Source organism: Sphingomonas sp. BGYR3, assembly GCF_025153455.1.
GTDB lineage: Bacteria > Pseudomonadota > Alphaproteobacteria > Sphingomonadales > Sphingomonadaceae > Sphingomonas.
This window is the reverse complement of sequence record NZ_JANZNT010000001.1, coordinates 112,793-574,165: the sequence shown is the minus strand read 5'-3', so window position 1 is coordinate 574,165 and position 461,373 is coordinate 112,793. Positions and strand designations below refer to the sequence as shown.

At 65.2% G+C, this 461,373-nt stretch carries 399 protein-coding genes, 7 tRNA genes and 6 pseudogenes (2 of these 412 only partly in view); 206 read left to right on the top strand and 206 right to left on the bottom strand.

The genetic code is table 11. From position 1 onward, the window contains the following. From nuoI to NYR55_RS02545, 10 genes are all read left to right on the top strand, one after another. Positions 1-262: the 3' portion of an NADH-quinone oxidoreductase subunit NuoI gene (nuoI, locus tag NYR55_RS02590; protein WP_260019686.1), read on the top strand. 224 nt of this gene lie to the left of the window's left edge; 262 of the gene's 486 nt are visible here — the last part of the coding sequence; its start codon lies off the left edge, out of view; the stop codon is at positions 260-262. A 121-nt stretch (positions 263-383) separates the two neighbouring features. Then, entirely contained in the window at positions 384-995 is a 612-nt protein-coding gene (locus tag NYR55_RS02585) for an NADH-quinone oxidoreductase subunit J (RefSeq protein WP_260019685.1), read from the top strand. After that, positions 992-1,297 carry an NADH-quinone oxidoreductase subunit NuoK gene (nuoK, locus tag NYR55_RS02580; protein ID WP_260019684.1) on the top strand — a complete coding sequence of 102 codons (306 nt, stop codon included), beginning with the start codon at positions 992-994 and terminating at the stop codon, positions 1,295-1,297. The genes NYR55_RS02585 and nuoK overlap by 4 nt, the downstream gene beginning before the upstream one ends. A 7-nt stretch (positions 1,298-1,304) precedes the next feature. Continuing rightward, entirely contained in the window at positions 1,305-3,353 is a 2,049-nt protein-coding gene (gene nuoL / locus NYR55_RS02575) for an NADH-quinone oxidoreductase subunit L (protein WP_260019683.1), read from the top strand. Between the two features lie 8 nt (positions 3,354-3,361). Beyond that, complete coding sequence (locus NYR55_RS02570; protein WP_260019682.1) at positions 3,362-4,960, top strand: NADH-quinone oxidoreductase subunit M; 1,599 nt, start codon at positions 3,362-3,364, stop codon at positions 4,958-4,960. Continuing rightward, complete coding sequence (gene nuoN / locus NYR55_RS02565; RefSeq protein ID WP_260019681.1) at positions 4,960-6,408, top strand: NADH-quinone oxidoreductase subunit NuoN; 1,449 nt, start codon at positions 4,960-4,962, stop codon at positions 6,406-6,408. Before NYR55_RS02570 ends, nuoN begins: the two co-directional genes overlap by 1 nt. Before the next feature lie 8 nt (positions 6,409-6,416). Continuing rightward, entirely contained in the window at positions 6,417-7,118 is a 702-nt protein-coding gene (locus NYR55_RS02560; RefSeq protein WP_260021527.1) for a biotin--[acetyl-CoA-carboxylase] ligase, read from the top strand. Positions 7,119-7,158: 40 nt separating this feature from the next. Beyond that, complete coding sequence (locus tag NYR55_RS02555) at positions 7,159-7,956, top strand: type III pantothenate kinase (protein WP_260021526.1); 798 nt, start codon at positions 7,159-7,161, stop codon at positions 7,954-7,956. Between the two features lie 40 nt (positions 7,957-7,996). Then, a complete protein-coding gene (locus NYR55_RS02550) occupies positions 7,997-9,637 on the top strand; it encodes a ribonuclease J (protein WP_260019680.1) in 1,641 nt (546 codons plus the stop codon). A 4-nt stretch (positions 9,638-9,641) separates the two neighbouring features. Beyond that, on the top strand, positions 9,642-9,917 hold the full coding sequence (locus NYR55_RS02545) for a DUF1467 family protein (RefSeq protein WP_260019679.1): 276 nt from the start codon (positions 9,642-9,644) through the stop codon (positions 9,915-9,917). A 21-nt stretch (positions 9,918-9,938) separates the two neighbouring features. Here the strand turns inward: NYR55_RS02545 and NYR55_RS02540 are convergent, their stop codons facing one another. After that, positions 9,939-12,227, bottom strand: coding sequence for a hypothetical protein (locus NYR55_RS02540; RefSeq protein WP_260019678.1), 2,289 nt, complete (start codon positions 12,225-12,227; stop codon positions 9,939-9,941). 83 nt (positions 12,228-12,310) lie between these two features. On the opposite strand from NYR55_RS02540, the gene NYR55_RS02535 reads away from it, so the two are divergent. Continuing rightward, entirely contained in the window at positions 12,311-12,604 is a 294-nt protein-coding gene (locus NYR55_RS02535) for an Hpt domain-containing protein (RefSeq protein WP_260019677.1), read from the top strand. A gap of 3 nt (positions 12,605-12,607) precedes the next feature. Here NYR55_RS02535 and NYR55_RS02530 read toward each other — a convergent pair whose 3' ends face one another. From NYR55_RS02530 to NYR55_RS02490, 9 genes are all read right to left on the bottom strand, one after another. Continuing rightward, complete coding sequence (locus NYR55_RS02530) at positions 12,608-13,786, bottom strand: VWA domain-containing protein (protein WP_260019676.1); 1,179 nt, start codon at positions 13,784-13,786, stop codon at positions 12,608-12,610. A gap of 5 nt (positions 13,787-13,791) precedes the next feature. Then, positions 13,792-15,198, bottom strand: coding sequence for a hypothetical protein (locus NYR55_RS02525; RefSeq protein WP_260019675.1), 1,407 nt, complete (start codon positions 15,196-15,198; stop codon positions 13,792-13,794). A 47-nt stretch (positions 15,199-15,245) separates the two neighbouring features. Continuing rightward, positions 15,246-15,776 (bottom strand): CHAP domain-containing protein, encoded by a 531-nt coding sequence (locus NYR55_RS02520; RefSeq protein WP_260021525.1) that lies wholly within the window; start codon positions 15,774-15,776, stop codon positions 15,246-15,248. 96 nt (positions 15,777-15,872) lie between these two features. Then, positions 15,873-16,718, bottom strand: coding sequence for a MoxR family ATPase (locus NYR55_RS02515; protein WP_260019674.1), 846 nt, complete (start codon positions 16,716-16,718; stop codon positions 15,873-15,875). A gap of 71 nt (positions 16,719-16,789) precedes the next feature. After that, positions 16,790-17,515, bottom strand: a complete 726-nt coding sequence (locus NYR55_RS02510; protein ID WP_260019673.1) for a hypothetical protein — start codon at positions 17,513-17,515, stop codon at positions 16,790-16,792. 24 nt (positions 17,516-17,539) lie between these two features. After that, on the bottom strand, positions 17,540-18,466 hold the full coding sequence (locus NYR55_RS02505) for a PAS domain-containing protein (RefSeq protein WP_260019672.1): 927 nt from the start codon (positions 18,464-18,466) through the stop codon (positions 17,540-17,542). 209 nt (positions 18,467-18,675) lie between these two features. After that, complete coding sequence (gene rpoD / locus NYR55_RS02500; protein ID WP_260019671.1) at positions 18,676-20,706, bottom strand: RNA polymerase sigma factor RpoD; 2,031 nt, start codon at positions 20,704-20,706, stop codon at positions 18,676-18,678. A 16-nt stretch (positions 20,707-20,722) separates the two neighbouring features. Continuing rightward, positions 20,723-22,663 carry a DNA primase gene (gene dnaG / locus NYR55_RS02495; RefSeq protein WP_260019670.1) on the bottom strand — a complete coding sequence of 647 codons (1,941 nt, stop codon included), beginning with the start codon at positions 22,661-22,663 and terminating at the stop codon, positions 20,723-20,725. Then, the gene (locus NYR55_RS02490; protein ID WP_260019669.1) at positions 22,660-23,115 is read right to left on the bottom strand and encodes a GatB/YqeY domain-containing protein; all 456 of its coding nucleotides are present in this window, start codon (positions 23,113-23,115) and stop codon (positions 22,660-22,662) included. The genes dnaG and NYR55_RS02490 overlap by 4 nt, the downstream gene beginning before the upstream one ends. 138 nt (positions 23,116-23,253) lie before the next feature. Between NYR55_RS02490 and carA the strand changes: the two genes are divergently transcribed. The 3 genes from carA (at position 23,254) to greA (ending at position 28,633) form a co-directional block, all read left to right on the top strand. Further along, a complete protein-coding gene (gene carA / locus NYR55_RS02485; RefSeq protein WP_260019668.1) occupies positions 23,254-24,423 on the top strand; it encodes a glutamine-hydrolyzing carbamoyl-phosphate synthase small subunit in 1,170 nt (389 codons plus the stop codon). A 329-nt stretch (positions 24,424-24,752) separates the two neighbouring features. Beyond that, positions 24,753-28,076 (top strand): carbamoyl-phosphate synthase large subunit, encoded by a 3,324-nt coding sequence (gene carB / locus NYR55_RS02480; RefSeq protein ID WP_260019667.1) that lies wholly within the window; start codon positions 24,753-24,755, stop codon positions 28,074-28,076. A gap of 80 nt (positions 28,077-28,156) precedes the next feature. Further along, the gene (gene greA, locus NYR55_RS02475) at positions 28,157-28,633 is read left to right on the top strand and encodes a transcription elongation factor GreA (protein WP_260019666.1); all 477 of its coding nucleotides are present in this window, start codon (positions 28,157-28,159) and stop codon (positions 28,631-28,633) included. A gap of 69 nt (positions 28,634-28,702) precedes the next feature. Here the strand turns inward: greA and NYR55_RS02470 are convergent, their stop codons facing one another. The 5 genes from NYR55_RS02470 to NYR55_RS02450 form a co-directional block, all read right to left on the bottom strand. After that, positions 28,703-28,915 carry a DUF4170 domain-containing protein gene (locus tag NYR55_RS02470; protein ID WP_260019665.1) on the bottom strand — a complete coding sequence of 71 codons (213 nt, stop codon included), beginning with the start codon at positions 28,913-28,915 and terminating at the stop codon, positions 28,703-28,705. A gap of 78 nt (positions 28,916-28,993) precedes the next feature. Beyond that, the gene (locus tag NYR55_RS02465) at positions 28,994-29,380 is read right to left on the bottom strand and encodes a hypothetical protein (protein ID WP_260019664.1); all 387 of its coding nucleotides are present in this window, start codon (positions 29,378-29,380) and stop codon (positions 28,994-28,996) included. After that, on the bottom strand, positions 29,377-29,697 hold the full coding sequence (locus tag NYR55_RS02460; protein WP_260019663.1) for a hypothetical protein: 321 nt from the start codon (positions 29,695-29,697) through the stop codon (positions 29,377-29,379). The genes NYR55_RS02465 and NYR55_RS02460 overlap by 4 nt, the downstream gene beginning before the upstream one ends. After that, a complete protein-coding gene (locus NYR55_RS02455) occupies positions 29,694-30,062 on the bottom strand; it encodes a phage holin family protein (protein WP_260019662.1) in 369 nt (122 codons plus the stop codon). Before NYR55_RS02455 ends, NYR55_RS02460 begins: the two co-directional genes overlap by 4 nt. 27 nt (positions 30,063-30,089) lie before the next feature. After that, positions 30,090-30,569, bottom strand: coding sequence for a hypothetical protein (locus NYR55_RS02450; RefSeq protein WP_260019661.1), 480 nt, complete (start codon positions 30,567-30,569; stop codon positions 30,090-30,092). Positions 30,570-30,724: 155 nt separating this feature from the next. Here NYR55_RS02450 and eno point away from each other — a divergent pair, with 155 nt between their 5' ends. Continuing rightward, entirely contained in the window at positions 30,725-32,002 is a 1,278-nt protein-coding gene (gene eno / locus NYR55_RS02445) for a phosphopyruvate hydratase (RefSeq protein ID WP_260019660.1), read from the top strand. Positions 32,003-32,028: 26 nt separating this feature from the next. Here the strand turns inward: eno and NYR55_RS02440 are convergent, their stop codons facing one another. Next, a complete protein-coding gene (locus NYR55_RS02440; RefSeq protein WP_260019659.1) occupies positions 32,029-32,400 on the bottom strand; it encodes a tRNA-binding protein in 372 nt (123 codons plus the stop codon). Between the two features lie 57 nt (positions 32,401-32,457). Here NYR55_RS02440 and NYR55_RS02435 point away from each other — a divergent pair, with 57 nt between their 5' ends. From NYR55_RS02435 to NYR55_RS02425, 3 genes are all read left to right on the top strand, one after another. After that, positions 32,458-32,772 (top strand): septum formation initiator family protein, encoded by a 315-nt coding sequence (locus NYR55_RS02435; RefSeq protein WP_260019658.1) that lies wholly within the window; start codon positions 32,458-32,460, stop codon positions 32,770-32,772. Between the two features lie 101 nt (positions 32,773-32,873). Further along, positions 32,874-33,923: a pyruvate dehydrogenase (acetyl-transferring) E1 component subunit alpha gene (pdhA, locus tag NYR55_RS02430; protein WP_260019657.1), complete on the top strand. Its 1,050-nt coding sequence runs from the start codon at positions 32,874-32,876 to the stop codon at positions 33,921-33,923. A gap of 1 nt (position 33,924) precedes the next feature. Further along, entirely contained in the window at positions 33,925-35,313 is a 1,389-nt protein-coding gene (locus tag NYR55_RS02425; protein ID WP_260019656.1) for a pyruvate dehydrogenase complex E1 component subunit beta, read from the top strand. 10 nt (positions 35,314-35,323) lie between these two features. Here the strand turns inward: NYR55_RS02425 and NYR55_RS02420 are convergent, their stop codons facing one another. From NYR55_RS02420 to NYR55_RS02410, 3 genes are all read right to left on the bottom strand, one after another. Next, the gene (locus NYR55_RS02420; protein WP_260019655.1) at positions 35,324-35,929 is read right to left on the bottom strand and encodes a TadE family protein; all 606 of its coding nucleotides are present in this window, start codon (positions 35,927-35,929) and stop codon (positions 35,324-35,326) included. Positions 35,930-35,991: 62 nt separating this feature from the next. Continuing rightward, positions 35,992-36,534: a TadE family protein gene (locus tag NYR55_RS02415; RefSeq protein WP_260019654.1), complete on the bottom strand. Its 543-nt coding sequence runs from the start codon at positions 36,532-36,534 to the stop codon at positions 35,992-35,994. Positions 36,535-36,569: 35 nt separating this feature from the next. Then, positions 36,570-38,447, bottom strand: a complete 1,878-nt coding sequence (locus tag NYR55_RS02410) for a pilus assembly protein TadG-related protein (RefSeq protein WP_260019653.1) — start codon at positions 38,445-38,447, stop codon at positions 36,570-36,572. Between the two features lie 106 nt (positions 38,448-38,553). On the opposite strand from NYR55_RS02410, the gene NYR55_RS02405 reads away from it, so the two are divergent. Then, positions 38,554-39,228 (top strand): squalene/phytoene synthase family protein, encoded by a 675-nt coding sequence (locus tag NYR55_RS02405; RefSeq protein WP_260019652.1) that lies wholly within the window; start codon positions 38,554-38,556, stop codon positions 39,226-39,228. A 62-nt stretch (positions 39,229-39,290) separates the two neighbouring features. Further along, positions 39,291-39,770, top strand: coding sequence for a histidine kinase (locus NYR55_RS02400; protein ID WP_260019651.1), 480 nt, complete (start codon positions 39,291-39,293; stop codon positions 39,768-39,770). Here the strand turns inward: NYR55_RS02400 and trmFO are convergent. Beyond that, positions 39,767-41,086, bottom strand: a complete 1,320-nt coding sequence (gene trmFO, locus NYR55_RS02395) for a methylenetetrahydrofolate--tRNA-(uracil(54)-C(5))-methyltransferase (FADH(2)-oxidizing) TrmFO (RefSeq protein ID WP_260019650.1) — start codon at positions 41,084-41,086, stop codon at positions 39,767-39,769. The two genes, NYR55_RS02400 and trmFO, sit on opposite strands and share 4 nt — an antisense overlap. A gap of 465 nt (positions 41,087-41,551) precedes the next feature. Here trmFO and NYR55_RS02390 point away from each other — a divergent pair, with 465 nt between their 5' ends. Beyond that, positions 41,552-42,169, top strand: coding sequence for a lysoplasmalogenase (locus NYR55_RS02390; protein WP_260019649.1), 618 nt, complete (start codon positions 41,552-41,554; stop codon positions 42,167-42,169). Here the strand turns inward: NYR55_RS02390 and NYR55_RS02385 are convergent. Together NYR55_RS02385 and NYR55_RS02380 are read right to left on the bottom strand one after the other, a co-directional pair. Beyond that, positions 42,103-43,143, bottom strand: coding sequence for an SRPBCC family protein (locus NYR55_RS02385; protein WP_260019648.1), 1,041 nt, complete (start codon positions 43,141-43,143; stop codon positions 42,103-42,105). The genes NYR55_RS02390 and NYR55_RS02385 overlap by 67 nt on opposite strands. A gap of 80 nt (positions 43,144-43,223) precedes the next feature. After that, positions 43,224-43,772: a MarR family transcriptional regulator gene (locus NYR55_RS02380; protein WP_260019647.1), complete on the bottom strand. Its 549-nt coding sequence runs from the start codon at positions 43,770-43,772 to the stop codon at positions 43,224-43,226. Between the two features lie 105 nt (positions 43,773-43,877). Here NYR55_RS02380 and NYR55_RS02375 point away from each other — a divergent pair, with 105 nt between their 5' ends. Further along, positions 43,878-46,556, top strand: coding sequence for a valine--tRNA ligase (locus NYR55_RS02375; protein WP_260019646.1), 2,679 nt, complete (start codon positions 43,878-43,880; stop codon positions 46,554-46,556). Positions 46,557-46,600: 44 nt separating this feature from the next. Here the strand turns inward: NYR55_RS02375 and NYR55_RS02370 are convergent, their stop codons facing one another. Beyond that, positions 46,601-47,425, bottom strand: a complete 825-nt coding sequence (locus tag NYR55_RS02370) for an SIMPL domain-containing protein (protein ID WP_260019645.1) — start codon at positions 47,423-47,425, stop codon at positions 46,601-46,603. Positions 47,426-47,524: 99 nt separating this feature from the next. Here NYR55_RS02370 and hemB point away from each other — a divergent pair, with 99 nt between their 5' ends. From hemB to NYR55_RS02355, 3 genes are read left to right on the top strand one after another with little or no spacing between them, the layout of a single operon-like run. Then, positions 47,525-48,514 carry a porphobilinogen synthase gene (gene hemB / locus NYR55_RS02365; protein WP_260019644.1) on the top strand — a complete coding sequence of 330 codons (990 nt, stop codon included), beginning with the start codon at positions 47,525-47,527 and terminating at the stop codon, positions 48,512-48,514. Beyond that, positions 48,511-49,071 (top strand): GNAT family N-acetyltransferase, encoded by a 561-nt coding sequence (locus NYR55_RS02360; RefSeq protein WP_260019643.1) that lies wholly within the window; start codon positions 48,511-48,513, stop codon positions 49,069-49,071. The genes hemB and NYR55_RS02360 overlap by 4 nt, the downstream gene beginning before the upstream one ends. After that, complete coding sequence (locus NYR55_RS02355; protein ID WP_260019642.1) at positions 49,068-51,365, top strand: fused MFS/spermidine synthase; 2,298 nt, start codon at positions 49,068-49,070, stop codon at positions 51,363-51,365. Before NYR55_RS02360 ends, NYR55_RS02355 begins: the two co-directional genes overlap by 4 nt. Before the next feature lie 10 nt (positions 51,366-51,375). On the opposite strand, the gene NYR55_RS02350 is transcribed toward NYR55_RS02355, so the two are convergent. Beyond that, the gene (locus NYR55_RS02350; protein ID WP_260019641.1) at positions 51,376-51,909 is read right to left on the bottom strand and encodes a hypothetical protein; all 534 of its coding nucleotides are present in this window, start codon (positions 51,907-51,909) and stop codon (positions 51,376-51,378) included. Between the two features lie 82 nt (positions 51,910-51,991). Between NYR55_RS02350 and NYR55_RS02345 the strand changes: the two genes are divergently transcribed. The 7 genes from NYR55_RS02345 to NYR55_RS02315 all read left to right on the top strand — a co-directional run bounded on the left by NYR55_RS02345 (position 51,992) and on the right by NYR55_RS02315 (position 59,413). Then, positions 51,992-52,068, top strand: a tRNA-Arg gene (locus NYR55_RS02345). Positions 52,069-52,215: 147 nt separating this feature from the next. Beyond that, the gene (locus NYR55_RS02340) at positions 52,216-53,790 is read left to right on the top strand and encodes an aldehyde dehydrogenase (NADP(+)) (protein WP_260019640.1); all 1,575 of its coding nucleotides are present in this window, start codon (positions 52,216-52,218) and stop codon (positions 53,788-53,790) included. 114 nt (positions 53,791-53,904) lie between these two features. After that, entirely contained in the window at positions 53,905-54,468 is a 564-nt protein-coding gene (locus NYR55_RS02335) for a hypothetical protein (protein ID WP_260019639.1), read from the top strand. A gap of 103 nt (positions 54,469-54,571) precedes the next feature. Continuing rightward, positions 54,572-55,723 carry a fumarylacetoacetate hydrolase family protein gene (locus NYR55_RS02330; protein ID WP_260019638.1) on the top strand — a complete coding sequence of 384 codons (1,152 nt, stop codon included), beginning with the start codon at positions 54,572-54,574 and terminating at the stop codon, positions 55,721-55,723. Between the two features lie 75 nt (positions 55,724-55,798). Beyond that, complete coding sequence (locus NYR55_RS02325; RefSeq protein WP_260019637.1) at positions 55,799-56,596, top strand: SDR family oxidoreductase; 798 nt, start codon at positions 55,799-55,801, stop codon at positions 56,594-56,596. 1 nt (position 56,597) lies between these two features. Next, complete coding sequence (locus NYR55_RS02320) at positions 56,598-57,479, top strand: SMP-30/gluconolactonase/LRE family protein (protein WP_260019636.1); 882 nt, start codon at positions 56,598-56,600, stop codon at positions 57,477-57,479. A 5-nt stretch (positions 57,480-57,484) separates the two neighbouring features. After that, positions 57,485-59,413, top strand: a complete 1,929-nt coding sequence (locus tag NYR55_RS02315) for a sialate O-acetylesterase (protein WP_260019635.1) — start codon at positions 57,485-57,487, stop codon at positions 59,411-59,413. Between the two features lie 46 nt (positions 59,414-59,459). Here NYR55_RS02315 and NYR55_RS02310 read toward each other — a convergent pair whose 3' ends face one another. The 3 genes from NYR55_RS02310 to NYR55_RS02300 form a co-directional block, all read right to left on the bottom strand. Further along, on the bottom strand, positions 59,460-61,238 hold the full coding sequence (locus NYR55_RS02310) for an IlvD/Edd family dehydratase (protein ID WP_260019634.1): 1,779 nt from the start codon (positions 61,236-61,238) through the stop codon (positions 59,460-59,462). 70 nt (positions 61,239-61,308) lie between these two features. After that, a complete protein-coding gene (locus NYR55_RS02305) occupies positions 61,309-62,709 on the bottom strand; it encodes a sugar porter family MFS transporter (RefSeq protein ID WP_260019633.1) in 1,401 nt (466 codons plus the stop codon). Between the two features lie 121 nt (positions 62,710-62,830). After that, entirely contained in the window at positions 62,831-63,847 is a 1,017-nt protein-coding gene (locus NYR55_RS02300) for a LacI family DNA-binding transcriptional regulator (RefSeq protein WP_260019632.1), read from the bottom strand. Positions 63,848-64,039: 192 nt separating this feature from the next. Here NYR55_RS02300 and NYR55_RS02295 point away from each other — a divergent pair, with 192 nt between their 5' ends. Then, positions 64,040-66,466 carry a glycoside hydrolase family 3 N-terminal domain-containing protein gene (locus NYR55_RS02295; RefSeq protein ID WP_260019631.1) on the top strand — a complete coding sequence of 809 codons (2,427 nt, stop codon included), beginning with the start codon at positions 64,040-64,042 and terminating at the stop codon, positions 66,464-66,466. A gap of 138 nt (positions 66,467-66,604) precedes the next feature. Here NYR55_RS02295 and NYR55_RS02290 read toward each other — a convergent pair whose 3' ends face one another. Both NYR55_RS02290 and NYR55_RS02285 read right to left on the bottom strand, forming a co-directional pair. Then, positions 66,605-68,314 (bottom strand): glycoside hydrolase family 43 protein, encoded by a 1,710-nt coding sequence (locus tag NYR55_RS02290; RefSeq protein WP_260019630.1) that lies wholly within the window; start codon positions 68,312-68,314, stop codon positions 66,605-66,607. Between the two features lie 29 nt (positions 68,315-68,343). Beyond that, positions 68,344-70,494, bottom strand: coding sequence for an alpha-glucuronidase family glycosyl hydrolase (locus NYR55_RS02285; RefSeq protein ID WP_260019629.1), 2,151 nt, complete (start codon positions 70,492-70,494; stop codon positions 68,344-68,346). 167 nt (positions 70,495-70,661) lie between these two features. Here NYR55_RS02285 and NYR55_RS02280 point away from each other — a divergent pair. The 3 genes and pseudogenes from NYR55_RS02280 to NYR55_RS02270 all read left to right on the top strand — a co-directional run bounded on the left by NYR55_RS02280 (position 70,662) and on the right by NYR55_RS02270 (position 74,374). Beyond that, positions 70,662-71,976 (top strand): annotated as a pseudogene (locus NYR55_RS02280) (MFS transporter). Beyond that, positions 71,973-73,145, top strand: coding sequence for an endo-1,4-beta-xylanase (locus NYR55_RS02275; RefSeq protein ID WP_260019628.1), 1,173 nt, complete (start codon positions 71,973-71,975; stop codon positions 73,143-73,145). Before NYR55_RS02280 ends, NYR55_RS02275 begins: the two are co-directional and overlap by 4 nt. After that, positions 73,142-74,374: an SGNH/GDSL hydrolase family protein gene (locus NYR55_RS02270; protein WP_260019627.1), complete on the top strand. Its 1,233-nt coding sequence runs from the start codon at positions 73,142-73,144 to the stop codon at positions 74,372-74,374. Before NYR55_RS02275 ends, NYR55_RS02270 begins: the two co-directional genes overlap by 4 nt. A 12-nt stretch (positions 74,375-74,386) precedes the next feature. Here the strand turns inward: NYR55_RS02270 and NYR55_RS02265 are convergent, their stop codons facing one another. The 7 genes from NYR55_RS02265 to NYR55_RS02235 all read right to left on the bottom strand — a co-directional run bounded on the left by NYR55_RS02265 (position 74,387) and on the right by NYR55_RS02235 (position 80,640). Beyond that, positions 74,387-74,608 carry a hypothetical protein gene (locus tag NYR55_RS02265; RefSeq protein ID WP_260019626.1) on the bottom strand — a complete coding sequence of 74 codons (222 nt, stop codon included), beginning with the start codon at positions 74,606-74,608 and terminating at the stop codon, positions 74,387-74,389. A 66-nt stretch (positions 74,609-74,674) separates the two neighbouring features. After that, entirely contained in the window at positions 74,675-75,928 is a 1,254-nt protein-coding gene (locus tag NYR55_RS02260; protein ID WP_260019625.1) for an N-succinylarginine dihydrolase, read from the bottom strand. 41 nt (positions 75,929-75,969) lie between these two features. Beyond that, the gene (locus NYR55_RS02255; RefSeq protein WP_260019624.1) at positions 75,970-76,983 is read right to left on the bottom strand and encodes an arginine N-succinyltransferase; all 1,014 of its coding nucleotides are present in this window, start codon (positions 76,981-76,983) and stop codon (positions 75,970-75,972) included. Continuing rightward, on the bottom strand, positions 76,980-78,188 hold the full coding sequence (locus NYR55_RS02250; RefSeq protein WP_260019623.1) for a hydrolase: 1,209 nt from the start codon (positions 78,186-78,188) through the stop codon (positions 76,980-76,982). Before NYR55_RS02250 ends, NYR55_RS02255 begins: the two co-directional genes overlap by 4 nt. A gap of 52 nt (positions 78,189-78,240) precedes the next feature. Next, the gene (locus NYR55_RS02245; RefSeq protein ID WP_260019622.1) at positions 78,241-79,146 is read right to left on the bottom strand and encodes a DUF481 domain-containing protein; all 906 of its coding nucleotides are present in this window, start codon (positions 79,144-79,146) and stop codon (positions 78,241-78,243) included. A gap of 54 nt (positions 79,147-79,200) precedes the next feature. After that, entirely contained in the window at positions 79,201-79,677 is a 477-nt protein-coding gene (locus tag NYR55_RS02240; RefSeq protein ID WP_260019621.1) for an RNA pyrophosphohydrolase, read from the bottom strand. Positions 79,678-79,695: 18 nt separating this feature from the next. Continuing rightward, positions 79,696-80,640, bottom strand: a complete 945-nt coding sequence (locus NYR55_RS02235) for an alpha/beta hydrolase (protein WP_260019620.1) — start codon at positions 80,638-80,640, stop codon at positions 79,696-79,698. Positions 80,641-80,696: 56 nt separating this feature from the next. On the opposite strand from NYR55_RS02235, the gene NYR55_RS02230 reads away from it, so the two are divergent. From NYR55_RS02230 to NYR55_RS02200, 7 genes are all read left to right on the top strand, one after another. After that, positions 80,697-81,638, top strand: coding sequence for a histone deacetylase (locus NYR55_RS02230; RefSeq protein WP_260019619.1), 942 nt, complete (start codon positions 80,697-80,699; stop codon positions 81,636-81,638). A gap of 52 nt (positions 81,639-81,690) precedes the next feature. Then, positions 81,691-83,568: a 2-oxoacid:acceptor oxidoreductase subunit alpha gene (locus tag NYR55_RS02225; protein ID WP_260019618.1), complete on the top strand. Its 1,878-nt coding sequence runs from the start codon at positions 81,691-81,693 to the stop codon at positions 83,566-83,568. Next, positions 83,565-84,614 (top strand): 2-oxoacid:ferredoxin oxidoreductase subunit beta, encoded by a 1,050-nt coding sequence (locus NYR55_RS02220; RefSeq protein ID WP_260019617.1) that lies wholly within the window; start codon positions 83,565-83,567, stop codon positions 84,612-84,614. The genes NYR55_RS02225 and NYR55_RS02220 overlap by 4 nt, the downstream gene beginning before the upstream one ends. Positions 84,615-84,707: 93 nt before the next feature. Then, on the top strand, positions 84,708-86,069 hold the full coding sequence (locus tag NYR55_RS02215) for a deoxyribodipyrimidine photo-lyase (RefSeq protein WP_260019616.1): 1,362 nt from the start codon (positions 84,708-84,710) through the stop codon (positions 86,067-86,069). A 179-nt stretch (positions 86,070-86,248) separates the two neighbouring features. Further along, a complete protein-coding gene (locus NYR55_RS02210) occupies positions 86,249-89,197 on the top strand; it encodes a TonB-dependent receptor (protein ID WP_260019615.1) in 2,949 nt (982 codons plus the stop codon). 184 nt (positions 89,198-89,381) lie between these two features. Next, entirely contained in the window at positions 89,382-90,614 is a 1,233-nt protein-coding gene (locus NYR55_RS02205; RefSeq protein WP_260019614.1) for a cyclopropane-fatty-acyl-phospholipid synthase family protein, read from the top strand. Positions 90,615-90,616: 2 nt separating this feature from the next. Beyond that, positions 90,617-91,792, top strand: coding sequence for a serine hydrolase domain-containing protein (locus NYR55_RS02200; RefSeq protein ID WP_260019613.1), 1,176 nt, complete (start codon positions 90,617-90,619; stop codon positions 91,790-91,792). Between the two features lie 24 nt (positions 91,793-91,816). Here NYR55_RS02200 and NYR55_RS02195 read toward each other — a convergent pair whose 3' ends face one another. Together NYR55_RS02195 and purF are read right to left on the bottom strand one after the other, a co-directional pair. Continuing rightward, the gene (locus tag NYR55_RS02195; protein WP_260019612.1) at positions 91,817-92,539 is read right to left on the bottom strand and encodes an SDR family NAD(P)-dependent oxidoreductase; all 723 of its coding nucleotides are present in this window, start codon (positions 92,537-92,539) and stop codon (positions 91,817-91,819) included. Position 92,540: 1 nt separating this feature from the next. Then, positions 92,541-93,992: an amidophosphoribosyltransferase gene (gene purF / locus NYR55_RS02190; protein WP_260021524.1), complete on the bottom strand. Its 1,452-nt coding sequence runs from the start codon at positions 93,990-93,992 to the stop codon at positions 92,541-92,543. Between the two features lie 144 nt (positions 93,993-94,136). Here purF and NYR55_RS02185 point away from each other — a divergent pair, with 144 nt between their 5' ends. Beyond that, a complete protein-coding gene (locus NYR55_RS02185; protein WP_260019611.1) occupies positions 94,137-94,385 on the top strand; it encodes a Rho termination factor N-terminal domain-containing protein in 249 nt (82 codons plus the stop codon). A 4-nt stretch (positions 94,386-94,389) separates the two neighbouring features. On the opposite strand, the gene rsmD is transcribed toward NYR55_RS02185, so the two are convergent. Together rsmD and NYR55_RS02175 are read right to left on the bottom strand one after the other, a co-directional pair. After that, a complete protein-coding gene (gene rsmD, locus NYR55_RS02180; RefSeq protein ID WP_260019610.1) occupies positions 94,390-94,929 on the bottom strand; it encodes a 16S rRNA (guanine(966)-N(2))-methyltransferase RsmD in 540 nt (179 codons plus the stop codon). After that, positions 94,926-95,663: a pseudouridine synthase gene (locus NYR55_RS02175; RefSeq protein WP_260019609.1), complete on the bottom strand. Its 738-nt coding sequence runs from the start codon at positions 95,661-95,663 to the stop codon at positions 94,926-94,928. The genes rsmD and NYR55_RS02175 overlap by 4 nt, the downstream gene beginning before the upstream one ends. Before the next feature lie 127 nt (positions 95,664-95,790). Between NYR55_RS02175 and NYR55_RS02170 the strand changes: the two genes are divergently transcribed. The 3 genes from NYR55_RS02170 (at position 95,791) to NYR55_RS02160 (ending at position 98,851) form a co-directional block, all read left to right on the top strand. Next, positions 95,791-96,219 (top strand): response regulator, encoded by a 429-nt coding sequence (locus NYR55_RS02170; RefSeq protein ID WP_260019608.1) that lies wholly within the window; start codon positions 95,791-95,793, stop codon positions 96,217-96,219. A 213-nt stretch (positions 96,220-96,432) separates the two neighbouring features. Then, the gene (locus NYR55_RS02165; protein WP_260019607.1) at positions 96,433-98,094 is read left to right on the top strand and encodes an MFS transporter; all 1,662 of its coding nucleotides are present in this window, start codon (positions 96,433-96,435) and stop codon (positions 98,092-98,094) included. Positions 98,095-98,104: 10 nt separating this feature from the next. Beyond that, complete coding sequence (locus tag NYR55_RS02160; protein WP_260019606.1) at positions 98,105-98,851, top strand: hypothetical protein; 747 nt, start codon at positions 98,105-98,107, stop codon at positions 98,849-98,851. A 20-nt stretch (positions 98,852-98,871) separates the two neighbouring features. On the opposite strand, the gene NYR55_RS02155 is transcribed toward NYR55_RS02160, so the two are convergent. The 6 genes from NYR55_RS02155 to NYR55_RS02130 all read right to left on the bottom strand — a co-directional run bounded on the left by NYR55_RS02155 (position 98,872) and on the right by NYR55_RS02130 (position 104,295). Beyond that, positions 98,872-99,297: a DUF6628 family protein gene (locus tag NYR55_RS02155; RefSeq protein WP_260019605.1), complete on the bottom strand. Its 426-nt coding sequence runs from the start codon at positions 99,295-99,297 to the stop codon at positions 98,872-98,874. A 66-nt stretch (positions 99,298-99,363) separates the two neighbouring features. Beyond that, positions 99,364-100,701 (bottom strand): folylpolyglutamate synthase/dihydrofolate synthase family protein, encoded by a 1,338-nt coding sequence (locus NYR55_RS02150; protein ID WP_260019604.1) that lies wholly within the window; start codon positions 100,699-100,701, stop codon positions 99,364-99,366. A 68-nt stretch (positions 100,702-100,769) separates the two neighbouring features. Further along, positions 100,770-101,627, bottom strand: coding sequence for an acetyl-CoA carboxylase, carboxyltransferase subunit beta (gene accD, locus NYR55_RS02145; RefSeq protein ID WP_260019603.1), 858 nt, complete (start codon positions 101,625-101,627; stop codon positions 100,770-100,772). Then, positions 101,624-102,427, bottom strand: coding sequence for a tryptophan synthase subunit alpha (trpA, locus tag NYR55_RS02140; RefSeq protein ID WP_260019602.1), 804 nt, complete (start codon positions 102,425-102,427; stop codon positions 101,624-101,626). The genes accD and trpA overlap by 4 nt, the downstream gene beginning before the upstream one ends. Positions 102,428-102,430: 3 nt before the next feature. After that, complete coding sequence (trpB, locus tag NYR55_RS02135; protein WP_260019601.1) at positions 102,431-103,660, bottom strand: tryptophan synthase subunit beta; 1,230 nt, start codon at positions 103,658-103,660, stop codon at positions 102,431-102,433. After that, positions 103,657-104,295, bottom strand: coding sequence for a phosphoribosylanthranilate isomerase (locus tag NYR55_RS02130; RefSeq protein WP_260019600.1), 639 nt, complete (start codon positions 104,293-104,295; stop codon positions 103,657-103,659). The genes trpB and NYR55_RS02130 overlap by 4 nt, the downstream gene beginning before the upstream one ends. A 145-nt stretch (positions 104,296-104,440) precedes the next feature. Here NYR55_RS02130 and NYR55_RS02125 point away from each other — a divergent pair, with 145 nt between their 5' ends. Genes NYR55_RS02125 through NYR55_RS02110 form a run of 4 tightly spaced genes read left to right on the top strand, consistent with a single transcriptional unit; the run spans position 104,441 to position 108,274 of the window. Continuing rightward, complete coding sequence (locus tag NYR55_RS02125; protein WP_260019599.1) at positions 104,441-105,082, top strand: Pr6Pr family membrane protein; 642 nt, start codon at positions 104,441-104,443, stop codon at positions 105,080-105,082. A 50-nt stretch (positions 105,083-105,132) separates the two neighbouring features. After that, the gene (locus tag NYR55_RS02120) at positions 105,133-106,767 is read left to right on the top strand and encodes a sodium/sugar symporter (protein ID WP_260019598.1); all 1,635 of its coding nucleotides are present in this window, start codon (positions 105,133-105,135) and stop codon (positions 106,765-106,767) included. Positions 106,768-106,769: 2 nt separating this feature from the next. Beyond that, positions 106,770-107,639 carry a 2-dehydro-3-deoxygalactonokinase gene (locus NYR55_RS02115; protein ID WP_260019597.1) on the top strand — a complete coding sequence of 290 codons (870 nt, stop codon included), beginning with the start codon at positions 106,770-106,772 and terminating at the stop codon, positions 107,637-107,639. Further along, complete coding sequence (locus tag NYR55_RS02110) at positions 107,636-108,274, top strand: 2-dehydro-3-deoxy-6-phosphogalactonate aldolase (RefSeq protein ID WP_260019596.1); 639 nt, start codon at positions 107,636-107,638, stop codon at positions 108,272-108,274. Before NYR55_RS02115 ends, NYR55_RS02110 begins: the two co-directional genes overlap by 4 nt. Positions 108,275-108,295: 21 nt before the next feature. On the opposite strand, the gene pyrF is transcribed toward NYR55_RS02110, so the two are convergent. From pyrF to NYR55_RS02060, 10 genes are all read right to left on the bottom strand, one after another. Then, on the bottom strand, positions 108,296-108,970 hold the full coding sequence (gene pyrF / locus NYR55_RS02105) for an orotidine-5'-phosphate decarboxylase (protein WP_260019595.1): 675 nt from the start codon (positions 108,968-108,970) through the stop codon (positions 108,296-108,298). Beyond that, on the bottom strand, positions 108,967-109,323 hold the full coding sequence (locus tag NYR55_RS02100; RefSeq protein WP_260019594.1) for a LapA family protein: 357 nt from the start codon (positions 109,321-109,323) through the stop codon (positions 108,967-108,969). Before NYR55_RS02100 ends, pyrF begins: the two co-directional genes overlap by 4 nt. A 74-nt stretch (positions 109,324-109,397) precedes the next feature. Further along, positions 109,398-111,698, bottom strand: coding sequence for a patatin-like protein (locus tag NYR55_RS02095; protein WP_260021522.1), 2,301 nt, complete (start codon positions 111,696-111,698; stop codon positions 109,398-109,400). A gap of 45 nt (positions 111,699-111,743) precedes the next feature. Further along, a complete protein-coding gene (locus tag NYR55_RS02090; RefSeq protein WP_260019593.1) occupies positions 111,744-112,439 on the bottom strand; it encodes an endonuclease/exonuclease/phosphatase family protein in 696 nt (231 codons plus the stop codon). A gap of 4 nt (positions 112,440-112,443) precedes the next feature. After that, positions 112,444-113,805 (bottom strand): HAMP domain-containing sensor histidine kinase, encoded by a 1,362-nt coding sequence (locus NYR55_RS02085; protein WP_260019592.1) that lies wholly within the window; start codon positions 113,803-113,805, stop codon positions 112,444-112,446. Between the two features lie 7 nt (positions 113,806-113,812). Further along, positions 113,813-114,526: a response regulator gene (locus NYR55_RS02080; protein WP_260019591.1), complete on the bottom strand. Its 714-nt coding sequence runs from the start codon at positions 114,524-114,526 to the stop codon at positions 113,813-113,815. Positions 114,527-114,613: 87 nt separating this feature from the next. Further along, entirely contained in the window at positions 114,614-115,435 is an 822-nt protein-coding gene (locus NYR55_RS02075) for a hypothetical protein (protein WP_260019590.1), read from the bottom strand. 167 nt (positions 115,436-115,602) lie between these two features. After that, positions 115,603-116,259 (bottom strand): glutathione binding-like protein, encoded by a 657-nt coding sequence (locus NYR55_RS02070; protein WP_260019589.1) that lies wholly within the window; start codon positions 116,257-116,259, stop codon positions 115,603-115,605. A gap of 118 nt (positions 116,260-116,377) precedes the next feature. Further along, positions 116,378-116,896 (bottom strand): hypothetical protein, encoded by a 519-nt coding sequence (locus NYR55_RS02065; RefSeq protein ID WP_260019588.1) that lies wholly within the window; start codon positions 116,894-116,896, stop codon positions 116,378-116,380. A gap of 56 nt (positions 116,897-116,952) precedes the next feature. Next, positions 116,953-118,200: a TetR/AcrR family transcriptional regulator gene (locus NYR55_RS02060; protein ID WP_260019587.1), complete on the bottom strand. Its 1,248-nt coding sequence runs from the start codon at positions 118,198-118,200 to the stop codon at positions 116,953-116,955. A 176-nt stretch (positions 118,201-118,376) separates the two neighbouring features. On the opposite strand from NYR55_RS02060, the gene NYR55_RS02055 reads away from it, so the two are divergent. From NYR55_RS02055 to NYR55_RS02045, 3 genes are read left to right on the top strand one after another with little or no spacing between them, the layout of a single operon-like run. Continuing rightward, positions 118,377-119,615, top strand: a complete 1,239-nt coding sequence (locus NYR55_RS02055) for an acyl-CoA dehydrogenase family protein (protein ID WP_260019586.1) — start codon at positions 118,377-118,379, stop codon at positions 119,613-119,615. Then, entirely contained in the window at positions 119,612-120,697 is a 1,086-nt protein-coding gene (locus NYR55_RS02050; RefSeq protein WP_260019585.1) for a Zn-dependent alcohol dehydrogenase, read from the top strand. Before NYR55_RS02055 ends, NYR55_RS02050 begins: the two co-directional genes overlap by 4 nt. Next, positions 120,694-121,716, top strand: coding sequence for a phosphotransferase family protein (locus tag NYR55_RS02045; protein ID WP_260019584.1), 1,023 nt, complete (start codon positions 120,694-120,696; stop codon positions 121,714-121,716). Before NYR55_RS02050 ends, NYR55_RS02045 begins: the two co-directional genes overlap by 4 nt. An 18-nt stretch (positions 121,717-121,734) precedes the next feature. On the opposite strand, the gene NYR55_RS02040 is transcribed toward NYR55_RS02045, so the two are convergent. Together NYR55_RS02040 and NYR55_RS02035 are read right to left on the bottom strand one after the other, a co-directional pair. Then, on the bottom strand, positions 121,735-123,510 hold the full coding sequence (locus NYR55_RS02040) for a cation:proton antiporter (protein ID WP_260019583.1): 1,776 nt from the start codon (positions 123,508-123,510) through the stop codon (positions 121,735-121,737). A gap of 148 nt (positions 123,511-123,658) precedes the next feature. Next, positions 123,659-124,882, bottom strand: coding sequence for an NADP-dependent isocitrate dehydrogenase (locus NYR55_RS02035; RefSeq protein WP_260019582.1), 1,224 nt, complete (start codon positions 124,880-124,882; stop codon positions 123,659-123,661). A gap of 135 nt (positions 124,883-125,017) precedes the next feature. On the opposite strand from NYR55_RS02035, the gene NYR55_RS02030 reads away from it, so the two are divergent. Beyond that, a complete protein-coding gene (locus tag NYR55_RS02030) occupies positions 125,018-125,749 on the top strand; it encodes a phosphatidylserine decarboxylase (protein WP_260019581.1) in 732 nt (243 codons plus the stop codon). Continuing rightward, positions 125,749-126,555: a CDP-diacylglycerol--serine O-phosphatidyltransferase gene (pssA, locus tag NYR55_RS02025; protein ID WP_260019580.1), complete on the top strand. Its 807-nt coding sequence runs from the start codon at positions 125,749-125,751 to the stop codon at positions 126,553-126,555. Before NYR55_RS02030 ends, pssA begins: the two co-directional genes overlap by 1 nt. On the opposite strand, the gene NYR55_RS02020 is transcribed toward pssA, so the two are convergent. Next, a complete protein-coding gene (locus NYR55_RS02020) occupies positions 126,503-126,709 on the bottom strand; it encodes a hypothetical protein (RefSeq protein ID WP_260019579.1) in 207 nt (68 codons plus the stop codon). The two genes, pssA and NYR55_RS02020, sit on opposite strands and share 53 nt — an antisense overlap. Positions 126,710-126,961: 252 nt before the next feature. Here NYR55_RS02020 and rpsB point away from each other — a divergent pair, with 252 nt between their 5' ends. Together rpsB and tsf are read left to right on the top strand one after the other, a co-directional pair. Continuing rightward, complete coding sequence (rpsB, locus tag NYR55_RS02015; protein WP_260019578.1) at positions 126,962-127,783, top strand: 30S ribosomal protein S2; 822 nt, start codon at positions 126,962-126,964, stop codon at positions 127,781-127,783. A gap of 116 nt (positions 127,784-127,899) precedes the next feature. Then, positions 127,900-128,829, top strand: a complete 930-nt coding sequence (gene tsf, locus NYR55_RS02010) for a translation elongation factor Ts (RefSeq protein ID WP_260019577.1) — start codon at positions 127,900-127,902, stop codon at positions 128,827-128,829. Positions 128,830-129,066: 237 nt separating this feature from the next. Here the strand turns inward: tsf and NYR55_RS02005 are convergent. From NYR55_RS02005 to moaA, 3 genes are all read right to left on the bottom strand, one after another. After that, positions 129,067-129,141 (bottom strand) — tRNA-Asn (locus NYR55_RS02005). 49 nt (positions 129,142-129,190) lie between these two features. Next, on the bottom strand, positions 129,191-129,976 hold the full coding sequence (locus NYR55_RS02000) for an NAD kinase (protein WP_260019576.1): 786 nt from the start codon (positions 129,974-129,976) through the stop codon (positions 129,191-129,193). Continuing rightward, positions 129,973-130,971 carry a GTP 3',8-cyclase MoaA gene (moaA, locus tag NYR55_RS01995; protein ID WP_260019575.1) on the bottom strand — a complete coding sequence of 333 codons (999 nt, stop codon included), beginning with the start codon at positions 130,969-130,971 and terminating at the stop codon, positions 129,973-129,975. The genes NYR55_RS02000 and moaA overlap by 4 nt, the downstream gene beginning before the upstream one ends. A gap of 45 nt (positions 130,972-131,016) precedes the next feature. On the opposite strand from moaA, the gene NYR55_RS01990 reads away from it, so the two are divergent. Next, positions 131,017-133,035 carry a GGDEF domain-containing phosphodiesterase gene (locus NYR55_RS01990; protein ID WP_260019574.1) on the top strand — a complete coding sequence of 673 codons (2,019 nt, stop codon included), beginning with the start codon at positions 131,017-131,019 and terminating at the stop codon, positions 133,033-133,035. Here the strand turns inward: NYR55_RS01990 and NYR55_RS01985 are convergent. Next, positions 133,032-135,092, bottom strand: a complete 2,061-nt coding sequence (locus NYR55_RS01985) for an NAD(+) synthase (protein WP_260019573.1) — start codon at positions 135,090-135,092, stop codon at positions 133,032-133,034. The two genes, NYR55_RS01990 and NYR55_RS01985, sit on opposite strands and share 4 nt — an antisense overlap. Positions 135,093-135,136: 44 nt before the next feature. Next, positions 135,137-135,886 (bottom strand): murein L,D-transpeptidase catalytic domain family protein, encoded by a 750-nt coding sequence (locus tag NYR55_RS01980; protein ID WP_260019572.1) that lies wholly within the window; start codon positions 135,884-135,886, stop codon positions 135,137-135,139. 196 nt (positions 135,887-136,082) lie between these two features. Between NYR55_RS01980 and NYR55_RS01975 the strand changes: the two genes are divergently transcribed. The 6 genes from NYR55_RS01975 (at position 136,083) to NYR55_RS01950 (ending at position 142,107) form a co-directional block, all read left to right on the top strand. Continuing rightward, positions 136,083-136,802: a L,D-transpeptidase family protein gene (locus NYR55_RS01975; protein WP_260019571.1), complete on the top strand. Its 720-nt coding sequence runs from the start codon at positions 136,083-136,085 to the stop codon at positions 136,800-136,802. A gap of 81 nt (positions 136,803-136,883) precedes the next feature. Continuing rightward, positions 136,884-138,116: a GNAT family N-acetyltransferase gene (locus tag NYR55_RS01970; RefSeq protein ID WP_260019570.1), complete on the top strand. Its 1,233-nt coding sequence runs from the start codon at positions 136,884-136,886 to the stop codon at positions 138,114-138,116. A gap of 180 nt (positions 138,117-138,296) precedes the next feature. Further along, positions 138,297-139,454 carry an integrase arm-type DNA-binding domain-containing protein gene (locus NYR55_RS01965; protein ID WP_260019569.1) on the top strand — a complete coding sequence of 386 codons (1,158 nt, stop codon included), beginning with the start codon at positions 138,297-138,299 and terminating at the stop codon, positions 139,452-139,454. Between the two features lie 550 nt (positions 139,455-140,004). Beyond that, positions 140,005-140,756 (top strand): IS5 family transposase gene (locus tag NYR55_RS01960; protein ID WP_260019568.1). Its coding sequence is split into 2 segments (ribosomal slippage): positions 140,005-140,338 and positions 140,338-140,756, totalling 753 coding nucleotides; the frame shifts between segments, so codons are not numbered across the junction. A 237-nt stretch (positions 140,757-140,993) separates the two neighbouring features. Then, positions 140,994-141,323, top strand: a complete 330-nt coding sequence (locus NYR55_RS01955) for a hypothetical protein (RefSeq protein WP_260019567.1) — start codon at positions 140,994-140,996, stop codon at positions 141,321-141,323. Next, positions 141,316-142,107 (top strand): hypothetical protein, encoded by a 792-nt coding sequence (locus tag NYR55_RS01950; protein WP_260019566.1) that lies wholly within the window; start codon positions 141,316-141,318, stop codon positions 142,105-142,107. The genes NYR55_RS01955 and NYR55_RS01950 overlap by 8 nt, the downstream gene beginning before the upstream one ends. Positions 142,108-142,116: 9 nt before the next feature. Here the strand turns inward: NYR55_RS01950 and NYR55_RS01945 are convergent. Continuing rightward, positions 142,117-142,709, bottom strand: a pseudogene (locus NYR55_RS01945) (IS5 family transposase); the annotation flags it as partial. A gap of 82 nt (positions 142,710-142,791) precedes the next feature. Here NYR55_RS01945 and NYR55_RS01940 point away from each other — a divergent pair. Further along, positions 142,792-143,253, top strand: coding sequence for a hypothetical protein (locus NYR55_RS01940; protein ID WP_260019565.1), 462 nt, complete (start codon positions 142,792-142,794; stop codon positions 143,251-143,253). 89 nt (positions 143,254-143,342) lie between these two features. Then, positions 143,343-143,756 (top strand): annotated as a pseudogene (locus NYR55_RS01935) (nucleotidyltransferase domain-containing protein); the annotation flags it as partial. Here the strand turns inward: NYR55_RS01935 and NYR55_RS01930 are convergent. Continuing rightward, on the bottom strand, positions 143,737-144,900 hold the full coding sequence (locus NYR55_RS01930; RefSeq protein WP_260019564.1) for a hypothetical protein: 1,164 nt from the start codon (positions 144,898-144,900) through the stop codon (positions 143,737-143,739). The pseudogene NYR55_RS01935 and the gene NYR55_RS01930 overlap by 20 nt on opposite strands. A gap of 311 nt (positions 144,901-145,211) precedes the next feature. Between NYR55_RS01930 and NYR55_RS01925 the strand changes: the two genes are divergently transcribed. Then, complete coding sequence (locus NYR55_RS01925) at positions 145,212-145,412, top strand: AlpA family transcriptional regulator (protein WP_260019563.1); 201 nt, start codon at positions 145,212-145,214, stop codon at positions 145,410-145,412. 179 nt (positions 145,413-145,591) lie between these two features. On the opposite strand, the gene NYR55_RS01920 is transcribed toward NYR55_RS01925, so the two are convergent. The 6 genes from NYR55_RS01920 to NYR55_RS01895 all read right to left on the bottom strand — a co-directional run bounded on the left by NYR55_RS01920 (position 145,592) and on the right by NYR55_RS01895 (position 151,293). Continuing rightward, a tRNA-Lys gene (locus tag NYR55_RS01920) sits at positions 145,592-145,667 on the bottom strand. 102 nt (positions 145,668-145,769) lie between these two features. Beyond that, a complete protein-coding gene (gene rodA, locus NYR55_RS01915; protein WP_260019562.1) occupies positions 145,770-146,882 on the bottom strand; it encodes a rod shape-determining protein RodA in 1,113 nt (370 codons plus the stop codon). Continuing rightward, the gene (gene mrdA, locus NYR55_RS01910) at positions 146,879-148,837 is read right to left on the bottom strand and encodes a penicillin-binding protein 2 (RefSeq protein WP_260019561.1); all 1,959 of its coding nucleotides are present in this window, start codon (positions 148,835-148,837) and stop codon (positions 146,879-146,881) included. The genes rodA and mrdA overlap by 4 nt, the downstream gene beginning before the upstream one ends. Further along, a complete protein-coding gene (gene mreD / locus NYR55_RS01905; protein ID WP_260019560.1) occupies positions 148,834-149,346 on the bottom strand; it encodes a rod shape-determining protein MreD in 513 nt (170 codons plus the stop codon). The genes mrdA and mreD overlap by 4 nt, the downstream gene beginning before the upstream one ends. Beyond that, positions 149,343-150,233 carry a rod shape-determining protein MreC gene (gene mreC, locus NYR55_RS01900; RefSeq protein ID WP_260019559.1) on the bottom strand — a complete coding sequence of 297 codons (891 nt, stop codon included), beginning with the start codon at positions 150,231-150,233 and terminating at the stop codon, positions 149,343-149,345. Before mreC ends, mreD begins: the two co-directional genes overlap by 4 nt. 16 nt (positions 150,234-150,249) lie before the next feature. After that, entirely contained in the window at positions 150,250-151,293 is a 1,044-nt protein-coding gene (locus tag NYR55_RS01895; RefSeq protein ID WP_260019558.1) for a rod shape-determining protein, read from the bottom strand. Between the two features lie 150 nt (positions 151,294-151,443). Between NYR55_RS01895 and mutL the strand changes: the two genes are divergently transcribed. The 3 genes from mutL to NYR55_RS01880 all read left to right on the top strand — a co-directional run bounded on the left by mutL (position 151,444) and on the right by NYR55_RS01880 (position 154,036). Then, positions 151,444-153,255 (top strand): DNA mismatch repair endonuclease MutL, encoded by a 1,812-nt coding sequence (gene mutL / locus NYR55_RS01890; protein WP_260019557.1) that lies wholly within the window; start codon positions 151,444-151,446, stop codon positions 153,253-153,255. 89 nt (positions 153,256-153,344) lie between these two features. Continuing rightward, positions 153,345-153,575 (top strand): 50S ribosomal protein L31, encoded by a 231-nt coding sequence (gene rpmE / locus NYR55_RS01885; protein WP_260019556.1) that lies wholly within the window; start codon positions 153,345-153,347, stop codon positions 153,573-153,575. Between the two features lie 122 nt (positions 153,576-153,697). Continuing rightward, positions 153,698-154,036 carry a PilZ domain-containing protein gene (locus tag NYR55_RS01880; protein WP_260019555.1) on the top strand — a complete coding sequence of 113 codons (339 nt, stop codon included), beginning with the start codon at positions 153,698-153,700 and terminating at the stop codon, positions 154,034-154,036. Positions 154,037-154,051: 15 nt separating this feature from the next. Here the strand turns inward: NYR55_RS01880 and NYR55_RS01875 are convergent, their stop codons facing one another. Continuing rightward, positions 154,052-154,786: a sulfite exporter TauE/SafE family protein gene (locus tag NYR55_RS01875; protein ID WP_260019554.1), complete on the bottom strand. Its 735-nt coding sequence runs from the start codon at positions 154,784-154,786 to the stop codon at positions 154,052-154,054. Between the two features lie 31 nt (positions 154,787-154,817). Next, positions 154,818-154,907: transfer RNA gene (locus NYR55_RS01870), tRNA-Ser, on the bottom strand. 122 nt (positions 154,908-155,029) lie between these two features. On the opposite strand from NYR55_RS01870, the gene NYR55_RS01865 reads away from it, so the two are divergent. From NYR55_RS01865 to mazG, 10 genes are all read left to right on the top strand, one after another. Next, positions 155,030-156,049 carry a lytic murein transglycosylase gene (locus NYR55_RS01865; RefSeq protein WP_260019553.1) on the top strand — a complete coding sequence of 340 codons (1,020 nt, stop codon included), beginning with the start codon at positions 155,030-155,032 and terminating at the stop codon, positions 156,047-156,049. A 1-nt stretch (position 156,050) separates the two neighbouring features. Further along, entirely contained in the window at positions 156,051-156,935 is an 885-nt protein-coding gene (locus NYR55_RS01860; protein ID WP_260019552.1) for an SPOR domain-containing protein, read from the top strand. Positions 156,936-156,972: 37 nt separating this feature from the next. Beyond that, positions 156,973-158,133, top strand: coding sequence for a D-alanyl-D-alanine carboxypeptidase family protein (locus NYR55_RS01855; RefSeq protein ID WP_260019551.1), 1,161 nt, complete (start codon positions 156,973-156,975; stop codon positions 158,131-158,133). A 4-nt stretch (positions 158,134-158,137) separates the two neighbouring features. Next, on the top strand, positions 158,138-158,785 hold the full coding sequence (gene tmk, locus NYR55_RS01850; RefSeq protein ID WP_260019550.1) for a dTMP kinase: 648 nt from the start codon (positions 158,138-158,140) through the stop codon (positions 158,783-158,785). Then, a complete protein-coding gene (locus tag NYR55_RS01845) occupies positions 158,782-159,774 on the top strand; it encodes a DNA polymerase III subunit delta' (RefSeq protein ID WP_260019549.1) in 993 nt (330 codons plus the stop codon). The genes tmk and NYR55_RS01845 overlap by 4 nt, the downstream gene beginning before the upstream one ends. A gap of 39 nt (positions 159,775-159,813) precedes the next feature. Next, positions 159,814-161,370: a methionine--tRNA ligase gene (gene metG / locus NYR55_RS01840; RefSeq protein ID WP_260019548.1), complete on the top strand. Its 1,557-nt coding sequence runs from the start codon at positions 159,814-159,816 to the stop codon at positions 161,368-161,370. Continuing rightward, entirely contained in the window at positions 161,367-162,149 is a 783-nt protein-coding gene (locus NYR55_RS01835) for a TatD family hydrolase (RefSeq protein ID WP_260019547.1), read from the top strand. The genes metG and NYR55_RS01835 overlap by 4 nt, the downstream gene beginning before the upstream one ends. Then, positions 162,146-162,913: an MBL fold metallo-hydrolase gene (locus NYR55_RS01830; protein WP_260019546.1), complete on the top strand. Its 768-nt coding sequence runs from the start codon at positions 162,146-162,148 to the stop codon at positions 162,911-162,913. Before NYR55_RS01835 ends, NYR55_RS01830 begins: the two co-directional genes overlap by 4 nt. Further along, positions 162,910-163,512, top strand: a complete 603-nt coding sequence (locus NYR55_RS01825) for a TIGR02281 family clan AA aspartic protease (RefSeq protein ID WP_260019545.1) — start codon at positions 162,910-162,912, stop codon at positions 163,510-163,512. Before NYR55_RS01830 ends, NYR55_RS01825 begins: the two co-directional genes overlap by 4 nt. Positions 163,513-163,644: 132 nt before the next feature. After that, on the top strand, positions 163,645-164,388 hold the full coding sequence (gene mazG / locus NYR55_RS01820; RefSeq protein ID WP_260019544.1) for a nucleoside triphosphate pyrophosphohydrolase: 744 nt from the start codon (positions 163,645-163,647) through the stop codon (positions 164,386-164,388). A 10-nt stretch (positions 164,389-164,398) separates the two neighbouring features. On the opposite strand, the gene rmuC is transcribed toward mazG, so the two are convergent. The 3 genes from rmuC to recR form a co-directional block, all read right to left on the bottom strand. Then, positions 164,399-165,865, bottom strand: coding sequence for a DNA recombination protein RmuC (gene rmuC / locus NYR55_RS01815; RefSeq protein WP_260019543.1), 1,467 nt, complete (start codon positions 165,863-165,865; stop codon positions 164,399-164,401). Positions 165,866-165,968: 103 nt separating this feature from the next. Then, positions 165,969-166,496: a peptide deformylase gene (gene def, locus NYR55_RS01810; RefSeq protein ID WP_260019542.1), complete on the bottom strand. Its 528-nt coding sequence runs from the start codon at positions 166,494-166,496 to the stop codon at positions 165,969-165,971. Between the two features lie 31 nt (positions 166,497-166,527). Beyond that, entirely contained in the window at positions 166,528-167,124 is a 597-nt protein-coding gene (recR, locus tag NYR55_RS01805; RefSeq protein WP_260019541.1) for a recombination mediator RecR, read from the bottom strand. Positions 167,125-167,175: 51 nt separating this feature from the next. Here recR and fmt point away from each other — a divergent pair, with 51 nt between their 5' ends. Further along, positions 167,176-168,084: a methionyl-tRNA formyltransferase gene (gene fmt, locus NYR55_RS01800; RefSeq protein ID WP_260019540.1), complete on the top strand. Its 909-nt coding sequence runs from the start codon at positions 167,176-167,178 to the stop codon at positions 168,082-168,084. After that, positions 168,081-168,821 (top strand): tRNA pseudouridine(38-40) synthase TruA, encoded by a 741-nt coding sequence (truA, locus tag NYR55_RS01795; RefSeq protein ID WP_260019539.1) that lies wholly within the window; start codon positions 168,081-168,083, stop codon positions 168,819-168,821. The genes fmt and truA overlap by 4 nt, the downstream gene beginning before the upstream one ends. Here truA and NYR55_RS01790 read toward each other — a convergent pair. The 10 genes from NYR55_RS01790 to NYR55_RS01745 form a co-directional block, all read right to left on the bottom strand. After that, positions 168,812-170,020 (bottom strand): class I SAM-dependent RNA methyltransferase, encoded by a 1,209-nt coding sequence (locus tag NYR55_RS01790; protein WP_260019538.1) that lies wholly within the window; start codon positions 170,018-170,020, stop codon positions 168,812-168,814. The two genes, truA and NYR55_RS01790, sit on opposite strands and share 10 nt — an antisense overlap. Before the next feature lie 145 nt (positions 170,021-170,165). Next, entirely contained in the window at positions 170,166-173,198 is a 3,033-nt protein-coding gene (locus tag NYR55_RS01785) for a TonB-dependent receptor (protein WP_260019537.1), read from the bottom strand. 41 nt (positions 173,199-173,239) lie between these two features. After that, positions 173,240-174,238 carry a N(4)-(beta-N-acetylglucosaminyl)-L-asparaginase gene (locus NYR55_RS01780; protein ID WP_260019536.1) on the bottom strand — a complete coding sequence of 333 codons (999 nt, stop codon included), beginning with the start codon at positions 174,236-174,238 and terminating at the stop codon, positions 173,240-173,242. Positions 174,239-174,692: 454 nt separating this feature from the next. After that, positions 174,693-175,076 carry a hypothetical protein gene (locus NYR55_RS01775; protein ID WP_260019535.1) on the bottom strand — a complete coding sequence of 128 codons (384 nt, stop codon included), beginning with the start codon at positions 175,074-175,076 and terminating at the stop codon, positions 174,693-174,695. Then, a complete protein-coding gene (gene ilvD / locus NYR55_RS01770; RefSeq protein WP_260019534.1) occupies positions 175,063-176,784 on the bottom strand; it encodes a dihydroxy-acid dehydratase in 1,722 nt (573 codons plus the stop codon). Before ilvD ends, NYR55_RS01775 begins: the two co-directional genes overlap by 14 nt. Before the next feature lie 11 nt (positions 176,785-176,795). Further along, positions 176,796-177,530, bottom strand: a complete 735-nt coding sequence (locus NYR55_RS01765; protein WP_260019533.1) for an N-formylglutamate amidohydrolase — start codon at positions 177,528-177,530, stop codon at positions 176,796-176,798. Further along, positions 177,527-178,261 carry an enoyl-CoA hydratase/isomerase family protein gene (locus NYR55_RS01760; protein ID WP_260019532.1) on the bottom strand — a complete coding sequence of 245 codons (735 nt, stop codon included), beginning with the start codon at positions 178,259-178,261 and terminating at the stop codon, positions 177,527-177,529. The genes NYR55_RS01765 and NYR55_RS01760 overlap by 4 nt, the downstream gene beginning before the upstream one ends. A gap of 144 nt (positions 178,262-178,405) precedes the next feature. Then, on the bottom strand, positions 178,406-179,236 hold the full coding sequence (locus tag NYR55_RS01755; protein ID WP_260019531.1) for a 4-(cytidine 5'-diphospho)-2-C-methyl-D-erythritol kinase: 831 nt from the start codon (positions 179,234-179,236) through the stop codon (positions 178,406-178,408). Between the two features lie 3 nt (positions 179,237-179,239). After that, positions 179,240-180,766, bottom strand: coding sequence for a tetratricopeptide repeat protein (locus tag NYR55_RS14975; protein ID WP_260019530.1), 1,527 nt, complete (start codon positions 180,764-180,766; stop codon positions 179,240-179,242). A gap of 76 nt (positions 180,767-180,842) precedes the next feature. Continuing rightward, positions 180,843-182,504 carry an electron transfer flavoprotein-ubiquinone oxidoreductase gene (locus NYR55_RS01745; protein ID WP_260019529.1) on the bottom strand — a complete coding sequence of 554 codons (1,662 nt, stop codon included), beginning with the start codon at positions 182,502-182,504 and terminating at the stop codon, positions 180,843-180,845. Between the two features lie 118 nt (positions 182,505-182,622). On the opposite strand from NYR55_RS01745, the gene NYR55_RS01740 reads away from it, so the two are divergent. The 3 genes from NYR55_RS01740 to moaB are packed head-to-tail and all read left to right on the top strand — an operon-like array spanning position 182,623 to position 185,640. Next, the gene (locus NYR55_RS01740) at positions 182,623-183,348 is read left to right on the top strand and encodes a uracil-DNA glycosylase (protein ID WP_260019528.1); all 726 of its coding nucleotides are present in this window, start codon (positions 182,623-182,625) and stop codon (positions 183,346-183,348) included. After that, positions 183,345-185,123, top strand: coding sequence for a lytic transglycosylase domain-containing protein (locus NYR55_RS01735; protein WP_260019527.1), 1,779 nt, complete (start codon positions 183,345-183,347; stop codon positions 185,121-185,123). The genes NYR55_RS01740 and NYR55_RS01735 overlap by 4 nt, the downstream gene beginning before the upstream one ends. Continuing rightward, a complete protein-coding gene (gene moaB, locus NYR55_RS01730) occupies positions 185,113-185,640 on the top strand; it encodes a molybdenum cofactor biosynthesis protein B (protein ID WP_260019526.1) in 528 nt (175 codons plus the stop codon). Before NYR55_RS01735 ends, moaB begins: the two co-directional genes overlap by 11 nt. Here moaB and NYR55_RS01725 read toward each other — a convergent pair. Then, complete coding sequence (locus NYR55_RS01725; RefSeq protein ID WP_260019525.1) at positions 185,574-186,902, bottom strand: hypothetical protein; 1,329 nt, start codon at positions 186,900-186,902, stop codon at positions 185,574-185,576. The genes moaB and NYR55_RS01725 overlap by 67 nt on opposite strands. 136 nt (positions 186,903-187,038) lie before the next feature. On the opposite strand from NYR55_RS01725, the gene NYR55_RS01720 reads away from it, so the two are divergent. Continuing rightward, positions 187,039-188,109 carry a PA0069 family radical SAM protein gene (locus tag NYR55_RS01720; protein ID WP_260019524.1) on the top strand — a complete coding sequence of 357 codons (1,071 nt, stop codon included), beginning with the start codon at positions 187,039-187,041 and terminating at the stop codon, positions 188,107-188,109. On the opposite strand, the gene NYR55_RS01715 is transcribed toward NYR55_RS01720, so the two are convergent. From NYR55_RS01715 to NYR55_RS01690, 6 genes are all read right to left on the bottom strand, one after another. Further along, entirely contained in the window at positions 188,110-189,717 is a 1,608-nt protein-coding gene (locus tag NYR55_RS01715; RefSeq protein ID WP_260019523.1) for a long-chain fatty acid--CoA ligase, read from the bottom strand. A gap of 16 nt (positions 189,718-189,733) precedes the next feature. Continuing rightward, positions 189,734-193,234, bottom strand: coding sequence for a DNA polymerase III subunit alpha (gene dnaE, locus NYR55_RS01710; protein ID WP_260019522.1), 3,501 nt, complete (start codon positions 193,232-193,234; stop codon positions 189,734-189,736). 74 nt (positions 193,235-193,308) lie between these two features. Beyond that, positions 193,309-193,791: a glutathione peroxidase gene (locus tag NYR55_RS01705; protein WP_260019521.1), complete on the bottom strand. Its 483-nt coding sequence runs from the start codon at positions 193,789-193,791 to the stop codon at positions 193,309-193,311. Continuing rightward, the gene (locus NYR55_RS01700) at positions 193,788-194,462 is read right to left on the bottom strand and encodes an ABC transporter ATP-binding protein (protein WP_260019520.1); all 675 of its coding nucleotides are present in this window, start codon (positions 194,460-194,462) and stop codon (positions 193,788-193,790) included. The genes NYR55_RS01705 and NYR55_RS01700 overlap by 4 nt, the downstream gene beginning before the upstream one ends. Continuing rightward, positions 194,455-195,705, bottom strand: a complete 1,251-nt coding sequence (locus NYR55_RS01695) for a lipoprotein-releasing ABC transporter permease subunit (protein WP_260019519.1) — start codon at positions 195,703-195,705, stop codon at positions 194,455-194,457. Before NYR55_RS01695 ends, NYR55_RS01700 begins: the two co-directional genes overlap by 8 nt. Before the next feature lie 407 nt (positions 195,706-196,112). Continuing rightward, on the bottom strand, positions 196,113-198,602 hold the full coding sequence (locus NYR55_RS01690) for a TonB-dependent receptor (RefSeq protein ID WP_260019518.1): 2,490 nt from the start codon (positions 198,600-198,602) through the stop codon (positions 196,113-196,115). A 303-nt stretch (positions 198,603-198,905) separates the two neighbouring features. Here NYR55_RS01690 and NYR55_RS01685 point away from each other — a divergent pair, with 303 nt between their 5' ends. Continuing rightward, the gene (locus NYR55_RS01685; RefSeq protein ID WP_260019517.1) at positions 198,906-199,370 is read left to right on the top strand and encodes an Hsp20 family protein; all 465 of its coding nucleotides are present in this window, start codon (positions 198,906-198,908) and stop codon (positions 199,368-199,370) included. A 101-nt stretch (positions 199,371-199,471) separates the two neighbouring features. On the opposite strand, the gene NYR55_RS01680 is transcribed toward NYR55_RS01685, so the two are convergent. Both NYR55_RS01680 and secG read right to left on the bottom strand, forming a co-directional pair. Further along, complete coding sequence (locus NYR55_RS01680) at positions 199,472-201,103, bottom strand: CTP synthase (protein WP_260019516.1); 1,632 nt, start codon at positions 201,101-201,103, stop codon at positions 199,472-199,474. A gap of 108 nt (positions 201,104-201,211) precedes the next feature. Continuing rightward, positions 201,212-201,574, bottom strand: coding sequence for a preprotein translocase subunit SecG (gene secG, locus NYR55_RS01675; RefSeq protein ID WP_260021521.1), 363 nt, complete (start codon positions 201,572-201,574; stop codon positions 201,212-201,214). Positions 201,575-201,755: 181 nt separating this feature from the next. On the opposite strand from secG, the gene NYR55_RS01670 reads away from it, so the two are divergent. The 8 genes from NYR55_RS01670 to eda all read left to right on the top strand — a co-directional run bounded on the left by NYR55_RS01670 (position 201,756) and on the right by eda (position 209,480). Continuing rightward, complete coding sequence (locus tag NYR55_RS01670) at positions 201,756-202,133, top strand: MarR family transcriptional regulator (protein WP_260021520.1); 378 nt, start codon at positions 201,756-201,758, stop codon at positions 202,131-202,133. Continuing rightward, positions 202,063-202,806, top strand: coding sequence for an NlpC/P60 family protein (locus tag NYR55_RS01665; protein ID WP_260019515.1), 744 nt, complete (start codon positions 202,063-202,065; stop codon positions 202,804-202,806). Before NYR55_RS01670 ends, NYR55_RS01665 begins: the two co-directional genes overlap by 71 nt. Next, complete coding sequence (gene argC, locus NYR55_RS01660; RefSeq protein ID WP_260019514.1) at positions 202,803-203,729, top strand: N-acetyl-gamma-glutamyl-phosphate reductase; 927 nt, start codon at positions 202,803-202,805, stop codon at positions 203,727-203,729. Before NYR55_RS01665 ends, argC begins: the two co-directional genes overlap by 4 nt. A 99-nt stretch (positions 203,730-203,828) precedes the next feature. Further along, entirely contained in the window at positions 203,829-205,280 is a 1,452-nt protein-coding gene (gene zwf / locus NYR55_RS01655) for a glucose-6-phosphate dehydrogenase (RefSeq protein ID WP_260019513.1), read from the top strand. A gap of 48 nt (positions 205,281-205,328) precedes the next feature. Further along, positions 205,329-206,036, top strand: coding sequence for a 6-phosphogluconolactonase (pgl, locus tag NYR55_RS01650; protein WP_260019512.1), 708 nt, complete (start codon positions 205,329-205,331; stop codon positions 206,034-206,036). 20 nt (positions 206,037-206,056) lie between these two features. Continuing rightward, positions 206,057-207,877: a phosphogluconate dehydratase gene (edd, locus tag NYR55_RS01645; RefSeq protein ID WP_260019511.1), complete on the top strand. Its 1,821-nt coding sequence runs from the start codon at positions 206,057-206,059 to the stop codon at positions 207,875-207,877. 20 nt (positions 207,878-207,897) lie between these two features. After that, on the top strand, positions 207,898-208,872 hold the full coding sequence (glk, locus tag NYR55_RS01640) for a glucokinase (protein ID WP_260019510.1): 975 nt from the start codon (positions 207,898-207,900) through the stop codon (positions 208,870-208,872). Then, on the top strand, positions 208,869-209,480 hold the full coding sequence (eda, locus tag NYR55_RS01635; RefSeq protein WP_260019509.1) for a bifunctional 4-hydroxy-2-oxoglutarate aldolase/2-dehydro-3-deoxy-phosphogluconate aldolase: 612 nt from the start codon (positions 208,869-208,871) through the stop codon (positions 209,478-209,480). Before glk ends, eda begins: the two co-directional genes overlap by 4 nt. Before the next feature lie 83 nt (positions 209,481-209,563). Here eda and mltG read toward each other — a convergent pair whose 3' ends face one another. From mltG to fabD, 5 genes are all read right to left on the bottom strand, one after another. Then, positions 209,564-210,532: an endolytic transglycosylase MltG gene (gene mltG, locus NYR55_RS01630; RefSeq protein WP_260019508.1), complete on the bottom strand. Its 969-nt coding sequence runs from the start codon at positions 210,530-210,532 to the stop codon at positions 209,564-209,566. 37 nt (positions 210,533-210,569) lie between these two features. After that, a complete protein-coding gene (gene fabF / locus NYR55_RS01625) occupies positions 210,570-211,829 on the bottom strand; it encodes a beta-ketoacyl-ACP synthase II (protein WP_260019507.1) in 1,260 nt (419 codons plus the stop codon). Between the two features lie 133 nt (positions 211,830-211,962). Next, positions 211,963-212,199: an acyl carrier protein gene (locus NYR55_RS01620; protein WP_260019506.1), complete on the bottom strand. Its 237-nt coding sequence runs from the start codon at positions 212,197-212,199 to the stop codon at positions 211,963-211,965. Positions 212,200-212,299: 100 nt separating this feature from the next. Continuing rightward, positions 212,300-213,043: a 3-oxoacyl-[acyl-carrier-protein] reductase gene (fabG, locus tag NYR55_RS01615; RefSeq protein ID WP_260019505.1), complete on the bottom strand. Its 744-nt coding sequence runs from the start codon at positions 213,041-213,043 to the stop codon at positions 212,300-212,302. A gap of 17 nt (positions 213,044-213,060) precedes the next feature. Beyond that, positions 213,061-213,996, bottom strand: a complete 936-nt coding sequence (gene fabD, locus NYR55_RS01610) for an ACP S-malonyltransferase (protein WP_260019504.1) — start codon at positions 213,994-213,996, stop codon at positions 213,061-213,063. A gap of 170 nt (positions 213,997-214,166) precedes the next feature. Here fabD and NYR55_RS01605 point away from each other — a divergent pair, with 170 nt between their 5' ends. From NYR55_RS01605 to rplI, 4 genes are all read left to right on the top strand, one after another. Next, complete coding sequence (locus NYR55_RS01605; RefSeq protein ID WP_260019503.1) at positions 214,167-214,544, top strand: RcnB family protein; 378 nt, start codon at positions 214,167-214,169, stop codon at positions 214,542-214,544. Between the two features lie 147 nt (positions 214,545-214,691). Further along, complete coding sequence (rpsF, locus tag NYR55_RS01600; protein WP_260019502.1) at positions 214,692-215,066, top strand: 30S ribosomal protein S6; 375 nt, start codon at positions 214,692-214,694, stop codon at positions 215,064-215,066. Positions 215,067-215,069: 3 nt separating this feature from the next. Continuing rightward, positions 215,070-215,294: a 30S ribosomal protein S18 gene (gene rpsR / locus NYR55_RS01595; protein WP_260019501.1), complete on the top strand. Its 225-nt coding sequence runs from the start codon at positions 215,070-215,072 to the stop codon at positions 215,292-215,294. A gap of 12 nt (positions 215,295-215,306) precedes the next feature. Next, positions 215,307-215,900 carry a 50S ribosomal protein L9 gene (gene rplI, locus NYR55_RS01590; protein ID WP_260019500.1) on the top strand — a complete coding sequence of 198 codons (594 nt, stop codon included), beginning with the start codon at positions 215,307-215,309 and terminating at the stop codon, positions 215,898-215,900. Positions 215,901-216,235: 335 nt separating this feature from the next. Here the strand turns inward: rplI and fabZ are convergent, their stop codons facing one another. The 9 genes from fabZ to pyrH all read right to left on the bottom strand — a co-directional run bounded on the left by fabZ (position 216,236) and on the right by pyrH (position 225,280). Then, a complete protein-coding gene (gene fabZ / locus NYR55_RS01585; protein WP_260019499.1) occupies positions 216,236-216,718 on the bottom strand; it encodes a 3-hydroxyacyl-ACP dehydratase FabZ in 483 nt (160 codons plus the stop codon). Continuing rightward, positions 216,715-217,440 (bottom strand): OmpH family outer membrane protein, encoded by a 726-nt coding sequence (locus NYR55_RS01580; RefSeq protein WP_260019498.1) that lies wholly within the window; start codon positions 217,438-217,440, stop codon positions 216,715-216,717. Before NYR55_RS01580 ends, fabZ begins: the two co-directional genes overlap by 4 nt. Next, positions 217,440-220,040: an outer membrane protein assembly factor BamA gene (gene bamA, locus NYR55_RS01575; protein ID WP_260021519.1), complete on the bottom strand. Its 2,601-nt coding sequence runs from the start codon at positions 220,038-220,040 to the stop codon at positions 217,440-217,442. Before bamA ends, NYR55_RS01580 begins: the two co-directional genes overlap by 1 nt. A gap of 121 nt (positions 220,041-220,161) precedes the next feature. Further along, positions 220,162-221,304, bottom strand: a complete 1,143-nt coding sequence (locus NYR55_RS01570; RefSeq protein WP_260019497.1) for a M50 family metallopeptidase — start codon at positions 221,302-221,304, stop codon at positions 220,162-220,164. Then, positions 221,301-222,458, bottom strand: coding sequence for a 1-deoxy-D-xylulose-5-phosphate reductoisomerase (gene dxr / locus NYR55_RS01565; protein WP_260019496.1), 1,158 nt, complete (start codon positions 222,456-222,458; stop codon positions 221,301-221,303). The genes NYR55_RS01570 and dxr overlap by 4 nt, the downstream gene beginning before the upstream one ends. Then, the gene (locus tag NYR55_RS01560) at positions 222,458-223,234 is read right to left on the bottom strand and encodes a phosphatidate cytidylyltransferase (protein ID WP_260019495.1); all 777 of its coding nucleotides are present in this window, start codon (positions 223,232-223,234) and stop codon (positions 222,458-222,460) included. The genes dxr and NYR55_RS01560 overlap by 1 nt, the downstream gene beginning before the upstream one ends. 8 nt (positions 223,235-223,242) lie before the next feature. Next, a complete protein-coding gene (gene uppS, locus NYR55_RS01555; RefSeq protein WP_260021518.1) occupies positions 223,243-223,911 on the bottom strand; it encodes a polyprenyl diphosphate synthase in 669 nt (222 codons plus the stop codon). A gap of 59 nt (positions 223,912-223,970) precedes the next feature. Next, positions 223,971-224,528: a ribosome recycling factor gene (frr, locus tag NYR55_RS01550; RefSeq protein ID WP_260019494.1), complete on the bottom strand. Its 558-nt coding sequence runs from the start codon at positions 224,526-224,528 to the stop codon at positions 223,971-223,973. Between the two features lie 29 nt (positions 224,529-224,557). Continuing rightward, positions 224,558-225,280, bottom strand: a complete 723-nt coding sequence (gene pyrH / locus NYR55_RS01545) for a UMP kinase (protein ID WP_260019493.1) — start codon at positions 225,278-225,280, stop codon at positions 224,558-224,560. 279 nt (positions 225,281-225,559) lie between these two features. Between pyrH and NYR55_RS01540 the strand changes: the two genes are divergently transcribed. After that, the gene (locus NYR55_RS01540; RefSeq protein WP_260019492.1) at positions 225,560-226,144 is read left to right on the top strand and encodes a hypothetical protein; all 585 of its coding nucleotides are present in this window, start codon (positions 225,560-225,562) and stop codon (positions 226,142-226,144) included. Positions 226,145-226,237: 93 nt separating this feature from the next. Here NYR55_RS01540 and secA read toward each other — a convergent pair whose 3' ends face one another. Continuing rightward, a complete protein-coding gene (secA, locus tag NYR55_RS01535; RefSeq protein WP_260019491.1) occupies positions 226,238-228,973 on the bottom strand; it encodes a preprotein translocase subunit SecA in 2,736 nt (911 codons plus the stop codon). Between the two features lie 113 nt (positions 228,974-229,086). Next, positions 229,087-229,368 (bottom strand): hypothetical protein, encoded by a 282-nt coding sequence (locus tag NYR55_RS01530; RefSeq protein WP_260019490.1) that lies wholly within the window; start codon positions 229,366-229,368, stop codon positions 229,087-229,089. 110 nt (positions 229,369-229,478) lie between these two features. Between NYR55_RS01530 and argJ the strand changes: the two genes are divergently transcribed. Then, positions 229,479-230,699 carry a bifunctional glutamate N-acetyltransferase/amino-acid acetyltransferase ArgJ gene (gene argJ, locus NYR55_RS01525; RefSeq protein ID WP_260019489.1) on the top strand — a complete coding sequence of 407 codons (1,221 nt, stop codon included), beginning with the start codon at positions 229,479-229,481 and terminating at the stop codon, positions 230,697-230,699. A 24-nt stretch (positions 230,700-230,723) separates the two neighbouring features. Here the strand turns inward: argJ and trxA are convergent, their stop codons facing one another. From trxA to NYR55_RS01485, 8 genes are all read right to left on the bottom strand, one after another. After that, on the bottom strand, positions 230,724-231,044 hold the full coding sequence (gene trxA / locus NYR55_RS01520; RefSeq protein WP_260019488.1) for a thioredoxin: 321 nt from the start codon (positions 231,042-231,044) through the stop codon (positions 230,724-230,726). Positions 231,045-231,082: 38 nt separating this feature from the next. After that, positions 231,083-234,484, bottom strand: a complete 3,402-nt coding sequence (gene addA / locus NYR55_RS01515) for a double-strand break repair helicase AddA (RefSeq protein WP_260021517.1) — start codon at positions 234,482-234,484, stop codon at positions 231,083-231,085. Positions 234,485-234,506: 22 nt separating this feature from the next. Next, positions 234,507-237,500: a double-strand break repair protein AddB gene (gene addB, locus NYR55_RS01510; protein WP_260019487.1), complete on the bottom strand. Its 2,994-nt coding sequence runs from the start codon at positions 237,498-237,500 to the stop codon at positions 234,507-234,509. Then, positions 237,493-238,248 (bottom strand): nucleotidyltransferase family protein, encoded by a 756-nt coding sequence (locus NYR55_RS01505; RefSeq protein WP_260019486.1) that lies wholly within the window; start codon positions 238,246-238,248, stop codon positions 237,493-237,495. Before NYR55_RS01505 ends, addB begins: the two co-directional genes overlap by 8 nt. Positions 238,249-238,254: 6 nt before the next feature. Continuing rightward, complete coding sequence (locus tag NYR55_RS01500; protein ID WP_260019485.1) at positions 238,255-239,229, bottom strand: phosphotransferase; 975 nt, start codon at positions 239,227-239,229, stop codon at positions 238,255-238,257. Beyond that, positions 239,226-239,669 (bottom strand): tRNA (adenosine(37)-N6)-threonylcarbamoyltransferase complex ATPase subunit type 1 TsaE, encoded by a 444-nt coding sequence (gene tsaE / locus NYR55_RS01495; RefSeq protein ID WP_260019484.1) that lies wholly within the window; start codon positions 239,667-239,669, stop codon positions 239,226-239,228. The genes NYR55_RS01500 and tsaE overlap by 4 nt, the downstream gene beginning before the upstream one ends. Next, entirely contained in the window at positions 239,666-241,924 is a 2,259-nt protein-coding gene (locus NYR55_RS01490; RefSeq protein ID WP_260019483.1) for a PAS domain-containing sensor histidine kinase, read from the bottom strand. The genes tsaE and NYR55_RS01490 overlap by 4 nt, the downstream gene beginning before the upstream one ends. Before the next feature lie 173 nt (positions 241,925-242,097). Beyond that, the gene (locus NYR55_RS01485) at positions 242,098-245,382 is read right to left on the bottom strand and encodes a TonB-dependent receptor (RefSeq protein ID WP_260019482.1); all 3,285 of its coding nucleotides are present in this window, start codon (positions 245,380-245,382) and stop codon (positions 242,098-242,100) included. Positions 245,383-245,955: 573 nt separating this feature from the next. On the opposite strand from NYR55_RS01485, the gene NYR55_RS01480 reads away from it, so the two are divergent. Then, the gene (locus NYR55_RS01480) at positions 245,956-248,952 is read left to right on the top strand and encodes a TonB-dependent receptor (RefSeq protein WP_260019481.1); all 2,997 of its coding nucleotides are present in this window, start codon (positions 245,956-245,958) and stop codon (positions 248,950-248,952) included. Positions 248,953-249,101: 149 nt separating this feature from the next. On the opposite strand, the gene ahcY is transcribed toward NYR55_RS01480, so the two are convergent. Both ahcY and NYR55_RS01470 read right to left on the bottom strand, forming a co-directional pair. Beyond that, complete coding sequence (gene ahcY, locus NYR55_RS01475) at positions 249,102-250,511, bottom strand: adenosylhomocysteinase (RefSeq protein WP_260019480.1); 1,410 nt, start codon at positions 250,509-250,511, stop codon at positions 249,102-249,104. A gap of 136 nt (positions 250,512-250,647) precedes the next feature. Continuing rightward, the gene (locus tag NYR55_RS01470) at positions 250,648-251,208 is read right to left on the bottom strand and encodes a YqgE/AlgH family protein (protein ID WP_260019479.1); all 561 of its coding nucleotides are present in this window, start codon (positions 251,206-251,208) and stop codon (positions 250,648-250,650) included. 23 nt (positions 251,209-251,231) lie between these two features. On the opposite strand from NYR55_RS01470, the gene NYR55_RS01465 reads away from it, so the two are divergent. From NYR55_RS01465 to NYR55_RS01450, 4 genes are all read left to right on the top strand, one after another. Next, the gene (locus tag NYR55_RS01465; protein ID WP_260019478.1) at positions 251,232-252,185 is read left to right on the top strand and encodes a glycosyltransferase family A protein; all 954 of its coding nucleotides are present in this window, start codon (positions 251,232-251,234) and stop codon (positions 252,183-252,185) included. Between the two features lie 74 nt (positions 252,186-252,259). Continuing rightward, positions 252,260-252,742: a peroxiredoxin gene (locus tag NYR55_RS01460; protein WP_260019477.1), complete on the top strand. Its 483-nt coding sequence runs from the start codon at positions 252,260-252,262 to the stop codon at positions 252,740-252,742. Between the two features lie 102 nt (positions 252,743-252,844). Further along, a complete protein-coding gene (locus NYR55_RS01455; protein WP_260019476.1) occupies positions 252,845-253,297 on the top strand; it encodes a hypothetical protein in 453 nt (150 codons plus the stop codon). Between the two features lie 91 nt (positions 253,298-253,388). Then, positions 253,389-254,828, top strand: a complete 1,440-nt coding sequence (locus NYR55_RS01450) for an AMP nucleosidase (protein ID WP_260019475.1) — start codon at positions 253,389-253,391, stop codon at positions 254,826-254,828. Between the two features lie 48 nt (positions 254,829-254,876). Here the strand turns inward: NYR55_RS01450 and NYR55_RS01445 are convergent, their stop codons facing one another. The 13 genes from NYR55_RS01445 to ffh form a co-directional block, all read right to left on the bottom strand. Continuing rightward, entirely contained in the window at positions 254,877-256,736 is a 1,860-nt protein-coding gene (locus NYR55_RS01445) for a M2 family metallopeptidase (protein WP_260019474.1), read from the bottom strand. Between the two features lie 64 nt (positions 256,737-256,800). Continuing rightward, the gene (locus tag NYR55_RS01440; RefSeq protein ID WP_260019473.1) at positions 256,801-257,562 is read right to left on the bottom strand and encodes an alpha/beta hydrolase; all 762 of its coding nucleotides are present in this window, start codon (positions 257,560-257,562) and stop codon (positions 256,801-256,803) included. An 11-nt stretch (positions 257,563-257,573) separates the two neighbouring features. Next, positions 257,574-258,599 carry an aspartate-semialdehyde dehydrogenase gene (locus NYR55_RS01435; RefSeq protein WP_260019472.1) on the bottom strand — a complete coding sequence of 342 codons (1,026 nt, stop codon included), beginning with the start codon at positions 258,597-258,599 and terminating at the stop codon, positions 257,574-257,576. 95 nt (positions 258,600-258,694) lie between these two features. Beyond that, positions 258,695-260,098 carry a DUF1501 domain-containing protein gene (locus NYR55_RS01430; RefSeq protein WP_260019471.1) on the bottom strand — a complete coding sequence of 468 codons (1,404 nt, stop codon included), beginning with the start codon at positions 260,096-260,098 and terminating at the stop codon, positions 258,695-258,697. Between the two features lie 16 nt (positions 260,099-260,114). Then, the gene (locus tag NYR55_RS01425) at positions 260,115-261,704 is read right to left on the bottom strand and encodes a DUF1800 domain-containing protein (RefSeq protein ID WP_260019470.1); all 1,590 of its coding nucleotides are present in this window, start codon (positions 261,702-261,704) and stop codon (positions 260,115-260,117) included. A gap of 57 nt (positions 261,705-261,761) precedes the next feature. After that, positions 261,762-263,219 (bottom strand): ATP-binding protein, encoded by a 1,458-nt coding sequence (locus NYR55_RS01420; protein ID WP_260019469.1) that lies wholly within the window; start codon positions 263,217-263,219, stop codon positions 261,762-261,764. Between the two features lie 49 nt (positions 263,220-263,268). Then, entirely contained in the window at positions 263,269-265,494 is a 2,226-nt protein-coding gene (locus tag NYR55_RS01415) for a S9 family peptidase (RefSeq protein WP_260019468.1), read from the bottom strand. A gap of 262 nt (positions 265,495-265,756) precedes the next feature. Continuing rightward, positions 265,757-266,146, bottom strand: a complete 390-nt coding sequence (gene rplS / locus NYR55_RS01410; protein ID WP_260019467.1) for a 50S ribosomal protein L19 — start codon at positions 266,144-266,146, stop codon at positions 265,757-265,759. 1 nt (position 266,147) lies between these two features. Continuing rightward, positions 266,148-266,876, bottom strand: coding sequence for a tRNA (guanosine(37)-N1)-methyltransferase TrmD (gene trmD, locus NYR55_RS01405; protein ID WP_260019466.1), 729 nt, complete (start codon positions 266,874-266,876; stop codon positions 266,148-266,150). A 42-nt stretch (positions 266,877-266,918) separates the two neighbouring features. Next, complete coding sequence (locus tag NYR55_RS01400) at positions 266,919-268,406, bottom strand: serine hydrolase domain-containing protein (RefSeq protein WP_260019465.1); 1,488 nt, start codon at positions 268,404-268,406, stop codon at positions 266,919-266,921. A 302-nt stretch (positions 268,407-268,708) separates the two neighbouring features. Further along, positions 268,709-269,188, bottom strand: a complete 480-nt coding sequence (gene rimM / locus NYR55_RS01395) for a ribosome maturation factor RimM (protein WP_260019464.1) — start codon at positions 269,186-269,188, stop codon at positions 268,709-268,711. A gap of 4 nt (positions 269,189-269,192) precedes the next feature. Next, entirely contained in the window at positions 269,193-269,663 is a 471-nt protein-coding gene (gene rpsP, locus NYR55_RS01390) for a 30S ribosomal protein S16 (RefSeq protein WP_260019463.1), read from the bottom strand. 27 nt (positions 269,664-269,690) lie between these two features. Beyond that, entirely contained in the window at positions 269,691-271,175 is a 1,485-nt protein-coding gene (gene ffh / locus NYR55_RS01385; RefSeq protein ID WP_260019462.1) for a signal recognition particle protein, read from the bottom strand. Positions 271,176-271,417: 242 nt separating this feature from the next. On the opposite strand from ffh, the gene NYR55_RS01380 reads away from it, so the two are divergent. After that, complete coding sequence (locus NYR55_RS01380) at positions 271,418-273,037, top strand: EAL domain-containing protein (RefSeq protein WP_260019461.1); 1,620 nt, start codon at positions 271,418-271,420, stop codon at positions 273,035-273,037. Here the strand turns inward: NYR55_RS01380 and NYR55_RS01375 are convergent. Then, on the bottom strand, positions 273,012-273,587 hold the full coding sequence (locus tag NYR55_RS01375; protein WP_260019460.1) for a DUF924 family protein: 576 nt from the start codon (positions 273,585-273,587) through the stop codon (positions 273,012-273,014). The genes NYR55_RS01380 and NYR55_RS01375 overlap by 26 nt on opposite strands. Between NYR55_RS01375 and mtaB the strand changes: the two genes are divergently transcribed. The 3 genes from mtaB to NYR55_RS01360 are packed head-to-tail and all read left to right on the top strand — an operon-like array spanning position 273,586 to position 276,406. Beyond that, positions 273,586-274,830 (top strand): tRNA (N(6)-L-threonylcarbamoyladenosine(37)-C(2))-methylthiotransferase MtaB, encoded by a 1,245-nt coding sequence (gene mtaB / locus NYR55_RS01370; protein WP_260019459.1) that lies wholly within the window; start codon positions 273,586-273,588, stop codon positions 274,828-274,830. The two genes, NYR55_RS01375 and mtaB, sit on opposite strands and share 2 nt — an antisense overlap. Beyond that, a complete protein-coding gene (ftsY, locus tag NYR55_RS01365) occupies positions 274,827-275,750 on the top strand; it encodes a signal recognition particle-docking protein FtsY (RefSeq protein ID WP_260019458.1) in 924 nt (307 codons plus the stop codon). Before mtaB ends, ftsY begins: the two co-directional genes overlap by 4 nt. Positions 275,751-275,776: 26 nt before the next feature. Further along, positions 275,777-276,406: a septation protein A gene (locus NYR55_RS01360; protein WP_260019457.1), complete on the top strand. Its 630-nt coding sequence runs from the start codon at positions 275,777-275,779 to the stop codon at positions 276,404-276,406. A 61-nt stretch (positions 276,407-276,467) separates the two neighbouring features. Here NYR55_RS01360 and NYR55_RS01355 read toward each other — a convergent pair whose 3' ends face one another. Next, the gene (locus NYR55_RS01355; RefSeq protein ID WP_260019456.1) at positions 276,468-277,091 is read right to left on the bottom strand and encodes a superoxide dismutase; all 624 of its coding nucleotides are present in this window, start codon (positions 277,089-277,091) and stop codon (positions 276,468-276,470) included. A 232-nt stretch (positions 277,092-277,323) separates the two neighbouring features. On the opposite strand from NYR55_RS01355, the gene NYR55_RS01350 reads away from it, so the two are divergent. From NYR55_RS01350 to NYR55_RS01310, 9 genes are all read left to right on the top strand, one after another. After that, the gene (locus NYR55_RS01350; RefSeq protein WP_260019455.1) at positions 277,324-278,193 is read left to right on the top strand and encodes a DUF4349 domain-containing protein; all 870 of its coding nucleotides are present in this window, start codon (positions 277,324-277,326) and stop codon (positions 278,191-278,193) included. Positions 278,194-278,302: 109 nt separating this feature from the next. Further along, the gene (gene purC / locus NYR55_RS01345; protein WP_260019454.1) at positions 278,303-279,082 is read left to right on the top strand and encodes a phosphoribosylaminoimidazolesuccinocarboxamide synthase; all 780 of its coding nucleotides are present in this window, start codon (positions 278,303-278,305) and stop codon (positions 279,080-279,082) included. Positions 279,083-279,161: 79 nt separating this feature from the next. Then, positions 279,162-279,392 (top strand): phosphoribosylformylglycinamidine synthase subunit PurS, encoded by a 231-nt coding sequence (purS, locus tag NYR55_RS01340; RefSeq protein ID WP_260019453.1) that lies wholly within the window; start codon positions 279,162-279,164, stop codon positions 279,390-279,392. Continuing rightward, positions 279,389-280,057: a phosphoribosylformylglycinamidine synthase subunit PurQ gene (purQ, locus tag NYR55_RS01335; protein WP_260019452.1), complete on the top strand. Its 669-nt coding sequence runs from the start codon at positions 279,389-279,391 to the stop codon at positions 280,055-280,057. Before purS ends, purQ begins: the two co-directional genes overlap by 4 nt. A 358-nt stretch (positions 280,058-280,415) precedes the next feature. After that, entirely contained in the window at positions 280,416-281,795 is a 1,380-nt protein-coding gene (locus NYR55_RS01330; RefSeq protein WP_260021516.1) for a 3-deoxy-7-phosphoheptulonate synthase class II, read from the top strand. 98 nt (positions 281,796-281,893) lie between these two features. Continuing rightward, positions 281,894-282,418 carry a gamma carbonic anhydrase family protein gene (locus tag NYR55_RS01325; protein ID WP_260019451.1) on the top strand — a complete coding sequence of 175 codons (525 nt, stop codon included), beginning with the start codon at positions 281,894-281,896 and terminating at the stop codon, positions 282,416-282,418. Between the two features lie 50 nt (positions 282,419-282,468). Then, positions 282,469-283,422, top strand: coding sequence for a nitronate monooxygenase family protein (locus NYR55_RS01320; protein WP_260019450.1), 954 nt, complete (start codon positions 282,469-282,471; stop codon positions 283,420-283,422). Positions 283,423-283,479: 57 nt separating this feature from the next. Further along, a complete protein-coding gene (gene recJ / locus NYR55_RS01315) occupies positions 283,480-285,240 on the top strand; it encodes a single-stranded-DNA-specific exonuclease RecJ (protein ID WP_260019449.1) in 1,761 nt (586 codons plus the stop codon). Between the two features lie 72 nt (positions 285,241-285,312). Further along, positions 285,313-285,387: transfer RNA gene (locus tag NYR55_RS01310), tRNA-Glu, on the top strand. A gap of 196 nt (positions 285,388-285,583) precedes the next feature. On the opposite strand, the gene NYR55_RS01305 is transcribed toward NYR55_RS01310, so the two are convergent. Further along, positions 285,584-285,784 carry an AlpA family transcriptional regulator gene (locus NYR55_RS01305; protein WP_260019448.1) on the bottom strand — a complete coding sequence of 67 codons (201 nt, stop codon included), beginning with the start codon at positions 285,782-285,784 and terminating at the stop codon, positions 285,584-285,586. A gap of 344 nt (positions 285,785-286,128) precedes the next feature. Here NYR55_RS01305 and NYR55_RS01300 point away from each other — a divergent pair, with 344 nt between their 5' ends. Together NYR55_RS01300 and NYR55_RS01295 are read left to right on the top strand one after the other, a co-directional pair. Next, positions 286,129-286,359 (top strand): hypothetical protein, encoded by a 231-nt coding sequence (locus NYR55_RS01300; RefSeq protein ID WP_260019447.1) that lies wholly within the window; start codon positions 286,129-286,131, stop codon positions 286,357-286,359. A 52-nt stretch (positions 286,360-286,411) separates the two neighbouring features. Next, a pseudogene (locus NYR55_RS01295) lies at positions 286,412-286,783 on the top strand (nucleotidyltransferase domain-containing protein); the annotation flags it as partial. A 55-nt stretch (positions 286,784-286,838) separates the two neighbouring features. Here NYR55_RS01295 and NYR55_RS01290 read toward each other — a convergent pair. Further along, on the bottom strand, positions 286,839-287,165 hold the full coding sequence (locus NYR55_RS01290) for a conjugal transfer protein TraD (RefSeq protein WP_260019446.1): 327 nt from the start codon (positions 287,163-287,165) through the stop codon (positions 286,839-286,841). Between the two features lie 171 nt (positions 287,166-287,336). Between NYR55_RS01290 and mobQ the strand changes: the two are divergent. Continuing rightward, positions 287,337-288,644: pseudogene (gene mobQ, locus NYR55_RS01285) on the top strand (MobQ family relaxase); the annotation flags it as partial. Between the two features lie 306 nt (positions 288,645-288,950). On the opposite strand, the pseudogene NYR55_RS01280 reads toward mobQ, so the two are convergent. The 5 genes and pseudogenes from NYR55_RS01280 to NYR55_RS01260 all read right to left on the bottom strand — a co-directional run. Beyond that, positions 288,951-289,094, bottom strand: a pseudogene (locus NYR55_RS01280) (Fe-Mn family superoxide dismutase); the annotation flags it as partial. A 41-nt stretch (positions 289,095-289,135) separates the two neighbouring features. Continuing rightward, entirely contained in the window at positions 289,136-291,157 is a 2,022-nt protein-coding gene (locus NYR55_RS01275) for a TonB-dependent receptor (RefSeq protein ID WP_260019445.1), read from the bottom strand. Next, a complete protein-coding gene (locus NYR55_RS01270; RefSeq protein ID WP_260019444.1) occupies positions 291,154-293,268 on the bottom strand; it encodes a M3 family metallopeptidase in 2,115 nt (704 codons plus the stop codon). The genes NYR55_RS01275 and NYR55_RS01270 overlap by 4 nt, the downstream gene beginning before the upstream one ends. A gap of 37 nt (positions 293,269-293,305) precedes the next feature. After that, complete coding sequence (locus NYR55_RS01265; RefSeq protein ID WP_260021514.1) at positions 293,306-293,905, bottom strand: DUF1826 domain-containing protein; 600 nt, start codon at positions 293,903-293,905, stop codon at positions 293,306-293,308. Next, positions 293,905-295,131 (bottom strand): GTP-binding protein, encoded by a 1,227-nt coding sequence (locus tag NYR55_RS01260; protein WP_260019443.1) that lies wholly within the window; start codon positions 295,129-295,131, stop codon positions 293,905-293,907. The genes NYR55_RS01265 and NYR55_RS01260 overlap by 1 nt, the downstream gene beginning before the upstream one ends. An 89-nt stretch (positions 295,132-295,220) precedes the next feature. Between NYR55_RS01260 and NYR55_RS01255 the strand changes: the two genes are divergently transcribed. The 5 genes from NYR55_RS01255 to NYR55_RS01235 are packed head-to-tail and all read left to right on the top strand — an operon-like array spanning position 295,221 to position 298,413. Next, positions 295,221-295,598: a MerC domain-containing protein gene (locus NYR55_RS01255; RefSeq protein WP_260019442.1), complete on the top strand. Its 378-nt coding sequence runs from the start codon at positions 295,221-295,223 to the stop codon at positions 295,596-295,598. A gap of 5 nt (positions 295,599-295,603) precedes the next feature. Next, entirely contained in the window at positions 295,604-296,230 is a 627-nt protein-coding gene (locus NYR55_RS01250; RefSeq protein WP_260021512.1) for an ATP-binding cassette domain-containing protein, read from the top strand. Then, positions 296,227-297,489 (top strand): ABC transporter permease, encoded by a 1,263-nt coding sequence (locus tag NYR55_RS01245; protein ID WP_260019441.1) that lies wholly within the window; start codon positions 296,227-296,229, stop codon positions 297,487-297,489. The genes NYR55_RS01250 and NYR55_RS01245 overlap by 4 nt, the downstream gene beginning before the upstream one ends. An 11-nt stretch (positions 297,490-297,500) precedes the next feature. After that, positions 297,501-297,992 (top strand): DUF3299 domain-containing protein, encoded by a 492-nt coding sequence (locus NYR55_RS01240; RefSeq protein ID WP_260019440.1) that lies wholly within the window; start codon positions 297,501-297,503, stop codon positions 297,990-297,992. Then, positions 297,976-298,413 (top strand): hypothetical protein, encoded by a 438-nt coding sequence (locus NYR55_RS01235; RefSeq protein ID WP_260019439.1) that lies wholly within the window; start codon positions 297,976-297,978, stop codon positions 298,411-298,413. The genes NYR55_RS01240 and NYR55_RS01235 overlap by 17 nt, the downstream gene beginning before the upstream one ends. 376 nt (positions 298,414-298,789) lie before the next feature. Here NYR55_RS01235 and NYR55_RS01230 read toward each other — a convergent pair whose 3' ends face one another. The 3 genes from NYR55_RS01230 to NYR55_RS01220 all read right to left on the bottom strand — a co-directional run bounded on the left by NYR55_RS01230 (position 298,790) and on the right by NYR55_RS01220 (position 301,917). Next, positions 298,790-300,064: a site-specific integrase gene (locus tag NYR55_RS01230; protein ID WP_260019438.1), complete on the bottom strand. Its 1,275-nt coding sequence runs from the start codon at positions 300,062-300,064 to the stop codon at positions 298,790-298,792. A gap of 323 nt (positions 300,065-300,387) precedes the next feature. Then, a complete protein-coding gene (locus NYR55_RS01225; RefSeq protein WP_260019437.1) occupies positions 300,388-300,585 on the bottom strand; it encodes a hypothetical protein in 198 nt (65 codons plus the stop codon). 9 nt (positions 300,586-300,594) lie between these two features. After that, positions 300,595-301,917 (bottom strand): MFS transporter, encoded by a 1,323-nt coding sequence (locus NYR55_RS01220; RefSeq protein WP_260019436.1) that lies wholly within the window; start codon positions 301,915-301,917, stop codon positions 300,595-300,597. 155 nt (positions 301,918-302,072) lie between these two features. Between NYR55_RS01220 and cyoA the strand changes: the two genes are divergently transcribed. The 7 genes from cyoA to galA are packed head-to-tail and all read left to right on the top strand — an operon-like array spanning position 302,073 to position 310,728. Then, positions 302,073-303,269: a ubiquinol oxidase subunit II gene (cyoA, locus tag NYR55_RS01215; RefSeq protein WP_260019435.1), complete on the top strand. Its 1,197-nt coding sequence runs from the start codon at positions 302,073-302,075 to the stop codon at positions 303,267-303,269. A gap of 14 nt (positions 303,270-303,283) precedes the next feature. Then, positions 303,284-305,293, top strand: a complete 2,010-nt coding sequence (cyoB, locus tag NYR55_RS01210) for a cytochrome o ubiquinol oxidase subunit I (RefSeq protein ID WP_260019434.1) — start codon at positions 303,284-303,286, stop codon at positions 305,291-305,293. A gap of 5 nt (positions 305,294-305,298) precedes the next feature. After that, positions 305,299-305,928 carry a cytochrome o ubiquinol oxidase subunit III gene (gene cyoC / locus NYR55_RS01205; protein ID WP_260019433.1) on the top strand — a complete coding sequence of 210 codons (630 nt, stop codon included), beginning with the start codon at positions 305,299-305,301 and terminating at the stop codon, positions 305,926-305,928. Then, on the top strand, positions 305,925-306,332 hold the full coding sequence (gene cyoD / locus NYR55_RS01200) for a cytochrome o ubiquinol oxidase subunit IV (protein ID WP_260019432.1): 408 nt from the start codon (positions 305,925-305,927) through the stop codon (positions 306,330-306,332). The genes cyoC and cyoD overlap by 4 nt, the downstream gene beginning before the upstream one ends. Next, positions 306,329-307,057: an SURF1 family protein gene (locus tag NYR55_RS01195; RefSeq protein WP_260019431.1), complete on the top strand. Its 729-nt coding sequence runs from the start codon at positions 306,329-306,331 to the stop codon at positions 307,055-307,057. Before cyoD ends, NYR55_RS01195 begins: the two co-directional genes overlap by 4 nt. Before the next feature lie 45 nt (positions 307,058-307,102). Beyond that, a complete protein-coding gene (locus tag NYR55_RS01190; RefSeq protein WP_260019430.1) occupies positions 307,103-307,846 on the top strand; it encodes a copper homeostasis protein CutC in 744 nt (247 codons plus the stop codon). A 2-nt stretch (positions 307,847-307,848) separates the two neighbouring features. Further along, positions 307,849-310,728 (top strand): beta-galactosidase GalA, encoded by a 2,880-nt coding sequence (galA, locus tag NYR55_RS01185; protein WP_260021511.1) that lies wholly within the window; start codon positions 307,849-307,851, stop codon positions 310,726-310,728. A gap of 9 nt (positions 310,729-310,737) precedes the next feature. Here galA and NYR55_RS01180 read toward each other — a convergent pair whose 3' ends face one another. The 8 genes from NYR55_RS01180 to NYR55_RS01145 all read right to left on the bottom strand — a co-directional run bounded on the left by NYR55_RS01180 (position 310,738) and on the right by NYR55_RS01145 (position 328,964). Then, positions 310,738-312,648 (bottom strand): alpha-L-fucosidase, encoded by a 1,911-nt coding sequence (locus NYR55_RS01180; protein WP_260019429.1) that lies wholly within the window; start codon positions 312,646-312,648, stop codon positions 310,738-310,740. After that, positions 312,645-314,897, bottom strand: a complete 2,253-nt coding sequence (locus tag NYR55_RS01175; protein WP_260019428.1) for a hypothetical protein — start codon at positions 314,895-314,897, stop codon at positions 312,645-312,647. The genes NYR55_RS01180 and NYR55_RS01175 overlap by 4 nt, the downstream gene beginning before the upstream one ends. Before the next feature lie 23 nt (positions 314,898-314,920). Continuing rightward, entirely contained in the window at positions 314,921-317,203 is a 2,283-nt protein-coding gene (locus NYR55_RS01170; protein ID WP_260021510.1) for a GH92 family glycosyl hydrolase, read from the bottom strand. A 20-nt stretch (positions 317,204-317,223) separates the two neighbouring features. Continuing rightward, positions 317,224-318,660 carry a glycoside hydrolase family 125 protein gene (locus NYR55_RS01165; protein ID WP_260019427.1) on the bottom strand — a complete coding sequence of 479 codons (1,437 nt, stop codon included), beginning with the start codon at positions 318,658-318,660 and terminating at the stop codon, positions 317,224-317,226. Beyond that, entirely contained in the window at positions 318,657-321,212 is a 2,556-nt protein-coding gene (locus NYR55_RS01160; RefSeq protein ID WP_260019426.1) for a glycoside hydrolase family 3 C-terminal domain-containing protein, read from the bottom strand. Before NYR55_RS01160 ends, NYR55_RS01165 begins: the two co-directional genes overlap by 4 nt. Further along, positions 321,209-323,839: a glycoside hydrolase family 2 protein gene (locus tag NYR55_RS01155; protein WP_260019425.1), complete on the bottom strand. Its 2,631-nt coding sequence runs from the start codon at positions 323,837-323,839 to the stop codon at positions 321,209-321,211. Before NYR55_RS01155 ends, NYR55_RS01160 begins: the two co-directional genes overlap by 4 nt. Then, a complete protein-coding gene (locus NYR55_RS01150) occupies positions 323,836-326,124 on the bottom strand; it encodes a family 20 glycosylhydrolase (RefSeq protein ID WP_260019424.1) in 2,289 nt (762 codons plus the stop codon). Before NYR55_RS01150 ends, NYR55_RS01155 begins: the two co-directional genes overlap by 4 nt. Positions 326,125-326,294: 170 nt before the next feature. Next, positions 326,295-328,964 carry a TonB-dependent receptor gene (locus NYR55_RS01145; protein ID WP_260019423.1) on the bottom strand — a complete coding sequence of 890 codons (2,670 nt, stop codon included), beginning with the start codon at positions 328,962-328,964 and terminating at the stop codon, positions 326,295-326,297. A 507-nt stretch (positions 328,965-329,471) separates the two neighbouring features. On the opposite strand from NYR55_RS01145, the gene NYR55_RS01140 reads away from it, so the two are divergent. From NYR55_RS01140 to NYR55_RS01110, 7 genes are all read left to right on the top strand, one after another. Continuing rightward, on the top strand, positions 329,472-330,209 hold the full coding sequence (locus NYR55_RS01140) for a GntR family transcriptional regulator (protein WP_260019422.1): 738 nt from the start codon (positions 329,472-329,474) through the stop codon (positions 330,207-330,209). Between the two features lie 78 nt (positions 330,210-330,287). Beyond that, positions 330,288-331,295 carry an SIS domain-containing protein gene (locus NYR55_RS01135; protein ID WP_260019421.1) on the top strand — a complete coding sequence of 336 codons (1,008 nt, stop codon included), beginning with the start codon at positions 330,288-330,290 and terminating at the stop codon, positions 331,293-331,295. Continuing rightward, on the top strand, positions 331,292-332,425 hold the full coding sequence (gene nagA, locus NYR55_RS01130) for an N-acetylglucosamine-6-phosphate deacetylase (protein ID WP_260019420.1): 1,134 nt from the start codon (positions 331,292-331,294) through the stop codon (positions 332,423-332,425). The genes NYR55_RS01135 and nagA overlap by 4 nt, the downstream gene beginning before the upstream one ends. A 74-nt stretch (positions 332,426-332,499) precedes the next feature. Beyond that, positions 332,500-335,001 (top strand): phosphoenolpyruvate--protein phosphotransferase, encoded by a 2,502-nt coding sequence (ptsP, locus tag NYR55_RS01125; RefSeq protein WP_260019419.1) that lies wholly within the window; start codon positions 332,500-332,502, stop codon positions 334,999-335,001. Next, on the top strand, positions 334,998-336,710 hold the full coding sequence (nagE, locus tag NYR55_RS01120; protein WP_260019418.1) for an N-acetylglucosamine-specific PTS transporter subunit IIBC: 1,713 nt from the start codon (positions 334,998-335,000) through the stop codon (positions 336,708-336,710). The genes ptsP and nagE overlap by 4 nt, the downstream gene beginning before the upstream one ends. A gap of 75 nt (positions 336,711-336,785) precedes the next feature. Next, positions 336,786-338,093 carry an ATP-binding protein gene (locus NYR55_RS01115; protein ID WP_260021509.1) on the top strand — a complete coding sequence of 436 codons (1,308 nt, stop codon included), beginning with the start codon at positions 336,786-336,788 and terminating at the stop codon, positions 338,091-338,093. Then, entirely contained in the window at positions 338,090-338,629 is a 540-nt protein-coding gene (locus NYR55_RS01110; protein ID WP_260019417.1) for a response regulator transcription factor, read from the top strand. Before NYR55_RS01115 ends, NYR55_RS01110 begins: the two co-directional genes overlap by 4 nt. A 39-nt stretch (positions 338,630-338,668) precedes the next feature. Here NYR55_RS01110 and NYR55_RS01105 read toward each other — a convergent pair whose 3' ends face one another. Then, on the bottom strand, positions 338,669-340,933 hold the full coding sequence (locus NYR55_RS01105; protein ID WP_260019416.1) for a DUF305 domain-containing protein: 2,265 nt from the start codon (positions 340,931-340,933) through the stop codon (positions 338,669-338,671). A 493-nt stretch (positions 340,934-341,426) separates the two neighbouring features. On the opposite strand from NYR55_RS01105, the gene NYR55_RS01100 reads away from it, so the two are divergent. From NYR55_RS01100 to NYR55_RS01065, 8 genes are all read left to right on the top strand, one after another. Further along, positions 341,427-342,740 carry a BNR repeat-containing protein gene (locus NYR55_RS01100; protein WP_260019415.1) on the top strand — a complete coding sequence of 438 codons (1,314 nt, stop codon included), beginning with the start codon at positions 341,427-341,429 and terminating at the stop codon, positions 342,738-342,740. A gap of 109 nt (positions 342,741-342,849) precedes the next feature. Then, positions 342,850-344,445 (top strand): alkaline phosphatase D family protein, encoded by a 1,596-nt coding sequence (locus tag NYR55_RS01095; protein ID WP_260019414.1) that lies wholly within the window; start codon positions 342,850-342,852, stop codon positions 344,443-344,445. A gap of 176 nt (positions 344,446-344,621) precedes the next feature. After that, the gene (gene rplK / locus NYR55_RS01090) at positions 344,622-345,053 is read left to right on the top strand and encodes a 50S ribosomal protein L11 (protein ID WP_260019413.1); all 432 of its coding nucleotides are present in this window, start codon (positions 344,622-344,624) and stop codon (positions 345,051-345,053) included. 4 nt (positions 345,054-345,057) lie between these two features. Then, positions 345,058-345,750, top strand: a complete 693-nt coding sequence (gene rplA, locus NYR55_RS01085) for a 50S ribosomal protein L1 (RefSeq protein ID WP_260019412.1) — start codon at positions 345,058-345,060, stop codon at positions 345,748-345,750. Positions 345,751-345,929: 179 nt separating this feature from the next. Next, positions 345,930-347,750: a hypothetical protein gene (locus NYR55_RS01080; RefSeq protein WP_260019411.1), complete on the top strand. Its 1,821-nt coding sequence runs from the start codon at positions 345,930-345,932 to the stop codon at positions 347,748-347,750. A gap of 164 nt (positions 347,751-347,914) precedes the next feature. Next, positions 347,915-349,393 carry a L,D-transpeptidase family protein gene (locus tag NYR55_RS01075; protein ID WP_260021508.1) on the top strand — a complete coding sequence of 493 codons (1,479 nt, stop codon included), beginning with the start codon at positions 347,915-347,917 and terminating at the stop codon, positions 349,391-349,393. Positions 349,394-349,408: 15 nt separating this feature from the next. Then, positions 349,409-349,756, top strand: a complete 348-nt coding sequence (locus NYR55_RS01070; RefSeq protein WP_260019410.1) for a hypothetical protein — start codon at positions 349,409-349,411, stop codon at positions 349,754-349,756. Between the two features lie 54 nt (positions 349,757-349,810). After that, positions 349,811-351,769, top strand: coding sequence for an AsmA family protein (locus tag NYR55_RS01065; RefSeq protein WP_260019409.1), 1,959 nt, complete (start codon positions 349,811-349,813; stop codon positions 351,767-351,769). 3 nt (positions 351,770-351,772) lie between these two features. Here the strand turns inward: NYR55_RS01065 and NYR55_RS01060 are convergent, their stop codons facing one another. Next, positions 351,773-352,372, bottom strand: coding sequence for a L,D-transpeptidase (locus NYR55_RS01060; RefSeq protein ID WP_260019408.1), 600 nt, complete (start codon positions 352,370-352,372; stop codon positions 351,773-351,775). A gap of 490 nt (positions 352,373-352,862) precedes the next feature. On the opposite strand from NYR55_RS01060, the gene rplJ reads away from it, so the two are divergent. Together rplJ and rplL are read left to right on the top strand one after the other, a co-directional pair. Next, positions 352,863-353,378: a 50S ribosomal protein L10 gene (gene rplJ / locus NYR55_RS01055; RefSeq protein WP_260019407.1), complete on the top strand. Its 516-nt coding sequence runs from the start codon at positions 352,863-352,865 to the stop codon at positions 353,376-353,378. Between the two features lie 59 nt (positions 353,379-353,437). Further along, on the top strand, positions 353,438-353,818 hold the full coding sequence (gene rplL, locus NYR55_RS01050; RefSeq protein ID WP_260019406.1) for a 50S ribosomal protein L7/L12: 381 nt from the start codon (positions 353,438-353,440) through the stop codon (positions 353,816-353,818). A gap of 109 nt (positions 353,819-353,927) precedes the next feature. Here the strand turns inward: rplL and NYR55_RS01045 are convergent, their stop codons facing one another. Continuing rightward, complete coding sequence (locus NYR55_RS01045) at positions 353,928-355,088, bottom strand: hypothetical protein (protein WP_260019405.1); 1,161 nt, start codon at positions 355,086-355,088, stop codon at positions 353,928-353,930. A 409-nt stretch (positions 355,089-355,497) separates the two neighbouring features. Here NYR55_RS01045 and rpoB point away from each other — a divergent pair, with 409 nt between their 5' ends. Both rpoB and rpoC read left to right on the top strand, forming a co-directional pair. After that, a complete protein-coding gene (gene rpoB, locus NYR55_RS01040) occupies positions 355,498-359,649 on the top strand; it encodes a DNA-directed RNA polymerase subunit beta (protein ID WP_260019404.1) in 4,152 nt (1,383 codons plus the stop codon). An 83-nt stretch (positions 359,650-359,732) separates the two neighbouring features. Beyond that, positions 359,733-364,013, top strand: a complete 4,281-nt coding sequence (gene rpoC / locus NYR55_RS01035) for a DNA-directed RNA polymerase subunit beta' (protein WP_260019403.1) — start codon at positions 359,733-359,735, stop codon at positions 364,011-364,013. A gap of 63 nt (positions 364,014-364,076) precedes the next feature. Here rpoC and NYR55_RS01030 read toward each other — a convergent pair whose 3' ends face one another. Then, a complete protein-coding gene (locus tag NYR55_RS01030) occupies positions 364,077-364,754 on the bottom strand; it encodes a hypothetical protein (protein ID WP_260019402.1) in 678 nt (225 codons plus the stop codon). A gap of 136 nt (positions 364,755-364,890) precedes the next feature. Between NYR55_RS01030 and NYR55_RS01025 the strand changes: the two genes are divergently transcribed. After that, the gene (locus tag NYR55_RS01025; RefSeq protein WP_260019401.1) at positions 364,891-365,649 is read left to right on the top strand and encodes a hypothetical protein; all 759 of its coding nucleotides are present in this window, start codon (positions 364,891-364,893) and stop codon (positions 365,647-365,649) included. A gap of 104 nt (positions 365,650-365,753) precedes the next feature. Here NYR55_RS01025 and NYR55_RS01020 read toward each other — a convergent pair whose 3' ends face one another. From NYR55_RS01020 to NYR55_RS00995, 6 genes are all read right to left on the bottom strand, one after another. Continuing rightward, positions 365,754-366,275 carry a fasciclin domain-containing protein gene (locus NYR55_RS01020; protein ID WP_260021507.1) on the bottom strand — a complete coding sequence of 174 codons (522 nt, stop codon included), beginning with the start codon at positions 366,273-366,275 and terminating at the stop codon, positions 365,754-365,756. A 160-nt stretch (positions 366,276-366,435) separates the two neighbouring features. Next, positions 366,436-367,155 (bottom strand): anti-sigma factor, encoded by a 720-nt coding sequence (locus NYR55_RS01015; RefSeq protein WP_260019400.1) that lies wholly within the window; start codon positions 367,153-367,155, stop codon positions 366,436-366,438. Next, entirely contained in the window at positions 367,148-367,708 is a 561-nt protein-coding gene (locus tag NYR55_RS01010; RefSeq protein ID WP_260019399.1) for a sigma-70 family RNA polymerase sigma factor, read from the bottom strand. The genes NYR55_RS01015 and NYR55_RS01010 overlap by 8 nt, the downstream gene beginning before the upstream one ends. Positions 367,709-367,727: 19 nt before the next feature. Then, the gene (locus NYR55_RS01005; protein WP_260019398.1) at positions 367,728-368,825 is read right to left on the bottom strand and encodes an FAD-dependent oxidoreductase; all 1,098 of its coding nucleotides are present in this window, start codon (positions 368,823-368,825) and stop codon (positions 367,728-367,730) included. Next, complete coding sequence (locus NYR55_RS01000) at positions 368,804-369,496, bottom strand: methyltransferase domain-containing protein (protein ID WP_260019397.1); 693 nt, start codon at positions 369,494-369,496, stop codon at positions 368,804-368,806. Before NYR55_RS01000 ends, NYR55_RS01005 begins: the two co-directional genes overlap by 22 nt. Next, entirely contained in the window at positions 369,493-370,560 is a 1,068-nt protein-coding gene (locus tag NYR55_RS00995; protein ID WP_260019396.1) for a type III polyketide synthase, read from the bottom strand. The genes NYR55_RS01000 and NYR55_RS00995 overlap by 4 nt, the downstream gene beginning before the upstream one ends. Before the next feature lie 284 nt (positions 370,561-370,844). On the opposite strand from NYR55_RS00995, the gene NYR55_RS00990 reads away from it, so the two are divergent. From NYR55_RS00990 to NYR55_RS00975, 4 genes are all read left to right on the top strand, one after another. Then, positions 370,845-371,429: a LuxR C-terminal-related transcriptional regulator gene (locus NYR55_RS00990; protein ID WP_260021506.1), complete on the top strand. Its 585-nt coding sequence runs from the start codon at positions 370,845-370,847 to the stop codon at positions 371,427-371,429. Between the two features lie 264 nt (positions 371,430-371,693). Continuing rightward, entirely contained in the window at positions 371,694-372,878 is a 1,185-nt protein-coding gene (locus NYR55_RS00985) for a PepSY domain-containing protein (protein WP_260019395.1), read from the top strand. Continuing rightward, positions 372,875-373,039 carry a hypothetical protein gene (locus NYR55_RS00980; RefSeq protein ID WP_260019394.1) on the top strand — a complete coding sequence of 55 codons (165 nt, stop codon included), beginning with the start codon at positions 372,875-372,877 and terminating at the stop codon, positions 373,037-373,039. Before NYR55_RS00985 ends, NYR55_RS00980 begins: the two co-directional genes overlap by 4 nt. 41 nt (positions 373,040-373,080) lie before the next feature. Then, positions 373,081-375,231 (top strand): TonB-dependent receptor, encoded by a 2,151-nt coding sequence (locus NYR55_RS00975; protein WP_260019393.1) that lies wholly within the window; start codon positions 373,081-373,083, stop codon positions 375,229-375,231. Positions 375,232-375,269: 38 nt separating this feature from the next. On the opposite strand, the gene lepA is transcribed toward NYR55_RS00975, so the two are convergent. After that, on the bottom strand, positions 375,270-377,066 hold the full coding sequence (lepA, locus tag NYR55_RS00970) for a translation elongation factor 4 (RefSeq protein WP_260019392.1): 1,797 nt from the start codon (positions 377,064-377,066) through the stop codon (positions 375,270-375,272). 53 nt (positions 377,067-377,119) lie between these two features. Between lepA and NYR55_RS00965 the strand changes: the two genes are divergently transcribed. The 6 genes from NYR55_RS00965 (at position 377,120) to NYR55_RS00940 (ending at position 382,494) form a co-directional block, all read left to right on the top strand. Further along, positions 377,120-378,046 (top strand): tetratricopeptide repeat protein, encoded by a 927-nt coding sequence (locus tag NYR55_RS00965; protein WP_260019391.1) that lies wholly within the window; start codon positions 377,120-377,122, stop codon positions 378,044-378,046. A gap of 14 nt (positions 378,047-378,060) precedes the next feature. Further along, the gene (locus NYR55_RS00960; protein ID WP_260019390.1) at positions 378,061-378,828 is read left to right on the top strand and encodes a hypothetical protein; all 768 of its coding nucleotides are present in this window, start codon (positions 378,061-378,063) and stop codon (positions 378,826-378,828) included. A 100-nt stretch (positions 378,829-378,928) separates the two neighbouring features. Further along, positions 378,929-379,005, top strand: a tRNA-Pro gene (locus NYR55_RS00955). Between the two features lie 73 nt (positions 379,006-379,078). Further along, a complete protein-coding gene (locus tag NYR55_RS00950) occupies positions 379,079-379,798 on the top strand; it encodes a FadR/GntR family transcriptional regulator (RefSeq protein ID WP_260019389.1) in 720 nt (239 codons plus the stop codon). A gap of 146 nt (positions 379,799-379,944) precedes the next feature. Beyond that, positions 379,945-380,925 carry an AraD1 family protein gene (gene araD1 / locus NYR55_RS00945; protein ID WP_260019388.1) on the top strand — a complete coding sequence of 327 codons (981 nt, stop codon included), beginning with the start codon at positions 379,945-379,947 and terminating at the stop codon, positions 380,923-380,925. 21 nt (positions 380,926-380,946) lie between these two features. Beyond that, a complete protein-coding gene (locus NYR55_RS00940) occupies positions 380,947-382,494 on the top strand; it encodes an alpha-L-arabinofuranosidase C-terminal domain-containing protein (protein WP_260019387.1) in 1,548 nt (515 codons plus the stop codon). Positions 382,495-382,552: 58 nt separating this feature from the next. On the opposite strand, the gene NYR55_RS00935 is transcribed toward NYR55_RS00940, so the two are convergent. From NYR55_RS00935 to NYR55_RS00910, 6 genes are all read right to left on the bottom strand, one after another. Next, entirely contained in the window at positions 382,553-384,358 is a 1,806-nt protein-coding gene (locus NYR55_RS00935; protein ID WP_260019386.1) for an IlvD/Edd family dehydratase, read from the bottom strand. Between the two features lie 90 nt (positions 384,359-384,448). Then, entirely contained in the window at positions 384,449-385,591 is a 1,143-nt protein-coding gene (locus NYR55_RS00930; protein WP_260019385.1) for a class V aminotransferase, read from the bottom strand. Then, on the bottom strand, positions 385,588-386,346 hold the full coding sequence (locus NYR55_RS00925) for a tryptophan 2,3-dioxygenase (protein ID WP_260019384.1): 759 nt from the start codon (positions 386,344-386,346) through the stop codon (positions 385,588-385,590). Before NYR55_RS00925 ends, NYR55_RS00930 begins: the two co-directional genes overlap by 4 nt. 50 nt (positions 386,347-386,396) lie before the next feature. Continuing rightward, positions 386,397-387,314, bottom strand: a complete 918-nt coding sequence (locus tag NYR55_RS00920) for a general secretion pathway protein GspK (protein ID WP_260019383.1) — start codon at positions 387,312-387,314, stop codon at positions 386,397-386,399. After that, positions 387,311-387,865, bottom strand: coding sequence for a type II secretion system protein GspJ (locus tag NYR55_RS00915; protein ID WP_260019382.1), 555 nt, complete (start codon positions 387,863-387,865; stop codon positions 387,311-387,313). The genes NYR55_RS00920 and NYR55_RS00915 overlap by 4 nt, the downstream gene beginning before the upstream one ends. Further along, positions 387,862-388,920, bottom strand: a complete 1,059-nt coding sequence (locus NYR55_RS00910) for a penicillin-binding protein activator (protein ID WP_260019381.1) — start codon at positions 388,918-388,920, stop codon at positions 387,862-387,864. Before NYR55_RS00910 ends, NYR55_RS00915 begins: the two co-directional genes overlap by 4 nt. 86 nt (positions 388,921-389,006) lie before the next feature. Here NYR55_RS00910 and NYR55_RS00905 point away from each other — a divergent pair, with 86 nt between their 5' ends. After that, a complete protein-coding gene (locus NYR55_RS00905) occupies positions 389,007-389,636 on the top strand; it encodes a hypothetical protein (RefSeq protein WP_260019380.1) in 630 nt (209 codons plus the stop codon). Here the strand turns inward: NYR55_RS00905 and gspF are convergent. The 4 genes from gspF to gspL are packed head-to-tail and all read right to left on the bottom strand — an operon-like array spanning position 389,631 to position 393,963. Beyond that, the gene (gspF, locus tag NYR55_RS00900; RefSeq protein WP_260019379.1) at positions 389,631-390,860 is read right to left on the bottom strand and encodes a type II secretion system inner membrane protein GspF; all 1,230 of its coding nucleotides are present in this window, start codon (positions 390,858-390,860) and stop codon (positions 389,631-389,633) included. The genes NYR55_RS00905 and gspF overlap by 6 nt on opposite strands. Positions 390,861-390,863: 3 nt before the next feature. Next, complete coding sequence (gene gspE, locus NYR55_RS00895) at positions 390,864-392,369, bottom strand: type II secretion system ATPase GspE (RefSeq protein WP_260019378.1); 1,506 nt, start codon at positions 392,367-392,369, stop codon at positions 390,864-390,866. Further along, positions 392,366-392,860, bottom strand: coding sequence for a type II secretion system protein M (locus NYR55_RS00890; protein WP_260019377.1), 495 nt, complete (start codon positions 392,858-392,860; stop codon positions 392,366-392,368). The genes gspE and NYR55_RS00890 overlap by 4 nt, the downstream gene beginning before the upstream one ends. After that, positions 392,857-393,963, bottom strand: coding sequence for a type II secretion system protein GspL (gspL, locus tag NYR55_RS00885; RefSeq protein ID WP_260019376.1), 1,107 nt, complete (start codon positions 393,961-393,963; stop codon positions 392,857-392,859). The genes NYR55_RS00890 and gspL overlap by 4 nt, the downstream gene beginning before the upstream one ends. Before the next feature lie 42 nt (positions 393,964-394,005). On the opposite strand from gspL, the gene gspG reads away from it, so the two are divergent. Genes gspG through gspD form a run of 5 tightly spaced genes read left to right on the top strand, consistent with a single transcriptional unit; the run spans position 394,006 to position 398,262 of the window. Beyond that, on the top strand, positions 394,006-394,497 hold the full coding sequence (gene gspG / locus NYR55_RS00880) for a type II secretion system major pseudopilin GspG (RefSeq protein WP_260019375.1): 492 nt from the start codon (positions 394,006-394,008) through the stop codon (positions 394,495-394,497). A 4-nt stretch (positions 394,498-394,501) separates the two neighbouring features. Further along, entirely contained in the window at positions 394,502-395,023 is a 522-nt protein-coding gene (locus tag NYR55_RS00875) for a prepilin-type N-terminal cleavage/methylation domain-containing protein (RefSeq protein ID WP_260019374.1), read from the top strand. Further along, positions 395,020-395,385 (top strand): type II secretion system minor pseudopilin GspI, encoded by a 366-nt coding sequence (gspI, locus tag NYR55_RS00870; RefSeq protein ID WP_260019373.1) that lies wholly within the window; start codon positions 395,020-395,022, stop codon positions 395,383-395,385. The genes NYR55_RS00875 and gspI overlap by 4 nt, the downstream gene beginning before the upstream one ends. Beyond that, a complete protein-coding gene (locus NYR55_RS00865) occupies positions 395,382-396,188 on the top strand; it encodes a type II secretion system protein N (RefSeq protein WP_260019372.1) in 807 nt (268 codons plus the stop codon). Before gspI ends, NYR55_RS00865 begins: the two co-directional genes overlap by 4 nt. 10 nt (positions 396,189-396,198) lie before the next feature. Next, a complete protein-coding gene (gspD, locus tag NYR55_RS00860) occupies positions 396,199-398,262 on the top strand; it encodes a type II secretion system secretin GspD (RefSeq protein WP_260019371.1) in 2,064 nt (687 codons plus the stop codon). Here the strand turns inward: gspD and NYR55_RS00855 are convergent. Genes NYR55_RS00855 through NYR55_RS00845 form a run of 3 tightly spaced genes read right to left on the bottom strand, consistent with a single transcriptional unit; the run spans position 398,256 to position 399,687 of the window. After that, the gene (locus tag NYR55_RS00855; protein WP_260019370.1) at positions 398,256-398,687 is read right to left on the bottom strand and encodes a hypothetical protein; all 432 of its coding nucleotides are present in this window, start codon (positions 398,685-398,687) and stop codon (positions 398,256-398,258) included. The two genes, gspD and NYR55_RS00855, sit on opposite strands and share 7 nt — an antisense overlap. Further along, entirely contained in the window at positions 398,675-399,139 is a 465-nt protein-coding gene (locus tag NYR55_RS00850; RefSeq protein ID WP_260019369.1) for a hypothetical protein, read from the bottom strand. Before NYR55_RS00850 ends, NYR55_RS00855 begins: the two co-directional genes overlap by 13 nt. Further along, a complete protein-coding gene (locus NYR55_RS00845) occupies positions 399,136-399,687 on the bottom strand; it encodes a hypothetical protein (RefSeq protein WP_260019368.1) in 552 nt (183 codons plus the stop codon). Before NYR55_RS00845 ends, NYR55_RS00850 begins: the two co-directional genes overlap by 4 nt. 195 nt (positions 399,688-399,882) lie before the next feature. Here NYR55_RS00845 and NYR55_RS00840 point away from each other — a divergent pair, with 195 nt between their 5' ends. Next, positions 399,883-402,363: a PhoX family phosphatase gene (locus NYR55_RS00840; protein ID WP_260019367.1), complete on the top strand. Its 2,481-nt coding sequence runs from the start codon at positions 399,883-399,885 to the stop codon at positions 402,361-402,363. 52 nt (positions 402,364-402,415) lie between these two features. Here NYR55_RS00840 and NYR55_RS00835 read toward each other — a convergent pair whose 3' ends face one another. The 3 genes from NYR55_RS00835 to aspS all read right to left on the bottom strand — a co-directional run bounded on the left by NYR55_RS00835 (position 402,416) and on the right by aspS (position 405,579). Continuing rightward, the gene (locus tag NYR55_RS00835; RefSeq protein ID WP_260019366.1) at positions 402,416-402,748 is read right to left on the bottom strand and encodes a hypothetical protein; all 333 of its coding nucleotides are present in this window, start codon (positions 402,746-402,748) and stop codon (positions 402,416-402,418) included. Continuing rightward, entirely contained in the window at positions 402,748-403,512 is a 765-nt protein-coding gene (locus NYR55_RS00830; RefSeq protein ID WP_260019365.1) for a TetR/AcrR family transcriptional regulator, read from the bottom strand. The genes NYR55_RS00835 and NYR55_RS00830 overlap by 1 nt, the downstream gene beginning before the upstream one ends. 273 nt (positions 403,513-403,785) lie before the next feature. Further along, positions 403,786-405,579, bottom strand: a complete 1,794-nt coding sequence (gene aspS, locus NYR55_RS00825) for an aspartate--tRNA ligase (RefSeq protein ID WP_260019364.1) — start codon at positions 405,577-405,579, stop codon at positions 403,786-403,788. Between the two features lie 117 nt (positions 405,580-405,696). Here aspS and rnd point away from each other — a divergent pair, with 117 nt between their 5' ends. Beyond that, positions 405,697-406,875, top strand: a complete 1,179-nt coding sequence (gene rnd, locus NYR55_RS00820; protein ID WP_260019363.1) for a ribonuclease D — start codon at positions 405,697-405,699, stop codon at positions 406,873-406,875. Continuing rightward, a complete protein-coding gene (locus NYR55_RS00815; protein WP_260019362.1) occupies positions 406,872-407,165 on the top strand; it encodes an I78 family peptidase inhibitor in 294 nt (97 codons plus the stop codon). Before rnd ends, NYR55_RS00815 begins: the two co-directional genes overlap by 4 nt. 10 nt (positions 407,166-407,175) lie before the next feature. Here the strand turns inward: NYR55_RS00815 and NYR55_RS00810 are convergent, their stop codons facing one another. The 4 genes from NYR55_RS00810 to NYR55_RS00795 are packed head-to-tail and all read right to left on the bottom strand — an operon-like array spanning position 407,176 to position 412,731. After that, positions 407,176-408,675, bottom strand: a complete 1,500-nt coding sequence (locus NYR55_RS00810) for a Ppx/GppA family phosphatase (RefSeq protein WP_260019361.1) — start codon at positions 408,673-408,675, stop codon at positions 407,176-407,178. Continuing rightward, a complete protein-coding gene (locus NYR55_RS00805) occupies positions 408,675-410,879 on the bottom strand; it encodes an RNA degradosome polyphosphate kinase (protein ID WP_260019360.1) in 2,205 nt (734 codons plus the stop codon). The genes NYR55_RS00810 and NYR55_RS00805 overlap by 1 nt, the downstream gene beginning before the upstream one ends. Beyond that, the gene (locus NYR55_RS00800) at positions 410,876-411,511 is read right to left on the bottom strand and encodes a chromosomal replication initiator DnaA (RefSeq protein ID WP_260019359.1); all 636 of its coding nucleotides are present in this window, start codon (positions 411,509-411,511) and stop codon (positions 410,876-410,878) included. Before NYR55_RS00800 ends, NYR55_RS00805 begins: the two co-directional genes overlap by 4 nt. Next, positions 411,508-412,731, bottom strand: a complete 1,224-nt coding sequence (locus NYR55_RS00795; RefSeq protein WP_347709650.1) for a heavy-metal-associated domain-containing protein — start codon at positions 412,729-412,731, stop codon at positions 411,508-411,510. The genes NYR55_RS00800 and NYR55_RS00795 overlap by 4 nt, the downstream gene beginning before the upstream one ends. 65 nt (positions 412,732-412,796) lie before the next feature. On the opposite strand from NYR55_RS00795, the gene purM reads away from it, so the two are divergent. The 3 genes from purM to NYR55_RS00780 are packed head-to-tail and all read left to right on the top strand — an operon-like array spanning position 412,797 to position 415,496. Further along, a complete protein-coding gene (purM, locus tag NYR55_RS00790) occupies positions 412,797-413,903 on the top strand; it encodes a phosphoribosylformylglycinamidine cyclo-ligase (RefSeq protein WP_260019357.1) in 1,107 nt (368 codons plus the stop codon). Further along, a complete protein-coding gene (purN, locus tag NYR55_RS00785; protein ID WP_260019356.1) occupies positions 413,896-414,843 on the top strand; it encodes a phosphoribosylglycinamide formyltransferase in 948 nt (315 codons plus the stop codon). Before purM ends, purN begins: the two co-directional genes overlap by 8 nt. Continuing rightward, on the top strand, positions 414,843-415,496 hold the full coding sequence (locus tag NYR55_RS00780) for a hypothetical protein (RefSeq protein ID WP_260019355.1): 654 nt from the start codon (positions 414,843-414,845) through the stop codon (positions 415,494-415,496). Before purN ends, NYR55_RS00780 begins: the two co-directional genes overlap by 1 nt. Positions 415,497-415,515: 19 nt before the next feature. Here NYR55_RS00780 and ndk read toward each other — a convergent pair whose 3' ends face one another. From ndk to NYR55_RS00765, 3 genes are all read right to left on the bottom strand, one after another. Continuing rightward, positions 415,516-415,938 (bottom strand): nucleoside-diphosphate kinase, encoded by a 423-nt coding sequence (gene ndk, locus NYR55_RS00775; RefSeq protein ID WP_260019354.1) that lies wholly within the window; start codon positions 415,936-415,938, stop codon positions 415,516-415,518. A gap of 86 nt (positions 415,939-416,024) precedes the next feature. After that, positions 416,025-416,468: a DNA polymerase III subunit chi gene (locus NYR55_RS00770; RefSeq protein ID WP_260019353.1), complete on the bottom strand. Its 444-nt coding sequence runs from the start codon at positions 416,466-416,468 to the stop codon at positions 416,025-416,027. Further along, positions 416,468-417,937, bottom strand: a complete 1,470-nt coding sequence (locus NYR55_RS00765) for a leucyl aminopeptidase (RefSeq protein WP_260021505.1) — start codon at positions 417,935-417,937, stop codon at positions 416,468-416,470. Before NYR55_RS00765 ends, NYR55_RS00770 begins: the two co-directional genes overlap by 1 nt. Before the next feature lie 175 nt (positions 417,938-418,112). Between NYR55_RS00765 and lptD the strand changes: the two genes are divergently transcribed. From lptD to rsmA, 4 genes are all read left to right on the top strand, one after another. After that, positions 418,113-420,350: an LPS assembly protein LptD gene (gene lptD / locus NYR55_RS00760; protein ID WP_260019352.1), complete on the top strand. Its 2,238-nt coding sequence runs from the start codon at positions 418,113-418,115 to the stop codon at positions 420,348-420,350. Positions 420,351-420,434: 84 nt separating this feature from the next. Continuing rightward, complete coding sequence (locus NYR55_RS00755) at positions 420,435-421,784, top strand: peptidylprolyl isomerase (protein ID WP_260019351.1); 1,350 nt, start codon at positions 420,435-420,437, stop codon at positions 421,782-421,784. Continuing rightward, positions 421,781-422,794, top strand: a complete 1,014-nt coding sequence (pdxA, locus tag NYR55_RS00750; RefSeq protein ID WP_260019350.1) for a 4-hydroxythreonine-4-phosphate dehydrogenase PdxA — start codon at positions 421,781-421,783, stop codon at positions 422,792-422,794. The genes NYR55_RS00755 and pdxA overlap by 4 nt, the downstream gene beginning before the upstream one ends. Before the next feature lie 4 nt (positions 422,795-422,798). Next, entirely contained in the window at positions 422,799-423,623 is an 825-nt protein-coding gene (gene rsmA / locus NYR55_RS00745; RefSeq protein ID WP_260019349.1) for a 16S rRNA (adenine(1518)-N(6)/adenine(1519)-N(6))-dimethyltransferase RsmA, read from the top strand. 21 nt (positions 423,624-423,644) lie between these two features. Here rsmA and NYR55_RS00740 read toward each other — a convergent pair whose 3' ends face one another. From NYR55_RS00740 to NYR55_RS00720, 5 genes are all read right to left on the bottom strand, one after another. Continuing rightward, positions 423,645-424,172 carry a hypothetical protein gene (locus NYR55_RS00740; RefSeq protein ID WP_260019348.1) on the bottom strand — a complete coding sequence of 176 codons (528 nt, stop codon included), beginning with the start codon at positions 424,170-424,172 and terminating at the stop codon, positions 423,645-423,647. A 25-nt stretch (positions 424,173-424,197) separates the two neighbouring features. After that, entirely contained in the window at positions 424,198-425,388 is a 1,191-nt protein-coding gene (locus tag NYR55_RS00735) for an RsmB/NOP family class I SAM-dependent RNA methyltransferase (RefSeq protein ID WP_260019347.1), read from the bottom strand. Then, the gene (locus tag NYR55_RS00730; RefSeq protein WP_260019346.1) at positions 425,385-425,555 is read right to left on the bottom strand and encodes a hypothetical protein; all 171 of its coding nucleotides are present in this window, start codon (positions 425,553-425,555) and stop codon (positions 425,385-425,387) included. Before NYR55_RS00730 ends, NYR55_RS00735 begins: the two co-directional genes overlap by 4 nt. 33 nt (positions 425,556-425,588) lie before the next feature. Then, positions 425,589-427,046, bottom strand: coding sequence for an IMP dehydrogenase (gene guaB / locus NYR55_RS00725; RefSeq protein ID WP_260019345.1), 1,458 nt, complete (start codon positions 427,044-427,046; stop codon positions 425,589-425,591). A gap of 61 nt (positions 427,047-427,107) precedes the next feature. Continuing rightward, a complete protein-coding gene (locus NYR55_RS00720) occupies positions 427,108-427,932 on the bottom strand; it encodes a CoA ester lyase (RefSeq protein ID WP_260019344.1) in 825 nt (274 codons plus the stop codon). Positions 427,933-427,981: 49 nt separating this feature from the next. Between NYR55_RS00720 and NYR55_RS00715 the strand changes: the two genes are divergently transcribed. From NYR55_RS00715 to NYR55_RS00705, 3 genes are read left to right on the top strand one after another with little or no spacing between them, the layout of a single operon-like run. After that, on the top strand, positions 427,982-428,965 hold the full coding sequence (locus NYR55_RS00715) for an SPFH domain-containing protein (RefSeq protein ID WP_260019343.1): 984 nt from the start codon (positions 427,982-427,984) through the stop codon (positions 428,963-428,965). Between the two features lie 6 nt (positions 428,966-428,971). After that, positions 428,972-429,439, top strand: a complete 468-nt coding sequence (locus NYR55_RS00710) for an NfeD family protein (RefSeq protein ID WP_260019342.1) — start codon at positions 428,972-428,974, stop codon at positions 429,437-429,439. 10 nt (positions 429,440-429,449) lie between these two features. Beyond that, the gene (locus NYR55_RS00705; protein WP_260019341.1) at positions 429,450-431,267 is read left to right on the top strand and encodes a DUF885 family protein; all 1,818 of its coding nucleotides are present in this window, start codon (positions 429,450-429,452) and stop codon (positions 431,265-431,267) included. Here the strand turns inward: NYR55_RS00705 and NYR55_RS00700 are convergent. The 3 genes from NYR55_RS00700 to NYR55_RS00690 all read right to left on the bottom strand — a co-directional run bounded on the left by NYR55_RS00700 (position 431,259) and on the right by NYR55_RS00690 (position 434,466). Further along, on the bottom strand, positions 431,259-432,344 hold the full coding sequence (locus tag NYR55_RS00700) for a mechanosensitive ion channel family protein (RefSeq protein WP_260019340.1): 1,086 nt from the start codon (positions 432,342-432,344) through the stop codon (positions 431,259-431,261). The genes NYR55_RS00705 and NYR55_RS00700 overlap by 9 nt on opposite strands. Positions 432,345-432,397: 53 nt before the next feature. Further along, a complete protein-coding gene (locus NYR55_RS00695; RefSeq protein WP_260019339.1) occupies positions 432,398-432,718 on the bottom strand; it encodes a hypothetical protein in 321 nt (106 codons plus the stop codon). 137 nt (positions 432,719-432,855) lie between these two features. Beyond that, on the bottom strand, positions 432,856-434,466 hold the full coding sequence (locus tag NYR55_RS00690; RefSeq protein WP_260019338.1) for a phosphoenolpyruvate carboxykinase: 1,611 nt from the start codon (positions 434,464-434,466) through the stop codon (positions 432,856-432,858). A gap of 186 nt (positions 434,467-434,652) precedes the next feature. Here NYR55_RS00690 and NYR55_RS00685 point away from each other — a divergent pair, with 186 nt between their 5' ends. From NYR55_RS00685 to NYR55_RS00650, 8 genes are all read left to right on the top strand, one after another. Continuing rightward, positions 434,653-435,372, top strand: coding sequence for a response regulator transcription factor (locus NYR55_RS00685; protein ID WP_260019337.1), 720 nt, complete (start codon positions 434,653-434,655; stop codon positions 435,370-435,372). Then, positions 435,359-436,918, top strand: a complete 1,560-nt coding sequence (locus tag NYR55_RS00680) for a sensor histidine kinase (protein ID WP_260019336.1) — start codon at positions 435,359-435,361, stop codon at positions 436,916-436,918. Before NYR55_RS00685 ends, NYR55_RS00680 begins: the two co-directional genes overlap by 14 nt. Then, positions 436,915-437,346: an HPr kinase/phosphatase C-terminal domain-containing protein gene (locus NYR55_RS00675; protein ID WP_260019335.1), complete on the top strand. Its 432-nt coding sequence runs from the start codon at positions 436,915-436,917 to the stop codon at positions 437,344-437,346. The genes NYR55_RS00680 and NYR55_RS00675 overlap by 4 nt, the downstream gene beginning before the upstream one ends. Continuing rightward, entirely contained in the window at positions 437,343-438,281 is a 939-nt protein-coding gene (gene rapZ / locus NYR55_RS00670; RefSeq protein WP_260019334.1) for an RNase adapter RapZ, read from the top strand. Before NYR55_RS00675 ends, rapZ begins: the two co-directional genes overlap by 4 nt. Next, positions 438,278-438,685: a PTS sugar transporter subunit IIA gene (locus tag NYR55_RS00665; RefSeq protein ID WP_260019333.1), complete on the top strand. Its 408-nt coding sequence runs from the start codon at positions 438,278-438,280 to the stop codon at positions 438,683-438,685. Before rapZ ends, NYR55_RS00665 begins: the two co-directional genes overlap by 4 nt. Next, positions 438,682-438,954: an HPr family phosphocarrier protein gene (locus NYR55_RS00660; protein WP_260019332.1), complete on the top strand. Its 273-nt coding sequence runs from the start codon at positions 438,682-438,684 to the stop codon at positions 438,952-438,954. Before NYR55_RS00665 ends, NYR55_RS00660 begins: the two co-directional genes overlap by 4 nt. A gap of 45 nt (positions 438,955-438,999) precedes the next feature. Continuing rightward, a complete protein-coding gene (locus tag NYR55_RS00655) occupies positions 439,000-439,827 on the top strand; it encodes an RNA methyltransferase (RefSeq protein ID WP_260019331.1) in 828 nt (275 codons plus the stop codon). Positions 439,828-439,849: 22 nt separating this feature from the next. Then, positions 439,850-439,924, top strand: a tRNA-Glu gene (locus tag NYR55_RS00650). A gap of 253 nt (positions 439,925-440,177) precedes the next feature. On the opposite strand, the gene NYR55_RS00645 is transcribed toward NYR55_RS00650, so the two are convergent. Further along, positions 440,178-441,302, bottom strand: a complete 1,125-nt coding sequence (locus NYR55_RS00645) for a glycosidase (protein ID WP_260019330.1) — start codon at positions 441,300-441,302, stop codon at positions 440,178-440,180. 259 nt (positions 441,303-441,561) lie between these two features. Between NYR55_RS00645 and NYR55_RS00640 the strand changes: the two genes are divergently transcribed. The 4 genes from NYR55_RS00640 to NYR55_RS00625 are packed head-to-tail and all read left to right on the top strand — an operon-like array spanning position 441,562 to position 447,928. Further along, entirely contained in the window at positions 441,562-442,764 is a 1,203-nt protein-coding gene (locus tag NYR55_RS00640; RefSeq protein WP_260019329.1) for an efflux RND transporter periplasmic adaptor subunit, read from the top strand. A gap of 4 nt (positions 442,765-442,768) precedes the next feature. Beyond that, positions 442,769-445,957, top strand: coding sequence for a multidrug efflux RND transporter permease subunit (locus tag NYR55_RS00635; RefSeq protein WP_260019328.1), 3,189 nt, complete (start codon positions 442,769-442,771; stop codon positions 445,955-445,957). Then, complete coding sequence (locus NYR55_RS00630; RefSeq protein ID WP_260019327.1) at positions 445,954-447,414, top strand: efflux transporter outer membrane subunit; 1,461 nt, start codon at positions 445,954-445,956, stop codon at positions 447,412-447,414. The genes NYR55_RS00635 and NYR55_RS00630 overlap by 4 nt, the downstream gene beginning before the upstream one ends. 55 nt (positions 447,415-447,469) lie before the next feature. Then, positions 447,470-447,928 (top strand): MaoC family dehydratase, encoded by a 459-nt coding sequence (locus NYR55_RS00625; RefSeq protein ID WP_260019326.1) that lies wholly within the window; start codon positions 447,470-447,472, stop codon positions 447,926-447,928. Here NYR55_RS00625 and NYR55_RS00620 read toward each other — a convergent pair. Both NYR55_RS00620 and NYR55_RS00615 read right to left on the bottom strand, forming a co-directional pair. Next, a complete protein-coding gene (locus tag NYR55_RS00620) occupies positions 447,925-448,386 on the bottom strand; it encodes a DUF1465 family protein (RefSeq protein WP_260019325.1) in 462 nt (153 codons plus the stop codon). The two genes, NYR55_RS00625 and NYR55_RS00620, sit on opposite strands and share 4 nt — an antisense overlap. A gap of 85 nt (positions 448,387-448,471) precedes the next feature. Then, on the bottom strand, positions 448,472-448,669 hold the full coding sequence (locus tag NYR55_RS00615; RefSeq protein ID WP_260019324.1) for a DUF465 domain-containing protein: 198 nt from the start codon (positions 448,667-448,669) through the stop codon (positions 448,472-448,474). Positions 448,670-448,810: 141 nt separating this feature from the next. On the opposite strand from NYR55_RS00615, the gene NYR55_RS00610 reads away from it, so the two are divergent. Beyond that, on the top strand, positions 448,811-448,966 hold the full coding sequence (locus NYR55_RS00610; protein WP_260019323.1) for a DUF465 domain-containing protein: 156 nt from the start codon (positions 448,811-448,813) through the stop codon (positions 448,964-448,966). 103 nt (positions 448,967-449,069) lie between these two features. On the opposite strand, the gene NYR55_RS00605 is transcribed toward NYR55_RS00610, so the two are convergent. The 3 genes from NYR55_RS00605 to NYR55_RS00595 form a co-directional block, all read right to left on the bottom strand. Then, positions 449,070-449,447 carry a PilZ domain-containing protein gene (locus tag NYR55_RS00605; RefSeq protein ID WP_260019322.1) on the bottom strand — a complete coding sequence of 126 codons (378 nt, stop codon included), beginning with the start codon at positions 449,445-449,447 and terminating at the stop codon, positions 449,070-449,072. 66 nt (positions 449,448-449,513) lie between these two features. Then, entirely contained in the window at positions 449,514-449,981 is a 468-nt protein-coding gene (gene dksA, locus NYR55_RS00600; protein ID WP_260019321.1) for an RNA polymerase-binding protein DksA, read from the bottom strand. A 575-nt stretch (positions 449,982-450,556) separates the two neighbouring features. After that, on the bottom strand, positions 450,557-451,255 hold the full coding sequence (locus tag NYR55_RS00595) for a hypothetical protein (protein WP_260019320.1): 699 nt from the start codon (positions 451,253-451,255) through the stop codon (positions 450,557-450,559). A gap of 264 nt (positions 451,256-451,519) precedes the next feature. On the opposite strand from NYR55_RS00595, the gene serS reads away from it, so the two are divergent. From serS to NYR55_RS00570, 5 genes are read left to right on the top strand one after another with little or no spacing between them, the layout of a single operon-like run. Then, a complete protein-coding gene (gene serS, locus NYR55_RS00590) occupies positions 451,520-452,800 on the top strand; it encodes a serine--tRNA ligase (RefSeq protein WP_260019319.1) in 1,281 nt (426 codons plus the stop codon). Next, positions 452,800-453,564: a 5'/3'-nucleotidase SurE gene (gene surE / locus NYR55_RS00585; RefSeq protein WP_260019318.1), complete on the top strand. Its 765-nt coding sequence runs from the start codon at positions 452,800-452,802 to the stop codon at positions 453,562-453,564. Before serS ends, surE begins: the two co-directional genes overlap by 1 nt. A 20-nt stretch (positions 453,565-453,584) precedes the next feature. Beyond that, the gene (locus NYR55_RS00580) at positions 453,585-454,709 is read left to right on the top strand and encodes a M23 family metallopeptidase (RefSeq protein ID WP_260019317.1); all 1,125 of its coding nucleotides are present in this window, start codon (positions 453,585-453,587) and stop codon (positions 454,707-454,709) included. Positions 454,710-454,744: 35 nt separating this feature from the next. Continuing rightward, positions 454,745-455,728 carry a potassium channel family protein gene (locus NYR55_RS00575; RefSeq protein ID WP_260019316.1) on the top strand — a complete coding sequence of 328 codons (984 nt, stop codon included), beginning with the start codon at positions 454,745-454,747 and terminating at the stop codon, positions 455,726-455,728. A 12-nt stretch (positions 455,729-455,740) separates the two neighbouring features. Continuing rightward, complete coding sequence (locus tag NYR55_RS00570; RefSeq protein WP_260019315.1) at positions 455,741-456,094, top strand: DMT family protein; 354 nt, start codon at positions 455,741-455,743, stop codon at positions 456,092-456,094. A gap of 6 nt (positions 456,095-456,100) precedes the next feature. On the opposite strand, the gene NYR55_RS00565 is transcribed toward NYR55_RS00570, so the two are convergent. The 3 genes from NYR55_RS00565 to NYR55_RS00555 form a co-directional block, all read right to left on the bottom strand. Next, on the bottom strand, positions 456,101-456,649 hold the full coding sequence (locus NYR55_RS00565; protein ID WP_260019314.1) for a hypothetical protein: 549 nt from the start codon (positions 456,647-456,649) through the stop codon (positions 456,101-456,103). 182 nt (positions 456,650-456,831) lie between these two features. Next, entirely contained in the window at positions 456,832-457,455 is a 624-nt protein-coding gene (locus tag NYR55_RS00560; RefSeq protein ID WP_260019313.1) for a response regulator, read from the bottom strand. Between the two features lie 56 nt (positions 457,456-457,511). Beyond that, positions 457,512-458,282, bottom strand: coding sequence for an enoyl-CoA hydratase-related protein (locus NYR55_RS00555; protein ID WP_260019312.1), 771 nt, complete (start codon positions 458,280-458,282; stop codon positions 457,512-457,514). Between the two features lie 93 nt (positions 458,283-458,375). Here NYR55_RS00555 and NYR55_RS00550 point away from each other — a divergent pair, with 93 nt between their 5' ends. From NYR55_RS00550 to NYR55_RS00535, 4 genes are all read left to right on the top strand, one after another. After that, positions 458,376-459,137, top strand: coding sequence for a class II aldolase/adducin family protein (locus NYR55_RS00550; RefSeq protein ID WP_260019311.1), 762 nt, complete (start codon positions 458,376-458,378; stop codon positions 459,135-459,137). Positions 459,138-459,178: 41 nt separating this feature from the next. Beyond that, positions 459,179-459,682 (top strand): (2Fe-2S)-binding protein, encoded by a 504-nt coding sequence (locus NYR55_RS00545; protein WP_260019310.1) that lies wholly within the window; start codon positions 459,179-459,181, stop codon positions 459,680-459,682. Positions 459,683-459,770: 88 nt separating this feature from the next. Continuing rightward, a complete protein-coding gene (locus tag NYR55_RS00540; RefSeq protein ID WP_260019309.1) occupies positions 459,771-460,805 on the top strand; it encodes an RcnB family protein in 1,035 nt (344 codons plus the stop codon). A gap of 83 nt (positions 460,806-460,888) precedes the next feature. Beyond that, on the top strand, positions 460,889-461,373 hold the 5' portion of the coding sequence (locus tag NYR55_RS00535) for a 2OG-Fe(II) oxygenase (protein WP_260019308.1). Its footprint extends 193 nt past the window's final position; 485 of the gene's 678 nt are visible here — the first part of the coding sequence; the start codon lies at positions 460,889-460,891; the stop codon falls past the right edge of the window.

Sequence of the window (461,373 nt, the reverse complement as noted above, 5' to 3'; positions counted from 1 at the left end):
TGCGATTACGATCGAGGCCGAACCGCGCGACGATGGCAGCCGCCGCACCACGCGGTACGACATCGACATGACCAAGTGCATCTATTGCGGCCTGTGTCAGGAAGCCTGCCCTGTGGACGCGATTGTCGAAGGCCCGAATTTCGAGTTTTCGACGGAAACACGCGAGGAACTGATCTACCAGAAGGAAAAACTTCTGGAAAATGGCGACAAATGGGAACGCGCGATTGCGGCGAACCTTGCCGCCGATGCGCCCTATCGTTAATGGGCGCGCCAACCGCATTCGACGGTGCCCCGCAGACCGCGCAGGGCATCGTCGAGACTTCTGTGTCAACGATCACGTCGCTCGACTTCGCTCGCGACGAACGGGGGAATGAGTTTCAGCCGTGATCCAAGCCATCGCCTTTTATCTGTTTGCGGCCATCGTGCTGATTTCGGGCGCGATGACCATCGCGTCCCGCAACCCCGTTTATTCGGTCCTGTGGCTGATTCTGGCGTTTTTCAACGCCGCCGGCCTCATGGTGCTGGTGGGGGCGGAATTCATCGCGATGCTGCTGGTCATCGTTTATGTCGGTGCCGTCGCCGTGCTGTTCCTGTTCGTCGTGATGATGCTGGACATTGACTTTACGGAGCTGCGCGCCGGGGTCGTCCGCTATTTCTGGATTGGCATGACGCTGGCGGTTGCGCTGGCCGCGGAAATCATGATCGCCATCGGCGCGTGGAGCGCGGGCAAGATCGACCTTTCGGGCCGGCTGGCGCCCATCGATCCGTCGGTCAGCAATATCGAGGCGATCGGTCGGCTGCTCTATTCGCGCTATCTGTTCGCGTTCGAGGCGGCGGGGCTGGTCCTGCTGGTCGCGATGATCGGCGCCATCGTGCTGACGCATCGCCAGCGCACCGGCGTGTTCAAGCAGAATGTGGCAGCGCAGGTCGCCCGGCGTCAGAAGGACGCAACGCGCCTGGTCAATCAGCCCGTGGGGCAGGGGGTTCAACTGTGATCGGCCTGACGCACTATCTCGTCGTATCGGCGATCCTGTTCACGCTTGGCGTGCTGGGCATCTTCGTCAACCGCAAGAACCTGATCGTCATCCTGATGGCGATCGAATTGATCCTGCTTGCGGTGAACCTCAACCTGGTCGCCTTTTCCGCCTTTCTGGGCGATCTGGTGGGACAGGTGTTTGCCATGTTCGTGCTGACCGTCGCCGCTGGCGAGGCAGCGATCGGGCTGGCGATCCTGGTCATCTATTTCCGTGGCCGGGGTACGATCTCGGTCGAAGACGTCAACCGGATGAAGGGGTGATCATCTGGTGATCTACGCCATCGTATTCCTGCCGTTGCTGGCATCCATTGTCGCGGGCCTGTCGAACAAGTCGTTCGGGACCACGCTGCCCAAGGTGCTGACCACCGCCGGGCTGTTCATCGCCGCTGGCTTGAGCTGGCCGATATTCATCGATTTCCTGACGGGAACGCAGGCAGCGCACGTCTATCCCGTGCTGACCTGGGTCGCATCGGGCGACCTGACGTTCGAATGGGCGCTGCGGGTCGATTCGCTGACCGCTGTCATGCTGGTGGTCATCACCAGCGTGTCTGCGCTCGTCCACCTGTATAGCTGGAGCTATATGGAGGAGGACCCCGATCAGCCGCGGTTCTTCGCCTATCTGTCGCTATTCACCTTTGCCATGCTGATGCTGGTGACGGCCGACAATCTGGTTCAGATGTTCTTCGGCTGGGAAGGGGTGGGCCTTGCGTCCTATCTGCTGATCGGTTTCTGGTTCCGCAAACCCAGCGCCAATGCTGCTGCGATCAAGGCGTTCGTCGTCAATCGCGTCGGTGACCTTGGCTTCATGCTTGGTATCTTCGGCACTTTTCTGGTGTTCGGCACGGTTTCCATCCCGGAAATCCTGGCGACGGTGCCCGACCATGCTGGTTCGACCATCGGTTTTCTTGGCTATCGCGTCGATACGATGACGGTCCTTTGCCTGCTGCTGTTCGTCGGCGCGATGGGCAAGTCGGCGCAGCTTGGCCTACACACCTGGCTGCCGGACGCGATGGAGGGGCCGACCCCCGTTTCCGCGCTGATCCACGCTGCCACCATGGTGACGGCCGGTGTTTTCATGGTGTGCCGCCTGTCCCCGATGTTCGAGGCTAGCCAGACCGCGCTGTATGTCGTGATGTCGGTTGGTGCCGCGACCTGCATCTTTGCCGCGACGATCGGCACGGTGCAGACCGATATCAAGCGCGTCATCGCCTATTCGACCTGTTCGCAGCTCGGCTACATGTTTTTTGCCGCTGGCGTCGGCGCCTATGGCGCGGCGATGTTCCACCTGTTCACCCACGCCTTCTTCAAGGCGCTGTTGTTCCTGGGCGCGGGTTCGGTGATCCACGCGATGCACCATGAACAGGATATGCGCTTTTACGGTGGCCTGCGGCGTGAAATCCCGGTCACCTTCTGGGCGATGATGATGGGTACGCTGGCGATCACCGGCGTTGGCATTTACGGCATTGGCGGCTTTGCCGGTTTCCATTCGAAGGACGCGATCCTTGAGGCGGCCTATGCGTCGGGCACGGGTGTCGGCGCCTTCTGGGTCGGCACGTTGGCCGCGCTGCTGACCAGCTTCTACAGCTGGCGCCTGATGTTCCTGACCTTCTGGGGCAAGCCGCGCTGGGCCGCGTCGGAGCATATCCAGCACGCGATTCATGACGCCCATGGCCATGACGATCATGTCGACGATCACGGCCATGGCCATCATCATGCGGTGCCCAACCATGCCAGCCAGATTGCGGAAGGCACCGGTGGCTATCATCCGCACGAAAGCCCATGGCCGATGCTGGTCCCGCTCGCGCTGCTCAGCGTCGGCGCGGTGGCTGCCGGGTTCGTCTTCTTCCCCTTCTTCCTTGAAGCGGGCCATGCCGAAGCATTCTGGAAGGGCGCGATCTTCTTTGATGCCAGCCTTGCCCATGCGATGCATGAAGTGCCGTTGTTCGTGAAGCTGGCGGCCAGCATCGTGATGCTCATCGGCCTGGCGGTAGCGTTCTACACCTATATCCTGCGGCCGCGCACCTCGGCAGCGGTTGCGGGCGAACTGCGCATCCTGCATCGCTTCCTGATGAACAAATGGTATTTCGATCAGCTCTATGACCTGTTGTTCGTCCGTCCGGCGATGGCCTTTGGCCGGTTGTTCTGGAAGGCGGGCGATGAAGGCACCATCGACCGGTTCGGCCCCAATGGGTCGGCAGCGGTCGTGGCGCTGGGCAGTCGCGTCGCGGCGCGGGTGCAATCGGGCTATCTCTACAGCTATGCCTTTGTGATGCTGATCGGCCTGACCGCCGCCGTCACCTGGGCCATTGCGGGTTGATGGGGGCAATGAACGGTTTTCCAATCCTTTCGATCATGCTTGCCGTGCCCGCATTGGCGGCGGTGGCGTGCCTGTTCGCGGACGCACCGCGCGCCCGCATGATCGCGCTGGTCGCGACGCTGATCGACTTCGCGCTCGGTTGCCTGTTGTGGGCCAATTACGACGTTGGCGGCGCACAGTGGCAGTTTCAGGAAAGCTCCGCGATCTTTGGCCAGTTCAACTGGGCGCTCGGCATTGACGGCTTTGCCCTGATGCTGATCATGCTCAGCGTGTTCCTGATGCCGATCTGCATCGGGGCCAGCTGGGAAGCGGTGCAGAAGCGCGTGCCGGAATATATGGCCGCGTTCCTGGCGACCGAAGTGCTGATGATCGGCACCTTTGCCGCGCAGGACCTGCTCCTGTTCTACATCTTCTTCGAAGCCGGCCTGATCCCGATGTATTTGATCATCGGCATCTGGGGCGGTGCCAACCGCATTTACGCCAGCTACAAGTTCTTCCTCTACACGCTGCTCGGCTCGCTGCTGATGCTGATCGCCATGATCTACATGATCGGCACGGCCGGCACGTCGAGCATCCCGGATCTGATGAACTACAACTTTCCGGCAGAGGTGCAGACCTGGTTGTGGCTGGCGTTCTTTGCCTCGTTCGCGGTGAAGATGCCGATGTGGCCGGTGCACACCTGGCTGCCGGATGCGCACGTTCAGGCACCGACCGCCGGATCGGTGATCCTGGCCGGCGTGCTGCTGAAGCTGGGCGGATACGGGTTCCTGCGGTTCAGCCTGCCGATGTTCCCCGAGGCGACAGCACAGCTTGCCTGGCTCGTCCTCGCTCTGTCGGCGGTGGCGGTCGTCTACACGTCGCTGGTCGCGCTGGTGCAGAGCGACATGAAGAAGCTGATCGCCTATTCCTCGGTCGCGCACATGGCGATCGTGACCATCGGCCTGTTCGCGTTCAACCAGCAGGGGATCGAGGGCGCGATGATCGTCATGCTCTCGCACGGTCTGGTGTCGGGCGCGCTGTTCCTGTGCGTCGGCGTGATCTATGACCGGCTGCATACGCGGGAGATTGCGCGCTATGGCGGCCTGGCCATCAACATGCCGCGCTATGCGCTGCTGTTCCTGCTGTTCACCATGGCGTCCATCGGCCTGCCGGGGACCAGCGGCTTTGTCGGCGAGTTCTTGAGCCTGGCCGGCACGTACCAGATTTCGACCACCATTACGCTGATCTGCACCACCGGCATCATCCTTGGGGCTGCTTATATGCTGTGGCTCTATCGCCGCGTCGTGTTTGGCGAGATCAAGTCGGACGATGTCCGTGCCATGAGCGACCTGTCGGGTCGCGAGATTGCACTGCTGGCGCCTGTCGCCGCCGTCGTTCTTTGGATGGGCGTCTATCCCGAGCCGTTTATTGCGCCGATGCGGGCGGACACCACCGTTCTGCTTGCGCGGGTCAACCGCTCGGCGCCGGTCGGGGATAGCCAGCCGACGCAGGGCACCGCCGCAGGGCGCGCGGAATATGCCGAACGGGTCAAGGTGGCGCAGGGTCACCACGGATCGAATGAAGAACACGGGTCGGCGGGTGAAGCCGCCGCCGAAGGGGCGCATTGATGAGTTACGCCAGCCAATTGATGTTTGTCCTGCCGGAGCTGGTACTGACCATTGCCGCGCTGGTCCTGATGCTGTTCGCGGCCTGGGGCGGCCCGGCTGCGACCCGGACGGTGACGTGGGTTTCGGTCGCTGCGCTGATCGGCGCGGGCATCGCCCTGATCGGCCCGGCGTCTTCGGGTGGGGAGGCGTTTGACGGCCTGATCCGCGCCGACGCTTTTTCCGCCTTTGCCAAGGTGCTGATCTATGCCGCTGCGGCGGTCGCCATGGTCGTTGCCCCGCGGTTTTTCGAGGCCACGGCCGGCGAGAATCTTCGCCCGGAATATCCGGTGCTGATCCTGTTGTCGGCGGTCGGCATGGGCATCATGGTGTCTGCGGGTGACCTGATCACCCTTTACGTCGGCCTGGAGCTGCAGTCGCTTGCCGCCTATGTGCTGGCCAGCTTCATGCGGCGGGATACCCGTTCGGCCGAAGCGGGCCTGAAGTATTTTGTGCTGGGCGCGCTGGCGAGCGGCATCCTGCTTTACGGCATTTCACTGGTGTACGGGTTCAGCGGAACGACCCTGTTCGACGGGATCGCTGCCGCTTATGCCGCGCCCGATGCCGGTCTTGGCCTGCTGTTCGGGCTGGTGTTCGTGTTCGCCGGTCTTGCGTTCAAGATCAGCGCCGTGCCGTTCCACATGTGGACGCCGGACGTGTACGAAGGCGCGCCGACGCCGGTTACGGCCTTCTTCGCCTCTGCGCCCAAGGTCGCGGCCGTTGCGCTTGCCCTGCGCGTCGCGATGGAGGCGATGGGCCCGGCTGTCGATCAGTGGCGGCAGATCGTGATCTTTGCCAGCCTTGCCTCGATCCTATTCGGCGCGGTCGCCGCGATCGGACAGACGAACATCAAGCGGCTGCTCGCCTATTCCTCGATCAATAATATCGGCTTTGCACTGGTCGGTCTGGCTGCGGGGACGCAGGACGGCATTGCCTCCGTCCTGTTCTACATGGCCGTTTATGTCGTAATGACGCTTGGGTCGTTCCTGGTCGTGCTGCAGATGCGGCGCGAGGACGGCAGCCAGGTTGAGGATATCGCCAGCCTTGCCGGCCTGTCGCGCACTCGTCCGGGCCTTGCGCTCGCGCTTGCCATCTTCATGTTCTCGCTGGCAGGCATCCCGCCGCTGCTTGGCTTTTTCTCGAAGCTGGCGGTGTTCAACGCAGCAGTGGCAGCCGGGCTGTTCCCGTTTGCCGTCGTCGCGGTGCTGGGATCGGTGGTCGGCGCCTATTATTATCTGAAGATCGTCAAGACGCTTTATCTCGACGAGCCGGCCCCCGAGTTTGCACGGGGCGGCGACGCTGTTGAGGGCGGTTTGATCGCGGTGACCGCTGCAGCCATGTCGCCCATCGGCTGGTTCGCTCTGCCGGCGCTGACCGCCTGGACCAGCGCGGCGGCAGGGGCGCTGTTCTGACGGCGGATATCCGCACGGTCCTGGAAACGGGATCGACCAATGCCGATTGCCTGACCATGGCCGGGGCGGGAGCGCCGGAGGGATCCTGGCTTCGTGCTGATCGGCAGACCGGTGGGCGCGGGCGACAGGGCAGGGCGTGGCAATCGCCGCCGGGCAACCTGTATGCCAGCACCATCGTCCGGCTGCGGTCGTGGGATCCTTCTCCGCCCAGCCTGGCGTTGGTCGCCGCCGGGGCGCTGCATGAAGCAGTTGGCAGCCTGGCGCTGCTGGGCGAGCGGCTGCGGATCAAATGGCCAAATGACCTGCTGATCGACGGGGCGAAGCTGTCGGGCATCCTGATGGAGCGATCCGGCGATGCCGTCGTCATCGGCTTTGGCGTGAACCTGGTCCATGCGCCCGTGCTGACCGATCGGGCAACCATCGCCCTGTCCGCGACCGGATTTGACGTGGCCCCGCAGCAACTGGTCGAGCTGCTGGCGGAAACCTTTGCCCGGTGGCTGGGGCGGTGGCGTGATCGTGATCTAGCCGAAACACGGTCGGACTGGTTGGCCAGAGCTCATCCGGTCGGGACCGCGCTGTCCACGCACCTGCCGGACGGATCCCGAATAACGGGGCTGTTCAAAGGCATCGACGCCGCCGGTGCGCTGATGCTGGCAACCCCGGATCAGGGGATCGTGACAATCCATGCCGGGGACGTGTTCCTTGTGTGATCCGCTCGCAATCGGGCAAGGAAGGAGCTAGGGGTTGGCCATGCTGCTTGCGATCGACGCCGGGAACACCAATATCGTTTTTGCGCTGATGGCGCCTGAGCCTGGCCCGGATGGTCGGCACAGCGTGCTCGCGCGCTGGCGGATCGCAACGGACCCGCGCCGGACCGCGGACGAATATGCCGTTTGGCTGAACCAGCTGTTGCAGCTGAACGATCTGGACCGATCGGCCGTTGATGCGGTGATCATCGGCACCGTGGTTCCCCGCGCGCTCCACAATCTCCAGATGCTGGCCAGCAAATATTTCGGCACCGAAGCCGTCATCGCTGGCAAGGGGCCTGCGGCATGGGGCTTTGCCCTGGATGTTGACGAGCCGGAAAGCCTTGGCGCGGACCGGGCGCTCAATTGCATTGCGGCCCATGCGCTGCATCCGGGCGATGCGGTGGTCATCGATTTCGGCACGGCGACGACGTTCGAGGTCATCGATTTTCGCGGCACGTACAAGGGCGGGGTGATTGCGCCGGGCATCAACCTGTCGCTGGATGCGCTGTTCACGGCCGCCGCCAAGCTGCCGCGCATCGCGATCGAGGCACCAGCCAGCACCAGCGTGATCGGCCGCACGACGGTCGAACAGATGCATATCGGCATTTACTGGGGCTATATCGCGATGATCGAGGGGATGATCGCGCGGACGAAGGCAGAGGTTGGCCGGCCGGCCAAGGTGATCGCAACGGGCGGGCTGGCCGTTCTGTTCGAGCGCCACACCAGCGTTTTCGATGTGATTGAGCCGGACCTGACGCTTCAGGGGCTGGCGATGCTGTGGTCGCGGACCCGGCAATGAACGATGGCGGCGTGATCCGCCTTTTGATGATTGGACGAATGTGACTCCAGGTAACGAACTGCTTTTCCTTGCGCTCGGTGGATCCGGCGAAATCGGGATGAACGTCAACCTTTATGGGACGCAGGGCAAATGGGTGATGGTCGATTGCGGCATCACCTTCAGCGGCGGTGAATATCCCGGCGTCGATATCGTCCTGCCCGACCTTCAGTTCATTGAGGATCGGCTCGACGACCTGCTCGGCATCGTCCTGACCCATGGGCATGAGGATCATATCGGCGCGCTGCCCTATCTGGCCGCCGATCTTGGCGTGCCGCTTTACGCAACGCCGTTCACCGCCGGGTTGATCCGGGGCAAGCTGGATGAGGAGGGGGTGAGTGACCGCGTCGAACTGAACGTGATCGACAATCAGGGCAGCTTTGACCTCGGACCGTTCCGGTTCACCTATGTCCCGCTGGCCCATTCGATTCCGGAGGGCAATGCAGTCCTGATCGAAACCAAGCACGGCGCCATCTTCCACACCGGCGACTGGAAACTCGATGACGCGCCGCAGATCGGTGTGCCGAGCACCGCTGAGGAACTGAAGGCGATTGGCGATCAGGGCGTACTGGCGCTGGTTTGCGATTCCACCAATGTCTTCAACCCCGAACCGTCGGGGTCGGAGGGCGATGTTCGCGCCGGCCTCGCCGAAGTGATCGGCGCGGCCGAGGGGCGCGTGCTTGTCACCACCTTTGCCTCCAATGCCGCACGGCTGAAGACGCTTGCGGACGTCGCGCGGGATACGGGGCGGGAGCTTTGCGTGGCTGGACGGTCGCTGGACCGCATCCTGCGTGTTGCCAAGCAGACGGGATATCTGCGCGATTTTCCCGAAACGATCGATTTTGACGCAGCGATGCGGCTGCCGCGCAGCAGGGTGATGATCGTGGCGACCGGTGGGCAGGGCGAACCGCGCGCGGCACTGGCGCGCGTGGCGGAGGGCACGCACCCGATCAAGCTGGAGAGCGGCGATACGGTCGTGTTTTCGTCCAAGCAAATCCCCGGCAACGAGATCGCGATCGGCCGCATCCAGAACATCCTGGCCGGCAAGGGCGTGGCGATGATCACTGACCGTCAGGCCCATGTCCATGTGTCCGGCCACCCGGGCCGTCCGGAACTGGCCGCCATGTATGGCTGGATCCGGCCGAATTTCGTCGTGCCGGTGCATGGCGAAATCCGCCACATGGCCGAACAGGCGCGGTTTGCGGTCAGTCAGGGTGTGCCGGGCGCCGTCGTGCAACAGAATGGCGAGATCATCCGCCTGGCACCGGGGCAGCCGGAGCGGGTCGGCTTTGCTCCCGCCGGTCGGCTTGTCCTCGACGGTGATGTGATCCTGCCCGCCGATGGCGGCACGATCAACGAACGGCGCAAACTGGCGCTGAATGGCCAGATTTCGCTGGCCGTGGCCGTGAGCCGTGCTGGCAAGCTGATCGGCCGGCCGCAGGTCCGGCTGAACGGCGTTCCGGTCGAAGAGGAACGCGACAGCTTTCTGGATGAGGCGGAGACAGCCGTGGAAAAGGTGGTAGCCGATCAGGGTGCGGGCAATCCCGACAAGCTGCGCGAGGCGCTGCGCCTGGCGGTTCGCCGCGTTGCCACCCGCTGGACCGGCAAGAAGCCGGTCGTGGACGTGCTGTTGATCGGGGGCTGACCAGATGGCGTGGCAATCGGCCCTGGCGATCTATTTCCTGTTCTGGATGCTGTGCCTGTTCATCGTCCTGCCGTTCATGCGGCGACAGGGGGATGAAGGCGTGCCGGTACCGGGTCAGGCCGACGGCGCGCCCGCGCGGTTCAGCTTTGGCAAGCTCGCCCTGTGGAACACGGTGGTGGCAACCATCCTGTTCACGCTGTTCGTGCTGAATTACCGCAATGGCTGGGTGACGATGGAAATGCTGGATATCACCCGGCTGATGGGGCCGCCGCCGCGCTGAGCGGGCCGGCCGACCCCGCGATCAGATGCGCAGCCGTTCGATCGCCTGCGCCAGCGCGACATACAGCTTGCCCATGTCGGACGACAGCAGCGTGACGCCCAGCGGCGATCCATCGCGCAGGCCAAGCACCTGCCGCAGCATCGATTCGAAATCGTGGATGTAACGGTTGATCTGTTCCCGCACCGTGTCGTCATTGTCGTACAGCTGGGCAATCTCGCGCGCCTGGCCGGGTTCGAGCAGGCGCACGGCACGGCGCGTAAAGACCCCGCGATCCCCCTTCAGATAGGCGGACCAGGCGCTGTCGGTCACGTCCTGCGCAAAGATCTTGGCAATGTCGATCGAGGTCGAATTCAGCGCCTCGATCAACAGGGACACGCGGCGGGCAAACTGGTCATGGTCGTGCTTGTCGCGTTCCTCGCGCGCGCTTTGCAGCCGGGTTTCGACCGTTGCCGTCGCCTCGGCAATCGCGAAAATCTGCTGGCTGAGCCGTTCCGACGCGCGGGCCACGGCCATGCTGGCCGCGTCGCCCGCCTCTGCCAGTTCGTCGATCTGCCGCCGGACGGTGCGGTCGACGGCGTTTTCCAGCGCGGCCGTCCCCTCGGTTTCCAGCTGCCGGACGGCCGACGGGATCACATCGCCCAACGTCTTGCGGGCATGATCGCTGGCGGTCTGTGCCGTTTCGCGGATACGGACCAGCGTTTCGATCAGATGCGGCGCCGAATCCTCGGCAAAGCGGCGGGTCGTTTCAATCGTTGCATCGGCAATCGCCCGCACCCCGTTGATCCGGTCATGCCCGGTGTCCAGCGTCTCCAGAAGATGCTGTGACAGTGCGGCCAGCGTATCCCGCTGCGTCGCAATGACCCCGGCGATCGCCTCGATTGCGTCGTGCGTGCTTTCGGCAGCGGTGACCAGGGCAAGCAGCTCCGGTTTGGCATCCATGACGACGCGGCGGCTTGCGGCAATCCGATGATCGAGCCGCGCCAGCGCCTCAGGCAGGGTTTCGTCCACTTCGCGTGCCGCGGCCTCGAGCGCCAGCAGCAGCGATTCGGACGTCACGATGACCGATCGGGCCATGTCGTCGCCGCTTTCCAGCGTGCGCGTCATCGCCTGAGCCGATTGGTCCAGCGCGCTGATCGCAGCGGCCAGCGACTGGCTGCGCTCCAGGCCGAAACTGTGCATGGCGGCCATCCGCTGATCGGCGTGATCGACGCCGCGATCCAGCCGTTCGAACAGGGCATCGGTTGCGCCGCGCTGCTCGCCAAGCCGCTCGGCAACCCGTTCAATCGACTGTTCAATCGCCGAAATCCGGTCGGCCAGCGCGGCGCTGCCCTCCAGCCCGGTGCGTTCAATCGCCGCCTGGTTGGTGGACAGCATGGCCAGCATGGCCTCGCCCTGAGCGGAGATGCCCCGACGCGCCTCTTCGATCGCGGTGGCGGCGCGGTCGAGCACGCCATCCACGGCGTCCGACATTTCACTGGTTACCGCCTCCAGACGGGCGCCGGCAACTTCGCTGGTCGCTTCCATGCGGCCGATGTGGGCGGCCAGCCGTTCGGCCGCGCCGCCCGCAATCTCGTTTGCTTCCCGGCCGCGCTCGGCAACCCGGGCCAGTTCGGCGGAAAGCGATGCGACATGCTCGCCAGCGCGCAGCCCGGCCGTATCGAGGGCGGCGGTCATCTCCTCCGCCTCCGCCTTTGCCTTGGGCATCAGGGACATGACGAGGTTCAGCCGCTGATCCACCCGGTCCATGCTCTGGTCCAGGCGATCGGCGCTGTCGATGATCGTGCGGCTCTTGTCGGCTGCCAGTTCGCTGGCACGGGCCATGCCATCGCCCGCGCGCTCACCCATGGCAATCAGCTCGCCGGTCTGACGGCTCAGTTCCTGCCTGTTGGTCTCCAGCGTCGCGCTGATCGCCGCGATCGCCCGTTCCAGCGCCGCCGCCTCGGCCCGCATCCCGGCAGATGTCGCGGCAAACCGGCGTGCTTCCGCGCGGCTGGTCCGCATCAACAGCAGGCAGAGCGTGGTGATGAGGACGATCGGCACGCACAGCGCCGCAATGAACTGAACCAGCGCAACCGGTGCCATACCCGCGGCCAGGACGGGCGCCGACAGCCACAGCATCGTACCCAGCCAGCCCAGCGACAACAGGACGGCAAGCGCGATCAGCCAGCCGTGCCGCACGGGTTCGGCCGCAGGCTGCTGCCCGTCGGTCGTCCAGACCGGTTCATCCGACTGTTCCGGCATTTCCACCTGGTCCGCGACCGCATCCGACCGTTCCGGGCGAATGTCGATGATCCTTGAGCCCCCGTTCATGGCAATATGGTTACCACATTATCGGGGGACGGACACCCTGGTTTGGTAACATTTGATTAACTGTGGCGCGATACCATCGGCTTATGGCCTATGATCCCGGAGCAATCGACGCGACATTGGCGGCAGCGGTCGGCGACGAGCCTGCACTGATCGCGGAACTGCGCGAGGCGTTTCTTGATGGCGTCAAGCGGTGCATCGCCGTGATGGAAGATGCCGACGAGCGCGATGGATGGCGGGTCGCGGCGCTGCGCCTGAAAGGTTTGGCAGCCAGCTTTGGTGCCGTCCGCCTGATGGCGCTGGCCGGTGAAGCGGCGGATGCGACGCCGGGCGACGCCACGCTGCTGCGCCGGATGCGACGGGCGGTGGAGCGGCTCTGACCGCTATTTCCTGCGACTGAGTTCCCGCATCGCATCGTCAAGGCCAGCCAGGGTCAGCGGATACATCCGGTCCCGCATCGCATCGCGAATCAGCCGCGTCGAATGGCTGTATCCCCAATGTTCCTCGGCCACCGGGTTGATCCACGCCGCTGATTTCCACATCCCGGTCAGGCGGCCAAGCCACGTGATCCCGGCCTCCTCATTGAAATGTTCCACCGAACCGCCGGGATGGGTCAGCTCATAGGGGCTCATCGCGGCATCGCCGACCAGCACCAGTTTGTGATCCGGGCCGAACCGGTGCAGCAGTTCCAGTGTCGGGATGCGTTCCGATGTGCGGCGGCGATTATCCTTCCACACGCTTTCGTACGGGCAGTTGTGGAAATAATAGAATTCCAGATGCTTAAACTCGCTCGTCGCCGCTGAAAACAGCTCTTCGACCAGGCGTATATGCGGGTCCATCGATCCGCCGACATCGAGCATCAGGATCAGCTTGACCGCATTGTGCCGTTCCGGGCGCAGCCGGACGTCAAGCCAGCCCTGTCGCGCGGTGCCGCTGATCGTCGCATCAAGGTCAAGCTCTTCCGCCGCGCCTTCGCGGGCAAAGCGGCGCAGCCGGCGCAGCGCCAGCTTGATGTTCCGCGTGCCCAGTTCCCGACTATTGTCGAGATTTCGAAACTCGCGCGCTTCCCACACCTTTACCGCGCGGCCCTGTATCCCCTCGCCGCCGATCCGCACCCCTTCGGGATTGTATCCGCCATTGCCGAACGGGCTGGTGCCGCCGGTGCCAATCCATTTCGACCCGCCCTCGTGCCGTTCCTGCTGCTCGGCGAGCCGCTGGCGCAGCGTGTCCATGATCTCGTCCCAGCTGCCCAGCGCCTTGACGCGGGCCATTTCCTCCGGGGTCAGAAACGCCTCTGCCACGGCGCGCAGCCATTCTTCGGGCAATTCGGCTTCGGGCGGCAGCGTGGATCCGGCCGCACCGCGAAAGATCCGTGCGAATACCTGATCGAACCGGTCGATCAGTCCTTCGTCCTTCACAAACGTGGCGCGGGCCAGGAAGTAGAATTGTTCCGGCGTACGGTCGATCACATCCTGTTCCAGCGCCTCCAGCAGGATCAGGTGTTCCTTCAGGCTGGCCTGGATACCGGCGGCGCGGAGGGCGTCGATAAAGCCGTGGAACATCGGGTTCAGCGCCCCTGCCGCTGATACAGGCGCCAGTGCGTGCCGGACATGCCCGTTGCGATGCGCCCGGCGATCGGGCGGTACGTGCCGCCGCACAGGGTGATGTCAGCGGGGAAACGCTCGCCCTTGTACCGATCGGCCAGGATGAAGGGCGCAGCCGGGCAGGGCGTATGCTGAAGCGTGACCGGATAGCGCGCCTGAGCCGCCGCCACCTCTACCATCGCATCGGCGGTGGGCCGCTCCAGAAAGACGCGGGTGCCGCCGGGCGCGCGCTGTTGCATGACGGCAATGGCGATGGCCGGATCGGCACGTCGGTTGCGGATCAGCTCGATATTCTGAACCATCGCACCGACCAGCATCGCGATCAGCGCACCGGCTCCAGCGACGCGGCGCCAGCCAGCCGAAGCGATGGCGCTGCCGGTCATCTCCCCCAACATCAGCAGCAGCGCGATGCCTGCGACAAGGTAATAGCGCGGATGGCCGACATTGCCCGACTGAAGCAGCGCCAGCATTGCAGGGAAGGCCAGGATAGCCAGGCGATAAAAGGCCATGCGGCTGGCCCCTGCGGACCGCGCCACGATGACCGCCCCGCCGACCAGCGGCAGCAGCCAGAGCGAATTGACAGGCCAGCCGATCGTATAGCCGAACATCTCGATGATGCCGTGCAGGAACAGCTTGAGGTCAAAGGGTTCGTAGCTGCCGAACTGAAACCCGCGCGGATCGGCCGCCGCCGCGCCCGCGATGATCGCCAGCGCAAGCAACGTCGCCAGCAGGGCGGGCCAGAACAGGCTCAGCGATCCCGTGAACGCACTTTTAGGACCGCCACGCTGCCACAGCGCAAAGAACACCCAGCCGCCCATCGCGACGATCCCGAACAACATGGTCATCTGACTGAAAATGCCGAGGAAACAGCACAGCGCGATCGCGATCTGGGGCCGATATGCCGCATCGCTGCGCGCCAGCCATCGGTCGACGAGCAGGATGGCAGTGAGGAACGCCAGCGCCATCGGGGCATAGCCCCGCGCTTCCGACCCCATGGTGACGAGGATCGGCGATAGTGCGAACAGGATGGCGGTTGCGATCATCGGCCATCGGCCGCGCGGCGCGGCGATCATCGCGGCGACCGGGACGGCAAGCGTGCCGGTGACGATGGCGGGCAGCCGGGCAAGCCATGACGGTGCGCCAAGCCCCACGGTCTGCAGCCATAGTGAGTTCAGGTGATGGCTATTGTCGTGGTTGATATTGAGAAAGATGCCAAGCGGCGTGCCGACATCATGCGCCAGGCGGGCCGACCATGCCTCATCCAGCCACAGCCCGCCGCGGGCGGACAGCAATCGCAGGACCAGGCCGGCCAGCGTGATGCCGGCGATCGCAAGCCAGGATTGCCGCATTGCCATGTCCTGCCCTGCCATGCCGACAGCCTTAGGCGCTGGCCCCATGGTCCATCAAGTCCCCCTGCCTAGCGGGCATAGGCGTCAATGAGCGACCCGACAAAGTCCGGTGCCTCTGCCGTCAATTCGGGCGAGGGGCGGGCAGGGGGCGTTCCGGCGCCAACCGGGCGGCCATGGATGAACCCGGCGATCGGATAGCGGCTGGAGCCCAGACCGTCATTGTCGCGGTACCACACCTTGACCTCGCTCCAGTCGCCGCGGGCCGACACGTCGAACAGCGTGACGTCGCGTTCCGCGCGCCCGCGCTTGCCGCCGAACCGGGACCAGTTGGCATGGGTAACCATCAGGACGCGGCGCTCGACGATGCGACTGACAACCGCGACATGGCCAAGGCGCAGGTGCGCCGCGCGCTCGAAGACGATCACCGATCCCACGCGCGGCGTGCGGCTGCGCTCATAACGGCCCTTTGCCGCATCCCACCAGGTCCAGGCATCGCCATAGATCTGAATACCGGACATCTGCCGGGCAAAGGGAACGCATTCGCCGACATAGCTGGACCAACTGCCCGCGCGGACGGGCGTGGCGACGGGCACGGCCATGACCAGGCCGCACAGCACGGGAAGGGACAGGAATCGGGCGACGCGCATCGCCATACGCTATGCCCGTGATGGTTTACATCGGGTTGCTGGCTGCGGTCAGTTGCCCGATCGGCGGGCCATGAAGGCCAAGCGTTCGAACAGCATCACATCCTGTTCGTTCTTGAGCAGAGCGCCATGCAGCGGCGGGATCGCCTTGGTCGGATCCCGGTTCTGCAGCACCTCCAGCGGCATGTCCTCGTGCAGCAGCAGCTTCAGCCAGTCGAGAAGCTCGGACGTGGACGGCTTTTTCTTGATGCCCGGCACCTCGCGCACCTGATAGAACAGGTCGAGCGCGCGGCTGACCAGCAGCTGCTGGATGCCGGGGAAGTGCACGTCGATGATCGCCTGCATCGTTTCCCGGTCCGGAAACCGGATATAGTGGAAGAAGCAGCGGCGCAGAAACGCGTCGGGCAATTCCTTTTCATTGTTCGACGTGATGACCACGACCGGCCGTTCGGCGGCACGCACCGTTTCACCGGTTTCATAAACGTGGAACTCCATCCGATCGAGTTCCTGAAGCAGGTCGTTCGGAAACTCGATGTCCGCCTTGTCGATCTCATCGATCAGCAGAACCGGCAGGCGATCGCTGACAAAGGCGTCCCACAGCTTGCCCCGGCGGATGTAATTGCCGATGTCGTGGACGCGCGGATCGCCCAACTGACCATCGCGCAACCGGGCCACCGCATCATATTCATACAGGCCCTGCTGCGCCTTGGTCGTCGATTTGACGTTCCATTCGATCAGCGGCGCATCCATGGCGCGGGCGATTTCCTGTGCCAGCACGGTCTTGCCCGTGCCCGGCTCACCCTTGACCAGCAGGGGGCGGCGCAGCGTGACTGCGGCGTTCACCGCGACCCGCAGATCGTCGGTCGCCACATAGCGATCGGTGCCGTCAAAACGCATCAGCCACTCCGTTCCGTTCTGCAACGGACCCGTGCATAGCGGCGCGTCAGGTCATGGCAAGCGAAACGGGGTCAGATCCGGCTGCGCGCATCGGCGCGCGCGGCAAGCAGATCCCACAGGCCGCGATGCTGACTGATCAGCTGTTGCGCACCGAACAGAAGCGCGCGCTCCACCGGCGTGCTGCCGGCAACCTGCTCGACCATCGCTGCGGTTTCATAGCGTTCGGGAAGCGCAAGGCGGGGCGGGGTGACGCCCAGCCGGTTGGCGACATTGTCCATCACCAGGCGCAGCCCAGGCCAGTCCAGGGTGAGGGCAACCGCAGCGCCCAGCGCGCAGCCGCGACGATCGGACCGGCCCAGCATGTCCAGCGCGTGCCGCTGGGCCGCAACGGCAGCCTCTGCCTCGGCCTGGCCCGGCGTGCTGGGCAGGGGGCCGACCGCGGAAACCAGACGGGCAAGGAAACCGCGCTCTGCGGCAAAGGCGCCGGCGGCATCGGCGGCCCATTGGGCTGCTTCGGCGGGATCGCCATGGCTGGCGGCCAGGTCGATCAGCCCCGGATAGCGCCCGTGCAGCACGCACAGATGGTGCACGATGTCGGCCAGATCGCGTTCGGGAAAGCCGGATTCGCTGGCTCGGCCGATGAACCGGTGCGTATGCGCTCCATCCGCCTCGATCAGCGCCGACAGGGCATCCCAAGCGTTACCGAAACCGTGAACTGCCGCCTGTGCCATCGTGTCGTCATGCTCCCGCAAGCCGGCGTCCATCGCGCCGACCGCCTCGTTCTGCGCGGCGACCATAGGCAATGGCGGTAAAGAGGGGGTTTAAGCAGGCAGCATTTTGTCGCCCTGACGCACGGCCAGTACGGCCTGCACCGACAGGATGGTCGCGCCGCCGAAGATCGGGCCGAGCGCGACCATCACCGCAACCGGATCATGGCCATTGGCCAGCAGGGTCGCCCCGATCACCCGGGGGGCACCATCGGCAAACACCGCATTGACCGCATCGGTAACGGCCACGCGGGAGCCGATATCGAACAGGCTGGCCACCCGAACCTGTTCCAGCGCCGGCGCGGAAAGCCCGGTCAGTCTAGCCAGCGATGCCGTCGATCCCGCGCAATAACCGCGCGGATTGATCCGCAGCGTTGCGACGCCGGGCAGCATCGCCATCGCCTCGTCGAGCGCGCCGAGCGCAGCCTGGGCCGTGGCGAGCGCATGGTGCAGGCCCATGTCGCGCGCGATCAGGGCGACCCCGTTGGCAATCGGCTGCATCGACAGGGACAGCTGCCGTTCCCGGCCGATTTCGCCGACAGCCAGCTCCATCGCGTCGGCCATGCGGGTAAGGGCAACGCGCCGCAGGATCGCGGTGGGATAATCATTGCCCGCGAACATTGGCAGTTCATCGAACCGCGCGCCGATCATCGGGGCATCGCCATCGCCGAACAGGTCGCGCGCCGCCCGGTTATGCCAGCGGATGATCAGGCGATCGTCCATCAGCAGGACGGGAAGGGGCAGCGCCTCCATCACCGGATGCCCTGCATCCGATCCATCGCCCGGCCGGTCGGCCGCATCGCTGCGCGCAGCGTCCAGCAGCTCGCTGGCCATCAGGACCAGTCGCGAACGGCCACGCTTGTTGATGAATACCGGGCGGTTGAGCGCCCGGTCCTGCCACTCGCCAAAATTTCGGACCAGTTCGGACGCAGATACCGTAACCGGTGCATTAGCGCCGTTCGCGCCCGCAAGAGCCGACATGCCGTCCCTCCCATTCTGGTTGAGGGGAGGATCGCACAGATGCCGGATCAGTCCAAACCCGTCTTGGTCCGAAATCGCACCAAATGCGCAGCAGGACCGCGCAATTTGCCGAACACCGGCTATGCCGGAATACGGCATTTCAGCAATTTACCGAAATGATGCGGTCACCGAACAGGTCCGGTTAACGCATCCGATTCGGATGCGATTGCCTATTGATCCAGGAAACTACGCATCTTCCGACTGCGGCTGGGATGCTTCAGCTTGCGGAGCGCCTTGGCCTCGATCTGCCGGATACGCTCGCGGGTCACGCTGAATTGCTGACCCACTTCTTCCAGCGTATGGTCGGTATTCATGCCGATGCCGAACCGCATGCGAAGAACGCGCTCCTCACGCGGCGTCAGCGAGGCGAGCACGCGGGTGACGGTTTCCTTGAGGTTTGCCTGAATGGCTGCATCCACCGGGATGACGGCATTCTTGTCCTCGATGAAATCGCCCAGATGGCTGTCTTCCTCGTCGCCGATCGGCGTTTCGAGGCTGATCGGCTCCTTGGCGATCTTCATCACCTTGCGAACCTTTTCGAGTGGCATGGACAGGCGCTCGGCCATTTCCTCCGGCGTCGGTTCGCGGCCCTGCTCGTGCAGAAACTGGCGGCTGGTGCGGACCAGCTTGTTGATCGTTTCGATCATGTGCACCGGGATGCGGATCGTCCGCGCCTGATCCGCGATCGACCGGGTAATCGCCTGACGAATCCACCACGTCGCATAGGTGCTGAACTTGTAGCCGCGGCGATATTCAAACTTATCGACCGCCTTCATCAGGCCGATATTGCCCTCCTGAATCAGATCCAGGAACTGAAGCCCGCGGTTGGTGTATTTCTTGGCGATGGAGATGACGAGGCGGAGGTTCGCCTCAACCATTTCCTTCTTGGCGATCCGCGCTTCGCGCTCGCCCTTTTGCACCATGTTCACGATGCGGCGGAACTCCGCCAGGCTCATGCCCGTCGCCTGCGAGATTTCGGCGATTTCGACGCGGATGCGATCAACGCCGTCGGATTCGTTCTCGGCAAACGCCTTCCACTTCTTGTCGATCCCGGCGACCGAGGTCAGCCAGTTCTCGTCAAGCTCGCTGCCCATATAGGAGGCGAGGAAAGCGGCGCGCGGCACCTTGTGCCGTTCGGCAAGGCGCAGCATCTGGCCGCCCAGCGCGGTCAGGCGCCGGTTATAGCTGTACAGCTGATCGACCAGATATTCGATCTTGGCCTGATGGAACTGCACGCTTTCGACCTCTGCGGTCAGGTCTTCGCGCAGCTTCTGATATTTCTTTTCATCGGCCGACGAGAATTCGGCACCGGCAGCCATGGCGTCGATGCGCGCCTGCTGCACCTTGGAAAACTTCTTGTAGATGGCCGTGATGTTGGCGAACTTTTCAAGCGCCTGCGGCTTGAGCTGTTCTTCCATCTGGGCAAGGCTGAGCGTGTTGTCCTCGTCCTCATCGTCGGACGGCCGGCGCGCGCGCCGCTCGGTCATCGATTCGTCATCGTCCTCGTCGGCCGATTCCTCCTCGATATCCTCTTCTTCCTTGAACGACGGACCAGCGGTCTTTTCGCTGATCTCGCCATCGCCTTCCTCGTCCTCGTCGGAGAGCGATTCGGGCGCCGGATCCTTGGACAGCATGGCATCGAGATCCAGGATCTCGCGCAGCTGCATCGTCCCTTCGTTCAGGGCCGTGGACCAGCCGATGATCGCGTTGAAGGTGATGGGCGATTCGCACAGGCCCAGGATCATCGTGTCCCGACCCGCCTCGATCCGCTTGGCGATGGCGATTTCGCCCTCGCGGCTGAGCAGTTCGACCGCGCCCATCTCGCGCAGGTACATCCGGACGGGATCGTCCGTGCGGTCGACGGTTTCCTTCTTCTTGGTCTCGACGATCAGCGTGCCATCATCGCCGCCATCGCCCGAATCGAGATCATCGGCGGGATCTTCCTCCGCCTCGCCGTCCTCGCCGGCATCCTCGTTCTCGACCACATTGACGCCCATGTCGGACAGTGCCGACATCACATCCTCGATCTGTTCGGACGAGAACTGATCCTGAGGCAGCATTTCGTTGAGCTGATCGACGGTGATGTAGCCGCGCTTTTTCGCGCGCGCGATCAGCTTTTTGATCGAACCTTCGTTCAGATCAATCAGCGGCGCGTCACCAGCCTCGATCGTGTCATCCCCGCCGCCATTCGACTTCGCCATCAAAAACCCTCGAAACTCATCCCGCGCTGCCCGAACGCGGTGATTCTAAATCGTCTTTGTCCGATACCATCAGATTTGCAAGCCGTGCCTTCAAGGCAATCGACTCGCGCAGCAAGGCCTGCTGGCGGTCGAACGCGGCGGGATCGTCACTGGCGGATGCCGCAGCGGTCGCCTCTGCCAGTGCTCGTTCCACCCGTGGCCCTGCGGCCAGGATCGCGATCGCCTCACCCAGATCGGATGCGGCGCGGCGGCGCTGGTCGTCAATTTCGGCATGCCGGACCGGATCGTCCGCCTCGCCATTCGCGATCGGCCGGGTGAAACTGAACGCAAGACCGTCCGCACGCAGCATGTCGGTTGCCATCTGATCGAAACCGGATTTCGCCAATATGGTGCGCAGGCGTTCGGTATCAAGCGCCTGATCCTCCAGCGCGACATCGATCACCGCTTCGAACAGGCGGGACAGGGCGGTGTCGGCGCGGGCAAGCGAATGCAGCACCTCCAGATGCCGGGCAATTTCGGCCGGATGGCGGATCAGGCCGGCCAGCACAGCCTTGGCCAGCACCCGGTCGATGCCGCCGGCACCGATCGCCCGCGCCTCGTCCACCGGGGGCGGATCGGGCGGGGTCCACCACGGCTTGCCCCGCTGGCCGCGCATCTGGGGACGGCGGGGCGCGCTGCCGCCGGGATTGTCGCGGCGGGGCGGGGCGAAATGCGCGTCCGCCCGGTTGCGAAACTCGGCCAGATATTCCTCGCCCACGCCGCGATCGGCAATGGCACGGGCATGGGTGGTCAGCCGCCGCTTCAGCCCGGCGCGCTGTTCCGGCGTATCAAGCGGCTCGGCAGCCAGTTCGTGCCGCCACAACCGGTCGACCAGCGGTTCGGGCTTGGCCAGCAGCGCCTCGAACGCAGCCGGTCCGGCAGAGCGGACCAGGTCGTCCGGGTCCTGACCCTGGGGCAGGGTGACGAACGACAGGCTGCGCCCCGGCGCCAGCATGGGCAGGGCGCGGGTGGCGGCGCGGATCCCGGCCTTTTGCCCCGCACTGTCGCCGTCGAAGCACAGGATGGGGACATCCGCCATCCGCCACAGCCGTTCCAGCTGATGCTCGGTCATCGCGGTGCCAAGCGGGGCGACCGCCTCCTCAAACCCGGCCTGGGCGAGCGCGATCACGTCCATATACCCTTCGACCGCGATGATTCGCCCCGTCCGGCGCGCGGCGGCGCTGGCGCGGTCGAGGTTGTACAGTTGCCGCCCCTTGTCGAACAGCGGGGTTTCGGGCGAGTTCAGATATTTGGGCTCCCCATCCCCGATGATGCGGCCGCCGAACGCGATGACGCGGCCGCGCGGATCGCGGATCGGGATCATCAACCGGCCGCGGAACCGGTCATACGGCTCCTTGCCCTCCACCTCGATCAGCAGCCCCGCCTCGATCAGCAGACGGTCGCCATAGTCCTTCAGCGCGTCACGGATGCCCCGGCGGCTGTCCGGCGCAAAGCCCATGCCGAATGTGCGCGCCGTCTGTGCCCGGATGCCGCGCCGCTCCAGCAGGGCGCGGGCCTCCGCCCCGTTCACGCCCCACAGCTGATCGGCGTACCAGGCGGCGGCATCGGCGCACGCCTCGTGCAGCCCCTTGGCCCGCTCCGCCTTTTCCGCCGCGCGCGGGTCGGGCGCTGGCATCTGCATCCCGGCGGCGTCGCACAGTTCCTTGACCGCATCGATAAAGCCAAGGCCGCGCTGATCGGTCATCCAGCGGATGGCATCGCCATGCGCCCCGCATCCGAAACAGTGGTAAAAGCCTTTGTCGTCATTGACCCAGAAACTGGGCGTCTTTTCGTTGTGGAACGGACAGCACGCCTTGTATTCCCGCCCCGCCCGGACAAGCTTGACCGTCCGCCCGACCAGCGCAGACAGCGTGGTGCGTGCGCGTAATTCGTCGAGAAAGGCGGGGGTCAGCGTCACCCCGCCAATGCGGCCTTTACCAGGCCACTGGCCTTGCTCATGTCGAGTTGCGTGCCGTGGCGCGATTTCAGTTCCGCCATCACGCGGCCCATGTCCTTCATCCCCGCCGCGCCGATATCGGCCTTGATCGCCTCGATCGCCGCGGTGGTTTCGGCCTCGCTCATCTGTTGCGGCAGGAAGCGTTCGATCACCGCGACCTCCGCCGCCTCGATCGCGGCCAGCTCCGCACGGCCGCCCTGTTCATACATGGCGATCGATTCGCGGCGCTGCTTGACCATTTTCTGAAGCACATCGACGACCACGGTGTCATCGTCGCCCTGTGCGGTGGCGGTGCGCAATTCGATGTCGCGGTTCTTGATCGCGCTTTGTATCATGCGGATTGTCGCGGTTGTCGGCTTGTCGCCGCCCTTCATCGCGGTGACGAGCGCGGTCTTGATATCATCCCGAATCATGGGGCTTCCCGGCAAAGGTGGAAACGTCCCCGATAGCCTGAACATTGTGGGATTAACAGATTGACGCGGTCGATCATCGAGTCTAGCCGCCGACACTTAGCGACATTGCCGGAACCCAGATAAGGAGCGCCCACCCCCATGGCCGAAGCCTCGACTATCCCTGCACCTGAAGGAGCGACGGGGGTGCTGGTATTGGCGTCCGGCGACGTAATCTGGGGCCATGGTTTCGGCGCAGAAGGATCGGCGGTGGGCGAAGTATGCTTCCACACCGCGATGACCGGGTATCAGGAAATCATGACCGACCCGTCCTTTGCGGGTCAGATGATCTGCTTCACCTTTCCGCATATCGGCAATGTCGGCGCGAACCCGGAGGATTTCGAGGCGGACGATCCCCATGCCCTGGGCATGATCGTGCGCGAGATGCCGACGCAGCCGAGCAATTTCCGCAGCGTGGAAACGCTGTCCGAATGGATGGCAAAGCATAACCGCATCGGCCTGGCCGGGGTGGATACCCGCGCGCTCACCCGGCGCATCCGCGGCGGCGGCGCACCGAACGGCGTGATCGCCCATTCCGCAACCGGCGAGTTCGACATTCCCGCCCTGCTGGAACAGGCGCGCGCCTGGCCGGGGCTGGAGGGGATGGACCTAGCCAAGAGCGTGACGCGCGAAACGCACGGGACGTGGGATGGCGGCGTCTGGCGCCTGGGCTTTGGCTATGGCGCAGCGGGGGAGGGCGAGCGGCCCCATGTCGTCGCCGTGGATTACGGCGCCAAGCGCAACATCTATCGCAACCTGGTCGCCGCGGGCGCAAAGGTCAGCGTGGTGCCGGCCGAGGCGACCTATGATCAGATCATGGCGCTGAACCCCGACGGGGTGTTCCTGTCCAACGGCCCCGGCGATCCGGCGGCGACCGGCGATTATGCGCTGGCCCCGATCAGGCGGCTGCTGGACGAAAAGGTGCCGGTGTTCGGCATCTGCCTGGGTCATCAGCTGCTGGCGCTGGCGGCGGGGGCGAAGACGACCAAGATGTTTCAGGGGCATCGCGGCGCCAATCATCCGGTCAAGCGGCTGGACGACGGCGTCGTGGAGATCACCAGCATGAACCACGGCTTCGCGGTGGACCGCGACACGCTACCCGCGAACGCGCGCGAAACGCACGTATCGCTGTTTGACGGCAGCAATTGCGGGATCGAACTGACCGACCGCCCGGCGTTCAGCGTGCAATATCACCCGGAGGCCAGCCCCGGCCCGCAGGACAGCTTCTACCTGTTCGAGCGGTTTGTGGGGATGTTGGGGAACGCAGCGTGACCCGCTGGGCGTTTGGTCCTCGTGGGGCACAGACGCATCTTAGGCGTGATTTTCGCAATTTGCGCAACAATCCGTCATCTTTCTTTCATACCACTTATAGTCACCGCTTTCTTAAGCGGCGTGGTCTTCAGCGCATTCTGGCGCATTATGGGTTCTGCTTTGAACGGCGCGGCAACTCGGTGCGAGTTATCGCGCGCGATAACCTAAGCGCAGATCGCCTTCGAAGAGCAGCTGATCACTTTCTCAGACAGCCAGCCCTTAAGTCACTTCGCCGCGTCGCGGTTCGTGTTCTCCGTAGCACTGCTGCTCCGAACAAGATTGGTTACTAAATGCCCAAAAGAACAGACATCTCCTCCATCCTCGTCATTGGCGCAGGACCCATCGTCATCGGCCAGGCGTGCGAGTTCGATTATTCGGGCACGCAGGCGATCAAGGCGTTGAAGGAGGAGGGCTATCGCATCGTCCTCGTCAACTCCAACCCGGCGACGATCATGACCGATCCGGAGCTGGCGGACGCGACCTATGTCGAACCGATCACGCCCGCCATCGTTGCCAAGATCATCGAGAAGGAGCGGCCCGACGCTGTCCTGCCGACCATGGGTGGTCAGACCGCGCTGAACACCGCGCTGGCGCTGTTCAACGACGGCACGCTTGAAAAGTTCGGCGTCAAGATGATCGGCGCGGATGCAGAGGCGATCGACAAGGCGGAGGACCGGCAGAAATTCCGTCAGGCGATGGACAAGATCGGCCTCGAATCCGCCCGCTCCGCCGTCGCGCACACGGTGGAGGAGGCGCTGGCCGCGCTCGACATCACCGGCCTGCCCGCGATCATCCGGCCCAGCTTTACGCTGGGCGGCACGGGCGGCGGCGTTGCCTATAATCGGGAAGAGTTCATCCGCATCGTCACCGGCGGCCTGGATGCGTCGCCCACCACCGAGGTGCTGATCGAGGAATCGCTGCTCGGCTGGAAAGAATATGAGATGGAGGTCGTCCGCGACCGGAACGACAACTGCATCATCGTCTGCTCCATCGAAAATGTCGATCCGATGGGCGTCCATACCGGCGATTCCATCACGGTCGCGCCCGCGCTGACGCTGACCGACAAGGAATATCAGATCATGCGCAACGCCAGCATCGCGGTGCTGCGCGAAATCGGCGTGGAAACGGGCGGGTCGAACGTCCAGTTCGCGGTCAATCCAAGGGACGGCCGCCTGATCGTCATCGAAATGAACCCGCGCGTGTCGCGTTCCTCTGCGCTGGCGTCCAAGGCGACGGGCTTTCCAATTGCCAAGGTCGCGGCGAAGCTGGCGGTCGGCTACACGCTGGACGAAATCACCAACGACATTACCGGCGCGACCCCGGCATCGTTCGAGCCGACCATCGATTATGTCGTGACGAAAATCCCGCGCTTTGCGTTCGAGAAGTTCAAGGGATCAGAACCGCTGCTCTCCACCGCGATGAAATCGGTGGGCGAGGTGATGGCGATCGGCCGCAACATCCATGAATCGATGCAAAAGGCGCTGCGCGGCCTGGAAACCGGGCTGTCCGGGTTCAACGATGTCGACCATCTGGTCGGCGCGCCGCGCGCGGAGATCGAGGCGGCGCTGGCCCAGGCGACGCCCGACCGGCTGCTCGTCGCGGCACAGGCGCTGCGCGAGGGCTTCACCGTTGCCGAGGTGCACGCGATTGCGAAATACGATCCGTGGTTCCTTGAACGGATGAAGGAGATTGTCGACGCGGAAAACGAAATCCGCGCCGACGGCCTGCCGCGCGATGCGGCGGGGATGCGCCGATTGAAGGCGATGGGCTTTTCCGACAAGCGGCTCGCCTATCTGGCGGTGCAGTCGGCGGGCCTGCGCGACCGGTTTCAGGCGCGCGGCGGCCTGATCAACGAAGCGGTCAAGGCGATGACCGGCGGGGTGAACGAGGGCGACGTCCGCGCGCTGCGCCATAAACTGGGCGTGCGGCCCGTGTTCAAGCGCATCGACACCTGCGCCGCCGAGTTCGAGGCGAAGACGCCTTATATGTACTCGACCTATGAAGCGCCCAGCTTTGGCGAGCCGGAGAATGAGGCGATGCCGAGCGAGCGTCGCAAGATCGTGATCCTGGGCGGCGGGCCGAACCGGATCGGGCAGGGGATTGAGTTCGATTATTGCTGCTGTCATGCCTGTTTCGCGCTGGCCGATGCCGGGTTCGAAACGATCATGGTCAATTGCAACCCGGAAACGGTGTCGACCGATTACGACACGTCGGACCGGCTGTATTTCGAGCCGCTGACGGCCGAGGACGTGCTGGAAATCCTGGACGTGGAACGCTCGACCGGCGAACTGGTCGGCGTGATCGTGCAGTTCGGCGGGCAGACGCCGCTCAACCTGGCTAAGGCGCTGGAGGCGGCGGGCATCCCCATCCTGGGCACCAGCCCCGACGCCATCGACCTGGCCGAGGACCGCGAGCGGTTCGCCGCGCTGGTCGCCAAGCTGGGGCTGAAGCAACCCGCCAACGGTCTGGCGCGCAGCCGGGACGAGGCGGTCGCCGCTGCCGAACGCATCGGCTATCCCGTGCTGATGCGGCCCAGCTATGTGCTTGGCGGCCGGGCGATGGAGATTGTGGATACGCAGGCGCAGCTGGATGACTATATCCAGACGGCGGTGCAGGTGTCCGGGGACAGCCCCGTCCTGATCGACCAGTATCTGCGCGACGCGATCGAGGTGGATGTGGACGCGATCTGCGACGGCACCGACGTCGTCGTTGCTGGCGTGCTTCAGCATATCGAGGAGGCGGGCGTCCATTCGGGCGACAGCGCCTGTTCCCTGCCGCCCTACAGCCTGCCCGCCGACATCATTGCCGAGATCGAGCGTCAGGCAGAGGCGCTGGCCCATGCGCTGAAGGTCAAGGGGCTGATGAACATCCAGTTTGCGGTCAAGAATGGCGAGGTTTACCTGATCGAGGTCAACCCGCGCGCCAGCCGCACGGTCCCCTTTGTCGCCAAGGCAATCGGCGCGCCGATCGCGAAATATGCCAGCCGCGTGATGGCGGGCGAGATGCTGCGCGACATGCCGGCCGTGAACCGCCATATCGATCATATCGCGGTGAAGGAGGCGGTGTTCCCCTGGGCCCGCTTCCCCGGCGTCGATCCGGTGCTCTCCCCCGAAATGAAATCGACGGGCGAGGTCATGGGCATCGACCGCGATTTCGCCACTGCCTTCGCCAAATCGCAACTCGGCGCCGGCGTAACCCTGCCCCAGGGCGGCACAGTGTTCGTCAGCGTGAAGGACAGCGACAAGGCGGTGATCCTGCCGGGCGTCCGCATCCTGTCCGATCTGGGCTTTGCCATCATCGCGACGGGCGGCACCGCCGATTACCTCGCGGAGCAGGGCATCGCCGTGGAGCGGGTGAACAAGGTGGCGCAGGGCCGCCCGCACATTGTCGACCGGATCCTGGACGGCAAGGTGACGCTGGTGTTCAACACGACCGAGGGGTGGCAGTCGCTGAAGGATTCAGCGTCGATCCGCGCTTCGGCCGTTGCGCAGAAGGTGCCGTATTTCACCACGGCCCCCGCCAGCGTCGCCGCCGCACAGGCAATCGAGGCAATGCGCGGCCACTCCCTTGAAGTGCGCCCCCTGCAGGCCTATTATTCGCCTTCGCACAATTGATCCCGGATCGTTGGTGACTGGTGCGGGCGGCCAGGGGATGGGCCGCTTGGGACAAGATAGTGATGTAAAGGGTTTGAGGGATGGCGACCGTCGAGAAGATGCCGATGCTGGCGCGGGGCTACGAAATGCTCAGCGAGCAGCTCAAGGCGCTGAAGGCCGAGCGGCCGCAGATCGTGGATGCGATCGAGGAAGCGCGCGCACACGGGGACCTGTCTGAAAACGCCGAATATCACGCCGCCAAGGAGCGTCAGGGACAGATCGAGGCGTCGATCGCGGATATCGAGGACAAGCTGTCCCGTGCTCAGGTGATCGACCCGCGCGACCTGTCGGGCGACCGTATCGTTTTCGGCGCCACCGTCACCCTGATCGACGAGGATGAAAAGTCGGTCCGTTACCAGATCGTCGGTCTGGCCGAAGCCGACGCCAAGACGGGCATGATCAGCTATAATTCGCCGCTGGGCCGTGCGCTGATCGGCCGCAAGGTCGGCGACGAGATCGAAGTGACCGTGCCCGCCGGCGACCGCTGGTACGAAGTCAGCAACATCGAGTTCATCTGATCCCGCCGGATCTGTCCAAACAGAAAAGGGGCCGTTTCCATCCCGGAAAGCGGCCCCTTTTTCATTGGGTCAGGCGTCGGGTTCCAGCAGGCGGTGCAGATGGACGACCACGTATCGCATTTCGGCATCGTCCACCGTGCGCTGCGCCGCTGCCCGCCAGGCTTTTTCGGCGGCGGCGTAATCCGGATAGATGCCGACCACGTCCAGCTTTGACGGATCGGCGAAATCAAGGGTCTGCGGGTCGCTGACGCGGCCGCCGAATACCAGGTGCAGTTTGCTCATCGGCTGTTTCCCGGGGCTTGAGAATGATCCGTCCCGCTTACCGCAATGCGGCGCAGTCTCAACCCCGGGTAACCGGGGTCAGCCGGATTTTTTCGCTGCGTCGCGTCCCGCTTCCTTGGCGGCGAGCAGGACGTGCTCGACGATCGAGCCTGCGCGCGCCTTGGCCCTGCTGGTGTCGGGCGTCAGCGCGCTCAGCTCCTGCTTGCCGACTTCACGGGCGGCGGCAACAGCCGCACCGGCGGTTGCAGTGATCCGCTTGCCGAGCGGACCCAGCACCGATTTTTCCCTCTGCGTCTTTGGCAACAGCGCTCCGGCGATCATGCCGACGGCAATGCCTGCTCCCAGGACCGCCAGCGGATTATCCTCGACCCGGCGGCTCGTCTGTTCCCGGCTGCTGTCAATGGCCTTGGAAACCTTGCGCTTCACGCTGGCCTTGCCGTTCTTCGTCTTTGCGGAGTCGGTCATTGCTCGTCCTTTTCCGGTGTATCTAACTCGTGTTCGTTCAACCTGACTGACCGGGCGCCGGTTCCACGGCCCAGCCGCTTCAGCAGCACCAACAGGCCGATCAGCGCCGCGCCGATCATGGCTGGTTTGCTGGTCGCCGCCCTGCCGGCCAGTCCCGCGGCGAATTGCTGTCCCTTGCGCGCAGCGGCGCTGGACAGGCGCGCCAGCACCTCGTCCGGTCCCAGCTGATCGCGCAGGCGCGCCGCCGTGACGTCCATCTGCCGACGGGCGGCATTGGCCATCTGGCGTGCGGTCAGGGGGTCGATCGGGCCGCTCATTCGTCGACTTCCGCCGCAGGAGAGGTGGGGTCCAGCGGACGGACAAGGCGGCGTGCCCGCGACCGCGCCGTCAGCGCAAGCAACGCGACCAGCGCCACGCTCGGCACGATCACGAACAGCATGGCAGGGACCAGTCCGACGACCGGCTGCAGCAGCAGCATCAGGCCGACCAGAATGGCAAGCATGATGGCCGTGCCGATCGCCAGCGCGCCGGCACCCAGTCCAACCAGGATGATCGCATCCCGGGCCCGGTCGCGAGCGACCGCTTCGGCAAAGACGGCCTCTGCCTTCGCATAGGCTCGGGCGTCCTTGACCAGCTGACCCATCAGCTTGGGTACGGTTTCCAGGTCGTGCTCATCCGCCACGGCAAAACGCCCCGCTCGCCGCCATGATCAGCCCTTGGTACCGCTCTCGTCAGCCGCCTCGGCAGCGTCGGCGACGCCATCGATGCCCGACTTGATCACCCGTGCCAGCACGAACCCGATCGCAGCGGCTGCGCCGATCGCCACGGCAGGCGACTTGCGCACGAAATCGCGGACATCGTCGACCAGCTCGTCGACATCCTTGCGCTCGATGGTCCCGGCCAGCCCGGCAACGGCGCTGGCCGCCGACCGCGCATACTGGCCATATTGCTGGCCGACCTTCTCATCGACCGTGCTCGCAGCGTCGTCCATCATCCGGGCGAACTCGTTAAGCGCGCCAGATGCCTTCTGCTTGCCTTCTTCGGCAAAGCCGCGTGCCTTGTCGGCGGCCTGGACGCCCAGCTTGGACGCTTCCTGCTTGATGGCTTCGGCAGGCTTCGGCTTGGCATTCGCCGCCGATGCGGCTTCGGCATCGCCTGTCGGAGGCGTGGTTTCGGTGGATTCAGTCATGGGTCGATCCCTCCATTCGAATTCATCCAGTCAACCCGTGCCGGGCCAGCTGGTTCCAGCGCCGCCTCGATTGCCCCACGGCCAATCTGCCGATAGAGGCTGCCGCAAGAACGACCGGCGCCCAACGCGCCCCTCACATCTAGGAGGACCATTTCGTGACCGCAATCATCGACATTCATGCTCGCCAGATACTGGACAGCCGGGGCAATCCCACGGTGGAGGTCGACGTGTTGCTGGAAGACGGCAGCTTCGGGCGTGCCGCCGTCCCGTCCGGCGCATCCACCGGCGCGCATGAAGCGGTGGAAAAGCGCGACGGCGACAAGTCGCGGTACATGGGCAAGGGCGTGACCGAAGCGGTCGAGGCAGTCAATTCCGAGATTTTTGAGGCGATCACCGGCATGGATGCCGAGGATCAGGCCGACCTGGATCAGGCGATGATCGAGCTGGACGGTACGGAGAACAAGAGCCGGCTGGGGGCCAACGCCATCCTGGGCGTTTCGCTGGCGGCGGCGAAGGCAGCGGCCGATGCCCGCGGCCTGCCGCTCTATCGCTATGTCGGCGGCGTTTCGGCGCATGTTCTGCCGGTGCCGATGATGAATATCATCAATGGCGGCGAGCATGCCGACAATCCCATCGATTTCCAGGAATTCATGATCATGCCCGTCGGTGCCGACAGCATTGGTGAAGCTGTTCGCTGCGGCGCGGAGATTTTCCACACGCTCAAGAAGAAGCTGCACGACAAGGGCCTCGCGACGGGCGTGGGTGACGAGGGCGGATTTGCCCCCAACATCGCCAGCACGCGCGAGGCGCTGGACTTCATAATGGCGAGTGTCGAGGCGGCCGGATACAAGCCGGGCGAGGACGTGATGCTGGCGCTGGATTGCGCTGCGACAGAGTTCTTCAAGAACGGCCGGTACGAGATCACCGGCGAAGGCCTGTCTTTGACGCCGGTCCAGATGGCCGAATACCTGGCCGACCTGACCCGCGCCTATCCGATCCTGTCGATCGAGGACGGCATGGGCGAGGACGATTTCGAAGGGTGGAAGGCGCTGACCGACGCGGTGGGCGACAAGGTGCAGCTGGTCGGCGACGACCTGTTCGTCACCAATCCCAAGCGGCTTGCCATGGGGATCGAACAGGGCCTGGCCAATTCGCTGCTGGTCAAGGTGAACCAGATCGGTACGCTGACCGAAACGCTGGCGGCGGTCAGCCTGGCCCAGCGTTCGTCCTATACCGCCGTCATGTCGCACCGGTCGGGCGAGACCGAGGATGCGACGATTGCCGACCTGGCGGTCGCCACGAATTGCGGTCAGATCAAGACTGGATCGCTTGCCCGGTCCGACCGGCTTGCCAAGTACAACCAGTTGATCCGCATCGAGGAAGAGCTGGGCGATGCTGCGGTCTATGCCGGGCGCAGCGTCCTGCGCGGCTGATCGTCCGACCGGCCCGACCGCGCGCGTCAGAACAGGCGCGCGCCGTCGGGGACCGGATGGTCGGGGCGGAACAGGACCACTTCGCCCTCCGCGTCGGGAAAGCCGAGCGTCAGCACCTCTGACATGAACTTGCCGATCTGGCGCGGCGGGAAATTGACGACGGCGGCGACCTGACGGCCGATCAGATCGTCGGGCGTATAGTGCCGGGTGATCTGTGCGCTCGACCTGCGCTGGCCGATGCCGGGGCCGAAATCGATGACCAGTTTCAGCGCCGGCTTACGCGCTTCGGGAAACGGTTCGGCGGATAGGATTGTCCCCATTCGGATATCGACGGCCAGAAAATCGTCGAAGCTGATCGTATTAGCCGCAGGGTCCGCCGGATTATGACTAAGGTGCATCACTTAATCCCTCAGTAACCACTTGATTCGCCGATTCGGGTCGGCCATGAATCATCCATGTCGGCAGGTGGGGTCATCCGGTCAATTCTGTGGAGGGCGGTCGTCCCGTCCCTCGCGATCGGCTTTATGGGCATCTTTGCCTATAATGCCGTGCTGGGGGCCAATGGCCTGCTGAACTACCGCGAATACAACCGTCAGATGCGCGTCAAACAGGCGCAATATGCTGCGCTTCAGCAGCAGCGCCAGGCATTGGCGAACCGCGTACGCCTGCTTAAGGGCAAGGCGGACCCTGATCTGGTCGACGAATTGCTGCGCAAGGGCATGGGCGTCAGCCGCGAGGATGAAATCATCATCCTTCTCAACAAGAACTGATCCCACCAGACCGGCACATTCGAATTCGGGTGATTGCCCTAGGGCAGAAAACACGCCTATAGGCGGGCACCTTCCTTCCCCGGAACGAGGATCAAGATAACGTGGCAAAGGCACCGGCGAACCGCGCCAGCACCGAACCCCCTATTCCCAATCGGGAGCGACCCGGCGAACCGCAGCGGTTCAAGGCTTCGAAGGAGCAACTGCTGGAATTCTACCGCCAGATGCTTCTGATCCGCCGGTTCGAGGAAAAGGCCGGCCAGTTGTACGGCCTCGGCCTGATCGGCGGTTTCTGCCACCTGTATATCGGTCAGGAAGCGGTGGCCGTGGGCCTGCAGTCCGCGCTGAACGGCGACACCGATTCGGTCATCACCGGATATCGCGATCATGGCCATATGCTGGCCTATGGCATCGACCCCAAGGTGATCATGGCCGAACTGACCGGCCGCGAGGCTGGCATCAGCCGCGGCAAGGGCGGTTCGATGCACATGTTCTCGACCGAAAAGAAGTTTTACGGCGGCCACGGCATCGTCGGCGCTCAGGTCAGCCTGGGTGCGGGGCTGGCGTTCGGCCATAAATATGCCGGCGATGGCGGCGTGTGCCTTGCCTATTTCGGCGATGGCGCGGCGAACCAGGGCCAGGTGTATGAATCGTTCAACATGGCCGAGCTGTGGAAGCTGCCGATCATCTTCGTGATCGAAAATAACCAGTACGCCATGGGCACCAGCGTGCAGCGTTCGTCGGCCGAAGATCAGATGTATCGGCGTGGCGAAAGCTTCCGCATCCCCGGCATCCAGGTCGACGGGATGGACGTCCTCGCCTGTCGCGGCGCTGCCGAAACCGCGCTGGAATGGGTGCGCAGCGGCAAGGGCCCGATCATCCTCGAGATGAAGACCTATCGCTATCGTGGCCATTCCATGTCCGATCCGGCCAAGTATCGCTCGCGCGACGAGGTGCAGTCGATGCGCGACAATTCCGATCCGATCGAGGGTGTGAAGAAGGAACTGGCCGCCGCCGGCGTGACCGAGGCCGATCTGAAGTCGATCGAAACGGAAATTCGCAAGATCGTGAACGAAGCGGCGGATTTCGCCGAATCCACGCCGGAACCCGATCCGGCAGAACTCTATACGGACGTGCTGGTGGGGACCTACTGACATGGCGATCGAACTGAAGATGCCGGCTTTGTCGCCGACCATGGAGGAAGGCACGCTGGCCAAGTGGCTGGTAAAGGAAGGCGATAGCGTCGCTGCTGGCGACATCATGGCCGAAATCGAAACCGACAAGGCGACGATGGAATTCGAGGCGGTGGACGAAGGCGTGATCGCCAAGATCCTGGTCGCCGAGGGTACCGACAACGTAAAGGTCGGCACCGTGATCGCGTTGATCGCGGGTGAGGGCGAGGATGCCGGTTCGGTCGAGGCAGCGCCTGCGGCTGCTGCGCCTGCAGCCGAAGCGCCCAAGGCGGACGATGCGCCTGCCAAGGCGGAAACGCCCACCGGCACGGCACAGCTCGCCGATGTGAAGCCGCGCGCCGCCGATCCCGCGATCCCCGAGGGGACCGAAATGGTCAAGACCACGGTCCGCGAGGCATTGCGGGATGCGATGGCCGAGGAAATGCGCGCCGACGACCGCGTGTTCGTGATGGGTGAGGAAGTCGCCGAATATCAGGGCGCATACAAGGTGACGCAGGGCCTGCTCGACGAATTCGGCCCGCGGCGCGTCATTGACACGCCGATCACCGAATATGGCTTTGCCGGCATCGGTACGGGCGCCGCGATGGGCGGCCTGCGCCCGATCGTCGAGTTCATGACGTTCAATTTCGCCATGCAGGCGATCGACCACATCATCAATTCGGCGGCCAAGACGAATTACATGTCCGGCGGCCAGATGCGCTGTCCGATCGTGTTCCGCGGCCCCAACGGCGCTGCCAGCCGCGTGGCGGCCCAGCACAGCCAGAACTACGGCCCGTGGTACGCCAGCGTCCCCGGCCTGATCGTCATCGCGCCTTATGACGCCGCCGATGCCAAGGGCCTGTTGAAGGCGGCGATCCGCAGCGAAGACCCCGTCGTCTTCCTGGAAAACGAGCTGATGTACGGCCGCAGCTTCGACGTGCCGAAGCTGGATGATTACGTCCTGCCGATCGGCAAGGCGCGGATCGTTCGTCCGGGCAAGGACGTGACGATCGTGTCCTATTCCATCGGCGTCGGCGTCGCGCTGGAAGCGGCGGAGACGCTGGCAGGCGAGGGCGTGGATGCCGAGGTGATCGACCTACGCACCCTGCGTCCGCTGGACACGGCGACGGTGCTGGAAAGCCTGAAAAAGACCAACCGGATGGTGGTGGTCGAGGAAGGCTGGCCGACCTGTTCGATCGCGTCGGAAATCGCTGCCGTGGCGATGGAACAGGGCTTTGACGACCTTGATGCACCGGTACTGCGCGTGACGAACGAGGACGTGCCTCTGCCCTATGCCGCCAACCTGGAAAAGCTGGCCCTGGTCGATGCCGCGCGGGTCGTGGCTGCGGTGAAGAAGGTCACCTATCGCTGAAGGGAGTCAGTCACAAACCGTTGGCTGTGTTGCATTTGTTCTTCGGCGGAAAACGCGCATCAGGCGTTGGCGTCTGGAACTGCGTGCTGCGGGCACGAAACACAGCTTCTCGGCGGAATGCCGTCGGCAAGTTTAACCAGTGAAACGGCGCGTGACTGAACAGCGGCTGATATTCGTATGTAACCTGCACATGAAAAAGGATTTCGTCCAATGTCATGACACGGTTGGCAGGAAGGGTCGCAAGTTGGACAGTCTGATTGCATCCTACCCGGGGCACAGCTGCCACATAGCCGCCATCGAAACGCTGCCATATGATGCGATTTTCGATCTGACCGTTATTGTCATTGTCGGTTCCGCGAACAGCAGTGAGGATCACACGCCCGTGGTTTCGCAAATCGAAGGGTTGAGCGGTCAGATCGATTGCACTTAGCAGATCGTAGATCTGTCCTTCTGTGGCTCCAATCGCACCGGTTCCGCTTTGCGCGACCAGGTCAGCCGTCATTGCCGCTACGCGCTGCGTACGGTTGTTGGCGATGGTGTAGTTCGCGAATTCCAGGCCGGCGAAGATGAAGCCGATGAACAACGGCAGGCATAGCCCGAATTCAACGATCGCCATGCCGCGCTGATCACCAAAGACTCGCGATGTGCGAGGGGAGCGGATTGAGGATTTGAATCTGATCATGTGCGCCTCACAACGGCTTCATTTCGGACGACGGTGGTCGCACTGATCGTTATTATGTCGCCCAACCCAAGCGGCTGGGCCAAGAATTTAAACAGGATGCGCTTTGGATAGCGAACCGTGTAGCTGACCACGTCGCCAGGCCCACCAAGGGTACGGTTCGGTTTCGGGGTAGCGGGATTCCACACCCCGTCACCGTTTCGATCCACATATGGCTCACCGAGCTCATAGCTGCCGTTTCCATTGGTATCCGTAAACACCTCCGGATAGGCGGCGCTGAAATTTCGATAGACCCGCGTTTCGATCACGGTGCTATGATCAGGCGCAATCGGAAAGCCGTTCATACCGGTGTTGATCCGTGCGATCATCTCCGAGGTACGAGTGGCCTCAGCCGTTTCAAGTGATGCCGATGCCTTGCGCGCGGCCTGGATCATTGCCGCGTCCAGCGTGCTGCGCGCAAAGGTCAGATGTGCCATCTCGATGCCGCCGCAGATCAGCATCAGCATCACTGGGGCAACCAGGGCGAATTCGACGGCGGCCATGCCGCGGCGGTCTGAGAGAATTAGCATCATAGCCATCACTGTGTCAGGTGCAGGTCAACCAGCTCTGCAGCGACGTTCTGAAACGCGGTGCGAAGCTCCGCCGTGCTGCTGGTTCGATAAACGCGGCCGGGCGCACACTGATCAAATGCTGTGTTGACTTCTGTGCTGTTGGCGACCAGCGCGATGATGTAGATTTCGGGCGGGTTGGTCTCCCGCTGGATATTGGCGCAGGTTTTGGCGAACCGGCGCAGCATCTGCGTTTCGGTGTTGGCAGCGTTCGACGACAGGCTGCTTTGCGACCACTGTCCATACCAGGTGAAGGTGCGGTCCGTGTATCCGTTCTGGCTTTCGCCCACCTCGTTCAGACCGTCCGTCATGAACACAATAGCGCGTCTGGCCCGCTCGTTCGTTGGGTTGGTCCGTGGGAATTTGTCGTCCCGTACCAGCAGCCGGTATCCCCATAGCAGGCCTGCATGATGGATCGTTCCGTTCGCCGGATAGATCGCTGAGTTCTTGTCGCTTATGTAGCTGGTGTAATCGCTTTTTGGACGGTTATACGCGATCGGCATTGCTTCTTCCGGGCACTGCCAGTTGGGCGATGGCATCGGAGTGGTATCTTTGGTGATATCATCAACCCGGCCACCATTGGCGTTGATACTGGCCGATGTCGGCGCCATCCAATAGGCTGTGTTGGAGTAGAAGGGGACGCGCGACAGATCGACGACCCATGCATCGGCCGAGCCTGGCGTGTAATAGCTGCCATCCGTCTTCCGAATGACATCATCGGTTGCCGTGTTCGCGCCATTGTTGAGGCCGATGTAATAATCGTAGAAATATTTGCGATAGGTGGGCGTAGCGAGCAAATAGGCTGACTGTGCAGCGCCGGCCGAACCACCGTCCAGCTTGTAGAGATTGTTCTTGGGCTCGACGTTGGCGATTTTGTAATAATCGCCATCCTTGTTCGCCTTTTGCGTAGCGTTTGCCGAGCTCGATGCCAGCCTCGGAACATACATTGGCGGGACGAAATATGGCTGAACCGCAGGGTTTGAGCCTTCTCCCGGCAGGGTCCGGGTCACATCCCAAGCGCCCGGCTCTGACTCCAACCGATCGGCGCTGACGTCTTTGACCGTGCTGTCGTTCATCACGCACCCCTTCCACGCAAGGAAGTTGGCGGGCCAATCGCCATAGTTAGTCGTGAAGAACGCGTCGTTAAAGCCGGTCTGGCTGGCGACCGAGCCGCTGGGAAGCAGACGGCCTACATTTACAGTGATGTCATAGGGTACAAAGCCGATTGCCAGATCGGCCCGCCGGGTCTGCCCTTGGTGCACGATATCGACAAAGTCGTTTGCGGCTTCCTTGAGCGCAGTCATGCGCGTTCGGCCAGCCGATAGGTTGGCCCGCATCGAGCCGGTGTTGTCCAAGACCATCATCACTTCAAGCGGACGCGGCTGGATCTCGGCCTTGGCAATCGCGGTCACTGTCTGGCTTTGATAGTTGAACAGCTGCATGAACGTCATCGGCACGGTGGCGGAGGCCGTCACCGTGGTAACGTTGATGTTGTTCACGGTCGTGAAGGTTGGCGTCAATTGAAGGTTGCTGACTCCCATATATGGGTTCGGATTGCCGGGGAAATTGATGTAAAAATAGGAATCGACTTGGCTGGTGCGCGAATTGGCTGATCCATCCGTAATCGCAAACGCGCGGGCACCTGCCAGCGCCGCAGCATCGACGCCGGTCTGCAACTGCGATTTCACCATGATCACTCGGCTGGCATCGATCGCGGCACCCATCCCGCCGACAATTGGAACAAGGGCGGCCGCCATGATCGGAAGGACGTTCGCGCGCCGGTTGCGGGCCAATCGGGTCAGCAAACCGCCTGCATGACGGGCTTTTTTTGTGAACCAGAATTGCATAGTGCCTGCGGCCCCCGGATATACTCACCCTTCCCCATGCACCTGCATTGGATAACCGCTGTTCAACCATCATGGTTACCGACGCATTTACCCCTGGAACCCGGCCGTGACCCTGCGCCTTTTGGAAAATCCCGAGGTGGCACTGGCCATCGGATACGCGCCGGCGGCATTGCAGCCGGTGGTCAAGGCGCTGTTGAACCTGGACGACTCGCTGGGCGCGGTCCTGCGGGCGACGGGTCAGCCGATGCTGGCGCAGCTGCGGCTTGCGTGGTGGCGGGATCAGCTGACGGCACTGGAGGGCGGGGAACCACCAGCGATGCCAGTGCTGGTCGAGGTGGCGTCAGCGGTGGTCGGCGCCGAGGTTTCGGGCCAGATGCTGGCCGACATGGCGACGGGATGGGAGCGGCTGGCGACGGCGGAGGAACTGACGCCGGAAATTCTGGGCGCTTATGCCGAGGAGCGGGGGGCAACGCTGTTCCGGGCGGTGGCGAGGTGTGCCGGGGGCGGTGAGCCGGCGGGGCTGGCCAAGGCGGGGCAGGGCTGGGCGCTGGCCGATCTGTCCCGGCATCTGAGCGATCCGGCAGCGGCGGGCGAGGCGCAGCGCATGGTGCTGGCTGCGCTGGCTGACGGGCCGGGGCGCTGGCCGGGGCCGTTGCGGGTGCTAGGCGCGCTTTCGCTGCTGGCGCGGATGGATGCCGCCATACCGTTGGACCAGCCGATCCGGCATGGTGCGCCGGGGCGGGTGGCGCGCCTGGCGGTGATGAAGCTGACCGGTCGCTAATCCGCTTTGACCAGCGAGCGGCCTCCGCTAGCCTTGGCGTCAAAGGGGTTGGGAGGCAGGCGATGTGGCGGTATCTGGCGGGGGCGGCGGGTGCGATGCTGCTGATGATGGCGGGCCTGTTCCTGTACCGGTCGATGGCGAGCGGCGAGGCCGGCCCGACACCGCCGCCGCCGCCAGCGGCGCAGGCCGCGGCAGCGCCGCTGCCCGATGTCGCCCCTTCGGCCCCGGAGCGGAGCCGGGAGGAGAAGCGGTTCGACCGGTATGACAAGGACCGGGACGACCGGATCACCCGGGACGAATATCTGGCCAGCCGGCGCAAGGCCTATGCCAAGCTGGACGCCAATGGCGACGGACGGCTGAGCTTTGACGAATGGGCGGTTCGCACCACCGACAAGTTTGCCAAGGCCGATGCCAGCGGCGACCGGGCGCTGAACCGGGCCGAGTTTGCGACCACCGCGGTCAAGCGCAAGCCGGCCGCGACCGTCAAATGCCCGCCGGCCGAGCGCGCCCCGGAACCAGCGGAGGACGAAGCGGACGGTTAGGCCGCCAGCCATTCCCCAAGGGCGACCCGGGCGCGGTCGGTGTACATCCGTTTCCGATCAGCCTTTTTCGTGCGGCCGGGAATGGGAGGCATCAGGCCGAAATTGACGTTCATCGGCTGATAGCTTTCCGCCCGCGCATTGCCCGTGATGTGGCCGAGCAGCGCGCCCAGCGCGGTTTCGACAGGCGGCGGCGTCATGGCGCGGCCAGCAAGCTCCGCAGCCCAGAACCGCCCGGCAATGAGGCCGATGGCCGCGCTTTCCACATAGCCCTCGCACCCCGTAATCTGTCCGGCGAAGCGGATGTGCGGGGCCGATTTCAGGCGCAGCGTGGCATCGAGCAGTTCGGGCGAGCGGATGAACGTGTTGCGATGCAGGCCGCCCAGCCGGGCGAACTCGGCGTTTTCCAGGCCGGGGATGGTGCGGAAGATGCGCACCTGTTCGGCATATTTCAGCTTGGTCTGAAACCCGACCATGTTCCACAGCGTGCCGGTGGCATTGTCCTGACGAAGCTGAACGGCGGCATAGGGCCAGCGGCCGGTGCGCGGATCATCCAGGCCGACGCCCTTCATCGGGCCGAAGCGCAGCGTGTCCAGCCCGCGTTCCGCCATCACCTCGATCGGCATACAGCCGTCGAAATAGGGGACGTTTTCCCATTCCCGGAACTCGGTCTTTTCGCCCGCCATCAGCGCGGCGTGGAACGCCTCATATTGTTCGCGGTCCATGGCGCAGTTGATGTAATCCGACCCCTCGCCCTTGTTCCAGCGCGACTGTTTCCAGGCGATGTCCATGTCGATGCTTTCGGCATGGACGATGGGGGCGATGGCGTCGAAAAACGCCAGCTGATCCTTGCCCGTCGCAGCGCCGATGGCGTCGGCCAGGCCCGGCGCGGTCAGGGGGCCGGTGGCGATGATCGTCGGGCCGCTGGCGGGCAGGGTGTCGATCCGTTCCCGCACGACGGTGATGTTCGGATGTTGAGCGAGGCGTGCGGTGACCCCGGCGGCAAATCCGTCGCGGTCGACGGCAAGGGCGGATCCGGCCGGAACCTTGTGCACATCCCCCATCGCCATGATGATCGAGCCGAGGGCGCGCATTTCCTGATGCAGCAGGCCGACGGCATTGCTGTCGGCATCATCGGAGCGGAAGCTGTTCGAGCAGACCAGTTCGGCAAGATCGTCGGTCTGATGCGCAGGGGTGCGTTCCCCGGAGCCGCGCATTTCGGACAGGCGGACGCGAAGCCCGGCCTCTGCCAGTTGCCAGGCGGCTTCCGATCCGGCGAGGCCGCCGCCAATGATGTGAATGTCGTGGGTGTTGGTCATCAAATCGGGGCCAGTTTTGACAGTTTTGACACTATGAACGGGTTTACGGGGCGGTTGACGGTCGGAACCGGGTGTTTCCGCGCCATGCACGGGGCTTTTGCGCAGGCAGAGCCTAGGCGCAAGACGGGTGTGTAGGAAAGGGGCGGGATTGGGCGGAGGGTGGCGAGAAGGTCTGTAGCAAGAAGACCCTCATCCTTCCGGCGCTTCGCGCCTCCCTCCCTCTCCCGCAAGCGGGAGAGGGAAGGGGTCCGCCGCGAAGCGGTGGGAAGGGTGAGGGTCCTCCTGCCCCCTCGTCATGCCGGACCTGTTTCGGCATCCAGCGTGCGGCAGTGGGCGGATCGTGCGGTGGCACGCTGGACCCCGGCGCAAGGCCGGGGTTACGGTGGGGAATAGGCCATCGGCGTGCTGGCATTGGCGCAAGAAGACGGGCAGTGCTTCGACAGGCTCAGCACCAGCGGGGACAGGATGGCGAAAACGATCTGGATAGCGGCGCTGGTTGCGGGGGCGAGTTATACGCTGGTCGGGTGGTCCGACCTGAGCGGGGCGGGCGTCATCGTGTGGAAGGGGGCGGGCGTCGGCCTGCTGGCGATCTGGGCCGCCATGACGGCGCGGGACGGGGATGGCCGGTTGCTGGCCGCCGCGCTGGCGCTGGGCGCGATTGGCGATGTGCTGCTGGAGGCGGTAAGCCTGATCGTCGGGGCGATCGCGTTCCTGGCCGGGCATATCGCGTATATCGTGCTGTTCGCCCGTCACCGGCGGGCGGCGATGAGCCGGAGCCAGCGCCTGCTCGGCTGGATCATCGCGCCCGCCACGACGCTGATTGCCGCGTTGCTGAGCCGGGATGCTGGCGTTGCCATCTATGCCGCCGGGCTGGGCAGCATGGCGGCATTGGCGTGGACCAGCCGCTTTCCCCGCTATCGGGTGGGCATGGGCGCCATGCTGTTCGTCGCATCCGACCTGATCCTGTTCGCGCGGATCGGCGGTTTCGGCAGTTGGGAACTGCTGATCTGGCCGACCTATTTCGCGGGCCAGGCGCTGATCGCATGGGGCGCGGGGCGGGTGCTGGCCGCCTCTGCCCGCTGAGCGATGATCGCCAGCACATTGTTCGACACATCGCCAATCAGCAATTCGCCCCAGGCGCGGGCATAGGGGTTCACCGGCGTCTGCGCCCAATAGCGGGTGGTTAGCGTGAGCCGGGTGCCGCCATCCGGCAGGCGGGTCAGCCGATAGCCGCCATCGGTGATCCGGTAATGCGGGCTGTCGGGCATCAGGTGCCGGTCCTGCATCGCCCAGCCGTCCATCGCAGCCCGGCCGAAGCGGAAATCCCAGTGGAGCCGACGTCCCGGCTGCCATGCCGTCACGACTTCATCGAAGCGGATATCATCCTGCCACGCGACGTGGCGGACCGCGCCCAGCCGTTCGGCGTCCAGACGGACCCCGGTGGGCCGGGGCAGGCCGATCAGGCTTTGCGAGATGGTGAAGCGTCCCTCGTCCGCGCGGATCGCACCGACGCCCTTGGCAAGGTTCCAGACGGTCATCGGATCGGCGGCAATATCGATGCTGCGCGTCACGACATAGCGATCGCGGGGCAGCGGGATCATCGGTTCGACCTGGAACGCGACGAGCGGGATGACCAGAAGGACGCTGGCGTTGAAGGTCGCATCGATCGATTCCCCCGGCTTGCGGCGCTGGCGCAGCTTCATGGTGAGCGCGCCGCCGATCAGGCTGCTGACGATCCAGAGCGGGGCGAGCATCAGGATGCAGATGGCGCCTTCCCGCAGGAAAACCATGGATGCGACGATGACCAGCAGCATCAGGACGAAGGGGACGGTGCCGAGATACCAGCCGCGCGCCTTTTCCCCATGCGGATCCCCGACATAGGCGATGAAGGCCGTGACGGCGGCGGGCAGCACGAGCAGGAAGCTGAACCCCACCAACGCACCGGGCCGGGTGAAATCGAGCAGCAGATAGACGCCAAGCGCAAAGACCAGGGCGACCGCAAAGGCACCGGCGATGCGACGGGTGGCGGTCGGCGGGCGAGGCGATTCAAGGGTCATGTTTATCTGCCTTCAGTCAATTCTGGAAATACAGAAACATATGGGCGTGGCTGATCGGGGCTGGACGGGCGGCGGACGGGTCAGCCTTCCTGCTTGCCGGAACCGGGGATGAAGCGGGCGACCTTTGCCCCCAGCTTCATCAAGGTGACGAGGGTGGATTTGGGCAGGGAGCGCACCTGTTCGTACCAGTTGCCCAGCGTGCCGATGAATTCGTTCATGCGGACGATCCGTTCCCGGACATGGGGCGGGGCCGATGGATCGTTGCGCAGCCGTTCGGCCAGCTCGCCCATCAGCTGGATCGTCGGGTCGATCTCTCTGCGCTTGCGCTCCTGCGTGATGCGAATGAGCATTTCCCACAGATCGGTTTCGCCGACGAAATGATCGCGGCGATCCCCCTCTACGTGCACGCGGCGGACGATGCCGTAGCCGGTCAGTTCCTTGAGCGCGGTGGAGACGTTGGAACGAGCGAGGGTGAGGGTGTCGGTAATCTCGTCCGCCGGCAGGGGTCGGTCGGACAGATAGAGCATGGCATGGACCTGAGCCACCGATCGGTTGACGCCCCATTGCGTGCCCATTTCCCCCCAATGGAGGATGAACGCCTTTGCATCGGGATGGTCGAACAGGCTCAAGTGCAATCCTTTCTGTAACAACAGAAATAACAGATGAAGCTGATGAGTCAAGCCGGGATGCCGCGCTCTCTTGCGCTGACCGTCCGCCCGGTTATTGCGCGGTACATGACCGAAATGTCCCGCACGTTCGACCCGGCCGAAATCGAGGCCCGCTGGTATGCCCATTGGGAGCGCGAAGGGCTGTTCCGCCCCGACCGGCCCGGCGCGGAGCCATGGACGATCGTCCTGCCGCCGCCAAACGTGACAGGCAGCCTGCACATTGGCCACGCGCTAGACCATACGCTGATGGATATTCTGACGCGGCACGCGCGATTGAAGGGCAAGGATGCGCTGTTCCTGCCAGGCATGGACCATGCCGGGATCGCCACGCAGATGGTCGTCGAACGGCAGATGGCGGCACGTGGCGAAAAGCGCACCGATTTTACGCGGGAGGAATTTGTCGACCGCGTGTGGCAGTGGAAGGCGGAATCCGGCGGCACCATTCTGAACCAGATGCGCAGGCTGGGCGAATCGGTGGACTGGGCGAACGAGCGCTTCACGATGGACGAGGGCTTCAGCAAGGCGGTGCTGAAGGTGTTCGTCGACCTGTATCGTCAGGGGCTGCTGTACCGCGACAAGCGGCTGGTGAACTGGGACCCCGGCCTTGGCACCGCGATTTCCGACCTGGAGGTCGAGACGCGCGAGGTGAAGGGCAGTTTCTGGCGCATCCGCTATCCGCTGGCCGACGGGTCGGGGCATATCGAGGTGGCGACGACGCGGCCGGAAACGATGCTGGCCGATATGGCGGTGGCGGTGCATCCGGACGATGCGCGCTATGCCGCGATGGTGGGCAAGCAGGTTCGCCTGCCGATCACCGGTCGGCTGATCCCCATTGTGGCGGACGAGCATGCCGATCCCGAACTGGGGTCGGGCGCGGTGAAGATCACGCCGGGGCATGATTTCAATGACTTCGAGGTGGGTGTTCGCGCCGGGATCAAGCCGGCGGAAATGCTCAACATGCTGGATGCGAGGGCCGCGGTTTGCCAGACGGCGGACGGGTTGATCCCGGCCGAGCTGATCGGGCTGGACCGGGCCGATGCGCGGCGGGCGGTGGTCGAGCGGCTGAAGGCCGAGGGCTGGCTGATCCCGCATGTCGACAAGGACGGGGCCGAGCATGATGCCGAGCCGCGGACGATCCAGACGCCCTATGGCGACCGGTCGGGCGTGGTGATCGAACCCTGGCTGACCGACCAGTGGTATGTCGATGCCAAGACGCTGGCCCAAGGTCCGATCGAGGCGGTGAAATCCGGCGCGATCCAGGTCGTGCCGAAGACATGGGAAAAGACGTTTTTCCACTGGATGGACAATATCCAGCCATGGTGCGTGTCGCGGCAGCTGTGGTGGGGGCACCGCATCCCGGCATGGTATGCCGAGGATGGCCGCGTGTTCGTGGCCGAAACCGAGGAAGAGGCGCAGGCCGAGGCGGGGGCCGGCGCCACGCTGACCCGCGACAATGACGTGCTCGACACCTGGTTTTCTTCTGCGCTGTGGCCGTTCGGGACGCTGGGCTGGCCGGAAAATGACGACCGGACGCTGGGCGGGCGGTATCCCAACGACATCCTGATTTCCGGGTTCGACATCCTGTTTTTCTGGGATGCGCGCATGATGATGCAGGGGATGCATTTCATGGGCGATGTGCCGTTCCGCAAGCTGTACCTGCACGGGCTGGTGCGCGCGGCGGACGGGGCCAAGATGTCCAAGTCAAAGGGCAATGTGGTCGACCCCCTTGGCCTGATCGACAAATATGGCGCGGATGCCCTGCGGTTTTTCATGGCGGCGATGGAGAGCCAGGGCCGCGACGTGAAGATGGATGAGGCGCGGGTCGAGGGATACCGCAACTTTGCCACCAAGCTGTGGAATGCCGCGCGCTTCTGTCAGTCCAATGGCATCGGGGCGAGCCGCAGCATCGAGGCGCCCGAGGCGGCCCTTGCGGTCAATCGCTGGATCATCGGCGAGACGGTAGCATGCGTGCAGGCGGTCGACCTGGCGCTTGCCGAGCTGCGGTTCGATGCGGCGGCCAACGCGATCTATCAGTTTGCGTGGAGCCGGTTCTGCGACTGGTATGTCGAGCTGATCAAGCCGGTGCTGCAAACCGAAGGGGCCGAGGGCGGCGCGGAAACGCGCGCGGTGGCCGGATGGGTGCTGGACCAGATCCTGGTGCTGCTCCACCCGTTCATGCCGTTCGTGACCGAAGAGCTGTGGCATGCGCTCGGCGAGCGGGAGCATGACCTGATCGTCGCCAAATGGCCGATGCCGGACGCCCGCTCGCTGGACCCGGAGGCGGGGCGCGAGATCGACTGGCTGATCCGGCTGGTCAGCGATGTGCGCGCGGCGCGGGCGGAACTGAACGTGCCGCCGGGCGCGCGTCTGGCGTTCCATGTCCGCGATGCGGGCGAGACGACGCTGGGTCGGCTGGACCGGCAGGCGGCGGCGATTGCGCGGCTGGCGCGGATCGACCGGGCGGACGGCGCGGAACCGGCGGGCGGCGCATTGCAGGTGGTGGTGGACGAGGCGGTGCTGGTCCTGCCGCTGGAGGGCGTCATCGACCTGGAGGCGGAGAAGGCGCGGTTGACCAAGGCGATTGCGGCGGCGGTGAAGGAGCGCGATGCGCTGGCCGGGCGGCTGTCCAACCCCAGCTTTGTCGAGCGTGCCAAGCCCGAGGCGGTGGAAAAGGCGCGGGCCGACCATGCGGAAAAGGCGGCCGAGGCGGAGCGGTTGACCGCGGCGCTGGCGCGGCTGGGATAAGCGAGCTGGCCGGTTCTGGCCGGCCCCGGCTGGTCAGTCGATATTCAGGGCGCGGCTATCGCATAGACGACCGTCACCACGACGTCCGTGTCGATCGGTTGCGGATCGACCGGGATCGTGACGACGGGTGGCGGAGGGCTGTTCATCGCCTGGGAAACATCCGCATCAGCCATCGCAAAAAGCGCGTCCTGCCGACCATCGCCATTGGTGATGCTGACCACCGGGCCAAGGCGGACCCCGCTGGCCCTGGCCAGTTCCTCCGCCTTTGATCGTGCATCCGCGATGGCCGCAAGCAGGCCGGCACGCGAGGCGGCCTGCGGATCCTTGAGCGCAAATTCGTTGAGGCGCACGGCGTCGGCGCCCTCCCGCCGAGCGACGCCCGCTGCGGTGCCCGCTTTTTCAACCGCCGTCATCTCGGCCGTCATCGACGCGGACGCCATATGGCCGACAATCCGGCACGGGCCGTTATCGCTGTTTTCGTCGGTGCCATCGGCCATTGCCGCCAAGGCGTCGTCCAGCGCCATTTCGACGGCCATCATCGAATCCGATCCGACCGTATTCCCGGTGCATTTTCCGTTCCGCACGGTGCGCAAGGCAATTTCCGAGGTGTAGGTGACCGTCGTCGGATCAAGGCCGCGCAATACGGATTGAACCGCGGCAATGCGGGTCGCCAGTTTGCGGCTGGCATCGTCGGGCGAGGTTCCATCCTGCCGGAAGGCGATCGACAGGCGGGCAAGGTCGGGTGCGGTACGGATGGTGCCACTGCCGATCACCGTGATCCCCGGCGCCCGACGATCCACTAGCTGGGCCGATGCGTCGGGGACAGGGGCGACCAGCAGGGCAGCAGCAAGACCGATCAACCGCTTCATTGGCACCGCCCCTCTTCAACACCGTCGAGGCTGCATTGCGCCCGGGGGCAAGTCAACCGGCCTTGCGCAAGCGTCGCGGCCGGGCCACAACCCGGCTCCATGAGCCATTATCCCGCGCTGCGTATGCGCCGTACCCGATCCGCCCCGTGGAGCCGCAGGATGCACGCCGAGACCGTGCTGTCCCCGGCGGACCTGATCTGGCCGCTGTTCGTCACCGACGGGTCGGGGGTTGAGGAGCCGATCGGATCGTTGCCCGGCGTGTCGCGCTGGTCGGTGGAGGGCATCGCCGCGCGGGCCAGGGAAGCGGCGGCGGCGGGAATCCCGTGCGTCGCGCTGTTCCCCAACACGCCGCATGACCTGCGCACCGAGGATGGGCGAGAGGCGCTGAACCCCGACAATCTGATGTGCCGGGCGATCCGGGCGATCAAGGATGCGGTGCCGGATATCGGCGTGCTGACCGATGTGGCGCTGGACCCCTATACCGCGCATGGCCATGACGGGCTGGTCGACGATGCGGGTTATGTCCTGAATGACGCAACGGCCGAGATGCTGGTGGCGCAATCGCTGAACCAGGCGGCGGCCGGGGCGGACGTGATCGCGCCCAGCGACATGATGGACGGGCGCATCAGCCTGATCCGCGCGGCGCTGGAGGATGCCGGGCACCATAATGTGCAGATCATGAGCTATGCCGCCAAATATGCGTCGGCATTCTATGGTCCGTTCCGCGATGCGGTCGGCTCGCGCGGGCTGTTGAAGGGCGACAAGAAGACGTACCAGATGGACCCGGCCAATGCCGAGGAGGCGCTGCGCGAAGTGGCGCTGGACCTGGACGAGGGCGCGGACAGCGTGATGGTGAAGCCGGGCCTGCCGTATCTGGACATCGTCCGGCGGGTGAAGGAACGGTTCGAGGTTCCCGTGTTCGCCTATCAGGTCAGCGGCGAATATGCGATGATCGAGGCGGCGGCAGCGGCGGGGGCGGGGGACCGGGATGCCCTGATCCTGGAAACGCTGATGGCGTTCAAGCGGGCGGGATGTTCCGGCGTCCTGTCCTATCACGCCCTGCACGCCGCGCGGTTGCTGCAGCCGTGATCGTTACCGACCGGTTGCACCTGCGACCCTGGACCGAGGCGGACAAGCGGGTGTTCCATGCGCTGGTCAACACGCCCGCGATGATGGCGCATTTCGGCGGGCCGGTGGCCGCCGAGCGGCACAACGCGATCATCGATGCCCAGATGGCGCAACAGGCGCAGCATGGCCATTGCATGTGGGCGGTCGATATGCGGGAGACGGGCGAGCTGGCCGGGGTTTGCGGCCTGCGCATCGGCGGGCATCCCGGCACGCCGGTGATGGGCGACCTGGAGATCGGATGGCGCATCGGCGAGCGGTGGTGGGGACAGGGCATCGCGCGTGAAGCCGCCGAGGCGAGCATGGCATGGGGATGGGCGAACACCGCGCATCCGCGCATTTCCGCCTGGACCGTGATCGGCAACGCGCGGTCATGGGGCCTGATGCGGCGATTGGGCATGAAGCGTCGCGAGGACCTGGATTTCCGGCACCCGGATTATCCGGCGGACAGCCCGCAGGCGGCGATGATCGTTTATGCCGTCGACCGGCCGCAGATCGAACCGGCGAGTGCGGCGGCATGAGCGATCAGGCCGTTCCCGAAACCCCGCTGGAAGAAAAAGCCGTCACGCCGACTGAAGCACCGACCGACGCGTCTGCGGGTTCATCGTCGCGCCGATGGCTGTTCGTCGGCACCATCCTGCTGGGCAGTTTCCTGTTGTTCCTGGTGCAGCCTATGATCGCGCGCATGGCGCTGCCCCGGCTGGGCGGTGCGCCGGCGGTGTGGAACAGCGCCATGCTGGTCTATCAGGCGCTGCTGCTGGGCGGATATGGCTATGCCCACTGGCTGGGCCGCTTTGCCGTGCGGCGGCAGGCGGCGATCCATCTGGGCGTGCTGGCCGGGGCGTGCCTGTGGCTGCCCATCGGCCTGATCGCGATGAGCCCGCCCGCCGATGGCGAGCCGGCATTGTGGGTGCCGGGATTGCTGATCGCGTCGATCGGCCCCTTGTTCCTGGCAGTGTCGGCGCAGGCGCCGTTGGTGCAGCGATGGTTTTCCAGCGCCAGTGGCGGGGCGGACCCCTATGCCCTGTATGCCGCGTCCAACATTGGCAGTTTCGGCGGCCTGCTCGCCTATCCGTTGCTGGTGGAACCCAGTCTGCCGATCACTGGCCAGCGGTGGCTATGGACGGTTGGCTATATCGCGCTGATCCTGTTGGTGCTGGCCTGTGCCCGGTTGCTGCCAAAGGGCGCGCCGCCGACGCGGGAGATGCACGCCCCCGGTTCCGCCCCCGGCAGGCGGCGCATCCTGCACTGGCTGGCGCTGGCGCTGGTGCCGTCGGGCCTGATGCTGGCGACGACGACGTTCCTGACCACCGACATCGTTGCCGTGCCGCTGCTGTGGGTCATGCCGCTGGGTCTGTATCTGTTGAGTTTCAGCGTCGCCTTTGCCGACCGGCGGGGATTGGCGGACGTCATCATCCGCTGTGCGCCGGTGACGCTGATCATGTTCGGCGGCGTCATCATAGCGGGCAATCACGAATATCCGCTGCTGAACGCGATCATGGCGCTGGCGCTGTTGTTCGTGGTCAGCGTGGCGCTGCACGCGCGGATGTACGAATTGCGCCCCGAACCGAGCCGGTTGACCGGATTCTATCTGGTGATGGCGCTGGGCGGGGCATTGGGCGGCGTGTTCGCCGGGCTGATCGCGCCGGTGGTGTTCGACTGGACGTATGAATACCCCATCCTGATCCTGACGGCCGGGGTGCTGGTGCCGCAGATCTTCCTGCTGGATGCGATCGAGCGGATCTGGAGCGGCACGCGGCGGCGGCAATGGCTGTTGACCGGGGTGGTGATCGCCGCGGTCTTTGCCATCGTGATGATCGGCCTGAACCGCCCCGAACTGTTGCCGGGCAAGAAGCCGGAGGGGGTCGGGTTCCTGATCCTGGCGGGGCTGTCGCTGTTCGTCATCGGGCGGCGCGTGCCGTTTGTCATCATTCTAGCCGGGGCATTGTTCCTGTTCGGCGGGTGGAACGCCATCGGCCTGACCATCCGGGGCGATGTGCGCACCCGCAGCTATTTCGGCGTCTATACGATCAACGATCGCAACCCTTATGTCCGCGAACTGACGCATGGCACGACGCTGCACGGCGTGCAGCTGCGCGGCAGCGAGGCGCGGCTGCGCTGGCCGACCACTTATTATGTACCCGGATCCGGCGTGGGGCAGGCGATGATCGCAGCCGAGGCGCTGTACGGACCGGATTCGCGGATCGGCGTCGTCGGCCTGGGGACGGGGACGCTGGCCTGTTACGCCCGGCCGCGCCAGCAATGGCAGTTTTTCGAGATCGACCCCACGGTCGTCCAGCTGTCGCGGGACAGCGGCAAGTTCACGTTCCTGAAACAGTGCGCGCCGCAGGCAAAGGTGGTGCTGGGCGATGCGCGGTTGCGGCTGGCCGAGGCGGCACCGGCGAGCCTTGATCTGATCGCACTGGATGCGTTTTCATCCGATGCGGTGCCGGTCCATCTGCTGACGCAGGAGGCATTCGCCACCTATCGCCAGGCGCTGGCCAAGGACGGCCTGTTGATGGTGCATATTTCCAACCGCTATCTGGCGATGGCGCCGGTGGTGGCGGCGAATATCCGGGCAAAGGGATGGTATGCCGCGCGGATGCGGTACACACCCGGCCCCGGCCTGGAACAGGCGACGGCATCCGACTGGATCGCGCTGAGCCCCAGCCCGGAGACGATCGCGCTGCTGCAGCTGGCGGGCGATGGGTGGGAGGGGCTGAAACCCTATCCGGGGTTCAAGCCATGGACCGACGATCACGCATCGATCCTGCCGGTGCTGAATGCGCTGCATCCCGAACTGGCCGGGGAATAGGCGCGGCGGATCAGGGCGCGGGGGCTAGCTGTTCCTCCAGCGCCGCAATGCGGGCGCGGCGGGCGGCCAGCGCCTCGCGCGCGGCATCGAGCGCGGCGGTGAGGGGCGGATAGGCGTCCAGCCCCTCGATCCCCCGGTCGCTGGCCAGCCGGTCGAGATCGATGACCACGGCGGACAGCGCATCGCGGTTGAGATCAAGCTGACCCAGCGCAAGCTGTGCCGACAGCCAGCGGTCGCTGCCCGGCGCACTGCCGCGGGCCGCCGCGACGGCGCGTTCGGTTGTTTTCAGCGCCGTGTCGAATGCCTGTTCTACCGATGCGCGGCTGGCCGCCGCATTGGCGATGGCGGCATCCAGCGCGGGATCGCCGACCGGGGCGGCCACCGGCTGCACCGGCGTCGGCCGGCCCGCCATGCCGTTTTCCACCGGGCGCGGCAGCAGGCTTGGATAATCCTGACGCGGGATGCCGCAGCCGGCGAGCATTGCGGCGGCCGAAAGCGCGGCGATGGACGGGATAATGGGCGAACGGGCAGGGCGTTGGATCATGCCTCCGTCTATGCCTCAGATATTCTGTTCGCAACGGGCTTGCATGATCCGAAAACCCCTTCTATTAGCGCCCCTCCGATGCGCGCCCGTAGCTCAGCTGGATAGAGCATCAGACTACGAATCTGAGGGTCGGACGTTCGAATCGTTCCGGGCGCGCCATGACAAGCCCCGTCGGCATCCAGTGCCGGCGGGGCTTTTCTGTATCCGGCCGCCGCGCCGATCCGCGCATCCGGCATTTCCGTTTGAATGTTCCGGCACCACTCCCTAAGTCCGCGGCCATACCCCCACATGGGCAGGAGAGAGGGCATGACGATTACCGGAGAACTGTTTATTGGTAGCGCTCGCATCGGCACGAGCCAGCGGTTTCATGCCTATAATCCGGCGACGGGCGAAGCGATTGCGGACGCCGGTTTTTCGATGGCCAGCGTTGAGCAGGTCGAGGAAGCGTGCGCGCTGGCCGCTGCTGCCTTTCCGATTTATTCGAACCTGCCGCTGGAACAGCGCGCGGCGTTTCTGGAAGCGGCCGCTGACGAGATCGACGCGCTGGGCGATACGCTGACCGAGCGGGGTTGTGCCGAAACCGGCCTGCCGACCGCGCGGCTGAACGGCGAGCGGGGCCGCACCGTCGGCCAGCTTCGCCTGTTCGCCAAGGAAGTGCGCGACGGCGCGTGGCAGGGCATCCGCATCGATCATGCGATTCCTGACCGCCAGCCGCTGCCGAAATCCGACCTGCGCCTGCGCCGCGTGCCTGTGGGCCCCGTTGCCGTGTTCGGCGCATCCAATTTCCCCCTGGCCTTTTCCGTGGCCGGTGGGGACACCGCGTCGGCCCTGGCCGCGGGTTGCCCGGTGGTCGTCAAGGCACATTCGGCGCATCCGGGTACGTCGGAGCTGGTCGCCGGTGCAATCATCCGCGCGGCGGAAAAGACCGGGATGCCCAATGGCGTGTTTTCGATGGTGACCGGTGCAGGTTCGACCGTTGGTCAGGCGCTGGTCGCCGATCCCCGCATTGCGGCGGTGGGCTTTACCGGATCGCGCGGCGGCGGCACGGCGCTGATGAAGATCGCGGCGGCCCGGCCGGTGCCGATCCCGGTCTATGCCGAAATGTCGAGCATCAATCCCGTCATCCTGATGCCGCACGCGCTGGCCAACCGTGGCGGCGCGCTGGCCGATGCGTTCGTGGCGTCGGTGAGCATGGGTGCGGGCCAGTTCTGCACCAATCCCGGCCTGGTTCTGGCCGTGGACGGGCCGGACCTGGACGCCTTTGTCGAGCGTGCGGGCGGCGGCGTATCTGGCCTTGGCGCGCAGGTGATGCTGACCGACGGCATTCACAAGGCGTTCGAGGAGGGCAAGGCCAAGCTGGCCGCCAGCCCGACCGTGCGCACGGTGGCCACCGGTCAGGCAGCCGAGGGGCCGACGCGCGGCGTCGCCGCCCTTTTCGAGACGAAGGGCGCCGATTTCATCGCCGACCCCGCCCATGCCCATGAGGTGTTCGGCGTATCGTCGCTGGTGGTGCGGTGTGCCGACCTGTCCGAACTGAACGAGGTGCTGCGCAAGCTGGAGGGTCAGCTGACCGCGACGTTGCAGGTCGATGAGGCGGATTATGACGCGGCCCGCAAGCTGATCTTTGCGCTGGAGCAGACGGTGGGCCGGATCATCGTCAATGGCTGGCCGACCGGGGTCGAGGTGACCCATGCCATGGTGCATGGCGGCCCATACCCGTCGACATCGGACGGGCGCACCACGTCGGTGGGTACGCTGGCCATCGACCGGTTCCTGCGGCCCGTCAGCTATCAGGACATGCCCGAGGCGCTGTTGCCGGATGCGCTGAAGGGCGCGGCGGCGGGCGTTCTGGCCCGCGTGGATGGCGCCTGGCACATCTGATCCGGCAGGATCGCACAGCCATGCCAAAGAGGCCGGTTCGCTCTTGCGTTCCGGCCTTTTTTGGCGGAAGCTGATAGCGATAACAGCCTTGGGGAGAGGGCAATGAGGAAAGGCGTGGCGCTCGCACTGAGCGCGATGGTGACGGCGATTGGCGCGGTCGGGGCATTTGCGCAGGCGGGCGGGGAAATCCTGATCACCGATCCTGAAAATGCCGAGTGGAATTTTACCGGCAAGGGGATGCGCACCAAGGTCGTCGAGTCGGAAGGCGCGCCGGGCGGCATGGCAATCGAGGCGAATGTCGCGCGCAAGGGCGCCAATCCATGGGATATCCAGACCGCGATCACGCTGCGTCAGGGATTTGCCGTCGGGGACAAGCTGAGCTTTGGCTTTTATGCCCGTGCGGTGACGGGCGATGCGGGCGGTTCGACCATCAACCTGCCGATCCGCATCCAGCGCACCAGCGCACCCTATGACGCCGCCATCGAGGGCATGGTGACGGTTGGCCCGGAATGGAAATTCCATTGCATTTCCGGCCCGGCCAAGATCGCGTTGCAGCCCAACGAGATGAACGTTTCGGTTCAGATGGCGGGCGACAAGCGGGTCGTTCAGCTTGGCCCGTTCATGGGGTTGATGATCCCGGCATCGTCATCGGCGCAGTTCAGCCGCAAATGCGCCTGATCGCCGTCCCCGGCCCGATCGCCGATTGGCCGGACGGCTTGACAGATGAGCGCGCCAGCGTACTGGTAGCGCTATCAACATTCAACAGCTGATGGGATCCGCCGTGGAGAGGACGCTTTCGCCGCAATCATTGCCCGTGGACTATCAGGACGCGCTGCTCGTCGGGCGGGTCGGCCTGTCGCAGGGGCCGGTGCCGGTCGTGGTCCGGGGCGGCACCGTGTACGACGTGTCGCGCGAGGTGCCGACCGTCGCCGATCTGCTGGACGGGGATGTTTCGGCGGTCAGCGGCCGTGCCATCGGCGATGTCACGGACCTGTCCGTTCCCGGCGGAGAGGGCGGTGCGATCCTGCTGTCGCCCATCGACCTGCAATGCGTGAAGGCGGCGGGCGTGACCTTTGCCGTTTCCGCCATCGAGCGCGTGATCGAGGAGCGGGCGCGCGGCGATTCGTCCGCGGCGGCCGCCATCCGTGCCGAGCTGGAAAGCAAGGTCGGGGACGGCATCCGTTCGGTGGTGCCGGGCAGCGAGCCGGCGATGCGGCTGAAACAGGCGCTGATCGATGCGGGCATGTGGTCGCAATATCTGGAGGTCGCCATCGGCCCGGATGCCGAGGTGTTCACCAAGGCGCCGGTCCTGTCGACGCTTGGCTGGGGATCGGAGATCGGCGTGCGGTCCGATTCCACCTGGAACAATCCGGAGCCGGAAGTGGTCATCGCGGTCAATTCGCGGGGCGAAGCGGTTGGCGCGACGCTGGGCAATGACGTCAATCTGCGCGATTTCGAGGGCCGCAGCGCGCTGTTGCTGGGCAAGGCAAAGGACAACAATGCGTCCTGTTCCGTCGGGCCGTTCATCCGCGTGTTCGATGCAGGCTATACCATGGACGATGTTCGCGCGGCCGAGATCGATCTGTTGATCGAGGGGCCGGAGGGGTATCGCTTGGAAGGGCACAGCTCCATGCGCCAGATCAGCCGGGATCCGCTGGACCTGGTCAAGCAGACGCTGAGTGAGCATCAGTATCCGGACGGGTTCGTGCTGTTCCTTGGCACGCTGTTCGCCCCGGTGCAGGACCGCGACGTGCCGGGCCGCGGCTTTACCCACAAGGTCGGCGACCGGGTGACGATCGCCAATGACCGTCTGGGCCGCCTGATCAACCCGGTGACCACCAGCAAGGCGGCGGCGCCGTGGACCATGGGTATTCGCGCATTTTACCGGAACCTGGCCGAACGCGGATTGCTGCATGACGCTGTTTCGGCTTGATTAAGTCATACAAGTTTGCGCACGGGCAGGGGATGCCCCGTGTGGACAAGGGTTATCGTGACGAAAGGAACTGACATGGCCGAGGCTGATCCGGCTCCGTTGACGCAAGCCGCAGCCCGGCGTGCCATTTATCCAAGCCTGGAGGGCAAGCGCGTCCTGATCACCGGCGGCGGTTCCGGCATTGGTGCCGGGCTGGTCGAGGGATTTGTGGCGCAGGGCGCGCAGGTGACGTTCTTCGACATTGCCGAGGCGGATTCCCAGGCGGTGGTCGAGCGGCTGGACGGCCCGAACCGGCCGAGCTTTCACCGGGTCGACCTGACCGATATCGCCGCGCTGAAGGCCGCGATTTCGGCAGCGGAGGCCGCCGCGGGCGGTTCGTTCGACGTGCTGGTCAACAACGCCGCCAATGACGACCGCCATTCGGTGGAAGAGGTGGACGAGGCCTATTGGGACAACCGGCTGGCGGTGAACCTGAAGCACATGTTCTTTGCCGCGCAGGCAGTGGTGCCGGGCATGAAGGCCAATGGCGGCGGCGCGATCGTCAACCTGGGCTCGATCAGCTGGCATCTGGGGCTGAAGGACTTGCCCCTTTACCAGACGTGCAAGGCGGCCATCGAGGGACTGTCGCGCAGTCTGGCCCGCGATCTGGGCGAGTTCGGCATCCGCTCCACCTGTGTCATTCCAGGCAATGTGCGCACGCCGCGCCAACTGAAATGGTACACGCCGGAGGGTGAGGCCGAGATCGTGGCGGCGCAGTGCCTGAAGGGGCGGCTGGTGCCGGACGACATTGCGGCGATGGTGCTGTTCCTGGCGTCCGACGATGCCCGTCTGGTGACGGGACACAGCTATTTCGTGGACGCGGGCTGGCGCTGACATGACGGTTTGCCTGTCCGATCCGCAATCGGTCTGGTCACTGGGCGCGCCGCTGGGCGAGGGGCCGGTGTGGGTCGAGCGGGATGCCGCCCTGTGGTTCGTGGATATCAAGAGCCACCGGGTCCATCGGTTCGATCCGGCCAGCGGGGACAAAAGAAGCTGGGATGCGCCGGCACAGGTCGGTTTTTGCCTGCCGACCGACAGCGGGCAGTTCATTGCAGGGTTGCAGACCGGACTGGCGCTGTTCGATCCTGCCACGGGCGATTTTACCCCGATCGTCGATCCCGAACCCGATATGCCGGGCAACCGGCTGAACGACGGGGTGGTCGATGGCCATGGCCGCCTGTGGTTCGGGACGATGGACGATGGGGAAGCGGCGGATACCGGATACTGGTATCGGCTGGACGGCAATGCCTGTATCAAGGCGGCGGGGCCGGTGTCGATCACCAACGGCCCGGCGCTGTGCCCGGAAAGCCGGACCATCTATACCGTCGATACGCTGGGCGGGCATGTGTATGCCAGTGACGTGCAGCCGGACGGCACGCTGGCCAACACCCGCCTGTTCACCTCCATCCCGAATGATGAGGGGTATCCCGACGGTCCGTGCGTCGATGCCGAGGGGTGCGTGTGGATCAGCCTGTACAATGGCTGGGGCGTGCGCCGGTATTCCCCGGCGGGCGAATTGCTTGAGGTGGTGAAGTTTCCGGTCAGCGCGATCACCAAGATCGCCTTTGGCGGACCGGACCTGAAGACCGTGTTCGCCACGACGGCGGCAAAGCATCTGGATGCGGCGGGCCGCGCCGCCCAGCCGCTGGCCGGCGACCTGTTTTCATTCCGGGTGGGCGTGCCCGGATTGCAGGGAACAACGATAAAAGGGTTCTGAAGAGGATGATCCATCGCACGTTTGCCGCCGCCCTTCTGCTTGCCGCAGGAGCGGCGCAGGCGGAGCCTGTCATCCTGACCCCGATGAGCAGCCATGCCGTGATCCAGCGGGATCGCCCGGTGATCGTCACCGGCACCGCCGATCCGGGCGAGGCACTGACCATCGCCATGGGCAGCGCGGCGGCGAAGGCCACCGCCGATGCAAAGGGGCGGTGGCAGGCGATGCTGCCCCCGATCAAGGCGGGCGGCGAACCGTTGACCCTGACCGTGACGGGTGCCGGCGGCAAGACGGCGACCATGACCGACCTGTTGGTCGGTGATGTGTGGCTGTGTTCCGGCCAGTCGAACATGGAATATCAGACGCGCAATGCGTTGAACGGACCGGCGCTGGTCGCATCGTCGGCCGATCCGCAGATCCGGCTGCTGCAGATGGAACGGCGGGTCGCCTATGCGCCCGACGCGCCCCTGGACAAGCGGCCGTCATGGGCGGCGGCATCGCCCGACAGCGTGGGCGGTTTTTCGGCGGCCTGTTACCTGATGGTCAAGCAGCTGAAGGCCGAACAGGGCGTGCCGATGGGCGCGATCGACGCCAGCTGGGGCGGCACGGCGATCCGGCCGTGGATCCCGCTGACGGATGCGCGGCCGCTGCCCGGCAATGCAGAGGACGCCGCGCTGCTGGACCAATATGCCGCCGATCCGGCCAAGGCGCTGGCCACCTATGCCGGGCGATGGGGCACATGGTGGCGCAAGGAGACGGGCGACAAGCCAGGGCAGGAACCGTGGAACGCGCCGCAGCGGCTGAACTGGCAGCCGGTGCCCAAGATGACGCCATGGGAGCAATGGGGCGGCGCGACCGCCGAGTTGAACGGCACCGTCTGGTTCGCGCGCGACGTGTCGCTGGACAAGGCAGCGACGGGCAAGGCGGCGACGCTCAGCCTGGCGGGGATCGACGAGCTGGATACGGTGTGGATCAATGGCGTGCCTGTTGGTTCCAGTTTCGGCTGGGGCAGCTGGCGCACCTATCCGGTGCCGGCGGGCGTGCTGAAGCCCGGGCAGAACCGCATCCTTGTTGCCATCGGTGACACCTGGGGGCCGGGCGGCTTCATGGGGCCGGTGGAGCAGATGAAGCTGACCGTCGAGGGGCAGGCGGCCGTGCCGCTGAGCGATGGCTGGCGATATTCGGTCAGCACGGTCAAGGGGATGCCGCCGCGCACGCCGTGGGAAAGCCATTGGGGGCTGTCGACGCTGTACAACGGCATGATCGCGCCGCTGGGACCGATCGCGCTGAAGGGTGCCGCCTGGTATCAGGGGGAGAGCGATGTCGGCACGCGCGGCTATGACAAGCGGATGGCGGCGCTGATGGCCGGATGGCGGCGGCAGTCCGGGGTTGCTGACCTGCCGTTCCTGATCGTCGGGCTGACCAATTACGGGGCGCCGACATGGCAGCCGGTGGACAGCGCATGGGCAGCGACGCGAAACGAACAGCGGCTGGCCGCCGTGAACGATCCCCGTGCGGCCATCGTTACCGCCATCGATATCGGCGAGCGGACGGACATTCACCCGGCAAACAAGAACGAGCTGGCGCTGCGGCTGGCGCGGGCGGCGACGGCGCTGGCCTATGGCGGTGCCAAGTCCCCGTCCGGTCCGCTGGTCAGCGGGGCGCGGCGCGAGGGGAATGACGTGGTGGTGTCGTTTTCCGGCGTCACCGGATCGCTGCGGGCATGGAGCGCGCCGCAGCCGATCGGGTTCGAGCTGTGCGGGGCGGGGGCGGGATGCCGCTATGCCGTCGCGCAGGCCGATGGCGCGACGGTGCGGCTGACCGGCGATGGCAAGCCGGTGGACAGCGTGCGCTATGCGTGGGCCGATGCGCCGGTCGTCAACCTGTTCGACGAAGCGCCGTTGCCCGCCGTGCCGTTCGAGGTGGCGGTCCAGTAAGCAACGGCCGCGCCCTCTGCCCCCACCAGGGGAGAGGGCGGGTCGATCAGTGATTGTGGCGCGGCGTCTTTTCGCTGGTCTTGCGGTACTTGAGCGCGAATTCCATCACGCCGCCTTCGCCCAGCTGACCGGTCTTTTCGCGGAACAGCTCCTCCCACGGGGTCGCGCTTTCGGGCACGGGGGGCAGGCCGTCGGCGGCAAGGCGGCGGTCGATTTCCGCCTGATCGACCAGCGCATTACATTCGCCGGTGTTGAGATCGACGCGGATCATGTCCCCGGTGCGCAGCCAGGCAAGGCCGCCGCCGGCCGCGCTTTCCGGTGAGGCGTTCAGGATCGATGGGCTGTCCGACGTGCCCGACTGACGCCCGTCGCCCAGCGTCGGCAGGCTGCGGATCCCGCGCTGAAGCAGGGCGGCGGGCGGCTGCATATTCACCACTTCGGCAGAGCCGGGCCAGCCGAGCACGCCGGAACCGCGAATGACGAGGATGCAGTTTTCGTCAATCTCCAGCGCGGGGTCGTCGATGCGGTGATGATAATCGTCCGATCCGTCGAACACGATGGCGCGACATTCGAACACGCCCTCATGCCCCGGACGCGACAGATACCGCTGGCGGAACTCGTCCGAAATCACGCTGGTCTTCATGATCGCGAAATCGAACAGATTGCCCTTGAGCACCAGGAAACCCGCCTTGTCGATCAGCGGTTCGGCATAGGGTTTCACGACCTCCCGGTCCGTCGTCGCCCGGCCGGTGATGTTTTCCGCCATCGATTTGCCGGTCACGGTCAGGACGCTGCCGTCCACCCGGCCAGCCTCGATCAATTCGTGCAGCACCGCGGGCACGCCGCCCGCGCGGTGGAACCGTTCGCCCAGATATTTGCCGGCGGGCTGCATGTTGACGAGCAGGGGGACGTCATAGGCATCCTGCCAGTCCTCCGGCGTTACCTCGACCCCTGCATGGCGGGCCATGGCGACGATATGCGGCTGGGCATTGGACGATCCGCCGATGGCGGACACCAGCGTGATCGCGTTGACGAAGGACTGGCGCGTCAGGATGCGTGACGGGCGCAGATCCTCATAGGCCATTTCCACGATCCGCCGGCCGGTTTCGTACGCGATCTGCCCACGTTCGCGATAGGGCGCGGGGATCGCGGCGCAGCCCGGAAGGGACAGGCCAAGCCCCTCTGCCACCGCGTTCATCGTGCTGGCGGTGCCCATGGTGTTGCAGTGCCCGGCGGACGGCGCGGAGCTGGTCGCGGCGCGCAGGAAATCCGCCTCGGTAATCTCGCCCGCCGCCAGTTTCCGGCGGCTGCGCCAGATGACGGTGCCGGAACCGACCAGATCGCCCTCGTCCCAGCCGTCGAGCATCGGGCCGCCGGACAGGACGATGGCGGGGATGTCTACCGTGGTCGCGGCCATCACCTGGCTGGGCGTGGTCTTGTCGCAGCCGGTGGTCAGCACCACCGCATCGATGGGATAACCGTTCAGGATTTCGACCAGGCCCAGATAGGCGAGGTTGCGGTCGATCGCCGCTGTCGGGCGGCGGCAGTTTTCGAAGATCGGATGCACCGGGAATTCGATGCAGACGCCGCCCGCCGCCTCGATCCCCGACCGGACCCGCTTTGCAAGATCCAGATGGATGCGGTTGCACGGGGACAGGTCGCTGCCCGACTGCGCGATGCCGATGATCGGTTTGCCGCTCATGAGTTCTTCGGGCGTGATCCCGTAATTCATGAAGCGTTCGAGATAGAGGGCGGCCATGTCGCTGCGCCCCGGTGCGGCGAACCATTCGCGGGAGCGGAAGGGGCGGGCGGGGGTGCGGGTCACGGGGCAGGTCTCCAGTCAAAAAAAGGGGAGGGCGTCGACGCACCCTCCCCGGATCGATGCGAGGGACGGATCAGCCCTCCATGGCTTCCAGTTCCTTGCCCGCCGTTTCCTTGATGAAGGCGCGGACGAGGAAGAAGCTGATCGTCGCGCAGACGGCATAGAAGCTGTAGCTGCCGGCAAGGCTCCACGCCGCCATGATCGGAAAGGTCTGCGCGATCAGGTAATTCGATCCCCACTGCGCGAACCCGGCTACGGCAAGCGCCGATCCCCGGAACTGGTTGGGGAACATTTCGCCCAGCATGACCCACATCACCGGGCCCCAGCTGACGTTGAAGAAGATCACGTAGAGATTGGCGGCAACGACCGCGAGCATCCCCAGCTGAGGCGACAGCACCAGCTGACCGGCGGGATCCAGCGACCCCTGGCTGAAGGCATAGACCATGGTGAACAGCGTGACGGCCATGCCGGCCGAACCGATCAGCAACAGCGGCTTGCGGCCGATTTTGTCGACCAGCAGGACGGTGACAAAACAGGCGGCGATGGAAACGACGCCCGATCCGATGTTGATCAGCAGCGCGTCATTTTCGGTGAAGCCCGCAAGCTGCCACAGCGTTGCGCCATAATAGAAGATGACGTTGATGCCGACGAGCTGCTGAAACACCGCGAGCAGGATGCCCGCCCAGACGATCGGGCGGAACACAGTGCCGCTGGCCAGCACGTCGGACAGGCGCGGTTTGTGATCGGAGAAGCTGGCCTTGATCTCCGCCGTCTTGGTCGTGGCGGTTTCCGGCCCGAACAGGCGGGTCAGCACCGATAGCGCCTCTGCATCCCGACCCTTGGCGATCAGATAGCGGGGGCTTTCGGGGATGAAGAACAGCGCGATCAGGAACACGGCCGCCGGGATTGCCTGCATCAGATACATCCAGCGCCATGCCTCCAGCCCCAGCCAGAACGGGTTGGTCGACGCACCGGCCGAGGCGGCAAGGGCGTAATTGACCACGAATGCGGCGGTCAGACCGGTGATGATCATGATCTGCTGGATCGTGGTCATGCGGCCGCGGATGTTGGCCGGGGCCACTTCCGAGATATAGGCGGGCGACAGGACGCTGGCCGCGCCGACGGCGATGCCGCCCATCATGCGTGCCATCACGAACAGCGGCTGGGTTTCGGCAAAGCCCTGAATCAGCGCGCCGATGAGGAACAGGAGCGCGGCGAGCATCATCACGTTGCGACGGCCCATCATGTCGGCCAGCCAGCCCGCGGCGGTTGCGCCGACGACGCATCCGATCAGCAGCGAACCGACGGTGAAGCCAAGCCCTTCTTCCGACAGGGCAAAGGCGCTTTTCAGGCCGTCCTGCGTGCCGTTGACTGCGCCGCTGTCATATCCGAACAGCAATCCGCCGATCGTCGCCACCGCGACGATGGCGATGACGAGCGCAAGATTGGTGCGCTCCGCCGTTGTCTGAACCATCTGTTTTCGTCCCCTCCGACCTAACCTGAACGCGCCGGCGCTGATGCCCGACTGTTAGCGGTAACTGAAAAAGCCTATCCGCATCCCGATTGCAAGCGACTTTCGACGAGCGCGGCAATGGTCATCGCCGGGGCGGGGGGCCCGATGACTCGCGCTCGATCAGCTGGAACGGCATGATCTGATCCATGCCATTCGCAACGTCGCTATCCTGACGCCCGGAAATCCGCTTGAGCAACATGCCGACGCCGATTTCCGCCATGTCGGCCGTCGGCTGACGAATGGTGGTCAGTTCCGGCCAGATGGATGTGGCGATCGCGGTGTCGTCAAAGCCGACGATGCTGACATCCTCTGGCACATGCAGGCCCAGCCGGTGCGCGACACCGACGGCGGCGGCCGCCATGTCGTCATTGGAGGCGAACACGGCCGTCGGGCGCGACTTGCTGTCCAGGATACGCTCGGCGGCCTGCATCCCCGAACGAAAGGTGAAATAACCCTGTTCCACCCGCCCCTGCGCCGGATCCAGCCCGGCGGCGGCGAGCGAATCACAAAAGCCGCGATACCGTTCTGCCGACGCGACCTGATTGGGATTGCCCATGATGAAGGCGATGTCGCGATGACCCAGACGGATCAGATGATCGGTCATCGCGCGCGCGGCGGCATAATCGTCGATGCGGACATTCAGGCTGCCCGGCACGAACCGGCCCAGCGCGATCGAGGTATAGGGGATGCCCGCGGCATCCAGTTCGGCCCGGACAACCTTGTTTTCGGACAGGGGCGCAGGCAGCAGCACGCCCTGCACCTCGGTTGCGGCGAATTGGCGCGTCGCCTCGGCCAGTTCCTCGTCGCTTTCCCCTTCGCAGGATTCCAGAACGAGGTGACAACCCGCGCGGCGGGCGGCGTTCAGGGCGCCGATCAGGAACTGGCTGAGATAGCCGACCGACGGATTGGCGTAGAACAGACCGATCTGCGTCGCCTCTCCGGCCGCCAGATTGCGGGCGGCGGTGTTGGGCCGGTAATTCAGCCGCTCGATCGCCTGAAGCACCGCGTTGCGTGTCGCTTCGCGCACATTGGTGCCGCCATTGACGACGCGCGACACCGTCATCGCGGAAACGCCCGCCGCCATGGCGACGTCCTGCACCGTTGGGCTGCCCTGCCGCCTGCGACTAGTTCTCATTTCCCCCGTCCCTTTCGCGGTCTGCTTAATGTTAGGTTGTAACAAACGCAATCGGGGCGGATAGTTGACGGCCAGCGCGTCCAATGTCAGGACATTATGGTAGCGATATCATCAGCCGTGCGGACGACCGCACCGGGGATCAGGAGAGGGGATTTCATGAGCAGCAGCATCTGTGCGCGTGCCATTCTGGCAGCATCGGTCGGCCTGTCGATCGTGGCGGGTACCACGGGCATCGCCATCGCCAAGCCGGGGCGCGAGGCAGCGCCGACAGCGCAGCAGGCGGGCGACCGGCCGATCTACAAGGACGCAGCGCAGCCGGTGGACGTGCGGGTCGAGGACCTCCTGAAGCGGATGACGCTGGAGGAAAAGTTCGCGCAGATGATCGCGATCTGGGGTACCAAGAACAAGGTGCAGGACGCCAAGGGTGTGTTCGATCCGGCCGCCGCCAGCCGCAATTTCCCGCATGGGCTGGGGATGCTGTCGCGCCCGTCGGACAAGCGCGGGGTGGCGCGCGATACGGGTGCCGCCGGTGCGACCGCCGATGTGGTGAACCGCGAGGCGGAGGATACCGCCAATTACGTCAATGCCGCGCAGAAATGGGCGGTCGAGCAGACGCGGCTCGGTATTCCGATGTTCACGCATGAAGAGGCGCTGCACGGTTATGTTGCGCGCGGGGCGACGAGCTTTCCGCAGGCGATCGGCATGGCCAGCACGTTCGACCCCGGGCTGGTCGAGCGGGTCTTTTCCGTGGCGGCGCGGGAGATGCGGGCGCGGGGCGCCAATCTGGCGCTGGCCCCGGTGGTCGATGTCGCGCGCGATCCGCGCTGGGGCCGGATCGAGGAGACCTATGGCGAGGATCCGCACCTGGTCGCCGAAATCGGGCTGGCTGCGATCAAGGGGTTTCAGGGTACCACGCTGCCGCTGGCCAAGGACAAGGTCTATGTGACGCTGAAGCACATGACGGGCCATGGCGAGCCACAGGGCGGCACCAATGTCGCCCCGGCACAGATTTCGGAACGCATCCTGCGCGAGAATTTCTTTCCGCCGTTCGAGCGGGCGGTGAAATCGCTGCCCGTGGCGGCGATCATGCCCAGTTACAACGAGATCGACGGCGTGCCCAGCCATGTGAACCCGTGGCTGCTGGACACGGTGCTGCGCAAGGAATGGGGGTTCAAGGGCATGGTGGTCAGCGATTATTTCGCGGTCGCCGAGACGGTTACGCGGCACCGGATGTTCCCCGACAAGCACGAGGCGGCGGCCCGGGCGATCGAAGCCGGTGTCGATGTGGAGGCACCCGATGACGATGCGTTCAAGCACCTGTCCGAACTGGTCAAGTCCGGCCGGATCAGCGAGGCGCAGATCGACACGGCGGTTCGGCGCATCCTGACGCTGAAGTTCCAGGCGGGGCTGTTCGAGCATCCCTATGTCGATGCAAAGGCGGCGCGGGCGAAGGAGAACACGCCCGACGCCATCGCGCTGGCGCGGGAAGCGGCGCAAAAGGCGATGGTGCTGCTGAAGAATGACAAGGGCGTCCTGCCGCTGAACCCGGACCGGATCGGGCGGATGGCGGTGATCGGTACCCATGCGCGCGACACGCCGATTGGCGGATATTCCGAAGTGCCGCGCCACGTAGTCAGCGTGCTGGAAGGGATGCAGGCCGCGGGCGAGGGCAAGTTCAAGGTGGATTATGCCGAGGGCGTCCGGCTGACCAAATCGCGGTCCTGGTCGGCTGATCCCGTCGATCTGGTCGAGCCGGAGGTGAACGCCAAGCTGGCCGATGAGGCGGTCGAGACGGCGAAGAACGCCGACGTCATCGTGCTGGTGCTGGGCGACAACGAGCAGCTTAGCCGGGAGGCGTGGGCGGACAATCACCTGGGCGATCGGTCGTCGCTCGATCTGGTGGGGCCGCAGGAGGAATTGGCCAAGCGGCTGATCGCGCTGGGCAAGCCGGTGGTCGTCCTGCTGCTGAACGGTCGTCCGCTGTCGGTGAATTATCTGGCGGAGAATGCGCCCGCCCTGATCGAGGGATGGTATCTGGGCGAGCAGACCGGCCATGCGGTTGCCGATGTGGTGTTCGGCAAGGTGAACCCCGGCGGCAAACTGCCGGTCAGCTTTGCCCGGCACGTCGGCCAGCTGCCCATCTATTACAACGTCAAGCCGAGCGCGCGTCGCGGTTACCTGTTCGACACGACCAAGCCGCTGTTCCCGTTCGGTTATGGCCTCAGCTACACCCGATTCGACATCGGCACGCCGCGCGTCACCACGCCGACGATCAAGGTGGGTCAGCCCGCGACGGTCGAGGTGGACGTCACCAACACCGGCGACCGGGCGGGCGACGAGGTGGTGCAGCTGTATGTCCGCGACGACGCGGCGAGCGTCACCCGGCCGATCAAGGAGCTGAAGGCGTTCCAGCGGGTCACGCTGAAGCCGGGGGAAAAGCAGACCGTGCGGTTCACCCTGTCGCCCGATGCGCTGGCGCTGTGGGACATGAAGATGCAGCGGGTGGTGGAACCCGGCACCTTTACCATCATGGCAGGTCCGGATTCGGCTCAGCTGAAGGAAGCGAAGCTCGCCGTGGAGTGACCATCCAAACCCTATTTCTTGACGGGAGAGGGTAAGGCCCGGCCGCTGCTGCGTCGTCCCACCCTCTCCAAGCTGCGCTAGCCGCAGGAGCGGCAAGCTTCGCTATCCTCTCCCGTCAAGGGAGAGGATCGAAGTCGCCTAGTTCGCGCTTTGCGCGAACGGGCCGATGACCGTGCCGACAAATCCGCCGGCCTTTTGCGTGGACAGGATGGTGGCGTCGGTGTTGTCGACGAGCGTCCGCCAATCGCCGCCGCTGGGGGCATAGGCAAGGCTGGCCGTCCCGCCCGTGACGCTAAGGCGAAGGCGGACGGGGCCAACCGCGATCGGGCGTTCGACGAGGATGCGCCCGTCGCGCGGGTCCTTCGCTGACGAACGGACAACGGCGCGGATCACCCGCTGCCCATCCTTTCGCGCCAGCAGGATCGCCAGCCACGCATCATCGCTTTGCAAGCCGACCAGACCGGCGCGGTCGCCATCGCGGCGCGGTTCGAACAGCATCTGCGTTTCGACCGTCGCGTCCAGATGCTGTTGCCGCCGGGCGATGAAGCTGGGGTTGCCATTGTCGCCAAGCCCGACGGCGCGCGGCGTCAGTTTCAGCATCCCGTCCTCGACCCGGTACCAGCTGTCGCGCGGGTTGCGCAGCATCACCCATTCCATGCCGAGTGGCCGGTCAAAGGCATAGCGCACGCTGAACGGCCCGTTGGTCGGCAAGGGGCCGGGCTTTCCGGGCGGCAGGTTGGGCCGTTTCGCGGTCCACGGAATGACCTGACCCGGCCGGGTGATGACCGGCCAGCCATTTTCCCAGGTGACGGGCATCAGGAACGTCTCGCGCCCGATATTGTACAGGTCACCCGAATAGGGGCGCACCGCCAGGAACGGCGCCCACCATTCGCCATTCTGGGTTTCGATGAGGTCGGCGTGACCGGCGGAGGTAACGGGGTTCGGTCGCCCCTCGGGCAGGTCGCGCTGCGTCAGAAAGGGGTTGTTCGGATTGGGCGTGTAGGGGCCGTCGGGCCTGCGCGAGCGAAGCACGACCTGGCTGTGATTGACCGCCGTGCCGCCCTCTGCCGCCGTCAGATAATACCAGCCATCCTTTTTGAAGAGATGCGGCCCTTCGATCCAGACCGGGTTCTTTGACGGGTCCACGCCGCCATCGACCAGGACGGTGCGCGGGCCAAAGGTCTTTAGCGACTTTGCATCGAATTGCTGGATCCAGATGGCGCGGTGCCCGTCATAGCGGGGGGTGCCGACCGGGGCGCCGTTATTCAGCACCCAGGCCCGGCCATCCGCATCGAAGAAGATCGACGGATCGATGCCGCCAACAAGATCGGGCAGAAAGACGGGATCGCTCCACGGCCCGCGCGGATCCTTTGCCGTGATGACGAAATTGCCGTCGCAATCGACACAGGTGTTGATGATGTAAAAGGTGCCGTCATGATGTTCGATCGCGGGGGCGAACACGCCGCGCGACAGGCCGAGCGACTTGAAATCGAGCTGATCGGGCCGGTCGATGGCATTGGCGATCTGGGTCCAGTTGACCAGATCGCGGCTGTGCCAGACCGGAATGCCGGGGAAATGGGCAAAGCTGGAATTGACGAGGTAGTAATCCTCTCCGACGCGGGTGATCGACGGGTCGGGATAATAGCCCTGAAGGATGGGGTTGCGGAACTCGTCGGGGCCGGGCTTTGCCTGAGCATCGACGGGATCGCTGCCGCGATAGGTCAGCCAGTCGAACTGGGCGAGGTTGGCGGGCGGTGGGGCGGTAGCGGGCCCGGCATCGGTCGCGGCGGCGCAGCCGGACAGGGCGAGCGCCGCTCCGGACAGCAGTGCCAGCATCGTTCGATTCATGGTGTTTCCTTCCAATCCGGTTCTGTCGCTCACTCGCCGCTGCCCGGGGCATAGGGCGTCCGGATCGCCTTGTAATAGGCCAGCGGATGCGGCGGTGCCTTGACGCCGGCCGGCAGGGGGCGGCCACTGACGCTGGACCAATAGGCGATGCTGGCATCGCGCCACCATGTCGCCTCATCCTGTTGAATCTGCAGGAACTGGGTGACTTCGCGGTGCCGCTCCGGGTCCACCTGCTCGCTGAGCGCGGCCCAGCTTGCCTGCATCCGGCCAACCTCGCCAAGCCCCCGGTCGTAGCGGGCGATCAGGCCCTGCCACAGCGTTTCGCCGGATTTCAGGCGATGGTCCCAGGGCAGATGGTGGAACCAGAGGAGGTACCGTTCGTCCATCCGCGCCGGATCGCGCCACTGCGCCGCCGCACCGGGCGCATATTGGGCGATGGCGTTGCTGCCACTGGCCATCCGGTCAAAGCCAATGCCGCGCTGATCCGCCTTGTGATAATAGACCGGGTTCCATTCCGGCCGGGCCAGATCGTCCACCCATGGCCCGGGGCCATAATGGTGGCCGGTCGCCATCAGATGGGTCAGGCCGAGCGGGGTCATGTAATCGGCCACCGCCTCCCGGCTGGCCATCATCATGTCGACGATCGCCGCCGTGCCGGGGGCATCGGCATCCCAGGTCAGTTCGGCCCAGTCGCGGGCAATGGCCTCAGCATCGGCCCACGGGTTCCATGCGAGCCGGCCAAAGGCATACCAGTTCGCCTGATCGAACTGAGACCCGGACCAGTTGCGATCCGCGCCGATATTGGCGACCCCGGCCATGCCGGTCACGGCTGCTGGCCGCGGGCGCCGGGTCAGCACATCGGCGACCGTCGCGCCCTTTCGCGGGCGATGGGTGTCGGCGGCCAGCACCTCCGCCCACATCGGCCCCAGATAGGCGAGGTGGGTGGCAAAGCCGAGATATTCCTTGGTCACCTGAACCTCCATCATCAGCGGCGTTTTCGGCATGGCGCCGAACAGCGGATGAAAGGGTTCGCGCGGCTGGAAATCGATCGCGCCGTTCTTGACCTGAACCAGCACATTGTCGCGGAACTTGCCGTCATAGGGCTGGAACTCGGCATAGGCCTGTTTCGCGCGGTCGGTGGGGTCGGTTTCGGAATAGACGAACGCGCGCCACATCACGATGCCGCCATGCGGGGCCAGCGCGTCGGCCATCATGTTGGCGCCATCGACATGATTGCGGCCGTAATTCTGCGGCCCCGGCTGTCCTTCCGAATTGGCCTTGACCAGGAATCCGCCGAAATCGGGGATGGTCCGGTAAATCTCGTCCGCCTTTGCGCGCCACCACGCCCGGACCGCCGGGTCGAGCGGATCGGCGGTCTTCAGCCCGCCAATCTCCATCGGCGCGGAAAAGCGGGTGGAGAGATAGACGCGGATATTCCAAGGGCGCAGCTGCGCGGCGATTGCCGCCACCTTTTCCAGATAAGGCGGGGTCAGGATGTCGGCATTGGCATTGACGTTGTTCAGCACCGCCGCGTTGATGCCGATGGACGCATTGGCGCGGGCATAGTCGGTGTAGCGCGGATCGGCGAAGCGCGGCAGTTTCTGCCAGTCCCAGATGGATTCGCCCGCATATCCGCGCTCCACATGGCGATCCATATTGTCCCAATGGTTGAGGATGCGCACGTCCAGCGCCGGCCTGTCCGTGACGTTCAGCCCGGTCAGCGGAGCGCCCTTCATCGCCAGCTCAAGATATCGGAACGCGCCATAGAGAACGCCCGCGCCGTCGTTCGCGGCGATCACCGTGACCGGCCGTCCCGCGATCCTGGCTGAGCGGATTACAAACCCCTCATTCCCCAATCCGGCCAGCGGCAGCTTGAGCGCAGCGATTCGCGGACTGCCGGTGGGAGTGCCGATCACCAGCGATTCGCCGTCGCCAAGCACGGCACTGGAAGCGATTGGCGCGCCGCGCATGATAGAGAGTGCACGGGTCAGCTCGTCCCGCGCAGACAGGATGCGGGGGTCAGTTTCCTCGACCGCCAATGTTCCCGGTAACATGACAATCTGGCCCTGATCCGCGAGTCGATAGCGCAGCCACAATTCATGGCCGTCCTCCGCCGCGGCGATGCCGGGCATGATCATCAGGAACAGGGCGCAAAGCCCGGCCAGCAAACGCATCGACATCCTCTCTCCGTCCCGTTACCGACCGCCTTGCCAGCCGCCGTTTATGTCTTACGGTAGCGGTATCATAAAGAACAACCCTATGCTGCAACGAACAGCATCGGGGACATCTGGAAAGGGATGCGGATGCCGGATTGCCGGTCGGACAGCGTCGGGGGCATGGCGCGATGATGGCGCCGCTGCCGGCTGAAGCGATTGCTGCTGCGGCCCGGCCGGGGCGATATCGCTGGGTCATCTGTGCCCTGTTGTTCTTTGCGATCACCGTCAATTACGTCGACCGGCTGGTCCTGGGGAACCTGAAATCCGTGTTCGATGCCGAGTTCGGCTGGAGCGAGACGGATTACGGCAATATCGTCACGGTGTTTCAGGGCGCTTATGCCATCGGCCTGTTGCTGATGGGCCGGTTCATGGATGCTGTCGGCACGCGAACCGGCCTGGCGGTGGCGATCGCCGCATGGTCGCTGGCGGCAATGGCGCATGGCGCTGCATCCAGCGTGGCGCATTTCATGCTGGCCCGATTTGCGCTTGGCCTGGGCGAAGCGGGCGGATTTCCGGGGGCGATCAAGGCCGTGTCGGAATGGTTTCCCAAGCGGGAGCGCGCCTTTGCCACCGGGTTGTTCAACGCCGGGTCCAATGTCGGTGCTGTGCTGACGCCACTGGCCGTGCCGTTCCTGGTCCTGTGGTTCGGGTTGGCAGGCGGCGTTCATCGTGACGGGGGCGCTTGGCCTGGTCCTGCTCGTCTGCTGGCTGGCCATCTATCGCCGGCCGGAGCAGCATCCGCGGGTAGGAGCTGCGGAACTGGCGCTGATCCATTCCGATCCGCCGGAGCCGCAGGTGCGCGTGACCTGGGCCAAGGCACTGCGCAACCGGGGCACCTGGGCATTCATGATCGGCAAGTTCCTGACCGATCCGATCTGGTGGCTTTTCCTGTTCTGGCTGCCCGATTTCTTTACCAAGACCTATGGGCTTGAGCTGTTGCCCAAGGGCGGCGGGATGCTGGCGACGCTGGGGCCCGCGCTGATCGCCGTCTATCTGCTGGCCGATGTGGGCAGCATCGGCGGGGGCTGGCTGTCGTCGCGCCTGATTGCGCGGGGATGGAGCATCAATGCCGGGCGCAAGACGGTGATGCTGATCTGTGCGCTGTGCGTCGTGCCGGTCGCGTTCGCGCCGTCCATTCCCGATCCGCTGGTGGCGGTGGGGATCATCGGGCTGGCGGCCGCAGCGCATCAGGGTTGGTCGGCAAACCTTTATACCGTGGTGTCGGACACCTTTCCGCGCCCCGCCGTCGGCACGGTCGTCGGCATCGGCGGACTGGCGGGCGCGCTGGGCGGGATGGGGATCGCCCAGTTCGCCGGATGGACGCTGCAAAGCACGGGCAGTTACGTACCGCTGATGGCGCTGGCCGGATCGGCCTATCTGGTGGCGCTGGCCATCATCCACCTGTTGCTGCCCCGGTTGGGGGAAACCGGAAAGGAATTGGCATGACTGAAATGGCCATGAACCGTCGTGAGTTGATCGGCGCGGGAATTGCTGCGGGCGGGGCGGCCATGCTGCATCCGGCGGCGGCGCTGGCACAGCAGCCAGAGGGACTGAACGCGATTGCCGAACGCCGGGGTCTGCGCTTCGGATCGGCCTGTGCCTTTGGGCGGGTCGGGACTGACCGGGGCAGCTTTGCCAATCCGGCCTATGCCGCGTTGCTGGAGCGCGACTGCGGCCTGATCGTCCCGGAAAACGAGATGAAATGGGGGGCGACGCGGCCCGCCGTGGACCGGTATGATTTCAGCCGGTTCGATCCGATGGTGGATTGGAGCCAAGCACGCACGATGGGCGTGCGCGGCCACACCCTGTTGTGGAACCAGACGCGATGGATGCCGAAATGGCTGAACGAGCATGATTTCGGATCGCGCGCGCCAAGCGAGGCGGAGCGGCTGATCGTCGAGCATATCCGCAGCGTGACGGGACGCTATGGCACGCGTATCTACAGTTATGACGTGGTCAACGAAACGATCGACCCGGCGATGGGCGACCTTTACGCCAACGCGCTGACCGAGGCGATGGGTGACCGGCTGGCGGTGTGCGACCTGGCGTTCCGTACCGCGCGGGAGGCGGCGCCGCGGGCGGAACTGGTCTATAACGACTATATGGGCTGGGACAGCGGCAACGATGCCAACCACCGCCGGGGCGTGCTGAAACTGCTTGAGGGGTTTCGTAAACGGGGCGTGCCCGTCGATGCGCTGGGCCTGCAATCGCATATCAGCCCGCAGGGCGGCCAGCCGGTGGGCGAACAGATCGCGGCACGGCAGCCGGTCTGGCGCGAGTTCCTGACCGAAGTGACGGCCATGGGATACCGGCTGGTCATCACCGAGTTCGACGTGAACGACCGGTATGTCAGCGCCGATGAGGCGTCGCGCGACCGGATCGTCGCGGATTATGCGCGCGGTTATCTGGATGTGACGCTGTCCTTCCCCCAACTGCGCGACGTGCTGGTCTGGGGGATGAGCGACCGGTACAGCTGGCTGTCCGGCTTTACCCCGCGCGCCGACAAGTCGTTGATCCGGGGCGCGCCCTATGACGCGGCCTTCAAGCCGAAGCCGCTGTATGATGCCATCGCACAGGCGCTGGCTGCCGCCCCCGCCCGGGGGAAAGCGGCATGATCGCAAGATGGTTCTCGCTGGCGGTTGCTGCACTGTCGCTGGTCTGTTCGGGTGCAGCATCGGCGCAGCAAAAACGGTGGGTCGTAAGCTGGGCCAGCAGCAATTTCGAGCTGAACGACCAGCAGCGACTGCCGCATGAAGGCAATGCCGGGATTGTCATCCGCCAGCTGATCCGGCCGACGCTGTCGGGCGACCGGATGCGCATTCGCCTGTCCAATGTGGCGGGAGACCAGCCGCTGACCGTCACCAGCGTGACCGTGGCACCGGCTGCGGCGCGGGACAGCGCGGCAATCAGGGGCGGGCCGGTTGCGGTCACTTTTTCCGGCCGCGGCACGGCCATGATCCCGCAAGGTGCGGAGTTCCTGTCCGATCCCGTCGCGCTGCCGGTGACGGCGCTGGAGCATCTTGCCGTGACGATCCGACTGGCCGATGTGCCGGCGCGGCAGACCGGGCATCCGGGATCGCGGACGAACAGCTATATCCTGTCGGCCGATGCGCCCGACACGGGCTTTGCCAATGCCACTAAGAAGGTCGGCTGGTTCAACCTTGCCAGTATTGAGGTGGAGCGGCGGGCCGGGCGGGCGCTGGTCATCCTGGCCGACAGCATCACCGATGGGTATGGCGTGCAGCCCGATACCGATGCGCGCTGGCCCGACACGCTGGCGAACCGGTTGCAGGCGAACCGAGCGACCCGCGATCTGGCGGTGATCAATCAGGGGATCGGCGGCAACCGGTTGCTGCGCGACGGACTGGGGCCGAACGGGCTGGCGCGGCTGGAACGGGATGTGCTGGCACTGCCCGGCGTCACGCATCTGATGCTGCTGATCGGGGTGAACGATCTGGGCACGCTGACCCGCGATGCGCCGGTGTCGGCCGAACGCCATGCCGAGGAACGCGATGCGATGATCGCGGCGTATGCGCAGATCGTTGCACGGGCCCGGGCGCGCGGCATTCGGGTGATCGGCGGCACCATCCTGCCCTATGGCGCGTCCGCCTATTACCATCCCGATGCGCAGAACGAGGCGGACCGGCAGTCGGTGAACGCATGGCTGCGCACGCCCGGTAATGTCGATGCGGTGATGGATTTCGACGCGTTGATGCGCGATCCGGCCAATCCATCCCGCTTGCGTGCGGACTATGATTCCGGGGACGGGCTGCATCCGTCCATCGCCGGGTACCGGGTGATGGGCGAGGCGGTTCCGCTGCGCCTGTTCACCGGCCGTCGATAGGGGCGGGGGGCCTTACGCGTCCTGACGCGCCCGCTCCACGCTGTCCAGGATGCGGGTGGCGGCCATGAACACCGCGATCGGGCACAGGCAGAACATGAACCAGCCAAGCCAGCCGGGATATTGCACCAGATAATGCGTGCCCCGGTCGGCCGCGCCGTTGGCGAGACCGAAAATGACCATGAATGCCTCAAACTTGGTCTTGATCGTGAAGAGGCGTGCGAACCGTTGGAACATGGCCATTCCCTAAGCAATGCCCGTGCCAGCGGCGGAAATACGCGATTCAACGATTAACAGGCACGGTTACCTGTCAATTAACTCGACAAGTCCCATGACGTCCAGCGCAGCATGGCGGGCGTGCCGAATGCGGTCGATCAGGGCGGCGTCATTCAAATCGCCCGGACCGATCGCATCCGGCCACCAGCGTTCAACCACATCGGCCAGCCGGTCGATCCGCGGTTCGTCGAGAAGGAAGCGCGGATCGACGCGCTGCGGATCGCACACGACCCGCAGGCGCAGACAGGCCGGGCCGCCGCCATTGGCCATCGACTGGCGGACATCCACCACCTTTAGCTGACGGATCGGACCGTTGCCGGCGACATGATCGTTCAGCCATGCCCATACGGCCGCGTTCTCCCGCGCTTCTTCGGGCAGGACGATGGCGGTGTCGCCGCCGGGCAGCGTCACCAGCTGGGCATTGAACAGATAGGATTGAATGGCGTCGGCCAGCGACACCCGGTCGGCAGGCACCTCGACGATCTCGACATCCGGCATGATCGCGCGAAGCCGGTCATAGAATGCGGGGGCATCGGCAAAGGCGTGCTGATGCGCCAGCAGCACGCGGCCATTGGCTACGGCGACGACGTCGTTGTGAAAGGCACCGGCGGCAATCGCGGCTTCCGATTGCTGAACGAACAGGGTGCGCGCCGGGTCCAGCCGATGCGCGCGGGCCACCGCTGCGCTCGCCTCCCGATGCTGGCGGGCGGGAAAGGGGCCGCCGGACACGCCATAGACGAAGATTTCGACGCCGGGCGCATCGTGCGACGCGCACAGCCGCATGTGATTGGCCGCACCCTCGTCGCCAAAGGGCGCGGGCACGGGCGCGTGAACGGCAAAGGCCGGATCGGCAAAGGCGATGCGCAGCTGTGCCAGCGTGTCGGGCCATTCATGGCTGCGATGCGGCATGGTCATCAGATTGGCCACAGTCAGATGGCAGCGGCCATCCGCCGTGTCAGGGGCGGGCGAGACGGTGGCGGCATTGGCCGCCCACATGGACGATGCGGACAGCGCCTGCGCCTTCAGGTGATCGGGCGCGGCGGGATAATCGGTCGACAGGCTGTCCAGCCAGCGATGATCGGGGCGGGGCAGCGGCATGAAGATACCCTGGGGCAGGCCAAGGCGCAGATTGTGGCGCATCTTGGCCAGTCCCTGCAGCGCGGCGGCGCGCGGCTGCGATGTGGCGCCCCGATTGCGGGTTGCGGCAAGGTTGCCAGGGCTTAACCCCGCATAATTATGGCTTGGCCCGATCAGGCCGTCGAAATTGATTTCCGTCAGCATTGCCCCATCCTCATCCTGTCCGAACGGCTATCGGCCAGCGTTCAGCGTTCCGCGTAAAGCACGGTCGCGCCTGGTTCGACGCCCAGCAGCCGTGCGGTCCCGGCATCCACGGCAACGCCGTCCACCGTCGTGGCCAGCGTTCCGCAGCAGCAGCGGAAATCGGTCAGCCGGCCGGTGGCGACCAGAGCCGGTTCACCGCCGGATGCCGCAATGTCGGTAACCGCAGCCTCCTGCGCCTCCCGCACCGACCGGATCTGGTCGGTGCGCGCCGTCATGGTCGGGCCGCCGTCGAAAATGTCGACATAGCGTTCATAGGCGAACCCTTCATTTTCCAGCATCCGCATCGCCGCGCGGCCGCTGGGATGGGGCAGGCCGATGACTTGACGCGCAGTGTCGGGCAGCATCGCGGTATAGACGGGATGCTTGGGCATCAGGTCGGCAATGAACTGATTGCCGTGGATGGCATTGAACTGATCCGCCTCCTGAAAGCTCATGCCGAAAAAGCGGCCGGCCACCCCGTCCCAGAAGGGGGAGCCGCCCGCCTCGTCAATGATGCCACGCAGTTCGGCGATGGTGCGGTCGGCGAACCGGGCGCGATGCTGGCGGATGAACAGATATCGGCTGCGCGCCAGCAACAGGCCAAGGCCGCCGGCCCGCTCGCCGGGATGGAGGAACAGGCCGCCGACCTCTGACGATCCCTCAAGGTCGTTGACCAAATTGAGGATTTCGGCGCGGAACGTGCGGTTCAGCTCCTCGCTATGCTTGGTCAGCATTGCCAGCCGATAGCTGTAGAACGGCCATCGCTGGCCGACCTGGGCAAAGATCTGACAGGTGCCGCGCACCTCGCCCGTATCCATGTTTTCCAGAACCAGCACGAACAGGTCGTCCTGCAGCGCATCGTCCGTGCGGGCAAAGGCGGCGGCGCTGCGTTCCAGCTTGGCGCGAAGGGCGGGCTTGTCGGGGGGCAGGTTGGTGAAGCCGCCCCCGGTCAGCTTGGCCATTTCATAAAGCGGTTGCAGGTCGCGATCGGTCGCCGCGCGGATGACGAAGCTCATAGGGTTCCTTTTTCTGCGATCCGCAGCATCGTGATGGCCGACAGTGCCGCGCGCTCGGCAAGGCTTTCGGGGATCAGGAACTCGTCCGCCGAATGGATCGCGCCGCCGCGCGCGCCCATGGTATCGACCACCGGCACCCCGCAGGCCGCGATGTTGTTGCCATCGCAAACGCCGCCGGTCGCCCGCCACGCGATGGCGATGCCCAGATCGTGACCGACCGCGCGGACCAGGTCGAACAATCGGGCCGCCCCCGGATCAATGGGCTTTGGCGGCCGGTTGAAGCCGCCATGCAGATCGACCGCAACGTCATGGGCAAGCGCGACATCGCCCAGCACGCGGTCGATCAGCGCGCGGGCATGGTCGATCATGGCGGCGTCGCGCGGCCGGAAATTGACGCGGAGCACCGCCAGGTCGGGCACCATGTTGTTGGGGCCGCCCCCGTCGATCCGGGCAGGATTGACGGCCAGCCCGTCGATCCGGGCGGCGTGCAGCCGGACGGCAATGTCGGCCGCCGCGACAATGGCGTTTCGGCCATCCTCCGGATTGCGGCCGGCATGGGCGCTGCGCCCGCGCACGGTGATCGAAAAATTGCCGGTGCCGCCCCGCGCCCCCGCCAGCGTGCCATCGGGCAGGGCGGGTTCATAGGTCAGCGCCGCCAGCTTGCCGCGCGCCGCATCGGCGATCAGCGGGGCGGAGGACAGCGAACCCGTTTCCTCATCCGAATTGATGACGACTTCATAGCCCAGCCGGGACGCCAGCGGGCTTGCCTCTACCGCGCGAAGGGCCGCCAGCATCAGGGCGATGCCCCCCTTCATATCCGCGGCACCGGGGCCGTTATAGCGGCCATCGTCCAGCCAGCGTGCGGACTGAAATGGATGATCGGCGGCAAAGACGGTATCCATGTGCCCGGTCAGCACCAGTTGCACCGGCGCATCCGGCCGGACGGTCAGGTGCAGATGCCGGCCATGCTCAAGGGCGATCCGCTCGCCCGCTGGCGTTACCTGCTCCACGGGTGCGGCATCGACCAGCCGGAGCGTGCCGGGCAGGACGGAAAAGGCATCGGCCAGGGTGGATGCCATGGCGGCCACACCGGCCAGATTGCGCGTCCCGCTGTTGATCGCCACCCAGCGTTCGGTGAGCGCCATCATCGGTTCGGCGGCGACATGGTCCGCAGCAGCGCGTTCGATCGGCGTCAGTCTCTCCATCCCGATCGACTAGCCCGAAGCGGGAGCAGAGGCCACCCCCGGCCGGGCGCGGTCAGAAATCGTAGACGATGGACGCGCGGCTGATCGTATCGGTGGATACGCGGCCGGCGGGCGGCTTGCTTTCATACTGGACGGTATAGGACATCTGACCCGACAAGGGCCCGAACAGCTTGGCCCGCACGGCCGATTTGCTGGACACGGTGCTGTTCGCGCTTTGCAGATAGGCGGATGCGTCCTGTTCGAACGTGATCGCGCGGGTCAGTTTCCACGAAAAGTCCATCGATCCGCGCGTCGCCAGATTGCTTTCGGTCGGCGCGTTGATGAATTCGGTATGCCGGAATGCCGGGCCAAGTTCGACGTCCAGCGTCATGTTCGGCCGCTTGATCGCGCTGTAGCCCGCCCCCAGCGAGGCGGAATAGCGTTCGGTATACCCAAGGAACCGGTCGCTTTCGAACTGAGCGGCGCCATAGATATACGCCTTGTCGTCCAGCTTGTAGTTCGGTTCGTACGCCGCGAGGTAGCGTTCGCGGTTGGTGACGCCCAGCGATTCCTGATAATCCGCCTGCAGCCGCAATTTATGCCGCCACAGCCACCCTTCGCGGCGCAGATCAAGGACGCCATTCAGGCCGATATTGTCGGTATTGCCGGTCGTCAGCCACGCACCAACCTCTGCCCGGCCCTGGACCAGTTCAAAGAATGCCGCCTCTGACAGGCGTTTCTGGTTGGCGTCGGATCGTGCCCGTTTCCAGTCGCCGACCCGCCGGTTGATCATCTCCGTCATGTCGGGGGCCGCCGTCTTGGCGTATTTGGCGATGGTGTTCACCTCGCCCTCGTTCCCGCTGTCGAAGGCGGCGAGCAGCATGGTTTCCACGGCATCGGGCAGCTTTGGCGGATCGGGCTTCGGCTCTTCCTGATTGGCGAGCAGCAGCGGCGACAGCGCCAGAAGGAGCAGAGGCATTCGCATCAATGCCGTCATTAACCCCGATTTCCGGCGGGGAAAAGGCAGCGGCGATCAAAGATGCGGTGAAAAGACGGCAAGCAGCTGTTGATAGAGCGTGCGCTTGAACGGCACGATCAGATCGGGCAGCTCGGCCGGGTCGGCCCATCGCCATGCGCGAAATTCCGGTTCCGGCGTTGCGATGTTCACATCGGCATCGGTGCCGAGGAACCGGAACAGGAACCACCGCTGGCGCTGGCCCCGCCACTTGCCCTTCCAGATGCGGCCGATCAGGTCGTCGGGCAGGTCATAGAAAAATTCGTCCGGCGCCTCTGCCACCAGTTCGACCAGATGGCGTTCGATGCCGGTTTCTTCCCACAGTTCGCGGTAAGCGGTTTCCAGCGGCGCTTCGCCCGGATCGATCCCGCCCTGCGGCATCTGCCATGCCTCGACCACCGAATCGAACCGCTGGCCGACCAGCACCTGGCCGTCGCGGTTCAGGATCATCACGCCGGCACAGGGGCGATAGGGGAGCGATTCCTTGTCGATCATGGCGTCGCCTTTAGCCGATCAGGAAGCGGCAGCAATCATCGCCTTTAGCATCGCGTGGGCGCGGGCCAGATCGGCGGCGCCGGAGGGAATGATCTTTCGCAGGGTGATGAAGCCATGGATCATGCCGGGCACTTCGACAAAGCTGACCGCGACGCCCGCCTGCGCCAGGCCGGCGGCATAGGCGCGGCCCTGATCGCGGATCGGATCATGGCTGGCGGTCAGCACCAGCGCGGGCGGCATTGCGGCAAGGTCGCCCAGCATGGGGGACGCGCGGACATGGCCGGCATCGGCGGCATAGGCCCCTTCGAACCAGGCCATGCTTTCGCGGGTCAGCAGATGCCCGTCGGCAAAGGCTTCGTAACTGGGATAGTCCGATCCCATGTGCGTCGCCGGATAGATCGGGAATTGCGCGATCACCGGCACGGCGGCAGGGCTGTCCCGCAAATCCATCGCGGCGATGATGGCAAGGTTGCCACCCGCGCTGTCGCCCGCCACGACCAGCCCGGTCACCGACAGGCCGAGTGCATCTGGGCTGGTGGCCAGCCACCGTGCCGCCGCCTCCGCATCGTCCGCCGCGGCGGGCCAGGGGTGTTCGGGGGCCAGCCGGTAATCGACCGACACGACGGGCAGATCGGTGGCGCGCGCCAGTTCGGCGCAATAGCTGGCATGGCTGTCGACATTGCCGATCACCCAGCCGCCGCCATGATAGAACACGATCAGCGGCCCCGGTTCGCGTTCCGCGCGCGCATCGAACAATGCGGCGGGGATGGGTCCGGCGGGTCCGGGAATCGACAATTGCCGATGCACGGCCAGTTCGCCCATCGGCAGGTCGACCAGCGATTTCATGGCGACATATTGCGCCCGCGCCTCGTCCGGCTGCATCTCGTGCATCTTTGGCCCGGGGAAATTGTTGGCATAGGCGAGGAAGGCGTTCACATCCGGGCGTAGTGGCGGCGTGGTCATCCGATCTCCCTTCGGCACTCTTGGTGCATGGCCGGTCAGCCCCTACCTTGGCGGCAATGATCGCCGTCGTCCACCACCCCAGTTACGTCGCGCCCGCGCCCGCCCGCAGCGCGTATGAATGGAACAAGAACGGCCTGGTCCGCGACCTGTTGAGCGATGCGGACGGGCTGGAATGGCACGCGCCCGAACCCATGCCGCGCCAGTGGCTGGAGGCGGTGCACGACCCCGATTACGTGGCCGAGGTGGTGGAGGTGCGCGTGCCCCGCGACAAGGAACGGCGCATCGGATTTCCCGTCACCCCCGCTGTTGCGCATCGCGCCGTGCATGTGCCGGCCGGCACCTGGCTGGCGGGCAAGCTAGCGCTGGATCGCGGCTATGCCGCCAACACCGCCGGGGGTAGCCATCATGCGCTGGCAGATACGGGCGCCGGATATTGCATCTTCAACGACCTGGTCTGCGCCGCCGTCCGATTGGTGGAGGAGGGGGACGTTGCCCGCATCCTGATCGTCGATTGCGACGTGCATCAGGGCGACGGCACCGCGGCGCTGACCGCCGGGCGGCCGGAGATCGCCACATACTCCATCCACGCCGAAAAGAATTTTCCGGTGCGAAAGGCGCGATCGACGCTGGACATTGGCCTGCCCGACGGGGTGGAGGATGACGAATATCTGGACACGCTGGCCCGGACGCTGGTGCCGCTGATCGATCAGGTGCGGCCGGACCTGATCCTGTATCAGGCGGGAGTCGATCCGTGGTCGGGGGACAAATTGGGCCGGTTGTCGCTGAGCCTGGACGGCCTGATCGCCCGCGATGCGTGGCTGGCTGGCCTGTGTGCCGGGCGCGGCATTCCGCTGGCCAGCGCATTGGGCGGCGGGTACGGCACCGATCCGATGGAGGTGGCGCAGCGCCATGCCCGGTCGGTCCTGACCCTGGGCCGCAGCTATGCAAAGCAGCCATTGGGCGGCCCCAAGCTGAAATCCTCTTTTGCCGCGGGCTAACCGGGCGTAGAGGGGCGGCAATTCCAATTCAGCTACGATAGCAGGACATTCTATGGCATCCGCCGTTCACGAGGTGACCCCGCAGGAAGCGGCGGCCAACCCGCCCGCCGAAAACATCGTCGTCCGGTTCGCGGGCGATTCCGGCGACGGGATGCAGCTGACCGGCGGTCAGTTCACGCTGGCGACCGCGATTGCGGGTAACGACCTGGCGACTTTTCCCGATTTTCCGGCCGAAATCCGCGCGCCGCAGGGCACTTTGTTCGGCGTTTCCGCGTTCCAGATCAATTTCGGTTCGGCCAGCATCGAAACGGCGGGCGACGAGCCGGACGTGCTGGTGGCGATGAACCCGGCCGCGCTGAAGGTGAATGTCGATGCGCTGAAGCCCGGCGGCCTGATCATCGCGGATGAGGGCGAGTTCAACCAGCGCAACCTGGACAAGGCCAAGTACACGCAGAACCCGCTGGACGATGGCAGCCTGGCCAAGTGGCAGTTGCTCAAGCTGAACATCAGCCAGTTGACGCTGGATGCGGTGAAGCCGTTCGGCCTTGGCAACAAGGAGGCGCTGCGCTGCAAGAACATGTGGACGCTGGGCCTGGCGCTGTGGATGTTCGACCGCGACCGTCAGCCGATCGAGGATTGGCTGCGCGCCAAGTTCGCCAAGGCGCCCGAACTGGCAGAGGCGAACATCGCCGCGCTGAACGCCGGACATGCCTATGGCGAAACGGCCGAGCTGGGCGCGATGGGCATTGCGCAGGTTCAGGTGCCGGCAGCGCCGGTGGAGCCGGGCCTGTACCGCACGGTGACGGGTGCCGAGGCAACGTCGTTGGGCCTGGTCGCGGGCGCGCAGCTGGCCAGCCTGCCGATGTTCTTTGGCGGCTATCCCATCACGCCGGCCAGCGCGATCCTGCACGCGCTGGCGCGGTACAAGGAATATGGCGTCACGACGTTTCAGGCGGAGGACGAGATTGCGGCCATCGGCGCGTCGATCGGTGCATCCTATGCCGGGCAGCTGGGCGTTACCTGTTCGTCCGGCCCGGGCATCGCGCTGAAGGGCGAGTTCATGGGCCTGGCGATCATGACCGAACTGCCGCTGGTGATCGTCAATGCGCAGCGGGGCGGCCCGTCGACCGGCCTGCCGACCAAGACGGAGCAGTCCGACCTGTATCAGGCGGTCTATGGCCGCAACGGCGATGCGCCGATGCCGGTGATCGCCGCGCGTTCCGCCGCCGATTGCTTTGACGTTGCCATCGAAGCGGTGCGGATCGCCACGACGTACATGACGCCCGTCATGCTGCTGACCGACGGGTATCTGCAGAATGCGGCCGAGCCGTGGAAGGTGCCGGACATGAGCACGTACACGCCGTTCCCGGTCACGCATCACACCGACCTGCCCGCCGAGGGCACGAAGTTCATGCCCTATTCCCGCAACGACAATCTGGCGCGGCCCTGGGTCAAGCCTGGCACGCCGGGCCTGCTGCACCGCATCGGCGGGATCGAAAAGGCGCAAGGGACCGGCAACATCGATTATTCGCCGTCGAACCATCAGGCGATGACGACGATCCGCCAGCGCAAGGTGGCGGAAATCGCGGTGCCCGATCAGGTGGTCGAGCAGGGCGAGGCCGGCGGCAAGCTGGTCGTGGTCGGCTGGGGCAGCACCTATGGCCCGATCACCCAGGCGGTGCGCCGCGCGCGTCGCAAGGGGCTGGACGTCAGCCATGTCCATATCCGCCATATCTGGCCGATGCCCGGCAATCTGGGCGATCTGCTGAAAAGCTATGACCAGATCCTGGTGCCGGAGATGAATACGGGCCAGCTGAAGACCGTGCTGCGCGACCAGTTCCTGGTCGATGCCAAGCCGCTCAACAAGGTATCCGGCCAGCCCTTCCGCATCGCGGAAATCGAAGACGCAATCGAAAGCCTGCTCGCATGAACGAGATCACGACCATCAAGCCCGCCACCAGCCCCAAGGACTGGGAAACCGATCAGGAAGTTCGCTGGTGCCCCGGTTGCGGCGACTATGCGATCCTGAAGGCGGTTCAGCGGACCATGCCGGAAATCGGCGCGACGCCGGAAAACACGGTGTTCGTCAGCGGCATCGGCTGTTCATCGCGCTTTCCCTATTACATGGAAACCTATGGCTTCCACACCATCCACGGCCGCGCGCCGACGGTGGCGACGGGGGTAAAGCTGGCCAATCCGGATCTGGACGTGTGGATCATCACCGGCGACGGCGATGCGTTGTCCATCGGCGGCAACCACACCATGCACCTCATTCGCCGCAACCTGAATTGCCAGGTGCTGCTGTTCAACAACGAGATTTATGGCCTGACCAAGGGGCAATATTCGCCCACCAGCCGGGTCGGCACCCGTTCGCCATCGACCCCGTTCGGGTCGGTCGATCGCCCGGCAAGCCCGTGCGTCTTTGCGCTGGGCGCGGGTGCACGCTTCGTGGCGCGCGGCATCGACGTGCACAAGAACCTGCCCGAGGTGCTGAAGGCCGCCTATGCCCATCAGGGGACGGCGTTCGTCGAAATCTATCAGAACTGCATCGTCTATAATGACGACGTGTTCGCGCCGTTCACGGCAAAGCCCAATGCCGCGACCGCGCAGCTGTGGGTCAAGCATGGCGAACCGATGCTGTTCGGGTCGGAAAAGACCGGCGGGGTCAAGGGCCTGTCGCTGGACCGCGAACGGCTGACGCTGAAGGTCGTGGATGTGGTCGATGGCGACTGGCAGGCCGCAGGCGTGCTGGTGCACGATCAGACCAACCGGACGATCGCGCACCTGCTGGTCGAAATGCCGGTCGGCACGTTCCCGGTCGCGCTGGGCGTCATCTTTGACGATCCAGCCCCGACCTTTGAAACCGCGGTGATCGAACAGAACCGTTCGGTCAGCGAGGGCAAGGTGCCCGACCTGCAAAAGCTGGTCAGCAAGGGCCAGACCTGGCAGGTGGACAAACAGCCGCACGCGATCTGACGGGGGAAAGGGCGGTCAACACCGCCTTTGGCCCACATTGTCTTGCACCCCATTTCGTCGTTGGCGCATTGTCCCAGCGACGAAAGGGGATCCATGACCACGCCATCCATCATCTGGTTCCGCCGCGACCTGCGCCTGTCGGATCAGGCCGCGCTGGCCGCCGCCGCTGCGGAAGGGCCAGTGATCCCCGTCTATGTGCTGGACGACGACACGCCAAAGCATCGGGCGATGGGCGGCGCATCGCGGTGGTGGCTGCACCACAGCCTGAACGCGCTGGACGCGGCGCTGCGCGAAAAGGGCAGCCGCCTGATCCTGCGCCGGGGCAAATGCGATGCCGTGCTGGCCGAACTGGCCGAGGAAACCGGCGCGGGCAGGGTGCATTGCATCCGCCATTACGAACCATGGTGGCGCAACGCCGAAAAGGTGGTGGCGAAGCGGCTGGACCTGGTGTGCCATGACGGCAACTATCTGGCTCCGCCGGGTAGCGTGACGACCGGATCGGGATCGCCGTACAAGATCTTTACCCCGTTCTGGCGCGCCTTGCAGGAGCGGATGCCCCCCGAACATCCGACGCAGCGGCCGCGCAGCATCGATGCGCCGGACAAGTGGCCGAAATCGGATACGCTGGCCGACTGGAACCTGCTGCCCACGCGCCCCAACTGGGCGACCGGGTTCGAGGCGGAATGGACGCCGGGGGAGGAGGGCGCGCGCAAGCGGCTGGACGCGTTCGTCGCCAAGGCCGCGCGCTATGACGAACAGCGCAACCTGCCGTCGATCGAGGGGTCCTCTCGCCTGTCGCCGCACCTGCATTTCGGGGAAATCTCGCCTGCCACGGTGTGGCACCGGGTCGCCGATACGGGCGGTTCGGTACAGGTTTTCCTGAGCGAGCTTGGCTGGCGCGATTATGCGCAGAACGTGATCCTGCAATTCCCGGAATATGCGTCGAAAAATGCCCGGGACAAATTCGATGCGCTTGAATGGCGCACCGATGCCGCCGACCTTCGGGCATGGCAGCGCGGGCAGACCGGATACCCGATCGTGGATGCCGGGATGCGCCAGTTATGGGCGACGGGATGGATGCACAACCGGGTCCGCATGATCGCCGCATCCTTTCTGATCAAGCATCTGCTGATCGACTGGCGCGTGGGCGAACAATGGTTCTGGGACACGCTGGTCGACGCCGATTACGGGTCGAACGCGACCAACTGGCAATGGGTGTCGGGTACCGGCGTGGACAGCAACATGTTCGTGCGGATCATGGCGCCGCTGTCGCAATCCGAAAAGTTCGATGCGGCGGGCTATATCCGGCAATGGGTGCCCGAACTGGCCCGGCTGCACGATGACGTGATCCACGATCCGGAGGAGCATGGCCGTCGCCCGGCCAGTTATCCGCGCAAGATCGTGCGGCACAAGGCGGCAAGGGATCGGGCATTGGCCGCCGCCAAGGGCATCTGACCGACATCGCCTTTTCGGTGCGCTGCCCTGCGACATTTATGTATCGATAACGAAACAAGTTTCCCGGTAATTGTCTGATTTTTTGCATCAAGGTGCAAAAAAGCTGGACAGCTTCGGGCATCCTCCAATAATATGGAAGCAAGTCCCACATATCGGGATTGCAATAGGGAGGATACCGGATGAGAGCAGTAAAGCCTCTGCACGTGTGCAGTTCGATGATGGCGCTGGGCCTGGCGCTGGCGATGCCCGGCATGGCTGCCGCGCAGGACGCGCCGGTTGATGGTGCCAGCGAAACCACCGCCGCAGAGGATGATATTGTCGTCACCGGGTTCCGCGCGTCGCTGAACACCGCGCTCAATCAGAAGCGGAACGAGACGGCCGCGATCGACACAATCCTGGCCGAAGACATCGGCAAGTTTCCCGACGCCAACCTGGCCGAATCCATGCAGCGCGTACCGGGCGTCGCACTCGCCCGCGGCGATGGCGGCGAAGGGCGCAACATCTCGGTCCGCGGTCTTGGCGCGCAGTTCACCCGGGTTCGTATCAACGGGATGGAAGGCACGTCGCAGACGGGTTCGTCCGACATTTACGGCGCGGGCAACAACGGCCGCAGCTTTGACTTCAACGTGTTCCCGACCGAAATCTTTTCCGCGCTGGCCGTGCGCAAGACGCCGACCGCCGATGTGGAGGAAGGCTCGCTGGGCGCGACCGTCGATCTGACTGCGCCGCGGCCGTTCGATTCCCGCGATCCCTTCGTCTTTTCAGCGACCGTGCGCGGCGTCTGGAACGAGCTGTCGAAACAGGTCGATCCGCGTGCCTCCATGCTGCTGTCCAAGCAGTTCGGCGAAAGCGGTTTTGGCATCCTTGCCTCGGCCGCCTATCAGAAGCGGAATATCCGCGAAGTCGGCTATTCCGGCGTCGACATCCTGCCGGCCAATGTCAACGGCGGCTTCTGCTCGCCCCTTGGCTTTGCCCCGCAGAATCCGGCGAACAATGCGGCCAAGGGCGTCGATGCAGCGAATTGCAGCACCGGCAACCCGCGCACCGGCAGTGCCGCCGCCTATCAGACGATCCAGAACCTGACCCGGCCCGATGCCACCGCCATTCCGGGCAGCGGCGCGTTTTTCCCGCGCATCCCGCGCTACCTGAACTCCGAGCAGGATCAGGAACGCATCGGCGGGTCGCTGACGCTGCAGTATCAGCCGGACGACGCCACCGACATTGCCGTCGATTTCCTGTATTCGCGGTTCGAAGTGACGCGGCGGGACAATTACATCGCCGGCCTGTCGTTCGCGCGGTCGATCGCCAATAATGGCCAGCCGATGGTTTCGGTGCGCGATGTCGAGTTCGATGCCAACGGATCGCTGGTCTATGGTCTGTTCGACGGGGTCGATGTCCGGTCGGAAGGGCTGGTCGACAATTTCGTGTCGACGTTCAAGCAGGCGAATTTCAACCTGAAGCGCAAGCTCAGCGATGCTCTGGAAGTGTCCATGCTGGTCGGCCTGAACAAGTCCGACTGGGACGGCAAGAAGCGGCTGCAGACGTTCATGGACGTCATCGACAGCGACGGTTTTTCGATCGATTTCCGCAATGGCGGCACGGTGCCGACGATCGGCTTCGGCTTTGACGTGTCGAACCCGGCATCCTTCACCTATGCCCCCGGCCGCGCCGACGGCACGGTGCTGGGCGGCTTCAGTTTCCAGGGCAAGCCGTCGCTGAACACGACCGACAATTTTACGGGTGAGGTCAATCTGGCCTGGACCCTGTCGGATGCGGTCAAGCTGCGGTTCGGCGGCCAGTATCGGGAAAGCGATTTCCGGTCGCAGTTCCAGCGGCCGTTCAATGCGGACACGGTGGTTCAGGCACTGCCCGCCGGCACTACGCTGGCCAGCATCACCCGGCAGATCACCGGCGTCGACAAGCTTTGGGGCAATGGTGCGCCCGCATCCTGGGCAGCGATCGATCCGGATCGCTGGGCATCGACGTTCAATTTCGACGGCGTGCGCTATTGCGGCGTGGAATGCGGCGCGCAGGACGCCCGCGTGAACGAAGAGGTCAAGAGCGCCTATGCCATGGCCACGTTCGATTTCGCCGATCAGATCGGTTTTGGCGTCCGGGGCGATATCGGCGTGCGCTATGTGCGGACCGACCTGCTCGCATCCGGCTATATCTCGGTCGCGCCGCCCACGGGGGTGACGTCGCCGACGGGACTGATCGGTCGTTATGCCGAAGCGCAGAACAGCTATGACGACTGGCTGCCGTCCGCCAATCTGGTCATCGAGCCGGTTCAGGACCTGTTGCTGCGGTTCTCGGCGGCAAAGGTCATGGCCCGTCCGGAACTGGGCCAGCTGACCCCGACCGCTGGCGTCAATCCAGTCACTCGCGTCGGCAACGTCAACAACCCGTTCCTCGATCCGATCCGGGCCAAGACGTTCGATGCGGCGCTGGAATGGTATTTCCGTCCCGGATCGCTGATTTCGGTCGCCTATTTCCACAAGGACATCGAAAGCTTTATCCAGACGATCACCAGCCTGGTGCCGTTCACCGAGCTGGGTCTGCCCGACGCGCTGCTGGAAAACTCGAACACGCTGCCGACCGAGCTGTTCAACGTGTCTCAGCCGTTCAATACGCCGGGCGGGCCGCTGAACGGTGTCGAGGTCAACCTGCAGCTGCCGTTCGATTTCCTGGGCGGGTTCCTGGGCAATTTCGGCGTGCTGGGCAATTACACCCGCGTCACGTCCGAAATCGAATATTGCCTGGCCAGCACGGCCGGCACCTGCACGCGGTCGGTGGTGAACAACCTGGTCGGACTGTCGAAGAACACGGCTTCGGGCACGCTGTATTACGAGGACGACCGGTTCAGCATTCGCGGCACCGCGAACTGGCGCGACCGGTTCATCCGCGGCATCCCGGCATCGCAGGGCAGCGACCTTCAGGGCAATGCCCCGACGCTGTATGTCGATGCGTCGGCATCCTATGCGATCACCGAAAATCTGCGGTTCATCCTGGAGGCGCAGAACCTGACCGACGAGCAGAACCGGCTGTATATCGACAGCGTCCGTCAGGACACGCTGTTCGAAACCCGGATCGGCCGCACGGTCATGTTCGGGGTCAATGCCCGCTTCTGATCGAACCATTTTCCGAGCCTCTCCTTGGGCGCGTCCGGGCAACCGGGCGCGCCGACTTTTTTCCGGATGGTCGGGATACGGGCGGCGTTGCCGTCAAGACCGTGATTGCCCGGCTTTTCCGCGTGCCCTGCCTGTGCCAAGAGCGCGGGCGATGGCGCACGGGACAGGTGAGCAGGGCAGGGCAATGGAGCAGGGCGCGGGCGTGAACCTGCACCGGCCACAGGGGGCGTTCGCATTGCTGCGCCCGGTGCTGGCGGCGGCGATCGACCGCATCGACCGCGGCCTGGCGGCAGGGCGAATCGACCTGACCCTGCCGGATGGCGAACGCCGGATGCTGGGCGGACGGGCGCCGGGGCCGAACGTCGTGCTGACCCTTTCCGACTGGCGGGCGATTGCGCGGCTGGTCGCTGGCGGGTCGTCGGGATGGTACCGCGCATGGGCTGCGGGCGAATGGAGCAGCCCGGATCCGGTTGCGCTGTTCGAACTGTTCACGCTCAACCGAACGACGCTGGGCGGGGCAGGCCGGGCACGGGCCTGGTCGCGCCCGCTGATGCGGCTGCGCCATTGGCTCAGGCGCAACGACCGGGCCGGATCGCGGCGGAACATCGCGTTCCACTATGACCTGGGCAACGCCTTTTACGCACCGTGGCTGAGCGGCGACATGACCTATTCCAGCGCGATGTTTGCTGCACCGGGCGAGCCGCTTGAAATCGCACAGGCGCGCAAGCTGGATGCCGTGCTGGCCCGGACGGGGACTAGGCCGGGCGAGCGCACCCTGGAAATCGGCTGCGGCTGGGGCAGCTTTGCCGAACTGGCCGCGCGGGGTGGGCGGCACGTCCATGCCCTGACCCTGTCGGAGGAGCAGAAGCGTTACGCCGATCAGCGGATGGCCGATGCCGGATTGTCCGATCGCGTCACCGTCGCCCTGACCGATTACCGGGACGTTACCGGCCAGTTCGACGCGGTGGCCAGCATCGAAATGGTCGAGGCGGTGGGCGAGGCATACTGGCCCGATTATCTGGCGACCATCGCCCGCGTGCTGAAACCGGGCGGGCGCGCCGCCATCCAGTATATCGCAATGGATGACACGATCTTCGAATCCTATGCGTCGAATGTCGATTTCATCCAGACCTATATCTTCCCCGGCGGGATGCTGATTTCCGAAAGCCGGTTTCGCGCGATCGCGCAGGATCATGGCCTTGGCTGGCATGACCGGCGGGGGTTCGGGCCGGACTATGCCGAAACGCTGCGCATCTGGCGCGAACGCTTTGACGCGGCGGACCGCGACGGCGCGCTGCCATCGGCGTTCGACGCGCGCTTTCGGGATATGTGGCGATACTATCTGATGTATTGTGAAGGCGGATTCAGAGGCGGCGCGATCGACGTTGCCCATGTCACGCTGGTGAAGGAGGGATGAGGATGCCGAAGCGGATGCTGCGGGCGATGCTGCTGCTGGGTGCGGGGATGCTGCCCGCCACGGGCATGGCCCAGACGGCTGCGGCACCGATGACGGCGGAACAGCGGGCAAAGCTGTCCCGCGCGGCGGCAGAGATCCTGTTCTGGCCCGACGATGTCCGATCCAAGAATTTCCGGGCGATGGAAACCGTCTTTCCCGGCACCACGGCCAAGGCGTCGAATGTCGTCCGCCTGTTGCCCAAGGGTCAGCCGCTGGCGATGGATGCCGCGCGCATCGATGCGTTCATGGCCGCCAACAAGGTCGCCGGCCTGATCGTCGTGCAGGACGGCAAGGTGCGCGAGGAACGCTATGGCCTGGGCATGACGGCGCAGGATCGCTGGACCAGCTTTTCCGTCGCCAAATCCTTTACCTCGACGCTGGTCGGTGCAGCGGTAAAGGATGGCAAGATCGCGTCGCTGGACGATCCCGTGGTCCGGTACGTGCCCGAACTGAAGGGCAGCGGCTATGACCGGGTGACGGTGCGCCAGGTGCTGACCATGACCAGCGGCGTGCGCTGGAACGAGGATTATACCAACCCCGACAGCGACGTCGCGCGCATGGCGCTGGCCACCGCGCCGGAGGGGCAGGACCCCATGCTCGCCTATCTCGCCAAGCTGCCCAGCGAAGCCGAGCCGGGCACGAAATGGGTGTACAAGACGGGCGAGACCAACCTGATCGGCATCATCGTCGAGCGCGCGACGGGCCGACGGCTGAGCGATTATGCGCAGGAAAAGATCACCGGTCCTGCGGGGTTCGAGGGTGATCTGTTCTGGATGACCGATCTGACGGGCCAGAATATCGGCGGATGCTGCCTGTCCCTTCGCCTGCGCGATTATGCCCGCATGGGCCTGTTCGCGCTGGAGGGCGGCAAGGGGCAGGTGCCCGATGGCTGGTTCGCCGAAGCGGGCAAGGAACAGGTATCGATCGGCAGCCTGCCGGGCTTTGGCTATGGCTATCAGTGGTGGACCTATCCCGACGCATTCGGTGCGCAGGGCATTTTCGGCCAGTCGATCGCGATCGTGCCGGACAGGAAACTGGTGATCGCCATGATTGCCAACTGGCCCAGGGCGACGGGTCAGGATCTGCGCATCGCCCAGCTGCAATTCATGGCAGAGCTTTCGGCGGCCGCCGCGAAATAAGGGTCGCGGCGAACCGTTCCGGGATCAGCCGACCCGTTCGACGCGCCCGTCCTCGAAATCGCTGGCCAGCAGCTTCAGGATATGGTCGGCCACGACCTCTGGCGGTTTCACGCTGTCCGGATTTTCGCCGGGATAGGCGCGGGCGCGCATCTTTGTCCGGGTCGCGCCCGGATCGAGGATCGCGGTGCGTACGGGCGAGATGTTGCGCACTTCCTGGCCATAACAGGCCAGCAGCGTTTCGAACGCCGCCTTGGACGCGCCATAGACGCCCCAATAGGCGCGCGGATTGCGCCCGACGCTGGACGTAATGCCGATCACCCGCCCGGCGGACGAGGCGCGCAGCATCGCATCGAACGACCCAAGCAACGCGGCCTGCGCGCTGACGTTCAGGGTCATCACCTTGGACAGTTCCTTTGGATCGATGGCCGTGACAGCGCCCAGCGAACCAAGCATCGCGGCGTTGAGGACCAGCACGTCCAGCGCCTTCCACCGTCCGGCAATCGCTTCGGCCAGGCGGATCACGCCATCCCCCTCGGTCAGGTCGAGCGGCGCGATGGTCGCGCTGCCCCCGGCGTCGTGGATCGCCTCCTCCACCGCCTCCAGCCCGCCGGCCGTCCGGGCGGTCAGGATGACGTGCGCCCCGGCCCGGCCCAGCGCGACGGCGGTTGCCGCGCCGATCCCGCGACTGGCCCCGGTGACGAGCGCAAGCTTGCCGGCAAGCGGCTGATCCGGCGTCAGTTCGGTCATGTCAGTTACCCAGCAGTTCGAGCTGATCCTGGCCGCCGCGTTCCATCTGATCGGTCAGCGGCGTGGGATATTCCCCGGTGAAACACGCATCGCAATAGCGCGGGCGGACGGCGGTGCGCCCGGCCTCGCCCAGCGCCTTGTACAGCCCGTCGATCGAAATGAACGCCAGGCTGTCGGCATGGATGAAATCGGTCATGCCGCCCAGGTCCAGCTTTGCGGCAAGCAGCTTTGCCCGTTCAGGCGTGTCGACGCCGTAAAAGCAGCTGTGCCGGGTCGGCGGGCTGGCGATGCGCATATGCACCTCACGCGCGCCGGCCTCGCGCATCATCTGGACGATTTTCAGGCTGGTGGTGCCGCGCACGATCGAATCGTCGATCAGGACGACCCGCTTGCCCTGAATCAGCGCGCGGTTGGCGTTGTGCTTCAGCTTGACGCCAAGGTGGCGGACCTTGTCGCCCGGCTGGATAAAGGTGCGGCCGACATAATGCGACCGGATGATGCCCAATTCGAACGGAATGCCCGATTGCTGGGCATAACCGATGGCGGCGGGCGTGCCGCTGTCCGGCACCGGGATCACCAGGTCAGCCTCGACCGGGTTTTCAATCGCCAGCTGAGCGCCGATGGATTTGCGGACGGAATAGACCGACTGGTCATCCGCGATCGAATCGGGCCGGCTGAAATACACCCATTCGAAAATGCAGGGCCGGGGCGAGACGGGGGCAAAGGGGCGGACCGATTCGATTCGCCCGTCATGGTGCACGATCACCAGTTCGCCCGGTTCGACCGAACGGACGAAATGCGCGCCCACCACATCCAGCGCGACGGTTTCGGAGGCGAAGATGATCGAATCGCCGAACTTGCCCATCACCAGCGGCCGGATGCCCAGCGGATCGCGGCAGGCGATCATCATCTGCGGCGTTGCGCAGATCAGGGAATAGGCGCCCTCCACCTGCTTCAGCGCGTCGATGAACCGGTCCAGCGGCGTGCGGAAATCCGACGTCGCGACCAGGTGGATGATGGTTTCGGTATCGCTGGTCGATTGAAAGATCGAACCGGACTGCACCAGTTCGCGGCGCAGGTGCATGGCATTCGAGATATTGCCGTTATGCGCGATGGCGAATCCGCCTGTCGCCAGTTCGGCATAGAGCGGCTGGACATTGCGCAGCGCCGTTTCGCCGGTCGTCGAATAGCGGACATGGCCCAGCGCGACCCGGCCCGGCATCTGTTCCATCACGTCCGGACGGTCGAAATTGCCCGCCACATGACCCATCGCCCGATGGGTGTGGAACAATTCGCCGTCGAAACTGGTGATGCCCGCCGCTTCCTGGCCGCGATGCTGAAGCGCATGCAGGCCAAGCGCGACCAGCGCCGCCGCGCCGTCCGCCCCGGAAACCCCGAAAACACCGCATTCTTCACGCAGTTTGTCGTCGTCAAATGGATGAGTGGTAATCATCATGCGCCCGTCGCTGCCCTGCCCCTGGCGCGCCATATAGGGCGGTCGATCGGCTTTGTCGCCCTTTTGTCACATCCTTTGCACGGAAGGTGAACCCGCCCGGACCCTCTGCGTTGATCCGATGGAACATAAGGGAAAAGCGCGATGGCAAAGGATCACGGGCCGAGCATCAAGGACGATGCGACGTACGAGGCGCTGCTGCGGCAGGGCGCATCCCCGGAAAAGGCGGCGCGCATCGCCAATGCCCGCGCGGCAGGAACGCTGGAGCCGGGCGGCGGGAAGCTGGAGGACCGGACGAAGGCCGAATTGTACGGTCAGGCCAAGCAGATCGGCATTGCCGGGCGGTCGTCGATGACGAAGGCGCAGCTGGTCCAGGCGATCCGCAAGGGATGAAGGTTCAGGCGTCGCGCCGCAACAGCGTCAGCCGCGCCTTGCCATGCACCCGGTCGGCATCGATCGTGAAACCGGCGATGGTCACCGCCTCGGTCCGCTCCGTCTCGATGCTGATCCAGGTCGCATCGGCGATCCAGCCCAGCCGGTTGAGCTTGTCCAGCGCCACCGCACCCGCGCCGGTGCCATAGGGCGGGTCCATCATCACCAGATCGAGCGGCGCCGGGGCAGGGCCAAGCGCCATGACCGATTGCGCGCGGATATCGGCGCGGATGTTCAGCATCGTGGCATTGTCCCGGATCGCGGTCAGGGCATCGCGGTCCTGCTCCACGAACAGGCACGTGGCAGCCCCGCGGGACAATGCCTCGAACCCCAGCGCGCCCGAGCCGGCGAACAGGTCCGCGACCGCCAGCCCCTCGAAACTGCCCAGACGGCTGGTCAGCATCGAAAACAGCGCCTCGCGCGTGCGGTCGGCCGTCGGCCGCGTCGTGTCGCCGCGCGGGGTGGCCAGCCGCCGTCCGCGCCATTGCCCGGCAATGATCCTCATTTAAGCGTCTTGCGGAACGCGACCAGATCGTGCTGGCGCACTTCGCCAATCTCGCCGACCGGCAGGTCGCCCAGGATGAACGGGCCATAGGACATCCGGATCAGGCGGTTCACCTCCAGCCCCAGATATTCCAGCACGCGGCGAACTTCCCGGTTCTTGCCCTCGGTCAGTTTCAGCGCGATCCAGACATTGGCGCCGGTGCGCCGTTCGATATTGGCGTCGATGGGGCCATATCGCATCCCCTCGATCTCGACCCCCTCCATCAGCGATTCGAGCTGCGCCTGCGTCACCTGTCCATGCGCGCGGGCGCGATAGATGCGCTCGACCCCGCTGGACGGCAGCTCAAGCTGACGCTTCAGACCGCCATCGGTGGTCATCAGCAGCAGACCTTCGGTGTTGTAATCCAGTCGACCGACGGGCACGAGCCGCGGCAGATCGCGCGGCAACCGGTCATAGATGGTCGGCCGCCCCCTCGGATCGCGTTCGGTCGTCAGCACGCCGGTCGGCTTGTGAAACAGGAACAGCCGGGCGGGATCGGGCGCCCTGACCGGTTTCCCATCCACGGTGACGCCGTGGAGCGACGTCAGCAGGGTCGCGGGCGTTTCCACCGGCTTTCCATCGATGGCGATGCGCCGGGCCTCGATCATCCGCTCCACCTCGCGCCGCGACGCGACTCCGGCGCGCGCGAGCAACTTGGCAATGCGTTGAGTTTCCTTGGATTTGGGTGGCGCCATCGTTTTTGATATATTCCGTTTCAGGGACACGACGAAATCCATCCGGCGTGCCAACCCACCCCATGTCATGGGCGTTATGACCAGGGGCGCGGATAGTCCGCTTCACCAGGCGAAAGAGCGGATAGCAATGTTGTTCGGCAGAAGAAAGCGGACGATTACCCGGCTCCTCATCGTGGAGGATGAGCCGCTGGTCGCGTTCGACGCCGAACATATCCTGACCGAGGCGGGGTATGAGGTGCTGGCAACGGTCGATACGATCGCGGCGGCGCTGGCCCATATCGCCGATGGTCAGCCGCAACTGGTGCTGCTCGACATCAACCTCAGCGACGGCAACGGCCTGGCGATTGCAGAGCGCGCCCATGCGGACGGCGTCCCGGTGCTGATCGTATCCGGCCTGTGCCCGGATCAGGCGCAGGCGCTGGCAATGGGATGGCTGGCCAAACCCTATCGGCCGCGCGACCTGATCAGCGCGGTGGCTGCGGTCGGATCGATGGTGGACGGGCATGCGCCAAAGGCTTTTCCGACCGGCCTGTCCCTGTTCGCCCCGGCCGCCTGAGCCCCTCAGTGCCAGGACGCGGGCAATGCCGCCCCGTTGCTTGCGCCGCGATATCCGTGACGACCCGCCCCGTCCCGCCGCCGGGCCGTGAACGCACCCGCCGCTGTCGGCCCATCCCCCTCTAGGCAATTGCCGCGGTTGCGCTATGCCGGCTCATGGATGCGGCGCGCCGCATTGCGGTGCTCGCGTGCGCAAAGGGATGGAAGGCGGAACATGGCTTTGGAACGGGCGCGGTTGGGTTTTTCGGACGCCTTGAGGCCCTATCTCGAGCGCGCGCCGCTTGCCGCGCTGGCATTGGGCATTTCATCCGGATTTCCATTTGCCATGATCGGCGCGACGCTGACCACGCGGCTGACGGAGGAAGGCGTGACACGTGCGACCGTCACCGCGTTTGCACTGACATTCTTGGCCTATAATTTGAAATGGGCGTGGGCGCCGATCGTCGACAAGTTCGAGGTGCCGCTGCTGGGCCGCATCGGTCAGCGCCGGTCCTGGTTGATCGTCGCTGGCGCGTTCGTGATCGCGGCTGTGGTTTTTTTGGGAAGCGTTGACCCGAAGTCCGATCTTGCGATGACAGTTGTGGCGGCCATTCTGGTCGGCTTTGCGGGTGCAACATTCGACATCGTGATCGACGCGTATCGCATCGAGTTGCTGGAACCGCGCCAGCTGGGCATCGGGTCGGGCATGAGCCAATATGGCTGGCGGATTGGTTCTGCTGCCGCGGGCGCGTTGGCGTTGCTGGCAGCGGACTGGAGTAACTGGCACGTCGCCTACGGGCTTTGTTCGCTATTTGCACTGCCGGCTGTCCTGACCGGGCTGCTGGTCGGAGAACCTGAGCGAAAGGTCATTCGGGAATGGCCCGAGCGGATGGGGCGGCGTTCCTATCTGTTGTTCATTCTGTCGTTCGTACCAATTTATCTTGCCGGGGTCTGGATTGACCGGGTGCTCGGTACAAACATCCTCGGCAATCTGGTGTTGGCGGGATATCTGTTTCCCCTGTTCGACCTGACTGCGCGAAGGCTGCGCGATGCCGGCCGGTCCGGGCGGTTGGCGTGGCTCTGCATTGTCCCGATTGCTGCTATCGCAACCGGCATGATCACAGGCTGGACAAGCATTGAAGCCATGCTGTTGATCGCTGTTAGCGCGGCGCTGCTGCTATTTGTTGCCAGCCTCGCTTCGCGCGATGCGATCGACCGGAGCAACAACCGCGTGGACCCGTTCGTGGAGTTTTTCCGACGGGAGGGGGCACTGATCGCGCTTTTGTTTGTCGTTCTCCATAAGCTGGGCGACACGCTGGCAAACCTGTCGCTTCGGCTGCTGTTTGCAGATCTCGGCTTTACCAAACCCGAAATAGCCTATTTCGACGTCGTCGTGGGATTTGTCGCCCTGCTCCTCGGGATTTTCGTGGGGGGTGTGCTCTACGCATGGCTGGGCATGAAACGATCAGTCATGATCAGCCTGATCCTTATGGCGATATCCAATCTGAGTTTCGCCGGTCTGGCGGTTGTTGGTCACGATAATCTGGCAATGGCTGCCGCCATGAGCTTCGAAAACTTCTCCAGTGGAATCGGCGGGGTTGCGGTGGTCGCCTACCTGTCCGCCCTCTGTAATCTTTCCTTCACCGCCACACAGTTTGCGCTGTTTTCGGCAGCGGCAAGCATTCTTGGCCGGTTTCTCAGCGGCACGCTGGCTGGCAAGATGATCGACGGCATGGGCTTCGTGAACTTTTACGTTTTGACATTTGTGGTCGCATTGCCGGGTATCCTGCTGTTTGCGTGGATGATGTTTACCGGTTTGGTCGACCGGACGGTCACCGCTGGCACCAAGCAGCAACCGGAGCCTGGGCCGGAGCAGGCCAGGGCGGCGACCGAGTAGGGGCGCCGTCATGCCGATCTATCTGCTGATCCTGGCGATCCAGATTGCCTGTATCGTCCATGTGATCCGTAACGGCCGCAATCAGCTGTGGCTGCTGGCGCTGTTCTTTCTGCCGGTGGCCAGTGCGATCGCCTATCTGCTGGTCGAGGTGCTGCCCGGTGCGCGGGGCAATCGCCATGTGCGGCTGGCCGAGTCGAAGGTGCGCAACGCCATCGACCCGGAGCGCGAATTGCGCAGCGCCCGCGACGCGCTGGACCTGGCCGACACGGTCGCCAATCGCGAGCGGCTGGCCGATGCGCTGATGGCGCTTGGCCGTCATGCCGAGGCGCTGCCGGTGCTTTGCCAGCTGGCGGCGATGCCGGGCGGCGGTATCCCGACGCAGCGGCGCAAGCTGGCCCGCGCGCTGTACGAGACGAACGAGCCGGCGGGTGCGCTAACCGAGCTGGACGCGGCGGGCGATCCGTCGACCCAGGCGGACCGGGACCGCGTGATGCTGCTCCGCGCGCGGATCCTTGAGGACCTTGGCAAGCGCGAGGCGGCGGCGGCGATCTATGCCGACATCGTCACGCGCCTGCCGGGGGAGGAGGCGCGGTGCCGTTACGCCGCGCTGCTGATCGCTCTTGGCTGGCGCGGCGAGGCGCTGACCGTGCTGGAGGAGGTCGAGCGGCGGGCAAAGCGGCTGGACCGGACGCAGCGCGCGGCAGAGGCGGAGATGTATCGCTGGGCCGCCGATACGCTGGCCGAACTCAGGGGCTGAACCCCGGACCGGCTGACCGGTCAGTCAAGCGGGTGGCCACCATCGGCAAAGGCGCGGGCGAGCAGGGCGGCGGTGGCGGCCGGGCCGTCCACCATCCGGCGGCCGATCACATCGCCCAGCAGGACGCGCGTGCGGCCCGGATCGGTGGCCGCCGCCGCAATGGCATCGGCCAGCAAAGCCTCGTCCACCGTCATGCGTCCGCAACAGGGCGGCGAGATGCGGATGGGACCACTGGCCAGCGACGACAATTCCGCCATCAGGCTGCGCAGCAGGACGAGCGGGCGGCGGTACCGACCGCCAAAGGCGGACATGAAGATGCTGGCGGTCATCGCATCGTCCAGGCCGTGCATCCCGGTGCGGCGCAGGCCGTGCATCAACAGGCGGCGGGCGGCGTGATCGGGCTGACGACGGGGCAGGGCGGCGGCAATGGATTGGGTGGTCAACATCGGGGGCATGTCTCCTGTCAGGCCCCTACGCTACTCCTGTGCTATTGATAGTCAATCGCAAAAAGATCAGTCGGGCAATTCCGCGTTCAGCCGCAACACCTCGCCCGCCAGATAGAGCGAACCGAGGATCAGGACGGGGGCCGCCTGTCCGTTCAACCGGCGAGCCAGACGGGCAACCGCATCGGCGGGATCGGCCGCAACCTGTCCGTCGGCGACGCCCATCTGTGCCAGGGTGCCGACCAGCGCATCGGGGGCGTGATGGGCATGGCCGGGCACGGGGATCGCGGTCACGCTGGCCAGCATCGGCGCAATCGGGGCGAGCAGCCCCTCTGGCTGCTTGTTGGCGAGCATCCCCAGGATCAGGTGGACGCCGCCATCCGGCACCAGCGATGCCAGCGCATCCGCCACCGCCTGCCCGGCCGCAGGATTATGCCCGCCGTCCAGCCAGATGGATGATCCCGGCGCAAGCATCGCGCTGAGGGGGCCGTCGCCCAGCCGCTGCATCCGGGCCGGCCAGCGCACGGCAAGCGGCGCCGCCTGCAGCGCGGCGGCACTGACCGGCACCCGATCCTGAGCGCGCAGCATGGCGATGGCCAGCGCCAGATTGCCGACCTGATGATCGCCGGGCAGGGCGGGCCAGGGCGTCGCGACCTGCGCCCCGCCACCCGGCCCATGGTGAACCACGGTGTTCTGGTGCGTATCGCCCCCGAACTGCCAATCCACCCCTTGGCGCAGCAGCGGCGCGCCGACCGATCGGCAATGCGCGGCGATGACGGCGTTCAGCGCATCGCCGTGATCGATCGTCACCAGCGGGCGGCCGGGCTTGGCTATCCCCGCCTTTTCGAACGCGATCTTTTCGATCGTGTCGCCGAGAAACGACTCATGATCCATGCCCAGCTGGGCGATGCCGCATACGGCCGGATCGGTCAGCACGTTGGTGGCGTCCAGCCGCCCGCCAAGCCCCACCTCGATCACACAGGCGTCGGCCGGCGTCCGGTGAAAGGCGAGGAACGCGGCGGCCGTCGTCACCTCGAAAAAGCTGGCGCCGATATCGCCGCCGGCGTCCAGCACCTCGGCCAGCAGCGCAGCCAGCGCATCATCCTCGATCAGCCGCCCGGCCAGCCGGATCCGCTCGTTGAACCGGACCAGATGCGGGCTGGTATAGACATGGACGCGCCGGCCATCCGCCTCCAGCGCGGCACGCAGAAAGGCGCAGGTCGACCCCTTTCCGTTCGTGCCCGCGACATGGAACACCGGCGGCAATGCGCGATGCGGATTGCCGATCCGGTCCAGCAACCGGGTGATCCGGTCCAGCCCCAGCACATCCGCACCGGGGCCAAGCGCCATCAGCCGGTCAAGCTGCCGCTGGACGCCGGGGTCGGCCGAGGATGCGTGATCGGGCATCGGTCAGACCCGGACCCCGGTTCCGTTCGCGCGGTACGAACGGACGGGGCCTGCGCGACGTTGCGGGGTCACGCCGCCTTGCGCGCGCCGGTCAGATAATCGATCACCTGCGCCAGCTGATCGGCCAGCTGATGACGATGGACCACCATGTCGATCAGGCCGTGCGCCAGATAATATTCGCTGGTCTGGAAATCGTCGGGCAGCTTTTCGCGGATCGTGCTTTCAATGACGCGGCGGCCGGTAAAGGCCAGCGTCGCGCGCGGCTCTGCAATCTGCACATCGCCCAGCATGGCATAGGCGGCCATGACGCCGCCCGATGTCGGATCGGTCAGCACGACGATATAGGGCAGGCCGGCATCGTGCAGCATCTGGATGGCGACGGTCGTGCGCGGCATTTGCATCAGGGACAGGATCCCCTCCTGCATCCGCGCGCCGCCGCTGGCGGTGAACACGATGTACGGCGCCTTGACCTTGATCGCGGATTCAACGCCCGCAATGAACGCCTCGCCCACCGCCTGACCCATCGATCCGCCCATGAACCCGAAATTCTGAACGCCCACAATCGCGCGCTGGCCCCGGATGCGGCCATCGGCATTGACGAATGCGTCGGTGTTGCCGGTATCGGCGCGCGCCGCCTTCAGCCGGGCGGCATAGGGCTTTGAATCGCGGAACTTTAGCGGGTCGTCGGCCGTGCGCGGGCTGGGCAGGACGGTAAAGCCGGGGTCGAACAGATGTTCGAACCGGTCGTTCGGCCCGATCCGGCCATGATGGCCGCACAGCGGACAGACGGACATATTCTCCTGATATTCCTTCATGAATACCATCTGCCCGCACCCTGCGCATTTGTGCCACAGATTGTCGGGCGTGTCCTTCCTGACGGGGACGAAAGAGGAGATCGCGTTACGGACGCGGCCAAGCCAGCTCATGCGGAAACCCTGGATACGGCGCGGATCGCCTGCGCCAATGTGGTGATATAGGATTGGACGGCCGCCGGGGCGCCGACCCCGTGCTGCGCGACCAGTTCGACAATGGCGGAACCGACGACGACGCCGTCGGCGACCCGCCCGATGGCGGCGGCCTGTTCCGGCGTACGCACGCCGAAACCGACCGCTACGGGAACGTCCGTCGCCGCCTTCAGCCGGGCGACCGCGGCATCGATGCTGTCCTGTGCCGCCTGTTGCAGGCCGGTAATCCCGGCGACGGAGACGTAATAGAGAAAGCCCGATGCACCATCCAGCACGGCGGGCAGCCGCGCGGCATCGGTGGTTGGCGTGGCCAGTCGGATGAGGTGCAGGCCGGCGGCGCGCAGCGCGGGGCCAAGCTGGTCATCCTCCTCTGGCGGGATGTCGACGCAGATGACGCCATCAACACCCGCATCGCGCGCGGCGGCGGCGAACCATTCCGGCCCGCGCCGCGTCATCGGATTGGCATAGCCCATCAGGACGAGGGGCACGTCGGGGTGCCGCTGGCGAAACGCGCTGGCGATGGCCAGGATGTCCGCCGTGGTCGTGCCATTGGCCAGTGCGCGCAGGTTCGCGGCCTGAATTGCCGGGCCGTCCGCCATCGGATCGGTGAACGGCATCCCAAGCTCGATCACGTCCGCCCCGCCAGCGACCAGCGCGTCGAGGATGTCGGCAGTCGGGCCATCGCCAGCCGTGACGAAGGTAACCAGCGCGGCGCGCCCCGCTTCACGGGCGGCGGCGAAAGTGGAGGCAAGACGGTCCATCGATCAGATTTCCGTCCCCAGCGCCTCGGCGACGGTGAAGATGTCCTTGTCGCCGCGGCCGCAAAGATTGGCCAGGATCACCTGATCTCGGCCCATTTCCCGCGCCACCTTGCCGACGGCCGCGATTGCGTGGCTCGGCTCCAGCGCGGGGATGATCCCCTCCGTCCGGCAGAGCAGCTGAAACGCGTCCAGCGCCTCGGTATCCGTGACGGAGGTATATTCCACCCGCCCGATTTCCTTCAGCCACGCGTGCTCCGGCCCGATGCCGGGATAATCGAGGCCGGCACTGATCGAATGTGCCTCGGCAATCTGGCCGTCGTCATCCTGCAACAGATAGGTCTTGTTGCCATGCAGGATGCCGGGATAGCCGCCCGCAAGGCTGGCCGCGTGCTGCTTGTCCAGCCCATGCCCGGCCGCCTCGACGCCCAGCATCTTGACGTCGGCATCGTCCAGGAACGGGTGGAACAGGCCGATCGCGTTCGATCCGCCGCCGATCGCAGCGACCAGGAGGTCGGGCAGGCGGCCGGTACGGCTCAACATCTGTTCGCGCGCTTCCCGCCCGATCACGCTTTGAAAATCGCGGACCAGTTCGGGGTATGGGTGCGGACCGGCGGCGGTGCCGATGATGTAGAAGGTGTCGTGGACGTTCGCGACCCAGTAGCGCAGCGCCTCGTTCATCGCGTCCTTCAGCGTCGCCGCGCCGCTGGTCACCGGCACGATTTCCGCGCCGAGCAGCTTCATGCGGAACACATTGGGCTGCTGCCGCTCCACGTCCTTTGCGCCCATGAAGATGGTGCAGGGCAGGCCAAAGCGCGCACAGACGGTGGCGGTGGCAACGCCATGCTGGCCTGCGCCCGTTTCCGCGATGATCCGCGTCTTGCCCATGCGGATCGCCAGCAGGATCTGGCCGATGCAGTTGTTGATCTTGTGCGCGCCGGTGTGGTTCAACTCGTCGCGCTTGAACCAGACCTGCGCCCCCATGCCGTCGGCTGCGTCCTTCCGAAATTCCTCGGTCAGCCGCTCGGCATAATAAAGCGGGCTGGGGCGCCCGACATAATGCTCCAGCAGATCGTCGAACTGCGCGGCAAAGGCCGGGTCCGCCTTGGCGGATTTATACGCTGTTTCCAGTTCGAGGATCAGCGGCATCAGCGTCTCGGCGACATAACGGCCGCCAAACTGCCCGAAATGCCCGCGATCGTCGGGCTGTGCGCGATAGCTGTTGGGTGCGTTCATGATGCGACCGCTTTAAGGAAAGCGGCGATCTTGTCCACATCCTTGGTGCCCGGCGTGCGTTCGACGCCGGACGATACATCGACCAGCGTCGCGCCCGTCGTGCCGATCGCCTCTGCCACATTGCCCGCATCCAGCCCGCCGGACAGCGCCCAGGGCAGCGGGTGATTGAACCCGCGCAGCAGCGTCCAGTCAAAGCGAAGGCCCATGCCGCCCGGCAGCGATGCGCCATCCGGCGTCTTTGCATCGTACAGCACGCGGTCCACAATCCCGTGCAGCCGCCGCGCGGGATCAAGGTCAGCGCGCGTCTTGACCGCGATCGCCGCCCAGACCTCGATGCCGGACAGGCGCGCGCGGATGGCGGCGATCCGTTCCGGCGCGGTCTTGTGCAGCTGAACGGCGCTCAGCCGCCCGGCCGCGATTGCCCCGTTCAACAGCTCGTCATCCGGATCGACAAACACGCCGACCCGTCCGACCGTGTCCGGGGTGCGTGCCGCCAGCATCGCCGCCTGTTCCAGCGTCAGGGTGCGGGGAGAGGGCGGAAAGAACACGAAACCGACATGGCTGGCCCCGCCGCCAATCGCGGCATCCAGCGTTTCGGGCGTCGAAAGCCCGCAGATCTTGGCAGTGGCACGCATGGTCCCGCGCTAGGCGGCGGGCATCGCGGGGTCAATCGTCCGCCGCCCGATCCATCGCCAATCGCGCCGCGTTCGGGCACAAGGGCATTGTCTTCGCCGCGATGCTTCGACAAGCATGACCGGGGTTGGAGGAGGGGATGTGCCAATGGACCGGCCAAGCACCTGGATGCAGCCGATCGCCCGAACCGTTGCGCTGGTCGCCGGATTTGCGCTGGTGCTGCAACTGGCGCTGATCGTCGGGCAATTCGCCGGGCGGGGCGAGGGCGTCGGGGCCGCGCTGTGGCGGTTCTTCGGCTTTTTCACCATCCTGTCGAACCTGTTCGTGTGCATCGTGGCCGCGGCGATGGGCCTGCGCGCGGGATCGCCGCTGGCGCGGCCATGGGTGCGATTGTCGGCGCTGGTCGCCATCCTGCTGGTTGGCATCACCTATTCGATTGCGCTGCGCCATGTGTGGGAACCGACCGGATGGCAGGCGGTTGCCGATCACCTGTTGCACGATGCCGTGCCGCCGCTGTTCCTGCTGGCGTGGCTGGCGAGCGGGCATGGCACGCTGCGCTGGGGGCAGGTGTGGCGGGCACTGCTGTTTCCGTTGGCCTATCTGGCCTATGCGGTGGCGCGCGGTGCGTATGATGGCTGGTACGCCTATTATTTCCTGGATCCGGGCAAGGCGGGATGGGACGGGTTCGCCGCTGCGGCCGGCGGCATCACCGTCGCCGTCGCGCTGGGGGCGGCCATTCTGGTCGCGGTCGACCGCTGGCTGGGCGGTGCCCGTGCCCGGCGACGCTAGACAATCGGCAATCATATGATAATTCGGGTCATCAGTATGTGGGAGGGTGCGTGACGGGACTGTCGCAAATCGATCTGATCGTGGTCATCGTCTATGCCATCGGCATTTTCGGCCTTGCCCAATGGATCAGCCGCGAAAAAGCAGGTCGGACCAAGAATACGTCCGATTATTTCCTGGCGTCCAAGGCGCTGCCCTGGTGGGCGATCGGTGCGTCGCTGATCGCGGCGAACATTTCCGCCGAACAGATCGTCGGGATGTCCGGATCGGGCTATGCCGTCGGCCTGGCCATCGCATCCTATGAATGGATGGCGGCGCTGACGCTGCTGATCGTCGGCAAATGGTTTCTGCCGATTTTCCTGCGCAACGAAATCTACACCATGCCGCAGTTCCTGGAACAGCGGTTCGGGCCGACCATCCGCACCGTGATGGCGGTGTTCTGGCTGGCGCTGTATGTTTTCGTCAACCTGACCTCGATCCTGTGGCTTGGCTCGATCGCAGTCACTCAGGTGGCGGGCGTGGATCAGGACGTGGCGCTGATCGGCCTGGGCATCTTTGCCCTTGTCTATCAGCTTCGCGGCGGGCTGAAGGCCGTGGCGATGACCGACATCGTGCAGGTGACGCTGCTGGTGTTCGGCGGTCTGGTCGTATCGTGGCTGACGCTCAGCGAAATTGGCGGCGATGCCGGCGTTCTGGGCGGCTTTTCCCGGCTGACCACCGAATTGCCCGAAAAATTCGACATGATCCTGTCGCCGGACAACCCGTTCTACAAGGATCTGCCGGGCCTCAGCGTCCTGATCGGCGGGATGTGGATCGCCAATCTCAGCTATTGGGGGTTCAACCAGTACATCATTCAGCGCGCGCTGGCGGCCAAGAGCCTGGGCGAGGCGCAAAAGGGGGTCGTCTTTGCCGCGTTCCTCAAGATGCTGATGCCGATCATCATCGTCCTGCCCGGCATCGCGGCGGTGATCCTGGCCCCCGATCTTGCCAAGCCGGATCAGGCATACCCCACCATGATGCGGCTGTTGCCGACGGGGTTGCTGGGTCTGGTCTTTGCGGCCCTGGTCGCGGCGATCATCGCGTCGATGGCGTCCAAGATCAATTCGATCGCCACCATCTTCACCCTTGATCTCTATGCCAAGCTGAAGGGGATTCAGAGCCGGGCGAGCGAGGCGGACGGCGATGCCGTGGCCAGCATGGCGCATGAAAAGTCGCTGGTGCTGGTCGGCCGGATCAGCGCCGTCGTGGCGACGATCCTGGGCATTCTGACCGCCCGTCCGCTGCTGGGCAGCCTGGATCAGGCGTTCCAGTATATCCAGGAATTTTCCGGATTCGTCACGCCGGGCATCTGCGTCATCTTCCTGCTCGGCCTGTTCTGGCCGCGCGCGACAGAGGCGGGGGCGCTGGTCGGGGCGGTGGCGTCGGTTGCGCTCAGTTTCCTGTTCTGGCTGCCGGCCGACTGGGGCGGCATCGCGGTGCTGAACGCCGTGCCGTTCATGAACCGCATGATGATCGTGTTCTTCATCAGCCTGGCGCTGGCCATCATCGTCTCGCTCCTGCGTCCGGCACAGGCGGAACGCAACCGGATCACGATGCAGGGCGTGTCCTTTGCGACCAGCACGGGGTTCAACCTGGCCAGTGTGGCGGTGGTCGTCGTGCTCGCCATCCTGTACGCGGTCTGGTGGTAACGATGGCGGACACGCTGCTGGCGATTGACTGGGGCACCACCAATCGCCGCATCTATCGGATCGAGGCGGGGGCGGTGGTGCACACGCATCAGGACGGTCTGGGCGTTACATCGGTCACCGATTTCGATGCGGCGGTGGGCGAGGTGCGGGCGCAGTTCGGCGATCATCCCATGCTGATGGCCGGGATGGTCGGATCGTCGATCGGCTGGCGCGTTGCCCCTTATGTCGCCGCACCCGCCGGGATCGCCGAACTGGCGGCAAAGCTGATGCGGGTGGACGCGCGCACGGCCATCGTCCCGGGCGTCTCTACGACCGCCGACGGGCGCGCCGATGTGATGCGGGGCGAGGAGGTGCAGTTGCTGGGTGCGGTTGCCGCCGGGCTGGTGCCCCCCGACGCCGTTCTGGTTCAACCGGGCACGCACAGCAAATGGGCGCGAATGGCGGATGGCCGGATCGCGGCATTTTCCACCGCGATGACCGGCGAGCTGTTCGCCCTGTTGCGCGGGCATGGCGTGCTGGCGCAGCAGCTTGGCGGCGATCCGGCGCTTGGCCCGGCGTTTCTGGACGGCGTTGCCGATGCGCGGAACCGCCGCGACCTGTTGACCGACCTGTTCGGTATCCGGGCGGCAGGATTGCTGGGGATGCGCGCGGATGGGGATGCACCCGCCTATGCCAGCGGCCTTTTGATCGGGACAGAGGTTGCCGCGCGCCTGTCCGAAACGGATGCCGACCGGGTTCATATTCTGGCGGGCAATGCGCTGGGCCAGCTGTACGTGGCGGCGATCGAGGCGCACGGGCGACAGGCGGTGCTGATCAACAGCAGCGCGGCATTTGTGGCGGGCGTTACCGCGATTCAGGGATTTCAGGCATGAGTGAGACGAGCAACCGGTTCGATGCGGCGTTTGCGCGCTGCCCCCTGATCGCGATCCTGCGCGGGGTTCAGCCGGACGAGGTGGTGCCGATTGGCGAGGCGCTGATCGAGGCGGGGTTCACCCTGATCGAAGTGCCGCTCAATTCGCCGCGCCCGCTGGACAGCATCGCCCGGTTGGCCAGCGTGGCCGGGGATCGCGCGGTCGTCGGTGCCGGAACGGTGCTGACCGTGGCGGATGTCGATGCCGTCGCGGCGGCGGGCGGCACGATGATCATTTCGCCCAACACCGACACGGCGGTGATCGGGGCCAGCGTCAATGCGGGCCTTGTCTCGCTGCCCGGCATGGCAACCCCGAGCGAGGGGTTTGCGGCGCTGGCCGCCGGTGCCCATGCCCTTAAACTGTTTCCGGCAGAGGGCGCATCGCCTGCGGTGCTGAAGGCGATGCGCGCGGTGCTGCCGGCCGGCACGCGCGTCCTGCCGGTGGGCGGCATCGACCCGGGGAATATGCAGCCCTGGCTGGACGCCGGTGCAGCGGGGTTCGGCCTTGGCTCGGCGCTCTATCGCCCCGGATACAGTGCGGAACAGGTCGGTGAACGGGCGCGGGCGTTCGTTGCGGCGCTGACCACCGCGGCCTGATCGGCCCGCTGCCCGATCCCTCTAGAGGGTCGCCTCGATGGCCCGCGCGGCCTGATCCGGGTCCTCGGCCTGTGTGATCGGGCGGCCGATGACCAGGATAGAGGCACCGCGATCCAGCGCGTCGCGGGGCGTCACCACCCGCTTCTGGTCGCCCGCGGTCCCATCGGCGGGCCGCACGCCGGGGACGACGAAAAATCCGTCTTTCCAGACGGAGTGGGCGGCTTTCACCTCTTCGCCTGAACATACGATGCCATCAACCCCGGCGGACCGGGCGAGTTCGGCCAGCCGAACGACCTGTTCGTGCGGATCGGGCGACAGGCCGATGGACTGAAGGTCGCTGCGGTCCAGGCTGGTCAGCATGGTGACGGCGACGACCTTGGTCCCCTCCGGCGCGGCGGCCTTGGCATCCTCCATCATCGCGCGGCCGCCACTGGCATGGACGGTCAGGATCGCGGGATTAAGCGGGCGCAGCGCCTGCACCGCCTTTGCCACCGTGTTCGGAATGTCGTGGAATTTCAGGTCAAGGAAAATGGGCAGGCCGATATCGGCCATGGCGTGCACGCCGTGCCGCCCATTGGCCATGAAGAATTCCAGGCCCAGCTTGATCCCGCCCACATGGGTATGGACGCGCCGGGCCAGTGCCTGCGCCTGTTCAAGGTCTGGCGTATCCAGGGCAACGAAGATCCGGTTGGTCACAGGCGCTGCCCCGGCGCGGGTTCAAGCGGAAGCTCGCCGGAAGCGATCGGCGCGGTGGCCGACGGGGCGGGCGGCACCGGCTGCTGCACAATCGGGGTCTGGGCATTGCGTAATTCGTTCAGCGCGCGCTCCGTGCTCGCCAGTTTCGATTTCAGCCGCCATTTCATCGCCTGATGCGCCAGGAACATGGGCAGGAAACCCAGCAGAAAGACGATGCCAAGCAGCAGCGGCAAGTTGGTCTGCGCAACCATCCCGCCCCACAGCCGGACGTCCACGCTGGTCCAGTTGTTAAAGGCGAACGCGACCAGAATGCCGACCAGCAAGGCCCAGAACAGGGTCCTCAGGAATTGCATGGGCGATCCTTTCCTTTTCTCATGCCACGGCGGACCCTAGGCGCAATCGCCCGGATTGGCCAGCCACGGCGGGTTCATCCGATCTCGGCGTCCAGCGCCTCGAACAAGCCGGGAATGCTTTTGAGCCGTTCCCGTTCCTCGTTCAGGATGGCGCGGAACGCCTGTTGCTTGACCGCCAACAGTTCGGCCGGATCGGGCCGCTGGCTTGGGGACAGGGTGGAAAGCACGATGTCGATCAGTCGGTCTGCTCCATGCAGCCGACCCCAAAGATAGTCGTTTTCGCGATAGGCACGGCTGAAAAATGCGCCGAAATTGTTGAACTGAATCCCCTTCAGCGTCGCCGCCGCGCCGCCGGACCGGATTGCCGTCGCATCGTCGGGCGAGATGCGGTCGACGCGGATCGGATCGAATTCGTCCATCCCCTCACCCTCCAGCAGCGGCAGGGTGGCCAGATCGAAAAACGGAAAGCCCAGATAGGCGAGCAGCACCGGGCGGCGCAGATCGCGCGACAACTGGCTGAACGCCGCCGACAACCGGTCGTCCGTCGCACTGTCCAGCGCCTCAAGGTTCATATGCGCGGCCACCCGGTCCAGCACCACGCCCGGATGATCCAGCAATGCGGGCATGTCGTCCGGGCCGATCAGCCCCGCATGATGTTCCTGCCGCTCACATTCCAGATAGGCGCTGAGCGATTGGTAAACCGCCTCGCGCATCGCCGACAGCGCCTCGTCCGGCGTCGCTTCGTCCAGCTCGGTGATCCGCCGGGCCAGCAGCCGCAGTCGCCGTATGCGAAAGCCAAGGTCATGGGCGCGCAGGAACGCGACGGCGGCGGGCGCGGCACCCGTCGGATGCCCGGCGGCGAAATCCATCGCCCCCCGCTCGCGCACGCACGCGGCCAGCGCGGCGCGGATTGCGCGGACATCTTCTGCCGTCGTCCGCTTGGTCATCGCCCCGATCAGGGCGGCCAGCCGGTCGATGATCGCGTCCACTTTCAACAGGGCATAGGCCGCATGGCCGTAACCCGCCCGGCTTGCCGCATGGCTCTGTGCCCGGCGACGCCAGTTCACCAACCGCCGCGGCGTGGGATAATCGAGGAACAGGGTATAGCCGAACAGGCCGACGACCTGCGCCTCCACCTCTGCGCGGATCGCCTCCATGATCGTTCGCATCCGGATGATGCGTTCGGACCGGGCGGCAATCGCCTCCAGATTGTCGCGGATCGGCTGTTGCCGGGGCAGTTCGGACAGCGATCCGATGATCGTCTGGAAAAAACCGGGCCGGTGGCCGGGTTCGCCATAGATGCCGGGCCGTGCTCCGGGGGTCGGATCGATGAAGATGAACCGCCGGTCCACCTGTCGCCGGGCGGGCCGTTCGCGCAGGGCATCGATGGCGGGCTGAAACGGGGCGTTGACCAGCACCGACCCGTCGATCAGCGCCGCCTGTTCCGCCGCGCCCGCTGCGGCGCGATGGGGCATGGCGCGGCGCAGAAACTCGGCGCGGCCCGGCCATGACCGGTCCCGCATGTCCAGCACCCGGTCCAGTTCCCCCACCGAAAAGGGCGGAAAGGCGCCGGGAAAACTGGACGTTGCCCGCGCGGCAAAGGCAAGCTCGGCGGGGTCGGCAAGCGGGCAGGGGCCGTCATGCCCCTGATCCCGGAAACTGATGACCAGCCGATGCTCCGTTTCGATCACTTCGGGCGGTGAATTGAGGCGGAGCAGTTCGAAATGCCCCTCGAAATCCGTCACCGTGACGAACAGGTCGATGGGCTGACCCGGCGGCAACAGACGGGGACCGGCGGGGACGGCCGCCATGGCGTCAAGCGCGTCAAGCAACAGGTCGAGCATCCGCTCCCCGCCAAAGGGCGGTTCGAACCAGCGGGACCGGACGAAATGTTCCAGCTTGCGCTTCACCTCGTCGCGCGCGCCCTCTTCGACGGTGGCGTCGATCATCGTGCCGCGGTTCATCGCCATCCACGCGATGGGCAGCGCCCACAGCTTGGTCATCCGCCCGGATGGCGCCTGACCCGGATCGATCAGCGCCTCGACATCCGCCGTGTCCAGCCACAGGTCGGTCAACGGGTCGAGCGACTGGCCCGAACTGATCGCCTGCGCCAGGAACACGCCATTGATGCCGCCCGCACTCGCGCCCGCGACGATATCGGCCAGCACGCGCACCTGAACGCCGGTGCGATCGGCAATGTCCTGCATCAGCGCGCGATAAACGCCCTCACTGCCGGCGGATGGCGGGTCGCCATCGCAAAAGGCGCGGCTGGCGCGGGCAAGCCGCCATATCTCCTTGGTAATGCCGTGCATGTATACGGCCAGGCTGATGCCGCCGTAACAGACAAGGGCCAGCCGCAATTCCTTTTCCCGCACGGGGCACCCCTCTGGTATCGCCCGTTCCACCCCGGGCACGGATGGTCAGGCCGGTTGTATCCTAGCCCAGACCGGCCGGTGATCGGAAGCGGCATGGGCGGCAACGCTGCCATGGACGCCGCAGTCCAGGATGGACAGATCCCGGCTGACCATGATCCGGTCGAGCCGCCCGATCGGCCGCCGGGCCGGAAAGCTTGGCCCGGTATCGGCCAGCCGGTGGGATCGGCAGAAATCGGCGATGCAGCCGCCATTGGGCCGCCATTCGTTCAGGTCGCCCATCAGGATCGTCGGCATGGAGGTGGGGCGGGCGGCAAGATGCGCCAGGATCGCCCGCGCCTGCCGCCTGCGCCACAGGCCCGACAGATCAAGGTGCATCCCGACGATCCGGTAGTCGCGCCCGCGCGCGTGAACCTCGGCCAGCACAGCGCCGCGCGGCTCCAGCACCGGCAGGTGCAGCGCCTCTGCGTGCAGCAACGTCGCCTCGGGCCGGATCAGCAGGCCATTGCCATGCCATCCCATGCTGGCCTGCCGCTGTGCCACCGGCACCACCTGCCACCCGCCATGATCGTTCAGGATATGGCCGGGCAACACCGCCTGACGCGCGCCAAAGCGGCGGTCACATTCCTGAAGCGCGACGATATCGGCCCCGATTTCGCCCAGCACCTGTACGATGCGGTCCGGCCGCCGTTGCCGGTCGGTCCCCACCGCCTTGTGAATGTTATAGCTCGCAACCTTCAGCATCGGATCAACGGGGCAGGCGGATTGCGGCGATCAGGCCGCCGCCCTGACGGTTGGTCAGCGTGATCGTGCCCCCCGCATCGCGGACAATGGCACGGGCCAGCGCCAGGCCCAGGCCAATGCCGCCAGTATCCCGGTTGCGGCTGGTTTCGACGCGGATAAAGGCGTCGAACACATCGTCGATCTTGTCCTCCGGGATGCCGGGGCCGTGATCGGCCACCTCGATACAGACGTCGCGCTCGCCCGGAACCAGCCGCACTTCGGCTGACCCCGCATATTTGACGGCGTTTTCAATGAGGTTGCGCAGCGCCCGCCGCATCAGCGTCGGACGGATGCGGATGGTGATGCGCGGTGCCTCTGTCGCGGTCACATCGGCGCCCAGATCCTCGAAATCGGCAACGACGGCATCGACCAGCGCGGCCAGATCGACATCGCTGTGCGGCTCGCTGGGCCGGCCCATCCGCGCCAGCGACAGGATATCCTCCAGCGTCCGGTGCATTTCCTCGATGATCTCGGCCATGCGCGCCCGGTCCTGTTCGTCCTCGACGCTTTCGATGCGGACGCGCAGCGCGGCCAGCGGAGTGCGCAGATCATGGCCGATCGCGCCCAGCATCCGGTCCTTTTCATCCAGCATGGCGGTCACGCGGCCGGACAGGCCGTTATACGCCGAAATCACCGACCGGACGTCCTCCGGCCCCCGTTCGGGCACCGGTTCGCCTGGCTGTGCAGGGTTAAAGCTGGCCGCCGACTGCGCCAGCGACCGCAGCGGACGCGCGATCCGCCGGCCCAGCACCACGATGGGCAGCATGACAACCGCATAGAGCACAAGCGTCTGGGCGATCAGTTGCCAGATCAGGAACCGCCCGGTCATCGGCCATGGCGCGCGGATCGCCAGCCACCCCTTGCCCGGCAATTCCACAGCGACCAGCAGATCGGGCGGCCCGTTCTGCCGGTCCTGGCGCTGATCGTTCTGTCGCCGGCGAGACTCCAGGATTGGCACGGGCACATGCTCGTGGTTCAGAACCGCGACGATGCGGCCATATTGGACCTGGCTCTGGTCCAGGCCGTACCGGATGCCGGCCGCCACATCATCCTCGGTGGGCAGCCCTTCCGGCACCGGATTGGCGCTGACCAGCCGCACCCGGCCGCGCGGTCGCGGGTCGTCCAGCGACAGCCGGCCCTGTTCCACCCGTTCGGCCGCATCGACGATGCGGGTGATGGTGGGCACCGCAATCTGGGCAAAGCGATATCCCTGCCGCTCGCGCAGCAGCAGCGCAAAGTTCAGCGCCTGCGCCACGAACAGCGCCAGCGCGACGAGCAGCGCAAGCTGACCGGCAAGGCTGCGCGGCAACAGGCGGATGCGGCTCATGCGCGTGTCAAAGCCGCGTAACCTCGGCCGACAGGGTGTACCCGCCGCCCCAAACGGTCTTGATGACGGAGGGGCTTTTGGGGTCCTCCTCCAGCTTTTTGCGCAGGCGGCTGACCTGATTGTCGATGGCGCGATCGAATGCTGCCGCTTCCCGGCCCTGGGTCAGATCGAGCAACTGGTCGCGGGTCAGCACCTGACGCGGCCGCATGACCAGCGCGTGAAGCAGGTTATATTCACCCGTCGACAGCGGCACCGACACGCCGTCGCGGTCGACCAGCGTCCGCTCACCCGTTTTCAGCACCCATCCGGCAAAGGCGAAACTGCCGCTTTCCGGCGCGTGCTGGCGCGATCCGTTCGCCGCGCGGCGCAGCACGACCTTCACCCGTGTCGCCAGCTCGCGGGGGGAAAAGGGCTTTACGACATAATCGTCCGCGCCCATTTCCAGGCCGACGATCCGGTCCGTCTCCTCGCTCTTTGCGGTCAGCAGGATGACGGGCGTATCGCTTGTCGCGCGAATGTGACGACACAGGCTCAGGCCATCCTCGCCCGGCATCATGATGTCGACGATGGCTAGATCGATGTCATAGGCGTTGAGCCGCGCGCGCGCGGCCTCCGCATCGGCGACCTGCGTCACCCGAAACCCCTGTTTCGTCAGAAACTGGGCCAGCGGTTCGCGGATCGATCGTTCGTCATCGACCAGAAGAAGGTGTGGCAGGCTCATATTCGGATCCGATTGTGACGCGGGAATGGGCCAAACGCCAGAGCGGAAGCAAGGCTCCGCCCTGGCGCGTCGGGCATCGGGCGGCGATCAGCCGGCCGGGGGCGGGGGCGGCGCATCCGCCGGCAGGGGCAGTCGGCCATCGCGCCACTTGCCGCGCAATTCGGCGAAGCGGGCCTTGGCCGCGCTGCGTTCGGCGGCGTCGATCTGGCCATCCTTGTTGGTGTCCAGCTGCGCGAACCGGGTCTGAGCCTGCACGCGCATTTCCGCCTGGCTGACCGTGCCGTTTCCGTCGGTATCGACACGGGCCATCATGCGGCCGCCCATCTGGCCGCCCATCTGGCCGAACGTCTTGCGGGCGGCGGCCCGTTCGGCATCGGAAACCGTGCCGTCCTTGTTCGCATCCAGCCGCGCCTGCATCTTCTCGCGCAGAGCGGCGCGTTCCGCATCGGTCACCGTCCCGTCGCGGTCGGCATCGGCCCAGCCGCCACTTCCGGCGCGCCGTTCGTCCTGCGAAACCTGACCATCCTTGTTGGTGTCCAGCCGGGCGATCATGGCCGCGCGTGCAGCCTCCCGCTCTGCGGTCGACACCTGGCCGTCGCCATTGGTGTCCATGCGCTCCATCATCATGGCGCGCCGTTCGCCGCGGTCGCCGCCATGGCGCTTGCCATGGCCGCGCTTGGGCATCTCCTCGGGCGAAAGCTGCCCGTCCTTGTTGACGTCCAGCTTGGCAAAGCGGGCGTCGGATTCAGCGACCATTTCCGACTGGCTGATCTTGCCGTCCTTGTTGCTGTCCAGCTTGACCAGCATCCGGTCGGGGCCATCCACCCCAAGCTGCTGGGCGGCCAGCGCACCGCCGGCCGGAATGGTTGTGGCGCTCAGCGCCGCCGCGATTATCGTGTTGCGAACCATCATCCGTTTCCTTGATCCCTTGCCGGGAACATCCCGACATTGACGATGCTTTTCGTCGGGATTTGTCGCCCGGATTTGTCGGACGACCGGATTATTGTCGCAATCTGTCGCGGCGGCGGTGCGTTATCGGATCATTTCGCGGCGTTCTGACCGAACAGGACGCGCTTCTATTCTTCGGTCATCGGCGTGTCGGCCGGACGGATTTTCTCGCCCAGCGCATAGGCCGCGATCGTTGCCGGCCGTGCCGCAATCGCATCGAACCAGCGCTTCAGGTTGGGGAAATCCTCCAGCCGCTGGCCTTGCGCTTCATACGGCACGATCCAGGGATAGGCGGCCATGTCCGCGATGGAATATTCCCCGGCAATGAACGCCCGGTCGGCCAGCCGCCGGTCGAGCACGCCGTACAGCCGCGCGGTTTCCTTGACATACCGGTCTACGGCATAGGGGATCCGTTCGGGGGCATATCGGCTGAAATGATGGTTTTGCCCCGCCATCGGCCCCAAGCCGCCCATCTGCCAGAACAGCCACTGCGTAACCTCGATCCGGTTGCGGGCATCCGTGCCGCCGTACTGGCCGGTCTTATCGGCCAGATACTGAAGGATCGCGCCGCTTTCGAAAATGCTGACCGGTGCGCCGCCATCGGCCGGGACATGGTCGACGATCGCGGGCATCCGGTTGTTGGGCGCGATGGCCAGAAATTCCGGCTTGAACTGATCGCCCGCGCCGATGTTGACCGGATGGACGGTGTAGGGAAGGCCGGTTTCCTCAAGGAACAGGGTAATCTTGTGGCCATTGGGCGTCGGCCAGTAATGCAGGTCGATCATGTCTTGCTCCGCCTGATGCAGTGGGCCAACAGGTAGGCGCTGGCCAGCGCGGGGCAAGGCGGCCGGACCGCCAAGAAATTGTTTCGCCCCCCGCGGCTACCGCTTAGCCCGTTCCGCGTCAGCCAGCGGACTTGCATCCACGGGTGCGATGGACACCGCGCAGGAAACCGCGTCTTGCATGACCGGCGTCGATCGCCGCCTGCAGCCGCCGGTCCGCCCCCGCCGCGCCGCTGATTTCGCGCACAAGGCCGCGGAACGGGATCAGCGAATTGACGACGGCGCGGCCGCCGGCTTCCGCCACCTTGCCCTCGCGGCTGCGCTCTTCGGGGGTGGCGTCGAAATCGGGACCAAGCACGGCGCTGAGTTCGCCCAGCGCCTGCGTGATCTGCGTACAGGTGCGGATGCCGGTCAGGCTGTAGGGCGCTGCCTGCGCCTTCACCAGCACCTCGGGCGTTTTCGTCTCGACCGCACCCACGTCCCGCGCGGGCTGGCTGACGATATCGCCGGCGACCTTGCCGGTCTTGTCTTCCTTCTTGCCCTTCTCCTGCTGGGCGTCCTGACCGGGCTGCGGCCGGGCGGCGGCGGGCAGGGTGGGCAGCAGGGCAAGGATCATCAGCGGGGCTAGGGCGTGGCGCATGGTGCAATCTCCGTTTCGTATCACCAACGATCCTTCCCGCGCGCTGGTTCCAGCCGTCAATGACGATCGATCACATCGCCGTCGAACAGGCCCGCCATCAGGGTCGAGGCATAAAAGGCGACCGCCCGTTCACGCGGCATTGCGCTGGCCCATTTGCGCATGTCGAACGCGGCATTCAGCAGCGCCATCAGCGCCTGCGAAGCGACCAGCGGATCGACCGGCCGGATCGTTCCTTCGCTGATCCCGTCGCTGATCGTGCCGGCAAAGCGGCGGGCGATCATGTTCGACCGGTCGACCATCGCCTGGCGCGCAGCGGGCGGCAGGCCGGACAGCGCGGTGGTGCGCAGCAAGGGTCCCCGTTCCGAAAACTGGATGTCGAGCAGCGTTGCGACGACATCGGTCATCCGCTGCCAATGCGTACCGCCCCGGGCATCCGCCGCCCGCTGCGCCGCGCTGATCAGGTCGAAGCTGCGGCGGTAACACGCGGTGACCAGTTCGTCCTTGGCATCCAGGTGATGATAGAAACTGCCCTTGGTGACGTTCAGCTCCGACGCGATCCGGCTGACCGACGCCCCCCGATAGCCCAGTTCGTTGATGAGCCGGGTGGCCGCCAGCAGAAACGCCTCGCGCTGCGGCTCGCTTTCCACCGGCTCCAGCGTCAGCAGCTGAGGGGCCCAATGCTGCCCCGGCGCGGCCAGTCCGCCCGCGAACAGGTCGCCAAGGCGGGCCAGCACCCGGTCATACTGATCGATGGCGTACCGTTCGATCCACGCATTCAACCAGAATGTGTTTTCCAGCAGCACGTGCGCCCGCGCGCCATACAGGTCGGTCTGCGCCCGGCCGGCGGCATCGCCCCAGAACCGTCGGGCCGTGCGGAACACGTCGCGCCATCCGGCCAGCAGGCCCGACCGCATCGGTTCCTCCATCGCGCGCAGATCGGACAGGATGGCGAAATTATGCACCTCGCCGCGGCGGATCGCCGCCATGCGCGCCATGTTGATCGCCAGATACCGCTGAACCCGTTCGGCCGGATCACCCTCTGCCATCGCCTCCATCAGCATCGCCCGCAACCGGCCCAGCGTATGCTCGAACGCAGCGGCGGCCAGGTCTTCTTTGCGGCGGAAATAATAGGTGACGCTGGTGGTGTTCAGGCCGACCCGCCGCGCCACATCGGCAAAGGTCATGCCCTTTGCGCTTTGTTCGTTGATCGCGTCGGCAGCGGCGGCAAGGATCGCGTCCCGCTTTTCCTGATACCGTCTGGTCCCCTGCGCCTCGCCCTCGCGCACATCCACCCGATCGCCCATGGCTTGAGCTTAGCAGCTTGTTTTCGTGCTACCAGTATTTTCTGTGAGTGATGGCCCCGAACGGAAAACCGGGCGATGCTATCGTTCCATTCCCCCGATGTGCGGCTTTACCGAACAATGGGTATGTTCTACCCCTGTAGTGCTGGCGGTGGAAACCGCGACGGAGAGGATGGCCGATGGACTTTACCCTGACCGATCGACAGGCGGCCTATCGCGACCGGGTGCGCGACTTTATCACCCGCGAAATCGCGCCGCGCGACGCCGAATATCACGCGCATGTCGCCGGTGTCGACCGGTGGCAGCCCGTGCCGCTGATCGAGGCGCTGAAGGAAAAGGCGCGGGCGGCTGGCCTCTGGAACTTCTTCATGCCGCCCCATTCGGGTCAGACCCATGTCGACGACAGCTTCGTGTTCGAGGGGGATCAGCTGACCAATCTGGAATATGCCCTGTGTGCCGAGGAGATGGGGCGGATTGGCTGGGCCAGCGAATGTTTCAACTGTTCCGCGCCCGATACCGGGAATATGGAGGTGCTGCACCGCTATGGCACCCGCGAGCAGAAAGAGGCCTGGCTTCGCCCGTTGATGAACGGCGATATCCGCAGCGCCTTTCTGATGACCGAGCCGGCCGTTGCATCGTCCGATGCGACCAATATCGAAACATCCATCGTCCGGGACGGCGATGACTATGTCATCAACGGCCGGAAATGGTGGTCGTCCGGCACCGGCGATCCGCGCTGCAGGATCGCCATCGTGATGGGCAAGACCGATCCGGACGCGCGCCGTCATCAGCAACAGTCGATGATCCTGGTGCCCTTGGACGCACCGGGCGTGCGGATCGAACGGATGCTGTCCGTCTATGGCTATGACCACGCGCCCCATGGCCATGGCGAGGTGGTGCTGGACAATGTCCGCGTTCCCGCCGCCAACCTGTTGCTGGGCGAGGGGCGCGGCTTTGAAATCGCACAGGGACGGCTCGGCCCGGGCCGCATCCACCATTGCATGCGCACCATCGGTGTGGCGGAGGTCGCGATCGAGGCGATGGCCCGCCGGCTGATGGCGCGCACGGCGTTCGGCAAGGCAATTGCGGAACATTCGATCTGGGAACAGCGCATCGCCCGTGCGCGGATCGATATCGAGATGACGCGCCTGTTGTGCCTGAAGGCGGCGGACATGATGGACCGCGCGGGCAACAAGGCGGCCCAGCTGGAAATCGCGATGATCAAGGTGCAGGCCCCGACGATGGCACTCAGCGTGCTGGACGATGCGATTCAGGCGCATGGCGGCGCCGGCGTTTCGGATGATTTCGGCCTGGCCAGCGCATGGGCCAGCATCCGCACCCTGCGCTTTGCCGATGGACCGGATGAGGTTCACAACCGCGCCATCGCACGCGCCGAATTCGGGCGATACGGCGCGTGAAGGCTGCGGTCCTGCGTGCGGCGGGCCAGCCGCTGTCCATTGAGGATGTCGTGATCGACGCTCCCGGCCCGCGCGAGGTGCTGATCCGCACGGCCGCGTGCGGCGTGTGCCGGTCGGACCTGCATTTCGTCGACGGCAGCTTTCCGCACCCCGTGCCGACCGTGCCCGGCCATGAGGCATCGGGCGTGGTCGAGGCGGTGGGTGAGGGGGTGACGACGGTTCGCCCCGGCGATCATGTCATCACCTTCTTCACCGCCTTTTGCGGGTCGTGCGAATTCTGCGTCACCGGCCGCCCGTCCCTGTGCATCGATCCGTCGACGCGCCGGCCGGCCGGTGCCGAACCTCGCTTGTCGCTGGCCGATGGCACGCCGCTGAACCCGTTCCTCAACCTGTCGGCCTTTGCCGAACAGATGCTGGTCCATGAAAATGCCTGTGTGGCGATTGACCGCGCGATGCCGCTGGAACGGGCCGCGCTGCTCGGCTGTGCAGTCATCACCGGCGCTGGCGCGATCTTCAACGACAGCAAGGTGCAGCCGGGGGAAAGCGTTGCCGTGATCGGGGCGGGGGGCATCGGCCTTGCCGCCATCAATGCGGCGCGGATCGCGGGCGCGGGCATGATCATCGCCATCGACCCGCTGGCCGACAAACGGGCCACCGCCATGGCGATGGGCGCGACCCATGCGATCGATCCGGGCGAGGCCGGAGCCGCCAAATCCATTCAGGTCCTGACCAATGGCGGCGTCCATCACGCGATCGAGGCGGTGGGACGGGCGGACACGGCAGAGCTTGCCTGGACGATCCTGCGCCGGGGCGGTACGGCGACGATCCTGGGCATGATTGCGCCGGGCCAGTCGGTCAGCCTGCCCGGCCCGACCTTTCTGACCGGCAAGAAGATTCAGGGATCGCTGCTGGGGTCCACGCGCTTTCCCGTCGACCTGCCCCGGCTGATCCGGATGTATCTGGACGGGCTGCTCGACCTCGACAGGATGGTGGCGGAAACGATTGCGCTGGAGGATGTGAACGATGCGCTGGAAAAGCTGCGCCGTGGCGGCGCGGTGCGATCGGTGATCCGGTTCGGATGAGCGACCTTGACGACGCCGCGCTGGATCGCTGGATGACGGCGCATCTGCCGGGCCATCACGGCCCGGTTCGCTGCACCAAATTCTCCGGCGGGCAAAGCAATCCGACCTATCGCGTCGACGGTCCCGCCGGTTCGTGCGTCCTTCGCCGCAAGCCGTTCGGGCCGATCCTGCCATCGGCCCATGCCATTGAGCGCGAATATCGCCTGATCGGCGCGCTGCACCCAAGCGGCTTTCCGGTCGCCCGGCCGATTGCCCTGTGCGAGGATGCCGGGGTGATCGGTGCGCCCTTCTATCTGATGGAGGAGGTGAGGGGCCGGACGCTGTGGGACGGAACGCTTCCCGATCTGTCGCCCGATGAACGGCGGGTGCATTATCATGCGCTGATCGACACGCTGGCCGCGCTGCACGCAATTGATCCGGATGCTGTCGGCCTGTCCGATTACGGTCGGACGGGCAATTATTTCGAACGGCAGGTGGACCGATGGTCCCGGCAATATCGGGCCAGTCAGACGGATGACCTGCCGGAGATCGAGCGGCTGATCGACTGGCTGCCGCGCTCCGTTCCGCCGCAGACGCGGGTCAGCATCGTGCATGGCGATTACCGGATCGACAATCTGATCTTTGCCGATGACGGGCCGCGCGTGCTGGCCGTGCTCGACTGGGAATTGTCGACGCTGGGCGATCCGCTGGCGGATTTCAGCTACCTCCTGATGAACTGGGTGACGGAGCCGGAGGGGCGTTCGGGGGTCAAGGGGCAGACCGGGCCGGCAACGGGCATTCCCACGCTGGAGGAGGCGGTGGACCGATATTGCGCCGCCACGGGCCGGGACGGGGTGCCCGATCTGGACTGGTATTTCAGCTATAATCTGTTCCGGCTGGCCGGGATTGTTCAGGGGATCAAGCGGCGGATGATCGACGGCAATGCGTCCAGCACTGCGGCGGCCGATGCGGTTGCGCGCCTGCCCGCGCTGGCGGCGGCGGCGTGGCATTTTGCCGAGCGGGCCGGGGCAGGGGACTGACCCAGTGCCCGGCGACCGTCATTCGGCCGCCGATTGGCGCACCCGGCGGATGCGGGGTTCCCGGTCCAGCCCGGCGGCATGCTGAATGCCCTTGCGCATCTCGTCCCGCTTTTCGTGGATGCTGGCAATCACCGGTCCCATGGCGACGCCCAGGTCGACCAGCACCGCCTCGGCCAGCTGAAGCGAGCTTTCCAGCGTTTCGGGCACCGCGTCGGTGGCCCCGGCCTTGTACAGCTCGGCGGCATGGTCCTGATCCCGCGCGCGGGCGATGATGGGCAGGTCGGGCAGCCAGCCGCGCACCCGCTTGGTCAGCCGCACGGTCAGCACCGGTTCGTCCATCGTCAGGATCAGCGCATCGGCACGGCCAAGGTTCAGCCGGTCGACCAGTTCGGCCCGCGACACATCGCCAAAGATCATCGGATATCCCGCCCGCCGGGCATCGGTCACCGATTCGATATTGGCGTCGACCGCGACAAACGTCTTGCCATGCGCGCGCAGCAGATCGGCGACTGTGCGACCGACCCGGCCAAAGCCGATGATGACGGTGCCCGGCCCCTCGCGCCCCACCTCCGCCTCTGGCGGCAGCTCGCCGGTGCGCTGTTCGATCTCGCGCGCGATTACCTGACCCGCCTTGGCCAGCAGCGGCGTGATGGTCAGCCCGATGGCGGTCACCGCCGTCCAGAACGCCGCTGTTTGTGGATCGATCAGCAGCGCGGCGGTTGCGACGCCAAGCACGATCAGCGTCGTTTCTGACGGGCTGGCCATCATCACCGCGGTTTCGATGGCGGTGCTGTTGCGCGCGCCCGACAGGCGGAGCAGCGCGGCCGTGACAATCGTCTTGGCCAGCATGACGCCGACGATGGCGCCGGTCACCATCGCCCCGTTTTCGGCCAGGTATCGCCAGTCGAGCCGCATCCCGACCGTGATCAGGAACACGCCGAGCGCAAGGCCGCGGAACGGCGCGGTCATCACTTCGACTTCGCTGTGATATTCGGTTTCCGCGATCAGCAGACCGGCCAGCAGCGCGCCGACGATGGGGCTCAGCCCTGCAGCAGAGGTGACCAGGCTGGCCACGATCACCACCAGCAGGCTGGCGGCCAGGAACAGTTCCGGGTTCTTTGCGCGCGCCGCCTGTCCGAACAGGCGCGGCAGGATGAAGCGCCCGGCAATGTAAAGGCAGACGACGCTGATCGATCCGGTCAGGGCAATGTCGGCCAGCCCGACCCAGCCCTCGTCACTGGCCGCCGGGCCAAGCGCGCCCAGCAGGAAGATGATCGGCACCAGTGCCACATCCTCGAACAACAGCATGGCGAATGCCGCCTTGCCCGCCGCCCGCTCGGTTCCCGCGATCGGCAGGACCAGCGCGGTGGATGACAGGGAAAGGGCGAGGCCAAGACCGATCGCCGCCGCCCAGCTCTGCCCGAAAAACTGCAGCGCAACCGCGATGAACAGTGCCGATCCGAACAGCTCCGCCGCGCCCACCCCGAACACCAGCCGCCGCATCGCCCATAGCCGCTTGAACGACAGCTCCAGGCCGATGGAAAACAGCAGCAGGATGATGCCGAACTCGGCAAACGGCTCGATCGATTCCGGGTCGGAAATGGTGATGTAATACAGCCACGGCGCCTGGGGCACGAGTGCGCCCAGCCCGGCCGGACCGACCAGCAGGCCGACCAGGATGAACCCGATCACCGGGCTGATCCGAAACCGGGCAAAGGCGGGGATGACAAGGCCCGCCGCGCCCAGGATGACAAGGGCGTCGGAAAATCCGTTACTGGCCAGGCTCAGATGCATGGCGCAACCTTAATCACGCGCTGTACGATCAGGAAAGCATTCCCGTCCCGATACGCAGCTTTTTTGCGCGGCGGCGGATGCGGCACAACAAAAAGGGCCGCCCGGATGGGTTTCCGGGCAGCCCCTATTTGTCGTTCGGCGGGCCGGATCAGCCGGTGATCTTGCCCATTTCCGCTTCCAGATTGGTGCGGATCGCCTCAAAGAACTGTTCCGTGGTCATCCACGGCTGATCCGGGCCGATCAGGATGGCCAGATCCTTGGTCATCTTGCCGCTCTCGACGGTCTGGATGCAGACCCGCTCCAGCGTCTCGGCAAACTGCGTCACTTCCGGCGTGCCGTCGAACCGGCCGCGGAACTTCAGGCCGCCGGTCCAGGCAAAGATCGACGCGATCGGATTGGTGCTGGTCGCCTTGCCCTGCTGGTGCTGGCGATAATGGCGGGTGACGGTGCCGTGAGCCGCTTCGGCCTCAACCGTCTTGCCGTCCGGCGACATCAGGACGCTGGTCATCAGGCCCAGCGAGCCAAAGCCCTGAGCGACCTGATCCGACTGGACGTCGCCGTCATAATTCTTGCACGCCCAGACAAACTCGCCATGCCACTTCAGCGCGCTGGCCACCATGTCGTCGATCAGGCGGTGCTGATATTCGATGCCCGCTTCCTTGAACCGGTCCTTGAACTCCGCCTGATACACGTCCTCGAAAATGTCCTTGAACCGGCCGTCATAGGCCTTGAGGATCGTGTTCTTGGTCGACAGGTAGACCGGCCAGCCAAGGTTGAGGCCGTAATTCAGGCTGGCGCGGGCGAAATCGCGGATCGATTCGTCCAGGTTGTACATCGCCATGGCGACGCCAGCGCCCGGGAAGTCGAACACTTCGCGGTCGATGCTCTCGCCATTCGCGCCTTCCCAGACCAGGCGCAGCTTGCCCGGGCCGGGGACCAGGAAATCGGTCGCACGATACTGGTCGCCGAATGCGTGACGGCCGACGACGATCGGCTTGGTCCATCCGGGGATCAGGCGCGGGACGTTCTGGATCACGATCGGTTCGCGGAACACCACGCCGCCCAGGATGTTGCGGATGGTGCCGTTGGGCGACCGCCACATCTTCTTTAGGCCGAATTCCTCGACCCGCTGTTCGTCCGGGGTGATCGTGGCGCACTTCACGCCGACGCCGTACTTCTTGATCGCATTGGCGCTGTCGATCGTGATCTGATCGTCGGTTTCGTCACGCTTTTCGACGGCCAGGTCGAAATAAACTAGGTCGATATCGAGATAGGGCTGGATCAGCCGCTCGCGGATCCATTGCCAGATGATCCGCGTCATCTCGTCGCCGTCAATCTCCACGACCGGCGTCTTGACCTTGATTTTCGCCATGCGTTCGCATTCCCGATTTAGAGGTTTTGGGGTTTCGATGCCTCCTAGGCACAAGCGGGCGGACGATCAACCGTCCGGAACAAGGACCCTTGCGGGGCATTGTGTTGCAGGGTTGGCACAGTTAGACCTGATGGGATGCAAGAGATTGAACCCGGTTCCGGCCTGCCACAGACGGTGAAGTGGCGTTGGCCGTCCATCCATCCCGAAGGATGGAAGTATATCGCCATCAGCGGCGTGACCGCTTTCGTGTTTCTGGTCGCCATATGGGACGAACTGGGCTTTGCGCTGGTTGGCCTGACGATCTGGGTCGCCGCCTTTTTCCGCGATCCGGTGCGCGTGACGCCGCAGGGCGCCGACCTGATCGTGTCGCCCGCCGACGGGCTGGTCACCATGATCCAGCGCGTGCCGGTGCCCCCCGAACTGGGCGGGCCGGGCGGATTGCCCGATGCGACGCGGGTTCGCGTGTCCGTGTTCATGAGCGTGTTTGACGTCCATGTGAACCGCACCCCCGTGACCGGCACGATCACCGAACAGGTCTACATCTCCGGCAAGTTCCTGAACGCCGATCTCGACAAGGCGTCGGACGAGAATGAACGCCAGCATCTGGTGATCGAGCGCCGCGACGGCGTGCGGGTGGCGATGACTCAGATTGCCGGCCTGGTCGCGCGCCGCATCCTCAGCTTCGTGAAGCCGGGCGACATGGTCGTTGCCGGCCAGCGGGTCGGCCTGATCCGGTTCGGCAGCCGGGTCGATGTGTGGTTGCCCGAGGGGGTGGAGCCGCAGGTGGCGCTGGGTCAGCGCGCGATTGCCGGTGAAACTGTGCTTGGCCGGATCGGCGTGGCGGCACCCACCGGCGTTTCGCAATAATGCGCGCCCCGCGCCGGCGCGCGATCCGGGCACCCCGGCCCCGTGGCGGGATCCCGCTCAGGACCATTGCGCCGAACGCGGTGACCGCGCTGGCACTCTGTTTCGGGCTGACCGGCGTGCGCTATGCCATCGGTGCGGAGTTCGAGCGTGCGGTGACGATGATCCTGATCGCGGGCGTGCTGGACGGCATCGACGGCCGCGTCGCGCGGATGATGCGCGGTGAAAGCCGGTTCGGGGCGGAACTGGATTCGCTGTCCGACGCCATTTCGTTCGGCGTCGCCCCCGCATTGATCGTCTACCTCTGGTCGCTGGTCACGCTACCCCGGATCGGGTGGCTGTGCGCCCTGATCTATGCAGTGTTCTGCGCGCTGCGGCTGGCGCGGTTCAATGCGGCGATCGATCTGGATGTTCAGCCGCACAAGTCCGCCGGCTTTCTGACCGGCGTTCCCGCGCCGGCCGGTGCCGGCCTAGCCATGCTGCCCATCTTTATCTGGCTGTGGAGCGGGGAGGAACTGCTCCGCTCCCCCTGGATCGTGGCGCCGTGGATGGCGTTTGTCGCGTTCCTGATGGCCTCCAGCCTCGCGACCTATTCCTGGGGATCGCTTAAGCTGCGGCCCAATATCCGGTTCGAGGCGATCCTGATCGTCGTGCTGTTCGGCGCTGCACTGCTTTCCGCGCCGTGGCAGACGCTGACCGCGATCTGCGTGCTGTACGTGGCCACGATCCCGTTCAGCATCGCATCCTATCGCCGGGTCAGGCGGCTGCGCGCTGCCGCGCCGCAGCCGGCCGAACCTGCACAGGGGTAACGCGCATCTGAACGGCGGCGGCGTCGAACGGGCGTGCGCCGTTGCGGATGAGGTCCAGCCAGAGCGCACCGCGCTGCTCAAGCGCGAACAGGATGCCGAACAACGCCGTCAGCATTCCGGCAGCAATCACCAGCGAAACGAGCAATGCAATCATCGTCCATCTCCAACCCCGGCGGGACCATACCCGAACCGAATGGATCGATTCGCCGAACCCATCCCCTGTGGATAAGTTCCATGATCCCGGTGTGAACGCTTTATGTTCTATTCATGTTCTCACTGTCAAGCATTGCTTTGCGGCCCGCCATGGATTATGCGACGCCGCATCTCTCATGGGTGGTACATAACCCGGTGTCGGGCGTCGTCCGATATTCACCGCCCAGAGGACTAACCGGAAGGAGACTATCCCATGGCGGCACCCGTCGTCACTCTGCAGCAATTGCTCGAATCAGGCGCGCACTTCGGCCACCAGACGCACCGCTGGAACCCGAAGATGAAGCCCTATATCTTTGGCGACCGCAACGGCGTCCACATCATCGACCTGTCGCAGACCGTGCCGCTGTTCGCGCGCGCGCTCGAATTCGTCAGCTCCACCGTCGCTTCGGGCGGCAAGGTCCTGTTCGTCGGCACCAAGCGCCAGGCGCAGGAGCCGATTGCCGACGCCGCGCGTCGTTCGGGCCAGCATTTCGTCAACCATCGCTGGCTGGGCGGCATGCTCACCAACTGGAAGACGATTTCCAACTCGATCAAGCGCCTGAAGACGCTGGAAGAAACCCTGTCGGGCGACACGCACGGCCTGACCAAGAAGGAAGTGCTGAACCTGACGCGTGAGCGCGACAAGCTGGAACTCAGCCTGGGCGGCATCCGCGACATGGGCGGCATTCCCGACATCATGTTCGTGATCGACGCGAACAAGGAAGAACTGGCGATCAAGGAAGCCAACACGCTGGGCATCCCGGTCGTTGCGATCCTCGATTCGAACGTGTCGCCGGACGGCATCGCGTTCCCGGTTCCCGCGAATGACGACGCCAGCCGCGCTATCCGCCTGTATTGCGAAGCCGTGGCGATTGCCGCGACCCGCGGCGGGCAGGAGCGTCAGGCCAAGTCCGGGTTCGACCTGGGCGCGATGGACGAGCCGCCGGCCGAGGAAGCACTGAGCGAGCCGGAAGCGCCCGCCGCTGCGTCTGAGCCGGAAACGGCAGCCGAGGGCGAGCGTCAGATCGACGCCTGAACCCGGTTTCGGGATATCGGCGCCCGGCATCGGGCGTCACCAATTTGTCATCCGGGCGGGGCAGGGCATTGATGCACTGCTCCGCCCGTACCCATAGCTGAAACGAGGAATTGAACATGGCCGAGATCACTGCAGCCGCGGTCAAGGAACTGCGCGAGCGCTCTGGCGCCGGCATGATGGATTGCAAGAAGGCGCTGGCCGAAAACGGCGGCGATACCGAAGCCGCCATGGACTGGCTGCGGACCAAGGGTCTTGCCGCCGCTGCCAAGAAGTCCAGCCGTACTGCGGCCGAGGGCCTGGTCGGCGTCGCCGTTGCCGGGACCAAGGGCGTTGCGGTCGAGGTGAACAGCCAGACCGATTTCGTCGCCAAGAACGAGATTTTCCAGTCGTTCGTGCGCGACGTCACTGCGCTGGCGATGGACGTCAACGATATCGACGCTCTGAAGGGCGCAACGATGCCGCAGGGCGGTTCGGTCGAGGACGTGCTGACCGCGAACATCGCCACTATCGGTGAAAATCAGGTGCTGCGCCGGATGAAGCGGATCGAAGTCGCGCAGGGCGCGGTGATCCCGTACGTCCACAATGCGGCAGCGCCGGGCATGGGCAAGATCGGCGTGCTGGTTGCGCTGGAATCGGATGCCGGTGTCGATGTGCTTGAGCCGCTGGGCAAGCAGCTGGCGCAGCACGTTGCCGCTGCCTTCCCGCTGGCGCTGGACGAAACCGGCCTGGATCAGGACATCCTGGAGCGCGAGCGCGCCATCGCCACCGAGAAGGCCGCCGAAAGCGGCAAGCCCGCCGACATCATCGCCAAGATGGTCGAGGGTTCGGTGAAGAAGTTCGCCAAGGAAAACGCGCTGCTGAGCCAGCCCATCGTCCATGACGGCAAGACCCCGGTCGCCGACGTGGTCGCCAAGGCTGCGAAGGATGCGGGCGCGTCGATCAAGCTGGTCGATTATGTCCGCTTTCAGCTCGGCGAAGGCATCGAAAAGGAAGAGAGCGACTTCGCCGCCGAAGTCGCCGCCGCCGCCGGCATCAGCAAGGGCTGATTCGGCAGCCATCGCGTTCTCGCGATGACCGCAAAAAAAGGGGGGCCGGGCAGCAATTGCCCGGCCCCTTTTTCATTGCCTGTCCGGCACGGCGATGTGGCGCGATGGCGATGGCGAATCCATCCGCCCGGCGGTGATCCCGCTGGCCCTGGCATCGACGCCTGATGGACACAGCGAACCGCCCGAAACGGCGATTTGCGGTTCAGGTCCGATGGCGACCGACGATGTTGGAAAAGGTGGCTCCCTGAGTAGGATTCGAACCTACGGCCGCTCGATTAACAGTCGAGTGCTCTACCGCTGAGCTATCAGGGAACACGGCGGAGCGGGCTCTATAGCGCCCTGAACGCGGGTTGCAACCCCCTCAGGAAATGAACTGTTCCATCGTTATGCGTTCGTCCAGCGCGTGTTCCGGATCGAACAGCAAGGTCAGCTCCCGCGTGCGATCCACGACCACCTCGACCCGCGCGACATCGCGCACTTCGCGCTGATCGGCGACCGCGCTGACCGGCCGTTTGGCCGCTTCCAGGACGTCGATGACGATGCGCGTCTTGTCCGGCAGAATCGCCCCGCGCCAGCGGCGAGGACGGAACGGGCTGATCGGCGTCAGGGCCAGCAGCGCGGACCCCAGCGGCAGGATGGGGCCGTTGGCGGACAGGTTATAGGCGGTCGATCCCGCCGGGGTCGCCACCAGGACGCCGTCGCATACCAGTTCCGGCATCACGCGGCGGCCATTGACCGCAATCGCCAGCTTTGCCGTCTGCCGCGTTTCGCGCAGCATCGACACCTCGTTGATCGCGGGCAGCACGACCTGCTCGCCCGACAGCGTGGTGGCGGTCATCGTCAGCGGCGTGACCTTGAACGGCTTGGCCCGCGCCAGCCGCGAATCGAGCCCGTCCAGCCGCCAGTCGTTCATCAGAAAGCCGACGGTGCCGCGATTCATCCCGAACACCGGCACGATGCGGTGCCGTTCCAGCATGGCGTGCAGCGTCTGCAGCATGAACCCGTCGCCGCCCAGCGCCACGATCATGTCGGCCCGGTCGACCGACACCCAGTCATAGGCATCGCGCAGATCGCCCAGCGCCGTCTTTGCGACATGGCTGGACGATGCGACGAGCGCACGGGCGGTCGGGGTGACGATCCTGCTCATCCGCCGGTCACGCTCATATGACGGCTGACGGCGGGCGCAGCGCCGCTGGCGATGACGAAATCATGGGCAGCGGGCTTGATCGCGATGGCCGCATCGATCGCGGCATCCACCGCCGCCAGCCCGCCGGAGCGAATCGCAGTCTTCAAATCCACCCGATCATCCTGTCCCAGGCAAAGATACAGCATCCCTTCCGTCGTCAGCCGGACCCGGTTGCACCCGGAACAGAAATTCTGCGTCAGCGGCGAGATGAGGCCCAGCCGGGTACGCCCGTCGCCAACCCGCCAGTACCGGGCGGGGCCGCCGCTGCGATGCGCATCGGGGGCAAGGTCGAACTGCCGATGCAGCGAGTCCAGAACTGCGGTCAGCGGCAGGAAGCGGGCGGCCCGGTCCTGATCCACCTGGCCCATCGGCATGGTTTCGATGAGCGTCAGGTCCATGTCCTGCTGCGCGCACCAGCCGAGCATCGATGCAATCTCGTCGTCGTTGATGCCGTTCAGCGCGACCATGTTGATCTTGACCCGCAGGCCCGCCGCACGCGCCGCATCGATACCGCGCAGGACATGGGCCACGTCGCCGCGCCGGGTGATGATGCGGAACCGTTCGGGATCGCGGCTGTCCAGGCTGACATTGATCCGCCGGACGCCAGCATCGGCCAGCTGCGCCGCATGACGATCCAGCTGCGTCCCGTTGGTCGTCAGGGTCAGCTCATCCAGCCCGCCGCCGATATGCCGCCCCAGCCGCCAGATCAGGTCGCCGACATCGCGGCGCACCAGCGGCTCGCCGCCGGTCAGCCGGATCCTGGTCACGCCGCGCGCAATGAACCGCTCGGCGATCATGGCCATTTCATCGAGCGACAGCACCTGATCGCGGGGCAGGAACTGCATGTCCTCTGCCATGCAATATCCGCAGCGCAGGTCGCACCGATCGGTCACGGACAACCGCAAATAGCTGATGACGCGGCCATGCCGGTCGATCAGGGGGCGCGGTGTTTCCATAATCGCAAGAGCTAGGCCCTATGGAGGATGCGCACAAGGCCGGTTATGGCGGTATCGGCAGCATCGGGGCGGGACGGACGCGGTTTGAAGGGACACGGCAATTCGCAGGCGGAAACGGCGGCAATGCCGCTGTTCGTGCTGTCCTTTCGCCAGCGGGACGAACTGGCCGCCCAGCTGGCGGGACGGGCATGGCGGGTCGTTGCCGCACGGCGAGGCGAGGGCGTTGCCCGGCGGTATCAGGCGAGCGGCGCGGCGGTGGCGATCATCGATGCACGCGGCGCGATCGACGATGGGGTGGCCGCCACGATCGAACTTGGCCCGCTGATCCATCGGCTGGGCCATGCCCTGCTCGTGCTGATTTCCCGACCGGACGACGAACGGCTGCCACGCCTGATCGCGGCGGGCGCGACGCATTTCATCGTCAGCCCGATTACATCGGTCATGCTGGCGCAGTCGCTGGTCCTGGCGCGGGCGCATGTCGACCGGATGGGCGGCGGCTGGCGGATTGCCGGTACGGGGACGGGCACGGCGCTTGGGTGGCGCCACGATCCGGCGATGCGCAGTTTCCAGATGACGCCCGCGCTTGCCCGGATGCTGTCGCTTGCCGAGGATGCGGGGCCGGGGGCCATCCTGTCGCGCATGACGGTTCAGGATCGCGCGCTCGGCAAATCGGCGATTCGCCGCATTGCCGACGGGCCGGGCATCACCGCCTTTGCCCACGATCTTGCCGGGATCGGACGGGTGGTCAGCCATGTGCAGCACGATGCCGATACCGGGCGCTGGCATTGCCTGATCGAACCGCTGGAAACCGCGCCCGAACCGCGCGTCGAATTGCGCGATGCCCTGACCGCTGCGCGGGATGAGGAGGCTGCACGCCACTGGATCGGCCGGATGCTGGGCGATGGCAAGCCGGTGGTCGCAATCCGGCTGATCGTGGGACAGGTGGAGGCGATCGACCGCGCATATGGCCCGGCGGCGCGGGACCGCATCATCGCAACCTTTGCCCGGCGGATCGGCAACGCCGCCCGCGATCTGCTGGGCCGTCAGATTGTCGTGGCGCGTGAGGGGCGTTCGGGGTTCCTGGTCGCCGCCACCGGGATCGATCCGGCCCGCGCCGGCTTTGCCACCGAACGTCTGGCGGATCTGTTGAAGGAACCGGTGCTGGTCGGCGAACGGCCGCTGCTGCTGTCCGTCCTGTCGGGTCACGCATGGAGCGGGGCGGGCGACGGCGTCGATGCCCTGTTGCGGCGGATCGTCGTCACGGCGGACGCTGCCGGGCGGGCGGATGCCACCGATGGCGGGACGGACGATGCGCTGGCACGCGATGTGACCGCCGCCATCGACAGCGGCGCGATCGAGATTCTGTTCCAGCCACAGGTCGCGATGGCGTCGGGCGAGATCGTCGGGGTCGAGGCGTTGGCCCGGTGGCGGCACCCGCAGCGCGGCGAAATCGGGGCAGAGGCGCTGTTCGCCGCCGCCGAACGGGCTGGGATGAACCTGACCCTGTCCGATCATGTGCAGCGCCATTCGCTGTCGCTGGCTGCGCGGTGGCCGGCCGCGCTTGCCCATCTTCGCCTGTCGATCAACCTGACCGCCGCCGATATCGCCAGCCCCAGCGCCGCCGACGTGCTGCTCGACCGCATCGACCGCAGCGGATTTCCGCGCGACCGCCTGACGATCGAGATTACCGAGGGCGAGTTGATCGAGGAACTGGATCAGGCCGCGCTGGTGCTCGGCGCGCTGCGGGCCGGGGGGTGCCGGGTGGCGATCGACGATTTCGGCACCGGCTATTCCAGCCTGGCCTATCTGAAGGCGCTGCCGGTCGATTATCTGAAGCTCGACCGGCGGCTCAGCGTCGATATCGAAGGATCCACGCGCGGCCGCGTGGTCGTTCGCGGCGTCATCGACATTGCCCGGTCGCTTGGCCTCACCCTGATCGCAGAGGGCGTCGAAACCCGCGCCCAGCGCGACCTGCTGGCGGGCGAGGGGTGCCAGCTTTATCAGGGGTATCTGTGCGCCCCGCCGCTGGACGGCCCGGCACTCGCCCGGCTGATGCAGGGTTAGGTCAGGTCCGCGGGGACATTCGCGCGCAGTTCGTCCAGCCACACCGTCGCCACGCTGTCCGATGGCGCGCGCCAGTCCCCGCGCGGCGACAGCGCGCCGCCGCCCGATACCTTTGGCCCGTTGGGGATGGCCGATCGCTTGAACTGGCTCGTCTGGAAAAACCGGATCAGGAATTTTTCCAGCCAGTGTCGGATGGTCGCTAGGTCATAGCCCGTGCGGTCGACCGCCGGATACCCCGCGGGCCAAGCACCCGCCGCGGCATCGCGCCAGGCGTGCCACGCCAGGAACGCGACCTTTGACGGCCGCATCCCGTACCGGACGATGTGGTGGAGAAAGAAATCGTTCAGCGCATAGGGGCCGATGATCGATTCGGTGCTCTGCATCGCGCCGTCGCTGCCCGGCGGGACCAGCTCTGGCGAGATTTCGGTGTCCAGGATCGCCTGCAGCACCTGATTGGCGGCATCGTCGAACTGCCCATCGCGGATGCACCAGCGGATCAGATATTGGATCAGCGTCTTGGGAACGCCGGCATTGACCGCATAATGGCTCATCTGATCGCCGACGCCATAGGTGCACCAGCCCAGCGCCAGTTCGCTCAGGTCGCCGGTGCCGACGACGATGCCCTGCCGCTGATTGGCGATGCGGAACAGATAATCGGTGCGCAGGCCCGCCTGAACATTCTCGAACGTGATGTCGTGCACCGGCTCGCCGCTGGCAAAGCCGTGCCCGATATCGGTCAGCAATTGCCGGGCGGCGGGGCGGATGTCGATTTCCTCCGCCGAAATCCCCATCGCCCGCATCAGCGCCCAGGCATTGCCCTTGGTCCCGTCGCTGGTGGCGAAACCGGGCATGGTAAAGCCCAGAATATCGGTGCGCGGGCGGTTCAGCCGATCGAACGCCTTGGCCGCGACGATCAGGGCGTGGGTGGAATCAAGGCCGCCGGAAATGCCGATCACCAGCCGCTTTGCACCCGAAGCCACGATCCGCTGGCGCAGCCCCTCGACCTGAATGTTGAACGCCTCGAAACTGTCGGCGTCCAGCATCGCCGGATCGTCGGGAACGAACGGAAACCGGGGAACGGCGCGCATCAGGCCGCGGTCGCCGCCATCGGGCTGATGCACGAACCCGATGCGGGTGAACCGCTGTTCGGGATGCCCGGTGGCGTCGGCGGCATCGTTGAACGTGCCGTTGCGCATCCGTTCCAGCCGGATGCGCTCCACATCGACATCGGTCAGCACCAGTTCGCTGGCGACATCGAACCGTTCGGATTGCACCAGCAGCTCGCCCAGCTCGTGCACCATCCCCTGACCGTCCCAGGCAAGGTCGGTGGTGCTCTCGCCCGGTCCGCTGGCGGAATAGACATAGGCGGCGATGGCGCGGGCCGACTGGCTGGCGCACAGCATGGCCCGTTCGCGTGCCTTGCCGATGACGATGTTGGATGCCGACAGATTGGCCAGCACCGTCGCCCCGGCCAGCGCGCCATGCGTGGATGGCGGGATGGGGGCCCAGAAATCCTCGCACACCTCCATGTGCAGGACGAAATCGGGCACGTCTTCGGCGGCAAAGATCAGGTCGGTGCCGAACGGCACGGTCTGCCCCGCCACGGTGATCGTGCCGCCCGGCACGCCGCGACCGGGGGCAAACCACCGCTTTTCGTAATATTCGCGGTAATTGGGCAGGAAGGTTTTCGGGACCACGCCCAGGATGCGCCCGCGCGATATCGCGATCGCGCAATTATACAGGCGATTGTTCCGGCGCAGCGCCGCGCCCACGGCCAGCACGGGGCTCAGCTCGGCACTGGCCGCCACGATCCGGGCCAGCGCCGCCTCGGTCGCATCGCACAGCGCATCCTGCAGATGCAGGTCGTCGATGGCATATCCGGTGATGCACAGTTCGGGATAGACCAGCAGGTCCGCGCCCTCCGCCGCGCCGCGCCGGGCCAGGTCGATGATCGATTCCGCTGCGGCCGCCGGATCGGCCACCGTGCCGCGCGGCGTGCATGCACCGACGCGGATCAGGCCATGGCGATGGATGCTGGTAAAGGACGGGGCGCTCATGCCCGCGCTTTTACGCACAAAAGGACGAATACGCCACTAACGGCTCAGGCAAGCACCGATTTGCCGGCATAGATCATGCGGCCTTCGCCCAGTGCGCCGAACAGGTTCGCCAATTCCGTCTCGCCAACCGCGAAGCATCCCTGACTGCGGCCAAGCTTGCCGTGCTTTTCGATCATGTCGGCATTGGCATACCAGGCGGCGTGGATCACGATCGCCCGCTCGAACGCCAGGTTGTTGGTGGGGTCCAGCCCCATCAGCCGCTGGGAATGGCCGTGCTGGCCGACATAGTAATCGCGCGTCACATAAGTGCCGGCCGAGGTGCACTCACTGTCCGGCACGTTCGAAAAGCGTTGCAGAAAGCCGCTATGGCCCGGGTCGGACCCGATGCCGTGCGCGACCAGCAGCTCGCGGACCTTTCCATCCTCAAGGTTGATCAGCTGCAACCGGGGGCGGGCCGAACCGGGGGTGAAATCGGCAATCACGATGCGATCGCGCGCCGGGATGCGGGTGCCGTGCCACTCCATCGCGGCCAGCGCCCGGCGGTACAGGTCGGCGCGCACGCCGCGCGGCGCATCCCCCCGGGCCAGCAGCGCAGGCGGCTCGGCGGGCAGGGCACCGGCGGGCACCGGCGTCGGCTGGCGCGGAGCGGCCGCCGTTGCGATACGCAAACCGGTGGTCGCTGACCGGGTGGCGCATCCGGTCAGCACGCCGGCACCGATCAACGCCGCGCCGGTCAGAAACGCCCGGCGCCCGGCCAGTGCCGTATCGGCCGGAGGATGCAGTGGATCAGTCATCGGCATTGGCCAACATTGCGCGCCCGTCTTGTTTCAAACCCAGATAGCATGGCTTGGTGATTTCGTCCTGTCCATTGCCGCCGCGTCCGGCGTGCTGGTCGCTCCTGTCGCACGGCTGATCGTGCGCCCGCCAAGGTTGACGTGCCGTTAACCGGGACTCGCCAAGCGGCATGGAAATGGGAATAATCCCGCCGCAATGTGCGAGTCCCGCCTGATCCTGACGCTGTTTGTGGTCCTGTTGACGCTGATGTCCGGCGGGATGGCGCGCGCGGCCGAACCGGTGGACCTGCCGATGCCGGTCGCTGCGGTGGAGCGGATGCGGCCCGGCGATCACCGCTGGTTCGACGATGCCGGGGCCGCTGGCCCGGTCGCCATCGTCATCTCGATCCCCATGCAAAAGGCGCTGGTCTATCGCGGCGACAGGCTGATCGGCATATCCACCGTCTCGACGGGCAAGCGCGGCAAGGAAACGCCGATCGGGGAATTCACCATCCTTCAGAAAAAGGTGTTTCACCGCTCCAATCTCTATTCCAACGCGCCGATGCCGTACATGCAGCGGCTGACCTGGACCGGTATCGCGCTTCATGCCGGTCAGCTGCCCGGCTATCCGGCCTCGCATGGCTGCATCCGGTTTCCGTATGCCTTTGCCCGGCGGCTGTATCAGGAAACGGAAATGGGCGGCACGGTGGCGGTCACCGACCGGCCGATTGCGGTGCTGCGCCATCCGGACCGGCCCCTGCCGCCGCCGATCATCGAAATCCTGCCCGATCCGGTCAATGACGCACGGTTCAACATGGTCGTCGCCGCAAACTGGGTCGCCGTCGCACCGGGAGAGGTGGCGTTCGGCCCGGCTCGCCCGGTGATCCAGCCGCTTCCTGCCGCGCAGCGGGTGCCGCGCCGGTCCCGCTACCGCTGATCCGCCGGTTCGCAGGGCCGGCCTGATCCACCCGGTTTACCAACCGGTATGGATTATCTGCCTATAGCGCCTGCATCCGGGATGCAGGAGGCGGCAGACAAGATGGCGGGTGGACGCGCCGAGGAGGAGAACCGGGACGACCGGCCGCCGGTGGCGCATCTTCTGTCCGGCTATCCCGCCGTCATCGACCGGACCTGCGCGCTCGATCTGCCCAGCCATCAGTTCCTCCGCCGCAGCTGGTTCGGCAACAGCCGCACGCCCGGCGCCCGAACCCTCTATATCGAACGCGCCGACCGCACGCCGCTGGCCGCAATCCCGATTGAACCGGCAAATACGTCCTTTCCCGGCATCAACGCGGTCGGCGGCGGCTACTGGCCGTTCCGCAGCTTCCCCGCTGCGGCCGATTTGACCAGCCTGGATCTGGCCCGCGCCCTGTCTGTCCCCCGTATTCAGCAGGGCATCGGGCCGGTGCTGCGTATCGGGCCTGCCTATGCCGGGGATCGCGCGGCGATGCTGATGCGGGATGCGGCGGCAATGCTCGGCTGGCACATCCTGGTCCGCCGGCTCGGCACGCGTTTCGTTCAGCAGGTCGATGCACGGATGCTTGCCGAAGGGGCCATGGGCCGGTCGCGCCGCCGCCGGATCGGGGGCGCGGAACGCCGTCTTGCCGAACTGGGCACGATGACCGTCCGCATCGTCCGGGGTGCCGAATGGTGCGACGTGGTGCTCAACGATCTCGCCCGGATCGAGGCACAAAGCTGGATCGGCACCGATACCGACCGCAGCGGCGCAAAGTTCATCGATCCCGCCGCCCGTCGGCGCTGGCTTGAGCTGCTGGCCGACCGGCATCTGGCCGAACGGTTGCACGCAACCATCCTGTACGTGGACGATCAACCGGTCGCCTTTTCCTTCGACCTGATTGCCGGCCCGATGCTCTATGCCATCGCATCGGGCTATGATCCCGCCTTTGCCCGGTTCGGGCCGGGCATGATCGTGACACGGCACAGCCTGGATCACGCCATCGCATCGGGCGTGCGGACCATCGACTGGGGTTGCGGTGATACCGGATACAAGACCGAGATGGGGGCCACGCCGGATCAGGAGATCGAGGATTGGCTGATCGTGCGCGGCAACGTGCTGGCGGCGGCCCTGCGTCCGGTGTGGGAGGATCAGCAGGAACCGATGGGCCGCGCGGTCACGGCCGGCCTGTCCGGCGCGATGAGCGAACTTGGAACCGCCCGCCGTTCCCGCATGGAGCGGCTGATCATGCCCGGACTGGCCGTGGCGGCCGCCGCCATGATGATGTCGGAATAAGCCGATGGTGACCCCTACGAGCAGAATAGCCTCATAGCAGGATGTTGCAGTGCGTCTCAACCTATTGAGATTGCTGGAATGTCCATGCTGGGTTTGTGCCGCCCTGTCTCACGGTGAACCGCTCAATCGCGGATCATAAGTGGGCCGGGGAGAGGTACAGGAAAAAGAGGGAATTCTGACTTGGCACTCACAGCTCTCAAGGGGCGCACCGCTGGTCCAGGGCGCCACACCGATGGTCACGGCCTTTGTCTTGTTGTCCGTCCATCAGGCTCGCGATCATGGGTCTTGCGGATGCAGTACAAGGGCGTCCGCCGAGACTTCGGACTTGGCCCGGTCCATGACGTATCACGCTCCGATGCCCGGTGCCTTGCGATCGAGCTTCGCAAGATGGTGCGAAGCGGCAAGGACCCGGTGAAGGAGCGGGGGCTCAGGCGAGCCAACACCCCCACCTTCGAGATGGTCACCCGACGCTGCTATGAAGCGATGAAGAAGGGCTGGAAGGATCGCCGCAACCTGTCCTGGATATCGAGCTTCGAGAACCATGTGTTCGACGAGATCGGCGCAAAGCGCGTCGACGCCATCGACAGCGTTCAGGTGCTGAAGGTGCTGGAGCCCATCTGGATGGAGAAGCCGGACACGGCACGCCGTCTTCTCCAGCGCATCGGTACGGTTCTGGATTATGCCCATATCAAGGGTCACATCCCTGCCGAAATCTCACTGCGGTTGGTAACGCGGGGACTGCCGCGCCAGATCAGGCAGGTCGAGCATCGGGCCGCCATGCCCTATGCCGCGGTGCCAGCGTTCCTGCAGAAGCTGGCACGGCAGGAGCGGACCATCGGCCGCGATGCCCTGCAGCTGACCATTCTGACCGCGGTCCGGTCGAACGAGACGCGCTATGCGACCTGGGACGAGTTCGATCTGGATGCAGCGACCTGGTCCATCGCTGCTTCCCGGATGAAGATGAAACAGCCGCATGTGGTGCCGCTCTCCGCACCAGCGCTGGCCTTGCTGCACCGCATGCGGGCCGAGCATGAAGCGCTGGACGGCTATATTGCGCCGGGCAGGGCGTTGTTCACCCTGACCGGAAGAAAGCCGATCAGCGATACGACCTTTCTCAAGGCCATCCGCGACATGAAGATCGACAAGATCACCGTGCACGGGTTCAGGAGCAGCTTTGCCGATTGGGCGGCGGAATGCATTCAGTTCCCCAAGGAAATCACCGAGAAGGCCTTGGCGCACCGCGTGCCCAACGCCGCCGAAGCCGCCTATCGCCGGACGGACTATTTCGTCAAACGTAGCGAGCTAATGGCTAAATGGGCCAGTTTTTTAATGGACTGATAAAGATGGACTATTCAGCCGACAATCTTACATATTTGGTCACTTGTCAGTTCGTCTATAGACCTCTGCGGCCGCTTGAGCGAAAAATTCAAACTCTGGATTAGAGGCGGCCTGATTTTCACACTTGGTGGCGATATTTTTTAAGATATCTGGATCAGATCGACGCATCATTACCATAATTTTTATTGCTTCCTCAAAGTCATTCTCCTGAATATCGCGAAAATACCAAGCCCGTAATGCATATGAACCTTGGCATTGCGAAATTGATGCGGAGGAACTTTGTATTTTATATAGACATCATTCATCACTACAGCACGATGCAATTCATGTTTACTATTAAGTAAATGCTACTCCTCGCCGGTGCAGCTTGCCGGCATTATGCCACAAAACAGCAATACCATTTTTTGTACATAAGATTACCCTAGTATTGCGACGCCCTGTTAGGCCCGATGTCTCCGGCCTAGCAGTTGCCCTAGGGTCAGGACCCATAAACGGGGATCCCTTGGCGGGTTAGATGTGATTCAGGCTCTGCGACGGCGGGAGCGTGGATTTGAGCGAGTTTTGGTTGAGTGAGGCACAGTTTGAGCGGCTTCGGCCGTTGTTGCCGGACAAGGTGCGGGGTGTGGCGCGGGTGGATGACCGGCGCGTGATCAGCGGCATCATCCACGTCTTGAAGTCGGGCGGACGCTGGGTCGATGCGCCGGCCTGCTATGGACCGAGGAAGACGCTCTACAACCGGTTCGTGCGCTGGGCGGCGAAGGGCGTGTGGCAGGACTTGTTCTTTGCGCTGGCAGCAGCAGGCGGGCCATCCGCCGAGGTTCTGATCGACAGCACCCATATGAAGGCGCACCGCTCGGCGGGCGGCGGAAAAGGGGGGCGCTCATCCAGGCGATCGGGATCAGCCGGGGCGGCCGCAACAGCAAGCTCCACGCGCTCACCGACGGCGAAGGTCGGCCGCTCCGCTTCCTGCTAACCGGCGGCCATGTCGCCGACTGCCGCGCAGCCGATGTGCTGATCAATGACCTTGCGCCGCACACCATCGTGCTCGAGGACAAGGCTTACGACAGCAATGCGATCCGCGACCTGATCGAGCGCCAGGGGGCCGTCCCGAACATCCCGTCCAAGGCCAACCGGCGCTGGAAAAGCTTCTTCTCCAAGACCCTCTACAAGGGCCGCAACGCTGTCGAGCGCATGTTCTGTCGCCTCAAGGACTATCGTCGCATCGCCACCCGCTACGACAAACTCGCCACCAACTTCCTCAGCGCCGTTTACCTCGCCGCCGCCGTTACTTGGTGGTTATGAGTCCTCACCCTAGATTCGGGTTTGCAGATCGAGTAGCGGAAGCATTACCGACAGCAAAAACGTGGAAGTATGCTTGACGCGGTAATCATTTTTTGTTGATGTAAAGAATGAAATAGAAAAGATGAATAAATGCAGAGTCGGAGGCAAGAAACAACGAAAACGCACCTTAAGCCTTGGGGCTTCCATGCGCTATCGTTCCTAGCCGCGTTGTCGACCGGGTGTGCATCGACTCACTATATGGGGATTTCGTTGCGGCCCGGCGCTGCCGATCCAGCCTTGCAGGCGCTCGCGGCAAAAGCCCAAGGCGGTGATAAGCAATCGCAATACAAGCTCGGTCAATGGTTTGAAGATTCGACTGAGCCCAAAGGCCTCGAGAAGGCAATTGAACTTTACCGGAAAGCAGCCATCGCAGATCGTGGCCCGCTTTGGGTTTACACACCCTCGCCAGGCGGCGGTGCTCCGGGCAGAGTTATTCAAGTTGGAATAGTCCAACACCAGGACGGGCTTGAGGAGGCAAAAGCGCGATTGCAGTCGTTGATGCCATGCGCAGAACAAAAAGATGAATAAACTGTCAATCTTTTCTCTGACAAGGCCTGTAACGACAGCTACAGTTGACGACAGTATTGATAAGGCTATGAATATCCATTTGTCCATGGCAAGCTGCTTATTGCTATTATTTATGTCACAAATTAATTTGTCTGGATGCAGTATTCCTAGTGAAAAAATGCATTTGGCGGTTGCAAAACCATCACAAATGATAGCCGGTAAATTGCATTCGACGACAGAAACAAAGAAGTTATTTATTATACCAGGGTCCCCACGCGAAACGATGGGATTAATTATAAACAGCGCATCGACTGAAAGTTTTAGTCAGCTGCATAATCGGTTCATGACGGCGTTATCTTCGGCACCTCAGTCACTCCCGATCGAGCGGAACATCTTTACATTCGTCAGCTATGAGTCTGGCAAATGTGTTGACAACCCCAAACCAGTGGGAGTCACGCTCGGAATATTTCAATGTCCGCCGGGAACGACCTACCATGGCTATGCTGCAACCCAAACAGTAATGAACTCAAGCAATCAAAGGGTAGACATTCCGATTCAGGATGTAGATCTATACAAATATCGTGTAAACGATGTGTTGCCTGTCCTAAAGCGTGACGGCTTTACAATCAAAAACGATATAGCAGATTTGATGCCGCCGGCGGTGAATCACTTTCCGGATCCCTATGTAACAATATTGGCTGAAAAGCCAAACCAGAGCCTGTATGTTATCTATGACATAGGAGCCCCCGGCGCCCCGTCGAATGCACTGGTTCTAGGACTTGGTGTTTACGTTATCGAGGAATAGGGTGAGGACTCATAACCACCAAGTAACGGCGGCGGCGAGGTAGACGGCGCTGAGGAAGTTGGTGGCGAGTTTGTCGTAGCGGGTGGCGATGCGACGATAGTCCTTGAGGCGACAGAACATGCGCTCGACAGCGTTGCGGCCCTTGTAGAGGGTCTTGGAGAAGCAGCTTTTCCAGCGCCGGTTGGCCTTGGACGGGATGTTCGGGACGGCCCCCTGGCGCTCGATCAGGTCGCGGATCGCATTGCTGTCGTAAGCCTTGTCCGCGAGCACGATGGTGTGCGGCGCAAGGTCATTGAGCAGCACATCGGCTGCGCGGCAGTCGGCGACATGGCCGCCGGTTAGCAGGAAGCGGAGCGGCCGACCTTCGCCGTCGATGAGCGCGTGGAGCTTGCTGTTGCGGCCGCCCCGGCTGATCCCGATCGCCTGGATGAGCGCCCCCCTTTTCCGCCGCCCGCCGAGCGGTGCGCCTTCATATGGGTGCTGTCGATCAGAACCTCGGCGGATGGCCCGCCTGCTGCTGCCAGCGCAAAGAACAAGTTCTGCCACACGCCCTTCGCCGCCCAGCGCACGAACCGTTTGTAGAGCGTCTTCCTCGGTCCATAGCAGGCCGGCGCTGCCAGTCCGCAGTCGGTCCAATTGCAGACCCTCTCGGCGTTAGCGAGGGAGCAAGATCTTGTCGACCGGATGTCCCACGAGATCGCGTGGGCGACGGAACCGACGTTCGAAGAGTCTCCCGATGGCCGGGTGATACGCTGCGACTATAACGAGATCGGCATTCCCGGCGAGGACGGCACCCATGACAAGGTGGTGCGGATCTGCGAGGTGGCGCTAGCGCTCTCCCCGCGATCGGACATCGCCGCCTCTGCCGCGAGAGCGCCGAACGGAGAGGTCGTCGGGTTCGGTGGCTTACCGCTCGCGGAGAAGCAGATACCGCGCGCGAACCTGCCGGCGGCGGCACTGCCGGAATGGAACCGCCGCTGGCGCGACGCGATCGCGATCCGCGTCGCCGCGCCGACCTATCCTGGCGCTGCGTTCGGACCCCTCGCTCAGCAACGAGGCGCTGGCGATGATGTTCGGGATCAGCGTGGGGAGAGTAGAGGCCGCGCTGGTCGAGGCGCTGAAGCGACTCATCGAGGCAGATCGTGAACCCGATCCAATCTGGCGGCGTCTTTGGCCATGGTGAGCCTTGCCAATGACTTGCCATCCCCGATCAAGCCCTACAGGGTGAGGAGACCATGCGCAGCGATATCGATCATCTACCGCCAGCCAAGCAGCGCGAGCTCGAGCGGGTGGTGCAGATCCTGTTTGAGGAGTTCGACGATGCGCTGGCGCTGGCCAAGCATGAGTGGAAGAAGAAGGGCCGCATCCTCAAGGTGATCCTCTATGGCAGCTATGCCAGAGGCGGCTGGGTCGATGAGCCGCATACCGCAAAGGGCTACAAGTCGGACTTCGACCTCTTGGTCATCGTCAACGACAAGCGATTAACCGACCGGGTCAGCTACTGGCTGAAGCTCGAGGACCGGCTGAACCGCGAGCTTGGCATCACCAGGACGCTCAACACCCCGGTCAACTTCATCGTCCATACCCTGCAGGAGGTGAATGACGGCCTCGCCCATGGTCGCTACTTCTTCATGGACATCGCCCGCGACCGGCGATGCCTAGATTGAGGCGGTCCATCGACTGTAAGGCCGATGCCTTCGCCACCGCCATGTTCAGGATCGGCGAGATTTCCGCGCGGAAGAAGGGGAGGCCGAGTTGTTCGATCCAAACGTCGGCCTCGTCGGGGAGAGGTAGCAGTGTCTCGTAGCCGCTGACGCTACGCGCCGGCAGCACCAGTCCGTCGACGCTCGGGATCAACGTGAGCCTGATGCCGTCCGGGACGGCCCGACGGGCGGCTAGGGTTGCGATCGCGTGGCTCTCGATCTCCATCTGCGAAGTTAGTGGGATCACGACGAGTACCTTGCTGGGTGGCCATGGGAGGATTGCGTCGGGGTCCTCCACGACATGCACCAGAGCCTCGACGCCGTTATCTACCAGTTGGGACCGGATCGAGGCTGCTAGCGCGTTGCGCGCCACCGTCATCCTCGTCTCGACCACTGAGGCGACAAGGCGGAGCGCGTTGTCGGGTTTTGCCTTGCCGAGGAGCGTGGCAAAACTCACGCCCGGGTGTACGGTTCGCCCGGCAGCATCCCCTGCAATGATCCTAATGCGAACGAGGATCTCTCGGATCTTGCCGAGACTGGCGGGCACGCCGCCGACGAGTTCCCACGGTTCCTGCGCCTCGGCCTCATCGGCGTTCTTGATCAGGTCGGCGGTCCAGGCGATGAAGGCGCCGGCGCCCTTTGGAAGCTGGTGGAAACGCCTACAGACGTCGGCGCTGCCCGCGAACAGCAGGTTCTGCAGCTTCGTAACGTTGGCGTTGAACTCGCCTGATCCCTCGCCGGTCGCGACCGAGGACGCGATTGCAGGCGGGGTCAGCTCGCGGGCGGCTTCGTGAACGCTGTTCATGGCGGTCAACTGCGCATTGGAGACGCTCTTGCCGCGGAGGATGAGGTTGAGGACGCGTTCCAGCGCAGGTGCGATGCGGTCGAGAAGCTGCTCGGCCTGCGCGAGGTATCCGCTATGAGCTGTCGCGCCAAGGGCGACATGCGCCGCAGTGCCTTGCGATCGACCCGGTTCGCTTTGCCCATGATGTCCTCCTGCGAGAACCGCCCAGGTCCAGCGCCGGGATGGCCGGGGGGCGGCAGGAGCAGGCCCGCAAGCCCCGCCGGCAAGGGCGGGGCGCACCCGCAAGGGCAGCGACGAAGTGGATGACCCGGGCACCGCCGGGGTTGCGCACCGTCCGGGCGGGGCTAGCAGCCAGCGACGGCCACCGGCATTCCGGCGCAACAGATGCGGTTGCCGTGAGGGCAGGGGACGACCGCGCCGGCTCGCACTGACCAGCGGCAAAAATATTTGGTCGCACTCCGGAAAGCGCCGGCGAAGGCCAGCTAACGACAGGTCATCACAGCGTAGAAACCGCCGAATCTCAACGCATTGACGGCCGCTCGCATCATCCGAAAGCTGCCCGAAACAGGGCATCACAACCTAAGGATGATGAGCACATGACCTCGACCAGTCCCGACCGTATCCTTCGCCTGCCCATCGTGCTTGAGCGCACCGGCCTGTCGCGCGCCACCCTTTATCGGAAGATCAGGAGAGGGACCTTCCCCAAACAGATCAAGATCGCAGAGCGCTGTTCCGGTTGGCGGGAATCAGCCATCAACGAATGGCTGCACAACCCGATCTATTGGGGAATGGATTAGGCCTGACCAAAGCGATTCCCGGCAAAACTGACGACGGAGTGGTGCGTGGGAGATCTGCTGGCCGAAGCAACAACAGCTTGGCGTCAAAAAGTGTCAGAGCGTCGCAGGGCGTCCGCTACCTAAAACGCTACCTTGATGATGGAACTGACCTCGAGATTAGCGCTAAGTCATTGAAAATATGGTGGACGCACTAGGGCTCGAACCTAGGACCCGCTGATTAAGAGTCAGCTGCTCTACCAACTGAGCTATGCGTCCATTCGCGGATGACATGAGCCGGTTGAGGCCGGTCCCGTCAAGCGAGAGCGGGCCGTTAGCATCGGGTTTGGTGCTTGGCAACACCGGATGGCACAAAAAATGTCAGGGGCGCTTTCGATCGGATGCCGAGCGGTCGATTCCCATCATGATTCCGATACAGATCATCACGGTCATCAGCGCCGACCCGCCAAAGCTGATAAAGGGCAGGGGGATGCCCACCACCGGGGCCAGGCCCATGACCATCGCCATGTTGATCGACGCGTAGAAGAAGATTGTGGCGGAAAGCCCCGCGGCGGTCAGTTTTCCGAACCGTGTCTTCGCCTTCATGCCGACATGGATGCCCCAGCCGATCAGCAGCGCAAACCCGATGATCAGCATGACGCCGCCGGCCAGACCCCATTCCTCCATCATCGTCGCCAGCGCGAAATCGGTGTGCCCTTCCGGCAGGTAGTCCAGATGGCTTTGCGTGCCATTGAGGAACCCCTTGCCGAACCAGCCGCCAGAGCCGATCGCGATCTTTGACTGGCTGATGTGATAGCCGGTGCCCAGCGGATCGCTTTCCGGATCAAGGAAGGTCAGCACCCGGTTGCGCTGATAAGGGTGCAACAGGAAATTGACCGCCAGCGGGACCGCCAGCGCAACACCCAGCCCGCCGCCGATGAACAGGCGGAGAGGGACACCGGCCAGGAACATCACCGCAATTCCGCCAAAGGCGATCATCAGGGCGGTGCCAAGGTCGGGTTGCAGCATGACCAGCCCCATCGGCACGCCGATAAGCACGGCCCCCGGCCAGATCCCCGCGAAACGTCGGGTTTCGACCGGTGGCAGCATCTCGTAGAAGCGGGCGAGCGCAAGCACGATGCACGGTTTCATCAATTCGGACGGCTGCAACCGGATGAACCCCAGGTCCAGCCATCGTTGCGCCCCGCCGCGCACCGCCCCCAGCAGCTCGACCAGGATCAGCAGGATCAGGATACCGGCATAGCCCGGCAGTGCCCAGCGGGACCAAAAGGTCGTCGGTACCCGCGAAATGCCGATCGCCAGGCCGATAAAGGCGACCAGCCGGATCCCTTGCGACTGCGCCCAGGGGCTGATGCTGCCGCCCGCAGCGGAATAAAGGACCAGAAGGCCGAATCCGCCCATCATGATGACAAGCAGCAGCAGCCGCCAGGGCAGGTCCGCGATGGTCGACGGGACGATCTCGTTCACCTTCATCGCGGAGCGCCTGCAACAGGAGCGGAGCCGCCAGCCTGTGCACGCCGCTCGGCATCGCGCTGAAACAGCCATGCGGCCTGTTTGCGGGCCATGCGCTCGGCAATGGTGCCGCCCCATTCGGTTTCGAGCGCAGTCAGGGTCGCCATCGCCTTTTCCCGGTCGAACAACCAGGTGATGACATCGCGCGCCACCGGCGCTGCCGCTCCGGAGCCCGACATGCCATGTTCGATGACGACGGCAACGGCATATTGCGGATTATCGACGGGCGCGAACCCGACGAACAGGCCATGGTCGCGATATTTCCACGGAACGTTCAGGCCGCCGCGGGCGCCGCCCTCGATCCGCCGCACCTGCGCCGTACCCGTCTTGCCGCCCATGCGGATGCCGTCGAGCTGAAGCCGGCTGCGTCCCGCCGTGCCGGCCCCGTTCACCACCTCGTCCATCCCCGACCGGATCAGGTTCATGCGGTCGGGCGGCACGTCCAGCGACGGGCCGACAATCGGTTCTTCGGCAAGGATGCGGGGCACCAGCGCCCGGCCGGACGCGATCCGCGCGACCTGAACCGCCAGCTGCAACGGACTGGCCAGCAGATAGCCCTGACCGATCGAAGCGTTGAGCGTATCGGCCGCAGTCCATGCCTGTTTGTACTTTTTCAGCTTCCATGCCGGATCGGGCACCGTTCCGTAACGCTGAGAGGGAAAGGGCAGGGGATATTCCGCGCCCAGACCAAGCTGACGCGCGGCATCGGCCACCGCCTCCATCCCCGCCTCGCGCCCGACGGTGTAGAAATAGGTATTGCAGCTCTTGGCGATGGCGCGGTGCAGATTGACCGGCCCGTGCCGGCCCAGACAGCGGAAGAAGCGGTTGCCAAGCTGATATCCACCGGGACAGTTCACGGTGCGTTCGGGATCGATGCCGGAACGCAGCGCTGCCAGTGCCGTTGCAGGCTTGAACGTCGATCCGGGCGGATACAGGCCCTGCAACGCCTTGTTGGTCAGCGGCAGGTGATCGTCGGCCGTCAGAAATCCCCATTCGGCCCGGCTGATGCCGTCGGAAAAGGCGTTGGGATCATAGGCGGGCATAGATGCGATCGCCAGGATGCCGCCCGTGCGGGTGTCGATGACGACGACCGCTCCGGATTCATTGCCCAGCCTGCGTGCGGCATAATCCTGCAACCCCAGATCGATGGTCAGTTTCACCGTCTGACCCGGCGTGTCGGGGCGCGTGGCGAGTTCCTTGACCAGTCGGCCGCTGGCGGTCACTTCCACCCGCTTCGCACCCGGCTGACCCCGAAGGCGGGTTTCCAGCACCTTTTCAATGCCGTCCTTGCCCAGCTTGAACCCCGGCGTGACCAGCAGAGGGTCGCGTTCCTTCTTGAACTGTTCGGCACTGGCGGCACCGACATAGCCGATCAGGTGAGCAACCGCCGCGCCATTCGGGTAATGGCGCGCAAATCCCCGCGCGGGCTCAACGCCCGGCAGTTCGGGCAGGCGGACATTGACCGCGGCAAAGCGTTCCCAATCCAGGTTCTCCGCAACCTGCACGGGTCGGAAACCGGACGCGCCCTTAAGGTCGTCACGGATCCGCTGCATATCGTCGGCGGTCAGCGCCAGAAGCTGCTGCAACAGGCCAAGCGTCTGCTCGCCGTCCTTCATCCGGTCGGGGATCAGGTCGACGCGAAAATCGGTGCGGTTGGACGCGATCGCCGCGCCGTTGCGATCGACGATCCAGCCACGCCGCGGTGGCACCAGCGTCAGGTTGACGCGATTGCTTTCCGACAGCGTCCGGTACCGTTCATTCTCCGCAACGGACAACCATGCCATGCGTCCGGCCAGCACCACGCCGACCCCCGCCTGCAACCCGCCCATCAACAGGGCGCGGCGCGAAAAGCTGAACGCCTGCTGCGCCTCGGTCATCAGCTTGGTGGACCCGCCAAGCAGGTTATCGACCTTCATGCGACCACTCGCTTGAGATCGAGCCAGGCCGCGATGCGAAACACGACGGGCAACAGCACGACAGACGCCGCAATCTGGATCATCAGCGCGGTATCGACATGAGAGGATAGCGGCGCGGCAAAGATCCGCCCGCCGATCAGGCAAAAGGCGACAGCGCCCGATGCCACAAGCCAGTCCTGCCAGAAACTACGCCACATCAGCCGCGTATCTAGCACGTCGATGCCCAGAAGGCACAATGTCCACAGCACGACCGCGCTGCCGACCGGCTGACCGCTGACCAGATCGTCGAACAGGCCGAGCGGCAGGGCAAACCACGCGGGCACCTTGCCCGGCATCAGGAAGCGCCAGCCGATCAGCAGCATCAGGCCAAAGGGCGGCAGCAGGGGGGCCGTTGCGACCAGCGGCAACAGCGACAGCAGGGAACCGACCATCACCGCCGCCGGCATCAGCCAGCGCCGGCTGTGCACCCGTTCATCGGCGCCAAGCAGGCTGCGGCCGCTCGGCGTCATTCCGCCGCGCCCGCATTTTCGGGCGGCGTTTCGTCCGGCCGGGCAAGTTCAGGGACATATGCCCGCTGGACCAGCGCAAAATCGAGCGCATCGGGATTGGCGAACGGCCGGCCGATCACTGCGTCGCGGCCACTGGCCAGCACGCGCGCGACGGGAATGCCGGGCGGGTAGATGCCGCCGGCGCCCGATGTGATGAAGCTGTCCCCGGCCTTGAGCGGCGCGTTGGACACATTGGCGACGCGGATATCGACCATGCCATCGCCGCGCCCGTTGATGATCGCCGGCATCCCGTCGCGCGTCCGCTGCGCCGGCACGACGCTGTCCGGATCGACGATCAGCAGAACCCGGGCGCTATTCGGGCCGGTTTCGATCACGCGCCCGATCAGTCCTTCTGGCCCGCGCACAGGCTGGGCACGGTTCACGCCTTGCATCGAGCCTGCATTCAGGATGGCATAGCGCCGGGTGCTCGACGCGGATGAAGCGACCAGGCGCGCCGCAATCACCGGCTCGATCGCCCGCTCGCGCAGCTGCGCAATGGCGCGCAGCCGCTGGTTTTCGACGGTCAGGGCGCGCGCCCGCTGCAACAGCAGGCGATTATCCGCCAGTTCGCGCTTCAACCGCCGGTTTTCGCTGACCGCGCCGAAATATGCGCCGATCCCCTCCGGAATGGCGCTCAGCTGTCGCCGGGTCCAGTGCGTGCCGGTGGCAAAGGGGGTCGTCACCTCTCGCACCGTGCCGCGCAGCACGCCGAATGCCTGCGGATCCAGAATGGACAGCAGCAATGCAGCCGCGCCGATGACGACGCCGGAAACGGCGATCACATAGCCGATGAACAGCGAATATTGCGCCCGTTTGGAAAAGCCGGGGCGGTTTTTCGGCGGTGCCATGACCGCGCTCCCTGGATCAGCCCGCGAGGAGCACGCCGCGATACACCGGATCCTCCAGCGCGCGGCCCGTACCCAGCGCAACGCACGTCAGCGGATCTTCGGCAACGGACACCGGCAGTCCGGTTTCGTCGCGCAGCACCTCGTCCAGCCCGGCCAGCAGCGCGCCGCCGCCGGTCAGGACGATGCCCTGATCGACGATGTCCGCCGCCAGTTCGGGCGCGGTGTTTTCCAGCGCGATCCGGACGCCCTCGACAATCGCGCCGACAGGTTCGGACAGCGCCTCGGCGATCTGGCCCTGGTTGATCTGGATTTCCTTGGGCACGCCGTTGACGAGGTCGCGGCCCTTGATGTGGATCGTCTGGCCAATCCCGTCGAGCGGCGGCTTGGCAACGCCGACCTCCTGCTTGATCCGCTCCGCCGTCGCTTCACCGATCAGCAGATTGTGGTTGCGGCGGACATAGGAGACGATGGCTTCGTCCATCTTGTCGCCGCCGACGCGCACGCTGGTGGAATAGGCAAGACCGCGCAGCGACAGCACGGCAACCTCGGTCGTGCCGCCACCGATGTCGACAACCATCGAACCGATCGGCTCGGTCACCGGCATGTCGGCGCCGATCGCGGCCGCCATCGGCTCCTCGATAAGCCACACCTGGCTCGCGCCCGCATTACTGGCGGCATCGCGGATGGCGCGGCGCTCGACCTTGGTCGAACCCGAGGGCACGCAGATCACGATCTGGGGCCAGCGCATCATCGACTTGCGGCCGCCATGGACCTTTCGGATGAAGTGCTTGATCATCTCTTCAGCGACGTCGATGTCGGCGATGACGCCATCGCGCAGCGGGCGGATCGCCTCGATGCTGCCCGGCGTCTTGCCCATCATCAGCTTGGCATCGTCGCCAACCGCCTTGACCCGGCGCTCGCCATTGCGGGTTTCTACCGCCACGACCGACGGCTCGTTCAGAACGATGCCGCGTCCACGCACATAAACCACGGTGTTCGCCGTGCCCAGGTCGATCGCCATGTCGTGGGACATGAAATTGAAAAGTCGGGAAAAAACCATGAACCCCTACCGCCCGATACCGTGATCCTGAGCGCCTTGCGGCTGCCCGTTGGCCCTCAATTCCCCGCCCCGCAGGGGTGCTCGCCCTGGCAGAGATTTTCATGCCGATGCGGGTCGCGGAAAGCAGCCGCTTGGGCTAGAGCCGGGGTCATGTCAATACGCCGCCTGCCGGAACATCTGGTCAATCGTATCGCTGCCGGTGAAGTGGTGGAAAGGCCCGCCAGTGCGCTGAAGGAACTGGTCGAGAACGCCATCGACGCCGGGGCCGGGCGCATCTCCATCCGGCTGTCCGGCGGGGGCATCGACCTGATCGAGGTTAGCGACGATGGCTGCGGGATGACGCCGGCCGAGATGCGGCTGGCGCTGGAGCGTCATGCAACGTCGAAACTGCCCGAATCGCTGTGGGACGACGGCGCGATCCAGGGTGTGACGACGATGGGCTTTCGGGGCGAGGCGCTGCCGTCCATCGCCAGCGTCGCTCGGCTCACCATCGAATCCCGTCCGCGCGGGGCCGATGGATGGTCGCTCGTGGTCGATAACGGCGCACAGGTTGGGGAGGGGCCGGCGGCGCTGCCCCCCGGCACGCGCGTCCGCATGGAGGCATTGTTCGAGCGCGTGCCCGCACGGCGCAAGTTCCTGCGTTCGCCGCGTGCCGAATATGCCGCCTGCATGGACGTGGTACGCCGACTGGCGATGGCGCGGCCCGACATCGCCTTTTCGCTGGACCATGACGGGCGCAGGACGCTGGGCGTGCAGGCGGACGAGGATCGCCCGGCGCGGGTCGCGGCGCTGACCGACCGCGCGCTGGCGGACAACAGCGTGATCGTGGCGCTGGAACGCGACGGCTACCGGCTGGGCGGCGTGGCGGGCATTCCGACGTTCAACCGGGGGGTTGCCGACCATCAATATCTGTTCGTCAACGGCCGCCCGGTTCGCGACCGGCTGCTGATCGGGGCGGTCCGCGGTGCCTATGCCGAAATGCTGGCGCGCGACCGGCATCCGGTGCTGGCGCTGTTCCTTGACCTGCCGACCAGCGAGGTGGACGTGAACGTCCACCCGGCAAAGACGGAGGTGCGGTTTCGCGATCCTGCGCTGGTCCGCGGCATGATCGTCAGCGGCCTTCGCCGCGCGCTGGATGCCGCCGGCCATCGCAGCATCCAGGCGGCACAGGCCGGCGCAATGGCGAACTGGCAACCCGGCGGATCATTCCCCCCGGCGCAAATACCGCCAATGGCGCAATGGCCGGTTCCTGCCAGCGCCCCCGGCCTGTACGGTGCAGAGGCTGCGGGCAATGCGGTGGCGGATGCCGGTCTGCAGTTCCTGTCCGAACCGCCTCAGGCGCGGGCCGAGGCGGCGAGTGACCCCGTGCCGCAGGCGGTTTCCTATCCACTGGGCGTTGCGCGGGGTCAGGTCGCCCGCACCTATATCGTCGCAGAGGCGGAGGACGGGCTGGTCCTGGTGGATCAGCACGCGGCGCATGAGCGGCTGGTTCTGGAACGGATGCGCCGCGCCATGGGCGAGGGCGGGGTAAAGGCGCAGGCGCTGCTGCTGCCCGAAGTGGTCGAGCTGGACGAACCGGGGTGCGACCGGATCGAGGCGCGGGCGAAGGAACTGGCCGCGTTCGGGCTGGAGGTGGAACGCTTTGGCCCGCGCGCCGTGCTGGTCCGGGCAGTGCCAGCCATGCTGGGCACGCGGGACGCCGCCGCGCTGGTCATCGATCTGGCCGACGATCTTGCGGCCTATGACGAGGCGCTGAGCCTGAAGGAAAAGCTGGATCATGTCGCCGCGACCATGGCGTGCCATGGATCGGTCCGCGCGGGGCGCGCTCTGTCGGTGGCCGAAATGAATGCCTTGCTCCGCGAAATGGAGGTCACGCCCCATTCCGGCCAGTGCAATCACGGTCGCCCGACCTGGGTCAAACTGGCCCATGGGGATATTGAACGGCTGTTCGGCCGGAAATAGCCAGTGCCTTGCCTTTTCGGCCGGACAAGGCTAACGGCCGCGGCTTGTTTCCAAGGCTGGTCGGAACCAGCCGCATCCGGAGCTGACTCATGAAGGCCGATACCCATCCCGATTACCACATGATCAAGGTGCAGATGACCGACGGCACCGTGTTCGAAACCCGCTCCACCTGGGGCAAGGAAGGCGACACGATGCAGCTGGACATCGATCCGCTGGCCCACCCGGCATGGACCGGCGGCAACCAGCGTCTGCTGGATGCGGGTGGCCAGGTTGCGCGCTTCAACAAGCGCTTTGGCGGTCTGTCGCTCGCCAAGAAGTAAGCGGGCGGGCGATCCCCGAACGAAATATGGCCCGGCGGACGATGGTTCGCCGGGCCTTTTTCATGCGTGATTGCGCGGTATCGTTAATCGGCTGTTAGCCATCCCGGATTAGCTTCGGGGCCATGACCACTGCCGCACGCCATCACCGTTTCGCCGCCGAGTTCGAACCCGCCATGCTGTTCGGCAGCCGGCATATGGCCCGCACGCCGGTTTCGCTGGATGCGCGGATCGGCCGGGGCGGGCTGGACCGGGCGCTGTGCCGGGTGACGGACCTGTCCCGCGAGGGTGCCAGGCTGGAAACCTATAGCGCGCTGACGCTTGGCGCGCTGATCTGGCTGACTATTCCGACCATCGGCCCGCGGATCGCTGAGGTCCGCTGGACGGATGAGTTTGCCGCCGGTGTCCGGTTTCAGGAGCCGCTGGCGGAAGACGAATATGAACGGATGATCGGGCTCGATTGAGCCGGACCGCACACGTCAACCGAAGATCAGTTTCAGGCCGGCGATCAGCAGAACCAGCGCCAGCAGCCGCTTGATCGCTTGATGGGGCAGGCGATTGCTCCCAAGCCAAGCGCCCAGCCCGCCGCCGACGATCACCGCTGCAACCAGCGGCCAGATGAACTCCGGCAGGCTGCGCGTTGCGGACAGATTACCCGCCAGCCCGGCGACCGAATTGACCAGGATGAAGGGCACGGAGACGCCCGCCGCCTGCTTGGTCCGTGCCCAACCGGTCAGGATCAACAGCGGCGTCAGAAAGATGCCGCCCCCCGTGCCGGTCAGTCCGGCGAACAGGCCCAGCACCCCGCCCGATGCCAGCGCAACGGCGCGGCGCGGCGGCCGTCCCTCCCGCTCCGCGGCAGGGCGCAGGATCAGGTTGGCGGAGGACAGCAGCAGCACCACGCCGATCGCGATCTTCAGATAGTCGGCGGGTAGCGCAAGCGAGCCCCCCAGAAACGCCATCGGCGTGGCCAGTAGGGCAAAGGGCCAGAACAGGCTCCACGAAAAATGCCCCGCGCGCCAGAATTGCCAGGTGCCGATACTGGCCACGATGATGTTGAGCACCAGCGCAACGGGCCGGATTTCGGCAGGGGCCAGCCCCGCCAGCGTCAGCACGGCGATATAACCCGATGCGCCCGCATGACCGACCGACGAATAGAGCAGCGCCACCATCGCGATGGCCGCGATCAGCCAGGTCAGGCTTTCCCCCGTCACCGCATCCCCCGCCGCCGATACCGTCGGTGATTGGCGGAGAGGGTGGGATTCGAACCCACGGTGAGCGTGAACCCACGGCGGTTTTCAAGACCGCTGCCTTAAACCACTCGGCCACCTCTCCGCGCGGCACTCCCCTTAGCAGCGGCGACAATTCTCGCAAGCCGTGCCGCCGGGCGGAAAAATGGGGCCGTGTGGCGAAGCCGGGGGTTCCATCGCCTGCCGTGCCTGTGGCAGAGCGATCCCATGTTGGTTCGTCTGATGCTTGCCCTGTCCTTCCTTCTGCTCGCCGGCAATCCGGCATGGGCACAGGACGAGACGGGGTTTCAGGCGTACCTGCGCGAATTGCGCGCGCAGGCGTTGGCAGAGGGCGTGCGGCCGCAGACCGTGGACAGCGTGATGGCGGGCCTCACGCTCAATCCGCGCGTGATCGAGCTGGATCGCGGACAGCCGGGCGGCGTGACCACCAACAGCATTCCGCCCTTTGCCCCCTATCGCAACCAGCATGTCACGCCGGCGCTGATCAATCGGGGGCGCAGCGCCTATCAGGCGAATCGGGCGCGTCTACTGGGGATCGAGCGGGAAACCGGGGTGCCGGAGGCGATCATGGTCGCCATCTGGGGGCATGAGACGAGTTATGGTGCGGTGATGGGCGGGTTCGATCTGCCGCGCGCGCTGGCGACGCTGGCCTATGACGGACGCCGCCGCAGCCTGTTTGCCGGCGAGTTTGTCGCTGCACTGAAGATGCTCGATCGCGGCGTGCCGCGGGACCGGCTGATCGGCAGCTGGGCCGGGGCGACGGGCGGGCCGCAGTTCCTGCCGTCCGTCTGGTTGCGGCTCGCCCGCGACGGCGATGGCGACGGCATGGCCGATATCTGGCGCAGCGATGCCGACACGCTGGCGTCCATCGGCAATTACTTCGTCAATGCCGGCTGGCGAGCGGGTCAGCCCTGGGGCATTCCGGTCAATGTGCCCGCCACATTCGACCGATCGGGCATCGCCAACCGGCTGGTATCGCCGCGTTGCCCGCGGGTGCACGAACGGCATAGCCAGTGGCGGACGATGGCTGAATGGCGTGCGCTGGGCGTCGTGCCGCAACGGGGTGTCTGGCCGGCCGACACGGTGCAGGCGACGTTGCTGGAACCGGATGGTCCCGGACAGACCGCCTATCTGCTGACCGGCAATTATCGCGTGATCCTGGATTACAATTGCTCCAACTTTTACGCCCTGTCGGTCGGGTTGCTGGCAGACGAAGTGGACAATTGACGTGAGCAGGGGGGAATTGCCGGTGCATTGGCTGATGGGGGGAATGGCGATGCTGGCCGTGGCCGGGGCCGCCGCTGCGCAGGATCAGGGTCCGCCGCCTGCGCCGGCCGATGCGCCGCAGGGTGTTTCGGGCAGCGGCGATGCGCCCGCCCGCATCGATGATGTCGGCTATGCGACGGTCGCGGCGACGGCATCCGGCACGGCCAGCATCAGCCACCCCGTTCTGCCCGCGGGCAGCGTTGCGGAGGTGACGGCGATCGACACGGGCAAGACCGTGCTGCTGACTGTCGTACCGGGCGGCAGTGCCGGATCGTTAGAACTGTCCACCAATGCGGCGGCCGCGCTTGGCATCGCGCCGGGCGGACGCGCACCGGTTCGGATCCGTCCGGTCAATGCGGCGGGGCAGGAGATTGCCGTCCTGCGCGCCGGATCGGCGCCGCAGCGGCTGGATGCGCCGCCAGCCTTGCTGACCGGCCTGCGCAAGCGATTGCCGGTGGCCAGCGCGGCGGCGGTGGCTGTCGCTCCGGTTGCAGCGGCAAAGCCCGCCGCTTCACCGCCAAAGCCCGCGCCCAAGCCAACGCCGCAACCGGCCGTTACCAAACCCGCTGCGCCCGTTCCTTCATCGGCTCCCGCTCCGCTTGCCAAGCCAAAGCCGGTGACAGCGCCGAAACCCGTAACGGGCACCTATTTCGTGCAGGTCGCCGTTTTGTCGGCGCGCGACCGGGCGGACAAGCTGGCCGCCAGCATCGGCGGTCAGGTCAGCCCCGTCGGCTCCCTGTTCCGCGTGCGCACTGGCCCGTTCCCCGATCGCGCCGCCGCCGACAAATCCCGTGCCAGTGTCGTTGCACGCGGTTTCCCGGATGCGCGCGTCGTCGAAAGCCGCTAACCCCGTTCCGTCCACCCCATTTACCATCGTGAGTGCCATGAAGCGTCTGATCCTGCCCAGCCTGCTCCTGATTGCCGTTACTGCCCCTGCGCCCGCGCAGACGCCGCCGTTCGAAACGCCCGCGCCGGTCGCCTATCTGGTCGACCTGTCCTCTGGCGCGACGCTGTATGCCAAGGACGCGGATCGCCGGATGCCCCCGGCGTCCATGGCCAAGATCATGACGGCCTATGTCGCGTTCGACCTGATTAAGAAGGGCGAACTGAGCCTGGACAAGAAGATCGAGGTGCGCCCGGAAACCTGGCGGAAGTGGCATTCGCAGGGGTCGACCATGTTCCTGGCGGTGGGCGAACAGCCAACCGTCGCCGATCTGCTGGACGGCATCATCACGCTGTCGGGCAATGATGCCTGTGTCGTGCTGGCCGAGGGGATTGCGGGCACCGAAGAGGCGTTCGTCGCCCTGATGAACGCGCGGGCCAAGGAAATCGGGTTGACCGGCAGTCAGTTCGGCAATTCCAATGGCTGGCCGGACGAAGGGCGGACCTACACCACGGCACGCGATCTGGCGAAGCTGGCCACCGCCACGATCGAGCGGTATCCCGACCTTTACAAGCGGTTCTATTCGAAGCCCGATTTCACCTGGGGCAAGCAGCTGGGGTCCGGCAATGCCATCACCCAGGCCAATCGCGACCCCCTTCTCGGCCGCGTCCGCGGTGCGGACGGATTGAAGACGGGCCATACCGAAGAGGCCGGCTATGGCTTTACAGGGTCAGCGGATCAGGATGGTCGGCGGCTGGTCATGGTGATGGCCGGCCTTACCGGCTTTAATCAGCGGATCGAGGAATCGGTGCGCTTCATGCAGTGGGGCTTTCGCGCATGGCAGGCTCGGCCGCTAGTCGCAAAAGGTCGCCGCGTGACGACTGCCGAGGTGCAGATGGGCAGTGCGGCCGAGGTCGGCCTGGTCGCCCCGCGCAACCTGACGCTGACCGTCCCGGCGGGCACCAGCCCCAAGTTTCAGGGCAAGGTGGTCTATGACGGGCCGATCAAGGCGCCGATCAAGGCGGGTGACCATGTCGCCGATCTGGTCGTGACGCTGCCCGGCGGACAGACGCAGACGCTGCCGCTGGTGGCAGAGGCGGATGTGGCCGAAGCCGGCTTTTTCGGCCGCATCTGGGCCGGATTGATGTCGTTGTTCGCCTGATCCCATGCAGCCGGGCGTCTTCATCTCGCTGGAAGGCGGGGAGGGGGTGGGCAAATCCACCCAGGCCCGGCTGCTGGTCGCCGCGATCGAGGCGGCGGGCCGCCGCGTCCTGCTGACCCGTGAACCGGGCGGCAGTGCGGGCGGTGAGGCGATCCGCGCCCTGTTGATGCAGGGCGATGTCGGGCGGTGGAGCGCGCGCGCCGAAACGCTGTTGTTCGCCGCGGCCCGGGCCGATCATGTCGAACGGGTGATCCGCCCGGCACTGGCCACCGGAACGGTCGTCATCTGCGACCGGTTCATCGATTCGACCCGCGCCTATCAGGGGGCGCAGGGCATGGACGATGCCGCGATCCTGGCGCTGCACGCGTTCGGCAGCGAAGGGCTGATGCCGGATCGCACGCTGCTGCTGCATCTTGCCGGACATACGGGCATGGCGCGGGCCAAGGCGCGCGATGGCGGCATTGCCGACCGGTTTGGTGCGCGCGATACCGATTTCCACCGGGCCGTGGCGGCCCAGTTCGAACGGATGGCCGCGGCCGATCCCGACCGGTTCAGGTCCATCGAAGCGTCCGGCACGCCAGAGGCCGTGCATCAGCGCGTTCTGAGCGCCATCACGGATCTGCTCGACCGGCCGGGCGAACTGGCACCATGACGTCACTGGTCGGCAATCGACCGGCGCGCGAAGCCTTTTTCGATGCGGCGCGTGGCGGATCGCTGCACCATGCCTGGCTGATCGCGGGACCGGAGGGGGTGGGCAAGGCCAGCTTTGCCACCCATGCCGCCGCCCGGCTGCTCGCCGCCAGCGGATGGGGCATGGCACTGGCGGACGAACCGCTGGCTGAGGATCATCCCGTGGCGCGGCAGATGGCGGCCGCCGCCTACCCCGATTTTCGTCTGCTGGCCCGCCTGCCCAAGGATCCCGAAAAGCCGGACGTCGATATCGCCCGGTCGATCACCGTCGATCAGGTGCGGGCGCTTGGCCCGATGCTGTCGACGCGGCCCAGCATGGGCGATCGGCGGGTTATCCTGATCGACGCGGTCGACGATCTGGCGCGGGAAGGGGCCAATGCCCTGCTGAAAAGTCTGGAGGAGCCGCCTGCGGGCACGATCTTTCTGCTGATCAGCCATGCGCCGGGCCGGTTGCTGCCGACCATCCGGTCGCGCTGCCGCCTGTTGCGGTTCGATCCGCTGAGCGATGCGGAAATGGGCGTTGTCATCGACCGTGCCTTGCCGGACCTGAATGCGGAGGACCGCCGCGCCCTGATTGCCGCGGGTGCCGGATCGCCGGGGCGGGCGATTGCCTATGCCCATCTGGACATGGCCGAGCTGGAGCGTGCCTTTGCCAAGCTGCTGTCGGATGGCGATGGCGATAATCGCATCCGGCTGCACCTGGCCAAGGCGCTGTCGGGCAAGGCGGCGCAGGAACGGTATGAGGCGTTTCTGGCGCGTGCGCCGTCGGTCGTGGCCGATCATGCCCGGCATCGACGTGGGGAGCCGCTGCGGCTGGCACTGGATGCCTATGCGCGGGTGCGCGCCATTGCATCGGTCGCCGTGCCGCAATCCTTTGATGCAGGGGCGACAGTGTTTGAGATCGCCAGCATCCTGGCTGGATTGGCGCTGGACAACCGACAGGTCGCCTGAGCCCTTCAAACCGGCGACGATCCCCGCTAGAGCGCCGGCATGAGCGACCCATATTACATCACCACGGCGATCCATTATCCCAATGGCCGGCCGCATATCGGCCATGCCTATGAAATGATCGCGGCGGACGCGATCGCCCGCTTTCATCGCCAGGCAGGGCGCGATGTGCGATTTCAGACCGGCACCGACGAGCATGGCCTGAAAATGGTGCAGACCGCGCGCAAGGCGGACAAGGAAACGCGGGCGTTTGCCGATGAAATGTCGTCTTATTTCATTGAAATGGCGGACAAACTTCACATCAGCCATGATCGTTTCATCCGCACCGTCGAACCGGATCACCACCGCGCCAGCCAGGCGATCTGGCAAGCGATGGCCGATGCAGGCGACCTGTATCTCGATCGCTATGAGGGGTGGTATTCGGTCCGCGACGAAGCGTTTTACGAGGAAAAGGAGCTGACCGAGGGGGAGGGCGGCATAAAGCTGTCCCCACAGGGTACGCCGGTAGAATGGACCGCAGAGGAAACCTGGTTCTTTCGCCTGTCCAATTATCAGCAGCCGCTGCTCGATTTTTATGCCGCCAACCCGGAGTTCATTCGCCCGGAAGGGCGTTGCAACGAAATCCTGCGCTTTGTCGAAGGAGGCCTGGTCGACCTGTCGGTTAGCCGCACCAGCTTTGACTGGGGCGTGGCCGTGCCGGGCAGCCCGGGCCATGTCATGTATGTCTGGGTCGATGCGCTGACCAATTACCTGACCGGAGCCGGCTATCCCGATGCGCCGCAGGGCGACCGATACTGGCCCGCCGACCTGCACCTGATCGGCAAGGATATCGTCCGCTTTCATGCCGTTTATTGGCCCGCCTTTCTGATGTCGGCCAGGCTGCCGTTGCCGAAACAGGTGTTCGGGCACGGGTTCCTGCTGAACCGCGGCGAGAAGATGTCGAAATCCACCGGCAATGTCGTCGATCCGATCGCGCTTGCCGACCTGGTCGGGGTGGATGCCCTGCGCTACTTCCTGCTGCGCGATATCAGCTTCGGTCAGGACGGGACGTTCAGCGACGAGGCAATTGCGACGCGCGCCAATGCAGATCTGTCCAACAGCTTCGGCAATCTGGCCCAGCGCACGCTGAGCTTCATTGCCAAGAACCTGGATGGCGCGCTTCCCGAACCGGGTCGCGCCGATCCGGCCGACGCCGCGCTGATCGCCGAAGTACGTGCCGGGTGCGCCCGGTTCCGTCAGCAATTCGAAGAATTGTCGATTGCTCAGGCACTGGAAAGCTGGATGAGCGCCGTGTTCCTCTGCAACGCCTATATCGACGCTCAGGCCCCCTGGGCATTGCGCAAGACCGATCCGGAACGGATGCACGCCGTGCTGGGCACGCTGGTCCGCGTCATCGGCGATCTTGCCGTGCATATCGCACCGGTTGTTCCCGCATCGGCCGCCCGGCTGCTGGCACAGATCGGGATCGAGGATCTGAGCTTCGCCAGTGCGCAGGATCATGGCTGGTACGACCGGCTGGCAGCGCAAGGCTTTCGCATCGCGCCGCCGACTCCCATCTTTCCGCGTATCGTCCTGGACGTGCCGGAGACTGCTGCGTGAAGCTGGCCGACAGCCATTGCCACCTGAACTACAAGGGACTGGCCGAGGATCAGGCCGCGGTGATCGCGCGCGCGCGCGAAACGGGCGTCGTTGCGATGCTCAACATCTCGACCCGCGAACGCGAATGGGACGATGTGCTGGCGGTCGCGGAGCGGGAGGCCGACGTCTGGGCGACGGTCGGCATCCACCCGCATGAGGCGGACAGCCACCCGGACGTGGACACCGACAAGCTGATTGCCCGCGCCGCGCATCCGCGCGTCGTCGGCATCGGCGAAACCGGGCTCGACTATTATTATGACCATAGCGACCGGGATCGGCAGAAATCCTCGTTCCGGTCGCATCTGGCGGCGTGCCGTCAGACCGGCCTGCCCGTCGTGGTGCACACCCGCGATGCGGAGGCGGATACGGCGGCGATCCTGCGCGATGAACTGGGGCAGGGGGCGTTTCCCGGCGTGATCCATTGCTTCACCGCCAGCGCCGATTTTGCCCGCACGGCGCTGGACCTTGGCTTTTACATCTCGATTTCGGGGATCGTGACGTTCAAGAACGCCCGCGATCTTCAGGAAACAGCCGCATGGTTGCCGGAGGATCGCCTGCTCATCGAAACGGATGCACCGTTTCTGGCGCCGGTGCCGCATCGCGGAAAGACGGGGGAGCCGGCCTTTGTCGCCGATACCTGCCGCTTTCTGGCCGGATTGCGCGGCGTTGACCCGGAAGCGTTGGCCGAGCGGACGCGGGCGAATTTCCATACCCTCTTTGCAAAGACGGTTGACGCGTGAAGATCCGCATCCTGGGGTGCGGCACGTCGTCGGGCGTGCCGCGGATCGGGAATGACTGGGGCGATTGCGATCCCGACAATCCGCGCAATCGCCGGCTTCGCCAGTCGGCAATCGTCAGCACGCAAACCACCCGCATCCTGATCGATACCGGTCCGGACATGCGGGAACAGCTGCTCGCCGCTGCGGTAGAAACCGTGGATGCCGTGATCTGGACCCACGCCCATGCCGATCATTGCCACGGCATCGATGATCTTCGCCAGATGATGCATGCCCTTGGCCGCCCGGTCCGCGGCCTTGCCCGGCCCTTTGCAGCCGAGCAGATCCAGACGCGGTTCGATTACATCTTTCACGGCCGGGCCGGCTATCGGCCCAGTGCGACGATGGAAACCTTGCCCGACCGGCTGACCATCGGGGATATCGAGATTGCGGTGGTGGATCAGCCGCATGGCGGCATCACCAGTGCTGGCCTTTGCTTTACCGGCCCGGATGGCGGCACCGTCGGATATTCGACCGATTGCAACGCGCTGACCGAAGGCATGGCCGCGACCTTTGCCGGGATCGACCTCTGGGTTGTCGATGCGCTGCGCCGGGAACCGCATCCGACCCATGCCCATCTGGCCGAAACGCTTGGCTGGATCGAGCGATGCGCCATTGCCCGCGCCGTGCTGATCCATCTGGACCAGAGCATGGATTATGCGACACTCTGTCGGGATCTGCCCCATGGCGTCGTGCCAGGGTATGACGGAATGGAGCTGGCCGTATGACGGAGGGACAGGTGCTGGCGATGATTTCGTCGATCGCCATCCTGGTTCTGGCCGCGTCATCCCTGATCGCCCGGCGGGCTGAGGCGTCGCTGATGCTGAAATCCGTGCTTGGCTGGCTGGCGATCGGTGCAGTGATTGCTGTTGGGGTGGCATTCAAGTCCGAGATTTCATGGTTTTTCAACGATATCGGCGCAAGACTTGGCATGGCGGATCAGCGTGTCGAGGGCGGCAGTGTTCGCATCCCCAAATCCGGTGATGGCCATTTTTACGCGTTGGTGCGGATCAACGGGGTCGAACGTTCGATGTTGGTCGATACCGGCGCAACGACCACCGGTCTGTCGATGGAAACCGCAAAGGCGGCCGGGATCGAATTGTCGGATCGCGGACCCTTTACCCAGGTATCGACGGCCAACGGCATGGTGATGGCGCGCGAGGTGCGGATCGGCCGGTTTCAGCTCGGTGATCTGGAAACCGAAGACCTCGGTGCGCTGGTCGCGCCGAACTTTGGCGATAAAGAAGTGCTCGGCATGAACTTTCTGTCGCGCTTGAACGGTTGGCGGGTTGAAGGCAACGACCTGGTGCTTGAGGGGGGAAACTGAGGCAGGAGGGCTCGGCCCGCCACCACCGGCCAACGCGATATTTTACATAATGTATATTATCGATCTTATGAATATGCGCTCGGGCGTCTTGGTGCTGACGACCCCCGCTGTCCCCTGGATGGAGAACAACCGGTGATCGAACGGCTGGTGACGATCATGGCGCGGTTGCGCGATCCTGAACATGGCTGTGAATGGGATCTGGCGCAGGATTTCGCTTCGATCGCGCCGTACACCATCGAGGAAGCCTATGAAGTCGCCGATGCGTGCGAGCGTGGCGACATGGCCGATCTGAAGGATGAGCTTGGCGATCTCTTGCTCCAGGTCGTGTTTCACAGCCGCATGGCCGAGGAAGCTGGTCATTTCGCGCTTCCGGACGTGGTCGCCGGGATCAGCGACAAGATGGAACGGCGTCACCCGCATATCTTTGGCAACGACCAGCGTGGCGGCCATCAATTCTGGGAACAGATCAAGGCCGAAGAGCGCGGTGCCAAGGGCGCAGACGGGGCGCTGGACGGGGTTGCCATCGGCCTGCCCGCGCTGCTGCGCGCCGAAAAGCTGCAGAAGCGGGCCGCACGGACGGGCTTTGACTGGCCAGATGCCGATGGTCCGCGCGCCAAGGTAATCGAGGAGATTGCCGAGGTGGACGCTGCCGCGACGCCGGATGCGGTTGCCGAGGAGATCGGTGACCTGTTGTTCGCCGTCGTCAATTGGGCGCGGCATCGGGGCGTCGATCCCGAAGCTGCCCTGCGCGCCGCAAATGCCAAGTTCGAAGGGCGTTTCCGTCAGATGGAAGCGATGGCCGGTCCGCAGTTCGCGGCGCTATCGCTGAATGACAAGGAAGCGCTGTGGCTGCGGGCCAAGGCGGCCAAGGACTGACCGACAACGCTCAGGGGGTAACCGGGTCGGCTGCTCCCTGTTCGGCGTCGGCGGACCTTGGTTCCGACGCTTCCTCGCCCTTCCCTGCCTCGATCTGTGCGGCCTTTTCGGGCTCGACGATCAGCTTCGTCAGCGGTCTTGGCGAATGGTCGATCACCGGCAGCGGCTCGATGGTCTTGCCCGCCGTTTCGATGTTGAGCGCCTCGAACCGCTTGGCCGACGTCATCACCTGAGACTCAAGGCTGCCGACAAAGCTGTTATAGGCGCCCATGGCGGTGCCTAGATTCTTGCCCAGCCGCTCGACATGGCTGCCCATCGTCACGATGCGCCCGTGCAATTCCCGGCCCAGTTCCGCGATTTGCCGCGCTTCCTTGGCCAGTTTTTCCTGACGCCACACCGCATCGACGGTGCGCGCGATCGCGATCAGATTGGTCGGCGTGGCGATCAGCACCCGGCGGTTGAACGCATAGTCCCAAAGTTCCGGATCATGGTCGAGTGCGGCAGAAAGGAAATGCTCGCCCGGCACGAACATCACCACATAATCGGGCGCATCCTCGAACTGCTGCTGGTAATTCTTGCTGCCCAGCTGATTGATGTGGTTTTTCATCGACGCGACATGCGCGGTCATGTGCAGCGCCTTTTCGGCATCGTCCACCGCGCCATGCGCGTCCTGATAGGCATTGAGCGATACCTTGGCATCGATCACCAGCGACTTGCCGCCGGGGATGCGCACGATGGCGTCGGGGCGCAGCCGGTTGCCGTCGCTTTCGACGCTGACCTCCATCTCGAAATCCGTATGTTCGGCAAGGCCGCAGGTTTCAAGGACGTTGCGCAGCTGCTGTTCGCCCCACCGGCCGCGTGCCTTGGGCGCCGAACGCAGGGCGTTGACGAGTTTCGATGCCTCGGCCCGCACCTCGTTCTGGCCCAGCCGCATCTGTTCGATCACCCCGGCCAGATTGCCGAAATCCGTCTTTCGCTCCGCCTCGATCCGCCCGACCTGCTCCTCATACCGCTTGAGCGAGGTTTCGACGGGTTGCAGCAACGCGCGGATCTTGGCCTCGTTGCTGTTGCCCGCCTCGGCAAAGCGCGCATCCGCCCTCTTGAGAAACTGGTCCTGCGCCTCCTGCAGCGTCTTGGCGGCGACTTCGGAAAACTGGGTACGAAGCTGTTCCTTCGCCGCTTTCAGCTCGTCGATCACGCCCTGCGCCGCGCGCAGATCGGACCGGATCTGCACCAGTTCCAGCCGGGCGACATCCCGTTCCTCACGAATATGCTCCAACGCGCCGCGCAGTTCCGGTACCTGTCGCGCTTCGCTGGACGCCTCGGCCAGTTCGGTGATTGCCCGCTTGAATTCCGCCTCGCGCAGATCGCGTTCCGCACGGGCCTCGACAATGCGGCGCTCACCGACGAACCAGCCGGCGGCAAGCCCCACCGCAAGCGCGACGACGACAAGCAAGACAATAATCAACGGATCCATGATCACCCAATCCCCGGAACGAAGCGGGAACTTAAACCATGGTTACCGGCGGCACAAGGGCCGGGCCAGGCCCCCTGCCCCGTCCGTCACTCCGCCTGGCGGATCAGGCGGCGGCCTTGCGCGCCTTGGCAAGCTTTTTCAGGATCATCTCCCGCTTCAGCCGCGACAGATGGTCGATGAACACCACACCCTGAAGGTGGTCCATCTCATGCTGGATACAGGTGGCGAGCAACCCCTCGAACACCTCGTCATGGGCATTGCCGTCTTCGTCCAGCCATTTGACGCGGCATCGGGCGGGGCGTTCGACATCGGCAAACTGTTCGGGCACCGACAGGCATCCCTCGGTATAGACCGACTGATCGTCCGACGGATCAAGGATTTCGGGATTGATGAAGACGCGGGGATGCCGGATCGGCTTGCCGTCCTCGCCCTCTTCTTCCTGCAGGTCCATGACGATCACGCGCTTCGGCACACCGACCTGGATTGCGGCAAGGCCGATGCCCGGCGCGTCGTACATGGTGTCGAACATGTCCGCGATCAGCGCGCGCAGCTCGTCGTCCACCGTGTCCACTGGCGTGGAAATGGTGCGCAGACGGGGATCGGGAACCTCGATGATCGGAAGAATGGCCATGGCGCTGATTTAGGTTCAGGCCCTGTGCCGGTCAAGCGACCGGCCGCCGCGCCCTCAACGCCTGTGCCAGCGTGCCTTCGTCCAGATAGTCCAGCTCGCCGCCGACCGGCAGGCCATGGGCAAGCTGAGTCACGCGCACCGGAAACTGTTCCAGCCGCTCGGCCACATAATGGGCCGTCGTCTGCCCCTCCAGCGTGGCGTTCATCGCCAGCACCACTTCGTCCACGCCGCCGCCCTCGATCCTGCGGACGAGCAGATCGATGGTCAGATCCTCCGGTCGCACCCCGTCCAGCGCCGACAATCGGCCGCCCAGCACGTGAAACCGGCCGGGGAACAGCCGCGCCCGATCCAGCGCCCACAGGTCGGCCACCTCCTCCACCACACAGATGGACCGGGCATCGCGGCGTGGATCGGAACAAATCGCGCAAGGATCGCTGGTGTCGATATTCCCGCACTGGCGGCATGGCGTCAGTGCCGCCGAAACCGAGGACAAAGCCCGCACCAGCGGCTCCAGCACCGTCTCCCGCCGTTTGAGCAGATGGAGTACCGCGCGGCGCGCCGACCGGGGGCCAAGCCCGGGCAGGCGCGACAGGAGCTGGGTGAGCGTTTCGATCTCGGAAGAGGCCATGACTGACATTAGGGGCTTGCGCGCCGGGCTGCCAAGGGGTTGAGACGGGATATGCGGATCATCTTCATGGGCACGCCGGCCTTTGCCGTTCCGGTTCTCGACGCGCTGATCGATGCCGGTCACGAGGTTGCGGCGGTTTACAGCCAGCCGCCACGCGCCGGCGGGCGTCGGGGCAATGCCCTTACCCCCTCTCCCGTCCATGCCCGTGCCGAGGCGCTGGGCATCCCGGTGCGCACCCCCGTGTCGCTGAAGGGCGAGGCGGAGCAGGCCGATTTCGCCGCAATCGGTGCCGAGGTCGCGGTGGTCGCCGCCTATGGCCTGATCCTGCCGCGCGCGGTACTGGATACGCCGCGGCTTGGCTGTCTGAACGTCCACGCCTCCCTGCTGCCGCGCTGGCGCGGGGCCGCACCCATTCAGCGCGCGATCCTGGCCGGAGACATCGAAACCGGCGTGGGCATCATGCAGATGGCGGCTGGCCTGGACACCGGCCCTGTCCGGCTGGAGGGGCGGACGGTCGTTGACGGAAAGACAGCGGGCGAGCTGACCACGGAACTGGCGGCGATGGGCGCGCGTCTGATGGTGCAGGTGCTGTCCGACCCCGCAGCCTATCCCCCGGTGGAACAGCCGCTGACCGAAGTGACCTATGCGGCAAAGATCGACAAGGCAGAAGCCAGGATCGACTGGACCGCCGGTGCCATCGCCGTCGAGCGACAGGTGCGCGCGTTCAACCCCGCGCCTGGGGCGTGGTTCATGTTGGGCGATGAACGAATCAAGCTGCTGGCAGCAACCGTTGTGGAGCGGGATGGTGCACCGGGCGAGGTGCTGGACGATGCGCTGACGATCGGCTGCGGCACTGGCGCCATCCGCGCGATAACCGTGCAGCGGGCCGGCCGGTCGGTAACCAGCGCCGCCGATCTGCTGCGTGGCCTGTCCATTCCGGCGGGCACCCGGCTGTCGTGACGCGCTTCGCCTTTACCGTCGAATATGATGGCCGTCCCTTCATGGGCTGGCAGCGTCAGGCGCACGGGCCCAGCGTTCAGGCATCGATCGAGCGGGCGATCTATGCCGTGACAGGCGAGGCGGCGACGGTCCACACCGCGGGGCGGACTGATGCGGGCGTTCACGGCATGGCGATGCGGGCCCATGCCGATATCGAACGGGATATCGCGCCCTTTCGGCTGATGGAGGGGATGAATGCCCAGCTTCGGCCCGATCCGGTGGCGATCCTGGATTGCATCGTCGTCCCGGATGACTGGCATGCGCGGTTTTCCTGCATCGGGCGCAGTTACGAATACCGGATCGTCAACCGGCGCGCGCCGCTGACCTGGGAACGGGGCCTTGCCTGGCGCGTGCCCCAGCCACTGGCCGAAGGCGCGATGGCAGAGGCGGCCGGCCACCTGATCGGACGGCATGACTTCACCACCTTTCGGTCCGCCCATTGTCAGGCGGACAGCCCGGTGCGCACGCTGGACCGGCTGGATGTCGTGCGCGACGGCGACCGGGTGACGATTTATGCCGCCGCGCGGTCCTTCCTGCATCATCAGGTGCGATCGATGGTCGGTTGCATGGCGCTGGTCGGCATGGGCCGCTGGCACCCGGATCAGGTGGCAACGGCGCTTGCCGCGCGCGACCGGTCGGCATTGGGCCTGAACGCGCCGCCCGACGGGCTGTATTTCGTGGCGGCCCGTTATCCCTGACGCGAAAAGCGCGATGCCAGCTCGACATGCGTTGACCAGCGGAACTGGCCGACGGGTCGCACCCAGTCGAGGCGATAGCCCCCTTCACACAGAGTTTTCGCATCGCGCGCGAAGCTACTGGGATTGCACGAGATATAGCTGACGATCTCGGCGCCAGATTGGGCGATCTGGCCCACCTGTTCGCGCGCGCCGGCGCGGGGCGGATCCAGGATGATGGCATCGAACCGGCCGCAATCCGCCGCCGATACCGGGTTGCGGAACAGGTCGCGGTGATCGGCCGCAATCGCAATGCCCGCTGCGCCTGCCCCTGCCTTCATCGCCAGCACGGCATCGCGCGCCGCCTCTGCCGCATAAATACGGCGTCCCGGCGCCATGGCAAAGGCAAAGGTGCCCAGGCCCGCGAACAGGTCGGTAATCATGCGCGCATCGCTCACGGCCTCCAGCGCGGCGGCGATCAGCGCCGTTTCGCCATCCGCCGTCGCCTGAAGAAAGCTGCCCGCCGGCATCGGTACGGGCACCCCCGACAGGGTGATCGTCACCGCATCCGGTTCCCACCGGGTTTCCGGGCCGAACCCCTCATCCAGGCTCAGCCGCGCAAGCCCGTGCGCCTCCGCAAAATCGGTGATGGCAAGCGCGGATTCGAGCCCCGCACTGGCAAATCCCTTGATCAGCACGTCCGGCCCCTGATCCGTCAGGGTCAGGTGAAGGTCGGCCCGCCCGCGCGCCGGCATGATCCGCGACAGCAGCCCCCGGATCGGCTCGACCAGCGCAAACAGCCGCGGATGCAGGATCGGACATTCGGCAAGGTCGATCAGCCGGTGGCTGCGCTCTGCGCTGAACCCGATCAACACCGTCCTGCCGCGCCGTTCGACGTGCAGCGCAGCGCGTCTCCGGCTGGCCGGCGGCGACAGGTGCGGCGCTCGCAACTCGGTCTCCAGCCCCTGAGCCGCCAGCGCATCGCGCACCCGTGCGGTGGCAAAGTCGGCGTAGGTTTCGTCGTCCAGATGCTGAAGCTGACACCCGCCACAGGCCGGGAAATGCCGGCATGGCGGCGTCTGATGGTGCGGGCCGGGCAGGATCGTGCCGTCCGGCGTCACCTGATCGCCGGGAGCGGTCAACGGCACCGCCCGCCCGGATGCGGTCATGCCATCGCCGCGCGCCGCAACCCGGACGATGGTTTCCGTCGGGGTGTCAGACATTCGGCAAGGGCTTTCAGCAGAGATGGGATCCGGTCATCGGCGGCCATGGCCCCCGCGATGCGCAGCCATACCCCGTCTGCCGGGCCATGCAAGCCAGCCCCGCAGTCGCACGGGCTGGCCTGTCTGTCCTTGACCTTGTGTCCGGTCAGTACCGAACCGTCACACCGATCGCGATCTGGCGCCCCAGCCCGTCATATCGCGCCGAATTGGTGTTGTTGCGCGACAGGGTCAGGTCATAGCTGTTCGGGAACAGCGGCGGCATCGTATCCAGCAGATTGTTGGCCAGAAGCCGCAACGTCATCCGCTTGTCGATCACCATGGTCATGGCGAGGTCGAAATAATTGTACGCCTCGACCCGGTTGAATGTGCTGCGCGCATCCGCTTCGGTATAACCGATCCCCGGATCGTTCGAATTGAGCGTCAGCGTCTGCGGCCCGATATGGCGCCAGTTGAGCGACAGGCTGAACACATCGTCGGCCGTGGTATAGGTGGTGCGCAGGCCATGCTGCCATTTCGGGAACGAAACGCCGCAGCGCGGACCATAAAACCCGACGCAGTTGCGCGGCAGGAACTGCGTCACGCCATTGGCATCGACATATTGGGGCGCATCCTGACCGCCGACATAGGTGGTGCGGGTACCATTGAAGAGGAAGTTGAGCCGCCCCGCCTGATTGAGAGACAGGTCATATTGCGCCTGAACGTCCCAGCCATGCGCCTTTGACTTGTAGAAATTGGTCGTGCCCTGCCGGAAATATCCGGCCGTGGGATTGCCCGCCGCGGCGTTGAAAAGGATCGAGGTCGTCGGATCACGCACAACGCCGGAACAGAAAAAGGGCTGACCGGTGGCAAGGCATCCGTTCAGATAATAGCTGGCGTCGTTATACCCGATCGAATCGTCCAGATCGATCAGATACCGATCCACCGACACGGTCAGGCCGGGCAGGAAACGCGGCTTCAGGATGACGCCGAACGTCTTGGTATAGGCGGTTTCCGGGCGGATATCGAACCCGCCATTGCGCGTCGTGCAGTTCCCCTCCGGGCAAGCCAGCGCCTCGCTGCCATAAAGCGCATCGGCTAGGCCGGTGTTGCGGCACTGTGCCAGCGTTGCCGTCGGCGCGACCAGATTGCCGTTGGGGTCCCGCGTGCTGGCGCACGGATCCTGCAACAGCACCTGCCCGTAGGTCAGGTTCGTCGCCTGGGCGATCTCGATCACCGTTGGCGCGCGCTGCGCCTTGTTGATCGAACCGCGCAGGGTGATGTCGGGGATCGGCGCCCAGACACCCTCCGCCTTCCAGGTCGAGAAGCCCTTGTCGTTGCTGCTGTACTTGGAATAGCGATAGCCGCCGTTCAGCTGAAGCAGGTCGGTCCACGACTGATCCTCGACCAGCGGCACCTGCACCTCGACATTGGCCTCCCGCGCCGACTGGCGGAAACTGGCGTCATTGCCGCCATTCTGATCCCGGAACGCCTGATCGGCGAAACTGCGGAAATTATCCTCCCGATATTCCAGGCCAAGGGCGATCGCCACGCCCTGCTTGGCAAAGGGCGACGTGATGCCATAGGTGCCAAGGTCGCCGTTGACCGTCGCAATGACGTCATACAGCTTGCCGATACTGGTGCTCTGACCCCCTTCCAGCGCGAACAGGTAATTGACCAGATCGGCGGTACCGGCATTGGCGCGAAAGGCATCGAACGGAACGCAGGCGGGATCGGTGCCGTCGACGACCGATGCACAGGTCGGCACGCCGCCGACCGATACCACGTTCAGCGACCGGTTGACCTGATCGAACCCCGGCAGGATCGACGGCTGGTAATCCTGACGATTGCGGGAATAGACGCCGCCGACGTCATAGCTCCACCCCTCGGCAAAGCTGCCCCGGACGCCACCGGTAATCCGCAGTGCCTGGTTGATATAGGTGTCCTCGACATCCGGCGAATTGGCAAAGCGATACCGGACATCGAGCGGCGCCAGCGCGCCCGTGCCGGCCGCTGCACCGCAGACCGCACTGGCCTGCGCCTGCGACAGGAACGGATTGTTGCAATTCACCTGAAATGGCTGATCGCCATAAACCGTGAATGACAGCACCCGCGACGGAAACGGATTGGTCGATCGGTCCCGGAACCACAGGACATTGCTGTACAGCTCGACCGCGTCGGACAGCTTCAGCGTGGCAAAGCCGCCGGTATTGTACCGTTCCAGCTGCCGCTGGTACGACAGGCCGTCAAACGGGTTGGCAGCATTACCCGGCCCCGCGCCATAGGTCACGAAATCCCGCGTCCCGGCAGGATTGTTGACAAACCCCGCCCCATTGTTCGGACCCGAACGCGGCGAGATGTACCCGCTGGTGGAATAGGTTGAAAGCTGACAGCTCAGTGGCCCGTCCGGCGTCAGCTGCTGCAGGTAACACGGCGAATTTGACCGGGCGCGATAGGGGACCAGTTCCGCCTGGCGATAGCTGAAAAAGCCGGTGAGGCTCAGCCTGTCGTCGAAAAACTTCTTCCCCAGCGTCAGTGTCAAATCCGACCGGCCACCATCCGTACCGCCGGAGGTCGCCGGGGAAAACCCGGATGCCTCTGCCACCGGGCTTGCCAATGTCCGTTTGTTATCATGGAGATAGAAGTTATAGTTCGCATCCAGTCGCACGCCTTCAAAGTCGCGGTCCATGATGAAATTGACCACACCGGAAATCGCATCCGACCCGTAAACCGACGATGCCCCGCCAGACAGGATATCGACCCGCTTCAGCAGCGTTACCGGGATGATCCCCGTATCCTGGGCATTCTGCGTGCCGAGCCGGAGGCCATCGACCAGCACCAGCGTCCGTTCAAAGCCCAGGTTGCGCAGCTTGATCCGCTGACGCCCATCTGAATCCTGATAGCTTTGCTGGGCATCCGGCGCGATCTGGGGCAGGCGGTTCAGCACCTCTTCGACCGAGATCGGTGCCTGCGCCTTGATCTCCGCATCGGTGACCGAAGTGATCGGAGCCGCCGCATTGGCATTGGGGCGAAGAATGCGGCTGCCGGTGACCACGATGTCGCCCGGATCGACCTGAGCCGGCTGCTCCGTCGCTTCGGGCTGCTCCGTCGGTGTGGTTTGAACATCCTGTGCAACCGCTACGGCGGGCAACCCGGCCGCCAGAATGGAGGTGGCCAGCAGCCATCCGGTCGTCTTGGTCATGATACGCTCCCTTACTCGGCGCCGTCCCCCGGCGCCCTTGCTCACTTCTTCGCAGTCTCCATCGATTGCGCCTGATGCACCGACGTCCGGCCCGACTGGTCGGTCACGGCATAGGTAAAGCCGGGCAGCAGCGACCCGGCACCAACGCGCCCATCGCGGCCGATCGCCAGAAACGCCACCTGCGTGCCATTCAGCTTGGCTCCGCGCAGCCGGGTCAGGTGGTCCAGCGCCTCGCGGCACGCCGCTTCCGGCGACAGGCCGGTGCGCATCGATGCGACGACCCGGGCGCTGCCGGCGATCCGCGTTACTTCCTCGCCCAGCCCCGTCGCCGTTGCGCCGCCAACCCCGGCCTCGACAAACAGGCCGCAACCGACTTGCGGGCTGTCTCCGATGCGGCCGTGCATCTTGAACGCCATTCCTGATGTCGTGCAGGCACCGGCCAGTCGTCCGTCGCGGGACCGGCCAAGCAGTCCGATAGTGTCGTGATCCCGCGCGTCTCCCTGAATTGCCTTGCGATTTTCGATATTTGCGATCGGTTTATACCGTGCGGTCTCAAGCCATTTGCGCCATTCCGCCTCGGCTTCAGGGGTCAGCATGGTCGTCCGGGGGAAGCCGCAGTCCATGGCAAAGCGGGTTGCCCCTTCTCCCACCAGCATCGTGTGCGGGGTGCGATCCATGACCGCCCGCGCGACAGATATGGCGTGCATGACGTGTTCCAGGGCCGCCACCGCGCCGACATTGCCCGCATCGTCCATGATGACCGCATCCGTCGTCACCCTGCCGTCCCGATCCGGATAGCCGCCATAGCCGACGGAATGGTTCGTCGGATCGGCCTCAGGCACCCGTGCGCCCGCCTCTACGGCATCAAGCAGGGTGCCGCCTGCAGACAACGTCCGATACGCCGCATCATTCGCCGCAGCGCCAAAATCCCAGGTCGACAGGAACATCGCCGGCGCATCTGGCCGAATGGCCGCCTGCGACGCTAGTGGAGTGGCCGCAGCCGCGCCCAGAAGATGCCGCCGGCTCATCCCGATCGTCATGCTACCCCCCGCTTCGTTGTGATCCGGGCGACGCGCCCCGGTCGCAAATCCTGCTCAATGGAAGCACCGATGCCCGCGCCGCCGGCCGCAGAGCCAGGACGGCGGCGAGGCATCACACCGGGCGCCGCGGTTCCGGTCAACGGACGGCGGCTTCGTTCGAGCAGAGGAATCGAATTGGCTCAGCGGGGACGGCCATCATGACCACCTGCCCGTTACAACCCGTTCCCGACACCCCTGCCATTTGCCAGCCCCTCAGCCCGCAACACGCACCATCAGTTTCATATGCGAAAGCGAATGTCCGTCATACAGCCGGGCGCTTCGGGTCATCGCAACAGCGGCAATGTTCGTCGGATGCGGAACAATTCGGTGCGGCCCGACTGGATCGGACGAACGGAGCGGAGGGATGAACGCGATTCGCTGGTTGCTCGCGATGGGTTTCCGCCGCAGCGATGCTCTATCGCGTCGGTGACAGCGCGCTTGCCGGGATGCGGTAACGGGCATTGCCGATGGCCACTTCCTGATCGCCATTCGATGCCGGCGTGACGCGGGCCGGTTCGGCGCCATCGGCGGCAGCCAAGGTGCGTCCATCCTGGACCAGCCGAAAGCGATGGAACCCGCCATCGGGCAGCCGCGCGGTCAGCACGACGCCCCCGTCATCCTGTTTCCGGTCGAGCAGGCACTGGCGCGAGAACGCCGTTTCACCGGGCGGCGCGCACTCGATCCCGTTTGCCGCCTGTTCCGGATCGGGCTGGTCTTGGGCAGCATTGCCGGGCTGCAGTTCACCCCCGCCACACCCGGCCAGCATCAGCAACAGGCCAATGGCGCTAGATATCCGCATAAACATGACGTTCAGCCCTTGCCCCCGGGTGCGTTACCGCGCCCTTGTAGGCCGGACCGACCGTCTGTGAATAGCGATACAGCGCACCGGACTGATAGTCATTGGTCCGCGGCTGCCAGCGCGCGCGCCGCTCGGCCAGCACCGCGTCGTCGACCAGCAGGTCGATCGTCCCCGCCTCTGCATCGATGCGGATGGTGTCGCCATCCTCGACCAGTGCGATGGGGCCGCCATCCGCTGCCTCCGGCCCGACATGGCCGATGCAGAAACCGCGCGTGGCCCCCGAAAAACGGCCATCGGTGATCAGCGCGACCTTCTCCCCCATGCCCAGGCCATAGAGCGCGGCAGTGGTCGACAGCATCTCGCGCATGCCCGGCCCGCCCTTGGGGCCTTCATACCGGATGATAACCACGCAGCCCTCGGCGATATCTCGTGCCTCGACGGCGGCAAAGGCGTCCTCTTCACGGTCGAAACAGCGCGCCGGACCCTCGAACTGAAGGCGCTTCATGCCTGCGACCTTCACGATCGCCCCTTCGGGCGCCAGCGTACCGCGCAGGCCGACGACGCCGCCCGTCGCCGTGATTGGCGCTTCGACCGGATAGATCACCTTCTGATCCGGGTTCCACGTCACCTCGTCGATATTCTCGCCCAGCGTCTTACCGGTCACCGTCATGCAGTTTCCGTCCAGGAAGCCGCCGTCCAGCATCGTCTTCATCAACATGTAAACGCCGCCGGCCTCGTACATGTCCTTGGCGACATACTTGCCGCCCGGTTTAAGGTCAGCGATGTAAGGCATTGATTTGAATGCCTCAGCAACGTCGTGCAGGTCGAATTCGATCCCTGCCTCGTTCGCCATGGCGGGCAGGTGCAGGGCGGCGTTGGTCGACCCGCCCGTGGCGGCGACGACGCGAGCTGCGTTGATGAACGCCTCCCGCGTACAGATGTCGCGCGGCCGCAGGTTCCGTTCGATCAGGGTCATCACCTGCTCGCCCGCCGCAATCGCCACCTCTTCCCGGCTGCGATAGGGCGCGGGCACCATGTTGCTGTTGGGCAGCGACAGGCCGATCGCCTCTCCGACACAGGCCATGGTGTTCGCCGTAAACTGGCCACCGCAGGCGCCGTGACCCGGACAGGCGACCTTTTCCAGCGCGATCAGTTCGTGCAAGGGACAGTTGCCGGCGGCATATTGGCCGACCGCTTCGAACACATCCACGACGGTAACGTCGCGGTCGTGGTAGCGGCCGGGCAGGATCGACCCGCCATAGACAAAGATCGACGGCACGTTGAGGCGCAGCATCGCCATCATCATGCCCGGCAACGACTTGTCGCACCCGGCAAAGGTAACCAGCGCGTCATAACAATGGCCGCGCACGGACAATTCGACCGAGTCGGCAATCACCTCGCGGCTGACGAGGGACGATTTCATCCCCTGATGCCCCATCGCGATTCCGTCGGTGACGGTGATGGTGTTGAACCGGCGCGGCATCCCGCCGCCCTGGATCACGCCAGTGCGCGCGGCATCCGCCTGAATATCCAGCACGGTGTTGCACGGCGCAGAGTCGTTCCCGGCACTGGCAATGCCTACAAAGGGCTTGGCGATATCCGCCTCTTCGATGCCCATAGCGTAATAATAGCTGCGGTGCGGGGCGCGCTCCGGCCCCATGGAAACATGGCGGCTGGGCAGGCGGTTCTTATCGAAACGATTGGTCATGGCGCGCAAGCCTATGTCGTCAAATGCCCCCTTGACGCAACCCTGTTACGCAATGTGGCGATCATTTCGCTCAAATGGGACGCCCAGGCATCGATCCCGGCGGGCGTCAGCAGTTGATCGTTGCGAACTTCGATCGCGATGCCGGCAATCCCCGCCGCCTCGGCATGGCGGTTGATCGTCGTGTTGAGATCGCGGCCCGAATAGGGCTGGTTATCGCCGGGCGACAGTCCCTGTGCCGTCAGCGCAGCCAGCGCCGCTTCTCCCGTCCACCGATCCCGGTTGTAGAGGACACCAATCGTCCATGGCCGGTCCACCGGCGCAGTCTCAAGCCGCGGTGTAAAGCTGTGGATCGCGACGATCAGGTCGGGGCGATACAGCCGGACGGCGCTGGCCACGGCGCAGTGATAGGGGCGGTGAAAGCGCGCGATGCGCTGTGCGGCATTCGCATCCCGGTTTCCGGGGACGTCATGACCGTCCGAAGCCATGGGGATCAGCCCCAGCCGGTCCGGTTCGCGGTGCAAATCAATGACCAGCCGGGAAACCGTGCCCAGCACCGCTGGCCAGCCCGTGCTAGCAGCAAGCGTACGGGTCAGCGCACCCGCCCCGATGTCATAGGCGATGTGCAGATTGAGCAGCGCCGGATCGATGCCAAGATCAACGTCGACGGGCACATGATTGCTGGCATGATCGCACAGCAGCAGCGCGCCGCCCGCCGCACCGTCGATCCGTTCCGCTGCCTCGCTCATCGCTGTCCCATGCCCGACCGGGCAGCCTGAAGTCGGGCCAAAAAGGAGTCGGCGCCAAACCGGTCGAGAAACCCGCCCTGATCATCCGCCGCGTCGGGATCGGCGATCCGCTGCTTGAGCAGCGCCATCGCCACCCCGTCATTCGCCATCATCGCCTGTGCCATCGCGTCGCCTGCCGCTTCCGGGCGTTCCTCCACCCGATAGACAAGGCGCAGCCGCAACGCTTCGTCCGCCGCAATCCGTTCCGCTGCCAACAGCAGGCGCGCAGCCCCGCCCGGCCCGGCCCGTGCGGTCAGCCGGCGAATATCCGCCACCGGGTAGGTCAGCCCGATCCGTGCCGCCGGAATGGAAAAGCGGGCCTGCCGACCGGCCAGCACGATATCGCACGCCATCATCAACGCGACGCCGGCGCCGTGGCATTCCCCCTCGACCACCCCGATCACGGGAAGGGGTAGCACCGCCAGCCCGTCGATCGCCGCCCGCATTGCGGCCAGGAACGACTGGCGTGCCGCGGCATCGGCCGCCAGCACCGTAAACTCGTTCAGATCGGCACCGGCGCAGAAGCAGCGCGGATCGGCGGACCGCAACAGCACGACCCGCGCATCGCTGTCCGCTATGGCCGCAACCGCCTCCGCCAGCCGAAGCCAGTGCCGGGTGGCCAGCGCATTGCGCGCCCCTGGCCGGTTCAGGGTAAGGGTGGCGATGCCGCCGCGATGCGCGACGTCAATCATCGCTGCACCCGCTGGCGTAAAGGATGGCGCTCGCCCTGGGGCTGGGGCCATCGGCGGACGTCCCGCTCCCGGCGTCTGATCCGCTGTTGCCGGAGTGCGCCCGGATCGGTCATTTTCGGGTTCAGGACCATGGTAAAGCCGACATTAGGGCCGAAGCCGCGTCGGACAGACCCACCAACCCGCCTGAGTGGATGCCTGTTCGGCCGCCATCATCATCTGCTCCTCGCTGTCGAACAGCGCAAAGCAGGTTGCTCCCGATCCCGACATCCGCGCCAGAACCACCCCCGGGTACGCTTCCAGCAACGCCAGCGGCGCATCGATGCCGGGAGCGACCAGCCGGGCGGGCGGGTACAAATCGTTTCGGCCATCCAGCGCCGCCGCCATGACGTCATCCGTCCGCAACGGCCCGCGATCCAGGCCATCCCACCGCGCAAACACTGCCGCCGTCGACACCGCAATGCCCGGATTGATCAGCAAAACCAGCCGTCCTGCCGCGCCGGTCAGCGGTTGCAACTGCTCCCCCCTGCCCCTGCCCATGGCCGTTCGACCGAACAGACAGGCCGGCACGTCCGAGCCAAGCCCGTCGGCCAGGTCATATAGCCGGGCGTTATCCGCCCCAATGCCCGTCATCCGTGCCAGCGCACGAAGCGTTGCAGCCGCGTCCGCCGATCCTCCGCCGATGCCGGATGCGACCGGCAGGTTCTTGACCAGTTCAATGGCGACCGCAGGCAGACCAAAGGCCGTCCGAAACCGATCCCGCGCCCGCGTCACCAGATTGTCCGTTTCGGCATCCAGCGCCGCGCCGAACGGCCCGGAAATGCGAAATTCGTCGCGCTCAGCGGGTTCAACCGACACGACATCGCCCGCCTCGACAAAGGCGAACAGCGTTTCCAGTTCGTGATAGCCGTCCGGCCGACGCGCACGGACATGCAGGGCAAGGTTGATCTTGGCCGGGGCCGGCTCCGTTATCCGCATGGATCAGTCGCCCTTCAGGCCAGCCTCGATCTTGGTCGCCAGCCGTGCCGCCTCGTCCGTGTCGGCATAGACCGCCGCGGCGCGCCACGCATATCGCGCCTCGTACCGGCGGCCCAGCTGCCAATAGGCATCGCCCAGATGCTCCTGAATGGTCGTATCCGCTGGCTCGGCACGTGCCGCCTTTTCCAGCAGCGGCAGCGCCCGTTCCGGTTCGCCGCCGCGATAATAGGCCCAGCCCAGCGAATCGACGATGGAGGCATTGTCGGGGCTGAGCGTCACTGCCCGCTCGAGCAACTTGCGCGCCGCCTTCACATTTTCGCCGCGCTCGATCTGCGCATAGCCCAGATAGTTGAGCGCCAGCGGCTCGTCCGGCGCCAGGTCGACCGCGCGCTTGAGCAGGGTCAGAGCCTCACGCCACCGTCCGCCCCTTTCCAGCGCGCCGCCCTGTTGCAGGGCCAGCGCCCATTCCGGGCCGGCACCGCGCTTTCGGGCCTCGCCATAGGCAGCGGCGGCGGCAAGCTCGTCACCCGACGCGCTCAGCAGATCGCCCAGAACCTGATAATCATTGCCGTCCGCACTGGCCCGCGCGGCAACCTTTCGGGCATCAATCAGCGCCTCGTCGATGCGGCCGGCGGCTTGCAGGATCGCGATGCGGGCACCGGGAACTGCAGCGGCAAAGGGGCTGTCCGGTTCAATCCGTTCAAGCTGCGCCAGCGCCAGATCGGGCGTCCCCTCCCGCGCCAGGTTATCGGCCAGGATCAGCTGAGCCCGGCTGTGCGCGGGATCAAGGATCAGCGCCGCCCGCGCCAGCACCATGGCCAGCGGCTCCGTTCCCTCCATCGACAATTCGCCGCCAAGCCGGGTGAAAAGCCGTGAAATGCCGAACCGGGCATCCAGCTTGCGTGGTGCGGCGGCGCGCGCACGATAGGCGGCCAGCACCGGGTCGTCGCCGGTCAGCAGCAGCGTGGCTAGATCGGGCCGGCTGCCCGCCAGCAAATCGGCCGCGGCGATGCGGCTGTCCATCGCGCTCCGCCCCGTCTGGCCCAGCGCGAGCAGCTTCTGCATCCCCTTTTCCGGCTGACCCTGGTCGATTTCCATCAGCGCAGCGGATTCGGTTGCGTACCGGCGGGCGATCGCGGCCGGGGGCGGGACCGACATTGCGGCCAGCGCAGCGGCCGGATCGGTATCATACTGGATCCACGCGGCAATCACCGGCGCCATGAAATCAAGCGGGGTCGATTTAAGCGAGGCGAGTGTTGATGCCGCCGCCGCCTTGTCACCCCGCGCCAAATGATCGGCCAGCACGATCAGCGCGGCATCGGCCGGCTGCCCCTTGGCCCGGGTCATCGCATCGATGGATGCCAGCGCGAGCTTAGTGTCGCCGGACGCAATCGCCTCGCGATAGGCGCGAACCGCGATCTGTTCGTCCTGCGGCAGCTGCGCCAGTGCGGCGGCATAGCCGGACACGGCGGTCGGGACGTCGCCGCGCGCATCGGCTGCACGGGCGCGGGCATAGGCGCTGATGGTCACGTCAGACGCAATTGCGGCGCCCGGTGCCATCAAGGCCAGCGCCGCGATCAGAACGGCGATGCCGGGCCCGCTAGGGTTACATGTTCGGATAATTCGGTCCTCCACCGCCCTCCGGCGCAACCCAGACGATGTTCTGGGTGGGGTCCTTGATGTCACAGGTTTTGCAGTGAACGCAATTCTGCGCATTGATCTGAAATCGCGGCGTGCCGGTTTCCTGTCCGACAACCTCATAGACGCCCGCCGGGCAGTATCGCTGGGCCGGCTCGTCGTACAAGGGCAGGTTGTATTCGATCGGAACGGCCGGATCCTTCAGCTTCAGATGGACCGGCTGGTCCTCCTCATGGTTGGTGTTGGACAGGAACACCGAGGACAACCGATCGAACGAGATGACGCCATCGGGCTTCGGATAATCGATTTTCGGGACGAGGTCCGCGCGCCACAGGCTTTCGTGATCCGGGTGATGCCCCATGGTGAACGGCAGGCGCAGGCCCAGCTGTTCCGCCCACATCGCCGCCCCGGCAAGCCCGGTGCCGATCGTGTCGCCGAACTTCTTCACCAGCGGCACGACGTTGCGCACGATGCGCAATTCCTTTTCGACCCAGCTGGAGCGGTAGGCGTCGGTATAGGCGGTCAGCTCGTCGCCCGACCGGTCTGCTGTCACGGCGTCGAACGCGGCATCGGCGGCCATCATGCCCGTCTTCATCGCGGTATGGCTGCCCTTGATCCGGGGCACGTTCACGAACCCGGCCGAACAGCCGATCAGCGCGCCGCCGGGAAAGGTCAGCTTTGGCACCGATTGCCAGCCGCCGTCATTGATCGCCCGCGCGCCATAGGACACGCGCTTGCCGCCCTCCAGGATCTCGCGGATCGCCGGATGCGTCTTCCACCGCTGCATTTCGTGAAACGGCGACAGATGCGGATTGGAATAATTGAGCCAGGTGACAAATCCCAACGCCACCTGACCATTGGCCTGATGATACAGGAAACCGCCGCCATTCGACCCCGCCGTCTCGCTCAACGGCCAGCCCTGAGTATGGATCACGCGGCCGGGCACGTGCTTGTCGGCCGGAATATCCCACAATTCCTTGATGCCGATGCCATAAACCTGCGGCTCGCTGTCGGCCGCCAGATCATATTTCGCGATCAGCTGCTTGGACAGGTGACCGCGAACCCCCTCGGCAAACAGGGTGTACCGGGCGTGCAGCTCAAGCCCAGGCTGATAATCCGGCTTGTGCGATCCATCGCGCGCCACGCCCATGTCGCCGGTGGCGATGCCCCGCACCGATCCGTCCTCGCCGAACAGCACCTCTGCCGCCGCAAATCCGGGAAAGATTTCCACGCCAAGCGCTTCTGCCTGCCCCGCCAGCCAGCGGCACAGATTGCCCAGCGATCCGGTGTAGCAGCCCTTGTTGTGCATGAATGGCGGCAACAGGAAATGGGGGAACTCGCGCTTGCCCTTGCCGGACAGGACCCAGTGATGGTTTTCCGTCACCGGTACCTCGGCCATCGGGCAATCGAGCGTGCGCCAATCGGGGATCAGCTCATCCAGCGCGCGCGGATCGAACACGGCACCCGACAGGATGTGGGCGCCAACCTCCGACCCCTTTTCGATGACGCAGACGGACAGCTCGCGACCCTCCGCCTCCGCCCGCTGTTTCAGCCGGATCGCGGCCGACAGCCCGGCCGGTCCAGCCCCCACGACCACGACGTCATAGTGCATGGATTCCCGCTCGCTCATCGATCGTCCTCTTCCTTTGCCATCCGGCGTGCCTGTTGATCGTTGATCGGCAACGCCTGAACCGGTTCTTTCGTTCAAGCAGATTGACGGCAGGGTCAACCCGGCCTTTGGTGCTGCTATGGGGGCAGATACCGACCATCGATGGCATGACGTTGCGGCAAGCGCGCTTGAATGGTGGGCGGATGCCGGCGTCGATCAACTGGTCGAAGAGACGGCGGGCGGCTGGATCGCCCCCCCAGTCCCGGCAATGGCCGCCGCGCCTGCCGCACCCTCGGCCATCCCGGTCAGTGATTCGCCCCTGCCCGGCGACTGGGCATCGTACATCGCCTGGCGGCTGGGTCCGGATGCCCCGGATGCGGCATGGCCCGGCCGCGTTGTCCCGCCGTCCGGCCCGGTCGATGCGGAATGGCTGATCCTCAGCGACGTCCCGGAAGGCGAGGATGTGGATGGGCCCTTGTCCAGCGGAGCGGTCGGCCGGTTGACGGACAATATCCTGGCCGCAATCGGCATCGACCGCGCTACGGCCCATATCGCTACGCTGGCGGTCAAGGCCCCGGCGACCGGACAGATCCCGGCCGAACAGCTCCCCGAATTCGGGCGGATCGCGCATCATCTCCTTGCGATCAGCGGGGCTCGGCGCGTCCTGGTTTTCGGCCAAGCGACGAGCCGTGCCTTGTTCGGGATCAATGATCGGGCGGAACGTGGACGTTTACGCGCGGTTAACCATGATGCGCGGAAATTGGCGGTTGTCGCAACTCACGCCCCCCGCTTCATGGTCGAACGACCGCGCGTGAAGGGTGAGGTGTGGCGCGATATCCAGTCCTTGATGCGGGGGTTGCAATGAACGGCGCGGTGAAGGGAGTGGCGGTAGCGATCGCCCTCCTGCTGTCCGGCAATGCCCTGGCGCGTGAGGTCGCGCCCGCCGACGAAGGCGTGCCGCAGCGCGAAACGCCCGGTATTGCGGCACCCGCAATCCTGACGCCGGAACAGGGCGCATCCTATCGCGCGATCCTGACGGCGATCCGGGCGGAACGCTGGACCGACGCGCAATTGTTGATCGACGGCATGACGCCGGGCGTCCTGCACCCGGTGATGCGGGCCGAACTCTACACCGCGCGCAATTCGCCAAAGGTCGAGATGCCGGCACTGCTGGCGCTGCTGAACGAGGCGCCGGAACTGCCGCAGGCGGAACAGATCGCCCGGCTGGCCGTAAGCCGCGGTGCCACCGCTCTGCCGAATCTGCCTGCCCAGCAGCGGCTCGTCTGGTACGATGCCCCGCCCAGCCGCCAGCGTGCCCGCGCACTGAGCGATGCGGCCTCTGCCCAGCTGGCAGAGGCGATGAAGCCGTTTATCAAGGCGGATGACGGCGTTTCTGCCCGCGCGTTGCTGGATCAGCATCGCGGGCGGCTGACACCCGAGGCGCTGACCGAGTGGCAGCAAAAGATCGCGTGGATCTTTTACGCTGCCGGGGACGACGAAAACGCAGCCTCGATCGCGACCGAGGCAAGCCGCGGTGTCGGCCCGTGGCAGGTTCAGGGCGATTGGGTGCTTGGCCTGGCCAGCTGGCGGCGCGAGGATTGCCGGACGGCTCAGGCCGCGTTCGAGCGGGTCGGCCGCAACGCGCCCGATGTCGAGATGCGTTCGGCGGGCCTGTTTTGGGCCACCCGCGCGGACATTGCCTGTGGCGAGCCGCAGCGGGTTCAATCGCGGCTGCAATCCGCGGCGCAATATCGTGAAACCTTTTACGGCCTGCTGGCTCGGCAATCGCTGGGACTGACCGACAACACCGCCAATGCCAAGGTGCTGGGCGCGTTGCCACTGGGCGATCTGGAGCGCCGGGCAAACGTGCGCGTGGCCGCCGCATTGGTTCAGATCGGCGAACTCAAGCTGGCCGACGCAGTGCTGCGGCATCAGGCAAAGATCGGCCCACGTAATGAACACGCCGCGCTGATCACGCTGGCCGGTGCGCTCGATTTGCCTCAGACGCAGCTGTGGTTGTGCCACAATGGCCCGGCGGGTGTGAACCTGGTGGCGCAGGCGCGCTATCCCGCCCCCAAATGGAAGCCGGAGGGCGGATGGCGCGTCGACAAGGCGCTGGTCTATGCCCACACGCTTCAGGAATCACGGTTCAATCCGGATGTGGTCAGCCCCGCCGGTGCCTTTGGCCTGATGCAGGTGATGCCGGCCGCGGCCATCGATGTGGGCCGGACCAAGGGGATGAAGATCGAACGCGCGGACCTGGCCCAGCCATCGGTGAACATGGAGGTCGGCCAGACCTATCTGGAACAGCTGCGCGACCGCCCGTTTACCGCCGGCCTGCTGCCAAAAGTGATCGCCGCCTATAACGCCGGTCCGACGCCCGTTGAGACGTGGAACGTCACCGTGCGGAGCAAGGGCGATCCGCTGCTGTACATTGAAAGCATCCCATACTGGGAAACGCGCGGCTATGTGATGACCGTGCTGCGCAACTACTGGATGTACGAACAGCATGAGGGTCGCGCCTCGGCCAGCCGTCAGGCGCTGAGCCAGGGGATGTGGCCCCGCTTTCCCGGCATGGCCGGGGCACCCGCGGTTCGCATGACCGATACCAGCGCCGGACGGATCGTCGGTGCCAATTGATCAGGGGCGGGCGTTCATTCCCGTCCGCATTGCCGTCCTCACTATTTCCGACACGCGCACTGCGGCCGATGACCGGTCGGGCGATACGCTGGTTGAACGGCTGACGGATGCGGGCCATGTCCTTGCCGCCCGCGCCATCGTGGCGGACGATGTCGCGCTGATCGTTCGTCAGCTGAACGAATGGATCGACGATCCGTTGGTTGATTGCGTCCTGACCACCGGCGGCACTGGCGTTACCGGCCGCGATGTGACGCCAGAGGCGATCGAGCAGGTCCAGGACAAACCCATTCCGGGCTTTGGCGAATTGTTCCGCTGGCTCAGCTTTCAGACGATCGGCACGTCAACCATCCAGTCGCGCGCCTGTGCCGCCGTCGCGCGCGGCACCTATCTCTTTGCATTGCCCGGATCGACCGGCGCGGTGCGCGACGGATGGGACGGTATCCTGCGCGATCAGCTCGACAGCCGCCACCGCCCCTGCAACTTCGTCGAACTGATGCCCCGGCTGCGCGAACGCTGAACCAGCCAGACCAGGCCAAGCCCCGCTCCGATCATCAGGAACGGCATGGCGGGATAGTGATACCGGGTCTGTCCGGTGAACACGAACGCCAGTGCGGTGGTCAGCACTGGGACGGCCAGCGCAACCGTCATCGCCGACTGGTCCAGCCTCCGCCGCCACAATGCCGCGATGCTAGGTGCAAACCCGATTGCCGACAGGCCCAGGATCGACAGGTACACCAGCTGATTGCCCGCCTGCGCGACCCGCCACAGGCCGGACCGGTCCGGATAGCTGGCGTGCAGCGACCAGAAGGCGTCGGTATCCTTGGCCCATAACAGGACCACCTTGCGCACCCCCAGCATGGCCCATTCCGCCGGATGCTGAACGATCCAATCGATCGCCATCCGTTTCAGACGCGCGTCCATCTCCACCTGCCGCTCGATCCGCTGATCGAACGACAGTCCGGTCTGTGCCCACAGGGGCGATTTCTCGACCTGAAAATAGCCACCCGTGGCCAGATCGTTCGCACCGGCCTGTAACGCGATGCCGCCATTGGTGGATACCAGCACCGGCGCGCCAAGCTGTTGCTGATTGCGCATCGTCCACGGGGTCACCACCACCGCCATTCCCGCCACCGCCAGCAGCATCGTTGCCAGCGCCCGCCGCCAGCCAAACGCACGCAGCGACAGCCACATCGTCGGGATCAGCGCCATGCACACGAACATCGATTGCGGCCGCATCAGCGTGGCCAGGCCCAGCAGCAGGCCAGCGACCACCGCCATGCCGGCCCTGCCCCGACCAAGGATCAGCGCAGCCACCCCCGCCATCAGCACCGCCGTGCTGGTCGTTTCCGCCGCCAGTACGCCGGTATAGACGATATGCGCCGGATAGACGGCATAGAGCAGCATCGACAGCACTGCCGCCTGCCGCGTTGCGCCCAGCCCACGCGCCATCGCTCCGATCAACGTGGTGATGGCCGCCGAAGCCATCAGGTTCGCAATCAACGGTCCCGTCAGCGTCGGGCCGGTCAGCATCAGCGCGCCTGCCAGCAGCGCTGGATAACCGACGGGCCAGAACGCAGTAGGATGCCCGCGCTCCTGATATCCCATGCCAGCCGCCATTTCCTGAGCGCGCAGCAGATACCATGCCCCATCCGAATCCGGCGTCACCGGCACGGCCAGGATAAAGATCGCGCGCAGGATCACCGCCAGCAGGATAGCGGCAACGAACGGAACTCTGCGCGTTGTCCAATCCCTGCTCAACCGCGATGAACCATCCAGCATGATCGTCCCTTCGCGGCCGATGCTACCGGGCCGTCCCCTGCCGGGCGAGCGTCGCGCAGCATCGGATGGTTTCAGGTCGGGACATTAACGACGAATCTGCCTTGCCCGGCAGCAATGTTCTGTTTATGTTCCGCCTATGACCAGGCGCAATGCGCGGGGCGCAACCCACAACCCGGTTCCCCAACGGTTCGGTCTGGCCGACCGGCAGGCGGACGGCGACTGGCTGGACGAACAGGCGCTGATCGACGGCGAACCCCGCCCGGTCCGCACCTCCGTCACCGTCGAGAATCCCCCGACCATCATCACCCGCAATCAATCGCCCGACGTCCCCTTCGACCGTTCGATCAATCCCTATCGCGGCTGCGAGCATGGCTGCATCTATTGCTTCGCGCGGCCGACCCATGCCTTTCACGACCTGTCGCCCGGCCTCGATTTCGAAACGCGGCTGTTTGCCAAGCCGGACGCCCCAGCCCTGCTGCGGGCAGAGCTTTCCCGTACCGGTTATCAATGTCGTCCGATTGCGTTCGGTACCAATACTGACGCCTATCAGCCGATCGAACGCGAATGGCGGATCATGCGCGGGTGCCTCGAAATCCTGGCGGAATGCCGCCATCCGCTGACGATCACGACAAAGTCCGACCGGGTGCTGCGCGACCTTGACCTGTTGCAGCCCATGGCGGCGCAGGGCCTGTGCGCCGTCATGATCTCGATCACTTCGCTTGATCCGCGGATCACCATGACGCTGGAACCGCGCGCGCCGCATCCCGAAAAGCGGCTTGCCGCCATAGCAAAGCTGACGGAGGCGGGCATTCCCGTGTATGTCTCGCTGTCCCCCGTCATCCCTGCGATCACCGACGGGGAGATGGAAGCGATCCTGTCCCGCGCAGCCGAAGCGGGGGCGCGCTCGGCATTCTTCATGCCCGTCCGCCTGCCGCACGAGGTCGCGCCGCTGTTCCGGGCGTGGCTTCAGACGCATTACCCGGACCGGGCGGGCAAGGTGATGGCGATCATCCATTCACTGCGCGGCGGGCGTGACAACGATCCGGAATTTTTCAGCCGGATGCGGGGGCAGGGCGAATGGGCCACCCTGCTCCGCACGCGGTTCCGGATCGCCAGTCGCCGGCTCGGACTCACCAGCGATCGGCTGGACCTTCGCTGCGACCTGTTCCGCCCGCCCGCCGGGCCACAGGGCGATCTGTTCGCCTGATCAGGCGGCGATCGAATATCCCTTGAACTGCTCACGGATCGCTGTTTTCAGCAGCTTGCCGGTCGCCGTATGCGGCAGGCTGTCGACGAAGTGTACCTCGTCGGGCAGCCACCATTTGGCGACGTGCTGCGTCAGATAAGCCTGGATCTGTTCTGCTGTCACCGTGGTATCGGGCTTGCGGACCACCAGCAGGATCGGCCGCTCCTCCCACCGCGGGTGGTGAACGCCGATCGCCGCCGCCTCCGCCACGCCGGGGCAGCCGACAGCAGCGTTTTCAAGCTCGACCGAGCTGATCCACTCGCCGCCGGATTTGATCACGTCCTTTGATCGGTCGGTGATCTGCATCGTGCCATCGGGGTGCAGGATGGCGACATCCCCCGTATCGAACCAGCCATCAGGGGTCAGGCAGGGGCCGTCGCCATCCTTGAAATACTGCTTGATGACCCAGGGGCCCCGCACCTGCAGCTGCCCGGCCTGTTGTCCGTCACGCTCCAGTACACGGCCCTGCTCGTCCACGATCCGCATCTCGACGCCATAGGGCACGCGGCCCTGACGGCACACCTGGTCGACCTGCTGGTCGAAACTCAGGTCATCCCAATCGACTGAACGCTGGCCGATCGTGCCGATGGGCGATGTTTCCGTCATGCCCCAGGCATGATTGACGCGGACACCCATCCGCATCAGCCGCTCGATCATCGACCGCGGTGCCGCCGACCCGCCGATGGTCACGACCTTTAGGTGACGCGGCTCCTCCCCGGTCGCATCCATATGCTGAAACATCGCGAACCACACGGTCGGCACTCCAGCCGAATGAGTCACCCGTTCCCGGTTCATCAGTTCGCACAGCAGCGCAGGCTCGTTCACAGTGGAAAAGACCAGCTTCAGGCCAACCGCCGGCGAGGCAAAGGGCATGCCCCAGCCCACGGCATGAAACATCGGCACGATCGGCATGGCCACCGATCCAGCCTCCAGGTCAAAGACCGAAGGCTGCAATTCGACGAGCGCATGCAGCGTGGAACTTCGGTGGCTGTAAAGCACGCCCTTGGGATTGCCGGTGGTGCCGCTGGTGTAACACAGCATGCATGGGTCGCGCTCATCGCCCTCGACCCACGTATAATCACCATTTTCCCGTTCAATCAGCGCCTCGAACCCGATGTCGCCGTCGGTATCGGTCGGGCCAGGATCATAGCAGACATAATGGCGGATCGTATGCCAGTGCGGCTTCATCCGTTCGACCAGCGGCGCAAAGGCGCGGTCGTACATCAGCACCACATCCTCGGCATGATTGCCGATAAAGGCCAGCTGATCGGGGAACAGGCGCGGATTGATGGTGTGGACGATGCCGCCCATCCCGATCGCCCCGTACCACGTCACCAGATGGCGGCTGTGGTTCATGGCCAGCGTGGCGATCCGGTCGCCCGGCTTGCAGCCCAGCCGTTCCAGCGCCTGCGCCAGCCGCCGCGCATCCTGGGCAATGCCGGCCCAATCGGTGCGCGTCTCGCTGCCATCGGCCCAGCGGGTCACGATTTCGCGCGATCCATGTTCGCGTTCGGCATGATCAAGCAAGCGCATCACGCGCAGCTCGAAATCCTGCATCGATCCCAGCATCTGTCTCTCCGTCCGGTTATCCCGCGACGGCAAGCCGTCCCGGTCTGGCGACTTCGATCGTCGCTTTGGACACATCCTGCAGCGTCTCGATGGTCGCGGCAAGGCCGGGATCCAGCCGGAAGCCGGAACCGAGCCATAGCCGCGCGCTATTCCCGTCACTGGTCGGCACGGTCAGGTGAACGGCCGACTTGCCTCCCGTGGCAATGGGCGCCAGCAGTTCCTTCACCGCCTCTAGCGCCGCGATGCTGGTCAGTTCCACCTCCAGCATCAACCGCATATCGGCCGCCACCGCGTCGATCCGCCGCGCACTGCGAACGGTGACGCGGGGCATTTCCTCGCCCGGTTTGCGATCCAGCTCGACCGTCAGCAACGCGCAGCCGCCCTCGCGCGCAATCTCGCCCATGGCGTTGGCGGCATCCTCGTCGAAACAGGATGCAACGACCCCGCCAGACGCATCGGACAGATTCGCCATGACATAGCTGTTGCCGCGCGCCGACGTGCGGGACCGGCAATCCTCGATCAGCGCGGCGACTACAGCGGTGGCTCGGCCGCCCTCGTCGATCTTGACCTCGCCCAGCGTCGCGATGGCCCGTGCGCCGTTCAGCCGCGCCTGTGCCGCATAGCGATCGGCCGGATGGGCGGAGAAATAGAAGCCAAACGCCTCTCGCTCGGCATTGACCCGTTCCGTCGGCGTCCATTTCGCGCTGTCGGGCAACTGGATATCCGGTTCGGACGCCATCGCCGCGCCGAACAGGCCGCCCTGCCCGCTGGTCCGCCCCTCATGCGTGCGTTGTGCCACCGCCATGATCGTTTCGGCAGCCGCGACGACCCCGGCACGGTTGGCGTTGAGCGTATCGAACGCACCCGCTCCGGCCAGCGTTTCCACTTGCCGCTTGTTCAACGCCCGCGGATCGACGCGCGCCGCGAAATCGTCGAGCGAGGCAAAGGAACCATTGGCCTCCCGCTCCTCGACGATCTGCTCCATCGCTCGTTCGCCGACACCCTTCAGCGCGCCAAGGGCATAGCGCACGGCCAGTGCATCGCCATCGACCTCTACCGAGAAATCGGCGCGGCTGGCGTTGACGCACGGGGGAAGAGCGGTGATGCCCAGCCGCTTCATGTCATCCGCGAAAATGGCGAGCTTGTCCGTCTGATGGATGTCAAAGCTCATCGAGGCGGCGAAGAATTCGTGCGGATAATGCGCTTTCAGCCACGCGGTCTGATAGGCAAGCAGGGCATAGGCCGCTGCGTGCGACTTGTTGAAGCCATATCCGGCGAACTTGTCGATCAAATCGAACAGCTCGTTCGCCTTGGCCGGCTTGATCCCGTTATGCTTGGCCGATCCCTCGACGAACGTGGCGCGCTGAGCGTCCATCTCCGCCTTGATCTTCTTGCCCATCGCGCGGCGCAGCAGGTCGGCACCGCCCAGCGAATATCCGGCCAGCACCTGTGCGGCCTGCATCACCTGTTCCTGATAGACGAAGATGCCATAGGTTTCCGCCAGGATCGGCTCCAGCAGCGGATGGGGATAGGTGATTGCCTCCTGCCCGTTCTTGCGCCGGCCGAAACTGGGGATGTTATCCATCGGACCGGGGCGATAGAGCGAGACGAGCGCAATGATGTCGCCGAAATTGGACGGCCGCACGGCCGACAGGGTGCGCCGCATCCCTTCGGATTCCAGCTGGAACACGCCGACCGTGTCGCCCCGCTGCAGCAGGGCATAGGTATCGGCATCGTCCCAGGACAACGCGTCGAGATCGACCGATATGCCCCGCAGCGACAACAGCCGCACTGCTTCCTGCAGCACGGACAGGGTTTTCAGGCCCAGAAAGTCGAACTTCACCAGACCGGCCTGTTCGGCATATTTCATGTCGAACTGCGTCACCGGCATGTCCGACCGGGGATCGCGATAGAGCGGGACCAGCTCCGCCAGCGGCCGGTCGCCGATCACCACGCCGGCGGCGTGGGTCGAACTGTGCCGGGGCAGCCCCTCCAGCCGCATCGCCAGGTCGAACAGGCGGTGGACCTGATTGTCGTTCTGATATTCGGCGTGAAGCTCGCTCACCCCGTTCAGCGCGCGCTCCAGCGTCCAGGGGTCCGTCGGGTGATTGGGCACCAGCTTGGTCAGCCGGTCGATCTGGCCATAGCTCATCTGAAGCACCCGGCCGGTATCGCGCAGCACGGCGCGCGCCTTCATCGTTCCGAACGTGATGATCTGCGCCACCTTGTCCGCGCCATAGCGTTCCTGAACATAGCGGATGACCTCGCCGCGGCGGGTTTCGCAGAAATCGATGTCGAAATCGGGCATCGACACACGTTCCGGGTTCAGGAACCGTTCGAACAGCAGGCCCAGCTTGATGGGGTCAAGGTCCGTGATGGTCAGCGCCCATGCGACGACCGATCCCGCGCCCGATCCGCGGCCCGGCCCGACGGGAATCCCCTGTGCCTTGGCCCATTGGATGAAATCCGCGACGATCAGGAAATAGCCGGGAAAGCCCATCTGGATAATGACGTCCAGCTCGAACGTCAGCCGTTCCCGATAGGGCGCGGCCCAATCATCGGTGACTACGCGCCCCTCCAGCTCGGCAATGCGATGCAGCCGCAGTTCCAGCCCGGATTGCGCCTGTTCGCGCAGCATCGCGGCCTCGCCATCCCGGTCTCCGGCCAGGCTGGGCAGGATGGGCTTGCGCTTGGGTGCGGCAACGGCGCACCGCTGCGCGACTACCAGCGTGTTGGCAATCGCCTCTGGCAGATCCTGAAACAGTACGGCCATGTCGCTGGCCGGCTTCATCCAGCTTTCGCGGGATGAACGGACCCGGTCTTCGCTGGCAATGTAGTCCGAATGCGCGATGCACAGCATGGCGTCATGCGCTTCGTGAAAATCATTCTCGGCATAACAGCACGGATTGGTCGCCACGATCGGCAGATTGCGATCATAGGCCAGATCGATCAGGGCGCGTTCGGCGGCCTGTTCCACCGCGTCGCCGCGCCGGCTGATCTCGACATATAGCCGATCGCCGAACATCGCCTGCAGCCGGTCGGCATAGGCGCGGGCGTGGTCGGCCTGTCCCTCGGAAAACAGCCGGGCCAGGGCGCCCTCGCCCCCGCCGGTCAGGGCGATCAGCCCGTCCTTGTGCTGCTCAAGGAAAGCCAGCGTGACATGCGCATCCAGCTCGATCGGACGCCCCAGATGCGCCTGACTGACCAGGGCGCACAGATTGTCATAGCCGGTCTGATCCTGTGCCAGCAGCGGCAACCAGTCGATGGCGGGGCGATGCTCCCCTTCCTGCCCCGGCCGGGCCACGGCCAGCAACGTCCCGATGATCGGCTGAACCCCCTCGCCCCGCGCCGCGTCGCTGAACGTCATCGCAGCGTACAGGCCGTTGCGATCGGTCAGCGCAGCGGCAGGGAAACCCAGCGATCGTGCCCGCTTGGCAATTGCCTTTGGCTGGATCGCCCCTTCCAGCATCGTGTAAGCGGAAAAGATGCGCAGGGGGACAAAACCGGAATGAGCCATGTCCCGTTCTACCCGTCCCAGCCCCCGATCGAAAGGGCGCAGCCGGGCTTATCCACAGCCAAGTTCAGCAGGGTTCAGCCCAGCAACCGCTCGATATCGGCGCGGATCGCATCGGGCGCGGTGGTCGGCGCATAGCGTTCCACAACATTACCAGCACGATCCACCAGGAACTTGGTAAAATTCCACTTGATCGCCTGACTGCCCAACACGCCCGGCGCCTCTGCCTTCAGGTGGCGAAACAGCGGTGCGGCATCATCGCCATTCACATCGATCTTGGCAAAGACGGGAAAGGTGACGTCATAGGTCAGGCTGCAGAAACTGGCGATTTCCGCTGCATCGCCCGGCTCCTGCGCGCCGAACTGATTGCAGGGAAAGCCGAGGACGACCAGACCGCGGTCCTGAAGATCGCGGTACAGCGCCTCCAACCCCTTATACTGCGGCGTGAACCCGCATTTCGACGCGACATTCACGATCAGCAACACCTTGCCGCGATGGTCGGCCAGCGTCGTTTCGGTGCCGTCGGCCCGCCGGATGGGCAGCGTGAACAGGTCGGTCATTGCAGCACTCCTTCATGCAGGCGCACGACGCGGTCCATGCGGGCCGCAAGCCGCTCGTTATGCGTGGCGACGAGAGCCGACGATCCTTCGCCCCGCACCAGCGCCAGAAACTCGGACAGCACGATATCCGCCGTCGCCTCGTCCAGGTTGCCCGTCGGCTCGTCGGCCAGCACCAGGGCCGGGCGGTTGGCCAGCGCCCGCGCCACGGCAACGCGCTGCTGCTCGCCGCCCGACAGCTGGCTTGGCCGGTGGGTCAGCCGCTGGCCAAGGCCAAGGGTTGTCAGCAGCGCCTCGGCCCGGGTTCGCGCGTCCGCATCGCTCGTCCCGTGAATCAACTGGGGCAGCACGACATTCTCGGTCGCGTTGAAATCGGGCAGCAGGTGGTGGAACTGATAGATGAAGCCCAGCCGGTCACGCCGCACCATCGTGCGGCCATGGGCATCCAGGCTTGCGACCTCCTGCCCCGCAATGCGGATCGACCCTTCGAACCCGCCCTCCAGCAGTCCGACCGCCTGCAGCAGCGTCGATTTGCCCGATCCCGATGGCCCCAGGAGGGCCACGATCTCGCCCGGCGCGATGCTCAGATCGACGCCGCGCAGCACTTCGATCTCCGCGCCGCCCTGTGAAAAGGTGCGCTTGAGCTGTGTGGTCTGAAGAACGGCTTCACTCATAACGCAGCACCTGAACGGGGTCGGTGCTCGCCGCCTTCAACGCCGGGTACAGCGTCGCCAGCACGCACAGGATAAAGGCGAGGACGACGATGCCGATCACTTCGGCCGGGTCGGTCTTGGCCGGCAATTCGGTCAGAAAACGCATTTCGGGGTTCCACACCTCCAGCCCGGTGACCAGGCCGATGAACATGACGACCTGTTCGCGAAAGGTGATGAACAGGAAACCCAGCGCCAATCCGGCAAGGATGCCCAGCGTGCCGATGGTCGTGCCCACCGTCATGAAAATGCGGATAAGGCCGCTGCGCGTCGCGCCCATGGTGCGCAGGATCGCGATATCCCGCGTCTTGGCCCGCACCAGCATGATCAGCGAGGACAGGATGTTGAACACGGCCACCAGGATGATCAGCGACAGCACGGTAAAGCTGACGACGCGGTCGATCGATAACGCCTCGAACAGCGAGGAATTGAGCATCCGCCAGTCGACGATCTGCGCCCGGTCGCCGACCGATTTGGCCAGCGGCGCGATGATCGAACCGATCCGGTCGGCATCGACGCTCTCCATCTCGATCATGCCGACCGAATCGCCCATCAGCAGCAGCGTCTGGGCATCCTGCATCGGCATGACGACGAACGCCTTGTCGTAATCGTACAGGCCAACCTCGAAAATGGCGACGACGCGATAGCTGACGATGCGGGGCACGGTGCCGAAAGGCGTCGTCGGCCCCTGCGGACTGATCAGCGAAATCTCGCTCCCCACGGTGGCGCCCAGCGACTGGGCAAGCCGCGATCCGATGGCGACCGTCGACTGGTCCGGCGTCAGGGCATTCAGGTTGCCCTGAAGCACACTATCGCGGATCGTGGGGTTGGACCGGATATCGGAAATCTGCATTCCGCGGACCAGCACGCCCTCCACCCGGCCGGAATAGCTTGCCATCAATGGCTGCTCGATCAGCGGGGTTGCAGAGGTGATGCCCGGCGTCGCCCGCGCCTCCCCGACAATTTCCCGCCAGTCGGGCAGGCGGCCATTATACCCCTGCACCACGGCGTGACCGTTCAGGCCGACGATCTTGTCGAACAGTTCCGCGCGGAACCCGTTCATCACGCTCATCACCACGACCAGCGCGGCAACGCCCAGCATGACCGCGGCCAGGCTGATCCCGGCGACAAGAAAGATGAACGCCTCGCCCCGGCCAGGCATCAGATATCGCCGGGCGATCATTCGCTCGTACCGCGACAGGATCATGGGGTGAGCAGTTCCTTGAAACAGGGCATGGGTCGGTCCGCCATTGGCTTAGTCACCGCACCGGACAGGCGCAATCACCGTGTTGCCGATTCATCACAGGGTGACGTCATTATGCTGACTGCGGCCTGTACGGCGCTGACAAGGACCGGCTTTGGCGATAGGACGCCCTTACGAAACACAGGCAGCAACGGCCGTGGTTCGGGGAGGCTCGATCGCCCCGCCTGATCTGGGGACAGGTGTGCGGGCGTAGAGCTGAACAAAGGGGGCTGACGAGCATTCGTCACGCAGGCGCCCGGGTCGGAAACGGCCCGGGCGTTTGTCTTTTCCGGGAACATCCCGCCGCTGCGTTTCAGCCTGAATAAAAAATGGGGCAGAACCACCGGCTCTGCCCCAAGGGTCGCAGCAGGTCAGAAGGATTTGGACAGGGTCAGGCCATAGGTCTGCGGATCGCCGATCTGCCCCGCGATCAGACCGGTATTGCCGCCCGTGCCGGCCAGCAGGAAGTCGACGTAATTCCGGTCGAAGGCGTTACGGACCCAACCGAACAGGTTGAATTCGTCCGCCCGGTAGCCAAGCCGGAAGTTGTGCAGCGAATAGCCATCGACATTGGTGTAGATCGATGGCGAGGGATTGGACGACCAGCTGGAACGCCCACTGCCATCATAGCCGAGGTAGAATTGCCCATCCGTGCCGAACAGCTTGGCAGGCAGGTTATACTCCGCGCCCCATGATGCCGCCCATTTCGATACGCCGGGCAGCGTCGATCCCGAAATGTCGACAAAGGGCGGGCTGACAGCCCCCGCCACGCCCGGCGCACCGATCGCGCCGGTATAGGTGCAGCGACCCGTGACGACGATGCCCGTGCTGCTGCCGCCGGCCAGTTCCGGCGGCGGCGGTGCGTCGCAAAAGCTGGTGAAGGTGGCGTCGGTATAGGCAAGGCTGACATAGGCATTCAGCCGCTCGCTCGGCCGCACCGACAGGTCGGCCTCCACGCCGCGGGACCGGACCCGGTCGGCATTGGCCAGGTAGCCGCGCACGGTGCCCAGCTGACCATTGCTGACACTGGCCTGGAAATCCTTGATCTCGGTCCAGAAGCCGGTGACGTTGAACGTGACCTTACGGTCAAGGAACTGGGTTTTCAGGCCGATTTCGAAATGATCGACCTTTTCCGGCTTGATCGTGAACACGGATTCGATCGGCGCCCCGTTGGCGTCCGCCGGCACACCGTTCAGGTTGATGCCGCCCGTCTTGAACGACCGCGCATAGGTGGCATAGGCGTTGATGTCGTCGGCCAGCTCATAGCGCAGGTTCAGGTCGTAGGAGAGGTTCCACGCGCTGAATTCCGGTTCAAAGAACTGCGATGCCTGAATGCCGCGAGCAGCGGCGATCCATGGGTCGGTGTAATAGGGCGAACCGGGTACCGGAGAGACGATCTGCCGCGTTCCGTCGGACGCATTGCCGGTGACGACCGAATCGTACAGGCCCTGTTTCTTGTCGTAATTGACCCGGATGCCGGGCGACACGACGAACCGGTCGGTCACTTCCCAATTCAGCTTGCCGAACAGCGCCAGGCTGGTGTTGTCCAGCCGGATGTCGTTGATGGCGAGCAGGTTGTTCAGCACGGCCGGATTGTTCGACAGCGCGCTGGTGGGGTTCAGCAGCCACTTGCTCGCGGCCGGACCGGCCTGCTGAATGCCGCTCGTCCGGATTTTCTGGTGAAAGGCGAACAGGCCGATGACGTAGTTATAGCCCTGACCATTATGGTTGAACCGGAATTCCTGCGAAAACTGGTCCTGCTTGGTCGGGTTGTTCACCTTGGTATAAACAGGCAGGCCGGTGTAATCGCGGTCGTTGGCCGGGCCCCAATCCCAGTAACGCCACGCGGTAATCGACGTCAGCGTGTTGGCATCGTCCAGATCCCAGATCGCACGCGCCGACAGGCCGCCATGCTCGTTCCGGGCGGTTAGCTCCGCGTCCACATCGGTGGTCCGGTCATAGGGATTGACGTTCGGCAGCGGATAGCTGGCCAGCGGATAACCGGGGAAATAGGTCAGCAGCGCCGGAAGCTGCCGGTTGGCGGCTCGCTGGGTCGGCCCATAGCTGAAGAACGGCAGCGCGCAGCAGACGGGATCCTGCAGATTCCAGTCGCCGGAAAAGGTCACGCGCAGATCGTCCGTCGGTTTCCACAACAGCGATCCGCGAAACCCGATATTGTCGATCGACTGAATATCCTGATTGGTCGCAATATTCTGAATGGTGCCCTGGCGGCTGGTGGTCGCAACGCTGATCCGCGCGGCCAGCTTGTCCGACAGCGGGCCGGAAATCGACGCCTTGCCCTGCTTGAAATTGTAATTGCCGAACGAAACCTCTGCCCTGCCCGTCAGGTCAAAGGTGGGCGCAGCCGTCGTGATGTTGATCGCACCCGAAGTCGTGTTCTTGCCGTACAGCGTGCCCTGTGGCCCGCGCAGCGTCTCGATCTGTTCGATGTCAACGAAATCCAGCGTCGCCGATGCGATCCGGTTGTAATAGACGTCGTCGATATAGATGCCGACGCCCTGTTCGAACCCGTCATTGGTCAGGCCGAACGGCGCGCCGATCCCGCGGATGTTGATGAAGGTGTTGCGCGGGTTCTGCGAATAGAATTGCAGGGTCGGCTGAAGCTGGGTCAGCTTCTGGATATTGTACGCGCCCTGCGCGGTCAGCGTCTCATCCGAAAGCACGGATACCGCAACCGGGATATCCTGCACATTTTCCGAACGACGCCGTGCGGTGACCACGATCGCGTCCTGATCGGCCGCCGGATCGGGTTCGCCATCCTCTGCTGCGGGCTGCGGCGCGACGGTGATGACCGGAACCCGAACCGGATCAGACGGCGCACTGATCGCAGTGCTCCCCAACAGGGCAAGCGATAGAGACAGAACGGACATGATTACCCCGCAAAATGACTGTTACACCCTTTCTCCTATCGGGGTAGTCTGGTTTAGGAAGAAAGGAAGTTTGCAGGATTGCCCAAGCCTGGCTTTCTCCCCCGCCAAAACAGTACGCCAACCGTCTGTTTTCCGGTGGTTTTGCGATGGTTGAAAACGGCCCGTCAATTCCCATCTGTACCACGTGACGGGTGCCTTTCGGACCCGATCACACCGGCGCTGCGAATGGTTCGGGCGCCAGATGACGTGAATTGCTCATTGGAGGATTACCAGATGCGTCAGATCGATTTTACCCCGTTTCGCCGTTCGGCCATCGGATTCGACCGCCTGTTCGACATGCTCGAAGCAAGCGCACGACAGGCCCAAACAGAGAATTATCCGCCCTTCAACCTCGAACGGATCGAGGACAATCACTATCGCATCACGATCGCCGTCGCCGGGTTCAAGGCCGACGAGATCGATATCACTGCCCAGCAGAACCTGCTGCTCGTCAGCGGACGTAAGGGGGATGGCGATGGGGACAAGGAGCGGGCGTTCCTGCACCTCGGCATTGCCAATCGCAATTTTGAGCGCCGCTTCGAACTTGCCGATTTCGTTCAGGTGAAGAATGCCGACCTGTCGGACGGCCTGTTGACCATCGATCTGGTGCGCGAGGTGCCGGAGGCGATGAAGCCGCGCAAGATCGCCATCGGCGGCAGCACGGCGTCGACTACGCCCGCCATTGAGCACGCCGACTGATCCAGCGATCGCTGCGTTTGCTCCCTTTTCGACGCAGCGAGGGGGTGCCCGAACCAGTGGTTCGGGCGCCCTTCTTTACGTCCGATGGTGCAAGGGACCGATCAGACGAGGCGCGATTGCTTGACCGCAGCGCCGATGAACCCGGCGAACAGCGGATGCGGATCGAACGGCTTTGACTTCAGTTCCGGGTGGAACTGCACGCCGATGAACCAGGGATGGTCCGGCCGCTCCACGATTTCCGGCAATGTCCCGTCCGGTGACATGCCCGAAAACACTAGGCCATCCTTTTCAAGGACCTCGCGATAGCCGGTGTTCACTTCGTAGCGATGGCGATGCCGCTCCGAAATGTCGTTTGTGCCATAAACCGATGCGACGACGCTGTTGCCCGCCAGCTTGGCCGGATAGGCGCCCAACCGCATGGTGCCGCCAAGGTCGCCGCCCGCTTCCCGCTTTTCAAGACCGGTCGCGGTCATCCATTCAGTGATGAGGCCGACGATCGGCTCGCCAGTCTCTCCGAATTCTGTGGTCGATGCGTTGGCCAGACCCTGATCGCGCGCGGCTTCGATGCAAGCCATCTGCATCCCAAGGCAGATGCCAAGGAACGGGACATTGCGTTCGCGCGCAAAGCGGACCGATGCAATCTTGCCCTCGCTGCCCCGTTCGCCAAAGCCGCCGGGCACCAGAATGCCGTGCATCGGCTCAAGATGCGCGGTCAGCTCGCTTTCCTCCCGCTCGAACAGTTCGGCATCGAGCCAGCGGACATTGACCTTTACCCGGTGCGCGATCCCGCCATGGACCAGCGCCTCCTGGAGCGACTTGTACGCATCGGGCAGGCCGACATATTTGCCGACGACGCCAATCGTCACCTCGCCCTCGGGATTGTCGAGCCGCTCCATGATGCCGCTCCAGCGGCTGAGGTCGGGGCGAGCGCCCGGCTCCATGCCGAATGCTCGCAATACCTCTTCGTCCAGCCCTTCGGCATGATATTGCAGCGGCACGGCATAGATGCTGCGGGCATCTAGCGCGGGGATCACTGCTTCCTTGCGGACGTTGCAGAACAGGGCGATCTTGCCCCGGTCGCTGTCGGGCAGCGGCTTTTCGCAGCGGCAGACCAGCACGTCCGGCTGCACGCCCAATGCCGCCAGCTCGCGCACACTGTGCTGGGTCGGCTTGGTCTTCAATTCGCCGGCTGCAGCAATGTACGGCACCAGCGTCACGTGGACACTGATCGACTGGCCACGGCCCAGTTCGTTCTTCAGCTGGCGGATCGCCTCGATGAACGGCAGCGACTCGATATCGCCGACCGTGCCGCCGATCTCGCACAGCACGAAATCCAGATCATCGGTATCTGCGGTGGCAAATGCCTTGATGGCGTCGGTCACGTGGGGGATGACCTGAACCGTCGCGCCCAGATAATCGCCGCGACGTTCGCGTTCGATGATCGTTTTATAGATGCGGCCCGACGTCACATTGTCGGATTGCCGCGCGGAAACGCCGGTAAACCGCTCATAATGGCCCAGATCGAGGTCGGTTTCGGCTCCGTCGTCGGTCACATAGACTTCGCCATGCTGATAGGGGCTCATCGTCCCCGGATCGACGTTCAGATAGGGATCGAACTTGCGGATCCGCACGCGATACCCGCGCGCCTGCAGCAATGCCGCGAGGCTCGCTGCCATAAGACCCTTGCCGAGCGAGGAGACCACGCCGCCGGTGATGAAGATATACCGCGCCATGGGAGGTAACGCCTAATCCTTTGGAACGAACAAGGGCAAGCGCCCGAATCCGGACGATGCGAAAAAAAACACGGCGGCGCCCGCTGCGGGCACCGGCCTGTCGAACGATTATTGCTGCAAGGGCACCGAATCGCCGGCCGGCGCAGCGGCATTGCCAGTCGCGTCAACAGCCGGCGCTCCGCTGGTCGGCGCCGGCGCACTGACCGGCGCGGGATCGCGGGCCAGCGAGGTATCCACCCGATCATTGCCCTTCGACGCGGCCAGGAATGCCAGCAGGATCGCCATGCCGATGAACAGCGCCGCCAGGATCGAGGTGGACCGCGTCAGGAAATCCGCCGCGCCGCGTGCCGACATCAGGCCCGACGGGCTGCCGCCCGTGGTCAGGCCGCCGCCCTCCGAACGCTGCATCAGGATGACCGTCACAAGCAGGGCCGCGATGATCGCGTGAACGACAAGAAGAAAGGTGAACAACATGGCGGATCAGTCGGTCCTGTCAGGAGATGCAGGTGGCGCACATAGGCGAGCGGCGCGCGGCGATCAACCGGGGGGCTGATCCCACGTTGCGGTTGCGGGGAACCGCGGGCTGTTACGGGACGTTACAGGAACGATCTCTTTGCCCGGATGGGCCAGTAATGGTGTGAACATGGCCGAAATGATGCTTCAGGATCGACCCAACGCAACCGCCGACCGGTTGGCCGAATGGTGCAACGCGCTGATCGGTTATGTCCGTTCGGGCCATCCCGATCTGACCAATCGGCAGATGGCGTTGCTGATGACCGTCCACCTTCAGGAAGGGCCGCATACCGTGCGCGGGCTTGCGCGGAATCTGAACGTCTCTAAACCGGTGATCACACGCGCCTTGAACCGCTTGGGGGCACTCGGCTATCTGCGCCGCCAGCGCGACGATAGCGACAAGCGAAATATCTTCGTGGCGTGCACCGAAGAAGGGGCGGCATTTCTTGACGAAATCGGACAATTGCTCGGTCCAGCGGACGCCGAACGACACGGTCGACGCCGCGTCGCCGGTTGAGCGTTTCCATCTGGACGGCAAATCGCGGGCCTATGACCCGCGGGTAACACCGGCACGGCGCGACTTGGTCGACGTCCGTCTGGCGGGCAGCATCTTTGCGCCGCATTATTCCCGCGCACTGACGGCGGTTGCCAGCGCCGACTTGCCGTTATGGCCGACCGCGCAGATGGACGGGGATCCCCTGTCCATTGTGCTGGACGGGGAGCCGTTCGAGGTGCTGGAGGTGGCGGCGGATCGGGCCTGGGGCCGCGCGGCGGATGGCTCGGTCGGCTATGTTGCCGCCAGCGGGCTGGATGCCGATGTTCCGCCACGCGCCCTGCCCGCGCCGCTGCCGGGAACGCCTGCGGAGCGTGCCCGTCATCTGCTTGGAACGCCGTATCAGGCGGGCGGGCGTTCCTTCGCCGGGGTGGACACGGCTGGTTTCATCTTCCTGATTCTGGGCGGCAGTGTCGGAAAACCGCGTTTCCGGCCGATGCAGGACGAAGCGGGCACCGCGGTCGAGCGTTCGGCGGTGCAGCCCGGCGACCTCCTGTTCGCGACCGATAGCGCAGCCGTGCTTGTCGACGACCAGAGCGTCGTGACGGTCGATCCAGCCTCAGGGGTCATCGAATTGCCGCTGGCCGAATGGCTGGCGCAGGTGGGCGAGGTTTCGGCGCGGCGGGTCCGGGCATGACCGCCTCGCTGTTCATCGACGGCGCTGTCGGCACCACCGGCCTTGAAATCCGCGACCGGCTGGCCGGCCGGCCGGAATTTCAGCTGATCCTGCTGGACGATGCTGACCGCAAGGATGCGGGCCGCCGGGCTCAGGCGTTGAATGATGCCGATTATGCGATCCTCTGCCTGCCCGACGATGCGGCGGTAGAGGCGGTTTCGCTCGTCACCAATCCCCGGACGCGGATCATCGACGCCTCGACCGCGCATCGGGTTGCCGATGGCTGGACCTATGGCTTTGCCGAGCTTGAGCCGACCCAGCTTGCGGCGATTGCCGATGCGGGCCGCGTCGCCAATCCCGGTTGCTGGCCGACGGCATATCTTGCCCTTGTCCGCCCCCTCGTCCGGGCCGGCATCATCCCTGCGCAATGGATGCTGTCGGCGGGCGGTGCGTCCGGCTATTCCGGCGGCGGCCGCGCGATGATTGAGGAATTCGAAAGCGGAAAGGCTGCGACCGGCTATCGCGCCTACGGCCTCAATCTGGCGCACAAGCACCTGCCGGAAATGCAAAAACATTCGCGCATGGAACACGCACCGGTGTTTCAGCCCGCCGTTGCGGCAACCTATCGCGGGATGCTGCTGGAAGTGCCGTTGCCGCTGGCCATGCTGCCCCGCGCGCCATCCGTCACGACTATCGAAAACGTGCTGAGAGAGGCGTATCAGAACGCGCCGCTGATCGACGTAGCTACCGCCGACGAAGCGCAGCTGATGATCGAGGAAAATGCCGGCACCGACCGGATGACGCTGCGCGTTTTCGGCAATGATCGCGGCCCCGCTCGGCTGGTTGCAACGCTGGATAATCTGGGCAAGGGCGCGGCCGGAGCGGCGGTCCATAACCTCAACATCATGGCCGGTTGTGATCCACTTTCGGGGCTGTCGCTTTAACCGGCAATCGTACCGCATACGAAAAAATCGCATCCTGCGGGTTCGCGGCAGGGCTAAGCCTTGCTAGGCGCAACGAGGACCATCGTTTCAGGGGATGCTATGACCCGGCCGTTCGGCAAGCTGCTGTTATTTGGTGCGACGGGGGACCTGTCGCAGCGGATGCTTCTGCCCTCGCTTCACGGCCTTCACGCCGATGGCCTGCTGACCGATGGCCTGACCATCACCGGCACGGCCCGGTCGGAAATGGACGATGCGGGCTTTCGCGCGTTCGCGGCAAAGGCGCTGGACGAATTTCTGCCGGACGACCGAAAGGATCCGGCGACGATCCAGGGCTTTCTCGATCGCCTGCATTATCAGCCGCTCGATGCATCGACCATCGAAGGGTTCGATGCCTTGGCCACCAAGCTTGGCGACATTTCGGGCGGTCTGGCGATTTTCCTGTCCACGGCCCCTTCCCTGTTCGGGCCAACGATCGAAGGGCTGAAATCGGCGGGGCTGACGGGCGACAATGTCCGGATCAGCCTGGAAAAGCCGCTTGGCACCGATCTCGATACCAGCCGGCAGATCAACGACATCGTGGCCAGCGCGTTTCCCGAAGAGCGCACGTTCCGCATCGACCATTATCTGGGCAAGGAAACCGTCCAGAACATCCTGGCGCTGCGCTTCGGCAACGCTCTGTTCGAACCCAGCTGGAACGCGCGCGGCATCGACCATGTCCAGATCACGGTCAGCGAAACCGTGGGGCTAGAGGGGCGCGCAGGCTATTATGACGGGTCCGGCGCGCTGCGCGACATGGTGCAGAACCATATGCTTCAGCTGCTGGCGCTGATCGCGATGGAGCCGCCATCCCGTTTTGACGGCACCGCCATCCGCGATGAAAAGGTCAAGGTGCTGCGCTCGCTGCGCCCGATCACCGATGCCGACAAGCTGACGGTGACCGGCCAATATGGCCCGGGCGCCGTGGGAGCAAAGATCGTCGGCAGTTACGAGGAGGAGCTGGGCCGCCCCAGCACCACCGAAACCTTTGTCGCGATCAAGGCCCATGTCGACAACTGGCGGTGGCAGGGCGTGCCCTTTTACCTGCGCAGCGGCAAGCGCATGGCCGAACGGCGCAGCGAAATCGTTGTTCAGTTCAAGCCGGTGCCCCATTCGATCTTTTCCGAGCGCGGCGGTGCGCTTCAGCCCAATACGCTGGTCATCCGCCTGCAGCCGGAGGAATATGTCCGCCTGCTCGTGATGGCCAAGGAACCGGGACTGGACCGGGACGGGGTGCGCCTTCGCGAAGTGCCGCTCGACCTGTCGCTGACCACTGCCTTTGCCGGCACCCGCCGCCGCATCGCCTATGAACGCCTGCTCCTCGACCTGATCGAGGGCGATCCGACCCTGTTCGTCCGGCGCGACGAGGTGGAGGCGCAATGGGTGTGGATCGACGCGATCCGTCAGGGATGGATCGATCAGGGCGTCCGGCCCAAACCCTATGCCTCGGGCAGCTGGGGACCGAATGCAGCGATCGCGCTGACCGAAAAGGACGATGTGACCTGGAACGAGTGACGTTCCCGTGCCTTCGTCCCAGTGACCATTATCAAGGAGACCCCGACCATGGCCGATGAAATCGAATGGTGGGAATATGACGAAAAGTCCGAATTTGCCGACGCGCTGGCTGGCGATATCGGCTTCGTGATCGAAAGCGCGATCGACGCGCGCGGCAGCGCCGTCATCGCGCTGGCCGGTGGTCGGACACCCCAACCGGCCTATGACAAGCTGGCCAAGACCAAGCTCGACTGGAAACGGGTGACGATCATCCCGACCGACGATCGCATCGTGCCGATGGGCGATGCGTTGTCCAACGTGACGATGATTGCCCGCACCTTCCTGCCGCTCGGCGCGCGGGTCATTCCGATCACCAGCGAAAAGGCGGAGGATTACAAGGCGTGCGGCCGTGCCGCCGATGCACGGCTTCAGGATCTGCACTGGCCGCTCGACCTTGTTGTGCTGGGCATGGGCGCGGACGGCCACACGGCGTCGATCTTTCCCGGCCCCGACCTTGCCGAGGCGCTGACCGGGCCAAAGGAGCGCCGCGCGCTGGGCGTGATGCCCGATCCCCTGCCGGCAGAGGCGCCCGTTCCCCGCGTCACCCTGTCCGCATCCGCCATCGCCACGGCCAAGGCGCTGATGATCGCGATCACTGGCGATGAGAAGAAGGACGTGCTGGAACGCGCCATCCAACAGGGCGCTTCCTCCGCCTATCCCATCGGTCGTCTGCTGGCCGACATCGACCTGCCCGTGGACATCCACTGGGGCGCGTAAGCGAGACAAAGGGGATCCCGATGACCAACCTGCACCCCGAAATCGCCGCCGTAACCGACCGCGTCATCGAACGCAGCCGTCCGGGGCGCGAGGCGTATCTGGCCCTGATGAAGCGCGAACGCGATTCGGGCGCCGACCGGCCGAAACTGGGCTGCGCAAACCTTGCCCATGCCTATGCCGGCACGGACGAGCAGCGCGACCTGATGAAACCGGCCAACCGGATGAACATCGGGATCGTCACCGCCTATAACGACATGCTGTCGGCGCACGCGACCTATTACCGCTATCCCGAACAGATGAAGGTCTGGGCGATGGAGGCCGGTGCCACGGCGCAGGTGGCTGGCGGCGTGCCCGCCATGTGCGACGGCGTGACCCAGGGGTATCAGGGCATGGAATTGTCGCTGTTCAGCCGCGACACCATTGCCCTGTCCACCGCCATCGCCCTGTCCCACCGCACGTTCGAGGGTGCGGCGCTGCTCGGCATCTGTGACAAGATCGTACCCGGCCTGTTGATGGGCGCACTGCGCTTTGGCCATCTGCCCATGGTGCTGATCCCCGGCGGCCCGATGGCGACCGGCATCAGCAACAAGGAAAAGGCTCGCGTCCGCGAACTCTATGCCGAGGGTAAGGCCAGCCGCGAGGAACTGATGGAGGCGGAGATTTCCGCCTATCATTCCAAGGGGACGTGCACCTTTTACGGCACAGCCAACAGCAATCAGATGATGATGGAGGCGATGGGCCTGCACATCCCGGCCGCGTCCTTTGCCAATCCGGGCACCAAGCTGCGCCAGGAACTGACCCGCGCCGCCGTCCATCGGCTGGCGGAGATCGGTTGGGACGGCGACGATTACCGTCCCATCGGCGAGTGCGTGGACGAACGCGCCATCGTCAACGCCGCCATCGCCTTGCTCGCCACGGGCGGGTCGACCAATCACCTGATCCACCTGCCCGCCATCGCGCGGTCCGCCGGAATCGTGATCGACTGGGAGGATTTTGACCGCCTGTCGCGCAGCGTGCCGCTGCTCGCGCGGGTCTATCCCAACGGATCGGCGGACGTGAACGGGTTCGAGGATGCCGGCGGTCCCAGCTTCGTCATCCGCGAACTGCTGCGCGGCGGGTTGATGCACGGCGACATCCTGACGATCGCGCGGGACGGCATGGCCGCCTATGCCCGCAAGCCTGCGATCAAGGGCGACGCTCTGGTCTGGCACGATCACCCGAGCGACAGCGGCGACGACAGCATCGTGCGCACCATCGACGCGCCGTTTTCACCGGAAGGCGGCTTTCGCATCCTGTCCGGCAATCTGGGCCGCGCCTGCATCAAGGTGTCGGCCGTCGAGCGCGACCGCTGGACCATCGAGGCGCCCGCTCGCGTGTTCGACGATCAGGCTGCCGTCCAGGCCGCGTTCAAGGCGGGCGAGCTTGACCGCGACGTCGTGGTCGTCGTCCGGTTTCAGGGGCCGCGCGCCAACGGGATGCCGGAACTGCACAAGCTGACGCCGCCGCTGGGCGTGCTTCAGAACCGTGGGTTCCGCGTCGCACTGGTCACTGACGGGCGGATGTCGGGCGCGTCGGGCAAGGTTCCCGCTGCCATCCACCTGTCGCCAGAGGGACTGGGCGGCGGCCCGATCGCCCGCCTGCGCGACGGCGATGTGGTGCGGCTGGACGCAGAGGCCGGCACGCTGGAGGCGCTGGTCGATCCGGCGGAATGGGCAGCACGGCCGCTGGCCGAGGCGCCGCCCGCGCCGGATGGCACGGGCCGCGAACTGTTCGCCATGCTGCGGCAGGCGGATGAGGCGGAGCGCGGCGCATCCGCCATGCTGGCTGCGGCCGGCCTGTAAACGCGTCAGGAGGGGATAAGATGGAAATCGTAGCGGTTGATATCGGGGGCACGCATGCCCGCTTTGCCATTGCAGAGGTAGAGAATGGCAAGGTCGTCGCCCTGGGCGAACCGGTCACGCTGAAAACCGCCGAACATGGCAGTCTTCAGCTGGCGTGGCAGCATTTCGGGCGAGATGCCGGCCGTCCGCTGCCCCGTGCGGCAGCCATCGCCGTCGCCAGCCCGATCAATCCCGATCTGATCAAGCTGACCAACAATCCCTGGATCATCCGCCCGCCGTTGATCAACGAACGGCTGGAGGTCGACAACTGGTCGCTCATCAACGATTTCGGCGCCATCGGCCATGCGGTCGCACAGGTCGATGACAGCCAGCTGGTTCATCTGTGCGGTCCGGACGTGCCCCTGCCCGACAGCGGATCGATCACCGTGTGCGGACCCGGCACAGGCCTTGGCGTTGCTCAGGTGTTCCGCACCGGACGGGACGGCCATTACCATGTGATCGAAACCGAGGGCGGCCACATGGATTTCGCCCCGCTGGACGGGATCGAGGACGCGCTGCTGAAGCGCCTGCGCAAGACCTTTACCCGCGTTTCGGCCGAACGGGTCGCATCCGGTCCCGGCATCGTCGCGATTTACGAGGCATTGGCCGAGCTGGAAAACCTTCCTGTCAAAAGCCGTGACGACAAGACGCTGTGGACCATGGCGCTGGACGGCACGGACAGCATCGCCGTCGCCGCGCTGGACCGGTTCTGCCTCGCCCTTGGCGCGATTGCGGGCGACCTTGCCCTGGCTCATGGGCCAAAGGGCGTGGTGATTGCCGGCGGGCTTGGCCTGCGGCTCAAGGACAAGCTACTCGAATCCGGGTTTGAACAGCGGTTCACCGCCAAGGGCCGCTTTACCACGCTGATGAAGTCCATTCCGGTCAAAATCATCACCCATCCCCAGCCCGGCCTGTATGGCGCTGCGGCTGCCTATGCTCAGGAGCACACGCGATGAACGGTATCGAAGCGATCATGCGGACCAGCCCGGTCATCCCGGTTCTGGTGATCGAAGATGCCGCTACGGCCCGCCCCCTGGCCGAGGCGCTGGTCGCCGGCGGGCTGAAGGTGCTGGAGGTCACGTTGCGCACCGCTGCCGCGCTGGATGCGATCCGCGAGATGAAGCAGGTGCCGGGTGCAATCGTCGGCGCGGGCACAGTGGTGAACACCGACCAGTTCGCCGAGGCGATGAATGCCGGGGCCGAGTTCATCGTGTCCCCCGGCCTCACCGAACGGCTGGGCGATGCGATCATCCAGTCGGGCGTCCCGTTCCTGCCGGGCGTTGCGACCGCGGGCGACATCATGCGCGGCTATGACCTCGGCCTGCGACACTTCAAATTCTTTCCGGCCGAAACATCGGGCGGGCTAAAGGCGCTGAAGGCGCTGGCTGCTCCGTTTTACGAGGCGCAGTTCTGCCCGACCGGCGGAATCAGCGCGGCGACCGCCCCCAACTGGCTGGGTTTCGATCCCGTTCTGTGCGTCGGGGGCAGCTGGATCACGCCAAAGGGCGCCAGCCTGGCCGAGGTGGAACAGCTCGCCCGCGACGCGGCCAGCCTGGCGCGCTGACCGACCGGTACTGCCCGGCCCGCGCCGGGCATCCTTACTGTATTTGATGGTGCGTAGCTGGGCGCTGGCTCAGCTACGCAGCGTCACATCTCGCCGCGCGCCCGGCGGATGGCATACCATTTCTGGACGTTCGCGTTGTGCTGTTCCAGCGTGTCGGCAAAGATATGCCCGCCGCTGCCATCGGCCACGAAATACAGCGCGCTGGACGGTGCGGGGTCCAGCACCGCATCGATGCTGGCCCGGCCGGGATTGGCGATCGGTCCCTTTGGCAGGCCCGTCATCGCATAGGTATTGTAATCGTTCACCTGCGCGATTTCCGAACGCAGGATGCGGCGGCCCAGCGGGCGCCCCTTGGTGATCGGATAGATGATCGTCGGATCCGCCTGCAGCTTCATGCCCTGACGGATGCGGTTGGAATAGACCGCGGCCACGGTGCGCCGTTCCTCGTCCTTGCCCGTTTCCTTCTCGACGATGGACGCGAGGATGATCGCCTCTTCCGGTGTCTTTGCAACTGTGGTCGGCTTGCGGCGCTGCCATGCCTCGGCAAGGTAATCGCGCATCGCCTTTTGCATCCGCGCCAGCACGTCCGCCCGCTTGTCGCCGCGGTTATAGCTGTAGCTGTCGGGCAGTACCGATCCCTCGGCAGGCACGGCCACTGGCCCTTCCAGCTGCGGCGCCTTCATCAGTGCGTCGTGTACCAAAACCGACGGCCAGCCCTCCGGCACGGTCACGAAGCGTTGCAGCGTCTGTCCGCCCTGCAGCATCTTCAGGATGTCGGACTGGCTCAGCCCCTTGGGCACGCGATATTCGCCCGCCCGGATCGGCTCCGATCCGCCAAAGATGCGGGCATAGAGGCGGAACCGGTCTGCCGATTCGATCGCGCCCGCCTTTTCCATCGCACGCGCGGCCGCGGTCAGGCTCGACCCCTGCGGCACGATCACGGTCAGATTGTCGGGGGCCGGCCCCGGCCCGCCCCATTGACGCAGGGCATAGCCGCCGACCGCCAATGCGATCAGCCCGGCCAGTACCAGCAGACATCCGAATTTGCGCATTCGTTCCTCCGCCGGACCCGACCGGGCATGAACCGGATCAGATAGCCTTCATCACCAGGCTGGCATTCGTTCCGCCAAAGCCGAACGAGTTGTTCAGCACGGCGCGAACCTTCCGCTCCTTGGCCTTGTGCGGGACCAGGTCGACGCCAGCGCAATTTTCGCTGGGGTTGTCCAGGTTCAGCGTCGGCGGCACGATGCCGTCGCGCATCGCCAGGATGCAGAAGATGCTCTCCACCGCACCGGCTCCGCCCAGCAAGTGGCCAATGGCTGATTTGGTGGACGACATGGACAGATCGCCAATCGCATCGCCGAACAGGCGGCGGACCGCGCCCAGTTCCAGCTCGTCGCCCAGCGGGGTCGATGTGCCATGCGCGTTGATGTAATCAATGTCCGACAGCGACAGGCCAGACTTGCGGATCGCCATTTCCATCGACCGGAATGCGCCCGATCCCTCCGGATGCGGCGCCGTCACGTGATAGGCATCGCCCGACAGGCCATAGCCAAGCACTTCGGCATAGATTTTCGCGCCGCGCGCCTTGGCCCGCTCATATTCCTCCAGCACCACGACCCCCGCGCCCTCGCCCATGACGAACCCGTCACGGTCGCGGTCATAGGGGCGGCTGGCGCGGGTCGGATCGTCGCGGAAATTCGTCGACAGCGCGCGCGCCTGACCGAACCCGGCGATGCCGATGGGACAGATCGCGCTTTCCGCACCGCCCGCCAGCATGACGTCGGCGTCATCCATCGCGATCATCCGCGCGGCATCGCCGATCGAATGGGCGCCCGTCGAACACGCCGTGACGACGGCATGGTTCGGGCCCATCAGGCCATATTTGATGCTGACCTGACCGGAAATCAGGTTGATCAGACGCCCGTGCACGAAATGCGGCGACACGCGCTTCGGCCCCTTGTGCTCCAGCACCAGGGATTCGCTTTCGATGCCGGGCAGGCCGCCGATCCCCGAACCGATCGAGCACCCGGCGCGAAACCGCTGTTCCTCGGTCATGTCGGTCAGGCCGGCGTCTTCCAGCGCCTGTCCGGCGGCGTCGATGCCGTAAACGATGAACGGGTCGACCTGACGCTGGACCTTGTGGTCCACCCGCTTGCCGGGATCAAAGCCGTATTCATGGTCCGCCGGCTTTACTTCGCAGGCGTAATTCGTGTGGAAATCGGTGGCGTCGAACCGGGCGATGACACCCGCACCCGATTTGCCCGCGATGATGTTTTTCCAGGCGGTTTCGACATCGGCCCCCAGCGGGGTGACCAGGCCGAGGCCGGTTACGACGACGCGGCGCATGGCAAATTCTCCAAATAGTAAGACAGGCTCGAACCCGCGGGGGCTGAGCCTGTCAAACCCTGTTCCCAGTTACGGGACAGGTCCTCCAGCCCATCGACATGCTCAGGGCTGACGGATCAAAATCCGTCGTGGATCAGCCCTGATGCTCGTCGATGTACGCGATTGCATCCTTGACGGTCGTGATCTTCTCGGCGGCTTCTTCCGGGATCTCGACGCCGAAAGCTTCCTCGAACGCCATCACCAGCTCGACGATGTCGAGGCTGTCCGCGCCAAGATCGTCGATGAAGCTGGCATCCTCGGTCACCTTCTCGGCTTCGACGCCCAGATGCTCGACGACGATCTTCTTAACCCGATCGGCGGTCTCGCTCATTCCCTGTTCCTTTATGCAAGATGATAGCAGTGTTCGTATCGCACCTAATCCGCCCAATGTGCGGGCGCAAGAGGGGGACCGGTGCGGCAGCGGCGAAGCGTCAGGAAATCATCGCCATTCCGCCGTTAACGTGCAGCGTCTGGCCGGTAATATAGCCCGCTTCACGGCTGACAAGATAGACGACGGCCGCCGCCACATCCTCACCGCTGCCCAGATCGCCCGCCGGAATCCGGCCGAGCAGGCCCGTTTTCACGGCATCGGGCAGCGCATCGGTCATTGCCGAGCGGATGAATCCCGGCGCGACGCAGTTGACCGTGACCTGCCGGCTGGCCAGTTCCTGCGCAATCGCCTTGGACATGCCGACCAGGCCCGCCTTGGACGCGGCATAGTTAGCCTGGCCCGGATTGCCGGTCGCGCCGACGACCGACGTGATCGACACGATGCGGCCAAACCGCTGCTTCATCATCGGCCGGCTGGCGGCACGCATCAGGCGAAAGGCCGCTTCCAGATTGACCTGGATCACCTGGCTCCATTCCTCGTCCTTCATCCGCATCGACAGATTGTCGCGCGTCACGCCGGCATTGTTGATGAGGATATCCAGCCGTCCGCCAAGCGCCTCTACCGCCTGCGGCACCAGCGCATCGACGGCGGCCGGATCGGACAGGTTGCACGGCAGCGCCACGTGATCGCCGCCCAGTTCGGCCAGAAACGCCTCCAGCTTGGCGACATTGGATCCGGAAACGGCCAAGCGCGCGCCCTGCCCCGCCAATGCGCGGGCAATCGCAGAACCAATGCCCCCGGACGCGCCGGTCACCAGCGCGGTCATTCCAGTCAGATCGAACATCATCGTCATCCTTGTCATCACAGCTGCGCGAGCAGCGTCTCGATATCGTCCATGCCGACCACGCTGACCGGCGTCGCATCGGGGGCAATCCGCTTGACCATGCCGGACAGCACCTTGCCGCCCAGCTCGACATAGCCCGTCACGCCGCCATCCCACATGGCCAGCACCGATTCCCGCCAGCGGACCATGCCGGTCACCTGTTCGACCAGCAGCTGACGGATCGTGTCGGGATCGCTGACCGGCGCGGCCGTGACATTGGCATACACGGGCACCAACGGTGCCTGGATCGCCACATCGGCCAGAGCCGCCGCCATCGCATCGGCAGCCGGCTGCATCAGCGGACAGTGAAATGGCGCGGACACCGGCAGGGCGATGGCACGCTTGGCGCCGTGATCCTTGGCGATGGCGATGGCGCGATCGATGGCGCCCTTGTGCCCGGAAATCACGACCTGGGTCGGGTCATTGTCATTGGCGACGGCGCAAACCTCTCCCTCGGCCGCCGCGCCGGCAATCGCCCGCGCCTTGTCCAGATCCGCGCCGAGCAGCGCCGCCATTGCACCGACGCCCACCGGCACCGCCGCCTGCATCGCCTGTCCGCGCAGCTTCAGCAGCCGCGCCGTGGTGGCCAGATCGAATGTGCCTGCGGCGCACAGGGCGCTATATTCCCCCAGCGAGTGCCCGGCAACGAAATCCGCCTTGTCGGACAAGCGGATGCCGCCTTCCCGCTCCAGCACGCGCAGCACCGCAATGGCGTTCGCCATGATCGCGGGCTGCGCATTTTCGGTCAGGGTAAGCTCACCCTCCGGCCCCTCGGTCATCAGCCGGAAGAGGTGCTGGCCCAATGCCTCGTCCACCTCCTGAAATACTTCGCGGGCGACAGGGCTGGCATCGGCCAGCGCCTTGCCCATGCCGACGGCCTGGCTGCCCTGCCCCGGAAAGATGAATGCACGCATGGCCTGCGGACCTCCGTTTGAATTGGCCCGCCGGACTAGCGCCATCCAAGCTGAACGCAAGGGTGCCGCTTGCGACAATTGGCGACCCTTTCGCACCGCGGCCGGGACAATTGCGGGACAGCCGCACCCCAGATTGGCCCCATCGAAGTTCAATCGAGGAGTTCAGGAACATGAAAAAGCTGATCCTTGGCGCCATCGCCGCCTCGCTGATCGCCACCCCGGCACTGGCCGCCCCGCCCCGCCATGAGCGGCAGGTGGTGAAACAGCAGCCGAACCGCACGGTGATCGTCGAACGTGGCCCCGGCTATCGCGAACGCACCGTCATCCGCCACGATCGGGCACGCAATGACCGCCAGTGGCAGCGCGGCCAGCGATTCGACCGGCGATATGCGACCAACTATCGTCAGATCGACTATCGCCAGTATCGCCAGCGCGGCCTGTATGCTCCGCCCCGCGGCTATCAGTGGGTGCAGTCGGGCAATGACGCCGTGCTGGTCGCCGTGGCCAGCGGCCTGATCGGCGCGGTGATCGGCGGCATCGCGTTCTGACCCTTGCCTTTCCGCCAGAAACGGCTAAGGGAACAAGCCTCCGGGGTGCAGGGCGTGTCTCTGCGCCCCGGTGTGTATTTGAAGACGACAGCCGGAGGGGCATGGCATGGGGCCATGTCAGCGATCGGCCAAGAATGAGGAAGACCCATGGCTCTTTACGAGCACGTGTTCCTTGCGCGCCAGGATCTGGCACAGGCGCAGGTGGACGCGCTGGCGGAAACCGCCACGAAGATCGTCGAATCGATGGAAGGCAAGGTCGTGAAGACCGAAACCTGGGGCCTGCGCAGCCTCGCCTATCGCATCGCGAAGAATCGCAAGGCGCATTACGTCATGATCGAGATCGACGGCCCGCCGACGGTCGTTGCCGAGCTGGAGCGCCAGACCGCGATCAACGAAGACGTGATCCGTTACATGACCGTGAAGGTCGATGAACTCGAATCCGGCCCCAGCGTGATGATGCGCAAGGGCGATCGCGATCGTCGCGGCCGCCGCGACCGTGATGAAGAAGGCCGGGGAGAATAAGACATGGCACGCGCATTTTTCCGCCGTCGCAAGAGCTGCCCCTTCTCCGCGAAGGACGCGCCGCGCATCGATTACAAGGACATCCGTCTGCTGCAGGGCTTCGTGTCCGAGCGTGGCAAGATCGTTCCGTCGCGCATCACTTCGGTGAGCGCCAAGAAGCAGCGCGAACTGGCCCAGGCCATCAAGCGCGCCCGTCATCTGGGCCTGCTGCCCTACATCGTGAAGTAAGGAGCGCCGGACATGGATGTCATTCTGCTTGAGCGCGTCGAAAAGCTCGGCGCCATCGGCGATGTGGTGAAAGTCAAGGACGGCTTTGCCCGTAACTACCTGCTGCCCAACAAGAAGGCGCTGCGCGCCAACGAAGCCAATCGCAAGGTGTTCGAAGCCAATCGTGAGCGGATCGAGTCGGAAAACGCCGCTCGCCGCGAAGTGGCCCAGAAGGACGCCGGCAAGGTTGACGGCGCGTCGGTGACCCTGATCCGTCAGGCATCGAACACCGGCCAGCTGTACGGTTCGGTCGCGGTCCGCGATCTGGTCGAGGCGCTGGAAGCCGAAGGCCACAAGGTCGCCAAGAACCAGGTCGTTCTGGACAAGCCGATCAAGGCGATCGGCGTCTATGACGTCAAGGTCGCGCTGCACCCGGAAGTGTCGGTGACGATCAAGGTGAACGTCGCCCGCTCCCCGGAAGAAGCCGATATGCAGGCGCAGGGCGTCGACGTGATGGCCGCGATGTTCGAAAAGGACGAAGCGGGCTTCACCGAAGCCTATGATCCCAATGCGGAGCCCGGCGAAATCGCCGCCGAGCCGGCCGCCGAGGAAGAAGCCCAGGGCTGATCAGCCCCACGGCTATGAAATGAAAAGGGCCGCCGGATCCGATCCGGCGGCCCTTTGTCATATCTGGTCGGGTTTGACCGTCCGATCAGGGAACGGACACGCAGGCAGTAATCACCGCCGCCAGCGGGATCAGACTGAACATGACCGGAAGCATCTTTTTCATCACCAATTCCCATTGCGCCTTTTGCACAATGTAATGCGCCGATGATGCTTTGGTTGCTCCAGGCTGAACAGAAATGCTTCTGTGCCGGATAGTGGCGCTGATCCTCGCGGTGCTACCACGACAGAAGAATGAATGGCCCGCATCACGTTTCGCAGATGCGGGCCGATCAGTTTTACGCCTTTGGCGGATCGGCGATCATCGCCGTGAAATTGGCGGTTGCCGCGACGGCATCGCCCAGCAGGGCGCGGCCCGCGAACTTGCACACGGTCGAACGCTTCTGCGTGAACTCGACCTCCAGCGTCAGCAGGCAGCCGGGCTCCACGGGCTTGCGGAACTTGGCTTCCTCGATCGCCATGAAATAGACGAGCTTGCCCGACCCAGCCAGGCCCAGGCTTTCCACGGCAAGCACGCCGGCGGCCTGAGCCAGCGCCTCGACGATCAGGACACCGGGCATGATCGGGCGACCGGGGAAATGCCCCTGGAAAAAACCCTCGTTGATCGTCACCGCCTTGACCGCGCGGATGGACTGTTCGGGAACAATCTGTTCCACCCGGTCGACCAGCAGCATGGGATAACGGTGCGGCAGCGCCGCCATCACCCGCTGAATATCCAGCGGGCCGATGACGGCGCGGCCCTCGGCCTCGGCCTCGCTCACCGGCCTTCGGGGGCCGGCGTGGTGGTGCCGGCGGCAGGCTGCTGGGGCTGCTGCTGCTGCGCCTGAGCGGCGCGGACCTGCGCTGCGCGGGCAACCAGCTGCTGATACTGCTGCAACAGCTGCATCGTCTGCTGAGTCGGGCGCCAGTTGGCCGGCGGCGTGATCGCGACGGTCGGCGTCGTGCGGTCCAGTTCGGCCTTCAGCGCGGCAGTGACGTTCGCGGCGTCGGGTGCATAAACAAACGCTTCCGGCGACAGGATCACGTTGATCTTCTTGTCCGCGATGACCTTGGTCTGCGCAGCGGGATACGCGCGCAGCACGGTTTCAAGCGCATAGGCCTGCGCCAGGATCAGCGGTTCGTTCAGCGTGTTGATCGCCTGTTCCGACTGCTGCTGGATCGTCTGGATCTGGGTCAGCTCCGTGCGCTTGGCGGTCTGCGCGGCCTGCACCTCGGCTTCGGACAGCTGATTGTCCTTGTTGGTGTCCAGCGCGGTGATCAGCGGGCGCAGCTGGGTATCCGTCTGCTGGCGACGCTGCGTGATCTGGTCGATATTCTGCTTGTACGTCGTGCGGATCTGCTGGTTGGCGGTTTCGAACGCCTTTGCCGTCAGGATCGCTTCGGACGGGTCGGCATAGGCGATGCCGGCAACCTGCGCGACCGCAGGGGCGGCGCCCAGCGCGATCACCATTGCGGCGAGCGGAAGGTGGTTCAGCTTGGTCATCAGAATGCAGTTCCTACGTTGAAGGTCACAAGTTTCGGATCGTCGCCCTCATAGCTGACGATATCCTTGGCGATGTCGATGCGCAGCGGGCCGAACGGCGAGTTCCAGTTGACGCCGATACCGGCCGTCACACGGGGCTTGATCGTGTCGCCCAGATACAGCTCGTTGAACAGCAGCTGCGGCCGGTTGGCGTTTCCGTTTGCGTCGATCGCCTGCGTCGTCGACACGAAATCGCCGCTCGCATTCTGGCCGATGAACAGCGGATTGCCTGCGCCGTCGCGGGCTTGCGGCGCCTGAAGCACCGGACGGGTCAGGCCAGCCAGCGCGCCCACCTGGACAAACACCGACGGCCGGATGCCCAGTTCCTGAATGCCGCTGCCCAGCGGCGGTTCCAGTTCCAGCTTGCCCAGATAATAGATGGTGCCGCCAAGCGGATCGTCGACCAGCTGGTTGCGGTCCGTCACCGGGATCTGATCGCCGGTATCGGGATCGATGCCGGTATAGGTCTGACGCAGGATGCGGGGGCCGACGCCGCGAATCTGGAATCCGCGGAACTGCGGCTCGCCCAGATAAAAGCGGTCGTTGATCCGGATGGGATCGTTGCCCGGCCCGCGGCTCGATTCCAGCGAATAGATATATCCGCCCTCAAGCGTGGTGGAGAACACCCAACCCTTGCCGAAATTCATGTATTTCCGGAAATCGCCGCGCGCACGCAGATAGCGGACGTCACCGCCCAGACCCGCGACGTCGGCACCGACCACCAGTCGCTGGCCGCGCGTCGGGCGCAGGCGGCTGTTCAGATTGTCGTAGATCAACGACAGGGTGATCGCAGAGGTGATCCGGTTGCCGATCGCATCGCACAGATACCGTCCGGCGCGCAGCGGATCGCACTGCCCGTTCGTAAAGAACTGGCTTTCGTCCAGCGTGATATCGTCCTGCTGAAGCGTATAGCGGCCCGACAGCGTCCAGTATTCGGTCAGCGGAATGCCCGACACGATGTTGAATCCGGTCGAAACCTGCTGGAACGTCGTGTTCCGGTTCTGGCCCAGGAAGTTGAACGAATTGAAGTCGCGCCGGAACAGCGATCCGCCAAGCGCGATGTTCTTGTCGAACAGATAGGGCTCGGTAAAGCCGACCTCGACCGACTTGGCAAAGGTGGAATAGTTCACCTCCAGCCGGATATCCTGGCCCCGCCCACGGAAATTGCGCTGGCGGATCGACCCCTGAAGGATGAAGCGTTCAAGGCTGGAGAAACCGGCCGACAGGCTGAGTTCGCCGGTCGAGCGTTCCTCGACATTGGCGCGCAGCACAACGCGGTCGGGCGCCGAACCTTCGGCCTGCTCGATCTCGAACTTGTCCTGGAAATAGCCAAGCGAGTTGATGCGGTCCTGGCTGCGCTTGACCAGGAACGTGTTGAACGCATCGCCCTCCGCCACGCGCATTTCGCGCCGGATCACCTTGTCCTGCGTCTGCGTGTTGCCGGTAATGTCGATCCGCTCGACATAGGTGCGGTTCGCCTCGGCAATGAAGAAGCCGAGGTTCATCTCCAGCTTTTCGCGGTCCCGGTTAAACTCCGGGCGAACGTCGCTGAACGCATAGCCGAACGTGCCGGCCAGTTCGCTCAGCTGGTCGATGGTGTCTTCGACCAGCTTGGCGTTGTACCAATCGCCCTTCTTCATCTGCAGGCCCTTGGCCAGCGCTTCGTCGTCGAAATCGCGGATCGCACTGTCGACGGTCACTTCGCCGAATTTGTAGCGCGGCCCTTCCTCGACCACATAAGTGATGATGAAGTCTTCCTTGTTCGGCGTCAGCTCGGCAACCGCCGAAATCACGCGAAACTCGGCATAACCATTGGTCAGATAGAACTGGCGCAGTTTCTGCTGATCATAGGCCAGCCGGTCCTGATCATAGCTGGTGTTGGACGAAAAGATGCGGAAAAACCGCGCCTGCTTCGTCGCCATTTCCTTGCGCAGCTCATTATCGCTGAACTGCTCGTTCCCGATAATGTTGATCTGCCGAACCTTGGATTTCGGTCCTTCGGAAATCTCGAACACCACATCGACGCGGTTCTGATCGAGCGTGACCATCTGCGGCTCGACGGTCGCGGCAAAGCGGCCCTGACGGCGATACAGTTCAATGATCCGCGCAACGTCGGCCCGCACGGCAGTGCGCGTAAAGATCTGACGCGGGGCCAGCTTGATTTCTGGCAGGATCTTGTCGTTCTTCAGCCGCCGGTTGCCCTCAAGCACGATGCGGTTGATGATCGGGTTCTCACGGATTCGAACGACAAGGTCGCCCGTCTCGACCCCGGCAATCGACACGTCGGCCAGCAAGTCCGAATTGAGCAGATCGCGGATCGCCTCGTCCACCGACTCGTTGGTGTACGGCTCGCCAACGCGCAGCTTGGTGTAGGACAGCACGGTTTCCGGCTCGATCCGCTGCGACCCTTCGACCCGGATCGACTTGACCAGCTTTACCGGCGCAGCGGCCGGTGCGGCCGGGACGGCCAGTGTCGGTTGAGCCGGCGCCGGCGCGGATTGCTGTTGTGCGGGCGGGGGCGCGGATGGCGCCGTCTGCGCTGCCGCAATACCCGACAGCATGGTGCCGGCCAGCAGCGCGGATGCGCTCGATCCGATCGAAATGAGCTTGGCCTTGGTCACGAACCCCACCTTACAACGAAAAACAACCGCATCTGTCCCAAATGCGCGCGCCAGCCCTGCCCTAACCTGCCGTGCCGATCAACCCGGCGAGGCCGCGCCATACGCCGAATGCGCCAAGATCATTGAAGGTCACGACCAGAACCAGGTTCAACAGCGACACCAGCCCTGCGCGGAACGACCAGTCCATCACGGCCGGATTGACCGGGCGGCCGCGCACCGCCTCTGCCGCATAGAACATCAAATGGCCACCATCCAGCATCGGCACTGGCAGCAGGTTGATGAACCCCAGATTGATGGAAATGATGGCGATCAGGATCACGACATCCCGCCAGCCCAGGCTGAGCTGCTCGCCGGAAATCTTGGCAATGCGCAGCGGCCCGCCCAGTTCGTCGATCGGCCGCTTGCCCGTGATGATCTGCCCGATCCCGTCCACCATCCCGCGCAGCTGCTTCGCCGCCAGCACGACACCGGTCCATGGTGCCTCGATCAGGCTGACGGGTTCATAGACCAGTCCGGCCGAAATCACGCCCAACTGTCCGATGCGATGTTCATTGCCGAATCGGTCGCGCATCCGCTGCACCCCGGTGGTCAGCGGCAGGGTCAGCGCCTGCCCCCCGCGATCGATGGACAGGCCGATCCTCTCGCCTGGCCGCAACTGAACATAAGCGGCCACATCGCCAAAGCTGGATACCGCGCGGCCGTTCAGCGCCGTCATCCGGTCCCCGACCTGCAATCCCGCCTTGGCCGCCGGGCTGCCCTCAACCACCGCGCCAACGACGGGTGGCGTACGCTCGACCCCGATAAAGGTGGCAAGAGTGCCAAGGATCAGGACGGCGATGACGAAATTGGTCACCGGCCCCGCCGCAACGATGATCGCGCGCTGCCACACCGGCTTTGCCTGAAAGGTCTGCGCCCGCGCATCAGCCGGCAATGCCAGCCATTCCGGACTGGGCTGCCCGGCCGGATTCATGTCCCCGGCAAACTTTACATAGCCGCCAAGCGGAACCCAGCCGAATTTCCACCGGGTGCCGCGTCGGTCGGTGAACCCCGCAACTTCCTTGCCAAAGCCGACTGAAAACGCCTCCGCCTTTACACCGAACAGGCGGCCGGCGGCATAATGGCCAAGCTCGTGCAGGAACACGAGCGGCCCGATCACCAGCGCAAAGCCGATGAGATAAAACAAAAAGCCGGGACTCTCGCTCAAGAAACGCCCTTCCTCACCCGCTCGTCCGTCCGCACCCGCGCTTCGGCATCGATGGCGATGACCGCATCGACGCCGTCCGGCGCGGCCGGATCATAGCCGGACAAGAGTTCCTCCACGATTGCGGCAATTTCAAGAAAGCCGATGCGCCGGTCGAGAAAGGCCTGCACGGCCACCTCATTGGCGGCATTCAGGATCGCGGGACGCGCCCCGCCCGCATTCAGTGCCGCCCGCGCCAGCCGAAGCGCGGGAAAGCGGGTTTCGTCCGGCGCCTCGAAATCCAGCCGGGACAGGCTGGCGAAATCCAGCGGCGCGATGGGGGTCGCCATCCGGTCCGGCCAGGCCAGCGTATGTGCGATCGGCACCCGCATGTCGCTGGGCCCCAACTGCGCCAGGATCGACCCATCGACATAATCGACCATCGAATGGATCACCGATTGCCGGTGGACAAGGATCTCGATCCGGTCGCCCGGCACGGGGAACAGCCGGGCCGCCTCGATCAGTTCCAGCCCCTTGTTCATCATGGTTGCGCTGTCGATCGAGATTTTGGCGCCCATGGTCCAGTTGGGATGGGCCACCGCCTGTTCGGGCGTAACCGCCGCCATCTGCTCCAGCGTCGAGGCGCGGAACGGCCCGCCACTGGCGGTCAGGATGATGCGGCGCACCCGTTCGGGTCGCTGAAAATCGAAACACTGGAAAATGGCGTTGTGTTCGCTGTCGGCAGGCAGGATCGTGGCCCCGCTCGCCTTGGCCGCGGCCAGCACCAGCTCGCCGGCGGAAACCAGCGGCTCCTTGTTGGCGATGACCACCGTGCCGCCGCCCTCGATGGCGGCCAGCGTCGGGCCAAGGCCGGCACAGCCGACAATGGCGCTCATGATCCAGTCGGCGGGCAGGCGCGCTGCCTCGCACACCGCCTGTGCGCCCCCCGCAGCTTCGATGCCCGTACCGGCCAGTGCGGCCTCAAGCTGGGAAAGGCAGGCCGCATCGCCCACCACGGCCCGCTGCGCCCGCGTGCGGATCGCCGCCTCGGCCAGCTTGGCAACGTCGCGATTGGCGGTCAGCGCGACGACGCGATACTGGTCCGGCTCGCGCTCGATCAGGTCCAGCGTCGATCCACCGATCGAGCCGGTGGCGCCCAGGATCGTCACTGTCCGCATCAGGCGATGCCCGGCACCAGAGCGAGCAACAGTGCAGCGCAGGGCGCAACCGGGACCAGTCCGTCCAGCCGGTCCATCAGACCGCCATGCCCCGGCAACAAGTTACTCGCATCCTTCACCCCAGCCCGTCGTTTCAGCCAGCTTTCGAACAGATCGCCGATCTGCGCCAGCACGGCCAGTATCGGCGTGGCCATTGCCAGCACTGACGGCAGGCCATAGCGCGACAGGGCAACCGCGAACAGCCCGGCGGCAAGCACGCCGCCGCCCAGCCCGGCCCATGTCTTGTTCGGGCTGACCATCGGGGCAAGGCGCGGGCCGCCGATGAACCGCCCGGCGAAATAGGCACCGATATCGCACGCCCAAACGAGCGCCATCGCCCATAGCGTCAACAGGATGCCATCCGGGCGATCCCGCAGGATGAGCAGCGCCAGGATGGGCAACCCGACATACAGGATACCACCCGACAGCCACAGGCGGCGATCCACCGCCATTGCAAAAACCGCCGCACCCAGGATCAGGCCAAGGCCAAGGAACCCCGGCCCCGCCGCCCAGGGCGACAGGATCGCCAGCGGCACCATCAGCGCCATCTGGCCAAACCATACCGCCCGCGGCGCAGTTTCGGTCAGTCCGCCCCATTCGCGCAGCATCAGCAGCCCGACCACGGTCAGCGCCAGCCAGAAGGCAAAGCCGCCCAGCCAGATGACCGCCATGCCGACCACCGCCAGCGCCAGGCCGACACCGGCGCGAACGGACAGGTCGGCTAAAGGAGCGGCCACCGTGCGGATCACAATCCGCCGAACCGGCGATGTCGCCCGGCAAAGACGCGGACGGCATCGGCCAGTGCCTGCTGGTCGAAATCCGGCCACAGCGTGTCGACGAACAGCAGTTCGGCATAGGCCGCCTGCCACAACAGGAAATTGGAAAGCCGCTGTTCGCCCGACGTGCGGATCAACAGATCCAGCGGCGGCAGGCCCGCCGTGGTCAGCTCGTCATCGAACCGGTCGGCGTCGATGGCATCCGGGTCGACCCGCCCGGCAACCGCCGCCTTCGCCAGCTTGCGCGCCGCCGCGACGATCTCTGCCTGTGCCCCGTAATTCAGGGCGATGACCAGTGTGTGGCCCGCCGATGCCGCCGTCCGATCGACCGCATCGTCGATCATCGTAACCAGATCGGGGGCCAGCGCGCGATAATCGCCGATCACGCGCAACCGCACCCCTTCCTTGATCAGGTCGTTCAGCTCGGTTTTCAGGAAATGGCGCAGCAACCCCATCAGGTCGCCGATTTCCTCCTCCGGCCGCCGCCAGTTTTCGGACGAAAAGGCATAGAGCGTCAGCACCTCGATGCCGAGCGAGCGCGCGGCGCGGGAAACGGTGCGTACCGCCTCCACGCCCTTGCGATGGCCAGCAATCCGGGGGAGCCGGCGCGCCTTTGCCCAGCGGCCATTGCCATCCATGATGATCGCAACGTGCCGGGGGACGGCGGGCGCGCCTTGGGAACCGGCGGGGTCGGAACTCACTTGCCCAGAATTTCCTGTTCCTTGGCATGGGCGGCGGCATCGATGTCCGCAATCGTCGCGTCGGTCAGCTTCTGAACCTCGGTTTCGTGCCGCTTGCGCTCGTCTTCGCTGATCTCGCCCTTCTTCTCGTCGGTCTTCAGGCTGTCCATGCCGTCGCGCCGCACGTTGCGGGCCGCGACCCGCGCCTTTTCGGCATATTGCCCGGCCAGCTTGGCCAGCTCCTTGCGCCGCTCCTCGGTCAAATCGGGGATCGGCAGACGCAGCGTGGTGCCATCCGTGATCGGGTTCAGGCCAAGACCAGCCGAACGGATCGCCTTTTCAACGGGGCCGACATTGGATTTGTCCCACACCTGCACCGACAGCAGCCGGGGTTCGGGCGCGGAAACCGTCGCCACCTGATTGAGCGGCATCTGGGCGCCATAGACCTCGACGGTCACCGGCTCGAGCAGCGAGGTGGATGCGCGGCCCGTGCGCAGACCGCTAAGATCGCCCTTCAGCGATTCGACGGCACCATGCATCCGGCGCTCCAGATCGGCCTTGTCATAAGCGGCCATGGCTGATGTTCCTTCCTATTCTGTTCTGATCAGGCTTCGTTGCGGACGATCGTGTGCGTGCCCTCGCCCCGCAGCACGGCGGACAGATTGCCCTCGCTGCGAATGTTGAACACCACGATCGGAATGTCGTTGTCGCGGCACAACGCGACGGCGCTGGCGTCCATCACCTTCAGGTCGTCGGCCAGCACGCGGTTGAAACTGAGCGTTGCATAACGCTGGGCACCCGCCACCTTCTTGGGATCGGCATCGTAGACGCCATCGACGCTGGTCCCCTTGAACAGGGCATCGCACTGCATTTCTGCGGCGCGCAGTGCGGCGGCGGTATCGGTGGTGAAGAACGGGTTGCCGGTGCCGGCGGCAAAGATCACGACCCGGCCCTTTTCCATGTGCCGCTCCGCACGCCGGCGGATATAGGGTTCGCAGACGCTGGCCATCGGGATCGCCGATTGGACGCGCGTATCCACGCCCAGCTGCTCTAGTGCATTCTGCATCGCCAGCGCGTTCATCACCGTCGCCAGCATCCCCATATAGTCGGCGCTGGTCCGGTCGAATCCCCGCGCCGCAGCGGCCAGACCGCGAAAGATGTTGCCACCGCCGACGACCATGCAGACTTCCAGCCCCGTTTCGGTCGCCGCCTTCACCTCGCGCGCCACCCGCTCGCACGTGGCAGGATCAATGCCGAACTGGCCACTGCCCATCAGAACCTCTCCCGACAGTTTCAGGAGGATGCGTTTGAAGCCTTGGTCAGTCATGGATGCCTGTCGATCAATCTGAATGGGACGCCCGGGCGGCGCTGGTTGCGGCGGACCTTAGTGTCGGTCGTTCGCGCTGCCAAGCGGGGAAGCTGGCGCGGCGGCGATATGCCGGATTTTTGACGATGATGTCCATATGGGCCGTCAGCCACCATTCAGGCAGCGGCAATGTGCCCTATTCTATCGATGGATCGCATACTGTTACGGCGCGTTTTGCCGTGATAGCAGGTGCGATGTTCTGAGCCGCCGGAATGCGCTGCGGCGGAATGGAGATTGACGATGGCGACCCTGAAGCGATTGAAGCAACTGGCCCTGGCGACGGCGCTGACCGCCACGCTGGCCGCTTGTGCCACCCCCACCCCCTATCGCCCGGCAACGGGCAGCGGCTATTCGCGCTCCGGCTATTCGGAGCAGCAGATCGAGCCGGACCGGTTCCAGGTCATGTTTTCGGGCAACAGCGTGACGTCGCGCGAAACGGTGGAACGGTATCTGCTCTATCGGTCGGCGCAGCTGACACTGGAACAGGGTTATGACCATTTCGTCCTGGCCAATCGCGATACCGACAAGCAGAGCCGCACGGTCGTTAATGACTGGGGCGGCGGCTTCGGCGCCTTTGGCGGCTTTGGCTATTGGGGTCCGCGCTGGCGCTTTGGCGGTCCGCGCTGGGGCTATGGCGCGTGGAGCCCCTGGTATGACCCGTTCTGGGATCGCCAGATCGACGTGCGCACGATCAACAAATACGAGGCGATGGCCGAAATCGTGATGGGCAAGGGCCCGAAGCCGAGGACCGATGTCCGCGCGTTCGATGCGCGTGCCGTAATCGAAAGCCTTGGCCCGACGGTCAGGATGCCGACCGCCGGCTGATCCAGCCCGGCATCACCAGAGGCAAGAAAGGCGCGGCGGGATCATTCCCACCGCGCCTTTTCTTTTGTGCATCCAGCCGATGCGGGCGGATCGTCAGGCAATCGCCCCGTGGCAATGCTTGAACTTGCGACCCGACCCGCAGGGGCACAGGGCGTTGCGATTGACGCCGACGAACAATGCCGGGTCAATGTCCCCCTGCGGTTCCGGGCGGGGAATCTGCATCGGGGGCAGCCGCGTGGTGACCAGCCCCAGCGAACCACCATCGACGTCGTACGAATCGTCCTCACCGGTCAGCGGGTCGATATGCGTCGTCAGGAAATCCGGCAGTTCCGGCAATTCCGGCGGTGGTGCATAGGCGAACTGGCTCATCGCCAGCACGCGGGTCACATCCTCGCGGATTTCGGTCAGCATCCGCTCGAACTGGGCAAATGCCTCTGCCTTATATTCGTTGATCGGCGTCTTCTGGGCATAGGCGCGCAGGTGGATGACCGCCTTCAGCGCATCCAGCAGCGCCAGGTGCTCCTTCCAGTGATGATCCAGATTCTGCAGCAGGATCGATTTTTCGACGCGGGTCCAGGTTTCGGGGTCCAGCGTGGCCGCCTTTTCCTCGATCAGCGTATCGGCCATCTGGCGGATCCGCTCCTCCAGCGTTTCCGGCTCGATGCCGTCTTCTTGCTCGATCCATTCCCGGACGGGGGGATCGACGTTCAGCACCTCGCGCGACCGCTGCATCAGCCCATCGACATCCCATTGTTCGGGATAGGTGCCGACGGGACACGCCTCGCCGACCAGCGCGTTGACGGTTTCTGCGCGCATGTCGACAACGACATCGCCCACCGTTTCGGCATCCATGATGTCAGCGCGCTGTTCATAGATCACCTTGCGCTGGTCGTTCATGACGTTGTCATATTCGACCACCTGCTTGCGGATGTCGTAATTGCGGGCCTCGACCTTTTTCTGGGCCGTTTCGATCGCCTTGGACAGCCACTTGCTGGCAATCGCCTCACCATCCCCGACACTGGATCGCATCATCTTGGCGAACAGCGTGTCCGGGCCGAAAATGCGCAGCAGATCGTCATCGAGGCTGAGGTAGAAGCGCGACAGGCCGGGATCGCCCTGACGGCCCGAACGGCCGCGCAGCTGGTTGTCGATGCGGCGGCTTTCATGCCGTTCGGTACCCAGCACGAACAGACCGCCGGCGGCCAGCACCTCGGCCTTTTCCGCCTCGATCTCGGCGCGGATCGCGGCGATTGCCGCATCGCGCTCCGGTCCTTCGGGCATATCGCCCAGCTCGTCCTCGATCCGGTATTCCAGGTTGCCGCCCAGTTTGATGTCGGTCCCGCGACCGGCCATGTTGGTGGCGATCGTCACCGCGCCCAGACGACCGGCTTGCGCCACAATGCGCGCCTCCTGCTCGTGATAACGAGCGTTCAGCACCGAATGGGTGACGCCTTCATTGGTCAGATATTCGCTGAGCAGTTCCGACTTTTCGATCGACACGGTGCCGACCAGCACCGGCTGACCGCGCTCGGCATGTTCCTTGATCGTGCGGGCGATGGCGATGAACTTGTCCTGCAGCGATTTGTAGAACTGGTCGTCCTCATCCACCCGCTGCACCGGCACGTTGGTGGGGATCGACACCACGTTCATCTTGTAGATGTCGTAGAATTCGGCCGCTTCGGTCGCTGCCGTCCCGGTCATGCCCGACAGCTTGGGATACATGCGGAAATAATTCTGGAAGGTGATCGAGGCGAGCGTCTGATTCTCCGGCTCGATCCGCACGCCTTCCTTCGCTTCCACCGCCTGGTGCAGGCCGTCGGACCAGCGACGGCCATCCATCATGCGGCCGGTAAACTCGTCGATGATGATTACCTTGCCATCCTTGACGATGTAATCCGTCTCACGCTTGCGCATGATGTTCGCCTGCATCGCCTGTTGCAGGTGATGGACGACCTGGGTGTTCTCAAAATCATACAGGTTGCTGCCCTTGAGCAGCCCGGCCGCCTCCAGCATCCGCTCGGCCTTTTCGGTCCCGTCCTCGGTCAGCACGATGGAACGCTGCTTTTCGTCCTTTTCGTAATCCTCGGGCGAAAGCTGCTTCACGATGGCGTCGACCGACACATACAGTTCCGACTTGTCGTCCGTCGGCCCGGAAATGATCAGCGGCGTGCGCGCCTCGTCGATCAGGATCGAGTCCACTTCGTCGACAATGGCGAAATTGAACGGCCGCTGGACCATCGATTCGCGGTCGTACTTCATGTTGTCGCGCAGATAGTCGAAACCGAACTCGTTGTTCGTGCCATAGGTGATATCGGCGTGATAGGCGGCGTGGCGCTCGCCATCCGACAGGTTGGGCACGATGACGCCGGTGGTCAGGCCGAGGAAGCCGTAGATACGACCCATTTCCGCGGCGTCGCGCCGGGCCAGATAGTCGTTCACCGTCACGACATGGACGCCCTTGCCCTCTAGCGCGTTAAGATAGACGGCGAGCGTCGCGACCAGCGTCTTGCCCTCGCCCGTCCGCATTTCGGCAATCTCACCCCGGTGCAGGGTGATGCCGCCGACCATCTGCACGTCGAAATGGCGCATCCCCAGCGTGCGGACCGATGCCTCCCGCACCGTCGCAAAGGCTTCGGCAAGGATCGAGTCCAGCTTTTCGCCATTGGCCAGCCGCTCGCGGAACCGGACCGTCTGTGCGGCCAGATCCTCATCGGACAGCGCCTGGATCTGCGGCTCAAGGTCGCGAATCCGGGCGACCAGCGGTTTCATCGAATTGACGTAGCGATCGTTGGACGATCCGAAGAGCGATTTGGCAATACCGCCGAACATGACGTGTTCCTGTCTGTGATCATGAGTGGACCGCAGGCGTTCCCCGCGGTCGAACGGCGCCGACATCCGGCGCGGCTAATCGGAAAAACGGGGTCAATCGCCCCGGCGCAAACTCAAATCAGGCGGCGCTCGCCGCGCAGCAGCGCCCGCTGATCGCCCAGCATCACGCCGGCACCATCCAGCGTCAGGGCCGGAACCGGGCCGCCGATCAGCGCCAGCCAGGGGCGCGACGTCACCGCCTGCGCCACCTCAGCCACCACCGAAATCACGGTTTGCTGGCGCGCCTCGATCGCGGCGTGACCGATCGGCTGGCCAGCCGCCATCGTGCCGGACAGGCCGGTCAGCAACGCGGTCAGCAACAGCAACAGGTTCAAGGCACGCCCTTCGTTACGCATCCGTGCGGTATATACACACAGCGTCCGACATAGTTTCCGAACGACCTGTCGTCCAACGGAAATCGCTGATCGGCTTGCACCCCGGTTTCCAGCCTGTAATCACGCCCGGCATGGACCATTCACCGCTCGCCCGCCCCTTTCCGGAAATCCCCGCCATTGCCGGGGCCGTCCCGCGCATCGCCCGTGCCGGGTATAAGAATTGGGACAGGTGCGACCTGACCTATATTGAACTGGATGCCGGCACCGCCGTGGCCGGGGTGACGACGCAAAGCAAATGCCCGTCGCCGGAAGTGGAATGGTGCCGCAATGCGCTGGTGCTGGGCCGCGCACGGGCGCTGGTCGTCAACGCGGGGAATTCCAACGCGTTCACCGGCAATCGCGGGCGCATGGCGGTGGAGGCGATTGCCGCGCGGGTGGCTGGGCATCTTGGTTGCCAGCCATCCGACGTGTTCGTCGCCTCAACCGGCGTGATCGGCGTGCCGTTGCCCATCGACCGGGCAGAGGCGGGGCTGGACGCCGCCTTTGCCGCCGCGCCCTGTGGCTGGGAAGATGCAGCGGCGACGATCATGACGACGGATACCTTTGCCAAGGGTGCGGTGACCCGGGCCGTGGTGGATGGCCGGACGGTGACGCTGGCAGGGATCGTCAAGGGTTCGGGCATGATCGCGCCGGACATGGCGACGATGCTGGGGTTCATCTTTACCGATGCGGTGATCGATCCGGCGTTCCTGCAGCGCGCGTTGAGCGCCGCCAACCGCGCCAGCTTTTCGTGCATCACGGTCGATAGCGACACATCGACCAGCGACACGGTCCTTGCCTTTGCCACTGGCAAGGCGGGCAATGCGCCCCTGATCGATGACGACAGCGACGGCGCCGATGCGTTTGCCGCGGCCCTCGCCGACCTGTGCCTGCAACTCGCCCACCTGGTCGTCCGCGATGGCGAGGGTGCGGGGAAGTTCATCCGGGTGGATGTGGAGGGCGCAGCCAGTGACGCCAGCGCCCACCGCATCGCGCTCAGCATCGCGAATTCGCCGCTGGTGAAAACCGCCATCGCGGGCGAGGACGCCAATTGGGGCCGGATCGTCATGGCCGTTGGCAAGGCAGGCGAGCCGGCCGAGCGTGATAAGCTGTCCATCCGGTTCGGCGGGGTACAGGTGGCGACCGGCGGCCTGGCGGTAGAGGGGTATGACGAGGCCCCGGTGGCCGCGCATCTGAAGGGCGACGAAATCGAAATCGGCGTCGACCTGAACTTGGGCGAAGGCCGCGCGACCGTTTGGACGTGCGACCTGACCCATGGCTATATCAGCATCAACGCCGATTACCGGAGCTGATTGCTCAGCCCCGGCTGGATCGGATTACAGCTCGCTCTGCAACCATGCGGCCAGTTCCCGCTTGGGGGCCGCGCGGTTGAACCGGGCGACTTCCTGACCGTTCTTGAACAGGATCAGCGCCGGGATCGACCGGATGCCGAACTCCGCCGCCTTGGACGGGGCATCGTCCAGATTGGCCTTGGTGATGGTCACCTGATCGGCCAGTTCTTCCGACAGCTCCTCCAGAGCGGGCGCGATCATCTTGCACGGCGCGCACCAGTCGGCCCAGAAATCGACCAGCACCGGCTTTTCTGCGGTCAGGACATCGGATTCGAAACTGGCGTCGGAAACGGCCTTGGTGGCCATGGGGTTTCTCCTGTCTGGCAACTTGCTTGGAATGCAACTTAGGACGGTGTCGCCCCCGGCTCAAGCAGCGCGTCGGCATAGCTTTGCTGCGGATCGCCCAAGGCCGCCTTGTGCAGGGCCAGCAGCTCGGGATCGAGCGGGATCAACGCCGGACCCGCGGTATAGAGCAGGCCGGCATCCACGATACGCCCCGGAAAGATGACGGACAGCGCAGCGGCATAGGCCGCCATCTGCTTCAGGTGATAGGCCGGCACCTCACCGACATTAGCGGGGACGCGGCGGCCCGTCTTGAAATCGATGATCCGCACCCGGTCCGGCCCGACCAGCAGCCGGTCGACGGTACCGGCAACGACCAGCCCGTCGACCACGGCGGCAATCGGTGCCTCGGCCAGCGCATCGGCGGCGAACAGGTCGGCATAGTCGGGATGATCGATCAGGCGCATCGCGTCCTCGATCATCGCGATCCGGTTATCCGCATCGGCAACGCCCGCCGACCGGTCCAGCCAGCGATCTGCCGCCGCCCGCCGCCGGTCGGCCGGAACCGCCGGCAACCGCTCGAACAACGCGTGGATCAGTCGGCCACGCGCTGCGGCCTCGCGCATCGCCGGGCTTGGCGGCGGATCGGCCACCGTATCTTCCCCCAGCGACGATGGCGCCAGCGGGCGTGGCGGCCGCGCCTCGGCTGGCGCTGGCCGGCCGACCCAGGGGGGCAGGTCAGCGCGGGTGGCCGGAACATGATCCTCGTCGACCCTGCTCTTGTGCCGTCCGGACAGGCCATCCATGCCCCAGCATCGCTCGGCAGCACCCTCTTCGATCGGCGGGATGCCCAGCGCGTCGAACGCCTGTGCGGACAGGGCGTACCAGCTGTTGCGCGGCACTTCGCCCTTTGCCGCAGGGCCGAGTGCGCCGGCTATCACCAGCTCCCGTTCGGCGCGGGTCGCCGCGACGTAGAACAGCCGCCAATGCTCCTCCAGCTCGCGCCGCCCTGCCGCTTCGATCAGGCTGGTCAGCGCCTCGCCCCGCTCGTCCTTTTTGGGGCGGAACAGGGGCAGCTTGATCCCCGGCTCCACTTCCCACTGAAACCCGCGGTCGGGCCTGCGGTCGGGATCGGACGTCGCATCGGCCAGGATCACCAACGGCGCCTGAAGCCCCTTGGCCCCGTGCGCCGTCATCACCCGCACGGCATTGCCGGGTTGGGAGGCGTCCCGCTTCACCTCGACCTCGCCCCGGTCGAACCAGTCGATGAACCGCTGCAGACTGGGCGTTGCCAGCCCCTCGAACTGAAGCGCGGCGGAAAGCAGCTCCTCCACCGGATCGCGCGCCTCCTCGCCCAGTCGTTCCAGCAGGCGCAGCCGCCCCTGGATCGGGCCGGACAGGATCTGTTCCAGGAACCGGTGCGGCGTCGTGAAATCGGCTTGGGCCAGTATCGCATAGAGCGGCGCAATCCGCTCTGGCGGTGCGGTGTCGCGCAGATGACGCCATAACGTCACCCGGTCGCTGCGCACCGCATGGTCGAGCAATTCCTGCTGGCTCCACCCCATCAGCGGAGAGACGAGCAGGCTGGCAAGTGACAGGTCGTCGTCCGGCTGAAGGACGAACCGAATGGCGGCCAACAGGTCGCGGACCGCCAGCGGCGCGTTCAGCCGCAGACGGTCGACCCCGGCAACCGGCACGCCTGCTTCATACAGGCGCGCGACCAGCAGCGCGGCAAGCTCGCCCCGACTGCGCACCAGGATCATGACCTCGCCCGGCTCGACCCTGCCCGACGCAATCTCGTCGCGCAGCCATCCGGCGATCCGCTTGGCAAGCGCCCGGGTGGCATCGTCCACCCAGCCTTCTTCGCCCTCTTCCGTGCCGCCTTGCGTCACGGGCCGCCACAGCCGGACCAGCCCCGGCCCCTGCACATGGGTCCCGTGCGGCTTGATGTCCGAAAACTGGCCCATCGCTCCGTCCGGCAGCACTGCGATCGCCCGGTCGACGAACGTCAGGATCGGTTCCGCCGACCGGAAACTATGCGTCAGGGCCAGGGTTTCGAACGGCAGCTGCGGCGCATCCCGCTCCACCGCCATATCCGGTTCCGCAAGCCGCTCGAAATGGCGGTGGGCCAGCGCGAAATTCAGGGGGTCCGTCCCCTGAAACCCGAAAATCGCCTGTTTATAATCACCGACGGTGAACAGGGTGCGGGTGCCCGCCGCCTGCTGGCCCTCACCTGCAAAAAACTCGTCGGCCATCGCCCGGATGATCGACCATTGGTCCCAGTTGGTGTCCTGCGCCTCGTCGATCAGGATATGTTCGGTGCCCTGATCCAGCTTGTACCGGACCCATTCGCCGATCCCCGGCTGTTGCAACAGGCGGCCGGTTTCCCGGATCAGATCGCTGAAATCCACGGCGCCCAACCGCCGCTTGGCCGCTCGATACCCGTCGGAATAGCGCCGTCCGGCAGCCAGGCCATCGGCCAGCAGATCGGCGAACCTTGCCTGCGCGCGCAACCCGATCAGCCCGCTGCACCGGTCGAACAACCGTGCGGCAAGGTCGGGATAGCCATCCACCTGTGGCACCTGCCCCTTGGCGGTCGATCCTGGCTCGCCATCCTTGCGCGCCCAGGCAAGGTGCAGGTCGCCAAGCGATGCCGCCCGGTCGGCGGGGCTGCGCGCCAGCCAGGCGGCGATGCGATCGGCCCGTTCCAGCCCCTTTTTGGTGCCCCACTCAGCATTCAGCCGCGCCAGCTCGGCCAGCCCCAGCCATTCGGTCGAACATTCGGCGGCGATGGCCGCCTCGACGTCGCCGGGCGGGATCGACAATCGTTCGCGCAGCCACGGGCCAATCGGATCGGGCAGGGCATCCATCGCCTCTGGCGCAGCGGCACAAGAGCGAAGGAACGATTCCGCCCCCCCCTCGCCCAGCCTCAGGCTCAATGCTGCAACCGCATCCAGCACCGTGCGGTCGCCCGCCGCCTCTGCTTCCACCAGCATTGCCGCCAGCGCATCGCGGGCCAGCACCGCTTCCTCCCGCGATTCCAGCGGCCGGAACCCCGGCATCAGCCCCGCCTCCAGCGGAAAGGCGGCCAACAGGCTCTGGCAGAAACTGTGGATCGTCTGAATGCGGATGCCGCCGCCGGGCGCATCCAGCACCTCGGCAAACAGCGTTCGTGCACGGGCGTGCAAGGCGGGCGACAGATGATCCTCGCCCAGCGCGAACAGCTCCTTGCGCAGCATCGCCTCGGGCATCCGGACCCATGCGCCCAGGCGAGCATTGATCCGCTCCGCCATCTCGGCCGCACCTGCCTTGGTAAAGGTCAGGCACAGGATCGCATCTGGGCGAACGCCGGCCAGCAACAGGCGGAATACGCGGGCGGACAGCACCTGCGTCTTGCCGGTCCCTGCGGATGCCGACAGCCAGACATGGCTGTCCGGCGCGGTGGCACGCGCCTGTTCATCCATCAGGACGGGCAGCGGGCGCAGGTTACTCACGGCCCCACCATTCGTCGCGGCGCATCAACTGATCGTAATCAGCATAACGGGCATAATCGGGATGCAGTTTTGCCTTGAATGGTTCATCGCCGGTCAGCCAATGGCGCACCGCATCGGCAAAACCCGCTGCCGCGGTCGGCACGAAATCCTCGGATGAAATGGGATCGCGCTTGGCCGGATCGACCGGGCTGTCGATGTACCCGAACTGCCCGCTGCTGCCCTGTTTGGCCATCGACCAATATTCGAACCCGGTCACATCCCCGCCAATGCCCGCAAAGCCGCCGCGTTCGACCATCAGCCCGATCAGGCCCAGCTGAAAGCTGAACCCCGCACGGATCGCGCGGGGCGATGGCGGCATCCCGGTCTTGTAGTCAATGACGATCAATCTGCCCTGTGCATCCCGGTCAACGCGGTCGAACCGTCCGGTCAGGGTCACGCCCTCAAATTCAATGCTGCCGCCCTGTTCGACGGCCAGCACGCTGCGACCGGCGGCCTGCTGCGCGATCAGTTGATCGGTCATCCATGCGATCGCCTCCATCAGACGGGGTCGCCACAGCGCCCGCATCATCGGATGGGTGGTTTCGGCGGTAAACAGCGCCTCGGCATGATCGCGCAACCGATCAGGGCGCGCCAGATCCTGTTTGGCCCAGCGTTCGAACGCGGCGTGGACGGCGGTCCCTTTCCATGCGGCGCTGACATCCGCGTCCACCGGATCAAGCGGTTCCAGCCGCAGCATCCGGCGCGCGTAAAAGGCATAGGGATCGGCCTTTAGCCGGTCGACTTCAGTGACGCTGATCCGGCGTGGCCGGTTTGCCGCCGGCGGGGCCGGGGCCGGTCGCCCGGCGGGGCGATGCGCAGCCGGGCGGTCGATCGCCTGCGTCCACGCAGTCAGCATCGCCGCCCGCGTGCGCTCCGCCGCCGCCCGCTGATCCGCCGTCAGTGCCTCCAGCCGCAGCCAGAAGCGCGAAGGGATGGTGGGCGCGGTCGCATCCCGTTCCGAACGGGTCAGGATCACCTCCGGCGCGCCCAGCGCCCCGGCCAGGTCATGCGCGGCAAGGCCGATCCGCCGCTCCAGGCCCGGCAGGCCAAGCTCGGCGCGGATGCGCGGGGCAAGCCATGGATCGGGCGCCGGCCGGGCCGGCCAGACGCCCTCGTTCATGCCGCCCAGGATCATCAGGTCGGCCGTCTGCAACTGCGCCTCGATCAGACCCAGGATCGCGATGCGCGGATGCCCGCCCTGTGGCGGGCGGATCGCCTGTTCGTCCATCAACAGCCGCAGCATTGCGGGCAGCGACCCCGGTTCGATCAGCGCCGGGCCATGATCGCCCTCTGCCTCCAGCGCGCCGATCAGTTCGGCCGCCGCCCGGCCATCGGCCCGCGCCCATACGGCATCCCCGGCCAGCGCCGACACCCCTTCGCGCAGGGCAGCCAGCAGCACGCGAAGCGGCGCTGGACCGCCATCGGCCATGCTGGCGAGCGGTTCCAGCAACGGCCGCGCCGTTTGCCACCACGCCGCCGCCCGCTGACGCAGTTCGGTTTCCTCTCGACGGGCGGCCGGCTCCGCCAGATGACGGTCGATCCCGGCCAGGCCCGCTGCCGGTCGCGGACCACGCAGCGCCCGGTCCAGGGCGCGCACCCCCTCGAGCCAGGCAAGCCGATCCTCACCGGCCCGAACCAGTGGATGCTTCAGCAGCGCCAACAGCGGCACCGGCGCAAAGCGCTCTGACACCGCCTCGGCAAGAGCGATCAGCAGCGTTCCGGGTGGCAGGATGGACAGCGGCTGGCCCGCACTGTCGTCAACGATGATGTCCCAACGCCGACAATGGGCGGCAACCCGGCGTGCCAGCGCGCGATCCGGCGTCACCAGCGCCGCGGTGCGGCCGGGTTCCTCCAGCGCCTCCCGTAGCGCAAGGGCGATGGCCTGTGCCTCGTCCGCCGGTGTCGGCAGGCTGGCCATCGCCACGCCGGCCAGGCGCCGCTCATCGGGGCGCTTGTCGATCCATTCCTCGGTAAAGCGAGGCGGGGCCATGGCGGTGGCGACGGCGCGGCTGCGCTGGGGCGCCGCGTCATGTTCGCTGCCGCCCCGCCACAGCCGGAACTCCTCGCGCGCAACGCCCATCCGATCGATCAGCAGCTTCAGGTGAAACTGGGGATGCGTTTCGATGGACGGTTTTCGACGGCCGGTATCGGGATCGGGCTTGTGAGGCCCCAGCGCCTGCCACTGTTCGGCGTCCATCTCGGTCGCCAGTCCCGGCAGCACCACCATGCCCTGCGGCAACTCCGCGATCACGCGAAGGAGCCGGGCGATCCCCGGCGCTGACGCAGTAATCCCGGCCGCACAGACCGGCGTTGCCGGCGGCTCGGCCCGCCAGCGACGGGCAAGACCGTCCATCAGCAGCGCGCGCCGCCGGGCCAGGTCAATGCGCCCCATCCGCTCCAGCTCGCGCGGCCATTGGTCGGCCACCACGCGGAACAGCGCCAGCGACCGCTCCCAATGTTCCGACAGGCCATCGGGCAGCTCGATGGCATCCAGCGCGGCCGGGCTCAGTTCCTCGATCAGCAACTGGTCCAGCGTCCGGGCAAGCTCCCCTGCCAGGCGCATGGCCTCCACGGCATCGATGGCACGACCGGCCTTTGCCTGCGCCGCCTGAACCAGCCGCGCCAGGATCAGCCGCCGGGTCAGCGGGTCGACCGCCGGGGGCGGCGGGTCGTCGGCATCGGCGGGATCGGCCATCACGCCCACCGCCTCGTCCAGTTCGGGATCGCCGATCGCCACCAGCCGGGGGAGCAGCAGTCCTCCACCGCTGGCCCGGACAAACGCATCGCTCACCGATCGCCGGGCGCGATTGTTGGGCACCAGCACCAGCGTGCGGGCCAGCATCATCGGATCGTCCCCGAACCGGCGAAGCAGGCCATCGGCCAGCGCGTCGGCAAAGGCCCGGTGAATGGGAATGGTGTACAGGCCGGGGCGCGCCCGGTCAGCCATTGGCGAGCACCGCCTCGGTCGCGGCGATCGCCGCCGGGGTGCCGACATCGAACCACAGGCCCTGATGCGGCATCCCCCAGGCACGCCCCTCGGCGATCGCGCGTTCCCAGAACAGGTTGGTGCTGAACGGCCCGTTCGGCCAATCGCGGATGACGCGCGGGGACAGGATCTGAACGCCGGTAAAGACAAAGGGGGCGACCCGCCCGGCCTGCCGCCGGCGGGTGATCCGGCCATGCGCGTCCAGATGGAAATCCCCCTGCCCGCCGTGATTATGCGCCCGCGCCAGCGGCACCATCAGCAACAGGGCGTCCATCCGGGCCGGGTCCCATTGCTGCATCAGCGCCCGGATCGTGTCGAACGGCCCATCGACCCACAGATTGTCGCTGTTGACGCACAGGAAAGGGTCATCGCCGATCAGATGCCGGGCCTGGACCAGCCCGCCGCCGGTTTCCATCAGCTGCGCCCGTTCGTCGGACACGGCAATCTCGATCCCCTCGACCCGGCGGGTCAGATGCGCTTCCAGCGCGTCGGCCAGATAATGGACGTTGACGACGGCGCGCCGGACGCCGGCTGCGCGCAGGCGATCGAACACATGGTCGATCAACGGCTTGCCCGCCACCTCGACCAGCGGCTTGGGCCGCGTAGCGGTCAATGGCCGCATCCGCTTGCCCAGACCCGCCGCCATCACCATCGCGGTTTTGGGAACCCGGACGTCCAGTTCCGGGCGGATCGTCACATGCGTGCTCATCGGCGGTCAGGCACCGGCAATCACGATCGGATCGCCGCGCAGGGCGGGCGGGATCACCCGATCGAACCATGCCGCAACCGGGGCCAGCGCGGGATGCGCAAGATCGCGCTCCAGATACGCCCATACGCGCGGACACAAGGTCGGGTAACGCGGCTTCCCATCCCGCTGCCACAGCCGGGTAAAGATGCCGATGATCTTCGCATTCCGCTGCGCCCCCAGAACATGATAGGCCGCATCGAATGCATCGCCCTCCCCGGTCGCTGCCTTGTACCGCGCCAGCATCCGTGCCTCTAGTTCAGGGCGGACCTCGCGCCGGGCATCCTGCAACAGCGAGACAAGGTCATAGGCGGCATGACCGGCAAGCGCGTCCTGAAAATCCAGAAGGCCGAGCGCCGAACCGCCACCGGTCAGCATGATGTTCTCTGCGTGGTAGTCGCGCAGGACCGTGACGACCGGCGCGGGGTTCAGCACCAGTGGCAGCACCGCGTCCCATGCCGCGGCATAACCGGCCGGATCGCTCTCAATGCCCACCGCCGGGCAATACCATTCGGGCAGAAGCGCGGCCTCCCGCTGATAGACGGCGCGGTCATAGACCGGCACATCGGCCACACCCGCCGAGCGCAATTCGACGAGCAGATCGACAGCGGCAGCGTAAACCCGCTCTTCCTCCGCCTCTGAATCTTCCACGACCGCCCGCATCAGCGCGTCGCCAAAATCCTCGATCAGGACCAGCCCGCCCGGCAGATCCTCGCTCAGGATGCGCGGCGCGGCAAAGCCGCGTTCCTGCAACCAGCGCGCAATGGCAATGAACGGACGCGGATCTTCATGCGGAGGGGGGGCGTCCATCAGGACCGCTGTCTCGCCATCGCGCACGACGCGGAAATAACGGCGGAACGACGCATCGCCAGCCAGCGGCAGGACGGCAGCACCGGTCCAGCCAGCACGGTCCAGAAACGCATCGGCATGCGGCGGCGGAATCATGGAAAGGGCCATCGCCGTGTCCAACCGTCCGGCACCTCCGCTGTCAAGGCACGCCCGCCGCCAGGTGCGAAATCGAGCATGAGGCGAAGCGCGTCTGGCCAGGCGTGCACGCCCGCCCGATCCGGCCATTCGACGATCAGCGCATGATCCTGTCGCGCCTCATCAAGGCCAAGTTCCTCGACCTCGTCGGGATCGTTCAGGCGATACAGATCGATGTGCAGAACGGGCATCCGCACTTCCGGCGGGGCATAGGGCTGAACGATCGCAAAGCTGGGCGACGGTGCCTCCCCGATCAGGCCCAGTCCGGCGAGCAAGCCGCGCGCGATGCTGGTCTTGCCCGCGCCAAGGGGGCCTGACAGCGCGATGACGTCCCCCGCCATCACCACATCCGCCAGCGTCCGGCCCAGCGCCTCGCTCGCCGTTTCGTCGGGAAGCATCATCCGCGGGGCAATTCCGCGGTCAGCATCGTGCCCTCGCCCGGTCGCGCCACCAGTTTCAGCGTGCCGCCATGCGCCTCGATCGCCTGACGTGCCAGCGGCAGGGCTAGGTCGCCCGACCCCGGCCGCGACGGCATTTCGTCGCCCGGCCCGTCATCGGCCACGACGACGCGCGTCCGCCGGGTCGTGCCGTCCAGATGCAGCAGCACGCGCGCGCCCGATGGCAGGCCGCTGATCGAATGGCGCATCAGATGTTCCACCGCCTGACGAACCCGGCGCGCATCGCCGCGGATCTCCCCGGCCGAAGGCTGGATATCGACTTCGACCTGAATACCGCGCTCGGTTGCCAGTGCGGCCACCGCCTCTGCCGCGGCCCGCGCCACCGGCTCCATCGCCATCGGCGCACGTTCCGGCTCCACATCCTGATTGGCGGTCAGGTCCAGCACATCGTCGATCAGCGTGCCCAGCCGGGCCGACGCAGTCAGGATCGAGCGCGTATATTCATGCCCCGCATCGTTCAGCGCGCCGCCATATCCGGCATCCAGCATTTCGGCGAACCCGGCGATGGTGGTCAGCGGCGTGCGCAGTTCATAGCTCATGTTCGCCATGAAATCGGTCTTGATCCGGTCGGCGGTCACGAGCGCCTTGTTCCGTTCCTCCAGCGCCTGTTGCGCGCGCAGGGAATCGGTCATGTCCATCATGGTGAGCAGCGCATTGCCATCCGGCAGCGGCACGGCATTCAACTGAAGCACCCGACCGTCCGCCATGGCCAGCGTGCCGCCGCGCTGCGCGCGCTCCAGCGTCGCGGACTTGACCAGCACGGCAATCAGATCGGCCTGACCCGGCTTGGCGAGCAGCGGCCGCAACTTGGCGGCCAGCATGTCCGCGCGCGGATGGCTCGTCATGGTTTCAGGGTCGATGGCCAGCGTTGCCGCGAACTTGGTGTTCCACAACTGGATGCGGCCATTGGCGGCAAATACGCCCAGCGCCTCGGACAGGTTTTCGAACGTGGCCGTACGCACCCGCAACAGCGTGTCCCGCGCGCTGGCCAGCTGGACCTGCTCCGTCCGGTCTTCGAACACCACCAGCAGCCCGCCATCGGGCAATGGCTGGGCCAGCACGCGCAGATGCGCCGCCCCGGGCAGGTGCCAGCTTTCCTCGATCCCGCCATCATCGGCCAGAAACCATTCCCGACGCTCCGCCTTCCAGCTTGGGAAATCGCGCACCTCGGGCAGCCGCTGCGCCTCGCGCATCCGGTCGAGCACGCGGTCGAATTCGGTGCGGTCGGCCAGCCATTCGGGGCGAATGGCGAACATGCGGCGAAACGGCTGGTTACAGAATACCAGTGTCCGGTCAGCAGCAAACTGGGCAACGCCGGCGGACAGGCGATCGAACATCGCCCGCTGCGCCTCGCCAAACCGCTTAAGCGCGCCGCGCGCCTGCTCCAGATCATCGATGTCGACGGCAAAGCCGGCCGTCATCCCGTCCGCCAGCGGCAGGACCTGGAACCGCAGCATCCGCCGCTCACCCCGGATCGTGGCCGGTGCGGCGATGATCACGGGTTTGTTGCCGTCCCGCGCGGTTGCCGCCTGCGCAATGGGTCCTTCACGTCCGCTGACTTCGGCCAGCTCGATCTGCCGCGCGACGATGTCCGCAGCACTGTCGGCATCCACCGCCTCGACATAGGCGCGGTTGACCATCGCCAGTTGCAGGTCGGCAGTGCGCAGCCACATCGGCATGGGGGCCGCGTTGATCAGATCGTTGACCGCGTGGAATGCCGCTCGCCAATCCTCTGCGGCCACCGTCTGCTGCCGCAGGGACCGCTGCGCCACGCTGTCGTCGTGGAACCAGATCAGCACAGCGCCCGGCGTACCCATTGCGACCGGCGAACGATCCCCGGACAGGTTCACAAATCGGTTGCCGTCGCTCATCTCCAGCGATAACTCAAATGATCGGCCGGACCGCTGGGCCATGTTCACCGCATCGACCAGTCGAGCGCCCGTTTCGGCACTCCACAACCGATCGTCCGCGGCCAGCGCCGTCAGCGTATCAGGAACGACATCCAGACCCAGCCGGACGGCAAGCGCGCCATCCGCCTGCAGCCGCCCGTCCGTATCGACCAGCGCCCAGGCCATCGGCGCCGCCGCAATCAGCGCGTTGCTACGCCGGTGCTGGGCAATCAGCAGACGAGCCGACCGGGCGGCCACCAGTCCGCGATGCAGCATGAAGCCGCCGCCGACCAGAACGGCCGCGGCCACGCCCCCAGCAATCGCCAAAACACCGCTGTCAAACATCCCGCCACCCTGATGCCACAGCGCGACCGTCTAGGCGAAGGATTTGATCAGGCAACGAGATTTAACCCCGTGGCCAAACAAAAATGGGGGAGCGGACAAAATGCCCGCCCCCCCAACTACGATTGGATCAAGCTGCTTTAGAAGGCGCCCTGGATCCCCACAAAGGCCATCCGGCCAATCCCGTTCACGGGATAGGCCGAACTGGCCAGGTAGGGCTTTGCGTCCGTAATGTTGTTCAGGCCCAAATTGAGCGTGAACTGGTCATTCGCCTTCAGACTGATGGACGCGTTGTGCACGAAATACTCCCGTGCCCAGCCGGCTGCACCAAACTCCCTGTCAATTCGTTCGATCTGAATCACCGTCGCCAGTGCCTGTCGCCCGACATACTGAACGGTGTAGTTGAAGCCGAAGCCCTTGTGGCCATAGGTGAACGAACCAAGGCCGGACCATTCCGGTGCCCCCAGTTCATTCAGCCCTGGATTGACCAGCGTGGTGTCGACCGGATCAAAGAACCGGTCGACCTTCTCGGTCCAGTTGCCGCCACCGCGAAGGTTGAAATTGTGATCGCCCAGCGAAAAGGCATAGTTGACCGTGAAATCCACGCCAGACGTTTCGATCCGGCCAAAGTTCAGCTGCGTTTGACGCAGGAAGTTAAAGCCGAAGGTTGTTGCGCCAGCAGTTGGACCATTGCGTTCGAACAGATCGCAGAACTGATTCGGGAAAGTCACGTTGTCGTAGCAGGTGTTGACAATGTCCTGCGCCGTGACCACCGCAATCGCATCCTCGATGCTGATCGAATAATAGTCGGCAGAAATGGTCAGCCCCCGCAGAAAGCGCGGCTGAATAACAGCGCCCGCCGTCCAGGTCGTTGCCGATTCCTCCTTCAGCGCAGTGTTGCCACCGCTGGTCCCCGAAAAACGAGCGGTCAGCGGGTCGCTATAGCCCGCGATGAACGCTGCGGCGTTGGGGATGCCAAGCGCAGTTGCCTCTGCGATGCAGTTCTGCAGGCGATTGGGGGTGGCGTTCTGGTTGACCACGTCGCACGGATCCGACGGGCGGAATGTCGCACCCTGTGCAGGGCTGAACAGTTCGGCAATGTTCGGTGCGCGAATGGCCCGGGAATAGGTTCCCCGGACCCGAACGTCCTGAACAGGCGCCCAGATACCGTTGACCGTCCATGTGAACGCACCGCCGATCGTGGAATAATCGGCATAGCGCCCCGCAGCGTCGATCGTCAGTTCATCGAACAGCGGGACATCGGCGAGCAGCGGAATCGAGATTTCACCGAACACTTCCTTCACGTCGAACGAGCCGCCGGTGTTCAACGTGCGGGTGGACGCATCGAACAGCAACGACTGGTTGGGCGACACATCGCCGATGAACGTGCCCGCCGGACCGGCCGGCGATCCTTCGGGCAGAATGCCCAGCTCAAAGTCGCTGAAACGCGACGAGGATTCCTCGCGCCGATACTCGCCACCCACCGCAAACTGAACCGGTCCGCCGGGCAGATTGAAGAACCCGCTGGTGTCACCCTTGATCGTTGCCGAAACGACGAACTGCTCAAGCCCGAACAGGTCGGTCGTCGGCGTCGTGATGAACGCAACCGCTTCCGGGCTCAGCGAATTTTCGCCACCCAGAATATTTGCCGGCTTGCACTGCCCATCCCCAGGACGGAACGTGAAATAACCCGGTGCGATGACCGGGAACACTTCACTGCCCGGATAGAGCGAATTACGGTCAATGTCTGACCGGCAAATTGGCTGTCCATTGGGACCTGTAACCACGTCCAATGCCGCGAACAGCCGGTCATAAAGAACCGAGTTCGACTGGCTGACCGCGCTGTCGGTCCGCCCGTAATTGGCGACCAGTTCGTAATCGAGATTGCTGGTCACTTCGCCGCGCAGGCCGGCCACAACGCGGTAGGTATCGCGCTCTGCCCGCTGGATGTTCGGCCCAAGGTCGAGAAAGTCGCGGCTGACGCGCAGGCCGGTGACGGGATTGCCATTGGCGTCTACGTTCCCCAAAGCATCCTCCGCTGCCAAAGCATCGGCACGCAGCGCAGCGGGAATGAACGGGTTGTCGCTCCTGATCAACAAGCTGTCATAGAACGTGTTGTAATTGTTCCGCGAAACCGTGTTGTTCCGCGCATATTTGGCGTCGAGGAAAAACTCTGCACCAGGCGAGAAATCATAGGTCAGCCGGAGGTTGGCGAAAATGCGCTCGCTCTGCGGCACCAACGACGTCTGGTTGGTCCGCTCTACCGCGCCATCGCCGCCAAACTGGTTCGAACCCGTCGAGACAACGCCGTCCTCAAAAATCTTTACCCCGCCGCCCGGCGTCGAGACATAGCAACCGCCGCCGCCGAAGCCGGTAAGACCGATATAGCTTTCCCGGCAATCATTGACGCCGTTGTTGTTGATATCAGCGTTGAAGAAGCCGTAGTCCGCGCGGAAGATCAGGCCCTGACCCGAACTGATGCCGAACCGGGGGTCCGGCCGGATGACAAAGCTGGGTGCGGCAAGCGCGCGGTTGATCAACGACAGTTCCGCTGCGGTCGGGCTAGTCCCCGTCGGAAACAGCTGGTTGTATGCAGCCGTGCCGGGCAACGGGATGACATAGCCGAACGGCAGGCGGCCCTGCGCCGAGGAAAAGCGGCGGGCGAAATTCGGCATCGACGCCGGATCGATATCGCCGCGCTGAAACCGCAGCAGCGGGTTTTGATACGTCGTGCTGTTATTGCCGCGACCATTGTCCCGCGTGAACGGACGATCGCCGAACAAGACCTCCTGCTCCAATGTGTAGCCGGCCGAGAAGGTGATATTGCCGCGACCATCGATAAAATTCTTGCCATAGGTCAGGTCGACCGACTGGCCGCCGCCTGATCCTGAAGTGGCGAAATTGGACTGGGCATTCAGCTGCAGCCCCTCGAAATCCTTTTTCAGGATGTAATTTACCACGCCCGTCACCGCATCAGCACCGTACACGGCGGAAGCGCCGCCGGTCAGCACGTCAACGCGATCGATCAGGGCGGTTGGAATAGTGGACACGTCCACGGTCTGGGATCCGGCGACACCGGATACGTGGCGATACCCGTCGACCAGGACCAGCGTGCGGTTGGCACCCAGCTGACGCAGGTCCAGCGTGGCCTGCCCAACGCCGCCGCCCGGGCGCTCGATGGAGTCAGCCACAGTCCGCGATGAGATCAGTGCCGGGATCTGGCGCAGTGCAGCGGTCGCGTCCTGACTGCCGTTCGCAGCGATATCCGCCGAGGATATGACGTTGATGGGCGATGGCGCCACCGCGTTCGGATCGCGAGCAAGGCGACTGCCGGTAACGATGATTGCATCGTCAGCGGTCTCTGGATCGACCGCAGCAGCAGTATCCGACAGGTCCTGCGCCATCGCGCCGGATGCCAGGACCATGGCAAGGCTCGTTCCGACTGCCAGGCGAGCAGCCCGGACCCCTGTTCTCTTGAGCATTAAAACACCCCAAAAATAGTGATTGAGCGATGGCTGGCCCGTTACGCGGCCTGCCATGTTCCCCTGCGCTTGCTCACTCGGGACCGGACGGTTTGCCGTCTTCTGCCCATTACGAAGTGCAATGGCAGCATTATGCTGCACGCGCGCGCAATGTAAACCAGGGCACGCCGTTTCCGATGAGAGCGAGGCGAGCGGGCAACACTGATCGCGCGCCGATCCCTACCAGGATCGGCATATGGTGGCTGGGCATGATGCAGAATGATTTGCGTAACTTGTTCGAAGGCACGCAGCCTGATGTCACTGTGCACACCGGGAGCACTGAAGCGGATAGCGTGATCCCCGATAAGGCATAATCGCGCGCCATTGTGGTGTTTCTACAACACCCGCAAACTGTTCTCACACCCTGCCCTGTGGATTATACGTATCAGCGTTGCATCGCAGCGCGGACGGGTAGAGGACGGCTGTCTGCCCGAACCTGGGGTTTTTCGCGTAAGGGGTGCGTTCATGAAAGTTTGTATGCGTTCAGCGTTGCTGGCCGGTTCGTTCCTGGTTCCCGCTTCACTCATCGTCGCTTCGCCTGCCATGGCGCAGGAAGCCGGGCCGGCTCAGGAAGAAGCCACCAGCCCAGCACCGGAAGACACCGGCGAGGATATTGTCATCACTGGAAGCCGCATTCAGCGCCCGGCGGTCGACAATCCCAACCCCGTCATTTCCTATAGCTCGGAAAACCTGCAGCAGTCGGGCCGGGTCAACCTGACGGACGTACTGGTTCAGAACCCGGCCCTGCTCGGCTCCAATACGAGTGCCCAGCAGTCCGGATCAACGGGCGACACCGGGTCCACCGCCATCCAGCTGCTCAATCTGCGCAACCTGGGTACCAACCGGACGCTGGTGCTGATCGACGGGCGTCGTCACGTCGCAGGGGTGCCGGGGACGGCATCGGTGGACATCAACACCCTTCCGACCGAGCTGGTCCGCCGGATCGACATCCAGACTGGCGGCGCATCGGCGGTCTATGGTGCGGATGGGGTGTCCGGTGTCGTGAACTTCATCCTGCGCCGCGATTTCGAAGGTGCGGTGGTTCGGGCGCAGACCGGCATTTCGGAAGAGGGCGATGCCGGCAACCGGTTCCTGAGTGTCACGCTGGGTACCAATTTTGCCGAGAATCGCGGCAATGTGGCGCTGTCCTATGAATGGCGCGACGATGATCGCGTGAACAGCTTTGACCGCGGCCGGGTCGGCGACCCGCGTCGGGCGTTCGGTCTGGTCCGCAATCCTGACGATTTTCCCGATGATCCCAATGTGTTCGACCGGCTGCTGTTCAACGACCTGCGCTATGCCGACAGCTCTCGCGATGGTGCCATCGATCTGGGTTCGATCGACCCGGATACCGGCCAGTTCATTGTCGGCGGGTTCGACGGCGTACCCGAATTTACCGGTTCAGGCGGCGTTTACGACCGGGGTCGGCTATTGCCGTCATCGGGTGGCCTGACCCAGGGCGGGTCGAGCACGCCGCTGGCCGGGTATCAGGGCGATCTGGCGCCGCAGAACGAGGTGCACAACGTCAACCTGCTGACCAGTTTCGAGGTCTCGCCGGCGCTGCGCCTGTATGCACAGGGCAAATATGCCAAGACGCGGAGCTTCACGATCGCTCAGCCGAGCTTCGATTTCTTCACCTATCTTGAAGCGGACAACGCCTATCTGGTCGACCGTTTCGGCGCGGGAACCCAGGGCGCCCTGATTTCGCGCGACAATTTCGATTTTGGCATCCGTGGCGAGCGTTCCGTGCGCGAAACATGGCGCGGTGTCGTGGGTGCGGACGGCCGCCTGAGCGACAATGCGACCTATGACCTCTATTACACCTACGGGGTTACCGACAGCGAGTTCCTGTCGACCAACTACCGCGTGACCGACCGCTATCTGGCGGCGCTGGATGCCGTGCGCGATCCTGTTTCGGGCAACATCGTCTGCCGCTCGACGCTGAACCCGAATGCAGCGCCGTTCCAGCTGGATTTCGGATCGGTCCAGTTCCCGGGTTTCCAGACGTTCACGCCGGGCGCGAACAGCGGCTGCCGGCCGCTGAACGTACTGGGCGACGGTGTCGCCGATCAGGCCGCTCTGGACTTTATCAACGTCGACCTGGTCAACACGTACAAGGTGCAGCAGCACGTCGTGTCGGGATCGATCAGCGGCGATTTCGGTCAGTTCTTCGAATTGCCGGGCGGGCCGATCCGGTTTGCCGTGGGTGGTGAGTACCGCAAGGAAATCAGCGATTTCGTCCCGGATCAGTTTGTCCAGGACGGCGTCCTTGCCGATTTCTCGCAAACCTCGCCGGTCAGCGGCGAGTTCGACGTGAAGGAGGTTTTCGCCGAGCTGAGCGCGCCGCTGCTCCGCGATGTTCCGTTCGCGCAGCTGCTGGAACTGAACGCCGCGGTCCGTCTGTCGGATTACTCGACGGTCGGGCGCACGGATACCTGGTCGTTCAGCGGCATCTATTCGCCGATCGACGATATCCGCATCCGGGGGACCTATTCACAGGCCGTGCGCGCCCCGAACATTGCCGAGCTGTTCTCGCCGGTCAGCGGCACGTTTTCGTTCATCGACGATCCGTGCGACCCCGAGAACATCCCGGAAGGGACCGAGTTCCGGCAGGCAAACTGTACCGCCCTGCTCACCTCGCTTGGCATCAATCCGGCAACGTTCAGCCCGACGACCGATCCGACGGCCACGGTCAGCCTGCCCGGCCGCGTCGGTGGCAACGTCAATCTGAGCGAGGAAACGGCGCGTACCTGGACCGCTGGTGTCGTGCTGCAGCCGAGCTTCATCCCCGGACTGGTCGTTACCGCCGACTGGTATGACATTCAGCTGAAGGACGCGGTTCGGACGGCAACGGCGCAGGAAATCGTGGACCTGTGCGTTGACCAGCCTACGCTGGACAATGTGTTCTGCGGCAATATCGGGCGGTCGACCAGCACAGGCTATGTCAACGACTATCTGATCAATCCGCAGAACGTCGCGGCCATCAACACGGCCGGTCTGGACGTGCAGGTCAATTACAATTTCGAGGTTGCCAATATCGGCAATTTCAACCTGCAGGTCGTTGGCAATTACCTGAACAAGTTCGATTTCGAACCGACCCCGGGCGCCGCGGTCGAAATCAGCAAGCTGACCGTTGGCTATCCCGAATATTCGGGTACCGCCGATCTGACCTGGACGAACGGTACGCTGATGATCAACTATGGCCTCAATTTCTTCAGCAAGACCCGCCGATTCACCGACGATCAGGTCGCGGCCCAGCCCGACATCTCCGATCCGCAATACTTCTTCTATCGGGAGAAGTGGGAGCATGACGTGCAGGTCGCGGTGAATGTTGAGGAGAATTTCCGCTTCTATGCCGGCGTCAACAATCTGTTGAACGACATTGGCGACGTGGCGTCGGTCAACCAGCCGTACAGCTTCCTTGGCCGGTACTTCTATGCCGGTGCGCGGGTCGCCTTCGGCCCGGACCGGTAAGCCGGAACACATGGACCGGAAGGGCGCGTGGAGCGATCCACGCGCCCTTTTCGTTGGGCGCTGTCCGTCTCGACAGGCGGATGCGCATGAAAAAAGGGGGCGCCCCGGCCGAAACCGGGACGCCCCCTTTTTTGTCGCTATCGCGCGGATCAGTAGCGGTAATGATCCGGCTTGAACGGGCCGGCCTGCGGCACGCCGATATAATCGGCCTGCTTTTGGCTCAGCTGCGTCAGCTTCACGCCCAGCTTTTCCAGGTGAAGCGCCGCCACCTTCTCGTCCAGATGCTTGGGCAGGACATAGACTTCGTTCTTGTACTGCTCGGGCCGGGTGAACAGCTCGATCTGCGCCAGCGTCTGGTTGGTGAAGCTGGCCGACATGACGAACGACGGGTGGCCGGTCGCATTGCCCAGGTTCACCAGACGGCCCTTGGACAGGATGATGATCTGCTTGCCATCGTCGAACTCGACCAGATCGACCTGCGGCTTGATCTCGGTCCACTTGTAGTTGGAAAGGGCGGCAATCTGGATTTCGCTGTCAAAGTGACCGATGTTGCACACGATCGACATGGGCTTCATCGCCTTCATGTGATCGGCGGTGATGACGTCGGCATTGCCGGTCGCCGTCACGAAGATGTCGGCGCGCTGCACCGCTTCTTCCATCGTCACGACCTCAAAACCCTCCATCGCCGCCTGCAGCGCGCAGATCGGATCGATTTCGGTGACCAGGACGCGCGCGCCGCCATTGCGCAGCGACTGGGCCGAACCCTTGCCGACATCGCCAAAGCCGGCGACGACAGCAACCTTGCCGGCCAGCATCACGTCGGTGCCGCGACGGATCGCGTCGACCAGCGATTCCTTGCAACCATACAGGTTGTCGAACTTCGACTTGGTAACGCTGTCGTTCACGTTGATCGCGGGGAAGGGCAGCTCGCCCTTCTTGGCGATGTGATACAGGCGATGGACGCCCGTGGTGGTTTCTTCCGACACGCCCTTGATGTTCTTCACCGTCTCGGTGAGGTAACCGGGCTTGCGAGCGATGAATTCCTTCACCGCGCGCTGCATCTCGACCTCTTCCTCATTCTCCGGTTCGCCAAAGCTGTGGCCAGCCTCAAGCTTGGCGCCCCACAGCGCGAACATGGTGGCATCGCCGCCGTCGTCCAGGATCATGTTGCAGGTTTCGTCGCCCCAATCGAAGATGCGGCCGACATAGTCCCAGTAATCGGCCAGGCTCTCACCCTTGACCGCGAACACCGGGATGCCGGCGGCAGCGATGGCGGCGGCGGCGTGATCCTGAGTGGAAAAGATGTTGCAGGTCGCCCAGCGGACATCAGCGCCCAGCGCGGTCAGCGTCTCGATCAGCACGGCGGTCTGAATGGTCATGTGCAGCGAACCGACGATCTTCGCGCCCTTCAGCGGCTGCGTCGGACCGAATTCCTCGCGCAGCGCCATCAGGCCGGGCATTTCGGTTTCGGCGATGTCGATTTCCATCCGGCCCCAGTTGGCGAGGCCGATATCGGCAATCACATAATCCTTGGCGGCGTCGATCGTCGCGGTGGCCACAGTCAAATCTCCTGGTCGGCAAAAAGGGCACGGCGCCTCCGCCATGCCATCTGCCCGACCCGATACAGGGGGACGGGGCCGAACGCAATCGCCGTATAAAGAATCCTTTATATGCCCGGAACGCGAGCGGCGGAAATCAGGCGTTGCCCCCACCGGGCGCCAGCAGTCGCGGGTCGATCCCCGCCCGCTCGAACCCGTTCGTCCAGCGGATTTCGGCCGGCATGTCGAACACGATGTCGGTGTCGCCGCCGACATTGAACCAGCCATGGCGGGTCATCTCGTCCTCCAGCTGTCCCTCACCCCATCCGGCATAGCCAAGCGCGACCAGCCAGCGGGATGGCCCCCGCCCCTCTGCAATCGCCCGCAGCACATCGACCGTGCCCGACAGCGCCCAGTTGCCCGCAACATCGATCGTGTCCTGCCCGCTCCAGTCCAGGCTGTGCAGCACAAAGCCGCGCCGCAGCTCGACCGGCCCGCCGAAATGAACGGGGCCGTCCGGGCACTCGCGCGCCTCGATCTCCAGCTGATCGAACAGGTCGTACAGCGACAGCCCCTCGATGATCGCGCCGATGCCGATGCCCAGCGCGCCTTCATCATTATGCGCGCACATGGCGATCACCGCCTGTTCGAAGCGAGGGTCGCCGATGCCCGGCAGGGCCAACAGCAACTGGCCGACAAGATAGGGTGGCGCGTCCATGACGCCCGACTATAGTGCGCTGCATGGCAAACCCAAGCCCGCCCGCTGTTTCCGTGGTCGTTCCGGCATATGGCGTCGCGGACATGGTCGGCGAAACGCTGGCATCGCTCCAGGCGCAGACGCTGACCGATTGGGAGGCGATCGTGGTGGACGACGGCGCGCCGGACGATGTTGCCGGTGCCGTTGCCCCGTTTCTGGCCGATCCGCGCATCCGGCTGCTTCAAACCGACAATGGCGGACTTGCCCTGGCCCGCAACCGGGCGATTGCGGCGGCGCGCGCGCCCATCCTGTCGTTGCTGGACGGCGATGACCTGTATGAGCCGGAGTATCTGAGCGCGATGCACGCGGCCCTGATCGCCGACGACCGGCACGGCTTTGTCACCTGCGACGCGACCTATTTCGGGGATTCGCGGGACGGGGAGCGGTTCACCGATTATTTTCCGCAGGTCCTGCCAATCACGCTGGACCGGGTGCTGGCCCGGCAATTCTATGTCTTTGGCGCGGGGATGTTTCGACGTTCCGCCTTTGATGCGATCGGCGGGTTCGATGCGTCGCTTCGTTCGGCGGAGGATCTGGACTTCTGGGTTCGGATCCTGTCGGCCGGGTTCAGCGGCGGCTATGTGCCCCGGCCCCTGCACCGCTATCGTCGGCGATCCACCTCCCTGTCGCGCAATTCGGCGACGCTGTTCCGGTATGAAGCAGCCGTGTATCGCAAGGCGCAGGCGGCGCTGACCGGGCGACCGGAGGAGGCGACCGCGGCACGCATGGCGGCGCTGATCGAACAGCGGCTGGCGCGGGCGGAGGGTGAGGCACTGATCCTGGCCGGCAACACGTCCGCGGGGCTGGCCCGGCTGAACGACGGGCGCATGGCGGACGAATCCCTGAAATGGCGGATCATCATGGCGATCCTGACGGTGGCTCCCCCGCTCGCCCGGCCGATCCTGTTTGCCCGGGCACGCAACAATCAGCGGCCATGACGGTTCGCCTTTCAATGTCGCGCCACGCATCCTAGATCACGCGCGCATTTGCACAATCAAAGGAGGAACACGCCATGAGCATCCAACCCGGCGACAAGCTGCCCGACGTCACGCTGATCAAGGCAACCCCGGACGGCCCGGACGCGGTCCAGTCCAGCGACTTCTTTGCCGGACGCAAGGTCGCGCTGTTCGCTGTCCCCGGCGCGTTCACGCCGACCTGCTCGGCAAAGCACCTGCCCGGTTATCTGGAACAGGGCGATGCGCTGAAGGCCAAGGGCGTCGATGAAATCGCCTGTGTGTCGGTCAACGATCCGTTCGTCATGGGCGCCTGGGCAAAGGCGAACGAGGCGCAGGGCAAGGTGACCATGCTGGCCGACGGCAATGGCGAGTTTGCGAACGCAATCGGCCTGACCATGGACGGTTCGAAGTTCGGCCTGGGCACCCGCAGCCAGCGTTATTCGATGATCGTCAATGACGGCGTCGTCGAAGCGCTGAATGTCGAAGCGCCCGGCGAGTTCAAGGTCAGCTCGGCCGAGCACCTGCTCGAAACGCTGTAATTTTCCGGTCGCCCCCGCAACGACCCTTGCGGGGGCGAACCTTATGGTGGAACCTTCGCCGCCTGACAGTCGTTCCTTGTCCCGAACTCACGGAGGATTGCGATGACGACAGATAGCGGCCCGGACGCGGCCACCAAGCCCGCCAACGCCAGCGACATTGCCGTGCCCGCCAAAAAGGCACCGGCGCGCAAGCCCAGTGCAGCCAAGACCGGCACCACGGCGAAAACGGCGACCACCAAGGCGCCGACGACGCGCAAGTCCTCTGCCAGCGGCACGGCGGCAAAGACCACGGCGTCATCTGCAAAGCCCAAGACGCCCGCCAAGGCCAAGGCGAGCACCGCCAAGGCCAGCCGCAAGAAGAGCGAATCTGCCGTCGAAAAGACGGTCAAGGCGGTGAAGGCCAACCCCGGCACGATCGCTGCCATCGCCACCGGCGCTGCGGCCGCGGTCGCCGGCGCAATCTTTGGCGCGACCAAGCTGCGCAGCAAGGGCGTGAAGTCCGGCGGTTCGGCAAAGACTGTATCGCCCGCCAAGGATAGCAAGTCGGACGCCTGAACCCCCGCGCCCGGTTTGAAAATGCCACGGATGAAACGATCCCTCGGCGACGGTCTTGTCAGGTTCACATTGTCGGCCTAGCCCGGTCGGCATGAAACAGGCATCAACGATCGTCGCCGAGCTGGAGCAGCTGTACCAGCAATCCGTCCGCAATCTGAAGGAAGCGCTGACCCGCTACCTTGACGATGCGACCGTCCCGCCCCCCGGCGCGCGGACAGACGGCAGTTTTGCCTATCCCGAAATACGCCTGACCTATCATGGCGAGGATCAGCAGCGGCCAGCGCCGCTCCGGTCCTTTGGCCGCCTGAGCGAATCCGGGGATTACCGCATCACGGTGACCAAGCCGGCGGTGTTTTCCGATTACCTGACCGAACAGCTTGATCTGCTGATCCAGGCGTATGACGTCGATATCGATGTGGGGCTCAGCCAGCAGGAAATCCCGTTTCCCTATGTGCTGGACCCCGGCCATGCGCTGAGCCTGGATCAGGTGTCGGCCATCGAGCTTGCCCGCCATTTCCCGGCGACCGAACTGGCGCATATCGGGGACGAAATCGCCGACGGCATCTGGGACGATGGAACGGGCGTCCGTCCGCTTGCCCTGTTCGATGCGCTGCGCACGGATTTTTCGCTGGCCCGCCTGCGCCACTATACCGGCACGCCGGCCGAACATGTTCAGCACTATATCCTGTTCACCAACTATCACCGCTACGTCGATGAATTCGTTCGCTGGGCCTGCGACCAGCTGGGTCCGGACAGCCCCTATACCGGCGTGTCCGCGGCCGGCGGGGTGATGATCCGGGCGGGCGATGATCCGGAACGACTGGTCAGCGACAGCGCGTGGCGGCGGCATCAGATGCCCGCCTATCACCTGATGGCCCCCGGCGGCGCGGGCATCACGCTGGTCAATATCGGCGTCGGGCCATCCAATGCAAAGACGATCTGCGATCACCTGGCGGTGCTGCGTCCCCATGCCTGGCTGATGATCGGCCATTGCGGCGGTCTGCGCCCCAGTCAGCGGATCGGCGATTACGTGCTGGCCCATGCCTATCTGCGGGACGACCATGTGCTGGACGACGTGCTGCCGCCCGAAATTCCGGTCCCGGCGATTGCGGAGGTTCAGCAGGCCCTGGCCCGCGCGGCCCAGACCGTATCGGGTGAGGATGGCGAGGAACTGAAGCGTCGTCTGCGCACCGGCACCATCGTCACCACCGACGATCGCAACTGGGAACTGCGCTTTTCGAAATCGGCCCTGCGCTTTTCGCTGAGCCGCGCGGTCGGCATCGACATGGAATCGGCAACCATCGCGGCGCAGGGTTTCCGCTTCCGCGTCCCCTATGGCACGCTGCTCTGCGTGTCGGACAAGCCGCTGCATGGCGAACTGAAGCTGCCGGGTCAGGCGAACCGCTTTTACGAGCGCGCCATTGCCGAGCATCTCAAGATCGGCATCGAAACCTGCGAAGAACTGAAGCGCGAGGGGTCAAAGCTGCACAGCCGCAAGCTGCGCGCGTTCAACGAGCCGCCGTTCCGCTGACACCTGCCGCGCCCTCCCCGGACGGGAGGGCGCGTGCCGGTACCCCGGTTACCAGCCGTCCGCCTCTCCCTTGATCTGCTCATCCAGCCACGCCTTTAGCGGGGCGAAATATTCAACCATCGCCTTGCCCGACATTTCGCGGCTGCCGGTAAAGGCTTCCAGCGCGTCGGGCCATGGCTTGGACGCGCCCATTTCCAGCATCGCATTCAGCTTCGCGCCGACTTCCTTGTTGCCATAGAAGGAACAGCGGTGAAGCGGCCCTTTCCACCCCGCCTGCTCGCACGCCGCCTTGTAGAACTGGAACTGCAGCAGCCGCGCCAGGAAATAGCGGGTATAGGGCACACTGGCGGGCACGTGATACTTCGCGCCGGGATCGAACTTGTCGCTGCCGCGCTCCTCGGGCGGCACCAGCCCCTGATATTGCAGGCGCAGCGCATCCCATGCCGCCTGATACCCGTCCGGCTTTACCGACCCGGAAAACACCGCCCAGCGCCATTTGTCGATCAGCAGGCCGAACGGCAGGAACGCCACCTTGTCCATCGCCTGACGCAGCAACAGGCCGATGTCCTTGTCCTCGCTCGGCACCTTGGCCGGATCGAGCAGGCCGATCTGGACAAGATAGTCGGGCGTGATCGACAGCGCGACGAAATCGCCGATCGCCTCGTGAAACCCGTCATTGGCGCCGTTCAGATACAGATAGCTCTGATCCTTATAGGCGCGCTGGTAATAATTGTGGCCAAGTTCGTGATGGATCACGACGAAATCGTCGCCATTCACCTTGATGCACATCTTGATCCGGATATCTTCCTTCTGGTCGATGTCCCAAGCAGAGGCGTGGCACACGACCTCTCGGTCCGCAGGCTTGACGAACATCGATCGCTGCCAGAACGTTTCGGGCAACGGCGTGAAGCCCAGCGAGGAATAAAAGCCCTCACCGATCTTCACCATGCCGACCGGATCGGCCTTTTTCGCCTCCAGCAGTTTCGTGACGTCATACCCGATATCGCCCGCACCCTGCGGGGCTACGACATCATAGATATTGCCCCATTCCTGCGCCCACATATTGCCCAGCAGATCGGCCCGGATCGGCCCGGTGCGCGGCTGAACCGCATCGCCATATTTCTCGTTCAGCTTCTTGCGGGTGTAGATGAAGAGGGAGCGGTACAGCGGCTCGACTTCCTTCCACAATTTGTCGGTCAGCCGGGCAAACTCGGCCGGGTCCATGTCGTAATTGGAACGCCACATCGCGCCGACGTCGCGAAAACCCAGTTCCTTGGCACCCAGATTGGCGATCTCGACGCTGCGCGCATAATCCTTGCTCATCGGCGCGCCGACATTGTCGTGCCAGCTCAGCCACATTTCCTTGAGCTTTGCCGGGTCGCGTTCGGTGCCCATCGCGGCCTCGATGTCCGATCCGTTGATCGGCTTGCCGTCCAGCGTGCCGCGACCCTTGCCATAGGCGGACGACATCTTGGTCACCAGGGTGGCCAGCTCATCCGCCGCGCCCTGCGTCGTCGGCGCGGGCAGGGTCAGGCTGGAGCGCAGGATATCCAGTTTGCGCTTGGTATCGGCCGACAGGCCGGGGATTGCGGCATATTTCGCCGCCTCCAGCGCGTATTTCACGGCCATTTCCGTGCCCTCGGCACCGCTCTGTGCAGCGAGTGCGTCGGTGTCGTCGGTGATGTAGGTGGCGTTCACCCACTGGATCCGGCTTGCCTCGATCGAAAAGTCGAACGCTGCCTTTTCCGCGGCCGCGACAAAGGCGTCGGCATCGGCGGGGGTCAGCGCCTTTTCCGGGGCAGGCTTAGCTTCGGCAGCAGGCTTGGCAGGCGCGGGCTTTTGCTGCGCCAGCACGGGCGTCGCCAGCAGGCAGGCAAGGGCAAGGGCGGATACACCGGTACGGATCATGATGGCTGGTCCTTTGGACGCGACAGACGAGTGCGCGTCTTGTGAGCCAGCGTATCGCAACCCGTCAAGCGGTCAGGAAATCCCGGATCGCCTCGCCCAGCTCCCGCTTGGTGACCGCGCTCATGTGATTGCCCGGCACCTCAACCAGCCGCGCATCGGGCAGGAGGTCGGCAAGCGCCGCGTGCGAGCCATTGTCGTCGTCGTCAACGCCCGCGGCAACGAGCACGGGCTGACCGATCCCGGCAATGGCACCCCGCGGCGTGTCGACGAATGTGTCGAGGATACCGAGCAGCGCGACCGGATCACCGCCGGTCGTCTTGAGGAACGCCTCAGCCATCCATTCGGGCGTGCCGCGGGCATGGCTGCCAAGACCGGTCAGCACGCGGCGGAAATGACCAGCGCGCGCGCCGGTGTCCAGCAACCCCTCCAGCCCCATGCCCGACAGGATGACCCGGCGCGGTGCAGGCGCATGGCCGCGCGCCAGGACACGCACCACGGTCCGCGCGCCCAGCGAATAGCCGCCAAGGTCATAGCAGCCTGCATCCAGGTCAAGATGCGCGATCAGCGCCTCTGCATCCATCGCCAGCGCGTCAGCGGGATAGGCAGCGGCGTCGTGCGGCCGTCCGCTTTGACCGTGCGCGCGCAGATCGGGCATGATCACGCGGAATCCGGCCTCGGCCAGAATGGCAGCATGGCCGTACTTGATCCAGTTCGTATTCGCGTCGCTGAAATAGCCATGGATCAGCACCAGCGGCCGCCCCTCGCCCAGCTCGTGCCAGGCGATGGGGGTGCCGTCGAAACTGTCGAACCGCTGGATGCCGTCCATGGCGTTCTGCCTCAGCCCTTTTTCAGGTGGCGGCGGCCCAGCAACTCCGCGATCTGCACCGCGTTCAGTGCCGCGCCCTTGCGCAGGTTGTCGCTGACGCACCACAGCGACAGGCCGTTGTCGACGGTCGAATCCTCACGAACGCGGCTGACGAAGGTCGCATAGTCGCCGACGCATTCGATCGGCGTCACGTATCCGCCGTCCTCACGCTTGTCGACCAGCATCACGCCGGGCGCTTCGCGCAGGATATTCTGGGCCTGTTCAGCCGAAATCTCGTCCTCGAACTCGATATTGATCGCTTCCGAATGGCCGACGAACACGGGCACGCGAACGCAGGTCGCCGTCACCTTGACCTTGGAATCCAGGATCTTCTTGGTTTCGGCCACCATCTTCCATTCTTCCTTGGTCGACCCGTCGTCCAAGAAACTGTCGATGTGCGGGATCACGTTGAACGCGATCTGCTTGGTGAACTTCTTCGGTTCGGCCTGATCACCAACAAAGATGTTGCGGCTCTGTTCGAACAGTTCGTCCATGCCCGCCTTGCCCGCGCCGGAAACCGACTGATAGGTGGCAACGACGACGCGCTTGATCCGGGCCGCATCATGCAGCGGCTTCAGCGCGACGACCATCTGCGCGGTCGAGCAGTTGGGATTGGCGATGATATTGCGGACCTTGTACCCGTCGATCGCCTCAGGATTCACTTCCGGCACGATCAGCGGCACGTCCGGGTCCATGCGATAGAGCGAGGCATTGTCGATGACGACGCAGCCGGCAGCGGCGAAGCGCGGCGCGTGCAGCTTGCTGCCATCGCTGCCGATGGCGAACAGCGCCATGTCCCAACCGGTGGGATCGAAATGCTCGATATTCTGGACTTTCAGTTTCCGGCCTGTCTCACCGAACTCGATCTCGTCGCCCTGGCTGCGTGCAGAGGCCAGTACAGCGATCTCGTCGATCGGGAATTCCCGCTCGGCGAGGATGTTCAGCATTTCGCGGCCCACATTGCCCGTGGCACCCGCGACGACAACCCGATAACCCATGATAACGTCCAGTTCCTTGAAAGCTCCCGCTCGGTGATTGAGCGCGGCTCCTTTAGCGCCTTTGCGCGGCGTTGAAACCCAAGAAAGCCTGTCCGTTACACGAAGCCAAGGTTGCGCGACGCAAAGTTGCCGAGATTGGGCAGGATCGCGCCCAGCTCCGCATCCGGCACCCCGAACCACCGCGCCAGCGTCGCCGCATATTGATCGGTCGCGGTCGAAGGCAACAACCGCCCCTGACCCACCTGATCGTCCGTCTCGATCGAGATGTGCGGCGCCGTGCCGTAATAGCGCCCGCCCTTCACCGCCCCGCCCATCACGAAATGATGGCTGCCCCAGCCATGGTCGGACCCGTCGCCGTTATTGACCAGCGTGCGACCGAAATCGGATGCGGTGAACGTTGTCACCTGTTGCTGCACGCCGAGTTCAACCAGCGCCATATAGAATGCCGCCATCCCCTCATCCAGTTTGGCCATCAGGTCGGCGTGCTTGGCCGACAGGTCATTGTGATGGTCGAACCCGTCCAGCGAGACAAAGAACACCTGCCGCCTTGATCCCAGCTCGCCCCGTGCGCCGATCAGCCGGGCAACGATCCGCAGCTGGTCGGCCAGTTTGTTCTCCCCCGGCGCTAGGTCGAACCCCGTTTTCAGGTCCACCTTGTCCAGCGCCGAATTGACGATGCCCTCCATCCGCATTGATCGTCGGGCCAGCATCGCCAGCTCGTTTTCCATCGCGTGGTCGCGGTGTGCCGTCATCAGCGTGTTGAGCGCGGCTGCGATGGCCGGTGATCCATAGGCCGATTTCTGGATGGGCTGCACCTTGATCGCGCCCTTGGGGCTGATCTGATATTGCAGTGCCTTGTCGCCGGATACGAACACCGCATTGCCGCTGGCGGAAATGCAGGTGAGCAGCGAATGCTGGTTCCGCTCCATCGCCCAGTCGCCCAGCCGCCCGCCCCAGCCGACGACAGCGCCCTCGCTGCCCAGCGCCTGCCACACCGATTGCTGGTCATTATGGCTGAACAGCTTGGGAGGCAGCGGGAAGTTCGCCCGGTCATTTCCATCGAACTGCGCGCGGGTCAGCGGCGTGATCAGCGGGCCGACGTTCAGCACGGGTGCAATCTTCCCGGCATCGAACAACAGCTTCACGCGCGGCATCTGCGGCGGGACCGCATAGGCGATGTCGTCGGTCAGCGTTTGAGCCACGCGCGGCTTGAGCGTCGTCGCCTCAAGGTCCTTGCGGCCATAGCCGATCGCCCCGCGGATCTTCAGATACCGACTGTGATTGACGGGATCGACCGGGATCAGCGTGTTGCCATGATCGTTGCCGCCATAAAGGAAGATGCAGACCAGCGCCCGGTAATCGTCCGCCCCCGGCGCCGCCGCCTCCGCCATATGACCCAGGCTCATCGCCAGCGGGGCACCCGCCCCGATCGCCGTCAGCTGCGATGCACGAGCAAGCAGGGTCCGGCGGCTGACGGGCGTGGTGATGATATGGGCCATGCTCCGCCCTCCCCCCTTACTTCTCGACCAGATATTCGGGCGACGCCATCACCAGCAGACAGGCGCTGGCCAGCCGGTCGAGCTTGCGCTCCTCCGGCGCATCGATCGTCAGCGGGGTGTCGGCCAGCGCATCGGCGATCAGCGTCACCGATGCGTCGGACAGTCGCCCGGCGGCCAGATGCAGGTTCAGCCATTCGGTGACCGCCCGGGCGTCATGCGCCATCGGCAACAGTGCGGCATAGCTGGGGCGGATGCCCCGCGTGCCCCAGCGGATCGTCCATTGCAGAAAGTTCAGATAACCGGCGATGCTGGTCTCATTGGCAATCTGAAACTCCGGGGCCAGTTTGTCCGCCCGCGCGATCTCGGTCTGCGGCGGGCGATAGCCGGGGCGAAAGAAGTTGAACACCGATGGCGACCGCAACGGGCTTTGCGCCAGCGCCTCGTCATTGCGGCTGGTGTCGAACATCTCGAACGGTTCATCGACCTGTTTCAGGCCGACCGTGCGCGCCCAGCCGACATAGCGGAGGACCGGCTCCCTGACCTTTCCGGAAAGGCGGTCGTCGGGCCGGGGCGGCGCCATCGCCTCCGGATCGGTCAGCACGGCGCGCCACACCGCCTTCAGGTCACCGCGCACGCCCTTGCCATTGTCGGCAAAGGCGGCGGCGACGCGCCCGACATAGGCGGGGCTGGGATTGCTCGTCACCAGTCGCTGGATCATCTGCCGGCCAAAGAACGGGCCGACATTCGGATGGTTGAACAAATGATCATGCGCCATGGCTAGCGCCGTCTCGCCTGGCGTGCCCTGCGGGATGGTCAGGCCGAGAAAGGTGACCGCCAGGCTGGAATGTTTCGCGGGATCGAGCACCATCGGGTCGAGGCAGAATTCCTGGCTGATCACCGGATAATCCTGCCATGCCACATCGGTCCGTTTCACCCGGCGCATGTCATGGTCGTACCCGGTAAAGACCCGCGCCAGATTGGTGACGTCACTCTGCGTATAGGTTTCGATCGGCTTGCCCGCCGCGTCCAGCCGCACTGTCCCATCGGCATTGAGTTCATACAGGCCGATGGTGAACAGCTGCATGATTTCGCGGGCATAATTCTCGTCCGGCTGTCGACCGGTGGCCGGGTCTTCCTTCAGATTGCCCTTGGTATTGAGGTACATCCCCATCGCGGCGTTCAGCGTCACCGCCTGCATCAAATCGCGGAAATTGCCAAAGGCATGGCGGGTAAGCACCGACCAGTAACCCGCCATCATATAGGGCGGCCAATATCCGTCGATCGGGTTGAGCGAGACGACAAAGAACTGCGACAGGGCAAAGGCAAGCCGCTGTCGCATCTCGTCCGGCTGGGCGATCAGCTGGTTCCAGATCATGTGATCGCCCGCTTGGGGCCAGAAATAGCGCGCCTCCCTGGTCACCGCGGCATGGCCGTTCGCCGTCAGCCATTCGGCCCCGCTCTGCCCAGGCGCGGCAGCGAAATGCCGGTCCAGCCAGCGATCAGGCCCGATGCTCAGATAGTCGGCAATGTCATCGGGGGTGGCGGCGAACTTGGCGCGCTGAATGAACCGGGCCGCCAATGCTGCATCGCTGGTCGCGGTCGCCACCAGGCTCCTCCCCTGCTTTCGTTAGCGCAATCATACGCCAGGCAGTGGTCCGGTCAATCAGGCCGCCTCGCTGGGCATGGTGGTCCAGCCAAGCCGGGGAATGGCGATCGATCGCCGTCCCGAAAGGTCGGTGCGCACGACGAACAGATCGCGGCTTTCGATATAGCCGATCAGGCGGCGCACCCGGCCGAGCGATGCCGTGCCATAGACGCGGGCCAGTTCCTCATCGGCAGGACAGGCCACCCCCTCGCGCGCAGCACGGGCAATCAGCAGGAACGGCCCCAGCATCTCGTCTGGCAATTCCCTGGCCAGCCGGAATGCCGGTGCCCATTCAGCATCCAGCCCGTCGATGATCCCGGCGCGGGCAGCGGACAGACGCCGCGAGAACGCCGCCAGATCGACGGGCGGCTGTTTCAGACCCTGCATCCGGCACCGCACCTGGAAATCCTGAAACAGCACGGCCGCCGGGCGGGTGGCGGAATCCGCCTCCTCCACAATCGCCTTCAGCACATCGGCAATCACTGCCTCTGCATCCAGATCGGCAAACAAATCCGGTTCCGGCTCCGGCGCATCTTCGGGCCGGGGGGCCTCGATCACGGCGAGCACATCCTCGGCCGATACGGGTTCCGGTTCCGGTTCGCGCACGATCTGGGGCGCGTGGTCGACTGGCGCGAACAGCAGGTCCTTCATGTCGCCAGCCGGCGCATCGGGAAGCGGGACCAGCTTGGGGCTGCCGCTGCGGGCACTGGTTTCGACCGAGCCGATGGTGACCGCAACCGGGCGACGCGACACGGCCGGGCCAAGGGCAAGGAAATGCCCGCGCGCCAGATCGCGGATCGCCTCTGCCTGACGGCGCTCCATGCCCAACAGATCGGCCGCGCGCGCCATGTCGATGTCGAGGAACGTGCGGCCCATCAGGAAATTGGACGCCTCTGCGGCTACATTCTTCGCCAGTTTGGCCAGCCGCTGGGTGGCGATCACCCCGGCCAGGCCGCGTTTGCGACCCCGGCACATCAGGTTTGTCATTGCCGACAGGCTGGCCCTGCGCACCTCCTCGGCCACTTCGCCGCCACCGGCCGGGGCAAAGAGCTGTGCCTCGTCCACCACCACCAGCGCGGGATACCAATGGTCGCGCGGTGCATCGAACAGGGCATTCAGGAACGTGGCGGCACAGCGCATCTGACCCTCGGCCTCCAGCCCCTCAAGGCTGAGCACGACAGAGGCGCGATGCTGGCGGATGCGCTCCGCAAACCGCTCGATTTCACGCTCGGCATGGTCGGCGGCCTCGATCACCACATGGCCATAGGCATCGGACAGGGTAACGAAATCGCCCTCCGGGTCGATCACCACCTGCTGCACCCGGCCGGCACTTTTTTCCAGCAACCGGCGCAGCAGATGCGATTTGCCTGAACCGGAATTGCCCTGAACCAGCAGGCGCGTCGCCAGCAATTCCTCAAGGTCCATCACCACCGGCCTGCCCGCCGGATCGACCCCCATGTCCACGCCAATCGTCATGCCGTCGGCCATGGCGGATCGAATCGGACTGCGGCAAGGGGGGAGTGGATCACTCCGGCTGTTTGGCAGCGGCGCGGCCCGTTACCCGATCGGCAAAATCCAGAATGGTCGTCCACAAATGCTCGCTGATCCCCGGCCCCGCAACGCGGTGCGTCTGACCCGGATAGAGCATCAGTTCAAACGGCACTGCCGCCTTCTGCATCTCTGCCATCATCACCGTGGAATGGTCCAGCACGACATTGTCGTCGGCCATGCCGTGGATCAGCAGCAGCGGATCGGCGATCTTGCCCGCATTCACCACCGTGTTCGACGTCTTGTACGCCTCTGCCACCTGTCGCGGGTCGCCCATGTACCGTTCGGTATAATGGGTGTCGTACAGTTCCCACTTGCTGACCGGCGCACCCGAAATGCCGCCGGCGAAAACGCCCTGTCCCGCCTCCAGCATCTTCAGCGTCATATAGCCGCCATAGGACCAGCCATAGGTGACGATGGCGTCCGGATCGACGAATGCCTGAGTCTTCAGCCATTGCGCGGCGGTCAGCTGATCCTGCACCTCGACGCTGCCCATCGCCTGATACAGGTGATCCTCGAACGCCTTGCCCCGATTGGCCGCGCCGCGATTGTCGATCTGGAAAAAGATATAGCCGCGCTTCACCAGGAACTGCTGCAGCGCGCCCGACCATTGCCGCGCCACCGTCTGGCTGTGCGGGCCGCCATAATGCTGAAAGAACACCGGATACCGCTTGCCCGGTTCCAGCACCGGCGTGACCATTTCCCAGTGCAGCGTAGTGCCGTCGGCCGCCTTCAGCGTGCCGAACCGCTTGGGCCGGTGGCTTGCGACATAGGGGAAATAGGGATGCGCCGCATCCAGCGCGTTTTCATTGACCCACGCAATGCGCTTGCCATTGGCATCGGCCAGCCAGGTCTGCGGCGGCTGATCCGGGTTGGATCGGGTGACGATCATCCGGCTGGCATCGCCATTGCCCGACGCGCCATGCCACCAGCCCGCTTCGGTCAGCCGCACGGGTTCGCAGCCGGCCAGCGGCACCGTGTAGAGGTGCCGTTCCAGCACGCCATCCTTGTTGCCGGAAAACACGATCCGGCCCGCCCGTTCGTCAATGCCGACCAGACCGGATACTTCCCAGTCACCGCGGGTCAGCTGTTTCCACTGTCCCCGGTCAAAGCGGTACAGATGGCCGTGACCATCCCGTTCCGACCACCATACAAGCGTTCCGTCCTTCAGAAAGCGATAGGCGTTGGACAGGTTGACCCAGCTGCGCTCGCCCGCCTTTTCCGTAAACAGTATGCTTGCAGCGCCGGTCTGCGGATCGACCGCCAGCATATCCAGCACCTTCTGGTCGCGGCTCTGCCGCTGGACGTACAGCGTCTTGCCATCGGGTGCCCAGTCGACCCGCGCCAGATAGATGTCGCGGTTTTCGCCCAGATCGACCTTTACCCGGCGCTTTCCGCCGTCATGCAGGACATAGAGGTCGACCAGCACATTGTCGGTGCCCGCCTTTGGATAGCGTTGGTCATAGACGCGGGTGCCGTCTGCACCGATCGCGGCGCGGCTGACGACGGCGACGGGCGCCTCGTCAAATCGTTCGACCGCGATCATGCTGTCATCGGGCGACCACCAATAGCCCTGGGTCCGGTCCATTTCCTCCTGCGCGACGAACTCCGCCTCGCCCCAGTGAACCGTCTCGCTGGATTCCTCCGGTGTTGCCGCCACCGCCTTGCCGCTCGCCTGATCCAGCAGCATCAGACGTCCGTTCTGGATATAGCTGACCACAGAGCCGCGCGGGCTGATTTCCGGGTTGAGTTTCGGACCCGTGCCGGCGGGCAGCTTTTCAGAGGTTCCATCCAGCCCGGCGCGATACAGCTCGCCATCCAGCGGCACGAGGATCGACTTGCCGTCCGGCGCCCAATCATAGGCGACGATACCGCGGGTGCCGCCGATGCGGGCACGCTCGCGCTGCATCTTTTCCGCCTCGGACAGTTCGCCACCGCTCGACAGCTTGGCGGAATCGACCAGCATCCGCCATTGGCCGCTGCCGGTATCCATGGCCCAAAGGTCATAGCGATCCCGCTCTTCCGAGCGATTGCGCAGCAGCGTCAGCCATTTGCCATCGGGCGACAGGCGCGCGGCGCGCGGGGAACTGCCATTGAGGTCGGGGGAGGCAAAGACGCGTTTCAGGGTCAGGTCGGCGGGCGCTTGCGGGTCGGCAGGGGTCGCTTGCGGCTGAGCCGGGGTGGCCTGCGGCTCAATAGCCATGGCGGCAGTTCCCAGCGATAGAGCGGCGATCGCGACGGCCCATTTGCCCATCCTTGTTACTCTCCAAAATCATCCCTGCACCGACGGCGGATACCGGCGCATTCAAAACGACAATTCAGGGCCAAAGGCAACCCGAACCGGCAGATCGGCGGTGCGCAGGGATTTCTGCGGAGCAGCATGGCGCATCACAGGCGCTGTAGGCAAGAAAGGCGCCCGACAGGGTCGGACGCCTTTCTGTTTGCCAACCGGTCCGGCCAGCCGATTATTCGGCGGCAGCGGTTTCCGTCGGGCGCGGATCGCGGCGTTCGGCGATACGAGCCGACTTGCCGGTGCGGCCGCGCAGATAATAGAGCTTGGCACGACGCACGACGCCGCGACGGACGACTTCGATGCTGTCGACGTTGGGCGAATAGAGCGGGAAGACGCGCTCGACACCCTCACCGAACGAAATCTTGCGGACGGTGAAGTTGCTGCCCATGCCCTTGTTCGAGCGGGCGATGCAGACGCCTTCAAAGTTCTGAACGCGGGTACGCTCGCCTTCGACCACCTTCACGCCAACGCGCAAGGTGTCGCCGGGGCGGAAATCGGGGATCTTCTTCGCTTCGTTGAACTTGGCGATGTTCTCGGCTTCGATCTGCTGGATGAGGTTCATCTCATTCTTCCTTCTGTCGCCGCGCGCCAGAGGGCGACTGGACCCGAGCGCCCTCATGGCGCTCCCACAGGTCCGGCCGCCTTAGCCGTGTATCGGTTTCGGCCATCGACTTTCGCCATGCCGAAATCCTCGCATGATCCCCCGATCGCAGCACTTCGGGGATCGTGCGCCCTTCCCATTCGACGGGCCGGGTATAATGCGGGTATTCAAGAAGGCCGCTTTCGAAGCTTTCCTCATCCCCGCTTTGGGTCGCGCCCATTACGCCGGGAATGAGCCGAATGCAAGCGTCCAGCGTGACCAGAGCGCCCATTTCCCCGCCGGAAAGTACATAGTCGCCGATGCTGACCGGTTCGATCGGCCGGGCATCGAACAGGCGTTCGTCAAATCCCTCGAACCGGCCGCAGAGGATCGACACGCCCGGCCCGGCGGCGAGTTCGCGGACGCTGGCCTGGGTCAGCGGGCGACCGCGGGGAGACATGGCCAGCATCGGGCGGTCATAGCCGACACTGTCACAGGCGGCGGCAAGCACGTCCGCCTTCAGCACCATGCCCGCCCCGCCCCCGGCCGGCGTGTCGTCGACGGTTCGGTGCTTATCCGTCGCAAAATCCCGGATCTGAACGGTTTCCAGCGCCCATTTCCCGTCCGCCAGCGCCCGTCCGGCGATGGAATGGCCAAGCGGCCCCGGAAACATGTCGGGGTAAAGGGTCAGGATGGTGGCGCGGAACGTCATGCCAGCCCCTTAGTGTCAGTCCGGCCGGAACGCCAACCGGCCTCAAGGCTGGCTGATCTGGCGCAGCTGTGGCTGGAACCGGAGTGCCTGGATGGTCAGCGGATCGGTGGGCGCAAGCAGCACCTGGCCATCCAGCAGGCCGCGTTCGCAATTCCAGCGGAAACTGGCCTGCATCCGCGTCTGCACCGCCAGCGGTTCGGCGCTGGTGCAAGCGCCGAGCTGTCGTTTCAGCCGCGCCAGTTCCAGCGCCCAGTTGTCCGCCGACCGATCCATCAGGAAGTTCATCGCCAGCTTGCCCTCAAGCGGCTTCAAGGTGCCGGCCGCATAGGCGGCGCGGGCGGCATCGACGAACCCGGCAAGGTGCGGCGCTTCCACCGGCGGCCTTGGCGGGGCGGCACCGTTGCGGGCCAGCGCATAGAGGCTTTGCCAGACGGCGACGGCCGGCGCCTGATAGGTGCGGCTGGCAAAGGCGAAGGCGGCGACCCCGCGTTCGGGAGCCAGTACGACGAAACTGCCATAGCCGGGATAGCCCCCGCCATGGCTGAGCGTCAGGCCAAGGTCGCAATCGGGTGTGGTGCGCATCCCCATGCCATAAGCGATGGCGTGGACGCAGCGGTCGTCGGCCCCCTGTCCCGGTCGGGGTGCGATGCGGACGAAGTTCAGCCCCTGCGCCATTTCGCGCACCGTCGAGCGGCGGACCGGGCCGGTTTCTGCGCCATCCCGTTCCGGCCAGGCGGACAGAAGGAAGGACAACCATTTGGCATAATCGATGGCGGTGGTGTGCAACCCGCCCATCGCACCGAATGCACCATCGCGCATCGACGGTTCGGCGACCCAGCGGTCATTTTCCCAGCGATAGCCGACGGCCAGCTTTTCCGGCGGGACATCGGCGATTTCGTACCCCGACTGGTTCATGCCGAGCGGCGTCAGGATCGTGTCGCGGATATAGCGCTGATACGGCTTGCCCGACGCGTTGGTGATGATCCGGCCGAGCAGCGCATAGCCATAGTTGGAATATTCATGCGCCAATTGCGGGGTACGGCTGAACGGGACACCGCGGGCGATCATGGCGGTAAAGTCCCCCTCGCCCAGCACCTGTTGCCGGTCGCCCCAGGGATCGTCGGTCACCATGCCCGTGGTGTGGGCCAGCAGGTCGCGGATGCGGATGCGCGGGGCATCGGTGGTGGGATAGGCCCAGCCCTTCATTTCCGGGACATGGGTTTCGGCAAGGTCGTCCAGCCGCAGCTTGCCCGCATCGCGCAGCGACAGGATGGCGAGCGCCGTGAACGCCTTTGACATGGACGCAATGCGGAACCGCGTGTCGGCTTCGACGGCACGCGGGCTGCCCACCCGCTGCACCCCTTCGGCCGAAACCAGGTCCAGCTTGCCGTTGCGGACGACGCCATACACGAGGCCGGGCACCGGCGTTGCCTGTTGAAAGGCGTCGAAAGCGGCATGGATCTGCGTTTCAGCGTCCGCCGGGATCGCCTGCTGTGCGGTCGCTGCCGATGCCCAAAAAAGCAGCATCATGGGGGTCAGCCGGGTGACAGTTTTGACAGATCGACCAAGATTTATGCGTGGCGGGCGCTGGCGGTCGGGCGCGAAAAGGGCTGAAATCGGCATATCCGCAGCCAATCAGAAGTCGGGCGGTTAGGAAAGCGAAAAGCGAAGCGCCCCGCGGCGCAAAGTCCAGCGGCAATGGCCCGGAAACCGGCCCACCGATTTAGGCAGGTCCGTGAAGCTTGAGCATCGTTGCGAGCGATGGGACCCAAGCCAGATGCGGATGCTGGATTGCCTCGCTGCGCTCGCAATGACGGAAACGCCGGGAGGGTTCAGGCGTCGATCCAGGCGGTGTTGACCACGAGCCGGTCGTCATTCCAGTCCGGCACGGCGGCGGGCGTCATGGGGACCATGAAGCGTTTGGCGTCGGGCCGTTCGATTTCGATGACGTCGCCCGCGCCGAAATTGTCGATTGCCACCACCGATCCGACCGCGACGCCATCGTCGGTGACGACGGGCAGGCCGATCAGGTCGACATGGTAATATTCACCCTCGCCCAGCGGGGGGAGAGCGGCGCGCGGCACGGTGAGTTCCGTGCCGCGCATCGCCTCTGCGGTGTTGCGGTCGCGCACCTCGGCAAAGCGGGCGATGGCGCCATTGGGGCCATCGCGCAGCGCCTTTAGCGTCAGTGCGCCGCCGTTGAAGCTGGCGAAACCGGCCAGCGTATCGGCAAACACCTTTAACCGGACCTCGCCCGTCACGCCATGCGCGCCGATGATGACGGCCAGAGTGACGGGGCGGTCAGCAGGCAAGGGTTCAGCCCTCGGCCTGTTCCTCGGCGGCATCGGCAGCCGGGGCTTCTTCGGCCGCAGCTTCTTCGGCCGGGGCTTCGGGTTCGGCGGCCTTGGCTTCGGCTTCCGCCTTGGCAGCGGCGGCGGCTTCTTCAGCGGCCTTCAGCTTTTCGGCACGCTCTTCGGCGCGCTCCTTGGCCTTTTCGCCCGGCTCGGCCTTTTTCGGGTTGCTGCGGGCCGCACGCTCCTTGATGCCGGCGGCGTCCAGGAAACGGGCAACGCGGTCGGTCGGCTGCGCGCCGACGCCCAGCCAATGCTTGGCGCGATCGGCGTCGAGCTTCACGCGCTCCGGCGAATCCTTGGCGAGCAGCGGGTTGTAGGTGCCGATCTTTTCGATGAACTTGCCGTCGCGGGGCGAACGGGCGTCAGCGATGACGATCCGGTAATAGGGCCGCTTCTTGGAGCCGCCGCGCGACAAACGCATGGAAATTGCCATTTAACTTCGTCCTTCTATCTGAAACAGTTACTTCTTCTTGTTCAAAAGCCGTGCGAGCTCTGGCGGGATATTCCCCCCGCCCGGCCCGCCGGGCAGACCGGGAAGCCCGCCGCCCATCTTGTCCATCATCGCGCCCATGTCCGGACCGCCGAGCGCATTGCCGACGCCGCCCATGCCGCCCTTGCCGAGCATGCCCAGCATCCCCTTGAGCCCGCCCATCTTTTTCAGGCGCTTCATCGCGGTCTGCATCTCCTGATGCATCTTGATGAGCTTGTTCACGTCCTGAACCGTCACGCCCGCGCCCTTGGCAATGCGGATCTTGCGTTTGGCGTTCAGCAGTTCCGGCTTGGCGCGTTCCTTTGGCGTCATCGATCCGATGATCGCGTCCATGCGGACCAGCACCTTGTCGCCGCCGACCTGATCGACCTGCGCCTGCGCCTTTTTCAGGCCGGGGATCATGCCGGCCAGCGCGCCAAGGCCGCCCATCTTGCGCATCTGCGACAACTGGCTGCGCAGGTCGTTCATGTCGAACTGACCCTTGGCCAGCCGGGATGCCATGCGCTCGGCATCTTCCTGTTCGATCGAGGCCGCGGCCTTTTCGACCAGCGACACGACATCGCCCATGCCCAGGATGCGCCCGGCCACCCGCTTGGGATGGAACGGTTCGATCTGGTCAAGCTTTTCGCCCATGCCGGCAAACTTGATCGGCTTGCCGGTAACGGCGCGCATCGACAGCGCAGCGCCGCCGCGGGCATCGCCGTCCATCCGGGTCAGGATCACGCCGGTCAGCGGTACCTGAGCCGAGAAATTCTCTGCGACGTTGACCGCATCCTGACCGGTCAGGCTGTCGACGACCAGCAGCGTTTCGGCGGGCATGGCCACGTCCGACACCGCCCGCATTTCGTCCATCAGCGCCTGATCGACGTGCAGGCGGCCCGCGGTGTCGAGCATCAGGACGTCGAAACCCTGAAGCTTTGCCGCCTGAAGCGCGCGGCGGGCGATGTCCACCGGCTGTTGCCCCGGCACGATCGGCAGGGTCGCGATCTCTGTCTGCGTGCCCAGAACGGCCAGCTGTTCCTGCGCCGCCGGGCGATTGACGTCGAGCGACGCCATCAGCACGCGCTTGCGCTCAGTCTTGCTGATCAGCTTGGCCAGCTTGGCCGTGGTCGTCGTCTTGCCCGACCCCTGAAGCCCGACCAGCATCACGACGGCGGGCGGCGTGACGCCAAGGTTCAGTTCGGCCGTATCCGCGCCCAGCATGTCGACAAGCGCGTCATTGACGATCTTGACGACCTGTTGCCCCGGCGTGACCGAGCGCAGCACCTGTTGCCCGATCGCCTGTTCGGTCACCTTTTCCACGAAATCGCGGGCGACCGGCAGCGCTACGTCCGCCTCCAGCAGCGCCACGCGCACCTCGCGCATCGCGGCGCGCACGTCCGCCTCGGTCAGGGCACCGCGGCCCCGCAGCCGATCGAAAACACCGCCAAGGCGATCGCTGAGACTTTCGAACATCATCACTCCAGACCAGCGTCGGGGCGTCAATGCAAGAAACGCCGGCGGACGAAACCTCGTCGGCCAGCGTCACCCCGCAGGGTGTGCAAAGATGTCCGTTTCGCTGAAACGTCGCACGCTCCTTATGCCCGGCGGCACAAAAACGCAAGTCCCGCGCGCATTAACCCGATGGTTACCCGCGCTGCACCATGACCGGGCGTTGATCGATTGAATGGGGCATTGCGCGCATGGCGCTGGGGCGGATGGATATTGAGAGCATGATCGGCGCCGCACGGCGCAACGGCTGGATATCCTCGCTGGTCAGCCTGGCGGCGATCCTGTTGTTCGTCGGCATCGGCAGTTCAGTGCTGACGTCCACCATCGGCCATTATCTGCGCGATGCCGCCCCGACGGAGCGGACGCTGGCCATTGCACTGATGCTGAACGTCGCGCTGATCCTGCTGGGATGGCGGCGGCATTCGGCGCTGCGGCGCGAGGTGAAGGTGCGGGCCGAGGCGGAGGAGCGCGCGCATCTGCTGGCCAGCCGCGATCCGCTGACCGGGTTTCTGAACCGCCGGGCGCTGGCCGAGGAAGGTGCGAACCTGCTGACCCAGGGTGAGCGGCGGCAAAAGGCGATGGCGCTGATCCTGCTCGACCTCGATCATTTCAAGACGATCAACGATATGTACGGCCATTCGGTCGGCGATGCCCTGTTACGGCAGGTGGCGTCGGAAATCCGCGATGCGATGCCGCACGTCGCGCTGACCGGGCGGCTGGGCGGCGACGAATTCGCCTGCGGTTTCCTGTTCGACGGCGATCATCCCCAGCCGGTCGAGCGCGTGGCGGAGCGGCTGGTCACCCGCATGGCGCAGCCGTTCGACGCCGATGGCATCGTGTGCCATGTCAGCTGTTCGATCGGCATCGCGCGGTCGGACGTGGATTGCCGGAGCATGGACGCGATCCTGCGCCGCGCCGATATCGCCATGTATGCGGCGAAAAAGGCCGGGCGGAACCGGTTTGCGTGGTTCGACACGTCGATGGAGCGGGAGCTGCACGCCCGCAACGACCTGGAACTCGGGTTGCGCAATGCGATCCCCGCCGGGCAGATCGTCCCTTATTTCGAGCAGCAGCGCGACCTTGCCACCGGCGAGCTGGTCGGGTTCGAGGTGCTGGCGCGGTGGGAACATCCGCATCACGGCCTGATCAGCCCGGAACGGTTCATTCCGATTGCCGAGGAAACCGGGATGATCGCCGACCTGTCCATGTCGATCATGCGTCAGGCGTGCCTGGCCGCGCGCGACTGGGACCCGTCGCTGACGCTGTCGATCAATGTTTCGCCGTGGCAGCTGCGCGATGCGTGGCTGGCGCAGAAGATCATCAAGGTGCTGACCGAAACCGGCTTTCCGGCCGAGCGGCTGGAGGTGGAGATCACCGAAACCGCGCTGTTCGACAATCTGGCGCTGGCGCAGTCCATCGTCGGCAGCCTGAAGAACCAGCGGATCCGGCTGGCGCTGGATGATTTCGGGACCGGTTATTCATCGCTGGCGCATCTGCGCGCGCTGCCATTCGACCGGATCAAGATCGACAAGAGTTTCGTGACGTCGCTGACCGAAAGCCTGGATTCGGTCGCCATCGTCAATGCCATCGTCGGCCTGGGCGAGAGCCTGAACCTGCCGATCACGGCCGAGGGGATCGAGAATGAGACGATCCTGGAGCGGCTGCGCGCGCTGGGCGTGGCAAAGGGTCAGGGCTGGACGTTCGGGATGCCGATTTCCGCAGGCGCGGTTCGCCGGATGCTGGCCGAACTGGACCTGATCGTCACGGCGATCCACACGCCGGTCCATCCCGGCAATCTGCCTACCACCCGGCATCAGGCCCGCTGAGCCACGCTTCCTCCGCCGGCGTGCTGGCCCTGCCCAGCGCCGCATTGCGCGAGGGGAAGCGGCCGAACCGTTCGATCACAGCCAGATGCGCCTGACCATATCGCACCTGTTCCTCCAGCCCGGCGGCCTGAAAACAGTCGATGGCGAAGCGTTGCAGCACAAGATGTTCGGCGTGCATCAGCGGCATCAGCAGGAAGGTCGCCCGCACGCCCCGTTCCTGAGCATGCCAGCCGCGACGGATCGCGGACAGGCACAGTTCCAGCGCCAGATCGTCGGCGGCAAATGCCTCTGCCCGCCCGCGATGGATGTTGCGCGAAAACTGATCGAGCAGGATGATCGCCGCGAGCAGCGCGTCCCGATCGTGACGCCAGCCCGCCGCTTCGCTGGCCAGCACACGGTCGCGCAGCGCACCGAAGCGTTCGGCAATTTCCCGGTCGAGCACCGGATCGACCGCGAAATGCCGTTCCTTTGGCTGATTCAACCAGAAATCCAGCACCACGCGGGCGCCCGCGTGGACTTCATCCGCCACTGTCCCTAAGTCGCCGCTCATGTCCGTCCAAGGCTCCCCTGTGCCAGAGATCGTCAGTCTCGGCTGTCGGCTCAACATCGCGGAAAGCGAAACGATCCGTGCCATGGTGTCGGGCCGTGACATGATCGTCGTCAACAGCTGTGCCGTGACGAACGAAGCGGTGAAATCGACCCGCGCCGCAATCCGCCGGGCGCGGCGGGCAAGGCCGGACGCGGAACTGGTCGTCACCGGATGCGCGGTGCAGGTCGATCCGGCAAGTTTCGCCGCGATGCCGGAGGTGGACCGGGTGATCGGCAATGCCGAAAAGCTGCTGCCCGCCGCCTGGGCCGGGACGGATGCCGTGCGCGTTTCGGACATCATGGCGGTGCGCGACACCGCGCCGCACCTGTCCGCCAGCTTTTCCGAACACGCCCGCGCGTTCGTGGAGGTGCAGAATGGCTGCGACCATCGCTGTACCTTCTGCATCATCCCCTATGGCCGGGGAAACAGCCGGTCGGTGCCGGCAGGCGGCGTGGTCGATCGCATCGCCGCGCTGGTCGATCAGGGGTATCGCGAAGTCGTGCTGACCGGCGTCGACCTGACCAGTTATGGCCCCGATCTGCCGGGGTCCCCGACGCTGGGCGCGCTGGTCGAGCGGATTTTGACGCATACGCGCGTCGAGCGGCTCCGCCTGTCGTCGCTGGATTCGGTGGAGATCGACGACCGGCTGTTCGCCCTGTTGACGCAGGAACAGCGCCTGTTGCCGCACGTCCACCTGTCGTTCCAGGCGGGCGACGACATGATCCTGAAGCGGATGAAGCGCCGCCACAGCCGGGCACAGGCCGTAGCGATCGTTCAGCGGCTGAAGGCCGCGCGGCCGGACATTGCGATCGGCGCGGACCTGATCGCCGGGTTCCCGACCGAGGATGACGTCATGGCGGCCAATACGCTGGCCCTGATCGACGATTGCGACATCGTCCATGCCCATATCTTTCCGTTCAGCCCGCGCGACGGCACGCCCGCCGCCCGGATGCCGCAGGTGCCGCACGCGATCATCCGCGAGCGGGCCGCCGCATTGCGCGCCCGCGCGGCCGAACGCCGCGCGGCATGGCTGCGCTCGCAGATCGGGACGCGCCAGTCGTTGCTGGTCGAACGGCCCGGCGACCGGGGCCATGCCGGCAATTTCGCAGAAATCCGCCTTGCCTCTCCGCTGCCGATCGGACAGATCGGAGCGGTGACCATAACCGATGCCACCGACACCCATTTGATCGGAACCCCTGAATGAGTTGGTCAGACCGCCTGTTTGGCGGCTTTCGCAAGACATCCGACCGTCTGCTCGGCAACCTGGCCGGCCTGTCCGCCGCCCGGCTGGACGAGGATCGGCTGGAGGAAATCGAAGAGGCGCTGATCGCGTCCGATCTCGGCCCGGAAACCGCGGCGCGGGTGCGCACCCGGCTGGCCGACGGGCAGTATGAGCGCAACCTGGAGGAACTGGGCATCCGGCTGGTCGTGGCGGAGGAAATCCAGCGCGCGCTGGAGCCGGTGGCCGAGCCCCTGCCCATTCGCACCGGCCTGAAACCTCAGGTGGTGCTGGTGGTCGGCGTCAACGGATCGGGCAAGACGACGACGATCGCCAAGCTGGCCAAGACGGTGAAGGATCAGGGGTTTTCCGTGATGCTGGCCGCAGGCGACACGTTCCGGGCGGCGGCCATCGGGCAGCTGAAAACCTGGGCCGAGCGGCTGGGCGTGCCCATCGTGGCGGGGGCAGAGGGCGGCGATGCGGCGGGCCTGGCCCATGATGCCGTGCGTCAGGCGATCGACCGGGGCGTCGACATGCTGATCATTGACACGGCCGGGCGGCTGCAGAACCGCCGCGAGCTGATGGACGAACTGGCCAAGGTGAAGCGCGTGATCGGCAAGCAGTTGCCCGATGCGCCGCATGACGTGCTGCTGGTGCTGGATGCCACCACCGGCCAGAACGCGCTGTCGCAGATCGAGGTGTTCAAGGACGTGGCGGGTGTAACCGGGCTGGTGATGACCAAGCTGGACGGGACGGCGCGCGGCGGCGTGCTGGTGGCGGCGGCGGAGCGGTTCCGCCTGCCCATCCACGCCATCGGCGTTGGCGAGACGGCGGAGGATTTGCGCGCATTCGACGCCAATGAAGTCGCCCGCGCCATCGCCGGTGTCGAACGCATCAGTCGTTGAACCGACCAACCAGGATTGTCGCCCCGATGAACACCGCGCCCCCCGCCCGCGAACCCATTTCGCCGCTGCTGCGCATGGCAATCGATTACGGGCCGCTGATCGTGTTTTTCGCCGCCAACAACCTGACGCGCGGACCGGAGCTGGCGCGGCTGCTCTATGCGACCGCGGCGTTCATGGTGGCGACCGGCATTTCGATCACGGTTTCGTTCATCAAGACGCGCCATGTGTCGCCGATGCTGTGGATTTCGGGCGGCCTTGTCCTGATCCTGGGCGGTCTGACGCTGTGGCTGCAGAACGAGACGTTCATCAAGATGAAGCCGACCCTGGTCTATCTGACCTTTGCGGTCGTGCTGGGCTATGGCCTGATGACGGGTCGTCCGCTGCTCAAGCTGTTGCTGGAAAGCGCGTATCCCGGCCTGACCGAGCGCGGATGGCGTCAGCTGACGATCAACTGGGCGGTGTTTTTCATCGTGATGGCTGGCGTGAACGAAGCGGTCTGGCGGACGCAATCGACCGATTTCTGGGTCAGCTTCAAGCTGTTCGGCACGATCCCGCTGACCTTGATCTTTGCCGCGGCCAATATCCCCATGCTGCTGAAAAACGGCCTTCAGGCAGGCGAGGCGGCCAAGGATCCGCCGGTGCCGCCGGAGGGGTGAGGCCCAACGAAAAAGGGGCACCGGTACGAACCGGCGCCCCCTTCCCGCAATCGGGCAGCGATCAGCCCTGATCGGCGCGGCTGACGCCTTCGCCATCGAGGTTCTGAGCGACGAACGCCCAGTTGATCAGCTTGTTGGCCACTGCCTCGACATAGGCCGGGCGGGCGTTGCGATAATCGACATAATAGGCGTGTTCCCACACGTCGATCGTCAGCAGCGGCTTCATGCCGTCATACGCGACCGGCGTGTCGGCATCGTGCAGCGACGTGACCTTGAGCTTGTCGCCGTCGAGCACCAGCCAGCCCCAGCCGCTGGCGAAATGGCCGACGCTTTCGGCAACCAGCTTGCTGACCAGCGCCTCGGTCGAGCCGAATTCGTCGGCGATCATGTCGGCCAGCTTGCCGGTGGGCGCTTCGTAATCGGGGGTCAGGCACTGCCAGAAAAAGCTGTGGTTCCAGATCTGGGCCGTGTTGTTGAACAGGCCCTTGTTGCCCTTTTCCTTGGCGAACAGGATCGCGTCGGACAGCTTTGCCTCGGCCACTTCGGGGATGTCGGCAATCAGCTTGTTGGCGTTCACGACATAGGCATTGTGATGCTTGCCATGATGGAACTCAAAGGTTTCCGCCGACATATGCGGCGCCAGCGCGTCCTTTGCATAGGGCAGTTCGGGCAGGATATAGGCCATGTCGTCGCTCCTCTTCGCTGATGGCAGATCATTCCGCCGCTCCAACGCGCCAGTCGGACAAGAGGTGCACGCCCCCCCTGCACGGCCGGCGCATCGTTTCGGCACGCGGCGCATATCGGGCCGGACGCGGCCGGGCGCAACGGCTTGCCGCGACGGGACCGATGAAAATAGCGATTGCCAATTCCCATCGGGCAGATAGTCATATCCTGTCTTCCCGGGGAGGAGCGATGCCATGCGGACCGGCCGACTGCTGTTATTGACCGTCGCGATCATGGCGATGGCAGGATGTGGGGCACCGGAAAGCGCCGAACCGTCCGGCAAGATGGAGGTCGCCGAACCAGCGGCACAGGCACCGGCAACGAGCGCGACGGGTGCTGCGCCGATCGACGTCACGCTGCCCAAGATCGCTTATGTCTATTCGCTGGGGTTCCGGCTTCCCGCCGGTGCGGTGGCAAAGGTGCAGGACGCCCATCTGGCGCTGTGCGACCGGCTTGGCCCAGCCCGGTGCGTGCTGAGCGGAATGACCCGCAGCGACGGCGAAGGAGAACGGGCCGAGGCGGCGATGACGCTGCGTGTGGCGACCCGCGACGCGCGGCCCTTTGCACGCGCGCTGGAACAGGCGGCTGCATCGGGCGGCGGGCGGATGGCGGAAACCGAGGTCGAGGCCGAGGATGTGTCCAAGGCCATGGTCGATGCCGATGCCCGCATCCGGCAGCGCGAATTGCTGGTCGCGCGGCTGACCGAAATCCTGCGGACGAGGACGGGCAAGGTCGCCGAACTGGTCGAGGCCGAGCGCAGCGTGGCACTGGCGCAGGAGGAACTGGATCAGGCGCGCGGCCTGCTGGCCGAATTGCGCGGCAGGGTCGCCTATTCGACCTTTACCCTGCGCTACTCGGGCGTTGCTGCAACACCGGAGGGCGGGATGAGCGATGCGATCGCCGACAGTGCGGCGTCCTTTGGCGCGGCGATCCGCAGTCTTGCCGTGGCGCTGATCTATCTGTTCCCATGGCTTGTGATCGGCGGGCTGGCCTTTTTGGCATGGCGGCGCTGGCTTGGCCCGCGGGTCCGGCGGCGGCAGGAAGAGGAGGGGTCGCCCGGCTGATTGCGCCCCCGCCCCCCTTTCGGTATAGGCCCGTGAAACGCCCCGGCTCTGGCGGTTGCTATGGCATCCGTTCGGGCCGGGGCCGATCGTTTTTGAAGGATATCCCGCCATGGCACGCCGCCGCCAGATTTATGAGGGCAAGGCCAAGATCCTGTATGAAGGGCCGGAACCCGGCACCCTGATCCAGTATTTCAAGGACGATGCGACCGCCTTCAACGCCCAGAAAAAGGGCACGATCAACGGCAAGGGCGTCCTGAACAACCGGATTTCCGAGCACGTCTTCACGCTGCTCGGCTCCATCGGCATTCCGACGCATTTCATCCGGCGGCTGAACATGCGCGAACAGCTGATCCGGCAGGTCGAGATCGTGCCGATCGAGGTTGTCGTGCGCAACGTCGTTGCCGGGTCGCTGGCCAAGCGGCTGGGGATCGAGGAGGGGCAGCAACTGCCCCGCACGATCGTCGAATATTATTACAAGGACGATGCGCTGGGCGACCCGATGGTCACCGACGAGCATATCCTGGCATTCGGATGGGCCGCGCAGGAGGAATTGCACGACATGGCCGACATGGCCATTCGCGTAAACGATTTCCTGACCGGGCTGTTCGCCGGCATCGGCATCCGGCTGGTCGACTTCAAGCTGGAGTTCGGCCGCATCTGGGACAATGATTACAGCCGCATCATCCTGGCCGACGAGATCAGCCCGGACGGGTGCCGGTTGTGGGACGTGACCACCGGCGAAAAGCTGGACAAGGACCGGTTCCGCCGCGACCTGGGCGGCGAGGTGGAAGCGTATCAGGAGGTTGCACGCCGCCTTGGCCTGTTGCCGGAGGGTGCGGATTCCGACGTGCTCGACCTGGACAGCCATCGCAAGAAGCTGGGCAAGTAAAGCGCGGGTTGCGGGGCAGGCCCCGGCCCGCCATAGGCCGGGTGAAACCGACTCAATCGACAATGCCGGGGACCTGCCCATGAAACTTCGCATCATCGTCACGCTGAAGAACGGCGTGCTCGACCCGCAGGGTCGCGCGATCCAGCACGCGCTGGGATCGCTGGGGTTCGAGGGCGTGGACGATGTGCGCGCCGGCAAGCTGTTCGAACTGGAAGTCGCCGACAGCACCAGCGACGAGGCGATTGCCGGCATGTGCGAAAAGCTGCTGGCAAACACGGTCATCGAAAATTACCGGGTGGAAAAGCTGTGACCGCCGCCGTCATCGTCTTTCCCGGTTCCAACTGCGACCGCGACATGGCGGTGGCGTTGGAGGCCGTGACGGGCCGCAAGCCGAACATGGTGTGGCACCGCGAGAGCGAATTGCCCGCCGGTACCGATGTCATCGCCCTGCCCGGCGGTTTTTCCTATGGCGATTATCTGCGCTGCGGCGCGATTGCCGCGCGGTCGCCGGTCATCCAGGCGGTGATCGAGGCGGCGGCGCGCGGCGTGCCCGTGCTGGGCGTGTGCAACGGATTTCAGGTGCTGACCGAAACCGGCCTGCTGCCCGGCGCGCTGATGCGCAATGCAGGCCTGGATTTCGTGTGCCGCGACGTCGCGCTGACCGTCGAGAACAGCCAGAACCTGTTCACCGGCAGCTATTCGGCGGGTGAGCGGATCACCATTCCGGTGGCGCACCATGACGGCAATTACTTCGCCGATGCCGAGACGCTGGACCGGATCGAGGGCGAGGGCCGCGTGGCATTCCGATATGCCGAGGACGTCAACGGTTCCGCGCGCCAGATTGCGGGCGTGCTGAACGCGGCCGGAAACGTGCTGGGCATGATGCCGCACCCCGAACGGCGGATCGAGGCGGCGCATGGCGGCACCGATGGTCGCCGGCTGTTCGAAGGGATGCTGGGCCTGGTCGGGGCCTGAGCACCGCTTTATGGAGGGCGGCGCAGGGGCGCTGCGATCCGTGGCGGCCGGGTGGATTGCTTCGCCTTGTTTGCGATGACGGTTGATTTACCCTGATCGGGAAATAGTTGTTGCACGGTTTACCCGGTGCGGGTAAACGGGCCGGGCTATGACGACACTTGCAGGCCAAAAAATCCGCCGCTTCCGCGAGGAGCGCGCCCTTTCCCGATCCGCTTTCGGCGCGTGGTTCGGCACGCCCGGATCAACCGTTCAGGGGTGGGAGGAGGATGGCAAGCGCGCGAACGCGGCCACCGTCAACCAGATCGCGGCAAACGGCATTGCCCATCATCAGGACTGGTACGTGCTGGCCCCGGAGCCGATGAGCGGCGCGGCATGGTCGCCGGACAGTTGGACCGGCGATGCGTTTCAGGCGCTGCAGATGCCGATTTACCCCGATGCGGATGCGCTGAATGCGGCAACGACCCAGATCGCGTCGTTCCCGCCGCTGGTCTTCGCAGGCGAGGCGCGCAACCTGACCGCCGAACTGGCACGCGTGGCAGAGGGCAAGGCGTTCCTGTTGCAGGGCGGCGATTGCGCGGAAAGCTTTGCCGAGTTTCATCCGAACAACATCCGCGACACGTTCCGCGTCATCCTGCAGATGGCGGTCGTGCTGACCTTTGCGTCCAAGCTGCCGACGGTGAAGGTCGGGCGGATGGCGGGCCAGTTCGCCAAGCCGCGTTCGGCCAATACCGAGACGATCGATGGCGTCGAATTGCCCAGCTATCGCGGCGACAATGTCAACGACATCGCCTTTACCCCGGAAGCACGGATCCCCGATCCGCAGCGGATGATCCGCGGCTATTCGCAATCGGCGGCGACGCTCAATCTGCTGCGCGCCTTTGCCGGCGGCGGCTATGCCAATCTGCATCAGGTGCATCGCTGGACTCACGATTTCATGGGCAAGAGCCCCTGGGCAGAGCGGTATCGCGACGTGGCCGACCGGATCGGCGAGGCGCTGGAATTCATGGCGGCGTGCGGCATCGATTCGGACAGCGTACCGCAGCTGAAGGCGACCAGTTTCTATACCAGCCATGAGGCGCTGCTGCTCCCGTACGAACAGGCGATGACGCGGCAGGATTCGCTGACCGGCGACTGGTACGACACCAGCGCGCACATGCTGTGGATCGGCGACCGGACGCGGTTCGAGGGATCGGCCCATGTCGAGTTCCTGCGCGGGATCGGCAATCCGATCGGCATGAAGTGCGGACCGAGCCTGGAGCCGGATGCGCTGCTGCGGCTGCTCGACGTGTTGAACCCCGGCCGGGTGCCGGGGCGGATGACGCTGATCACCCGATATGGTCATGACAAGATCGAGGCCGCCCTGCCCGCGCTGGTCCGCGCGGTGAAGCGCGAGGGGCATCCGGTCGTGTGGAGCTGCGATCCGATGCACGGCAACGTCATCAAGGCCGCCAATGGATACAAGACGCGGCCGTTCGACCGCATCCTGGCCGAAGTGCGCGGCTTTTTTGCGGTCCACCGGGCAGAAGGCACCCATGCCGGCGGCATTCACACCGAGATGACGGGACAGAATGTCACCGAATGCACGGGCGGCGGCGTGGAGATCACCGAACAGGGGCTGGCCGACCGGTACCACACCCATTGCGACCCGCGCCTGAACGCCGGACAGAGCCTGGAGCTGGCGTTCCTGCTGGCCGAGATGCTGAACGAGGAAATGGGGCAGCGGCGGCGGGCTGCCTGAGCGTGTCGTGTTGATCGTCATTGCGAGCGTAGTGAAGCAATCCGTTCCTGTCGCCGGATTGCCTCGTTGCGCTCGCAACGACGAAGGTTGGAGAAACCATGCCGCTATACGCCATTGACGGAAAGGCCCCGGTACTGGGCACGGATGCCTGGGTTGCGCCGAGTGCGGACCTGATCGGGGACGTGCAGCTGGGCGATGGCGCGAGTTTCTGGTTCGGCGCGGTGGCGCGCGGCGACAATACGCCCATCCTGATCGGCGCGCGCAGCAATGTGCAGGAGGGCGCGATGCTGCACAGCGATCCGGGCGCGCCGCTGACCATCGGGCAGGATTGCACCATCGGGCACCACGCCGTGCTGCACGGCTGTACGATCGGCAACCGCGTGCTGATCGGCATGGGCGCCATCGTCCTGAACAACGCACATATCCCGGATGATTGCATCGTCGGCGCAGGCGCGCTGGTGACAGAGGGCAAGAGGTTCGAACCCGGCACGCTGATCGTCGGTTCCCCTGCCCGTCCCGTGCGGACGCTGGACGATGCGGCGCGGGCCGGGCTGATCGCGTCGGCCGCGCATTATGCTGCACGCGCGCGGCATTATGCGGCGGCGCTGACGCAGGTGGATTAGCCATTCCGTAACGGAGTCGACAGCCCCATCCGGCGCGCTATCCTTGCCCGATGGCTCTTACCTCGATCTTCGCTCGCTTGCGGCTTCCGGTGATCGGTTCGCCGCTGTTCATCATTTCCGGCCCCGATCTGGTCATCGCCCAGTGCAAGGCGGGGATCGTGGGGTCGTTTCCCGCGCTGAACGCCCGGCCGCAAAGCCTGCTGGACGAATGGCTGCACCGGATTACCGAGGAACTGGCGGCATGGGACCGGGACCATCCCGATACGCCCGCCGCGCCGTTTGCGGTCAACCAGATCGTCCACCGGTCAAACGACCGGCTGGAGGCGGATCTGATGACCTGCGCCAAATGGAAGGTGCCAATCGTCATTACATCGCTCGGCGCGCGCGAGGAGCTGAATACCGCTGTGCATGGCTGGGGCGGCATCACGCTGCACGACGTGATCGACGACCGGTTCGCGCACAAGGCGGTGGAAAAGGGCGCGGATGGCCTGATCCTGGTCTGTACGGGTGCCGGCGGCCATGCCGGGCGGCTCAACCCCTTCGCCTTTACGCAGGAGGTGCGGCAATGGTTCGACGGGCCGGTTGCGCTGTCCGGTGCCATCGCCAATGGCGGCGCGGTGCTGGCGGCACAGGCGGCGGGCGCTGACCTTGCCTATATCGGTTCGCCCTTCATCGCCACGACTGAGGCCAATGCGGTGGAGGCGTATAAGCAAGGCATTGTCGACGGCCGGGCGTCGGACATCGTGTACACCAACCTGTTCACCGGCGTTCATGGCAATTACCTGCGCCAGTCGATCGTTGCGGCGGGCCTGGACCCCGATGCGCTGCCCGAAAGCGACCCCAGCGCCATGAACTTTGGCGGGGGCGCGGCAAAGGCATGGCGCGACATCTGGGGTTCCGGACAGGGCATTGGCGCGGTGACGGCGGTGGAAAGCGTGGCGGACCGGGTTGCGCGGCTGTCCGCGGAATATCAGGCGGCGCGGGCGCGGGTGTGCGCGGGCTGACCAGTCGGCAAGACCACTGGCGCGGGCACCCGGCATGGGACTAAAGACCATGGGGTCATGTCCATTGTCTGCAACGTCCAGTCCTCTGTCCTTGGCCAGCCGTGGCGCTGGCGATCCCCGGCCAATGCGGCCGATCAGGGATTTTCGCCCGACGATCTGACCACGCGCCTGCTGATGGCGCGGGGATGCGTGCGCGAGGATGTGGAGGCGCACAAGTCGCCGTCGATTCGCGGGTTCATGCCCGACCCCTCCATCTTTCGCGACATGGACCGGGCCGCCGAGCGGCTGGCCGATGCGGTCGAACGGCGCGAACAGGTGGCGGTGTTCGGCGATTACGACGTGGATGGCGCAACATCGGCCGCGCTGCTGATCCGCCTGCTCCGCGATCTGGGGCTGGCCCCGCGCCCCTATATCCCCGACCGGCTGATGGAAGGATATGGCCCGTCGGGCGAGGCGCTGGTCCGGTTGAAGGGCGAAGGGGCGGACCTGATCGTCACGGTCGATTGCGGGGCACAGGCGTTCGACGCCCTGGCCATGGCGCGCGATGCCGGGGCGGAGGTGATCGTGGTCGATCACCACAAATGCGCGACCGAGCTGCCCGCCGCCTATGCGCTGGTGAACCCCAACCGGCTGGATGAGGGCGAAGGGGCGGCGCACGGGCATCTGGCGGCGGTCGGCGTCGCGTTCCTGCTGGGTGCGGCGCTGGTCCGCGTTCTGCGCGCACGGGGATGGTTCAACGGGCGGACGGAGCCTCGCCTGCTGGACCTGCTCGATATCGTGGCGCTGGGCACCGTGGCCGATGTCGCTGCGCTGCGCGGCCTCAACCGAGCTTTCGTGGCACAGGGGCTGAAGGTGATGGCCGGTCGCCGCAACATCGGCCTGAATGCGCTGATCGAGGCATCGCGGCTGACGCGGGCGCCGACCTGTTCCGACCTTGGCTTTGCCCTGGGGCCGCGAATCAATGCGGGCGGGCGCGTCGGGCGGGCTGACCTGGGCGTGCGCCTGTTGACCACCACCGATCCGGCCGAGGCGCGCCGGATCGCGGAGGAGCTCAATCAGCTGAACGAGGAACGTCGCGCGATCGAGGCGATGGTTCAGGAAGGTGCAGAGGCAGAGGCCGCCCGGCACGGCAGCGGCGCGGTTGCCGTGATTGCGGGCAATGGATGGCACCCCGGCGTTATCGGGATCGTCGCGGGGCGGCTGAAAGAAAAGCTGAACCGGCCGGTCATCGTGATCGCGGTGGACGAATCGGGCATCGGCAAGGGGTCGGGGCGCAGCATCGCGGGCGTCGACCTGGGCGCGGCCATCCTGGCGGCGAAGGATATGGGCATCCTGATCGCGGGCGGCGGGCACGCCATGGCGGCGGGCGTGACCATCGCGGCCGATCAGGTGCAGGCGCTGGCCGATTTCCTGCACGAACGGCTGGCGGTGGCGGTGGAACGGGCGATGGGCGAGCGCGCGCTGCTGGTCGATGCGATGGTTTCGCCGCGCGGCCTGAACCCAGCGCTGGTCGATGCGCTGGAGGCCGCCGGCCCCTATGGCATGGGCTGGCCCGCGCCGCGCGTGGCCACCGGCCCCGTGCGCATCGTGCGGTGCGACGTCGTCGGCAACGGCCATGTCCGGGCGATCATCAGCGGCGAGGATGGCGCGAGCCTGAAGGCGATGGCGTTCCGATCTGCGGACACTCCGCTGGGTCAGGCACTGCTGGGGGCGCCGACGCACCGGCGGCTATGGCTGGCAGGACGGGCGAAAACCGACGATTGGGGCAGCCGACCGGCCGCAGAACTGCACGTGGACGATGCGGCATGGGCCAATTGAACGAAAATTTCGCAAGACCGCTTGACCCCCGCCCGCCCCTCGCATAGTGAGCGCCTCCGTCGTCATCGACACGGCCCCTTCGTCTAGCGGTTAGGACGCGGCCCTTTCACGGCTGAAACACGGGTTCGATTCCCGTAGGGGTCACCAAAATCAAGCAAAACGTGTCAGTTTTGCGTGGTGTTGGTACGCGCAGGCTATATCGAGCCGCCATTTCGTCCCACAGTCTGTTTGCGCTTCTACGGGTCATTGTCGACCGCTCTGACGCATTTTGACATCGCGGGCTCGACGGGTTGCTCCAGAGATTCGACGCTCAATCTGTTGGAATTGACCCAGATGGTCAGGCCTAATCCATCCCCCAATAGATCGGGTTGTGCAGCCATTCATTGATGGCCGATTCCCGCCAGCCCGAACAGCGCTCCGCGATCTTGATCTGTTTGGGGAAGGTCCCTCTCCTGATCTTCCGGTAAAGGGTGGCCCGCGACAGGCCAGTGCGCTCAAGCACCTTTGGCAGGCGAAGGATTCGGTCGGGGGCGGTCTGGGTCATGTGCTGATCATCCAATGGTTGTGATGCCCTGTTCCGGGCAGCTTTTGGATGATGCGAGCGGCCGTCAATTCGATGAGATTCTGCGGTTTCTACGCTGCGGTGACAGGTCGTTGCCTGGCCTTTGCCAGTGCTTCCCGGACTGCGACCAAATATTTTTGCCGCTGGTCAGCACGAGCCGGAACGGGTGTCCCCTGCCCTCATGGCAACCGCGTCTGTTGTGCCGGAATGCCGGTGGCGGTCGCTGGCTGCTAGCCCCGCCCTTGCCAGCGGGGCTTGCGGGCCTGCTCCTGCCGCCCCCCGGCCATCCCGGCGCCGGACCTGGGCGGTTCTCGCAGGAAAACATCATGGGCAAAGCGAACCGGATTGATCGCAAGGCAATGCGGCGCATGTCGCCCTTGGCGCGACAGCTCATCCTGGCGCTGCGTTCGGACCCCTCGCTCAGCAACGAGGCGCTGGCGATGATGTTCGGGATCAGCGTGGGGAGAGTAGAGGCCGCGCTGGTCGAGGCGCTGAAGCGACTCATCGAGGCAGATCGTGAACCCGATCCAATCTGGCGGCGTCTTTGGCCATGGTGAGCCTTGCCAATGACTTGCCATCCCCGATCAAGCCCTACAGGGTGAGGAGACCATGCGCAGCGATATCGATCATCTACCGCCAGCCAAGCAGCGCGAGCTCGAGCGGGTGGTGCAGATCCTGTTCGAGGAGTTCGACGATGCGCTGGCGCTGGCCAAGCATGAGTGGAAGAAGGAGGGCCGCATCCTCAAGGTGATCCTCTATGGCAGCTATGCCAGAGGCGGCTGGGTCGATGAGCCGCATACCGCAAAGGGCTACAAGTCGGACTTCGACCTCCTGGTCATCGTCAACGACAAGCGATTGACCGACCGGGTCAGCTACTGGCTGAAGCTCGAGGACCGACTGAACCGCGAGCTTGGCATCACCCACACGCTGAGCACCCCGGTCAACTTCATCGTCCATACCCTGCAGGAGGTGAATGACGGCAAGCTCGATCAGCTGACGGGTGCGTTCGCGCCGCTTCACTTGCCAGTCCCGATGATCATGCCGCGCCTGGCTGGCCTGGGTCCGCGCGATCTGTGCCTTGATCCTGCGGCTCGCTGCCTGGCTGGTCCGCAGCGCTTGCCCGAAACTGGTCGCGCTTGCCTTGAAAGAACGCCTCGCCGCGCCGCCGCCACGCCTCCCGCTTCGTGCGGTCGGTGGTCTGAGCAAGCGCGAGCAACGCGCCGGCCAGTTCGTCGGGGCTGAGGCTGTCCGCACCAGTTGCAATGACGAGCTCGCCCAGCTGGCTCTGCTTTCTGGTCCGAAGCTGCTTTGCCCGCTCGGTCAGTGCCTTCAGTTCGGCATCGAAGTCCCGCGGTTTGCGCATGGGATGTCCCTTCTGTTTGGCGTGGGGACCCTCCAGTTATCGGGCCGCTCGATCAGCAGCAATGCGTTGATCTTTGGTGAGATTCCCGCGTCCCGAGAAAGATGAATTCTTTTGAGGGCGCGCTTATACGTCGTGCCGACGTACGCTTTGCGGTGTAGATGGATGGCCGTCATGGCGATCTACCATTTCTCGGCAAAGGTCATCTCGCGGGCGGTCGGCTCATCGGCCGTTGCCGCGGCCACCTATCGCCCGGCCGGGCGGCTGCGCGACGATCGCCTCGACCGCTCCCATGACTTCACCAACAAGACCGGGGTCGTGCATTCCGAGGTGATGCTGCCCGACGGCGCACCCGAGGCTTGGGGCGACCGCGAGCAACTGTGGAACGCGGTCGAGGCTGCCGAGCTGCGCAAGGACGCGCAGCTTGCCCGGGAGGTCGAGTTGGCCATTCCCCGTGAGCTGACTGTTACCCAGGGGATCGAGCTCGCCCGCGACTTCGTCCAGCGCGAGTTTGTGAGCGAGGGCATGGTCGCCGATCTCAATGTGCACTGGGACATGGGCGTCGATGGCCAGCCCAAGCCACATGCCCATGTCATGCTGACCATGCGCGAGGTCGATGAGGACGGGTTCGGCCGGAAAAACCGCGAATGGAACCGGACCGATGTATTGGAAGGCTGGCGCGAGCGCTGGGCCGGACATGTCAACGAGCGGCTGGCCGCGCTCGATATCGATGCCCGCATCGATCACCGGTCGCTGGAAGCCCACGGGATCGATCTCGAGCCGAAGAACAAGATCGGCCCCGCCGCCTCGCGCATGGCCGTCGAAGGCAGGGACTGCGAGCGGCTGGTCGAGCACCATGCCATTGCCCGGTCCAATGGGGAGAAGATCATCGCCGATCCGCGGATCGCGCTCGATGCGATCACCCATCAGCAATCGACCTTCACCACCCGAGAGCTTGCGATGTTCGTGCATCGCCACAGCGAGGGAAAAGACCAGTTCGATCAGGTGATGGCAGCGGTGCGCGCATCGCCGGAGATCGTGAAGCTTGCAAGCGACGGACGGCGCGATGAGCGGTTCACGTCGCGCGCGATGCTGGAGACCGAGCAGCGGCTCGGGCGGGCCACCGCATCGCTCGATGCGCAGCGCTCGCACGGGCTTTCGCCGCGCCATCGGGACCATGCCTTGGCTGCTGCCCAACAACGTGGTCTGCACCTCTCGCTCGAGCAGCGTGGCGCGCTTGAGCATGTGACCGGTGATCACGGGTTGTCTTCGGTGGTTGGCTATGCCGGGACCGGCAAGAGCGCGATGCTCGGCGTTGCGCGCGAAGCTTGGGAGCGTGCCGGCTTTGAGGTGCAGGGTGCTGCCCTGTCGGGCATCGCCGCCGAGAACCTCGAAGGCGGATCGGGCATTGCGTCGCGGACCCTGGCCAGTCTCGAGCATCAATGGGGTCAGGGGCGCGACCTGCTGACCGATCGCTCGGTGCCACTCGAGCGCGCGGTGCAGCGTTATGCCGAGGCAGCGAAGGTAATGATCGGGATGCAGCGCCAGGGGCTCGAGCCGCTGGTCGAGCAGCGCCGGGCGTTCACCCGCGCCTGGGATGCGCTTGAGCAGGTGCAGCCGGGCGGGGCGGAAGATCTGCGATCGGCGATGAACAAGACCCCTGGCCTGGTTGACGAAGCAGCGGGCGGGCAGACCCGGCGCGCGATCCGGGCGATGCTGGTCGAGGGCGAGCTCTGGGTTGAGCTTGGCGAGCGGGCCAACCGGTTCGTCGCTGACTGGCGGCATGAGGTAGTAGGCGTGTTCCCAGACGTCATTGCCCAGGATCGGCGTGCCCTTTGTCTCAGCCACGTCCATAAGCGGATTGTCCTGATTGGGCGTCGAGGTGATGGCGAGCTTGCCGTCCCTGCCGACGATCAGCCACACCCAACCCGATGATAAGGGCAAGCAAACGCATTCTGGCAAACCTTTCGAAGTTAGAGGCGGGCGCTGAGGCCCAGGCGGACGTCCCTTCCGGCAAGCGGCGCATAATCCTTGAGGAAGCTGGCATGGCGTCGTGCCTCGACGTCGAACAGGTTGCTGGCGCTCACCGTCAATCGAAGCTCGCGCGCTGCCCAAGGCTTCCAGTCGGCGGAGAGGTTGACCAGCGTGAAGCCTGGGGTTTCGGTTTCGAAACCCGTCGTGCGGCGCTGGCGGGTCGTCCGTTCGGTCTCGAAGCGCATGCCCCAATGGTCACCCCGTGCTTCGATGCCGCCGCCGAACCTCAGCGGAGGGATGCGCGGTGCAGGCCCGAAATCGTCGATCGTTGCCTCGACGGCGTCGATCAGCGCATCGACGCCGATCCGGACCGGCCCGTCGATCACGCTGGCCTGTCCCTCGACCTCGAACCCGCGATAGGTTGCATCGCCTTGGGCAAAACGGAACACCGGGAGCGCGTCGATCACCTCACCCGTTTCGAACTCATAGATGTACCCGGAAAACCGGGTGCGATAGGCGGATGCATCGACGCGCCAGCCGCGCCCGGACAGGCGGGTGACCAGTTCGATGCCGCGTGCCCGCTCGATCCCGAAGGTCGGATCGCCAATCTCGTAGCTTTGCGTGCCGACATGGGGGCCATTAGCCAGCAGCTCTTCCGCTGCGGGCGCACGCGCCGTGCTGGAGAGGTTGAGGCCGAATTTCGCCCAGGAGGCCGCAGTGACGAACGCGCCCGCTGCCACCGACCGCGCCATGAAGCTGCGATCAAAACCGACGGATTGCGAGACGATATGGCTGCGCTCGATCCTGCCGCCAGCTTCCAGCCGGACTGGCCCGACCGTCACTTCCTGCAGCGTGAACAGCCCCATCTGCTCCGTCTGGTTGGGCGGCACGAACGCTTCCGCCCCGACGGCCAGAAAGTCGCGGGAGAAGAACTGCGCGCCGCTGACCCCCTGCCATCCGCCGCGCCTCGCCTGGTTCAGCTCCACGCGCCCTTCGATACCCTCATTGGCGAACAGGGTGCCGATGCCGCCATCGCCCTCGCGCTCGACATGGGCATAATCGGCATAGCCTGCCCGGAGGGACAGCCGGTCGAGCCAGTCACCGCCAAGCGCGACCGACGCGCGCATATCGGCACGCCATTGTTCGGCCTCGATCGAAACGCCTTCCTGCTCGGCGCCGGGGTTGAGGTCGAACCGGATGGGCAGACCATAGGTGCTTTCATAGCGGCTGATCGCCAGCCCCAGATCGCCGCGCTCGTCGATCACGGCTGCGCCCAGATTGGCAGTGCGGGTCCGCGATCCGCTGTTTGGCAGACGGCCGGACAAGTCGGCCAGTGCCCGCACGCCCGGATCGCTGCTGGCCCGCGCCATTGCCCGAAGGGGTGCCGACAGCAGCGGGCCGCCAACATGCAGGTCATCGGTATCGGTCAAGCTGCCGCCACCCGACACGACCACCCGGTCAGCAACCCGCACAGCCACATTGGCACCGGCCGAGCGTTCCTGAGCCGCGCTCGCCAGGCCCGCCCGTGCCTGCCCGCCCAACGATGTTTCTGGCACCTCGATTGGAATCCGTCGATCGAGGACGTTGACGACGCCGCCGATGGCCGATGAGCCATAGCGGAGCGAAGCCGGGCCGCGCAGCACTTCGATCCGCTCAGCCAGCAGCGGATCGATGGCAACCGCATGATCCGCCGAGGTATTGGACACGTCGAACGCACCGATCCCATCGGTCAGCACCCGCACCCGCTCGCCGGCCAGACCGCGCAGGATCGGGCGCGAGGCATTAGGCCCGAAGCTGCTGGCCGATACGCCGGGCTGACGGGCCAGCGCCTCGCCGATCTGCGGACGCAGGTCGCGCTCCAGCTCGACCCCCGCCACGACCGACACCGGAGATGTGCTCTCGCGCGGATCGCGGCGGAACAGGCCGGTTACGACGATCTCGTCCTCGGCCCCTGGCGGTTCCGGTTCATTTGCCGGTTCGGCCGATGCAAATGCCGCAAGGGACAGGACCAGCGACTTCATTTCAGGCCGCGGTTTTTCAGCAGCGCATCGGCATTGGGCAGGCGCCCGCGAAAGGCGATGTAGCTTTCCGCCGGGTCGCGGCTGTTGCCCCGTTCCAGCACTTCCCGGCGCAACTTCCCGGCCAGTGCCGTATCGAAGATGTTCCCGGCTTCCTTGAACGCTTCGAACCCGTCGGCGTCCATCGCTTCGGCCCAGCTATAGGCGTAATAGCCCGCCGAATAACCACCGTCGAAGATATGGCTGAAGTGCGCGAGGCGATGGCGCATCCCGATCGCGTCCGGCACGCCCAGTTCCTTGAGCTGTGCCGCTTCCCAGGCGCGCGCATCGAAATCGGCGGGCAGTGCCGACAGCGTGTGGAGTCGCATGTCCAGGATGGCGGATGAAAGCTGCTGCACTGTCACATAGCCCTGATTGAAGGTCCGCGCCTTGAGCAGGGCCTGCAGCATCGGCTCCGGCATCGGTTCGCCCGCCGCATTACGGGCGTATTTCCGCAGGATTTCCGGCTCCGTGATCCAGTGTTCATAAACCTGCGCCGGGAATTCGACGAAGTCGCGCGAAACCCCGGTGCCCGACAGCGAGGGGTAGCGCACCTTGCTGAGCAGGCCGTGCAGCCCGTGCCCGAATTCGTGGAACAGCGTCTCGGCCTCGTCGATCGAGATCAGCGCCGGCTGACCTGCTGCCGGGGGCACGATATTCTGGTTGTTGACCACCACCGCAATCTCGCCGAACAGCCCATTCTGGTCGCGCAGACTGTTCATCCATGCGCCGGGCCGCTTGGTCGGCCGCGCGAACCAGTCGGCATAGAACAGCCCGACCTTGGTCCCATCTGCTTCGCGGATTTCCCAAACCCGCACGCCATCGGCATAGACGGGAATGTCCTTTCGCTCATGCGCGGTGAGGCCGTAGAGCTTGTTGGTCGTTTCGAAGAGGGCGGCGACCATGCCCTCCAGCGGCAGATATTGTTTCAACGCCTGCTCATCGAGCGCGAAGCGGTCCTGGCGCACCTTTTCGGCATAGTAGCGCCAGTCCCACGGCTCGACCTTGGTCACGCCATCCTTGGCGGCATAGCTTTTGATATCACGCATCTCTTCCTTGGCGCGGGCCAGGCCCGGCCGGTAGATTTGCATCAGCAGGTCCATGGCAGCGGTCGGCGTCTTCGCCATGGCGTCTTCCAGGACGAAATCGGCATGACTGTTGGCGCCCATCAGCTTGGCGCGTTCGATGCGCAGCGCCACCAGCTGCTTGATCGTCTCGCCCGTGTTGTTCGCGTTGGCATTGTCGCCCCGCATGGCGAACGCCCGCCAGATCTTCTCGCGCGCCGCGCGATTGGGCGATGCGAACAGGAAGGGCTCGGCGGCCGAACGCGTGGCCGGGAACAAAAAGCTGCCATCCTGGCCCGCCGCCTTGGCCGCAGTCGCCGCCGCATCGCGCTGATCCTGCGGCAGCACCTCCACCTCGGCGGCGGTCAGGACGACGCCGTTCGCCTTCTGGTCGGCGAGCAGCTTCTGGCCGAATTCCACACCCAGTTTGGCCAGCGCCTCGTTGATCGCGGCAACGCGCGCCCGCGCTTCCGGGCTCAACGCCGCACCGGCGCGCACGAAACGTTTGTGCGTTTCCTCAAGCAGCCGCGCCTGTTCGGGCGTCAGGTTGAGGGTCGAGCGCGCCTTCCATACCGCATCGACCCGGGCGAACAGCTTCTGGTCCAGCAGCGTCTCGTTCGACAGCCGGGTCAGCTTCGGCGTCACCGCTTCCTCGACCTTCTGGATCGCATCCGTCGCATCCGCCGAAGCGACGTTGAAAAAGGCGCTGGCCACCAGCCCCAGGGGACGGCCTGCGCCTTCCATCGCCTCGATCGTGTTGGCAAAGCTGGGCGGTGCTGGATCATCGGCGATGCGGCGATAATCGGCCCGCGCCTGGGCGATCGTGCTGTCGAACGCAGGTTCGTAATGCTCTGGCCGGATCTGGTCATAGGGGGGCACGCCGTCGGGCGTCGACCATTTGGCCAGCAACGGATTGGCAAGGCTGGCCTGAGCGAGGGCTGGGGACGCGATCAGCGCAATTGCAGTGGCGATGCCAACGATACTGGTGGCAGCAACAAACATCGGATGCATGGTCATTCCTGAAGGTAGAAGAGGAATAGGGAAGCGCTCAGTCGCGGGCCGCCGGATCGATTACGAGCAACAGCCTCAATTCGCCGGCCGCCTCGATCGGGGGCGAGCGATGCAGCACGACCGGAGGGTCTATCATCACCCGGCCCGTGAAGATGGCGACATCGCCTGCCGATAGCTGCTCGATCCGGTCCGGTTTGTCGGCGTGGCACCACTGTGTCGCCTGTCCGGCATAGGTGGTGAGCAGCCGGCGGGTAACGTAATCGGCATGGAATTTTCGGCAGGAATCGGTTTCGACCACCTGCAGCCGCATCGACAGCGCATTCGACCCGGTTGCGCGGGCCTGCACCATGGCGAGAGCAAGGATATCCTCGGCCAGCGCGTGCGCCGCAGCGGACGGATAGCCGCTGACGGCCAGGTTCAGCGCCAGCGTGTCGACGCCGACCGGGAGGTCGAGCGTCAGTTCGACATCGTCGATCGCCTCCCAATCCAGCCCGCCCAGCGCGTCCTCGACCGCTTTGGGCAGGACGCGTTGCCCGATGGCAAGGGCCGCCCCGGAGCGGGCCGCGATAGCCATATGATCGAGCGACGGCAGGCATTGGACCGCCCCGTCCAGCACATCATCGGCCAAGGTCGCCATCACGCCGTCTCAAGCGCCGATTGCTGGCCCCATGCCGGGAAGGGATCGCGAAGGTCGCGCCATGCGTCGGGCGTGAACCCATCCGCTTCGATCAAACAGGCGTCGAGTGCGACACGGATCGTCGCCTCATCCATGTCGATGCCGATGAACACCAGCTCCTGACGGCGGTCGCCCCAGGTGAAGTCCCAGTGATGCGCAACGAATTCCTCGAACCGCCCATCGGCCGGCCACTGATTCTTTGGGATGGATGCCCACCAGCGGCCCATGCGCGAGGTCGTGGTCTGCCGCCCGGCAACCGCCAGTTCGCCGACCCAATCGGGGCGAGTGGCCAGCCAGAAATGGCCTTTGGCGCGAATGACATGCTTCAAGCCGCCATTCGTGAGGAAGCGATAGAAGCGTGACGGATCGAACGGGCGGCGCGCGCGATAGACGAAGCTCTCAATGCCATATTCCTCGCTTTCCGGGCGATGGCTTTCATAGCCGTACAGCTCCTTGGCCCAGAGCGGATGCTGGGCGGCCGCCTCCTCATCGAACCTCCCGGTTGCCAGCACATCGTCCATCGGCACGCGGGACTGATCGGCCGTCAGGATGCGTGCGTCCGCGTTCAGCGAGGCGACGAGCTGCTTCACCTTTGCCAAATGGTCGGGGGATACGTCGCCAGCCTTGTTGATGATGATCGTGTCGGCAAACTCGATCTGTTCGACCAGCAGACCGACCAGGCTGCGATCATCCTCTTCACCCATCGATTCGCCGCGATCGGCCAGGAAATCCTCGCTGGTATAATCGGCCATCAGGTTCACGGCGTCGACGACGGTGACCATCGTATCGAGCCGCGCGACATCGCCCAGGCTCTCGCCCGTCTCGTCGCGGAAACTGAAGGTGGCGGCAACCGGCAGCGGTTCCGAAATGCCGGTGCTTTCGATCACCAGATAATCGAACCGCCCCTGTTCGGCGAGCGTGCGAACCTCTTTCAACAGGTCGTCGCGAAGCGTGCAGCAGATGCAGCCATTGGTCATTTCGACCAGTGCCTCTTCGCTGCGCGACAGGGCCGCTTCGCCGCCGCGCACCAGGTCGGCGTCGATATTCACCTCGCTCATGTCATTGACGATTACGGCGACCCGGCGACCTTCGCGATTGGTCAGGATATGGTTGAGCAGGGTTGTTTTGCCGGCACCGAGAAAGCCCGACAGGACCGTGACGGGCAAACGATTGTCTTTACTGGCCATGCAACACCTTGACTGCAATGTGATGGTATATCATTGCACGACGTAGCAGGGCGGCGCGCCGCTTGTCCAGCGGGCAACGGAGAAAAGGAATGGCCGCCATTTCACGGCAACAAAAGCTGCTCGACAGTTTTGCCATCGGCGCATCGGCGCTTTGTCTGGTCCACTGCCTGTTGCTGCCTGCTCTGCTGATCGTGGCTCCGGCGCTGACGGCGTTCGTTGCGCTGCCCGAGCGTTTCCACCTTTTGATGTTCATTCTTGCCGTGCCGATGAGCCTGTTGGCGCTGGCTGCCGGCTGGCGACGGCACCGCCGTGCCGAACCCGCGCTGATTGCATGTGCGGGATTGTGCCTGATCGGTGCAGGCGCCTTGCTGGCCGAAGGCGAATGGCTGGAGACGCTGTTGACCGTCCCGGGATCGCTGCTGCTGGCCCTCGGTCACGCCGTCAACTGGAGGGCGATGCGGCATTGAGTGAAGTGATCACGATTTCCGACCTGACGCACCAAATGGGCGGGCGCAGCCTGTTCGAGGCCATGTCGCTCCGCATGGCGCGCGGTGAACACAGTCTGCTGCTCGGTCCATCGGGATCGGGCAAGTCGACCCTCATCAACCTGATCTGCGGGCTGCTCACTCCCGATTGCGGCAGCATTCTGATCGCCGGCGATCCGATGACCGGCATCGGTCCCTCCCGGCGCGATGCGCTGAGGCGACGGCGCATCGGCCTGGTCTTTCAGTCGCTGCGGCTCGTGTCCGCGCTCGATGTCCGCCAAAATCTGTTACTGGCCCAGCGGCTCGCCGGCGCGCCGCATTCGGTGGCAGCGGTCGATACGCTGATCGAGGCGGCGGGGATATCCCATCGCGCGTATGCCCGTCCCCGCGATCTGAGCCAGGGCGAGGCCCAGCGCGCTGCGATTGCCCGTGCGTTGGTCGGCACGCCCGACCTGCTGGTTGCCGATGAACCGACCAGCGCGCTGGACGATGCGTCGATGGCGCGCATTGCCCGACTGATGATCGAGCGGGCGGATGCCTCCGGCGCCACGCTGCTGGTCGCGACCCATGATGCGCGCCTGCGCCCCCTGTTCGGCCGGGTGGTGACGCTGTGATCGGCCTGACCTTTGCCTATCTGCGCGACCGTGCCGGAACGACCGTCCTGAACATGCTGCTGCTGGCGCTGGCGGTCGCATCGCTGGTGCTGCTGCTGATCGTGTCGACCCAGCTTGGCAGCCGGCTGGAGCGCGATGCCCAGGGCATCGACCTCGTGGTGGGGGCCAAGGGATCGCCGCTACAGCTGATCCTGTCGTCCATCTATCATCTCGATCAGCCGACCGGGAACATTCCGTTGTCGAGTATCGAGACGCTGCGCGCCAACCGCGCGGTCGCGCGCGTCGTCCCCCTGGCGCTGGGCGACAATTTCCGCGGCTATCGGATCGTCGGCACTGAGCCCGAATGGCTGGATATCTATGCCGCGAGGATCGCGCAGGGCCGGGTTTTCGCCAAATCGGGGGAAGCGGTGATCGGCACGGATGTCGTGCGCACGACCGGGGCTGCGATCGGACAGCGATTTCTAGGCAGCCACGGCGCGGGCGAGGATGGCGGCGAACATGCCGGTCATCCCTTTACCGTCACTGGAATTCTTGCCCCGACCGGCACGGTCGCCGACCGCCTGATCCTGACCCCGGTCGAGAGCGTTTGGGACGTCCATGGCATTGCGCATGCGGCGCATGACGAGGGGACCGGGGCACATCACAGCGACCATGCCGACGACAATCACGACCACTCGGATGAAGCCGCCGCGCCGGACAATCCGCACGCAATGGACCCGGAGGTAACGGCGCTGCTGGTCACCTATCGCTCGGCCTTCGGCGCGGTCAGCGTGCCCGGCTTCATCAATCGTCAGACCGAGATGCAGGCGGCGGTTCCCGCTGTCGAAACCGGCCGGCTACTGTCACTGTTCGGTGCGGGGGTCGAGGGCGCGCGCTTGTTCGCCTGGCTGCTGGCGGGAACGGGCGGCCTCGCCATCTTCGTTGCCCTGCTCAATGCCGCGCGGGCGCGTGAGGGCGACCTGGCGCTGCTGCGCGTCATGGGTGCGACGCCGGTTCAGGTGTTCGGGACAATTGTTCTTGAGGGCGTGCTGACCGCACTGGCGGGCGCGCTGGTCGGCATCGCGGCCGCGCACGGCATCATCGCAATTGCAGTCGACCGGTTCCGCGCCCTGGCGGAAATCGGCATTGATCCACTTCGGTTCGATCCGGCCGAGCTGGGCATCCTCACGGCCGTGCTTGCTATCGGTGCTTCGGCCGCGCTGGTCCCGGCGCTGCGCGTGTTCCGTATCGACCTCGCCACCACCTTGTCCCGCAATTGAGGGCCGAAACCATGAATGCCGAAACACTCCAGAAACTCAGCCGCCGCACATTGCTGACAGCGCCGATCCTGGCCGCGCCGATGCTGTTCAGCCCGGCCCGCGCGATCGAGGTATGGCTGCCCGCGCCGACGCCGCCGGGCGGGATATCGTGGAAGACACTCGAACTGACCAAAGAGACGACGCGGACGGTGAAGGGCGTCATCTATTCGAAGCCGGTGTTCTCACCTGCGGTCAAGGCGCTGGCTGGCAAGCAGATCAAGGTCGCCGGATGGATGATGCCGCTGGACGCCAAGCCCAAGCAGTCGCGCTTCGTCCTGCTCGCCTATCCGCCCGGTTGCCCGTTCCATTTCCACGCGATGCCCAACCAGTTTCTTGAGGTGATCGCCAGCACGCCGTTCCCGCTGGACGAGGAAAAGGTCCATATCGTCAGCGGCACGCTGAACCTGACTGGCCAGGACGAAAGCGGCATTTTCTATCGGTTGACTAATGCCCGGCCGAATTAAGCCGTCGCTGGCCGATCGCGTCTATGACGTGCTGATCGAGTGCAAGCGCCCGGCCTCTGCCTACACGATTGCCGGGTTGCTGGCCGCGCGCTGCGGTCGGGTCGTTCATGTCAACAGTGTCTACCGCGCGCTGTCGACGCTTGAATGCCGCAATCGCGTGACCAGTATCGTCAGCCTGAAGGCGTGGGTGGCGAATTCCAGCCAATATCAGTTGATCCTTATCTGTTCGGAGTGCGGCGCGGCGACGCTTCATCCGCTTGCCGACGTTTATCATCGGCTCGGGCAGATCTGTCGACAGGCGGATTTTCACCCGGCCCGCTATCATGTTGAACTGCCCGGCCATTGTTGCCGATGTGTCGGAGACGGCAGAACAAGCTCGATGAACTCTCCGCCTTCGGAAGTGCTATCATGCCACAACTGACGACGCATGTTCCTTTGGTTCTGATTTACGCATTGCATCGATTTGCCAGTCGAAGTGACGTCTGCTGTTGAGTTGACCGACCGCATGTCGCATTTACGAACCTATGTCCGGCTAGGCTGCCTGTCGCCTAGCAGCCAAATGCGGTTGTTTCCTTTGCACCGAGCGAGGCCGGGGTCCAAACGCAGCTTTGCCATAAATGCTGTCCGCGAACAGCAAGTCCGTAGCCGGCCCAATTACAGAGCCTCTCGGCGTTAGCGAGGGGCTCCACAAAAAGCGTCTGCTTTGCCGCCGTTCCGCCTAGAACCCGCCTGACCGCAATCGGCCCAGAACCCGCCTCTTTATGCTCTACCCTTAAGCCACAATAGGACAGAATCCGCTATCGCGAAATCTGTCGGCGATTGGAATTTCGTGACGCTTTGCGTGCGATACGTTGGACCTCCTTTGACCAGGCAGCCAATGCTATTCGCTTCTCTTCAAAATAGTTGTGCCGCTGGTATACGCCGACGATGCCGGAACGCGAGCCGGACACATGGTTCAATACCGCCTCGGTCACCTCAAGCCGGACACCGAGCCGCTGGAGGCCGGTTGCCATCGTTCGGCGCAAATCATGGAGCGTCCAGTGTGGCACCGGCTCACCGAGCCGTCCCGCCAAGGCAGCCCGAATGCGGCGCATTGCTTTGCTGAAGCCGCTCGGCCCTGCTTCCGGGTTCCCGCGGGCTGGGATGAGCTTATCGCTTCGCTCATCATGTACGAGTGCACTAATCGTATCCAACACTTGGGGTGATAGCGGCACCAGATGCGCAACGCCGTTCTTGGCGCGGTCAGCCGGGATAGTCCACAGCCGCCGCTCGAAATCGAACTCCGCACGGTCGGCCTCGAATACCTCATTGCGGCGTTGGCCCGTCAGCAGCAGCAGCTTGATCGCCGGGCCGAACGGGGCAGCCTCGTCATGGAGCACATGCCACAACGCGCCTATCTCACGGTCCGACAAGACGCGCTCGCGTGCCTTGGGCTTTGGCGGCCGCCCGGCATCGCGGCACGGATTGGCCGGCAATCGGTTGAGACGCGGCAGTGCCCAGGTGTAAAAGGCTGAGAAGTCAGACAGTACGTTGCGCGCCATCACTGGCGTCTTTTCGGCGATCTTGTCGATGAACCTGGTGATCTCGCTGCGCGCAATCGCATCGGCAGCGCGATCGCCAAATTCGGGCAGGATATGGCGGTTAAAGACGCGCTCGATCTCGTCGATCTTTCGCAGGTGCGCTTTGGCATTGCGGTAGTTCGGCCAAAGCTCGCGCACGGTATAACCATCCACGCGGCGCACGCGCGGCTTTGGCAAGGCTGCAACCGGGTCGGCCTTGTACTCCACGTCCGACAAGATCTGTCGCGACTTCTTGCGCGCCTCGGCAAGCGGCAGGCGTTCCGAGTAGCGACCAAGCGTGATGGTGCAATATTTCCCCGCAACGCGCTTGCGCAAAATGAAGCTCTTGGCGCCCGACACGCCAATCCGCACGCGCAGGCCTGGCACCAGCGTATCGCAATATTCCACCTGCCCCGCCTTGGGCGGTCGCAGCGCCCGGATTTTGGCTTCGGTGAGCAGCAGGCTGCTCTTCTCCGGCGTGCTAGCTGGCGTCTTCGCGGGTCGCCCGACCATTTGATTTCCTCTCAAATGTAGGTTCCCTGGGTGCTACCTTAGGTAGCATTTAACCAGAAATAACCTGAAATTGATTGGATCGTCATGACACAGAAGTGTCGGCAATCAATACGTCGCGAGATACGCACGAACCCATATGGTTCAGCTCTTAATCAGCGGGTCCTAGGTTCGAGCCCTAGTGCGTCCACCATTTTCCCCGGCGATTGTACATACTGCAACGAAGGCAGAACCCTTGGTTCGCCGCAGCGCAGTCGGCAATACGGACCTCGATAGCTGTCCGTCTGCTTGTCGTAAAATGACTGTGCTGACGCGGCCTGAAGCAGTCAGCCGAACAGGCGGCTGAACGCCAGAAACAGGGTCGCTCCGCCGATCGGCGCGACCAGCAGCAGGACGATGTTGAAGGCAACCGCCTGAAACAGGCGCTTTTCCTGTTGCCGGTCGATCCGGCGCAACGGCCGGCGGCGCGGAGGCGGCGGCGGATCGTAAGGCGGAGGCCAGTCGGGGTCGAAGCTGACGAACATCCCGACCCCTTACTGCTGCTTGCCGAGTTCGCGATTGAGCCACAACGCGGCCAGCGTGGCGACAGAGCCGGACAGCAGATAGGTACCGGACGCGATCAGCCCGTAGTTGGCCGACAGCCACAGTGCCGCCAGCGGCGCGAAACCCGCCCCGAACAGCCAGGCAAGATCGGACGTCAGAGCAGACCCCGTGTAGCGGCGCTTTTGCGTAAAGCTGGCCGACAAGGCACCCGACGACTGGCCGAATGCCAGACCGAGCAGGATGAACCCGGCAAACATGAACACCGCCTCGCCAATGCCGCCGGCATCCAGCAGCTGCGGGGCAAAGCCGCTGAACGCCGCGATCGCAACGGCCGTTGCGGCCAGCACATTGCGGCGACCATAGCGGTCGGCCAGCTTGCCCGACGCCAGGATGGCCAGCACGCCCACTGCAGCGGCGGCCGCTTCAATCAGCAGGAACCGGACGGGGGATTCGTTGGTGAACAGGAATACCCAACTCAGCGGATAGACGGTTACCATGTGGAACATGGCAAAGCTGGCCAGCGGCGCAAATGCGCCCAGCACGATCACCCGCCATTCGGTGCGGATCGTCTGGATCACCGGCGCGGGCTGAAGCGTGCGCTTTTCGAACAATTCGCCATATTCGGGCGTCACGACAATGCGCAACCGGGCGAACAGCGCCACCACGTTGATCGCAAAGGCGACGAAGAAGGGATAGCGCCAGCCCCAGGCGACGAAATCCTCCGCAGGCAGGGCAGCGATCAGGAACGCGAACAACAGGCTGGCAACGATCAGGCCAAGCGGCGCGCCAAGCTGCGGGATCATGGCATACCATCCACGCCGATCCTCGGGTGCGTTGATCGCGAGCAGCGATGCGAGCCCGTCCCAGGAACCGCCCAGCGCCACGCCCTGACCCATGCGGAACAGCGCCAGCAACAGCGCCGATCCAACGCCAATGCTGGCGTGACCCGGCAGAAACGCGATTGCCGCAGTCGATCCGCCCAGCAGGAACAAGGCGACGGTCAGCTTGGCGCCGCGACCATAGGCGGTGTCCACCCAGGTAAAGAAAGCCGTGCCGACCGGCCGCGCCATGAATGCCAGCGCAAAGACGGCGAACGACCACAAGGTGCCGGACAGCGGATCGAGATAGGGAAACACAAGTTTCGGAAACACCAGCACCGATGCGATGGCATAGACGAAGAAGTCGAAAAACTCCGACGTCCGGCCAATGATGACGCCAATGGCGATTTCGCCGGGCGCAATGCCGTGGCCGCCCGTATTGACTTCGCGGGCGTCGCGCTCTGCTTCGGTGGTCTGGGCGGCGGTGGCGGTCATAAGCGGGTTTCCACGGGCTGACTGGCAATATTCCGGGGTGTTGCGAACCATAACGCATCACGACCGTTTTGGTGCTTTGCCGTTTTATCGGCGTGCGCGGTATTGGACAAAATGTCCAATGTCGCTGTTCGCCGGACCAGCATAGATGGACCGTCATGACCCTGAATCCGTCATTGCCGCGCTCCGCCCGCGCGATCCTTCCGCTCCTCGCCCTGCCGATGCTGGGCGCTTGCAACCTGATCGTCCTTGATCCGGCGGGCGATGTCGCCCGGCAACAGGGCAATCTGGTGATGATGTCGACGGCGCTGATGCTGCTCATCATTGTGCCGGTCATGGCGGCGACGGCAGTTTTTGCGTGGCGGTATCGCGCGGGTAACAAGGCCGCGACCTACAAGCCCGATTGGGACCATTCGACGCAGCTGGAACTGCTGATCTGGGCCGCGCCGCTGATGATCATCATCTGCCTTGGCGCGCTGACCTGGGTCGGCACCCATCTGCTCGACCCCTATCGCCCGCTCGCGCGCACTGCGCCCGGCAAGGTCGTTGCCGCGACCACCGCGCCGATGGAGGTGCAGGTGGTGGCGCTCAACTGGAAATGGCTGTTCATCTATCCCGAACTGGGCGTCGCCAGCGTGAACGAACTGGCGTTGCCGGTCGATCGGCCGGTGCAGTTTCGCATTTCGTCCTCGTCGGTGATGAACAGCTTTTACGTGCCTGCAATGGCGGGTCAGATCTATGCGATGCCCGGCATGGAAACGAAGCTGCACGGCGTCCTGAACGAACGCGGTAACTTTACCGGATTTTCCGCCAACTATTCCGGCGCCGGCTTTTCGAACATGCGCTTTGCCGTGAAGAGCCTGGACCAGGCCGGGTTCGACGCCTGGGCCGCCGGCGCGCGCGGCAGCAGCCTATCGCTCGACCGTGCGGCATATCTGAAGCTTGAAAAGCCGAGTGTGAAGGCCCCGGTGATGCGGTTCGCCTCGGTCGAGCGCGGCCTGTTCGACCGGATCGTCAACCTGTGCGTCGAGCCGGGCAAGATGTGCATGCACGACATGATGGCGATCGATGCCAAGGGCGGCATGGGCCGCGCCGGCCTCTATAATGTTCGCCAGCTCGAATATGACAAGGCGCGTGCGCGGGGTTCGAATGACCAGCGCACCGCCGCTACGGAGACCAAAGCCTATGTCGCCGAGCTTTGTACGAACCCCGATATGCTGGGCAAGGGCGTTGCCGCCGCAATGGTCCGCCGGGTCGATCTGACCCCGCTGATTGGTGCCGGGCTGCCGCGTCCGCGCGCTGGGGCTGCCAATGGCCCTGCCACCGCCCAGATCAATCCTGTTCCGCTTTCCTGAACAACGGTGCTGAGATGACCATTTCGACCTCCGCCGCAGAACCGACCTTCCTCCTTGGCAAGCTGTCATGGAATGCCCTGCCGCACGACCCGATCGTGTTGACCACCATGGTGGTCGTCATCATCGGCGGCGTCGGCCTGCTCGGTCTGATTACCCGCTATCGCCTGTGGGGCTATCTCTGGAAGGAGTGGTTCACCACCGTCGATCACAAGAAGATCGGGATCATGTACATGATCCTCGGCCTGGTCATGTTCCTGCGGGGCTTTGCCGACGCGATCATGATGCGGCTGCAACAGGCGATGGCCTTTAACGGATCGGAAGGCTATCTGGACGCGCACCATTACGACCAGATCTTCACGGCGCACGGCGTCATCATGATCTTCTTCGTAGCGATGCCGTTCATCACCGGTCTGATGAACTATGTCGTGCCGCTGCAGATCGGCGCGCGGGACGTCAGCTTCCCGTTCCTCAATAATTTCAGCTTCTGGATGACGGCCGCGGGCGCTGGCCTGACCATGGCGTCGCTGTTCGTGGGTGAGTTCGCCGCGACCGGCTGGCTTGCCTATCCCCCGCTGTCGGGCATTTCGTACAGCCCCAGCGTCGGTGTGGATTACTATATCTGGGCGCTGCAAATCGCGGGGGTCGGCACGACCTTGTCGGGCATCAACCTGATCGTCACGATCCTGAAGATGCGGGCACCCGGCATGGGCCTGATGAAGATGCCCGTGTTCACCTGGACCTCGCTGTGCGCCAATATCCTGATCGTCGCCAGCTTCCCGGTGCTGACCGCCGTGCTCGCCCTGCTGGGTCTGGACCGCTATGCCGGCACCAACTTCTTCACGAACGACTTTGGCGGGTCGTCGATGATGTATGTCAACCTCATCTGGATCTGGGGCCACCCGGAGGTGTACATCCTGATCCTGCCGCTGTTCGGCGTGTTCAGCGAAGTCGTCTCGACCTTTTCGGGCAAGAAGCTCTTCGGGTACACCTCGATGGTCTATGCGACGGTCGTCATCACGATCCTGTCCTATGTCGTGTGGCTGCACCACTTCTTCACGATGGGATCGGGCGCCAGCGTCAACAGCTTCTTCGGCATCACCACCATGGTGATCTCGATCCCGACGGGTGCCAAGCTCTTCAACTGGCTGTTCACCATGTACCGCGGCCGCATCCGGTTCGAACTGCCGATGATGTGGACGGTTGCCTTCATGCTGACCTTTACGGTCGGCGGGATGACCGGCGTGCTGCTCGCGGTGCCGCCGGCCGACTTCGTGCTGCACAACTCGCTGTTCCTGATCGCGCATTTCCACAATGTGATCATCGGCGGCGTACTGTTCGGCATCTTTGCGGCGATCAATTACTGGTGGCCCAAGGCGTTCGGCTTCAAGCTGAACCAGTTCTGGGGCAAGGTCAGCTTCTGGTGCTGGGTCCCCGGTTTCTGGGTCGCCTTTGCCCCGCTCTACGTCCTTGGCCTGATGGGCGTCACCCGCCGGATGCGCGTGTTCGACGATCCGTCCTACCAGATCTGGTTCGTCATTGCCGGCATCGGCGCGGCGATGATCGCGGCGGGTATCGGCGCCATGCTGGTCCAGTTCGCGGTCAGCATCTGGAAGCGTGAGGAATTGCGCGAGGAAACCGGCGATCCGTGGAACGGCCGGACGCTGGAATGGGCGACCAGCTCGCCCCCGCCGGCCTATAACTTCGCGTTCACGCCCCGCATCCACAAGCTGGACGCATGGTACGACATGAAGGCCGCTGGCGTGGAACGGCCGGTCGACGGGTACAAGGACATCCATATGCCCGCCAATACCGGTGCAGGCGTCGTCATCGCCGGGATCAGCGCGGTGTGCGGCTTTGCCCTGGTCTGGCACATCTGGTGGCTTGCCGCCGCCAGCTTTGTCGGGATCATCGGGGCGGCCATCGTCCACACCTTCAACTATCGGCGGGATTATCACATCCCCGCCAGCGAGGTCGCGGCGACAGAGGGCGATCGTACCCGTCAGCTTGCCGCTTTGGAGGCGTAAGGGCGATGAGCACCACCACGATCCCGGCGGGCGGCGAACGGACCGAATATTTCGAGCTGGACGAGCATCCGCATCCCGAAGGGCACAGCACCATGCTGGGCTTCTGGATCTATCTGATGAGCGACTGCCTCATCTTTGCGATCCTGTTCGCCTGCTACGCCGTGCTCGGCGGCAATTTCGCCGCCGGGCCAGCCCCTCGCGATCTGTTCGATCTGCCGCTGGTCGCGCTCAACACCGCGATGCTGCTGTTTTCGTCGATCACCTATGGCTTTGCCATGATCCAGATGCAGGCGGGGCGCGTACGCGGCACGCAGACCTGGCTGGCGATTACTGGTCTGTTCGGTGCCGCGTTCCTAGCGATCGAGCTGTATGAGTTCGCCCACCTGATCCATATCGGCGCGACGCCCCAGCGCAGCGCGTTCCTTTCCGCCTTTTTCACGCTGGTCGGAACGCACGGCCTGCACGTCACCTTCGGTCTGATCTGGCTGGTAACCCTGATCGTTCAGCTGGGCGTTCACGGCCTTAATCCTGCCAATCAGCGCCGTGTGGCGTGCCTCAGCCTGTTCTGGCACTTTCTGGATGTAATCTGGATCGGCGTCTTCACCTTTGTCTATCTGATGGGAATGCTGCGATGAGCGCTGAACCTGTTGCCGTCCATGGCGATGATGCGAACGAGCATCATGGCATCGAAATCCCGCACGCCACGATGCGCGATTATGTGACCGGATTTGTCCTGTCCGTCCTGCTGACCGCTATCCCCTTTGGCCTCGTGATGACCGGCGCGCTATCGCCGGCCGTTACAGCCGTCACCATCATGCTGTTCGCGGTGGCGCAGATCATCGTCCACATGATCTATTTCCTGCACATGACGCCCAAGGCAGAGGGCGGGTGGAGCCTGACCTCGCTCGTGTTCACCATCATCGTGGTGTTCATCATGCTGGCCGGGTCGCTGTGGGTGATGAGCCATCTGAACAGCAACATGATGCCGATGCCGCAGGGGATGGAGATGACGCCCGACACGACGAACCCGGTCCCGTGACGATCCGGCCCGCCACTGCCCGTTTCGGGCTGGCAGGCCTTTTGATCCTGCTCGCCATTGCCGGGGTTGCGCTGGGCATATGGCAGATCCAGCGGATGGAGTGGAAAGCGGCCCTGATCGCGTCGGTCAATGCGCGCATCGCGGCCGCTCCGGTTGCCGCGCCGGGGCCGGACAGCTGGCGTAGGCTTACCCAGGCGGCCGACGCCTATCGCCGGGTGGTCGCCACCGGTCGCTTTCGCCACGACCGGGAAACGCTGGTCCAGGCGGTGACCGATCGCGGTGCCGGCTATTGGGTGCTGACCCCGCTGGAAACCGGGCGCTTTACCCTGATCGTCAATCGCGGCTTTGTGCCGTCCGACCGGCGCGACCCGGCGACCCGGCTGAACGGCAATCCCGGCGGACCCGTCACGGTCACCGGCCTGCTGCGCCTGACTGAGCCGGGCGGCGGATTTCTGCGCAGCAACGATCCCGCCGCCGACCGCTGGTATTCACGCGACATCACCACAATCGCCCGTGCGCGCGGGCTTGCCAATGTCGCCCCCTATTTCATCGACGCCGACGCCCGGCCCAATGCCGGCGGATATCCGGTCGGCGGGCTGACCGTCGTGCGATTTTCCGACAACCACCTTGTTTACGCCCTGACTTGGTTTGCGCTTGCGCTAGGATGCGGCTGGGGTGCCTGGCTGGTCCTGCGACGGGTTGCCGGCCCGGCCTCCGCTGACTAATGATCAGACAAATGAGCGGGCGAGGCTCCGCTATCGGGGGCAAGGGTGTCGCGGATCCAACTGGAAATCTGTGTCGATGGACTGGATGGCGCGCAGGCCGCGATTGACGGCGGGGCCGACCGGATCGAACTGTGCAGCGCGCTCGCGCTTGGCGGTCTGACGCCCAGCATCGGCCTGGCTTCGCTGGTCGTCCCGCTGGCGCAGGCGGCGGGGGTCCGGGTTCATGCCATGGTTCGCCCGCGCGGCGGCGATTTCGTCTATTCCCCCGCCGAACGCCGGACCTTGATGGCCGAGGCCGCTGGGCTGATCGCCGCCGGGGTCGATGGCCTTGTGTTCGGGGCCCTGGACGGTGCTAAACTGGACGATGGCCTGCTGGCCGAATTCGTTGGCGCGGCGCGCAGGGGCCGGCCTGATCTGACGCTGGCCCTGCATCGCGCGGTGGACCTGCTGCCCGATCCGGTCGAGGCGGTCGACATGGCCGCGCGGCTGGGGTTCGATCATATCCTGACATCGGGCGGCGCGGAGCGGGCGATCGACTCGCTGCCCGTGCTGCGCAGCATGGTGATGCGGGCGGGCGATCGCATCGGCATTCTGCCCGGTTCCGGCATCCGGGCGGACAATGCGCGCAGGATCCTTATCGAAACCGGCGCGTCGCAGCTTCATGCCTCCGCCAGCATGGACGGCGATGCACCGGACCCGCGCGTCCTCGCCCTTGGCTTTGCCAGCGGGCCGCCCCGGATCACCAGCGTGGACGCGGTCCGCAACCTACGAAAGGCGATCGACGCGTGACGATGCTCAGCCGCCGCACCTTGCTGCTTTCCACCGGCGCGCTTGGCCTCCCGCTGCCTGCCCTGGCCCGCCATTCGGGGGCATTGGGATCGAAATTCGCGGATGAACCGCTGCTCCACGGTCTGGCCCCGGTCGATGCCCTGCCCCAGCCCCTGCCGGTGACCGAGCCGGGCCGCCGCCTGCTCAACCGCGGCTGGCTGTTTCATGAAGGGGACATCGATACCCCGCCGCCCGTCAGTCACAACGACACCTATGGCAATGCAAAGGCCGGCAATGCGCGCGGCCCCGCCGCCGTCAACTTCGACGACAGCGACTGGCAACCGGTGACGCTACCCCATGACTGGGCATCGCATCAGCCGTTCGTTCAGACCGCCAATGTGTCGCAGGGGTATCGCCCGCGCGGCATCGGGTGGTACCGCCGGACGCTGCGCCTTGATCCGGCACAGCGCGGGAAGAAGCTGGAACTGCAATTCGGCGCCGTCGCGACCGAGGCGACGGTGTGGATCAACGGCAGCCGGGCGGCCCGCAACTTCTCCGGCTATAACGGCTTTACCGTCGACCTGACCCCCTATTCGCGGTTCGGGGACGACCTCAACCAGATCGTGGTCAAGGCGGATGCCGTGCCCATGGAGGGGTGGTGGTACGAAGGGGCCGGCATCTACCGTGACGTCTGGCTGGCCGTCCGGCCGCCCATTTCGATTGCCACCAATGGCGTCCATTGCGACCCCCGCCTGATCGACGGGCAATGGCAGGTGCGGGTTACCGTGACGCTGGAAAGCGTGGCGGATGCGCCGGGCGCTCAGACGGTGACGGTGGAATTGCGCGATCCGGACGGCCGCCTGATCGTCAGCGACAGCGTGTCGGCTCAGGTCCCGGCGCTTGGCACGGCCGAAGCGCGGCTGACCCTGAACCCAGGCACCATCCGCCTCTGGTCGATCGAACAGCCGACGCTGTACACCGTCACCGTTATCGCCGGAGAGGATCGGCGCGTGATCCCCATCGGGTTCCGCACCATCCGCTTCGATGCCGACCGGGGCTTTCTGCTGAACGACCGGCCGGTCAAGCTGAAGGGCGTGTGCCTGCATCAGGATCATGCCGGAACCGGCGTCGCGGTGCCCGACACGCTGCTGGAATGGCGGCTTCGGCGGATGAAGGACATGGGCGTCAACGCCATCCGCTGTTCGCACAATGCGCAGGCAGAGGCGTTCTATCACCTGTGCGACCGCATGGGCTTTGTCGTCATGGACGAAAACCGGGTATTCAATCCCGCGCCCGAAAATCTGGCTCAGCTGACCTGGCTGGTCCGCGCGCACCGCAATCACCCCAGCATCATCCTGTGGTCGGTGTTCAACGAGGAACCGATGCAGGGCACCGCCTCTGGCGTCGCCATGGTGCGCCGGATGCAGGCAGCGGTGCGTGCGCTGGACGACAGCAGGCCGGTGACGGCGGCGATGAACGGATCCTTTTACGATCCGGTGAATGTGTCCCAGGTCGTCGATGTCATGGGCTTCAATTACTATCAGGGCGATTATGACGGCTTTCACGCCGCCAATCCGCGCCTGCCGGTGACGAGTTCGGAAGATACCAGCGCCTTCATGACGCGCGGCGCCTATGCCACCGACCGCGCGGCGCACGTCATGTCATCGATGGATGATGAGGCCGCCGACTGGGGCGCCACGCATCGCAAGGCATGGGCGGCGATTGCGGCCCGCCCCTTTGTCGCCGGCGGCTTTGTATGGACCGGGTTCGACTATCATGGCGAGCCGACGCCGTTCGAATGGCCGACAACGTCCAGCTTTTTCGGCATCCTCGACCTGTGCGGTTTTGCCAAGACCGCCTATGACATCCACCGCGCGCACTGGATCGACGATCAGCCGGTCGTCGCCGTCGCCCCGCACTGGACCTGGCCGGGGCGGGAGGGAAAGCCCGTCGACCTGCTGGTCACCAGCAATACGGAACGCGTCCGCGTGATCGTGAACCGCCGGATCGTGGGCGAGGCGGCGTGCGACCGGATCATGGGGAACAGCTTTACGGTGCCCTATGCCCCCGGCACGCTGGAGGTTCAGGGGCTGCGCGGCGGGCGCGTGGTCACGCGTTCCGTCCACCGCACTGCCGGACCGGCGGTTGCGCTGCGTCTGACGCCTGCACGGACGCGGGTGCGCGGGGATGGTGAGGATGCGATGCCCGTCACCATCGATGCCGTGGATGCCGATGGCAACCATGTGCCCACGGAAAACCGGATGGTCACCCTGTCGCTGAATGGCGCATCCATCATCGGCCTTGGCAATGGCGACCCCAATTCGCATGAGCCGGAAAAGGGCAATCGACGCTCGCTGTTCAACGGCCTGGCTCAGGCGATCCTGCTGGCAGACGAGGGCGCGGGCCGCATCGTCCTGAAAGCAAGTGCAGACGGTCTGCGTCCGGTAACGCTGACCCTGCCCCGCATCGCCAGCGAGCCGCGCCCGTTCGTCCCCGTGCAGCCGTCGGTGATCAGCATCCGCAACTGGAGACGCTCGCCGGCAACCGCAGCGATGCCTGACCCCGCATCGCGCCCGGCGGATGGCGACAACAATCTATGGGCGTTCGTGAACAGCGGCACCCCCACACCGCCCGATCCCACCCCGCAATGGCGCGTCTATCGGGCAGAGCTGCCGCTTCGCCGCCGGATCAGGGAACGGGGCGGCGTCGTCCGGTTCGCCGCTGTTGCGGGCAATGCACGCTTTTATGCCGATGGCGTGCTGGTGGCTGAACGAACGGGCCGGGCGGACGGGCCGGCCGAACTGACCATTCCGCCGGGCACCCGGTTCCTGTCGGTGCTGATCCAGTCGGTGCCCGGAACCCCGTCCGGCATTACCGGACGGGTATCCCTGTCCGCGGAATGATCCGGGGGATCAGCGGAACCCGTTGATCCCCGCAATGGCGATGCGCGGCGCTGCCACCGCCGGAGCCGGAAAGCGCAGCCGCAGATACCGGGCCTTGCGCGGCTGGATAAAGGCCGGGCGCTGCGTGGCGCGGGCATAGTTGATGTTCGAAAACTCGCCCTCGCCCGCCGCGGTCCATGCTTTGCCGTCCACGCTCGTCTCCGCAATCCAGCGCGACGGCGGTGCGGCCTCCGGGTCGATATGCCGCGTCGGGGTCAGCGTGAAGCCGCGCAGCATTTCCTCGCGCTGCAGGTCGAACGTGACTTCGGCGGGCGCGGCGGATTGCCATGCGGTCTTCGCATTATCGTCCATCAGCGCACCGTTCCCCGCTGCGCTCGCCGCAACGACCTTCCATCCGCGGCTGGGGATCAGGCTTGGGTCGTTCGATACCGCCGGCGGCAGTTCGGCGGGCGCCACCGACCGGTACAGCCCGATGCTGCGCAGCGCAGGCCCGGCCTCTGCCTCCACCGTGCGAAAGCGGACGCGGCGCGGCGCAATCGGCGCGGCCAGCCGGACATGGCGCTGCGGCCCGACCATCGCCTTTTCGGCAATGGCCCGCCACGTGGTGCCATCGTCGGAAACATCGATGGCAAAGCGGGTGACGCGCAGACCCAGCGGCAGCCATTCCTTCAACTCGATTAGGTCGAATGCACGCCCCGGTGGCAGGTCCAGCGTCAGCGTCGCGTCCTTCGCATCGGCGGGCGCGCACCAGAAACTGTCGGGATTGCCGTCCACGACATTGCCGGCCGTGGATCCGATATCGGCGCTGGCGGTCACCACCGCCCCCTGGGCAAGGTCCGTGGCAAAAGTAGCGCGAAGGGCATCGCCGAACGCCTTCAGGCTGGCGACATCCCGGTCGGGGATGCGGCCGCGCCGATCCGGCGGAATGTTGAGGTGAAACGTCGTGCCATGGCCCACCGACCGGTCGAACATCTCCATCAGCGTCGCGGGCGTCTTGACGTGCGCATCCTCGTCCGCGTGATAGAACCAGCCGGGGCGGATCGACACGTTGGTTTCGGCCGGCCACCACAGCTCGCCACCGCGAACGCCGGGATAGCCGTTTTCCTGAGTATAGGGGATGTTGGGCATGGTCGGCCAGCACGGGTCGCCCGCATGCCCCTCCTCATTGCCGACCCAGCGGATGTCCGCGCCCAGCGGGTCGAAGGTGCAGGCATCGGGCTGAAGCTCGTGCACCAGCTTCACGATCGACGGCCAGTCATAATAGCGCGGCGCATCGATCCGCCGCGTCTCCCGCGCCCCGCCATAATAGCCGTCGCCCCCATTGGCGCCGTCGAACCAAACCTCGAACAGCTTGCCATAGCGAGTGCACAATTCGGTCAGTGTCGCGCGGTAATAATCGATATAGGCCGGGCGGCCATATTCGGCATAATTCCGGTCCCAGGGCGACAGGTACAGCCCATAGTTCAGCCCCGCCCGGCGGCATGCCTCGCCCAGTTCGCCGACGATATCGCCCTTGCCATTCCTGTACGGCGTATTGCGGATGCAATGTTCGGTCAGCATCGTCGGCCACAGGCAGAACCCGTCATGATGCTTGGCCGTCAGGATCAGGCCGGTCATGCCCGCCGCCTTGGCCACGCCCGCAATCTGATCGGGGTCGAAATCGGTCGGGTTGAACAGCGCCGGATCCTCGTCGCCGAACCCCCATTCCTTGTCGGTGAAGGTGTTGATCGAAAAATGGACGAAGCCGTAAAAGCGGCGATCATGCCATTTCAGCTGACGGGCGGACGGCACCGCGCCCCATGGCGCGGGCAGCGGAGCAGCGCCGCCCGCACTGGCAATTCCGCCGGGGCTGCACGCGGCGGCACCGCCCATAGCCATGCTGCTGGCCAGCAACGCGCGGCGGGATAGGCTGGGGTTCATGGTTTGGCTCCTTGATCGGGATTTCGGGATTGGGGGATCAGCCACACCTCGGCGATCTGTCGCCCGCGCCCGCCGCCGCCAATGCCGGGCGGGCGATGCCATTCCAGGGTCAGTTCGCCGTCAGCGGTTGCGTCAAGGGGCAGGTCGATGTCGACCAGCTGCGGATTGGTCTTGCGCGGCATGAACGGGATCAGTTCCTTGCCATTGGCCATCAGCCGCAACGGCAGGGCATAATCCTCTCCCGCCCAGCTATAGCGAAGGCGATAACGCCGGTCCCGCTCCAGCCCGGCATAGCGCAGGGTCAGCGGATGCTCGAACAGCGCCTCGGCATAGCTGAGTTGCGCCATCCGCCACTTCGCGCCGGGCACCGCATCGGCCACGCCGTCGATGGCGCTGACCAAACCCTGCGGATCGGCCGGATAGCCTGGTCCGCGCACCAGATGCGGCTCGGCATCGGGATCGCCCAGATCGTCATACAGCGCCAGCTGCCCCATGCCCCAACGGTCGCCAATCGCCAGGATCGCGGCGCCGCGCTCCGGCTCGGGCTGCGCCATCGCCGCCGTCAGATCGGCCTCTACGGCCTGCCGGTCGTTCAGGTCGATGTCCGCCCGGTCCAGATTGGCGCCCCGCTCCCAGTTGGATGCGCCATATCGAGCCACCGACAACTGCATCCGCGCGCTGCGCCACAATGCCTCGGCCAGCTGGTCCAGCCGGGCGCGCAGCGGGGCAACGATACCGGGTTCCGGCCGGGCATAGGCGGCGCGGGCCGCGGCAACCGCTGCCTCCGCGCCGATCGCCTGCACCTGCCGCAGCGAATAAAGCGCCTCGGCCTGCCGCGCCTCAGCCGCGCCCAGACGGTGCCGGACCAGCGCATCATAGACCGCGCGATAGCGATACAGGTCGATGCGCCAGTCCGCCCATCGTGCCGGTTTCAGCGAGTCGATCCGCGTCAGTGTCTCGTTGATGCCCGCATTGCCCGCCGGATCGCCGCGCCAGTTCGCCTCCAGCCGCGCCGGGATATCGGCAAAGGCCGGATCGCCGACGAACATCCGGGCATAATCCGCCGCGACAGTCGCGCCATCGACCGCCGGGTTCCATCCCATGGCCAGCCAGTGATGTACGTTCCAGTCGTCGTTCACCCCTTCGGAATAGGTCACCGCCCCGCGCATCCCTGGCGTCATGACGGCGAAGGCCGCAGCCATGGCTGCTGGCCGGGGGTTTACCGGCTCCCGCCCCTGCGTCAGGGCAAAGGCGGGATGCCAGTTCAGCACCGGCAATTGCGCGTGCATGGCATGGGCAGTGTCGGGATAAAGTTCGACCGGAAACCGGCCGGCCAGCCGGCGGATATGTTCGGCAGCGGTGATCCGCGTCTGCGGCCCGACGAACACCGCGCTCAGCCAGTCGGGGCGGGCATCCGTCTCCCGAAAAAACGCATCCAGCCGCGCGGCATCGAATCCCTGTGTCGATATCAGCAGTTCGGCACCGGGAAAGCGCCGCCGCATCGCCCCCGCCAGCCGCTTGGCCAACGGAAACAGCCGCTCCGGGCTGGTATGACCAGGATCGCCGCCGGGCAGATAAACGGCGTCCAGCGCGGGCATCGATGCAACCAGCGCATCGAACCGCGCCACTTCGGCATCGTCCACCGCTCCGCCGTCATAGTCGCCGAGCAGGGGATAGAAGATCGCCGCATCCAGCCCCAGCCGGTCGCTGGCCGCCGCCATGGCGCGCACCGCCTGTTCCGGTGGCACCGGGAACAGAGGCGATGTTGCGGCATCGTCGCTAACCGGGGCAACAATCTGGATGCGGTTCGCGCCCCACAGGGCGAAATCCTCGATCCGCCGCTCCAGCATGGCGGGGGTCCAGGCATCATAGCTGTTGTTCTTGAACCGGTATCCGATCTGCGTCCCCCGCACTGGCTGGACCGGTGACTCGCTGATCGCGGCGGTCATCGCCAAGGAAAGCCCGTCCGAACGCCGCAGCAGCCACCCGGCCGCATAGACATGGCCCCGGCGCTGCGCTGCGCTGACCGTCAATGCCGTGGCGCCGGTCCGTTCGATGCGAAACCCCTCGCCCGTCCCGGCCTTCTGCCGGAACCGGATGGTTGCGCTGCACGCGTCTGCCTGGCCCGCCAAGGCTCCGCGTTCGGTCAGCCGCCGTTGCAGCAGCGCACCCGCTACTGCGGCATCCCCCTTTGCCTCGATACAGGGGCGGGACAGATCGATCGGCATTGCCGGCGCGGCAGCCGCCAAGCCAGCGATCAGCACACCGGCAATCACGCCCGCTGGCCCGGCCGATCCTGCGGCGCGGCGGCAAAGGCGCGGTTCGGCGTCCGCCCCATCTCGAACCGCAGTGTTCCGCCCTGCATCAGCGTCGCATGGTCGATCCAGCCGCGCGTCCATGGCTGCCCGCGCCAGCGCACCGACTGGACATAGGGCGCATCCGGTGCATTGCCCGCCGCCTCGACGATCAGCCGCCTGCCATTGCCCAGCCGCAGTTCTGCCCGATCGAACAACGGGCTGCCCAGCACATATTGGGTGCTGACCGGATCGACGGGATAAAATCCGAGTGAGGACAGAATGAACCACGCGCTCATCTGTCCGCAATCGTCATTGCCAATGATGCCGTCCGGCTTGGCGGCATACATTTCGGTCAACAGCCGCCGGACCATCGCCTGCGTCTTCCATGCCGCCCCGCAATAGGCATAGAGATAGGCGACGTGGTGGCTCGGTTCATTGCCATGGGCATATTGCCCGACCAGTCCCGAGATATCCGGCGGCGCATCGGCGGGCAGAGTGGATGGCCCGTTGAACAGGGCGTCCAGCTTCGCCTCGAACGCCGCATCGCCGCCGATTGCCGCGATCAGGCCGGGTACGTCATGCTGGTTGAGGAACGTCGCCTGCCAGCCATTGCTTTCGGTGAAATCACGCCACCGCTTGGAATGGCCAAAACCGATGGGATCATAGGGTTCGGCCCAGCGGCCATCAGCCATGCGGCCGCGCGCGAAACCGATGCTGCGATCAAAGACATTGGCCCAGTTGCCCGATCGCCGCCGCAGCCGCTCCGCCCCCGCCCGGTCCCCGGCGGCATCGGCCAAATGCGCGGCGGCATAATCGTCATAGGCATATTCCAGCGTGCGCGAGACGCTTTCGAAAATCCGGTCGGCGGGCACATAGCCCAGCTCGTCATACGCCTGGATGCCGCGGCTGTTGTCCAGATCGGGCATGGTCCAGTCGAAACTGCGCCGCGCGGTGTTGGGCCATGCCGCAGCATAATCCGCCTTGATCCCCTTGGCCCTCGCCTCGGCCATTGCCGATACGCCGTGCCAGCCGATCATGCAGCCCGTCTCCACCCCCTGAAGCGGCCAGACCGGCGGCCCGAACGGACTTTGCTGCGTCTGCCGGATCAAGTCCGCGATCATTCGCCGCGTCCGCTCGCCACCGATCAGCGTCTGCAAGGGGTGAAAAGCGCGATAGGTATCCCACAGCGAATAGGCGCTATAGGCGCGCTCGCCCGGCTTTAGTTGATGCACCTTGCGGTCCAGCCCGACGGTGCGGCCGTCGACATCGGAAAACAGCGTGGGGCCAAGGCTGGCGTGATAGAGCGCAGTGGCAGCAATCGTCCGCTGGTCCGCCGTTCCGCCCGCAACCTTCAGCACCGAAAGCTCGCGCGACCAGGCTTTTGCGGCAACCGCGCGATACCGGTCGAACGACCAGTGCTTCGCCTCCGCCCTCAAATTGGCCCGCGCTCCGTTCAGGTCCACGGCCGAAATGCCGCTCCGGATCACGATCGGATCGGCGCCGGCATCGTCGAAATGCAGTGCGACCTTCAGCCGCTTGCCGGTGACGCCGCGCCCGTCGACCGGCCGGTCGCCATCGCCGTAAAACTGCACCCGGTCGGGCGTGCGAGACAGCTGCATGGCGAAAAAGATGCGCCGCCCCTTGGCCCATCGGAACATCCGCCGCGTGCCCGTCAGCGTGCCGTCCGCGTCCAGCGTCAGGGCAGCCTCGTCGATGAACGCGGGAATTTGCGGCTGATCGGCGATCAGGTGCGACAGGTCGATCAGCAGATGACCCGGCCCCGCCGGAAAGCGATACCGATGGATGCCCGTCCGCTCGGTCACGGTCAATTCGGCGCGGACGCCGTTTTCCAGGCTGACCGCATAATAGCCGGGCTCTGCCCGCTCGTCCGAATAACGCTGGCGATATCCTGCATCGGGGTTTTCGCGCGGCCCCGGCTCCAGCAGCACTGGCCCGGTGGCGGGCACCACCAGCACGTCCAGCATGTCCCCGATCCCGGTGCCCGACAGATGGGTGTGGGAAAACCCCATGATCGATCCGTCATCGACATGGTATCCCGAACAATTCTCCCACCGTTCGACGCCGGTGTCGGGCGACAGCTGCACCATCCCGAACGGCATGGATGCGCCGGGAAAGGTATGGCCGGTGCCGCCCGTACCGATGAACAGGTCCGGCGCAGCAACCGCCGGCGGCGCTGCCGCATCGGCTTTGGTGGACGGTGCAGCGCCCGCCAGCGCCAGCCCGCCCGCACCGGCCATCAGGTCCCGGCGCGTGACCCTCACAGCGTCTGCCCCAGCAAATGCGGCTTGCGCTTCGCAAGGTCGAGGATCAGCTCACCGAACAGGCCGTTGGCCCAGGCGAACCATTCGCGGGTGAACTTGGCCGCATCGTCCTTGTCGAACGCCTCGTGCATGAACCCGGTATCGGCATGGGTCCGCTTCAGATGGCGCAGGCAGCGGAGGATTTTGGCATCGTCGCTGCTGTTCATCGCGCACATGACGATCGCCATGGGCCAGATCGTGCCCTCGCCCGAATGGGGGCTGCCAATCCCTTCGGCCGCCCTGCCCGACTGGAAATAGGGGTTGCGCGGGCTCCATGCTGCGGCGGTGCTGCGCTGCCAAAGCGGATCGTCGCGCCCGATCGCGCCCAGATAGGCAAGTCCGGACAGGCTGGGCACATTGGCATCGTCCATGAAATGGGCATTGCCGAACCCGTCGACCTCATATGCCATCAACCGCTCGCCACTGGCCGGGTCGATCATCGTGCCATGCTGCGCCAATGCTGCGGCGACCTCATCGGCCAGCGCGCTTGCATCACTGGCCAGCGCAGCATCGACGCGCAGCGCGCTGACCATCGTCGCCAGCTTGCGCAGCGCCGATACGGCGAACCAGTTGGCCGGGATCAGGAACGGGAACAGGCAGCTGTCGTCCGATGGCCGGAACATCGAATGGATCAGCCCGACCTTTCGCGTCGGCGCGCCATAGCCGTTGAGGATCAGCGTCTCGCTGGCCAGCCGGTCGCGGCGCAGGAACCGGTACGGCCCCGGCCCGTCCTTACGCTGCTGCTCCCGGAACGTCCGCACCGTCGCGCGCGCTGCATCGTGCCACAGCGCATCGAACGGCACCGTATCGCCCGTCGCGCGCCAATAATCATGCGCCATGCGGATGGGGTAGCAGAGCGAATCCACCTCCCATTTCCGTTCGGCGACGCCCGGCTTCATCTCGGTATCGTCGGCCAGCGCCCAGGACAGGGTCGTGCGCGCCGCCGGATCGCGCATAAAGGCGTTGGCATAGGGATCGATCAGGATCGACCGGGCATGACGCGCGATCAGCCCGCGGAACAGGTCGCGCAGCGCTGCATCCCCGCGCGCTAAGTGCAGATAGGGATTAAGCTGCGCTGCACTGTCCCTGAGCCACAGGCACTGGATATCGCCCGTGATGACGAACGCATCCGGCCGGCCATCCACCCGGTCCATGAACACGGTGGTATCCAGTGTGTTGGGATAGCAATTCTGGAACAGCCAGCGCAGTTCGGGATCGGCGATCCGCGCGCTTACCCGCGCAATCTCCCGCTCGACGGCCCGACTGGTGAACCGCCGGTCGGCGGGGGCCGGCCGCTTGCTGGCAAAAGCCGCAGGACGGGCCATCGCGGGCATCGCCGCCGTTGCCATGGCGCCAAGGCCAGCCGCCATCGCCGTGCGCCGCGTCACCGTCATTTCGGCAGCGCCTGTTCGCCGGTGATGGTGAAGCGCAGTTCGCTCCCTGCCGCCATGCCGGGCTGACCGCCGCCAATGAACAGCCGGTATTCGCCCGGCCGAACCGCGCGGTTGCCCGCGACATCGACCGTGCTCAATCGGCGCGGGTCGAGCGTGAAGCGTACCGTTCCGCGTTCACCCGGCTTCAGCGTGATCCGCTGAAACCCGACCAGGCTGTGCCGCAGCACCGGATCGTTGAAACTGCCGATGCGGTTCAGCGCATCCGGCGCGATCAAATAGGCCTGCACCACCTCGTCGCCCGTCCGCTTTCCCTGATTGGTGACGCGCGCCGTGACCGTCAACGTCTCGCCCGCTCGCAGGTTTGCCGGGCCGGACGGCGCAGCATAGCCAAAGCTGGAATAGCTCAGCCCATGGCCAAAGCCCCACAGCGGCGTTCCGCTGAAATAGCGATAGGTCCGCTCGCGCATGTTGTAATCGACAAAAGCGGGCAGGTCGCGGGTCCGCGCATAAAAGGTCACCGGCAGGCGACCCGACGGGTTGGCGGTTCCGTCCAGCACATCGGCAATCGCCGTTCCCCCCGCCTCGCCGGGATACCATGCGGCCAGCACCGCATCCGCATTGGCCTTGGCCCATTCCATCGCCACCGCGCTACCGGAAAGCAGCACGACGATCAGCGGCTTGCCGCTGGTCTTCACTGCCTCCAGCAGCGATTGCTGCGCAGCAGACAGGCCGATGTCTGTGCGGTCGCCGCCGGAAAATCCCGGCACCTCGATCTGCAGCGCCTCGCCTTCCACCGCCGGGGACAGGCCGACGAAGGCAACGACGGCATCGGCGTCCTGCGCCGCGGCCACCGCCCGCTCCCGCTGCGCCGCGGCTGGCGCAACCCAGGTCAGGCGGACGCCCTCATCCTCGCCGCGATGGGCCAGCTCCATGCGGAACCGGTGCGGTTTCGTATCGGCAAAAGTGTAGCGGACCTCCACACCCTTGCCGTCGCCGCTATCCGCAATCACCGGCTGATCGTCGATCCACAGCCGAACCGCGTCGCGGCCCGTGCACGCATCCCAGCACCGGGGAATATCGACGCGCAGCACGTGCTCGCCTGGCCCCTCGGCCGCGAGCGTCCCCGTCCAGCGAACGCCGTAGCGATTGTCTGGCAACGATGGCAGCGGCGGCGCACGGTTCCAGTCGAAATCGACCGTCCGATGCTTTGCCGTCCCCATCGGCGTCCCGGCAAGATCGGGATCGGCAAAGAATTCCGCCGTCAGTCCATCGCCAAATGCTGTCGCCGGCACCACCACCGGCACGCCATCCGCCAATGTCGCGCCCTGTGCGTATCGGACGTCGAACCGTGCGTTAAGACCAGCCAGCGGCGTCACCGGGCGCGCAGCCGTGCCGTGATAATTCGCCTGCAGCACATCCACGCTGTCGGCATTGGGGCCGATCACGGCAATCCGCGCCCCGGCCTTCAGCGGCAGGACACCCCGGTTCTCCAACAGGACGATCGACTTGCGCGCCGCCTCCAGCGCCAGCGCGCGATGCTGCGGTGTCCCCACCTGATCGGGGCGGATGCTGTCCCATCGGCTTGTGGTGCCAAAGGCATCGCCCAGCCGCTTGCGCCCCATCAACACCCGGCCCAGCGCGCGGTCCACCGTCGCCTGATCGGTCAGCCCATCGGCCAGCGCCTTGTCCAGCGCGGCAAAGCCGGTTCCGCAATTCAGGTCCATGCCCGCAGCGATGGCCAGCGCCGAACCCTCGGCATTGTTCCGCGCATAACGCTGATAATGCGCGATATTGCCGATGGCGTCGCAATCCGAAACGACGAACCCGGTAAAGCCCCAGTCGCGCCGCACCCGGTCGTTGAGCAGCCATCCGGCGGCGCAGGCCGGCACACCGTGTATGCCGTTATAGGCGCACATCACCGACTGCGCCTTGCCCTCGGTCAGCGCCTGACGGAACGCGGGCAGATAGGTCGCCTCCACATCATGCGGGCTGGTCTGCACGCTGAAACTGTCGCGCCCCGCCTCCGGTCCGCTATGCGCCGCCAGATGCTTTGGCGTGGCAATGACGCGCGGTTGTTCCGGGTCCGGGCCTTGCAGGCCGCGGACATAACCGACGGCCAGCGTCCCGGTCAGCACCGGATCCTCGCCATAGGTTTCCTGACCCCGGCCCCAGCGCGGATCGCGAAAGATGTTGATGTTGGGGGACCAGATGGTCAGGCCCTGATACCGCTTTCGGTCGTCGCCGCTCAGCGCGTTATACTTCGCCCTGGCCTCGGTCGACACCGCGGTGCCGATCCGCTCCATCAACGGTGCATCCCAGGTCGCGGCAAGGCCGATGGCCTGCGGAAACACCGTCGCCACGCCGTTGCGGGCCAGGCCGTGCAGCGCCTCGTTCCAGTAATCATAGGCGGGCAGATCGGGCGAGGATTGCGTCACCTTCGACTGAAGCTGCGCTGCCTTTTCCGCGGGCGTCATGGCTGCGATGCGCGCCGCGACATCGGCATCCACCGGTGTTTCCTGTGCGGCGGCAAGTGCCAGCACGAGCGCGATCATCGCCCTCCTCCTGAACCCAGATGGCGCAGGTCCAGCGCGCGGCGCAGCTTTGCGATGCTGGCCGTACCCGTGATGCCGACCGTCACCGTTTCACCGGGCAACAGGTCGATGAAATTGTCCGATGCCGCCGCATCCAGCGTGCCAAATCCGATCCACAGGCCGCGGGTCAGCCGCTCTGCCCGGATGGTCAGCCGTGCCTTGCCATCCGGGCCAGCGGACCATGTGGGCGTCAGCCCCGGATCGGGCAGCGCCATCGCCTTTTCGGGCACCGCCGCAACCATGGCGCGCGACACGCGCTGACCATCGACCGTCATGTCGACGACGGCGACCGTCCGGCTGCGGTCGGCCGTGCCGAACAGGGCAGCATCGTCATAGGTCGCAACCGGCGTGGCGGACAGCGGGTCCAGCCGTGCAGTGCCCGACGCGATCGGCGTTTCGCGCCCGTCCACATCGACCAGCCGGACCGACCATTGCGCGTCGACAGCGCGCGTGAGGTCCGAAATCAGCGCGACGTTCGTCTCACCATTCTCCCGCCGGCCGGCACTGACGGCCAGCGGCGCAAAGGCCCGACGGGCGGCGTAATGCAGCGCCTTCCACCGCCCATAATAATCGACGCTGGACCAGCTGGCACCGGGCCACACATCGTTCAGCTGCCAGTACAGCGATCCCATCGTCACCGGTCGACAGGCGCGGTGGTGCAGCGCGCCCAGTGCAATGCCGTCCGCCTGCATCGCCTGGCTCAGATAGACGAAATCCGCGAAACTGGCCGGATCGCGATAGCGCAGGCCAATGTAATAGAGGAGGCGCTCCTGCCCCTCGCCCTTCAGGAATTTCTGGTGGACGCGCATCACCGGCGACGTCACGCTCATATCGCCCGGCCTGGCATAGCGCGCGATGGTCGGCATCCCTGGCATCGCCTGCAACCCATATTCCGACATGAAGCGCGGGCAGCTTTCGAGATAGGCGCTGGCCGGTTTCTTGCCGCCCCAGACGTCCCAGTAATGGCGGTCGCCATCGCCATCCACATCGGGCTTGCCCTCGTAATTGGTACTGGGCGATCCCGGCCAGTATGGGACATCGGCATCCCGGCGTTCGGCGGCATTGCGCAGCACCTGATTGAACAGGATCGCCATGCCGGTGCCGACCCGCTCCTGCTCGTCCGGCCCGACATTCTTTTTGAATGCCACCCGGTCGCTCCAGTTTTCCCAGCCGGACAGCACTTCGTTATTCCCGGCCCAGATCACGATGGACGGATGCGCCTGTACCCGGTCGACCTGCTCCTCCGCCTCGATCCGCACATTCTCGCGGAAATCCCGGTCATAGGGGGTGATCGCTCCGCCGAACATGAAATCGGACCACACCATGATGCCCATCCGGTCGGCGGCATCAAAGAAGCTGTCGGGCAGATACATGCCCCCGCCCCAGATGCGGACCATGTTCATATTGGCGGCTATTGCATCGGACAGGATCGACGCCATCCGCGCATCGGGTACGCGCGGGCCGAAACTGTCGAACGGGATCAGGTTTGCGCCCTTCATGAACATGGGCAGGCCGTTGATCTTCAGCGTAAAGCCGCGTCCGATCGCATCCCCTTCTCGCACCAGCTCGACGGTCCGCAGCCCAGTGGATCGGGCCGCCTGATCGACCTGCTGTCCGTCCAGCGTCACGCGGGCATCCACGCGGTACAATGGCTGCTCGCCATAGCCGACGGGATACCACAGGCGGGGATTGGCGATGGCGATTGGGATAGCCACCCGGTTGCGCCCGGCGGTGACCTGAACCGTGCGGCTTGCATTGACCGGCATGCCGTCCGGCCCGGTTACGGTCACATCGACCGTCGCTGCCCCGTCCCGGTCGGCGACCACCTCCAGCTCGGCGGCGATGCGCGCTTCGGCGGGCCCGACCGCTTCCTGCTGCACCCGCATGACGTCGATCCGCGCATCGTCCCACAGGTCGAGACGCACTGGACCATTCGGCCCGATATTGAGGATCCGCGGGCCCCAGTCCCATCCGTAATGATATTTGGGTTTGCGGATATAGGGGGATGTCTGGCGCGCCGGCGGCTCGTCGCCGAACATGGAATCATATTCGCCGGGCAGCGGAAACGCGATCTTCTCCACAATCGGCTTCAGCACGCCCAGCGGCGAGCGGAACCGGATCAGCACCGCATTCTTGCCCGGTTTCAGCAGCGGCCTGACGTCGGCCCGCCAGCGGCGATGGGCGTTATTCGCGGTCAGCACCGGCCGACCATTCACCCAGACCTCGGCAAAGGTATCCAGGCCCTCCAGCACCAGGTCCACATGATCGCGCGCCAGCATGGCGCCGCTCGCCTCGATCGTGCCGCGATAGTCCCAGTCGCTGCGCCCGACCCACTGGATCGCCGCCTCGTTCGTGCCAATGAAGGGATCGGGGACAAGCTTTTGCTCGATCAGGTCGGACTGGACATAACCGGGGACCTTTGCCGGCCGCCACCGCGCCCCTGCCGGATGTTCGCGCTCCACCGTCGCCTGGCCCGGCGACAGTCGCACTTCCCACCCCTTGTCCAGCGCCATCGTCTCACGCGGCCCAGCGCCCAGCACGGCCGGGGCCGCTGCCAGCATCAGCCATGCTGCACGATCCCGCCTCATCGGGCGTCCTCCAGCGTCACGCCCTCCACTGCGTAAAAGGGGTGCGACAGGGGTGATGTGAACTGGAAACACAGATCGGCGTCCCCGGCTTCACCCGACAGCGTGCCGGTAAAGCGGAACCGGTTGGGCGCGCTCGCCGGATCGGGCAGCGGATAGGTGCCGACCACCCGGCCCTTGCATCCCCCCGCCGTGACGACCAGCTCGCCAAAGCGGGTGACGGCATAGTGCTCGCGCAGCGCCGATGCCTCATGCGCCAGCCCGTAATGCCGGGGCAGGCGGGCGACATCGATGGCAAAACCCCTGGCCTCGCCCAGCGGCGCCTTCAGCCATTGGGTGCAGGTGTCAAAGATGTTGACGTTGAACGCGGGGGTGTTCGCCGTCTGCATCCCGGCCAGCGGGACGCGAAGGCCAAGCGCGCCCTGCGGACAGGCGGAAAGGTCGCTCGGACCCGCCGAAAGCCATGCCGCGCGCGTTGCCGCATATTGGCGCGGCGCGGCCATGGCCCGTCCATCGGCCGCAAACGGCGCGGCCGTCACCACTGCGCCCGCCTTCACCTCAATCGGCGCCTTGAACACCGGCGACCGGGCGGTGGGCTGCTTGCCATCCAGCGTATAGCGGATCACGCCACGCTTCGTCTGGTTGTCCATGCCCAGCGTGACCATGCCCTGACGCAGGGCATCGCCCCGCCCGCCCGCCGGCCGGAAATTGACGGCAAAGGCACTGTCCGCAGCGCCCACACCCTCCCGCCGATACCGGACCATCTGCGGTTCCAGCCGGGCGACGAACCCGCGCCAGTCCCGCTTTTCCTTGGGCGACCAGGTCAGTTCAGCCAGCGCGGACAGGCGCGGGAAAATCGCGTGCTGCTTCTGCTCCGGCGTCACCAGATATTCGGACCACGCATTGGCCTGTGCGCCCAGCACGTGCTTCAGCTTTGCCGGGTCGATCCCCGGCGGCTGCGGATCATAGCCATAGACCTGTTCCAGCGTCTGGATGCCCAATCGCCCCGGCGGCTCGTCCGACCGATCCGATTGCAGATTGTCGAAATACAGGTTGGGTGCGGGCGAAAGCACCACGTCATGCCCCTTGTTCGCCGCCTCGACCGCGCCCTTGTCCCCGCGCCACGACATCACCGACGCACTGGTCGGCACATCGCCCTCCAGGATCTCGTCCCATCCGATCAGTCGGCGGCCCTTGCTCGCCAGATGCTTGCCCAGTTCGGCGATCATCCATCCCTGCAACTGGTTTTCGGTCGTCAGGCCCAGCGCCTTCATCTGCGCCTGCACCGCGGGCGATCGCTTCCACTGATCCTTGACCGCCTCGTCCCCGCCGACATGGATGATCGGCGACGGGAAAATCTCGACCAGTTCATCCAGAACATTCTTGATGAACGTCATGCTGCGCTCGTTCGGCGCGAAAAGCCACGGATTGACGCCCCATTCGTTGCCGACTTGCGGCCGGTCGCCCAGCACGCCGATTTCCTGGGGATAGGCGGCGACGGCCGCCTGCGCATGGCCGGGCAGATCGATTTCGGGGACAATCACGATCCCGCGCTCGGCAGCATAGGCGACCAGTTTCTTCAGCTCGTCCTGGGTGTAAAATCCGCCCACCTTCTCGCGCGGCGGCTCCCCGGCCGAGGGCGGCGTGCGAAAACCGCCGATCCGCGTCAGGTCAGGATAGCGTTTGATCTCCACCCGCCATCCCTGATCGTCCGACAGGTGCAGGTGCAGGGTATTCAGCTTTTGCGCCATCATCGCATCGACGATCGGGTACAGCGTTTCGACCGGCTGGAAATGGCGGCTGACGTCCATCATCAGCCCGCGCCAGGAAAAGCGAGGCGCATCGCTAATCGTTACGGCGGCAAGGGAAACCGGCTGGCCAGCCTTTGCATCGGGGCTGAGTAGCTGGGCCAGCGTCATCGCCCCCCAGATCATGCCACGATCCCCGCTGGCGGCAATCGTCACGCCGCTGCGCGAGATGGTCAGGCGATAGGCCTCCTCACCCGTCACCGTATCATCGCGTACGATGCGGATGCCCCCGCCATCCTTGCGGTTCAGCGTCAGGCCGCGGTCGGTGCGCACCTGGGCAATCAGCAGATCGGCCGCGCGCGCCGCGCCAGCATCTGCCGGATCGACGGCAACGCCGGTTGCTGCGGTCACCCGATAGCGTCCGGCGGCCGGTGCGACATCGGCCGGTATCGGAATGACCGGAATGGTTTGGGAAAAGGCGGGGTCGCTGGCGATGGCCAGAGCGAGGAACGAGACCATCCACGCGGTTCTGACCATCATCTGCTAACCCCTGTCCGTCAGTGTTACGCGGTGCCCGGAACGGCTGGGCGGTGCCCCGGGCGACTGAAACATGGCTGCGGCTGAACCGCAACCGACCGTCCCCGCTCCCTGAAAAGAGGCCGGGAACAGGGATGCTGTTCCCGGCCGAGGGGAGGGTACGATGCTACGCCTTACATCCGGAACTGCGCGCTGAGCGAGAAGACCCGGCCATTCTTGTAGATCGACGTCGGTGCGTTCGGCGTCGAGCTGTACTGGTAATAGGTTTCGTCCAGCAGGTTGGCGGCGGTTGCCACGACCTGGAAGTTTTCGCTCAGCGCATAGCTGATCTGGGCGTCCACCTGCTGATAGCTGTCGGTGTAATCCTGCGACTGCTGACGACCGAAGCGATAGAAATACTTCGACCGGCGGTTATAGCTCAGACGCGCCTGGAACGGCCCACTCTCATAATAGGGCGAGATCTGCAGCGTGTGCCGCGACAGGAACGGCAGGCCGGTGTTGAAGCTCGGCGTTTCCGCATCGGCAAAGGTATAGGCGCCCTGGATGCCGAACCCGGCGAACAGGTCGGTGTTGCCCGACAGCGAGAAGCCGGTCACCTGAGCCTTGCCACCGTTGATCGGCCGCGAGATCGAATATTCAAGCGTCTGGCCGGTGATCGGGTTGGTAAACTCAACCCCGTCCTCGACCTGGTTGCCGACATAGTTCGAGATGTCGCGATAGAAGACTTCGGCCGCCAGGAAGCTGCCCGGTGCAAAATACCATTCGGCGGACAGGCCGAAATTGGTCGCCGCATAGGGCTTCAGGTCCGGGTTGCCGCCACCGCCGCTGCGGGTGGCATCATCAAGCGACAGCGAACCGGCAAGGTCCGAATAGCGCGCACGGGCAATCACCTTTGCCGCCGATGCACGCAGCGTGACGTCCTCGCCCGCATCATAGATGATGTTGGCCGAAGGCAGGAACCGCGTTTCGGAATTGTTGACCTGAGTGAGGGCAAAGGTGCCGTTCGACTGGACATAGAAGTTCGATTCCGTGTCCGTGTTGACCAGTCGTCCGCCCACGTTCCCGCGGAACTTGCCGGAGCTGAAATTGGCCTGCACATAGCCGGCGGCGATGTTTTCCTTCACCAGCCAGTATTCGTTGCGCACGAAGCCGCGATCGTCCGTGAAATTGCCGAACCGCTCCAGCGCATCGATGATGCCGTCCTTGTCCATGCCGACATAGGGCGCGCCGTTCCCGGACGTGCCGAGGCCATTGTACAGGCCGCTCGGCAGAACGTTGAAATCCAGGTCGGCCAGCGTGAAGTTCTGGTTGGTGAACACCGCGTTGCTGAACGACGTGTTGCTGTTTTCATGGGCAACATAGCGCGCACCGAACAACAGCTCGTTGAACGGGCCGAACGACACGTCCCGCTTCACGTTGAATTCGCCGAACGCTTCCTTGTCCTCGGTAAAGCCAGACTGGCGCGGAATGCCGCCGATCTGTCGGCCAAAGAAGGTGCGGCCGTCGGTGGCGGTGATGTTTTCGCCTCCCACGGCAGTGAAATTGCTCAACCACTTGGTCGGATCGGTCGCGGGCGAAGTCCAGTCGACCGTCGTGTTGCGGCCATTGGCGCCCGAGGTGAAACCCATCTGCGTGCGGAAATCGAGCAGATATTCGGGGTCCTTGCCGCCGCTCGCCTTGGTGTAGCCCGCATTGCCGGTCACCGCCCAGCCTTCGGCCGGCTGCCAGTCGAACAGCAGCGAATAGGTGTCGTTCTTGACGCGGGTGCGGCGATACAGCGTATCGAGCTGACCGGTTGCGCCGGTCTGTCCCGCGGGAATGCCGGTGAACGTCGCGCTCGTGACCAGACCATCGCCGAACTGCGCGCTGACCAGCCGCGATCCTTCGAAGCCATAGGTGTACATCGAGTTGGAGACGTTGTCGTAATTGCCGCGGATGATCAGGGCGTTTGCGGTCAGGGTCAGCGTGTCGCTCGGGCGCACCTGGATCGACCCGTTGAAGCCGACGCGCTCGCGCTCCTGCTTGAAGAATTCGCGCGCCAGGAACGATGCAAAGCGCGAGTTTGACAGTTCGGTGCGCTCGGCTGCGGTCAGATTGGCTGCGGTCTTGCCGTTGAAGGTCGCCGTGGCGGGCGCGTTGTCCAGCAGCGCCTGGCCGGTACGATACCAGTAGACGGCGACACCCGCGCGGCTCAGCTGTTCCTTGTCATAGTTGACGGACGCCAGGATGCCGATCGTGTCATCCGCATTCTTCCAGCTATAGAGCGCAGAGCCACGAAAGCTGCCGCGATCGGCGCGATCGTTATATTCGCCGCCAGCGGTGACTGCGATCGTGCCGGAATCAAGGTCGAGCGGCTTGCGCGTTACCACATCGACGCTGGCGCCGATCGCGCCTTCCTGAAGCCGGGCCTCAGGCGTCTTGTAGACAACGGCCTGGCTGATGATCGTGGGCGACAGCAGCGAATAGTTGAACGAGCGGCTCGACCGGTCGGACGGGTTGCCGCCCCAGTCGGCTGACGCGACGGAGTGACCGTTGATGGTCAGGCGGTTCAGCGCAGGTTCGACGCCGGCGATCGACAGCTGCTCGCCTTCACCGAACTGGCGGTCGACGGTAACACCCGGCAGGCGGGCCAGCGAATCGGCGACGTTCGAATCCGGGAAGCGGCCCACATCTTCGGCGCTGATCACATCGACGATGGAATTGGCTTCGCGCTTGCGCTCGATCGAATCGGCGATGGACTTGCGGATGCCGGTGACGACAATGTCATCCTGACCGGGATCGACTGCCTGCGCATCCTGGGCGTGCGCAATGCCGCCCATCGACACGATCGCGGTCGAAGCCATTAGAAAATTACGAACAAGCATGGATGCTCCCCATCTTTTCACTGGCCGGCCAGAGCGGACGACCCCCCTACTCATCACTATCGGGCTCTTGTTGGAGTTATATTGGTCCCGTCAAAAGCCTACCTAACAGTGACCAATTTATTTCGCCAAATCCATCAAAATCGTTCGCTGCGGCGCAGCAATGTAACATTTTTGTGAAAAATGATACGGTTGCGTGTCGCTGAAGCCGTGCAACAAGGCCTTGGGTAAGCTCATTTCCAATAGCTCACACCAAGCAGGGAGGGCATTGCAGGGCAGCCGAATCGTTAGGTTTGCGTGGATAGCGGTCGGCACTGACTGACCAAAAGGGTCATTGGCGAGCAGCCAGCACCGATGAGAATCCGACCGATCCGTCCATCAGCAGCAAAAATCGCGCTTGAACCATACCAGTATATAACCTATCGACAGGTTGTGCAGGAAACATCGCCTCTTTACTCTCTCACCTCCCCCCGTGCGCGAGGTCGTTTGATGAGGTTTTCCGATCGGGTGGGTCGCTTCGACCCAGCCAGCCATTCGCCGCTGTACCTGCAACTGCAGCAGATCGTTCGCGGCGCCATCGAGTCAAAATTGCTGAGCCAGGACGATGCGATCCCGCCGGAACGCGACCTGGCCGAGGAGTTCGGCGTCTCCCGCATCACGGTGCGCAAGGCGATCGAGGGTCTGGTCGAGGAAGGGTTGCTGGTCCGCCGCCGCGGTGCAGGCACCTTTGTTGCGGCGCGCGTCGAGAAAAGCTTTTCGAAGCTGTCCTCCTTTTCCGAGGACATGATCTCGCGTGGCCGTTCGCCCAGCAGCGACGTCGTGCTGCGCGCGGAGGGATTGGTAACCCCTGAAGAGGCGCTGTCGCTGGGCCTGTCGCCGGGCACCAAGGTCTATCGGTTCCAGCGCGTGCGTTATGCCGACAATGTCCCGATGGCGATGGAATATGCGACCATCGCCGGCCATTGCCTGCCAGGCGCAGATGCGGTCAGCGATTCGCTCTATGCTGCACTGGATGCCGCCGGTTGCCGTCCCGTGCGCGCGCTGCAGCGGCTGCGGGCCATTCACTTTCCGGCTGAACAGGCCAAGCGACTGGGGGTCGAAACCGGCCATGCCGGTCTGTTCATCGAACGTCGCGGCTATTCGGCCGACGGCGAAACCATCGAATTCACGCAGTCCTATTATCGTGGGGATGCCTATGACGTGGTCGCCGAACTGAGCGTCGTCTAGCATCCGGAACAGTCGAACTGGGGGAAAATGGTCGAAGTTGAGCAAATGGGAGCCGCATCGTCGCCCTCCCCCACATTGATGTCCACCGAAGCGGGCGAGGCTGCCGACCGGCTGGCTCAGGCGCTGAAGATCAACGCCGGCGCGGTGTCGCGGCTCAGCCGTCATCTGCGCCAGTCCCCGCCGCGCATGGTCATCACCTGCGCGCGCGGATCGTCGGATCATGCCGCAACCTATGCCAAATATCTGATCGAAACCCTGATCGGCACCCCCGTTTCCTCTGCCGCGCCTTCGGTGTCCTCCGTCTATGGTGCGGACATGGCGGCCGAGGGGATGCTGCTGATCGCGATTTCCCAATCCGGGCGCAGTCCCGACCTGCTGGCAACCGTGCGGCGCTATGCCGCGGCCGGGGCAACGGTGGTGGCGCTGGTCAATGACGAACAGTCGCCGCTGGCCGAGATCGCCGACTGGCTGATCCCGCTCAATGCCGGCCCGGAAAAATCGGTTGCCGCAACCAAGTCCTTCATCCTGTCGCTGGCGATGCTCGCTTTCATCGTGTCCGAATGGCGCGACGATGCGGCGCTCAAGGACGGGGTGAAGCATCTGCCCGTGCTGCTGCGGGGTGCCCATGATCTGGACTGGTCTGCAATGGTCGACCTGCTGGCCGATGCGAACAACCTGTTCGTGCTCAGCCGGGGCTATGGCCTGGGCATCGCGCAGGAAGCGGCGCTGAAGCTCAAGGAAACCTGCGGCCTTCACGCCGAAGCGTTCAGCAGTGCGGAGGTCCGCCACGGCCCGATGGCGATTGTGGGTCATGGCTTTCCCGTCATTGCCTTTGCCGGGTCGGCCAGCGACGGCGACGATGTGCGCCAGGTGGCGAGCGAGTTCGACGCGCGCGATGCCCGGATGATCCTTGCCGACGGACGCGCCGGCCTGTCGGGTCAGCTTCCGACATTGCGCGCGCATCCGGCCATCGAACCCCTGCTGATGGTGCAGAGCTTCTATGCCGCGGCAGAGGCGCTGTCCCGGCGGCGCGGCTTCAATCCCGATCAACCTCCGTTCCTGCGCAAGGTCACGGAAACGCGATGACCGGCCTTTCCTTTCGCAACGGCACGGTCCTGGCGGCGGGCCGTGATCTGACTGGCCTGGCGCTGTCGGTCGATCCTGACGGGACCATCGGTGCCATCACGCCGGATTCGCCCGCACCCGACGCCATCGACCTGGACGGCGGCTTTCTGGTGCCGGGGTTCATCGACACTCAGGTGAATGGCGGCGGCGGCGTCCTGTTCAACGACACGCCGGACGTCGCCACGATTGCCAGGATCGGAGAGGCGCATCGCCGCTTCGGCACCACCGCGTTCCTGCCGACCCTGATCAGCGATACGCTCGACGTGATCGAGGCCGCGCTCGATGCCACCGATGCCGCCATTGATGCGGGCGTCGACGGCTGTATCGGCGTGCATGTGGAGGGGCCGTTCCTCAATCCCGTGCGCCGGGGCATCCACGACAAACAACATTTCCGCGCGCTCGACGACCGTGCGATTCGCCTTCTCACCCGTCCTTCGCGCGGCAAGGTGATGGTGACGGTGGCCCCGGAACAGAATGATCTGGACGCCATCCGGGCGCTGGTCGATGCCGGTGTCATCGTGTCGCTCGGCCACAGCGATGCGACCTACGAACAGGCGCGTCAGGCGTTCGAGGCGGGGGCGCGCGGCGTCACGCATCTGTTCAACGCCATGTCGCCCCTGCTGCACCGCGCACCCGGCATGGTCGGTGCGGCGCTGGAGGACGAAACGGTCTATTGCGGGCTGATCGTCGACAAGATCCATGTCCATCCCGCCGCGATCCGCATGGCGCTGAAAACCCGGCCGGCCGACCGCATGATGCTGGTGACCGATGCAATGCCCAGCGTCGGCAATGGCTGCCACAGCTTCATGTTGAATGGCGAGGTGATCCGCGTCGAAAACGGTGCCTGCTTCAGTGCCGACGGCACGCTGGCCGGATGCGATCTCGACATGGCGAAGGCCGTGGCCAACACCGTCGATATCGGCGTGCCGCTGGGTGTTGCCGCCGCCATGGCGAGCGCCAATCCCGCCGCGTTCCTCGGCATTGACGACCGCTATGGTGCCATCGCCGTGGGCAAGCGGGCCGATCTGGTATGGCTTGGCCCGGACCTGAAGGTCCGCGGCACCTGGATCGGTGGCCGTCAGGTCAACTGAACCCGTTCCCGGTCCGGTGCCGTCACCCGGCGCGCCGGACAGACCCTTGTGATTGCCTCCGTGCAGGAATGACCATGAGCGATACCATCATCCTGACGGCACCCTTTTCCGGATGGGCCACGCCCCTGGATGACGTGCCGGACGCTGTGTTTGCCCAGCGGATGATGGGTGACGGGGTCGCGCTGGATCCGGTCGGCGATTGCCTGCACGCGCCCTGCGACGGCGAAGTGCTGACCATCCATGACAGCCGCCATGCCCTGACCATGCGCGGCGAGGGCGGCGTCGAACTGCTCATCCATATCGGGATCGAGACGGTTGCGCTCGGCGGCACGCCCTTTACCCCGCTGGTTGCGCCCGGCGAAATGGTGGAGCGCGGTCAGCCGCTGATCCGCTTCGACCTTGATCGCATCGCCCTTGGCGCCGCATCGGCCGTCACGCCGATGATCGTGACCAATGCCGATCGTTTCGCGGTGGTCCGCACCGAAACCGGACGGATGCTGGGCATGGGCGAGGCGGTCCTGTTCCTGAAGGCAAAGGCGGAACCGCTGCGGATCGCAGCGGATGATGGCGGCGAACTCGTCTCCGATCCATTTCCCCTGCCGATGGTCCATGGTCTTCACGCCCGCCCTTCGGCGCGCATCGGAGAGGCTGCACGCGCCTTTCTGTCCGAATGCTGGTTGGAAAAGGACGATCTGCGCGCCAGTTGCCGCAGCGTCATCGAACTGATGGGCCTGGGCGTCCGCATGGGCGATCCCGTTCGCGTGCGCGCCTCCGGGCCGGACGCCGATGCTGCGATCCGCGCGCTGACCGATCTCATCGCGGGCGGCATGGGCGAAAGCGCCGCTGACGGCCCTGCCCATCCGCCAGTGGCCGAGCCTGCCCCTGTCCCGCAAGGCGCACCCGGCGAAGGCGTGATCCCCGGCGTGCCTGCCGCCCCCGGCCTTTGCGTCGGCACCGCGCAATGGCTGCGCGTCCGCGACGCCATGATCCATGAAGCGGGTGCAGGCGAGGCGATCGAGCGGCAGCGCCTGGCAACCGGCCTTGCCGCGCTGGGCGATCGGCTGCTCGCAGCGACGGCCAGCAATCCCGTTGCCGCCGCGCACCGGGAAATGCTGGGCGACCCCGCTCTGATGGCGGCGGCAGATCCGGTGCTCGTTGACGGCGGGTCCGCCGAACTTGGCTGGCGCACCGCGTGCCGGGCGATGGCGGCGCGGCTGCGGGCCATGGGCGACCGCCGCATGGCCGAACGCGCCGACGATTATCTGGACCTTGAGCGTCAGATGATTGCGCTGCTGATGGGGACGGAGCCGGAAAGCCATGCCTTCCCACCCAATACCATCCTGATTGCGGATGATCTCCTGCCGTCTCAAGTCGCTGCGCTGGATGATGCCGTTGTCGGCCTTGCCGTGCGCGGCAGCGGCCCGACCGCGCATATCGCCGTCATCGCGGCCAATCGCGGCCTTCCCGCGCTGGTCGCCGTCGGGGATGGCCTCGATGCGATCGGGGATGGCGATCGCCTGATCCTGGATGCAGGAAATGGCACGATCGAGTATCGCCCGAACGATGCCCGCTGGGCAGAGGCGTCGGCCGACGCCGATCGGCGCGCTACCCTTCGCGCTGCCGCCGCTCGGCAGGGAAGCGCACCCGCCATCACGCGCGATGGCCGCCATGTCGAGGTTTTCGCCAATCTGGGATCGGTGGACGATGCCCACGCGGCGACGGATGCCGGGGCCGAGGGATGCGGATTGCTGCGCACCGAATTTTTGTTCCTCGACCGGGCATCGCCGCCCGACCGTCACGAACAGGCCGCCCTGTACCGCGCCATCGCGGCGGCAATGCCCGGCCGCGCGGTCATCATCCGCCTGCTCGATATCGGCGGAGACAAGCCCGCCAGCTATGTCGACCTGCCGGCCGAGGAGAATCCCGCCCTGGGCCTGCGCGGCATCCGCGTGGGCTTGGCGCATCCCGACCTTTTGACCGAACAGGTCGCGGGCATCGTCGCGGCGGCGGCGGACCATGATCTGCGCATCATGGTGCCGATGGTCGCGCATCTGGATGAGCTGATCGCCGTCCGGGAACTGGTTGACGTACAGCGGCGGGAACAGGGCGTCGGCCGGGCGATCCCCGTCGGCATCATGGTTGAAACACCGGCGGCGGCGATGACGGCGGCACAGCTTGGCACGGCGGCCGATTTCTTCTCGATCGGTACCAACGACCTCACGCAGTACGCGCTGGCCATGGATCGCGGCAATCCGGCCATTGCTGGCAAGATCGACGGTCTGCACCCTGCCGTGCTTGCCCTCATTGCCGCTACCGTGCGCGGTGCGGCGAATCACGGCCGCTTTGTGGGCCTGTGCGGCGGTCTGGGTGGCGATCCGATGGCGGTGCCCATCCTGATCGGTCTTGGCGTCGATGAATTGTCCTGTTCGCCGCGCCTGGTGCCGGAGGTCAAGGCACTGGTTCGCCGGCTAAGCCTTAGCGGATGCCGCACGCTTGCCGAAGCCGCGCTTGCCGCCGCCTCCCCGGCCGAAGTGCGCGCGCTGGCCACTGCATTTCACAAGGAACTGGGCGAATGAAACAGATCGTCGGGGCATTGCAGCCGATCGGCCGGGCGCTGATGCTGCCCATCGCCGTCCTGCCGGTGGCGGGTTTGCTGTTGCGGCTGGGGCAACCCGATCTGCTCGACGTGCCGTTGCTGGCGGCGGGGGGTAATGCCCTGTTCTCCAGCCTGGGGCTCTTGTTCGCCATCGGTGTCGCCACCGGCCTTGCCCGCGACGGCAATGGCGCGGCGGCGCTGGCCGGGGTCACGGCCTATCTGGTGGCGGTGCATGGCGGGCGCGTCCTGCTCACGATCCCCCCCGATGTGATCGCCGGCGTACCGGAGGCGCTGGTCGCAACGGTCAGCGATGCCTATCGGGCAAAGGCGATCGGGCGGCTCGACGTTCCCCTGGGCATCCTGTCCGGCGTCATCGCCGGCTTCCTGTACAACCGCTATTCGGGGTTCAGCCTGCCCGCCTATCTGTCCTTTTTCGGCGGGCGCCGCTTCGTGCCGATCATTTCCGGGCTGGCCGGTCTTGCCATGGGCGGTGTTACCGGGCTTGGCTATGTCGGGCTGGACCACGGCCTTGATGTTGCGGGCAATGCCATGACCACCGCCGGGCCGGTCGGCCTGTTCCTGTTCGGCGTGTTCAACCGGCTGCTGCTCGTCACCGGCCTGCATCACATCCTCAACAACGTCGCCTGGTTCATGCTCGGCGACTTTTCGGGCACCACTGGCGACCTGCGGCGCTTCTTTGCCGGGGATCCGACGGCGGGGGCGTTCATGGCGGGGTTCTTTCCGATCATGATGTTCGGCCTGCCCGCCGCGTGTCTGGCCATGTACCGCAACGCCCTGCCCGAGCGTCGCCGGGAAGTCGGCGGCCTGCTTGCCAGCCTTGCCGCAACCTCGTTCCTGACCGGCGTGACCGAACCGATCGAATTCACGTTCATGTTCGTCGCGCCGCTGCTCTATGTCGTCCACGCGTTGCTGACCGGCGTTGCGATGGTGGTCATGGACCTCTTGAACGTCCGAATGGGCTTCGGCTTTTCGGCGGGTCTGTTCGATTATGTCCTGAACTACGGCGCGGCCACCCGGCCGCTGATGCTGTTGCCGGTCGGCGCTGCGTTCTTCGTTGTCTATTTCCTGGTGTTCGACATTGCGATCCGGCGGTTCAACCTGCCGACGCCGGGACGGGACAAGGCTGCGGCCGGAGCGACGGGCGCTGCCCCATCGGCAGCCGCGGCCGACCGAGCCGATGGCTTCATCCTTGCCCTTGGCGGTGCGGGGAACATCACCCGCATCGGTGCCTGCACCACCCGGCTGCGCATCGTGCTGGTCGATGGCGGCGCAGTGGACGAAGCGGCGCTGCGACAGCTTGGCGCCCTGGGCCTGGTCCGCCCGTCGGACACTGCGCTTCAGGTCGTGATGGGTCCGGTCGCCGATCTGATCGCCGTCGAAATCAATGCCCGGCTGGAGGCTGGGCCAGCGCCAGCCGCGACCCAGCCCGTCAGAACAGCACCCATTGAACCGGCTCCAGCCATCGCGCCCCGGCCCGGCATCGTCGCCGCGGCTGGCGGCTCCGATGCGATCCGCGATGCCCAGATGGTTGCCGGGCGCTTGCGCCTCGTCCTGGCCGATCCGGCCGCACAGCCCGCTTTTGACCGGGTCGAGGGCGTGCGCGGTTCGTTCAGCGCCGGTGGCGGCGTCTGGCACCTGCTTGGCGCGCGGTCGGCGCTGATCGACTGATCGATCGGCAATTCCGCTATTTCCAGAATGCGCGGCGATCCCCACTATGGGGTGGTGAACACGCTTGCGACCTTGATGGATGACGGGCCGGATATCGGGGTCCCGCCAGCGGCGGATGCTGGGCGGCGCAACATGGTGCTGCTGGTGCAGTTGCGCTGGCTGGCCGTCGGGGGACAGCTTGCGACGATCATCGCGGTACATCGGGGCATGGGCGTTCCCCTGCCGCTCGTCCCGCTGATCGCCGCGCTTGGCTGGCTGGTCGCCATCAACCTGGTGACGATGGCCGTTCTGCGCCGGCGACAGACGGTGTCGCAGCTCGAACTGTTCGGCGTGCTTCTCTTCGATGTCGCGGCGCTGACCTGGCAACTTCAATTCACTGGCGGCCTTGCCAACCCGTTCGCCTCGCTGTTCCTGCTTCAGGTGGTGATCGGCGCGATGATCCTTCGTCCGGCATCCTCATGGGCGCTGGTGGCCGCTACCCTGATCGCGCTTGGTCTGCTCACCATCGATGCGGTGCCGCTGGCTCTGCCTGCGCCCTATGCCAGCGATCCGCTGGCCCTGTATCTGGCGGGCAGTTTCGTCTGCTTCGTGCTCATCGCCGTCCTGCTGACCGCGTTCGTGACCCGCATCGCCCGCAATCTGCGCCAGCGGGATGCCGCGCTGGCCGCGATCCGCCAGCGCGCGGCAGAGGAGGATCATATCGTCCGCATGGGCCTGCTCGCTTCGGGCGCGGCGCATGAACTCGGCACGCCGCTGGCTACGCTTTCGGTTCTGCTCGGCGACCTTAAGTCGATGCCCCGACTGAATGAGGAACACGAGATCCGGGACGATCTGGATGACATGGAATCGGCGGTTCAGCGGTGCAAGGCGATCGTCAGCGGGATCCTGATGTCGGCCGGAGAAGCCCGGGGAGAGGCGGTTGAGCGAACCACCGTCCATGCCTTTTTGGCCGGGATCATCGCCGACTGGCAGGGGACGCGCGGCCTTGAACAGCTCGATTTCGACAATCGCTTCGGGCCGGACATGGCGATTCTGGCCGATCCGGCGCTGCGTCAGGTGATCGGCACGGTCATCGACAATGCAGCGGAGGTATCGCCGCATTGGGTCGGCGTCCGGGCAGACCGCGATGGCGACACCCTGGTCCTGACCGTCCGGGATCGTGGCCCGGGCTTACCCGCTGACATGATCCAAGGGTTCGGGCGACCATATCGTTCGACCAAGGAACGCCCCGGCGCGGGGCTTGGCCTGTTCCTGCTGGTCAATGTGGTGCGCAAGCTGGGCGGAGAGGCGATGGGCGACAATCCGCCCGGCGGGGGCGCACAGGTGACGGTGCGCCTGCCGCTGGCCGCGCTTGCCCCGCCAGACCGGAGCGCGGGCGGATGAGCGCCGAACGGACCCTGTTGATTGTCGAGGACGATCCCGATTTTGCCCGCACGCTGCGCCGGTCGTTCGAGCGGCGCGGCTATCGCGTGCTGTCAGCCGATGGGCATGATGCGCTGGCGGCGCTGCTGGATGACGGGGAGCGGCCCAGCCATGCGGTGGTCGACCTGAAGCTGGCGGGCGGCGCATCCGGCCTTGCTTGTGTCCAGACACTGCGCACCGCCCTGCCCGATGCGCGGATCGTTGTCCTGACCGGCTTTGCCAGCATCGCCACGGCGGTAGAGGCGATCAAGCTGGGGGCCGATCATTACCTCGCCAAACCCTCCAACACCGACGATATCGAGGCCGCCTTTGCCCGAACATCGGGGGATGCCGACGCACCGGTCGATGGCCGGCAATCGTCGATCAAGACGGTGGAATGGGAACATATCCACCAGACGCTGGTGGAAACCGACTTCAATATTTCAGAGGCGGCCCGGCGGCTGGGGATGCACCGCCGGACGCTTGCCCGGAAACTGGAAAAGCGGCAGCTGCGCTGACCGGCCGACCCCGACGGACCGGCCGGTCAGCCTGCGGGATCAGCGCGCCCCGCGCGATGCCGTCGCAGCCTTTACCACCGCGCTGGGCCAGGTCACCGGCTGCTGCGTCTGCGGGTTGAACACCCCGCCCGGATATTGCGCCGCCTTGGCCGCAGCGATTTCCGCCGCGGTCAGCGCCTCGCTCGGCTGCAGCTCCAGCACGTCCAGACCGCGCGTGATCTCGGTCCCATAGATATGGCCGTTATACCAGTAGGCGGACCAGAATCCGCCCAGCACCAGCTGCTGCTTGTCGATCGCACCCCGGTCGAAATAGGCGATTTCCTTTGGCGCGGTGCTGTCGGTGAAATCGATCACCGAAATCCCGCCCTGATACCATGCCTGGACAAAGATATCGCGGCCCGGCACCGGCACGATCGATCCGTTATGGGCGACGCAATTCTCCTTCTCGCCCTGCGGAGCGGGCAGCTTGAACGTGCCCCGCCGGACCAGCTTGTTGTCGATGATGTCGTAGATCGCGTCGGCACCGTAATTGACGGGATCATAGGTGCGGCAGCGCGGCCGTGCGCCCCCGCCCCATTCATCGGTAAAGATCACTTTTGTCCCGTCATTGTTGAACGTCGCGGAATGCCAATAGGCAAAGCCCGGATCGGTCACCGCGTCGATCCGCTTCGGCTTCATCGGATCGGAGATGTCGAGGAGGATGCCGTTGCCCGAACAGGCGCCGGCCGCGATCTTGCGCGACGGGAACACGGTGATGTCATGGCACTGGTCGGTGCGGCTGGTATCCTGTGTCCCGTCGCCATGGTCGCCGCCGCGCCACAGTCCCGCAATCTGGCCTGTGCCCTCATCGGCAAAGACGCGCGGCCGATCGACGATCCGCGCCGCCGCCGGATTGGCGACCGGGATTTCGACGACGTCGATGCTGAACAATGCGGTGCGGTTGTCCCCCGGCACATCACCGATGCATCCCGCCAGTTCGCGCTCGTCCCGGACAGATGCCGTGCCGCTGTTATAGACGATGATCCGCTTGTCATCGGCCGATACGATGGAATGGGTGTGACTGCCGCGACAGGTTTGCACCTGACCCACCTGAACCGGCTGGGCGGGGTTCGCGATGTCAAAGATGCGAAGGCCCCGGAACCGTTCCGGGCTTGCATCGCCCTCCACCCCCTGCAGCCCGCAATCCACCCGGCCGCGGGTCTGTTCGACCGACATGACCAGCAGTTTGCCGACGATCGAAATGTCCCCCTGTCCGCCCGGACACACCACCGAACTGAGCAGCGCCGGCTTGCCGTCCTTGGCCAGGCGATAGACGTTGAACCCGTGATAATTGCCGGTCACCATCAGGTCGCCGGAAAAGGCGATATCGGTGTTCCAGAAGCTGAGCAGCGAGGACCGCGATCCGAACTGCGTGCTCTCCTGTCCCTCCTCGCCCTCGCCCGGCTTGGCGTCCTTCGGCTTGGCCGACGGCACGGGCGGGGCAAGCGCCGCCGGATTGGCGGGATCGAAAAATCCCGCAGGCTTGGGCAGCGATGCCACCAGCCGGATGTTCTTTGCCGCCACCCCGGCATCGGTCAGCCCGGCGCTCAGCGTCGCGCGCGGATCGTCGGACAGCTTGGCCAGCATCCCGCCCATCCGGTTGATCTCGCTCTGCTGTTCGCCGCGCACATCGTTGACGAATTCGAACAGCGCCGGATCATAGGCAGAGCCGGGCTGGTCCAGCAGCTCACGGACCATCGCCACCGCGCCTTCATGATGCGCGATCATCAGCGTCAGGAACTGGCGGTCGAACTCCGTCCCCTTTGCCGCGGCCAGCGCCTTCATCTGTTCCGGCGTGGCCATCCCCTTCATGGCCCCATGCCCGGCCATGTTGTGGTTGCCCATGGTGTGGCCGGCCATGTTGTGTCCGGCGTGCGCGCTGTGATCCATCCCGCCGCCTGCTGCCGCGTCGACGCCCCGCGCCTTCAGCCAGTCGCGCATGAAGCTGATCTCGTCCGCCTGCGATGCGCGGATGCGGTCGGCGGCCTTGCGCACATCGGGATTGTTGGTCCGCCCCTCGACCAGTGCGGCCATCTCACCCGCCTGCTGGTGATGCGGGATCATGCCCTGCATGAACGCGACGTCCGCGGGGGAAAAGGTAGTGGCCGCGATCTTCGTTGCTTCACTGGCGGACAGCGCACGGGTCGGCTTGCCGGGCGCGCCGGGTTGAACGATCCGCGCATCCTGCGCCATCGCTGCCCCGGTCCCTGTCAGGGCAAGGACCGTCAGGCTGCCGGTGCGCAGCAGCGTGGCAATGCTCTTCATGTGTTACTCCCATGCGATGATCTGGCCCGCAGCGTAGCCATGCGGTCGCCGGTGAAAAGAGGAAATCGTGCCACGGACGGAACGGCGGAACGCGCCCCTGTTCGTCCGCGCCCTTTGCGAGCCGAAAAGGGGCGCGGTGGCGATCGGAACGTGGCGAAGGTGACGGCACGTCCCGCTTAAACTGCGACCAGTGGATAGATTGTGGCAACGAACCGGGGCGCATGGGGCGGCCAGGCAGAGGCAAGGGGCCATGCGGGGGATTGAAGCACCGAAAATCCTGCATTGATAGCCGCCCGGAGCAGCCGGCAGCAGGTCCAGCCTGTGCGCCGGACGCGGCCGTCCGCCGGGCCTGTTCCCGCATCCACGCGTCGCCCGATTGCGGTCCTGGGCCGATTGGGTCAGACAGCGGTTCATGCAGCGCATATCCGGTCATAAGCGAAGGATCGTTTCCAGTGCCCGGTGGACCGGCCGCCGGGCAGTAATCGCCGCCCGGATGGCAATGTCGTTCCTGATCGCAATCCTGACCGCGACCATGGTTGTCCCGGCCAATTCGGCGCAGATCCCGACAGAGACCCCCGCTGCGTCACCCCGGCTGGAGGCGATCGACCGGGTCTGGTCGGGGCATTATAGCCGGTTTGCCCTGGTGACGACGCAGCGGCAGATCCTGGTCGCCTATTACGATGCCAACCGGCAACTCAGCGTGGCGACCCGGTCACGAACCGACGGGGCAAGCTGGGTCTATCACCGGCTGGACAGCTGGACCGGATGGGACAGTCACAATTTCATCGCGGCCGCCATCGACGCGGCGGGCCATATCCATATCGTCGCCAATCTGCACAACGACCCCCTCGTCTATTACCGGTCCGACCGGCCGGGCGACCCGCGCACCCTGGTCCGCAGGGCGACGATGGTCGACGCGGCGCGCGAACGGCGCATGACCTATCCGGTGTTCCTGACCGATGCGCTGGGCGGCCTGGTCTTCAAATATCGGGACGGGGGCAGCGGCAACGGCAATGAACTCTACAACCGCTACGATGCGGTGACGGGGCGCTGGACCGCGCTGCTGACAAGCCCGCTGGCCGACGGCGAGGGGCGGCGTAACGCGTATTTCGTCGGCCCGACGCCTGGCCCGGACGGGCGGTTCCACCTCGCCTGGGTCTGGCGGGAGACGCCCGATGCAGCAACCAATCACGATCTGTCCTATGCCGTCAGCCGCGATTTGATCCACTGGACCCGCGCCGACGGATCGCCGCTGGCGCTGCCGATCACGCTGAATAGGGCCGAAATCGTCGATCCGGTTCCCGAACGCGGCGGCATGATCAACAACAACACGGTCATCGGATTCGACCGACTGGGCCGGCCGATCATCACCTATCACAAATTCATCGCCGATGGCTCGACGCAGATCTTCCTTGCCCGGTTCGAGGGTAGCCGGTGGCGGATCGCCCAGGCCAGCGACTGGCGGGGTTTTCGATGGGATTTCGGCGGCGGCGGATCGCTGGACAGCCGCCTGTTCGTGGAGGGCGCGGTGCCAGGCGATCCCGACCAGCTGCGCATCCGCGTCCGCCGCGACGACAAACCGCTCGACCTGATCGTCGACGAGGCCATGCTGACCCGCATCGCCGAGCGGCCCGCCTCTGCGCTGGCCGACCGGTTGGCGCCGATGATCCAGACACCGCCGGGAATGATCCTGCACACGGTCGAGGGCGATGGGGCGGCCATTGCCTGGCCGACCCGGCCGCCCCGCCGCGACATGGCCAGCCCCGACATTCCGGAACCGACCACGCTGCGCCTGATCCTGCCCTGATCCCGGTCGAACCACGCCCCTTCGCCCCGGAGTGCCGCAACCGTCTTTAATCCGTCGCACAGCCGGGCTAGCCGTCTGCGACCGATTCCCGCTTTTCGGAGCCTGTACCATGTCCGATCGTATCCGCAGCCATCGCCTGGACCTGTCCCGCCGCCATATCCTGCGCGGGTTTGGCGGGGCGGCCATCGCCGCCGGGTTCCTGCCCGCAACGCGGCCTGCCCTGGCGCAGGCGGTGTTCGCCACCAACCCGTTCCAGCTTGGCGTTGCATCCGGCGATCCTGCGGCGGACGGGTTCGTCATCTGGACCCGGCTTGCACCGGAACCGATGGAAATCGGCCATGGCATGCCCGGCGCACCGGTCGAGGTGACGTGGGAAGTGGCCGAAGATCGCGGCTTTGCCACCGTCGCGCAAAAGGGCACGGCCGTTGCCCGGCCCGAAATTGGCCATTCGGTGCATGTCGAACTGACCGGGTTGAAGCCAGACCGTCCCTATTGGTACCGCTTCGCGGCCGGGCGGGAGCGCAGCGGCACGGGCATGGCGCGGACCACCCCGGCGGCAGGCGCGCCGCTGGCCCGCGCGCGTTTCGCCGTGGTCGGTTGCCAGAGTTACGAGGCAGGGTATTTCACCGCCCATCGCCGCATGGTCGAAACCAGCCCCGATTTCGTGTTCTGCTATGGCGACTATATCTACGAAGGGCGCGGCAATCGCCTGCGCAACGGGCCGGACGGCATCTACGAAAATGTCCGTCAGCATATGGGCCAGGAAATCTATTCCCTCGATGATTATCGCCGCCGCTATGCCCAGTACAAGATGGACCCGGATCTTCAGACGGCGCACGCCGCCGCCCCTTGGTTCGTCACCTGGGACGACCACGAAATCGACAATAACTGGGTCGCCGACGTCGATCAGGACGGCACCGACCCGCGCATCTTTGCCCTGCGTCGTCAGGCCGCGGCTCAGGCCTATTACGAACATATGCCGCTGCGTGCCGCGTCGCTGCCGGTGGGCGTGCAGATGCAGATTTTCCGCCGCGCCGCCTATGGCAATCTGCTTGACCTCAACCTGCTCGACACCCGCCAGTTCCGCAGCGATCAGCCGTGCAACGACCGGTGGAACACGCCCTGCGATCAGGTGAACCTGCGGGATGCAGAGGTGCTGGGTCGGCGGCAGCACGACTGGCTGATGGCCAATATGCGCGGGTCGGATGCGCGGTGGCAGGTGCTGGCGCAGCAGGTGATGGTGATGGACCTGGATCGCAATCCGGGGGCGGACACCGTCTATAACCTCGACACCTGGGCCGGATATCGCGTGCCGCGCGAACGGCTGCTTTCGGGCATCAAGGCGCTTGGCCGACGGAACACGGTGATCCTGACCGGCGACGAGCATCAGAATTATGCCGGAGAGGTTCAGGTCGACGGAAAGCGGCCGGCGAACGATCCGGTGGCGGTCGAATTCGTCGCCACCTCGATCACCAGCGGCGGCGACGGGCAGGATCAGCGCGCGGAAACCAGCGCGATCCAGGCCGCCGACCCGCAGCTCAAGTTCCACAACGATCAGCGCGGGTTCCTGCTTTGCGACGTGACGCCCGACACCTGGCGCACCGATTACATGGTGCTGGACAAGGTGAGCGTGGCCGGCGGTGCGGCGCGCGTGCGGACCAGCATCACCGTGGAACGCGGCAATCCGCGGCTGTCCATCGCCTAATTTCGGCCAATCCCCTTGCGCGCCAGGGGCATTTGCGCTAGGCGCGCCCCTTTCCGCAGGGGCAACCCCGCTGGAAATCCGTGCGGGAGGCATCCGGGCAACCGGGGCCGCGAATACCGCTAAACTTGAACCGGGCGCGTCCGTTCGCGGCGTGCCCCGCAACAGAGTGAGAGAGAATGGCCAAGAAGATTACTGGCTATATCAAGCTGCAGGTGGCGGCCGGTGCCGCCAACCCGTCGCCGCCGATCGGCCCTGCCCTGGGTCAGCGCGGCGTGAACATCATGGAATTCTGCAAGGCGTTCAACGCGGCGACCGGCGACCTGGAAAAGGGCATGCCGATCCCGACGATCATCACCGTCTATGCCGACCGGTCGTTCAGCTTCGAAACCAAGACCCCGCCCGCGACCTTCCTCATCAAGAAGGCGCTGAACCTGAAGTCCGGTTCCAAGGAACCCGGCAAGGTCCGCGCCGGCACGATCAAGCGCAGCCAGCTGAGCGAGATTGCCCAGGTGAAGATGAAGGATCTGAACGCCAACGACATCGATGCGGCAACCCGCATCATCGAAGGCAGTGCCCGCGCGATGGGCGTCGAAGTGGTGGAGGGCTGATCCGATGGCAAAGCTGAGCAAGAAGCAGAAGGCTCTGTCGATCGACGCTGAAAAGCTGCATGGCGTTGACGAAGCGATTGCGCTGGTGAAGTCCAACGCGACCGCCAAGTTCGACGAAACCATCGAAGTCGCCATCAACCTGGGCGTCGATCCGCGCCACGCCGACCAGATGGTCCGCGGCGTCGTGAACCTGCCCAAGGGCACCGGCAAGACCGTCCGCGTCGGCGTGTTCGCCCGCGGCGCGAAGGCCGAGGAAGCCAAGGCCGCCGGTGCCGACGTGGTCGGTGCCGAAGACCTGATGGAGCTGGTTCAGGGCGGCACGATCGAGTTCGACCGCTGCATCGCGACGCCCGACATGATGGGCATCGTCGGTCGCCTGGGCAAGGTGCTCGGCCCCAAGGGCCTGATGCCGAACCCCAAGCTGGGCACCGTGACCATGGACGTGACCAAGGCCGTGACCGACGCCAAGTCGGGTCAGGTCGAATATCGCGTCGAAAAGGCCGGCATCATCCACAGCGGCATCGGCAAGGCGAGCTTCCCCGCGGAAGACCTGCGCGCCAATTTCGACGCGCTGGTCGATGCGCTGGTCAAGTCGAAGCCGTCGGGCGCGAAGGGCAAGTATGTCCGCAAGATCGCCCTGTCGTCGTCGATGGGCCCGGGCGTGAAGGTGGACGTGGCCGAAGTCGCCACCGCCTGATCGTTCAGCGATCACCAATTCAGGAAAGGCCGGGTCAACGCCCGGCCTTTTTTGTTGCACGCTGCCGCGCTGGCCCGGATCCGTGCCGCAGCTATTGACCGGATAGGCCATGGCTATTTGCCGGGCGCAAATGCAGTGATACGATATCGCTAACAACGATAAAGCGTGGAGAGCCCGTGATGCGCCTGTCCCTTCGCCTGCTGCTTGGCCTTTCCGCGCTTGCGCTTCCCAGCGTTGCCTATGCCCAGGCCGGGATACCCGATACCGTCCCGCATCCCGATGACATTGTGGTCGAGGGCGTCAGCGGGCAGGCCAAGCGCCGTGCCGAGGTTCAGATGAGCGACTGGCGGGTCGCCCGCAGCCGGCATTTCGCGATCTTTTCAAGGGTCGAGGAGGCCAAGTTGAAGGGTCTGGCCGAAAACCTGGAGCGCCTGCATTTCCTGCTCTCGCTGACGTTCAACCGGTTCGACACCGATCAGGAACCCGTCCCGCTGGCCATCACGCTGTACGGGGACGAGGCGGATTTCAAAAACCTTGATCTGGTCAGTCACCGTTGGCAGCAGGGGCCCTATGCCCGGGCATTCCCGTCTGCCCTATACTATGACCCGCGCGATGATGGCGCGGTGCTGGCCACGACCGGTGCCAATCAGGTCGTGATGGTCCGGCCCGGCGTGCAGCTTCAATCGCTGGGCGGCCTGGCGGCATCGGAGCCGACGGCCCCCGGCCAGCAGGCACAGGTCGGTAACCGGTTCGCCGATCAAGGCGGCGCAGCGACGCAGACCAGTGTCGGCGAGGTATCGAGCGCGATGACGGTCGAAGGGCGCGTCTATGCCGCCTATGCCCGCCACTTCCTGATGACCTATTTCCCGGTCGCCTATCCGCGATGGTATCTGGACGGGTTCGGCGAGATTTTCGCCGACTTTCACGTCGCCGCCGATGGCGCGCTGGTTTATGGCCAGCGCCCGCCAAATTATCGGGAGGTGATCGAGGAGCTTGGCCCCTATCCGCTCGGCAAGGTGCTGGACGGAAGCTATCTGACCGACCGAAAGACGCGCTGGTCGCCGTACCGGGCCTGGGCGCTGTCGCACATGCTGTTTTTCAACGAACAGTGGAAGGCACCGCTACTCAATTACCTGGCCGCCTATCAGCGCGGACAGGATCATGCCGAGGCGGCACGCGCGCTGGGCGATGAAGACGCGCTGCGCAAGGCACTGGCCGAATACAGGGGATCCAAGGTCCCTTATGAAAAGGTATCCGTTCCCGCCGGACAGTTTCAGCCGGCAAAGGCATGGCGGCTGACCCAGGATGAGGCCGCATCCATTCTGGGTCGCCTCAAAATGGGCGCGGACATCACCCTGCCCCCGCCGCCCGCCCCCGGCCTGGACCCGGAAACCGCAGCCGACATGAACCGAGCGCGGGAAAAGGCCATGGCCCGGCGCAATGCCTGGCTGAAGGATGCGCGCGCAACCGCCGAGCGATATCCCAAACAGCTGGTCGCACAGCTGTTGCTGGCAGAGGGGGAATGCCGGATTGACGCATCCGCCCCCGGCTGCACCGCGGCCGCAGACCGCGCGCTGGCCATTGCGCCCAACAACGCTCACGCGCTGGGGTGGAAGGGCATGGCCCTGAACGGCCAGGCAAGCATTGCCCCCGCGGAGCAGCGCGAACAGCTGGCCGAAGAAGCGCGCCGCACCATCGTTCGCGCCAACAAGGCATCGACCGAAGATACCCTGCCGCTGCTGGGCTATTATCGCAGCTATGCCGAACTGGGTGTAGAAGCCCCGGAAATCGCGCTGCTTGGCCTGGTCAAGGCGAACAGCCGCGTGCCGCAATCGCCGGAGATCAAGCTGATGCTGGGCGAGGCGCTGGCCAACCGGGGTCAGGGCGATGCCGCGCGGCTGATGCTGCAACCCGTGGCGAACGGCGCCTATGTCACGCCCGAACAGCCAAAGGCGAAGGCGTTGATCGACCGGATCGGCGGGACGACGGGCGCCCGCTGACCCGCTGCACCCTCCAGATATAAACGCGTCATCCGGATTATTCCCGGAGCACTACCCTTGCCTGTGCGTTAATTGCGGATACACGGCGTCTGCCTCTTTAGCGGCAGGCATTGCGCCGTTATAACTGCGGCTTGGAAGGGTGGTAGCTGGTGAAGCGTATTGGCATGACCTCGATTGAACGACTGATATTCTGCATTGCCGCGACCGGCATTGCCGCGCCCGCCATGGCGCAGGTAACGCCCCCACCCGTTGTCCGCACCACACCAGTGCCCGCGCCCGTCGTGCAGCCATTGCCCGGTCAGATCAACGAGCCGCTGCCCGTCCTGTCCGATGCCCAGAAAAAGCAGCTGGGACAGCTGCTGCGTCAGGCATCGTCGGCACAGGGCCTTCGCCGTATCGACAGCGAAATGCCGCTGCCGACGGACAATGACGGGCTGGTGCGTGCCGCGCTGGATTACGCGCGTGCGGTGAATAACGGCCGGTTGGCGGAGGAGGATTTTGCCGGCGACTGGGGGATGCGGCCCCCGGCCTATGACCCCTTTCCCGCGTTCAAGAAGGCCGTTGCCGACAATCGCCTGAGCGCGTGGATCGCAACGCTGCCGCCGCCATGGACGGGGTATGAATCCCTGCGCGAGGGATTGGAAAAATACCGGCAGATCGAAGCGCTGGGCGGCTGGGCCACGCTGGCGGCGGGGCCGGACTTGGGGATCGGTGCCACCGGCCCGCGCGTCGTCGCGCTGCGCAAGCGGCTGGCGGCAGAGGACATGCTGGTCAAGCTGGAGGGCAACAAGTTCGATGCCGAGCTGCAGGCCGCGGTCAAGCGGGCGCAGAAACGCTATGGCCTGAACCAGAGCGGGCTGGTGTCGACGCAGACGCTGGCGGCGCTGAACGTTCCCGTGCGTGACCGGATCCGCCAGATCATGGCGAATATGGAGCGGTGGCGCTGGCTGCCCGCGCAGTTGCCGCCAAAGCGCATTCAGGTGAATGTGGCGACGGCTCAGCTGACCGTGTTCGAAGGGGACAGCCCCGTCGCGTCCATGAAGGTCGTCACGGGCGCGCCGACCACGGCGACGCCGATGCTGTCATCGACCATTCATTCGATCGTGCTCAATCCGCCATGGAACGTGCCGTCCAGCATCGCGAACGGCGAATTATGGCCCAAGGAACGGTCCAGCCCCGGCTATCTGCGGCGCAACGGGTTCAGGGTGATCGAGACGGAAGGCGGCGGCAAGCGGCTGCAACAGGCCGCGGGCCCGCAAAGCGCGCTTGGCCGGTTCAAGTTCGATTTCGACAATCAATATGCGGTGTACCTGCACGATACGCCCAGCCAGTCGACCTTCACCCGGTTTGACCGGCTGGCCAGCCATGGCTGCGTCCGGTTGGCCAAACCGCGCGAGCTGGCCGACCTGTTGCTGGCCACCAGCCCGGAATGGACGCAGGAAAAGATCGACGAAACGCTGGCCAGCGGCAAGACGGTGCGCGCCGCCCTGCCCGAGCCGGTGGCGGTCTATCTGCTGTACTGGACCGCTTTTGCGTCCAGCGATGGCAGCGTCAGCTTTCGCGGCGATCCCTATGGCTGGGACAAGCAGCTGGCGGAAAAGATCGAGACACGGGCCGACAAGGCCCAGTTTGCAGCGCGTTGAGCGGGGATGAGGGACATGAAGGCAATGATGATGCGCAGCCGGGTGCTTGCGCTGGTCGCACCGATGGCGCTGATCGCCGGCTGCTCCGGCGGGGATGAGCCTCCGCCGCCGGAACCGGCCAACGATTATGACATGGAATTGATCAACGAGCCTGCGCCGCCGCCGGTCGAGGAACCCGCCCCGGCACCGACCGCCGAGCCAGCGCCGCCGCCGGTTGCGCCGGAATCGGATTTCCGCGATTCCCAGCAGGTTCAGGAAGATGCCGAGGCGACGGGGATGACCAGCCGGATCGACCGGACCGCGCCGCCCCCGGGCGAGGGAGAACCGCCGGTCGTCGACGATGCCGAGCCCAAGGATCAGTAACGCCATCGTCGCTGCCATTCAGGAACCGGAACGGCAGCGCAACGTTCAAGGGGCATGAACGCCGATACTTCCACCGCCACCGTCCCAGCCGTTCGTCGGCCGGGACGGGCGCTGCGCATTGCCGTCATCATGGCGGCTGTGCTGATTGTCCTGCTCGCCATGCTGGCTGTAGCTGCGGCGATGTCACCTGTCGGCTGGGCGCGCGAGCGGATCGAGGCTGCACTAAGCGAGCGCGTCGGCGCACCCGTGAACCTTGGCAGCGTGGAGCGGGTGGAGGTCTTTTCATACACCCCCACCATCGTGCTGCGCAACCTGCGTATGGCTCAGCCGGACTGGGCCGGGCCCGGAGATCTGCTGACCGTTCGCGAGGTGCGGATGCGGGTGCCGGTTCTGCCCGCTATCTTCCGGCAATCGATCGAGCCGGGCGGCATCGTGATCCGCGGCATGACCGCCAATCTGGTGCGGACAGCGGAAGGGCAGTGGAACTGGCGCCGGGAAACCAAGGCGCCGGACGAGGGGCAGGACAATGATCGCGGCATGGGCATTGCCGGCCTGACGATCGAGGATAGCCGCTTCACGCTGAAGGAAGCCAAGCGCAAGCTGGTGCTGGCCGGTGCGATGTCGGCGGATGCGCGCCAAGGGGTGCGGATCGGCGGCACGGGGACGTTCGACGGTGCGCCTGCGCGGCTGCAACTGAACGGCGCGCCGGTGACCAGCACGGGCGGCGACGCGCCTTACCCCTTCACGCTGGATTTCGCATCGCCGCTGCTGACCATGACGGCAAAGGGCACGATGCGCGGTGCGCTGAACGTGCGGGACATGCGGCTGGCGATGGCGGCTAAGGCGCCATCGCTCGCCCGGCTGGATGACCTTATCCAGGCAGGCCTGTTCGGCACGGCGCCCATCGACCTGAAGGCAGAAGTGCGCCGCGATGGGCGCGACTGGTTCATCGAGCGGATGTCCGGTTCGATTGGTCGGTCGCAGCTGGTCGGGCGGATGGACGTGTTGAAGCGCGATGGCCGGACCAAGATCGACGGCGATATCCGGTTTTCGCAGTTCGATTTCGACGACCTGTCCGATGCAAGGGGCAAGGCGCGTGCGGCGGCGCGCGAGGCGCAGACCGGTGAACGTGTCCTGCCCGAAACGCGGATCAACCTTGCCAAGATCGGCCCCACCGACGGCACGCTGCGCGTCAAGGCGCAGCGGCTGCTGTTCGGTCAGACCACCACGTTCCGGACCCTTGCGGGCACCATCACGCTGGAGGGCAAGAAGCTGACGATCAGCGATATCCGGTCGGAACTGGTGCAGGGGGTAATGACCGGGCGCATGACCGTCGATCATCGCACCGGGGCAAAGCCGATGCTGAACATCGACCTGATGGTTCAGGGCGGCCGGCTGGGGCCGCTGGTCAATGCCGCCGACCGGTTCGATGCGCCCTATCGCGCGCGGATCGTGCTGGGCGGGCGCGGCGATACCATCCGCGAGGCGCTGTCCCGTGCCGATGGCCATGCCGGGATCGTCGCGGTCAACGGCAAGGTGGACCGGGTGGTCGCCGCCGTGCTGGGCCAGGATCTGGGCCGGACGGTGAAGGCGGTGGTCAGCGACCCGGATGCACAGGTGCCGCTGCGCTGTATCGCGGTGGGGTTCGAGGCGGACGAGGGCCGCCTGACCGCCACGCCCTTTGTCATCGACACCGACATCAGCCGCAGTCGGGGCGTCGGCATCATCGACCTGGAAAGCGAGCGGATCGCGTTGACCATCGGCGGCGCATCCAAGCGCAAGGGCGGGCTGCGCATCATGGAGCCGATCCGGATCAACGGCACCATGAGCCGGCCGTCGGTCAGCGTGGCGGGGTTCAACAATCCGCCGAATACGGGCGACGTGATCGGCGCGGTCGTGGGGTCGATCGGCGGTGCGCTTGGCCTGCGCAAGAAGGAAGGCCCGGTGGTCAACGGGACCGGCGCGGTCGATTGTTCCGGCATGGCGCGGTCCATCCTGCGCGCCACGAAATAAGGATCAGCGCGTCAGGGAGGCGAGGTCCGTCCCGTCAATGGTCAGCGTTTCGTCGCTGGGGGGCGGCGGCAATTCGGCGCCATGTTCCTGCGCGGCATAAACCTGCCGCATCCAGTTGCGCGTCACCGTTACCCGGTCGCCCACGCGCATTTTGTTGAACAGGGTCTGGGCGAACTCGTCCGGCACGCCGATGCAGCCATGGGTGGCATAGCGCGGATCAACGTCGCTGCTGTGGATCGCAACCCAGCTGCGCGTCAGCTGAAGCGACCAGGGCATCGGCGCGTCATATTTGATCGAATGCTTGTTCGCGACCTTTGCCAGCACCGGAAACGTGCCCATCGGCGTCGGCTTTTCATCCGAGCCATAAACCAGGGTCGAACGGCCGATTTCGACACCGCCCTGATAGACGTACAGCATCTGGGCCGCGATATCGACGACCACCCAGCGGGCGGCAGCGGCATCGGTGCCGCTTTCGTCCCAGGCGAACTCACCCGGATTGAGCGGGGCGTCCAGCTCCATCACCATCGACACCGGCTCGCTGGCCCGGGCCAGCACGGGTGCGGTCAGCAGCGCGACACTTAGCGCCAGCAGGACCCAACGCACGAATGTGCCCCGGGGCAATTGGTTAATGCGGGTGATCAGTTGCTGTGCCATGGGCGCTATATCTTACGCTTTGGCCATCAGGAAAAGCCAGGATTTCGGCGTGTTCCGCGTCGGGACAAAAGCCGCAGCGTTAACGATGAACAGGGTTAACGGGGTCAGGCAGCCGCGTTCGGACACGGGATGCCCGGCCATGCTTGCTTGACACATCGTCCGGTTTCGCTATGGACCTGCCACTCCGGCACGGGCTTGCCCGAACCGGAAACCGTCCGAGACAGCGGGTGGTGGGGTTTGCCCACCTTAATCTCCCGCCAAGACGGGGACAGAAAATACCGCTCGGCCCGCCCATGCGGCGCGTCGGGTGCAGCCAGTCGGTTGTGCTGGCCGCGAACCCCCTGCCCCCTTTGGACGAACACCCCCGGCCCGCTTTGCGGAACCGGGATTTCCCCGCGTCATGGCCCCATTGCCATGGCGCAGTTTTGAGGAGAATGGCATGGATCGTTCGCAGAAGGCCGATGCCGTTGCCGAGCTGAACCGCACCTTTTCGGAGGTCGGCGTCGTGGTGGTCACCCGCAATCTGGGCATGACCGTCGCGCAGTCGACGAACCTCCGCAACAAGATGCGTGACGCCGGCGCGAGCTACAAGGTCTCGAAGAACCGTCTCGCCAAGATCGCGCTCGAGGGCACCGAGTATGCCGGCATTGCCGACCTGCTCACCGGCCCGACCGCGCTGGCCACATCGACCGATCCCGTTGCCGCCGCCAAGGTGGCCGTGGATTTCGCCAAGACGAACGACAAGCTCGAAATCGTCGGCGGCGCGATGGGCAGCACGGTGCTCGACGCGGAAGGCATCAAGGCGCTTGCCTCGATGCCGTCGCTGGATGAACTGCGCGCCAAGCTGATCGGCCTGATCCAGGCCCCGGCACAGAAGCTCGCAAGCATCACCCAGGCGCCGGCCGGGCAGCTCGCCCGTGTCTTCAAGGCCTATAGCGAGAAGGAAGCCGCGTAATCCACGCGGCCTTCGATACCGGAATATACCGACTTTAACCCGATTGATTGGAGTTTATCATGGCTGACCTGAACGCGCTGGTTGACCAGCTGTCCGAACTGACCGTCCTGGAAGCGGCTGAGCTGTCGAAGCTGCTCGAAGAAAAGTGGGGCGTTTCGGCCGCCGCTGCCGTTGCCGTTGCTGCTGGCCCCGCCGGCGGTGGCGCTGCCGCTGCTGCGGTTGAAGAAAAGACCGAGTTCGACGTGATCCTGACCGGCGACGGTGGCAAGAAGATCAACGTCATCAAGGAAGTCCGCGCCATCACCGGCCTGGGCCTGACCGAAGCCAAGGCGCTGGTCGAAGGCGCTCCGAAGCCGGTCAAGGAAGGCGTCAACAAGGACGAAGCCGAGAAGATCAAGAAGCAGCTCGAAGAAGCTGGCGCGACCGTCGAGGTCAAGTAATCGGCGCGGGAACCGGTTCGCCCGGTTCCCGACCCTTGCTTCTGCAAGAAAAAGGGCGGCGCTCCCCATCGGGAACGCCGCCTTTTTTTTCATTTACCGGCCGGCCGGATCAGCTCTGGCCAAAGGCGGGCTTGAAGCTGCCGGGCCATCCGACCTGCTTGATCACCCGCGGCCGTTCGACCTCCTGTCGCGGCGCGGCACCGACCGGCTGAGCCGCAGGGGCGGCCGGGGTCCGGGCCGGCGCAGCCGCCGCCGCATCCACCAGGCCCATCCGCTCACGCTCGTCATAGAAGCGCGCGCGCTTCAGCCGGGCCCGGCGAGTCAGGAACGGATTGTCCGCCGTCGGACCGGCAAGCGCAGCCCGTTCGTGACGGCCCATGCCCTCATGACCCGGCTTCAGCACCGCCGAATGCTCGTGATGCGTCGCAGGCGAAACGCCGTGCGCGACCAGCGGTGTGGCGGTCGCCGCCATCGCTGGCGCGTGCTGAACCGGCTCGACCGTCGCAGCCTGCGGCGTGGCGACCGTCATCGGGCGGGGCTCGATCGGGCGAGGCTTCGGCTCAATCGGGCGATTGACCTCTCGATTGGCCACGACCGGATCCGGGGCAGCGCGGCGGCGCCGGGTCGCGGCCCATGCAAGCAGCGCAAAGGCGGCACCGATGCCGGCCACGCCAACGATCCACGGCGTCCAGTCGGTCGAACTCTCTGCCGTTGCCGGCGCGTCGAAGCCGCTATCGGCGGGCGGTGCAGCTTCCGGCGCGGGCGTTGCCGCGACGGGCGGGGGCGACTGGACCGCGGGATCGACCGCCGGGGCCTCATTCAACGTGGGAGGCGGCGCAACCTCGGCTGCCGGAGCCGCTTCTGCCCGTGCAGGTTCGTCGCTCGCTGCGGTGTTGGCGGCAGACCGGCGGGCCTGAGCCTCCCGATTGCGCTGTGCGGCCTCACGCGCTGCTGCCTGTTCCTGTTCGACCTGAGCCAGTGCTTCCGGCGCGACAGTGGCGCTCGGCGCGGACTGGGCTGCGCTCGGGCCGGATTGGGGGGTCGCGGCGGGAATGGACGGGGCGGCCGTCGTCTGGGTCGGCGCGGGCGCGGCCTGACGAATGATGACCGGCGCGGTCGTCGTCGGTGCGGACGTCGTCGGTGCGGACGGGGCCTGAACCGGCTGGACCGGAGCGGGCGCGGGTGCGATGTCCTGAGCAATTGCGGGGGCAGCCAGCGTGGCAATCAGCGCCAGGGTGGCCGTGCGAGCGATGAGGCGATTTTTCTTCATAGCAGGACGCCAACGCCCCGACCCGCCCATCCGGTTTCATTGCGAACCCGGAATCAGCGACGGGATGACAGAGCAGGACGACGGGGCGATGCCGTTTATCTGAGGTTCATCAGGCATTTATCCCGCGTTCATGTATCCGCCGCCGCTCGCCGGGTATCCGCCATGCCGTTTGACATGACCCGGCGCTGCGCCTATATCGCCAACACCGTCCGATCGGGAAAGGTTCGCCGTCGCGCAGCGTGCCAATGAATGGATCAGCCGGGCTCATGACGCCGCAAAGCCGCCATCCTCGCCACGGGGCGATGGACGCGCGGCTTTTTTGGCGTCTTTTGCGTGCCCGATCCGGTGGGTCACCGGGTACGAATTCTGATTGAACTACCTTTTGATAGAACAAGGGCAATCCTCAGCTATGGCAACCAAGGCGATCGAGAGCGGCACGATGAAGCGCCGCATCCGCAAGGTGTTCGGCGACATCCATGAAGTGGTGCAGATGCCGAACCTGATCGAGGTTCAGCGCGAATCCTACGAACAGTTTCTGCGGTCCGATCCGTCCATCGGCTATGTTTCGGGTCTGGAAAAGACGCTGCGCAGCGTGTTCCCGATCCGGGACTTCGCCGGGACGGCCGAACTCGACTTCGTGAATTACGAGCTGGAGCCGCCCAAGTTCGACCAGGAAGAATGCCGTCAGCGGGGCATCACCTATGCCGCGCCGATGCGCGTCACCCTGCGCCTCATCGTGTTCGAGGTGGATCCGGATACCGAAGCCCGCTCGGTGCTCGATATCAAGGAGCAGGACGTTTACATGGGCGACATGCCGCTGATGACGGAGAACGGCACGTTCATCGTCAACGGCACCGAGCGCGTGATCGTCAGCCAGATGCACCGTTCGCCGGGCGTGCTGTTCGACCATGACCGCGGCAAGACGCACGCATCGGGCAAGTATCTGTTCGCCGCCCGCGTCATCCCCTATCGCGGGTCGTGGCTGGATTTCGAATTCGATGCCAAGGACATCGTCAACGTCCGCATCGACCGCAAGCGCAAGCTGCCGGTCACCAGCCTGCTCTATGCGCTGGGCCTGAACAGCGAGGAAATCCTCAACCACTTCTACAACCGCGTGACGTTCGTCCGCGGCCAGGGTGGCTGGCAGATCCCGTTCGCGGCGGAAAACTGGCGCGGCCAGAAGCCGATGTTCGACATCATCGATGCCAAGTCGGGCGAAGTCATCTTCCCGGCGGGTCAGAAGATCAGCCCCCGTGCGGCCAACAAGGCGGCGAAGGACGGGCTTGAGACGCTGCTGATCCCGACCGAGGAAATCTATGGCCGCTATTCGGCGTTCGACCTGATCAACGAAACGTCGGGCGAAATCTATGTCGAGGCTGGCGACGAAATCGGCGCCGAAAACCTGGAAAAGCTGGACAAGGCCGGCATCGACCGGATCGAGCTGCTCGACATCGACCATGTGTCGACGGGCGCATGGATCCGCAACACGCTGAAGGCCGACAAGGCCGAGGAGCGCGAACAGGCGCTGTCCGACATCTATCGCGTGATGCGCCCTGGCGAGCCGCCGACGCTGGAGACGGCGGAATCGCTGTTCGCCGGCCTGTTCTTCGATCCGGACCGCTACGACCTGTCGGCGGTGGGCCGCGTCAAGCTGAACATGCGCCTCGACCTCGACTGCCCGGATACGGTGACCACGCTGCGCACCGAGGATATCCTGGAAGTCGTCAAGACGCTGGTGAACCTGAAGGACGGCAAGGGCGAGGTTGACGATATCGACAACCTGGGCAACCGCCGCGTCCGTTCGGTGGGCGAGCTGCTGGAAAACCAGTACCGCGTCGGCCTGCTCCGCATGGAGCGTGCCGTGAAGGAGCGGATGAGCTCGGTCGATGTGTCGACGGTGATGCCGAACGACCTGATCAACGCAAAGCCCGCCGTTGCGGCCGTCCGCGAATTCTTCGGCTCGTCGCAGCTGTCGCAGTTCATGGACCAGACCAACCCGCTGTCGGAAGTGACGCACAAGCGCCGCGTGTCAGCACTTGGGCCGGGCGGTCTGACGCGTGAGCGCGCCGGCTTCGAAGTCCGCGACGTTCACCCGACGCATTATGGCCGTATCTGCCCGATTGAAACGCCGGAAGGCCCGAACATCGGTCTGATCAACTCGCTGGCGACGTTCAGCCGCGTGAACAAGTATGGCTTCATCGAAACGCCGTACCGCAAGATCATCGACGGCAAGGTGACGAACGAGGTCGTCTATCTGTCGGCCATGGAGGAGCAGAAGCACACCGTCGCGCAGGCGTCGGCCGAGCTGAACCCCGATGGCTCGTTCGCTGAGGAACTGGTCTCCGCACGTCAGGGCGGCGAATTCCTGATGGCGCTGCGCGATCAGATCACGCTGATGGACGTGTCTCCGAAGCAGCTGGTTTCGGTTGCCGCCTCGCTGATTCCGTTCCTGGAAAACGATGACGCCAACCGCGCGCTGATGGGTTCGAACATGCAGCGTCAGGCCGTGCCGCTGGTGCGGGCCGAGGCGCCGTTCGTCGGCACCGGCATGGAAGAGACGGTTGCCCGGGATTCCGGCGCGGCCATCGGCGCCAAGCGGGACGGCATCGTCGATCAGGTGGACGCAACCCGTATCGTCGTGCGCGCCACGGGCGATGTGGATGCCACGGAAAGCGGCGTCGACATCTATACCTTGATGAAGTTCCAGCGTTCGAACCAGTCGACCTGCATCAACCAGCGTCCGCTGGTGAAGGTGGGCGATGTGGTGAAGGCCGGCGACATCATCGCCGACGGCCCGTCGACCGAGTTCGGCGAGCTGGCGCTGGGCCGCAATGCGCTCGTCGCGTTCATGCCCTGGAACGGCTATAACTACGAGGATTCGATCCTGATCTCCGAACGGATCGTGAAGGACGACGTGTTCACGTCGATCCATATCGACGAGTTCGAAGTGATGGCCCGCGACACCAAGCTGGGGCCGGAAGACATCACCCGCGACATCCCGAATGTCGGTGAGGAAGCGCTGCGCAACCTCGACGAAGCGGGCATCGTCTATATCGGTGCAGAGGTCGAGCCGGGCGACATCCTGGTCGGCAAAATCACGCCCAAGGGCGAAAGCCCGATGACGCCGGAAGAAAAGCTGCTGCGCGCCATCTTTGGCGAAAAGGCAAGCGACGTGCGCGACACCTCGCTCCGCCTGCCGCCGGGCGTGTCGGGCACGATCGTCGATGTGCGCGTGTTCAACCGCCACGGCATCGACAAGGACGAGCGCGCGATGGCGATCGAGCGCGAGGAGATCGAGCGCCTGAAGAAGGACTCGGACGACGAGCGCAGCATCCTGAACCGTGCCACTTGGTCGCGCCTGCGCGAAATGCTGGTCGGCCAGACTGCCACGTCGGTGCCCAAGGGCCTGAAGAAGGGCGTGGACATCACCGAGGCGGTGCTCGAGGAAGTCGAAAAGCACGAATGGTGGAAGTTCGCGGTTGCGGACGACGCCGTTCAGTCGAACCTCGAAGCGGTCAAGACGCAGTATGATGAGGCCGTAAAGCGCATCAAGGACAAGTTCGACGACCGCCGCGAAAAGCTGGAGCGCGGTGACGAACTGCCGCCTGGCGTGCTGAAGATGGTCAAGGTGTTCGTCGCGGTGAAGCGCAAGCTGCAGCCGGGCGACAAGATGGCCGGCCGTCACGGTAACAAGGGCGTCATCAGCCGCATCCTGCCGCAGGAAGACATGCCGTTCCTGGAGGACGGAACGCCCGTCGACCTGGTGCTCAACCCGCTGGGCGTGCCGTCGCGCATGAACGTCGGCCAGATCTTTGAGACGCATCTGGGCTGGGCCGCGCGTGGCCTGGGCCAGAGCATCGCCCACAAGCTGGAGGAATGGCGCGAAGCCAATCCCGACGCCAAGGGCGGCGCGATGCCGGAAGCGGTCAAGGACCGGCTGAAGGAAGTCTATGGCGAGCATTATCTCGACGAGATCGAGGCGCGGACGCCGGATCAGATCATCGAACTGGCCGGCAACCTGAAGTCGGGCGTGCCGATGGCAACCCCGGTGTTCGACGGCGCGGTCGAGGCGGACGTGTCCGCGATGCTCGAGCTGGCTGGTCTGGACGCTTCGGGTCAGTCGACGCTGTTCGACGGTCGCACCGGCGAGGCGTTCGACCGCAAGGTGACCGTGGGCATCATCTACATGCTCAAGCTGCACCACCTGGTCGATGACAAGATCCACGCCCGGTCGATCGGCCCCTACTCGCTCGTCACCCAGCAGCCGCTGGGCGGCAAGGCGCAGTTCGGCGGCCAGCGTTTCGGGGAAATGGAGGTCTGGGCACTGCAGGCGTACGGCGCTGCCTATACGCTTCAGGAAATGCTGACGGTGAAGTCCGACGACGTGGTCGGCCGTACCAAGGTCTATGAGGCGATCGTCAAGGGCGACGACACGTTCGAGGCCGGCATTCCCGAGAGCTTCAACGTGCTTGTCAAGGAAATGCGGTCGCTGGGCCTCAACGTCGAGCTCAAGAACGAGCTGGACGCAGAGGATGGCGGCCTGGCCGAAGCGGCGGAGTAATCGAAGGGACCACGGCACATCGGTCGTGGTCCCCTTCCTCCCCTGCCGACCCAAGAATTTGACCCTCCTGAGGGACTGAAAAAATGAACGAACTGACCAACTTCGCGAACCCGGTGGCCAAGCCGGAGACTTTCGACCAGATCCAGATCGGCATCGCTTCGCCCGACCGCATCCGGTCGTGGTCGTTCGGCGAGATCAAGAAGCCGGAAACGATCAACTATCGCACGTTCAAGCCCGAGCGTGACGGCCTGTTCTGCGCGCGCATCTTTGGCCCGATCAAGGATTACGAGTGCCTGTGCGGCAAGTACAAGCGCATGAAGTACAAGGGCATCGTCTGCGAAAAGTGCGGCGTGGAAGTGACCGTTTCCAAGGTCCGCCGCGAGCGCATGGGCCATATCGAACTGGCCGCGCCGGTTGCCCATATCTGGTTCCTGAAGTCGCTGCCGAGCCGCATCGGCCTGTTGCTCGACATGCAGCTGAAGCAGCTTGAGCGCGTCCTTTATTTCGAAAGCTATATCGTGATCGAGCCGGGCCTGACCCCGCTCGACAAGTATCAGCTGCTGACCGAGGACGAGCTGCTCGACGCGCAGGACCAGTATGGCGAGGACGCGTTCTCTGCGGGCATCGGTGCCGAGGCCGTCAAGCAGATGCTGATGGACCTGGACCTTGAGGGCGAGCGCCGCGACCTGCTTGAGGAACTGGCCGTCACCAAGTCCGAGCTGAAGCCCAAGAAGATCATCAAGCGGCTGAAGGTCGTCGAAAGCTTCATCGATTCCGGCAACCGCCCGGAATGGATGATCCTGGACGTCGTGCCGGTCATTCCGCCGGAACTGCGCCCGCTGGTGCCGCTGGACGGCGGCCGCTTTGCGACGTCGGACCTCAACGACCTGTATCGCCGCGTCATCAACCGCAACAACCGTCTGAAGCGGCTGATGGAACTGCGCGCGCCGGATATCATCGTGCGCAACGAAAAGCGCATGTTGCAGGAAGCCGTCGACGCCCTGTTCGACAATGGCCGCCGCGGCCGCACGATCACGGGTGCCAACAAGCGTCCGCTGAAGTCGCTGTCCGACATGCTGAAGGGCAAGCAGGGCCGGTTCCGTCAGAACCTGCTGGGCAAGCGCGTCGACTATTCGGGCCGTTCGGTCATCGTGACCGGGCCGGAACTGAAGCTGCACCAGTGCGGCCTGCCCAAGAAGATGGCGCTCGAGCTGTTCAAGCCGTTCATCTATGCCCGCCTTGACGCCAAGGGTCTGTCCATGACCCTGAAGCAGGCCAAGAAGTGGGTCGAGAAGGAGCGCAAGGAAGTCTGGGACATCCTGGACGAGGTGATCCGCGAGCATCCCGTGCTGCTGAACCGCGCGCCGACGCTGCACCGTCTGGGCATTCAGGCGTTCGAGCCGGTGCTGATCGAGGGTAAGGCGATCCAGCTGCACCCGCTCGTCTGCTCGGCCTTCAACGCCGACTTCGACGGTGACCAGATGGCCGTGCACGTCCCGCTGAGCCTTGAGGCGCAGCTGGAAGCGCGCGTCCTGATGATGTCGACCAACAACATCCTGTCGCCCGCCAACGGCAAGCCGATCATCGTGCCGTCGCAGGACATGGTGCTGGGCCTTTATTATCTGTCGATGATGAAGGAAGCCGAGCCGGGCGAAGGCATGATGCTGTCCGACATGGCCGAGGTGCATCACGCCCTGGATACCGGCGCGGTCACGCTGCACACCAAGATCATCACGCGCGTGGCGCAGACCGATGAAGACGGCAACGTCTACATGAAGCGCGTCGAAACGACGCCGGGTCGCCTGCTGATCGGTGAAAAGCTGCCCCAGTCGCACCGCGTGCCGTTCGAAACGATCAACCGGCTGCTGACCAAGAAGGAAGTCGGCGACGTCATCGACACCGTCTATCGCCACACCGGCCAGAAGGAGACGGTTCTGTTCGCCGACGGCATCATGACGCTGGGCTTCCGCCACGCGTTCAAGGCCGGCATCTCGTTCGGCAAGGACGACATGATCATTCCGGATTCCAAGGTCGCTCTGGTCGATGAGACCCGCGCCCTGGTGAAGGATTTCGAGCAGCAGTATCAGGACGGCCTGATCACGCAGCAGGAAAAGTACAACAAGGTGATCGACGCCTGGAGCCGTTGCGGCGATCAGGTGGCGGCGGCCATGATGGACGAGATCAAGGCAGTGAAGAAGGACCCGGAAACGGGCCGCGAACTGCCGATCAACTCGATCTACATGATGGCCCATTCCGGTGCCCGCGGTTCGCAGGCGCAGATCAAGCAGCTGGCCGGGATGCGCGGCCTGATGGCCAAGCCGTCGGGCGAGATCATCGAAACGCCGATCATCTCGAACTTCAAGGAAGGTCTGACCGTTCTTGAATACTTCAACTCCACCCACGGCGCCCGCAAGGGTCTGGCCGACACCGCGCTCAAGACGGCGAACTCGGGTTACCTGACCCGCCGTCTGGTCGACGTGTCGCAGGATTGCGTCGTGATGGAGATCGACTGCGGCACCGAGCGCGCGCTGGAAATGCGGGCGATCGTTCAGGGCGGCAGCGTCATCGCATCGCTGGGCGAGCGTATCCTGGGCCGCACCACGGCCGAGGACGTCGTGGATGCCAAGACGGGCGAAGTCGTGATCCCGACCGGCACGCTGCTGGACGAAGCGATGATCGCGCAGATCGAAGCCATCGGCATTCAGGGGATGAAGATCCGCTCGCCGCTGGTCTGCGAAGCCAAGATCGGTGTCTGCGCCAAGTGCTATGGCCGCGATCTGGCCCGTGGTACGCCGGTGAACATCGGTGAAGCGGTTGGCGTTATCGCCGCCCAGTCGATCGGTGAGCCGGGCACCCAGCTGACGATGCGGACGTTCCACATCGGCGGCGCGGCACAGCTGAACGAACAGTCGAACCTGGAAGCGCCCGTCGACGGCACGATCCAGCATCGCGACCTGCGCCTGATCACCGATCAGCGTGGCCGCCGCGTCGTTCTGTCGCGGTCGGGCGAACTGGCGATTGTGGATATGGAAGGCCGCGACCTGGCGGTCCACCGCATCCCCTATGGTGCCTATGTCATGCACGACGACGGCGCCATCGTCAGCAAGGGCGACCGGCTGGCCGAATGGGATCCGTTCACCATGCCGGTGATCACGGAAAACCCGGGTATCGTGAAGTATCAGGACCTGATCGACGGCAAGACGCTGACCGAACAGGTGGACGAAGCGACCGGCATCGCACAGCGCGTGGTGATCGAATATCGCGCCGCTTCGCGGTCCAAGGAAGATCTTCGTCCGCGTCTGACGCTGCATGACGATGCCTCGGGTGAGGCCGGCCGCTACATGCTGGCACCGGGTACGGTGCTGTCGGTGGAGGATGGCGCTCAGGTTCAGGGCGGTGACGTTCTGGCCCGTGCCAGCCGTGAATCGGCCAAGACCCGCGACATCACCGGCGGTCTGCCGCGCGTCGCCGAGCTGTTCGAAGCACGCAAGCCCAAGGAAAACGCGATCATCGCGAAGGTTTCGGGCCGCGTCGTGTTCGGCAAGGATTACAAGGCCAAGCGCAAGATCGGCATTCAGCCCGAGGACGGCGGCGAGGTCGTGGAATATCTGGTGCCGAAGTCGAAGGTGATCGACGTTCAGGAAGGCGACTACGTCAAGCGTGGCGACAACCTGATCGGCGGCAGCCCCGATCCGCACGACATTCTGGAAGTGCTCGGCATCGAGCCGCTGGCCGAATATCTGGTCAGCGAAATCCAGGAAGTCTATCGCTTGCAGGGCGTGAAGATCAACGACAAGCACATCGAGGTGATCGTTCGCCAGATGCTGCAGAAGGTTGAGATTACCGATGGCGGCGACACCACGCTGCTGGCCGGCGAACAGGTCGACCGGGACGAGATGGACGCGATCAACGCCAAGCTCGAACCGGGTCAGCAGCCCGCTCAGGGCAAGCCGATCCTGCTGGGCATCACCAAGGCGTCGCTGCAGACCCGCAGCTTCATCTCGGCCGCCTCGTTCCAGGAAACCACCCGCGTTCTGACGGAAGCGGCGGTTCAGGGTAAGCAGGACACGCTGATCGGCCTGAAGGAAAACGTCATCGTCGGCCGTCTCATCCCGGCGGGCACCGGTGCGGGCATGAACCGCATGCGCATCGCAGCCACGTCGCGTGACGCGGCACTGCGCGTGGCGCAGCGGCGGATGCAGGAAGCATCGCTGATCGCGCCGGCATCGGCCGCCGAAGAGCACGCCGCGGAACTGGCCCGCAGCCCGCGGGACTCGGCCGGCACTGGTGACGATCCGCTGGCAGCGGTCGTGGCCAGCGGCCATGGCACCGATGCGGATGCCGGTGACTATCTGAACGATTGATCCCGATAACGGATCAAGAAATGCCGCCGTCCGGAGCGATCCGGGCGGCGGTTTTTTTGTGCTTCAGATGCCAAGGAGCAGAACGGCGACGACGGTGAACGCGATCAGGCAGCCAAGCAGTCCCACCATGGTGACCAGCGCCCCCCGAACAGGGCCGATCTTCAATCGCTGGCGATACCAGCGCCACTGCACCACCGCGAACCACAGCAAGGTCGCGCAGACCAGAGCATAACCCAGCGCGGCCAGCCATGGCCGGCCCGGTGCTTCCGGCAAAAGGGTACCGACGCCAAGGCCAAGCGCCAGCAGGCCGGCCGGATAGCATTGGGCATAAAAGGGAACGCGCAACGTGTCGCGCGTCAGCCGGATATGCTGCCGATTGATGGCATGGACCGCGAGGATCAGGGGACACAGGCTGAACAGCAGCAGGCGCAGCAGCAACAGCGTCGTGTTGTCGCTGACCAGTCCGGCAAGGCCCGTCGTGCGCGTCACGATCTCGCTCTGCCCCACGACCATCAGTTCGATCGAATGGGAAATCAGCAGCGTGACCAGCAGGAACTGCGGCGGACTGAGCGCGTCATTATACTGCCGCTCGACGGTCTCGCCCAGTTCCCGGTCGGCATAGGCCATCGTGCCCAACGGACGGGTCAGCGCCCGCCACAGCGTGACCGGGTAAAACACAAGCCAGCTCATCAATTCATAAAGCAGGTCGTCGAGCGACTTCAGGAATTGAAGAAAGACCATAGACCAAGAACAGCAGGTTCTGACCCAAAGCTCAATCTATTCCAGAAAAAACGGATAATATGCCATCCATCATTCGCGCATGGTGCATTTCATGATAGCCTTGCCCACACAGCCAATAATTCGCGGGACAATCATCATGTATTCGGCCCATAAACTGTTACTGGCCGCGCTGATGGGCTCGGTGTGCGGCGGTGTCGTGCTGGCCAAGCAAGTTTCCGAACTCAGCGACCTTATCGGCGCACGCGCTGCTGGTGGCGAAACGCAGATGGAGGCACGTGGATACCGCGTCACTGGCGGCAACACTGTGCGGGATCAGCGCTTCACCTTCTGGTGGAACGATCGCAAGCAGGAATGCGTGTCTGTCTCGACGGTCGATGGGCGCTATGCGTCGATCCAGCGTATTCCGCCGGGCAACTGTGATGCTTCACCAGCGCAAAGCCAGGCGGCGCGGCCGACCTATCCTGAACCTAGATCGGATGCCGGATCCCTGGTCCTGGTGTGTTATGGTGCGGGAACTAAACCCAGTGTCACCACCCAGCCACGCTATTCGTGGAACAGCAGCAAGCACAAATGGGAATGGAGCAACGATGTCGTCGGGACGACGCAAGGGTTCGGATCCGACGTCCAGATCGAACTATATGGCGATCACGGCCGCATCCATCTTGGTCCCAATCTGGTCCCGCCGATCCATTCGGGCGGTGCCAATGGCTGGTGGGATCTCGATAATCTGGTGGTCAGCGGCGACCGGATCAGCGCCAGCTATCGGCTGAACGGCATGAATAAACCCCGCCTGACGGTTGATCGGCGCAGCGGCCGCATCACGATTCAGGCGATCACCAATTTTGAAGGCCAGTGCGACATCGGCAACTGGAGCGCAGGCCAGCGGCGATTCTGAGTCCGCTTCCGAACACGCCTGCCGGCCAGGAGGGGGGGGTAAAGCCGGCAGGCGTGCCGACCGGGCGTCAGGCAATGGGATGGACGACGCCCGGCCTGAACGGATTACGGCATCACGACCGTGTCGATGACGTGCACAACGCCGTTCGACTGAAGCACGTCGGCTGTCGTCACGGTCGACGTTCCACCCTTGGCATCGGTCAGGATGACCGACTTGCCCTTGAGCGACGCGGTCAGCTTGCCACCCTGAACGGTGGTCAGCTCGGCCTTGCCACCGCCAGCCTTGATCGCCGCAACGATCTTGTCAGCGGTATAGGTGCCCGGCACCACATGATAGGTCAGGACAGTGGTCAGCGTGCCCTTGTTCTCCGGCTTCACCAGCGTTTCGACGGTGCCGGCGGGCAGCTTGGCAAAGGCGTCGTTGGTCGGCGCGAACACGGTGAACGGGCCAGGGCTGGCCAGCGTTTCGACCAGACCGGCGGCCTTCACGGCGGCGACCAGGGTGGTCAGGTTCGGCGCGGCCGAGGCATTTTCCGCAATCGTCTTGGTGGCGTACATGGCGGCGCCGCCGACGGTCGGGTTCGACTGGTGATGGTTGGCCACGGCAGCCGTTCCGGCAACCGCCATCAGCGTGGCGGCAACGGGAAGCATCAAACGCATACGTGCATTCGGCATTGGTCATCCTTCCTGAAACGCACCCGATAAGATGGGGGAATTTGGGTGCGGACCAGCTACGAAACGACCGTCGAAACGGATGCAGAATTTTTTCGGGGGTCAGGCCGGAAAATCAGATCGTCGCCATCCGGCCAACCGCAACGGGGCTGCTGCTGGGTGCCGGATGCGGGGTCGCCGATTGCTTTTCGATGGTGATGGCCAGCACGGCCCCATCCTGCATCAGGCGGCGCAGGTCGATGGGCACGACAATCCGCGACGTCCCATCGGCCGCAATCTGGCCCAGCGACTGCGGCGCGGCGCCATCCGGGATGACCCAGAGTTCGGGCGCAAGCGCCGCGCCCGCCTGAACATTTTCGGCACGGATGGCCAGCGCACCGTCGCCCGGTTCGTAGCGGACGGTCAGTACCGGTCCCTCCTCCTCGCCGCTCAACTGGGCCACGGCAATGGCGCGAGCGGTTTGGGTCGCAACCTGAGGCGGCCCGACCGGTGCGGGCGCGGGCCGCGTGACCATGACAAGGGCAAGGGCGGCAGCGACGCTGGCTGCTGCAACCGTACCCGCCCGCCAGCGCGCAACGGACCGCCGCAGCGACAGGTCGCTGACCGTTGCCGATGCGCCCCGGTCGGTCAGCCGCGGTTCCACCCGTTGCCAAAGATCGGCGGGATCGGCGGCACTCGCCGCTTCGCTCAGCGGCGCAAGCACGGATTCCCAGCGTTCCACGGCCGCCGCGAATTCCGGGTCGGACAGGCGCAGACGCAACGCCTCGGCCCGCTCTGCCCCGTCCAGGACACCCAGCGCCAGTTCCCCGGCCAGCAGGTCCAGTTCCTCAGTCATCGCCGACACAGCCCCTCAGCCGCATCAGCCCGCGTCGGACCAGGCTTTTGACGGTGCCCAGCGGGGTATCGGTCCGTTCGGCCAGCGCGGCATAGGTGACGCCATCGAAATAGGCCGTGCGGATCAGGTCGCGCGATCGTTCGTCCAGTTCGTCCAGACACGCATGAATGCGGCTCGACATCTGCGCCTCGACAATCCGGTCGGGGGCAAGCGGTGCAGCATCGGCAATGTTCGCTGCGGCTGTTTCGGGCAACAGGACGCGCGTGCGTGTCGAGCGGACCCGATCGATCGCCGTATTGCGGGCAATGGTCGCCAGCCAGGTAATCGGGCTTGCCCGCGACGGATCGAACCGCCCGGCCGAGTGCCACACCTTTACAAAAACGTCCTGCACAACATCCTCGGCCGCTTCCCGCTCTCCGCAGATACGCAGGCAGATGCCGAATAGTTTCGAAACGGTCCGGTCATAGACTTCGCGCAGCGCCGCGCGGTCTCCCGCCCCCACGCGCGACAATGCCATGGCAAGGGCGCTCCGCGCATCGTCAGGGTCGCTCATGCTTGCCACGATGCGCAGCCTAGTCGTTCGAACCCGGCGTGGCAACGATCCGCGTTGCTGCGGCCGCACGCGCGACCCATCCGGGCGCAATCCCGGCCAGCGCGAACAGGGCGCGCCGGGCAATGGGCCGCTCCGTCCCCCAGCGCAGGGCCTGGGCAATGGCCAGCGGACGCTGCGCCGTTCGGGCAAAGCCGGACTGGAATGTCGCGCTATCCCCGCCCCCAATCAGCGCATTGGCGGCCATCACCCCGCTATTGAGGGCAATCGCCATGCCGTCGCCCACAATGGATGCGATCACCGCGGCCTGATCGCCCAGGCGATAGGCCCCATGCGCCGGGCGGCGGGCGCGCCAGCCATAGGGCACGTCCGCCACGCTGTTCACCGGCCCCAGCCGTTCCCGGTCAAGCAGTGCCGCAAAGCCGGGCTGTTCCGATGCCAGTTCGCTCAGCAGCGCGTCCGTGCCGCCGGCATCGCGCAGCCGGTCCTGGGCCACGGACAGACAGACATTCGCCGTGCCGTCACCGCGCAGCAGAACCCCGGCATAGCCATGCCGAAACGGGATCAGGTCAACCATGCCATCCAGCGCGGCCAGAAGGGTGCGGTCCGGCCGGATTGTCCAGCGAAGCCCCACCGCCCCCCTGCCGGCTGCATCCGCCCGTCGGGGCGATCCGCGCAGGCCATGCTTGCCGGTGGCCAGCATGATCGCATCGGCGGCCAGTTGCTCACCGCTGGCCAGCCGTGCGCCCGACGCATCCAGCGATCGGACAACGCCCGCCCGGACCTCAGCCCCGGCCAGACGGGCACGATCCATCAGCAGGGTGTCCATCACGGCCCGCGAAATCCCGTGCGCGGTAAAGGGCAGCGCAATCGACCTGTTGTGGCGGCCATCCGACACGCGCACCGCCCGGATCGGACGCGCATCGATATCCGCCGGTCTGATGCCCAGTTCCGCGAGCGCGGCCATGCCGTCCGGCCCTAGAAAGCCGCCGCACACACCATCGTCCATCGTCCGGCGCCGCTCGACGACCGTGACGGCATGATCGGCCGTCGCCAGCCGGATCGCGGCCGCGCATCCGGCCGGCCCGCCCCCCAGGATCAGCGCGCCCGTTCGACGCATAGCCGGAACGGAAGATACCATCGGATCTTCGTATCTTCTGAAGGGATCCCCGCATCGTTCAGCAGGACGCGCCACTCTTCCGGCCGGAATGACCGGGCAATGGAAAGCGTCCCGTCCTGCCGCACCACGGGATGGACGCGCAGCAACCGCGCCAGCAGGGGATATCCACGATAGGCGACGGCATGGCGATGCAGGTCGCCGATCATCCACCCACGGGTGGCCCGCCGCTCGCACAGCTGAAGGAACGCGACCGCCTCTGCATCGGTCATATGGTGCGTCACTTGGGACGCGATCCAGAAATCGTGCGGTTCGGCCACCGCTGCTGCATCCCCGGTGCGATAGTCGATGACGCTGCCGTCTGGCGTTGCTGCCCGCGCCACCGGTTCGCTGCGCGGATCAAGGTCGATGCCCGTCAGCCGTGCCGCACTTCCGCGCTTGTCCGCCCAGGCAGCGATGACGCGCAGGGCATCGCCGTGCCCAAAGCCGACGTCCAGCAGCGAAAATGGCTGACCGGGCGGAATATGCCGGTTCAGGAATGCCAGGATCGGCCGCACGGTCATCGTCCAGCGATTGATCCGGGCCAGATCGGTCAGCACCGCCTTGAACAGTTCCGGCGACATGGCCGGATCGTCCATCTGCTCGGCGGCAAGGCTTCGCTTCGCCAGGGTCATGCGGCGGGTCCGAACCGGAACCCCTCGGCCGCAAGCCCGGGACCAAAGGCGATGGCAATGCCCGGCCGCTGCTCCCGCGCCGCCAGCACATCGGCCAGCACGAACATCAGCGTCGCGGACGACATGTTGCCGGATCGGGCAAGGACCGCACGTGACCGGTCGAGCGCATCCTCTGGCAGCCCAAGTCCAGCGACAACCGCATCCAGAATGGATCGACCGCCCGCATGAACCGCCCAGACCAGGGCATCGGCAGCATCATTGCCCAGGATATCCGCCCGCACGGCCGGGTCCGCCAGCGCGGCGCCGATGCGGCCCGGCACTTCGCCCGACAGGTGCATGGCAAATCCGGTATCCCCGACATGCCACTGGATCAGATGCTCGCTGTCCGGCAGCGTCAGGGCAAAGGGCGCGCCAAGGCTCAATCCTGCTGGCTCGCCCGTTACCCAGGCGGCGGCTGCTCCATCACCGAACTGCAGCATGGCCAGCAACGGCTCGATCTCGCTATCCGGTTGCAGATGCAGGGTCGACAGCTCAACCGTCACCACCAGCACGCGCGCCTCCGGTTCCGACCGGACGATCTGGCGTGCGGTTCGAAGGGCCACCACCGCGGCATAACAGCCCATGAACCCGATCAGCGTGCGCTCCACCCGCGGCGAGAGGCCCAGGCGGCGGGCTAGGATCTGATCGATGCCCGGCGCGACGAACCCGGTACAGCTTGCCACCACGATATGGGTCGCCGTGTCCACCGCGACCGGCAGCCGTCGGATGGCGCTCAAGGCCAGCGCCGGAGCGGCCTCCGCATAAATCGTCATGCGGTCGGCGGTGCCGGGCATATGGCCATGCGCGTAAAAGCCATCGGGGTCGATCGGCGATCCGTCCTGCGGCCGTGTTGCGGGAAGGACGGACCAGCGATGATCGATGCCCGATCGCGCGGCCATCCGGTCGAACAGCTTTCGGTCCCGACCCTCCATCCGGCCGGATGCCCAGCGGACAAAGGCCGCGTGAATATCGTGATCCGGCGTCGCAGTGGCGATGGCGTTCAAATAGGCTCGGTCAGGCTTCACCCACGCTCCATCGGTCACGTCCCCTGCCCGCCCCGCTAAGGTTGGCGCATCGCGGTGAAAAGGCAAGGGCGCATCCTCGCTGCGGCCGACAGGATGGGCCGGAGCGGTCCCGGACCGTTACCGCGCGCGTCCGCGCTGCGAGTCGGTGCATTGAAGTCTCGCCCCTCATCGTGTTTTGGAACCGTCATCCACGCTTTTGCTGGATATTGTTTGCACAGCGTTATAGCTTGCTTGACATGATGGACCGTCAAGTGATCGAGACACTTTTACCGATTGATCCGAAGATGCTGGGATTGATTGCCGACAGCCCGGTCGCGTCTGTCATCAGCAATCCACGGATGCCCGACAACCCGATCGTGGCCTGTAACCGTGCTTTTTGCGAACTGACCCTGTATCCGGAGGAGATGGTGGTCGGCCGGAACTGCCGCTTTCTGTCAGGCCCCGGCACCGAACCCTGGCTGTCCGAATCGATTCGCGAGGGCGTGCGCGAGCGGCGGCCGGTGCTGGTGGAAATCCTGAACTACAAACGGGACGGCACCCCGTTCCGCAACGCGGTGCTGGTCGCGCCCATTTATGACGATGATGGCGCGCTGGCCTATTTCCTGGGGTCGCAGGTCGAATTGCCGGACGACAGTCGCGGCCCGTCGACGGCGCGGCGCATCTATGCGGCGGAGCGGGTGAAGCGCCTGTCCGAACGACAGCGCCAGGTGCTCAAGCTGGCATCGGATGGACTGCTCAACAAACAGATCGCCAATGTCCTCGGGCTTTCCGAGAAAACCGTGAAGATGCACCGTGCGATCCTGATGGACCGGTTGGGCACGCCGACGACGGCGGACATGATCCGGGTGGCGGTCGAAGCAGGGTTGTAAGGCGGTACAGGCGAAGGACCGTATCGGCGCTATCCACATATTCCGGTACCTAGGGCACAGGACGTTACGAAGGCATCCGGGCGCAGATCGGCATCCCCTCCTCCGATCCCGCCCATTCTCCTTGTCCAAAGCCCAGCTTTCGTGACGTCCGCCTTTCCCCACATCTCGTCCGTTGAACAGGTCGCTTCAACCTATTGCCTAGATGCGAACCATTCGCTAGGCGCGAATGATAATGGTTTGCATTAGTACCTTCGGGCAGGCGGAATGACGCGCGAGTCGATCCGGGTCTGGTTTCTCGTCCACAAATGGTCGAGCATCCTCTGCACGGCATTTCTGCTGATGCTATGCGTCACCGGCCTGCCCCTGATCTTTCACGACGAAATCGATGCGCTGACGGGCCATGACCCCATTTCGGCGATGCAGGGCGTGCCGTCATCCAGCGACGCGCCGGGCCAGCGGTCGCTGGACGACATGCTTGCAAAGGGGTTGGCGCAGCGCCCCGGCGAAGTTCCCGTTTTCATGGCGTTCGACAATGCCAGCCCGGTGCTGACCGTCACCACGGCACCGCGCCCGGATTCGCCAGCCAGCGACATGACCGTCCTGCTGTTCAACCGCACGACCGGTGAGCCGGCGGGGGCGGCCAGCGAGGATGGCGTGATGCATTTTATCCTGCAGCTGCATACCGACATGTTCCTTGGCCTGCCGGGGATGCTGTTCCTGGGCGCCATGGGCCTGTTGTTCGTCATTGCGCTGGTGTCCGGCGTGGTCCTGTACGCGCCGTTCATGCGAAAGCTGGATTTCGGCACGCTGCGCACCCGGCGCAGCCGCCGGGTCAAGTGGCTGGATACCCACAACCTGCTCGGCATCACGGCGCTGGTCTGGGCCAGCGTCGTCGGCGTCACGGGTATCATCCACACGCTCGCCACACCGATCATTCAGGGTTGGCAGCAAAGCGAGCTGGCGGACATGACCGCCGCCTATGCCGGGCGGGCGCCGCTGCCCCCCGCGCGATATGGATCGATCGACAGGGCGATGGCCGCCGCGCGCGCCGCACTGCCCGGCACCAATCCCCAATTCATCGCCTTTCCCGGCGGGTCGTACAGCTCAGCGCATCACATGGCGGTGTTCATGCAGGGGAACAGCCCGCTGACCCAGCGGTTGCTGACCCCCGCCCTGATCGACGGCGAAACCGGCACGCTGACCGACGCCCGCCCGCTGCCCTGGTACGTGCAGGCCCTGCTTTACTCGCAGCCGCTGCATTTCGGGGATTATGGCGGTCTGCCGCTCAAGATCCTGTGGGCCATCCTGGACGTGTTCACGATCCTCGTCCTTGGCTCTGGCCTGTACCTCTGGCTGGGTCGTCGGCGCGGGGCCGATGCGCCGGTGCGGGAAGTGGAGACGGGCGGGATCGTGCCCGCCACCGCCATGTTGCCGGAACCGGCGGAATGATCCGCTCCACCTTTGCCCTGCCCGTCCTGATCGGCGTGCTCAGCCTGGGCGGGTTGGTGCTGGCGCTGGCTGGGGACGGCGTGTCGGACCTGATCGCCGCGGCGGCGCTCGCCACGCCGGTTGCCGCCGCCGCCATGGCCGTGCGCAGCCGCCAACGCTGACCTTTTTCACAACAACAACATCATCCCATGGAGTTCCTGTCATGACCGCCGTTCGGGCCGCTGTCCGCCTTGCCGTTTCCACCCTAGCCCTTGTCAGTGCGGGCACCGCCATCGCTCAGGAAGCGGAGGGCGAGGACATTGTCGTCACCGCGCAAAAGGCGAATGAAACCCAGGTCAGCCGCAGCGGCAGCCTGGGCGTGCTGGGCGACAAGTCTGCCGAGGACGTGCCGTTCAGCATCCGCAGCTATAACGAGGCGCTGATCCGCAATCAGCAGCCCCAGTCGCTGGGCCAAGTGCTGGAAAACGATCCGGCGGTGCGCACCACCTATGCCTTTGGCAATGCGGCCGAGCTGTTCGTCATTCGCGGTTTTCCGCTGTTCGGCGACGATGTTGGCATTGACGGCCTGTATGGTATCGCCCCGCGCCAGATCGTCGCGCCCGAGCTGTATGACCAGGTTCAGGTCCTGAACGGGGCCAGCGCGTTCCTGAACGGTGCGGCGCCCGGCGGTTCCGGCATCGGCGGCAGTGTCAACGTGCTGCCCAAGCGGGCGAGCGGCGACCTCTTCCGCGTCACGGCAAACTATACCGAATCCGGCCATTTCGGCGGCGCATTCGATGCCGCCCGCCGCTTTTCCAGCGGCACCTTCGGCGTCCGGATCAACGGGGCGTGGCGATCGGGCGAACTGGCCGTGAATGGCGAGGACCGCGATACCCGCGTGATCGGCGCTGCGTTCGATGTGGATTCCGGCGCATTTCGCGCATCGCTCGACCTTGCCTATCAGCGGGTTCAGGTGGACCGCCTGCGTCCCAAGGTTCAGCTGGGCGCCGGGCTGACCCGCCTGCCCGCCGTGCCGCGCGCCGATGCCAATTATGCGCAGGATTGGGCGACGACGACGCTGGAGGACGTGTTCGGCATCGCCAAGCTGGAATATGACCTGTCCGATAACGCCATGCTCTATGCCCGTTTCGGCGCACGCGACGGTTCGGAAACCGGTATCTACAATTCGATCACCCTGACCGATGCCACGACCGGCGCGGCGCTGGGCGGGGCCAGCTTCATTCCGCGCACCGACAATAACGAGGCGGTGCAGGCCGGTCTCCGCGTCCGGCTGGGCGAGGCAGTGACGCACGAGATCAATGTCGGCGGCGACCATCTGTGGCAGGTGAACCGCAACGCGTTCGACTTCCTCGGCGGCTTTGCCGGCTTTGCGACCAATCTGTACGCGCCGCAGGACGTTGCCCTGCCCGGCACCGGTTTTGTCGGCGGCGACCTCGACAATCCCTATCCGATCACGCGCGTCCGGCAGGGCAGCGCCTTTGCCAGCGACACGATCGGCCTGTTCGACGGCCGCGTGCTGCTGACCGGCGGGCTGCGGCTCCAGTCGATCACGGTCAAGAGCTACAGCTATACCGACGGCGCGCCGGCGGGCACCTATTCCGAGGATGCGGTAACGCCCGTCGTCGGCCTGGTCATCAAGCCGGTCGAGGGATTGTCCCTCTATGCCAACCGGATCGAGGGGCTGCGTCAGGGGCCGACCGCGCCCATCGACGTCACGCTGGTCAATTCGGGCGAGGTGTTCGCGCCGTTCGTGTCCACCCAGTATGAGGTGGGGGCGAAACTGTCGCTCGGCCCGGTCAATGCCAGCGCCGCGCTGTATCAGATCGAATTGCCCAGCGCCTATGCGATCGCCGATCCGCAGGGTTCGGGCCTGAACCGCTTTGGCGTGTACGGAACGCAGCGCAACCGCGGCATCGAACTGTCGCTGGATGGGGAAGTGACGCCGGGCCTGCGGATCATTTCGGGCGTTGCCATCACCGATGCGGTCCTTCGCGAAACCCAGGGCGGCGTGAATGAGGGGAACAAGGCGGCGGGCGTGCCCGACTATACCGCCAATGCCAATGTCGAATGGGACGTGCCGTTCCTGCCCGCGCTGACCCTGACCGGGCGGGTGGTGCATACCGGCCCGCAGGCGGTGAATGTCGCCAACACGCTGGAGCTGCCCGACTGGACTCGGTTCGATCTTGGCGCGCGCTATGTCGCCCGCGTGGGACAGCAGGCGCTGACCCTGCGGGTTCAGGTCGATAATGTCGCCAACGAACGCTATTGGGCCTCCGCCTTTGACAGCTTTGCCCCGCAGCTGCTTCAGGGTCAGCCGCGCACGGTCAAGGCATCGGCCAGCGTCGAGTTCTGATTTGGGCTTGCCCCTCACCCTTGGGGAGGGGCACCGGCTTACTTGTCGTCGCCCATGCGCAGGGCGGCGATGAAGGCCTCCTGCGGGATGCTGACCGAACCATATTCGCGCATCCGCTTCTTGCCTTCCTTCTGCTTTTCCAGAAGTTTCCGCTTTCGCGTCGCGTCGCCGCCATAGCATTTGGCGGTCACGTCCTTGCGCAGCGCGGCAATCGTCTCGCGCGCGATCACCTTGCCGCCGATCGCCGCCTGAATCGGGATCTTGAACATGTGGCGCGGGATCAGGTCCTTCAGCCGCTCGCACATATGCCGCCCGCGCGATTCCGCGGCATCGCGGTGAACGATCATGCTCAGCGCATCGACCGGTTCGTTGTTCACCAGAATGTTCATCTTGACGAGATCGCCCGGCCGGTGCCCGATCTGTTCATAGTCGAAGCTGGCATAGCCGCGGCTGATCGATTTCAGCCGGTCATAGAAATCGAACACCACTTCGTTGAGCGGCAGCTCATAGGTCATCTGCGCCCGGCCGCCGACATAGGTCAGGTTTTTCTGGATGCCCCGCCGGTCCTGACACAGCTTCAGAACGCTGCCCAGATATTCGTCTGGGACATAGATGACCGCGTTGATCCACGGCTCGCTGATTTCCTCGATCTTGTTGGGATCGGGCATGTCGGCGGGATTGTGCAGCTCGATCTCGCCGCCGCCATGGGTCAGCGTCAGCTTGTAGACCACCGACGGCGCGGTGGTGATGAGGTCCAGGTCATATTCGCGGGTCAGCCGCTCCTGAATGATCTCAAGATGCAGCAGCCCCAGGAAGCCGCAGCGATAGCCAAAGCCGAGCGCCGCGCTCGTTTCCATCTCGAACGTAAAGCTGGCATCGTTCAGCCGCAGTTTCGAGATGCTTTCGCGCAGCTTTTCAAAGTCGTTGGCATCGACCGGGAACAGGCCGCAGAACACGACCGACTGGACTTCCTTGAACCCCGGCAGCGCCTCGGCAGCGGGCTTTTTGGCGTCGGTGATCGTGTCGCCGACCATCGTCTGCGCCACTTCCTTGATCTGTGCGGTGATGAACCCGATCTCGCCGGGGCCAAGGTCGGTCAGCTGCTCGATCTTGGGCCGGAAACAGCCGACCCGGTCGATCAGGTGGGTGGTCCCGGCCTGCATGAACTTGACCTGCTGCCCTTTTTTCAGCGTGCCCTGCATCACGCGGACCAGGATGACGACGCCCAGATACGGGTCGTACCAGCTGTCGACCAGCATCGCCTTCAGCGGCGCGTCCGGATCCCCCTTGGGTGCCGGAATCCGCTCGACGATCGCATCCAGAATCTCGTCGATGCCAATGCCCGACTTGGCGCTGGCCAGAATGGCATTGGAGGCATCCAGGCCGATGATATCCTCGATCTCGGCCTTCACCTTGTCCGGCTCGGCGGCGGGCAGATCGATCTTGTTGATGACGGGCACGATCTCGTGGTCATGCTCGATCGACTGATAGACATTGGCCAGCGTCTGCGCCTCGACGCCCTGCGCCGCATCGACGACCAGCAACGCGCCCTCGCACGCCGCCAGGCTGCGGCTCACCTCATAGGCGAAATCGACATGGCCCGGCGTGTCCATCAGATTGAGGACGTGGCCCTTCCATTCCAGGCGCACGGTCTGCGCCTTGATGGTGATGCCGCGTTCCTTCTCGATCTCCATATTGTCGAGCACCTGCGCGCTCATCTCGCGCTCCGTAAGGCCGCCGGTGCGTTGGATCAGCCGGTCGGCAAGCGTGGACTTGCCGTGATCGATATGCGCGATGATCGAGAAATTGCGGATTTTGGACAGGTCAGTAGCCATAACAAGCGCGCGATAGCAGGGACCCGCCCGCCGGGGAAGCGGGACAAAAGGCGGTGTTGCCGGCGTTGTCCCGCACAAGAATTCTATTTCACCAACGCAACCTTATCGGCAGGATCGCGCTCGGGCAAAAATGGGGGTGCCTTGTGATTCTCATGCTGGTGCTTGCGCTCTCGATTGGCGGCACACCGCCAAAGGACGCAATGACGTTGGCCGCAGCGTGCGAGGCGGGATTACCCGATTCCTGCGCTGACCTTGCCCAGATGTACGACAAGGGCGAAGGCGTTCGTCAGGACCGAAAACGTGCCGCCGCCCTGTACGCCAACGCATGTGACAGGGGATTGATGGCCGCCTGTTACAATGCCGGCAGCATCCTGTTCGACATGGGCGAGAAAAAATCGGCCGCGCGCATCTTTGCCATGTTCTGCGATCGCAACAACAAGGACGCCTGTTACCAACTGGGATACATGTACCAGAACGGCGACGGGCTGTCGGTCAACTATCCGGTTGCTCGAAAACTCTATGCCGAAAATTGCGCGCGCAAGGACGCTGCGTCGTGCAACAATCTGGGCGTCATGTATCAGAATGGTGAGGACGTGGCGGTCAGTCCGACCAAAGCGGTCGCTTATTATCGCCTCGCCTGCGATCTGAAGGAGCCGATTGCATGCGTAAACATGGGTCTAAGCCATCTTGATGCCTATGGCGTGGAAAAGAACCGCGCCAAAGCGAGAGCCTATTTCGTTCGGGCCTGTACCATGGGGCATCAACCGGGATGCGACAACAGGGACATACTGGATCGCCCGCCGGTTCGATACGCGGCCTCTGGCTATGACACCGGCGGTTCCGGGGGTGGGCGCAACGACTATCCCGACGACTTTGAACTGCGGGGCGGCTATTCCGCGCCACCCCCGCCCCCGCCACCGCCGGTGACGCCGATTGGCGGATGGGGCGGCTTGTATGGCTGTTTCGGACAGGTGTGCTGATGAAAGGACGACGGATGCACTGGACGCGCTTGATTGCCATCCTGACCCTTGGCGGCGTGGCTGGCATTGCGGACGCACAGACTGGCGACCAATGCCGCGCCGTGACCATGCCGGACGGATCGTCGGCGCGGATGTGCCGGAATGCGGACGGAACCTGGCGCTCGGTTGCGGCCGAACCGGCGGCAACACCCGCCTCCACCGGGATCCCGGCCCAGGCGGAAATCACCTATGCCGGTACCTATCGGTTTGTCGAAGGCCCCAAGCCGCGCCCCGCACGTGCGCCGCGCGTGCCCAATCGGCTCAGCTTGAACACGCTGCTCAACGCGGCAATGTCGGCCCCCGCGACGCCAAAGGGCACGGAATATCAGGGCGCGCTGACCATCAAGGCGACCTTTGACGGCCAGTCGGTGACGGCCCAGGTCACCGGAACGGGCGGCATTGCGCAGCACAACCTGTCGGGTCTGATCGCAAACGGGGTTTGCCGGCTGGCCGATGCGCGCGGAGCGGTGGTGTTTGAGGGCAAGTGCACCAGCAACGAATTTTCGGGCGTGATTTCGGGCACGGACAATTACCGGTTGAGCCTGAACGGCAATTTCAGCGCCGCTGCGACAAAGTTCGTCGATGTCGCCGATCGCAACGCCCGGGCGGCGGCCGACAAACGCGTCGCTGCCGCGGCCGCAGCAGAACGGAAGGCGGAGATTGACGCGAAGCGCGCGAAGCTGAAACCGCTGTGCGACGCCGGAAAAGTCACCGCCTGTGTCGAAATGGACACGCTGGAATGAGCAGGACCGGAATATCGGCAACAACTAGCGCTTGAATCCCTCACGCGCGCTGATATATGCGCCGCTCTCCACCGGGGCTGGCCCCGGCGGACCCCATGGTCGGGGAATAGCTCAGCCTGGTAGAGCACTGCCTTCGGGAGGCAGGGGCCGGAGGTTCGAATCCTCTTTCCCCGACCAATTTCCTTACATCGCGAGTTTTCCGTTGCCGCAGATTGTTGCGGCCCCGTTGTTTCGCGCTACACAGAGCGGCATGGCCAAGGTCGATCCGGATCATCGCGCGCTGCGCATTCACGGCACGATCGCCCGCGATCTGGGCATGAAGATCGTCAATGGCGGCTATGCGCCCGGCGATGTGCTGAGCGGCGAGGTGGTGGCCAGTGACCAGCTCAACGTCTCCCGCACCGCCTATCGCGAAGCATTGCGCATGCTGGCAGCCAAGGGTCTGGTCGAATCGCGCCCGAAAACAGGCACGCGGGTCAGCGACCGGCAACGCTGGCAGATGCTGGATCCCGACATCCTGTCATGGATCTTTGCCGAGGAGCCGGACGAATCGCTGCTGGTCAGCCTGTTCGAATTGCGCCGGATCGTCGAGCCGGAGGCTGCATCGCTGGCCGCGAGGCGCCGCACGCCCGACCAGATCCGGGAAATGAAAACGGCGCTGGAGGATATGGCGCGCCACAGCCTGACGTCGCCGGAAGGCCGCCTGGCCGATCAGCGGTTTCATGCCGCATTGCTGAACGCATCGGCCAATCCGTTCCTGATCACCCTGACCAGCGGCGTAGGTGCCGCCGTGGCGTGGACCACCGTTTACAAGCAGCGCAAGACACCCCTGCGCCGCGATCCGATGCCCGAACACTGGGCGGTGTTCGATGCGGTCGCCGCGGGCGATGCAGCACAGGCGCACCAGGCAATGACCGAACTGGTCGACCTGGCGTTTCTTGACACGACATCCGTCCTGCCGCCCAGCTGAACGGTCGGCGCGGAAGCCGGCAAGACTATTTCGTCCGAAATCCCAGATCGCAGCATTCGACCCATTGGCGCGAACGCTGGCGATCGCACGATTACCATTTGCGAACCGTCCTTATGTCTGACTAATAGGTCGCAAGGGAGAGTTTCATGCGACTGATTCAGGCTGTGGGCGATGACGGGACACGGGGCGTGATTGCCGCGTCGGACGGTAGGGCAAACTGGCTGACCGGCACATCGTCAGTCTATGCGCTGGCCAGCGATGCCATTGCGGCGGGCCGTTCGCTGGCCGATCTGGCCAGCCAGCGGCTGGGCGCGGACGCGGACCTGGACCGGCTTTCGGCCGATGGACGGCTGCTCGCCCCGATCGACCATGCCGATCCGGCGCACTGCCACCTGACCGGCACTGGCCTCACCCATCTCGGCTCGGCCGAGGGGCGCGACAAGATGCACAAGGCGGCGGCGAGCGGCGACCTGACCGATTCGATGCGCATGTTCCTGATGGGCGTGGACGGCGGAAAGCCGGCCGCGGGCGATGTCGGCGTTCAACCGGAATGGTTTTATAAGGGCGATGGCGATTCCATCGTGCCGACGGGCCGGCCCATCCCCTCCCCCGCATTCGCGCTGGATGGCGGCGAGGAGCCGGAGATCGCAGGCATCTATCTGATCGGCCCGGACGGCACGCCGCATCGGCTGGGCTTTTGCCTTGCGAACGAGTTTTCGGATCATGTGACGGAGCGGGGCAATTACCTGTGGCTCGCCCATTCCAAGCTGCGGCACGCGGCGCTTGGGGCGGAGTTGCTGACCGGCCCATTGCCCGCCGATGTTCGGGGCAGCAGCCGTATCGTCCGCGACGGACAGACTGTCTGGGAAAAGCCGTTCCTGTCGGGAGAGGCGAACATGTCCCATTCCATCGCCAATCTGGAACATCACCACTTCAAATATGCGCAGTTCCGGCGGCCCGGCGATGTCCATGTCCATTTTTTCGGAACGGCCACGCTCAGCTTTTCCGATGGCTTTGCCGTCCAGCCCGGCGACCAGTTCGAGATCGAGGCGGCGCCGTTCACGCTGCCCCTTCGCAACACAATGACCGTTGCGGATGCCGTGGGCGTAACCGTCAGCGCGCTGTAACGATAAACAGGGAGAGCTTGCATGAAATGGACGACCCGCATCGCGTTGGCGGGGGTTGCCAGCGTGGCAATCGCCGCACCGGCTCAGGCTCAGCGGGTGGCAGAGGCCGTGCTGACCATCGACATGGCCAAACAGGGGCCACGCATCGAACCGGCGATTCAGGGCCAGTTTGCCGAGCATCTGGGGCGCAGCGTCTATGAAGGCATCTGGGTCGGCGAAAACAGCCCCATCCCCAACACCAACGGATATCGCAACGACGTCCTGGCCGCGCTGAAGGCACTGAAGGTCCCCGTCGTCCGCTGGCCGGGCGGCTGTTTTGCCGACGAATATGACTGGAAGGACGGGATCGGCCCGCGCGACAAACGGCCAAAGCGGATCAACACCCATTGGGGATGGGTCACCGAAGACAATAGTTTCGGCACCCACGAATTCCTGAACTTTGCCGAAATGATCGGGTCCGAAGCCTATGTCGCCGGCAACATGGGGTCGATGCCGCCGATCGAGATGGCCCGGTGGATGGAATATATGACCGGCAGCGTGCCCTCGACACTGGTCGAGCAGCGCAAGGCCAATGGCCGGGACAAGCCGTGGAAGGTCAAGTATTTCGGCATCGGCAACGAAAGCTGGGGATGCGGCGGCAACATGACCGGCGAACAGTCCGCCGTGCTCCACCGCCGGTATCAGACCTTCGTCAAATCGCCCCCCGGCGTCGAACCGACGATCGAAGTGGCAACGGGCGCGAACGGCGATGATGAAAAGTTCACCGAGGCGCTGATGCGCGACGCGACGAAGGAAGTTCAGGCGCTGAGCATCCATTATTACACCCTGCCCACCGGTAACTGGACCAAAAAGGGTCAGGCGACGGGGTTCCCGGAAAGCGAATGGGCATCGACGCTGCGCAACGCGATGCACATGGACGATATTTTGACCCGGCATACCGCCATCATGGACAAATATGATCCGAAGGGCCGAGTGGCGCTGTACCCCGATGAATGGGGCACTTGGTACGATCCGGACCCCGGCACCAATCCGGGGTTCCTGTATCAGCAGAACTCACTGCGCGACGTCCATGTCGCGGCGCTCACGCTCAACATCTTTCACCGGCACACGCGCCGCGTAAAGCTGGCCGCGATCGCGCAGATGGTGAACGTGCTTCAGGCGATGATCCTGACGGACAAGGAGAAGATGCTCCTGACCCCGACCTATCACGCCTTTGACCTGTACAAGCCGTTCCAGGGTGCGACGCCGATCGAGGCAAAGGTGGATGGCCCCCGCTATGTGCTGGGCAGCATCGACCTGCCGATGGTGGACAGTTCGGTGGCGCGGGGCACCGATGGCAAGCTTTATGTCTCGCTGGTCAACCTTGACCCGAACCGCCCGGTAAAGGTTCGCACCACCCTGACCGGCCGGGCGACGGGGCGCATCCTGACCGCACCGGCGATGGACACCCATAATACGTTCGACAAGCCGGACACGCTGAAGCCCGCGCCCTATTCCGGCAAGACGGAAGGCGGCAAGCTGGTATTCGAATTGCCGGCAAAGGCGGTTGCGGTCGTCGCCGTCGAATGATCGCCGGTCCTGCCCGGGCGGGAAACCGTCCGGGCAGGCCGATCACGTGCAGAACCGATCAGTGGTTGTGCCGCGGCACGCCGATCGTCTGGGCCAGCTTCTGGTAATCGACCGCCGGTTCCAGCACCGCGCCCGTCTCCATCTGACCGACAAGAGCGCGCTGGATCTGTTGCCACGGCGTCTGATGCGGCGGATATTTGTATCCGCCCGCTGCATCGAATGCCGCCCGGCGCTCGGCCAGTTCCTCCGCAGAAATCAGCATGTCGGCCGTGCCCCGGCCGATATCGACCCGAACCCGGTCGCCGGTACGCAGCAGGGCAAGGCCCCCGCCCGCCGCCGCCTCAGGCGACGCGTTCAGGATCGACGGGCTGCCGCTGGTCCCCGACTGGCGACCATCGCCGATGCACGGCAGCGCCTGAATGCCGCGCTTGATGAGTTCGGCGGGCGGCCGCATGTTCACCACCTCTGCCGCGCCCGGATAGCCGATCGGCCCGGTGCCGCGAATGACGAGCAGCGTTTCCTCGGTAATGCCCAGCGACGGATCGTCGATGCGGTGGTGGTAATCCTCCGGCCCGTCGAACACGACAACCGGCCCCTCGAACGCATCAGGGTCGTCCGGATTGGACAGGTACCGCTTGCGGAAATCGTCGGAAATCACCGACAGCTTCATGATCGCACTGTCGAACAGGTTGCCGCGCAGCACGACGAACCCGCCTTTGGGATTGAGCGCCTGATCCATCGTCCGGATGACGCGATCGTCCTCGATCATGGCATCCCGGCAATTCTCGCCCATCGACTTGCCATTGGCGGTCAGGGCATCCGTTTCGATCAGGCCATGCCGGATCAGTTCGCCGATGACCGCCGGAACGCCCCCGGCACGGTAATAATCCTCACCCAGATATTCGCCCGCGGGCTGCAGGTTGACCAGCAGCGGCACGTCGCGCCCCTCGCTCTGCCATTCGTCAATGTCCAGTTCGACGCCGATATGACGGGCGATGGCGTTGATATGAATGGGGGCGTTGGTCGATCCGCCGATGGCCGAATTGACGCGGATGGCGTTCAGGAACGCGGCCTTGGTCAGGATGTCGGACGGCTTGCGATCGGCGTGCACCATCTCGACGATCTGCATGCCGGTGCGATACGCGCACTCCTGCCGGTCGCGATAGGGCGCCGGGATCGCCGCCGCACCGGGCAGCGTCATGCCCAGCGCCTCGGCCAGCGAGTTCATCGTCGTGGCGGTGCCCATGGTGTTGCACCAGCCGGTCGAGGGAGCGGAGCTGGCCACCAGCTTGATAAAGCCCGTGCGGTCGATTTCGCCGGCCGCAAGCATCTGCCGCGCCTTCCAAACGATGGTGCCCGATCCAGTCCGTTCGCCCTTGTGCCAGCCGTTCAGCATCGGGCCGACGGGCAGGGCGATGGCCGGGATGTTCACCGTCGCGGCCGCCATCAGCAGCGCGGGCGTCGTCTTGTCGCATCCGGTGGTCAGCACCACGCCGTCGATGGGATAACCGAACAGCACCTCGACCAGCCCCAGATAGGCCAGATTGCGGTCCAGCCCCGCCGTCGGCCGCTTGCCGGTTTCCTGAATCGGATGGACGGGAAATTCGATCACGATCCCGCCGGCCTCGCGCACCCCTTCCCGCACCCGTTCGGCCAGGACAAGGTGGTGGCGGTTGCACGGCGACAGGTCGCTACCCGTCTGGGCGATGCCGATGATCGGACGGCCGGACTGAAGCTCTTCCAGCGACAGGCCGAAATTCATGTACCGCTCAAGATACAGCGCGGTCATGTCGACATTGTCGGGATCGTCGAACCATGCGCGTGAACGCAGCCGTCGCGGCCCCGCTGCTGGTGTATCCGTCATGTCTTCTCCGCTCTTTTGATTGGGTCAGCCCATAAATCAGACAAAATGGATGATGCAATCCAAAAGATGATGGATCGATGCCATGACGGCTCAGGCGGCAAGGTGGTCCAGCAACGATCCGACATCGCGATCGGACTGATAAAGGCCGAATCCGATGCGCAGCACATCGCCGCGAACGTCGGTAATCACATCCCGTTCGGCCAGACCGGCCTGGATCCGGGCGGCATCGGCCGTGCGCAGGGCAAGGAACCGTGCCGACGCGCCAGCCGACGGCGGATTGAGCAATTCGGCATCGGCCAGCACCGTCCGCCCCCGCCCCGCCAGAAACGCATCGCGCAACCCGGCCGCATGGGCGGAAATCGCCGCAGTATCGAGCGCCGCGTCCCGCAGCATGTCGCGCACCGCCACAAACCGGTAAATGCCCGACGGATCGAACGTCGCCCCCATGAACCGCCGCGCATCCGGGGCATAGCCGACGCTGCCCGGCGGCAGGCTCAGATCCTCGAACTCCGCATACCAACCGGTCAGCATCGGGCGCGCCCCAAAGCCGTGCGGCGCGTGCATCAACGCCACGCCCTCCCCCGACATCGCATATTTATACCCGCCGGACAGGTAGAACAGGCGGTCGGCCACGCCCGACAGGTCGGTCGGCATCGCCATGAAGCCGTGATAGCCGTCGATCACCACCCATGGCCCATCAGGGTCAGCGAGGTCGGCCAGCCTTTCCCACCCCGGCACGACGAACCCGGTGCCGAACATCACCTGGCTTACCCAGATCAGGTCGAACCGTTCGGCGCGGGCGCGGGCGATCAGCCGATCGATCAGATCGGGGCCAACGGGTTCACGGTGCAGCGTCACATCGCCCGATTCCGCCCATCGCGCCGTCTGACGGCGAAAGCTGTGAAATTCCCCTTCGGTCGTCAGGATGCGCAGCGGCCGTGCGGGCAGCGCCGAGCGGATGCGGATCAGGAAATCATGCGTGTTTCCGGCAAACATCACCGTCGACGGGTCGGGCAGGCGCAATTCATCCGCCACATGGCGCTGCGCGGCGGGCCACAGCTCGTCCATCACCCTGCCCCATTTGCGATCCGCCAGCCGGGCCGCATCCTGCCAGCAGGCAAGCTGTCCGACATAGCTGGCATCCGGCCACAGATGGTGGCTATGCGCGGCGAAATGCAGCCGGTCCGGCGCGGCCGCGATGCTGCGCTGGAACAGTCGTTTGTAATCGGTCACAGGCCGGTCCTCAGCGTCCAGAGTTCGGGAAAGGCGCGTTTGGTCAGGGTGGATTCCAGATAGGCGACGCCCGCCGTGCCGCCCGTCCCGCGCTTGCCGCCGATCACCCGGCTCACGGTCATCACATGCTTGTGCCGCCAGCTTGCCATGGCATCGTCGACATCGACCAGCTTTTCCGCAAGCTGATAGAGGTTCCAGTACCGTTCCGGATCCCGATAGACCGCGGCCCAGCCTGCCTCGACCAGCGGATCGGGGCGATAGGCTGCCGACCAGTCGGCGCGGGGCGGTGGCAGGTCGAACCCGGCCCGCCCCAGCGCAGCATTGGCCGCATCCCACAGGCTAGGCCGGGTCGCCGCGTCTGCCGTCATCGGGCCATGGCGAACGCCGTCGCGGATGCCCAGCATCACTTCCACCGTGCGGAACTGATCCGACTGAAACCCGGAACTGCCGCCCAGGACGTGCCGGAACCGGGAATAGTCGCTGGGTGTCATGGTCGCCAGCACATCCCAGCTCAGCGTCATCACCGCCTGAATGCGCGAGATGCGGGCGAGCGATTTATACGCCTGCGTCAACTGGTCCTGATCGATCAGCGGGATGGCGGCCGTCAGCTCTGCAATGATCTGCTTCAGCCACAATTCCTTGGTCTGGTGAATGATGACGAACAACAGCTCGTCATGCCGGTCGGACAGCGGATGCTGCGCCGATAGGATCGCATCAAGGGCGAGATAGCGCCCATAGGTCATGGGTTCGGTCATGCCCCGGTTTAGCCGGTGCGCCGCACGGGGGAAACCGGCAAGCGGCAGGATCAGCGCGGCGGGGGAAATTCCGGCACGCCGGGCGGCAGACTAGCGCCCCGCCAGCGCGCCACGGCGCGGACGATCGGCGTCTGTTCCGGTCCGTCACGCCGGCGTTTCAGCAGGGTCGCGCCCTGTTGCACCGTATCCCCGATCCGGACGCGCGTGCGCACCCAGAAGGTCGAGGAATTGAGGCCGACGCCCGTTGGCAGCGATGCGCCGGCGGCCGCCACATCGTCGACCGACAACTGGCCGTCCCCTTCGCGAAGGGCAATCATTCGCGAAGCAATGTCGGGATTGTTCAGCAGCACGCTCAGCAATTCCGGCGATACCGCATTGGCGTTGATCGTCGTCCGGCCGGGCAATGCCGTCACCATCGCCTCCAGCCGCGTCAGCGTGGCCGGGTCGATCTGCGCCTGTCGCAACGGACGGACATCGGTGATGGGGCCATATGTGCGGACCAGCCCGATCGCCTGCACGATCTGATCCTCGGTCAGGCCCGCTGCCTTGCCGATATCCTGGAACCGGATCGTTTCGATGACGTCGCCGGACATCAGGTTGTTGAGGTTGAACCGCCCCTCCGCATCGGACACCGCCAGGTCAAACGTCCCGCCGTCGATCGACACCCCGGTTTCGGCAATCGCCGCCCAGGGTTCGCCGCGATGATCCACGTCCGCCCCCGCCGCCAGATCGCGTTGCAGCGCCGAAATGGCCGACCCCTCCCCGCCGCGCACCACCGCCATTGCGCGCGCCGCCTCGCTGACCCGAAGCGCCCTGTCGAGCGCCAGCTCCTCACGGTTGATCATTAGCAGGACCAGCCCCGACGCGATCGCCACGAACATCAGGACGTTGACCAGGATCATGCCCTGTTCGGACGCTGGCGGTTCGGTGGGGGGCGACCCGGCGGATGGCGGCGAAGATGACGTCATGGCTGCCTCGTCTCGGTCACCGGTGGCCGTTCCGGCAGTTCGACCAGCCGGCGCAGGCTCCCCTGCGGGCCGGAACCGGGGGCCAGCGTCATCACCACCTCCACCGCCCGCGGCCAGGACGGCGTTTGCCCCCCCTCGACCGGCCAGCGTTCGGACCATCCCTCGCCCAGATAGCGAAAGCGGACGCCGGTAACCCCGCGCAACAGCATCTGCGGCTGCGGCCCCGCCATCCGCATCAAAACGCCGTCGGTCAGCGCATAACGGATCGGCAGCGCCGGGCCGCCCATGCCCGGCGCGCTGCGGACAAAGGACAGGGCGTCGGCCGTGCCGTTCACATCCCCATTGGCCACCGCATCCAGATCGCCGTCGATCACCAGCATCGCCCGTTGCAGATCGGACAACCGGTCCAGCCGAACCTCGGTCCGCGCCTGCACGCCCAAAATGCCGTCGACCATCGCCAGCCCGGCCACCGCAATCAGTGCGAACAGGCCAAGGGAAATCATCAGCTCGATCAGGGTAAAGCCCTGTTCGGACGGCCGCGGGGCGATCATGTTCCCTGGCTCACCGCCGCCTTATCATAGCCATCGCCCGTGCCGACCAGGATCGCGAACTGGCGCGCGCAGCTGCCATCGGTACGAAACCGGACCGGACCGGTGATGCAATCGAACCCGGTGGGATCGAACAGAGCGTTCGTGCTGATCGGGCCGGTCGCCCGCAGGCGAAGGGCGATGGTCGTGGCGTCATAGGTCAGCGCGGCCAGCGCGCCGGGATTGCCGCCATTGCGTGCCTCATAGGCGCTGGCAAAGCCGCTGAACGTCTCCGGGTCGATGCTGGCCAGCCATGCACCCTTCAGCGCGGCCAGTGCCTCCGGCCGGTAATCCAGCCCCTGCATCGTGGTCAGCAATTGCACGCCGCTTGCCTGTATCTGGCGGGCAGCGGCCAGCGCCCGGTCATCGCTGCTGGGCAGCAACACCGCATCGGGCATTTCCCCCGCGCCGGGTAGCGGCTGGCCCGCCATGACGTCGATGGCGCTCAATTCGATGCCCAGTTCGGCACGCAGCGCAGTGGCCGCCGCCGCCGATGCCACGGACCATGCGCCGCCATCGCCGATCACAAGCACCCGGCGAACGCCGCGCTGGCGGGCATAGCGCAGCACCGCGCTGGTCAACTGACCTGCCGTGATCCCGAAAATCTGTGTCCCCGCCGCACGGCTTGCCGGATCGTTGGTCAGCGCGATCATCGGCACCCGTCTGGCATTGGCGGCCCCGGCCGCGGCCGTCTCGCCCCCGGTCAGCGGGCCGATCAGCATGGCAACGCCGCGCCGGATCGCGGCCGTTGCCTGCGCACTCGCGCCCTTGCCCGTGCTGCCGGTATCCAGCGTCATCAGCGCGGCGGCATCCGCCCCCTGATTGATTTGGGCAAGCATCGCTGCCTGCTTCATGCTAGTGCCCAGCGCGGCATATTCGCCGGTCAGCGGCAGCAACAGGGCGATGGGGCGCTTGTCGCCCTTCGCCTTTGCCTTTTGGGCCAACAGGGGATCGACCAGCCATGGCAGTGACGACAGCATCAGTCCCGATGACAGGTGCAGCAACTGACGGCGATTCACGCTCGACTCCTTCCGCCCCGCGCATGGTGGCGCGGCGCACCCTTATCCGGTTCACCCTGTGGGGAACAGCCTGCTACGTCGTTGCCATGGTCGCTACGGTGCCGGCCAGCGTCGTCCTGAAAAACCGACCATGGCGCACCGGCATTGCGGGCACGATCTGGAACGGCGAAGTGGGCATTGCCGGGGGCACCCGCGCGGCATGGGATTGGGCGCCGCTGCGCTCGCTGGCCAATCTGGGCTTTGCCGCAGACTGGCAGGCAACCGGGACCGACACCGATCTTGGCGGACGGGCGCTGCTGTCGGCTGGCGGATGGACGGTCGATCAGGTCAGCGGCACGGCGCGGTTCGGCCTGATCGCGGCGGCGGCGCAGGCCCTGCCCTTTCAGTGCGACATGGTCATGCGTATCGATTGGGACCGGCTGTCCACCGGCGGATCGGCGGCGGCCAGTGGCCTGATCGTCACCGAACCCGGCCAGTGCTGGGCCAAGGCGACACCGGGCACGAGCACCACCGTCCCGGCGCTGCGCATAACGGCCGAACAGGTCGGCGGTCAAAGCGTGATCCGCGTGGCCCCGCAGGCGCAGCAGCGCCGCACGCTGATCGAGGCAAAGCTGGCCGGGGATGGCCGCCTGGCCGTCACCATGACGCCCGATGGCGCCGCCGACCTCCCCTTTCTGGGCATTCCCGCCGGGGTGACGATCCAGAAGCAATTATAGCGCGACCAGATTGTTGAGGTTGATGATCGGCAACAGGATCGCCAGCACCATCAGCAGCACCAGCCCGCCCATCACCAGCAGCACCAGCGGCTCGACCAGCGAGACCAGCGTCGCGGTCAACGCATCCAGTTCGCGGTCCAGTTCATCCGCCGCCCGGCCGAGGGCCGGGCCAAGCTTGCCGCTGGTTTCGCCCGACGCGACGATGGCGATCAGCATGGAGGGGAACACGCCCGCCTCCTGCATCGCCGCGCGCAGGCTGACCCCCTCACGCACCCGCGCGGCAACGCCCAGCGCGGCCTGACGGACGTACAGATTGGGCGTGACGGCCGCCGCCGCCTGCAATGCCTCCAGCAACGGCACCGCGCTTTCCACAAGCGTCGCCAGTGACCCGGCGAAACGGGCGGCGTTGAACTGACGGCTGAACCGGGCAAAGGGCGGCCGTCGGTTGAACGCCCGGTGCACGCGCAGCCGGTTGTCCGGCACCCGCGCCCAGCGCGCATAGCCCAGCGCCACGACCGCCGCGCCGATCAGCAGATACAGGCCATAGCCTTGCAGAAACGCACTGATCGCAATCAGCGCGCGGGTCAGGAACGGCAACTCGGCACCGCGACTGACGAACACCCGCACGATGTCCGGCACGACATAGACCATCAACAGCACCATCATGCCGAAGGACACCGCGGCAAGCAGCGCGGGATACAGCAGCGCCAGCTGGATCTTCTGGCCATTGGCATGACGGCGTTCGACGAATTCGGCCAGATGGGCCAGCACCTGCGACAGCGTGCCCGATTGCTCGCCCGCCGCAACCGATGCGCGGTAGAATTCGGGAAAGACCCGCGGATGCCGCCCCAGCGCGCTGGCAAAGCCCCGCCCGTCCAGGATCGCGGCCCGCACATCCAGCAGCACGGCGCTCGCCGCAGGTGCCTCGGATTGCTGGGCGACCAGCCGCACGGCTTCCTCGACCGGGATATCCGATCCCACCAGCGTCGCAATCTGGCGCGTGATGGTCGCCAGCTGCCGCGCGGAAACCCCGCGCCGGCGCAGCGACGGCAGGCTGAAACCCGCTCCAGTCCTGCCACCCCGGTCCGCCGCCAGATCGACGGCCAGCGGCAACAGCCCCTGATCGCGCAGCTGAGCGCGCGCGGCGGCGGGGCTGGATGCCTCCACCACCCCCTTTCGGGTGGCGCCCGCCCGGTCGGCAGCGCGATAGGCAAAGGCCGGCATGGATCAGGCCTCGTCCCGCACCACGCGGGCGACTTCCTCGACGGTGGTCAGGCCGTCGCGCACCTTGCGCGCGCCATCCTCCAGCAGGCTGGGGCCATATTTGCGGGCCACCCGCTCCAGCTGCGCCTCGGACGCGCCTTCATGGACCAGCGCCTGAAACTGATCGTCCACGGCAATGACTTCGTACAGGCCCGCCCGGCCGCGATACCCCTCGCCATGACAGGCGGGACAGCCGACCGGCCGCCAGACCTTCTTGCCCGCCTTCAGCATCCCGCCGAGGAGAGCAGCATCGGCATCCGTCGCCCGGTCTTCCTGCCGGCAATCCGGGCACAGCCGCCGCACCAGCCGCTGCGCGACCAGCCCGACCAGCATGGGTGCCAGCAGATAGCGTTCCACCCCCATGTCGATCAGCCGGGTGACCGAACCGATCGCCGAATTGGTGTGCAGCGTGGACAGCACGAAATGCCCCGTCATCGCGGATCGCACGGCGACGCTGGCCGTTTCCTGATCCCGGATTTCGCCGACCATGATGACATCGGGATCCTGACGCAGGATCGCGCGCAGGCCGCGGGCAAAGGTCAGGTCGGTGCGCGGGTTCACCTGGGTCTGGCCGATGCCGGGCAGTTCATATTCGATGGGATCTTCCACCGTCATGATGTTGCGCTTGCGATCGTTCAGCCGGTTGAGCGCGGAATAGAGCGTCGTCGTCTTGCCCGATCCGGTCGGGCCGGTCACCAGCACCATGCCATTGGGCTTTTCCAGCAACCGTTCGAACACCGCGCGGTCCCGCTCGCTCATCCCCAGCGCCGCCATGTCGAGCCGCAAATTGCCCTTTTCCAGCAATCGCATGACCACCCGTTCGCCATGCTGGGTGGGAATGGTGGACACACGCGCATCGACATCGTGCCCGCCGATGCGCAGCGTGACGCGCCCGTCCTGCGGCACCCGCTTTTCGGCGATGTCGAGCCGCGCCATCACCTTGATCCGGCTGACCAGCAGGGGGGCCAGCGCGCGCTGCGGCTCCACCACGTCGCGCAGCACGCCATCGATGCGGAACCGGACGAACAGCCGCTTTTCCTGCGTTTCGACATGAACGTCGGACGCGCCTTCCTTCACCGCTTCCAGCAGGATGGCGTTGATCAGGCGGATGACCGGCGAATCGTCGCGCGTATCGAGCAGGTCGTCGACCGCCGCCACGCTGTCGGCCAGGGCAGCCAGGTCCATGCCGTCCATGTCCAGATCGGCGGCCGTCGCCGCGCTCCCCTCCCCGAACGTCGCACTCAGCGCGGCGTCGAACGCCGCCTCGTCCAGCAGCTGCATGGCAACGCCCGGCGCGATCCGCTGCGCCTCGATCAGCGCATCAAGGGGCGCACTGGCCCGGTAAAGGCATTCCGCGCTCTGTTCGCCCATGCGCAGGATCACGCCGTTGCGCCGCGCAAAGCCATAGGGGATCATGGCGGACCCCACCCGGCGGGGCGGAATGGCGGGGGCGACGGCCATGTCGTTCATCGTGCCAGCTCCACCGTTCCGCTGACCCGGCCGGGGGCATTGCCCCGCACCAGATCGGCCCGCGCGACCGCCAGGCCCGCACCGCGCGTTACCTGTCCCAGCTGTCCGACCACCAGCGCATAATCCGCATCGGTCAGCGTCAGGCGATATCCGTTGCCCTGCACCGTCAATGCCGCGCCCATCTGACCCGCCGCCTGCTGGACAAGCTGATCCGGCGAACCGGCGGGCGCCGCCTGCGCTGCATCCAGCCGCCCGGCCGCCAGGATGCGGGCGTTCAGCGTTTCATGGAGGCGGATATCGGCCAGCGCCTCTGCCCGTGCCGCCTGAAGCGGCCGGACGACCAGAAAGACCAGAGCGACTAGCGAGAGGATCAGGGCCAGCCCTGCCACCATCCGCCGTTCGCGGATGGAAAGGCGGTCCCACCACCGGTCGAACGCCGAAAGGCCGCGGTCCAGCGTCGGCATCTGCCGGGCAATCACCTGTCGCATCATGCCCCCGCCGTCACGGTTACGACGCCGGAAGCATCGCCGGTTGCCGTGCCCGGCACGCCCGACGCCGCCAGTGCCGACTGGATGCGCGCGGCCAGCGCCGCATCGCCATCGATGGTCAGGATCATGCGATCCCCCTCGAACCGAACGGACTGCACCGTACCGGCGGGGACCAGTGGCTGGATAACCCCCGCCACGCGGGTCAGACGCGGCAGGAACCGGTCGGTTGCCCCGCCCATGCCCGCCGCGGGCAGCATTGCCGTCACCCGATCGGCCAGATCACCGTCCATCGGCGTGCCGGGCGCGAACTGCTGAACCAGCGCGCGCGTGTCATTGGCACGCCGATCCGCAATCACGCCGGTCATCACCGTATCGGCCGCCGCGATGCCGACATGCGCCGCAATGCCCAGCCCGACGATCCAGGCCAGCCGCCGGAGCAGCGGATCGCCGGACGACTGGCGCTGCCACGCCCCCTGACGCAGGTCGAGCGCGGGCACGGCCAGGCTGGCGGCAGCGTCGAACGGCTGCACCGGGGTCGCCACCGCTGCCAGTTCCGGCGGCAACCCGTCGCCATCGGCCAGCACAGCCGGACGCCCAGCCGCGCGCCATGCGGCGGGCAGCGCGGCCAGCGGCATGGCAAACCCGCCGCCCGCCCCATCGCGCACCAGCGCGCGCGCGCCGTCGATCCCGACCACCCATTGCCCGTCCGGCGGCTCCGGCAAGGCAAGTGCATCGGGCACCATCGGCGCATGGCCCAGGCCAGCCGCCTCAGCGCGCGCGACCCAATCGGCAATCACCGCCGTGCGAACGATCCCCACCCGGTACAGATCAGGCCCAACCGACGGACCCAGGGCGAGGTGAACCGCATCCAGCGGGTCCGCAATCCGGTCCTCCACGGCATAGGGCAGCGCCTCAACCCGCCGTGCCGCAGACTTCAGCGGAAGTTCGACGGTCAGCACGCGGACCGATTCGGTCGGCACCAGCAGCGTTGCAGGGCCATCGCAAACGGCTATGATCGCGCCATCGGCAGCCAGCCGCCACACGCCATCCGCACGCTTTTGCGTCGGTCCGGATATCGGAGCGGAGGTCAGAGGGTCAGCGGCCATGGCTGTAACATTGCTTTCACGGATCGAACGCATGGAGCGGGGATGCACATAGTTTTGAAACAGTTCCATGACAGCGTGGCAAAGCGGCGCATCGCCCGCAAGCCGAACCGGCAACCGGCGCCCGGCGAAACTGGCCTGACGCTGGTTGAAATGATCGTGGTGCTGGCGATCATCGCGCTGGTCGCGGCGCTGATCGTGCCCAATGTGATCGGCCGCCCGGATCAGGCGCGGGTGACGACCGCGACGACCGACATTGCCAGCATTTCCGGCGCCCTGAAACTGTACCGGCTGGACAATGGCGGATACCCCACCTCGGCTCAGGGGCTGAAGGCGCTGGTCGAACGGCCAAGCGCGCCGCCGCTCGCGACCAATTATCCGGAAGGGGGCTATCTGTCGCAGACGCCCGTCGATCCATGGGGCAATCCCTATGTCTATCAGGCGGACGGCAGCGGATATGAGCTGAAATCGCTGGGCCGCGACGGCAAGCCGGGTGGCGAGGGGCTGGACGCGGACATCGGCGGCAAGCGCAACTGATCGGATGACCGGGGGGACATTCTTTCGCGCCAGCGCCGGGACCAGTGCCCAACCGGGCAACCGGCCGTCGCCGGGCGAAACCGGCATGACGCTGATCGAAATGCTGATCGTGCTGGCCATCATCGCCGTGGCGGCGGGGACCGTGACATTCGGCATCGGCGCGGCCAGCCGGACGCCCAATGTGGAGACAGAGGCACGGCGGCTGGCCGGACGCATCCAGGCGGCGTCCGACGACGCGATGCTGGGCGACCGGATCGTCGCGCTGACCATCCGCGACGACGGCTATGCCTTCTCGACTCTTGAAGGTGCGGCATGGAAGGAGCGGACCGACGAGGCGCTCGCCTTTCACCGCGTGCCGGGCGGCATGGCGATCGAACTGGATACCGCGCCGCCCATCGTCCTCAACGGCAGCACCATGGGCAAGCCGGTGACGGCCATCGTCACCAGCGGGGATCAGCGGTGGCGGATCGTCTATGACGGCCTGATCGCCGTGGCATTGCCCGACAATGCGGCCCCGGCGACATGACCATCGGCGCACAGCAACAGGGGTTTTCCCTGATCGAGGCGCTGGTCGCGCTGGCCGTGCTGGCCATTGCGACGGTGGGGCTCGTGCGGACGGTGGAAACCCATATCGATTCGACCCGGGCGATGGAGCGGCGTTCGGCGGCGATGTGGGTGGCGGAAAACCGGCTCGCCGAACTGTCGCTGGGCGTGGCTCCCGCGGGCGATGCGCCGGTCGAGCTGCTGGGGCAGCAATGGACCGTCGCTACCACCCGCACGCCCACCAGCGATCCTGCGCTGGACAAGGTGCGGATCGCGGTTTCCCCGGCGGGTGAGCGCGGATCGCTTGCATCGCTGGACGGCTTCGTCATGAAGGCTGCGCCATGACGCTTTTTCCGCCCCTATCCGACGCGCGCAAACGGACCCTGCTGGACATCGTGGCGGCGGCCATGATCCTGTCGGTCGCTGTTGCGCTGGCCGGGTTGACCTGGCGCATCGCCGGCCATGCCGGAACCGGCGCGATCACCGTCCCCGGCGGCGGCCCGCGCCCGGCCAGCCCGGCGGTGGATGTCGCTCCTGCCCTGGCGCTCGCCCCCTTCGGCCAGACGAACCCGGCCGACGCAGCACAGCCGACACAGATCGCCGCCACGCTGAAGGGCGTGTTCTTTGCCCGGCCGGAATCAATGTCCCGCGTCATCATTCAGGTCGGTGAGGAAAAGCCCCGCGAATATGCGGTGGGCCAGTCGATTGCGGGGGCACAGATCACGGCGATCCTGCGCGACCGGGCAATCCTGAACAATGGCGGCCGGGCCGAATATCTGGCCCTGCCCGATCCCTTCGCCCCGTCGCCCGGTTCGGCAGCCCCCGCCGCCGCCTCGCCGCCGCCCGCCGGTCAATCACCCATGGGCACGCCATCACCGGCGGCGACCGCAGGCGCGCCCGATGCCGCGCGCGTCCAGGCGATCCTGTCAAAACTGCAGGCCAGCCCGGTGCAGGGCGGCTATGCCGTCGGCGCGCCCGGCCTGCCCGGCTTGAAACCCGGGGACGTGATCCGCAGCATCAATCGCCGCCCCCTGGGCGATGCCGGTGCCGCCCGCGAAGCCATGGCGTCCGCCCTGCAGCGGGGCAGCGCCGATGTCGAAATCCAGCGTGACGGCCAGACCGTTACCGTCACCGTCCCCCTTCAATAGAGTGTTGCCAGTGCGCCATCCGATCCAAACCCTGCTGCTTGCCACGGCGATGACGACATTCACGGTCCAGCCGATCCTGGCGCAATCAGCCGAAACGGCGGATGTCGTCGTGAACATGCGCGACGTGGACATCACTACCGTCGCCGATCAGGTGTCGCGCATCACGGGCCGCACGCTAATCCTCGACCCGCAGGTCAAGGGCAATGTGACGGTCACTTCCGCCAGCCCGCTGTCGCCAGCCGGGGTGTGGGACCTGTTCCTGTCCGTGCTGCGCGCCAACGGCTTTGCGGCGGTCCGCTCCGGCCGGGGCTGGCGCGTTGTGCCCGCCGCCAATGCCGTGCGCGACGGCGGCGTGCCGACCCGCTCGGCCAGCGGGGAGCAGCTGGTGACGCGCATGGTCCGCCTGTCCAACGTGCCGGCGGCAGAGGCAGCCCGCATCGTCCGCCCGCTGATCGCCGTGTTCGGATCGGTCGAACCGCTGGACAGCCCCAATGCGATCGTCGTCACCGATTACGCCGACAATGTCCGCCGCGTGGAACAGATCGTGCGGTCGCTGGACGGCGGCGGCGGCCAGACCTTTGCCGCCATCCCCCTGCGCAACGGCAGCGCAGAGGCGGTGGCCGAATCCATCCAGCGCGTGATGGGTGAGGGTCAGGGCGCAGGCACCACCCGTGTCGCTGCCGATGCGCGCAGCAACACCGTCATCGTGCGGGGCACGCCATCGGCGGTGGACGAGGCGCGCCGCATGGTCGTCGCGCTGGACGCACCGGGCGGGGCCACGCCGCAGACCCGCGTGTTCCGCCTGAATTACGCCGACGCCGAATCCGTGACCGAAGTGCTGCGCGGCACGCTGGGGATCGAGGCGGGCGCGACCAATCCCGTGGCCCGCAGCCTTCAGTCGCGCAGCCGCGCCGGCGCCAGCAGCACCAGTCCGACCGCCGCCGTCGCCGGCCTGATCGCCGCCAATCAACAGGCTCAGGCCAATGGCGGCTCCGGCCAGTCGGGAACGCCGCTGCAGCTGCCATCGGAAACGACCGGCGGCCGCGCGGAGACGCCGCAGGGCTTTTCGACGCCGGACATCACCGTCCAGCCTGCGCCGGAAATCAACGCTCTGGTCGTGCGCGCCACCCCGACGATGATCGCATCCATCGAAACCGTGATCCGCGAACTGGATGTCCGCCGGCCACAGGTGATGATCGAGGCCGCGATTGCCGAGATAACGGGCGACGATGCAGAGGCGCTGGGCGTGCAGCTTGGCACCAGTGCCGCCGTGCTCAATCAGGTGGAGGGCGCGGGCACATCGTTCAACACCGCCGGCCCATCGCTGGGCCAGATCCTCAGCGCGCTGGACGTGCCGGCGGCCGCCCTGTTCGGGTCACTGGGCGGGTTCAACGGCAATATCGCCATCGGGGATACCTTTTCGCTGCTGGTGCAGGCACTGGGGCAATCGACCCGCGCGAACCTGCTGTCCAAGCCGCAGGTGACCGTTCTGGACAACAGCCCGGCGGAGTTCATCGCCGGTCAGGAAGTGCCCTTCATCACCGGATCGATCCTGACGGGCAACGGCACCGCCAACCCGTTCACCACCATCGAACGCAAGGATGTCGGCATCACGCTGCGGGTCCTGCCGCGCGTCAACGCGGGCGAAACCGTGCGGCTCGAAATCGTGCAGGAGGCATCGTCCCTGCCCAGCGGCATTCCGGCATCGGCGGCCGACCTCATCACCAACCGGCGTCAGATTTCGACGACCGTGCTGGCCGATGATGGAGAGGTGATCGTGCTGGGCGGCCTGATCACCGACGACCGGTCGGAAACCCGGCAAAAGGTGCCGGTGCTGGGCGACATTCCGGTGCTGGGCGAATTGTTCCGCAGTCGCCGGGAAACGCAGCAGAAGCGGACGCTGTTCATCTTTCTGAAGCCCACCATCATCCGCGACACCGCCGATGCGGCCGCGCTGACCCGCGAAAAGATGGACCGCCTGCGTCAGGAGGAAGAGCGGCTGGGCAAGTACAAAAGCCTGCTGATCGACCGCCCCCCGCCCCGGCTGTCGCTGGAACTGGACGGGATCTACTGATCGGTCGGGGGTTCGGCCGATCCGGGCACCGGCACGCGCACTTGCCGGTTGCCGCGACGGAAGGCGGCGGCATCGGCGGACAGCGCCTCCAGCCGCCAGCCATCGACACTGTCGCCAAGGCCAAGCGTCCGGGTGTTGCCATCGCCCAGCCGCACGATGGCCACCGCGTCGCTGCCGATCCGGCCGAAAATGCCGACCAGGTCCGGTCCGTCCATCGCCGGTCCGGCATCGGCCGCAGGGGCGCCGAACAGGGCCCGGCCATAGATGACGGACAAGTCGGGCACGGCCGGCGGCTCGATCGGCTCCACCCGCGCGGCATCGGCAACCGGCGCGTCGCCATCAGCCATGGCAAGCACCATCGGCGGCACGATCAGGCCGGCCGTCACCGCGACCAGAAGGGGCAGATGCCGCCTCATGGCCGCCATGGCGCCACCAGCACGCCGCTGAACCGGACAGCACCACCCGGTGCCGCCTCCATCCGCCACCGGGCAAATCGCATCGCCGGGCGCTGGCGTTCGACATGATCGACCAGCGCAATGACGCCCGCCTCCGGCCCCGAAAGCTCAACGATCACGGCCGCCAGCCGGGGCGTGCCGCGTGCGGGCACGACGCGTTCGATCAACAGGCCGCCCGCGCGACCCCGCCCGATCACTGCCCCGGCCATTGCCCGGCGGGCGGCCATGGCATCCCCAGCCCGCATCATGGCGTCATCGCGCAGCAACGGGACGGGTTTCCGGGCCCGCTGCCCCGCTGACGCCGCCGCCGCACGGGCCGCGCGGGCATCGCCCAGATCGAACCATGCGTCCATCGCCGGCCAGGCAAGCAGGGCAGCGCCCGTCAACGCCACCGCCGCGATGGTCCATTCCCGGCGGTTCATGGCGCGCGCCCTGACAGGGTAACGCGGATGGCGCCATCCTCCCGCCGTTCCGCCCGGGTCCGCAATGCCCCGGTATCGGGCGACGTTCGCAATGCCGCCCTCAGCCGTGCGGGGTCCAGCGACAGGACCTCGATGGTCAGCGCCCCGTCGGCGGCCATGGCTGCCGACACGATCCGATCGTCGGCGGGCAGCACCCGTGCCAGCCGCTCGACCATCGCCGCCGCCCCCGGACGCGCGATCAATGCCGCCATGGTGCGATGTTCGGCGCGCTCAACGGAATGGGACAGCATTGCCGGGCGACTGGTCCTCTCGGCCGCGTGCCGCTCGGCAATCGCCGCTTGCTCCAGCAGCCGCGCCCCGCCCCAGATGGCGATCGGGATCCACAGGATCAGCAGCGCCAGCGGCAACAGCCATGGGCCGGGCTGGAACGCCGCCTGCCGCTCCCCCGCCGCCCGCCTGCCCTGGTTCAGTCGATCGGCAACCCGCGCCAGCAGGGACGCGCCCTGTGGCGACTGGGCAGGATCGGCTTGGTCCGCACGGTCAATCACCCCTGCGCCCCTATCCATCCGCGGTCAGAACGCAAGCCGCCGATCGTTCGTTTCGGCCCGCGTCATATTCCTGACTTCGAATTGTCTCGGCTCTGTCCGCGAACGCTCATCAGCGTGTCGCATCCGCAACCCAAACCACGGCGGAGCGGCGCTGCCGCCCGACCAGTTGATTCGCTTAATTGGGGGACACGCTTCATGGAATCCTTTGCCCTGCCGACCGTCAGCTATACCGACGGTGAAATCGACACCAATCCGTCCGCCACGCCGACGCTGAATTCGCTGATCGAACAACGTTATTCGCGCCGCACGACCCTGCGCGGCGGCGTCAATGCCGCGGCCATCGCCGTGTTCGGCGGCGGTCTGCTGGCCGGCTGTGATGAGGATACGACGAACGGCGAACCGGCCCTGTCGGTCGTTGCGGGCTCCAGCGGCGCGACGTCCGGCGGCCGCGTCGTCACGCTGAACGGCACCGCAACCGGTGCGCAGGTCACGGCGCAAAGCTTTACGCAGACCAGCGGACCTGCCGTCACGCTCAGCGGCGCCAATTCCGGCGCGACGACCTTTATCGCGCCGGCCGTGGCCAGCGCCACGACGCTGGGCTTTCGCTACACCGCCACCAACGGCAGCGGCCTCATCTCTCAGGCCGATACCACGGTGACGATCAACCCGCCTGCTCTCGGCTTCACCGCGGTTGCCAAGAACCGCAACGACGTGGTGACCGTCCCCGCCGGCTATACCGTCAACGTGCTGTACCGCATGGGCGATCCGCTGGCGGCCAATGTCCCGGCCTATCGCAATGACGGCACCGATACCAATTTCGCCCAGCGCGCGGGCGATCACGGCGATGCGCTCTATTATTACGGCCTGTCGGCCAGCGGCGGGCGCGATGACAACAGCAGCACGCGCGGCCTGCTGGTGATGAACCATGAAAACATCACCGAACAATATCTGCACGCCAACGGTCCGACGGCGCCCGGCGGCATCCGCCCCGAAGGCGAAGTGACCATCGAAATCGACCTGCACGGCGTCAGCATTGTCGAGGTGTCGCGCGCGGCATCCGGCGCATGGTCCTATGTCCAGAACAGCCCGTTCAACCGCCGGATCACGCCCAACACGCCAATGGCCATCAATGGCCCGGCGCGGGGCAGCGCGCTGCTGCGCACCGCATTTTCGCCGACCGGCGTTGCCGGGCGCGGCACGATCAACAACTGCGCGAACGGCGTGACCCCCTGGGGCACCAACCTGACGTGCGAGGAAAACTGGGCCGGTTATTTCCGTCGTCCGTCCAGCGACAACGCCCTTCGCTCTGCCAAGGAAGTGGTCGCGCTCGCCCGCTATGGCGTCGGCAGCTCGACCGGCAATTACGGCTGGTCGACGGTGGTTCCGGCCGATCCCGCCAACACCATCTTCCGCAAATGGGACGCGCGCGTCACCGGATCGGACGCGACGCAGGATTACCGGAACGAACCGAACCAATATGGCTGGGTGGTCGAAATCGACCCCTATGATCCCGCATCGACCCCGCGCAAGCGCACGGCGCTGGGCCGGATGAACCATGAGGGCGCGTGGCCGGGCAACTTTGTCGCCGGGGTGCGCCCTGCCTGGTACATGGGCTGCGACGCGCAGAACGAATATGTGTACAAATTCGTCTCGGCCACGCCCTGGGCGACCGCGGACGCACAGTCGGCGACCCGCCTCGCCATCGGCGACAAGTATCTGGATGCCGGGACGCTGTATGTCGCGCGCTTCAATGCCGATGGCACGGGCGAGTGGCTGCCGCTGGTGTTCGGTCAGGGGAATGTCACCTCGACAAACCCGGCCTATGCCTTTGCCGATCAGGCGGATGTGCTGGTCCATGCCCGGCTCGCCGCCGATGCGCAGGGCGCGACCCCGATGGATCGCCCGGAATGGACGGCGGTGAACCCGGTGACGGGCGAAATGTATCTAACGCTGACCAACAACGCCAACCGGCGGGTGCCCGGCGACACCGTCTCGGCCAGCCAGCGCGTGGTCGATGCGGCCAACCCCCGCGTCTATACCGACGCGCCCAGCACGGCGCGCGGCAACCGCAACGGGCACATCCTGCGCCTGCGCGAACAGGGCGATACGACCGAGGCGCTGCGCTTCACCTGGGACATCTATGCCTTCGGCGCGGGGTCGGACCTGGATGCCACCAACGTCAACCTGTCCGGCCTGACCGCGGACAATGATTTTTCCAGCCCCGACGGCCTATGGTTCGGCCGTCCCACCAACGCATCGGGGCAGGTGACGCCGCTGTTGTGGGTTCAGACGGATGATGGCGCCTTTACCGATGTGACCAACAACCAGATGCTGGTCGGCATGCCCGGACGAGTCGGCGACGGCGGCACGCGCACGGTGACGAACACCAACGCCAGCGGCGTCACCTCGACCGTCGTGACCCGTATCGGTGCCGCCCCCGGCACTCAGCTGCGCCGCTTTCTGGTGGGTCCGATCGGGTGCGAGATCACTGGCGTTGACTCGACGCCGGATGGCCGCACGCTGTTCGTCAACATCCAGCACCCCGGCGAGGGCGGGACGCTTGCGAACATCACCAGCAACTGGCCGGCCAGCCAGACTGGCCCCGCAGTCGGATCGCGGCCGCGCTCCGCCACGGTCGTTATCACCAAGAATGATGGCGGGGTCGTCGGCCTGTAACCGCTGATGAATTGGGGGGGAGGCCGCGTGCTCCCCCCAAATTTCCATGCGATTACCGGCTGCTGGTGACGCGGCCGTCGCCATTGGCCGAAATGCGGATCAGGTGCCCGCCGCCATCGGTACAGCGGACGCGCCACGCGCCCGGCCCGACCTCGGTCGCCTTTACCGATCCCACAACGCCCTGACATTCGCGCCGGGCATCGCGGATCGCGCGGATAAACACGATATTCTGCTGTTCCTGAGGCAGTTTCTCGACCTCGGCGATGTAATTCAGGCCCGAGCTGTTTTCGGCCGCCGGCGCCGGCTCGGCTGCCGGTTCGGATCCGCCCGAGCAGGCAGCGGGAAGCGCGGCCAGCAGCGTTACCGGAATCAAGATCTGACGCATCAGCTACCATCCCCAATGTCAGTGTTCGGCTTTGCGGAAAACAGTCGCAGGAACAGTTGCGTTCCACGATTGACCCGCGCTTTCAATTGTTCTTCCGTCTGATGCTGGGTCACCTGGAACCGCAGTTCGATGTCCAGAAATCCCTTCCACATCGCCAACAGCGTTTCGGCGGCAAACATCGAGTCTTCGACCTTCAGCATCCCGCGCTGATCCGCCTCGGCAATCATGTTGCCCAGCGCCATCCGGCATTGCGCCGGTCCTGCATCGAAAAACCGCCGCGCAAGATCGGGCATCTGCGTCAGTTCCGGTGCCAGCACGCGGTCGAGCGTCACATGATCCGGGTGAAACAGGAACGACAGCAGCAACAGACCAAAGCTGTTCAGGCGATCAATCAGCTGATCGCCGGTTTCCACCGGGCCGACAAAGCCAGCGGCCATCCGTTCCGTTTCGGCCTTGATGACGGATTCGAACAACGTTTCCTTGTCACTGAACTGCTTGTAGATTGTGACTTTCGACACACCGGCGCGTTGGGCGATGTCTTCGATGGTTGCCGCGTTGAAGCCGCGTTCGAAAAACGCCTCGCGGGCGGCGCCGATAATGGCGTCATGCTTGGCGGGATCGCGTGGCCGCCCCACCGCGTTGCGGGCGATGTGAACGTCGTCAGCGGCATTTGAAGAGGCGATGCTTCGACCGGTCAAGGGTGTTCCAAAAACTAAACGTTGACGTTCACCAATACTGTCTACGCCAGATGCCCGATTGCGCAAGCGGATCGAGCGGCAACGTCAACGGTCCGCCGCAAGGGCCCGAGGTCACGGCGACCTCGAATACCTTACGTATGCAGCGTGGCGAGCGGATCAAGCGCACTGGCGCGTTTCCGGGGTAACCTGCGTTGCAAGAGTGGTGCCTATCGACCGCGCTGGACGCGGTGCCGACAGCGATTGACGCGGAACACACCGCCGACCGGCCGAAAACGGCCATCGACCCGGACGGCTGGGGGCACCCGATCGGGCAACCCCCTCAACCGGCCGGAGCGGCGATCAATCCTGGCCGACGCCCGGGGCCAGCCGGATGCTCAGTTCCTTCAATTGGCGCGCGCTGACAAAGCTGGGTGCGCCCATCATCAGGTCCTCCGCCTTCTGCGTCATTGGGAACGCGATGACTTCGCGGATGTTCGGCTCGTCCGCCAGCAGCATGACGATGCGGTCAACGCCGGGGGCCGATCCGCCGTGCGGCGGCGCACCGAATTTGAACGCGTTGATCATGCCGGAGAAATTGGCGTCGACCTGTTCCTGCGTGTAACCCGCGATTTCGAACGCCTTGTACATGATTTCCGGCCGGTGGTTCCGGATGGCCCCCGACGACAGCTCCACGCCGTTGCAGACGATGTCGTACTGATAAGCCAGGATATCCAGCGGATCCTTTGTCTCCAGCGCCTCCAACTCGCCCTGCGGCATCGAAAACGGGTTGTGGCTGAAATCGACCTTCTTGGCGTCCTCATCATATTCGAACATCGGGAAATCGACGATCCAGCAGAATTCGAACCGGTTCTGGTCGATCAGGCCCAGCTGTTCGGCAATGCGCGTCCGGGCAAGGCCAGCCAGCTTCGCTGCCTGTGCTTCCTTGCCGGCGGCAAAGAAAATGCCGTCATCCGGGCCAAGGCCAAGCGCATCAGCCAGCGCCGACATCTTGTCCTCGCCATGGTTCTTGGCAATCGGGCCGCCCCATTCGCCGCCCTTGCGCGTGGCATAGCCAAGGCCGGCAAACCCCTCGCCCTGTGCCCAGCTGTTCATGTCGTCAAAGAACTTGCGGCTCTTTTCCGCGGTGCCCGGTGCGGGAATCGCGCGAACCACGTCTCCCGCCTCGACAATGCTGGCAAACCGGCCGAAACCCGATCCGACAAACTGTTCCGACACATCGCTGATCAGGATCGGGTTGCGCAGGTCAGGCTTGTCATTGCCGTATTTCAGCATCGATTCGCGGTACGGGATCCGCTTGAACGGCAGCGGGCTGACCGTCCGGCCCTTGCCCTGCCAGTTGGCGAATTCTTCAAACACGCCGTGAAGAACCGGCTCGATCGCTGCAAAAACATCGTCTTGCGTGACGAAGCTCATTTCGAAATCGAGCTGATAGAACTCGCCCGGGCTGCGATCGGCACGCGCATCCTCATCGCGGAAACAGGGCGCAATCTGGAAATAGCGATCGAAGCCGGCGACCATCAGCAGCTGCTTGAACATCTGCGGCGCCTGGGGCAGCGCATAGAATTTGCCCGGATGGACACGGCTGGGGACAAGATAGTCGCGCGCGCCCTCTGGCGACGATGCGGTCAGGATGGGCGTCTGAAACTCGGTAAAGCCCTGATCGATCATCCGCCGGCGCAGCGATGCAATCACCTGGCTGCGCAGCACGATGTTCTGGTGAATTTTGTCGCGGCGCAGATCGAGGAACCGGTTCCGCAGGCGGATGTCTTCGGGATACTCCGCCTCGCCCGCGACCGGCATCGGCAGTTCCTGCGCAGCGGACTGGATGCTGACCGCACGGGCGAACACCTCGATCTCACCCGTCGCCAGATTGGCGTTGGTCGTCGCATCGGACCGGCGCTTCACCGTCCCGTCGATGGTGACGACCGATTCCACCCGGATCGTTTCCAGGATCGGAAGCGCCGGCGAATCGGCATCCGCCACAATCTGCGTCAGCCCGTGATGGTCGCGCAGATCGACGAACAGCACGCCGCCATGGTCGCGCTTGCGATGCACCCATCCGGACAGGCGGACCTGGGTATCGACATCGGCAGCGGTCAATTGGCCGCAGGTATGGGTGCGATAGACGTGCATGGCGATCTGATTTCTCTGTTGCGAAAGCGGCCCGTTGGACAGGCTGCGTGAAACTGGTCGTCCGCTTTCCCCCCGCGCACTCTTTTGTCAACCCGAAGAGGCCGCTATGGCCGCGCGATGCACATTCATCCGCTGATCGAAGATTCCGCGTCGCTCGCCCAACTCTGCGCCCGCCTGGCCACCGCCGATTTCGTGACGGTGGATACAGAATTCATGCGCGAGAACACCTATTGGCCGGAACTCTGCCTGATCCAGATCGCCGATGACAAGGAAGCGGCGGCGATTGATCCGATGGCACCGGGCATCGACCTTGGCCCGCTGCTCGACCTGCTGGTCAACAATGAAGAGGTGCTGAAGGTCTTTCATGCCGGCGGGCAGGACGTCGAAATCGTCTACAACCTGACCGGCAAGACGCCGCACCCCATCTTTGACACCCAGATCGCGGCCATGGCGCTGGGTCAGGGGGAACAGATCGGTTATTCCAACCTGGTCGATAGCTGGCTGGGTATTCAGGTCGACAAGGGCGCGCGCTTCACCGACTGGTCGCGCCGGCCGCTGGACAAGCGGCAGATCGATTATGCGATTGCGGACGTGACCCACCTGTCACGCATCTTTCCGAAAATGCTGAACAAGCTGAAGAAAACCAATCGCGGTGCGTGGCTGAACGAAGAGATGGAGCGGCTGGCCGATCCGTCCAACTATGCCAACAATCCCGACGAAGCGTGGCAGCGCATCCGCATCCCCAGCCGCAAGGCCGAGGTGCTGGGTCGGCTGAAGGCGCTGGCCCGCTGGCGCGAGATCGAGGCGCAGAACAAGAACCTGCCGCGCGGCCGCATCGCCAAGGACGAAACCATCGCCGATATTGCCGGAAATCCCCCGCGCGAGCAACGCGACCTTGGCCGGGTGCGCGGATTGTCGGCCAGCTGGGCCGCCAACGATATTGGCGGACGGATGATCGAGGCGCTGAAGCACGCCGCTCCCCTGCCCGCCGATGAAATGCCGATGCGCGATGATCGCAAGCCCGGCCTTGGCAAGGAAGGGGCGCTGGTCGCCGATCTGTTGAAACTGCTGCTCAAGATCCGCGCGCGAGACATTGATGTTGCGGCAAAATTGCTGGCGCGTGCCGATGACCTGGAGGCGTTGGCGGCTGGACAGCGGGATGGACTGGCCCTGTTGACCGGATGGCGATTTGAACAGTTCGGCCGCGATGCGCTGGATCTGGTCGAGGGGCGGCTGGGCTTTACGGTGCTTGATGGAAAGCTCAAGATGACCCGGACCGAGGAGGTTCAGCCATGAAGCGCCTGCTGCCCGTCATTGCCCTGTTCCCCATGGGATGCACACCGATGTCCACGCCCGAACAACCGGCGCCGCCGCAGCTGGCCGAACCGTGTTCGACCGATGCGATCCAGGACCTGGTGGGCAAGGCCGGCACGCCGGAACTGGCGGCGGACGCCATGAAGCGGGTTGGCGCGCGCACCGTGCGCTGGCTGCGGCCGGGCATGGCGATGACCATGGATTTCCGCACCGACCGGCTGAACATCGAACTGGATGACCAGAACCGGGTGGTGACGCTGCGCTGCGGCTGAGCGGCGGTCGTCAGATCAGCACGGGTTTCCGGTCGAACGCCTGCGCCAGTGCCTTGTGCCGCCGCTGGACGGCTTCGCCATAGAGCAGCCGGTCGGCGGCGTTCAGGCTCAGCAACAGCGTATCGCCCTGGATCGTGACCGATGACCGGTTCAGGGGCGCGGCAACCCCGCCGCTGAGCCGCTGGCCCAGCCGCATGGCAAGGCCCCATTGACGCGCGATGGCAAGCGCCTGTGGCTCGGCCAGCCGGGACAGCGGGTCCGGCGCAGTCGTCCCCCCGCCGAGGCAGGTGAACAGCGCCTGCGCCAGCAACGCACGGCCGCGCCCGTCAATGGCAACCCAGTTGCCGTGCAGCGCAATCTCCATGCCGCGTTCCGCACGGAATTCCGGATTGGCCCGCCATCCGACATCGGCAAGCAGGCAGGCGGCGTGGCGCAACCGGTCAAGCGCATCGCCCTCATCCGGGAACAGCGGCGAAATCCACCGGTCGAGCAGATCGCCATGTTCGGGGAACCGCCCCAGCCGGGCGCCCTCCTCACGCGTGGCCACAATCAGCGGATCGAGCGCCCGCTCGGCCGGAGTCAGGCGGCCGTAAAGCAGCCCTTCGCGAAGGCCAAAGGCAGATACGACCGTCTGTTCACTGTCCAGATGGCGCAGCAATGCGGACAACAGGCTGGCCGCATCGAGCAACGTCGGAATACGCCCGCCCGACAGGTTCGGCACCGCCTTCAGCGCAGGCTTGCCGACATGGCTGAGCGTTCGGACCAGCCGGGCGATATCGGTCCGCGCCAGGCAATATTGGTGCATCACGGGCAGCGGATAGTGCGTCAGGTGCATGTCGAGCCGCGCCAGCGCGCGCCACGAACCGCCGACCAGGTACAGCGGCAGGCCGCGACCTTCGCCCAGCCAGCCGCTGGCTTTCAGAGTCTGCCGCACGCGGCGGTCCAGCGCGCCCTTCCCCTTGGCCCGGATCCCTGCGACGCGCAGCACGCCCAGCGGAAAGGAAATCCGTTCGCCCAGTTCGCCATTGCGCACGCGGATCAGTTCCAGGCTGCCCCCGCCCAGATCGCCAACAATGCCGTCGGCATCGGGAATGGCGGACAGCACGCCCTGACCCGCCGCCATGGCTTCCTGCTCGCCGGTCAGCAATTCGACCGTAAGGCCCAGCTCGCGTGCGGCGGCCATCAGAACATCGCCATTGGCCGCATCCCGCACGGCCGCCGTTGCGACGGTGCGCAGTTCATCCACGCCCATTTCGCGGGCAAGCGCCGCGAACCGGCCGAGCGCAACCGCTGCCTTTTCCAGCGCTTCGTCGTCGATCCGGCCGGTCGATGCCAGCCCCTTGCCCAGCCCCGCCAGCACCTTTTCATTGAACAGGATGGCGGGCAGTCGCGGCGGCCCTTCATGGACCACCAGACGGATTGAATTGGACCCGATATCGATGATCGCCGAACGGATGCTGCGGCCTTCGGGCAATGCCCATGCCTGTTTCAGGATCAGGGGCGATGCCATCAGGAGGCGGTCACGCCGCTTGCCGGTTCGGCGGCAGTCGCCTCTGGCGCGACGACGGGTGCCCGGCGCCTGCGCAGCGACAGTTTCTGCGGCATGGCTTCTGCACTTTCACCTCGGCCGGACAGGGACGGATTGGTCATGAAATAGCGGTGCAGGTTGAACGGACGGCTGCCCGGTTCGATCCGTTCATAGCTGCCATCGGCGTGCAATTCCCATGTCTGTTCGCTGTCGATCAGATTGGCGACCATCACCTGATCCAGCACCTGATCATGCACCGTCGGGTTGGTCAGCGGCATCATATATTCGACCCGCCGGTCGAAATTGCGCGGCATCCAGTCGGCGGACGAGATGAATACCCGGGCGGCATCATGCGGCAGCGCCTTGCCATTGGCGAACGCCCAGATCCGGCTGTGTTCCAGGAACCGGCCGACGACGGACCGGACATGGATATGGGCCGACATTCCCGCGATGCCTGGGCGCAGGCAGCATATGCCGCGAATGACCAGGTCGATCTCCACTCCGGCATTGCTCGCTTCATACAGCTTTTCGATGATTGCCGGATCGACCAGCGAGTTCATCTTGGCCCAGATCGCGGCCGGGCGACCGGCACGGGCATGGGCGATTTCGGCGTCGATCAGGTCGATCAGCGCGTTTCGCAACCCGCGCGGCGACACGGTGATCAGTTCAAGATCGCCCGGTTCGACATAGCCGGTGACGTAATTGAAAATCCGCGCCGCATCCCGCCCGATGCGCGGATCGGCAGTGAAATAGGACAGGTCAGTGTAAATGCGCGCGGTCACCGGGTGATAATTGCCGGTGCCGAAGTGGCAATAGGTGCGAAAACCGCCTTCTTCACGCCGAACGACCATCGAAATCTTGGCGTGCGTCTTCCAGTCGATAAAGCCATAGACGACCTGAACCCCCGCCCGTTCCAGCGCGTCGGCCCAGAGCAGATTCTGTTCCTCGTCAAACCGGGCTTTCAGTTCGACCACGGCAGTCACCGACTTTCCGGCCTCGGCCGCCGCGATCAGCGCCTGAATGACCGCCGACTGCTTGCCCGCGCGATACAGCGTCTGCTTGATCGCCACGACATCGGGGTCCTGCGCCGCCTGTTTCAGGAACGCCAGAACAACGTCGAAACTTTCATAGGGGTGGTGGACGATAATGTCCTTCGCGCGAATGGCAGCAAAACAATCGCCGCCATATTCCCGGATACGCTCCGGAAAGCGGGGGGAAAAGGGCGTGAATTTCAGGTCCGGCCGATCCTCGTCGACCAGCGCGGACAGATCGGCCAGCCCCAAAAAGCCGCCCTGTTCGGTCAGCAAAGCCTCGCTGCCGCCCAGTTCCTCAAGCAGCGTCGCCTCCAGCTCCGCGGTCATCCCGGTTTCGGTTTCCAGCCGGATGACGCGGCCGCGCCGCCGCCGCTTGATGGCCGTGCGGAAATACAGGACCAGATCCTCGGCCTCTTCCTCCACCTCGATATCGCTGTCGCGCAGCACGCGGAACGCCGCAGCCGCCTTGACGCGATAACCGGGAAAGATCAGCTCCGGGAAATGCCGCAGGATCGTGTCGACCGCGACGTACCGGGCCGCCTTGCCCGGCAGGCGGACAAAGCGGGACATGGTCGGCGGCAACAGCACGAGCTCACGCACCGGCACATCGTCGGAAATCCGCACCAGATCAAAGATCACGGCCGATCCGGCATTGGGGATGAACGGGAACGGGTGGGCCGGATCGAGCGCCTGAGGCGTCAGCACCGCGAACATCTGTTCCCGGAAATGGTCGGCCAGCCATTCCCGCTCCTCGCCCACGATGTCGCCGCCGTCCAGCACCTCGATTCCGGCATCGCGGAGCAGCGCGCGAAGGTCGCGCCAGATTTCCTGCTGGGCATCGACCAGTTCGCCGGCTTCCTCGACAATCGCCTCAAGCTGCTGACTTGGGGTCAGGCCGTCGGCAGACTTGTGCTCGACATTCTGAAGCTGCTGGCCTTTTAGCCCGGCGACGCGAACCATGAAAAACTCGTCCAGGTTCGAAGCGGAAATGGACAGAAAGCGCAGCCGCTCCAGCAGCGGATGGGCGGTGTTGCACGCCTCGTCCAGCACGCGCCGGTTGAACGCCAGCCACGACAGCTCCCGATTGAAGTACCGGCCGTTGCCGGGAACCGTTGCGGCTGGGCTAGTCATCGGCTGGGCGGGCGCGTTCATGGGTCCGTCGGGTCCTTTGCATCATCGATGGCGCGATCCGGCGATCGGTCGATCCAGGCCCGGACCATCGGCACGGTAATGCGCCGCTGGCCGCTCCGGTCGGCAGTAGCAGCAAGATCGGTAACGATTCGGTCGATCACGGCATAGCTGCGATCGATCCGTCGGACGAGCCAGTCGATGACATCCGGCGCCGGAACCATCGCAGCGCGATCGAACCCGCGGATCAGGATGGCGCGCAGCAGCGCATCGTCCGGCGGCTGAAAGCGCAGCACCGGCGTCGCCGTCAGCCGCGAACGAAGGTCGGGGAGCGCGACGGGCCATTCCGGCGGCACGGCACCCGCGATGATCAGCAGCGGATGGCCGCTTGCCTGAGCATCATTCCACGCGTGAAAGATCAGCCGTTCGTCCTGCGCCTCTGCATCGTCGATCACTCGCCCGCCCGTGCGGTTGACGAACAGCCGCCCGAACAGCGTGCGGCCCGAACGGGGCGGCCCGACCAGCAATGCCGCCTGAACCGGCCAGCCATGCCAGAAATCCAGCTGTGCCACGGCATCGGCATTCGCCTCTCCCACCAGAAAGGCGGATCCGCCAGCCGGGTTCAGATCGCCAAGCGGCAGCGTCAACTGGTTCATTGGCCGGCAGGGCTGCGTCCCGCGCGTCGGATGCGGAGCGTGCCGGGCCCTTCCTGCACCTGCCAGCCGCGCTCTTCCAGCGCAGCGCGGAGGGTCGCCACATCACCGTCGAAGGTGACGCGCATGACCGAAACGCCGCCCAGCGCCAGGCTGGTCGTCGCCGCCGACCGCACGCCGGGTATCGCCCGCAGCGCCAGTTCGCCATTGACCTCGTCCCCGGCATCGGGCGTATCGAACTGAACATTCACCGACACCTGCGTTGCCGGGGCGGGCGTCGCCAGTGGATCGATCATCCCGTCCACCGGTTCATCGGTCAGGGGAACTTCCTCTGTAACCGGCGCAGGCGGGACATAGCCAAGCAGAGCGTCCGGTCGCAACAGGCCGGAGGCGAGTGCATTCTGATACGCCTCGTCAATCCGCCGCGCGCCTTCGTCCAGCAGCGCGGGCAGGCCGTCGCCATTTTCGATGCGGAGCGTGAACCGGCTGATCTGGCGATTGTCCGGGCCGAACCCGGCGCGAAACTCGGCGGTCACGGGGCCGCCCGGCCATTCGCGGCGCAGCACCACTTCGGGGATCAGGACATCCTTGGCGCCATATTGGTCCAGGATCGCCTTCCACCAGCCCCGGCCGCGGCGCGATGCCTGTCCCGCGTTCAACAGCATGGCATCAGGACCCGTGCCGGTCAGCCGCACATAATCGATGCTGCTGTTTCCCGCCCGGAATCGGTTCCATGCCTGACCCCAAGGCGAGTCCCGCTCAAAACCGGATGCAACGCCGCCGGACCATTGCAGCGGCATCACGACCATGGGTGCCGACCGGGTGATCTGTGCCCGGACACCCAAAATCGGCCCTGCCCGCTGGCGGCTGAACATCACGCCCAGCCGGGCGATATAGCGCGTCGGGCCGATCTGTTCGTTTTCGACGATGATGCCGCTGACCATCGCATCCACCGCCGAATCGGACAGGTTGGCCGATTTGCCCATGCGCTGGGTCAGTTTCTGCCACGCCTTGCGCTGCGCTTCCCGCCATCCGGCCATGCGGGCGGCATCAGCAGTCTTGCCGCGCGTATCCACCTCGATCCCGGTGACTTCGAAACTGCCATAAACCTCGCCCATCGGCGCGGCGGAGCCATCCGGCTGTGCCTGAACCAGGCCAGCGGTGCTGACCACGGCCAGGGCCGCGACAGAGACAGACAGGACGACCGAGGTGCGCTTTCGCATCATTGCGCGCCCTTTTGGCGAAGCGGGCGTGGAAAACCAAGCGGCTTCTCGCTAACGGCAACAGCATGAGCACGACCGAGCCCGAATCCGCCCGCTACACCTATGCCGACGCCGGCGTCTCCATTGCCGCCGGCAATGCCCTTGTCCGGGCGATCGGCCCGCTGGCGCGATCGACGCGGCGGCCCGGCGCGGATGCAGACCTTGGCGGCTTTGGTGGCATCTTTGACCTGAAGGCCTGCGGCTATGCCGACCCATTGCTGGTGGCGGCCAATGACGGCGTGGGTACCAAGCTGAAACTGGCCATCGAACATGATGCGCATGACGGTGTCGGCGTCGATCTGGTCGCGATGTGCGCCAACGACCTGATCGTTCAGGGGGCCGAGCCTCTGTTCTTCCTGGACTATTACGCCAGCGGAAAGCTTGAGAACGGCGTGGCCGAGCGGGTGATCGCCAGCATCGCCGATGGCTGTCGCCAGGCGGGATGTGCGCTGATCGGCGGAGAGACGGCCGAAATGCCGGGAATGTATGCGCCGGGCGATTACGACCTCGCCGGATTTTGCGTGGGCGCGGTGGAACGCGACCGGTTGCTCGACGGCAGCCGCATCCGGCCCGGTGACGTCGTACTGGGCATGGCGTCGTCCGGCGTTCATTCCAACGGATTTTCGCTGGTCCGGCGGCTGGCGGCGGACAAGGGGTGGAAACTGAACCGCCCTGCCCTGTTCGATCTGGACACGATCCTGATCGACGCGCTGATGGCGCCGACGCGCATCTATGTGAAGGCGCTGCTGCCGCTGGTGCAGGCGGGGCGGATCAACGGCCTTGCCCATATCACGGGCGGCGGATTGCTGGAGAACATCCCGCGTGTCCTGCCGGTCGGCTGTCACGCGATGATCGATGCCGACGCGTGGGAACAGCCCCGGCTGATGGCGTTCCTGCAGGCGCAGGGGAATATCGAGCCAGAGGAAATGGCCCGCACCTTCAACTGCGGTGTCGGCATGGCGGTGATCGCGCCCGAATCCGATGCGATTGCGCTTGCCGCCGATCTGGCCGCACAGGGCGACGAGGTGTTCCGCATCGGCAGCATCGTCGAGGGCGAGCGGGGCTGCACCGTCACCGGCAGTACCGAGACGTGGAGCGCCAAGGCCGCGTGGCAGGCAACGCATCATGGCTAAGGCGCGACTCGGCGTCCTGATTTCGGGGCGCGGGTCCAACATGGCGGCGCTGCTCTATGCCGCGCGGGTATCCGATTGCCCGTACGAGATTGCCCTAGTTGCCGCCAACGATCCCGATGCCCCCGGCCTGATGCTGGCAGCGGCAGAGGGGATCGCGACATTCGGCCAGAGCCACAAGGGCATGAAGCGCGCCGAATTCGACGCGATCATCGACCGGGAATTGCGCGCGGCGGGATGCACCCATGTCGCGCTGGCGGGCTATATGCGCCTGCTGTCACCCGAATTCGTCGAAGGCTGGGCGAACCGGATGGTCAATATCCACCCCTCCCTGCTGCCGCTGTACAAGGGGCTGCACACGCATGAGCGCGCGATCGAGGCGGGGGACAGCCATGGCGGCTGTTCCGTGCATCTGGTGACGGCCGAACTGGACGACGGCCCGGTGCTGGGTCAGGCGAGGGTGGCGATCCTGCCGGGCGAAAGCACCGACAGCCTGGCGGCGCGGGTGCTGATCGCGGAGCATCAGCTCTATCCGCGCGTGGTCGCCGACTGGATCCGGTCCGGCACCAAATCGACGCTGGACGAGGTGCGCGACCGCGCCCTGGCCCTGCCCGAAGCGCGCGAAAAGACGAGCCATGGTTCGCAAGGGTTCCATGTCGAGGGTGGCAAGTTCTTCGCCTATTTCACCGTCAACCATCATGGCGACGGGATGACCGCGCTGCTGGTCAAGGCGAGCGGGGTCGAGGAACAGGCGATGCTGATCGAACGCGATCCCGATCTGTATTTCCGGCCAGCCTATCTGGGCCCATCCGGCTGGATCGGCATCCGCCTGGATCAGGGCGAGGTGGACTGGACGCTGGTCGAGGACTGGCTGAACCGAAGTTGGCGGATGGCCGCCCCCAAGCGGCTGACGAAGCTGATGGACCTGGCGGACCAGTTCTGATGACCGATCCGGCCGGCCCGCCTGCAGAAACCCCGGCGACCCGCGCAGCCGAACAGGCCGAACAGCGGGCCGAGACACGAGCGATCCGTCGCCGCTGGATCACCATCGGTGAAGGCGTGGCCGTGGCCGGCGTCATCATCGCCGGCCTCAGCTTCTGGAACAGCTGGCAGGAGCGCGAGGATGCGGCGGCCCAGCGCGCGGTCGAACAACAGGCTGAACGATCGGCACAAAGGGCAAAGCGCGGGCGCGTGATGCTGGTCACCGTCGCCGCCGATGACGATGGCATCCAGTTCGCGGCTCAGGCGGGATGCGCCCTGCAAAGTACGACCATCCGCTTTCCCACCGCGCTTGGCGTAGGCGAACAGTCAACGGTGCTGGATCACCGTATCGAAACCGGCTGGATCGATGGTCCGTTGCTCAAGCTGACCGATGGTGGTGCCGACCGGCGCGAGGGGCGCCTGCCCGTACTGATCGATGCGCGCTGCATCGACGAGGCGGGGGAGCGGCATGAAGCGGCGATCTATGACGTGATCTGGCGGACCGAGCCGGGCTTTCTGAATGGCAGAAGCCTGCGCCTGCGCGGGCTGGTCCGGCGGGAAGGCGTGTCGGGCGACGGCCAGCGCCGCCTCGACACCCTGTGGACCGGGCCATGACTGGCCCGGCCGTTTCAAATTAGCCGACGATTTCTTCCGGCTTGAAGAAGAACGCGATTTCGATCGCGGCATTCTCGTCGCTGTCCGAACCGTGGACGGTGTTCGCCTCGATCGATTCGGCCAGTTCCTTGCGGATCGTGCCGGGAGCGGCGTTTTCCGGGTTGGTCGCGCCCATGATCTCGCGGTTGCGGGCAACGGCATTCTCGCCTTCCAGCACCTGGACCACCACCGGGCCGCTGGTCATGAACGCGACCAGATCGGCGAAGAAGGGGCGATCCTTGTGAACGCCATAAAAGCCTTCCGCCTGCTGGCGGGTCATGCGGATGCGCTTGGAAGCGACGACGCGCAGGCCGGCCTCCTCCAGCATCTTGACGACCGCACCGGTCAGGTTGCGGCGGGTGGCATCGGGCTTGATGATCGAAAAGGTCCGGTTCGCGGCCATGGCCGTGCGGCTCCTGCTTTGGGGGTTGATTGGAAAAGTCGCCGCCCCCTAGTCCTGTCGGTCGGTGGATGCAAGGGCAGTCGGTGTCAGGCCGCCTGATGCCAGCGCCCGTCCTCGTCCTGCTTCCAGAACCGCCGTTCGACCTCCTCGCGCCCGGCCAGCGCCCGCCACGCGCCCCGCGCCGCATCGATCGCCTGATCGTCAAACAGGTGAAAGGCGCGGTCAAAGGCAAGCGCGGCATCCCGCCATTCGCCATCGGCGATCAGGACGTGGCGAGCGCCATTGCCCGGCCGGTCGGCATCCCCGGCAATCAGCACCGGCTGAATGCTGTCATCGCCCTGCCCCGCCTGCGCATGAGCGAGGAAGCTGGCGGGAGAATAGGTCCACAGGCTTTCGTCGATCCGCTGGCGCTGGCCGGCATCGCCGCTGACCACCAGCAACCGGCCACCACCGGCCACGACCCGTTCGGCCAGGCGCGGCAGCACCCGGTCGATCGGCGTCGTGGCCAGATGGTAGAAATCGACCTGCATCAGCGCTCGAAATGATCCGCCACGAACCGGTCGAGCAGGCGCACGCCATACCCCGTCGCGCCCTTGTCATGCGTGGCGCCCGGCTTGTCCGACCATACCATGCCGGCAATGTCGAGATGCGCCCAGCGCACCCCGGCATCCACGAACCGCTTCAGGAACTGCGCTGCCGTGATCGACCCGGCATAGCGCGGACCGATATTCTTCATGTCGGCAATCGGGCTATCGATCAGCTTGTCATAGGCATCCGACAACGGAAAGCGCCACAATTTGTCACCCGTCGCCAGCCCCGCCGCCGTCAGCTGAGCCGCCAGATCATCGTCATTGGCGAACAGGCCGCCATGTTCATGCCCCAGCGACACGATCATCGCACCGGTCAGCGTCGCCAGATCGACGATGGTGCCCGGCCGGTGATTGCGCTGAACCCAGGTCAGGACATCGCACAGCACCAGCCGCCCTTCAGCATCGGTGTTCAGCACCTCGATCGTCTGTCCCGACATGGACGTGACAACATCGCCCGGCCGCTGCGCATTGCCGTCGGGCATGTTTTCGACCAGGCCGACAACGCCAAGCACATGCGCCTTTGCCTTGCGCAGGGCGAGCGCGCGCATCGCGCCAACGACGGCACCGGCACCGCCCATGTCCCACTTCATGTCCTCCATGCCCGGCCCGGGCTTCAGCGAAATGCCGCCGGTGTCAAAAGTGACCCCCTTTCCCACCAGCGCGACATCCGGGTTGCCGCCATTGCCACGGCCATCCCAGCGCATGGCCAGCATCCGCGCCTCCCGCACCGAACCCTGCGCCACACCCAGCAGCGCGCCCATGCCAAGGTCGCGCATCGCGGCTGCATCCAGCACGGTCAGTTCGATGCCCAGATCGGCAAGATCGCGGCACCGATCGACAAAGCTTTCGGGGTACAGGATGTTCGCCGGTTCGGTCACCAGCGTACGGGTGAATTCGACTCCCGACGCCAGTGCGGCGCCGTCGCGCCAGGCGGCCTCGCTGCCCTCTGGAGCGCCGTGAATGGTCAGATGCTTCAGGCTCGGCTTGGCCTTGTCCGACAGCTTGGTGCGATAGGCGTCGTGCCGCCATGCGCGCAGCCGCGCCGCGAGCGCCAGCCGGGATACCGCGCGCGGCGTCGGCGAAACGGCGGACAGGTCGATGGCGATGGCGGTCGTCCCGCTGATCAAATAACGTGCAGTCACCGCCCCGCCCGCCTTTTCCAGCGCCGGTTCGTCCCCGGCACCGATGCCGATCAGGCCGATGCGCTGCACCGCGTCCCCATGCGGGACGACGATTTCAACGATCGCGCCGGCCTCGGCCGAAAACCGGCTGGCGCTGGCCGCTGCCTTGACCAGCGCGAGCGCCGTGGGGTCCAGTGCGCCAAAGGTGCCTGCTTCGAACGCCGGTTTGTCGACGGCATAAAGGATCAGCGTCTCGTTGGCGGGTTCTGCGGAAAAGCGGATATCCATCATTGACCTGTTCTGTTCTGGGGAGATTGATGCCCCCTATCTAGGAAAGGAACCGGCGCGAGGCAAAGCCGTTCGGCCTGCGCTATGAAATGCCGCTGATTGCGCGGCGCTGCATTGGATGCGATAGGGCGCGACTTGAGTTTCGCCGCACGCGGCACCGGAGGATGATCGACGCGTGACGCGCACCCTGTTCCTGCTTTCCTGTGCGCTGACCGGATGCGTCGCCGCGCCCGCCTGGGCGCAGGATCTGTCCGAGCGACCCGTGGACCCCCCGCCGCCCTCTGCAGAGGGCACACCGCCCATCGAGGAACAGGTCCAGTTCGAATCCGACCAGCTGGAATATGACACCGACACCGAAATCGTGTCGGCGGCCGGCGATGTCCGCCTGTTCCGCGAAGGAAGCCGCCTGCGCGCCGACAAGGTGACGTGGAACCGCAACACCGGCATCGTCGTGGCGGAGGGTAATGTCGCCATCGTCAGCCCGGAGGGCGACACTGCCTATGGCGACCGGATCGAGCTGACCGATTCGCTAAAGGATGGCGTCGTCGACAACATCCTGGTGGTGCTGGAACAGGGCGGACGACTGGCGGCAGAGCGGGGCGAGCGGCTGGAAAATGGCGGGATCATCGTCGATCGCGCTGCCTATACGCCGTGTTCCGTCACCGATTCGAAAGGCTGTCCAAAGGAGCCGAGCTGGAAGATCACGGCGGTTCGCGTTGTTTACGATCCAGTTCGGGAACGCATCCGGTACAGCGGTGCGCGGCTGGCCATTTTCGGGATCGCGTCCCTGCCGCTGCCCGAATTCTCGCATCCGGCCGGCGAATCCAGCGATCGCGGCATTTTGTCCCCGCTGGTCCGGCTGGACCGCGTCAACGGGCTTGAACTGGCCGTCCCTTATTACTGGAACCTCGCGCCCAATCGCGATCTGACCATCACGCCGCATCTGTTCACCAGCACCCTGCCGATGATCGAGGGCGAATATCGGGCGCTGACCGCCACCGGCAGCTATCGCGTGCGGGCGTTCGGCACCTATAGCCGGGTGCAGGACGACCTTGCATCGACGGCAACCGATCCGGGCAGCAGCGAGCTTCGCGGCTATCTCGAGGGCAATGCCCGGTTCCAGCTGAACCCGAACTGGAGCTTTACCGGCGCGATCCGGCTGGCCAGCGACCAGACGTTCCTCCGCCGCTATGACATTTCGCGCGATGACCGGCTGCGCAACGTCGTCCGTGTCGAGCGGATGGACGAGACGAGCTATTTCTCCATCAGCGGCTGGGCCGTGCAGACGCTGCGCATTACCGAAAATCAGCGGGTGCAGCCCATCGCCCTGCCCGAAATCGATTTTCGCAAGCGGTTGGGCGACGGCGTGGTCGGCGGGATGTTCGAGTTTCAGCTCAACACGCTGGCCCTGTCGCGCGAAGAGGGACAGGATACGCAGCGCGCCTTTGCCTCTGCCCGATGGGACCTGCGGCGGCTGACGCCCTGGGGGCATGAGGTCACGCTGACCGCCTATGCCCGCGGCGATGCCTATAACACCCGCGATACGCTATCGACGCTGGTGCCCAGCTATCGCGGGGAAGAAGGGTTCCGGACGCGCGGCGTGGCGGCGGCGGCGGTTGACGTTAAATGGCCGTTCATCGGCGGGTTTCTGGGTGGCACTCAGCGGATCACCCCCCGGTTTCAGGTGGTTGCCGCGCCGCCCATCGACAATTTCGACGTGCCGAACGAGGACGCACGCGCGGTCGATCTGGAAGATTCCAACCTGTTCGCGCTGAACCGGTTTCCCGGATATGACCGGTTCGAGGATTCGACCCGGTTCACCGCCGGAGTTGAATACGCGCTCGACCTGCCCGGCGTTGCGATCAACACCACTGTGGGACAGAGCTTTCGCCTGACCAGCCGGTCCAGCATCCTGCCCGACGGCACCGGCCTGTCGGAAAAGGTGTCCGACATTGTCGGGCGAACCGATGTGCGCTTTCGCGATTTCCTGCGCTTCACGCATCGTTACCGGCTGGACAAGGACAATTTTGCGGTCCGCCGGAACGAGATCGACGCCACGATCGGCACCCGCCGGACCTATGCTCAGCTGGGCTATCTGAGGCTGAACCGCGACGTTTCGTTCGATCTGGCCGACCTTCAGGACCGCGAGGAAGCGCGGGTCGGCGGACGCGTGGCGATCAGTCGGTTCTGGTCTGTGTTCGGTTCGGCATTGGTCGATCTGACCGATCAGCGCGAGGATCTGCTATCGACGTCGGACGGATTTTCCCCGATCCGCCACCGGGTTGGCGTCGCTTATGACGATGACTGCCTGCGGCTGGGGGTCACCTGGCGGCGGGATTATCAGGACAATGGCGATGCGCGGCGGGGCAACAGTTTCCTGCTGACACTGGAATTGCTGAACCTTGGCCGCTAAGCCGGGGTTCAGACAGGGAGTTGCATGGCCATTGCGCGGCATTGCGCCGGGGCAATGGCCCAGGGACGATCGGGAACGAATTCAATGAAGAACGGATTGCGCGTTCAACTGGCCAGCCTGTTGGCTGCTTCGGTGATGACGATGACGGGCATTGGTGCCGCCATGGCCGGCGCACAAGATGCCGAAGTGCCGAACGCCGGGCTGGATTTGCCCGCCAATCTCCAGATTTTCGGAAAGTCGGACCCCAATGTCCGCAAGCCGACCGCGATCGTGAACAACACGGTGCTGACCGGCACGGATGTCGATCACCGCGTGGCCATGATCGTCGCGCTGAACCAGATCAAGATTCCGGAAGACCAGATGCAGCAGCTCAAGCTGCAGGTGCTGCGCGGCCTGATCGACGAGACGCTGCAGATTCAGGAAGCCGAAGCGAACGAGATCACGATCACGCCGCAGGAAGTGACGCAGGGTTTTGCCCGCGTCGCCCGCAATTTCAACATGACGCCGGAGCAACTGCGCACCTTCCTGCGCAATGCCGGTTCGTCGGACAAGACGCTGTACCGCCAGATTCAGGGCGAACTGGCGTGGCAGCGGGTGATCGGCCGCAAGGTCGATGCGTTCGTCAACGTATCGACCGAAGAGGTCGAGGCGGTGCTGAAGCGGATCGAGGATGCCAAGGGGACCGAGGAGTTCCACGTCAAGGAAATCTATCTGGCGGCAACGCCGGACCGGCAGCAGGAAGTGTTTGCCGAGGGGCAGAAGATCATCGCATCCATGCGCCAGGGGCAGCCCTTTGAATTTTTCGCAACCACCCGGTCGGATGCCACGACGCGGACAGTCGGCGGCGATCTGGGCTGGGTCCGCGCGGCCGTGCTGCCCGACGCACTGGCCACCGCTGCGCAGCAGCTTCAGCCAGGCCAGGTGGCGGGACCGATCGCCATTCCGGGCGGCTTCTCGATCCTCTACCTGGTCGACAAGCGCCAGGTGCTGGTCGCTGATCCCAAGGATGCCCGCCTGTCGCTGCGCCAGATGACGATGCGCTTTGCCCCCGGCACGACCGAGGCACAGGGCAATGCCAAGGTGGCCGAGTTCGCCGAGGCGACCAAGGCGCTGCAGGGCTGCGGCAATGTCGGCACGGTCGCTGCCAAGCTGGGCGCCGAGGTCGTGGACAATGACGCCGTCGTCATCCGCACGCTGCCCCCGCAGCTTCAGGAAATCATGATGAACCTGAATGTCGGCGAGGCGACGCCGCCGTTCGGCACCCGCGAGGATGGCGTGCGCGTGCTGGTGCTGTGCGGGCGCGACGATCAGCGGGCGGCCAGCCTGCCGTCCGTCGAGGAAATGCAGGACAAGATGAAGCAGGAACGGGTGAACCTGCGCGCCCAGCGGATGCTGCGCGATCTGCGGCGCGATGCGGTGGTCGAATATCGTTGACGGGCACATCTGCACCCGCGGCGCTTCGTGCGCCCCTGGTGGTCTCGCTGGGCGATCCGGCGGGAATTGGTCCTGACATCACCGTCGGCGCATGGGAGCGTCGGGCCCAGGATCGCGTCCCGCCATTTTTCGTGGTCGGCGATATACGCTCCATCCAGCGGATCTGGCAGGGGCCGGTGCGGGCAATCGCCGAACCGGGCGAAGCCGCAGCGGTCTTTGCCGATGCCCTGCCGGTCCTGTCCATCGTCGATGCCGGTGCAGGCGCGCCCGGCGAACCGGACATTGACGGCGCGCGCAGTGCGCTTCAGGCGCTGGAGATCGCCGTCGGCCTGACCCGGTCGGGTGCTGCATCTGCGCTGGTCACCGCCCCGGTTTCCAAATCCCAGCTGTACAAGGTTGGCTTCACCCATCCCGGCCAGACAGAGTTCGTGGCCGAACGGTGCGGCGTCGCGCCGGACAATGTCGTAATGATGCTGGCCGGGCCGGACCTGCGCGTGGTGCCGATCACCACCCACCTGCCGCTGGCAGAGGTTGCGCATCTGCTGACCCCGGAACTGATCGTGGCCAAGGCGCGGGTGACGGCGCGCGGCCTTGCCCGCAATTTCGGGATCGCCGCGCCCCGGCTGGCCTTTGCCGGGTTCAACCCCCATGCTGGGGAAGATGGCGCACTGGGTCGGGAGGAGATCGAACGGATCACGCCCGCAATCCACCAACTGCAGGCGGAGGGCATCGATGCGACCGGCCCCTTTGCCGCTGACACGCTGTTCCATGCGCGCGCCCGTGCCCGCTATGACGCGGTGCTATGCGCGTATCACGATCAGGCGCTGATCCCGCTGAAGACGCTGTATTTCGATGAAGGCGTGAACATCTCGCTCGGCCTGCCCATCGTGCGCACCTCGCCTGATCATGGGACGGCATTCGGCATTGCGGGCAAGGGGCTGGCCAATCCGGGGGCGATGATCGCCGCGCTGCGCATGGCGGCCGACTCGGTCGAGCGGCGCGCGGCCTGATCCCATGACACCGGCTGATCTGCCCCCGCTGCGCGAGGTTATTCGCACCCATGGCCTGACCGCCAGCAAGGCGCTGGGCCAGAATTTCCTGTTCGACGGACAGCTGCTGGCCCGCATCGCGGCCATTCCCGGCAATCTGAACGACGCGCCGGTCCTGGAAATCGGCCCGGGTCCGGGCGGCCTGACCCGCGCGCTGCTTGCGGCCGGGGCCAGGGTGACGGCAATCGAGCGCGATCGGCGCTGCATCCCGGCGCTGGCCGAACTGGGCGTGGCATGGCCCGGCAAGCTGACGGTGATCGAGGGCGATGCCCTGGCGGTCGATGCCCCCGCCCTGTTTCCGGGCGAGCGGCCGCACATCGTCGCCAACCTGCCCTATAATGTCGGCACGCAGCTGCTGATCGGCTGGCTGTCGACCGAATGGTTTCCGTGGTGGGCAAGCCTGACCCTGATGTTCCAGCGGGAAGTCGCCGAACGGATCGTCGCAAAGGCGGGCAGCGATGCCTATGGCCGCCTGGCCATTCTCAGCCAGTGGCGGACGGATGCGCGCATCGCGATGCCGGTGCACCGGTCGGCCTTTACGCCACCGCCAAAGGTGATGTCGGCCGTCGTCCATCTGACGCCGAAGCAGACACCGGACGGAATCCGGCTCGCCCGGCTCGAACAGATCACCAGCGCCGCGTTCGGGCAGCGCCGCAAGATGCTGCGTCAAAGCCTGAAGGGCGTACCGGGCGCGCTGGATGTGCTGGATCAGCTTGGCATCGATCCCACCCGCCGGGCCGAAACGCTGACCCTGGACGATTTTCTGTCGATTGCCCGGCTGATGAACTGACCGCGTCAGCGAGGGTGGGCGTCAGGGATTGGCTTCCGGCACCTTGTCCGGGATGACCGTGACCGGCGGATCGCTCTTCACCGCCGTCTGGATCGCTGGCGGACCCTTTTCGATCGCCATGGCAAGCTGGGTCGCCTCCGGGCACTGTTTGGCACAGATCGTCTTGATCTTGGCCAGCGTCTCGCGCGCCCGGTTGACCGCGCCCTTGGCGACCAGCGCCTCGCCCTGCCCGCGCAATGCCGACACATCCGTCGGCTCCAGGTTCAGCGCATCCCGGTAAAAGCCCAGGGCCTTGCCCGGCAATTCGCGTGCGGTCGCCAGATCGCCCAGCTGCACATAGGCCGCCCGGTTGCGCGGATCGATCACCAGCGCCGTTTCGGCCAGGTCCACCGCGGATTCCAGATTGCCCGCCGCCTTTGCCGCGCGGCTCTTTTCAAGCAGCGCCAGCGACTTCGCATCGACCTGATCGTCCGGCCGCTGCGCGGTCAGCGACGTGCCAAGGCACAGGACGGTCAGCGCGGCGGCGGTGCTAACGGCGATTACTCGCATTGCGGTCTCCAGGGCAGCCATGGGTTCAGTTCGCTTTCGCCGCCATTGTTACGACAAAAAAGCCGTCCGTCGAGTGGGTAGCTGGATCAAGCCGCAGGCCGGGGCCATGCGGTGTGCCGATCGGGATGGGCCGGTCGACCGCCGTCCAGTCGGGATGCGCGGCCAGAAAGGCCTCTGCCTGATCCCGCCCCTCGGCATCGAGCAGCGAACAGACGATATAGGTCAGCGTCCCGCCCGGCCGGACGAGCCGCGCGGCGACGCCCAGCAGCCGTTGCTGCGTTTCCGCCAGCCGGACGAGCCGGTCGGGCGTCAGCCGCCAGCGCGCCTCCGGATTGCGCCGCCATGTGCCCGTGCCGGAACAGGGCGCGTCGATCAGGACATGATCCGCCCTGCCGTGCCATTCGGCCAGCCCCTCTGCCTCCCGCATGGGGTTGATGAGCACAGGTTCGATGCCCGTCACCCCCGCACGGGCAGCGCGGGGGGCCAAGCGCGACAGGCGGGCACGATCGGTATCGCTGGCGATGATCCGTCCCTCCCCCGCCATCATCGCCGCCAGCGCCAGCGTCTTGCCGCCGCCCCCTGCACACAGGTCGATGACCGCCATGCCGGGCGCAACCCCGCTGGCCAGTGTCACCCACTGGCTGCCCGCGTCCTGAATCTCGAATGCACCCGCCTCATACAGCGGATTGGGATCGACGCGGGTATCCGCCGGCAACCGAAGGCCGTTCGGCAGGCCGTCAATGCCCGCCGCTTCCGGAAAAGCCGCCAGAACCGCCCCGACGTCCGATCGCAAAGGATTGACCCGGATATCCAGCGGGGCACGGTCCAGCAGCGATGCCTGAACGTCCGCGCCGACGCCGCTATCCGTCATCCGCTGCGCCAGCCATTCGGGCAGGACGCCGGGCGTGGCGGGCACTTCATGGGCCTCCCGCGCAGCCGGCGCATGGCCGCCGGAACCGAAGGTCGCTGCAAGTGCCGGATCGCTGTCAGCCAGCGCCAGCATCGCCGTGCGGCCACTGACCGGACGGTCCCCCAGCATCCGGATGGCCGCATAGACCAGCTCACGCACCGCCCGACGGTCTTTCGACCCGGCATAGCGGCGACCCGCAAAATATCGGGCGATCAGCACGTCGGCGGACGCGCCCTGATCGCGGGCGGCAAGGATGATGGCATCGAGCAGCTCGATCGCCGCCTGAACGCGCGCGCCCGGCGTCATGCCTGATGCTCCTGTTCAGCCTGCTTGGCCTGTTCCGCCTCCATCGCCTGTTCCTCTGCCAGCCGCGCCTTGGTCCGTGCCCAGCGGACCCGGAACAGGCGGATGCGAACCACGATGTACAGCGCGGCCAGGGCCACGATCAGCCAGAGTTTCTGGGAATCGGTCATGGCGCCAGGCCGTCCGTGCGCCGGGCCAAAGGCTCAGCGCGTCGGATAATTGGGCGCCTCTCGCGTGATGGTGACATCATGGACATGGCTTTCGCGCAGGCCCGCATTGGTGATGCGCACGAACCGTGCCCGTTCCTGAAGTTCGGGGATGGTGTGGCTGCCGGTATAGCCCATCGCCGCCTTTACCCCGCCGACCAGCTGATGGATCACATCCTTGGCCGGGCCCTTGAACGGCACCTGCCCCTCGATCCCTTCGGGTACCAGCTTCATCTGGTCCTTGATGTCCGCCTGGAAATAGCGGTCGGCCGAACCGCGCGCCATCGCGCCGACGCTGCCCATGCCGCGATAGCTTTTGTACGCCCGGCCCTGATACAGGAACGTCTCGCCCGGCGCTTCCTCGGTTCCGGCCAGCAGCGAACCGATCATCACGGCAGACGCACCGGCGGCCAGCGCCTTGGCAACATCGCCCGACGTGCGGATGCCGCCATCGGCGATGACCGGCACGTCATGCTCGCGCGCGGCCTTTGCCGATTCCATCACCGCGGTCAGCTGCGGCACGCCAACGCCGGCAACGACGCGCGTGGTGCAGATGGAGCCGGGGCCGATGCCCACCTTTACCCCGTCCGCCCCGGCGCCGATCAGCGCGCGGGTCGCCTCGGCAGTGGCGACGTTGCCGGCAATGACCTGAACCGAATTGGACAGCCGCTTCACCCGCTCCACGGCGCGGGCAACCTCGCGGTTATGGCCATGGGCGGTATCAATGACGATCACATCGCATTCGGCATCGACCAGCGCCTCGGTCCGTTCGAACCCCTTGTCACCAACCGTGGTCGCGGCCGCGACGCACAGCCGCCCGGCAGCGTCCTTGGTCGCGCTGGGATAGGTGACGGCCTTTTCAATGTCCTTGACCGTGATCAGGCCGATGCAGTGATACGCATCATCGACGACCAGCAGCTTTTCGATCCGCCGCTGGTGCAGCAGGCGGCGCGCCTCCTCCTGACTGACGCCGGGGGAAACGGTGGCCAGATTATCGCGGGTCATCAGCTCGCTGACCGGCTGACCGGGATTTTCGGCAAAGCGGGTGTCGCGGTGGGTCAGGATCCCGGCCAGGCGGCCCGATTTTTCCACCACGGGAATCCCGCTGATCCGGTGACGGGCCATCAGCGCCTGTGCCTCGGCCAGCGGGGCATCGGGCGCAATCGTGATCGGATTGACCACCATGCCGCTTTCGAACCGCTTCACGGCCCGCACGGCGGCGACCTGTTCCTCGACGGTCAGATTGCGGTGCAGCACGCCGATGCCGCCCATCTGCGCCATCACGATCGCCATGTCGCTTTCGGTCACCGTATCCATCGCCGACGACAGGAACGGGATGTTGAGGGCCAGGCCCCGCGACACGCGCGTCCGGGTGTCGGCGCCGCTGGGCAGCACTTCCGATTCCGCCGGAACCAGCAGCACATCGTCGAATGTCAGGCCAAGGGGGATTTCCATGCGTGCCGTTCCCGTAGAATCGCGGATTGGCGGCCCATGTAACCGCACCCCGCCGGTTCGGCTAGGGGGTCAGGCCCGCCCGTGTCAGCATCGCACGCGCCCGGTCGACGTGCATCGCCTCGATCATCGTATCTTCGTGCCGCTGCGCACCGCCGGTAAAGGCCGCGATCAGCTGTCTTGCAGCTTCGATTTCCGCCTCGGTCGGGGCAAATGCCTGATGGCACGCATCGACCTGTCCGGGATGGATCAGCGATTTGCCATCGAACCCCAGCATCCGCCCCTCCGCACATTCGGCGGCCAGCCCGTCGGGATCGGAAAGGCGATTGAATACGCCATCGATGGCCCAGATGTCGCGGCCGCGCGCGGCAAGGACGATCAGCTGCAAGGCGGTCGTCATCGCCGCCCGCCCAGCCCGCGGCGGCAGGCGCAGCGATGCGGCCAGATCGTTGGTCCCCGCGATCAGTCCTGCAATCGAATACCCCCAGCCCGAAACCGACGCGATCGGCCCGACATTCATCGCCCCGGCGGCGGTTTCGATCATCGCCAGCGCAGGGCGGCGCGCAGAACTGCTGGCGATGATGACGGTTTCGGGCTGCTCCACTTTCGGCACAACGACATGGGTCGCCGCCGATTTACGCACCGCCTTCAGGTCATCGCCATGCTCATCGCTTTCGCGCGCGTTGACGCGGATGCCAAACAGCTTGCCCGGAAAGCCGGGACAATCGCGTGCGGCCTGACGTGCCGCTTCCTTGTCTTCGGGCTTAACCGCATCTTCAAGATCGAGCACCACCATGTCGACGGGCAGCTCGCGTGCCTTGGCCATGGCGCGCGGATTGTTGGCGGGCAGGAACAGGACGGATCGGGGTGCGGTTTCGGCTGTGCTCATCCCCTGCTTATGCTAGCCCTGTCGTCGGGAAGCCAGAGGGAGTGGGGTGATGGATTTGGTGATTTCGGGCGTCTTTGCGCTCGTCATGCTGGTGATCATGTATCTGTTCGCCAGTATCAAGATCGTGCGCCAAGGGTATGAATACACGATCGAACATTTCGGCCGCTTCACCAATGTCGCCCGGCCGGGGTTCAACCTGTATCCGGCATTCTTCTATCGCGTCGGTCGCAAGATCAACATGATGGAACAGGTGATCGACATTCCGGGGCAGGAGATCATCACCAAGGACAATGCGATGATCTCGACCGACGGGGTCGTGTTCTTTCAGGTGCTCGACGCGGCCAAGGCTGCGTATGAGGTTTCCGACCTGTATGTCGCTCTGCTTCAGTTGACGACGACCAATCTGCGCACCGTGATGGGCGCGATGGACCTGGATGAAACCCTGTCCAAGCGGGACGAGATCAACGCGCGCCTGCTGGCGGTGGTCGACCATGCGACGACGCCATGGGGAGTCAAGATCACCCGCGTCGAGATCAAGGACATCCGGCCGCCCGCCGATATCGTCAACGCGATGGGCCGCCAGATGAAGGCGGAACGCGAAAAACGCGCCAACATCCTGGAGGCAGAGGGCACGCGCGCGTCCGAAATCCTGCGCGCAGAGGGCCAGAAACAGGCCCGCATCCTGGAAGCCGAAGGCCGCCGCGAATCCGCATTCCGCGATGCGGAGGCCCGTGAACGCGCGGCGCAGGCCGAAGCGACCGCCACTCAGGTCGTCTCTCAAGCGATCGAACAGGGCGGCGTTCAATCGCTCAACTATTTCATCGCGCAGAAATATGTAGAGGCGGTGGGCAAATTCGCCACCAGCCCCAATGCCAAGACGATCCTGTTCCCGGTCGAGGCCACGCAGCTGATCGGCACGCTGGGCGGCATCGGCGAACTGGCCAAGGAGGCACTGGGCAACCCGGCCAAGCCCCCTGCGCCCCCCGCCCCGCCCGCCGGAAAGCGGATCAGCCCCTTTGCCGGCGAGGAGTGACCAGCCGTGAGCTTTGACGGGAATATCGGTTTTCTCTGGCTGATCCTGGCGGCGCTGCTCGGCCTGGCCGAACTGATCGTGCCGGGTGCTTTCCTGGTCTTTCTGGCGGCGGGTGCGGCGCTGACCGGTGTCTTGGCGCTGATCTTTCCGGATCTGGGCATCATCGGCCAGCTGATCGGCCTTGCGGCATGGACGACCGCCGCCGTGCTGATCGGCAAGCGGTGGTATGGCGACTGGCCGGTCGCCAGCGCCGACCCGCTGCTGAATGACCGTGCGGCGCGCATGGTGGGTCAGACAGTGACGGTCGTGGAGCCGCTGTCTGAGGGCAGCGGACGGGTGCGCGTCGGGGACGGCGAATGGCCCGCCACCGGCCCGGATATGCCCGCCGGCGCGCGCGGGCGCATCGAACGGGTCGATGGCGGCTTGCTTGTTATCGCGCCGCTCGCCACCCTGTCGCCACCTGCATCTGAATGAGTGCCCTGCCTTGCTGATTGATCGCCGCCGCCTGCTCACCACGACCGCAACCTTGGCCAGCGCCGCCATCGTCCCGCGCTATGCCAGCGCCGCAACAGATGCCGATGCGGCTGCACGCGCGCTGATCGACGGCGCAACCGAAGCGATCCTGAGGGAAAATCCGGAGGGTGCCACCTCGCTTGGCATTGATACCGGCAAGCGCGCGGCGCTGAAGGCGCGGATGGCGGACAAGTCGCCACAGGGTATCCGGGCCATTGCGGGCGCGGTCGACCAGCGGATCGCCGCGATGAAGGCGGTGGACGAGGACCGGCTGAGCGAGGCAACCCGCATCGATCTTGAGGTCACGCTGGCGGCGCACGAGATCGCGGCGGCGGGATATCGCTTTCCCTATGGCGATGTCGCCTTTGGCGGGTGGCGCAACTCGCCCTATGTCGTGGCGCAGAATGTCGGCGCGTTTCTGGACGTGCCGCAATTCCTTGACGACAGCCACACCGTCGAAACACCCTGGGATGCAGAGGCGTATCTGGCGCGGCTGGACGGCTATGCCCGGCAGCTGGATGGCGAGACGGAACGGCTGCGCGATGCCGCCGGGCGCGGCGTAATCCTGCCCGACTTCAACCTGGCCAAGGCGATCAACCAGCTGAAAATCGCGCAAAAGGGCGATCCAAGGGAATGGACCATCGTGTCATCCCTGGCCCGGCGGACGGGATCGATGAACGCCGATTACGCCACCCGTGCCGAGGCGATTGCGCGGGCACGCATTGCCCCCGCCCTTGCCCGCCAGCTTGCCGAACTGGAAAGCCATGTGCCGCGCGCGACCAGCGATGCCGGGGCGTGGAAACTGCCCGAAGGGGATGCCTATTACGCCTGGGCGCTCAGCGCCGCGACGACCACTCGCCTGACCCCGGACGAAATCCACGAGATGGGCAAGGTGCAGCTGGCCGAGCTGCAGGGGCAGATGGATACGATCCTGAAATCCATCGGCTATCGCGACGGCAGCGTGGGCGAACGGATGACCGCGCTGGGCAAGGATCCGAAATATCTGTTCCCCAACAATGACGATGGCCGGCGTCAGATCATCGCGCTGCTGGAAAAATCCATCGCCGACATGCGCCGCAAGATGCCGGAGGCGTTCACCGTCCTGGCCCCCGGCCGGGTCGAGGTGAAGCGGATGGCGCCGGAGGTGGAGCCGGGCGCACCCGGTGCCTATGGCGGCGCGGGCACGATCGACGGCAAGGTGCCGGGCCGGTTGTGGATCAACCTGCGCACCACGGAAATCTGGCCGCGCTATGCCCTGCCCGATCTGGCGTTTCACGAAAGCATCCCCGGCCATGCGTGGCAGGGCGAATATACGTTCAAATTGCCACTGATCCGGTCGATGCTGGGCTTCAACGCCTATTCCGAAGGCTGGGCGCTCTATGCCGAACAGCTGGCGGACGAGCTTGGCTATTACGCCGACGATCCCGTCATGCGGCTGGGCTATCTGCAAAGCCTGGGCTTTCGCGCGTGCCGCCTGGTGGTCGACACCGGCATCCATGCCAAGCGATGGACCCGCGATCAGGCGATCCAGTGGTTCGCCACCACCAACGGCTCGACGGTCGAGGAAGTGCGGGGCGAGGTTGATCGCTATTGCAGCTGGCCGGGCCAGGCGTGCGGGTACAAGGTCGGGCACAGCTATATCAACCGGCTGCGCGATCATGCAAAGCAGATGCTGGGGCCGAAGTTCGATTTCCGGACGTTCAACGACGCGGTGGTGACCGGTGGCGGCGTGCCGATGACCGTTCTGGACAAGGTCGTCGAACGCTACATCCAGCGCCGTTCAGCCTGAGGCGGGGGCAGCGGCGGCGGGGATCGGGTCGCCCTCGATCACCGTCCGCCGCCGCGGCAGAGCCTCCGGCATCTCGTCGCGCAGAAAGGCGAGCATCCCTTCGCGCAGGTCACAGCGCAGGTCGAATGCCGTCCCGGCATCGCGTGCGGTGGCCAGGCCACGCACCTCGATGGCATCGGCACGAATCTCGGTCACCTGCAAGCCCTGAGCCCGGCCGTCCCAGCGCGGATTGGCGCGGACCATCGCCTCGAACCGCGTACGGATCCGGTCGATGTCGGCAGTCGGATCAAGGTGGAAAAAGACCGTCCCCAGCAACTGGCTGCTGTTCCTGGTCCAGTTCTGGAAACTGTCGTCCAGGAACCGGGACACCGGCACGACCAGCCGCCGTTCGTCCCATATCGCCACGACGACATAGGTCAGCCGGATTTCCTCGATCCGGCCCCATTCCCCGTCGATGATGACAACGTCGTCGATCCGGATCGGCTCAGTAAACGCCATCTGGATGCCGGCGATCAGGTTTTTGAGCAGCGGTTGAGCCGCAGCGCCGACCGCCAGCCCGGCAAGGCCCGCCGATGCCATCAGCGTTACGCCAACGCTGCGCACGCCCGGAATGCTCAGCAACATCATGCACAGCGTCAGAAACCCGACGACGAACACTGCAATGCGGGTCAGGATCCCGCTACGCGTCCGCTTGCGCCGGGCGGCAAGATTGTCGGCGACGCTGATATCCGCCCGGATTTCGACCGCCTGACCCGTCGCGCGGATCAGGTTGATGGCCATCCACCCGATGATCGCCGGGATCGCCATACCGGCAACCAGCAGCCACAGCTGATCCCCGCTGGCGGATAGCGACAGGATGGGGCGCACACCGGCCAGCGCAACCGCGACCAGCAGCCAGCGCGATGGCCCGCGCGCCGCCGCGACATACAGGTCGTCGATGCTGCTGGCATTGCGTGCGGCCAGCCGCGTGGCCACCGCAAAGACGACGAAATGGACGATCAGTGCGGCACAGATTGCGATCGCAACCTGGATCAGCGCGCTGACCCAGGGCGACAGGGTATCAAGCAGAGAAACCATGCCCGGCCAACCGACCGGGCCGGATCAGGTTCCCGAAAACCGTCGGAACAGCGTTACTTCTTGCCGAAGAAATTGCCCGCAATATCGCCCAGCATCCCGCCGATGCCGCCGCTTTTGTCATCGCCCAGCATTTGCGCGAAACGGCCCAGCGACCCCTCGCCGCCGATCTGGCCGATGATCTGGTTGAGCGTGTCGACCGGCAGCCCGGTTTCCGCTGCCGCCCCTTCGGCCGTGTTCACGTCCATCGGGTGAAACTTGGCCAGCGCCGCCACTGCGGCCTGCACATGCTCGGGCGAAAGGCCCAGCTTTTGCCCCAGATTTTCGATGGTGGCGTCGTTGCCGGCGAATTGATTGAGGATCGCATTCAGGTCCATGAGTCGCTCCATCACTGATCAGCCGGATGCTATCATTACGCCCATGCAATGGCGAGCGGTCAATCAGCGGGTCGGAGCGGCGGCAGGAACCTCCGCGGGAAATCCCTGCCTTCCACTGTCGGGCCGTGCCAGCGGGTTCAGCCCGCGACCGTCACCATCGGCGCGGCCTTGCGCACGCCCTCGTCCACATGATCGGCGAATTGCGCGAAATTGTCATTGAACAGGTCCACCAGTCGCGCGGCCGTGGCATCGTAATCGGCCTTGTCCGCCCATGTCGCCCGCGGATCCAGGATCGCACTGTCGACCCCCGGCACCGCCACCGGCACCTTGAATCCGAAATTGGGATCGGTCCGGAACTCTGCGTCGTTCAGGCTGCCGTCGAGCGCAGCGTTCAGCAGCGCCCGCGTCGCCTTGATCGGCATCCGGCTGCCGACGCCATGCTTGCCGCCCGTCCAGCCGGTGTTGACCAGCCAGCAGGCGACGCCGCCGCGCGCGATCCGCTCCTTCAGCAGATTGCCGTAAACACTGGGGTGGCGCGGCATGAACGGCGCACCGAAACAGGTTGAAAATGTCGCTTCCGGCTCGGTCACGCCAATCTCCGTCCCCGCGACCCGCGCCGTGTAGCCGGACAGGAAATGGTACATCGCCTGTTCCGGCGTCAGCCGCGCGATGGGGGGCAAGACGCCATAGGCGTCGGCAGTCAGCATGACGATGTTGCGCGGCACCGGCCCCATATTGTCGGGCGAGGCATTGGGAATGAAATCGATCGGATAGGCGCCGCGCGTGTTCTCGGCCAGGCTGTTGTCGTCGAGGTTCAGCTGACGCGTTGCATCGTCCATCACGACATTTTCCAGCACCGTGCCGAACCGCCGCGTCGTGGCATGGATTTCCGGTTCCGCTTCGGCGGACAGCCGGATCATCTTGGCATAACAGCCCCCTTCGAAATTGAAGACCGCGGTGTCGGACCAGCCATGTTCGTCATCGCCGATCAGCGTCCGGCTGGCATCGGCCGACAGCGTCGTCTTGCCCGTGCCCGACAGGCCGAAAAACACCGCCGTATTGGTACCGTCATGCGCCATGTTGGCCGAACAGTGCATCGGCATGATGCCCTGTTCCGGCAGCAGGTAATTGAGCAGGCCGAACACGCTCTTCTTCATCTCACCGGCATAGGCCGTGCCGCCGATCAGGATCAGCTTTTCCGTCAGGTTGACCGCGATGACCGTTTCCGACCGCGTGCCATGCCGGGCGGGATCGGCGCGAAAGCTGGGCAGGTCGATGATGGTATATTCCGGCTCGAATCCCTTCAGCGCATCCTCGTCAGGGCGAACCAGCATGGTGCGGATGAACTGGCTGTGCCAGGCAAGTTCGTTGACCACGCGCACATTGACGCGGTGCTCCGGCTGCGATCCGCCGTACAGGTCCTGCACGAACAGCGTGTCCCGCTGGCTCAGCTCGGCCAGGAAATCGGCCTTGAGCGCAGCGAAATGCGCAGGGTCCATCGCGACATTGGATTTGCCCCACCAGATGGTGGGTTCCGTCGTCGAGTCGCGCACGATGAACTTGTCCTTGGCCGACCGCCCGGTGTGCTTGCCGGTTTCGACGACCAGCGCACCCCCTTCGACCAGCCTGCCCTCGCCGCGACGCAGGGCGTGCTCGACCAGAGCGGGCGTCAGCAGGTTCCAGTGAACCTGTGCCTGCGTTTCGATTCCCACCCGGGCCAACCCGGCAATCGGCGTGCGCTGCGTCATTCGTCATCTCCAGAACCTGCCTGGGCGGCATTGCTGCATACGTATTCAGATGGCGTCCGGTTAGCCGCTGATGACGCTGCGGTCAAACCCCGGAAGATGTTCCGGTTCGAGAACAGGGTCTGTCAGTTGAGGCCTGCGCCGCTTTGCCCTAGGCAGTCGTTCGGGAACGCAGACAAGGAGTGCCGGATGAGTGCGACCATCGCGCTGGTGGATGATGACCGCAACATCCTGACATCGGTATCGATCGCGCTTCAGGCCGAAGGGTTCGTGACGCGGGTCTATTCGGATGGCGATTCCGCGTTGAAGGCGCTGATCGACAATCCGCCGGACCTTGCGGTCCTCGACATCAAGATGCCGCGCATGGACGGGCTGGAGCTGCTGCGCCGCCTGCGCGAAAAGACGAAGTTGCCGGTCATCTTCCTGACGTCCAAGGATGACGAGCTGGACGAGGCGCTGGGCCTTGCGCTGGGCGCCGACGATTACATCGCCAAACCGTTCAGCCAGCGCCTGCTGATCGCCCGCATCCGCGCGATCCTACGCCGGGCCGATCTGGCGCGCGGCAACGCCGGCGATGGTCAGCAGGATGGCGGGGCTGAAAGCGCACCGGTGCTGGTGCGCGGTCGCCTGTCGATGGACCCGGCACGGCACAGCGTGACCTGGGATGATCGTCCGGTCACACTGACGGTGACCGAGTTCCTGATCCTTGAAACGCTCGCTCAGCGGCCGGGGATCGTCAAGACGCGCAACCAGTTGATGGACGCCGCATATCAGGACGACATTTATGTCGACGACCGCACCATCGACAGCCACATCAAGCGGGTGAGGCGCAAGTTCCGGGAGGTCGATCCCGAGTTTGATTCGATCAAGACGCTGTACGGGGCGGGCTATCGTTTTGCCGACGAGTGACGACCGCGATCTGTCGCTCCGCTGGTCGGGCCGGATTTCGCTGACCCCGCGCATTTTGGCGGTCAACATCTTTGCCCTGGCGCTGTTGGCGGGGGGGTTTTTCTACCTCGACACCTATCGGGCGCGCATCATCGACGGGCGCATCGAACGGGCCGAGCATGAAATCGCCCTGGTCGCAGAGGCGCTGGACCGAACACCGGATGCCGGCGGACGGGCAGCGGCGGTCGCCGCGCTGGCCAAAGTGTCCGGCGCTCGCATCCGCGTCTATCAGCCGGGCGGGAAGCTGTCCGACGACAGCCGGGTGCTTGGCGTCCGCAATTTCCAGCTGCGCGATCCGGACAAGGATCCCTGGCAACAGGATGCGGCGCGATTTCTAGATGCCATGATCGACACCGTGGTCGGCACCGCCCGCGCGCCGCTGTACCGCGAACGCGCCGCCGATCGCGGGCTGGACTGGCCGGATGTCGCCTCCGCGATCCGCAAGCGACGGCCCGCCGCATCGGCATGGCGCGCGCCCGACCGGACGGTCGTCATCACGGCCGCGGCGCCGCTGGCCCGCGGGGGCGCCGTGCTAAGTTCGGTCAACGCGCTGGAGATTACCCGGACCGTCCGGGTGGAACGGTTCCGCCTGTCCATGGTGCTGCTGGTCGTCACGCTGGTGTCGATCCTTCTCTCGCTGTTCCTTGCGCGCACCATCGTGCGGCCGATGCGGCGGCTGGCGGTGGCGGCGGTGCGCGTGCGGCTGGGCCGGGCGCGCGGCGTCGTAGTTCCGCGCCTGCCCAGCCGGCGGGACGAGATCGGGATGCTCGCCCGCGCCCTGTCGGACATGAGCCAGGCACTGACCGCCCGCATCGACGCGACCGAGAGTTTCGCCGCCGATGTGACGCATGAGATCAAGAACCCGCTCGCCTCGCTTCGTTCCGCCGTGGACAGTCTGGCGACGGTACGCGATCCGACGCTTCAGGAACGGCTGATCGCGATCATCCGCGACGATGTGTTGCGGCTGGATCGGCTGATCACCGACATTTCCGATGCCTCGCGCCTGGATGCCCAGCTGAGCCGCACGCAGTTCGAGCCGATTTCGCTGACCAGCCTGATCGCGCATCTGGTCGACGGGCATCGTACCCGCGGCCTGCCCAACGGCATACGCATTGCGCTGGAATCGCACGCTGGCGACCGGGCCGTGGTGATGGGCGACGGCACCCGGCTAGAGCGGGTGTTCGAAAATCTGATCGACAATGCCGTGTCCTTTTCGCCCGATGGCGGCACCATCTCGATCACGATTGACGTGATCGACGATATGGCCTGCGTCGCCGTGGAGGATGACGGTCCCGGCGTCCCGGAAAGCGAGCGAGAGGCCGTTTTCCGCCGTTTTCACACGGTCCGTCCGGGCGGCGAGGCCTTTGGGACCCATTCGGGCCTGGGACTTGCCATTGCGCGTACGATTGTCGAAGGACATCAGGGCATGATCGGGGTCGAATCGCGTATGGATCGGCAATCGGGGGCGCGTTTCACCGTCCGGTTGCCGGTGAACAGGGCAGCATGAACCAGCTATCATCGGAAACCATCCACGCCACCTGCATCGCCATTCAGGGGCGAGCCGTACTGATCGAGGGCGCGTCCGGTTCCGGCAAATCGGACCTTGCGCTTCGCCTGATCGATCGGGGCGCATCGCTGGTCAGCGACGATTACACGCTGGTACAGCGGCGCGACGGACAGGTGATGGCTTCGGCGCCGGACAGGATTGCCGGCCGGATCGAAGTTCGGGGGGTCGGCATCGTCGACATGCCGTTTGTCGCGGGGGTTCCCGTTGCGATGACCGTGCAGCTTCATGCCCAGCCGCCACGCCTGCCCGATGAAAATCGGCGGCATCTGCTGGGCACGACATTGCCCGTGCTGGTACTCAATCCGTTCGAACAATCCGCGCCGATCAAGGTCGAACTCGCTGTCCGTCAGCTGATCGCCGCACAATGACCGGTAACGCGCCGACGCGCATCCTGCTGGTCACCGGCATGTCGGGTGCCGGTAAATCGACCGTTCTGCGGACGCTGGAGGATCTTGGCTGGGAAGTGGTCGACAACCTGCCGCTGCTGCTGCTCGACCGGCTGATGGCAACGGCCCTTCCCGATGGGTCGAACGAACGGCCACTGGCCATCGGCATCGGTGCGATGACGCGCGGATTCGATGCCGAGGCGATCGTCAGGCGGATCAAGAAGCTGAGCGAGACCCATGGTCACGATATCGGCACTCTGTTCCTGGATTGCGCCGGGGGAGAGCTGGAGCGGCGCTATTCCGAAACGCGGCGGCGCCACCCGCTGGCGCTGGACCGCCCTGCCCCCGACGGCATCGCCCGCGAACGCGAATTGCTGGCGCCCATCCGGCGCTGGGCGAACCGGCTGATCGACACGACGGAGATGCGGGCAAATGACCTTGCCGCCGAAATCCGTCGATCCTTTGCCGGGCCGGGCGAGGGCGAGCCGGTTGTGACCATCCTATCGTTCGGCTTTGCGCGCGGTCTGCCACGCAATGCCGACCTCGTGTTCGACATGCGGTTCCTGCGCAATCCGCACTGGGTCCCCGATCTTCGGCCCGGCACCGGGCAGGACGAACCGGTCAGCGCCTATGTCGCGGGCGACCCCGCCTATGCCGAAGCGATGGAGCGGATCGAGGGCCTGTTGCTGATGCTGATCCCCCGCTACCGGGCGGAGGGCAAGGCCTATGTCACCATCGCCATCGGGTGTACCGGGGGAAGACACCGGTCGGTCCATGTTGCCGAGCGGCTGGCGAAACGGTTGCGCGGAGAGGGTTTTTCGCTCACCTTGGCACATCGCGATCTTGGCGCCGCGCCGCAGGACTCGCTCGAAGGATCGCCAACGGACCAGTCAATGGACGGAAATGCTGCATCATGATCGGTTTAGTACTCGTAACGCATGGGCGGCTGGCCGAAGAATTCGTCATGGCAATGGAACATGTCGTGGGGGTCCAGGAACGGATCGTCCCGATCTCGATCGGGCCGGATGACGACATGGAGGAACGCCGGGCGGATATTGCCCGGGCGATCGAAACCGTCGACGCGGGCAAGGGTGTAATCGTCCTGACCGACCTGTTCGGCGGCACCCCGTCGAACCTCGCCATCTCCCTGATGGAGCAGGGTCGGATCGAAGTCATTGCCGGCATCAACCTGCCGATGCTGATCCGGCTTGGCGGCGCGCGCAAGGCGATGAAGGTGGCCGACGCCGTTGCCGCAGCGCGCGAGGCGGGACGCAAATACATCTCCGTGGCATCGGAAGTGCTGGGCGAAGCTGCTGCATGAGCCGGGTGAGCCGCACCGTCACCATCACCAACCGCCGCGGCCTGCACGCCAGGGCAAGCGCAAAGTTCGTGACCCTCGCCGCATCTCAGGACGCTCAGGTCGAGGTGGAAAAGGACGGGTCCAGCGTCACCGGCACCTCGATCATGGGGCTGATGATGCTGGGCGCGGCAAAGGGCGATACCATCACCATCAGCGCCGAAGGGCCGGACGCAGAGGCGACGGTGGCCGCCATGGCCGCACTGGTCGAGGACAAGTTCGGCGAGGATTAGGGCGCGGCTCGACTTTTGCCGCCTTGTCCTTGATAGGACGCCGCCATGACCCGTCAGATCACCGCCTTTTCCAACCCCCTGATCAAGGACGTTCGCGCGCTGCGCGACAAGCGTCATCGGCGCGAACAGGGCAGGTTCCTGGCGGAGGGACTGCGCATCCTGACCGAGGCGCTGGATGCCGGCCATGTGCCGGAGCTGCTGTTCTTTGCCGACCAGTCGGCATCGCACCCCCTGGTTCGCCGCCTCGTGTCGGCGGTCGAGCAGGCAGGCGGCGAGGCGATCGAGACAAGCGACGACATCCTGTCCAAACTGTCGGGAAAGGATAATCCCGGCGCGGTGATCGGCGTTTATGCCGAACTGCCCACCGCCCTTGACCGGATCGACCGCCACGCTGCGCCGATCTGGCTGGTGGCGGAACGGCTACGCGATCCCGGCAATCTGGGGACGATCCTGCGCACCGCAGACGCGGTCGGCGCAGGCGGCGTCATCCTGATCGGCGAATGCACCGATCCGTTTTCGGTGGAAGCCGTTCGGGCGAGCATGGGCGCGCTGTTTACGGTCGCGCTGGCCCGGTCTGACTGGTCAGGGTTTCTGGACTGGCTGCGCGCGGGCGAAGGACAGTTGGTCGGCCTGCACCTTGATGGGGCCGTCGATTACCAGCTGCCGGATTATCGTCCGCCAACCTTTTTGCTGACAGGCAACGAGGCGCAGGGAATGCTGCCCGAAATGGCGGAGGCGTGCGACGTCCTCGTCAAAATCCCCATGCTGGGCCGCGCCGACAGCCTGAATGCAGCCGTCGCCACCGCCGTCATGGCCTATGAGGTGCTGAACCAGCGCCGCGTCCGCCTTGACGCTGCCGGTCGCCAGGCCTAATGCCCGCGCTCCGCAACCGGACGGCCCCTTCGTCTAGCGGTTAGGACGCGGCCCTCTCACGGCTGAAACACGGGTTCGATTCCCGTAGGGGTCACCATCGTCAAGCAGAAAATGGCGAAACTGCGCCAATTCAGACGATCCGGTGAAACGGGCTCCCACTTTTGCACCATCGTTTTTCGTCGCTCGAGGGGCATGGACTGAAATGCTCCCGGAACTCGTTGCGATTTGCCACCAGGACCGACTTAGAAATAGTCGCGCACTCCGGCACACGGTCCATGGCAGGGTCACGTCACTGCGGAGATCAGGGGCACCTGTCTCCACCCGCTGAAAGCACGAAGCGGCACGGTGTGTTAGCTCAGCCCGAACGTCGACTTTGGTATCGCCGTGATGCGACAGACAAGGTCTGCCTCTCCCGATGCAACGATGAAATGATCGCCCGCATCCACGATGCCCGTGGTGAACACGATGTCGCGCAGATACATCCTGTCTTCCATCGGCGCGGTCAGCGCGGGCGCGGCCTCCAGCAGCGGCTGGTCGTCGCTGCGAACAATCAGCGATGGGTCGTGGCGGTCAAGGATTGACCAGTATGTCCGGTAAATGCCGACCTTTCCGCTCGGCTCGACGCCATGCCACAGGGTCAGCCAGCCATCGTCCGTCAGGATCGGCGGCGCGCCGCCACCCATGCGTGCGGTTGCAAGGGTGGACGCGCCGGGCCGGATGCCGGGGCGGCAATGCGGTTTCCAGTGCCGCGCATCGGGGGACACCGCCAGATTGATGGACGGCCCCGGACGCCAGGCACTGCCCGGCGGATAGGCGAAATACAGGTCGCCAAGCGGCCGCGTCTGCGCCCAGTAACGCCCGTCGATCTGTCCTTCAAAGATCAGCATATCCTTGTTCTGATGATCGAGGACGATGTCCTCAAACGTGAAATCAAGGCCGTTGTCCGAACTGTACAAGGTTGTGCAGTGGCGTTCCGGACTGACCGAACAGATCGTCATCAGCCAGCGATCCCCACAGCGCGATACCCGTGCATCCTCAATACCATAGCATTGAAAGCTCGCCTGCGGCGCAATCGCGCGGTCATAATGAACGGCGACGACGCGCTGGCCGTCTGCGTCCAGTTCGACCGGCAGGATCCAGGACAGCGATGTCAGCGCCATGACCGTCCATCGTTCCCCCCGGATCAGGAACTTGCGCGGATCGGCCATGTCGACGCCCTCCACCGGCCAGGCATCGAGGACATAGGTGCCGTCGTTCCAGCGGATCGCACGGACATGACCATCGACGACCGGGTGGCGCAGCGCCTCTGCCACCCGAACGAACAGCACAAGATTGCCGTTGGGCAACCGGGTCAGCCCGGGATTGAACGCACCCAGCACATAGGTTTCGGCATCCAGCTTTCCGGCCAAGGGGGACCGGGACAGATCGACATCATCGGGGCCGAAGATCAGTCGGTCGGCAGGAAATCCGGTCATTCATCCTCCATGGCGATGCGGGCAACGGCGGACGCCCTTAAACCACTCTATCCCCTTGATTGGCATCGGTTCCAAGCGTTGCCACGGATCATCGGGAAAACCCCGCCGAATTGCGGCGCGCATAAAAAATGAACGGCATTGTTCAATAATTATTGCCACCGCCCCTTGAAGCTGCTTCTTCGCAGTCGCACCTAAGTGCTATCGCGTAGAAATGAGTCGCCCGGGATAGGGGGCGGCAAGAGACAGGGATAAAAGGGATATGAACGGGTTTGGCATCAGCCGGGCAGCGGCGATTTTCGGTGCGCTGGCTATTTCCGGATGTTCTTCCCAGCCCGCGCCGCAAGCCCCCCCGCCCCCGACGGTCACCGTTTCAACGCCGCTTGCGCGTGATGTCGTCGACTGGGATGAGTATACGGGCCGGTTCGAGGCGATCCAGGACGTGGAGCTGCGTGCCCGGGTGTCCGGCACGATCGAGCAGATCCTGTTCACCGATGGCCAGAATGTTCGTTCCGGCCAGCCCTTGTTCGTGATTGACCCCCGCCCCTATCGCGCCGCGCTGGCCCAGGCGCAGGCACAGGCTCAGCGCGCCCAGGCAGCACTGGCCAATGCCCGTTCGGAACTGGCCCGAGCTGACAAGCTGGTCGCGGCGCAGGCGATCAGCCGAGAGGAGTTCGAAACCAAGCTGGCGGCGGTGCGCACGGCCGAGGCGGATCTGGCATCGGCACGGGCCAATGTCAGCACCGCGCAGCTCAACCTCGGCTTCACAACCGTACGGGCACCGGTCAGCGGGCGCGTGTCCAACCGCCGCGTCAGCCGGGGCAACTTCGTCGCAGAGGGTCAGACCGTGCTGACCCGCGTCGTTTCCGTCGATCCCATCTGGTTCACCTTTGACGGGGCGGAGAGCTTTTACCTGAAATATCTGCGGCAGGACCGGTCGGGGGAGCGCGGTTCGTCGCGCAGCACGCCGAACCCAGTCGAGATTCAGCTGGCGGATGAGAGCGGCTGGAACTGGCGCGGCAAGATGGACTTTGTCGACAACGCCATTGATCCCGGTTCAGGTACGATCCGCGCCCATGCGGTTATCAGCAATCCGGGCGGTTTCCTGACCCCCGGCATGTTCGGCCGCGCCCGGCTGCTCGGTTCCGGCACGTACAAGGCGATGCTGGTTCCGGAAGAAGCGGTGATTACCGATCAGACACGCAAGCTGGTTTACGTATTGGGCAAGGGCAACAAGATCGAACCGCGCCCTATCGAAACGGGCCCGCCGGTCGAGGGGCTGCGCGTGGTCAAGGAAGGCCTGACGCTGCAGGACAAGGTGATCACGACCGGCATCACCGCACTGCAGCCGGGCATGGTCGTCACGCCGAAACAGGTTCCACTGAAGCCGCGCGCCGCGAACACCGCGCCTGCATCACAGCCCGTAACCACACCGCCAGCATCCGAAGCCAGCGCGGCGGAGTGATCCCATGAAGTTCCCCCATTTTTTCATTGACCGGCCCATCTTTGCGGCGGTCCTGTCAATCCTTGTGCTGGTATTCGGCCTTGTGTCGCTGCCGGTGCTGCCCGTGACGCAATATCCCGACATCGCGCCGCCGACGGTCGTGGTGTCGGCCAGCTATCCCGGCGCCAGCGCCGAAACCCTGGCCGAAACCGTTGCCGCTCCGCTGGAAGAAGCGATCAACGGCGTCGAAAACATGATCTACCTCCAGTCCTCGTCCACGGGCGACGGACAGGTACAGATCACCGTCACCTTTGCGCAGGGGACCGACGCCGATCAGGCCCAGGTGCTGGTGCAGAACCGCGTGGCCTCGGCTGAACCCCGCCTGCCGGAACAGACGCGCCAGATCGGCGTCACGGTGCTGAAAAACTCGCCCGACTTCCTGATGGTGGCGATGTTCTATTCGCCAGACGGGTCGCTTTCCGAACAATATGTATCCAATTATGTGGGTACCCAGGTTGTCGATCGCGTGGCCCGTGTACCCGGCGTCGGCAATGCCCAGGTATTCGGTGGCCGCGATTACAACATGCGCGTCTGGATCGACCCCGATCAGGCCGCCGCCCGCAACCTGACGGTGGACGAGATCATCGCAGCGGTTCGTGCACAGAATGCGCAGGTCGCGGCCGGCGGTGTCGGTCAGCCGCCCTTCACCAAGGATTCCGCCACCGCGTTTCAGCTGGGCATTCAGGCCAAGGGTCGCCTGACCACGCCGGAGGAGTTTGGCGGCATCATCGTCAAGCGTGACGATACCGGGGCGCTGACCCGCCTGCGCGATGTTGCCCGGATCGAGCTGGGTGCCGAAAACTACAATATCAACGCGTTCCTCAACAACCGGCCGACGGTTGCGATCGCCGTCAGCCAGCTGCCGGGATCGAACGCGCTGACCACGGCAGAGGCGGTCATCAAGGAACTGGATGCCGCCAAGAAGAGCTTTCCGCCGGGGATGACCTATTCCATCCCCTATAACCCGACCGAATATATCTCGGCATCGATCGAGGCGGTGCAGCACACGCTGATCGAAGCCATCGTGCTGGTGTCGCTGGTCGTGCTGTTGTTCCTGCAAAGCTGGCGGGCGGCGATCATTCCGATCATCGCGATCCCGGTGTCGCTGGTCGGCAGTCTCGCGGTGCTGCTTGCCTTTGGCTATTCGATCAACAACCTGTCGCTGTTCGGCATGGTGCTGGCCATCGGTATCGTGGTCGATGACGCGATCGTGGTGGTGGAGAATGTCGAACGCCTGATGGAGGAAAAGGGGCTATCCCCGCTTCAGGCCGCCCATGAAACCATGGACGAGGTGTCGGGCGCGCTTATCGCGATTGCGCTAGTGCTATGCGGGGTGTTTATCCCGACCAGCTTCATTCCGGGCATTTCGGGCACCTTCTATCAGCAGTTCGCGCTGACCATCGCCTCGGCAACCGCCATTTCGGCCTTTGTCTCGCTGACGCTGTCGCCCGCGCTTGCCGCGATCATCCTGAAGCCGAAGCATGATGCAGAGCCGAAGCCCGGCTGGCGCGGATGGGGCACGCGCTTTGCGCGCGGCTTCAATCGCGGCTTTGACTGGCTGTCGGAACGCTATGGCCGCCTGACCGCGCGCGCGGTGCGGACGCTGGCGATCGTCGGCATTGCCTATGTACTGCTGATCGCGGTGACGGGGTGGCGGTTTGCGGCAACGCCGGCGGGCTTCATCCCGCCGCAGGATCAGGGCTATGTGATCGTCGCTGCGCAGTTGCCACCGGGTTCATCGCTGGAGCGGACAACTGCGCTGATGAAACGGGCTCAGGAGATCGCGCTGGCCAATCCGGCCGTGCGTGACACCCCGGCCTTTGTCGGCCTGGACGGTGCCAGCTTCTCGACCGCGCCCAATACGGCCGCGATGTTCGTGGCATTCAAGGATCACAGCGTTCGCCCCCACGCCGATGTCGTGGCCAACGAGCTGCGCGCCGCCTTTGGCGAGTTGAACGAAGGGCTGTTGCTGGTCATCCCGCCGCCGCCCGTCCAGGGCATCGGCACCGGCGGCGGCTGGAAGATGATGATCGAGGATCGCGAAAACCGGGGCTATGCCGCGCTGGAACAGGCCACCTTTGCCATGATGGGTGCGGCCGCCCAGGCCGACGGGATTGCAGGGGCATTCAGCCTGTTCAACACCCGCACGCCGCGCCTGTACGCCGATGTCGATCGCGAGCGGGCGGAACAGCTGGGCGTGCCGGTGCAGAACGTGTTTTCGACACTCGGCACCTATCTCGGCTCCACCTATGTCAACGACTTCAACTTCCTGGGCCGCACGTTCCGTGTGACGGCACAAGCCGACGCCCCCTATCGCGACGAGATGGCGGATATCGGCCGGTTGAAGACCCGGTCCGCATCGGGGCAGATGGTGCCGCTGGATGCGGTGCTGACCGTCCGCAATGACGCAGGCCCCTATCGCGTGGTCCGTTACAACCTGTATCCCACGGCGGAATTGCAGGGCGACACGGTTCCCGGTTTCTCCACGGGACAGAGCCTGGCGACGATGGAGGCGCTGGCCCAGAAGGTGCTGCCGGACGGGTTCAGCTATGAGTGGACCGAGCTGGCCTATCAGCAGAAACAGGCGGGCAATACGGGCATTATCGCCTTTGCGCTGGCCGTGCTGTTCGTGTTCCTGTTGCTGGCGGCCAATTACGAGAGCGTTGTGCTGCCGTTCGCGGTCATCCTGATCGTGCCGATGTGTCTGCTGGCCGCGATCATCGGGGTCAACATCATGGGCATGGACAACAACATCCTGACCCAGATCGGCCTGGTCGTGCTGATCGGTCTGGCGGCAAAGAACGCCATTCTGATCGTCGAGTTCGCCAAGCATAACGAGGATTCGGGCATGGGCACGCTGGAAGCGGCCGAACACGCAGCGGCGCAGCGTCTGCGCCCCATCCTGATGACGTCGATCGCGTTCATCCTGGGCACGTTGCCGCTGGTGATCGGATCGGGTCCGGGTGCGGAGCTTCGCGCCGCACTGGGCGTCGCGGTGTTCTTTGGCATGATCGGGGTGACCGTGTTCGGCCTGATCTTTACGCCCGCATTCTATGTCATGAGCCGCAAGCTGGGCGATACCGTCGGCCGCAGGTTCAAGCGGCGAAAGGGCACCCCACCCCCGCCCGCACAGGAACAGGAGGTGCCGGCATGAACCGCGCGCTCATCACCCTGATCCCGCTGTCCATGCTGGCAGCGTGCGCCGTCGGCCCGGATTACGCGCCGCCGACCACGCCCGGCAGCACGGCGGGAACCGGCACCGGCCAGTTTGCCGAGACGGCATCGAACACGGGCGTCGCACCGACGCCGCTACCCGACCAGTGGTGGCGGCTGTATGACGACCCCAATGTCGACCGGCTGGTGACGGATGCGCTGGCGCACAACACTGACATTCGCCAGGCGGTTGCCAACCTGTCGCGTGCCCGGGCCGTGCTGATCCAGGCGACCGGCCGGCGGTTTCCGACCACGGACCTGTCGACGCAATATACCCGTCAGCGGACCGGCGGGAACCAGATCGGCGCGCAGTTCGGCGGACAGACCATTCCGTCGTTCGAAACCGATTTCTATCGTGCCGGATTGGACGCGAGCTACGAGATCGACCTGTTCGGCGGCGTCACCCGTGCGGTCGAGGCGGCGCGCGGCGATGTGGGTGCGGCACAGGCTCAGGTCGATGCAGCCCGCGTCTCGGTCGCGGCCGAAACGGCGCGGACCTATGCCCAGATCTGCAGCAATGCCAGCCAGATTGCCGTCGCACGCGAAACGGTGAAGCTGCAGCAGCAGACCGTCGATCTGACCAAGCGGCTGTTCGACGCAGGGCGCGGCCAGCGGCGCGACCTGGATCGGGCAACGGCCCTGCTGGCGCAGAGCGAATCCCAGCTGCCCTCGCTGGAGGCGGAACGCCGGGCCGCGCTCTATGCGCTGGCGACGCTGACCGGAAAGCCGCCCGCAGAGATCGACGCAGCGGCCAATGGCTGCACCACGGCACCGCGCCTGAACCAGCTGATCCCGGTCGGCGACGGCGCGGCATTGCTGGCCCGGCGGCCGGACGTGCGCGCGGCCGAACGCCAGCTGGCGGCCGATACGGCGCGGGTCGGGGTTGCCACGGCGGCGCTGTATCCGTCCATTTCGCTGCTCGGTTCGGTCAGCCTCGGCTCGCAGCAGCTCAACAACCTGGTCGATGGCGACAGCGTGTCGTTTTCGCTTGGCCCGCTGATTTCGTGGAGCTTTCCGAACCAGTCGGCGGCGCGCAGCCAGCTGCGTCAGGCAGAGGCGGGTGCCGAAGGGTCGCTTGCCGCCTTTGACGGGGCGGTCCTCACGGCCCTGCGCGAAGTGGAGCAGGCGCTTGCCCGCTATGCCGGCGAACTCGACCGCAACCGTGCGCTGCGCCGCGCGGTGGATTCGTCGGGCAATGCGGCCCGGCTGTCCAAGCTGCGGTTCGATTATGGCGCCGACAGCTTTTTGCAGCTGATCGCGTCCGAGCAGGAACGGGCCGAGGCGCGTGCCGCACTGGCGCAGTCCGATGCGGCGCTGGCCGATGCTCAGGTGACCCTGTTCAAGGCGCTGGGCGGCGGCTGGGAAAAAGCGCCGGAGGCAAAGCGCCGGGAACCCTGACCGACCCCTTTCGCCCCGCCCTGCCCTGTGGCAGGGCGGCGGCGGGAGAGTGATGATGGCCGGACGCTATTTCGACGAATGGAACATCGGGGACCGGATCGAACATCCGATCCGCCGCACGGTTACCGAAACCGACAATCTGTTGTTTTCGACGATGACCCATAACCCGCAGCCGCTGCACATCGATGCAGAAGCGGCGCGGGCCAGCGAGTTCGGCCAGATCCTGGTCAACGGCACCTTCACCTTTGCCCTGATGATCGGCGTGACGGTGGGGGAAACCACGCTGGGCACCCTGATCGCCAATCTGGGCTATGATGAGGTGCGGATGCCAAAGCCGGTGTTCATCGGCGACACGCTGCGCGCGGTCAGCGAGGTGACGGCATTGCGGCCCAGCGCGTCGCGCCCCGGCCAGGGCATCGTCACATGGCGCCACGAACTCTGGAATCAGCGCGATGAGATCGTCTGCCACTGCCTGCGCAGCGCCCTGCTGCGCAGCCGGACGCCCGGCGCCTAGAACGACGCGGCCAGCCGGTCCATCATCGCGCGGGCGGGGCTGGATGGCGAACGCTTGTCGACGCGCCCCTGCTCGATCCGGGCGACACGGCGGTGCAGGTCGATGCTGGCGGACACCAGGCCAGCGGCAACGGGGGGCAGGCGATCGAGCAGCGCGGGATCGGTGACCGGCGCACTGCCCAGCCGTCGCGACTGATCCATCGCGTCCCGCTCCGGCAGCTCCCCGGTCAGCACCGCCCGCTGGGTCAGCAGCCAGGCGATGACGTGCATCAGGCGGGTCGTCACCTTCAACGATTCGCAGGAAAAGGACACCCGGTCGATCGGGTCCAGCCCGTGCCGGTCATCGGTGCCATACCGGTCGAAATAACTGCGCGCGTCGTCGGCCAGAACCATCGCCTCGGTATACAGGCTGTCGATCAGCCGGGCGTGAATTGCCGTCGTCGTTTGACCATCGCTCATCGGTGATCGATGCCATAATCGACCCCGCCACTCCAACGCTTTCATCGCTGCCCATGTCTCAATCCGGCGCGATGCCGGCCGGGCGTCAGGCGATGATATCGGGCACCAGCCAATCCTCGATGATCGCCATTTCGTCCTTGAGCCGCAGCTTGCGCTTTTTCAGCCGGGCAAGCTGCATTTGATCGGACGACCCGGCTTCACTGAGGGCGTTGATGGCCGCATCCAGATCGCGGTGCTCGATCCGCAGCACTTCCAGTCGCCGGGTCAGCTCTGTTTCGTCCATCGACACGCAATCTCCCCCGCCCGATCACCGCCGGTCGCATCCCCGCAACCATATATCGAAGGCGCCGAATCAGCACGCGACAAAGCTGCGGACCCGTGATTTACTCAATGACCCGGCAACACAAGCAAGGAGGTCTGTTCTATGCAGAACGCACATCACGCCGCGCTGGAGCAAAAACACGCACTGCTCGACCGCAGGATTGCTGACGAGGCACAACGACCCAGGCCGAACACCGGACTTCTCGCCGATCTTAAGCGCAGGAAATTGCGGGTGAAAGAGGAACTGGAGGGAATCTGACCCACCAGCTTCCGGTAACGAAGGGGCGCGGACGCGATGGCGTTTCGCGCCCAATTCGTGTCCAGCGAGCTATATTGCGAGTCGGCCAACCGACCGCGGCAGGTCAGCCGAACGGGATCAGCGGTTTCGGTTTGGGCTTGGTCCCGGCCCTGGCCTGGCCGCCGACCGGCTTGCGCGCCGAAAGCGGATCGACCTTGTTATCAAAGGCGATGCCAAGCCGGCCGTCGGTCGCCCATGCGACAGAGCCCTTGATCCAGCCGATACCACGGATTTCGACCTGTACGGGTGTACCGACGGGCGCCATCGCAGGGTATTCCGCCATCAGCCCGCCGGCGGACAGGTTGCGGATGCGCACCTGTTCCTCCGGACGGCCTTCCGGCTTCAGTCTGGCCGTCAGCAACAGGCTGTCGCGCGTGGCATTGCGTTGCCCGGCCGACATCGCCGCCTTGCCATTGCCATTGTCGAACGATTGCCGTTCCATCAACCCGACCAACTGTTATTGTTCGGGCAGACGCTACCGCAAAGGCTTATCCAAAGCGTTAACGGATCATTCGTCCCGCGAAATCTTCTCGTTCCGCTCGTGCCGTTCCTGCGCCTCGACCGTCATCGTGGCGATGGGACGCGCCTCCAGTCGGCCGAGCGAGATCGGCTCGCCCGTGACTTCGCAATAGCCATATTCGCCATCGTCCAGTCGCCGGAGCGCCGCATCGATCTTTGAAATCAATTTGCGCTGGCGATCTCGGGTCCGCAATTCGATAGACCAGTCCGTTTCGCTGGAAGCGCGGTCGGTCAGGTCAGCTTCGCGGAGCGGTTCGGACTGAAGGGTCGAGAGCGTGCCTTGCGCTTCCCGATGAATGGCTTCCTTCCAGGCCAGCAGCTTGCGCCGGAAATAGGCCTGTTGCCGCTCGTTCATGAACGGTTCGTCCGGTGACGGCCGATAGCCGTCATCGATGCCGTCATTCGCTGCTAGGGGTACACCCTCCGGCCCGCCCGCGTCGCCCAACACAGTCGCCATAAACTCTCTCCACACTGGCGCTGCCCCGCCCGGCGGCGCCGTTCGATGGCGCGCCTATAGGGGTGCTGACAGCGCGCGACAAGGCCGCGAATCCTCTGTTGCCATGAAGGCATCAATACAATGCCCTGTTTCTGCTGCAGAATGGATGCCAGCCGTTTTCACCTAGCACAGCGTTAACTTGGGCGGCCTTGCTTTCGTTCCAAAATCGGACGTTAACCATAATAATCACCAAGGTTCGCGAAAGAAGTGGTCTGTTTCGCTTGAACTGATGGTTAACGAACTTGCACTTAATGTTTTGTTCTGCACTTCATCTTATCGAACGGCGCACATGCCGTTGCGACCTATCCGCACATCGGGGGCCGCGGCATAAGGGAAGTGACGATCATGTCTGTGAAGATGGCCTTGGCAAAACTTTGTGCCTGTGCAGCGGGCGGCGCTCTTGTCGGCGGCGGTGCAGTCCATATGGCCGATCAGGCCCAAGCCGAACGCGGCGCATCCTACAGCCTAGGCACGGGCGAGATTGCCAAGAAGCGCGTGGTCAAGCGCCAGGTCGAAGGCAGCGAGGCACGCCGCATCTACGCCGAGGGCGGCAGCAAGATGACGCGCCGGATCATCAAGAAGGGCCGGACCGAAACCGCCTGCGTCCCCGCAGTCGTCACGATGACCAGCCAGGGCGCGCCAGTGCCGCTGGGCGGCGAAGTGCCGATGCTGTCGGGCGGTGGCGGCTTTGCAGCGCCCGTGATGGTAGGCGGAACGGGCGGGTTCGTCGGCGGCGGCGGATTTTTCGGCGGCGGCTTCTTTGGCGGCGGCGGTGGCGGTGGTGGCGGTGTCGTCATCTCGTCAACCTCCAGCTCCAGCGGCGGCTCCACCAGCACCAGCGGCGGTTCGACCAGCACAGGCGGCTCGTCCACCTCGACGGGCGGCTCCTCGACGTCCACGGGCGGTTCTTCGACATCGACCGGCGGCTCCTCGACGTCCACGTCGTCGGGCGGATCGAGCGGTGACGTGTCCTCCTCGACCTCGACGGGCGGATCGTCCACGTCGACCTCGACGGGTGGCTCTTCCACGTCCACCTCCACGGGCGGTTCTTCGACCTCGACGTCCAGCGGCAACGTGTCCTCCACGTCCAGCTCCAGCGGCGATGTGTCGTCGTCGACCTCGACCAGCTCGAGCGGCGACGTGTCGTCGTCCACGTCCACCTCGTCCTCGACATCGTCGTCCACGTCGTCGTCCAGCTCGACCAGCTCTTCGACGTCGAGCGGGTGGAGCTCCAACGGCGGATATCATCCCCCGTCCAGCAGTGGCGGCGACAATCCGGGCGATCCGGGTGGCCCAGAACCGGTTCCGGCACCGCCGATGCTGCTGCTGTTCGGCGGCGCGGCCGGTGCGCTGGTCCTGCGCAAGCGGTGGCAGCGTCGCCGGGAAACCGCCACGGCCTGATCCTGTCCGGCGGGCTGGCATGGGCCGACTGGTCCTGCCAGCCCCATCCGGGCAAACCCCGGCTTGCCTAGGGGCGGGACGCGCGCCATAGCGCGGCCATGCATGACCTACGCCTGATCCGCGAAAACCCTGCTGCATTCGACGCCGCGCTGACGCGGCGCGGGGCAGAACCGCGCTCCGCCGAAATCCTGGCCCTGGACGAGCGCCGCCGCGCGCTGACCACGGAATTGCAGACGGTTCAGTCGCGCCGGAACGAGGCGTCCAAGCTGATCGGCGCGGCGATGGCAAAGGGCGATCCCGCCGGTGCCGAAGCGCTGAAGGCCGAGGTCGCGGCGCTGAAGGACCGGATGCCTCAGCTGGAGGGCGAGGAACGCCGGTCCGGCGAAACGCTGGACGCGCTGCTGGCCGCCATCCCCAACCTGCCCGCCGACGATGTGCCGGAGGGTGCGGACGAAACCGGAAATGTCGAGCAGAAGCGTTGGGGCAACCCGCCGTCGTTCGACTTTACGCCGCGTGAGCACGCCGATCTGGGGCCGGCGCTGGGCATGGATTTTGAAGGGGGTGCGGCGATCAGCGGTGCGCGCTTTACGGTCCTGCGCGGCGCCATGGCGCGGCTGCACCGGGCGCTGGGCCAGTTCATGCTGGATCATCAGACCACCGTGCACGGCTATCAGGAGATGGCCCCGCCGCTGCTGGTGCGCGATCATGCCGCCTTTGGCACCGGTCAGTTGCCGAAGTTCGAGGAGGATTTGTTCAAGACGACCGATGGCCGCTACCTGATCCCAACGGCCGAGGTCAGCCTGACCAACCTTGTCCGCGAACAGATCCTGGCCGCCGATGCCCTGCCGCTGCGGTTCACCGCGCTGACCCCCTGTTTCCGGTCTGAAGCCGGAGCGGCGGGGCGCGATACGCGCGGCTTCATCCGTCAGCATCAGTTCGAGAAGGTCGAACTGGTCGCCATCGCCGCGCCGGACCAGTCCGAGGCGGAGCATGAGCGGATGGTCGCGGCAGCAGAAAGCGTGCTGGAGGCGCTGGCCCTGCCCTATCGCCGGATGCTGCTGTGCACGGGCGACATGGGCTTTGGCGCGCGCAAGACGTGGGACCTGGAGGTATGGTTGCCCGGACAGGGCGCGTATCGCGAGATTTCCAGCGTATCGAACTGCGGCGATTTCCAGGCGCGCCGGATGAACGCGCGCTATCGGCCGGAGGGGGAGAAGGCGACACGGTTCGTCCATACCCTCAACGGTTCAGGCCTGGCGGTCGGGCGCACGCTGGTTGCGGTGATCGAGAATTACCAGAACGCCGATGGCAGCGTGACCGTGCCCGAAGCACTGCGGCCCTATATGGCGGGGATCGAGCGGCTGGGCCCAGCCAGCTGATGCGCATCCTGCTGACCAATGACGATGGCTATCATGCCCCCGGCCTGTCGGTGCTGGAGGAGATTGCGGCCACCCTGTCCGACGACGTCTGGGTGGTGGCACCGGCCGACGAGCAATCCGGTGCGGGCCATTCGCTGACGCTCACCCGGCCGCTTCGGGTGCGCCGGTTCGGCGAGCGGCGCTATGCGGTCAGCGGGACGCCGACCGATGCCGTGATGATGGCGATTGCCAAGCTGATGAAGGATAGTCCGCCTGACCTGATCCTGTCCGGGGTCAATCGCGGTGCCAATCTGGGCGAGGACGTGACCTATTCGGGCACCGTGTCGGCGGCGATGGAGGGCGCGCTGGCCGGCATCCGGTCGATCGCGCTGAGCCAGGTCTATGCGCGAGAGGCGATGGGCGATGCCGTGCCGTTCGATGCGGCCAGGGCATGGGGCGAGCGCGTGCTGCGTCCCATTATCGCCGCACCATGGACGCCGCGCACGCTGGTCAACATCAACTTTCCCGCACTGCCCGCCACCGATGTGCGCGGCGTGCGCGTCGTCGAGCAGGGGTTTCGCGACTATGGCCGGTTGAACATCGTCACCAACCGCGATCCGCGCGGATATGAATATCACTGGTTCGGGCTGGGCGCGGTGCCGAGCACGCCGGCGCACCATACCGACCTTGAGGCGGTGGCCGATGGCTATGTTGCTGTAACGCCGCTGCATTTGGACCTGACGCACCGGGAATCCATGGCTATGCTGGCACAGGCTTTGCGCTGAAGCCGGAACGGGGGGTCGCCATGGATCGGGGCATCTGGATTACCGTGCTGTTGCCATTGCTGGCGACGACGGCGGGCTGCATCCCGCGCCAGGCATACCGGCCCCCAGCCCCGCAAGTCAGCGGGCCAATCGACCCCGCGCCCCTGCCCGAACCCGGTTTCGAACGGCAGGATGCGGATGTCGTCGCCCTGCCAACCGCAACACCGGCATGGGAAGCACGGCCGGTCGTCGCCGATGCGCGCACGGTGGCCGGATCGCGATACACCGTTGCCCCGGGCGATACATTGCGCTCGATCGCGGTAAAAACCGGTGCGGGGTCAGAGGCGATTGCGCGCGCCAACGGCCTGAGCCAGCCCTATACCATCCGTCGCGGCCAGACGCTGACCATTCCCGCGGGCCGATATCACCGGGTCAAGGCTGGCGAGACCGGCATCGCCATCGCGCGCGCCTATGGCGTGCCGTGGCGCGACGTTCTGGCCGCCAATGCGCTGGAGCCGCCCTATCTGCTGCGCGTCGATCAGCGCATCCTGATCCCGGATGCAGCGACGCCTATTACCGCCCCGCTGCCCGCTCGCGTGCCCGCGCCGGCGGGTACCCCGGCTTCAGTGCGGCGACAGGCGGCGTTCGAACTCGATATCGACTCCCTCGTCACCGGGGGTGAGCCAGCCCTTGGCCCGGCCGAAAAGCCAGCCGCGGCGACGGCATCGTCCGCTCGCATCCTGCCACCGTCGGCGGCCGTCGCGGACACCGCCCGGTTCAATGGCCGATTCGACTGGCCGGTCGAAGCGGGCGCCATCGTCAAGCGGTTCGGCCCCGGCGCATCTGGCGAGCGGCTTGATGGCGTCAAGATCGGCGTTCCGGCCGGCACCCCGATTCGGGCGACCGCAGACGGCGTCGTTGCCTATACGGGCACGTCGGTCGCCACGCTGGGCGGCATCATCATGGTCAAGCACGGGTCCGAATGGACCAGCGTCTATGGCCATGCCAGCCGGTTGTCCGTGCAGCGGGGCCAGGCTGTGAAACGCGGCCAGATCATCGGATATACCGGCAGCACCGGTCAGGCCGACCGGCCGCAGCTTCATTTCGAATTGCGCAAGGGCCGCGATCCGGTCGACCCCGCCAAGCAACTGCCGTCCCGCAAATGAGGTTGCCGCCCGGCGACCGCCGCACGGGCCAAGCGATGCGACGTGCATCCCGGATGCCGGTATGGCTGTCGATCGCATGGCGGGTGGCAGGCGTGATCGGGATGGTAGGCCTGGCCATTGCCGTCCACTGGTTCGATCGCGCCGGGCTGCGCGACAATTATGACGGCCAGATCAGTTTCCTGGACGTCGTCTATTTCACGATGATCTCGATCACCACCACGGGCTATGGCGACATCGCCCCGGTGACGACACAGGCGCGGATGTTCGATGCACTGATCGTGACGCCGATCCGGGTGTTCATCGTGCTGCTGTTCATCGGCACCACCTATGATTTCGTGATCCGCCGCACATGGGAGAAATGGCGCATGGCGCGACTGCAACGGACCCTGACCGGGCATATCGTCGTCGCCGGATATGGCACGACCGGAACCGAAGCGATCTGCGAGTTGATCGCGCGGGGCCACGACGCGGGCCGGATCGTGGTGATCGACAGCGATGCCGATGCGCTGGCCGCCGCAGAGGCGATGGGCTGCATCGTCCTGCCCGGTGATGCGACCCGCGATCAGACGTTGATGGACGCCCGCATTGCGGATGCCTGTTCGATGATCGTGTCGGCAGGACGCGACGACACATCGATCCTGATTACCCTGACGGCTCGCCACCTTGCGCCGGAATTGCCAATCAGCGTGATCGTGAAGGCAGAGGACAATGAACTGCCTGCGCGTGCCGCCGGGGCAACGACGGTCATCAATCCAGTCAGCTTTGCCGGACTGTTGCTGGCCGGATCGTGCCAGGGCGGCCATGTGGCGGAATATCTGCTCGACCTGGCATCGGTCAGCGGAAAGGTGGCGCTGGCCGAACGTCCGGCACGGGCGGACGAGGTTGGAAAGCCGCTGTCGGCGATCACCACCGGCCTTGGCCTGCGGCTGTACCGCGACGGTGCGCCCCATGGCTTTTTCGAGGATGCAGCCGCCCGGATCGAACCCGGCGACATCATCGTGGAAATCGTCCGGCCGTAAGGAACGCCGATCATGTCCATCCCGCCCCGGATCCTGACCATCGCGCTGCTGATCGCATCGAACGTCTTCATGACCTTCGCGTGGTACGGCCATCTGAAGTACAAGCAGGTGCCGATCCTGATCGTCATCCTGGTCAGCTGGCTGATCGCGCTGCCCGAATATTTCCTGGCGGTGCCGGCCAATCGGATCGGTTCCGCCGTCTATTCCACCGCACAGCTCAAGGGCATTCAGGAAGTGATTTCGCTCAGCGTCTTTGCGCTGTTTTCGATCCTGTATCTTGGCGAACGGATCACGGCCAACCACCTGATCGGCTTTTCGCTGATCGCTGCCGGAGCGTTCTTTCTGTTTCGCGGCGCCGGCAACTGACGCCGGTTAGCGGGCGTCCGCCTCAACGATCCGTTCCCGCAGCGACCGGACGAATATCCCTGCACGCGTGACCTGATTGCGCGCGGCGCCGGCCATCTGGATCAGCGCCGGATCCGCGTCGGACTGTCCGGCAACCATTTCCAGCGCCGCCAGATAATTGCTGGCCGCGGCAAGGGGCTGAGCGATATCGTGGGTAAACTGACGAGCAGCCAGAACGGGCGACCGGGCGATGTCCTCTGCCTCGACCTGCGCAATGTCAAAGACCACGCCGCAGATCAGGCCATCGACCCAATCGCCGCATAGCTGCAGCGGACGGACGCCACCGGCCTTGTCCTGCTGATGAACGACAAGCCGAACGGGGTCCGGTCGTTCGCGCGATGATTCAGCGATCACACGCGCCACATCCATCCGGGATTCCTGTGCCCAATGCGCGGACCAGCGCGTCAGACTGTCCAGCTGATCATTGGCAAGCCCAAGCTGCGAAGCGGCGTTGCCGTCCCAGCGGAGCTGGTCGGTTGTCGGCTCCCACGTGAAATATGCGACTGGAAACGTCATGCTAGCACTGCCGGGCTATGCCCGCCCGGCGAGCCCGATCGTCCCGCCGGGCGGGCGGATGCAAGGCTGGCAGTCCCCCCGATCGCCGCCATCGCACCCATACGAACTCGCCCCGACAAACAACGCTTGACCCACCATCCCTATAACCGGGTCACGGGACAAGATCAGTATTTTCCACATTTTCAAAGGGTGTCGTCGGCGACCAGACCCGCATGAAAGGCAAGACGAAGGACGGTGGAAAGCGAACGCGCCTCCAGCTTGTCCATCAGGTTGGCCCGGTGCACCTCGACCGTCCGGACACTGAGGCCCAGGCGGTCGGCAATCACCTTGTTCGGCGCGCCATCGATCAAGAGGTCGAGCACGGCACGCTCGCGCGGGGACAGCCGGCCGATCAGCGCACGGGCATCGCCGCGGATCTGCTCACGCGCGCGCGCTTCCTCCAGCGCGGCAAAGCCAAGCTCGATCGCGTCGAACAGCTGCTCCGGCTGATACGGCTTTTCGACAAATTCGACAGCGCCCAGTTTCATCGCCTCGACCGCGGAGCGGATGTCGCCCGAACCGGTTACCATGACGACGGGAAAGCGTGCGGCCATCGGCTGCAATTGTCGCAGGACATCGATACCCGACATTCCGGGCATCCGTATATCGAGCAGGACAACGCCGTCGTCGCGCCCGTCGATGCCGTCCAGAAACGCATCGCCAGTGGGATAACCGGTAACCATCCAGTTGGGACGAGTACCCATCAGTGCCCGCAACGAATTGCGGACCTCTTCTTCATCGTCAACGATGTAGACGAAACGAACCATTGCCCAACTCTACGCAATATCCACAGGGTCGCAACAGCAATCAGGGCCGTTCACCATTAATTACCGCGAAAGGATGGCTTTCTTTTCTGAAGAAATGCCGCCCCACCCTCCAGCGCGTCAAATGTGCCGCGCGCGGTGCGCTGATCCGCGGCTTCCCTGGCCAGCGCACCGGCATAATCCTGCTCAAGCGATGCCTGAACCCCGCGCCGGATCAGGCCGAGCGCAGCCGTCGGCCCGGCGGCCAGCCGATGCGCCAGCGCCAGGGCAGCTTCGTCCAGCTGGTCATCCGCGACGACCGTGTGGATCATCCCCCAGTCCAGCGCCTTGTCCGCCGCAATCCGTTCGCCCAGCATCATCATTTCCAGCGCACGGGCGCGGCCGATCTGGCGCGGCAACATCCAGCTTGCGCCGCCATCGGGCACCAGTCCGATATTGACGAACGCCTGCAGGAAATAGGCGGTGTCGCTGGCCACGCAGAAGTCAGCGGCGAGGGCAAGGCTGCACCCGATCCCGGCAGCGGCGCCGCGAACGGCACTGACCACAGGCACGGGCAATTCGGCGATGGCGGCCATCGTGGGATGATAATGATTGGCCAGCGCGCGATGCGTCGCCTCGCCCGCATCACCGCCAGCCATCGCCGCACCGGCCACATCCGCGCCGGAGCAAAAGGCCCGCCCCGCCCCCCGGATCAGGACGGCACGCGCATCGCCGCAGTCGGCCAGTGCCTGACGCAAGGTATCGAACAACTCGGGCGGAGCGGCATTGAGCCGGTCCGGCCGGTTGAGCGTCAGCACCAGCACGGCCCCGTCGCGTTCGTTGATCAGCATTGTCACCCGCCCCCTGAAACCCCGCCCCGACCATTGCGCATTTGCCGGCCTGTGGCATACTCAATGTTCGAAACATGGCGGATGGATTGGATGATGGCAACGGCGCTGGATATCAAATCTCGGATCAGCGATGCCGAATGGCAGGCGCGGCAACAGCTGGCCGCGTGTTATCGGGTTTTCGACATGCTCGGCTGGTCGGAAATGATCTACAACCACATCACGCTGAAAGTGCCGGGCGAGGATACCGCATTCCTGATCAATCCCTTTGGCCTGCACTTCAGCGAGGTGACGGCATCGAGGCTGGTCAAGATCGACATTGACGGCAACACGCTGGATGGCAGCCCCTATCCGGTCAACCGGGCGGGCTTTACCCAGCATTCGGTGTTCCACCGCAACCTGCCCGACGCGCATTGCATCATCCATACGCATACCACGGCAACCATGGCCGTCTGCGCCTCTAGAGCCGGGCTGCGCCCGACCAATTTCTATGCCTGTTCGCTGATCGGACAGATCGCCTATCATGATTTCGAAGGGGTGACGGTGCGCCCGGACGAGGGCGAGCGCCTGCTGGCGAGCCTGGGCGACAAGCGGGTGATGCTGCTGCGCAATCACGGCCCGGTGGTCATGGGACGCACCCTGCCCGAGGCGTTCCTGACATACTGGTCATTGCAGCGCGCCTGCGAGATTCAGCTGGCGGCGGGATCGCTGGGCGAGGCGATCGAGGTGCCGGACGCCGTCATTGCCGTCCACCAGCGCGACCTGAGCATGGTTCAGGCGCCCGGCGGCACCGGCGCGGCGGACTTTGCCGCCATGGTGCGCCTGGTCGACCGGATCGACCGGAGCTGGCGCGACTGAACGCTCGACAAATGCCGGGCGGCAATTAGGGTCCGGTCGTCATGACCCGCTTTACCGTCAATAATCAGCCTGTTGAATATCGGCTGGACCCCGCCACGCCCCTGCTTTGGGCGCTGCGCGATGCATCCAACCTGACGGGTACGAAATATGGCTGCGGCACCGGGCATTGCGGCGCGTGCACCGTGGATATCGACGGCGATGCGCGGCGATCCTGTCAGGTGCCGATCGGCAGTATCGAAGGGGCGTTCGTCACGACGATCGAAGGGCTGTCGCGCAACCGCAGCCATCCGGTGCAACAGGCATTGCTGGCGTCCAACGCGCTGCACTGCGGATATTGCGCGCCGGGCATCGTCATGGCGGCGGCAGCGCTGATCCGTACCCGCCCAGACCCGTCGGATGAGGAGATTGTCGAGGCACTGGCCCATCTGTGCCCCTGTGGCAGCTATCCGCGCATCGTCCCCGCCATCCAGCAGGCAGCGCGGATCGCGCGCGGTGACGAGACGATCGAACCGTTCGGTACGGTGCCGACGGGCGATGCTTCCTGACAAACCGCTTTCAGCGCAATTCAGCCACGGCTCATCCTGGCGCGCTTAAATGCGGGTCATGGCCGGGCTTCCGGCCGCAGGAGAGCCAATGATGCGCCATTCCCTTTTGTTCGGCCTGATCGCCGCCACTGCCCTGTGGCCGGTTCCGGCCAGTGCCGCCACAGGATCCGATCCGCGCAAGGCCGGTCCGTCGGCCCTTAACATGCTGCCCGCGCCAGCCGGCATCGCGGCCGAGGCCGACCTGTTCATGCAGGACCGGGAACGCGGCCAGCGCGGCCAGCGGGGCAACTGGGGCAATGGCAATCGCGGCGGCCGGGGTGGCGGTCAAAACCGCCAGCGCTGGGGCGGCGGCGAGGGTCAGCAGCGCCAGCCGCGTCAGGAGTTCCGGCAGGAGCGCCGGGACGACAGGCAGGAGTTTCGCGGCGAGCGTCGCGACGATCGCCGGGACTTCCGGGTTGACCGGCGCGATGATCGCCAGGATTTCCGGCAGGAGCGGCGCGAGGATCGCGGTGCGTTCCGCAATGGTCAGGTGACGCAGGAACAGTTCCGCCGGGATCGCCGCGACGACCGCCAGGATTTCCGTCGAGAGCGTCAGGACGATCGCCAGGATTTCCGGCGCGACCGCAATGACGACCGGCGCGATTTCCGGGTGGACCGGCGCGAGGATCGCCGCGACTTCCGCACGGACCGTCAGGACCTGCGCCGGGATCGCAACGACAATCGCGGCTGGGACCGAAACGGCAATTGGGGCCGCAACTATGGCGACTGGCGCGACAATCAGCGGTATCGCCAGGGATGGGACGACCGGCGCGGCTGGAATCGCGGCTGGAGCCGTGACAACCGCTATAACTGGCGCTGGTACCGCGAGCGCAATCGTCAGGCCTATCGCCTGCCGCGTTACTACGCACCGCAGGGCTGGGGCTATGGCTATCGCCGGTTCTCGGTCGGTATAACGCTGGGCTCGTTCCTGTTTGCCCCGAATTACTGGATCAACGACCCGTTCAGCTATCGGCTGCCGCCAGCATATGGCGCGTTCCGCTGGGTCCGTTATTACGACGATGCGCTGCTGGTCGATCTGCGGACCGGTCAGGTCGTGGATGTCGTCTATGACATCTTCTGGTAAGCAGACGCCGGATTGAACCAGAGAGGCCGGGGGCAACCCCGGCCTCTTGCGTTTCGGGACCCATCGGGGGCAAGACCGGGATCGTGAAGACGACGACCCGACGCCCCCCGGAGCCGAGCCCCGTCCGTGCCGAGATCGGCGCGCACGTCAAGGCGCGGCTTGACGCCAATCCCCGCCTGAAACGCGCCAATATCCCCAATGCCGACATTTATTTCGGTGCGGATTTCATGCCGCAGGCGACGTGCGACCTGCTGATCGCGCGGATCGATGCGGGCAGCCGCAAATCGACGCTGCTGTCCGACAGCGCCGACCCCTATTTCCGCACCAGCGACAGCTGTGACCTCGATCGCTGGGCGCCGGATATCCAGCCGGTGGACGAGGCGATTGCCGACCTGTTGGGCATCCATCCCAATTATGGCGAAACCATTCAGGGCCAGCGTTATGCGCCCGGCCAGCAATTTCGCGCGCACCACGATTTCTTTCATTCCACCGAAAGCTATTGGGCGGACATGCAGAAATCGGGCGGCCAGCGCACGTGGACGGCGATGATCTTCCTGAACGATGTCGA

Bases quoted from the DNA above. Each gene is read 5' to 3' on its own strand.
- NYR55_RS01265 (WP_260021514.1), bottom strand. From the start codon at position 293,905: ATGGCGACCTTGGCCGATGATGTGCTGGACGGGGCGGTCCAATGCCTG.
- tsf (WP_260019577.1), top strand. From the start codon at position 127,900: ATGGCCGAGATCACTGCAGCCGCGGTCAAGGAACTGCGCGAGCGCTCT.
- NYR55_RS01000 (WP_260019397.1), bottom strand. From the start codon at position 369,496: ATGACCCTGGCGAAGCGAAGCCTTGCCGCCGAGCAGATGGACGATCCG.
- NYR55_RS01925 (WP_260019563.1), top strand. From the start codon at position 145,212: ATGACCTCGACCAGTCCCGACCGTATCCTTCGCCTGCCCATCGTGCTT.
- guaB (WP_260019345.1), bottom strand. From the start codon at position 427,046: ATGGAAATCCCCCTTGGCCTGACATTCGACGATGTGCTGCTGGTTCCG.
- NYR55_RS01155 (WP_260019425.1), bottom strand. From the start codon at position 323,839: ATGAGGCGGGATCGTGCAGCATGGCTGATGCTGGCAGCGGCCCCGGCC.
- NYR55_RS00555 (WP_260019312.1), bottom strand. From the start codon at position 458,282: ATGCTGATCAACGAACGCGACGGGGCCGTGCTGGTGCTGACGCTCAAC.
- NYR55_RS01165 (WP_260019427.1), bottom strand. From the start codon at position 318,660: ATGACGGTGACGCGGCGCACGGCGATGGCGGCTGGCCTTGGCGCCATG.
- NYR55_RS00640 (WP_260019329.1), top strand. From the start codon at position 441,562: ATGAACGGGTTTGGCATCAGCCGGGCAGCGGCGATTTTCGGTGCGCTG.
- NYR55_RS01070 (WP_260019410.1), top strand. From the start codon at position 349,409: ATGAAGGCAATGATGATGCGCAGCCGGGTGCTTGCGCTGGTCGCACCG.
- NYR55_RS01220 (WP_260019436.1), bottom strand. From the start codon at position 301,917: ATGACCGCCACCGCCGCCCAGACCACCGAAGCAGAGCGCGACGCCCGC.
- mreD (WP_260019560.1), bottom strand. From the start codon at position 149,346: ATGACGCCGAGCGGCCGCAGCCTGCTTGGCGCCGATGAACGGGTGCAC.
- NYR55_RS01450 (WP_260019475.1), top strand. From the start codon at position 253,389: ATGAAACAGGCATCAACGATCGTCGCCGAGCTGGAGCAGCTGTACCAG.
- pgl (WP_260019512.1), top strand. From the start codon at position 205,329: ATGGCCGATGAAATCGAATGGTGGGAATATGACGAAAAGTCCGAATTT.
- NYR55_RS02125 (WP_260019599.1), top strand. From the start codon at position 104,441: ATGGACCGGCCAAGCACCTGGATGCAGCCGATCGCCCGAACCGTTGCG.
- dxr (WP_260019496.1), bottom strand. From the start codon at position 222,458: ATGCGGACAGTGACGATCCTGGGCGCCACCGGCTCGATCGGTGGATCG.
- purN (WP_260019356.1), top strand. From the start codon at position 413,896: ATGGCTAAGGCGCGACTCGGCGTCCTGATTTCGGGGCGCGGGTCCAAC.
- NYR55_RS00950 (WP_260019389.1), top strand. From the start codon at position 379,079: ATGGCCAAGGTCGATCCGGATCATCGCGCGCTGCGCATTCACGGCACG.
- NYR55_RS00990 (WP_260021506.1), top strand. From the start codon at position 370,845: ATGCTGGGATTGATTGCCGACAGCCCGGTCGCGTCTGTCATCAGCAAT.
- gspE (WP_260019378.1), bottom strand. From the start codon at position 392,369: ATGAACGACATGGCCGTCGCCCCCGCCATTCCGCCCCGCCGGGTGGGG.
- NYR55_RS01985 (WP_260019573.1), bottom strand. From the start codon at position 135,092: ATGAGCGCCCCGTCCTTTACCAGCATCCATCGCCATGGCCTGATCCGC.
- mreC (WP_260019559.1), bottom strand. From the start codon at position 150,233: ATGGCACCGCCGAAAAACCGCCCCGGCTTTTCCAAACGGGCGCAATAT.
- NYR55_RS01455 (WP_260019476.1), top strand. From the start codon at position 252,845: ATGACGACAGATAGCGGCCCGGACGCGGCCACCAAGCCCGCCAACGCC.
- NYR55_RS02210 (WP_260019615.1), top strand. From the start codon at position 86,249: ATGAGAGCAGTAAAGCCTCTGCACGTGTGCAGTTCGATGATGGCGCTG.
- NYR55_RS00560 (WP_260019313.1), bottom strand. From the start codon at position 457,455: ATGGTTCGTTTCGTCTACATCGTTGACGATGAAGAAGAGGTCCGCAAT.
- galA (WP_260021511.1), top strand. From the start codon at position 307,849: ATGCTCAGCCGCCGCACCTTGCTGCTTTCCACCGGCGCGCTTGGCCTC.
- NYR55_RS02265 (WP_260019626.1), bottom strand. From the start codon at position 74,608: ATGTTCCAACGGTTCGCACGCCTCTTCACGATCAAGACCAAGTTTGAG.
- NYR55_RS00685 (WP_260019337.1), top strand. From the start codon at position 434,653: ATGAGTGCGACCATCGCGCTGGTGGATGATGACCGCAACATCCTGACA.
- NYR55_RS02420 (WP_260019655.1), bottom strand. From the start codon at position 35,929: ATGGCGATCGTTGAATTCGGGCTATGCCTGCCGTTGTTCATCGGCTTC.
- NYR55_RS02450 (WP_260019661.1), bottom strand. From the start codon at position 30,569: ATGACTGAATCCACCGAAACCACGCCTCCGACAGGCGATGCCGAAGCC.
- trmFO (WP_260019650.1), bottom strand. From the start codon at position 41,086: ATGACCAACACCCACGACATTCACATCATTGGCGGCGGCCTCGCCGGA.
- NYR55_RS02290 (WP_260019630.1), bottom strand. From the start codon at position 68,314: ATGAATCGAACGATGCTGGCACTGCTGTCCGGAGCGGCGCTCGCCCTG.
- trpB (WP_260019601.1), bottom strand. From the start codon at position 103,660: ATGAACGCACCCAACAGCTATCGCGCACAGCCCGACGATCGCGGGCAT.
- NYR55_RS02490 (WP_260019669.1), bottom strand. From the start codon at position 23,115: ATGATTCGGGATGATATCAAGACCGCGCTCGTCACCGCGATGAAGGGC.
- NYR55_RS01845 (WP_260019549.1), top strand. From the start codon at position 158,782: ATGACGTCACTGGTCGGCAATCGACCGGCGCGCGAAGCCTTTTTCGAT.
- NYR55_RS02165 (WP_260019607.1), top strand. From the start codon at position 96,433: ATGGCTTTGGAACGGGCGCGGTTGGGTTTTTCGGACGCCTTGAGGCCC.
- NYR55_RS02350 (WP_260019641.1), bottom strand. From the start codon at position 51,909: ATGATCCAACGCCCTGCCCGTTCGCCCATTATCCCGTCCATCGCCGCG.
- NYR55_RS01360 (WP_260019457.1), top strand. From the start codon at position 275,777: ATGAACACCGCGCCCCCCGCCCGCGAACCCATTTCGCCGCTGCTGCGC.
- NYR55_RS01940 (WP_260019565.1), top strand. From the start codon at position 142,792: ATGTCCCACGAGATCGCGTGGGCGACGGAACCGACGTTCGAAGAGTCT.
- rplL (WP_260019406.1), top strand. From the start codon at position 353,438: ATGGCTGACCTGAACGCGCTGGTTGACCAGCTGTCCGAACTGACCGTC.
- NYR55_RS02185 (WP_260019611.1), top strand. From the start codon at position 94,137: ATGGCAAAGGATCACGGGCCGAGCATCAAGGACGATGCGACGTACGAG.
- eda (WP_260019509.1), top strand. From the start codon at position 208,869: ATGAACGGTATCGAAGCGATCATGCGGACCAGCCCGGTCATCCCGGTT.
- accD (WP_260019603.1), bottom strand. From the start codon at position 101,627: ATGAGCTGGCTTGGCCGCGTCCGTAACGCGATCTCCTCTTTCGTCCCC.
- NYR55_RS01745 (WP_260019529.1), bottom strand. From the start codon at position 182,504: ATGAGCGAGCGGGAATCCATGCACTATGACGTCGTGGTCGTGGGGGCT.
- NYR55_RS02030 (WP_260019581.1), top strand. From the start codon at position 125,018: ATGCAAGAGATTGAACCCGGTTCCGGCCTGCCACAGACGGTGAAGTGG.
- hemB (WP_260019644.1), top strand. From the start codon at position 47,525: ATGAGCCATTATCCCGCGCTGCGTATGCGCCGTACCCGATCCGCCCCG.
- NYR55_RS01735 (WP_260019527.1), top strand. From the start codon at position 183,345: ATGAACGGCGCGGTGAAGGGAGTGGCGGTAGCGATCGCCCTCCTGCTG.
- NYR55_RS02520 (WP_260021525.1), bottom strand. From the start codon at position 15,776: ATGGCCGTGCCCGTCGCCACGCCCGTCCGCGCGGGCAGTTGGTCCAGC.
- NYR55_RS02425 (WP_260019656.1), top strand. From the start codon at position 33,925: ATGGCGATCGAACTGAAGATGCCGGCTTTGTCGCCGACCATGGAGGAA.
- NYR55_RS01855 (WP_260019551.1), top strand. From the start codon at position 156,973: ATGAAGCGTCTGATCCTGCCCAGCCTGCTCCTGATTGCCGTTACTGCC.
- araD1 (WP_260019388.1), top strand. From the start codon at position 379,945: ATGCGACTGATTCAGGCTGTGGGCGATGACGGGACACGGGGCGTGATT.
- NYR55_RS00905 (WP_260019380.1), top strand. From the start codon at position 389,007: ATGGTCGCTACGGTGCCGGCCAGCGTCGTCCTGAAAAACCGACCATGG.
- NYR55_RS02230 (WP_260019619.1), top strand. From the start codon at position 80,697: ATGATCGCCGTCGTCCACCACCCCAGTTACGTCGCGCCCGCGCCCGCC.
- NYR55_RS01950 (WP_260019566.1), top strand. From the start codon at position 141,316: ATGAATAAACTGTCAATCTTTTCTCTGACAAGGCCTGTAACGACAGCT.
- rpsP (WP_260019463.1), bottom strand. From the start codon at position 269,663: ATGGCAATTTCCATGCGTTTGTCGCGCGGCGGCTCCAAGAAGCGGCCC.
- NYR55_RS01440 (WP_260019473.1), bottom strand. From the start codon at position 257,562: ATGGACGGCATCCAGCGGTTCGACAGTTTCGACGGCACCCCCATCGCC.
- NYR55_RS01975 (WP_260019571.1), top strand. From the start codon at position 136,083: ATGTGCGAGTCCCGCCTGATCCTGACGCTGTTTGTGGTCCTGTTGACG.
- NYR55_RS00765 (WP_260021505.1), bottom strand. From the start codon at position 417,937: ATGGATATCCGCTTTTCCGCAGAACCCGCCAACGAGACGCTGATCCTT.
- mrdA (WP_260019561.1), bottom strand. From the start codon at position 148,837: ATGAAGGTCGATAACCTGCTTGGCGGGTCCACCAAGCTGATGACCGAG.
- NYR55_RS01170 (WP_260021510.1), bottom strand. From the start codon at position 317,203: ATGGCCGGTGCGGGCGGGCTGGCGCTGGCGGGCGCTGCACCGTCCACC.
- greA (WP_260019666.1), top strand. From the start codon at position 28,157: ATGGCGACCGTCGAGAAGATGCCGATGCTGGCGCGGGGCTACGAAATG.
- NYR55_RS01620 (WP_260019506.1), bottom strand. From the start codon at position 212,199: ATGAGCGAGACCGCCGATCGGGTTAAGAAGATCGTCGTCGAGCATCTG.
- NYR55_RS01420 (WP_260019469.1), bottom strand. From the start codon at position 263,219: ATGACGATTGGCGTGGACATGGGGGTCGATCCGGCGGGCAGGCCGGTG.
- NYR55_RS01680 (WP_260019516.1), bottom strand. From the start codon at position 201,103: ATGGCGCGGTATATCTTCATCACCGGCGGCGTGGTCTCCTCGCTCGGC.
- NYR55_RS01460 (WP_260019477.1), top strand. From the start codon at position 252,260: ATGAGCATCCAACCCGGCGACAAGCTGCCCGACGTCACGCTGATCAAG.
- NYR55_RS02240 (WP_260019621.1), bottom strand. From the start codon at position 79,677: ATGATCGACAAGGAATCGCTCCCCTATCGCCCCTGTGCCGGCGTGATG.
- rsmD (WP_260019610.1), bottom strand. From the start codon at position 94,929: ATGAGGATCATTGCCGGGCAATGGCGCGGACGGCGGCTGGCCACCCCG.
- NYR55_RS00730 (WP_260019346.1), bottom strand. From the start codon at position 425,555: ATGACCGATTCCCAGAAACTCTGGCTGATCGTGGCCCTGGCCGCGCTG.
- argJ (WP_260019489.1), top strand. From the start codon at position 229,479: ATGGACCATTCACCGCTCGCCCGCCCCTTTCCGGAAATCCCCGCCATT.
- nagE (WP_260019418.1), top strand. From the start codon at position 334,998: ATGAAACAGATCGTCGGGGCATTGCAGCCGATCGGCCGGGCGCTGATG.
- NYR55_RS01400 (WP_260019465.1), bottom strand. From the start codon at position 268,406: ATGATGCTGCTTTTTTGGGCATCGGCAGCGACCGCACAGCAGGCGATC.
- NYR55_RS01740 (WP_260019528.1), top strand. From the start codon at position 182,623: ATGGGGGCAGATACCGACCATCGATGGCATGACGTTGCGGCAAGCGCG.
- NYR55_RS02555 (WP_260021526.1), top strand. From the start codon at position 7,159: ATGCTGCTTGCGATCGACGCCGGGAACACCAATATCGTTTTTGCGCTG.
- NYR55_RS02460 (WP_260019663.1), bottom strand. From the start codon at position 29,697: ATGAGCGGCCCGATCGACCCCCTGACCGCACGCCAGATGGCCAATGCC.
- rpoB (WP_260019404.1), top strand. From the start codon at position 355,498: ATGGCAACCAAGGCGATCGAGAGCGGCACGATGAAGCGCCGCATCCGC.
- NYR55_RS00770 (WP_260019353.1), bottom strand. From the start codon at position 416,468: ATGCAGGTCGATTTCTACCATCTGGCCACGACGCCGATCGACCGGGTG.
- NYR55_RS01160 (WP_260019426.1), bottom strand. From the start codon at position 321,212: ATGATCGCGCTCGTGCTGGCACTTGCCGCCGCACAGGAAACACCGGTG.
- NYR55_RS01775 (WP_260019535.1), bottom strand. From the start codon at position 175,076: ATGCGGATATCTAGCGCCATTGGCCTGTTGCTGATGCTGGCCGGGTGT.
- def (WP_260019542.1), bottom strand. From the start codon at position 166,496: ATGGCCATTCTTCCGATCATCGAGGTTCCCGATCCCCGTCTGCGCACC.
- NYR55_RS01240 (WP_260019440.1), top strand. From the start codon at position 297,501: ATGAATGCCGAAACACTCCAGAAACTCAGCCGCCGCACATTGCTGACA.
- NYR55_RS00755 (WP_260019351.1), top strand. From the start codon at position 420,435: ATGAAGAACGGATTGCGCGTTCAACTGGCCAGCCTGTTGGCTGCTTCG.
- NYR55_RS02100 (WP_260019594.1), bottom strand. From the start codon at position 109,323: ATGCAATTCCTGAGGACCCTGTTCTGGGCCTTGCTGGTCGGCATTCTG.
- NYR55_RS02150 (WP_260019604.1), bottom strand. From the start codon at position 100,701: ATGCCCGATCACGCATCCTCGGCCGACCCCGGCGTCCAGCGGCAGCTT.
- NYR55_RS00715 (WP_260019343.1), top strand. From the start codon at position 427,982: ATGGATTTGGTGATTTCGGGCGTCTTTGCGCTCGTCATGCTGGTGATC.
- cyoB (WP_260019434.1), top strand. From the start codon at position 303,284: ATGACCATTTCGACCTCCGCCGCAGAACCGACCTTCCTCCTTGGCAAG.
- NYR55_RS02295 (WP_260019631.1), top strand. From the start codon at position 64,040: ATGAGCAGCAGCATCTGTGCGCGTGCCATTCTGGCAGCATCGGTCGGC.
- dnaE (WP_260019522.1), bottom strand. From the start codon at position 193,234: ATGGCTCATTCCGGTTTTGTCCCCCTGCGCATCTTTTCCGCTTACACG.
- gspI (WP_260019373.1), top strand. From the start codon at position 395,020: ATGACCATCGGCGCACAGCAACAGGGGTTTTCCCTGATCGAGGCGCTG.
- NYR55_RS01725 (WP_260019525.1), bottom strand. From the start codon at position 186,902: ATGCTGGATGGTTCATCGCGGTTGAGCAGGGATTGGACAACGCGCAGA.
- NYR55_RS00920 (WP_260019383.1), bottom strand. From the start codon at position 387,314: ATGACGTCATCTTCGCCGCCATCCGCCGGGTCGCCCCCCACCGAACCG.
- carA (WP_260019668.1), top strand. From the start codon at position 23,254: ATGGCCGAAGCCTCGACTATCCCTGCACCTGAAGGAGCGACGGGGGTG.
- NYR55_RS02370 (WP_260019645.1), bottom strand. From the start codon at position 47,425: ATGAAGCGGTTGATCGGTCTTGCTGCTGCCCTGCTGGTCGCCCCTGTC.
- NYR55_RS01970 (WP_260019570.1), top strand. From the start codon at position 136,884: ATGCAGGAGGCGGCAGACAAGATGGCGGGTGGACGCGCCGAGGAGGAG.
- rpsR (WP_260019501.1), top strand. From the start codon at position 215,070: ATGGCACGCGCATTTTTCCGCCGTCGCAAGAGCTGCCCCTTCTCCGCG.
- NYR55_RS01255 (WP_260019442.1), top strand. From the start codon at position 295,221: ATGGCCGCCATTTCACGGCAACAAAAGCTGCTCGACAGTTTTGCCATC.
- NYR55_RS00620 (WP_260019325.1), bottom strand. From the start codon at position 448,386: ATGAGCGATGGTCAAACGACGACGGCAATTCACGCCCGGCTGATCGAC.
- NYR55_RS02085 (WP_260019592.1), bottom strand. From the start codon at position 113,805: ATGAGCCGCATCCGCCTGTTGCCGCGCAGCCTTGCCGGTCAGCTTGCG.
- NYR55_RS01790 (WP_260019538.1), bottom strand. From the start codon at position 170,020: ATGTCTGACACCCCGACGGAAACCATCGTCCGGGTTGCGGCGCGCGGC.
- NYR55_RS02390 (WP_260019649.1), top strand. From the start codon at position 41,552: ATGGCGAAAACGATCTGGATAGCGGCGCTGGTTGCGGGGGCGAGTTAT.
- NYR55_RS00840 (WP_260019367.1), top strand. From the start codon at position 399,883: ATGGAATCCTTTGCCCTGCCGACCGTCAGCTATACCGACGGTGAAATC.
- NYR55_RS02505 (WP_260019672.1), bottom strand. From the start codon at position 18,466: ATGTCGGCTCTTGCGGGCGCGAACGGCGCTAATGCACCGGTTACGGTA.
- NYR55_RS00720 (WP_260019344.1), bottom strand. From the start codon at position 427,932: ATGAGCACAGCCGAAACCGCACCCCGATCCGTCCTGTTCCTGCCCGCC.
- NYR55_RS01980 (WP_260019572.1), bottom strand. From the start codon at position 135,886: ATGACTGATCCACTGCATCCTCCGGCCGATACGGCACTGGCCGGGCGC.
- NYR55_RS02320 (WP_260019636.1), top strand. From the start codon at position 56,598: ATGACGGTTTGCCTGTCCGATCCGCAATCGGTCTGGTCACTGGGCGCG.
- rpsB (WP_260019578.1), top strand. From the start codon at position 126,962: ATGGCGGCACCCGTCGTCACTCTGCAGCAATTGCTCGAATCAGGCGCG.
- NYR55_RS01670 (WP_260021520.1), top strand. From the start codon at position 201,756: ATGATGCTTCAGGATCGACCCAACGCAACCGCCGACCGGTTGGCCGAA.
- aspS (WP_260019364.1), bottom strand. From the start codon at position 405,579: ATGCACGTCTATCGCACCCATACCTGCGGCCAATTGACCGCTGCCGAT.
- NYR55_RS01290 (WP_260019446.1), bottom strand. From the start codon at position 287,165: ATGCGCAAACCGCGGGACTTCGATGCCGAACTGAAGGCACTGACCGAG.
- NYR55_RS02275 (WP_260019628.1), top strand. From the start codon at position 71,973: ATGACTGAAATGGCCATGAACCGTCGTGAGTTGATCGGCGCGGGAATT.
- NYR55_RS02225 (WP_260019618.1), top strand. From the start codon at position 81,691: ATGGCATCCGCCGTTCACGAGGTGACCCCGCAGGAAGCGGCGGCCAAC.
- NYR55_RS01435 (WP_260019472.1), bottom strand. From the start codon at position 258,599: ATGGGTTATCGGGTTGTCGTCGCGGGTGCCACGGGCAATGTGGGCCGC.
- purM (WP_260019357.1), top strand. From the start codon at position 412,797: ATGAGCACGACCGAGCCCGAATCCGCCCGCTACACCTATGCCGACGCC.
- NYR55_RS00630 (WP_260019327.1), top strand. From the start codon at position 445,954: ATGAACCGCGCGCTCATCACCCTGATCCCGCTGTCCATGCTGGCAGCG.
- pyrH (WP_260019493.1), bottom strand. From the start codon at position 225,280: ATGACTGACCAAGGCTTCAAACGCATCCTCCTGAAACTGTCGGGAGAG.
- surE (WP_260019318.1), top strand. From the start codon at position 452,800: ATGCGCATCCTGCTGACCAATGACGATGGCTATCATGCCCCCGGCCTG.
- fabF (WP_260019507.1), bottom strand. From the start codon at position 211,829: ATGCGCCGCGTCGTCGTAACCGGCCTCGGCCTGGTCACCCCGCTGGGG.
- NYR55_RS00655 (WP_260019331.1), top strand. From the start codon at position 439,000: ATGACCCGTCAGATCACCGCCTTTTCCAACCCCCTGATCAAGGACGTT.
- rpoC (WP_260019403.1), top strand. From the start codon at position 359,733: ATGAACGAACTGACCAACTTCGCGAACCCGGTGGCCAAGCCGGAGACT.
- NYR55_RS02175 (WP_260019609.1), bottom strand. From the start codon at position 95,663: ATGGCGCCACCCAAATCCAAGGAAACTCAACGCATTGCCAAGTTGCTC.
- NYR55_RS00570 (WP_260019315.1), top strand. From the start codon at position 455,741: ATGTCCATCCCGCCCCGGATCCTGACCATCGCGCTGCTGATCGCATCG.
- NYR55_RS00605 (WP_260019322.1), bottom strand. From the start codon at position 449,447: ATGGAACGGCAATCGTTCGACAATGGCAATGGCAAGGCGGCGATGTCG.
- NYR55_RS01465 (WP_260019478.1), top strand. From the start codon at position 251,232: ATGGCAAACCCAAGCCCGCCCGCTGTTTCCGTGGTCGTTCCGGCATAT.
- NYR55_RS02385 (WP_260019648.1), bottom strand. From the start codon at position 43,143: ATGACCCTTGAATCGCCTCGCCCGCCGACCGCCACCCGTCGCATCGCC.
- NYR55_RS01355 (WP_260019456.1), bottom strand. From the start codon at position 277,091: ATGGCCTATATCCTGCCCGAACTGCCCTATGCAAAGGACGCGCTGGCG.
- ptsP (WP_260019419.1), top strand. From the start codon at position 332,500: ATGAGCGATACCATCATCCTGACGGCACCCTTTTCCGGATGGGCCACG.
- NYR55_RS01380 (WP_260019461.1), top strand. From the start codon at position 271,418: ATGGATATTGAGAGCATGATCGGCGCCGCACGGCGCAACGGCTGGATA.
- NYR55_RS01500 (WP_260019485.1), bottom strand. From the start codon at position 239,229: ATGATTCCGCCGCCGCATGCCGATGCGTTTCTGGACCGTGCTGGCTGG.
- NYR55_RS01110 (WP_260019417.1), top strand. From the start codon at position 338,090: ATGAGCGCCGAACGGACCCTGTTGATTGTCGAGGACGATCCCGATTTT.
- NYR55_RS02035 (WP_260019582.1), bottom strand. From the start codon at position 124,882: ATGGCGAAAATCAAGGTCAAGACGCCGGTCGTGGAGATTGACGGCGAC.
- pssA (WP_260019580.1), top strand. From the start codon at position 125,749: ATGCGCGCCCCGCGCCGGCGCGCGATCCGGGCACCCCGGCCCCGTGGC.
- NYR55_RS00890 (WP_260019377.1), bottom strand. From the start codon at position 392,860: ATGATGCGACAGGTGATTGCCCGGCAGATGCCGACGCTGGACCGCGGC.
- NYR55_RS02155 (WP_260019605.1), bottom strand. From the start codon at position 99,297: ATGTTGACCACCCAATCCATTGCCGCCGCCCTGCCCCGTCGTCAGCCC.
- rapZ (WP_260019334.1), top strand. From the start codon at position 437,343: ATGACCGGTAACGCGCCGACGCGCATCCTGCTGGTCACCGGCATGTCG.
- NYR55_RS00805 (WP_260019360.1), bottom strand. From the start codon at position 410,879: ATGAACGCGCCCGCCCAGCCGATGACTAGCCCAGCCGCAACGGTTCCC.
- NYR55_RS01825 (WP_260019545.1), top strand. From the start codon at position 162,910: ATGACGGAGGGACAGGTGCTGGCGATGATTTCGTCGATCGCCATCCTG.
- recJ (WP_260019449.1), top strand. From the start codon at position 283,480: ATGTCCATTGTCTGCAACGTCCAGTCCTCTGTCCTTGGCCAGCCGTGG.
- dksA (WP_260019321.1), bottom strand. From the start codon at position 449,981: ATGGCGACTGTGTTGGGCGACGCGGGCGGGCCGGAGGGTGTACCCCTA.
- NYR55_RS00675 (WP_260019335.1), top strand. From the start codon at position 436,915: ATGAACCAGCTATCATCGGAAACCATCCACGCCACCTGCATCGCCATT.
- NYR55_RS02070 (WP_260019589.1), bottom strand. From the start codon at position 116,259: ATGATCGACCTGCATTACTGGCCGACGCCCAATGGCCACAAGATTACC.
- NYR55_RS02260 (WP_260019625.1), bottom strand. From the start codon at position 75,928: ATGCTGACGGAAATCAATTTCGACGGCCTGATCGGGCCAAGCCATAAT.
- NYR55_RS02020 (WP_260019579.1), bottom strand. From the start codon at position 126,709: ATGATTGCATTGCTCGTTTCGCTGGTGATTGCTGCCGGAATGCTGACG.
- NYR55_RS01235 (WP_260019439.1), top strand. From the start codon at position 297,976: ATGCCCGGCCGAATTAAGCCGTCGCTGGCCGATCGCGTCTATGACGTG.
- NYR55_RS02465 (WP_260019664.1), bottom strand. From the start codon at position 29,380: ATGACCGACTCCGCAAAGACGAAGAACGGCAAGGCCAGCGTGAAGCGC.
- NYR55_RS01765 (WP_260019533.1), bottom strand. From the start codon at position 177,530: ATGAGCGAGGCAGCGGAACGGATCGACGGTGCGGCGGGCGGCGCGCTG.
- NYR55_RS00960 (WP_260019390.1), top strand. From the start codon at position 378,061: ATGCACTGGACGCGCTTGATTGCCATCCTGACCCTTGGCGGCGTGGCT.
- NYR55_RS02055 (WP_260019586.1), top strand. From the start codon at position 118,377: ATGGACTTTACCCTGACCGATCGACAGGCGGCCTATCGCGACCGGGTG.
- NYR55_RS02205 (WP_260019614.1), top strand. From the start codon at position 89,382: ATGGAGCAGGGCGCGGGCGTGAACCTGCACCGGCCACAGGGGGCGTTC.
- NYR55_RS01350 (WP_260019455.1), top strand. From the start codon at position 277,324: ATGCGGACCGGCCGACTGCTGTTATTGACCGTCGCGATCATGGCGATG.
- trmD (WP_260019466.1), bottom strand. From the start codon at position 266,876: ATGACGTTCCGCGCCACCATCCTGACCCTTTACCCCGACATGTTTCCG.
- NYR55_RS01320 (WP_260019450.1), top strand. From the start codon at position 282,469: ATGGCTCTTACCTCGATCTTCGCTCGCTTGCGGCTTCCGGTGATCGGT.
- moaA (WP_260019575.1), bottom strand. From the start codon at position 130,971: ATGGAAACACCGCGCCCCCTGATCGACCGGCATGGCCGCGTCATCAGC.
- NYR55_RS01715 (WP_260019523.1), bottom strand. From the start codon at position 189,717: ATGCTGGGATCGATGCAGGATTTCGAGCTGCGCGTGATGCGCTTGCTT.
- NYR55_RS02220 (WP_260019617.1), top strand. From the start codon at position 83,565: ATGAACGAGATCACGACCATCAAGCCCGCCACCAGCCCCAAGGACTGG.
- NYR55_RS00635 (WP_260019328.1), top strand. From the start codon at position 442,769: ATGAAGTTCCCCCATTTTTTCATTGACCGGCCCATCTTTGCGGCGGTC.
- serS (WP_260019319.1), top strand. From the start codon at position 451,520: ATGCATGACCTACGCCTGATCCGCGAAAACCCTGCTGCATTCGACGCC.
- NYR55_RS02110 (WP_260019596.1), top strand. From the start codon at position 107,636: ATGAGTGAGACGAGCAACCGGTTCGATGCGGCGTTTGCGCGCTGCCCC.
- addB (WP_260019487.1), bottom strand. From the start codon at position 237,500: ATGGCTGACCGGGCGCGCCCCGGCCTGTACACCATTCCCATTCACCGG.
- NYR55_RS00975 (WP_260019393.1), top strand. From the start codon at position 373,081: ATGACCGCCGTTCGGGCCGCTGTCCGCCTTGCCGTTTCCACCCTAGCC.
- NYR55_RS00875 (WP_260019374.1), top strand. From the start codon at position 394,502: ATGACCGGGGGGACATTCTTTCGCGCCAGCGCCGGGACCAGTGCCCAA.
- NYR55_RS01785 (WP_260019537.1), bottom strand. From the start codon at position 173,198: ATGACCAAGACGACCGGATGGCTGCTGGCCACCTCCATTCTGGCGGCC.
- NYR55_RS01270 (WP_260019444.1), bottom strand. From the start codon at position 293,268: ATGCATCCGATGTTTGTTGCTGCCACCAGTATCGTTGGCATCGCCACT.
- NYR55_RS02245 (WP_260019622.1), bottom strand. From the start codon at position 79,146: ATGCCTCTGCTCCTTCTGGCGCTGTCGCCGCTGCTGCTCGCCAATCAG.
- NYR55_RS00815 (WP_260019362.1), top strand. From the start codon at position 406,872: ATGAAGCGCCTGCTGCCCGTCATTGCCCTGTTCCCCATGGGATGCACA.
- NYR55_RS01445 (WP_260019474.1), bottom strand. From the start codon at position 256,736: ATGATCCGTACCGGTGTATCCGCCCTTGCCCTTGCCTGCCTGCTGGCG.
- fabD (WP_260019504.1), bottom strand. From the start codon at position 213,996: ATGCGTGCATTCATCTTTCCGGGGCAGGGCAGCCAGGCCGTCGGCATG.
- NYR55_RS02400 (WP_260019651.1), top strand. From the start codon at position 39,291: ATGTGGCGGTATCTGGCGGGGGCGGCGGGTGCGATGCTGCTGATGATG.
- NYR55_RS01030 (WP_260019402.1), bottom strand. From the start codon at position 364,754: ATGGTCTTTCTTCAATTCCTGAAGTCGCTCGACGACCTGCTTTATGAA.
- fabG (WP_260019505.1), bottom strand. From the start codon at position 213,043: ATGTTCGATCTGACTGGAATGACCGCGCTGGTGACCGGCGCGTCCGGG.
- NYR55_RS02285 (WP_260019629.1), bottom strand. From the start codon at position 70,494: ATGTCGATGCGTTTGCTGGCCGGGCTTTGCGCCCTGTTCCTGATGATC.
- NYR55_RS00795 (WP_347709650.1), bottom strand. From the start codon at position 412,731: ATGCGAAAGCGCACCTCGGTCGTCCTGTCTGTCTCTGTCGCGGCCCTG.
- cyoC (WP_260019433.1), top strand. From the start codon at position 305,299: ATGAGCACCACCACGATCCCGGCGGGCGGCGAACGGACCGAATATTTC.
- NYR55_RS01005 (WP_260019398.1), bottom strand. From the start codon at position 368,825: ATGCGTCGAACGGGCGCGCTGATCCTGGGGGGCGGGCCGGCCGGATGC.
- NYR55_RS01415 (WP_260019468.1), bottom strand. From the start codon at position 265,494: ATGGCTATTGAGCCGCAGGCCACCCCGGCTCAGCCGCAAGCGACCCCT.
- edd (WP_260019511.1), top strand. From the start codon at position 206,057: ATGACCAACCTGCACCCCGAAATCGCCGCCGTAACCGACCGCGTCATC.
- purF (WP_260021524.1), bottom strand. From the start codon at position 93,992: ATGATTACCACTCATCCATTTGACGACGACAAACTGCGTGAAGAATGC.
- rplK (WP_260019413.1), top strand. From the start codon at position 344,622: ATGGCCAAGAAGATTACTGGCTATATCAAGCTGCAGGTGGCGGCCGGT.
- argC (WP_260019514.1), top strand. From the start codon at position 202,803: ATGACCGCCTCGCTGTTCATCGACGGCGCTGTCGGCACCACCGGCCTT.
- NYR55_RS01140 (WP_260019422.1), top strand. From the start codon at position 329,472: ATGAGGTTTTCCGATCGGGTGGGTCGCTTCGACCCAGCCAGCCATTCG.
- NYR55_RS01330 (WP_260021516.1), top strand. From the start codon at position 280,416: ATGAGCGGCGCGGCATGGTCGCCGGACAGTTGGACCGGCGATGCGTTT.
- NYR55_RS00700 (WP_260019340.1), bottom strand. From the start codon at position 432,344: ATGGTTTCTCTGCTTGATACCCTGTCGCCCTGGGTCAGCGCGCTGATC.
- bamA (WP_260021519.1), bottom strand. From the start codon at position 220,040: ATGCTGTCGGGTATTGCGGCAGCGCAGACGGCGCCATCCGCGCCCCCG.
- NYR55_RS01305 (WP_260019448.1), bottom strand. From the start codon at position 285,784: ATGACCCAGACCGCCCCCGACCGAATCCTTCGCCTGCCAAAGGTGCTT.
- gspG (WP_260019375.1), top strand. From the start codon at position 394,006: ATGCACATAGTTTTGAAACAGTTCCATGACAGCGTGGCAAAGCGGCGC.
- NYR55_RS01695 (WP_260019519.1), bottom strand. From the start codon at position 195,705: ATGATCCTGTCGCGGTACGAGCGAATGATCGCCCGGCGATATCTGATG.
- ffh (WP_260019462.1), bottom strand. From the start codon at position 271,175: ATGTTCGAAAGTCTCAGCGATCGCCTTGGCGGTGTTTTCGATCGGCTG.
- NYR55_RS02540 (WP_260019678.1), bottom strand. From the start codon at position 12,227: ATGAACGGGGGCTCAAGGATCATCGACATTCGCCCGGAACGGTCGGAT.
- tmk (WP_260019550.1), top strand. From the start codon at position 158,138: ATGCAGCCGGGCGTCTTCATCTCGCTGGAAGGCGGGGAGGGGGTGGGC.
- cyoA (WP_260019435.1), top strand. From the start codon at position 302,073: ATGACCCTGAATCCGTCATTGCCGCGCTCCGCCCGCGCGATCCTTCCG.
- NYR55_RS01990 (WP_260019574.1), top strand. From the start codon at position 131,017: ATGGCGGTATCGGCAGCATCGGGGCGGGACGGACGCGGTTTGAAGGGA.
- glk (WP_260019510.1), top strand. From the start codon at position 207,898: ATGGAAATCGTAGCGGTTGATATCGGGGGCACGCATGCCCGCTTTGCC.
- NYR55_RS01025 (WP_260019401.1), top strand. From the start codon at position 364,891: ATGTATTCGGCCCATAAACTGTTACTGGCCGCGCTGATGGGCTCGGTG.
- NYR55_RS01010 (WP_260019399.1), bottom strand. From the start codon at position 367,708: ATGAGCGACCCTGACGATGCGCGGAGCGCCCTTGCCATGGCATTGTCG.
- NYR55_RS02525 (WP_260019675.1), bottom strand. From the start codon at position 15,198: ATGGCAGGGCAGGACATGGCAATGCGGCAATCCTGGCTTGCGATCGCC.
- cyoD (WP_260019432.1), top strand. From the start codon at position 305,925: ATGAGCGCTGAACCTGTTGCCGTCCATGGCGATGATGCGAACGAGCAT.
- rnd (WP_260019363.1), top strand. From the start codon at position 405,697: ATGCACATTCATCCGCTGATCGAAGATTCCGCGTCGCTCGCCCAACTC.
- rplI (WP_260019500.1), top strand. From the start codon at position 215,307: ATGGATGTCATTCTGCTTGAGCGCGTCGAAAAGCTCGGCGCCATCGGC.
- NYR55_RS00645 (WP_260019330.1), bottom strand. From the start codon at position 441,302: ATGACCGGATTTCCTGCCGACCGACTGATCTTCGGCCCCGATGATGTC.
- NYR55_RS00780 (WP_260019355.1), top strand. From the start codon at position 414,843: ATGACCGATCCGGCCGGCCCGCCTGCAGAAACCCCGGCGACCCGCGCA.
- NYR55_RS01045 (WP_260019405.1), bottom strand. From the start codon at position 355,088: ATGAAGAAAAATCGCCTCATCGCTCGCACGGCCACCCTGGCGCTGATT.
- trpA (WP_260019602.1), bottom strand. From the start codon at position 102,427: ATGGACCGTCTTGCCTCCACTTTCGCCGCCGCCCGTGAAGCGGGGCGC.
- NYR55_RS02255 (WP_260019624.1), bottom strand. From the start codon at position 76,983: ATGAGCTTCGTCATCCGCGCGGCGACCGATCGCGACCTGCAACCGCTT.
- zwf (WP_260019513.1), top strand. From the start codon at position 203,829: ATGACCCGGCCGTTCGGCAAGCTGCTGTTATTTGGTGCGACGGGGGAC.
- NYR55_RS01135 (WP_260019421.1), top strand. From the start codon at position 330,288: ATGTCCACCGAAGCGGGCGAGGCTGCCGACCGGCTGGCTCAGGCGCTG.
- NYR55_RS02530 (WP_260019676.1), bottom strand. From the start codon at position 13,786: ATGTTCCACGGCTTTATCGACGCCCTCCGCGCCGCCGGTATCCAGGCC.
- NYR55_RS02080 (WP_260019591.1), bottom strand. From the start codon at position 114,526: ATGAGCCTGCCACACCTTCTTCTGGTCGATGACGAACGATCGATCCGC.
- NYR55_RS02090 (WP_260019593.1), bottom strand. From the start codon at position 112,439: ATGCTGAAGGTTGCGAGCTATAACATTCACAAGGCGGTGGGGACCGAC.
- NYR55_RS01325 (WP_260019451.1), top strand. From the start codon at position 281,894: ATGCCGCTATACGCCATTGACGGAAAGGCCCCGGTACTGGGCACGGAT.
- lepA (WP_260019392.1), bottom strand. From the start codon at position 377,066: ATGGCTACTGACCTGTCCAAAATCCGCAATTTCTCGATCATCGCGCAT.
- NYR55_RS00940 (WP_260019387.1), top strand. From the start codon at position 380,947: ATGAAATGGACGACCCGCATCGCGTTGGCGGGGGTTGCCAGCGTGGCA.
- NYR55_RS00550 (WP_260019311.1), top strand. From the start codon at position 458,376: ATGGCAACGGCGCTGGATATCAAATCTCGGATCAGCGATGCCGAATGG.
- NYR55_RS00735 (WP_260019347.1), bottom strand. From the start codon at position 425,388: ATGACGCCGGGCGCGCGCGTTCAGGCGGCGATCGAGCTGCTCGATGCC.
- NYR55_RS01065 (WP_260019409.1), top strand. From the start codon at position 349,811: ATGAACGCCGATACTTCCACCGCCACCGTCCCAGCCGTTCGTCGGCCG.
- NYR55_RS01260 (WP_260019443.1), bottom strand. From the start codon at position 295,131: ATGGCCAGTAAAGACAATCGTTTGCCCGTCACGGTCCTGTCGGGCTTT.
- NYR55_RS02160 (WP_260019606.1), top strand. From the start codon at position 98,105: ATGCCGATCTATCTGCTGATCCTGGCGATCCAGATTGCCTGTATCGTC.
- NYR55_RS01225 (WP_260019437.1), bottom strand. From the start codon at position 300,585: ATGTTCGTCAGCTTCGACCCCGACTGGCCTCCGCCTTACGATCCGCCG.
- NYR55_RS01895 (WP_260019558.1), bottom strand. From the start codon at position 151,293: ATGGTTTTTTCCCGACTTTTCAATTTCATGTCCCACGACATGGCGATC.
- NYR55_RS02375 (WP_260019646.1), top strand. From the start codon at position 43,878: ATGACCGAAATGTCCCGCACGTTCGACCCGGCCGAAATCGAGGCCCGC.
- frr (WP_260019494.1), bottom strand. From the start codon at position 224,528: ATGGCCGCTTATGACAAGGCCGATCTGGAGCGCCGGATGCATGGTGCC.
- NYR55_RS00695 (WP_260019339.1), bottom strand. From the start codon at position 432,718: ATGGACCTGAATGCGATCCTCAATCAATTCGCCGGCAACGACGCCACC.
- NYR55_RS01705 (WP_260019521.1), bottom strand. From the start codon at position 193,791: ATGACCGACCTGTTCACGCTGCCCATCCGGCGGGCCGACGGCACCGAA.
- NYR55_RS01780 (WP_260019536.1), bottom strand. From the start codon at position 174,238: ATGACGATCGGGATGAGCCGGCGGCATCTTCTGGGCGCGGCTGCGGCC.
- NYR55_RS01150 (WP_260019424.1), bottom strand. From the start codon at position 326,124: ATGATGGTCAGAACCGCGTGGATGGTCTCGTTCCTCGCTCTGGCCATC.
- NYR55_RS02315 (WP_260019635.1), top strand. From the start codon at position 57,485: ATGATCCATCGCACGTTTGCCGCCGCCCTTCTGCTTGCCGCAGGAGCG.
- NYR55_RS02435 (WP_260019658.1), top strand. From the start codon at position 32,458: ATGTCGGCAGGTGGGGTCATCCGGTCAATTCTGTGGAGGGCGGTCGTC.
- NYR55_RS02065 (WP_260019588.1), bottom strand. From the start codon at position 116,896: ATGCGCCACGCCCTAGCCCCGCTGATGATCCTTGCCCTGCTGCCCACC.
- NYR55_RS02355 (WP_260019642.1), top strand. From the start codon at position 49,068: ATGAGCGATCAGGCCGTTCCCGAAACCCCGCTGGAAGAAAAAGCCGTC.
- NYR55_RS02470 (WP_260019665.1), bottom strand. From the start codon at position 28,915: ATGAGCAAACTGCACCTGGTATTCGGCGGCCGCGTCAGCGACCCGCAG.
- NYR55_RS02215 (WP_260019616.1), top strand. From the start codon at position 84,708: ATGACCACGCCATCCATCATCTGGTTCCGCCGCGACCTGCGCCTGTCG.
- NYR55_RS00740 (WP_260019348.1), bottom strand. From the start codon at position 424,172: ATGCGAGTAATCGCCGTTAGCACCGCCGCCGCGCTGACCGTCCTGTGC.
- nagA (WP_260019420.1), top strand. From the start codon at position 331,292: ATGACCGGCCTTTCCTTTCGCAACGGCACGGTCCTGGCGGCGGGCCGT.
- nuoN (WP_260019681.1), top strand. From the start codon at position 4,960: ATGAGTTACGCCAGCCAATTGATGTTTGTCCTGCCGGAGCTGGTACTG.
- trxA (WP_260019488.1), bottom strand. From the start codon at position 231,044: ATGGCCACCAAGGCCGTTTCCGACGCCAGTTTCGAATCCGATGTCCTG.
- tsaE (WP_260019484.1), bottom strand. From the start codon at position 239,669: ATGATGCTTCCCGACGAAACGGCGAGCGAGGCGCTGGGCCGGACGCTG.
- NYR55_RS02410 (WP_260019653.1), bottom strand. From the start codon at position 38,447: ATGCAATTCTGGTTCACAAAAAAAGCCCGTCATGCAGGCGGTTTGCTG.
- NYR55_RS01505 (WP_260019486.1), bottom strand. From the start codon at position 238,248: ATGAGCACGCATGTGACGATCCGCCCGGAACTGGACGTCCGGGTTCCC.
- NYR55_RS02415 (WP_260019654.1), bottom strand. From the start codon at position 36,534: ATGGCCGCCGTCGAATTCGCCCTGGTTGCCCCAGTGATGCTGATGCTG.
- rsmA (WP_260019349.1), top strand. From the start codon at position 422,799: ATGACACCGGCTGATCTGCCCCCGCTGCGCGAGGTTATTCGCACCCAT.
- NYR55_RS02545 (WP_260019679.1), top strand. From the start codon at position 9,642: ATGGCGTGGCAATCGGCCCTGGCGATCTATTTCCTGTTCTGGATGCTG.
- NYR55_RS02200 (WP_260019613.1), top strand. From the start codon at position 90,617: ATGCCGAAGCGGATGCTGCGGGCGATGCTGCTGCTGGGTGCGGGGATG.
- NYR55_RS02115 (WP_260019597.1), top strand. From the start codon at position 106,770: ATGGCGGACACGCTGCTGGCGATTGACTGGGGCACCACCAATCGCCGC.
- rplJ (WP_260019407.1), top strand. From the start codon at position 352,863: ATGGATCGTTCGCAGAAGGCCGATGCCGTTGCCGAGCTGAACCGCACC.
- rmuC (WP_260019543.1), bottom strand. From the start codon at position 165,865: ATGGATCCGTTGATTATTGTCTTGCTTGTCGTCGTCGCGCTTGCGGTG.
- NYR55_RS02515 (WP_260019674.1), bottom strand. From the start codon at position 16,718: ATGCGTTTTGACGGCACCGATCGCTATGTGGCGACCGACGATCTGCGG.
- NYR55_RS01605 (WP_260019503.1), top strand. From the start codon at position 214,167: ATGAAAAAGCTGATCCTTGGCGCCATCGCCGCCTCGCTGATCGCCACC.
- rplA (WP_260019412.1), top strand. From the start codon at position 345,058: ATGGCAAAGCTGAGCAAGAAGCAGAAGGCTCTGTCGATCGACGCTGAA.
- NYR55_RS01230 (WP_260019438.1), bottom strand. From the start codon at position 300,064: ATGGTCGGGCGACCCGCGAAGACGCCAGCTAGCACGCCGGAGAAGAGC.
- NYR55_RS01685 (WP_260019517.1), top strand. From the start codon at position 198,906: ATGCGTCAGATCGATTTTACCCCGTTTCGCCGTTCGGCCATCGGATTC.
- NYR55_RS01020 (WP_260021507.1), bottom strand. From the start codon at position 366,275: ATGGCGGTTGCCGGAACGGCTGCCGTGGCCAACCATCACCAGTCGAAC.
- NYR55_RS02535 (WP_260019677.1), top strand. From the start codon at position 12,311: ATGGCCTATGATCCCGGAGCAATCGACGCGACATTGGCGGCAGCGGTC.
- ftsY (WP_260019458.1), top strand. From the start codon at position 274,827: ATGAGTTGGTCAGACCGCCTGTTTGGCGGCTTTCGCAAGACATCCGAC.
- NYR55_RS00980 (WP_260019394.1), top strand. From the start codon at position 372,875: ATGATCCGCTCCACCTTTGCCCTGCCCGTCCTGATCGGCGTGCTCAGC.
- NYR55_RS01755 (WP_260019531.1), bottom strand. From the start codon at position 179,236: ATGCGGATAACGGAGCCGGCCCCGGCCAAGATCAACCTTGCCCTGCAT.
- NYR55_RS00835 (WP_260019366.1), bottom strand. From the start codon at position 402,748: ATGCGTCAGATCTTGATTCCGGTAACGCTGCTGGCCGCGCTTCCCGCT.
- NYR55_RS00915 (WP_260019382.1), bottom strand. From the start codon at position 387,865: ATGATCGCCCCGCGGCCGTCCGAACAGGGCTTTACCCTGATCGAGCTG.
- NYR55_RS00985 (WP_260019395.1), top strand. From the start codon at position 371,694: ATGACGCGCGAGTCGATCCGGGTCTGGTTTCTCGTCCACAAATGGTCG.
- NYR55_RS02045 (WP_260019584.1), top strand. From the start codon at position 120,694: ATGAGCGACCTTGACGACGCCGCGCTGGATCGCTGGATGACGGCGCAT.
- NYR55_RS01095 (WP_260019414.1), top strand. From the start codon at position 342,850: ATGTCCGATCGTATCCGCAGCCATCGCCTGGACCTGTCCCGCCGCCAT.
- NYR55_RS02000 (WP_260019576.1), bottom strand. From the start codon at position 129,976: ATGAGCAGGATCGTCACCCCGACCGCCCGTGCGCTCGTCGCATCGTCC.
- NYR55_RS00565 (WP_260019314.1), bottom strand. From the start codon at position 456,649: ATGACGTTTCCAGTCGCATATTTCACGTGGGAGCCGACAACCGACCAG.
- mltG (WP_260019508.1), bottom strand. From the start codon at position 210,532: ATGCGCAAATTCGGATGTCTGCTGGTACTGGCCGGGCTGATCGCATTG.
- NYR55_RS01485 (WP_260019482.1), bottom strand. From the start codon at position 245,382: ATGGTCCTGGCATCCGGCGCGATGGCGCAGGACCTGTCGGATACTGCT.
- NYR55_RS00800 (WP_260019359.1), bottom strand. From the start codon at position 411,511: ATGAACCAGTTGACGCTGCCGCTTGGCGATCTGAACCCGGCTGGCGGA.
- NYR55_RS01430 (WP_260019471.1), bottom strand. From the start codon at position 260,098: ATGGCCCATATCATCACCACGCCCGTCAGCCGCCGGACCCTGCTTGCT.
- NYR55_RS02170 (WP_260019608.1), top strand. From the start codon at position 95,791: ATGTTGTTCGGCAGAAGAAAGCGGACGATTACCCGGCTCCTCATCGTG.
- NYR55_RS02305 (WP_260019633.1), bottom strand. From the start codon at position 62,709: ATGGTTCAGACAACGGCGGAGCGCACCAATCTTGCGCTCGTCATCGCC.
- NYR55_RS02325 (WP_260019637.1), top strand. From the start codon at position 55,799: ATGGCCGAGGCTGATCCGGCTCCGTTGACGCAAGCCGCAGCCCGGCGT.
- NYR55_RS01100 (WP_260019415.1), top strand. From the start codon at position 341,427: ATGGCAATGTCGTTCCTGATCGCAATCCTGACCGCGACCATGGTTGTC.
- secA (WP_260019491.1), bottom strand. From the start codon at position 228,973: ATGTTCGGCGGTATTGCCAAATCGCTCTTCGGATCGTCCAACGATCGC.
- recR (WP_260019541.1), bottom strand. From the start codon at position 167,124: ATGGCCTCTTCCGAGATCGAAACGCTCACCCAGCTCCTGTCGCGCCTG.
- rpmE (WP_260019556.1), top strand. From the start codon at position 153,345: ATGAAGGCCGATACCCATCCCGATTACCACATGATCAAGGTGCAGATG.
- NYR55_RS02235 (WP_260019620.1), bottom strand. From the start codon at position 80,640: ATGACCACGCCGCCACTACGCCCGGATGTGAACGCCTTCCTCGCCTAT.
- NYR55_RS01300 (WP_260019447.1), top strand. From the start codon at position 286,129: ATGGGCAAAGCGAACCGGATTGATCGCAAGGCAATGCGGCGCATGTCG.
- purC (WP_260019454.1), top strand. From the start codon at position 278,303: ATGGCACGCCGCCGCCAGATTTATGAGGGCAAGGCCAAGATCCTGTAT.
- NYR55_RS01470 (WP_260019479.1), bottom strand. From the start codon at position 251,208: ATGGACGCGCCACCCTATCTTGTCGGCCAGTTGCTGTTGGCCCTGCCG.
- ilvD (WP_260019534.1), bottom strand. From the start codon at position 176,784: ATGACCAATCGTTTCGATAAGAACCGCCTGCCCAGCCGCCATGTTTCC.
- NYR55_RS00665 (WP_260019333.1), top strand. From the start codon at position 438,278: ATGATCGGTTTAGTACTCGTAACGCATGGGCGGCTGGCCGAAGAATTC.
- NYR55_RS00810 (WP_260019361.1), bottom strand. From the start codon at position 408,675: ATGGCATCGCCCCTGATCCTGAAACAGGCATGGGCATTGCCCGAAGGC.
- NYR55_RS02270 (WP_260019627.1), top strand. From the start codon at position 73,142: ATGATCGCAAGATGGTTCTCGCTGGCGGTTGCTGCACTGTCGCTGGTC.
- mtaB (WP_260019459.1), top strand. From the start codon at position 273,586: ATGTCCGTCCAAGGCTCCCCTGTGCCAGAGATCGTCAGTCTCGGCTGT.
- NYR55_RS01375 (WP_260019460.1), bottom strand. From the start codon at position 273,587: ATGAGCGGCGACTTAGGGACAGTGGCGGATGAAGTCCACGCGGGCGCC.
- fmt (WP_260019540.1), top strand. From the start codon at position 167,176: ATGCGGATCATCTTCATGGGCACGCCGGCCTTTGCCGTTCCGGTTCTC.
- NYR55_RS01105 (WP_260019416.1), bottom strand. From the start codon at position 340,933: ATGAAGAGCATTGCCACGCTGCTGCGCACCGGCAGCCTGACGGTCCTT.
- NYR55_RS00615 (WP_260019324.1), bottom strand. From the start codon at position 448,669: ATGGACGAAACAGAGCTGACCCGGCGACTGGAAGTGCTGCGGATCGAG.
- NYR55_RS01530 (WP_260019490.1), bottom strand. From the start codon at position 229,368: ATGCGTAACGAAGGGCGTGCCTTGAACCTGTTGCTGTTGCTGACCGCG.
- NYR55_RS01080 (WP_260019411.1), top strand. From the start codon at position 345,930: ATGCGCCTGTCCCTTCGCCTGCTGCTTGGCCTTTCCGCGCTTGCGCTT.
- metG (WP_260019548.1), top strand. From the start codon at position 159,814: ATGAGCGACCCATATTACATCACCACGGCGATCCATTATCCCAATGGC.
- NYR55_RS00580 (WP_260019317.1), top strand. From the start codon at position 453,585: ATGGATCGGGGCATCTGGATTACCGTGCTGTTGCCATTGCTGGCGACG.
- purS (WP_260019453.1), top strand. From the start codon at position 279,162: ATGAAACTTCGCATCATCGTCACGCTGAAGAACGGCGTGCTCGACCCG.
- NYR55_RS02040 (WP_260019583.1), bottom strand. From the start codon at position 123,510: ATGCATCTGAGCCTGGCCAGTAACGGATTTTCCGACGCCCTTGTCATC.
- NYR55_RS02130 (WP_260019600.1), bottom strand. From the start codon at position 104,295: ATGCGTGCCACTGCCAAGATCTGCGGGCTTTCGACGCCCGAAACGCTG.
- NYR55_RS00865 (WP_260019372.1), top strand. From the start codon at position 395,382: ATGACGCTTTTTCCGCCCCTATCCGACGCGCGCAAACGGACCCTGCTG.
- NYR55_RS00545 (WP_260019310.1), top strand. From the start codon at position 459,179: ATGACCCGCTTTACCGTCAATAATCAGCCTGTTGAATATCGGCTGGAC.
- rplS (WP_260019467.1), bottom strand. From the start codon at position 266,146: ATGAACCTCATCCAGCAGATCGAAGCCGAGAACATCGCCAAGTTCAAC.
- gspF (WP_260019379.1), bottom strand. From the start codon at position 390,860: ATGCCGGCCTTTGCCTATCGCGCTGCCGACCGGGCGGGCGCCACCCGA.
- NYR55_RS02195 (WP_260019612.1), bottom strand. From the start codon at position 92,539: ATGACCGAACTGACGCCGGATCAGCCGCTTGCCGGCAAGCTTGCGCTC.
- addA (WP_260021517.1), bottom strand. From the start codon at position 234,484: ATGGATGAACAGGCGCGTGCCACCGCGCCGGACAGCCATGTCTGGCTG.
- NYR55_RS02570 (WP_260019682.1), top strand. From the start codon at position 3,362: ATGAACGGTTTTCCAATCCTTTCGATCATGCTTGCCGTGCCCGCATTG.
- NYR55_RS00610 (WP_260019323.1), top strand. From the start codon at position 448,811: ATGCAGAACGCACATCACGCCGCGCTGGAGCAAAAACACGCACTGCTC.
- NYR55_RS01115 (WP_260021509.1), top strand. From the start codon at position 336,786: ATGGATGACGGGCCGGATATCGGGGTCCCGCCAGCGGCGGATGCTGGG.
- NYR55_RS01145 (WP_260019423.1), bottom strand. From the start codon at position 328,964: ATGGCTTCGACCGCGATCGTGTCGATGGGCGGCATTGCGCACGCCCAG.
- carB (WP_260019667.1), top strand. From the start codon at position 24,753: ATGCCCAAAAGAACAGACATCTCCTCCATCCTCGTCATTGGCGCAGGA.
- NYR55_RS02340 (WP_260019640.1), top strand. From the start codon at position 52,216: ATGACGATTACCGGAGAACTGTTTATTGGTAGCGCTCGCATCGGCACG.
- mutL (WP_260019557.1), top strand. From the start codon at position 151,444: ATGTCAATACGCCGCCTGCCGGAACATCTGGTCAATCGTATCGCTGCC.
- rodA (WP_260019562.1), bottom strand. From the start codon at position 146,882: ATGAAGGTGAACGAGATCGTCCCGTCGACCATCGCGGACCTGCCCTGG.
- NYR55_RS01540 (WP_260019492.1), top strand. From the start codon at position 225,560: ATGGCGACCCTGAAGCGATTGAAGCAACTGGCCCTGGCGACGGCGCTG.
- NYR55_RS02510 (WP_260019673.1), bottom strand. From the start codon at position 17,515: ATGGTCGCCGCGCAGAACGAGGCGGTCGGCGCGATGGACGCCGGCTTG.
- NYR55_RS00660 (WP_260019332.1), top strand. From the start codon at position 438,682: ATGAGCCGGGTGAGCCGCACCGTCACCATCACCAACCGCCGCGGCCTG.
- NYR55_RS01760 (WP_260019532.1), bottom strand. From the start codon at position 178,261: ATGATTGACGTCGCGCATCGCGGCGGCATCGCCACCCTTACCCTGAAC.
- NYR55_RS01275 (WP_260019445.1), bottom strand. From the start codon at position 291,157: ATGAAGTCGCTGGTCCTGTCCCTTGCGGCATTTGCATCGGCCGAACCG.
- NYR55_RS01880 (WP_260019555.1), top strand. From the start codon at position 153,698: ATGACCACTGCCGCACGCCATCACCGTTTCGCCGCCGAGTTCGAACCC.
- NYR55_RS00935 (WP_260019386.1), bottom strand. From the start codon at position 384,358: ATGACGGATACACCAGCAGCGGGGCCGCGACGGCTGCGTTCACGCGCA.
- NYR55_RS01720 (WP_260019524.1), top strand. From the start codon at position 187,039: ATGACCAGGCGCAATGCGCGGGGCGCAACCCACAACCCGGTTCCCCAA.
- NYR55_RS00625 (WP_260019326.1), top strand. From the start codon at position 447,470: ATGGCCGGACGCTATTTCGACGAATGGAACATCGGGGACCGGATCGAA.
- NYR55_RS01580 (WP_260019498.1), bottom strand. From the start codon at position 217,440: ATGACCAAGCTGAACCACCTTCCGCTCGCCGCAATGGTGATCGCGCTG.
- NYR55_RS01700 (WP_260019520.1), bottom strand. From the start codon at position 194,462: ATGAGTGAAGCCGTTCTTCAGACCACACAGCTCAAGCGCACCTTTTCA.
- uppS (WP_260021518.1), bottom strand. From the start codon at position 223,911: ATGGATGGCAATGGCCGCTGGGCAAAGGCGCGCCGGCTCCCCCGGATT.
- gspL (WP_260019376.1), bottom strand. From the start codon at position 393,963: ATGGCCGCTGACCCTCTGACCTCCGCTCCGATATCCGGACCGACGCAA.
- ndk (WP_260019354.1), bottom strand. From the start codon at position 415,938: ATGGCCGCGAACCGGACCTTTTCGATCATCAAGCCCGATGCCACCCGC.
- NYR55_RS01180 (WP_260019429.1), bottom strand. From the start codon at position 312,648: ATGAACCCCAGCCTATCCCGCCGCGCGTTGCTGGCCAGCAGCATGGCT.
- NYR55_RS02250 (WP_260019623.1), bottom strand. From the start codon at position 78,188: ATGGAGAGACTGACGCCGATCGAACGCGCTGCTGCGGACCATGTCGCC.
- NYR55_RS00575 (WP_260019316.1), top strand. From the start codon at position 454,745: ATGCGACGTGCATCCCGGATGCCGGTATGGCTGTCGATCGCATGGCGG.
- NYR55_RS00540 (WP_260019309.1), top strand. From the start codon at position 459,771: ATGATGCGCCATTCCCTTTTGTTCGGCCTGATCGCCGCCACTGCCCTG.
- NYR55_RS00855 (WP_260019370.1), bottom strand. From the start codon at position 398,687: ATGGCGGCCATGAGGCGGCATCTGCCCCTTCTGGTCGCGGTGACGGCC.
- NYR55_RS02440 (WP_260019659.1), bottom strand. From the start codon at position 32,400: ATGCACCTTAGTCATAATCCGGCGGACCCTGCGGCTAATACGATCAGC.
- NYR55_RS00690 (WP_260019338.1), bottom strand. From the start codon at position 434,466: ATGACGCAGCGCACGCCGATTGCCGGGTTGGCCCGGGTGGGAATCGAA.
- rpsF (WP_260019502.1), top strand. From the start codon at position 214,692: ATGGCTCTTTACGAGCACGTGTTCCTTGCGCGCCAGGATCTGGCACAG.
- rpoD (WP_260019671.1), bottom strand. From the start codon at position 20,706: ATGGCGAAGTCGAATGGCGGCGGGGATGACACGATCGAGGCTGGTGAC.
- NYR55_RS00925 (WP_260019384.1), bottom strand. From the start codon at position 386,346: ATGACCGAACCCATGACCTATGGGCGCTATCTCGCCCTTGATGCGATC.
- NYR55_RS01480 (WP_260019481.1), top strand. From the start codon at position 245,956: ATGCGTTCAGCGTTGCTGGCCGGTTCGTTCCTGGTTCCCGCTTCACTC.
- NYR55_RS00850 (WP_260019369.1), bottom strand. From the start codon at position 399,139: ATGAACCGCCGGGAATGGACCATCGCGGCGGTGGCGTTGACGGGCGCT.
- NYR55_RS02060 (WP_260019587.1), bottom strand. From the start codon at position 118,200: ATGGGCGATCGGGTGGATGTGCGCGAGGGCGAGGCGCAGGGGACCAGA.
- NYR55_RS01955 (WP_260019567.1), top strand. From the start codon at position 140,994: ATGGGGATTTCGTTGCGGCCCGGCGCTGCCGATCCAGCCTTGCAGGCG.
- NYR55_RS01015 (WP_260019400.1), bottom strand. From the start codon at position 367,155: ATGACTGAGGAACTGGACCTGCTGGCCGGGGAACTGGCGCTGGGTGTC.
- NYR55_RS01865 (WP_260019553.1), top strand. From the start codon at position 155,030: ATGTTGGTTCGTCTGATGCTTGCCCTGTCCTTCCTTCTGCTCGCCGGC.
- NYR55_RS02075 (WP_260019590.1), bottom strand. From the start codon at position 115,435: ATGGTTCGCAACACGATAATCGCGGCGGCGCTGAGCGCCACAACCATT.
- NYR55_RS01075 (WP_260021508.1), top strand. From the start codon at position 347,915: ATGACCTCGATTGAACGACTGATATTCTGCATTGCCGCGACCGGCATT.